General features: G+C 71.7%; 410 protein-coding genes and 5 pseudogenes (2 of these 415 only partly in view). 224 read left to right on the forward strand and 191 right to left on the reverse strand.

Features of this window, described 5'->3' with window-relative positions; translation table 11 throughout:
- Positions 1-37, forward strand: the 3' end of a protein-coding gene (locus ACQP2Y_RS16210) for an aldo/keto reductase (RefSeq protein ID WP_433728960.1). 962 nt of this gene lie to the left of the window's left edge; only the last 37 of its 999 coding nucleotides appear in the window; the start codon falls outside the window, past its left edge; it ends in the stop codon at positions 35-37.
- A gap of 185 nt (positions 38-222) precedes the next feature.
- Here the strand turns inward: ACQP2Y_RS16210 and ACQP2Y_RS16215 are convergent, their stop codons facing one another.
- The 4 genes from ACQP2Y_RS16215 to ACQP2Y_RS16230 form a co-directional block, all read right to left on the reverse strand.
- Positions 223-1,482: an NAD(P)/FAD-dependent oxidoreductase gene (locus tag ACQP2Y_RS16215; RefSeq protein ID WP_433728962.1), complete on the reverse strand. Its 1,260-nt coding sequence runs from the start codon at positions 1,480-1,482 to the stop codon at positions 223-225.
- Between the two features lie 51 nt (positions 1,483-1,533).
- Positions 1,534-2,082: a YbhB/YbcL family Raf kinase inhibitor-like protein gene (locus ACQP2Y_RS16220; protein WP_433728964.1), complete on the reverse strand. Its 549-nt coding sequence runs from the start codon at positions 2,080-2,082 to the stop codon at positions 1,534-1,536.
- Positions 2,079-2,939, reverse strand: coding sequence for an aldo/keto reductase (locus ACQP2Y_RS16225; RefSeq protein WP_433728966.1), 861 nt, complete (start codon positions 2,937-2,939; stop codon positions 2,079-2,081). Before ACQP2Y_RS16225 ends, ACQP2Y_RS16220 begins: the two co-directional genes overlap by 4 nt.
- Before the next feature lie 93 nt (positions 2,940-3,032).
- Positions 3,033-4,496, reverse strand: a complete 1,464-nt coding sequence (locus tag ACQP2Y_RS16230) for an MFS transporter (RefSeq protein ID WP_433728968.1) — start codon at positions 4,494-4,496, stop codon at positions 3,033-3,035.
- A gap of 121 nt (positions 4,497-4,617) precedes the next feature.
- On the opposite strand from ACQP2Y_RS16230, the gene ACQP2Y_RS16235 reads away from it, so the two are divergent.
- Positions 4,618-5,220, forward strand: a complete 603-nt coding sequence (locus ACQP2Y_RS16235; protein ID WP_433728970.1) for a TetR/AcrR family transcriptional regulator — start codon at positions 4,618-4,620, stop codon at positions 5,218-5,220.
- On the opposite strand, the gene ACQP2Y_RS16240 is transcribed toward ACQP2Y_RS16235, so the two are convergent.
- Positions 5,195-6,703, reverse strand: coding sequence for an FAD-dependent monooxygenase (locus ACQP2Y_RS16240; RefSeq protein ID WP_433728972.1), 1,509 nt, complete (start codon positions 6,701-6,703; stop codon positions 5,195-5,197). The two genes, ACQP2Y_RS16235 and ACQP2Y_RS16240, sit on opposite strands and share 26 nt — an antisense overlap.
- A 39-nt stretch (positions 6,704-6,742) precedes the next feature.
- The gene (locus ACQP2Y_RS16245) at positions 6,743-7,885 is read right to left on the reverse strand and encodes a cytochrome P450 (RefSeq protein ID WP_433728974.1); all 1,143 of its coding nucleotides are present in this window, start codon (positions 7,883-7,885) and stop codon (positions 6,743-6,745) included.
- Positions 7,886-8,222: 337 nt separating this feature from the next.
- On the opposite strand from ACQP2Y_RS16245, the gene ACQP2Y_RS16250 reads away from it, so the two are divergent.
- From ACQP2Y_RS16250 to ACQP2Y_RS16265, 4 genes are all read left to right on the forward strand, one after another.
- Positions 8,223-9,455: a cytochrome P450 gene (locus ACQP2Y_RS16250; protein ID WP_433728977.1), complete on the forward strand. Its 1,233-nt coding sequence runs from the start codon at positions 8,223-8,225 to the stop codon at positions 9,453-9,455.
- A gap of 61 nt (positions 9,456-9,516) precedes the next feature.
- A complete protein-coding gene (locus ACQP2Y_RS16255; protein WP_433728979.1) occupies positions 9,517-10,563 on the forward strand; it encodes an LLM class F420-dependent oxidoreductase in 1,047 nt (348 codons plus the stop codon).
- A 29-nt stretch (positions 10,564-10,592) separates the two neighbouring features.
- The gene (locus tag ACQP2Y_RS16260; protein WP_433728981.1) at positions 10,593-10,811 is read left to right on the forward strand and encodes a ferredoxin; all 219 of its coding nucleotides are present in this window, start codon (positions 10,593-10,595) and stop codon (positions 10,809-10,811) included.
- Positions 10,808-11,707, forward strand: a complete 900-nt coding sequence (locus tag ACQP2Y_RS16265; protein WP_433728983.1) for an alpha/beta fold hydrolase — start codon at positions 10,808-10,810, stop codon at positions 11,705-11,707. The genes ACQP2Y_RS16260 and ACQP2Y_RS16265 overlap by 4 nt, the downstream gene beginning before the upstream one ends.
- A 69-nt stretch (positions 11,708-11,776) precedes the next feature.
- On the opposite strand, the gene ACQP2Y_RS16270 is transcribed toward ACQP2Y_RS16265, so the two are convergent.
- Complete coding sequence (locus ACQP2Y_RS16270; RefSeq protein ID WP_433728985.1) at positions 11,777-13,288, reverse strand: FAD-dependent monooxygenase; 1,512 nt, start codon at positions 13,286-13,288, stop codon at positions 11,777-11,779.
- A gap of 133 nt (positions 13,289-13,421) precedes the next feature.
- On the opposite strand from ACQP2Y_RS16270, the gene ACQP2Y_RS16275 reads away from it, so the two are divergent.
- Positions 13,422-14,855, forward strand: coding sequence for an acyl-CoA carboxylase subunit beta (locus ACQP2Y_RS16275; protein WP_433728987.1), 1,434 nt, complete (start codon positions 13,422-13,424; stop codon positions 14,853-14,855).
- A gap of 15 nt (positions 14,856-14,870) precedes the next feature.
- Here the strand turns inward: ACQP2Y_RS16275 and ACQP2Y_RS16280 are convergent, their stop codons facing one another.
- The gene (locus ACQP2Y_RS16280; RefSeq protein ID WP_433728989.1) at positions 14,871-15,080 is read right to left on the reverse strand and encodes a DUF5988 family protein; all 210 of its coding nucleotides are present in this window, start codon (positions 15,078-15,080) and stop codon (positions 14,871-14,873) included.
- A gap of 220 nt (positions 15,081-15,300) precedes the next feature.
- Here ACQP2Y_RS16280 and ACQP2Y_RS16285 point away from each other — a divergent pair, with 220 nt between their 5' ends.
- Genes ACQP2Y_RS16285 through meaB form a run of 6 tightly spaced genes read left to right on the forward strand, consistent with a single transcriptional unit; the run spans position 15,301 to position 23,169 of the window.
- Entirely contained in the window at positions 15,301-15,513 is a 213-nt protein-coding gene (locus ACQP2Y_RS16285) for a hypothetical protein (protein WP_433728991.1), read from the forward strand.
- An 8-nt stretch (positions 15,514-15,521) separates the two neighbouring features.
- Complete coding sequence (locus tag ACQP2Y_RS16290; RefSeq protein ID WP_433728993.1) at positions 15,522-17,369, forward strand: 2-oxoacid:acceptor oxidoreductase subunit alpha; 1,848 nt, start codon at positions 15,522-15,524, stop codon at positions 17,367-17,369.
- Positions 17,362-18,417, forward strand: a complete 1,056-nt coding sequence (locus tag ACQP2Y_RS16295) for a 2-oxoacid:ferredoxin oxidoreductase subunit beta (protein ID WP_433728995.1) — start codon at positions 17,362-17,364, stop codon at positions 18,415-18,417. Before ACQP2Y_RS16290 ends, ACQP2Y_RS16295 begins: the two co-directional genes overlap by 8 nt.
- The gene (locus ACQP2Y_RS16300; RefSeq protein WP_433728997.1) at positions 18,417-20,033 is read left to right on the forward strand and encodes a methylmalonyl-CoA mutase family protein; all 1,617 of its coding nucleotides are present in this window, start codon (positions 18,417-18,419) and stop codon (positions 20,031-20,033) included. Before ACQP2Y_RS16295 ends, ACQP2Y_RS16300 begins: the two co-directional genes overlap by 1 nt.
- A complete protein-coding gene (scpA, locus tag ACQP2Y_RS16305) occupies positions 20,030-22,177 on the forward strand; it encodes a methylmalonyl-CoA mutase (RefSeq protein WP_433728999.1) in 2,148 nt (715 codons plus the stop codon). The genes ACQP2Y_RS16300 and scpA overlap by 4 nt, the downstream gene beginning before the upstream one ends.
- On the forward strand, positions 22,174-23,169 hold the full coding sequence (meaB, locus tag ACQP2Y_RS16310) for a methylmalonyl Co-A mutase-associated GTPase MeaB (RefSeq protein WP_433729002.1): 996 nt from the start codon (positions 22,174-22,176) through the stop codon (positions 23,167-23,169). The genes scpA and meaB overlap by 4 nt, the downstream gene beginning before the upstream one ends.
- Here meaB and ACQP2Y_RS16315 read toward each other — a convergent pair.
- The 4 genes from ACQP2Y_RS16315 to ACQP2Y_RS16330 are packed head-to-tail and all read right to left on the reverse strand — an operon-like array spanning position 23,166 to position 26,315.
- On the reverse strand, positions 23,166-24,575 hold the full coding sequence (locus ACQP2Y_RS16315; protein WP_433729004.1) for an acyl-CoA synthetase: 1,410 nt from the start codon (positions 24,573-24,575) through the stop codon (positions 23,166-23,168). The two genes, meaB and ACQP2Y_RS16315, sit on opposite strands and share 4 nt — an antisense overlap.
- 9 nt (positions 24,576-24,584) lie before the next feature.
- A complete protein-coding gene (locus tag ACQP2Y_RS16320) occupies positions 24,585-25,250 on the reverse strand; it encodes a 4'-phosphopantetheinyl transferase family protein (protein ID WP_433729007.1) in 666 nt (221 codons plus the stop codon).
- The gene (locus ACQP2Y_RS16325) at positions 25,247-26,077 is read right to left on the reverse strand and encodes a metallophosphoesterase family protein (protein WP_433729009.1); all 831 of its coding nucleotides are present in this window, start codon (positions 26,075-26,077) and stop codon (positions 25,247-25,249) included. Before ACQP2Y_RS16325 ends, ACQP2Y_RS16320 begins: the two co-directional genes overlap by 4 nt.
- 22 nt (positions 26,078-26,099) lie before the next feature.
- Positions 26,100-26,315: a DUF5988 family protein gene (locus tag ACQP2Y_RS16330; protein ID WP_433729012.1), complete on the reverse strand. Its 216-nt coding sequence runs from the start codon at positions 26,313-26,315 to the stop codon at positions 26,100-26,102.
- Positions 26,316-26,393: 78 nt separating this feature from the next.
- On the opposite strand from ACQP2Y_RS16330, the gene ACQP2Y_RS16335 reads away from it, so the two are divergent.
- From ACQP2Y_RS16335 to ACQP2Y_RS16355, 5 genes and pseudogenes are all read left to right on the forward strand, one after another.
- Entirely contained in the window at positions 26,394-26,681 is a 288-nt protein-coding gene (locus ACQP2Y_RS16335; protein WP_433729014.1) for a hypothetical protein, read from the forward strand.
- Positions 26,682-26,830: 149 nt separating this feature from the next.
- A complete protein-coding gene (locus ACQP2Y_RS16340; protein ID WP_433731969.1) occupies positions 26,831-27,013 on the forward strand; it encodes a hypothetical protein in 183 nt (60 codons plus the stop codon).
- Positions 27,010-27,894, forward strand: a complete 885-nt coding sequence (locus ACQP2Y_RS16345; RefSeq protein ID WP_433729016.1) for an SMP-30/gluconolactonase/LRE family protein — start codon at positions 27,010-27,012, stop codon at positions 27,892-27,894. Before ACQP2Y_RS16340 ends, ACQP2Y_RS16345 begins: the two co-directional genes overlap by 4 nt.
- 205 nt (positions 27,895-28,099) lie before the next feature.
- A pseudogene (locus ACQP2Y_RS16350) lies at positions 28,100-28,294 on the forward strand (AMP-binding protein); the annotation flags it as partial.
- A gap of 77 nt (positions 28,295-28,371) precedes the next feature.
- The gene (locus ACQP2Y_RS16355; protein ID WP_433729019.1) at positions 28,372-28,605 is read left to right on the forward strand and encodes an AMP-binding enzyme; all 234 of its coding nucleotides are present in this window, start codon (positions 28,372-28,374) and stop codon (positions 28,603-28,605) included.
- Here ACQP2Y_RS16355 and ACQP2Y_RS16360 read toward each other — a convergent pair.
- Genes ACQP2Y_RS16360 through ACQP2Y_RS16375 form a run of 4 tightly spaced genes read right to left on the reverse strand, consistent with a single transcriptional unit; the run spans position 28,599 to position 32,822 of the window.
- Positions 28,599-29,291: an SGNH/GDSL hydrolase family protein gene (locus ACQP2Y_RS16360; protein ID WP_433729021.1), complete on the reverse strand. Its 693-nt coding sequence runs from the start codon at positions 29,289-29,291 to the stop codon at positions 28,599-28,601. The two genes, ACQP2Y_RS16355 and ACQP2Y_RS16360, sit on opposite strands and share 7 nt — an antisense overlap.
- Complete coding sequence (locus ACQP2Y_RS16365; protein WP_433729023.1) at positions 29,288-30,310, reverse strand: alpha/beta hydrolase; 1,023 nt, start codon at positions 30,308-30,310, stop codon at positions 29,288-29,290. The genes ACQP2Y_RS16360 and ACQP2Y_RS16365 overlap by 4 nt, the downstream gene beginning before the upstream one ends.
- On the reverse strand, positions 30,307-31,065 hold the full coding sequence (locus tag ACQP2Y_RS16370) for a hypothetical protein (protein ID WP_433729026.1): 759 nt from the start codon (positions 31,063-31,065) through the stop codon (positions 30,307-30,309). Before ACQP2Y_RS16370 ends, ACQP2Y_RS16365 begins: the two co-directional genes overlap by 4 nt.
- Entirely contained in the window at positions 31,065-32,822 is a 1,758-nt protein-coding gene (locus ACQP2Y_RS16375; RefSeq protein WP_433729029.1) for a phosphatidylglycerol lysyltransferase domain-containing protein, read from the reverse strand. Before ACQP2Y_RS16375 ends, ACQP2Y_RS16370 begins: the two co-directional genes overlap by 1 nt.
- Before the next feature lie 161 nt (positions 32,823-32,983).
- Here ACQP2Y_RS16375 and ACQP2Y_RS16380 point away from each other — a divergent pair, with 161 nt between their 5' ends.
- Positions 32,984-34,252 carry a prolyl oligopeptidase family serine peptidase gene (locus ACQP2Y_RS16380; RefSeq protein WP_433729031.1) on the forward strand — a complete coding sequence of 423 codons (1,269 nt, stop codon included), beginning with the start codon at positions 32,984-32,986 and terminating at the stop codon, positions 34,250-34,252.
- A 13-nt stretch (positions 34,253-34,265) separates the two neighbouring features.
- Here the strand turns inward: ACQP2Y_RS16380 and ACQP2Y_RS16385 are convergent, their stop codons facing one another.
- The 3 genes from ACQP2Y_RS16385 to ACQP2Y_RS16395 are packed head-to-tail and all read right to left on the reverse strand — an operon-like array spanning position 34,266 to position 37,269.
- Positions 34,266-35,015, reverse strand: coding sequence for an ABC transporter permease (locus ACQP2Y_RS16385; protein ID WP_433731971.1), 750 nt, complete (start codon positions 35,013-35,015; stop codon positions 34,266-34,268).
- Between the two features lie 5 nt (positions 35,016-35,020).
- Positions 35,021-36,538, reverse strand: a complete 1,518-nt coding sequence (locus tag ACQP2Y_RS16390) for an ABC transporter permease subunit (protein WP_433729033.1) — start codon at positions 36,536-36,538, stop codon at positions 35,021-35,023.
- Positions 36,535-37,269 carry an ABC transporter ATP-binding protein gene (locus tag ACQP2Y_RS16395; protein ID WP_433729035.1) on the reverse strand — a complete coding sequence of 245 codons (735 nt, stop codon included), beginning with the start codon at positions 37,267-37,269 and terminating at the stop codon, positions 36,535-36,537. The genes ACQP2Y_RS16390 and ACQP2Y_RS16395 overlap by 4 nt, the downstream gene beginning before the upstream one ends.
- Before the next feature lie 118 nt (positions 37,270-37,387).
- Here ACQP2Y_RS16395 and ACQP2Y_RS16400 point away from each other — a divergent pair, with 118 nt between their 5' ends.
- Positions 37,388-38,518 carry a sensor histidine kinase gene (locus ACQP2Y_RS16400; protein ID WP_433729038.1) on the forward strand — a complete coding sequence of 377 codons (1,131 nt, stop codon included), beginning with the start codon at positions 37,388-37,390 and terminating at the stop codon, positions 38,516-38,518.
- Positions 38,515-39,177, forward strand: a complete 663-nt coding sequence (locus ACQP2Y_RS16405; protein ID WP_433729040.1) for a response regulator transcription factor — start codon at positions 38,515-38,517, stop codon at positions 39,175-39,177. Before ACQP2Y_RS16400 ends, ACQP2Y_RS16405 begins: the two co-directional genes overlap by 4 nt.
- Here the strand turns inward: ACQP2Y_RS16405 and ACQP2Y_RS16410 are convergent.
- Complete coding sequence (locus ACQP2Y_RS16410) at positions 39,164-40,636, reverse strand: family 43 glycosylhydrolase (RefSeq protein ID WP_433729042.1); 1,473 nt, start codon at positions 40,634-40,636, stop codon at positions 39,164-39,166. The two genes, ACQP2Y_RS16405 and ACQP2Y_RS16410, sit on opposite strands and share 14 nt — an antisense overlap.
- A gap of 116 nt (positions 40,637-40,752) precedes the next feature.
- Here ACQP2Y_RS16410 and ACQP2Y_RS16415 point away from each other — a divergent pair, with 116 nt between their 5' ends.
- The 5 genes from ACQP2Y_RS16415 to ACQP2Y_RS16435 all read left to right on the forward strand — a co-directional run bounded on the left by ACQP2Y_RS16415 (position 40,753) and on the right by ACQP2Y_RS16435 (position 45,939).
- On the forward strand, positions 40,753-42,612 hold the full coding sequence (locus ACQP2Y_RS16415; protein ID WP_433729044.1) for a glycosyltransferase: 1,860 nt from the start codon (positions 40,753-40,755) through the stop codon (positions 42,610-42,612).
- A 63-nt stretch (positions 42,613-42,675) separates the two neighbouring features.
- Positions 42,676-43,668, forward strand: coding sequence for an RNA polymerase subunit sigma-70 (locus ACQP2Y_RS16420; protein WP_433729046.1), 993 nt, complete (start codon positions 42,676-42,678; stop codon positions 43,666-43,668).
- Positions 43,665-44,114, forward strand: a complete 450-nt coding sequence (locus ACQP2Y_RS16425; RefSeq protein WP_433729048.1) for a DUF6069 family protein — start codon at positions 43,665-43,667, stop codon at positions 44,112-44,114. Before ACQP2Y_RS16420 ends, ACQP2Y_RS16425 begins: the two co-directional genes overlap by 4 nt.
- Positions 44,115-44,212: 98 nt before the next feature.
- Complete coding sequence (locus tag ACQP2Y_RS16430) at positions 44,213-45,112, forward strand: LysR family transcriptional regulator (protein ID WP_433729050.1); 900 nt, start codon at positions 44,213-44,215, stop codon at positions 45,110-45,112.
- A gap of 74 nt (positions 45,113-45,186) precedes the next feature.
- Positions 45,187-45,939, forward strand: a complete 753-nt coding sequence (locus ACQP2Y_RS16435) for a class I SAM-dependent methyltransferase (RefSeq protein WP_433729052.1) — start codon at positions 45,187-45,189, stop codon at positions 45,937-45,939.
- A 14-nt stretch (positions 45,940-45,953) separates the two neighbouring features.
- Here the strand turns inward: ACQP2Y_RS16435 and ACQP2Y_RS16440 are convergent, their stop codons facing one another.
- The 7 genes from ACQP2Y_RS16440 to ACQP2Y_RS16470 form a co-directional block, all read right to left on the reverse strand.
- Positions 45,954-47,375: a serine/threonine-protein kinase gene (locus ACQP2Y_RS16440; RefSeq protein ID WP_433729054.1), complete on the reverse strand. Its 1,422-nt coding sequence runs from the start codon at positions 47,373-47,375 to the stop codon at positions 45,954-45,956.
- A gap of 127 nt (positions 47,376-47,502) precedes the next feature.
- Positions 47,503-48,600, reverse strand: a complete 1,098-nt coding sequence (locus ACQP2Y_RS16445) for a sensor histidine kinase (protein ID WP_433729056.1) — start codon at positions 48,598-48,600, stop codon at positions 47,503-47,505.
- 2 nt (positions 48,601-48,602) lie between these two features.
- The gene (locus ACQP2Y_RS16450) at positions 48,603-49,265 is read right to left on the reverse strand and encodes a response regulator transcription factor (protein ID WP_433729058.1); all 663 of its coding nucleotides are present in this window, start codon (positions 49,263-49,265) and stop codon (positions 48,603-48,605) included.
- A 15-nt stretch (positions 49,266-49,280) separates the two neighbouring features.
- Positions 49,281-49,964, reverse strand: a complete 684-nt coding sequence (locus tag ACQP2Y_RS16455; RefSeq protein WP_433729060.1) for a VanZ family protein — start codon at positions 49,962-49,964, stop codon at positions 49,281-49,283.
- A gap of 139 nt (positions 49,965-50,103) precedes the next feature.
- Positions 50,104-50,307 (reverse strand): cold-shock protein, encoded by a 204-nt coding sequence (locus tag ACQP2Y_RS16460; protein ID WP_023361248.1) that lies wholly within the window; start codon positions 50,305-50,307, stop codon positions 50,104-50,106.
- A 214-nt stretch (positions 50,308-50,521) separates the two neighbouring features.
- Positions 50,522-50,773, reverse strand: a complete 252-nt coding sequence (locus tag ACQP2Y_RS16465; RefSeq protein WP_433729063.1) for a hypothetical protein — start codon at positions 50,771-50,773, stop codon at positions 50,522-50,524.
- 195 nt (positions 50,774-50,968) lie between these two features.
- Positions 50,969-51,982 (reverse strand): LacI family DNA-binding transcriptional regulator, encoded by a 1,014-nt coding sequence (locus tag ACQP2Y_RS16470; RefSeq protein ID WP_433729065.1) that lies wholly within the window; start codon positions 51,980-51,982, stop codon positions 50,969-50,971.
- 343 nt (positions 51,983-52,325) lie between these two features.
- On the opposite strand from ACQP2Y_RS16470, the gene ACQP2Y_RS16475 reads away from it, so the two are divergent.
- A complete protein-coding gene (locus tag ACQP2Y_RS16475) occupies positions 52,326-53,294 on the forward strand; it encodes a glycoside hydrolase family 6 protein (protein ID WP_433729067.1) in 969 nt (322 codons plus the stop codon).
- A 448-nt stretch (positions 53,295-53,742) separates the two neighbouring features.
- On the opposite strand, the gene ACQP2Y_RS16480 is transcribed toward ACQP2Y_RS16475, so the two are convergent.
- A complete protein-coding gene (locus tag ACQP2Y_RS16480; protein ID WP_433729069.1) occupies positions 53,743-54,942 on the reverse strand; it encodes a cellulose binding domain-containing protein in 1,200 nt (399 codons plus the stop codon).
- A 312-nt stretch (positions 54,943-55,254) separates the two neighbouring features.
- Here ACQP2Y_RS16480 and ACQP2Y_RS16485 point away from each other — a divergent pair, with 312 nt between their 5' ends.
- The 8 genes from ACQP2Y_RS16485 to ACQP2Y_RS16520 all read left to right on the forward strand — a co-directional run bounded on the left by ACQP2Y_RS16485 (position 55,255) and on the right by ACQP2Y_RS16520 (position 69,451).
- Positions 55,255-56,490 (forward strand): RCC1 domain-containing protein, encoded by a 1,236-nt coding sequence (locus tag ACQP2Y_RS16485; RefSeq protein ID WP_433729071.1) that lies wholly within the window; start codon positions 55,255-55,257, stop codon positions 56,488-56,490.
- A 31-nt stretch (positions 56,491-56,521) separates the two neighbouring features.
- The gene (locus tag ACQP2Y_RS16490) at positions 56,522-57,643 is read left to right on the forward strand and encodes a glycoside hydrolase family 11 protein (protein WP_433729073.1); all 1,122 of its coding nucleotides are present in this window, start codon (positions 56,522-56,524) and stop codon (positions 57,641-57,643) included.
- A gap of 458 nt (positions 57,644-58,101) precedes the next feature.
- Positions 58,102-60,150: a family 43 glycosylhydrolase gene (locus tag ACQP2Y_RS16495; protein WP_433729075.1), complete on the forward strand. Its 2,049-nt coding sequence runs from the start codon at positions 58,102-58,104 to the stop codon at positions 60,148-60,150.
- An 81-nt stretch (positions 60,151-60,231) separates the two neighbouring features.
- A complete protein-coding gene (locus ACQP2Y_RS16500) occupies positions 60,232-61,689 on the forward strand; it encodes an endo-1,4-beta-xylanase (protein WP_433729077.1) in 1,458 nt (485 codons plus the stop codon).
- A gap of 64 nt (positions 61,690-61,753) precedes the next feature.
- Positions 61,754-64,093, forward strand: coding sequence for a beta-L-arabinofuranosidase domain-containing protein (locus ACQP2Y_RS16505; RefSeq protein WP_433729079.1), 2,340 nt, complete (start codon positions 61,754-61,756; stop codon positions 64,091-64,093).
- A 30-nt stretch (positions 64,094-64,123) separates the two neighbouring features.
- Complete coding sequence (locus tag ACQP2Y_RS16510; RefSeq protein ID WP_433729081.1) at positions 64,124-65,575, forward strand: endo-1,4-beta-xylanase; 1,452 nt, start codon at positions 64,124-64,126, stop codon at positions 65,573-65,575.
- A 40-nt stretch (positions 65,576-65,615) separates the two neighbouring features.
- Positions 65,616-68,024: a ricin-type beta-trefoil lectin domain protein gene (locus tag ACQP2Y_RS16515; RefSeq protein ID WP_433729083.1), complete on the forward strand. Its 2,409-nt coding sequence runs from the start codon at positions 65,616-65,618 to the stop codon at positions 68,022-68,024.
- Entirely contained in the window at positions 68,021-69,451 is a 1,431-nt protein-coding gene (locus ACQP2Y_RS16520) for an RICIN domain-containing protein (RefSeq protein ID WP_433729085.1), read from the forward strand. The genes ACQP2Y_RS16515 and ACQP2Y_RS16520 overlap by 4 nt, the downstream gene beginning before the upstream one ends.
- 4 nt (positions 69,452-69,455) lie before the next feature.
- Here the strand turns inward: ACQP2Y_RS16520 and ACQP2Y_RS16525 are convergent, their stop codons facing one another.
- A complete protein-coding gene (locus ACQP2Y_RS16525) occupies positions 69,456-71,201 on the reverse strand; it encodes a hypothetical protein (protein ID WP_433731973.1) in 1,746 nt (581 codons plus the stop codon).
- 237 nt (positions 71,202-71,438) lie between these two features.
- Here ACQP2Y_RS16525 and ACQP2Y_RS16530 point away from each other — a divergent pair, with 237 nt between their 5' ends.
- Together ACQP2Y_RS16530 and ACQP2Y_RS16535 are read left to right on the forward strand one after the other, a co-directional pair.
- A complete protein-coding gene (locus tag ACQP2Y_RS16530) occupies positions 71,439-72,803 on the forward strand; it encodes a cellulose binding domain-containing protein (RefSeq protein ID WP_433729087.1) in 1,365 nt (454 codons plus the stop codon).
- 164 nt (positions 72,804-72,967) lie between these two features.
- Entirely contained in the window at positions 72,968-73,474 is a 507-nt protein-coding gene (locus tag ACQP2Y_RS16535; RefSeq protein WP_433729089.1) for a DUF3455 domain-containing protein, read from the forward strand.
- Positions 73,475-73,476: 2 nt separating this feature from the next.
- Here ACQP2Y_RS16535 and ACQP2Y_RS16540 read toward each other — a convergent pair whose 3' ends face one another.
- Together ACQP2Y_RS16540 and ACQP2Y_RS16545 are read right to left on the reverse strand one after the other, a co-directional pair.
- Positions 73,477-74,718, reverse strand: coding sequence for an SGNH/GDSL hydrolase family protein (locus ACQP2Y_RS16540; RefSeq protein WP_433729091.1), 1,242 nt, complete (start codon positions 74,716-74,718; stop codon positions 73,477-73,479).
- Between the two features lie 59 nt (positions 74,719-74,777).
- Positions 74,778-75,914 (reverse strand): glycosyltransferase, encoded by a 1,137-nt coding sequence (locus tag ACQP2Y_RS16545; RefSeq protein WP_433729093.1) that lies wholly within the window; start codon positions 75,912-75,914, stop codon positions 74,778-74,780.
- Positions 75,915-75,943: 29 nt separating this feature from the next.
- Between ACQP2Y_RS16545 and ACQP2Y_RS16550 the strand changes: the two genes are divergently transcribed.
- Positions 75,944-76,597, forward strand: a complete 654-nt coding sequence (locus ACQP2Y_RS16550) for a DUF998 domain-containing protein (protein ID WP_433729095.1) — start codon at positions 75,944-75,946, stop codon at positions 76,595-76,597.
- 6 nt (positions 76,598-76,603) lie between these two features.
- Here the strand turns inward: ACQP2Y_RS16550 and ACQP2Y_RS16555 are convergent, their stop codons facing one another.
- From ACQP2Y_RS16555 to ACQP2Y_RS16565, 3 genes are all read right to left on the reverse strand, one after another.
- Positions 76,604-78,241: a glycoside hydrolase family 27 protein gene (locus tag ACQP2Y_RS16555; RefSeq protein ID WP_433729097.1), complete on the reverse strand. Its 1,638-nt coding sequence runs from the start codon at positions 78,239-78,241 to the stop codon at positions 76,604-76,606.
- Positions 78,242-78,372: 131 nt separating this feature from the next.
- Positions 78,373-79,701, reverse strand: coding sequence for a ricin-type beta-trefoil lectin domain protein (locus tag ACQP2Y_RS16560; RefSeq protein WP_433729099.1), 1,329 nt, complete (start codon positions 79,699-79,701; stop codon positions 78,373-78,375).
- A 30-nt stretch (positions 79,702-79,731) separates the two neighbouring features.
- Positions 79,732-81,204 (reverse strand): arabinofuranosidase catalytic domain-containing protein, encoded by a 1,473-nt coding sequence (locus tag ACQP2Y_RS16565; protein WP_433729101.1) that lies wholly within the window; start codon positions 81,202-81,204, stop codon positions 79,732-79,734.
- Between the two features lie 251 nt (positions 81,205-81,455).
- On the opposite strand from ACQP2Y_RS16565, the gene ACQP2Y_RS16570 reads away from it, so the two are divergent.
- A complete protein-coding gene (locus ACQP2Y_RS16570) occupies positions 81,456-83,831 on the forward strand; it encodes a ricin-type beta-trefoil lectin domain protein (protein WP_433731975.1) in 2,376 nt (791 codons plus the stop codon).
- A 48-nt stretch (positions 83,832-83,879) separates the two neighbouring features.
- Here ACQP2Y_RS16570 and ACQP2Y_RS16575 read toward each other — a convergent pair whose 3' ends face one another.
- Genes ACQP2Y_RS16575 through ACQP2Y_RS16585 form a run of 3 tightly spaced genes read right to left on the reverse strand, consistent with a single transcriptional unit; the run spans position 83,880 to position 88,749 of the window.
- Positions 83,880-86,921, reverse strand: a complete 3,042-nt coding sequence (locus ACQP2Y_RS16575) for a M14 family zinc carboxypeptidase (protein WP_433729103.1) — start codon at positions 86,919-86,921, stop codon at positions 83,880-83,882.
- Between the two features lie 47 nt (positions 86,922-86,968).
- Complete coding sequence (locus ACQP2Y_RS16580; protein WP_433729105.1) at positions 86,969-87,724, reverse strand: SDR family oxidoreductase; 756 nt, start codon at positions 87,722-87,724, stop codon at positions 86,969-86,971.
- On the reverse strand, positions 87,721-88,749 hold the full coding sequence (locus tag ACQP2Y_RS16585) for a zinc-dependent alcohol dehydrogenase (RefSeq protein ID WP_433729107.1): 1,029 nt from the start codon (positions 88,747-88,749) through the stop codon (positions 87,721-87,723). The genes ACQP2Y_RS16580 and ACQP2Y_RS16585 overlap by 4 nt, the downstream gene beginning before the upstream one ends.
- 95 nt (positions 88,750-88,844) lie before the next feature.
- Between ACQP2Y_RS16585 and ACQP2Y_RS16590 the strand changes: the two genes are divergently transcribed.
- From ACQP2Y_RS16590 to ACQP2Y_RS16615, 6 genes are read left to right on the forward strand one after another with little or no spacing between them, the layout of a single operon-like run.
- Positions 88,845-90,209, forward strand: a complete 1,365-nt coding sequence (locus ACQP2Y_RS16590) for an ABC transporter substrate-binding protein (RefSeq protein WP_433729109.1) — start codon at positions 88,845-88,847, stop codon at positions 90,207-90,209.
- Complete coding sequence (locus ACQP2Y_RS16595) at positions 90,206-91,138, forward strand: carbohydrate ABC transporter permease (protein WP_433729111.1); 933 nt, start codon at positions 90,206-90,208, stop codon at positions 91,136-91,138. Before ACQP2Y_RS16590 ends, ACQP2Y_RS16595 begins: the two co-directional genes overlap by 4 nt.
- A gap of 4 nt (positions 91,139-91,142) precedes the next feature.
- Positions 91,143-92,054, forward strand: coding sequence for a carbohydrate ABC transporter permease (locus tag ACQP2Y_RS16600; protein WP_433729113.1), 912 nt, complete (start codon positions 91,143-91,145; stop codon positions 92,052-92,054).
- A 28-nt stretch (positions 92,055-92,082) separates the two neighbouring features.
- Positions 92,083-93,246, forward strand: coding sequence for a mandelate racemase/muconate lactonizing enzyme family protein (locus ACQP2Y_RS16605; protein WP_433729115.1), 1,164 nt, complete (start codon positions 92,083-92,085; stop codon positions 93,244-93,246).
- The gene (locus tag ACQP2Y_RS16610) at positions 93,243-94,067 is read left to right on the forward strand and encodes an amidohydrolase family protein (RefSeq protein WP_433729117.1); all 825 of its coding nucleotides are present in this window, start codon (positions 93,243-93,245) and stop codon (positions 94,065-94,067) included. The genes ACQP2Y_RS16605 and ACQP2Y_RS16610 overlap by 4 nt, the downstream gene beginning before the upstream one ends.
- Complete coding sequence (locus ACQP2Y_RS16615) at positions 94,064-95,095, forward strand: aldo/keto reductase (RefSeq protein ID WP_433729119.1); 1,032 nt, start codon at positions 94,064-94,066, stop codon at positions 95,093-95,095. The genes ACQP2Y_RS16610 and ACQP2Y_RS16615 overlap by 4 nt, the downstream gene beginning before the upstream one ends.
- Here the strand turns inward: ACQP2Y_RS16615 and ACQP2Y_RS16620 are convergent.
- A complete protein-coding gene (locus ACQP2Y_RS16620; RefSeq protein WP_360555649.1) occupies positions 95,043-95,792 on the reverse strand; it encodes a FadR/GntR family transcriptional regulator in 750 nt (249 codons plus the stop codon). The two genes, ACQP2Y_RS16615 and ACQP2Y_RS16620, sit on opposite strands and share 53 nt — an antisense overlap.
- 112 nt (positions 95,793-95,904) lie before the next feature.
- Here ACQP2Y_RS16620 and ACQP2Y_RS16625 point away from each other — a divergent pair, with 112 nt between their 5' ends.
- On the forward strand, positions 95,905-97,188 hold the full coding sequence (locus ACQP2Y_RS16625) for a GAF domain-containing protein (protein ID WP_433729122.1): 1,284 nt from the start codon (positions 95,905-95,907) through the stop codon (positions 97,186-97,188).
- Here ACQP2Y_RS16625 and ACQP2Y_RS16630 read toward each other — a convergent pair.
- From ACQP2Y_RS16630 to ACQP2Y_RS16670, 9 genes and pseudogenes are all read right to left on the reverse strand, one after another.
- Positions 97,178-98,899, reverse strand: a complete 1,722-nt coding sequence (locus ACQP2Y_RS16630) for a class I adenylate-forming enzyme family protein (protein ID WP_433729124.1) — start codon at positions 98,897-98,899, stop codon at positions 97,178-97,180. The two genes, ACQP2Y_RS16625 and ACQP2Y_RS16630, sit on opposite strands and share 11 nt — an antisense overlap.
- Positions 98,896-100,239 carry a flavin monoamine oxidase family protein gene (locus ACQP2Y_RS16635; protein WP_433729126.1) on the reverse strand — a complete coding sequence of 448 codons (1,344 nt, stop codon included), beginning with the start codon at positions 100,237-100,239 and terminating at the stop codon, positions 98,896-98,898. The genes ACQP2Y_RS16630 and ACQP2Y_RS16635 overlap by 4 nt, the downstream gene beginning before the upstream one ends.
- The gene (locus ACQP2Y_RS16640; RefSeq protein WP_433729128.1) at positions 100,236-100,457 is read right to left on the reverse strand and encodes an acyl carrier protein; all 222 of its coding nucleotides are present in this window, start codon (positions 100,455-100,457) and stop codon (positions 100,236-100,238) included. Before ACQP2Y_RS16640 ends, ACQP2Y_RS16635 begins: the two co-directional genes overlap by 4 nt.
- The gene (locus ACQP2Y_RS16645; protein ID WP_433729130.1) at positions 100,454-101,842 is read right to left on the reverse strand and encodes an amino acid adenylation domain-containing protein; all 1,389 of its coding nucleotides are present in this window, start codon (positions 101,840-101,842) and stop codon (positions 100,454-100,456) included. The genes ACQP2Y_RS16640 and ACQP2Y_RS16645 overlap by 4 nt, the downstream gene beginning before the upstream one ends.
- Complete coding sequence (locus tag ACQP2Y_RS16650) at positions 101,839-102,453, reverse strand: TIGR03086 family metal-binding protein (protein WP_433731977.1); 615 nt, start codon at positions 102,451-102,453, stop codon at positions 101,839-101,841. Before ACQP2Y_RS16650 ends, ACQP2Y_RS16645 begins: the two co-directional genes overlap by 4 nt.
- Positions 102,433-103,272 (reverse strand): annotated as a pseudogene (locus ACQP2Y_RS16655) (SDR family NAD(P)-dependent oxidoreductase); the annotation flags it as partial. The pseudogene ACQP2Y_RS16655 and the gene ACQP2Y_RS16650, both read right to left, overlap by 21 nt.
- Positions 103,269-104,552: an MFS transporter gene (locus ACQP2Y_RS16660; protein ID WP_433729132.1), complete on the reverse strand. Its 1,284-nt coding sequence runs from the start codon at positions 104,550-104,552 to the stop codon at positions 103,269-103,271. The gene ACQP2Y_RS16660 and the pseudogene ACQP2Y_RS16655, both read right to left, overlap by 4 nt.
- The gene (locus tag ACQP2Y_RS16665; protein WP_433729134.1) at positions 104,549-105,772 is read right to left on the reverse strand and encodes an AMP-binding protein; all 1,224 of its coding nucleotides are present in this window, start codon (positions 105,770-105,772) and stop codon (positions 104,549-104,551) included. Before ACQP2Y_RS16665 ends, ACQP2Y_RS16660 begins: the two co-directional genes overlap by 4 nt.
- Entirely contained in the window at positions 105,769-106,746 is a 978-nt protein-coding gene (locus ACQP2Y_RS16670; protein ID WP_433729136.1) for an ATP-grasp domain-containing protein, read from the reverse strand. Before ACQP2Y_RS16670 ends, ACQP2Y_RS16665 begins: the two co-directional genes overlap by 4 nt.
- A gap of 97 nt (positions 106,747-106,843) precedes the next feature.
- Between ACQP2Y_RS16670 and ACQP2Y_RS16675 the strand changes: the two genes are divergently transcribed.
- A complete protein-coding gene (locus tag ACQP2Y_RS16675) occupies positions 106,844-108,100 on the forward strand; it encodes an ATP-grasp domain-containing protein (protein WP_433729138.1) in 1,257 nt (418 codons plus the stop codon).
- Positions 108,100-109,323, forward strand: coding sequence for an ATP-grasp domain-containing protein (locus ACQP2Y_RS16680; protein ID WP_433729140.1), 1,224 nt, complete (start codon positions 108,100-108,102; stop codon positions 109,321-109,323). Before ACQP2Y_RS16675 ends, ACQP2Y_RS16680 begins: the two co-directional genes overlap by 1 nt.
- Here the strand turns inward: ACQP2Y_RS16680 and ACQP2Y_RS16685 are convergent.
- Entirely contained in the window at positions 109,304-111,820 is a 2,517-nt protein-coding gene (locus ACQP2Y_RS16685) for a BTAD domain-containing putative transcriptional regulator (RefSeq protein WP_433729142.1), read from the reverse strand. The two genes, ACQP2Y_RS16680 and ACQP2Y_RS16685, sit on opposite strands and share 20 nt — an antisense overlap.
- A 6-nt stretch (positions 111,821-111,826) precedes the next feature.
- Positions 111,827-112,249, reverse strand: a complete 423-nt coding sequence (gene paaI, locus ACQP2Y_RS16690) for a hydroxyphenylacetyl-CoA thioesterase PaaI (RefSeq protein WP_433729144.1) — start codon at positions 112,247-112,249, stop codon at positions 111,827-111,829.
- Positions 112,250-112,609: 360 nt separating this feature from the next.
- Between paaI and ACQP2Y_RS16695 the strand changes: the two genes are divergently transcribed.
- The 6 genes from ACQP2Y_RS16695 to ACQP2Y_RS16720 all read left to right on the forward strand — a co-directional run bounded on the left by ACQP2Y_RS16695 (position 112,610) and on the right by ACQP2Y_RS16720 (position 119,543).
- The gene (locus ACQP2Y_RS16695; protein WP_433729146.1) at positions 112,610-113,443 is read left to right on the forward strand and encodes a hypothetical protein; all 834 of its coding nucleotides are present in this window, start codon (positions 112,610-112,612) and stop codon (positions 113,441-113,443) included.
- A complete protein-coding gene (fahA, locus tag ACQP2Y_RS16700; RefSeq protein ID WP_433729148.1) occupies positions 113,440-114,651 on the forward strand; it encodes a fumarylacetoacetase in 1,212 nt (403 codons plus the stop codon). Before ACQP2Y_RS16695 ends, fahA begins: the two co-directional genes overlap by 4 nt.
- Positions 114,652-114,694: 43 nt before the next feature.
- On the forward strand, positions 114,695-114,994 hold the full coding sequence (locus ACQP2Y_RS16705) for a hypothetical protein (RefSeq protein ID WP_433729150.1): 300 nt from the start codon (positions 114,695-114,697) through the stop codon (positions 114,992-114,994).
- Positions 114,995-115,214: 220 nt separating this feature from the next.
- Entirely contained in the window at positions 115,215-116,957 is a 1,743-nt protein-coding gene (locus ACQP2Y_RS16710) for an alpha/beta hydrolase (RefSeq protein ID WP_433729152.1), read from the forward strand.
- A complete protein-coding gene (locus ACQP2Y_RS16715; RefSeq protein ID WP_433729154.1) occupies positions 116,954-117,910 on the forward strand; it encodes a glycosyltransferase family 2 protein in 957 nt (318 codons plus the stop codon). The genes ACQP2Y_RS16710 and ACQP2Y_RS16715 overlap by 4 nt, the downstream gene beginning before the upstream one ends.
- A gap of 139 nt (positions 117,911-118,049) precedes the next feature.
- Positions 118,050-119,543, forward strand: a complete 1,494-nt coding sequence (locus ACQP2Y_RS16720; RefSeq protein ID WP_433729156.1) for an arabinofuranosidase catalytic domain-containing protein — start codon at positions 118,050-118,052, stop codon at positions 119,541-119,543.
- Between the two features lie 36 nt (positions 119,544-119,579).
- Here ACQP2Y_RS16720 and ACQP2Y_RS16725 read toward each other — a convergent pair whose 3' ends face one another.
- Both ACQP2Y_RS16725 and ACQP2Y_RS16730 read right to left on the reverse strand, forming a co-directional pair.
- Positions 119,580-120,968, reverse strand: coding sequence for a M1 family metallopeptidase (locus ACQP2Y_RS16725; RefSeq protein WP_433729158.1), 1,389 nt, complete (start codon positions 120,966-120,968; stop codon positions 119,580-119,582).
- Positions 120,914-124,825: a Pls/PosA family non-ribosomal peptide synthetase gene (locus ACQP2Y_RS16730; protein WP_433729160.1), complete on the reverse strand. Its 3,912-nt coding sequence runs from the start codon at positions 124,823-124,825 to the stop codon at positions 120,914-120,916. The genes ACQP2Y_RS16725 and ACQP2Y_RS16730 overlap by 55 nt, the downstream gene beginning before the upstream one ends.
- Before the next feature lie 177 nt (positions 124,826-125,002).
- Here ACQP2Y_RS16730 and ACQP2Y_RS16735 point away from each other — a divergent pair, with 177 nt between their 5' ends.
- Positions 125,003-126,685 (forward strand): serine/threonine protein kinase, encoded by a 1,683-nt coding sequence (locus tag ACQP2Y_RS16735; RefSeq protein ID WP_433729162.1) that lies wholly within the window; start codon positions 125,003-125,005, stop codon positions 126,683-126,685.
- Here ACQP2Y_RS16735 and ACQP2Y_RS16740 read toward each other — a convergent pair.
- Together ACQP2Y_RS16740 and ACQP2Y_RS16745 are read right to left on the reverse strand one after the other, a co-directional pair.
- The gene (locus tag ACQP2Y_RS16740; protein WP_433729164.1) at positions 126,664-128,124 is read right to left on the reverse strand and encodes a dihydrolipoyl dehydrogenase family protein; all 1,461 of its coding nucleotides are present in this window, start codon (positions 128,122-128,124) and stop codon (positions 126,664-126,666) included. The genes ACQP2Y_RS16735 and ACQP2Y_RS16740 overlap by 22 nt on opposite strands.
- A gap of 1 nt (position 128,125) precedes the next feature.
- Positions 128,126-128,683 carry a hypothetical protein gene (locus ACQP2Y_RS16745; protein ID WP_433729166.1) on the reverse strand — a complete coding sequence of 186 codons (558 nt, stop codon included), beginning with the start codon at positions 128,681-128,683 and terminating at the stop codon, positions 128,126-128,128.
- A 124-nt stretch (positions 128,684-128,807) separates the two neighbouring features.
- Between ACQP2Y_RS16745 and ACQP2Y_RS16750 the strand changes: the two genes are divergently transcribed.
- Complete coding sequence (locus tag ACQP2Y_RS16750; RefSeq protein ID WP_433729168.1) at positions 128,808-129,404, forward strand: TetR/AcrR family transcriptional regulator; 597 nt, start codon at positions 128,808-128,810, stop codon at positions 129,402-129,404.
- 51 nt (positions 129,405-129,455) lie between these two features.
- On the opposite strand, the gene ACQP2Y_RS16755 is transcribed toward ACQP2Y_RS16750, so the two are convergent.
- Positions 129,456-130,685, reverse strand: a complete 1,230-nt coding sequence (locus tag ACQP2Y_RS16755) for an NAD(P)/FAD-dependent oxidoreductase (RefSeq protein ID WP_433729170.1) — start codon at positions 130,683-130,685, stop codon at positions 129,456-129,458.
- Positions 130,686-130,710: 25 nt separating this feature from the next.
- Positions 130,711-131,307: a GTP cyclohydrolase I FolE gene (gene folE, locus ACQP2Y_RS16760; protein ID WP_433729172.1), complete on the reverse strand. Its 597-nt coding sequence runs from the start codon at positions 131,305-131,307 to the stop codon at positions 130,711-130,713.
- Between the two features lie 101 nt (positions 131,308-131,408).
- Here folE and ACQP2Y_RS16765 point away from each other — a divergent pair, with 101 nt between their 5' ends.
- The 4 genes from ACQP2Y_RS16765 (at position 131,409) to ACQP2Y_RS16780 (ending at position 135,569) form a co-directional block, all read left to right on the forward strand.
- A complete protein-coding gene (locus ACQP2Y_RS16765; RefSeq protein ID WP_433729174.1) occupies positions 131,409-132,074 on the forward strand; it encodes a helix-turn-helix transcriptional regulator in 666 nt (221 codons plus the stop codon).
- A gap of 367 nt (positions 132,075-132,441) precedes the next feature.
- Positions 132,442-133,737, forward strand: coding sequence for an extracellular solute-binding protein (locus tag ACQP2Y_RS16770; protein WP_433729176.1), 1,296 nt, complete (start codon positions 132,442-132,444; stop codon positions 133,735-133,737).
- A gap of 6 nt (positions 133,738-133,743) precedes the next feature.
- Positions 133,744-134,712 carry a carbohydrate ABC transporter permease gene (locus ACQP2Y_RS16775; protein ID WP_433729179.1) on the forward strand — a complete coding sequence of 323 codons (969 nt, stop codon included), beginning with the start codon at positions 133,744-133,746 and terminating at the stop codon, positions 134,710-134,712.
- Positions 134,709-135,569, forward strand: coding sequence for a carbohydrate ABC transporter permease (locus ACQP2Y_RS16780; RefSeq protein ID WP_433729181.1), 861 nt, complete (start codon positions 134,709-134,711; stop codon positions 135,567-135,569). The genes ACQP2Y_RS16775 and ACQP2Y_RS16780 overlap by 4 nt, the downstream gene beginning before the upstream one ends.
- Before the next feature lie 38 nt (positions 135,570-135,607).
- Here the strand turns inward: ACQP2Y_RS16780 and ACQP2Y_RS16785 are convergent, their stop codons facing one another.
- Positions 135,608-136,876 carry a cellulose binding domain-containing protein gene (locus ACQP2Y_RS16785; RefSeq protein ID WP_433729183.1) on the reverse strand — a complete coding sequence of 423 codons (1,269 nt, stop codon included), beginning with the start codon at positions 136,874-136,876 and terminating at the stop codon, positions 135,608-135,610.
- A gap of 32 nt (positions 136,877-136,908) precedes the next feature.
- The gene (locus ACQP2Y_RS16790) at positions 136,909-138,252 is read right to left on the reverse strand and encodes an extracellular catalytic domain type 1 short-chain-length polyhydroxyalkanoate depolymerase (protein WP_433729185.1); all 1,344 of its coding nucleotides are present in this window, start codon (positions 138,250-138,252) and stop codon (positions 136,909-136,911) included.
- 219 nt (positions 138,253-138,471) lie between these two features.
- On the opposite strand from ACQP2Y_RS16790, the gene ACQP2Y_RS16795 reads away from it, so the two are divergent.
- Complete coding sequence (locus ACQP2Y_RS16795; protein ID WP_433729187.1) at positions 138,472-139,422, forward strand: PaaX family transcriptional regulator; 951 nt, start codon at positions 138,472-138,474, stop codon at positions 139,420-139,422.
- A 16-nt stretch (positions 139,423-139,438) separates the two neighbouring features.
- Here the strand turns inward: ACQP2Y_RS16795 and ACQP2Y_RS16800 are convergent, their stop codons facing one another.
- Positions 139,439-139,687, reverse strand: a complete 249-nt coding sequence (locus ACQP2Y_RS16800; RefSeq protein WP_433729189.1) for a hypothetical protein — start codon at positions 139,685-139,687, stop codon at positions 139,439-139,441.
- Between the two features lie 242 nt (positions 139,688-139,929).
- Here ACQP2Y_RS16800 and ACQP2Y_RS16805 point away from each other — a divergent pair, with 242 nt between their 5' ends.
- From ACQP2Y_RS16805 to ACQP2Y_RS16835, 7 genes are read left to right on the forward strand one after another with little or no spacing between them, the layout of a single operon-like run.
- Complete coding sequence (locus ACQP2Y_RS16805) at positions 139,930-140,478, forward strand: RNA polymerase sigma factor (protein ID WP_433729191.1); 549 nt, start codon at positions 139,930-139,932, stop codon at positions 140,476-140,478.
- Complete coding sequence (locus tag ACQP2Y_RS16810; RefSeq protein ID WP_433729193.1) at positions 140,475-141,275, forward strand: zf-HC2 domain-containing protein; 801 nt, start codon at positions 140,475-140,477, stop codon at positions 141,273-141,275. The genes ACQP2Y_RS16805 and ACQP2Y_RS16810 overlap by 4 nt, the downstream gene beginning before the upstream one ends.
- A gap of 26 nt (positions 141,276-141,301) precedes the next feature.
- Positions 141,302-142,099: an ATP-binding cassette domain-containing protein gene (locus ACQP2Y_RS16815; RefSeq protein WP_433729195.1), complete on the forward strand. Its 798-nt coding sequence runs from the start codon at positions 141,302-141,304 to the stop codon at positions 142,097-142,099.
- The gene (locus ACQP2Y_RS16820; RefSeq protein WP_433729197.1) at positions 142,096-143,178 is read left to right on the forward strand and encodes a hypothetical protein; all 1,083 of its coding nucleotides are present in this window, start codon (positions 142,096-142,098) and stop codon (positions 143,176-143,178) included. The genes ACQP2Y_RS16815 and ACQP2Y_RS16820 overlap by 4 nt, the downstream gene beginning before the upstream one ends.
- Positions 143,179-143,210: 32 nt before the next feature.
- Positions 143,211-143,471 carry a hypothetical protein gene (locus ACQP2Y_RS16825; protein WP_433729199.1) on the forward strand — a complete coding sequence of 87 codons (261 nt, stop codon included), beginning with the start codon at positions 143,211-143,213 and terminating at the stop codon, positions 143,469-143,471.
- On the forward strand, positions 143,468-144,049 hold the full coding sequence (locus ACQP2Y_RS16830) for a hypothetical protein (RefSeq protein ID WP_433729201.1): 582 nt from the start codon (positions 143,468-143,470) through the stop codon (positions 144,047-144,049). Before ACQP2Y_RS16825 ends, ACQP2Y_RS16830 begins: the two co-directional genes overlap by 4 nt.
- A gap of 15 nt (positions 144,050-144,064) precedes the next feature.
- Complete coding sequence (locus ACQP2Y_RS16835; protein ID WP_433729203.1) at positions 144,065-144,454, forward strand: DUF302 domain-containing protein; 390 nt, start codon at positions 144,065-144,067, stop codon at positions 144,452-144,454.
- A gap of 36 nt (positions 144,455-144,490) precedes the next feature.
- Here the strand turns inward: ACQP2Y_RS16835 and ACQP2Y_RS16840 are convergent, their stop codons facing one another.
- Together ACQP2Y_RS16840 and ACQP2Y_RS16845 are read right to left on the reverse strand one after the other, a co-directional pair.
- Complete coding sequence (locus ACQP2Y_RS16840; RefSeq protein ID WP_433729205.1) at positions 144,491-145,375, reverse strand: fructosamine kinase family protein; 885 nt, start codon at positions 145,373-145,375, stop codon at positions 144,491-144,493.
- A 43-nt stretch (positions 145,376-145,418) separates the two neighbouring features.
- Positions 145,419-145,787, reverse strand: coding sequence for a cupin domain-containing protein (locus tag ACQP2Y_RS16845; protein WP_433729207.1), 369 nt, complete (start codon positions 145,785-145,787; stop codon positions 145,419-145,421).
- A gap of 85 nt (positions 145,788-145,872) precedes the next feature.
- Between ACQP2Y_RS16845 and ACQP2Y_RS16850 the strand changes: the two genes are divergently transcribed.
- The 5 genes from ACQP2Y_RS16850 (at position 145,873) to ACQP2Y_RS16870 (ending at position 150,935) form a co-directional block, all read left to right on the forward strand.
- Positions 145,873-146,871: a GlxA family transcriptional regulator gene (locus ACQP2Y_RS16850; RefSeq protein WP_433729209.1), complete on the forward strand. Its 999-nt coding sequence runs from the start codon at positions 145,873-145,875 to the stop codon at positions 146,869-146,871.
- A gap of 69 nt (positions 146,872-146,940) precedes the next feature.
- On the forward strand, positions 146,941-147,816 hold the full coding sequence (locus ACQP2Y_RS16855; protein WP_433729211.1) for an oxidoreductase: 876 nt from the start codon (positions 146,941-146,943) through the stop codon (positions 147,814-147,816).
- Positions 147,817-147,868: 52 nt separating this feature from the next.
- Positions 147,869-148,717 (forward strand): helix-turn-helix domain-containing protein, encoded by an 849-nt coding sequence (locus ACQP2Y_RS16860; protein ID WP_433729213.1) that lies wholly within the window; start codon positions 147,869-147,871, stop codon positions 148,715-148,717.
- Positions 148,718-148,773: 56 nt separating this feature from the next.
- Complete coding sequence (locus tag ACQP2Y_RS16865) at positions 148,774-150,393, forward strand: serine/threonine-protein kinase (RefSeq protein ID WP_433729215.1); 1,620 nt, start codon at positions 148,774-148,776, stop codon at positions 150,391-150,393.
- On the forward strand, positions 150,390-150,935 hold the full coding sequence (locus ACQP2Y_RS16870) for a hypothetical protein (RefSeq protein WP_433729217.1): 546 nt from the start codon (positions 150,390-150,392) through the stop codon (positions 150,933-150,935). The genes ACQP2Y_RS16865 and ACQP2Y_RS16870 overlap by 4 nt, the downstream gene beginning before the upstream one ends.
- A gap of 7 nt (positions 150,936-150,942) precedes the next feature.
- On the opposite strand, the gene ACQP2Y_RS16875 is transcribed toward ACQP2Y_RS16870, so the two are convergent.
- Positions 150,943-151,647, reverse strand: a complete 705-nt coding sequence (locus ACQP2Y_RS16875) for a GntR family transcriptional regulator (protein ID WP_433729219.1) — start codon at positions 151,645-151,647, stop codon at positions 150,943-150,945.
- Positions 151,648-151,907: 260 nt separating this feature from the next.
- On the opposite strand from ACQP2Y_RS16875, the gene ACQP2Y_RS16880 reads away from it, so the two are divergent.
- The 4 genes from ACQP2Y_RS16880 (at position 151,908) to ACQP2Y_RS16895 (ending at position 158,738) form a co-directional block, all read left to right on the forward strand.
- Positions 151,908-153,272 carry an RICIN domain-containing protein gene (locus ACQP2Y_RS16880; RefSeq protein WP_433729221.1) on the forward strand — a complete coding sequence of 455 codons (1,365 nt, stop codon included), beginning with the start codon at positions 151,908-151,910 and terminating at the stop codon, positions 153,270-153,272.
- A gap of 118 nt (positions 153,273-153,390) precedes the next feature.
- A complete protein-coding gene (locus ACQP2Y_RS16885) occupies positions 153,391-156,732 on the forward strand; it encodes a TIR domain-containing protein (RefSeq protein WP_433729223.1) in 3,342 nt (1,113 codons plus the stop codon).
- The gene (locus tag ACQP2Y_RS16890; RefSeq protein WP_433729225.1) at positions 156,726-157,520 is read left to right on the forward strand and encodes a serine hydrolase domain-containing protein; all 795 of its coding nucleotides are present in this window, start codon (positions 156,726-156,728) and stop codon (positions 157,518-157,520) included. The genes ACQP2Y_RS16885 and ACQP2Y_RS16890 overlap by 7 nt, the downstream gene beginning before the upstream one ends.
- Positions 157,521-157,667: 147 nt before the next feature.
- The gene (locus tag ACQP2Y_RS16895) at positions 157,668-158,738 is read left to right on the forward strand and encodes a hypothetical protein (protein WP_433729227.1); all 1,071 of its coding nucleotides are present in this window, start codon (positions 157,668-157,670) and stop codon (positions 158,736-158,738) included.
- 4 nt (positions 158,739-158,742) lie between these two features.
- Here ACQP2Y_RS16895 and ACQP2Y_RS16900 read toward each other — a convergent pair whose 3' ends face one another.
- Complete coding sequence (locus ACQP2Y_RS16900; protein ID WP_433729229.1) at positions 158,743-159,078, reverse strand: hypothetical protein; 336 nt, start codon at positions 159,076-159,078, stop codon at positions 158,743-158,745.
- A gap of 256 nt (positions 159,079-159,334) precedes the next feature.
- Here ACQP2Y_RS16900 and ACQP2Y_RS16905 point away from each other — a divergent pair, with 256 nt between their 5' ends.
- Complete coding sequence (locus tag ACQP2Y_RS16905) at positions 159,335-159,883, forward strand: DUF4188 domain-containing protein (protein WP_433729231.1); 549 nt, start codon at positions 159,335-159,337, stop codon at positions 159,881-159,883.
- A gap of 47 nt (positions 159,884-159,930) precedes the next feature.
- Here the strand turns inward: ACQP2Y_RS16905 and ACQP2Y_RS16910 are convergent, their stop codons facing one another.
- On the reverse strand, positions 159,931-160,359 hold the full coding sequence (locus ACQP2Y_RS16910; protein ID WP_433729233.1) for a DoxX family protein: 429 nt from the start codon (positions 160,357-160,359) through the stop codon (positions 159,931-159,933).
- Between the two features lie 199 nt (positions 160,360-160,558).
- Between ACQP2Y_RS16910 and ACQP2Y_RS16915 the strand changes: the two genes are divergently transcribed.
- The 3 genes from ACQP2Y_RS16915 (at position 160,559) to ACQP2Y_RS16925 (ending at position 165,848) form a co-directional block, all read left to right on the forward strand.
- Positions 160,559-161,035: a hypothetical protein gene (locus tag ACQP2Y_RS16915; RefSeq protein ID WP_433729235.1), complete on the forward strand. Its 477-nt coding sequence runs from the start codon at positions 160,559-160,561 to the stop codon at positions 161,033-161,035.
- Positions 161,036-161,089: 54 nt separating this feature from the next.
- A complete protein-coding gene (locus ACQP2Y_RS16920) occupies positions 161,090-163,264 on the forward strand; it encodes an MMPL family transporter (RefSeq protein WP_433729237.1) in 2,175 nt (724 codons plus the stop codon).
- An 85-nt stretch (positions 163,265-163,349) separates the two neighbouring features.
- Positions 163,350-165,848 (forward strand): HAD-IC family P-type ATPase, encoded by a 2,499-nt coding sequence (locus ACQP2Y_RS16925; RefSeq protein WP_433729239.1) that lies wholly within the window; start codon positions 163,350-163,352, stop codon positions 165,846-165,848.
- 7 nt (positions 165,849-165,855) lie between these two features.
- Here the strand turns inward: ACQP2Y_RS16925 and ACQP2Y_RS16930 are convergent, their stop codons facing one another.
- The gene (locus tag ACQP2Y_RS16930; protein WP_433729241.1) at positions 165,856-167,061 is read right to left on the reverse strand and encodes a helix-turn-helix domain-containing protein; all 1,206 of its coding nucleotides are present in this window, start codon (positions 167,059-167,061) and stop codon (positions 165,856-165,858) included.
- Between the two features lie 66 nt (positions 167,062-167,127).
- Positions 167,128-167,613, reverse strand: a complete 486-nt coding sequence (locus ACQP2Y_RS16935; protein WP_433729243.1) for a hypothetical protein — start codon at positions 167,611-167,613, stop codon at positions 167,128-167,130.
- A gap of 174 nt (positions 167,614-167,787) precedes the next feature.
- On the opposite strand from ACQP2Y_RS16935, the gene ACQP2Y_RS16940 reads away from it, so the two are divergent.
- Positions 167,788-168,267 carry a nuclear transport factor 2 family protein gene (locus ACQP2Y_RS16940; RefSeq protein WP_433729245.1) on the forward strand — a complete coding sequence of 160 codons (480 nt, stop codon included), beginning with the start codon at positions 167,788-167,790 and terminating at the stop codon, positions 168,265-168,267.
- A 48-nt stretch (positions 168,268-168,315) separates the two neighbouring features.
- Entirely contained in the window at positions 168,316-168,924 is a 609-nt protein-coding gene (locus ACQP2Y_RS16945) for a TetR/AcrR family transcriptional regulator (RefSeq protein ID WP_433729247.1), read from the forward strand.
- Positions 168,925-168,928: 4 nt separating this feature from the next.
- On the opposite strand, the gene ACQP2Y_RS16950 is transcribed toward ACQP2Y_RS16945, so the two are convergent.
- Positions 168,929-170,326, reverse strand: a complete 1,398-nt coding sequence (locus tag ACQP2Y_RS16950) for a macro domain-containing protein (RefSeq protein ID WP_433729249.1) — start codon at positions 170,324-170,326, stop codon at positions 168,929-168,931.
- A 349-nt stretch (positions 170,327-170,675) separates the two neighbouring features.
- Here ACQP2Y_RS16950 and ACQP2Y_RS16955 point away from each other — a divergent pair, with 349 nt between their 5' ends.
- Positions 170,676-171,518 (forward strand): enoyl-CoA hydratase/isomerase family protein, encoded by an 843-nt coding sequence (locus ACQP2Y_RS16955; protein WP_433729251.1) that lies wholly within the window; start codon positions 170,676-170,678, stop codon positions 171,516-171,518.
- Here ACQP2Y_RS16955 and ACQP2Y_RS16960 read toward each other — a convergent pair.
- The gene (locus tag ACQP2Y_RS16960; RefSeq protein WP_433729253.1) at positions 171,508-172,107 is read right to left on the reverse strand and encodes a TetR/AcrR family transcriptional regulator; all 600 of its coding nucleotides are present in this window, start codon (positions 172,105-172,107) and stop codon (positions 171,508-171,510) included. The genes ACQP2Y_RS16955 and ACQP2Y_RS16960 overlap by 11 nt on opposite strands.
- A 118-nt stretch (positions 172,108-172,225) precedes the next feature.
- Between ACQP2Y_RS16960 and ACQP2Y_RS16965 the strand changes: the two genes are divergently transcribed.
- The 3 genes from ACQP2Y_RS16965 to ACQP2Y_RS16975 all read left to right on the forward strand — a co-directional run bounded on the left by ACQP2Y_RS16965 (position 172,226) and on the right by ACQP2Y_RS16975 (position 174,451).
- Complete coding sequence (locus ACQP2Y_RS16965; protein WP_433729255.1) at positions 172,226-173,047, forward strand: SDR family NAD(P)-dependent oxidoreductase; 822 nt, start codon at positions 172,226-172,228, stop codon at positions 173,045-173,047.
- 89 nt (positions 173,048-173,136) lie between these two features.
- On the forward strand, positions 173,137-173,415 hold the full coding sequence (locus ACQP2Y_RS16970) for a DUF4190 domain-containing protein (RefSeq protein WP_360831096.1): 279 nt from the start codon (positions 173,137-173,139) through the stop codon (positions 173,413-173,415).
- Between the two features lie 73 nt (positions 173,416-173,488).
- Positions 173,489-174,451 (forward strand): threonine ammonia-lyase, encoded by a 963-nt coding sequence (locus ACQP2Y_RS16975; RefSeq protein ID WP_433729258.1) that lies wholly within the window; start codon positions 173,489-173,491, stop codon positions 174,449-174,451.
- A 525-nt stretch (positions 174,452-174,976) separates the two neighbouring features.
- Here the strand turns inward: ACQP2Y_RS16975 and ACQP2Y_RS16980 are convergent.
- On the reverse strand, positions 174,977-176,953 hold the full coding sequence (locus ACQP2Y_RS16980; protein WP_433729260.1) for a glycoside hydrolase family 9 protein: 1,977 nt from the start codon (positions 176,951-176,953) through the stop codon (positions 174,977-174,979).
- Positions 176,954-177,091: 138 nt separating this feature from the next.
- Here ACQP2Y_RS16980 and ACQP2Y_RS16985 point away from each other — a divergent pair, with 138 nt between their 5' ends.
- Both ACQP2Y_RS16985 and ACQP2Y_RS16990 read left to right on the forward strand, forming a co-directional pair.
- Positions 177,092-177,475 carry a hypothetical protein gene (locus ACQP2Y_RS16985; protein WP_433729262.1) on the forward strand — a complete coding sequence of 128 codons (384 nt, stop codon included), beginning with the start codon at positions 177,092-177,094 and terminating at the stop codon, positions 177,473-177,475.
- A gap of 108 nt (positions 177,476-177,583) precedes the next feature.
- On the forward strand, positions 177,584-178,240 hold the full coding sequence (locus ACQP2Y_RS16990; RefSeq protein ID WP_433729264.1) for an alpha/beta fold hydrolase: 657 nt from the start codon (positions 177,584-177,586) through the stop codon (positions 178,238-178,240).
- Between the two features lie 20 nt (positions 178,241-178,260).
- On the opposite strand, the gene ACQP2Y_RS16995 is transcribed toward ACQP2Y_RS16990, so the two are convergent.
- Positions 178,261-179,670 (reverse strand): NADP-dependent succinic semialdehyde dehydrogenase, encoded by a 1,410-nt coding sequence (locus ACQP2Y_RS16995; protein WP_433729266.1) that lies wholly within the window; start codon positions 179,668-179,670, stop codon positions 178,261-178,263.
- A 107-nt stretch (positions 179,671-179,777) separates the two neighbouring features.
- Here ACQP2Y_RS16995 and ACQP2Y_RS17000 point away from each other — a divergent pair, with 107 nt between their 5' ends.
- Positions 179,778-180,695: a YihY/virulence factor BrkB family protein gene (locus ACQP2Y_RS17000; RefSeq protein WP_433729268.1), complete on the forward strand. Its 918-nt coding sequence runs from the start codon at positions 179,778-179,780 to the stop codon at positions 180,693-180,695.
- Between the two features lie 11 nt (positions 180,696-180,706).
- On the opposite strand, the gene ACQP2Y_RS17005 is transcribed toward ACQP2Y_RS17000, so the two are convergent.
- From ACQP2Y_RS17005 to ACQP2Y_RS17015, 3 genes are all read right to left on the reverse strand, one after another.
- Complete coding sequence (locus ACQP2Y_RS17005) at positions 180,707-181,270, reverse strand: GAF domain-containing protein (protein ID WP_433729270.1); 564 nt, start codon at positions 181,268-181,270, stop codon at positions 180,707-180,709.
- 186 nt (positions 181,271-181,456) lie between these two features.
- A complete protein-coding gene (locus ACQP2Y_RS17010; protein ID WP_433729272.1) occupies positions 181,457-182,665 on the reverse strand; it encodes a hypothetical protein in 1,209 nt (402 codons plus the stop codon).
- Entirely contained in the window at positions 182,662-183,192 is a 531-nt protein-coding gene (locus ACQP2Y_RS17015) for a SigE family RNA polymerase sigma factor (protein ID WP_433729274.1), read from the reverse strand. Before ACQP2Y_RS17015 ends, ACQP2Y_RS17010 begins: the two co-directional genes overlap by 4 nt.
- Before the next feature lie 214 nt (positions 183,193-183,406).
- On the opposite strand from ACQP2Y_RS17015, the gene ACQP2Y_RS17020 reads away from it, so the two are divergent.
- A complete protein-coding gene (locus ACQP2Y_RS17020) occupies positions 183,407-185,374 on the forward strand; it encodes a right-handed parallel beta-helix repeat-containing protein (RefSeq protein WP_433729276.1) in 1,968 nt (655 codons plus the stop codon).
- 56 nt (positions 185,375-185,430) lie between these two features.
- On the opposite strand, the gene ACQP2Y_RS17025 is transcribed toward ACQP2Y_RS17020, so the two are convergent.
- Positions 185,431-186,936 (reverse strand): non-reducing end alpha-L-arabinofuranosidase family hydrolase, encoded by a 1,506-nt coding sequence (locus tag ACQP2Y_RS17025; protein ID WP_433729278.1) that lies wholly within the window; start codon positions 186,934-186,936, stop codon positions 185,431-185,433.
- 220 nt (positions 186,937-187,156) lie between these two features.
- Complete coding sequence (locus tag ACQP2Y_RS17030) at positions 187,157-187,378, reverse strand: hypothetical protein (protein ID WP_433729280.1); 222 nt, start codon at positions 187,376-187,378, stop codon at positions 187,157-187,159.
- 534 nt (positions 187,379-187,912) lie between these two features.
- Between ACQP2Y_RS17030 and ACQP2Y_RS17035 the strand changes: the two genes are divergently transcribed.
- The 8 genes from ACQP2Y_RS17035 to ACQP2Y_RS17070 all read left to right on the forward strand — a co-directional run bounded on the left by ACQP2Y_RS17035 (position 187,913) and on the right by ACQP2Y_RS17070 (position 196,013).
- Positions 187,913-188,698: an AbfB domain-containing protein gene (locus tag ACQP2Y_RS17035; protein ID WP_433729282.1), complete on the forward strand. Its 786-nt coding sequence runs from the start codon at positions 187,913-187,915 to the stop codon at positions 188,696-188,698.
- Between the two features lie 43 nt (positions 188,699-188,741).
- Positions 188,742-189,746, forward strand: a complete 1,005-nt coding sequence (locus ACQP2Y_RS17040) for a LysR family transcriptional regulator (RefSeq protein ID WP_433729284.1) — start codon at positions 188,742-188,744, stop codon at positions 189,744-189,746.
- Between the two features lie 127 nt (positions 189,747-189,873).
- Positions 189,874-190,863, forward strand: a complete 990-nt coding sequence (locus ACQP2Y_RS17045) for a LacI family DNA-binding transcriptional regulator (protein WP_433729286.1) — start codon at positions 189,874-189,876, stop codon at positions 190,861-190,863.
- 178 nt (positions 190,864-191,041) lie between these two features.
- Positions 191,042-191,989 carry an alpha/beta hydrolase gene (locus tag ACQP2Y_RS17050; protein WP_433729288.1) on the forward strand — a complete coding sequence of 316 codons (948 nt, stop codon included), beginning with the start codon at positions 191,042-191,044 and terminating at the stop codon, positions 191,987-191,989.
- 29 nt (positions 191,990-192,018) lie between these two features.
- Complete coding sequence (locus ACQP2Y_RS17055; RefSeq protein WP_433729290.1) at positions 192,019-193,389, forward strand: ABC transporter substrate-binding protein; 1,371 nt, start codon at positions 192,019-192,021, stop codon at positions 193,387-193,389.
- A 4-nt stretch (positions 193,390-193,393) separates the two neighbouring features.
- Positions 193,394-194,320, forward strand: coding sequence for a carbohydrate ABC transporter permease (locus ACQP2Y_RS17060; protein WP_433729292.1), 927 nt, complete (start codon positions 193,394-193,396; stop codon positions 194,318-194,320).
- On the forward strand, positions 194,317-195,141 hold the full coding sequence (locus ACQP2Y_RS17065) for a carbohydrate ABC transporter permease (protein ID WP_433729294.1): 825 nt from the start codon (positions 194,317-194,319) through the stop codon (positions 195,139-195,141). Before ACQP2Y_RS17060 ends, ACQP2Y_RS17065 begins: the two co-directional genes overlap by 4 nt.
- Positions 195,138-196,013 carry an SGNH/GDSL hydrolase family protein gene (locus ACQP2Y_RS17070; protein ID WP_433729296.1) on the forward strand — a complete coding sequence of 292 codons (876 nt, stop codon included), beginning with the start codon at positions 195,138-195,140 and terminating at the stop codon, positions 196,011-196,013. The genes ACQP2Y_RS17065 and ACQP2Y_RS17070 overlap by 4 nt, the downstream gene beginning before the upstream one ends.
- Before the next feature lie 14 nt (positions 196,014-196,027).
- On the opposite strand, the gene ACQP2Y_RS17075 is transcribed toward ACQP2Y_RS17070, so the two are convergent.
- The gene (locus ACQP2Y_RS17075) at positions 196,028-197,395 is read right to left on the reverse strand and encodes an endo-1,4-beta-xylanase (RefSeq protein ID WP_433729298.1); all 1,368 of its coding nucleotides are present in this window, start codon (positions 197,393-197,395) and stop codon (positions 196,028-196,030) included.
- Between the two features lie 361 nt (positions 197,396-197,756).
- Between ACQP2Y_RS17075 and ACQP2Y_RS17080 the strand changes: the two genes are divergently transcribed.
- Genes ACQP2Y_RS17080 through ACQP2Y_RS17095 form a run of 4 tightly spaced genes read left to right on the forward strand, consistent with a single transcriptional unit; the run spans position 197,757 to position 200,120 of the window.
- The gene (locus ACQP2Y_RS17080; protein ID WP_433729300.1) at positions 197,757-197,879 is read left to right on the forward strand and encodes a hypothetical protein; all 123 of its coding nucleotides are present in this window, start codon (positions 197,757-197,759) and stop codon (positions 197,877-197,879) included.
- A gap of 32 nt (positions 197,880-197,911) precedes the next feature.
- Positions 197,912-198,589, forward strand: a complete 678-nt coding sequence (locus ACQP2Y_RS17085) for a hypothetical protein (protein ID WP_433729302.1) — start codon at positions 197,912-197,914, stop codon at positions 198,587-198,589.
- Entirely contained in the window at positions 198,586-198,939 is a 354-nt protein-coding gene (locus ACQP2Y_RS17090) for a transcriptional regulator (protein WP_433729304.1), read from the forward strand. Before ACQP2Y_RS17085 ends, ACQP2Y_RS17090 begins: the two co-directional genes overlap by 4 nt.
- Positions 198,939-200,120 carry an alpha/beta hydrolase family protein gene (locus ACQP2Y_RS17095; protein ID WP_433729306.1) on the forward strand — a complete coding sequence of 394 codons (1,182 nt, stop codon included), beginning with the start codon at positions 198,939-198,941 and terminating at the stop codon, positions 200,118-200,120. Before ACQP2Y_RS17090 ends, ACQP2Y_RS17095 begins: the two co-directional genes overlap by 1 nt.
- Positions 200,121-200,240: 120 nt before the next feature.
- Here the strand turns inward: ACQP2Y_RS17095 and ACQP2Y_RS17100 are convergent, their stop codons facing one another.
- Positions 200,241-201,233, reverse strand: a complete 993-nt coding sequence (locus tag ACQP2Y_RS17100; RefSeq protein ID WP_433729308.1) for a hypothetical protein — start codon at positions 201,231-201,233, stop codon at positions 200,241-200,243.
- Positions 201,230-201,745 carry a SigE family RNA polymerase sigma factor gene (locus ACQP2Y_RS17105; protein ID WP_433729310.1) on the reverse strand — a complete coding sequence of 172 codons (516 nt, stop codon included), beginning with the start codon at positions 201,743-201,745 and terminating at the stop codon, positions 201,230-201,232. The genes ACQP2Y_RS17100 and ACQP2Y_RS17105 overlap by 4 nt, the downstream gene beginning before the upstream one ends.
- 199 nt (positions 201,746-201,944) lie before the next feature.
- On the opposite strand from ACQP2Y_RS17105, the gene rph reads away from it, so the two are divergent.
- The 5 genes from rph (at position 201,945) to ACQP2Y_RS17130 (ending at position 210,640) form a co-directional block, all read left to right on the forward strand.
- A complete protein-coding gene (rph, locus tag ACQP2Y_RS17110) occupies positions 201,945-204,578 on the forward strand; it encodes a rifamycin-inactivating phosphotransferase (RefSeq protein ID WP_433729312.1) in 2,634 nt (877 codons plus the stop codon).
- Between the two features lie 113 nt (positions 204,579-204,691).
- A complete protein-coding gene (locus ACQP2Y_RS17115; RefSeq protein ID WP_433729314.1) occupies positions 204,692-205,516 on the forward strand; it encodes an ABC transporter substrate-binding protein in 825 nt (274 codons plus the stop codon).
- 14 nt (positions 205,517-205,530) lie between these two features.
- A complete protein-coding gene (locus ACQP2Y_RS17120) occupies positions 205,531-206,319 on the forward strand; it encodes an amino acid ABC transporter permease (protein ID WP_433729316.1) in 789 nt (262 codons plus the stop codon).
- Between the two features lie 5 nt (positions 206,320-206,324).
- Positions 206,325-207,101: an amino acid ABC transporter ATP-binding protein gene (locus tag ACQP2Y_RS17125; protein ID WP_433729318.1), complete on the forward strand. Its 777-nt coding sequence runs from the start codon at positions 206,325-206,327 to the stop codon at positions 207,099-207,101.
- Between the two features lie 158 nt (positions 207,102-207,259).
- Complete coding sequence (locus ACQP2Y_RS17130; RefSeq protein ID WP_433729320.1) at positions 207,260-210,640, forward strand: family 16 glycoside hydrolase; 3,381 nt, start codon at positions 207,260-207,262, stop codon at positions 210,638-210,640.
- A gap of 65 nt (positions 210,641-210,705) precedes the next feature.
- On the opposite strand, the gene ACQP2Y_RS17135 is transcribed toward ACQP2Y_RS17130, so the two are convergent.
- Together ACQP2Y_RS17135 and ACQP2Y_RS17140 are read right to left on the reverse strand one after the other, a co-directional pair.
- Positions 210,706-213,510, reverse strand: coding sequence for a TIM-barrel domain-containing protein (locus ACQP2Y_RS17135; RefSeq protein WP_433729322.1), 2,805 nt, complete (start codon positions 213,508-213,510; stop codon positions 210,706-210,708).
- A 76-nt stretch (positions 213,511-213,586) separates the two neighbouring features.
- Positions 213,587-214,306, reverse strand: coding sequence for a Clp protease N-terminal domain-containing protein (locus tag ACQP2Y_RS17140; RefSeq protein ID WP_433729324.1), 720 nt, complete (start codon positions 214,304-214,306; stop codon positions 213,587-213,589).
- A 170-nt stretch (positions 214,307-214,476) separates the two neighbouring features.
- Here ACQP2Y_RS17140 and ACQP2Y_RS17145 point away from each other — a divergent pair, with 170 nt between their 5' ends.
- The 3 genes from ACQP2Y_RS17145 to ACQP2Y_RS17155 are packed head-to-tail and all read left to right on the forward strand — an operon-like array spanning position 214,477 to position 217,166.
- Positions 214,477-215,547: a serine hydrolase domain-containing protein gene (locus tag ACQP2Y_RS17145; protein ID WP_433729326.1), complete on the forward strand. Its 1,071-nt coding sequence runs from the start codon at positions 214,477-214,479 to the stop codon at positions 215,545-215,547.
- A 4-nt stretch (positions 215,548-215,551) separates the two neighbouring features.
- Positions 215,552-216,229, forward strand: a complete 678-nt coding sequence (locus ACQP2Y_RS17150) for a TetR/AcrR family transcriptional regulator (protein ID WP_433729328.1) — start codon at positions 215,552-215,554, stop codon at positions 216,227-216,229.
- 4 nt (positions 216,230-216,233) lie between these two features.
- Positions 216,234-217,166: an aldo/keto reductase gene (locus tag ACQP2Y_RS17155; RefSeq protein WP_433729330.1), complete on the forward strand. Its 933-nt coding sequence runs from the start codon at positions 216,234-216,236 to the stop codon at positions 217,164-217,166.
- 9 nt (positions 217,167-217,175) lie between these two features.
- Here the strand turns inward: ACQP2Y_RS17155 and ACQP2Y_RS17160 are convergent, their stop codons facing one another.
- Positions 217,176-218,090 (reverse strand): IS5 family transposase, encoded by a 915-nt coding sequence (locus ACQP2Y_RS17160; RefSeq protein WP_433731979.1) that lies wholly within the window; start codon positions 218,088-218,090, stop codon positions 217,176-217,178.
- Positions 218,091-218,199: 109 nt separating this feature from the next.
- A complete protein-coding gene (locus tag ACQP2Y_RS17165; protein WP_433729332.1) occupies positions 218,200-219,024 on the reverse strand; it encodes a DeoR/GlpR family DNA-binding transcription regulator in 825 nt (274 codons plus the stop codon).
- A 294-nt stretch (positions 219,025-219,318) separates the two neighbouring features.
- Here ACQP2Y_RS17165 and ACQP2Y_RS17170 point away from each other — a divergent pair, with 294 nt between their 5' ends.
- The 6 genes from ACQP2Y_RS17170 to ACQP2Y_RS17195 are packed head-to-tail and all read left to right on the forward strand — an operon-like array spanning position 219,319 to position 225,507.
- Positions 219,319-220,608 (forward strand): ABC transporter substrate-binding protein, encoded by a 1,290-nt coding sequence (locus tag ACQP2Y_RS17170; protein ID WP_433729334.1) that lies wholly within the window; start codon positions 219,319-219,321, stop codon positions 220,606-220,608.
- A 52-nt stretch (positions 220,609-220,660) separates the two neighbouring features.
- A complete protein-coding gene (locus ACQP2Y_RS17175; RefSeq protein ID WP_433729336.1) occupies positions 220,661-221,596 on the forward strand; it encodes a carbohydrate ABC transporter permease in 936 nt (311 codons plus the stop codon).
- A 5-nt stretch (positions 221,597-221,601) separates the two neighbouring features.
- Positions 221,602-222,444, forward strand: coding sequence for a carbohydrate ABC transporter permease (locus ACQP2Y_RS17180; protein ID WP_433729338.1), 843 nt, complete (start codon positions 221,602-221,604; stop codon positions 222,442-222,444).
- A gap of 39 nt (positions 222,445-222,483) precedes the next feature.
- Positions 222,484-223,347: a ketose-bisphosphate aldolase gene (locus ACQP2Y_RS17185; RefSeq protein ID WP_360821521.1), complete on the forward strand. Its 864-nt coding sequence runs from the start codon at positions 222,484-222,486 to the stop codon at positions 223,345-223,347.
- 1 nt (position 223,348) lies between these two features.
- Positions 223,349-224,551: an ADP-dependent glucokinase/phosphofructokinase gene (locus ACQP2Y_RS17190; protein WP_433729341.1), complete on the forward strand. Its 1,203-nt coding sequence runs from the start codon at positions 223,349-223,351 to the stop codon at positions 224,549-224,551.
- Positions 224,548-225,507, forward strand: a complete 960-nt coding sequence (locus tag ACQP2Y_RS17195) for a class I mannose-6-phosphate isomerase (protein WP_433729343.1) — start codon at positions 224,548-224,550, stop codon at positions 225,505-225,507. Before ACQP2Y_RS17190 ends, ACQP2Y_RS17195 begins: the two co-directional genes overlap by 4 nt.
- Here ACQP2Y_RS17195 and ACQP2Y_RS17200 read toward each other — a convergent pair.
- The gene (locus tag ACQP2Y_RS17200; RefSeq protein WP_433729345.1) at positions 225,459-226,919 is read right to left on the reverse strand and encodes an MFS transporter; all 1,461 of its coding nucleotides are present in this window, start codon (positions 226,917-226,919) and stop codon (positions 225,459-225,461) included. The genes ACQP2Y_RS17195 and ACQP2Y_RS17200 overlap by 49 nt on opposite strands.
- A gap of 66 nt (positions 226,920-226,985) precedes the next feature.
- On the opposite strand from ACQP2Y_RS17200, the gene ACQP2Y_RS17205 reads away from it, so the two are divergent.
- Genes ACQP2Y_RS17205 through ACQP2Y_RS17215 form a run of 3 tightly spaced genes read left to right on the forward strand, consistent with a single transcriptional unit; the run spans position 226,986 to position 228,859 of the window.
- Positions 226,986-227,582 carry a TetR/AcrR family transcriptional regulator gene (locus ACQP2Y_RS17205; RefSeq protein WP_433729347.1) on the forward strand — a complete coding sequence of 199 codons (597 nt, stop codon included), beginning with the start codon at positions 226,986-226,988 and terminating at the stop codon, positions 227,580-227,582.
- A gap of 51 nt (positions 227,583-227,633) precedes the next feature.
- Positions 227,634-228,158, forward strand: coding sequence for a SigE family RNA polymerase sigma factor (locus tag ACQP2Y_RS17210; RefSeq protein ID WP_433729349.1), 525 nt, complete (start codon positions 227,634-227,636; stop codon positions 228,156-228,158).
- A gap of 2 nt (positions 228,159-228,160) precedes the next feature.
- The gene (locus ACQP2Y_RS17215) at positions 228,161-228,859 is read left to right on the forward strand and encodes a hypothetical protein (protein WP_433729351.1); all 699 of its coding nucleotides are present in this window, start codon (positions 228,161-228,163) and stop codon (positions 228,857-228,859) included.
- Positions 228,860-228,916: 57 nt separating this feature from the next.
- On the opposite strand, the gene ACQP2Y_RS17220 is transcribed toward ACQP2Y_RS17215, so the two are convergent.
- On the reverse strand, positions 228,917-229,936 hold the full coding sequence (locus ACQP2Y_RS17220) for an ABC transporter permease (RefSeq protein ID WP_433729353.1): 1,020 nt from the start codon (positions 229,934-229,936) through the stop codon (positions 228,917-228,919).
- A gap of 93 nt (positions 229,937-230,029) precedes the next feature.
- On the opposite strand from ACQP2Y_RS17220, the gene ACQP2Y_RS17225 reads away from it, so the two are divergent.
- The 4 genes from ACQP2Y_RS17225 (at position 230,030) to ACQP2Y_RS17240 (ending at position 233,650) form a co-directional block, all read left to right on the forward strand.
- Positions 230,030-230,662 carry a TetR/AcrR family transcriptional regulator gene (locus ACQP2Y_RS17225; protein WP_433729355.1) on the forward strand — a complete coding sequence of 211 codons (633 nt, stop codon included), beginning with the start codon at positions 230,030-230,032 and terminating at the stop codon, positions 230,660-230,662.
- Positions 230,659-231,597 carry a GlxA family transcriptional regulator gene (locus ACQP2Y_RS17230; RefSeq protein ID WP_433729357.1) on the forward strand — a complete coding sequence of 313 codons (939 nt, stop codon included), beginning with the start codon at positions 230,659-230,661 and terminating at the stop codon, positions 231,595-231,597. Before ACQP2Y_RS17225 ends, ACQP2Y_RS17230 begins: the two co-directional genes overlap by 4 nt.
- A 78-nt stretch (positions 231,598-231,675) precedes the next feature.
- On the forward strand, positions 231,676-232,680 hold the full coding sequence (gene gap, locus ACQP2Y_RS17235; RefSeq protein ID WP_433729359.1) for a type I glyceraldehyde-3-phosphate dehydrogenase: 1,005 nt from the start codon (positions 231,676-231,678) through the stop codon (positions 232,678-232,680).
- Positions 232,681-232,768: 88 nt separating this feature from the next.
- Positions 232,769-233,650 carry a hypothetical protein gene (locus ACQP2Y_RS17240; protein ID WP_433729361.1) on the forward strand — a complete coding sequence of 294 codons (882 nt, stop codon included), beginning with the start codon at positions 232,769-232,771 and terminating at the stop codon, positions 233,648-233,650.
- Positions 233,651-233,701: 51 nt separating this feature from the next.
- Here ACQP2Y_RS17240 and ACQP2Y_RS17245 read toward each other — a convergent pair whose 3' ends face one another.
- The 3 genes from ACQP2Y_RS17245 to ACQP2Y_RS17255 all read right to left on the reverse strand — a co-directional run bounded on the left by ACQP2Y_RS17245 (position 233,702) and on the right by ACQP2Y_RS17255 (position 236,281).
- Complete coding sequence (locus ACQP2Y_RS17245) at positions 233,702-235,147, reverse strand: alpha/beta hydrolase (RefSeq protein ID WP_433729363.1); 1,446 nt, start codon at positions 235,145-235,147, stop codon at positions 233,702-233,704.
- Between the two features lie 88 nt (positions 235,148-235,235).
- Positions 235,236-235,697 carry a VOC family protein gene (locus tag ACQP2Y_RS17250; protein ID WP_433729365.1) on the reverse strand — a complete coding sequence of 154 codons (462 nt, stop codon included), beginning with the start codon at positions 235,695-235,697 and terminating at the stop codon, positions 235,236-235,238.
- Positions 235,694-236,281, reverse strand: a complete 588-nt coding sequence (locus ACQP2Y_RS17255) for a DinB family protein (protein ID WP_433729367.1) — start codon at positions 236,279-236,281, stop codon at positions 235,694-235,696. The genes ACQP2Y_RS17250 and ACQP2Y_RS17255 overlap by 4 nt, the downstream gene beginning before the upstream one ends.
- Before the next feature lie 62 nt (positions 236,282-236,343).
- Between ACQP2Y_RS17255 and ACQP2Y_RS17260 the strand changes: the two genes are divergently transcribed.
- The gene (locus tag ACQP2Y_RS17260; protein WP_433729369.1) at positions 236,344-237,315 is read left to right on the forward strand and encodes a helix-turn-helix transcriptional regulator; all 972 of its coding nucleotides are present in this window, start codon (positions 236,344-236,346) and stop codon (positions 237,313-237,315) included.
- 7 nt (positions 237,316-237,322) lie between these two features.
- On the opposite strand, the gene ACQP2Y_RS17265 is transcribed toward ACQP2Y_RS17260, so the two are convergent.
- Positions 237,323-238,009 carry a GTP pyrophosphokinase gene (locus ACQP2Y_RS17265; RefSeq protein WP_433729371.1) on the reverse strand — a complete coding sequence of 229 codons (687 nt, stop codon included), beginning with the start codon at positions 238,007-238,009 and terminating at the stop codon, positions 237,323-237,325.
- 9 nt (positions 238,010-238,018) lie between these two features.
- Here ACQP2Y_RS17265 and ACQP2Y_RS17270 point away from each other — a divergent pair, with 9 nt between their 5' ends.
- Positions 238,019-238,186, forward strand: coding sequence for a hypothetical protein (locus ACQP2Y_RS17270; RefSeq protein ID WP_433729373.1), 168 nt, complete (start codon positions 238,019-238,021; stop codon positions 238,184-238,186).
- Positions 238,187-238,196: 10 nt separating this feature from the next.
- Here ACQP2Y_RS17270 and ACQP2Y_RS17275 read toward each other — a convergent pair whose 3' ends face one another.
- The 4 genes from ACQP2Y_RS17275 to ACQP2Y_RS17290 all read right to left on the reverse strand — a co-directional run bounded on the left by ACQP2Y_RS17275 (position 238,197) and on the right by ACQP2Y_RS17290 (position 242,882).
- Positions 238,197-239,180 (reverse strand): methyltransferase, encoded by a 984-nt coding sequence (locus ACQP2Y_RS17275; RefSeq protein ID WP_433729375.1) that lies wholly within the window; start codon positions 239,178-239,180, stop codon positions 238,197-238,199.
- Positions 239,181-239,308: 128 nt separating this feature from the next.
- Positions 239,309-239,890, reverse strand: a complete 582-nt coding sequence (locus ACQP2Y_RS17280; RefSeq protein WP_433729377.1) for a lytic polysaccharide monooxygenase auxiliary activity family 9 protein — start codon at positions 239,888-239,890, stop codon at positions 239,309-239,311.
- A 227-nt stretch (positions 239,891-240,117) separates the two neighbouring features.
- Positions 240,118-241,746: a methyl-accepting chemotaxis protein gene (locus tag ACQP2Y_RS17285; protein WP_433729379.1), complete on the reverse strand. Its 1,629-nt coding sequence runs from the start codon at positions 241,744-241,746 to the stop codon at positions 240,118-240,120.
- Between the two features lie 257 nt (positions 241,747-242,003).
- On the reverse strand, positions 242,004-242,882 hold the full coding sequence (locus ACQP2Y_RS17290) for a LysR family transcriptional regulator (protein ID WP_433729381.1): 879 nt from the start codon (positions 242,880-242,882) through the stop codon (positions 242,004-242,006).
- 98 nt (positions 242,883-242,980) lie between these two features.
- Here ACQP2Y_RS17290 and ACQP2Y_RS17295 point away from each other — a divergent pair, with 98 nt between their 5' ends.
- The 4 genes from ACQP2Y_RS17295 to ACQP2Y_RS17310 all read left to right on the forward strand — a co-directional run bounded on the left by ACQP2Y_RS17295 (position 242,981) and on the right by ACQP2Y_RS17310 (position 246,199).
- Positions 242,981-243,601 carry a LysE family translocator gene (locus ACQP2Y_RS17295; RefSeq protein ID WP_433729383.1) on the forward strand — a complete coding sequence of 207 codons (621 nt, stop codon included), beginning with the start codon at positions 242,981-242,983 and terminating at the stop codon, positions 243,599-243,601.
- Between the two features lie 109 nt (positions 243,602-243,710).
- The gene (locus ACQP2Y_RS17300; protein WP_433729385.1) at positions 243,711-243,962 is read left to right on the forward strand and encodes a hypothetical protein; all 252 of its coding nucleotides are present in this window, start codon (positions 243,711-243,713) and stop codon (positions 243,960-243,962) included.
- A gap of 16 nt (positions 243,963-243,978) precedes the next feature.
- Positions 243,979-245,520, forward strand: coding sequence for a sensor histidine kinase (locus ACQP2Y_RS17305; RefSeq protein ID WP_433729387.1), 1,542 nt, complete (start codon positions 243,979-243,981; stop codon positions 245,518-245,520).
- 22 nt (positions 245,521-245,542) lie between these two features.
- Complete coding sequence (locus ACQP2Y_RS17310) at positions 245,543-246,199, forward strand: response regulator (protein ID WP_433729389.1); 657 nt, start codon at positions 245,543-245,545, stop codon at positions 246,197-246,199.
- 70 nt (positions 246,200-246,269) lie between these two features.
- Here the strand turns inward: ACQP2Y_RS17310 and ACQP2Y_RS17315 are convergent, their stop codons facing one another.
- The 3 genes from ACQP2Y_RS17315 to ACQP2Y_RS17325 are packed head-to-tail and all read right to left on the reverse strand — an operon-like array spanning position 246,270 to position 249,037.
- Positions 246,270-247,484, reverse strand: a complete 1,215-nt coding sequence (locus ACQP2Y_RS17315; RefSeq protein ID WP_433729391.1) for a GDSL-type esterase/lipase family protein — start codon at positions 247,482-247,484, stop codon at positions 246,270-246,272.
- Positions 247,481-248,050 carry a TetR/AcrR family transcriptional regulator gene (locus ACQP2Y_RS17320; RefSeq protein ID WP_433729393.1) on the reverse strand — a complete coding sequence of 190 codons (570 nt, stop codon included), beginning with the start codon at positions 248,048-248,050 and terminating at the stop codon, positions 247,481-247,483. Before ACQP2Y_RS17320 ends, ACQP2Y_RS17315 begins: the two co-directional genes overlap by 4 nt.
- Before the next feature lie 60 nt (positions 248,051-248,110).
- The gene (locus tag ACQP2Y_RS17325; protein ID WP_433729395.1) at positions 248,111-249,037 is read right to left on the reverse strand and encodes a quinone oxidoreductase family protein; all 927 of its coding nucleotides are present in this window, start codon (positions 249,035-249,037) and stop codon (positions 248,111-248,113) included.
- A gap of 85 nt (positions 249,038-249,122) precedes the next feature.
- On the opposite strand from ACQP2Y_RS17325, the gene ACQP2Y_RS17330 reads away from it, so the two are divergent.
- From ACQP2Y_RS17330 to ACQP2Y_RS17345, 4 genes are read left to right on the forward strand one after another with little or no spacing between them, the layout of a single operon-like run.
- A complete protein-coding gene (locus ACQP2Y_RS17330; RefSeq protein WP_433729397.1) occupies positions 249,123-249,530 on the forward strand; it encodes a MarR family winged helix-turn-helix transcriptional regulator in 408 nt (135 codons plus the stop codon).
- 57 nt (positions 249,531-249,587) lie between these two features.
- Positions 249,588-249,767 carry a hypothetical protein gene (locus ACQP2Y_RS17335; protein WP_433729399.1) on the forward strand — a complete coding sequence of 60 codons (180 nt, stop codon included), beginning with the start codon at positions 249,588-249,590 and terminating at the stop codon, positions 249,765-249,767.
- A complete protein-coding gene (locus ACQP2Y_RS17340; protein WP_433729401.1) occupies positions 249,758-250,210 on the forward strand; it encodes a hypothetical protein in 453 nt (150 codons plus the stop codon). Before ACQP2Y_RS17335 ends, ACQP2Y_RS17340 begins: the two co-directional genes overlap by 10 nt.
- Before the next feature lie 60 nt (positions 250,211-250,270).
- Positions 250,271-251,305, forward strand: coding sequence for an aminotransferase class V-fold PLP-dependent enzyme (locus tag ACQP2Y_RS17345; RefSeq protein ID WP_433729403.1), 1,035 nt, complete (start codon positions 250,271-250,273; stop codon positions 251,303-251,305).
- Between the two features lie 44 nt (positions 251,306-251,349).
- Here ACQP2Y_RS17345 and ACQP2Y_RS17350 read toward each other — a convergent pair whose 3' ends face one another.
- The gene (locus tag ACQP2Y_RS17350) at positions 251,350-252,081 is read right to left on the reverse strand and encodes a helix-turn-helix domain-containing protein (protein ID WP_433729405.1); all 732 of its coding nucleotides are present in this window, start codon (positions 252,079-252,081) and stop codon (positions 251,350-251,352) included.
- Between the two features lie 230 nt (positions 252,082-252,311).
- On the opposite strand from ACQP2Y_RS17350, the gene ACQP2Y_RS17355 reads away from it, so the two are divergent.
- Genes ACQP2Y_RS17355 through ACQP2Y_RS17375 form a run of 5 tightly spaced genes read left to right on the forward strand, consistent with a single transcriptional unit; the run spans position 252,312 to position 254,892 of the window.
- Positions 252,312-252,977 carry a DUF4097 family beta strand repeat-containing protein gene (locus ACQP2Y_RS17355; protein WP_433729407.1) on the forward strand — a complete coding sequence of 222 codons (666 nt, stop codon included), beginning with the start codon at positions 252,312-252,314 and terminating at the stop codon, positions 252,975-252,977.
- The gene (locus ACQP2Y_RS17360) at positions 252,977-253,768 is read left to right on the forward strand and encodes an alpha/beta fold hydrolase (RefSeq protein WP_433729409.1); all 792 of its coding nucleotides are present in this window, start codon (positions 252,977-252,979) and stop codon (positions 253,766-253,768) included. The genes ACQP2Y_RS17355 and ACQP2Y_RS17360 overlap by 1 nt, the downstream gene beginning before the upstream one ends.
- 55 nt (positions 253,769-253,823) lie before the next feature.
- A complete protein-coding gene (locus ACQP2Y_RS17365) occupies positions 253,824-254,201 on the forward strand; it encodes a DUF2089 domain-containing protein (RefSeq protein WP_433729411.1) in 378 nt (125 codons plus the stop codon).
- Positions 254,201-254,458 (forward strand): hypothetical protein, encoded by a 258-nt coding sequence (locus ACQP2Y_RS17370; protein WP_433729413.1) that lies wholly within the window; start codon positions 254,201-254,203, stop codon positions 254,456-254,458. The genes ACQP2Y_RS17365 and ACQP2Y_RS17370 overlap by 1 nt, the downstream gene beginning before the upstream one ends.
- A gap of 11 nt (positions 254,459-254,469) precedes the next feature.
- Positions 254,470-254,892, forward strand: coding sequence for an SHOCT-like domain-containing protein (locus tag ACQP2Y_RS17375; protein WP_433729415.1), 423 nt, complete (start codon positions 254,470-254,472; stop codon positions 254,890-254,892).
- An 8-nt stretch (positions 254,893-254,900) separates the two neighbouring features.
- Here ACQP2Y_RS17375 and ACQP2Y_RS17380 read toward each other — a convergent pair whose 3' ends face one another.
- Complete coding sequence (locus tag ACQP2Y_RS17380) at positions 254,901-255,533, reverse strand: DedA family protein (protein ID WP_433729417.1); 633 nt, start codon at positions 255,531-255,533, stop codon at positions 254,901-254,903.
- Positions 255,534-255,668: 135 nt separating this feature from the next.
- On the opposite strand from ACQP2Y_RS17380, the gene ACQP2Y_RS17385 reads away from it, so the two are divergent.
- Entirely contained in the window at positions 255,669-257,036 is a 1,368-nt protein-coding gene (locus tag ACQP2Y_RS17385) for a sensor histidine kinase (protein WP_433731981.1), read from the forward strand.
- Positions 257,033-257,707, forward strand: coding sequence for a response regulator (locus ACQP2Y_RS17390; protein ID WP_433729419.1), 675 nt, complete (start codon positions 257,033-257,035; stop codon positions 257,705-257,707). The genes ACQP2Y_RS17385 and ACQP2Y_RS17390 overlap by 4 nt, the downstream gene beginning before the upstream one ends.
- A 10-nt stretch (positions 257,708-257,717) precedes the next feature.
- On the opposite strand, the gene ACQP2Y_RS17395 is transcribed toward ACQP2Y_RS17390, so the two are convergent.
- Complete coding sequence (locus tag ACQP2Y_RS17395; protein ID WP_433729421.1) at positions 257,718-258,530, reverse strand: SAM-dependent methyltransferase; 813 nt, start codon at positions 258,528-258,530, stop codon at positions 257,718-257,720.
- Between the two features lie 96 nt (positions 258,531-258,626).
- Between ACQP2Y_RS17395 and ACQP2Y_RS17400 the strand changes: the two genes are divergently transcribed.
- Positions 258,627-259,838, forward strand: a complete 1,212-nt coding sequence (locus ACQP2Y_RS17400) for a PP2C family protein-serine/threonine phosphatase (RefSeq protein WP_433729423.1) — start codon at positions 258,627-258,629, stop codon at positions 259,836-259,838.
- A gap of 5 nt (positions 259,839-259,843) precedes the next feature.
- Here ACQP2Y_RS17400 and ACQP2Y_RS17405 read toward each other — a convergent pair whose 3' ends face one another.
- A complete protein-coding gene (locus ACQP2Y_RS17405; protein WP_433729425.1) occupies positions 259,844-260,242 on the reverse strand; it encodes an ATP-binding protein in 399 nt (132 codons plus the stop codon).
- Positions 260,243-260,301: 59 nt separating this feature from the next.
- On the opposite strand from ACQP2Y_RS17405, the gene ACQP2Y_RS17410 reads away from it, so the two are divergent.
- The 4 genes from ACQP2Y_RS17410 (at position 260,302) to ACQP2Y_RS17425 (ending at position 264,694) form a co-directional block, all read left to right on the forward strand.
- Entirely contained in the window at positions 260,302-260,772 is a 471-nt protein-coding gene (locus tag ACQP2Y_RS17410) for a GNAT family N-acetyltransferase (protein ID WP_433729427.1), read from the forward strand.
- A gap of 115 nt (positions 260,773-260,887) precedes the next feature.
- On the forward strand, positions 260,888-262,309 hold the full coding sequence (locus ACQP2Y_RS17415) for a sugar porter family MFS transporter (RefSeq protein ID WP_433729429.1): 1,422 nt from the start codon (positions 260,888-260,890) through the stop codon (positions 262,307-262,309).
- 52 nt (positions 262,310-262,361) lie between these two features.
- The gene (locus tag ACQP2Y_RS17420) at positions 262,362-263,681 is read left to right on the forward strand and encodes a DNA polymerase IV (protein ID WP_433729431.1); all 1,320 of its coding nucleotides are present in this window, start codon (positions 262,362-262,364) and stop codon (positions 263,679-263,681) included.
- A gap of 224 nt (positions 263,682-263,905) precedes the next feature.
- A complete protein-coding gene (locus ACQP2Y_RS17425) occupies positions 263,906-264,694 on the forward strand; it encodes an SAM-dependent methyltransferase (protein ID WP_433729433.1) in 789 nt (262 codons plus the stop codon).
- Positions 264,695-264,704: 10 nt separating this feature from the next.
- Here the strand turns inward: ACQP2Y_RS17425 and ACQP2Y_RS17430 are convergent, their stop codons facing one another.
- From ACQP2Y_RS17430 to ACQP2Y_RS17450, 5 genes are all read right to left on the reverse strand, one after another.
- Positions 264,705-265,460 carry a cellulose binding domain-containing protein gene (locus tag ACQP2Y_RS17430; protein WP_433729435.1) on the reverse strand — a complete coding sequence of 252 codons (756 nt, stop codon included), beginning with the start codon at positions 265,458-265,460 and terminating at the stop codon, positions 264,705-264,707.
- Positions 265,461-265,545: 85 nt separating this feature from the next.
- Positions 265,546-265,914, reverse strand: coding sequence for a DUF742 domain-containing protein (locus tag ACQP2Y_RS17435; protein WP_433729437.1), 369 nt, complete (start codon positions 265,912-265,914; stop codon positions 265,546-265,548).
- Positions 265,911-267,626, reverse strand: coding sequence for a sensor histidine kinase (locus ACQP2Y_RS17440; RefSeq protein ID WP_433729439.1), 1,716 nt, complete (start codon positions 267,624-267,626; stop codon positions 265,911-265,913). Before ACQP2Y_RS17440 ends, ACQP2Y_RS17435 begins: the two co-directional genes overlap by 4 nt.
- Positions 267,623-270,118, reverse strand: a complete 2,496-nt coding sequence (locus tag ACQP2Y_RS17445; RefSeq protein WP_433729441.1) for a LuxR C-terminal-related transcriptional regulator — start codon at positions 270,116-270,118, stop codon at positions 267,623-267,625. The genes ACQP2Y_RS17440 and ACQP2Y_RS17445 overlap by 4 nt, the downstream gene beginning before the upstream one ends.
- An 8-nt stretch (positions 270,119-270,126) precedes the next feature.
- Positions 270,127-271,425 (reverse strand): hypothetical protein, encoded by a 1,299-nt coding sequence (locus ACQP2Y_RS17450; RefSeq protein WP_433729443.1) that lies wholly within the window; start codon positions 271,423-271,425, stop codon positions 270,127-270,129.
- A gap of 287 nt (positions 271,426-271,712) precedes the next feature.
- Here ACQP2Y_RS17450 and ACQP2Y_RS17455 point away from each other — a divergent pair, with 287 nt between their 5' ends.
- The 4 genes from ACQP2Y_RS17455 to ACQP2Y_RS17470 all read left to right on the forward strand — a co-directional run bounded on the left by ACQP2Y_RS17455 (position 271,713) and on the right by ACQP2Y_RS17470 (position 278,661).
- Entirely contained in the window at positions 271,713-272,600 is an 888-nt protein-coding gene (locus ACQP2Y_RS17455) for an IniB N-terminal domain-containing protein (RefSeq protein WP_433729445.1), read from the forward strand.
- 76 nt (positions 272,601-272,676) lie between these two features.
- Positions 272,677-274,617 (forward strand): dynamin family protein, encoded by a 1,941-nt coding sequence (locus ACQP2Y_RS17460; RefSeq protein ID WP_433729447.1) that lies wholly within the window; start codon positions 272,677-272,679, stop codon positions 274,615-274,617.
- Positions 274,614-276,083, forward strand: coding sequence for a hypothetical protein (locus ACQP2Y_RS17465; protein ID WP_433729449.1), 1,470 nt, complete (start codon positions 274,614-274,616; stop codon positions 276,081-276,083). Before ACQP2Y_RS17460 ends, ACQP2Y_RS17465 begins: the two co-directional genes overlap by 4 nt.
- 76 nt (positions 276,084-276,159) lie before the next feature.
- On the forward strand, positions 276,160-278,661 hold the full coding sequence (locus ACQP2Y_RS17470; protein ID WP_433729451.1) for a hypothetical protein: 2,502 nt from the start codon (positions 276,160-276,162) through the stop codon (positions 278,659-278,661).
- 2 nt (positions 278,662-278,663) lie between these two features.
- Here the strand turns inward: ACQP2Y_RS17470 and ACQP2Y_RS17475 are convergent, their stop codons facing one another.
- The 3 genes from ACQP2Y_RS17475 to ACQP2Y_RS17485 form a co-directional block, all read right to left on the reverse strand.
- Entirely contained in the window at positions 278,664-279,632 is a 969-nt protein-coding gene (locus ACQP2Y_RS17475; RefSeq protein WP_433729453.1) for a hypothetical protein, read from the reverse strand.
- Between the two features lie 103 nt (positions 279,633-279,735).
- Positions 279,736-280,509: a class I SAM-dependent methyltransferase gene (locus ACQP2Y_RS17480; protein WP_433729455.1), complete on the reverse strand. Its 774-nt coding sequence runs from the start codon at positions 280,507-280,509 to the stop codon at positions 279,736-279,738.
- On the reverse strand, positions 280,509-281,078 hold the full coding sequence (locus tag ACQP2Y_RS17485; protein WP_433729457.1) for a TetR/AcrR family transcriptional regulator: 570 nt from the start codon (positions 281,076-281,078) through the stop codon (positions 280,509-280,511). The genes ACQP2Y_RS17480 and ACQP2Y_RS17485 overlap by 1 nt, the downstream gene beginning before the upstream one ends.
- A gap of 84 nt (positions 281,079-281,162) precedes the next feature.
- On the opposite strand from ACQP2Y_RS17485, the gene ACQP2Y_RS17490 reads away from it, so the two are divergent.
- Positions 281,163-282,044: an SDR family oxidoreductase gene (locus tag ACQP2Y_RS17490; RefSeq protein WP_433729459.1), complete on the forward strand. Its 882-nt coding sequence runs from the start codon at positions 281,163-281,165 to the stop codon at positions 282,042-282,044.
- Positions 282,045-282,046: 2 nt separating this feature from the next.
- Here the strand turns inward: ACQP2Y_RS17490 and ACQP2Y_RS17495 are convergent, their stop codons facing one another.
- Positions 282,047-283,015 carry an ArsR family transcriptional regulator gene (locus ACQP2Y_RS17495; protein WP_433729461.1) on the reverse strand — a complete coding sequence of 323 codons (969 nt, stop codon included), beginning with the start codon at positions 283,013-283,015 and terminating at the stop codon, positions 282,047-282,049.
- 287 nt (positions 283,016-283,302) lie between these two features.
- Here ACQP2Y_RS17495 and ACQP2Y_RS17500 point away from each other — a divergent pair.
- A pseudogene (locus ACQP2Y_RS17500) lies at positions 283,303-283,572 on the forward strand (alpha/beta hydrolase family esterase); the annotation flags it as partial.
- Positions 283,573-283,991: 419 nt separating this feature from the next.
- Here the strand turns inward: ACQP2Y_RS17500 and ACQP2Y_RS17505 are convergent.
- Entirely contained in the window at positions 283,992-284,831 is an 840-nt protein-coding gene (locus ACQP2Y_RS17505; protein ID WP_433731983.1) for a LysR family transcriptional regulator, read from the reverse strand.
- A 100-nt stretch (positions 284,832-284,931) separates the two neighbouring features.
- Here ACQP2Y_RS17505 and ACQP2Y_RS17510 point away from each other — a divergent pair, with 100 nt between their 5' ends.
- Entirely contained in the window at positions 284,932-285,666 is a 735-nt protein-coding gene (locus ACQP2Y_RS17510; protein ID WP_433729463.1) for an SDR family oxidoreductase, read from the forward strand.
- A 66-nt stretch (positions 285,667-285,732) separates the two neighbouring features.
- Here the strand turns inward: ACQP2Y_RS17510 and ACQP2Y_RS17515 are convergent, their stop codons facing one another.
- From ACQP2Y_RS17515 to ACQP2Y_RS17525, 3 genes are all read right to left on the reverse strand, one after another.
- Entirely contained in the window at positions 285,733-286,761 is a 1,029-nt protein-coding gene (locus tag ACQP2Y_RS17515; protein WP_433729465.1) for a glycoside hydrolase family 11 protein, read from the reverse strand.
- 464 nt (positions 286,762-287,225) lie between these two features.
- Positions 287,226-287,984, reverse strand: a complete 759-nt coding sequence (locus ACQP2Y_RS17520; protein WP_433729467.1) for a hypothetical protein — start codon at positions 287,982-287,984, stop codon at positions 287,226-287,228.
- Positions 287,985-288,124: 140 nt separating this feature from the next.
- A complete protein-coding gene (locus ACQP2Y_RS17525; RefSeq protein ID WP_433729469.1) occupies positions 288,125-288,442 on the reverse strand; it encodes a hypothetical protein in 318 nt (105 codons plus the stop codon).
- Positions 288,443-288,636: 194 nt separating this feature from the next.
- Here ACQP2Y_RS17525 and ACQP2Y_RS17530 point away from each other — a divergent pair, with 194 nt between their 5' ends.
- Entirely contained in the window at positions 288,637-289,845 is a 1,209-nt protein-coding gene (locus ACQP2Y_RS17530; protein WP_433729471.1) for a sensor histidine kinase, read from the forward strand.
- Positions 289,842-290,531, forward strand: coding sequence for a response regulator (locus tag ACQP2Y_RS17535; protein ID WP_433729473.1), 690 nt, complete (start codon positions 289,842-289,844; stop codon positions 290,529-290,531). The genes ACQP2Y_RS17530 and ACQP2Y_RS17535 overlap by 4 nt, the downstream gene beginning before the upstream one ends.
- 198 nt (positions 290,532-290,729) lie before the next feature.
- On the opposite strand, the gene ACQP2Y_RS17540 is transcribed toward ACQP2Y_RS17535, so the two are convergent.
- Complete coding sequence (locus tag ACQP2Y_RS17540; RefSeq protein WP_433729475.1) at positions 290,730-291,026, reverse strand: hypothetical protein; 297 nt, start codon at positions 291,024-291,026, stop codon at positions 290,730-290,732.
- Here ACQP2Y_RS17540 and ACQP2Y_RS17545 point away from each other — a divergent pair.
- Entirely contained in the window at positions 290,988-292,109 is a 1,122-nt protein-coding gene (locus ACQP2Y_RS17545) for an ATP-binding protein (RefSeq protein ID WP_433729477.1), read from the forward strand. The genes ACQP2Y_RS17540 and ACQP2Y_RS17545 overlap by 39 nt on opposite strands.
- Before the next feature lie 18 nt (positions 292,110-292,127).
- Here ACQP2Y_RS17545 and ACQP2Y_RS17550 read toward each other — a convergent pair whose 3' ends face one another.
- Positions 292,128-292,778 (reverse strand): TetR/AcrR family transcriptional regulator, encoded by a 651-nt coding sequence (locus ACQP2Y_RS17550; RefSeq protein WP_433729479.1) that lies wholly within the window; start codon positions 292,776-292,778, stop codon positions 292,128-292,130.
- A gap of 107 nt (positions 292,779-292,885) precedes the next feature.
- On the opposite strand from ACQP2Y_RS17550, the gene ACQP2Y_RS17555 reads away from it, so the two are divergent.
- The gene (locus tag ACQP2Y_RS17555) at positions 292,886-293,356 is read left to right on the forward strand and encodes a YybH family protein (protein ID WP_433729480.1); all 471 of its coding nucleotides are present in this window, start codon (positions 292,886-292,888) and stop codon (positions 293,354-293,356) included.
- Positions 293,357-293,405: 49 nt separating this feature from the next.
- On the opposite strand, the gene ACQP2Y_RS17560 is transcribed toward ACQP2Y_RS17555, so the two are convergent.
- On the reverse strand, positions 293,406-294,386 hold the full coding sequence (locus tag ACQP2Y_RS17560) for a DUF808 domain-containing protein (RefSeq protein ID WP_433729482.1): 981 nt from the start codon (positions 294,384-294,386) through the stop codon (positions 293,406-293,408).
- A gap of 234 nt (positions 294,387-294,620) precedes the next feature.
- Between ACQP2Y_RS17560 and ACQP2Y_RS17565 the strand changes: the two genes are divergently transcribed.
- Both ACQP2Y_RS17565 and ACQP2Y_RS17570 read left to right on the forward strand, forming a co-directional pair.
- Complete coding sequence (locus tag ACQP2Y_RS17565; RefSeq protein WP_433729484.1) at positions 294,621-295,622, forward strand: LacI family DNA-binding transcriptional regulator; 1,002 nt, start codon at positions 294,621-294,623, stop codon at positions 295,620-295,622.
- A gap of 122 nt (positions 295,623-295,744) precedes the next feature.
- Positions 295,745-297,652 (forward strand): ricin-type beta-trefoil lectin domain protein, encoded by a 1,908-nt coding sequence (locus ACQP2Y_RS17570; protein WP_433729486.1) that lies wholly within the window; start codon positions 295,745-295,747, stop codon positions 297,650-297,652.
- Between the two features lie 4 nt (positions 297,653-297,656).
- On the opposite strand, the gene ACQP2Y_RS17575 is transcribed toward ACQP2Y_RS17570, so the two are convergent.
- Together ACQP2Y_RS17575 and ACQP2Y_RS17580 are read right to left on the reverse strand one after the other, a co-directional pair.
- Positions 297,657-298,400 carry a hypothetical protein gene (locus ACQP2Y_RS17575; protein WP_433729488.1) on the reverse strand — a complete coding sequence of 248 codons (744 nt, stop codon included), beginning with the start codon at positions 298,398-298,400 and terminating at the stop codon, positions 297,657-297,659.
- A gap of 82 nt (positions 298,401-298,482) precedes the next feature.
- Positions 298,483-298,758: a hypothetical protein gene (locus tag ACQP2Y_RS17580; RefSeq protein ID WP_433729490.1), complete on the reverse strand. Its 276-nt coding sequence runs from the start codon at positions 298,756-298,758 to the stop codon at positions 298,483-298,485.
- A 266-nt stretch (positions 298,759-299,024) separates the two neighbouring features.
- Between ACQP2Y_RS17580 and ACQP2Y_RS17585 the strand changes: the two genes are divergently transcribed.
- The gene (locus tag ACQP2Y_RS17585) at positions 299,025-300,059 is read left to right on the forward strand and encodes an arabinan endo-1,5-alpha-L-arabinosidase (protein ID WP_433729492.1); all 1,035 of its coding nucleotides are present in this window, start codon (positions 299,025-299,027) and stop codon (positions 300,057-300,059) included.
- A 19-nt stretch (positions 300,060-300,078) separates the two neighbouring features.
- Positions 300,079-301,545 (forward strand): family 43 glycosylhydrolase, encoded by a 1,467-nt coding sequence (locus tag ACQP2Y_RS17590; protein ID WP_433729494.1) that lies wholly within the window; start codon positions 300,079-300,081, stop codon positions 301,543-301,545.
- A gap of 43 nt (positions 301,546-301,588) precedes the next feature.
- On the opposite strand, the gene ACQP2Y_RS17595 is transcribed toward ACQP2Y_RS17590, so the two are convergent.
- Positions 301,589-302,410 (reverse strand): class I SAM-dependent methyltransferase, encoded by an 822-nt coding sequence (locus ACQP2Y_RS17595; RefSeq protein WP_433729496.1) that lies wholly within the window; start codon positions 302,408-302,410, stop codon positions 301,589-301,591.
- Between the two features lie 56 nt (positions 302,411-302,466).
- Between ACQP2Y_RS17595 and ACQP2Y_RS17600 the strand changes: the two genes are divergently transcribed.
- Positions 302,467-303,075 carry a TetR/AcrR family transcriptional regulator gene (locus ACQP2Y_RS17600; RefSeq protein ID WP_433729498.1) on the forward strand — a complete coding sequence of 203 codons (609 nt, stop codon included), beginning with the start codon at positions 302,467-302,469 and terminating at the stop codon, positions 303,073-303,075.
- A 27-nt stretch (positions 303,076-303,102) separates the two neighbouring features.
- Here ACQP2Y_RS17600 and ACQP2Y_RS17605 read toward each other — a convergent pair whose 3' ends face one another.
- Both ACQP2Y_RS17605 and ACQP2Y_RS17610 read right to left on the reverse strand, forming a co-directional pair.
- Positions 303,103-303,987 (reverse strand): hypothetical protein, encoded by an 885-nt coding sequence (locus ACQP2Y_RS17605; protein WP_433729500.1) that lies wholly within the window; start codon positions 303,985-303,987, stop codon positions 303,103-303,105.
- A complete protein-coding gene (locus tag ACQP2Y_RS17610) occupies positions 303,984-304,508 on the reverse strand; it encodes a SigE family RNA polymerase sigma factor (RefSeq protein ID WP_433729502.1) in 525 nt (174 codons plus the stop codon). The genes ACQP2Y_RS17605 and ACQP2Y_RS17610 overlap by 4 nt, the downstream gene beginning before the upstream one ends.
- 119 nt (positions 304,509-304,627) lie before the next feature.
- On the opposite strand from ACQP2Y_RS17610, the gene ACQP2Y_RS17615 reads away from it, so the two are divergent.
- The 4 genes from ACQP2Y_RS17615 to ACQP2Y_RS17630 are packed head-to-tail and all read left to right on the forward strand — an operon-like array spanning position 304,628 to position 308,833.
- Positions 304,628-306,559, forward strand: a complete 1,932-nt coding sequence (locus ACQP2Y_RS17615; protein WP_433729504.1) for a cytochrome c oxidase assembly protein — start codon at positions 304,628-304,630, stop codon at positions 306,557-306,559.
- Complete coding sequence (locus ACQP2Y_RS17620) at positions 306,544-307,140, forward strand: copper chaperone PCu(A)C (RefSeq protein WP_433729506.1); 597 nt, start codon at positions 306,544-306,546, stop codon at positions 307,138-307,140. Before ACQP2Y_RS17615 ends, ACQP2Y_RS17620 begins: the two co-directional genes overlap by 16 nt.
- A gap of 17 nt (positions 307,141-307,157) precedes the next feature.
- The gene (locus tag ACQP2Y_RS17625; protein WP_433731985.1) at positions 307,158-308,315 is read left to right on the forward strand and encodes a Dyp-type peroxidase; all 1,158 of its coding nucleotides are present in this window, start codon (positions 307,158-307,160) and stop codon (positions 308,313-308,315) included.
- Positions 308,312-308,833 (forward strand): copper resistance CopC family protein, encoded by a 522-nt coding sequence (locus ACQP2Y_RS17630; RefSeq protein ID WP_433729508.1) that lies wholly within the window; start codon positions 308,312-308,314, stop codon positions 308,831-308,833. The genes ACQP2Y_RS17625 and ACQP2Y_RS17630 overlap by 4 nt, the downstream gene beginning before the upstream one ends.
- Before the next feature lie 82 nt (positions 308,834-308,915).
- On the opposite strand, the gene ACQP2Y_RS17635 is transcribed toward ACQP2Y_RS17630, so the two are convergent.
- Positions 308,916-309,515: a hypothetical protein gene (locus ACQP2Y_RS17635; RefSeq protein ID WP_433729510.1), complete on the reverse strand. Its 600-nt coding sequence runs from the start codon at positions 309,513-309,515 to the stop codon at positions 308,916-308,918.
- Between the two features lie 78 nt (positions 309,516-309,593).
- Here ACQP2Y_RS17635 and ACQP2Y_RS17640 point away from each other — a divergent pair, with 78 nt between their 5' ends.
- The 8 genes from ACQP2Y_RS17640 to ACQP2Y_RS17675 all read left to right on the forward strand — a co-directional run bounded on the left by ACQP2Y_RS17640 (position 309,594) and on the right by ACQP2Y_RS17675 (position 323,282).
- Complete coding sequence (locus ACQP2Y_RS17640) at positions 309,594-309,959, forward strand: PadR family transcriptional regulator (protein WP_433729512.1); 366 nt, start codon at positions 309,594-309,596, stop codon at positions 309,957-309,959.
- Positions 309,956-311,476, forward strand: a complete 1,521-nt coding sequence (locus tag ACQP2Y_RS17645) for a hypothetical protein (protein ID WP_433729514.1) — start codon at positions 309,956-309,958, stop codon at positions 311,474-311,476. The genes ACQP2Y_RS17640 and ACQP2Y_RS17645 overlap by 4 nt, the downstream gene beginning before the upstream one ends.
- Positions 311,477-311,511: 35 nt before the next feature.
- The gene (locus tag ACQP2Y_RS17650; RefSeq protein WP_433729516.1) at positions 311,512-312,615 is read left to right on the forward strand and encodes an alpha/beta hydrolase family protein; all 1,104 of its coding nucleotides are present in this window, start codon (positions 311,512-311,514) and stop codon (positions 312,613-312,615) included.
- A gap of 17 nt (positions 312,616-312,632) precedes the next feature.
- Positions 312,633-312,950, forward strand: coding sequence for a putative quinol monooxygenase (locus ACQP2Y_RS17655; protein WP_433729518.1), 318 nt, complete (start codon positions 312,633-312,635; stop codon positions 312,948-312,950).
- A gap of 9 nt (positions 312,951-312,959) precedes the next feature.
- Complete coding sequence (locus tag ACQP2Y_RS17660; RefSeq protein WP_433729520.1) at positions 312,960-313,370, forward strand: PPOX class F420-dependent oxidoreductase; 411 nt, start codon at positions 312,960-312,962, stop codon at positions 313,368-313,370.
- 27 nt (positions 313,371-313,397) lie between these two features.
- Complete coding sequence (locus tag ACQP2Y_RS17665) at positions 313,398-313,715, forward strand: hypothetical protein (protein ID WP_433729522.1); 318 nt, start codon at positions 313,398-313,400, stop codon at positions 313,713-313,715.
- A 286-nt stretch (positions 313,716-314,001) separates the two neighbouring features.
- Positions 314,002-320,154, forward strand: coding sequence for a DNRLRE domain-containing protein (locus ACQP2Y_RS17670; protein ID WP_433729524.1), 6,153 nt, complete (start codon positions 314,002-314,004; stop codon positions 320,152-320,154).
- Between the two features lie 179 nt (positions 320,155-320,333).
- Positions 320,334-323,282 (forward strand): family 16 glycoside hydrolase, encoded by a 2,949-nt coding sequence (locus ACQP2Y_RS17675; protein ID WP_433729526.1) that lies wholly within the window; start codon positions 320,334-320,336, stop codon positions 323,280-323,282.
- Between the two features lie 51 nt (positions 323,283-323,333).
- On the opposite strand, the gene ACQP2Y_RS17680 is transcribed toward ACQP2Y_RS17675, so the two are convergent.
- Positions 323,334-323,795: an SRPBCC family protein gene (locus ACQP2Y_RS17680; protein ID WP_433729528.1), complete on the reverse strand. Its 462-nt coding sequence runs from the start codon at positions 323,793-323,795 to the stop codon at positions 323,334-323,336.
- 175 nt (positions 323,796-323,970) lie between these two features.
- On the opposite strand from ACQP2Y_RS17680, the gene ACQP2Y_RS17685 reads away from it, so the two are divergent.
- On the forward strand, positions 323,971-326,046 hold the full coding sequence (locus tag ACQP2Y_RS17685) for an ATP-binding protein (protein WP_433729530.1): 2,076 nt from the start codon (positions 323,971-323,973) through the stop codon (positions 326,044-326,046).
- A gap of 1 nt (position 326,047) precedes the next feature.
- Here the strand turns inward: ACQP2Y_RS17685 and ACQP2Y_RS17690 are convergent, their stop codons facing one another.
- Positions 326,048-327,094, reverse strand: coding sequence for a medium chain dehydrogenase/reductase family protein (locus ACQP2Y_RS17690; RefSeq protein ID WP_433729532.1), 1,047 nt, complete (start codon positions 327,092-327,094; stop codon positions 326,048-326,050).
- A 154-nt stretch (positions 327,095-327,248) separates the two neighbouring features.
- Here ACQP2Y_RS17690 and ACQP2Y_RS17695 point away from each other — a divergent pair, with 154 nt between their 5' ends.
- Genes ACQP2Y_RS17695 through ACQP2Y_RS17705 form a run of 3 tightly spaced genes read left to right on the forward strand, consistent with a single transcriptional unit; the run spans position 327,249 to position 328,359 of the window.
- Positions 327,249-327,569, forward strand: coding sequence for an ArsR/SmtB family transcription factor (locus ACQP2Y_RS17695; protein ID WP_433729534.1), 321 nt, complete (start codon positions 327,249-327,251; stop codon positions 327,567-327,569).
- Positions 327,566-328,015: an SRPBCC family protein gene (locus ACQP2Y_RS17700; RefSeq protein WP_433729536.1), complete on the forward strand. Its 450-nt coding sequence runs from the start codon at positions 327,566-327,568 to the stop codon at positions 328,013-328,015. Before ACQP2Y_RS17695 ends, ACQP2Y_RS17700 begins: the two co-directional genes overlap by 4 nt.
- Complete coding sequence (locus ACQP2Y_RS17705; protein ID WP_433729538.1) at positions 328,012-328,359, forward strand: nuclear transport factor 2 family protein; 348 nt, start codon at positions 328,012-328,014, stop codon at positions 328,357-328,359. Before ACQP2Y_RS17700 ends, ACQP2Y_RS17705 begins: the two co-directional genes overlap by 4 nt.
- Before the next feature lie 8 nt (positions 328,360-328,367).
- On the opposite strand, the gene ACQP2Y_RS17710 is transcribed toward ACQP2Y_RS17705, so the two are convergent.
- Positions 328,368-328,901, reverse strand: a complete 534-nt coding sequence (locus ACQP2Y_RS17710; RefSeq protein WP_433729540.1) for a TetR/AcrR family transcriptional regulator — start codon at positions 328,899-328,901, stop codon at positions 328,368-328,370.
- A gap of 84 nt (positions 328,902-328,985) precedes the next feature.
- On the opposite strand from ACQP2Y_RS17710, the gene ACQP2Y_RS17715 reads away from it, so the two are divergent.
- The 3 genes and pseudogenes from ACQP2Y_RS17715 to ACQP2Y_RS17725 form a co-directional block, all read left to right on the forward strand.
- Positions 328,986-329,774 carry an SDR family NAD(P)-dependent oxidoreductase gene (locus tag ACQP2Y_RS17715; RefSeq protein WP_433729542.1) on the forward strand — a complete coding sequence of 263 codons (789 nt, stop codon included), beginning with the start codon at positions 328,986-328,988 and terminating at the stop codon, positions 329,772-329,774.
- 235 nt (positions 329,775-330,009) lie between these two features.
- Entirely contained in the window at positions 330,010-330,561 is a 552-nt protein-coding gene (locus ACQP2Y_RS17720) for a hypothetical protein (RefSeq protein WP_433729544.1), read from the forward strand.
- Positions 330,562-330,851: 290 nt separating this feature from the next.
- Positions 330,852-331,289 (forward strand): annotated as a pseudogene (locus tag ACQP2Y_RS17725) (ATP-dependent DNA ligase); the annotation flags it as partial.
- A 188-nt stretch (positions 331,290-331,477) separates the two neighbouring features.
- On the opposite strand, the gene ACQP2Y_RS17730 reads toward ACQP2Y_RS17725, so the two are convergent.
- The gene (locus ACQP2Y_RS17730; protein WP_433729546.1) at positions 331,478-331,708 is read right to left on the reverse strand and encodes a hypothetical protein; all 231 of its coding nucleotides are present in this window, start codon (positions 331,706-331,708) and stop codon (positions 331,478-331,480) included.
- A gap of 64 nt (positions 331,709-331,772) precedes the next feature.
- Complete coding sequence (locus tag ACQP2Y_RS17735) at positions 331,773-332,435, reverse strand: GntR family transcriptional regulator (protein ID WP_433729548.1); 663 nt, start codon at positions 332,433-332,435, stop codon at positions 331,773-331,775.
- Here ACQP2Y_RS17735 and ACQP2Y_RS17740 point away from each other — a divergent pair.
- Complete coding sequence (locus ACQP2Y_RS17740) at positions 332,434-335,241, forward strand: FAD-binding and (Fe-S)-binding domain-containing protein (RefSeq protein WP_433729550.1); 2,808 nt, start codon at positions 332,434-332,436, stop codon at positions 335,239-335,241. The two genes, ACQP2Y_RS17735 and ACQP2Y_RS17740, sit on opposite strands and share 2 nt — an antisense overlap.
- Positions 335,242-335,349: 108 nt before the next feature.
- The gene (locus ACQP2Y_RS17745; protein WP_433729552.1) at positions 335,350-336,282 is read left to right on the forward strand and encodes a hypothetical protein; all 933 of its coding nucleotides are present in this window, start codon (positions 335,350-335,352) and stop codon (positions 336,280-336,282) included.
- Between the two features lie 68 nt (positions 336,283-336,350).
- On the opposite strand, the gene ACQP2Y_RS17750 is transcribed toward ACQP2Y_RS17745, so the two are convergent.
- Both ACQP2Y_RS17750 and ACQP2Y_RS17755 read right to left on the reverse strand, forming a co-directional pair.
- Positions 336,351-336,509: a hypothetical protein gene (locus ACQP2Y_RS17750; RefSeq protein ID WP_433729554.1), complete on the reverse strand. Its 159-nt coding sequence runs from the start codon at positions 336,507-336,509 to the stop codon at positions 336,351-336,353.
- Positions 336,510-337,066: 557 nt separating this feature from the next.
- Positions 337,067-337,672 carry a TetR/AcrR family transcriptional regulator gene (locus ACQP2Y_RS17755; RefSeq protein ID WP_433729556.1) on the reverse strand — a complete coding sequence of 202 codons (606 nt, stop codon included), beginning with the start codon at positions 337,670-337,672 and terminating at the stop codon, positions 337,067-337,069.
- 58 nt (positions 337,673-337,730) lie between these two features.
- Here ACQP2Y_RS17755 and ACQP2Y_RS17760 point away from each other — a divergent pair, with 58 nt between their 5' ends.
- A complete protein-coding gene (locus tag ACQP2Y_RS17760; protein ID WP_433729558.1) occupies positions 337,731-339,221 on the forward strand; it encodes an FAD-dependent monooxygenase in 1,491 nt (496 codons plus the stop codon).
- A gap of 31 nt (positions 339,222-339,252) precedes the next feature.
- On the forward strand, positions 339,253-339,609 hold the full coding sequence (locus ACQP2Y_RS17765) for a nitroreductase/quinone reductase family protein (protein WP_433729560.1): 357 nt from the start codon (positions 339,253-339,255) through the stop codon (positions 339,607-339,609).
- Positions 339,610-339,646: 37 nt separating this feature from the next.
- Here ACQP2Y_RS17765 and ACQP2Y_RS17770 read toward each other — a convergent pair whose 3' ends face one another.
- Positions 339,647-342,952: a S8 family serine peptidase gene (locus ACQP2Y_RS17770; RefSeq protein ID WP_433729562.1), complete on the reverse strand. Its 3,306-nt coding sequence runs from the start codon at positions 342,950-342,952 to the stop codon at positions 339,647-339,649.
- A 208-nt stretch (positions 342,953-343,160) separates the two neighbouring features.
- On the opposite strand from ACQP2Y_RS17770, the gene ACQP2Y_RS17775 reads away from it, so the two are divergent.
- Positions 343,161-346,208, forward strand: coding sequence for a glycoside hydrolase family 9 protein (locus ACQP2Y_RS17775; protein WP_433729564.1), 3,048 nt, complete (start codon positions 343,161-343,163; stop codon positions 346,206-346,208).
- A gap of 63 nt (positions 346,209-346,271) precedes the next feature.
- On the opposite strand, the gene ACQP2Y_RS17780 is transcribed toward ACQP2Y_RS17775, so the two are convergent.
- From ACQP2Y_RS17780 to ACQP2Y_RS17800, 5 genes are all read right to left on the reverse strand, one after another.
- On the reverse strand, positions 346,272-347,705 hold the full coding sequence (locus ACQP2Y_RS17780) for a glycoside hydrolase family 76 protein (protein WP_433729566.1): 1,434 nt from the start codon (positions 347,703-347,705) through the stop codon (positions 346,272-346,274).
- A 71-nt stretch (positions 347,706-347,776) separates the two neighbouring features.
- Positions 347,777-348,550 carry an enoyl-CoA hydratase/isomerase family protein gene (locus ACQP2Y_RS17785; protein ID WP_433729568.1) on the reverse strand — a complete coding sequence of 258 codons (774 nt, stop codon included), beginning with the start codon at positions 348,548-348,550 and terminating at the stop codon, positions 347,777-347,779.
- Between the two features lie 64 nt (positions 348,551-348,614).
- A complete protein-coding gene (locus ACQP2Y_RS17790) occupies positions 348,615-349,985 on the reverse strand; it encodes an ABC transporter substrate-binding protein (RefSeq protein ID WP_433729570.1) in 1,371 nt (456 codons plus the stop codon).
- On the reverse strand, positions 349,985-350,938 hold the full coding sequence (locus ACQP2Y_RS17795) for a carbohydrate ABC transporter permease (protein ID WP_433729572.1): 954 nt from the start codon (positions 350,936-350,938) through the stop codon (positions 349,985-349,987). The genes ACQP2Y_RS17790 and ACQP2Y_RS17795 overlap by 1 nt, the downstream gene beginning before the upstream one ends.
- 9 nt (positions 350,939-350,947) lie before the next feature.
- Positions 350,948-351,868, reverse strand: a complete 921-nt coding sequence (locus ACQP2Y_RS17800; RefSeq protein ID WP_433729574.1) for a carbohydrate ABC transporter permease — start codon at positions 351,866-351,868, stop codon at positions 350,948-350,950.
- A gap of 130 nt (positions 351,869-351,998) precedes the next feature.
- On the opposite strand from ACQP2Y_RS17800, the gene ACQP2Y_RS17805 reads away from it, so the two are divergent.
- Positions 351,999-353,147: an ROK family transcriptional regulator gene (locus ACQP2Y_RS17805; protein ID WP_433729576.1), complete on the forward strand. Its 1,149-nt coding sequence runs from the start codon at positions 351,999-352,001 to the stop codon at positions 353,145-353,147.
- Between the two features lie 53 nt (positions 353,148-353,200).
- On the opposite strand, the gene ACQP2Y_RS17810 is transcribed toward ACQP2Y_RS17805, so the two are convergent.
- Positions 353,201-353,695, reverse strand: coding sequence for a DinB family protein (locus ACQP2Y_RS17810; RefSeq protein ID WP_433729578.1), 495 nt, complete (start codon positions 353,693-353,695; stop codon positions 353,201-353,203).
- A 91-nt stretch (positions 353,696-353,786) separates the two neighbouring features.
- Between ACQP2Y_RS17810 and ACQP2Y_RS17815 the strand changes: the two genes are divergently transcribed.
- Positions 353,787-354,365 carry a helix-turn-helix domain-containing protein gene (locus ACQP2Y_RS17815; protein ID WP_433729580.1) on the forward strand — a complete coding sequence of 193 codons (579 nt, stop codon included), beginning with the start codon at positions 353,787-353,789 and terminating at the stop codon, positions 354,363-354,365.
- A gap of 15 nt (positions 354,366-354,380) precedes the next feature.
- Here the strand turns inward: ACQP2Y_RS17815 and ACQP2Y_RS17820 are convergent, their stop codons facing one another.
- The 4 genes from ACQP2Y_RS17820 to ACQP2Y_RS17835 are packed head-to-tail and all read right to left on the reverse strand — an operon-like array spanning position 354,381 to position 359,477.
- Positions 354,381-356,339: a glycogen debranching N-terminal domain-containing protein gene (locus tag ACQP2Y_RS17820; RefSeq protein WP_433729582.1), complete on the reverse strand. Its 1,959-nt coding sequence runs from the start codon at positions 356,337-356,339 to the stop codon at positions 354,381-354,383.
- On the reverse strand, positions 356,336-357,616 hold the full coding sequence (locus ACQP2Y_RS17825) for an MGH1-like glycoside hydrolase domain-containing protein (protein ID WP_433729584.1): 1,281 nt from the start codon (positions 357,614-357,616) through the stop codon (positions 356,336-356,338). Before ACQP2Y_RS17825 ends, ACQP2Y_RS17820 begins: the two co-directional genes overlap by 4 nt.
- Entirely contained in the window at positions 357,613-358,431 is an 819-nt protein-coding gene (locus ACQP2Y_RS17830) for a TIM barrel protein (protein ID WP_433729586.1), read from the reverse strand. The genes ACQP2Y_RS17825 and ACQP2Y_RS17830 overlap by 4 nt, the downstream gene beginning before the upstream one ends.
- Positions 358,428-359,477 carry a zinc-dependent alcohol dehydrogenase gene (locus ACQP2Y_RS17835; RefSeq protein ID WP_433729588.1) on the reverse strand — a complete coding sequence of 350 codons (1,050 nt, stop codon included), beginning with the start codon at positions 359,475-359,477 and terminating at the stop codon, positions 358,428-358,430. The genes ACQP2Y_RS17830 and ACQP2Y_RS17835 overlap by 4 nt, the downstream gene beginning before the upstream one ends.
- Before the next feature lie 142 nt (positions 359,478-359,619).
- On the opposite strand from ACQP2Y_RS17835, the gene ACQP2Y_RS17840 reads away from it, so the two are divergent.
- Entirely contained in the window at positions 359,620-360,837 is a 1,218-nt protein-coding gene (locus tag ACQP2Y_RS17840; RefSeq protein ID WP_433729590.1) for an ROK family protein, read from the forward strand.
- Positions 360,838-360,846: 9 nt separating this feature from the next.
- Entirely contained in the window at positions 360,847-361,743 is an 897-nt protein-coding gene (locus tag ACQP2Y_RS17845; protein WP_433729592.1) for a Gfo/Idh/MocA family protein, read from the forward strand.
- Here ACQP2Y_RS17845 and ACQP2Y_RS17850 read toward each other — a convergent pair.
- Positions 361,718-362,458, reverse strand: a complete 741-nt coding sequence (locus ACQP2Y_RS17850; RefSeq protein ID WP_433729594.1) for a hypothetical protein — start codon at positions 362,456-362,458, stop codon at positions 361,718-361,720. The genes ACQP2Y_RS17845 and ACQP2Y_RS17850 overlap by 26 nt on opposite strands.
- A gap of 156 nt (positions 362,459-362,614) precedes the next feature.
- Here ACQP2Y_RS17850 and ACQP2Y_RS17855 point away from each other — a divergent pair, with 156 nt between their 5' ends.
- The gene (locus ACQP2Y_RS17855; protein WP_433729596.1) at positions 362,615-363,271 is read left to right on the forward strand and encodes a class I SAM-dependent methyltransferase; all 657 of its coding nucleotides are present in this window, start codon (positions 362,615-362,617) and stop codon (positions 363,269-363,271) included.
- A gap of 376 nt (positions 363,272-363,647) precedes the next feature.
- On the opposite strand, the gene ACQP2Y_RS17860 is transcribed toward ACQP2Y_RS17855, so the two are convergent.
- The 4 genes from ACQP2Y_RS17860 to ACQP2Y_RS17875 form a co-directional block, all read right to left on the reverse strand.
- Positions 363,648-364,331, reverse strand: a complete 684-nt coding sequence (locus ACQP2Y_RS17860) for a S1 family peptidase (protein WP_433731987.1) — start codon at positions 364,329-364,331, stop codon at positions 363,648-363,650.
- Positions 364,332-364,510: 179 nt separating this feature from the next.
- Positions 364,511-364,735, reverse strand: coding sequence for a hypothetical protein (locus tag ACQP2Y_RS17865; protein ID WP_433729598.1), 225 nt, complete (start codon positions 364,733-364,735; stop codon positions 364,511-364,513).
- Between the two features lie 182 nt (positions 364,736-364,917).
- Positions 364,918-365,043 carry a hypothetical protein gene (locus tag ACQP2Y_RS17870; RefSeq protein ID WP_433731989.1) on the reverse strand — a complete coding sequence of 42 codons (126 nt, stop codon included), beginning with the start codon at positions 365,041-365,043 and terminating at the stop codon, positions 364,918-364,920.
- A 38-nt stretch (positions 365,044-365,081) separates the two neighbouring features.
- Entirely contained in the window at positions 365,082-365,549 is a 468-nt protein-coding gene (locus tag ACQP2Y_RS17875) for a DUF6188 family protein (protein ID WP_433729600.1), read from the reverse strand.
- Positions 365,550-365,824: 275 nt separating this feature from the next.
- On the opposite strand from ACQP2Y_RS17875, the gene ACQP2Y_RS17880 reads away from it, so the two are divergent.
- Positions 365,825-367,000 carry a phosphotransferase gene (locus ACQP2Y_RS17880; RefSeq protein WP_433729602.1) on the forward strand — a complete coding sequence of 392 codons (1,176 nt, stop codon included), beginning with the start codon at positions 365,825-365,827 and terminating at the stop codon, positions 366,998-367,000.
- Between the two features lie 231 nt (positions 367,001-367,231).
- Here the strand turns inward: ACQP2Y_RS17880 and ACQP2Y_RS17885 are convergent, their stop codons facing one another.
- Complete coding sequence (locus ACQP2Y_RS17885) at positions 367,232-368,092, reverse strand: SDR family NAD(P)-dependent oxidoreductase (RefSeq protein ID WP_433729604.1); 861 nt, start codon at positions 368,090-368,092, stop codon at positions 367,232-367,234.
- A 170-nt stretch (positions 368,093-368,262) separates the two neighbouring features.
- Here ACQP2Y_RS17885 and ACQP2Y_RS17890 point away from each other — a divergent pair, with 170 nt between their 5' ends.
- Positions 368,263-369,141 (forward strand): helix-turn-helix transcriptional regulator, encoded by an 879-nt coding sequence (locus ACQP2Y_RS17890; RefSeq protein ID WP_433729606.1) that lies wholly within the window; start codon positions 368,263-368,265, stop codon positions 369,139-369,141.
- Here ACQP2Y_RS17890 and ACQP2Y_RS17895 read toward each other — a convergent pair.
- The 7 genes from ACQP2Y_RS17895 to ACQP2Y_RS17925 form a co-directional block, all read right to left on the reverse strand.
- Positions 369,117-369,776 carry a response regulator gene (locus ACQP2Y_RS17895; RefSeq protein ID WP_433729608.1) on the reverse strand — a complete coding sequence of 220 codons (660 nt, stop codon included), beginning with the start codon at positions 369,774-369,776 and terminating at the stop codon, positions 369,117-369,119. The genes ACQP2Y_RS17890 and ACQP2Y_RS17895 overlap by 25 nt on opposite strands.
- Positions 369,773-370,927, reverse strand: a complete 1,155-nt coding sequence (locus tag ACQP2Y_RS17900) for a sensor histidine kinase (RefSeq protein ID WP_433729610.1) — start codon at positions 370,925-370,927, stop codon at positions 369,773-369,775. Before ACQP2Y_RS17900 ends, ACQP2Y_RS17895 begins: the two co-directional genes overlap by 4 nt.
- A complete protein-coding gene (locus ACQP2Y_RS17905; protein ID WP_433729612.1) occupies positions 370,924-371,763 on the reverse strand; it encodes a lysostaphin resistance A-like protein in 840 nt (279 codons plus the stop codon). The genes ACQP2Y_RS17900 and ACQP2Y_RS17905 overlap by 4 nt, the downstream gene beginning before the upstream one ends.
- Before the next feature lie 52 nt (positions 371,764-371,815).
- Positions 371,816-372,154 carry a hypothetical protein gene (locus ACQP2Y_RS17910; protein ID WP_433729614.1) on the reverse strand — a complete coding sequence of 113 codons (339 nt, stop codon included), beginning with the start codon at positions 372,152-372,154 and terminating at the stop codon, positions 371,816-371,818.
- A gap of 90 nt (positions 372,155-372,244) precedes the next feature.
- Entirely contained in the window at positions 372,245-372,709 is a 465-nt protein-coding gene (locus ACQP2Y_RS17915) for a hypothetical protein (RefSeq protein ID WP_433729616.1), read from the reverse strand.
- Positions 372,706-373,254, reverse strand: coding sequence for an RNA polymerase sigma factor (locus ACQP2Y_RS17920; RefSeq protein ID WP_433729618.1), 549 nt, complete (start codon positions 373,252-373,254; stop codon positions 372,706-372,708). Before ACQP2Y_RS17920 ends, ACQP2Y_RS17915 begins: the two co-directional genes overlap by 4 nt.
- Positions 373,255-373,318: 64 nt before the next feature.
- Positions 373,319-373,705: a nuclear transport factor 2 family protein gene (locus ACQP2Y_RS17925; RefSeq protein WP_433729620.1), complete on the reverse strand. Its 387-nt coding sequence runs from the start codon at positions 373,703-373,705 to the stop codon at positions 373,319-373,321.
- An 86-nt stretch (positions 373,706-373,791) separates the two neighbouring features.
- On the opposite strand from ACQP2Y_RS17925, the gene ACQP2Y_RS17930 reads away from it, so the two are divergent.
- Together ACQP2Y_RS17930 and ACQP2Y_RS17935 are read left to right on the forward strand one after the other, a co-directional pair.
- Complete coding sequence (locus tag ACQP2Y_RS17930; RefSeq protein ID WP_433729622.1) at positions 373,792-374,553, forward strand: helix-turn-helix domain-containing protein; 762 nt, start codon at positions 373,792-373,794, stop codon at positions 374,551-374,553.
- 58 nt (positions 374,554-374,611) lie between these two features.
- Positions 374,612-375,465 (forward strand): annotated as a pseudogene (locus ACQP2Y_RS17935) (SCO6745 family protein).
- On the opposite strand, the gene ACQP2Y_RS17940 reads toward ACQP2Y_RS17935, so the two are convergent.
- From ACQP2Y_RS17940 to ACQP2Y_RS17960, 5 genes are all read right to left on the reverse strand, one after another.
- On the reverse strand, positions 375,466-375,978 hold the full coding sequence (locus ACQP2Y_RS17940) for a hypothetical protein (protein ID WP_433729624.1): 513 nt from the start codon (positions 375,976-375,978) through the stop codon (positions 375,466-375,468).
- Positions 375,979-376,369: 391 nt separating this feature from the next.
- Complete coding sequence (locus ACQP2Y_RS17945) at positions 376,370-377,287, reverse strand: NAD-dependent epimerase/dehydratase family protein (protein WP_433729626.1); 918 nt, start codon at positions 377,285-377,287, stop codon at positions 376,370-376,372.
- Positions 377,284-377,877: a dihydrofolate reductase family protein gene (locus ACQP2Y_RS17950; RefSeq protein WP_433729628.1), complete on the reverse strand. Its 594-nt coding sequence runs from the start codon at positions 377,875-377,877 to the stop codon at positions 377,284-377,286. Before ACQP2Y_RS17950 ends, ACQP2Y_RS17945 begins: the two co-directional genes overlap by 4 nt.
- 8 nt (positions 377,878-377,885) lie before the next feature.
- On the reverse strand, positions 377,886-379,184 hold the full coding sequence (locus ACQP2Y_RS17955) for an FAD-binding oxidoreductase (RefSeq protein WP_433729630.1): 1,299 nt from the start codon (positions 379,182-379,184) through the stop codon (positions 377,886-377,888).
- 157 nt (positions 379,185-379,341) lie between these two features.
- Positions 379,342-380,163 (reverse strand): helix-turn-helix domain-containing protein, encoded by an 822-nt coding sequence (locus tag ACQP2Y_RS17960; RefSeq protein WP_433729632.1) that lies wholly within the window; start codon positions 380,161-380,163, stop codon positions 379,342-379,344.
- 135 nt (positions 380,164-380,298) lie between these two features.
- On the opposite strand from ACQP2Y_RS17960, the gene ACQP2Y_RS17965 reads away from it, so the two are divergent.
- On the forward strand, positions 380,299-382,419 hold the full coding sequence (locus ACQP2Y_RS17965; RefSeq protein WP_433729634.1) for an ATP-binding protein: 2,121 nt from the start codon (positions 380,299-380,301) through the stop codon (positions 382,417-382,419).
- A 20-nt stretch (positions 382,420-382,439) separates the two neighbouring features.
- On the forward strand, positions 382,440-383,225 hold the full coding sequence (locus ACQP2Y_RS17970) for a sulfite exporter TauE/SafE family protein (protein WP_433729636.1): 786 nt from the start codon (positions 382,440-382,442) through the stop codon (positions 383,223-383,225).
- Between the two features lie 23 nt (positions 383,226-383,248).
- Here ACQP2Y_RS17970 and ACQP2Y_RS17975 read toward each other — a convergent pair whose 3' ends face one another.
- On the reverse strand, positions 383,249-384,190 hold the full coding sequence (locus tag ACQP2Y_RS17975; protein WP_433729638.1) for an LLM class F420-dependent oxidoreductase: 942 nt from the start codon (positions 384,188-384,190) through the stop codon (positions 383,249-383,251).
- A gap of 78 nt (positions 384,191-384,268) precedes the next feature.
- On the opposite strand from ACQP2Y_RS17975, the gene ACQP2Y_RS17980 reads away from it, so the two are divergent.
- The 4 genes from ACQP2Y_RS17980 (at position 384,269) to ACQP2Y_RS17995 (ending at position 388,562) form a co-directional block, all read left to right on the forward strand.
- A complete protein-coding gene (locus ACQP2Y_RS17980; protein WP_433729640.1) occupies positions 384,269-384,874 on the forward strand; it encodes a TetR/AcrR family transcriptional regulator in 606 nt (201 codons plus the stop codon).
- A gap of 154 nt (positions 384,875-385,028) precedes the next feature.
- A complete protein-coding gene (locus ACQP2Y_RS17985; RefSeq protein ID WP_433729642.1) occupies positions 385,029-386,114 on the forward strand; it encodes a M15 family metallopeptidase in 1,086 nt (361 codons plus the stop codon).
- Between the two features lie 77 nt (positions 386,115-386,191).
- Positions 386,192-387,262 (forward strand): hypothetical protein, encoded by a 1,071-nt coding sequence (locus tag ACQP2Y_RS17990; protein WP_433729644.1) that lies wholly within the window; start codon positions 386,192-386,194, stop codon positions 387,260-387,262.
- 115 nt (positions 387,263-387,377) lie between these two features.
- Positions 387,378-388,562: an endonuclease gene (locus ACQP2Y_RS17995; RefSeq protein ID WP_433729646.1), complete on the forward strand. Its 1,185-nt coding sequence runs from the start codon at positions 387,378-387,380 to the stop codon at positions 388,560-388,562.
- Here ACQP2Y_RS17995 and ACQP2Y_RS18000 read toward each other — a convergent pair.
- The 4 genes from ACQP2Y_RS18000 to ACQP2Y_RS18015 form a co-directional block, all read right to left on the reverse strand.
- Complete coding sequence (locus ACQP2Y_RS18000; RefSeq protein WP_433729648.1) at positions 388,559-390,280, reverse strand: acyl-CoA dehydrogenase family protein; 1,722 nt, start codon at positions 390,278-390,280, stop codon at positions 388,559-388,561. The two genes, ACQP2Y_RS17995 and ACQP2Y_RS18000, sit on opposite strands and share 4 nt — an antisense overlap.
- A gap of 29 nt (positions 390,281-390,309) precedes the next feature.
- Positions 390,310-390,861: a PadR family transcriptional regulator gene (locus ACQP2Y_RS18005; RefSeq protein ID WP_360816823.1), complete on the reverse strand. Its 552-nt coding sequence runs from the start codon at positions 390,859-390,861 to the stop codon at positions 390,310-390,312.
- 55 nt (positions 390,862-390,916) lie between these two features.
- Positions 390,917-392,707, reverse strand: a complete 1,791-nt coding sequence (locus tag ACQP2Y_RS18010) for a family 43 glycosylhydrolase (protein ID WP_433731991.1) — start codon at positions 392,705-392,707, stop codon at positions 390,917-390,919.
- 95 nt (positions 392,708-392,802) lie between these two features.
- Positions 392,803-393,978: a carbohydrate binding domain-containing protein gene (locus tag ACQP2Y_RS18015; protein ID WP_433729651.1), complete on the reverse strand. Its 1,176-nt coding sequence runs from the start codon at positions 393,976-393,978 to the stop codon at positions 392,803-392,805.
- A 276-nt stretch (positions 393,979-394,254) separates the two neighbouring features.
- On the opposite strand from ACQP2Y_RS18015, the gene ACQP2Y_RS18020 reads away from it, so the two are divergent.
- Positions 394,255-395,823 (forward strand): sigma-70 family RNA polymerase sigma factor, encoded by a 1,569-nt coding sequence (locus tag ACQP2Y_RS18020; protein WP_433729653.1) that lies wholly within the window; start codon positions 394,255-394,257, stop codon positions 395,821-395,823.
- A gap of 529 nt (positions 395,824-396,352) precedes the next feature.
- On the opposite strand, the gene ACQP2Y_RS18025 is transcribed toward ACQP2Y_RS18020, so the two are convergent.
- From ACQP2Y_RS18025 to ACQP2Y_RS18045, 5 genes are all read right to left on the reverse strand, one after another.
- Entirely contained in the window at positions 396,353-397,045 is a 693-nt protein-coding gene (locus ACQP2Y_RS18025; protein WP_433729655.1) for a GntR family transcriptional regulator, read from the reverse strand.
- Positions 397,046-397,772: 727 nt separating this feature from the next.
- The gene (locus tag ACQP2Y_RS18030) at positions 397,773-399,899 is read right to left on the reverse strand and encodes a DUF6055 domain-containing protein (RefSeq protein ID WP_433729657.1); all 2,127 of its coding nucleotides are present in this window, start codon (positions 399,897-399,899) and stop codon (positions 397,773-397,775) included.
- 3 nt (positions 399,900-399,902) lie between these two features.
- Positions 399,903-400,784 (reverse strand): hypothetical protein, encoded by an 882-nt coding sequence (locus ACQP2Y_RS18035; RefSeq protein WP_433729659.1) that lies wholly within the window; start codon positions 400,782-400,784, stop codon positions 399,903-399,905.
- Positions 400,785-400,811: 27 nt separating this feature from the next.
- Positions 400,812-402,281 carry a glycoside hydrolase family 43 protein gene (locus ACQP2Y_RS18040; RefSeq protein ID WP_433729661.1) on the reverse strand — a complete coding sequence of 490 codons (1,470 nt, stop codon included), beginning with the start codon at positions 402,279-402,281 and terminating at the stop codon, positions 400,812-400,814.
- A gap of 76 nt (positions 402,282-402,357) precedes the next feature.
- The gene (locus tag ACQP2Y_RS18045) at positions 402,358-402,507 is read right to left on the reverse strand and encodes a hypothetical protein (protein ID WP_433729663.1); all 150 of its coding nucleotides are present in this window, start codon (positions 402,505-402,507) and stop codon (positions 402,358-402,360) included.
- A 154-nt stretch (positions 402,508-402,661) separates the two neighbouring features.
- Between ACQP2Y_RS18045 and ACQP2Y_RS18050 the strand changes: the two genes are divergently transcribed.
- Positions 402,662-403,684, forward strand: coding sequence for a LacI family DNA-binding transcriptional regulator (locus tag ACQP2Y_RS18050; protein WP_433729665.1), 1,023 nt, complete (start codon positions 402,662-402,664; stop codon positions 403,682-403,684).
- Positions 403,685-403,707: 23 nt separating this feature from the next.
- Positions 403,708-406,860, forward strand: a complete 3,153-nt coding sequence (locus ACQP2Y_RS18055; RefSeq protein WP_433729667.1) for an ATP-binding protein — start codon at positions 403,708-403,710, stop codon at positions 406,858-406,860.
- Here the strand turns inward: ACQP2Y_RS18055 and ACQP2Y_RS18060 are convergent.
- Both ACQP2Y_RS18060 and ACQP2Y_RS18065 read right to left on the reverse strand, forming a co-directional pair.
- The gene (locus tag ACQP2Y_RS18060; RefSeq protein ID WP_433729669.1) at positions 406,836-407,627 is read right to left on the reverse strand and encodes an ABC transporter permease; all 792 of its coding nucleotides are present in this window, start codon (positions 407,625-407,627) and stop codon (positions 406,836-406,838) included. The genes ACQP2Y_RS18055 and ACQP2Y_RS18060 overlap by 25 nt on opposite strands.
- A complete protein-coding gene (locus tag ACQP2Y_RS18065; protein ID WP_433729671.1) occupies positions 407,624-408,568 on the reverse strand; it encodes an ATP-binding cassette domain-containing protein in 945 nt (314 codons plus the stop codon). The genes ACQP2Y_RS18060 and ACQP2Y_RS18065 overlap by 4 nt, the downstream gene beginning before the upstream one ends.
- A gap of 78 nt (positions 408,569-408,646) precedes the next feature.
- Between ACQP2Y_RS18065 and ACQP2Y_RS18070 the strand changes: the two genes are divergently transcribed.
- Positions 408,647-409,150, forward strand: coding sequence for a GNAT family N-acetyltransferase (locus tag ACQP2Y_RS18070; protein ID WP_433729673.1), 504 nt, complete (start codon positions 408,647-408,649; stop codon positions 409,148-409,150).
- 54 nt (positions 409,151-409,204) lie between these two features.
- Here the strand turns inward: ACQP2Y_RS18070 and ACQP2Y_RS18075 are convergent, their stop codons facing one another.
- The 5 genes from ACQP2Y_RS18075 to ACQP2Y_RS18095 all read right to left on the reverse strand — a co-directional run bounded on the left by ACQP2Y_RS18075 (position 409,205) and on the right by ACQP2Y_RS18095 (position 413,057).
- The gene (locus ACQP2Y_RS18075; RefSeq protein WP_433729675.1) at positions 409,205-410,044 is read right to left on the reverse strand and encodes an LLM class flavin-dependent oxidoreductase; all 840 of its coding nucleotides are present in this window, start codon (positions 410,042-410,044) and stop codon (positions 409,205-409,207) included.
- A 14-nt stretch (positions 410,045-410,058) separates the two neighbouring features.
- A complete protein-coding gene (locus ACQP2Y_RS18080; protein ID WP_433729677.1) occupies positions 410,059-410,970 on the reverse strand; it encodes an alpha/beta hydrolase family protein in 912 nt (303 codons plus the stop codon).
- Positions 410,971-411,096: 126 nt separating this feature from the next.
- Complete coding sequence (locus ACQP2Y_RS18085) at positions 411,097-411,672, reverse strand: TetR/AcrR family transcriptional regulator (RefSeq protein ID WP_433729679.1); 576 nt, start codon at positions 411,670-411,672, stop codon at positions 411,097-411,099.
- A gap of 66 nt (positions 411,673-411,738) precedes the next feature.
- The gene (locus ACQP2Y_RS18090; protein WP_433729681.1) at positions 411,739-412,443 is read right to left on the reverse strand and encodes an SDR family oxidoreductase; all 705 of its coding nucleotides are present in this window, start codon (positions 412,441-412,443) and stop codon (positions 411,739-411,741) included.
- The gene (locus ACQP2Y_RS18095) at positions 412,440-413,057 is read right to left on the reverse strand and encodes a VOC family protein (RefSeq protein ID WP_433729683.1); all 618 of its coding nucleotides are present in this window, start codon (positions 413,055-413,057) and stop codon (positions 412,440-412,442) included. Before ACQP2Y_RS18095 ends, ACQP2Y_RS18090 begins: the two co-directional genes overlap by 4 nt.
- 179 nt (positions 413,058-413,236) lie before the next feature.
- Here ACQP2Y_RS18095 and ACQP2Y_RS18100 point away from each other — a divergent pair, with 179 nt between their 5' ends.
- From ACQP2Y_RS18100 to ACQP2Y_RS18110, 3 genes are read left to right on the forward strand one after another with little or no spacing between them, the layout of a single operon-like run.
- Positions 413,237-413,563: a muconolactone Delta-isomerase family protein gene (locus ACQP2Y_RS18100; RefSeq protein WP_433729685.1), complete on the forward strand. Its 327-nt coding sequence runs from the start codon at positions 413,237-413,239 to the stop codon at positions 413,561-413,563.
- Positions 413,560-415,050 carry a DHA2 family efflux MFS transporter permease subunit gene (locus tag ACQP2Y_RS18105; protein ID WP_433729687.1) on the forward strand — a complete coding sequence of 497 codons (1,491 nt, stop codon included), beginning with the start codon at positions 413,560-413,562 and terminating at the stop codon, positions 415,048-415,050. The genes ACQP2Y_RS18100 and ACQP2Y_RS18105 overlap by 4 nt, the downstream gene beginning before the upstream one ends.
- A gap of 10 nt (positions 415,051-415,060) precedes the next feature.
- On the forward strand, positions 415,061-415,780 hold the full coding sequence (locus ACQP2Y_RS18110; protein ID WP_433729689.1) for an SDR family oxidoreductase: 720 nt from the start codon (positions 415,061-415,063) through the stop codon (positions 415,778-415,780).
- Positions 415,781-415,785: 5 nt separating this feature from the next.
- Here the strand turns inward: ACQP2Y_RS18110 and ACQP2Y_RS18115 are convergent, their stop codons facing one another.
- The 4 genes from ACQP2Y_RS18115 to ACQP2Y_RS18130 all read right to left on the reverse strand — a co-directional run bounded on the left by ACQP2Y_RS18115 (position 415,786) and on the right by ACQP2Y_RS18130 (position 423,140).
- Complete coding sequence (locus ACQP2Y_RS18115) at positions 415,786-418,527, reverse strand: ATP-binding protein (protein ID WP_433729691.1); 2,742 nt, start codon at positions 418,525-418,527, stop codon at positions 415,786-415,788.
- The gene (locus ACQP2Y_RS18120; RefSeq protein WP_433729693.1) at positions 418,524-421,316 is read right to left on the reverse strand and encodes an AAA family ATPase; all 2,793 of its coding nucleotides are present in this window, start codon (positions 421,314-421,316) and stop codon (positions 418,524-418,526) included. The genes ACQP2Y_RS18115 and ACQP2Y_RS18120 overlap by 4 nt, the downstream gene beginning before the upstream one ends.
- Positions 421,317-421,424: 108 nt before the next feature.
- Positions 421,425-422,105, reverse strand: coding sequence for an NADPH-dependent F420 reductase (locus tag ACQP2Y_RS18125; RefSeq protein WP_433729695.1), 681 nt, complete (start codon positions 422,103-422,105; stop codon positions 421,425-421,427).
- A 3-nt stretch (positions 422,106-422,108) separates the two neighbouring features.
- Positions 422,109-423,140, reverse strand: coding sequence for an LLM class flavin-dependent oxidoreductase (locus ACQP2Y_RS18130; RefSeq protein WP_433729697.1), 1,032 nt, complete (start codon positions 423,138-423,140; stop codon positions 422,109-422,111).
- Positions 423,141-423,211: 71 nt separating this feature from the next.
- Between ACQP2Y_RS18130 and ACQP2Y_RS18135 the strand changes: the two genes are divergently transcribed.
- From ACQP2Y_RS18135 to ACQP2Y_RS18155, 5 genes are all read left to right on the forward strand, one after another.
- Complete coding sequence (locus ACQP2Y_RS18135) at positions 423,212-423,685, forward strand: MarR family winged helix-turn-helix transcriptional regulator (RefSeq protein WP_433729699.1); 474 nt, start codon at positions 423,212-423,214, stop codon at positions 423,683-423,685.
- 109 nt (positions 423,686-423,794) lie between these two features.
- The gene (locus ACQP2Y_RS18140) at positions 423,795-424,172 is read left to right on the forward strand and encodes a hypothetical protein (protein WP_433729701.1); all 378 of its coding nucleotides are present in this window, start codon (positions 423,795-423,797) and stop codon (positions 424,170-424,172) included.
- The gene (locus ACQP2Y_RS18145) at positions 424,162-424,494 is read left to right on the forward strand and encodes a type VII secretion target (protein WP_433729703.1); all 333 of its coding nucleotides are present in this window, start codon (positions 424,162-424,164) and stop codon (positions 424,492-424,494) included. Before ACQP2Y_RS18140 ends, ACQP2Y_RS18145 begins: the two co-directional genes overlap by 11 nt.
- A complete protein-coding gene (locus tag ACQP2Y_RS18150; protein WP_433729705.1) occupies positions 424,491-425,852 on the forward strand; it encodes a hypothetical protein in 1,362 nt (453 codons plus the stop codon). The genes ACQP2Y_RS18145 and ACQP2Y_RS18150 overlap by 4 nt, the downstream gene beginning before the upstream one ends.
- Entirely contained in the window at positions 425,849-426,406 is a 558-nt protein-coding gene (locus tag ACQP2Y_RS18155) for a hypothetical protein (RefSeq protein WP_433729707.1), read from the forward strand. Before ACQP2Y_RS18150 ends, ACQP2Y_RS18155 begins: the two co-directional genes overlap by 4 nt.
- Here ACQP2Y_RS18155 and ACQP2Y_RS18160 read toward each other — a convergent pair.
- Together ACQP2Y_RS18160 and uxaC are read right to left on the reverse strand one after the other, a co-directional pair.
- A complete protein-coding gene (locus tag ACQP2Y_RS18160; protein WP_433729709.1) occupies positions 426,382-427,698 on the reverse strand; it encodes a mannitol dehydrogenase family protein in 1,317 nt (438 codons plus the stop codon). The genes ACQP2Y_RS18155 and ACQP2Y_RS18160 overlap by 25 nt on opposite strands.
- Positions 427,695-429,092, reverse strand: a complete 1,398-nt coding sequence (gene uxaC / locus ACQP2Y_RS18165) for a glucuronate isomerase (protein ID WP_433729711.1) — start codon at positions 429,090-429,092, stop codon at positions 427,695-427,697. The genes ACQP2Y_RS18160 and uxaC overlap by 4 nt, the downstream gene beginning before the upstream one ends.
- 179 nt (positions 429,093-429,271) lie before the next feature.
- On the opposite strand from uxaC, the gene ACQP2Y_RS18170 reads away from it, so the two are divergent.
- From ACQP2Y_RS18170 to ACQP2Y_RS18205, 8 genes are read left to right on the forward strand one after another with little or no spacing between them, the layout of a single operon-like run.
- A complete protein-coding gene (locus ACQP2Y_RS18170; protein ID WP_433729713.1) occupies positions 429,272-430,609 on the forward strand; it encodes an ABC transporter substrate-binding protein in 1,338 nt (445 codons plus the stop codon).
- Between the two features lie 6 nt (positions 430,610-430,615).
- A complete protein-coding gene (locus tag ACQP2Y_RS18175; protein ID WP_433729715.1) occupies positions 430,616-431,617 on the forward strand; it encodes a carbohydrate ABC transporter permease in 1,002 nt (333 codons plus the stop codon).
- Complete coding sequence (locus tag ACQP2Y_RS18180; protein ID WP_433729717.1) at positions 431,614-432,528, forward strand: carbohydrate ABC transporter permease; 915 nt, start codon at positions 431,614-431,616, stop codon at positions 432,526-432,528. The genes ACQP2Y_RS18175 and ACQP2Y_RS18180 overlap by 4 nt, the downstream gene beginning before the upstream one ends.
- Before the next feature lie 5 nt (positions 432,529-432,533).
- The gene (locus ACQP2Y_RS18185; protein ID WP_433729719.1) at positions 432,534-433,520 is read left to right on the forward strand and encodes a Gfo/Idh/MocA family protein; all 987 of its coding nucleotides are present in this window, start codon (positions 432,534-432,536) and stop codon (positions 433,518-433,520) included.
- Positions 433,521-433,542: 22 nt separating this feature from the next.
- Complete coding sequence (locus ACQP2Y_RS18190) at positions 433,543-434,370, forward strand: sugar phosphate isomerase/epimerase family protein (protein ID WP_433729721.1); 828 nt, start codon at positions 433,543-433,545, stop codon at positions 434,368-434,370.
- On the forward strand, positions 434,367-435,416 hold the full coding sequence (locus ACQP2Y_RS18195; RefSeq protein ID WP_433729723.1) for a Gfo/Idh/MocA family protein: 1,050 nt from the start codon (positions 434,367-434,369) through the stop codon (positions 435,414-435,416). Before ACQP2Y_RS18190 ends, ACQP2Y_RS18195 begins: the two co-directional genes overlap by 4 nt.
- On the forward strand, positions 435,413-436,291 hold the full coding sequence (locus ACQP2Y_RS18200; protein WP_433729725.1) for a sugar phosphate isomerase/epimerase family protein: 879 nt from the start codon (positions 435,413-435,415) through the stop codon (positions 436,289-436,291). The genes ACQP2Y_RS18195 and ACQP2Y_RS18200 overlap by 4 nt, the downstream gene beginning before the upstream one ends.
- A 5-nt stretch (positions 436,292-436,296) precedes the next feature.
- Entirely contained in the window at positions 436,297-437,616 is a 1,320-nt protein-coding gene (locus ACQP2Y_RS18205) for a lactate racemase domain-containing protein (RefSeq protein ID WP_433729727.1), read from the forward strand.
- Here the strand turns inward: ACQP2Y_RS18205 and ACQP2Y_RS18210 are convergent.
- The 9 genes from ACQP2Y_RS18210 to ACQP2Y_RS18250 form a co-directional block, all read right to left on the reverse strand.
- Entirely contained in the window at positions 437,517-438,596 is a 1,080-nt protein-coding gene (locus ACQP2Y_RS18210) for a LacI family DNA-binding transcriptional regulator (RefSeq protein WP_433729729.1), read from the reverse strand. The two genes, ACQP2Y_RS18205 and ACQP2Y_RS18210, sit on opposite strands and share 100 nt — an antisense overlap.
- A gap of 25 nt (positions 438,597-438,621) precedes the next feature.
- Positions 438,622-439,854, reverse strand: coding sequence for a nickel pincer cofactor biosynthesis protein LarC (gene larC / locus ACQP2Y_RS18215; RefSeq protein WP_433729731.1), 1,233 nt, complete (start codon positions 439,852-439,854; stop codon positions 438,622-438,624).
- A complete protein-coding gene (gene larB, locus ACQP2Y_RS18220; RefSeq protein WP_433729733.1) occupies positions 439,851-440,525 on the reverse strand; it encodes a nickel pincer cofactor biosynthesis protein LarB in 675 nt (224 codons plus the stop codon). Before larB ends, larC begins: the two co-directional genes overlap by 4 nt.
- A complete protein-coding gene (gene larE, locus ACQP2Y_RS18225; RefSeq protein WP_433729735.1) occupies positions 440,518-441,339 on the reverse strand; it encodes an ATP-dependent sacrificial sulfur transferase LarE in 822 nt (273 codons plus the stop codon). Before larE ends, larB begins: the two co-directional genes overlap by 8 nt.
- A 106-nt stretch (positions 441,340-441,445) precedes the next feature.
- Entirely contained in the window at positions 441,446-442,414 is a 969-nt protein-coding gene (locus tag ACQP2Y_RS18230) for an NAD(P)/FAD-dependent oxidoreductase (protein WP_433729737.1), read from the reverse strand.
- Positions 442,415-442,443: 29 nt separating this feature from the next.
- Entirely contained in the window at positions 442,444-443,337 is an 894-nt protein-coding gene (locus ACQP2Y_RS18235; protein WP_433729739.1) for a carbohydrate ABC transporter permease, read from the reverse strand.
- 4 nt (positions 443,338-443,341) lie between these two features.
- Positions 443,342-444,241 carry a carbohydrate ABC transporter permease gene (locus ACQP2Y_RS18240; RefSeq protein WP_433729741.1) on the reverse strand — a complete coding sequence of 300 codons (900 nt, stop codon included), beginning with the start codon at positions 444,239-444,241 and terminating at the stop codon, positions 443,342-443,344.
- Position 444,242: 1 nt separating this feature from the next.
- Positions 444,243-445,595 carry an ABC transporter substrate-binding protein gene (locus ACQP2Y_RS18245; RefSeq protein WP_433729743.1) on the reverse strand — a complete coding sequence of 451 codons (1,353 nt, stop codon included), beginning with the start codon at positions 445,593-445,595 and terminating at the stop codon, positions 444,243-444,245.
- Positions 445,565-446,569 carry an EamA family transporter gene (locus tag ACQP2Y_RS18250; protein ID WP_433729745.1) on the reverse strand — a complete coding sequence of 335 codons (1,005 nt, stop codon included), beginning with the start codon at positions 446,567-446,569 and terminating at the stop codon, positions 445,565-445,567. The genes ACQP2Y_RS18245 and ACQP2Y_RS18250 overlap by 31 nt, the downstream gene beginning before the upstream one ends.
- Before the next feature lie 70 nt (positions 446,570-446,639).
- Between ACQP2Y_RS18250 and ACQP2Y_RS18255 the strand changes: the two genes are divergently transcribed.
- The gene (locus ACQP2Y_RS18255; protein ID WP_433729747.1) at positions 446,640-447,605 is read left to right on the forward strand and encodes a GlxA family transcriptional regulator; all 966 of its coding nucleotides are present in this window, start codon (positions 446,640-446,642) and stop codon (positions 447,603-447,605) included.
- 3 nt (positions 447,606-447,608) lie between these two features.
- Here the strand turns inward: ACQP2Y_RS18255 and ACQP2Y_RS18260 are convergent, their stop codons facing one another.
- On the reverse strand, positions 447,609-448,139 hold the full coding sequence (locus ACQP2Y_RS18260) for an EXLDI protein (RefSeq protein ID WP_433729749.1): 531 nt from the start codon (positions 448,137-448,139) through the stop codon (positions 447,609-447,611).
- 190 nt (positions 448,140-448,329) lie between these two features.
- Between ACQP2Y_RS18260 and ACQP2Y_RS18265 the strand changes: the two genes are divergently transcribed.
- Entirely contained in the window at positions 448,330-449,076 is a 747-nt protein-coding gene (locus tag ACQP2Y_RS18265; protein ID WP_433729751.1) for an alpha/beta hydrolase, read from the forward strand.
- A 24-nt stretch (positions 449,077-449,100) separates the two neighbouring features.
- On the opposite strand, the gene ACQP2Y_RS18270 is transcribed toward ACQP2Y_RS18265, so the two are convergent.
- Positions 449,101-449,517 (reverse strand): MerR family transcriptional regulator, encoded by a 417-nt coding sequence (locus ACQP2Y_RS18270; RefSeq protein ID WP_433729753.1) that lies wholly within the window; start codon positions 449,515-449,517, stop codon positions 449,101-449,103.
- 91 nt (positions 449,518-449,608) lie between these two features.
- On the opposite strand from ACQP2Y_RS18270, the gene ACQP2Y_RS18275 reads away from it, so the two are divergent.
- Positions 449,609-450,370: a methyltransferase domain-containing protein gene (locus tag ACQP2Y_RS18275; protein ID WP_433729755.1), complete on the forward strand. Its 762-nt coding sequence runs from the start codon at positions 449,609-449,611 to the stop codon at positions 450,368-450,370.
- Positions 450,371-450,518: 148 nt separating this feature from the next.
- Here ACQP2Y_RS18275 and ACQP2Y_RS18280 read toward each other — a convergent pair whose 3' ends face one another.
- Positions 450,519-450,808: the final stretch of an MFS transporter gene (locus tag ACQP2Y_RS18280; protein WP_433729757.1), read on the reverse strand. It continues 919 nt past the right edge of the window; the window shows 290 of its 1,209 coding nt (coding positions 920-1,209); the start codon falls outside the window, past its right edge; the stop codon is at positions 450,519-450,521.

Below are 450,808 nucleotides of genomic sequence, written 5' to 3' on the forward strand. Positions count from 1 at the left end.
CCGCCACCCGACGCCGTCCGCACCGGCGCGTTCCTGAGCACTGCGGCAGCAAGAGCGGCCCCTCACACCGATGTGGTGTGAGGGGCCGCTGCTGCCGGCCGACGGGGGGCGGCCGGCAGGGGTCGGTGCCGGCCGCTGACAGGGCGGGTACGCGGCAGGACACCGGGGGGTGAAGCTGTGGGCACCGCGGGCGCGGCGATCGGTCGACGGAGTGGCCCGCCGTCACCCGGCCGGAGCGGAGGCGAACGTGTGGCCCGGCGCCCCGGCCGGGCCCAGATCGGTCATCGGGACACCCGTGAGGACAGCGGCCCGCAGCCGCATGACGTCGGCCGGCAACCCGCATCCGACCACTCCGGTCAGCCGGCCGGTGCGCGCGTAGGCCGCCAGGAAGCGCCCCGGCTCGCGGCGCAGGATCCGTACCTCGTCGGACGGGCTGAACCAGCCGATCGCCTGGATCTTGCGACCGTGCTGATCGCTCCAGACGTACGGCGGGGCGGACAGCGCCGGCTGGCTGCCGTCGACGATGTCGCGGGCCACCACGGCGGCCTGCTCACCGGCCCGGGTCCAGTGCTCGGTGCGGGCCCGGCCGCTGAAGAACGAGCCCTCGTACGGCCAGCAGGCGACGTCGCCGACGGCCCAGACGTGCTCGAGCGAGGTACGCCCCCCGGCGTCGCACTCGACGCCGTCACCGAGGCGGATCCCGGAGCCCGCCAGCCACCGCACAGCCGGATCGGCGCCGATGCCGACGACCACGGTGTCGATCACCAGCCGGTCACCGTCGGTCAGCTCAACGCTCGCCACACCCGTGCCGGAGGGCTCGCCGTGCGGGTCATCGCCGGTCGCCGCCCCCAGCACGCGAGCCAGGCCCACGCCGCCGCGGACGTCCACACCGGACTCGCGGTGCAGGTCGGCGACCAGCTCGCCGACGACGACACCGAACGCGCGGGCGAGCGGTGCCGGCAGCATGTCGATCATCGTGACGGCCACGCCGGCGGCGCGCAGACTCGCCGCCACCTCACAGCCCACGAAACCGGCGCCCACCACCAGCACGTGCCCGGCGACGGCGACCCGGTCCCGTAGCGCGGCGCCGTCCTCCAGGGAACGCAGGCAGAAGACGCCTGGCACCCCGTCGGTGCCCGGCAACCGCCGGGGCTCGACTCCGGTGGCCACGACCAGGTGGTCGTAGCCGACGGCGGTCCCGTCCGTCAGGTGCACCAGCCGGCCGGCCGGCTCGAGCCGCTCGGCGCGGCACCCGGTGCGCAGGGTGATCCCCGCGTCGGCCAGCGCCTCGCGACGGGACAGGTAGAGGCTTTCCGCCGGACGCCCGCCCCGCAGCACATCCTTGGAGAGCGGCGGCCGGTCGTACGGCGGATGCCGCTCCGCCCCGATCAGCTCGATGCCGCCGGCGAACCCGGCGCGGCGCAGCTCCTCGGCCGTGCGCAGACCGGCCAGTCCGGCGCCCACGATGACGACCTTCGGCACGGGATTCCTCTCTCGGGTTCGGCGCGTCACCGGCACCCGGCGTCGCGGAGGTCAGGGCTGGTGCACCGGCACCGTCGTGGCCCGGGCGATCGTGAAGTGGGTCAGCCGGGCGGCGGCCATCGCCGCCGACGTGCCGGGCTGGACGCCGAGGCTCGGACAGCTCAGGGCGTGGACGGCGAAGACGTACCGGTGCGGACCCTGGCCGGGACGGGCCGCGGGGCCGTCGTACGACGCGCTGCCGAAGTCGTTACGGAGGTGGAACGCTCCCGGTGGCAGCCCGGTCCCCGCCACGTCCCCGGCACCGGCCGGGAGTCGCGTGGTCGTCGGGGGCAGGTCCACCAGGAGCCAGTGCCAGAACCCGCAACCGGTCGGGGCGTCCGGGTCGAAGCAGGTGACCGCGAAGCCGGCTGTCTCCTCCGGGAAGTCCGACCACCGCAGCTGCGGTGAGGTGTTGCCGCCGGTGAGACCGAAGCCGTTGAACAGCTGCGCGCTGCCCAGCGGGGCACCGTCGTCGAGGTCCGCACTCGTCACCCGGAATGCGGGCACGGGCGGCAGGTGGTCGTAGGGCAGCGGCGGACGCCCGGGGGCCCGGGTCGTCACGGCGCGCCGACCGGGTCCCAGCCGGGCGTGACCAGGTCGCGGTCGAGACCGTCCAAGGTGGCCATGTCCTCGTCGTCGAGCGCGAACCCGAAGACGTCGGCGTTGGCGGCGATGCGCCGCGGGTCGGTCGATTTGGGCAGCGGCACCGTGCCGTGTTGCAGAGCCCAGCGCACCAGCACCTGCGCCGGGGCGCGGCCGTGCCGCTGCGCCACCCGCACCAGCGGCGGGTCGGCCAGCATCCGGGCCTTGGCCAGCGGACTGTAGGCCTGGACCGCGATGCCGCGCTCGGCGCACAGCTGCAGCACGTCCCGCCGCGCGGCGCCGAAGCAGTACGGGTTGAGCTCTATCTGGTTCACCGCCGGCGGCTCGTCGGCCTTGTTCAACAGCTCTTCCAGATGGTTGGTCATGTAGTTGCTCACGCCGATGGCCCGCACCCGGCCCTCGGCGAGCAGGTGCTCCATCGCGCGCCAGCTCTCCAGCCGGCTGCCCGGCACCGGCCAGTGGATCAGGAACAGGTCGACCACGTCGACACCGATCCGCCGGCGGCTGCGCTCGTACGCGTCGAGCGTGGCCTGATAGCCGTGATCGGAGTTCCACAGTTTCGTGGTGATGAAGACGTCGTCCGCCCCGGCGGCCCGGACGGCGTGCCCGACGTCGCCCTCGTTGCCGTAGATGGCGGCTGTGTCGATCATGCGGTATCCGGCGCCGAGCGCGGCGGTGACCGCGGTCCGGGTGCGCTCGCCGGCGCCGGTGAGGAAAACACCCAGCCCCAGCGTCGGCATGGCCACGTCACCGCGGATGGTCACCGTGCGGGGAAGCCGGGTGGCGGCGTTCCCGGATGCGTCCGGGAGAGTCATGTCGGGTCCTCGTGAGGTTTCCCGGGTGGTGCCGGACGGCAGCCGACGGTGCGGCGGACGTCCGGCACCACCCGGTGACGGATTGCGGTGGGGTCAGCGTGCGGCGGGAGCGGCCGCGCGCTTGCGCAGGGCGATCGGTACCAGGATCAGGGTCGCCGCCGCGGCCAGGGCCGCGCCGATGAAGGCGTGGGAGACGCCGAGGGCCAGCACCTCGTGCGTCGGGTCCACCGCTGACCCGGCAGTCGGTTGGGCACCGCGGATCGTGGCGCCGAAGATGGTCACCCAGATGGCCAGGCCGAGCGTGCCGCCCAGCCACTGGATGGTCTGCAGCAGGCCGGAGGCGGCGCCCGCCTCCTTCTGGGCGACGTTCGACATGATCGTCACGTTGAGGGTGACGAAGGCGACGCCGACGCCGACGCCGATGAGCAGCAGCGGTCCGAAGACGGCGGTGAAGTAGTCGCTGGTGGCCGACAGCTGGGTGAGCCAGGCCATGCCGGCCGTGACCAGCGCGGAGCCGCCCACGAGCAGGATCTTCGCGCCCAGGCGGGGCAGTAGCTTGGGCACCAGACGGACCGCGGCGAACTGGCCCAGGGTCATCGGGAGGAAGGCCAGGCCGGCCCGGATCGGGCTCAGCTCCAGTACGTCCTGCAGGAACTGGGTCAGCAGGAACAGCACGCCGAACATGGCGGCGGACAGCAGCAGGGTGGTCGTGAAGGCGGCGGCGCGGGTGCCGTCAGCCAGCAGGTGCAGGGGCACGATCGCCTGCTCGGTCCGCGTCTCCACGATGAAGAAGGCGATCAGCAGCAGCGCGGCCAGTCCGAAGCTGGTCAGAGTGACGCTGTCGCGCCATCCGTCCGAGGCGGCGCGGATGAAGCCGTACACCAGCGCACCCATGCCGAGCGTGCCGAGCAGGGCACCGGGCACGTCGAGCCGGGTCGGGTGCTTGTCGGGCTGCTTGACGTAGAGCGGCGCCAGCAGGGCGATGACGATGCCCAGCGGGACGTTGACGATCAGGACCCAGCGCCAGGAGATCCACGAGGTCAGCAGGCCACCGGCGATCAGGCCGACCGAGGCGCCGGCGCCCATCACGCCGGAGAACATGGCCAGCGCCTTCGCGCGCGCCGCGTCCTGGAAGTTGGTCACGATCAGCGCCATCATCGCCGGTGAGGCGAGGGCGGCACCGACGCCTTGCAGCGCGCGGGAGCCGATCAGCCACCACGCGGACGTGGCCAGGCCGCCGAGCAGGGAGGCCAGGGTGAAGATGAGGACGCCCGCGATGAACGTGGAACGGCGCCCGACGACGTCACCGAGCCGGCCGCCGAGCAGCAGCAGGCCGCCGAACGTGAGGGTGTAGGCGTTGAGGATCCAGGACAGGTCGGTGTTGGAGAAGCCCAGGTCCTGCTGCACCTGCGGGAGGGCCGTGTTGACGATGGTCGAGTCCACACCGATGAGGAGGGCGAAGGAGACGATCACCGCCAGCGTGACGCCGCTGGATCGCCCGGTCTGTGGTGCTTCGGGGTGCTGCGTCGAGGCAGCCGAACCGGTAGTCGTCGACATGCCATCCTCCAAGAGTCATGATGGTTGAGTTGAACGGAACACAGCATAAGAAACGGTACCGTCTCTTGCAAGGGTACGGATCCGTTCGCTATTTCGGCGGAAGGCGTGACAGATGGTTCCGATGAGCGTGCCCGCCACGGTGTCCGAGCGCCCGGCCACCCGCCGCCGTGGTGCTGAGCTGGAGCGGGCGATCTTCGACTCCGTGTTCGACCAGATCAGCAAGCTCGGGTACGCGCGGTTGACCATGGAGGGCGTCGCGGCGGCGGCGCGGACCGGCAAGGCCACGCTCTACCGCCGGTGGCCGGACAAGAACGCACTGATCGTCGATGCGCTGCGCGCCGCCCTGCCGTCACCCGCGGAGGTGCCGCCCCAGGGCGGCCTGCGTGCGGACTTCCTGGCCCTGCTGCGCTGCCTGCGCAGCGCACTCGAGTCCTCGTACGGCGCGACGTTCCAGGCGCTGAAGGCGGAGCCGGGCGCGGGCGCGGGCCTGGTGCACGCCGCCATCGGCGAGCGCGTCTTCGCCCCCTACCGCGAGATGGCCCTGCGCGCGCTGGCCCGGGGCGTCGAGCGCGGCGAGGTGCGCCCCGAGGCCGTCACCGCCATGGTGGCCAACGTCGGCCCGGCCATGCTCATCCAGACGTACTTCCTGGAGGACCCGGTGATCAGCGACGACTTTCTCGAGGAGGTCGTCGACACGGTCATCCTGCCGATGATCCGGCGGTGACGCCGCCCCGGGCGATGCTGCCGGCCCGGGGCTGACCGAACCAGCGGGTCAGTGCCGCCCGCAGGGCGTCGTCGTCCGGCTCACCGGCCTCCGCGTACGCGACGTAGCCGTCGGGGCGGACCAGCACCCGGCGGGCCTCGACGGTCGCGACGGGTTCCGCGCGTACGTGACGCACCCGGTCCGCCCAGCCGTCCGCGCCGGCGCCCTCGTCGTCCCGGCCGGTCAGGTCGAGCAGCAGCCCTGCGCCGTCGTGCAGCCCGCCGTAGATCGTGGTGGCGCCCGCGGCCGTGGTCAGTGGCGCGTCGGGCATGCGCAGCCCCACCGACGGATGCCCGGCTCCGGTGTCGTCGGGATACCGGATGTCCATGCCCGTGGCCAGTCCGAGCAGGTGATCGCGGACGCTGTCGAGGGTCATGAGCTTGCCGAACAGGCCGCGCAACGGCGCCACCTTGTCGACCGGGTGGTACATGGCGACCTGAGCCTGCGAGTACATGCAGACGCGAGCACCCACCGGGTGCCGTTCGCGGTGGTAGCTGTCCAGCAGGTCCTCAGGTGCCCACCCGTTGACCTCCGCGGCCAGCTTCCAGCCGAGGTTCACCGCGTCCTGGATGCCCGTGTTCAGGCCCTGCGCGGCCGAGGCGAAGTGGATGTGGGCGGCGTCGCCCGCGAGCAGCACCCGGCCCTGGCGGTAGTTCGCGGCCAGCCTGGTGGCGTTGCCGAAGCGGGAGATCCAGTGCGCCTCGGTCACCGCTAGCTCCTGCCCGGAGACGCGCCGGACACCGGTCAGCAGGTCGTCGAGCGTGGGCGGGGTGTCCCGATCCGGCATCGCCCGGTCGAACTCGATGCAGGTTGCCCGGAACCGGCCGGGCTCCAGCTCCGCGATGGCCACGATGCCGCCGGGGTGGATCGCCGCCTGCGGGCCGTCGGGCAGCCGGTTGTCCGGCAGCGACAGGTAGGAGGTGATCCCGTGCAGGGTCGAGGCGGTGCCGGGGAAGTCGACGGCGGCCAGCTTGCGGACGGTGCTGCGCCCACCGTCGCAACCCACCACGAAGGGCGCGGACAGCTGATACGTCCCGGCCGCGGACCGGACGGTGACGTGGGCGGCGGCTTCGTCCTGGACGAGCCCCACCACCTCGTGCCCGCGACGCACGTCGACGCCGAGTTGCTCGGCGCGCTCCGCCAGCAGCCGTTCGAACTCCTGCTGGGGGGCGTGCCGCGGGACGAACTCGGAGTCGTCGCGCAGCCGCGGCAGGTTGAGGAAGCCGAAGTTGTACCGCAGCCACCGCGGTGCGTCGGCGAACCAGTCGAGCCCGCGCATGCGCAGGGCCTCGACCGTGCGGTTCTGCACGAACAGCGAACGGGAGAAGGGCACGGCCTCGGGCAGAGTGTCCAGCACGACGACCGGGACCCCGGCGACCCGCAGCTCCCCGGCGAGCATCAGGCCGGTCGGGCCGGCGCCCACGATGATGACGGTACGATTCATGGCTCTCTCCTGGGGGTCCCGGCACCATCGCCGGCGTGCTCAGCCGAAGGTCAGGTCGAGATTGGACAGTCCACGCGCGGGGCTGTAGTGGCGTCGCAGGTTCGTGCCCGGGGTGAGCCGGTAGTGCGGGATCCGGGCGTGCCATTCCTCGATCGCCAGGGTGATGATCCGGCGGGCGACGTACATCCCCAGGCAGCGGTGCGGGCCGATGGCGAAGGCCAGGTGCCGGGTGGCGGGCCGGTCGAAGTCCACCACGTCGGGCCGGTCGAACACGTCCGGGTCGAGGCCGGTCATGCCCCACGGCATGAGCACCCGGTCACCCGCGCGCATCAGCACGCCGTGCCGCTCGACGTCCCGTGTGACGACCCGGCCGGTGGTGACCACCGGCTCGTGGCGCAGCAGCTCCTCGACGATGACCGCGGTCCGGTCCGGGGAGTTCACCACCTGCTCGCGGCTGTCCGGGTGTTCCGCCAGGTACAGGAACATCAGGCTGAGCGCGGCCGTCGTGGTGTCCAGCGCGGCCAGCATGGTGACGAAAGCCGTGTTGATCATCTCGTCCTGGGTCAGCGCCCGGCCGTCGAAGCTGGTGTTGATCAGCTGACTGAGCACGTCCCGCCGGCCCTGCGTGCCCTCGGCCCGGCGCCGGTCGATGGCGTCGCTGAAGAACTGCCACAGGGGACGGTTGGCGGCGTAGAACTCCTCTTCGTTGCGGGCGTTCGGGATGCCCTCGCGACGCAGCCACTCCTTGTGGTCGAGCAGCTGTTGCACGTACTCCCGCCCGATGCCGAAGGTGATCACGAAGGTCTCGGCCGGCAGCTTCGTGGCGACCTCCGAGATGAACTCGCACTGCCCCTTCTCCACCAGCGGCTCGATCGTGTCGATGGTCGCCTGCCGGATCTCCGGGGTGAAATGGTTCACCGCGCCCGGGTTGAAGAGGTCGCTGAGGGCCTGCCGCCACTTGCGGTGCTCGTCGCCGTCCAGCTGCACCGGGATCTGCTTCTCCGGAAAGAACTGGCGGTGCGGGATGGCGATCTGCGCGTTGGAGAAGATCTCCGGATTGCGGGCGGCCCACTCCACGTCCGCGTAGCGGGTGAGAATCCAGTACCCGCCGGCCTCCTCGGAACGCACGATCGGGGCCTGCTCGCGCATCTCCTTGAAGTAGCTGAGGGGATCATCCTGCAACCAGGGCTGGTAGAGACTCCATGCCCTGGTCCGCTCCTCGGTCGTAGCAGGGGCAGAAACGGGACAGCGGCCCGCCGTCCGTGCGTCCGTCATGTCGTTGTTCCTTCCTCCGGGCGCCGTGGGTGCGCGGCGAGCCGCCTCATGCGCAGCACTACCGGTCCCGCTGCGTCCCTGCACCTTCGGCCGTCGGCCTAAAAGCGTTCTTGGTGCCTGCTTAAGCCGGCGCGCTTAAGCAGGCACCAAGGACGCGCTTAGTCCCGGCCACGAGCCTGGGACAGGCCGGCTCCCCGGCCGGATCGACGGCGGCGCCCGCTCGAGCGCCCGGAAAGGAGCAGAAATGGCGGACGGTCTGAGTCCCGGCCGGTGCCCGGTCACGGCGCCGACGACGGTGGAGGAACGCATCCGGCAGTGGAGCGTGTACCAGCCGTGGCTGCAGGACGACCCGATCCCTTACTGGAAGGAAGTGCGGGACACGGCGCCCATCGTCCGTTCCGAGGAGCTGGGCGGGTACTGGATCATCACCCGCTACGCGGACATGGAGTGGGCGGCGCGCAACCCGCAGATCTTCTCCAACTCGATGCTCTCCATCCCGCCGCACGACGTGTTCCGGGAGAAGGCCATCCCGATCCAGCTGGACGGCGAGGAGCACCGCAAGTGGCGCCAGGCCATGTCGGAGCTGTTCAACCCGGCGGCGGTCAACCACTTCGCGCCCCAGATCCGGCAGGCGACGATCGACACGATCGAGCCGCTGATCGAGAAGGGGCAGTGCGAGTTCATCTCCGACGTGGCGGTGAAGCTGCCGGCCGAGGCCTTCCTGATCACCTTCGGCATCGGCCGGGAGTACCTGCCGCAGATCCTGGAGTACAAGGAGTGGCTGCGGCACGAGATGCCCAAGGCCAACAACCAGGACGACGTGATCGCGGCCGCCCAGCCGCTGTGGCAGTTCTTCTCCGACGCCATCGACCGGCGGCAGGCCGAGGGCATCGAGGGCCGCCGTGACGTGCTCAGCGGATTGCTGCGGGCGACCTACGACGGCCGTACGCCCACCCGGGACGAAATGGTCAACATCGCGTTCATGAACATGCTCGCCGCCTTCGACACGACGACCGCCGCGATGGCCGTCGTCTTCCTGTACCTGGCCCAGCACCCGGAGGCGCAGGACGTGGTCGTGGGATCACCGGAGAAGATCCCCGCAGTGGTGGAGGAGCTGATCCGGCACGACCCGGTCTCGGCCACCGCCCGGATGGTGGTGCAGGACGTCGAGCGGCACGGCGTGCTGATGCGCAAGGGCGACATGGTGCTCATGCCGTGGGCCATGTCCGGGCTCGACCCCGACGTGTTCGAGAACCCCGACGAGGTCGACTTCGATCGCACCACCACGCGCCAGCTGGTGTTCGCCATCGGCCCGCACCGCTGCCTCGGCATGCACCTGGCCCGCCGGATCATCCGCACCGCGGTCGAGGAGTGGCACGCGCGGGTCCCGCGCTACGGGATCACCCCGGGCACCCGGCCGGTGCGCCACTTCAGCACGGTCCGCGGTGTCACCAGCATGGAATTCACCTTCGGATGACCGGCCCCGAGAGGACGTCATGAGAGTGCAGGTGGATCCACACCGCTGTACGGGTCGTGGGATGTGTCAGGCGGTCGCCCCGGAGGTGTACCGGCTGGACCCCACGACCGGCCGCAACGAGATGGGCGAGGTCGAGCTCTCCCGCCGGCTGCGCGCGGCGGCGGCTCGCGGCGCGGCGGGCTGCCCGGAGGGTGCCATCACCGTGCACCCCGAGCCGCAGGAACCCGAGGACCTGGACCTGGGGCCCGTGGGACTCTGGACCTTCGCGCTGGAGGAGCTGCCCCTGGACCGGATGCGCGATGTCGCCGCCGAGATCGAGACTCTCGGGTACGGCACGCTGTGGTTCGGTGAAGCTTTCGGACGCGAGTCGCTGACCCAGGCCGCGATGCTGCTCGGCGCCACCGAACGCATGGTCATCGCCACCGGCATCGCCTGCATCTACGGGCGGGACCCGGTGACCATGGCGCAGGCGCAGCGCACGCTGGCCGGCGCCTTCCCCGGGCGGTTCCTGCTGGGCCTGGGGCTCAGCGCGCCGATGGCTGTGCAACGCGTACGCCGCCAGGAGTTCGTCCGGCCGCTGAAGACCATGCGGGAGTACCTGGACGCGATGGACGCCGCCCCGCTCGGCCCCGACCTGAAGCGGGCGCCGCGCCGGGTCATCGCGGCGCTCGGGCCGAAGATGCTCGCCCTCGCCGCCGAGCGGGCCTGGGGGGCGCTGCCGTACCTGGTGCCGGTGGAACACACCGCGCTGGCCCGGGAACGCATGGGAAGCGGTGCGCTGCTCGCCGTCGAACAGGCGGTGGTGCTCGACAGCGACCTGACCCGTGCCCGCGACGTCGCCCGCGCCCACGTCGCCGGTTACCTGCGGGTGCCGCACTACGTGACGAGCCTGCGGGCGCTGGGCTTCACCGAGGACCAGCTCGTCGGCGGCGGCAGCGACGAAGTCGTGGACGCCCTGGTCGCGTGGGGGGACCTCGACACCGTCGTCAGCCGGGTCCGCAAGCACCGCGAGGCCGGCGCCGATCACGTGTGCCTGCAGGTGCTGCCCACCGACCCCGGCGGGGTGCCGCTGCGGGAGTGGCGGGAGCTGGCCGCCGCTCTGCTGTGACCCACCGGACAAATTCAGGAAGGAGCCGGATGAAGATCAAGATAGATGCGGACAGCTGCATGGGGCACGGAATGTGCTCCGCCCTCGCCCCGGAGGTGTACGAGATCAACGGCGACACCGGGTTCAACGAGATGGGGGAGTTCGAGGTCGAGGAGGACCGGCACGCCGCCGCCGCCCGTGGTGCCTCGGCGTGCCCCGAGCGGGCCATCCGCCTGCAGGACAGCCTCACCACCGGGGGAGCGGCATGAAGCTCGAGGAGTTCGACAGCCACCGGCGCACCGTGCACACCGACGCCGGCGAGCTCGGGTACGCGGACGTCGGCCAGGGCCGCACGGCACTGTTCGTGCACGGTCTCGGCACCAACGGCTATCTGTGGCGCAACGTCATCGACCTGGTCAAGGACGAGCGCCGGTGTGTGGCCCTGGACCTGCCGCTGCACGGCCACAGCCGCTCGGTACGGGCGGATCTCGACCTGTCGCTCAGCTCGCTGGCCGACGTCATCGAGCAGTTCTGTGCCGCTCTCGGCCTGACCGAGGTGGACCTGGTGGCCAACGACACGGGCGCGGCGATCTCGCAGATCTTCGCCTCCCGGCATCCCGAACGGCTGGCGACCTTCACGCTGACCAACTGCGAGGCCGACGACAACATCCCCAACGAGGCGTTCCGGAACACGGTGGAGGTCGCCAAGCGGGGCGAGCTCGCGCCGTACGCCGTCCAGATGTTCGAGAACCTCGAGATGGCGCGGTCGGGGGAACGGCCGATCACCGCCAACTACCAGTACCCGGACGAGGTCACGGACGAGACCCTGCGGTCGTACCTCGGCCCGGTGTGCGCGACCCTGGAGGACGCCCGCCGGTTCGAGCGGTTGCTGTCCTCGCTCGACCCGGCCGACCTGCGCGGTGCGGTGCCGGGCCTGCGCCGGTTGACCGTGCCGACCCTGATCGTGTGGGGGACCGGCGACTTCCACTTCGAACTGGAGTGGGCCCACTGGCTGCGCGACACCATTCCCGGCGCCACGGAGGTGGTCGAGATCGAGGGCGGCAAGCTGTACTTCCCCGACGAGCGGGCCGCCGATCTCGTGCCGCACCTGCGCCGACACTGGTCCGCCCATCCGCCGCAGCCGGCGGCGGTCGCCGCCGGCTGATCACGTCCCGGCGACACGACAGGGCCCCTCCCACCCGGGAGGGGCCCCGTCGTCAGTGGCGCGGTGGCCTTACGCGGTCCCGGCGGGGACCGCCAGGCCGTTGACCTTGTCGGACGAGTGGACGTCCCCCTCGCCGAACCACGTCCGCAGGGCCGCGTGCAGGGCCGCGACGTCAGGTCCGGCGTAGGCGACGTGCCCGTCCGGTCGGACGAGCACCAGCGGCGCGTCGAACTCCCGCACCGGGGCGGCCCGGACGACGCTCACCCGGTCCAGCCACCGGCCCGGGTCGATGACCTCGGGCGCACCGGGCTCGCGCAGGTCCAGCACGAGACCCTGGCCGGAGCTCATCATGTCGAACAGCCCCACGGGGCCCGCCGCGGTGAGCAGGTCGACGTCCTGGATCGGCTGACCCGTCAGGGGGTGGCCGGCGTCCGCCGGGTCGCCCACCGGATAGCGGGCTGCCGTCGGCATCTGCAACAGCAGCCGGTTCACGTCGTCGTAGCGCAGCAGTTCGGCGAAGAGCGAGCGCAACGGGCTCAGATGCTCGACCGGGTGGTGCAGCAGGGCCAGCACCGCGTTGGCGTGGTCGCACATGTCCTGACCGACCGGCCGTCGTTCCGTCTCGTAGCTGTCCAGCAACCCTGCCGGTGCCCGGCCCAGGACCTCGTCAGCCAGCTTCCAGCCGAGGTTCATCGCGTCGTGGATGCCCGCGTTCAGGCCCTGCGTACCGGAGATGAACAGCAGATGGGCCGCGTCGCCGGCCAGGAGCACCCGCCCCCGGCGGTAGTTCTGCGCCAGCCGGGTGCTCCCGCCGAACCGGGACACCCACCGGGCTTCCGGCAGCACCGGACGCCGGCCGGTGATGCGCTCGATCATGGCGCCCAGCTCGTCGCCGGCGGGCGCACCCGCCTCGGCGGGCGGCGCCTCGAACTCGATGGCCATCACCCGCACCGCGCCCGGCTCCAGCGGCATCACGGCGGCCATGCCGGTGCGGTGCAGGCCCGCCTCGAACGAGTCCTGGAGACTCTCGGTGGCCGGCACATCGGCGAACAGACCGTGGTACGGATACCCGGTGTCCGGGAAGCCGATACCGGCGAGCCGGCGTACCGCGCTGTCGGCGCCGTCGCACCCGGCGAGGTAGGCACCGTTGAGCCGGTACCGGCCGGCGGGAGACGCGACGGTCGCGGTCACCTCGTCGGCGTCCTGCTCGATGTCGAGCAGAACGTGCCCGCGCCGGATGTCCACACCCAGCTCCCGGGCGCGGTCCTCGAGCAACCGCTCGGTGCGCCACTGCGGGAAGGCGTAGGTGTGGTCGCGGCTGTCGACCGTCTCCAGGTTCAGCCAGAGCAGCGCGAAAGGCGTCCGGGGCCAGAGGAAGCTGTGCTCCGGGCTGATCCGGTCGGTGAGCCCGCGAAGGCCGAACGCCTCCCGGGTTCTCCCGTGGTACGCCATGCCCGCCGATTGCGTCGGTGCCTCGGCCCGCTGTTCGAGCACGACAGCGTGCACTCCGCGCAGCCCCAGCTCGCACGCGAGCATGAGGCCGACCGGCCCTCCCCCCGCAATGATCACGCTCGGTCGCATAGGAACTCCTCCGGTATCGGCAACCTGTCGGCGACCATGCTTCTCACCCGGGCTTAAGCCGCCCTAGGTTCGGTACCGGCCTGCGCAAGAGCACGGTTAGCCCGGCTTAAGACCACGCGGCGAGCATGAGCGCATGACCGTACTGGACACGAGCCCGGAAGCGGCAGCCGCGGACCGGGAGCTCGACCCCCGTGATCCGCTGGGCCGGCTGGCACAGCTCTGCGACCCCGGCACGCTGGTGCTGCTGCGCGGGGACGACAGTGGCGTGAGCGTGGCCCGGGGGCTCGTGGCGGGTCAGCGCATCATCGCCTACTGCACGGACGCCACCCGGATGGGCGGGGCGATCGGCGGTGCGGGCAGCCGGCACATCGTGGAGGCGATCGACACCGCGGTGCGCGAGCGCGTCCCGGTGGTCGGGCTGTGGCACTCGGGTGGTGCGAAGCTGGCCGAGGGGGTGGAGTCGATGGACGGGGTCGGCGGCGTCTTCGGCGCGATGATCCGGGCCTCCGGCCGGGTTCCGCAGATCTCGGTCGTGCTGGGCCCCGCCGCGGGGGCGGCCGCCTACGGCCCCGCCCTCACCGACGTCGTCATCATGGCCCCCGCCGGGCGCCTGTTCGTGACCGGCCCGGAGGCGGTCCGCAGCGTCACCGGGGAACAGATCGACATGGAGCAGCTCGGTGGGGCGGACGCCCACGGCCGGCGGTCCGGCGTCGTGCACATCCTCGCCGAGTCCGAGCCGGACGCGTACGCGCGGGGACGCCGCATCATCGGGCTCTTCGCCCGGCCCGGCTGGTTCGACCTGTCCGCGATCCCGGACGATCCGTCGATCGAAGCGCTGCTGCCCGAGTCGCCCCGGCGGGCGTACGACGTGCACCCGCTGGTCCACCGGCTCCTCGACGGCGGGGCGGCCGGCGGTTTCGAGGAGCTGCAGGCGAAGTGGGCGCCGAACGTGGTGATCGGCTTCGGACGCCTCGCCGGCCGGTCGATCGGTGTGGTGGCGAACAACCCGTTGCGCCGCGGCGGCTGCCTGGACTCGCTGAGCGCGGAGAAGACCGCCCGCTTCGTGCGGCTGTGTGACTCCTTCGGCGTACCCCTGCTGGTGCTGGTGGACGTGCCGGGATATCTGCCCGGGGTCGGCCAGGAATGGGACGGCGTCGTCCGGCGCGGCGCGAAGCTGCTGTACGCCTTCGGGGAAGCGGTGGTTCCCCGGGTGACCCTGGTGACGCGCAAGTCCTACGGTGGGGCGTACATCGCGATGAACTCGCGTGCCCTGGGCGCGACGGCTGTGCTCGCGTGGCCGCAGGCCGAGGTGGCAGTCATGGGCGCCGAGGCCGCCGTCGGGATCCTGCACCGCAAGCGGCTGGCGGCCGCTCCGGAGGCGGAGCGGACCGGGTTGCGCGAGCGCCTGGTGGTGGAGCACGAGCGGATGTCGGGAGGGGTGCGCCGCGGGCTTGAGCTGGGCGTGGTGGACGAGGTCATCGAGCCCGCCACCAGTCGCCGGCGCATCGCCCACGCGCTGGCGACCGCGCCCGCCGGGCGCGGCCACCACGGCAACATCCCGTTGTGAGCGCCGCTGCGCCGGCTATTCCGCGATCTTCGTGCACATGGTCCAGCGGAAGATGGGCGTACCGGTCTCGGTGAAATCGCCGATCCTTTCGAAATGCTCCCAACCATTGTGTACGGGCACTTTCACCTTGAGTGCCTCGGCGTGCACGCGGGCGTTTCGCAATTCTTCCGGCAGATGGTCGGGGCCGCCTTCAAGGCGACATTCTTCGTACGAGGTATCGGTCATGACCAGCCACTCCTTGTCGTTCTACCGTGGCGTCGGCGGTGTGGTGAGGTCACATTAAGTTCCTCGATATTGGGGTGTCAACGGCGCTTAAGAATCGTATTAGCCTCGGTATAGCGCACCGGCCGATAGTGAATGGAGTCGTCCGGGGAGGATCATGTCTCACTTGCGGTCAGTTCAATTCTGGTGCCGGCGGGCGCTGCGTTCACGCTGGGCCCGGAGCGTGGGGAACCACCTGATCGTGGGTCTCGGCTCGGTCGCCGGGTTCTTCCTGCCGATCAGCTGGATGATCACCCATCCGCCGGACGAGAACGGCGACGTGCCGGGTGAACCCGTACCGCCGGCCGCGCCCGTCGACGTCCAGCCGCTGACTCCGGCCGAGGAAGCCGCGTGGCGGCAGCTCTCGGGCGTGCTGCGGGCCGAGATCGAGGATTGAGGCCGGCCATGCTGAAGGAACGTGTCGAGCAGGTTGATCGTGTGGTCATCCGGTTTGCCGGTGACTCCGGTGACGGTATGCAGCTCACCGGTGACCGGTTCACCTCGGAGACGGCGCAGCTGGGTAACGACATCTCGACATTGCCGAACTTCCCGGCGGAGATCCGCGCACCAGCCGGCACCCTGCCCGGCGTCTCCAGTTTCCAGGTGCACTTCGCCGACTACGACATCCTGACCCCTGGCGATGCGCCGAACGTCCTGGTGGCGATGAACCCGGCGGCGTTGAAGGCGAACGTGGGTGATCTGCCGCCGGGGGCGGACATCATCGTCAACACTGATGAGTTCACCAAGCGGAACCTGGCCAAGGTCGGCTATGCGGTCAGCCCGCTCGAGGACGGTTCGCTGGACGGTTTCGCGTTGCACCCGGTGGCGTTGACGTCGATGACCGTCGGCGCGTTGGCTGAGCTGGGGGTGGCGAAGAAAGACGCCGAACGGGCCAAGAACATGTTTGCTCTGGGTCTGTTGAGCTGGATGTATTCGCGGCCGTTCGCGTCCACGATCCGGTTTTTGGAGCGGAAGTTCGCCAAGCGGCCGGATCTGGTCGCGGCGAACAAGGCCGCGTTCCAGGCGGGCTGGAACTTCGGGGAGACGACCGAAGACTTCGCGGTGCGGTATGAGGTGAAGCCGGCGAAGATGCGGCCGGGTACGTACCGCAACATCACCGGCAACGCGGCGTTGGCGTTGGGCCTGGTCGCGGCGGGGGTGCGGGCGAAGCTGCCAGTCTTTTTGGGGGCGTATCCGATCACTCCGGCCTCGGACATTCTGCATGAGTTGTCCAAGCACAAACGGTTCGGTGTGACCACGATGCAGGCCGAGGATGAGATCGCCGCGATCGGCGCCGCGCTGGGTGCCTCCTACGGCGGTGCCCTCGGGGTCACCACCACCTCCGGCCCGGGCGTGGCGCTCAAGGGTGAGACGATCTCCCTGGCCATTGCGTTGGAGTTGCCGCTGGTCATCGTCGATGTGCAGCGGGCCGGACCCTCGACGGGGATGCCGACCAAGACCGAGCAGGCTGATCTGAACATGGCCCTGTACGGCCGGCACGGTGAAGCACCCTTGGCGGTGATCGCGCCGAAGTCGCCCTCGGACTGTTTCCACGCGGCGATCGAAGCCGCCCGGATCGCGCTCATGTACCGCACGCCGGTGATCCTGTTGTCGGACAACTACGTCGCTAACGGCTCCGAGCCGTGGCTGCTGCCGGATGTCAACGATCTGCCGGACATCTCGGTGGCGTATACGACCGAGCCGAACGGCGACGACGGGCGGTTCCTGCCGTATCTGCGGGACCCGCAGACCATGGCCCGGCCGTGGGCGATCCCGGGCACCCCCGGCCTGGAACACCGGATCGGCGGGTTGGAGAAGGCCGACAAGACCGGTGACATCTCCTACGACCCGGCCAACCACGAGTTCATGGTCCGCACCCGCGCCCAGCGCATCGACAACATTCCGGTCCCCGACGTCGAGGTCGAAGACCCCGACGAGAACTCCCGCGTCCTGGTGCTGGGCTGGGGCTCGACGTACGGGCCGATCGGCGCCGCGTGCCGGGCCCTGCGCCAGCGCGGCCTGCCCATCGCCCAGGCCCACCTGCGGCATTTGGCACCCCTGCCGGCCAACCTCGGTGCGGTGCTCGCGGGGTTCGACAAGGTGGTCATCCCGGAGATGAACCTGGGCCAGCTCGCCCACGTCATCCGAGCCAAATACCTGATCGACGCGGTCCCCTTCAACCAGGTCAGCGGTCTGCCGTTCACGGCCGCGACGCTGGAGAACATGCTCGAGGACGTGGTCAAAAATGGCTAACAGCACGATCCCCCTCACCCCGGTCAAACTCACCGGCAAGGACTTCAAGTCCGACCAGGAAGTCCGCTGGTGTCCCGGCTGCGGCGACTACGCCATCCTGGCCGCGGTCCAGCAGTTCATGCCCGAACTCGGTATCGCCCGGGAAAACACGGTGTTCGTGTCCGGGATCGGCTGCTCCTCGCGGTTCCCGTACTACATGAACACCTACGGCATGCACTCCATCCACGGCCGCGCCCCCGCCATCGCGACCGGACTGTCCGCCTCACGGCCGGACCTGAGCGTGTGGGTCGTCACCGGCGACGGCGACGCGTTGTCGATCGGCGGGAACCACCTGATCCACGCCCTGCGCCGCAACGTGAATTTGAAGATCCTGCTGTTCAACAACCGGATCTACGGCCTGACCAAAGGCCAGTACTCACCGACCTCCGAACTCGGCAAGATCACCAAGTCGACGCCGGCCGGGTCCGCGGACTCACCGTTCAACCCCCTGTCCCTGGCCCTCGGCGCCGAAGCCACCTTCGTCGCCCGGACCATCGACTCCGACCGCAAACACCTGCAATCGGTGCTCCGAGCGGCGGCCCAGCACCAAGGGTCGGCGTTCGTGGAGATCTACCAGAACTGCAACATCTTCAACGACGGCGCATTCGAAGTCCTCAAAGACCCCAACACCCGCGACGACCACCTCATCCGCCTGGAACAGGGCCAGCCCATCACCTTCGGCGCCCAGGACCAGTACTCGGTGGTCCACCCCGCCGGGGCTTTCGGCCTGTCGGTGCGGGACAGCGCTGAGCTGGGCGGCGAGACCCCGGTCGTGCACGACGCCACCGTCGACGACCCGGCTTATGCGTTCGCGCTGTCCCGGCTGTCCGGCTCGGACCTGGGCACCACCCCGATCGGCGTGTTCCGCAACGTCGAACGCCCCTCCTACGACGAACTCATCCAGAAGCAGCTCGAAGACGCCAAGGCCCAGGTCACCGGCACCCCGGACGAAATGCTCAGCGACCTGCTCAACACCGGCGACACCTGGACGACGAAGGAGACGCCGTAGTGTCCGTCACGACCGAGAGCCCCACCGCCCTGGCCGCCTGGCACGAGCTGGCGGAGCCGGTGCTGCGCAAAACCGGCCGGAGCCTGGCAACCCTGTCGACCACCACGGACGACGGCCTCACCATCGCCCCGCTGTACGTGGACGGCCCCACCACCCCCGAGGTCAACCCGGCCCCCGGCCCCTGGGACGTCCGGCAGTACCACGGGCCCGGTAGCGACCTGGCCGACGAGATCAACGGTGGGACCACCTCGATCTGGCTGCCGAGCGGGCTGGGCGACGACGCCACGCGGGCCGTGGTCGAGAGCGGACTGGGCCTGGTGCTGGATGCCGGGGCCGAGACGGAACAGGCCGCCGACGACCTGTTCCGGCTGCTGCGCCACGCGCGCACACCACTGCGGGGCAATCTGGGTGCCGACCCGCTGGGCCTCGCCGCCCGTACCGGTGCGGAACCCCGCACCGACCTGCTGACCCGGCTGGCCCGCCGCTGCGTGGACGAGCACCCGCCACTGCGGGCGATCACCGTCGATGCCGCCGCCCACCACGACGCGGGCGCGCCCGACGCCCTGGAGCTGGCCTATGCCCTGGCCACCGGTGTCGCCTACCTGCGTGTCCTCACCGACGCCGGACTGTGCCTGCGCACCGCGCTGGACCAGCTCGAGTTCCGCTACGCGGTCGGCTGCGACCAGTGGCCGGCCATCGCCAAGCTGCGCGCCGCCCAGCTGCTGTGGGCCCGGGTCGCCCGGGCCGCCGGAGTCACCGCCCCCGTACGCCAGCGCCGGCACGCCGTCACCTCACGCACGATGATGACCGCCCGCGCACCGTGGACGAACATCATCCGGTCGACGGTCGCCGCCTTCGCCGCCGTGGTGGGCGGTGCGGACGCGATCACGGTCCTCCCGCACGACCTGTGCCGGGGCCTCGCCACGCCCGAGGCCCGGCGGCTGGCCCGCAACACACACGCCCTGCTCCGGCTCGAGGTCGACGCCTGCCGCGTGCAGGACCCCGCCGCTGGCTCCTGGTATGCCGAACAGCTGACCCGGGACCTGGCCACCGAGGCGTGGGCGCGCTTCCGGGACATCGAGCGCAACGGCGGCATGGCCGCGTCGCTGGCCGACGGTACGGTCCGGACCGAGCTGGCCGCCGCCCGGCAACGACGCCGCGACGACGTCCGCGCGCTGCGCCGTCCCATCGTCGGCGTGACCGCGTATCCGTCTCTCGACGAGGAGCCACCCCCGGAGGTCACCCCGGGCCGCGCCGCCGAGGAGTTCGAACACCTCCGCCGGCGCGCCGAGGCCGGCCCGCTCAAGCCGGTCGCCCTGGTGCTGCTGGACTCCCCGGACGCGGCCGCTGACGCCGCCGAGACGGACCGGACGCTGCAACTCGCCGGCGTGCGTACCGTTCGTGGAACCGCCGAGATCGCGTTCCTCTGCGGACTGGACGCTGCGGCTCCCGCCCACGCCGAGCAGACCGCCGAGCGTCTCCGCCGGTCCGGTACGAGTCTCTGGGCCCTGACCGCGCCGTCGGCGACCGTACCGCTCGACGGCCGGCTGCACCGCGGTGGCGACGCCGTCGCCGCCCTCGACCGGCTGCTCGACCAGATGGGGGCCCCGCGATGATTCCGGACTTCCGTGAGCTGGAACTCGGCGACCCCGATCCGGCCCTGCCCACGGCCGGCGGCGACGCCGTCCAGACGCCGGAGGGCATCCCGGTCGCCCGCCGCTACACCGCCGCCCACGGGAACCGCGGTGGCGGCCTCCCGGGCGTGCCGCCGTACCTGCGGGGGCCGTACCCCACCATGTACACGACCCAGCCCTGGACGATCCGGCAGTACGCCGGCTTCTCCACCGCCGAGGAGTCCAACGCGTTCTACCGCCGCAACCTGGCCGCCGGGCAGACCGGCCTCTCCGTGGCCTTCGACCTGCCCACCCACCGCGGGTACGACTCCGACCACCCGCGCGCCCGGGGCGACGTCGGCATGGCGGGCGTCGCCATCGACTCGCTGCTGGACATGCGGATCCTCTTCGACGGTATTCCGCTCGACCGCACCAGCGTCTCGATGACGATGAACGGTGCGGTCCTGCCGATCCTGGCGCTCTACGTCGTGGCCGCCGAGGAGCAGGGCGTACCGCCGGAGCGGCTCAGCGGGACCATCCAGAACGACATTCTCAAGGAGTTCATGGTCCGCAACACCTACATCTATCCGCCGGCGCCGTCGATGCGGATCGTGGCCGACATCTTCGCGTACACCTCGGCGCGCATGCCGCGTTTCAACTCGATCTCCATCTCCGGCTACCACATGCACGAGGCCGGTGCCACCGCCGACCTGGAGCTCGCCTACACCCTGGCCAACGGCCTGGAGTACCTGCGCGCGGCCCGTGACGCCGGCCTGGACATCGACGTGATCGCCCCGCGGCTGTCGTTCTTCTGGGCGGTCGGGATGGACTTCTTCATGGAGGTCGCCAAGCTGCGCGCCGGCCGGGTGCTCTGGTCCGAGCTGGTGTCGGGCTTCGGCCCGCGCAACCCGCGCTCGCTGAGCCTGCGGGCCCACTGCCAGACGTCGGGCTGGTCGCTGACCGCCCAGGACGTGCTCAACAACGTGGTCCGTACGGCCGTGGAGGCGATGGCCGCGACCCAGGGACAGACCCAGTCGCTGCACACCAACGCCTTCGACGAGGCGCTCGCCCTGCCGACCGACTTCTCGGCCCGGGTGGCCCGGGACACGCAGCTGGTGCTGCGGGAGGAGGCGGGCACCACCCGGGTGATCGACCCGTGGGGTGGCAGCGGCTACGTCGAACACCTCACCGCCGGGCTGATCGCCCGCGCCCGTACCCACCTGGCCGAGATCGCGGCGGCCGGGGGCATGACGAGGGCGATCGGCCAGGGCCTGCCGAAGATGAGGATCGAGGAGACCGCGGCACGGGCACAGGCCCGGATCGACTCGGGCCGGCGCCCGGTGGTCGGCCTCAACGTCTTCCCGGCCCCGGCCGGAGATGCCGTCGACGTGCTGAAGGTGGACAACGCCGCCGTCCTGCAGGCTCAGCTGGACCGGCTGCGGATGCTGCGGTCCGGCCGGGACGAGGACACCTGCGCCGCGGCGCTCGACGCGATGGCCCGGGCGGCGGCCGGACCGGCAGGCGCCGGGGCCGGTCCGGGCAATCTGCTGTATTGCGCCGTGGACGCCGCCCGCGCGGGTGCCACGGTGGGGGAGATGTCAGCCGCGATCGAAGGTGTGTTCGGCCGGCACGTCGCGGAGGTCCGTACGGTGTCGGGGGTCTACCGCCGGGAGAGTGGCGACGAGGGTGAGGTGCCGCGGGCACGGGCCGCGGTCAGTGCCTTCGCCGAGGCCGCAGGCCGGCGGCCGCGCATCCTGGTCGCGAAGATGGGCCAGGACGGCCACGACCGCGGGCAGAAGGTTGTCGCGGGTGCCCTGGCCGACCTCGGCTTCGACGTCGACGTCGGTCCGCTGTTCCAGACCCCGCACGAGGTAGCGGTCCGGGCGGTGGACGCGGACGTGCACATCGTCGGCGTCAGCTCGCTCGCCGGCGGCCACCTCGCTCTGCTGCCCGAGCTGCGCGCCGAACTGCGGGCCCTGGGCCGGGAGGACATCCTCCTGGTGATCGGCGGCGTGATCCCACCCGGCGACCACGAGGCGCTGCGCACGGCCGGCGCGGCTGCGATCTTCGGGTCCGGCACAGTGATCGCGCGGGCGGCGGTCGATCTGCTCGGCATCCTCTCCGGCCGGCTCGGTCCGGCGGCATGACCGATCCGGCGGCGTACGCGGAGGGCATCCTGGCCGGGGACCGCGCCGCGATCGGCCGGGCCATCACGATCCTGGAGTCCACCCGGCCGGCGGACCGCGAGACGGGTCGCCGGCTGCTCCGCCGGCTGGCACCGTACGGCGGTGGCGCGCATCGGATCGGCGTCTCCGGCGTGCCCGGCGCGGGCAAGTCGACGCTGATCGACACGCTCGGTGCCCTGTTGCTGGAACGAGGCCACCGGGTGGCCGTCCTGGCGGTGGATCCGTCGTCGGAGCGTACCGGCGGCAGCATTCTCGGCGACGCCACCCGGATGTCCCGGCTGGCCGGTGCGCCCGGGGCGTACCTGCGCGGTTCGCCCTCGTCGGGGCGGCTCGGCGGGCTCGGCCGGGCGACCGGCGCCGCCGTGGCCGTGGTGGAGGCGGCCGGGTACGACGTGGTCCTCGTCGAGACGGTCGGAGTGGGCCAGTCGGAGACCGCGGTGGCCGCGGTCGTGGACACGTTCCTGCTGCTGGGCCTGGTGGGGGCGGGCGATGACCTGCAGGGCATGAAGATGGGCGTCCTGGAACGGGCCGATCTGGTCGTCATCAACAAGGCGGACGGTGATCGGCAGGTCGCAGCGGCCGCCGCCGCGCGTCAGCTGACCGCGGCCCTCCGGCTGCTGCCGCGCGGTGGCGACCGGACCGAGCCGGCGGTGCTGACCTGTAGCGCCCGGGACGGCAGCGGGGTGCCGGAGCTGGCCGACCGGCTGGCGGCGGCGTATCGGGCCGATCGGGCTTCCGGCGAGCTGACCCGGCGCCGTCGCGACCAGGCCGTCGAGGCGATGTGGGCCCATGCCCGCGCGGAACTGCTCGAAGACTTCCACGCCGAGCTGACGATGTCGCCGGTGCCGGCCGAGCTGGCCGCCGATGTCGTGGTCGGCCGGCTGGCCGAGCGGGAGGCCGGCGACCGCCTGGTGGAGACCTATGTGCGCACGGTACGCGGCCGGCCCGGCTAGGCCTCGGCCTTCAGCAGGTGCTTCTGCACCTTGCCCATCGCGTTGCGGGGCAACGCGTCGACGAACCGGACCTGTCGTGGTCGCTTGTGGGTCGACAACGTACGGGCGACGAAGTCGACGAGCTCACCGGCGGTCACCGCCTCGGCCACCACGAACGCGGTGACCTGCTGGCCGAGGTCGTCGTCCGGGGTGCCGAGCACGGCCGCCTCGCGGACCGCCGGGTGGGCGAGCAGGGCGTCCTCGACCTCGCCGGCGCCGATCCGGTAGCCGCCACTCTTGATCATGTCGGTGGACCGGCGGCCGACGATGCGGTACGCGCCGCCCGGCGTCGTGCGGGCGATGTCGCCGGTCCGGAACCAGCCGTCGGCGTCCAGCGACTGCGCGGTGACCTCGGGCCGGCCCAGGTAGCCGTCGAAGAGCATCGGGCCGCGCACCCAGAGCTCGCCGATGGACTCGCCGTCGGCCGGCAGCGTGGACCCGTCGTCGCCGACCACCCGGGCCTCGACCCCCTCGACGGGCGTGCCGACCAGGCCGGCCTCGCGTCGGGGGTCGTCGGCGCGGTTGCTCAAGGTGATCAGCGTCTCGGTCATGCCGTAGCGCTCGACCGGGCGGTGGCCGGTCAGCTCGTGCATGCGCGCGAACAGCGGGGTCGGCAGGGCCGCGCTGCCGGAGACCAGCAGCCGGGCGGAGCGCAGGCGCTCGGCGACGGCCGGCTGGGCGCACACCCGGGACCAGACCGTCGGTACGCCGAAGTACAGCGTGCCGGCCGCGGCCGCGTACGCCTCGGGCTCGGGCCGCCCGGTGTGGTGCAGGCGGCAACCGACCCGCAGGGCGCCGAGGACGCCGAGGACGAGCCCGTGCACGTGGAACAGCGGCAGGCCGTGCACGAGCACGTCGTCGGGATGCCACGCCCAGGCGTCGGCCAGCGCGTCGATGCCGGCCTCGAGCGCGCGGTGCGAGAGCACTGCACCCTTCGGCGGGCCGGTGGTGCCGCTCGTGTACATGATCAGCGCGGCCTGCTCCGGCTTCGGCTCCGGGTGCCGGTTGTCCGAGTTCCGGTGCAGGTCAACCTGACGTACGCGTATCTCGGCGCCCGGATCCGGATCCGGGTCGGCGGCGAGCAGCAGGGTCGCCCCGGAGTCGCGCAGGATGTGCGACCGTTCCCGCGGCCCGGAGTCCGGTGGCACCGGGACGACCGCGGCGCCGCCGAGCATCGCCCCGACGATCGCCACCACGGTCTCGGCGCTCGCGGTGGCGTGCACCGCCACGACCGGCTCGCCGCGGATGTCGTCGGCGACCGCGTTCGCGCAGGCGAGCAGCCGTTCCGGTGAGAGTGTGACCGTACCGATCCGGATCGTGTCGTCGGCCGTCGCGGGGGAGAGGGCCGTACCAGCCAGCAGGCGCATGCGCTGAACCTACGCCGTACCGGTGACGGTCACAGCCGTCAGCACGAGCCCGGCGGCGACCAGATAGCGGCCGCGCACCTCGGTCAGCGCCGGGCCGCCGTCCCGGCGGGCGCCGTCGACCAGGAGGTGGCCGGTGAACGCCCGCGCGGCCGGGTCGATGGACAGCCGGGCGTCCTCGAAACCCAGCCACCGATGGGTCAGCGGGTACCAGGCCTTGTAGATGGCCTCTTTCGCGCTGAACAACAGCCGGTCCCAGTGGATCGACGGTGCGGTGCGGGCGAGCCGGCCCAGCAACTCCCGCTCCTCGGCGACGGTCACCGATGCGTCCACGTCCGGCGGCAGGGGACCGTGCGGTTCGGCGTCGATGCCGACGGCGGCCAGGTCGCTCGTGCGGGCGACGACGGCAGCGCGGTAGCCGGTGCAGTGGGTGATGCTGCCGGCGATGCCGGGCGGCCACTGCGGCTCGCGGCGGGGTCCGGGCCGGAGCGGGGCCGGTGGGTGGCCGAGGCGTCCGAGTGCCTCCCGGGCACAGCGCCGGGCCGTGATGAACTCGCTGCGCCGCGTCGGCACCGCTCGGGCGATGAGGTCATCCTCGCCCGGGAAGGGTGACTCGCCGGGGACGTCGGTGAACGCCTCCACCGCCACCACCGATGCGGGCAGCAGAAGCTCGATCATCGTGCCCCCATGATCCGGCGCATCGGTGCCGGGCCGCTGCTCCGCCGTTGCCACTCACGCGGATAACCCAGTGACACTTCCTCGAACCGCACGCCGTCGTAGTGCGTCGTGCGAGGTATGTGCAGGTGGCCGTAGACGGCCGCGGCGGCCCGGTACCGCAGGTGCCAGTCGGCGGTGCGGTCGGTGCCGCACCACTGGGCGAACTGCGGATACCACAGCACGTCGGTCGGCCGCCGGACCAGCGGCCAATGACTGACCAGTACGGTGCGCAGCGCGGGATCCGTGGCGTCGAGCCGGCTGCGGGTCTCGCCCAGCCGGGCCCAGCACCACGACTCCCGGTCCGGGTACGGGTCCGGATGCAGCAGCATCTCGTCGGTGCAGACGACCCCGGCCTCGTACGCGAGCTTCAACGACTCCTCCTTGGACGTCACGCCCGGCACCCGGAACGAGTAGTCGTAGAGCAGGAACAGCGGCACCACCAGGACCGGCCCGTCCGCTCCCGGCCAGACCGGGTAGTCGTCCTCGGGGGTGAGCACACCGTTGTCGCGGCACATCCGTACGAGCGCGCGATACCGTTCCTCGCCGCGCAGCGTGACCGGATCGCTGGGGTGGGTCCAGAGCTCGTGGTTTCCCGGTGCCCAGATGACGGAGGTGAACCTCTCCCTGAGCAGGCGCAGGGTGCGTTCAATATCGCCGAACAGGTCACCCACATCGCCGGCCACGATGAGCCAGTCGTCGTCGGACTCCGGGCGCAGGCGATCGACGACCGTCCGGTTCTCGGCGTACGACACGTGCAGATCGCTGGTCGCGAACAGTGAGCCGCTCATGGCCTGATGGTCCGGGGGTCGGCTACTCGGCGATCCGGGTACGCATGGACCACCGGTACACCCGGGGCTCGGTGCCCTCCGGCTCGGCGACCAGTTCGAAGTGTTCGTGCCCGCCCCAGTGGGGCAGCTTGATCCGCTCGCGGGTGTTGTCGTCGACCGGGACACGCATCCGCGTCGGCAACTCGGCCGGTCCGCCTTCGAGAACGATGTCGATGAGCTGGTCGTCGGATTTGTTCATCGCTGCTCCCTGCGCCGCCTGTGGCCGTACCGTCGAACGGCCGACGACCAAAGGTCTCAGGCCCGGCTAATGCGAGACTTGACTGCACCTTCAGCGGCACCGCTGGAAGCTGATCTCATCGCCGCCGTCGCCGCGCTGCTCGGCGGGGCGTCGCTGGCCGGCGGGCGCGGCACTCCGGCCGGGCTGCTCGCCGGTGCGCTGTCGGTGGCGCTGCTCGCCCAGATCGTGGCCGTCGCCTACCTGCCCGAATACTCGACGCAGCTGTTCTACGCGGCGCTGCTGGCCGTGGTCGTCGCCATCGACTCGCCGGGCCTGCGCCGAGGGCTGGAACGCGTCCGGGCCAGGACCGGGCCGGTGGGGGCGTGATGGGCAATCTCAGCTTCGACTTCTCCGGGCGTACGGTGCTGGTCACCGGGGGCGCCCGCGGTGTCGGCCGTGCGATCGGCTAGCACTTACGGGCGGCGGGCGCCGACGGCGTGGTGTGGAAGCTCAGCGACGGCGACTACGAGGCCGTGATGGCGGTGCACGCGGGCGGAACCTTCCGGTTCACCCGGGCGGCCGTGCCGCACTTCCGCCGGCAGAACCGGGGGCGGATCATCAACGTGACCTCGTACACGGGCGTCCTCCATCACCGGTGTCGTCCTGCCGGTCGACGGAGGACTCTCTCTGTGACCCCACCCCGAAGGAGCACGACATGAGTGACTCACCCACCACCGTGGTCTCGGACGCCCACTTCCTGGAGGCGCCCCGCTGGCACGAGGGCCGGATCTGGTTCTCCGACTTCTACGGCTACCGCGTCTCGTCGGCCGCCGAGGACGGCTCGGACCTGCGCGTGGAGGCCGAGGTGCCGGGACAGCCGTCCGGGCTGGGCTGGCTGCCCGACGGCCGCCTGCTGATCGTCGCCATGACCGAGCGCCGGGTGCTGCGCCGCGAGCACGACGGCACGCTCGTCACCCATGCCGACCTTTCCCCGTACGCCAAAGGGCTCGCCAACGACATGTGCGTGGACGCGCAGGGCCGCGCGTACGTGGGCAACTTCGGTTTCGACCTGATGGCCGGCGCCCCGATCGAGCCGACCTCACTGCACCGCGTCGACCCCGACGGCACCGTCACCGAGGTCGCCGACGACCTGTGGTTCCCCAACGGCAGCGCGATCACCGCCGACGGCGTCCTGCTGGTCGTGGAGACCTTCGGCGACCGGGTCAGCGCCTTCGACCTCACTGCCGACGGCCGGCTGACGAACCGCCGGGTGTGGGCCGAGTTCGGGCCGCTGCCCACCGACCGCTCGCTGGAGAAGACACTGCCGACGCTGACCGTGGCGGGGGACGGCGCCTGTCTCGATGCCGAGGGCGCGCTGTGGATCGCCGACGCGACCGGCAGCCGCCTGATCCGGGTGACCGAGGGCGGCACGATCACCGACGAGATCCGTCCCGGCACCCCGGTCTACGCCTGCGGCCTGGGCGGCGCCGACGGCCGCACCCTGTACGCGTGCGCCGCGCCGGACTTCCACGACGAGGCCCGCAAGGCCGCCACCGAAGCCCGCCTCCTCGCGATCCGCGTCGACGTCCCGGCCGCCTGAGCCATGCGCGGCCTGATGCAGGACCGGCTCTCGACGTCGGCATGCTGATGCGCCGCGCCGAGGGGCTCTTCGCGCGCAAACGGGTGGTCACCGCCACCGCGGCCGGCGAGGTCACCGCCACCTGGACGACGGTGGCGGCGAGCCGATCCCGGACGACGCCCGGGTGCTCGACTACGAGGAGCTCCTCGCGCGGGTGCCGCAGCCGGTGGCCCCGGCCGTCGTCGCCGAGGACGACGCCGCCGGCCTGTGCTACACCTCGGGCACGACCGGACGGCCCAAGGGCGTGCTCTACAGCCACCGGTCCATCGTGCTGCACACGCTGGCCCTGCTCGCGGCCGACAGCTTCGCGATCAGCGAGCGCGACGTGGTCCTGCCGATCGTCCCGATGTTCCACGTCAACGCCTGGGGACTGCCGTACGCCGCCGCGATGGCCGGGGCCGAGCTGGTGCTGCCGGGTCCGCGGATGAGCACCCGGACTTGCTCGAGGCCGCCGTCGTCGCCGTACCCGATCAGCGGTGGGGTGAGCGCCCCCTCGCGTGCGTGGTCGTCGCGCCGGACCGGGCACTCACCGCCGAGGACCTGCGGGCGCACCTCGCCGGCCGGGTGGCCTCGTGGTGGGTGCGTGACGAGTTCCGCTTCGTGGCCGAGATCCCCAAGACCGCCACGGGCAAGTTCGCCAAGGTGGCACTGCGCCGGCTGACCGGTCAATGAGCAGCCGCGTACGCCGCTGACGCGATGGCCTCGTGTCCGGCGGCGTTGGGGTGATCGCCGTCGGCGGCCAGCAGCGAGGTCGGATCGCCGGTCCCGGTGCCACCCTTGAACACCGGCAGCGTGTCGACGTAGGTGGCACCCGCCGCGGCCGCCGCCTCGCGTAACGCCTGATCGCAGGCCGCCGTCGCCGCGACGGCCGCCGCGCGCCGGCTGGCGTCATTGCCCGCGGCGACCCCGTCCTCCACGACGTTCCAGTAACCGAACACCAGCACCGGTACGCCGGGCCGCAGGTCGTGCACGGATCGCAGCACGGCCGTCACGTTGCGGCCCACCTCCGCGACGGGCGCCGCGTACGGGTCATCGTCGTCGAGCGCCGCGGCCACGTCGTTGGCCCCGGCCATGACCAGCACGACCGTCGCCCGCCGTACGGCGTCCCGGGCGTGCGCGCCGCTCAGCGTGCGCCGCACGTCGGCCGAGGTCGCACCGGCCTCGGACAGGTTCACCGAGTCCGCTGCCGGGGACACCATCCGGGCGTACAGGTCGGGGAAGGGCGTGCAGTGGCAGGCGGTCCCGGCCGGGACGGAGTCGCCGAAGGTGACGACGGTGACCGGCGGGGCCGATGCCGGTGGCGGCGTGGCGCAGCCGCCCAGCAGCAGCGCGCCGAGCACCGCGACCACGGCCCTCACGGCGTGACCGCAGGACGGGCGAGCCACGACGACAACCAGTCGAACGCGGGCGCCTCCATGGCCTGCCACACCGCGTCGCTGTGCCCGCCGTGGGCCACGACGGCCGTGGTGACCGACAGCGGCGGGCGGGCCAGCCGGGCCATGGTCAGACCGTCCCGGCGGGACGGCGGGTCGTCGGCGGCGTAGGCCAGATACAGCCCGGCCCGGGGTTGGGGGAGGTGCCGCAGCCGCCAGGAGACGTTGTGGGTGGCCAGCTCGGAGCCGTCGCCGACCTTGATGCCGGGGGAGGCGTACCCGGACAGGCTGGCCGCGGCGGCGTACTCCCGCGGATGCCGCAGCAGCAGGTCGGCGGCGCAGAACCCGCCGGCCGAGTAGCCGGCCAGGCCCCAGGCCGCGCCGTCGGGCCGGACCCGGAAGCCGGCCCGGACCGCCGCCGGGACGTCCACCGTCAGGAACGTCTCCGCCTTCGGGCCGCCGGCCAGGTCGGTGCACTCGGTGTCGATCAGCGGGTCCGACGTCTGGTAGGCGAAGACCACGACGGCCGGGGCCATCCGGCCGGTGGCGATTTCCTGGTCGAGGTGCCGCCGCACGTCGAGGCGGCGCAACCAGCTCTTCGGCGAACCGGGGAAGCCGTGCAGGGCCTCGATCACCGGGTAGCGCTCGTGGCTGCGGGCGTAGCCGGGCGGCAGGTAGACGTAGGCGGGCATGGTCATGCGGGAGACCCGCCCGGCCACCGTGATCTCGACGATCCGGCCGCCGGGCCCGGAAGCGTCTTCAGCGCGCGGCGGCGGGACGGGCGGGTCCTCTTGGACGCCGCCGAGCGCGCTCCAGCTGGGGTAGGCCTCGGTGAGCCGGTTCAGCTCGATCGCCGACGTGGCCACCACGCTCAGCGTGCAGGCCAGGACGAGACCGGTCCGCGCGATCCGGCCGGCCCGCTCCCAGCGCACCGCCACGGCCACCGCGGAGCCCACGACCAGGGCGAGGCCGGTCGCCAGCAGCGGGAGCCCGTCGATCCTCATGCCGGCAACGCCGTCGGGAGGACCCGGGGGGACGCGAGCGCGGGCGGGCTCTGGGCGACGGCCCAGCTGGTCGCGGCGGACCACGTCGCAAACGTGCGCGTGGGAACCGCTGGTCCGGTGCCGGCCGGCGCGGAACCGACGGTCGCCAGCGCGGCGAAGCGGCCGGGGAGTTCGGTCACCAGCCGCCGGGCGAGCGGGACCTGGGCGGTTGCGGCCACCAGGACCCAGCCGCGTGGCGTGGCCCGCAGATCGGTCTCCAGCAGCCCGGGCAGCGCGGCCAGCGAGCTGGTGCGCCCGATGGGGGAGAGCGTGACCTCGATGAGATCGGCGCCGGCCGGGCGGCCGCCCAGGGCGAGCAGGACCGGGTACGCGAGCGGTCGGGTCCCGTACCCGGCCGGGACGGTGACCCGGGGCGGCGCCGCGAGCTGCCAGGCCGCCGAACCGGGCGGCTGCCACCTGGCGCTCGGGTCCCGCGCGAACGAGGCGTCCAGCCGGCCGGTGCTGGCCGGGGCGATACCCGCCGGGGTGCCGGTCTGCCCGGCCAGCGCCTGCCACGAGGGATAGAACTGTTCGTGACGGTTGTAGAGCAGTCCCACGGCGAGCACCAGCAGGGTCTGGCTGAGCAGCAGGCTGAGTACGCGGGTGGGCAACCGCCGCTTGCGGCTGCCGCGGTTCCACGACCATCCCAGAAACGCAATGGCCGACAGTGCCGCGGCGCCGGTGCCGAGCACCAGCGGCAGGCCGGTGAGCGTCATCAGCGCACCCCCGCAAAGGACCGGGTGAGTGGGGGCCGCCGGCCCGGGCCGGGCAGGAACGCCTCGGCCGACAGGACCGCGACCGCGATCCGCGGGAGCTCACGGACCGCGGGGAAGCACAGATAGCGCGGCACCCAGGCGGGCTGGTACTTGGCGTTGGACCGGTACAGCGACTCGATCTGCCAGACCCGGGAGGCGGCCTTGAGGACCTGGTACGACAGCCGCAGCACCGGCCCGGCCCCGAGCTCGTCGGCCCGGGCGAACACCGAGCGCAGCACGGCGAAGTTCAGCGAGACCCGGTGCACGCCCAGCCCGGGCGCGGCCGTCATGGTGGTGACCACCATGAACTCGGTCAGCCCGTTCTCGGCGGTCCGGTCCCCGCGCATCAGGTCCAGCGACAGCCCGTCGGTGCCCCACGGCACGTAGTGCAGCAGGCCCCGGATCCGGCCGTCGGCGTCCCGGCAGACCACGAACAGGCAGTCACCGTCGTCCGGGTCGCCGAGGCGCGACAACGCCATGGAGAAGCCGCGCTCCACCTGGCCGTCGCGGAAGGCGTCGGCGGCCCGCTGCGCCTCGGTCAGGGCCTCCGGCGTGAGGTCGCGCAGCCGGGTGACCGTACAGGTGTAACCGGCCCGCTCCACCCGGGCGACCGCCTGCCGGACCGCGCGCATCGCCCGGCCCTGCAGGGTGAAACCGGCGACGTCGAGGATCGCCTCGTCGCCCAGCTCGACGACATCCAGACCCGCTTTCCGGTACGCCCGGCCGGCGGCATTGCCACAGCCGAGCACAGCCGGCGTCCAGCCGTGCCGGGCACAGTCCCGCAGCCACACCGCGATGACCTCCGGCCACTGCGACGCCAGGCCGATCGGATCACCGGAGGCCAGACTCACCCCGTTGATCACGCGGTACGCGATCACCGCCCTGCCCGACGGCGCCCACAGCAGGGACTTGTCCGGGCGCAGGGCGAAGTAGCCCAGCGAGTCGCCCGCCCCGTGCTGCCGGACGAGCTCACGGACCACCGCGTCGTCCTCGCCGGTGCGTTGCGGCAGCCGGTTCGCGGGTCGTAGCAGCAGCACGACGGCCGCCGCGATCGAGAGCAGCCCGAACATGCCGGTGGTGTAGCTGACCGTCTCGGCGCCCAGCGGGTACGCGAACCGGATCGGCCCGGAGACGCCGACCAGCCCGAGCGCGGATTCCTGCATCCAGGCGATCACTCCCGGACGGCCTTCGAGCCGGTTCATCCGTACGGCGATCTCGAGCAGCCCGACCGCGAACCCGGCGCCGGCGAAACCGATGAAGGCGGCCAGCGCCCGCCACCGGTTCCACGGATCGGCCTGTGCGTGGAAGCGGCGGCGGACCACGATCAGCATCACCAGCAGTGCCACGGAGACGGCGGCGGCGTCGTAGTGCCAGCCCCGGGCCAGGTGCAGCACCACCCCGGCCCCGGCCAGGACCACCGCCACCTGCCAGGCCCGGTGCTTGCCCCGGCGCAGCCCGGCCCCGAGATAGACCAGCAGCAGGCCGGACGCCGCGCTGGCCGCCCGAGCGGTGAGCACGCCGGCCATCGGCAGCAGCCCGGCCAGTTCCCCGAAGCGGCCGTGCGGCGACGGCAGCACCACCGTGACGACGTTGTAGAGCCCGGCCAGCTGGACCAGCCGGGCGACCGCCACGCGGGACAACGGCGGCTGCGGCCGCCAGGGTTCCTCGGGATCCTCCGGCGCTGTTTCTTCGGGCCTCGCTGCTGCTGCCTGCCTCATAGCGCGATCGTCTGTCCGCGCGCTTGGCATCAGCCGAGAGTTCTCTGTGTCCTTCCTGGGCATCCCGGGCCGCCGCGCCGCCGGGCTTCCGCTCGGCGCGGCAACCGTGATAGACCCATGTCAATGCATTCTCGTTAACGGGATCGAAACAGGGAGGCCGTATGGCCACGTCGATGAGCCGTCGATCCGTCCTGGCCGCCGGGGCCGGCGCCGCCGTGGGGCTGGCCCTGCCGGGTGCGGCCGCGCAGGCCGGCGGCCACTCGGCCACCAGAGCGCGGTTCACCCTCAACGCCGAGACCCTGGACGGCGGCGAGCAGGTCACCTCGCTCACCGTCGCCACCGGCGGACTCGGCCGCATCGACCCCGGGAGTCTCACGACCAGCACGTTCACCGTGCATGCGAAGGCGACGAGCCCGATCCCCATCGCGCCGGGCGACCAGATCTTCAGCGAGTACGACCTGGACCGGGCGGTGACCGCCGTCCGGCTCGACCACCACGGCAACATCGTGCTCGACCTCGCGTACGCCGAGGGCCAGACCGGTGGCGGCACGCTCGGCTACATCGCGAGCCGGGGCCGCAACGTACGGCTCGACCTCGCGTACACGATCACCCAGAACGCACCCTTCACCGTACGGGGGCACCGCCCGGTCACCATCGCCGAGTTCGTCCAGGGCCGGCTGTCCAACCCCGAGGTGGACGCGTTCCGGTACGGCATCTCCGCCTCGGGGATGAAGTACCGCCTGTTCCAGCCGTCCCGCCGCTTCGCCAGTCGGGGCCGGCGCCCGCTCGTCGTCTGGCTGCACGGCGGCGGTGAAGGAGCCTCGCTGCCGGACAACTACTACGACAACGAGACCACGCTGCGCGCCAATCGCGTCGCGCTGGGCTTCGCCACCCCGGAAGCCCAGCGGATCTTCGCCGGCGCCTACGTCGTGGCCCCGCAGAGCCCCTCCTTCTGGCTCGAGGACGGTGACCGCTTCGCCCCCCAGATCCGCGAGATCGTCCGTGAGGTCGCGCGCCGGCACCCGGTCGACCGCGACCGGATCTACGTGGTCGGCGCCAGCAACGGCGGCTACATGAGCCTGAAGATGACCACGGTCTACCCGGACCTGTTCGCGGCGTCGGTGCCCATCTGCGGCGTCGTCGAGTCCCTGCAGCCCGGCGGCCCCACGATGATCACCGACGCCGAGCTGCGGGCCATCCGGACCCCGACCTGGCTGGTGACCTCCCGCGACGACACCACCGTGCCGCCGGTGCCCAACACCGTCCACGCCCATGAGCTGATCGACGGCTCGTTGCTGTCGCTCTACGACAACGTCGTCTGGAACGGCCACCAGTTCCCCGGCCACTGGTCGTGGATCTATGTGGCCCGCAACGATCCGCGCATCGACGGCACCCGCATCTGGCAGTGGATGGCCCGGCAACGCAACTGAGCCGCCCGGGCCGTCAGGGGTCGCGGAACCGAAGAGCCAGGCCGCCGCAGAGCAGGGCTGCGGCGGCCCAGGCGGCCAGCACGGCCAGGCCCGCCCAGGGTCCGATCGGGAGGTGGTCCAGGTCGGTCGTGGCCTGGACGGCCAGCCCGGCCGTCATCGGCGCGAACCGGCGCAGCGTGCGTTGCAGCTCCGGATCGTTGATCACCGCCGCGACCATCGGTACGGCGTACAGCAAGACCAGCACGGCCCCCGCCGAGGCCGCCGCGTCCCGAATCACGGCGGCGACACCGAGCGCCAGTAGCCCGATCAGCACCAGGTAGAGCACCGACCCGACGGCGGCCCGCAGTGTCGGACCGTCAGCCAGTGACGGCGCTGCGATGCCGCTGCCGGGCAGCACCGCCCGGCCGGCGACCAAGCAGCCCAGCACGGCCACCGTCCCCACGACCAGGATCAAGCCGCCGGTCAGGACCGTCTTGGCGGCCAGGACGACGATCCGGCGGGGCATGGCGGTGAACGTCGTACGGAGCAGGCCCGTGCTGTGCTCGCCGCCGATCGTCGACACGGCCAGCAGCACGACGATGGCCTGGCCGAGCTGCACCCCGGCCAGGGTCAGCACCGCCGGATCGATGCCGCATCCGCCCCGGGCACAGCGTGCCGAGGCGACCGCGAACAGGCTGGTCAGCACCGTCGCCACGACGAAGCTCGGCACCAACCAGAGAACGGCGGGTTCGGTGCGCAGCTTGGTCCACTCGGCGTACAGCATCCGGCTCACGCGTCGCTCCGGCGCAGCCGCGCACTTGCCAGGCCGAGGGACAGTGCGGCGTACCCGGCCAGGACGGCGAGGCCGCCCCAGGCCGGCAGCGGGTAGTAGCCGGACGTGGGCGTGTAGCTCGCCAGCACGTGCGCGTACTCGGGCGCGACCTGCTGAAACGCGAAGGCCGCGGCCGGGGTCAGCCGCAGGAGCCACTCCGCGCCCGCGGTGGGCAGGCCCCCGATAACCGCCAGCAGGTACGGCAGCACAACCACCGCCACCGCGACACCCACCGCGGCCAGCCCGCGACGGAGCAGCACTGTCAGCCCCAGCGCGATCAGCGCGGTGCCGGCGACGAGCAGACCGGCCTCGGCAGCCACCCGGGCCAGGGTGCCCAGCGGCAACCCCGGCTGCCGGAAGCCGTTGCCGGTCAGCACTTCCCAGGCGAGCGGGATGACCAGCGCGGCGGCGGCCGTACCGGCGACGAACGTGACGGCGCCGAGCACGATCGCCTTCGCCGCCACGACCCGGCCCCGCCGCGGGCTCGCCAGCAGCGTCACCCCGATCAGGCCGCGCCGGAACTCGCCGGACACGGTACGGGCGGCCACCACGATCACCACGATCAGGCCGATGACCAGCCCGATCAGCGCCAGCTGGACCCAGGGTCCCGTTTCGCCGGCCAGGGGAGCGATGTCACCGTTGCCGGACACCGTCAGGACCCCGCCGGCCTCCTCGGCGCTGCCCGGGTGGTGCACGGTGCCGTCCGGGTTCGGCTCGGTCCCGACGTCGTCGCGCCGCCAGTCGCCGCCGGGCGCGGTGCCGGTCGAGCCGACGTTGTCGAAGGTGGCGGTCGCCGTGGCCAGCCGGGCCTGGACGCTTCCGCCGCCGGCCCCGCCGTTCACGGTGAGGTCGCTCGGTGAGGTGACGAAGAGCCCGAGCTCCAGGGGCCCCGCCAGCGTCGCGGTGCCCACCCTGCTCCAGGCGGCGCCGTCGGCCGACTCCTCCCCGGTCAGCGTGTCCCCGGCGCGGGTCAGCCGCAGCCAGCGCGGGGCGCCCGCCGACACGGCGCCGGGCTTGCCCGCGGTGTCGTGGACGAAGTCGTGCTGCATCCGTACGCCGTGCTCGGCGGTGACCATCAGAGCCACGTAACGGGAGCCCTCGGCGGTGCCGTCCTTGGCGATGACGCCGGCCTTGGCCCACTCCACCAGACCCGGGACGATCTTGTCGTGGTCCGGCGGCGGATAGGTGATCAGGCCGGTCATCGAGGTCACCCGTACGGTGATGGCGCCGTCCCCGGCCAGCGTCCGGTGCACGAAGTAGAACTTGTCGCGTACCGGCTCGCCGTCCGGGCCCAGCGGGAGCGCCGGGCACTCGATGTCCACGGTCCCGTTCGAGCAGGACGAGATGCTGTTCGACGCGACGAACAACCCCAGCAGCACGGTCACCAGGGCCGCGGCCACCGTGCCGAGCACCCAGCCGCGGACCGTGCGGAACTTGACCCATTCGGCCCGTACGAGCCGGGCGAAGTCGCTCATCGGGCTGCCTCCCCACGGAACTCCACCGCGTCGCGGGTCAGCGCGAAGTACGCCTCCTCCAGCGACGGTGATGCCGCCAGCAGCTCGGACACGGTGGTGTCGGCGAGCACCCGGCCCCGGCCGACGATCACCACGTGCGCGGCGATGTGCTGCAACTCGCTCATCAGGTGGCTGGCGACCAGCACGGCCCGCCCCTGGGCCGCCAAGGTCCCCAGCAGCCCGCGCATCCACACGATGCCCTCCGGGTCGAGGCCGTTGAACGGCTCGTCCAGCATCAGCACCGGCGGGTCGCCGAGCAGCGCGGCGGCGATCCCGAGCCGCTGCCGCATGCCCAGCGAGAAGCCGCCGGCCCGGCGGCGGGCGACCTCGGCCAGGCCGGCCTGCTCCAGCACCTCGTCGACCCGCCGGGCCGCGAAGCCCTGCGAACGGGCCAGCCAGAGCAGGTGGTTACGAGCCGAGCGGCTGGGCTGCACCGCCCCGGCGTCCAGCAGGGCCCCCACGTGGGTCAACGGCCGGCGCAACGTCCGGTACGGCACGCCACCGACGAGGGCGGTGCCGGCGTCCGGGGCGGCGAGGCCCAGAACCACCCGCATGGTGGTGGACTTGCCGGCGCCGTTCGGGCCGACGAAGCCGGTGACGTGCCCCGGCCGTACCGTGCAGGACAGGCCGTCCAGGGCGACTGTGCGCCCGTACCGTTTGTGGAGGCCGGTGACCTCGATCGTGGGTTCCATGGCCCCGGTTCTACGCAGCGGGCCGTAACGGCGGCCGAACGCACACCGTCATTCCGCTGTTAGGTGCGGACCGGCATGCTGGTCACGTGCCGGACGGCGGCACGGCAGGGGGAACGGGATGCGCACGGCTCGGCGTCAGTTCACGATCATGTACGTGGTGCTGTTCATGCTCTCCGGCGTCGCACTGCTCGGCCTCACCGGCCTGATCACCATTTCCAACACCAGAGCCAGCGTCCCGGTCGGGCAGCAACAGCAGCCGGTCAACGCGGCCGCGCGGATCGGAGAGCTGGAAGCCCAGCTGGCCGCCGTGCACCAGGACCAGGTGCGGCAGCTGCTCGCCGGTTCGGTGATCGCGCTGACCGTGATGGCCGTGGCCTCGGTGCTGCTCGGCCGGTCGGTCGCCGGGCGGGTGCTGCGCCCGCTGCGGACGATCACCGCCGCCACCCGGGCGATCACCGCTGACAACCTGCACGAGCGGCTCGCCGCGCCCGGCCCCGACGACGAGGTCAAGGCGCTCGCCGACACCATCGACGAGCTCCTCGAACGTCTGGAGCAGGCGTTCGCGGCGCAGCGCCGGTTCGTCGCCAACGCCTCCCACGAATTGCGCACCCCGCTCGCCACGATGCGCGCGTCGCTGGACGTCGCGGTCGCGAAGCCCGGGCCGGTGCCGCCGCAGACGGTGGCGCTCGCCGGCCGCCTGCGCACCGAGCTGGACCAGGTCGACGGTCTGCTCGACGGCTTGCTCATCCTGGCCCGCACCCAGCACGGCGCGCTCGCCGACCGCGCCCCGGTCTCGCTGGGGGATTTGGTCACGGAGGTGATGTCCGCCCGCGCCGCCGACCTCGCGGCCAAACGGCTCACAGTCGACGCCGACGTGCGGCGCGACGCCTGGACCCACGGCAACGCCGTGCTGCTCACCCGGATGACCGGCAACGTCGTCGACAACGCGATCGCCCACAACGGCCCGGACGGCTGGATCCGCGTGGTCGCCGCGGCCGAGCACGGCACCGCGCTGCTCACCGTCGAGACCGGCGGCCCACCGCTCGACCCGGACCAGGTCGCCCGGCTCGGCCGGCCGTTCCAGCGGCTCGGCGTGGAGCGGACCGCCGGCACCGGCACCGGGCTGGGACTGTCCATCGTGGCGGCAGTCGCGGCGGCCCACGGCGGCACGCTGGCGTTGCGGGCCCGGCCCGAGGGTGGCCTGCACGTGGCGATCCGGCTGCCGCTGCTGCCGGAGGGCGCCGCGTGAGGGTGCTGGTGGTCGAGGACGCGCGGGCGCTGGCCGAGGTGGTCGCCGAGGGCCTGCGCGACCAGGGGATGGCCGTCGATGTCGCGCTGGACGGCCTGACCGCCGCCGAGAAGCTGGAGCTGACGCCGTACGAGGTGGTGGTCCTCGACCGCGACCTGCCCGGCCTGCACGGCGACACGCTGTGCCAGATGATCACCGAGCGGGACGAGCGGCCGATGGTCCTGATGCTGACGGCGGCCGGCGCGCCCGGCGACCGGGTCAGCGGCCTGACGCTGGGCGCCGACGACTACCTGGCCAAGCCGTTCCACTTCCCCGAGCTGGTACTGCGGGTCCGCGCGCTGGCCCGGCGCCGCCCGTCGGCCCGGCCGCGCACGCTGCACGCCGCCGGCCTGGAGCTGGACCCGGCCCGGCGCACCGCCACCCGCGACGGCCGCCGGCTGGACCTCTCGGTCAAGGAGTTCGCCCTGCTGGAGGCCCTGCTCCGGGCGGCGCCGGCGTTCCTGAGCGCCGAAGCGCTGCTGGAGCAGGTGTGGGACGAGAACGCCGACCCGTTCACCAACACCGTCACGGTCACGATCGGCCGGCTGCGCCGCAAGCTCGGCGAGCCGCCGATCATCACCACCCAGGCCGGGGTCGGCTACCGCATCACCGGTTCGTGACCGCCAGATTGTCGAAGGCCGCCGCGGCGTTGTAGACGCGAACCCCCGAGGAGCCCGCTGTGTACGTACCGTCGGTGACGGTGATTTTGGGGGTCGCCATGTCGTCCACGAACACCTTCAGGGTCGTGCCCACCGCCTCGACCCGCAGGTGGTAGCGCGTGCCCGGGGTGATGGACAGGGACGCTGCGCCCAGCCGGGTCCAGTTGTTGTTCGCCTTGCCCAGCACGACCTGGCCCGCCGGACTGATGCCCGCGTAGTAGCCGCGGTAGCTGTCCGTGCCGACGGTGGGAGAGGTGGCCCGGAAGACCAGACCGGCGTCGCCCGCGCCGGAGGTGACCGTGACGTCGGCGTCGTAGACCGCGTTCGTGTGGTTGTCGGTCAGCAGCGCCTTGCCGCCGTACGAGTGCTGGGCCCGGTACTGCCCGCCGGTGGCCGTCCACGAGCCGCCGTAGGTCTTCCAGCCGATCGCGTTGTTGTCGTCGAAGTTGTCCTTGACGAGCATCTTCACCCGCTGGATGGTGCCGTCGGCGGCGAAGGTCATCCGGTCGTAGGCCAGGTAGCGGGCGTTGCCGTCGGTCTCGCCCAGCGGACGGCGGTGATAGAAGATGTACCAGGTGTCGGTGCCCGGGATGTTCACGACCGAGTTGTGGCCCGCGCCTCGGGCGACCGCGGCGTCCTGCGCCAGGATCTTGTCGAGGCGCTGGAACGGTCCGGTGGGTGAGTCCGCGATGGCGTATGCGACGGAGTAGTCGGGGCCGGTCCAGCCGCCCTCGGACCACATCAGGTAGTACTTGCCGTTGCGCTTGAGCATCTGCGGGCCCTCGACGTAGCCCGCCGGCGTGATCTCCTTGAACACGGAGCCGTCGGGGAACGTGCCCAAGCTGGTCATGTCGCTGTTGAGGCGGGCCACGTTGGCGTGCCCGTGGCCGCCGTAGTAGATGTACGCCTGCCCGTCGTCGTCGATGAACACGTCCTGGTCGATCGGCTGCGCGCCGTTGACGAAGCGGTCGATGAGCGGCCGGCCGATGGCGTCCACGTACGGTCCCTCGGGCCGGTCCGCGACGGCGACGCCGATGCCGCCGAGCTCGGTGTTGCTCTGGATGTCGTTGGCCGCGAAGTAGAGGTAGTACCGGCCGTTGCGCTGGATCGGGGCGGGGGCCCAGACCGCGTACTTCGCCCAGGAGACGTTCGCGGTGCTCAGCACGGTCGGGTGTTTGGTCCAGGTGACCAGGTCGGTGGAGGAGAAGGCGTCCAGATAGGTCTGTTCGGCGTAGGGCCGGGAGGAGGTGGGGAACACCCAGTACCGGTCGTTGTAGAGCGCGATGTCCGGGTCGGCGTAGCGGCCGTCGACGAAGGGGTTGCCGGCCTCCGCGGTCGTGTACGTGGGCGGCGCTGCGACGGCCGGCGCCATCAGCAGGGCCACCAGCGCTGCGGCGATCGAGTTCATGGTTGCCCCCATCGATGATCCCCGATGAATGATAAGGATTGTTTACTTGTGTCGGGACGTGTCGTCAAGCGTTCTGCTCTGCGCACCGGATGGACGGGGGTCGCACGACCGGTCTAGGGTGCCGATCCGTGAAGGTCCTTTTCCTGCTCAACGACGGCTTCGGTATCGGTGGCACCATCACCACGACCTTCAATCTCGGCAGCGCCCTGGCCGAGCGGGGCCACCAGGTGGAAGTGCTCAGCACCGCGCGCCGGCGCGACGTGCCCCACATGCCCCTGCACCCGGCCGTCCGGTTGATGGCGCTCGTCGAGGCCCGGACCGACCACCCCGACTACCTTGCCGACGATCCGCTGCGCGGCCGGCCGGCGCGGTTCTACCCGAAGGCCGACTACCGGTCCAGCGACTACGACCGGATGGTCGAGGAGCGGTACGCGCGCTACCTGGCCGCCAGCGACGCCGACGTGGTGATCGCCACCCGGCCCGGCCTGATCGCCTACGCCGGCCGGTTCGCCCCGGACCGGATGATCAAGATCGGCCAGGAGCACCTGACCCGGCTCCAGCAGCGCAAGGCCATGCGCGAGGAGCTGCCCCGCCACCTGCGCAAGCTCGACGCCTTCGTGACCATCACCGCCCGTGACGCCGAGGACTACCGGGCGCACGTGCGGCTCACGGACACCGAGCTGACCTTCATCCCGAACAGCGTGCCGGCGCCGGTGGTGCCCCCGTCGCACGGCCGCGACAAGATCGTCGTGGCGGCCGGCCGGCTGGTCCAGGGCAAGCGCTACGACCTGTTGATCCGGGCCTTCGCCGCGGTGACGGCCGAACGTCCGGACTGGCAGCTGCGCGTCTACGGCCAGGGCAAGCTCCGCAACGAGCTGCGGGCCCTGGTCGCCGAGCTCGGGCTGCACGACAACGTGCTGATGATGGGCCCGTACACGCCGATCGAGACGGAGTGGGCCAAGGGCGCGATCGCCGCTGTGCCTTCCGACCAGGAACCGTTCGGCATGACGCTGGTCGAGGCGATGCGGTGCGGGGTGCCGGTGGTCAGCACGGACGCGCCGTACGGTCCGGCCGAGATCCTCCAGGACGGGATGGACGGCCTGCTCACGCCGATCGGGGACGAGGCCGCCCTGGCAGCCGCGCTGCTGCGGGTGATCAACGACGACGCGCAGCGGGAGGCGATGGCCGCCGCCGCGCTGAAGAACGCGCAACGCTACGACCCGGCCCTGATCGCCGAGCAGTACGAGCAGCTGTTCGACCGGCTCGCGGCCCGCAAGGCCGGGCGCCGGCGCTGGTGGCCCCGCCGGGAGCGGCCGGCCCCGCCGCAGCCGGTGCTCGGCCCGGCCCCGACGTCCGCCGTCCCGACCGTCGACGCGCTGGTCACCGCGGACGACGAGCTGCTGCTGGCGGACAGCGCGGAGCTGAACTGGTGGCGCGACGACGACAAGGTGCCGGTGGGCGGCGACCTGACCGAGGGGACCTGGCAGCTGCGCACCCCGGACGGCGCGGCGGTCCGGGCCGGCCGGCTGGACACCCGGGCCCTGATCCCCGGTACGGCCAAGCGCGTCCAGCTGCCCTACCGGCTCAGCGACGGCTGCCTCGGCCTGCGGGTCTGGGACCGGCCCGTGTACGCCGAGATCGCCACCGTGCTGATCGACGCGGACGGCCTGCGGATCGCGGGCCGCCTGGTCGGCGCCGAGCCCGCCGAACCGGTGCTGGAGCTGCGGAGCACCGAGACCCGGGAGCTGCCGGGCTCCGTCACCGACACCGGCTTCGCCGTACGGATCGACGCCCTGCCGGCGGGCACCTGGCAGCTCTGGCTGCGCTACGCGCCGGGGGAGCCCGCGGTCCGGCTCGGCCGGTTCCTGGACGACGTGGCCCGCAAGGACATCGCGTACGTGTTCCCGCCGATCACCACCGGCGGCGTCACGATGCAGCCGCACTACGACGCGAACAACGAGTTCTCGATCCGCGTGACCCGCCGTTGATGAGTTTTTCCGCTCTCGGCCGTCATACCTGCGACGGAGCTGCCGAGACGGAAGGGTGACGTCATGGGTGTGGACGTGTTGGAGGAGCTGGGCGTGAACGGACTGGGGGAGGTCAGCGAGTCGGCGTTCTCGGGGCTGGTCGAGGGACACCGGCGGGAACTGCATGTGCACTGCTATCGGATGCTCGGGTCGTTCGAGGATGCCGAGGACGCCGTGCAGGAGGCGTTCCTGCGGGCCTGGCGGCGGCGGGAGACGTTCGAGGGGCGGTCGACCTTCCGGGCCTGGCTGTACCGGATCGCCACCAACGCCTGCCTCGACCTGCTGGCCAAGCGACGCCCGGAGCCGGCGACCGGTGGCGAGGTGCGGTGGCTGCAGCCGTACCCGGACCGGCTGCTCGACGAACTGCCCGCGGGCGACGGGGACGGGCCGGAGGCCGTGGCGGTCGCGCGGGAGACGATCGAGCTGGCGTACGTGGTCGCGGTCCAGCACCTCGCGCCGCGCCCGCGGGCCGCGCTGATCCTGCGTGACGTGCTCGGCTGGCCGGCCAAGGACGTCGCGGAGCTGCTCGGGGACTCGGTCAACTCCGTGAACAGCGCGTTGCAGCGGGCCCGCGCCGGCATGCGGGAGCACCTGCCTTCCGAGCGGCAGGACTGGACCGGCGGCGAGGAGGACGCGCAGACGCGCGAGCTGGTACGCCGCTTCACCGACGCCAGCGTGGCCACCGACATCAACGAGCTCGCGGCACTGCTGCGCGACGACGTCCGCTGCTCGATGCCACCCACCCCGGGCCTGTACGTGGGCCGCGACGCGGTCGTGAACAACTGGGTGGAGGACGGCTTCGAGGGCATGACGGGTCTGCGCGCCGTCCGTACCGCGGTGAACCGGCAGCCCGCCTTCGCCTTCTACCACTGGCGGGAGCAGGAGGGCGCGTACCTGCCGCTGACGCTCGACGTGCTGCGCATCAGCGGCGGGGCGATCACGGAGATCATCACCTTCCACGACGACCAGTTCGCGCAGCTCGGCCTGCCGGAGCGCCTGCCGGCGGGAACGGCATGACCAGCCGGGACGACCTCGGAGTCGTCGCCCGCCCGACCTCGGCCGGCCGTAGCCACCGAATCCGCGGGCTCGTCGGCACCGGTCTCGTCGCCACGCTCGCGGCGGCGGTGGCCACCACGCTCGCCGCCGCGCTCGCCCGGGCCGCAGGCGTCGACTTCGCGATCCCCGACGGTGGCGAGACGATCCCGTTGTCCGGCTTCGCCGTGGTGACCGGCTTCTTCTCGATCGTGGGCGTGGCGATCGCCGCCGCTCTGCTGCGCTGGAGCGCTCGCCCCGCCGACCGGTTCCTGTGGACCGCAGCGTCGCTGACGGTGATCTCGTTGATCCCGCCCCTCATCTCCGGGGCGGACACCACCACGATCGCCGCTCTGCTCGGCCTGCACCTCGTCCCGGCGGCGGTGATGGTCCCGACGCTGACGCGCAGCCTCCGCAGCCGCACCGACTGAGGATCGGGCAACGGGACGGCGCAGTACGATCCGGCCGTGGACACCAACAGCCGGGGAACTGGCCTTCCGCCAGTTCCCCGGCGGGCCGGGCTACCCGGGTGACTGCGGTCGAGCTGCGGCATCTGGTCGCCCTGGCCGCGATCGCCGACGAGGGCTCGTTCGGCCGGGCGGCCACCCGGCTCGGTTACACCCAGTCGACGATCAGTCAGCAGATCGCCGCGCTGGAGAAGGCCGTCGGTGGGCCGGTGTTCGACCGGCCCGGCGGCCCCCGGCCGGTACGGATCACCCCGCTCGGTGCCGTGGTGCTCGAACACGGCCGCGACCTGCTGGCCCGGGCCGAGGCGTTGGCCGACGCGGTCGACCGGTTCCGGGCCGGAGCGGGCCGGATCGACATCGGCATCTTCCAGAGCATGTCCAACGTCATGCTGCCGACCGTCGTGCGCCGGCTGCGCGACGAGCACCCCGACTGCGACATCAGGATGACCGAGGAGGTGCCGGGCCGGCCGCCCCGGATCGACGAGCTCGACCTGCTGTTCTACGACGGCCTGCTCGACGGCGACGTCGACCACGTCAAGCTGCTCGACGACCGGTACGTGCTCGTGGCCCGCCCCGGCACGTTTCCCGACGGCCCGGTCCAGGTCGAACATCTCGACGGTCAGCCCCTGGTCGCCTACCCGCTGGTCTGCGATCAACCCCGGATGGAGCTGGCTCTCGCGCGGGCCGGCGCCCGCCCGCGGATCGTCTTCCGCAGCGGCGGCGACGACACGATCCTGTCGATGGTGCGGGCCGGGATGGGTTCGGCGGTGCTGCCCTGGCTGGCCGTGCACGGATCCGGCGTCGAGGCCGACGAGCGGCTCCGCGTGCACGAACTGCGGCCGGCGCTCCCGCCCCGCGAGGTCTTCCTGCTCTGGCAGGCCGGCCGCAGCCACTCGCCGCTCGCCGCGCGGGCGATCGACATCGCTGTCGAGGCGGCCGCGGACCTGAGCAAGCGGATGTGAGATCGCCCGGAGCGATCACCTCGATCGGAAACAATCGCTTTTCTCGATGATGACGCCGCTCTACCGTCAGCATCATGACGACGATGTCCGACCTGTTCGACTACGACGCCGAGCTGCGTCTGTACAACGAGCACTTCCGCGCCGCGGCCCGAGTCGGCTCCCGCGACCGGGTCCTCGACATCGGCTGCGGCACCGGCCAGACCACCCGGGAGGCCGCCCGCGCCGCCGTCGACGGCAGCGCGACCGGCGTCGACCTCTCCGCGCCGATGCTCGCGCAGGCCCGCCGGCTCAGCCACGACGAGGGCCTGCGCAACGTCAGCTACCAGCAGGCGGATGCCCAGGTCCACCGCTTCGCGCCGGCGCATTTCGACCTCTGCGTCAGCCGGTTCGGCACGATGTTCTTCGCCGACCCGGTCGCCGCGTTCACCAACATCGGGCAGGCCCTGCGCCCCGGGGCGCGGCTGGTGCTGCTGGTCTGGCAGGGCCGCGACCGCAATGAATGGGCCACCGAGATCCCCTGGACCCCGACCGCCGCGTCAGCCACACCGAGCGGCCCGGACGCGTTCTCCCTCGCCGACCCGACCGGCACGGAGGGAATCCTGACGGCGGCCGGCTTCACGGAGGTCAGCTTCACCGACGTGCACGAGCCGGTCTACTACGGCCCGGACACCGCTGCCGCCTTCGACGCCGTGCGGCGCCTGTGGAAAGTGGCGGCCGCCGAGTCGGCGATCACGCGGCTGCGCACCGTTCTCGACGCCCACCGCACGGACGACGGCGTGTACTTCGACTCGCGGGCCTGGATCGTCACGGCCCGGCGCGGTCACTGAGGACAGCCGAAGGCTCAGGAATCGGCGAGGACAACTTCCTGCGCCGGTTCCACGGCCGGCGGCGACGGGTCCACCGGGTCCGGCTCGTCCGGCGGGTCCGTCGGCTCGACCGGAGGCTGGGTGGTGGCCGGCGGGTCCGTCGGCTCCGGCTCCGGCTCCGGCTCCGTCGTGGTCGGCGGCGGGTCGCTCGGCGTCGGGTGGGGCTTGGTCGGGCGGGTCGTCGGCCTGGTGGTCGGTGACTCGCTCGTCGGCTTGGGCTTCGGTTTCGAATACTGCGGCGGCGTCGTGGCCTCGCGGGTCCAGGTGTCGGTGACCCGGCGGACCGGACGGTCGCTGTCGTCCTTGGGTACGTCGGGCACCGGCTGGGTCGAGGTCGGGGAAGGGACCGGGGTGGTGATGGGCCGCGGAGCCGGGGGTACGGGCGCACCGTCGACAGCGGCCTCCGCCTGCTGGCCGCCCGGCGTCGCGTAACCGTTGGCCACCTGGAGCCCGATGATGCTCGCGAACGCGGCGGCCACCGCAATCGACGCCGTGACGGCCGCGCGGCTGCGGGAGCGCTTACGCCGTACCGGTGGGATGGTGCGGGTGATCACGGCGGCCGGGCGTACCGTCGGGGTCTTGCCCGCAGCCCGCCGCAGGGTCTCCGCGACCTCGGCGGCCGACGGGCGCCGGGCCGGCTCGTCGGCGATGCAGGCCTCGTAGAGCCGGTTGATCTCGCGGGGCAGCCCGGCGATGGCCGGCAGCCGCGGCGCCCGCTGCTGGAAGCGGGCGGCGAGGATGTCGCCGACGCTGGTGCCCGGCCAGGCGCGGGTGCCGGTGAGGCATTCGAACAGCAGCAGGCCGAGCGCGTAGACATCGGCCGCGGGGTAGGTCGGTTCGCCGCGCAGCTGCTCGGGCGCGAGGGTGGCCGGGGTGCCCCACAGCTGCCCGTGCGCGTCGAAGCTGTTCTGCCCGGCGAGGGCGGCGATGCCGAAGTCGAGGACCTTCACGCCGCCCGGGGTCAGCATGACGTTGCGAGGCTTCACGTCGCGGTGCACCAGGTCCCGCGCGTGCGCGGCGGCCAGGGCGGCGGCGACGTCCGCGCAGACCTCGGCGGCGCGCGACCATTCGAACGCGCCGGTCGCGGCGAGCCGGTCGGCGACGGTGTCACCCTCGAGAAATTCCATGATCAGGTACGGGATCCGCTGGTCCCCGTCGCTCGCCTCGCCGTAGTCGTAGACGCGGGCGACGTTCGGGTGACTCAGCGTCGCCGCGGCCCGCGCCTCGCGCAGCACGTCGAGAAACGGCGCGCCGCTGTCCGGCCGGTACGGCGAGAACAGCTTGATCGCGACGCGACGTTTGAGCGTACGGTCGTAGCCGCTGTGCACGACGGCGCTGCCACCGTGGCCGACCGGCTGATCGACCCGGTAACGACCGGCCAGAGATCGCATGGTCATCCCTCCTGGCCGTCGCGCGAATCCGTCACCCACAGTGTGGATCTTTCTTGGCACCGATCCTGCTGCGAGTGTCGCATGTCATACCCAGCCGCGCACTGGGAGAAGCACGCCTGGCTCGCCGACGGTGCTACGGCGCACCGGGTAGTCGGACGGTGACGCGGAGACCGCCGGTGGGGCCGGGCCCGATGTCGAGGGAGCCGTCGTGGGCTCGGACGATGCTGTGCACGATGGCCAGTCCGAGACCGGCGCCGGCGTGTTCGTCCGTGCGTACCCGTTCTGTCCCCCGCTGGAAGGGCTCGGTCAGCGTGGGCAGCAGTTCGGGCGGGAGCCGGCGACCCGTGTTCTCGACCTGCAACACGCTCGTGTCACCGTGCGACTCAGTACGCACAGTGACGGTGCCGTCGGTCGGGACGTTGTGGACAATGGCGTTCTGTACGAGGTTCGTCACCATCCGCAGCAGAAGCTGAGGCGAGCCGTTGGTCCGGGCCGCTCCGCCGGTGACCTCCAGCGTGATCCGGCGCCGTTCGGCGAGCGGCAGCAGCGTTTCGGCGGCTTCCTCGGCGAGCAGGGACAGGTCGACGCCCTCCCGGGTGAAGTCCCCGCGGTCGCCGCGGCTGAGCACCAGCAGGGCCTCGGTGAGGTCGATGGCCCGCTGGTTGACGGTGTGCAGCCGCTCGATGAGCTCGCCCCGTACCCGGGTGGGGTCCTTACGGGCGACGTCGAGCAGCGTCCGCGAGATCGCGAGCGGGGTGCGCAGCTCGTGCGAGGCGTTCGCGGCGAACCGCTGCTGCTCAGCGACATGGGATTCGAGCTGGTCGAGCATCGAGTCGAACGCGTCGGAGAGCTCACGGAACTCGTCGCGGCGGCCCTTCATGCGGATCCGGTGCGACAGCGACCCCTGGCCGGTGGTCCGGGCCGCGTCCGCGATCTGGGTGAGCGGCGCGAGGATCCGGCCGGCCAGGACCCAGCCTCCGACCAGGCCGAACACCAGCACGAAGGCCAGCACGGCGGCCGCCCGCGGAGCGAAGATGTGCAGCAGGTTGGACCGGACGGGGAAGACGCCGTTGATGCTGGTGTCGGTGCCGATCAGCAACGCCCGGTCGGGGACGTAACGCAGCAGGAACACCCACACGGCCGCGAGCAGCAGGGCACCGGCCAGCAGGAGGAAAGCGGCGTAGCTGAGGGTCAGCTTGAGGCGGACGCTCATCCCGGGCGCTCTGGTCACGCTCACCCCTGATCGATGCGGTAGCCGACACCGGGCACGGTGGCGATGATCCACGGCTCGCCGAGCCGTTTGCGCAGCGCCGAGACGGTGATGCGTACGGCGTTGGTGAGCGGGTCGGCGTTCTCATCCCAGGCCCGTTCCAGCAGCTCCTCGGCGCTGACCACCCCGCCCTCGGCGGCGACCAGGACCTCCAGCACGGCGAACTGCTTGCGAGTGAGCGCGACGTAGCGCCCGTCGCGGAAGACCTCCCGGCGGAACGGGTCGAGCCGCAGGCCGGCGATCTCGCGGACCGGGGGCCGGGCGTGTCCACGCCGGCGGTCGAGGGCCCGGAGTCGGAGCACCAGCTCCCGCAGCTCGAACGGCTTGGTGAGGTAGTCGTCGGCGCCGAGCGCGAAGCCGGAGGCCTTGTCGTCGATCCGGTCGGCCGCGGTGAGCATGAGGATCGGGATGCCGCTGCCGGAGGCCACGATGCGCCGGGCCACCTCGTCGCCGGAGGGGCCGGGGATGTCGCGGTCGAGGACCGCGAGGTCGTACGAGTTGACGCCGAGCAGCTCCAGGGCCGCCTCGCCGTCACCGGCGATGTCGGCGGCGATCGCTTCGAGCCGCAGCCCGTCACGGACGGCTTCGGCCAGGTAGGGCTCGTCCTCCACGATCAGTACGCGCATGCCGGCAGCCTATGGTCAGCGCGGTCCGGAGGTGGCCGCTGCCGGTGCGGGTCGATGCTGGTCAGGTGGCGAGTCGGTGGTGGTGCGCCACCAGCGCCGGGACGCCAGCGCGGCCAGCGCGGCGCCGGCCGCGTTGACCAGGACGTCATCGACCGACGACACCCGGTCCAGGCGGAAGACGAACTGCGCGGTCTCGATCAGGATCGAGCAGCCGGCCCCGAGGGCCAGGATCCGCGGTACGGAGGCCAGCGCCGCGAACCGCATCGGGGCGAAGAAGCCCAGCGCGGCGAGAATCAGCAGGTTGCCGCCGATCCCGAGCGGTCCCATCGTGATGAGGTCCCGCAGCGGCACCAGGCTGACCCGGCCGGGGACGACACCCGCTCCCGGACCCGGCATCAAGGTCATCCAGATGAACGGCACCGTCCCGTAGACCAGGCCCACGTCGGCCACCGAGATCCGCCAGGCCAGGGAAACGCCGATGGCGCGCCGCCGGTAGGCCAGGGCCCACACCAGCAGAGCGGCGAGCGGCAGCCCGACCAGCATCATCAGGATCAGGCCGTTCTCGGTGTCGTAGCAGCCGTGCCACCGCCCGACCAGACACGCCGGAGCGGCCATCACGAGCGGCCGCCGCACGGCGAACACCGCGCCCGCGAGGCCGAGAACGGCCAGGCCGACGGACAGGGTTCTCCTGGGGCTCATGGCCTCATTGAAGAGGGTCCGCTGTTGCCGGGGCGTATGCGATTTTCCATACGTCGGCGATACCCGCGGTGCACCTTGACGGGAACGCCGAACGGCGGCCCGACTGAATCAGTCGGGCCGCCGTTCGGAAGAGCGAAGGTCAGAGCGGGCGGATGTTCTCCGCCTGCAGGCCCTTCTGGCCCTGGGTGATGTCGAACTCCACCTTCTGGTTCTCGTCGAGGCTGCGGTAGCCGCTCGTCGCGATGGCGGAGAAGTGGGCGAAGACGTCAGCGCCGCCGTCGTCCGGGGTGATGAAGCCGAAGCCCTTGTCGGCGTTGAACCACTTCACGGTGCCTGTAGTCATATCTGCTCCTTCGCAGGCTGTAGAGACCGCACTGCGCGGACTCTGACGCCGCCGCGTTGATTACCTGCGTCGAAACCGACACCCAAAACGAAAAGCGCCCGAAAGGTTTTGGATAACCCATCAGGCGCCGGAAAACGTCTACGGAAATCAAAACTGCAACGGGACCACTGTAGCGCATGTTCCGGGCCGGGTGCAGCAGGGTGCCGGTCCACCCTCAGAAACCGACATCGGCCAGGCCCTCCCGGTCTTCCGCGGGCTGGTCAGCGGCCTGGGCCCGGGCAGCCGCTCGCCGCCGGGCGCCGATCCGCAGAAGCACGACCAGACCGGCCAGGGCCACGACGACCGCCCCGGCGAGCCAGGGGGCGGCCTCTCCCAGGAACGTCAGGAGCCGCCAAGCCTGGAGCAGGGCGTACCAGATCCACCAGCCACGGAGGTCATCCGGCTCGAGGGTGGTCAGCGGGTCCACGGCCGGACCGTATCCGCCGGCTGCAAACGCCCGCCAGCAGAGGTGCCGGCCTGACGTCAGTCGCAGCGCCTGGCGGGTCACCGCGGCCCGGCGGCGCAGGGTCTCGGCGGCGAGGACGCGGCGGTGCGGCAGCTGGACATGGCGCCGAGTGCCGGGGCGCGGTGCGCTTGCCCGACCACGACCCGCTGGGCCGCGTTATGCCGAATCGCGCACGACCAGCCTGGTCGGCAGGATGAGGGAGGTGCGTTCGCGGCCGGCGATCAGGTCGATCAGCATCCGGGTCATCTCCTTGCCCAGGGCCTGGATCGACTGGTGGACCGTGGTCAACGGCGGCTGGGTCCGCTCGGCTATGTCCAGGTCGTCGAAGCCCACCACCGCCACGTCGGCCGGTACCGATCGCCCGGACTCGGCCAGCACGCGCAGCGCGCCGGCCGCCATGTTGTCGTTGGCGGCGACCACCGCGTCCAGATCCGGGTGACTGTCGAGCAGAGTCTTCATCGCCGCGGCGCCGCCGGCCTCGGTGAAGTCGCCTTCCGTCATGCCGTACGGGATCAATCCGGCCATGATCATCGCCTCGCGATAGCCGCGGTAGCGGGCCTCGCCGACCTCCGTGCCGGTCTGGCCGGTGATGGTGACGATGCGGGTCCGGCCCAGGCCGATGAGGTGCTCGGTGGCCAGGCGGGCCCCGCCGACGTTGTCGGAGTCGACGTACCACTGCGGTTCGAAGGTCAACGGCCGCCCGCCGTAGACGGCCGGCAGGCCGGCCTGCCGCACGATGCGGGTCAGCGGATCGTCCCCGCGCAGGGCCATCAGCATGATGCCGTCGACGCCCCGGGTACGCAGGAGGTTGGTCAGCCGGGTCTGGCCGCGGCCGGAGCTGGCCAGGCACAGCACCAGGTGCAGCTCGGTGTCCTCGAGCGCCGCGGACACGCCGACGATGACCTGGGCGAAGAACGGGTCGGCGAACAGCTCGGGGGCGTCATGGGAGACCGCCAGGGCGACGATGCCCGTCTGCTGCGTGGCCAGGGCGCGGGCCGTGCGATTGGGCTGGTAGCCGAGCTCCTTGACGGCCCGTTCGACGGCGGCGCGGGTGGCCCGGCTGACGTGCGGCGCCTTGTTGATGGCCCGGGAAGCGGCCGAGCGGGACACGCCGGCGCGCTCGGCCACCTCGTCGAGGGTGGGTTGGCGCCGAGGTGTGTCTGCTGCCATCGCGTTGCCGGGTCCTTCCTGCGGGTGGCGCCTGCGCGCTCCGTCTGCTGCTCGCGGTGCCTGCGCCGGAATGCTCCATCGTTTGTCGGCCCGGCTCGCGGCGACCCGTCGCCCGGGTGGTGCGGATTCGCCGCTCGATGATATCGACCGCCTCGGCTCCGCGTGATCCATGTCGATGTGACTGGAAGCGGTCCCAGAAAATTGCCTCAGTGCTCCCGGGGGTGGGTCTACCAAGACGACGCTCGATGTCTTGACATTACGAGAGTGTTGCCAGACATTTACATCGACGTACATAGCTGGAAGCGCTTCCAGTTTTTGGCTCTGAGACTGAGGAGATCTGCCGATGAAACGACCGACCCGTCCCCGGGTGTTCGCCGCCGCGCTGGCGTTGGCGATCCCCGCGGTCCTGCTCGTCGCGCCCGCCGCTCACGCCGATCCGGTCAGCCAGACCAGCGGCTTCTACGTGAACCCCAGCTCCAGCCCCGCGTCGTGGGTCGCCGCCAACCCCAACGACGGGCGCGCCGCCGCCATCCGGTCCCAGATCGCGCAGCGGCCGATGGCCAGCTGGTTCGGCAACTGGAGCGGAGACATCGCGGGCGCGGTGAGCAGGTACGTCGGCGCCGCCGATGCCGTGGACAAGCTTCCCCTGCTGGTGGCCTACAACATCCCGGGTCGCGATGCCTGCGGGGGTCACTCGGGAGGCGGCGCCGGCAGTGTCGGCGCGTACGACGCCTGGATCTCCTCCTTCGCTTCAGCGATCGGCAACCGGCCCGCCGTGGTGGTCCTCGAGCCGGACTCGCTGGGCGACTTCAGCTGCATGAGCCAGGCCCAGATCAACGACCGCGTCGGCATGCTCTCGCGCGCCGCCAACCAGTTCCGCTCCAAGGCGCCCAACACCTGGGCCTACCTCGACGCCGGAAATCCCGGGTGGATCGACGCCCAGACGATGGCGCAGCGGCTCAACATGGCCGGCGTGGCCAACGCCCACGGCTTCGCGCTGAACGTGTCGAACTACTTCACCACCGGCGACAACACCAACTACGGCAACCGGGTCGCATCCGCGCTGCGGTCGTACGGGTACAGCAAGCCCTTCGTGATCGACACCAGCCGGAACGGCAACGGCGGCAACGGTCAGTGGTGCAACCCGGGCGGTCGCAGGATCGGCACCCCGACCCAGATGGGCGGCGGCGCGGAGATGCTGCTGTGGCTGAAGACGCCGGGGGAGTCCGATGGCAACTGCGGGGTGGGGGCCGGGTCTTCTGCGGGGCAGTTCCTGCCTGAGGTGGCCTACAAGATGATCTACGGGTACTAGCTCAATGTCGTGAGACGGCGGTTCCGGTCCGCACGCAGGGCCGGGACCGTCGTTCTGGTTGTCGGGCTCAGGTTTCCTGGAGCAGGCTCAGGTGTGCTTGAGCAGGGAAAGGTGTTCGTCGCCTCGGCGGTCATTATCGCCTCCGCCTGGAATCCGCCGGACCACGAGTTCATCGGCGCACAGGTCGCCTTGGCAGAGTCACCCGGACGACCCGTCCGACAGCGCTCGCAGGCGGTCGGCGCGAGCGGCTCGTCGTACCGCAGGGCAAGATCGTCGGCCAGCCGTCATCTCAGGCGGCGTAACGGAATTCGCGCGGGCGAGTGCCGTCCATCCCAGCGGCTCCGACTCCCGGCCCCCTTGGCGGAAAGCGGGCGCGTCCTCTCGTCATATCCGGCAGGGCGACCCTCCCGGGTGGGAGCCCGGCGTCGGGCTGCGGATGCGCCCGGATTCAGCTCGCAGCGCAGGTGACGGTGGCGCCGCCGCCGCTTCCGACTCCCTGGAAGCCGAAACTGGCGCTCTGACCGGCACTCAGCCGCCCGTTGTAGCTCTGATTCGTCATCGTGACGGTTCCGCTGGTGCCGCTCACCACGGCGTTCCAGGCAGAGCTGATGGACGCGCCGGCCGGCAAGCCAAGGGTGACGCGCCACCCGTTGAGCGCGGTGCTCCCCGCGGTGACGGTCACAGCGGCCACGAATCCACCGTTCCATTGGTTCTGCACGGAATAGGCCGCGGAGCACACACCGTCACCCGGAGGCGGAGTGGGCGAGGTGGACGTTGGCGGCGGCGTGGTCGACGGAGCGCCGCCGCCGAGCGTCAGGTTCTTCTGCTGGACGGTCCACGGCCCGCGGCACAAGCCGCAGTCGGCCCCCACGAAATTAGCGCCCGCAGTGACGTCACCTTTCAGGCGCCATTTGAGATACAGCACCGCGACCCGGCCGAACTCGCCGCCGTTGGGCTGGTCGTAGGTGCCGCCGTGGCCGACATTCAGGTTGCCCATGAAGGCGGGCAGCCCGGCCGGCAGCTTGCCCCAGTCGTCGATGGCGTTCGGGTACGCGATGTCGCTCGGCCCGCCGATGAAGTACGCGATCGGTCTGGTCAACCCGCGCAGCTGGTAGTCGTCGGCGTCGTTCAGCAACCCACTGCTGAAGATCATGGTGGTGGTGATGCGCGGGTCGGCGGAGACGGCGTACGCCTCCAGCCCTCCGCAGGAGAAGCCCGCGACGGCGATCTTGCTGGTGTCGAGTCGGCCGTAGTACTTGCTGCCCGCCCGGGTGTTCTCCGCGACGGCCCAGTCGAGGGACTGGGTGAGCATCCGGGACGTGGTGGAGCCGGATCCGTTCGGCGCGCCGTTGGCGATGGCCAGGAAGCCGTGCGACGAGATCTCCCGCAGGAAGTTGACCTGTGCGGTGCCACTGGCCGCGCAGCCGCCGTTGCCCCATACGAGGACGGGCAGCGGTTCGGACGGCAGTGTCTGCGGCCGGTAGATGGTGTGGTCGGGCAGGCCGGCCGAGGTCTCGTAGTCGGCCGGATAGGGGCCGGAGCCGCCCACAGCCGCATCGGCCGGGGTCGTGCCGAGCGCTACGACGGCGGCGGTGAACGAGACGACGACGGCCGCCAGGCCGGTGCTGATCTTCGATGTTCTCCGCACTTCACCCTCCAGGGCGCCGCAATGGGATGCACCCCGCAGGCCATTGACTGCGGGCAATGTTGCCAGAGCGTTTAGCCCAGTTCAACGCGAAAGTTGCGGTGGTGAAAAGCGTTATGTCGCGGCATTCGACAGAGTCGGTGGGAGCGCTCCCATGAAAACTCTTGAATGTCTGGAAACATTCTGGCAATCTCCGGAACAGGCGTAACTGCTGTCGCCGCACGCCGTGACCTCAGCCCGGCCCGGCAGCGAGGGGGCGTGTGACGCTGACGCTCCCTGCTGCCGGACCATCCCCCCACCGAGCAGGGAGTACACATGAGACACAGCTTCGCCTCCGGGCGTCGTGACCGCTGGCGCCGGGTCGCCCGGGGCATCGCCGTCGCGGTCGCGACGGCGACCGGATTCGCCGCGCTGAGTTTCGGAGGCCTGACCGGCCCGGCGGCCGCCGCCGCCGTAGAGAGCCTCGCCGCGCCAAGCCCCGCAGCGCTGAGCGCCGCGGCCAACTCGGAGGTCGCCACCGGCTACGGCCACACCTGCGCGGTCCGCACCGACGCCTCCCTGTGGTGCTGGGGCAGCAACTACCTCGGCGAGCTGGGCGACGGCACCACCACCGCCCGGACCACCCCGGTACGCATCGGCACCGCCACCACCTGGGCCAGCCTCGACGCCGGCACCAGCTACACCTGTGGGATCCGCACCGACGGCACCCTGTGGTGCTGGGGCAACAACTTCCGCGGCCAGCTCGGCGACGGCACCACCACGATGCGGACCACTCCGGTGCAGGTCGGCACCGCCACCACCTGGGCCAGTGTCAGTGCCGGCGACAGCCACACCTGCGCCACCCGGACCGACGGCAGCCTGTGGTGCTGGGGCTTCAACCGTTTCGCGCAGCTCGGCATGAGCTCGGACATCTACATCGCGACCGCTCCGGTGCGGGTCGGCACGGCCACCACCTGGGCGAGCGTCGCGACCGGCTACGCGCACACCTGTGCCGTCCGCACCGAGGGCACCCTGTGGTGCTGGGGCAACAACACGGACGGACAGCTGGGCGTCGGCGGTCTGAGCTACCGGGACGCCCCGGCGCAGGTCGGCACCGCGACCACGTGGACCGGCGTGACCGCCGGCTACGCCTACAGCTGCGCGGTCCGCGCCGAGGGCACCCTGTGGTGCTGGGGTGAGAACGGGTACGGCCAGCTCGGCATCAGCGGAACCCACCAGACCACCCCGGTCCAGGTCGGCACCGCCACCAGCTGGAGCACGGTCCGGGCGGGCTTCGACACGGCATGCGCGGTACGGACCGACAGCTCCCTGTGGTGCTGGGGCAACAACTCGACGGGTCAGCTCGGTGACGGCACCACCACCCACCGGTTCGCACCCACCCGGATCGGCACGGCGACCACGTGGGCGAGTGACTTCGCGCCCGGCTACCACATCTGTGGCTTCCAGACCGGCGACAGCCTGTGGTGCTGGGGCAACAACGCCAACGGGCAGCTCGGCGACAGCACGACCACCCAGCGTCCGGCTCCCGGTCAGGTGACTCTGCCCGCCTGATCCCCCTGACGAGCTGACCACGAGGAAAAGGATGTTGCTCGTGAACGACCATTCCGTTCCACCCCCGGGTCGCCGGCGCGGCCGGCTGAGGATGCTCCTCGGGGGCGCCACCGTCGCCGTACTGGCGGCAGCCTCGATCACCGTGGCCGGTGTCGCCCACGCCGACGCCGACCGGACCATCACCTCGAACCTGACCGGCACCCACAACGGCTACTTCTTCTCGTACTGGAAGGACAGCGGCAACGTCACGATGACGCTGGGGGCCGGCGGCAACTACAGCGTCCGGATGAGCGGCATCAACAACTGGGTCGGCGGCAAGGGCTGGAAGCCCGGCTCCAGCCACTCCGTGAACTACTCGGGCACGTTCAACCCGAACGGCAACGGCTACCTGGCGCTCTACGGCTGGACCACCAACCCGCTCATCGAGTACTACGTCGTCGAGGACTTCGGCACGTACAACCCGAGCTCGGGGACCCAGCGGCTGGGTTCGGTGACCACCGACGGCAGCACGTACGACATCTACCGCACCCAGCGGGTCAACCAGCCGTCCATCATCGGCAACGCGACGTTCTACCAGTACTGGAGCGTCCGCCAGCAGCACCGCAGCAGCGGCACCATCACGACGGCCAACCACTTCAACGCCTGGGCCCGGCTCGGCCTGAACCTCGGCACGCACGACTACCAGATCATGGCCACCGAGGGCTACCAGAGCAACGGCAGCTCCACCATCACCGTCAGCGAGGGGTCCACCCAGCCGACGACCCCGCCCCCGACGACGACTCCGCCGACCAGCCCGCCATCGACTAGCCCGCCGCCGACCACCCCGCCGCCGTCCCAGGGGGGTGCCTGCCGGGTGACCAACACCGTCAGCGCGTGGAACAGCGGGCTGACGGACAACATCACCATCACCAACACCGGTACGGCGCCCATCAACGGCTGGCGGCTGAACTTCGCCCTGGCCTCCGGGCAGACCATCACCAGCGGCTGGAGCGCGACCTACGCGCCCACCAGCGGCCAGGTGGTGGCCACGAATGTCGGTTACAACGCCACCATTCCGCCGGGTGGCTCGACGACCATCGGCTTCCAGGCCAACCACAACGGCAACGCCGCCGCGCCCAGCGGTTTCAGTTTGAACGGCGCCGCCTGCAGCTGATTATCCATACCCGCCTGGCCGGAACAGCGAATGCTGTTCCGGCCAGGCGTCGTCATTTCGTGGAATGGTCAGCGGTCGCCATTTGTGCAAATGGACAGACGCATTTCATGAAAACGCCTTCGGAAAAGTGTTACGACGGACCGACCTCGGCGTACATCTGACGTCTGAAGGGCGTTCGCCGTCCGGCCGGTTCGGTCGCACGAGCCTCATCGCAAGTCCACTACCAGCCAAAACTCGGTTGCAGGCAAGTTTGAGGGCCGCCGCTCTTGAGTGGAGTGAAACACTCTGGCAACATTGCCATTCTTGAATGTCTGATGTCTGGATCCCCTTGAGTTCGGCTCACCAGGCATCCGTCTTCGACAAGATGTGAACGTTCACTATTTTGGGATCCCCCGGCAAGGAGCGGCGAAATGTACGCACGCGGCACACCCCCGAAAAGGCTCTGGCGGCGCGGATACATGGCCATTACCGCAGTGCTGGCTCTGCTGGCCGGTATCGCTGTCACCGTCGTCGCCGCGCCGGCGGCCTCGGCCGCCGCCGTGGACTTGAATGCCTGGTACGTGCTGGTCAACCGCAACAGCGGGAAAGCGCTGGACGTCTACAACCTGGCCACGACCGACGGCGCCCGGATCACCCAGTGGTCGCGCAACGACGGCAACCAGCAGCAGTGGCAGTTCGTCGACTCCGGCGGTGGTTTCTACCGGCTCAAGTCCCGGCTGTCCGGCAAGGTCCTGGACGTCTCCAACGCGTCCACCGCGGACGGCGGCGCCGTCGTGCAGTGGACCGACAACAACGCCGCCAACCAGCAGTTCAGCATGCAGGACATCGACGGCTACATCCAGCTGATCAACCGCAACAGCGGCAAGGCCCTTGAGGTGCAGGGCGCCTCCACCGCCGACGGCGGCAACATCGTGCAGTACAGCGACTGGAACGGCACCAACCAGCAATGGCAGCTGGTCCAGGTCGGCTCCGGCACACCGACGACGGGCCCGACCACGCCGCCGCCGACCGGGACCTTCACGAACCCGGTGGTGTGGCAGGACTTCGCCGACGGCGACATCATCCGCGTCGGCGACGCCTACTACTACTCGGCGTCGACGATGCACTACTCGCCCGGCGCGCCCATCCTGCGCTCGTACGACCTGGTGAACTGGGAGTACGCCGGGCACTCGGTGCCACGGCTGGACTTCGACTCCAACGCCTACGACCTCAACGGCGGCCGGGCCTACGTCAAGGGCATCTGGGCGTCGGCGTTCAACTACCGGCCCAGCAACAGCACCTACTACTGGCTGGGCTGCACCGAGTTCAACCGCACCTACGTCTACACCTCGGTGTCGATCGGCAGCGGCTGGAGCAAGAAGGCCCGGATCAACAAGTGCTACTACGACGCCGGCCTGCTGTTCGACAACGACACCCCGTACGTGGCCTACGGCAACGGCACGATCAGCGTCGCGCAGCTCAACTCCGACCTGACCGCGGAGGTGCGCTCGCAGACGGTCTACCAGACCCCGTCGAGCATCGGCACCCTCGAAGGCTCCCGCATGTACAAGCGCGGGAACTACTACTACATCTGGCTGACCCGCCCGGCCAACGGCCAGTACGTGCTGCGCTCGACCAGCCCGTGGGGTCCGTACGAGCAGCGCCAGGTCCTGCTCAACCTGCCCGGGCCGATCTCCGGCGGCGGGGTCCCGCACCAGGGCGGCCTGGTGCAGACGCAGAACGGTGACTGGTGGTACATGGCCTTCACCGACGCCTACCCCGGTGGCCGGATGCCGACGCTGGCGCCGATCACCTGGAGCGGCGACGGCTGGCCGGTGCTGCAGACGGTCAACGGCCGCTGGGGCGCGAGCTACCCGAAGCCGAACATCAGCACGACCAAGACCGTGCAGTCGATGATCGGCCCGGACACGTTCACCGGCTCCGCGCTGGGTCAGCGCTGGGAATGGAACCACAACCCGGACACCTCGAAGTTCAGCGTCGGCAACGGGTTGCGACTGTCGACCGCCACCGTCACCAACGACCTCTACAACGCCCGTAACACCCTGACGCACCGCATCCAGGGGCCGACGTCCACGGCCACGATCCAGCTGGACTACTCGGCCATGGCCAACGGTGACCGGTCCGGCCTGGCCATGCTGCGCGACCAGTCGGCGTGGATCGGCATCCGCAAGGACAACGGCGTCACCCGGGTCTCGATGACCAACGGGCTGAGCATGTCCACCAGCGGCTGGACCACCACGGGGACCGGCGCCGAGGCCGCCGGCGCGACGGTGTCCGGCGGCACGATCTGGCTGCGGGCCACGGCCAACATCCAACCCGGATCCGGGCGTACGGCCACCTTCTCGTACAGCACCAACGGCAGCACGTTCACCAACCTCGGCCCGGCGTTCACCTTGAACAACGACTGGCAGTTCTTCATGGGCTACCGCTTCGGCATCTTCAACTACGCCACGCAGGCCCTCGGCGGCACGGTCACCGTCAACAGGTTCGACCTGACCGCCCCGTAACCCCCCACACGCCGCGCGGCCCGGTCCGTCCGCCGGGCCGCCCGGCGACCCCCATCCCCGCTCCCGAAAGCAGTCCCTCAGATGATCACTAAGACTTTCCGTTGGTGGCGCGTCCCCTTCGCCGCGGCTGCTGCGGCCCTCATCGCCGGCACCACTCTCGCCGTTGCGGGCTCTGCTGACGCCGCCACAACCCTGGGCGCCTCCGCGGCCGCCAAAGGCCGTTACTTCGGTGCGGCGATCGCGGCCGGCCGGTTGGGTGATGCGACCTACACCCGGATCCTGAACAGCGAGTTCAACGCGGTCACCCCTGAGAACGAGATGAAGTGGGACGCCACCGAACCCGCCCGGGGCAGCTTCAACTACAACGGCGGCGACCGCATCCTCAACCAAGGTGTTGCCATGGGCGCCAAGGTCCGCGGCCACGCCCTGCTCTGGCACGCCCAGCAACCCGGCTGGGCCCAATCACTGTCCGGCAGCACCCTGCGCAGCGCCGCGATCAACCACGTCACCCAGGTCGCCACCCACTACAAGGGCAAGATCTACGCCTGGGACGTGGTCAACGAAGCCTTCGCCGACGGCGGCAGCGGCGCCCGCCGCGACTCCAACCTGCAGCGCACCGGCAACGACTGGATCGAAGCCGCGTTCCGCGCCGCCCGCGCCGCGGATCCCAACGCCAAGCTGTGTTACAACGACTACAACACCGACGGCATCAACGCCAAGTCGACCGGCATCTACACCATGGTCCGCGACTTCAAATCCCGCGGCGTCCCGATCGACTGCGTCGGGTTCCAGTCCCACCTGGGCACCACCATCGACTCGACGTATCAGGCGAACCTGCAACGCTTCGCTGACCTGGGTGTGGATGTGCAGATCACCGAACTCGATGTCCAGCAGGGCGGTAACCAGGCCAACATCTACGCCTCCGTCACCCGGGCCTGCCTGGCCGTGGCCCGCTGCACCGGCATCACTGTCTGGGGCATCCGCGACAGCGACTCCTGGCGCTCGGACAACCCGCTGCTGTTCGACGGCTCCGGCAACAAGAAAGCCGCCTACACCTCAGTGCTCAACGCCCTCAACGCCGGCAACGGGGGAGGCGGCGGCTCGACCGTGGACACCAACGCCTGGTACGTGCTGGTCAACCGCAACAGCAGCCGGGCGATCGACGTCTACAACCTGGCCACCACCGACGGCGCCCGGATCACCCAGTGGAGCCGTAACAACGGCAACCAGCAGCAGTGGCAGTTCGTCGACTCCGGCGGTGGTTTCTACCGGCTCAAGTCGCGGCTCTCCGGCAAGGTCCTGGACGTCTCCAGCGCCTCCACCGCGGACGGCGGCGTGATCGTGCAGTGGACCGACAACAACGCCGCCAACCAGCAGTTCAGCGTGCAGACCATCGACGGCTACATCCAGCTGATCAACCGCAACAGCGGCAAGGCCGTCGAGGTGCAGGGCGCGTCGACCGCCGACGGCGGAAACATCGTGCAGTACGCCGACTGGAACGGCACCAACCAGCAATGGCAGCTCAGCAAGGTCGGATAGCACCGCCGTCCCCGCCCGTACCGGATCCACCGTTTCCCCACCGCCTCCGACAGGAGTTTCCCCCATGTCGTCCTCCGCTTTCAGTCGCCGCCGCCTGCTCCAGGCCACCGGTGCCGCCGCCCTGGTCAGCACGGCCGGAGCCGGCGTCCTCGACGCCCGGCCCGCCGCGGCCGCGGTCGTGCCGCCGGTCCGTCCGGACATCGGCGCGGCCGCGTACGCCTTCCGGCCGGGCGAGGTGCGGCTGACCGCGGGCCGGTTCCTGGACAACCAGAACCGCACCCTGAGCTACCTGCGCTTCGTCGACGTCGACCGGCTGCTCTACGTCTTCCGGGCCAACCACCGGCTGGGGACCAACGGCGCGGCGACCAACGGCGGCTGGGACGCCCCGTCCTTCCCGTTCCGCTCCCACATGCAGGGGCACTTCCTGACCGCCTGGGCACAGGCCTACGCGGTGCTCGGCGACACGACCTGCCGGGACAAGGCCAACTACATGGTCGCCGAGCTGGCCAAGTGCCAGGCGAACAACGGCGCCGCCGGGTTCGGCGCGGGCTACCTGTCGGGCTTCCCGGAGTCGGACTTCACCGCGCTCGAGGCCCGTACGCTCTCCAACGGCAACGTGCCCTACTACTGCGTCCACAAGACCCTCGCGGGGCTGCTCGACGTGTGGCGCCTCACCGGCAACGACCAGGCCCGTACGGTGCTGCTCGCGCTGGCCGGCTGGGTCGACACCCGCACCTCCCGGCTGAGCGGGAGCCAGCTGCAGGCGATGCTGGGCACCGAGTTCGGGGGCATGAACGACGTGCTGGCCGACATCTACCAGCAGACCGGTGACGCGCGCTGGCTGACCGTCGCGCAGCGCTTCGACCACCAGGCCGTGTTCAACCCGCTCGCCGCCAACACCGACCAGCTCAACGGCCTGCACGCCAACACCCAGGTGCCCAAGTGGGTCGGCGCGGCCCGCGAGTACAAGGCGACCGGCACCACCCGCTACCGCGACATCGCGGCCAACGCCTGGGCCATCACGACCCGGGCCCACACGTACGCGATCGGCGGCAACAGCCAGGCCGAGCACTTCCGCGCCCCGAACGCCATCGCCGGTTACCTGAGCAACGACACCTGCGAGCACTGCAACACGTACAACATGCTCAAGCTGACCCGCGAGTTGTGGTTGCTCGACCCGAACAACGCCGGCTACTTCGACTACTACGAGCGGGCGCTGCTCAACCACCTGATCGGTGCGCAGAACCCGGCCGACGGGCACGGCGGCGTCACCTACTTCACGCCGCTGAAGCCCGGTGGGCGTCGCGGTGTCGGCCCGGCCTGGGGCGGCGGCACCTACTCGACCGACTACAACTCGTTCTGGTGCTGCCAGGGCACCGGCATCGAGACCAACACCCGGCTGATGGACTCGATCTACTTCTTCGCCGGCACCACCCTGACCGTCAACCTCTTCGCGCCATCGACGCTGAACTGGTCGGAGCGCGGCATCACGGTCACCCAGTCCACGACGTACCCGGTCAGCGACACCACCACGCTGACCCTGTCCGGCACCATGAGCGGCACCTGGAGCATCCGCGTACGGATCCCGTCCTGGACTCAGAACGCGGTGCTCGCGGTCAACGGGGCGGCCCAGGCAGTCACCGCGACGCCGGGCAGCTACGCGACCATCACCCGGGCCTGGGCGGCGGGGGACACGCTGACGGTCACCCTGCCGATGCGGGTCGTCATGCTGGCCGCCAACGACAACGCCGGCGTTCAGGCGATCACCTACGGACCGGCGGTGCTGTGCGGAAACTATGGCAACACCGCGCTGTCCTCGCCGCCGTCGCTGACGGTCTCGTCCATCGCCCGGACCAGCACGTCGAGCCTGAGCTTCACCGCGACGGCCAACGGCACGAGCGTGCCCATCGGGCCGTTCCACGACGCGCACGGCTTCAACTACACCGTCTACTGGAACTCCAACGGCAGCACCCCCGGCGGCGGTGAGACCTACAAGCTGGTCAACGTCGGAACCGGCCTGGTTCTGGGCGTGAAGGACATGTCCACCGCCGACGGCGGGCTCGCCGTGGTGTGGGGTGACACCGGGACGGCCGACCACAACTGGGTCAGGATCACCGACGGCAGCGCGGTCAGGTTCCGCAACGTCAACAGCGGCAAAGTGCTCGGCGTCGAGAACATGTCGACGGCCGACAACGCCCGGGTCCTGCAGTGGTCGGACAACGGCACCGCCGACCACCGCTGGACGCTGGTCGACCTCGGCAACGGCACCTACAAGATCCGCAACGTCAACAGCGGGAAGCTGCTGGCCATTCTCAACGGCGCCGGCACCTATGGCGCCCAGGCCGTCCAGGACCCCGACAACGGCTCCGCCGACAACGTCTGGCGCCTGGTCAAGCTCGCCTGACCGGCCCGCACCTCGAGGAGGAAGACACTCATGACCACTGTTTCTGCTCGCGCGGGTCGCCGTACCGGCGGTCGCGCCCGGCTGCTGCTCGGCGCTGCCTGCGCCGTGGCGATCGCCGTGTCCTCGGTGGCCGTGGCCACCCTGGCCCACGCCGACCTCACCGGCCCGCCCGGCACCACCCTCAAGGCGGCCGCGGAGCGCAGCGGCCGGTACTTCGGCGCCGCCATGGGAGGGGACCGCCTCAACGACGCGGGCTTCCTCACGATCGCCAACCGCGAGTTCGACATGATGACGGCCGTCAACGAGATGAAGCCCGACGCGACCGAGCCCAACCGGGGCCAGTTCGACTTCCGGGCGGGTGACGCCATCTACAACTGGGCCATTCAGCACGGCATGAAGGTCCGGGGGCACACCCTGGCCTGGCACGCCCAGCAACCGCGTTTCTGGGGCAGCCTCAGCGGCAGCGCCCTGCGGACCGCGATGATCGACCACATCAACGGCGTCATGGCCCACTACAAGGGCAAGCTCTACGCCTGGGACGTGGTCAACGAGGCCTTCGCCGAGAACGGCAGCCGGCGCTCGTCGAACCTGCAGTCCACCGGCAACGACTGGATCGAGGTGGCGTTCCGCACCGCGCGGGCCGCCGACCCGGGCGTGAGGCTCTGCTACAACGACTACAACATCGAGAACTGGACGTACGCCAAGACGCAGGGCGTGTACAACATGATCCGCGATTTCAAGGCGCGGGGCGTCCCGGTCGACTGCGTCGGCCTGCAGACCCACTTCACCGGGGGCAGCTCGCTGCCGGGCAACTTCCAGCAGACGCTGTCGAGCTTCGCCGCCCTCGGCGTGGACGTGGCGTTGACCGAGGCCGACGTGACCAACGCCTCGGCCAGCCAGTACCAGGGCCTGACTCAGGCGTGCATGAACGTCCCGCGCTGCGTCGGCATCACGACCTGGGGCATCCGGGACAGCGACTCCTGGCGGGGCAACGAGAGCCCGCTGCTGTTCGACCGCAACAGCAACCCCAAGCCCGCGTACACCTCGGTCCTCAACGCCCTCAACGCCGCCTCCACGACGGTGCCCGGGACGAGCACGCCGCCGAGCACACCCACCAGCACCCCGCCGAGCACCCCGACCAGCACGCCACCGAGCACCCCGCCGGTCACCGGGCAGCCGGGCGGCTGCACCGCGACCTACCACACGGCCAGCACTTGGAACGGTGGCTATCAGGGTGAGGTGACCGTGACCAACAACGGCTCCGCCACCCTCAACGGCTGGACCGTCCAGCTGACGCTGGCCGGCGGGCAGACCATCGCGAACGTCTGGAACGGCGTCAACACCGGCACCAGCGGCACGGTCAGCGTCCGCAACGCCGCGTACAACGGCTCCGTCGGCGCGAACGCCTCGACCAGCTTCGGCTTCCTGGTCAACGGCAGCAGCAGTACGGCGCCCGGCGCCCTCTCGTGCACCAGTCCCTGACCGACGTCCCACGCCCATGGCAGAAGAGGAAGGCATTGTGATGACAACACGTGAGGACGACCGGTCGAAGCGCCGGCTGCGGCGGGGCTGGGCAGCGGCCGCGAGCCTGCTGCTGACTCTGGCCGGTGCGCTGGTCGCGTACCCCGCGCCGGCGCAGGCCGCCACGGCGATCACCATCAACGGCTCATCGGGCGGGCGGACGTTCGACGGCGTCGGCGCGATCAGCGGCGGCGGCGGCAACAGCCGCCTGCTGTTCGACTACCCCGAACCACAGCGCAGCGACATCCTCGACTATCTGTTCAAGCCGGGCTACGGCGCGGCGATGCAGATCATGAAGGTGGAGATCGGGGGAGACACCAACTCGACCTCCGGCGCGGAACCGAGCCACGAGCACACCCGGGGCGCCGTGAACTGTGACCGCGGGTACGAGTGGTGGATGATGGGCCAGGCCAAGGCCCGTAACCCGAACATCAAGCTCGTCGGGTTGTCCTGGGGTGCGCCCGGGTGGATCGGCAACGGCAACTTCTGGTCCAACGACTCGATCGACTACCTGATCGCGTGGCTCGGCTGTGCCACCTCCCACGGCCTGACCATCGACTACCTCGGCGGCTGGAACGAACGCGGCCGGGACCTAACCTGGTACAAGAACCTGCGCTCGGCCCTGAACTCCCGCGGGTACGCGGGCGTGAAGATCGTGGCCTCCGACGACTTCGGCTGGGGCTCGGCCGACGACTCGCTGCGCGACCCGGCGTTCGGCGCGGCCATCTCGGTGGTCGGCAGCCACTATGTCTGCGGCTACCGCAGCGCGCAGACCTCCTGCCCGAGCTCAGCCAACGCGGTGAACTCCGGCAAGACGCTGTGGGCCAGCGAGAACGGCTCCGACGACTACAACGCGGGCGCGCCGGCTCTGGCCCGCGGCATCAACCGCGACTACATCGACGGGAAGATGACCGCGTACCTGAACTGGCCGGTCATCGCCGCGATCACCCCGAACATCCCTTGGGCCACCACGGGGGTGGCCGTTGCACCGCAACCCTGGTCCGGTTACTACTCGATCGGTACGAGCACCTGGGTCATGGCCCACACCACCCAGTTCACCGCACCCGGATGGCGTTACCTCGACAACTCCTCGGGTTACCTCGGCGGTAACCGCAACAACGGCAGCTACGTCTCGCTGAGGTCGCCCACCACCGGCGACTACAGCACTGTCATCGAGACGATGGACGCCGGCTCGGCCCAGGACCTCCAGTTCAGCGTCACCGGCGGACTGTCGACCGGGACCGTGCGCGTGTGGTCCACCAACGTCAGGTCGAGCAACCCGGCCGACCGGTTCGTGCGGCGCACGGACATCACGCCGTCGAACGGCTCGTACTCGCTGACCGTCCAGCCCGGCTACGTCTACAGCATCACGACCACCACCGGAGCGGGCAAGGGCACGGCGACCAGCCCCGCCCAGGGCGCTCTCGCGCTGCCGTACGCCGACGACTTCGACAGCTACCAGACGGGAAGGCAGGCGAAGTACCTGTCGGACCACCAGGGTTCGTTCGAGGTGGCCGCGTGCGGCGGTGGCCGTACCGGTCAGTGCATCCGCCAGATGTCGGAACAGGCGCCGATCTTCTGGACGTCCGGCCACGCCGAGCCGTTCACGCTGCTCGGTGACGTCAACTGGCGCAACTACACGGTCTCCACCGACGTCATGCTGGAGAAGAGCGGCTACGCCCAGCTCATCGGACGGGCCGGCAACTACAACCACGACGGCCCGCAGAACCTCAACGCCTACTACCTGCGGGTGGCCGACAACGGCTCGTGGTCCATCCGCAGCAACAGCACCGCCGGCAACCAGCGCACGCTGGCCAGCGGGACCACGGCGGCCCTGGGCACCGGCCGCTGGCACAAGCTGGCCCTGACGCTCAACGGCAGCACCCTGACCGCCGCCATCGACGGCACGACCGTGGGCAGCGTCTCGGACTCGGCCTGGGTCGCCGGCCAGATCGGCTACGCCACCGGCCAGGGCGTGACGGCCCAGTTCGACAACCTGACCATCACCCCGCTCGGGGGCGGCACGACTCCCACCGGCGAGATCCGCGGTGCGGGCTCCAACCGCTGCCTGGACGTCAACGGCCAGAGCCAGGCCGACGGGGCGACCGTGCAGATCTGGGACTGCAACAGCGGCACCAACCAGAGGTGGACGGCAACCTCGAGCAACCAGCTGACCGTGTACGGCAACAAGTGCCTCGACGCCGCGAACACCTCCGCCGGCGCCCAGGTACGGATCTGGTCCTGCACCGGCGGCGCCAACCAGCAGTGGCGGGTCAACGCCGACGGCACCATCACCGGCGTCCAGTCCGGCCTGTGCCTGGACGTGACCGGCGCCGGGACGGCCAACGGCACGACTGTCAGCCTGTGGACCTGCAACGGTGGGAGCAACCAGCGATGGATCAGATCATGACCAGGGCCTTCAGCCGTACGGGGCGGATCCTGCTCACCGCCGCCCTCGCCGTCACCGGAACCGTGCTGGTCCAGGCGCCGGCGCAGGCCGCCACCACCGAGTTCCGGGGCGTCAACTGGGCCGACCAGCGGGACAACTTCGTCAACGGGGTGCTCTACGTGTCGGGTCTGGGCGCGACCGACACGTACGCCTCGGCGACCACCGTCGCCGACCGGGTGGTGGGGCAGCTGTACTCCATCACCGGGGCCAACACCGTCCGCATGCCGATCAACGAGCCGACCGTCGCCGGCTACTGGGGCACCTACACCGGGGCGATCGACCAGGCGCTCACCAAGGGCAAGGTGATCCTGGCCTACTGGGCCTACAGCGGCGGCCGGCCCGCCGACGCCGCGGCCTACGACCGCATGTGGGACACCGTCGTCAACCGGTACGCCGGGAACAGCAACGCCTACTTCGAGGTCATCAACGAGCCGCACGGGTATTCCACGACCGACCTGAACAACATGTACAGCTCCTGGCTCAACCGGCACTCCGGCGTGCCGCGCGGCCGGGTCATCCTGGACGGTGCCGGGCTGGCCCAGAACGTCGCCGCGGTCGGCCAGGACACCCGGTTGAACAACACCCTGCTGGCCGTCCACGACTACTCGTTCTTCGCCGGTTTCGAGGACGAGACCTCGTGGGGCAACCATCTCGCCAGCTCCATCGGCGGGTACGCGTCCCGGACGGTGGCCACCGAGTGGGGTGGTCCGATGGGCCCGGGCAGCAAGAACGGGGTCGCGTACGACACCATCGACTACAACATCCCGAGCGGGTCGTTCTTCGCCGACTACCTGCGGGGCGTCAGCGCGAAGCTGCGCGAGCTCGGTGTCGGCGGCGTCTACTGGCCCGGTCTGCGCGACGGCGACTGGTACAGCCTGACCAGGCGCACCGGCAGCGGACCGAATCTGAACCTGACGCTGACCAACGCCTCCGGACTGAACCGGCTGCAGTACTCCTGGGGGATGGGCACCGGCGGCAGCACGACGGTCCGGATCGTCGGCACGGCCACCAGCCGGTATGCCGACGGCCTGGGCCGTACGGCGGCCGGCTCCGATGTCGGTCAGGGAACCGCCACCACCAGCGCCAACCAGCAGTGGGTGGTCGAGAACTCCGGCACCTACGTGCGGATCAGGAACCAGGGCACCGGGCTGTACCTGGACGGCATGGGCCGGACCGCCAACGGCAGCGCCGCCGGCCAGTACACCACCGGAACCTCGGCCAACCAGCAGTGGTCCGTGCTGACCGACGCGAACAACGTGCGGCTGCGCAACCGGGCCACCGGCCTCTATCTCGACGGCATGGGCCGCACGGCGAACGGGGCGACCATCGGGCAGTACGGCGACTCCACCAGCGCCAACCAGCGCTGGAAGATCGTCGCCGTGCCGTAGGACGTCAGCTGATGGTGTAGAGGATGTCCGGGCCGATGTCCTGACGGATGACGCCGGGCGGGGTCGGTGCGCTCAGCACCGCCTCGAACGGCGTGCCCGGGACGCGGTCGCGCAGCACGACCACGCTGCGGATGCCGAGCCGGCGCAGCCGATCCAGGCTGGGCTCGCTGGGGAAGGTCTGCATCAGGTCGCGGAGCCCCTGGTGGTTGGGCGGGATGTAGCCGGACGCCCCGTTCACCATCAGGGGGAATCCGGCGGTCGACCAGAGCAGGACGTTGGTGTCGACGTTCTCGTCGGAGGGCAGCACCATCAACGGCGCCGACGCCATGGCGAACGCGGCCGGTGCGACCGGGGTGTCCGGATGGTCCATGTCCGGCATGCCCTCGGCCAGCACCAGCAGCAACGGCGGGATGGTGAGCACCCGGACGGCGACGGTCTGCCACTGCGGCAGGGTCGCCGTCCGAGCCAGCCAGGCGAGTTTGGTGAGCAGGCCGGCGGCGAGGACGGCCATGAAGATGGTCGGCCACAGGATCAACCGCCCGGGGGTACGGCTGCCGTCGAAGCCGGGCACGTACAGGTGCAGGAGGCGGTACGTGGGCCCGTTGGTGCCGAGCGCGAACAGGATCCCCAGGATCGTGCCGGCGAGGAGAAGCAGGCGCTGCCGCACCGACCATGAGGAGAGGACGAGGCCGCCGAGGGCCAGCAGATACAGCGCGTACCCGCACAGCAGCGCCTTCTCGTTGGCGGCGTTGCCGAGCTGGGCCCGGGCGTCGTTGTGCAGGGTGCCCCAGGGCAGCGAGTACTGCGGGGCGACGAACAGGCCGCGCGGTGTCGGCGAGAACACGGCGACGTAGTCCCAGGACCGGGTCACGTTCGGGTACAGCTCGCGGACCTGCTGGTAGCCGTACGCGAAGAAGGCGGTGACCGCGGTGAAGACCAGCCCACCGGCGAGGTCGGCGAGGATCAACCGGCGGCCCAGCGGCGGGCGGCCCCGGACCAGCCAGCCGATCGCCGCGCAGAGGCAGGCGAGGGCGAGCAGGTAGACGAAACCGAGGCCGATGCCGAAGCCGAGAGTCACCTGCCAGGCCGCGACCAGCCAGCCGGCCACCGCCCAGCCGGGCCGGACCCGGTCGCTGCGGTAGCCCCGGGTCAGCGACCAGCCGTGGCCGCGGGCCAGCATCGCCACGGCCAGGGTGATGCCGCCGGTCGACATGATGTTCAGGTGACCCGCATGGTCGTAACGCCAGGGTGCGTAGGCCAGGGCGGCACCGGCCAGCGCGGCGGCCACCCGTTCGGCGCCCAGCTGGCGCAGCATCGCGTAGCCGCCGAGGAACGCCAGCGCGAACGTCAGCACGAACAGGACGTTGTAGCGCAGCACGGCGGCCGTCACGCCCTCGCCGATCAGCCCGGCCGGCGCGTAGCCGAAGAGCGTGTCGGTGTAGGCCAGGCCGAACGTGTCGGGGTAGAAGGCGTTGGTGTGCCACAGCCCGCGCAGGCCGTGCCGCAGGGACTGGCCGTTCCAGGCGACGATCCAGGCCTGCGCCGTCGGGTCGCCGGCGTCGCCGATGATGGTGCGCACCGGGTTGGCGATGGTCTCCTGCTTGACGCCGCCGGTGACGAGCCGGCTCGCGTACGGCGGGAGCAGCCACACCATGACGATCGCGAGCAGCACCGAGCCGGCGGTGGCGACGGTCCACTCGTGCCGCAGCAGCCGGACGAACCGTGACCTCGTTGCCTTCTCAGTGACCACATCGGACAAGACGTACCCCCGTACGCGGAAAGATCCTGGTGAGCGCGAGGAAAGCTAACACGACTTCCCGCGCAGCAATAGAGCGGTTCCGAATAAGGGGAACATCGCCGGCGAAAAACTGTTACGAGAACGCACGGCGCAGGTCGATTAACTATTTGCCAGTGAAGTTCTTGAATGCGTGGGAGCGCTCCCGTAGCCTGCGTTCATATTCATGCTCAATCAGCGAGGAGTGACGCGATGGCGAGCAGAAGACGGATCCCGTCGATGGTGGGCGTGGTCCTGGCCGCCGCCGCGCTCCTGGTCGGGGCCGGCGTGGTCGCAGCCTCGGCCGGGACCGTCGCGGCCGACGGGCCCACCGTGCTGGCGGCGACCGCCGGGTGCGGCAAGACGCCGACGCTGCGCAACGGCACCTACACGATCCAGAGCGGCGGCCAGTCCCGCACCTACATCCTGCGCATCCCGGACAACTACCAGCCGACCCTGAAGTACCGGCTGTTCGTCGGGCTGCACTGGCTCAACGGCTCGGCGCAGAACGTCGCCGCCGGGGGCGGTACCGCCGGCGCCGCGTGGGCCTTCTACGGCCAGCAGCGGGCGTCCGGCAACGGCGCGATCTTCATCGCCCCGCAGGGCCTGGACGCCGGGTGGGCCAACACCAACGGCCGCGACGTGACCCTGGTCGACGACATCCTGCGGGTGGTCGAGAACGACCTCTGCGTCGACACCACCCAGCGTTTCGCGCTCGGCTGGAGCTACGGCGGCTCGATGAGCTACGCCCTGGCCTGCGCCCGGCCGACCATCTTCCGCGCGGTCGTGGCGTACTCGGGTGCTCAGCTCAGTGGCTGCGCCGGCGGCACCCAGCCGGTCGCCTACTTCGGGATCCACGGCACCCACGACAGCGTGCTGAACATCAGCTCCGGGCGGCAGATCCGCGACACGTTCGTACGGGTCAACGGCTGCACCGCGCAGAACCCGCCGGAGCCCCCGAACGGCAGCGGGCGGCACATCACCACCGCGTACGCGGGGTGCCGGGCCGGGTATCCGGTGCAGTGGGCCGCCTTCGACGGCGACCACACGCCCGAGCCGGCCGACGGCGGCGGCACCAACACCGCGACCACGTGGACGACCGGCGAGGTCTGGCGCTTCCTGAGCCAGTTCGGGCCGGCCACCTCGCCCATCAGCACGACCCCGGGGCCGTCGAGCCCGGCGCCCTCGAGCCCGATGCCCAGCGATCCGGTGCCCAGCAACCCCGGCCCCAGCAGCCCTGGACCCAGCAACCCCGCGGGCCAGGGGTGCCGGGTGTCCAGCAAGGTCAACGCCTGGAACACCGGTCTGACCGCGGACATCACCCTCACCAACACCGGCACGACCGCGGTCAACGGCTGGTCGCTGAGCTTCAGCCTCGCCGCCGGGCAGACGATCACCTCCGGCTGGAACGCCACCTACAGCCCCACCTCCGGGCAGGTGACCGCCCGCAACGCCGGCTACAACGGCTCGATCGCCGCCGGTGGGTCGGTCAGCATCGGCTTCCAGGCCGGGCACACCGGCAACAGCGCCGCACCGACCACATTCGCCCTTGATGGAGTTCCCTGCGTCACCAGTTGAGCCGCACTCATCCGGGGAAAGTCCGATGCGAACGTGCTGTGGGCCGCGCAAGCCACCGCACGTTCGCATCGGGCGTTCCCGCCGGCGCGGGCTCATCGGGCAACGTTGGGCGCCCTTGCGGGCAGCCACCCATCGGCAACGGCCGCAGCCGCGTACTCGTACACGTGCCCACACTCAAGAGAAAAATCGCCCTCACCGCGGCCGCTGTCGTCACGGCCGGCGTCTCCGCGGTCACCTACCAGGCCTCGGCCGCCGAGGCCCCGTCCCTCCAGCCGCCGGCCGGCCTGCGGATCATCGGCCAGTTCGTGGTCGGCACCGGGACCCAGACCTACACCTGTACGGGTGGCAGGTTCACCGGCTCGTCGGTCCCCGAGGCGGGCCTCTTCGACGGGGCCAACCGCAAGATCCACCACTTCGGCGGCCCGACCTGGCAGTCCGAGGCGGACGGCTCGCTGATCACCGCCGCCCCGGTGGCCAACTCCCCGGTGCCCGGCGCGATCCCGGAGCTGCTGCTGGAGGTCAGGACCCGGTCCGGGTCGGGGATGCTCAGCACAGTCACCCACATCCAGCGGATGAACACCTTCGGTGGCGTGGCCCCGGCCACCGCCTGCACCGACGGCCAGAAAGCCAGCGTGCCCTACAACGCCAACTACATCTTCTGGGGCAACTGACCTCAGCCGCTGATGATGTCGATGTCGTCGACGTAGCCACGGAAGAGGCCGGTGGTGCCGGGCTGGTCGTACCCGATCCAGATCTGGTCGACGGTGCCGCCGGCCAGGGCGCTCAGCGGGATCCGGACGAGATTCCACTCGTTGAGCCGCAGGTGGCCCGCCTGGCCCTGGAACCGCGGGTGGGCCCGGACCCCGGACTGGTCGGTCGCGCCGGAGTCCCGCAGGCTGCGGCCGTCGGTGAGGAACAGGTCGAGCGCGACCGACGTGGCCGGGTACTGCGGGTAGATCCAGTACGACAGCGTCGTGTCCGCGGCGATCGGGACGTGGACGTCGAAGACCTTGTTGTACGAGTACGACTGCGTCGCGCTGGTGTCGTTGCCGGAGTACATGAGGGCGTACGTGCCGCCGTGCGCGGTCTCGGCCCGGCGGGCGGATTCCATGGCGGTCAGGCCGCAGCAGAAGCCGCCGACGTTCACGCTCGCGTGGACGCTGTTGGTCCAGGTGGGCTGCGCAGCGGCGCCGAAGTCGGTGCGGAACAGCGGCCAGGCCCGGCCGGCGCCCAGCACCGGACGCAGGGCGGTGTGCCATAGGTTGGCGAGTTTGACGTATCCGCCGTCGGTCGGATGGATGGTGTCCGGGCCGATGTCGGCGCCCGTCAGGGTGCTGGTGAGGTCGACGAGCCGGACGTTGTGCCCGGCGGCGACCTGCTCCGCGGCGATGGCGGGCAGGGCGGCGTTGAAGGTCCGCGCCCGGCTGTCGTTGGTGGGATTGCCCGAGGGGACCAGGGTGGAGAACACCACGGCGGCGGTCGGCCGGGCAGCGACGATCCGGTCGAGCAGGTCCCGCATCCGCGCCGGCGCGTCCGGCAGGTCGTAGTTCTGCAGGGTGTCGTTGGTGCCGACGTTGAGCAGCACCACGTCGGGCCGGGCGGCGGACAGCCAGGCGTCCGCGTTCGCCGCGATCTGGTCGATGCGCAGCCCCGGGTGGCCCTCGTTGTCGCGATCCGTCATCGTGCCCGACTGTTGCGATCCGACGAAGTCGATCGCCACCCCGGCGTCGCCGGCGAGATGCTTGCGCAGCTCCTCGCGGTAGCCGTTGCCGTCGGTGGAGGAGGTGCCCCAGGTGATGGACGCGCCCAGCGGCATGATCCGCACCGGGTCGGCCGCGCGGGCCGGTGCCGCCGCACCGGTCGCGCCGGTGGCGGCCGCCAGCAGGACGGTCATGGTCAGTCGCCGGAGAATCATCGGGCTCCCTGCCGTTGACATCGTTGTCAGCGCATTGCACATCGCAGGTCGTCGATGTGTCAAGAGCAGGCTCGGTGGTAGATCGCCGCCAGCCGGCGCAGAAAGACCTCCGGCGGGTACGCCGCCGCGGCCGCCATGCCGTCCCGGGTCACGCCGGCCCGCAAGGCGTCGTCGTCCAGCATGCGCAGCAGTGCGGCGGCGAACGCGTCCGGCGTCGGTTCGCAGGTGAAGCGCGCGGCCCCGACGGCTCCCGGCCGGACGGCAAGCTCAGGGTCAGCGACCACCACCGGCAGCCCGGCCGCCTCCGCCTCGGCCAGCACCAGGCTCTGCGTGTCCGTGGTGGAGGCGAACGCCAGCACATCGGCAGCCCGGTAGAAGCCGGCGACCGCGTCGTGCGGCACGGGCGGAACAACCTGGACGTGACCGTCCAGCCCGAGCGCGGCGATCCGGCGGGCCAGGCGCCGGCGCTGCTGCGACACCCCGACCAGGACCAGCCGGGCGTCCGGCCGGGCCGCGCGCACCTGGGCGTACGCCCGCAGCAACAGCTCCGGGTTCTTCTCGGCGGTGGCCCGGCCGACCGACAGCACGACGTTCCCGCCGGTACGGGCCGGGCGGGGCGCAACGGCGCCGACCGGGGTGGGCAGCACGCAGATTTCGGCGGCCGGCCGGAACGGGGCGAAGCCCGCCGCCGCCTTGTCCGAGGGAGCGATGGCCACCGCCATCCGCGCGAACATGGCCTGGCCGAGCGCGACCAGCCGGTGGCGGCGTACCGCTCCGGGCCGGGTCAGCTCCAGGAACTCCCGAGGCGACCAGCCCAGGCCCAGGCGCACCGCACACCACGCGGCACCGACCGGGATCTCGGCGAACAGATCGGCGTACGCCAGCAGATCGGTGTGCCAGGTCATCACCAGCGGCACGCCCCAGTCGGCGGCCGCCCGGAACCCGGTCATCCCGATCGGCCCCGTGCTGTGCGCGTGGACGAGGTCGGCCGGCCGGGGTGTGAACGGCAGCCCGACGCGGACCTGCCGCAACGGCACCGGCACCGAGCGGACGCCGTCGCGGCTCAGCAGGGGTCCGGGGCGGTAGAAGTCCACCTCGTGCCCGGCCGCGCGCAGCAGCCGTACGGTCAGCTCCGCCGAGCGGGCGACGCCGTCCGGCCGTCCGGCGTGGCTGTCGCAGAAGTGGGCGATTCTCACAGCTCGGCACTTGCCCGTAGGCTCGCTCGATGAACCGGGGCAAGCGGCTGCTACCGGCGTTCGGAATGCTCGCCGCGGTGCAGATGGTCGCCGTGAGTACTGTGGACGGCCTCACCCGGCCCGGCTACGACGAGACGCGCAACTGGATCAGTCAGCTGTCGCTCGGCCCGAACGGCTGGCACGGCTCGGTCAACCTGGCCACCTGCGGCCTCTGGCTGATCCTGTGCGCCGTCGGGCTGCACCGGCGGGTCACCGGGCGGACGGTGGTCCTGATCCTGTGGTGCGGGCTCTGTTTCGTTGCCCTAGCCCTCATCCGGACCGACGCCGGCCTGGGCTTCCCGCCGGGGGTGCCCGAGGAGCACACCGTGCGCGGGCTGATCCACAAGCTGATCTCCGTCACGCTGGGCGTCGCGGGGATCGCCGCCGTGGCCGGCGTCGGACCGCGGCGGGTGGCCCGGGTGGTCGCAGCGGCCATGGCCGTGTTGTTCGTGGCGGCCAGTGTGCTGGTGCTGCTCGACGACGGCGAGGTGCTGCCGGGCAGTCCGAGCGGGGTGTTCGAACGGGCCGCATTGTTCGCCGGGCTGGGCTGGCTCGGCCTGTGCTGTACCGGCCTGGGACGGCGAGCGGCGGGCACCGGGTCGGTGCCCGCCGCTCAGTGCGGTGGTCGTGGCCTCAGCGGATGACCGCGGTCAGCGCCGGGTCCACTGCTGGTTGGTGGCCCCGGTGCAGGTCCACAGCAGCGTCAGCGTGCCGTTCGCGGTCTGGTTGTTGGAGACGTCGAGGCAGAGACCGGTCTGGTTGTTGCGGACGGTGCCGTTGCTCTGGAAGGTCCATTGCTGGTTGGTACCGCCGTTGCAGTCCCACAGCTGCGCCTTGGCACCCGCGGTGGCGCCGGTCGGCGCGTCCAGGCACTTGCCCAGCGACTGCAGGGCCTGACCGGACACGGTCCACTTCTGGTTGTTCGCCCCGCTGCAGTCCCAGATGACCGGCTGGGTGCCGTTGGCGGTGTTGCTGTTCGGCACGTCCAGGCAGCGCCCCGACGAGGTGCTGACCAGGCTGGTCGAGGCGGGTACCTGCGGGTCGCCGCCGGTGCCGCCGCTGACCCGGTAGACGACCGTCCCGTGGGCCGGCACGCTGGCGCTGATCGTGCCGCTGGTGGTGGTCGTGGCTCCGCTCCAGGCGTCGACCAGGTTGTACGACGACGCCCCGGTCTTGCCGACCGCCGCGGCCGTGGTGGAGATCGTCCGGGTGGCGCCACTCTGGTTGAACAGAGCCACCGCGACATCGCCGTTGGCCAGCCGCTTGGCCAGCACCCGCTGGTTGCTGTCGCCCGCCACCTGCACGCCCTGCAGGCCCAGGGTGTCCTGGTTGATGGCGATGAGCCGCGGGTTCTTCAGGATCGTCTGGGTGGCGGTGGTCATGTTGCGGATGTCGTTGCCGGCGATCAGCGGCGCGGCCATGATCGCCCACATGGCGAAGTGGGAACGCTGCTCGGTGTCGGTCAGCGTGCCCCGGCCGACCTCCATCATGTCCGGGTCGTTGAAGCCACCCGGCTTGGCGTACCCGGCCAGCGGCACGTTCACGTTGATGATGTTCTGGACGCCCATCGGGTAGTCGTTGACCTGGTTGGTGCTCCAGGTCAGCTGGATGTCCTCGGTGGTGCGCCAGATGTTGGCCACATCGCCCCAGTTGCGCTGCGGTCCGGTCTTGGAGTGGATGCTGTTGGAGTTGATGCTGTACAGGATCGGCCGCCCGGTCGCGGCCAGCGCGTCACGCATCTTCGCGAACGTGGTGACCTGGTCGTTGATGGTGCCGCTGGGCGAGCACCAGTCGTACTTCAGGTAGTCCACGCCCCAGGCGGCGAACTGCCGGGCGTCCTGGGCCTCGTGCCCCTGACTACCGGTCGCCCCCGGGTACGAGCCGAAGTACTGCGCGCAGGTCTTGTCCAGCGGCGCCTGGTAGATGCCGAACTTGAGACCCTTGCTGTGGATGTAGTCGCCGAGCGCCTTCATGCCGCTGGGGAAGCGGGTCGGGTCGGCCTGCAGGTTGCCGCTCCCGTCGCGGTTGGGGTTCATCCAGCAGTCGTCGACCACCACGTACTGGTAGCCCGCGTCGCGCATGCCGGTGCTGACGATGCTGTCGGCCATCCCCCGGATCAACGACTCGCTGATGTTGCAGAAGAACGTGTTCCAGCTGTTCCAGCCCATCGGCGGGGTACGGGCCACCCCGTTGTCCAGGGCCTGCGCCGGCGTTGCTGCGGAAGCGACGAACGCCGTGCCCGACAGCACCAGGAGTCCGGCCGCGAGCAAGGATTTCAGAGCTCTCATCGAATACCGACCTGTTCAGAAGTGAACGTTAACATCCGGATTCACAAGGTTGCCAGAATGTTTCCACGCATTCAAGAGTGAGAATTTGTTACGACCGCTGCGACTTCTGAATGCCGCTGCGCATAACACAATTACGCGCGGGCCCAGCGTTGGTTGGCGGCGGTGTGGCAGCCCCACACGACGACACCCGTACCGTTCGCCGTGCCGGCGCCGGTGACGTCCAGGCACAGCCCGGTCTGCGCGTTGCTGACCGTGCCGTTGCTGTTGACGTTCCACTGCTGGTTGGCGCCGCCGTTGCAGTCCCAGATCTGCACCCGGGTGCCGGCCGCCGCGTTCGGCGCCACGTCCAGGCACTTGCCCAGCACCCGCAGCTCCCGTCCGTTCTGGCTGAGCTGCTGGTTGGCCGTGGTCTGGCAGTCCCAGATCTGCGTCGCCGTGCCGTTGGCCGAGCTCCCGCCGCTGACGTCCAGGCACCGGCCGGCGGACTCGCTGCGCAGCCGGAAGCCGGTCGGTTCCGGATCCGGGCCGGGACCCTGCGACTGGGTGAAGAAGTTCCACACCACCGCCCTGGTCCAGGACCGTTCGCCGGGTTCGAAGTCGCCGGGGAAGCCGTCCACGGGGCCGGGGGTGTGACCGGCGTCGAACGCGGCCCAGGCCACCGGATATCCGGCCCGGCAGCCGGCGTACGTGGTGACGGTGTGCGTAAGGCTGCCCTGCGCGGGCTCGGGCGGGTTCTGCGGGGTGCACCCGTTGTTCCGGACGAACCTGTCGCGCAGCGAACGGCCCTGCGAGATGTTCAGGACGGGGTCCCGCAGCCCGTGCAGACCGATGTACGCGACCGGCTGGGTGCCGCCGCTGCACCCGCTGAGCTGCCCGCCGGAGTAGACGGCGACCGCCTTGAACACCGTCGGGCGGGCACACGCCAGCGCGTAGCTCATGCCGCCGCCGTAGCTGAAACCGCCGGCGAAGCGCTGCGTCGTGTCGACACACACGCCGGCCTCGATCTGCCGGATCATGTCGTCGACGAAGACCAGGTCCTCGCCGCCGGAGTTGGCCCAGCCGTTGTTGAACCCCTGCGGGGCGACGAAGATGGCGCTGTTATCGGACAGGGCCCGCAGCCCGTAGTACGACCAGGGGTAGCCGCTGGTCCCGCCGGAGTCGACGTCGTTGGCAGTGCCGCCGTTCCAGTGGAACCCGAAGATCAGCCGGTACGGGTGGTTGCTGTCGTAGTTGTCGGGGATCCGCAGGATGAAATTGCGGTTCTTACCGCTGGTCTGGATCGTGCGCGAGCCGCTGGTCAGGGTCGGCGCCTTGCCGCATCCGCTGCTCGCCGCGAGGGTGGTCACGTCCGCGTTCGCCGGTGCCGGCCCGATGACGCTGACGCCGGCCGCGGTGCAGACGAGGGTCGCGGCGGTGGCCAGCAGTGCTCGCCACCGATGACGATCAGTGCTTTGTCGCATGGTTGCTCCGTTCCTCGTGGTGCGGGCGGTTCAGCGGTATCCGGCGGCGATCACGTTGGCCTGGACCGCGTTCTCGGTCGCATCGGAGGGGTAGCCGGCGACCATGGCTCCCTCGTAGAAGGTGCCGGCGCTGAGGTTGGCGCCACCCCCGGGCTTGCAGCAGTCGCCGCCGCTGCCGAGGATGATGGCGCCCTGCTTCTTCATCGGGCTGTATCCGGGCGGCAGGGCGCCGTCCCACAGCGTGAAGAGGCTGCCGGACTGGGCGTTGCTGCCCTTGATGGCGAAGCGGGACGTCCCGTTGTTCTTGAGCGTCGCCGTGACGAACTTGCTGGTGAAGGACCGCTGGTTCGGGTTCCAGGACTGGCTGCCGCCGGGGTAGAGGCCCCACTCGAGGTCCGCCTGGACCCAGGGGCCGGTGCCGGAGCAGCCGCCGAACCAGCACTGCGTACCGAAGTTGATGGCGTCCATGGCCCCGGCCGCGTCAGCCGCCCGCGTGGTCTCGCTGTTGCCGTAGTCGAAGCAGCAGCCGTTGTTGACGTGGGTGCCGCTGAGCACCGCGTACATCCCCTCGGGGGCGCTGCCGGTGGGCACGCCGGTCAGGTGGCCGTCGCGCCAGTAGCTGTTACCGGGGTTGATGAACAGCGAGTACGCCTTGGCGCCGCCGACCGTCAGCGATTCGGAGGTCGCGGTGGCCGGGCGGCTCTGGGTCGAGCCGGGCACGACGCTCGAACCCTGGTACCAGAGGTCGTTCCCGCGGCCGGACTGGTCGTAGACGACGGTGATGACGCAGGTGGTCCCGCCGCAGAACGCATCCTGGGCGGTGCCGTCAGCGGTGCCGCCCGCGGCCCGGAGACCGATGTTGCGCGTCGTGTTGTCGGACGAGCGCCGTACCTGGTAGAGGTTGCCGCTGTACGAGCCGTAGAGCGCGCGGGTCGTGCTGTGGGCGGCCACGCAGGGCGTGCCGCCGGAGGCGTAGATGTCGCAGGGGCCCGCGCCGGTCGGTGGCGTCGGGCCGGCCGGTGAGTCCCAGATCTGGTTGCTCTGCCCGTGGCAGTCCCAGAGGATGATGGTGGTGCCGTTGGCCGTGCCCTGTGCGTTGGCGTCCAGGCAGCGGCCGGAGGGCACGCCGCTGATGGTGCCGCTCGAGGCGACCGTCCACTGCTGGTTGGCCTGCCCGTTGCAGTCCCAGATGATGACCGGCGTGCCGTTGGCGGTGCCCTGCCCCGAGGCGTCCAGGCACTTGCCGTAGACCATCAGCTGCTTCGACGCGGTGTAGGTCCAGGTCTGGCCGGCGGCGCCGGAGCAGTCGCGCAGTTGGGCCTGGGTTCCGTTGCCGGAGCCGGTGACGCTCAGGCAGCGTCCGGACTGGGTGCCCACGATCGGGGCGCTCTGTCCCGGCTGAATGGTCGCGGCGGCCGCGGTGCCGGCGACGAGGGTGAAGGCGAGGGTGACGCCCGCTGCGAACAGTCGTCCGAGGTGTCGGCGCCCTTTGGAAACGACCATGAATGGCCTCCCGGTGCTGTTGGTTCGCCAGCATGGGTACACAAATCGGCGGATGTCAATACGACTTCGTCGGGCCCGATTCCATTACACATTTTGGGCCGGAGATCTCCGGCGGGGCCGGGATTTACGCATCGACAATGGTCGCTTGACATGGTGGAAACGCCGCCTTAACGTCGGCGGCAGCAAACGTCATACGTCATACGCTGCGACTCTGTGCCGATCGCGCCGCGATGATCCCCCGACCCGAGGAGATGCCCGTGCCGTCCACGCTGCGCAGAAAGGTGCTGGCCGGGTTCGCCGCGGCGGGTGTGGCCGCCGCGGTGGTGACCGTCGCCGGGGCGACCCCCGCCCTGGCCGCGCCGACCACCCTCTACGCGTCCCCCGCCGGCTCCGGCACCGCGTGTTCCAGCGCCCAGCCGTGCTCGCTGACGGGCGCGCAGGCCGCCGTGCGATCGCTGAACGACGCGATGTCCGACGACATCGTGGTGCAGCTGGCCGACGGCGTGTACCGCCTGTCGGCGCCGTTCCGGCTGACCGCCGAGGACTCCGGCACCAACGGCCACACGGTGGTGTGGCAGGCGGCGCCCTCGGCCCGGCCGGCGATCAGCGGAGCGCGGGCGGTCACCGGCTGGACCCTCGCCGACGCCGGCCGCAACATCTGGCAGGCCAATGTGGGCGCCGGGACCGACAGCCGGCAGCTCTACGTCAACGGGGCCATCGCCACCCGGGCGCGCACCCAGGTGAACCGAGCGGACTTCAGCGCCAGCAGCACCGGCCTGCGGTTCACCAACGGGGCGCTGAGCTACCTCAACAACCTGGCCAACCAGAACCGGATCCAGCTGGAGAGCGTCGCCTCGTTCACCGACCGGTACGTCTCGGTGCAGAGCATCAGCGGCAACTTCCTCACCATGCAGCAGCCCAGCTGGAACAACAACACCTTCGGCTACGACACCTTCACCACCCCGCACCGGGCCGGTCCGATGTACCTCACCAACGCGTACGAGTTCCTGGACTCGCCGAACGAGTGGTATCTCAACTCCGGGACCGGCACGTTGTACTACGCGCCGCCGGCCGGCCAGAACATGAGCAATCTCAGCGTGGAACTGCCGACGCTGCAGTCCCTGGTGAACATCGGCGGCACGTACGACGCCCCGGCTCACCACGTCACGTTCAACGGGATCACCTTCACCGGCACCAGCTGGCTCGGGGCCAGCAGCAACCAGGGCTACGCGGACCAGCAGACCGGCGCCTACATGAGCGGCAACTGGAACTGGCCGGCCCTGAGCGCCTGCCAGGAGGGGTGCACCCAGTTCGAGGCCACCCGGCCGCACTGGAACCAGATGCCCGCCGCCGTGCAGGTCTCCGCGGCCAACACCATCACCTTCAGCGGCTCCCAGTTCGTCAACCTGGGCCAGATGGCCATCGGCATCGGCAACGACGCCAACGCCCACGCCAGCGGGGTGGGCCTGGGCGCCAGCAACATCACGGTCACCGGCTCGGAGATCGCCCGCAGCTCAGCCGGCGGCATCGTCGTCGGTGGCGTCCGCGCCGACGCGCACCACCCCAGCGACCAGCGGATGGTCAACCGGGACATCACGATCAGCAACAACCGCATCCACGACCTCGGCGTCGAGTACCGCGGCAACGTGTCGGCCCTGACGACCTACGTCACCAACGCCACCATGTCGCACAACGAGGTCTACAACATGCCGTACTCCGGCATGTCGATCGGTTTCGGCTGGGGCGCCAACGAGCCGGGCGGCAGCAACCAGTACGCCAACCGGGGCCTGTACAACTACCAGCCGCGGTACACCACGGCGACGACCGCCTCGAACAACCGGCTCATCGGCAACTACATCCACGACGTGATGCAGCAGATGACCGACGGCGGGTGCATCTACACGCTGTCCTGGAACCCGGGCGCGCGGATCGACGGGAACCACTGCCAGCGGATCAACGGCTGGTTCGGGCTCTACTTCGACGAGGGCTCCAAGTACTACACCGTCACTGGCAACGTCTTCAACAACGTCGGCACCTGGGCCACCGCCAACTACTGGGGCGGCGAGAACATGGGCAACTTCACCGTCACCGGCAACTGGACGAGCAACAGCAGCACCAACATCACCAACGGCGACCGCGGCAACGTGGTGAACAACAACGTCACGGTCACCAACGGCAGCTGGCCCGCGGGTGCCCAGGCCGTGATGGCATCGGCCGGACCGCAGAGCGGCAGCAGCCCGCAGAGCACCAGGATCGTCGGGGTGCAGTCCGGCCGGTGCATCGAGGTGCCGGGCGGTGCCACCGCCAACGGCACCCAGACCCAGCTGGGGGACTGCACCGGCGCCGGCGGTCAGACCTGGACCTACACCGCGTCGAAGCAGCTGATGGTCTTCGGCAAGTGCCTCGACGCCAGCGGGCAGGGCACCAGCAACGGCACCGCCGTCATCATCTGGGACTGCAACGGCCAGCCCAACCAGCAGTGGAACCTCAACGCCGGCAACACCATCACCGGTGCTGCCTCCGGACTGTGCCTGGATGCCACCGGCGCGGGTACCGCCAGCGGCACCAGGATCAACCTCTGGTCCTGCCACGGCGGCACCAACCAGCAGTGGACCCGTCCCTCCTGACCGGCTGACCGGACGGGCCCACGCCACCACGGCGTGGGCCCGTCCCGTTCACTTCAGGAGTTGCCGCATCGACCGGGACAACAGCTCGGTGCGGTCCGCCGCGGTCAGCTTCTCCGGTCCGAACCCGAAGTAGAGAGTGGCCGGGGTGGCGGTCGCGGCGCCGAAGTCGTAGACGTGCCCGGCCCGGGTCCAGTCGGCCGGGTTGGGCGCGGAGCCCGGCGGTGGCCCGGCCACGGTCCAGCCGCCCAGGTCCGTCTCGAAGGACGTACGGGCGACGGTCGCGCCGTCCACGTCCAGGCGTACGTCGTCGAGGAAGACGCCGTAGCCCTGGACGTACCAGTCGGACGTGTAACTGATGGAGATCTCGACCTGCTTGCCCGCGTACGCGGACAGGTCGGCATGGAAGTCCTTCCACCCGCCGCTGTTGCCGGTCGCGGCGTTCCAGTCGCCGGTGGAGCCGTGCGGCGTGCAGTCCTCGGCCCAGTAGTGCGCCAGGAACGGGTGCGGGTCGAGGCGTTCCCACTCGCAGGTCCACCCGACGTCCGTACTGGTCAGGCCGCCGGTGTCCGGCAGCGTGGTCCAGTTGTCGGTGCCGGCCTCGTGCGCCTCCACGATGAGGAAGTCGGCGCCCTGGTCCGTGTCGAACGACGTCTTGAACCGCAGATCCGCGGCCCGCGCCGTCCGCAGGTCAACGGTCCTGGTCAGTCGCTTGTAGGAGGAGTCCGAGCGCCCGCTCCACAGGTACTGGTCCCCGTCGGCCGGGTCGTAGGGTCCCGGGCCGTCCTGCTGCCAGACCATCGGGACCGTGCTGGTGAACTGCGGGAACTGAGCCGCGGGCAGCTCGCTCGACGTGCTCAGGAACGCCGCCGTGTGCTGCTGCGCCCCGGCCGGGGCGGAGAAACCCGCCAGCTTGCCGGCGGTGCCGGTCACTGCCGCGCTCCCGCCGTTGTCCACGTACGCGCCCGCGCCGAGCCAGTACTGCCGGAAGTCGTCGCTCACCGGCTGGCAGTCCCAGTCGTCGTCGCCGTCGCCGTCGCCGTCGCCGCATTCTCCCGGTCCCTGCGGCTTGTAGGCGTAACCGATCGCGGAGTACTGGGCGTACTGGCCGGCGTGCAGCAGCTTGCCGCCCTCGTTGAGGTAGTCGCGGACGGCCAGATCGGTCTCGAAGGTGGCCCGGGTGGTGGCCCACTCGGGCTGGCCCGGGTTGCGCGGGACGATGTCGTCGCCGGTCTCCCACACCACCGCCCGGTAGTGCGAGAGGACGCCGAGCGGGTGCGGGGCCTGCCGGCCGTGCGTGTCCATGTCGTAGACGTCGGCGGTGTGACCGGAACGCTTGAGGGCGTCGACGTACGTGGCCGCGTACCGGGCCGCAGTGGCGCCGTCGGTGTTGGCCGGTTCGATGCCGGTGACGTCCTCGGTGGCCAGCACCAGCACGTCGCCGCCGACCTGCCGGTTGACCGTGTAGGTGAAGGGTGCGCTCCTGCGGCCGCCGGCGGCGGTGAACCAGACGGTCACCCGGTCGCCCGGCTTCTGCCCGGTGACGGTGCCTCGCAGCTCCGCGAAGTACTTGTCCGCGCTGCCGCCGTACCTCTGGCCGCCCTGCCAGTCGGTGACCGCGGCCGTACGCTCTCGGCCGTTGATCCTGGCGTGCAGTCGCACGTTGCGCAGCGAGCGCTTGGCGACCACGGCCACCTGCTGGGTGGTGCCGAAGGAATCAGGGAAGGTGTCGGGGACGAAGTCCCTGGTCGACCGGCCGACCACGGAGACCGGATCGGCCGGGTTCCGCGCCGATCGGGCCAGCGAGAGCGCGAACGGGAAGTTCTTGGCGACCTCGGCCTGGATCAGCTTCTCGTCGTCGGGGAAATCGAATTCGGTCCGGCAGTCCTCCGGTCGCCAGGCGTCGTCCGGATCGGACTCCGAGGCGGTCTGGCACGTCGACATCTCGGGGGCGAAACCGATGGTCCCCATCCGGACCTGGGCGTGATGATCGGTGTCGCCGTTGGTGACGTAGAGCTCGGCGGTGATGTCCGGGTCATATCCGGGTACGGCCGGGTGCGCATCGTCGCCGGCCAGCGCCATGGCGATCTGGTCGTCGGGGCTGACCGTCTCGACCTGCCAGCCGGCGCCCCAGAGGATGAGCTGGGCGGCCGAGTGGTAGTTGACCAGGAACTCGAAGCCGACCCGGCGGAACAGGGCGTCCATCGCCCGGGTCTCCGGCTCCGACTGCGGGGCGGGACCCCGATAGGTCTCGTTGTCCGGCTCCGGCGACGAGCCCTCGTTGTCGTATCCCCACCTCTCGGCGAAGTTGCGGTTGAGGTCGATGCCGTCCTCGGGCCCGTACCGGCCGTCGCCGTTGTTGTCACGCATGTTCTTGCGCCAGTAACGGTATTCGTCGGAGGTGAAGGTGAGGTCGTAGCCGTCGGGATTGGCCACCGGCAGGAACCACAGCTCGGTGGTGTCCACCAGGCCGGTGACGGCGGGGTCGGTGCCGTAGCTGTCGAGGACGTGCTGCATCAGCCGCCGGGTCATCTCCGGGGTGATCCACTCCCGGGCGTGCTGCCCGCCGAAGTAGAGCACGGCCGGGCGGCGGCCGTCGGGCACGGTCCGCGCGTTGCGGGTTACCTTGACCGCCTGGATCGGGACCCCGCGGACCGTCGTGCCGATCGTCTCGAGCTTGGCCAGCTTCGGGAAGCGCGCCGCGGTGGTGGCCAGCTCCTCGCGGATGCCGCCGGGGGTGTGGTAGGGCCGGAAGACCGTGGGACCGGCGGCCTTGCGGGAGCGCTTCGATGCGGTCTCCGGCTTGCGGGCCAGGGGAACGCCGGCCTTCACGAGCCGGTCCGCCTGGGCCCGGCCGAGGATCACCTCGACCGGAGCCTTGCGGCCGGGAACCGGCGCGCGGCCGAGCTCGTCCGCCGCCAGGCCGGCGGTGCGCAACGTGTCCCACTGGCGGTTGTCGAGCGTGCCGACGTAGACATCGAGCCGGTCCTCGGTGGACGGTGCGGCCCCGGCCTGCGCCGGGATCGCGGTGACGGCGGCGGCGGTGGTGATGAGCACGGCTGCCGCCAGGGCTGTCCGTTGTAAGCGCCTCATGAGTGGCAAGTATCGATGTCTTGTCAATGCCCCCCGAGGGGCTGCGGTCATCGGCCCAGCCAGCCACCGTCCACCGGGAGGATCGTGCCGGAGACGTAGTCCGAGGCCGACGAACTGAGGAAGACCGCCGCGCCCGCGAGGTCGGCGCTGTGGCCCCAGCGCCCGGCCGGGATCCGGTCCAGGATCGACCGGGAGCGGTCGGGATCCGCGCGCAACGCGGCGGTGTTGTCGGTGGCGATGTAGCCCGGCGCGATGGCGTTGACGTTGACGCCCCGGCCGGCCCACTCGTTGGCCAGCGCCCGGGTGAGCCCGGCGATCCCCGACTTGGCGGCGGTGTAGCCGGGGACGTTGATGCCGCCCTGGAAGCTGAGCAGGCTGGCGGTGAAGACGATCTTGCCGCTGCCGCGTTCCAGCATCGGCGCGGCGACCAGCTGGGTCAGCACGAACTGGCTCGACAGGTCGACCTCGATGACCCGGTCCCACCAGGACAGCGGATGCTCGGCCGCGGGGGCCCGTTCGATCGTGCCGGCGTTGTTGATGAGGATGTCCGGCGCCCGCCCGGCCAGCTCGGTGCCCAGCGCGGTCACGGCGTCGCGGTCGGCGAAGTCGACGGCGCGGGCCTCGAAGGCGCGACCGAGGCCGCGGACCGACTCGGCGACCTCGTCGTCGGTGTGCATCCGGGCGCTGACCCCGATGATGTCCGCACCGGCGGCGGCCAGTGCTTCGGCCATGGCCCGGCCGATGCCGCGGCGGGCGCCGGTGACCACGGCGAGCCGTCCGGCGAGGTCGAACAGCCCGCTCATGCTCGGTCCTGCCCCGCGACGTCGACCAGGATCTTCATGGCTCGGCCGGCCGACAGGTCCGCGACTGCGGTGGCCGTCTCCTCCAGCGGCACGACGCCGGAGATCAGCGCCGCCGCCGGAATGACCCCGCGGCGCAGCAGCTCGATCGCCCGCTCGAAGTCGGATCGCTGGTAGACCCGCGCGCCCAGCAGGCGCAGCTCCCGCCAGAAGACCCGCTGCAGGTCGATCTCGCGGGCGGCGGCGTGGATGGCGACGACGACGATCGTGCCCCGGACCTTCGCGAGCGCGGTGGTGGCGCGGACCGCCGCGGCCGCGCCCGACACCTCGAACACCACATCGGCGCCGACGCCGCCGGTCCAGCTCTCGACCTCGGCGGTGAGATCGGTGCCGGCCGGGTCCAGCACCTCGAAGCCGAGCGCCGCGATGCGGCTGCGGCGGGACTCGTCGATCTCGGCGACCCGGACCTCCGCTCCCGCTTCGCGGGCCACGCAGGCGATGAGCACTCCGATCGGGCCGCCGCCCAGGACCACGACCCGGTCGCCGACCTGCAACTCGGAGCGGCGGACGTCGTGCACGGCCACGGCCGCGGGCTCGACCAGCGCCGCGGTCCGCAGGTCCAGGTCACCGGGCAACGGCACCGCGATCGACGCCGGTACGTTCCAGCGCTGTTGCAGCGCACCGGGGGAGTCGATGCCCACGAAGACCAGGTTCTGGCAGATGTGCTGGTGCCCGGCCAGGCAGGCGGCGCAGGTGCCGTCCCAGAGCAGCGGCATCACCGTCAACGGATCACCGACCGCCCAGCCCTGAACGCCGGCGCCGACCGCGGCCACGGTGCCCGAGGCCTCGTGACCGAACACCAGCGGCGTCTTTACCCGGGCGTCCATGTCGCCGTGCACGATGTGCAGATCGGTGCCACAGAGACCGCAGTAGGCGACGGCGATCTGCAGCTCTCCCGGTCCCGGTGGTGCCACGTCCACGGACACCGTCCGCAGCCGGCCTGAGCCCTCGTACGTCGTGCCCTTCATGCGCGGCCCTCCCTTGCAAACATCATACGTATGCCCTTATATTTCGGGCCGATGAACGCGGCGTCAATACGGAAGATCAGATAAGGACACCGACTATGGTCCGTTCCAGGCGTGCCCGCTCCATCCGCTCGCTCTTGACAACCCTCGGCGGCGTCGCGGTTCTCACGGTCGCTCTCGCCGGCTGTGGCAACGACGACGGTGGTTCCACCGCCGGCTCCTATGGATTTCCTCAAGTCACCCAGGACGACAAAGCCCCCATCACGGTATGGGTGGACGCCGATCGCACCAAGGCCGCCGACGCCTTCAAGAAGACCCACCCGGAGGTGCCGATCCAGGTCGTGACCTACGACGGATCGGCCAACGGCTCCAACTCGTTCCGTACCAAGATCCAGCTCTTCGACCGCACCCAGAGCGGCTGGCCCGACGTCGTGTTCTCGACGCAGAACAACGACGCGGCCTGGGCCAGCCAGCAGAGCAACGGCAAACAGGCCTTCGCCGCTGTGCTCAACGGCGGGCTCGTGCCCAAGGCCACCCTGGACAAGTTCACCCCGGGCGCGCTGAACCCGTGCACCGTCGACGGCAAGGTCTACTGCCTGCGCAACGACCTGGCCCAGGTCGTGCTCTGGTACAACAAGGCGCTGTTCGACCAGTTCGGCTACCAGGTCCCGACCACCTGGCAGGAGTACCAGGCCCTGGGTGAGAAGGTCGCCCAGGAGCACCCCGGCAACATCGTCGGCACCGTCGGCGACGCCTGGACCCCGGAGGTCTTCTTCTGGGGCAGCAAGTGCCAGGCGAACGACATCACCGGCCCCAAGACGGTCACGGTGAACACCACGACCCCGCAGTGCCAGCGTGCCGCGGCGATGCTCGACACGCTGATCAAGAACGGCACCACGCCGAACGTCAGCGTCTTCACGCCGGAGTTCGTGAAGAAGTACTCCGGCAAGGTGCTGATGATGCCCGGACCGGCCTGGTACGCCGGCGCCATCTTCAACAACCCGCAGTCGCTCAAGGTGCCCGCCGGTCAGCTCGGGGTGGCCGCGCCGCTGGCCTGGCCGGGCGAGGACGCCGTGACCGGCAACGTCGGCGGCGGCACCTGGTTCGTCAGCAGCCACTCGAAGAACCTCAAGGCCGCCGAGACCTTCGCCGAGTTCGTCACGACGGCCGACGACTACCAGGTTGCGGTCGCTCCCGGCTATCCCGCGTACGGGCCGGCCGCCGAGAAGTGGGTGACGAAGCAGGAGTCGAGCGGCTACTACGCCACCGACCTGAAGGCCATCGTCACCGCCGGCACGTCGATCTGGCCCGGCTGGGGCTCGGGCATCTTCAGCCAGGAGGCCGTCTGGGCCAAGACGATGACGCCGGCCATCGCCGGCGGCAAGAGCGTGGTCACGCTCCTGCCGGAGTGGCAGACAGCGATCAAGAACCAGGCGCAGGTCGACGGATACACGGTCAAATGACGGTCGTCGACCGCACCGCGCAGGCGGCGGCCGTGGCGACGCGGCGGGCGGCCGGCCGGCCGCCCGCCGGCCGCGACAACGTGATGAGCTACGGCCTCATCTCGGGCTACGCGGTGCTCACGCTGGCCTTCGGGCTGCTGCCGGCGCTGTATGCGGTGTACCTCGCGTTCACCGACGCCACCGGCGGATTCGCGGGGCTGGCCAACTTCTCCAAGGTGGTCGGCGACTTCCGCTTCTGGCCCGCGGTCTCGCACGTGGCCCTCTACCTGGTGATCTGGCTGGTCGCGCTGGTGGCGCTGGTGACCGTGCTGGCGGTCGTCGTGCACGCGATCAGGGTCCGGTGGCTCAGCCGGACCCTGCGGCTGGTCTTCTACCTGCCGGGCGCGCTGGCCGGGGCCTCCAGCGTGCTGCTGTGGCTGTTCGTCCTCGACCCGACGGCCAGCCCGGTCGGCGGGCTGCTGCGGCTGTTCGGCTTCGAGAGCTTCGTGCAGGTCATCGTGCCGGGCAACCTGCCGGTCATCTTCGCCGTCATCGCCTTCTGGACCGGCGCCGGCGGCTGGATCGTCATCATGTACGGCGCCCTGAACAACATCAGCGCCGAGGTCATCGAGGCGGCCCGGGTCGACGGTGCGAACGCCGTGCAGATCGCCTGGCGCATCCAGCTGCCGATGCTGCGCAAGTGGATCTCGTACATGGGCATCATGTCGCTGGCCGCGGGCACCCAGCTCTTCGTCGAGCCGCAGCTGCTCTCGCAGGCCAGCAACGCCGTCGTGCCCAACGACTACTCGCTCAACCAGCTCGCCTACCAGTACGCGTTCCAGCAGAACGACTTCAACGGAGCGGCGGCGATCTCCCTGCTGCTGCTCGTCGTCGCCCTCGCGCTGTCGGCCGTCTTCGTGACGCGCGGCGGCCTGTTCGAGCGGGAGTGAACCCATGAGCTCTGTGCCCACCGGCTCCGCGGCGGCGCACCGGCCCGGCGTCAGCGGCTGGAGCGGCCGGACGATCGTCGCGGTCATGGTGACGGTGTTCGTGCTGTTCTTCGCCGTCCCGATCGTCTGGCTGCTGCTGGCCACCACCAAGTCGGCGCGCGGCCTGAGCGTGGGCAACCCGTTCGCCTTCGGCAGCGTCAGTGACCTGGCCACCAACTGGAGCCAGCTGTTCGGCTTCCAGGACGGCGCGGTCACCACCTGGATGACCAACTCGGCGCTGTACGCCGTCGGCGCGCTCGTCATCACCCTGGTCGTGAGCATCCCGGCCGGTTACGCGCTGGCCCTGACCCGGTTCCGGTTCCGGCGGCTGCTGCTGGTGCTGACCCTGATCGTCATGCTGATCCCCAACACCGCGCTGGTGCTGCCGATCTTCCTGGAGCTCAACGCAGTGGGCCTGATCGGCAGCCCGCTGTCGGTGATCCTGCCGATGTCGTTCTTCCCGTTCGGGGTGTACCTGACCTACATCTACTTCTCCACCAGCATCCCGCGCGACCTGCTGGCCGCGGCCCGGATCGACGGGTGCCGGGAGATCCAGGTGTTCACCAGGATCGCCCTGCCGCTGGCCGCGCCGATCGTGGCGCTGGTCGCGTTCTTCAGCTTCGTGCAGAACTGGAACAACTTCTTCCTGCCCTTCGTGATGCTGCCCTCCAGCGACGGCTATCCGGTGCAGGTCGGCCTGACCTCCCTGCTCGCCTCCACCCCGGCGTTCAACCCGAGCTCCGCCGGCGGGCAGTCGGTCCAGCTGCCGACGCTGGCCCTGGCGACCGTCGTCTCGGTGCTGCCGGTGCTCATCGTCTTCCTCGTGTCACAACGCTTCCTGGTCGCCGGCATGACCGCCGGCGGGACCAAGGAGTGAGCCCAATGTCTGCCGACCAGGAGCCAACATGAAAGTCACCGGTTATCGCAGCCTGTTGACCAAGCACGACTGGGGGCGGCTGACCGGTGACGCCAACGGCGTGATGCCCGAGCCGCGCACCGACGTCCACGTGCTGATCCTCGAGACCGACGACGGTCTGGAAGGCGTCGGCGTCGGTCCTCACGGCGACATCGACCGGGTCTTCGGTGCCGTCGAGGGTGAGGACCCGCGGGCCGTCACCGCGCTCTACGACCGCATGCTGAGCTGGGTGTTCAAGACCGGTCACGCCGGGGCGACGTTCGGCGCGGTCGGGGCGATCGACATGGCGCTGTGGGACCTCAAGGCCAAGGCGGCGGGCGAGCCGCTCTGGCGTACCCTCGGGGCACTGGACCGCTTCGTGCCCGGGTACGCCTCCGGGCTCGACATCGCACTCGACGACGAGGCCCTCGTCCGCCTCTACGAGCGCTACGCCGACCGCGGTTTCAGCTCGGCCAAGCTCAAGGGCGGCCTCGACGTCACCCACGACCTGCGCCGGCTGCTGGCGGTCCGCGACGTGCTGCACCGCAACTCGACGCACCCGGCGCTCATGCTCGACGCCAACGAGGCCTGGAACCGTACGCAGGCGGTCCGTTTCGTCAGCGAGCTGGAGCGCACCGTCGACCTGGCCTGGATCGAGGAACCGGTGCGCCGGTGGGACGCGGCCGGTCTCGCCTCGGTGCGCCAGCACCTGCGCACGGCCGTGGCGACCGGCGAGAACCTCACCGGCCTGGAGCAGTACCGGCCGCTGCTGGACGCCGGTGCCGTCGACATCGTCCAGGTCGGCAACGTCTGGGGCATCACCCACTTCCTCCGGGTGGCCGCCGTCGCGCACAGCCACGACCTGCCGGTGAGCCCGGTGTCCTACCACGCCAACCCGGTGGCCCACGCCGCCGCCGCGGTGCCCAACCACCTGTCCTTCGAGGTCCAGCACCTCGACTCGCCGATCGGCCTGCGGATCGATCAGGAGATCATGGACGGCGGTATCGTCCTCGGTGACGAACCGGGCATCGGCATCCGGGTCGACGAGGAGCACATCAACGCGGTACGGGCCGCCAACCCGGTCGCCGGGATCACCGGGCCGCACGTGCGTCCCCGGCGGGCCGGGCTGCGGCTGGTCCCCGAGTCCCGGCGCGACCTGCGGCACCTGTCATGAGCGGGGTGATCGACGCGCACGTTCACCTGTGGAACCGGGCCACCGATCCGCAACCCTGGATCGACCCGGCGACGATGGCGGTCATCGATCGCGACTTCGCCGCCGGCGACCTCGAACGCATGCTCGACGAGACCGGCAGCGACTCCGCGGTGGTGGTCCAGGCCAGCAACAGCATCGCCGAGACCCGGAGGCTGCTGGCCGGTGCCGGGCCCCGGGCGGCCGGGGTGGTCGGCTGGATCGATCTGACCGGCGATGTCGGTGCGCAGCTCGACACGCTCGGCCCGGATCCGCGCCGGCCGCTGGTCGGCTTCCGCCACCTGGTCCACCTCGACCCGGATCCGGCCTGGCTGCACCAGCGCGACGTCAGCGTGGCCCTCGACGCGCTCAGTGTCCGCGGCCTGTGCTTCGACCTGGTCGTCCGCTCGTGGCAGCAACCGCTGGCCGCGACCGTCGCCGGGGAGCATCCCGGCCTGCGCTTCGTCGTCGACCATCTCGGTGGCATCGCCGACTCCATCGACGACGACGGCTGGGAACGCGGCCTGCGGGCGCTCGCCGCCCGGCCGAATGTCTGGGCCAAGATCTCCGGGCTGGCCGGGCTCGTGCAGGACCCGCAACGGCTGCGCCGGGTGGTCGGCGTGGCGGTCGAGGCATTCGGCCCGCAGCGGCTCATGTACGGCTCCGACTGGCCGGTGGCGTGTCTGGGCGCCGGCCCGGTCGCCTGGCGTACGGCTGTGGACGAACTGCTGGCCGACCTGAGCGCGGGGGAGCGGGCCGCGATCATGTCCGGAACCGCCTCGGCTTTCTACGGGCTCGGCGCATGACCAGCGCGGTCGAGGATCTGCGGCGCCGTGGCGTGATCGGGCTGGGCGGCGCACCGCTGGGCAACTTCGCTCGGGCCATGGACGACGAGCAGGCCGCCCGTACGCTGCGCCGGGCCTGGGAACGCGGTATCCGCTACTTCGACACCGCGCCGCACTACGGCCTCGGGCTGTCCGAACGGCGCATCGGGGCCGAGCTGCGCCACCGGCCGCGTGACGAGTTCATCGTCTCCACCAAGGTCGGCCGGCTGCTCGTTCCCCGCGTACCCCCGCTCGACCAGGACGACGACGGCTTCGTCGTGCCCGGAGACCTGGAGCGGCGCTGGGATTTCTCCGCCGACGGAGTCGAGCGTTGCCTGCGGGGGAGTCTCGAACGTCTCGGGCTCGACCGGATCGACATCCTCTACGCGCACGACCCCGACCAGGCCTGGGACGGCGCGGCCCGGGAGGCCCTGGCGTCGCTGGCACGGCTGAAGGCGGCGGGCATCGTGTCGGCCATCGGCATCGGGACGAACTCGACCGCCGGCCTCGAACCGCTCATCCGCGCGGGCCTGGTCGACGTGATCATGCTCGCCAACCGCTACTCGCTGCTCGACCACAGTGCCCTCGACGCGGTGCTCGCGCCGGCCCGGGACGCCGGCGTAGCGATCGTCGCCGCCGGCGTCTTCGCCACCGGCCTGCTCTCGACGGACCAGCCCAGGCCCGGGGCCACGTACGAATACCGCCCGGCCGACCCCGCGGTGATCCGGCGGACCGAGCTGATCGCGTCGGTCTGTGCGGACCACGGTGTGCCGCTGCCGGCGGCGGCGCTGGCCTTCCCGCTGCTGCATCCCGCGGTCGCCGCCGTGGCCATCGGCATGCGCTCGCCCCGGGAGGTCGACGAGGACATCGAGCGGTTCACCACCGAGATCCCCGCCGGGCTCTGGCGTGACCTGGTCTCGGCCGGGCTCATCCCGGCGGGCGCGGTGCCGGCGGGACCTACGAGCCGCTCTCCGGAGGAGCCGCCGGGCGACGCCGCTGCCAGGAGCTGACGATGTGGTGGCGCATCGCCCGCTCGGCGCCCTCGACGTCGTGCCGGGCGATCGCCTCGACCACCTTGCTGTGTTCCTCGATGGTCGACGCGAAAGCGCCGTCGTAGCGGAGCCCCTGGTACCGGTCGCTCTCCAGGGCGCGCCGGTACAGGCGTTTGGCTATGTTCTCGGCCAGCCGGTTCCGGGAGATCTCCATGACCGTGAAGTGGAAGACGACGTCCTCCTGCCGGAAGGCGTCGCTCTCCTGCCGCATCTCCCGCATCGCGTCCAGGACGTGCTCGATGCGCGCCAGCTCTTCCTGGGTGTGGCGCGCGGCCACCGCGCCGGCCATGGCCGACTCCAGGTTGCCCCGCACGATGGTGAGCTCGTCGAGGATGCCCAGCGACTCGTCACTGTCAATCAACGCGGAGAGCACGATCGGGTCCAGCATGTTCCACGAGCCGGACCGGGCCACCTGCGTGCCCCGGCCCTGGGCGACCACGACCAGCCCCTTCTCCTCGAGCCGCTTCACCGACTCGCGGATCACCGTGCGGCTCACCCCGAAGTGATCGCTGAGGGGGCCCTCCGGGGGCAGCAGGCCACCCTCGGGGATCTCACCGGTGACGATGAGCTCGACGAGCTCACTGGTCACCGCCACACCGAGCCGCGCCGAGCGGCGACGGGGCGGAAAGGCGGAGGTGTCGGGCTGGTCTGCCATGACCGCAATATACGGGCCGCGATGCTCCGGCCCTGGCCGCAGCCCCGGAGCGCTTCCCGCCGGCGTCCCGTAGATTGGTCGCATCCGAGGCAGAGAAAAGGCGGACCACATCATGACGGCCGTATCAGATGAGCGGCCGGGTGCTGCCGGCCCGGGAGTTGCCGCGCAGGAGGACCTGCGGGCCTTGTTCGGGCAGTCCATCGCCGTGTTCGCGTCCCTGGCCGGGCCGGCGCACGTCGTGGAGACGGCCAACCCGGCGTTCTTCGCCGCTGTCGGCGCGGACCGCACGCGCACCGGGATTCCGCTCGCGGAACTGCTGCCCGAGCTGGCCGACCAGGGCTTTTTCGCCCTGCTGGACCAGGTCTACGCCACGGGTGAGCCCTACACCGGCCGGGACGCCCGCGTGGTGCTCGGGGCCGGCCCGCACGCGCGGGAGCTGTTCTTCGACTTCACCTACGAGCCGCGCCGGGACGCCGCCGGCGAGGTGACCGGGATCCACGTCATCGGCGTGGAGATCACCCAGGTCAAGCACGCCCAGCGGCTGATGGCCGAGCACCGCGTCCTGCTGGAGCAGATCGCCCGCCAGGCGCCGCTGGGCGAGGTGCTGGACGGCATGGCCCGCTCGATCGAGGCCCTCGCGCCCGAGGAGGTCCTGGTCTCCGTCCTGCTCGCCGATCCCGACGGCCGGCACCTGCGCCACGGCGCCGCGCCCAGCCTGCCGGACTTCTACAACCAGGCCATCGACGGCATCGCCACCGGTGAAGGCGTCGGCTCCTGCGGCACCGCCGCCCACCGGCGGGAACCGGTCATCGTCACCGACATCGCCACCGACCCGTTCTGGGACGATTTCCGGCACCTGGCCGACCAGGCCGGCGTGGCCGCCTGCTGGTCCACGCCGATCCTGGCCCGCGACGGTGGCCTGCTGGGCACCTTCGCCATGTACCACCGCACCCCGCGCGTCCCGCAGGACACCGACCTCGCCCTCACCCGGGTCTTCACCGGCACCGCGGCCCTGGCCATCGAACGCCACCATATCGAGCAGGCCAAGCTGGCCGCCGAGGCCCAGGCCAAGGCGGCCCACGACGAGCTGGCCAAGGCCGTCCGCGCGGAGCAGAAACTGCGGGCCGAGGCCGAGCAGCGCGCCACCGCGGCCGCCGAGCTCACCGCCCGGATGCGCGCCGCCGCGGCCACCCAGGCCGCCGTTCCGCACCCCGAGCGCTGCCAGCTGGGCGGCACCCCGGGGTGCGACGCGCCGGCCGAGCTCAAGATCGCCGATTCCTGGGGCGACGCGGCCTGGGGCTGCCCCGCCCACGTCGAGGAGGCCATCATCAACGTGCGGTCGGTGTTCATCGCCAGCGAGGAGCTCGGCGGCCTGGCCGCCTACCTCAACCGCTGATCGAGCCGGCCGGATCCCGGTCGGGCAGGTGGAACATGCCCGCGTGCCGGGTGCGCAGCTCCCGCTTGAGCACCTTCCCGGTGGGACCGAGCGGCAGATCCTCGATCACCACCGCGGCGAGGGTGGCCAGCCCGGCCGCCGACAGCTCCTTGTTCGCCTTCTCCAGGATCAGCTCGGCGGTGGCCGAGGCCGCGCCGGCCTGCGGGCGGACCACGGCGATCGGGATCTGGCCGCAGCCGTCGGGAGCCGGTACGCCCACCACCGAGCAGTCCAGCACCAGGTCGGCGCAGTCGGCGATCAGCACCTCCTCGAGCGGCAGGCTGTAGACCGGCCCGGCCAGGGTGTCGATGACGTCGACCGTACGGTCCAGGTGGTAGTAGTTGCCCTCGGCGTCGCGGCGGGCCACGTCGCCGGTCAGCCAGTAGCCGTTGAGCTCGAAGCTCTGGGTGAGCCGCGCGTTCTTCCAGTACCCGGGCGTCCGGGACGGGGTGATCACGCCGAGCAGGCCGACCGTGCCGTCGGGGAGCTCGTTGCCGTCGTCGTCGAGCACCGCCGCCTTGATCACGGCGTCCTGCGGCTTGCCGACGCACCTGTCGTTGCGCGGCGTCTCCGGGGTGGTCAGACCGCCGAACAGGGCCATGCCCATCTCGGAGGAGCCGAGCCCGTCGATGAACTGCGAGCCGGGCAGAGCGCCGTTCGCGGCCCGGTCCTGCGGCAGCAGCCAGGCGGCGAGCAGCCCGGCCGGCCGTTCACCCAGGCCGACCAGGCGCCGGATGTGGCCGTAGTGGGCGGAGTCGCCGGTGTTGAACCAGGAGTGCACCCGGGCCGCGCCGCGCACCGGCAGGTCGCCGGTGGCCAGCTCGACGAAGGTACGCGGGAACGACGCCAGCATGGTCGGCTGGAACGTCTCCATCACCGGCTCGACCACGCTGCGGCGCCAGTCGGCCATCACCACCGTGGGCAGGCCGAGCAGGATCGCGGTGAGGAAGTAGCTGAGCCCACCGGCGTGCGTGTGCGGCATCAGTGACATCAGCCGGTCGTACGGCTCGGCCGGGAACCGGGTCATCCGCGCCTGCTTGCCGTCCCAGAAACTGCGGTGCCCGAGGATGGTGGACTTGGGGCTGCCGGTGGTGCCCGACGAGTGGATCAGCGCGCACACGTCGTCGGGCCCGTGCCGGTACGGGTACTGCTCTGGAAGCTGCGTACCGGTGTCGTCGAACGCCTGGATCTCGGCGGCGAGCGTCAGAAACCGGGGCCGGGTGGCCGGGTCGGCCCGGTACGCCGAGGCCAGCCGCGTGGTGTCGTCCGCGACCACCCCCACCACGCCGACGTGCTCGAGGTAGCGGAGCAGCACGTCCAGCCGCATGGCGTCGTTGATCATCGCCGGGATGGCCCCCAGCGCGGTCAGGGCCAGATAGTGGATCAGCGGTTCCAGTCCCTCGGCGACCACGATGCCGACCGGGTCGCCGGCCCGGACCCCGTTGGCCCGGTACCACCGGGCGTACCGGTCACGCAGGGCGGCCAGCTCCAGCAGGCTGTGCCCGCGCAGCGTGACCTGGCCCCGGTGGTCGACGCTGTGCGTGTAGATCAGCGGCACCGCCCGGTTCGGGTTGGACCGGACGGCGTGGTCGAGGAAGTTGCCGGCGCCCAGGTCCGGTTCGGTCATGAACTGCCGGCGCACGCTCAGCGGGGCGATCGGACTGTCGGTCATCGCTTTCTCCTTGCGGTTTCGTGGCTGGACAGGATTTCCGCGGCCACCCGGTGACCCGAGCGGATGGCACCCTCCATGAGCCCGAAGAACTCGGTGCTCGTCTCCGTGCCGGCCCAGTGCACCCGGCCGTGCGGGGTGCTCAGGTGCGGTCCGAGCCGCGACCAGTCGCCGGGTCCGAACACGGCCGCGTAACAGCCCCGGCTGTACGGTTCGTTGACCCAGTCGCTGACGTGCACGGCGACCGGCGCCGGCAGCCGGGGGAACAGCTCGGCGACCTGGTGCAGGGCCTCGGCCTCGCGGGCCGCGGGGTCCAGCGCCGCGAACCGGTACGCCTCGGCGCCGGTCACGAACCCGGTCAGCACCCCGGCGCCGCCCCCGGGCGGCGAGTCGTCCACGGTCGACAGCAGCGGGCCGGTGGCGCTCACCGACCAGCCCGACAGCCCGTGCGCGTGCCAGTACGGCTCCCGGTAGACGATCTGCACCTTCACCGCGCAGCCTCGCCCGGTGGCCGTGGTGGCCCGGGGCGCCGGCAGGCCCGGCCGGTAGTCGATGGCCTGGGCCAGCACCGGCGGCACTGCCACCACGACCGCGTCGCCGTGGTGCTGCTCCCCGGTGCCGGTGTGCACGCTCACCCGGCCGCCGTGCTGGTGGATCGCGTGCACGGGCCGGTTCAGCCGGATCCGGGCGCCGAGCTGCGCGGCGAGCCGTTCGGCGACCTGGTGGGCGCCGCCGAGCACCCGGTCCTGCTGCGCCCCGCCGGCGAACGCGTTGAGATATCTGATCCCGCCGCCCGAACGCAGGTAGAGCGCCATGTGGAGGACCGACACCGAGGCCGGGTCGGCGGCCATCATCTCGCCCAGGAACAACGGGAAGAACAGCCGCGCGTCCGGGTGGCGCAGGTTGCCGGCGGCCCACTCCGCGGCGGTGACGGTGTCCAGGGCGGCCGCGTCCGGCGTTCGCCACGGCGCGTCCGGCCGGACCCGCGCGGTCAGGTCGTAGAGCAGGTCGAACAGCTCGCCGAGCGCGACCGCGTTGAGCGGCGGGAACCGGCCGGCCCGGGTCTTCTCGCCGCTGCCCAGCGCGAACCGGCTGCCGCCCCACATCGCGGTCGGTGTCGCCGACAACCCCAGCCCGGCCAGCAGCTTGTGCAGTTCGGTGTGCCGGTCACCCAGGTACGCCGCCCCGGCGTCGGCCCACGCGCCCGGCGCCACCTCGATGCCGTGGGTGCGTCCGCCGACCCGGTCGCGGGCCTCCAGCACGGTGGTCTCCACCCCGGCGGCGGCCAGGTCGGTGGCGGCGGTCAGCCCGGCCAGCCCGGCGCCGATCACCACGACGCTCATCGGGGCGCCCCCGCGACCGTGCTGGCCAGCGCGGCCGGGGTGGGGGCGAGCAGGAAGTCCTCGAAGGTCAGCTCGACGCCGTGCTCGCGGGCCACGGCACTGAGCACCCGGGTCGCCAGCAGCGAGTCGCCGCCCAGGTGGAAGAAGTCGTCCTGCTCGCTGACCCGCGGGTTCTCCAGGACCCGCCGGAACAGGTCGGTCGCCTGGTGGACGTTCATGACAGCATCTCCTTGCTCGCGCGCCGATCGACCTTGCCGCTAGCGGTGTAGGCGAGCTCGGCCACGACGTGGATGTGACTGGGAACCAGGTGGGCCGGGACCCGGCCGCGCAGGTGGGCTGCGATCCGGTCCGGCAGCCCGGTGCTGGACGTGCCGGCCCGCGGTACGACGTACGCCGCGAGAGCCGTGCGGCCCGCCACCGTGACCCCGGTGACCAGGGCCGCGCGGACCGCCGGATGACCGGTGAGGTGCGCTTCCACCTCGGCCGGGTCGACCCGGATCCCGCGGATCTTCACCTCGTGGTCGATCCGGCCGCGGTGGGTGAGCACGCCGTCGGCGGCGCGGGACACCCGGTCGCCGGTGCGGAAGAACCGTCGTCCGCCGACCGTGACGAAGCGTTCCGCGGTCGCCGCCGGCCGGCCCAGGTAGCCGTCGGCCAGCGCCGGCCCGCCGATCAGCAGTTCGCCGCCCTCGCCCAGGTGCTCGGCCACGTGCGGCAGGGCCCGGCCGATCGGGACCGGGTCCGGCGCGCCGGTCAGCTCCAGCGCGTGGGTGATCAGGGTCGTCTCGGTGCACCCGTACGTGTTGAGCAGCTGAACGTGCCCGGCCGGCAACGCCGACCACTGCGCGACCTTCCCGGGCGCCGCGGCCTCCCCGCCGATGATCACGAGCCGTACGCCCGCCGGCAGCGCCTCCCCGGACTCGTGCAGGTGCCCTACCAGCTCGTGCCAGAACGCGGTCGGCAGGTCCAGCACGGTGATCCGTTCCCGCGCGAGCATCCGCAGGAACCGGGGGAACGAGCCGCGGTGCGCGTCCGCGTCGAACACCAGGCACGCGCCGGCGGTGAGGGCGGGCAGGATCTCCTCGAAGCAGGTGTCCCAGTTGAGCGACGCGAACTGCAGCACCCGGTCCTGCGGCGTGATGCCGAACAACTCGCGCAGGGATCCGACGGTCGTGGCGATCGCCCGGTGCGGGGTCACCACAGGTTTGGGTTCGCCAGTTGAGCCTGAGGTGAACAGCACGTAGGCCGCCCCCGGGTCGGTGCCGCCCGGACCCGGTGCCGGCCGGCCGTCGGCGCCGATCAGCACCCGGCATCCGGCGGCGCGGGCCATCGCGGCGCGGCGCTGCTCGGGGAAGCCGGGATCGATCGGGCAGTAGGTGCCACCGGCGGCCCAGACTCCGAACAGCGCGGTCACTGTGCCGGCGTGATGGCCGGCCGGGACGCCGACCACGCCGGGCTGCGCACCGAGGCCGGCGGCGAAGCCGGTCACCCGGGCCGCCAGCTCGGCGTAGGTCAGGTCGGCGCCGTCCGCTCTGATCGCCGGGCGGTCCGCGTGGACGCGGGCCGTGGTCAGGAAATCGGCGAGCACTCCGCCGGCGTTCATCGCCGGCTCCAGGCGGGATCGCGTCCCAGGAACGCGAGCAAGCGGTCCAGCGGGGGAACGCCGTCGTCCGCCGGCCGGGCGGGCGCAAACGTCGCTTGTGGACGGTGGCGGCGCGGCCCGTCCGGTACGTCACGCTCGGCGATCTCCCGGACCGCGGCGATGACCTCGTCGGTGAAGGTGACCGGCCGCCCGATCGCCGCCGCCACGTCCCAGCCGTGCACCACATAGTCGAGCAGGTGGAAACCGAGCGCCTGCCGGGCCGGCAGCGAGATCCCGTCCCGGATCAGCGGCAGCCAGACGGTGCGGTCCAGCGCGCCCTCGGCGGCGAACGCCGCGGTCACCTCCCGTGCGGACGCGGCGTACTCGGCCCGGGGGTCCGCGCCGATCGGGGTGTGCCAGTCCGCCGGTCCGGTGTGCTCGCCCCGGGCCGCCGCGGCGAACCCGCGGTTCTCCCGGATCATGTGCGCGACCAGCTGGGCCACGGTCCACTCGGCACAGGGGGTGGGCCGGTCCCACTGGTCGTCGCGGATCGCCCCGACGGTGTCGACGCTGCGCCGCACCACGTCCGGGTGCAGGTGCAGGGCCCGCGGCGCCAGCCAGGACCGGGTCATCGCCGACACCGCGGTGCCGTCGGGGTCGGCCAGCTTCGTGCGGGCGTACTGCTCGCCCCAGTCGCTCGTCATGATCCGGAACGGGGGCGCGTCGTCGGTGAGCGCGCGGACCAGCACCTCCGCCACCTCGGACGCGGACTGGGCGCCCGGATGCCCGCCGCGTGCGACCCAGGCCAGGTAGTCGGCCAGCACCTCGGCGTACGGGCCGGCCTCGGCCAGCAGCGACTCGCGGGTGACGCCGGAGTTGGCGCCGAAAGCGGTACCCAGCACCGGTCCCGGCTCGACCATGACCACCCGGACGCCCTGGCTCGCCGCGACCGGCGCGAGGCTCTCCATGAACCCCTCGACCGCGAACTTGGCCGCGGAGTACGCCTCGTTGAACGGCTGCCCGATCAACCCGCGGGTGCTGCCCACGGTGACGATCCGGCCCCGGCTCGCGCGCAGGTGCGGCAGCGCCGCCCGGGTCACCGCGACCACGCCGAACAGGTTGACCTCCAGCCCGGCCCGGAACGGGGCCATCCCGGCGGTCTCCACACTGGCGAACGTGTTGGCCAGCCCGGCGTTGTTGACCAGGGCGTCGAGCCGGCCGTGGGTGTCCAGCACGCCGGCCAGACACGCGTCGACCGAGGCTTCGTCGGTGACGTCCAGACGCCGTACGTCGAGCTTCACGCCGGCCGCGTCGGCGGCCTGCCGCAGCGGGTCCGCGCGGCCGGGATCGCGCAGCGTGGCGATCGTCGTGCAGCCGGCCTGCGCGGCCCGGACCGCGGTGGCCAGGCCGATCCCGGAGGCGCAGCCGGTGATCAGCACCACGCGACTCATGCGGCACCCGCCGCTGCGCGTTCCCGGGCCAGTCGGGCGTGGGTGGGGGCCAGCGGGATCCAGGCGAACAGGACCCCGATAAGGGTGCCGCCGACCATGGCGATCCGGGCCGCGTCCAGGACGCCCACCCGCGGGGTCAGCAGTTCGACCAGCACGCCGCCGAGCAGCGCCGCGAACGGGATGACACCCCAGGTGATCGTGCGGAACGCGGCGTGCGAGACCGCCTGGTCGGCCGGGCCGACCCGGGCCTGGCGGACCGCCGCGGTGCTGACGTTGTACCAGACCATGAACAGCCCGTAGAAGCTCAGCGTCACGCCGAGCACGAGCGCCGGCGGCAGCGCCGGTGCGGCCAGGATGCCCAGGCCGGCCAGGCAGTGCAGGAACACCGACCAGGGCATGAGCCGGTCGGCGCCGATCAGCCGGCTGACCCGCTGGGCGAGCAGCGCCCCGGCGACGGCGGCGACCGCGGCCACCGACATCACCGTGCCCAGCGTGGGCACGGACAGGTGCAGCCCCCGGTACGCCAGGATCGGCAGCACGGTCACGAAGATCGGGCCGCCCAGGTTGAGCAGCGTGGTGCCCAGGATGGTGCCGCGCAGGACCGGGTCGTTCCAGTTGAGCCGTACCCCGGCGACCAGCCGCGTCCACATCGGCTCGTGCTGCTGCGTGCGTACCCCGTACGGTCGCATCGCCCGCACGCCGACCGCCGAGATCAGGAAGGTCACCGCGTCGACCAGCAGTGACGCCACGCCGAGCAGGCGGTACAGCACGCTGGCCAGCGCCGGCCCCACCACCTCGGCGACGCTGCGGCTGCCCTCCAGCCGCGAGTACGCCCGCACCCGGCCCCCGGCCGGGACGATCGCCGCGATGGTGGCGACGTAGCCGATGTTGAAGAAGACCGACGCCGCGTTGGCCAGCACCACGACCACGAAGACCAGCGGTACGGACAGCACGCCGAGCCAGTACGCGACCGGGATGGCGGTGATGGCCAGCATGCGGATCAGGTCGCACCAGATCAGCGTGCGGCGCAGGTCCCAGCGGTCCACCAGCACGCCGGCGGCCAGGCTGAGCAGCGGGATGGCCAGGTACTGGGCCATGCCGACCAGGCCCACCTGGAACGCCGAGGCGTGCAGCAGCAGGATCATCACGGTCGGCACCACGAACACGTTGATCCGGTCGCCGACGTTGCTGACCGACTGACCGAGCCACAGCAGGTTGAAGTCGCGCCCGAGCCCCCGGGCGGGGTCCTCGCGGGGCGGTGCGACGGCTGGTGAGCTCATGTCGCCTGCCGCTGGACCAGCGGGGACACCTTGCCGGTGCGCTCGTTGTGGATCAGCGCGTCGGTGACGGTGACCGCCAGGGCTTCGGGGTCGCGCTGGAAGGCAGTGCTCGGGCCGCCGAAGGCCGAGCCGAGGATGTGGTCGCGGACCCGGCCGGCGAGCCCGTCCGGCGTGCCCCGGGCGGGCACCACCAGCACCTCGCACGTGCTGCCGCGGGCCGGGTACTCGGTGATGACCACCTGGCTCTGCGAGACGCCGGGGACACCGGCCACCTCGCGCAGCAGGGCGTCCGCGTTGAGCAGCAGGCCGCGGAACTTCACCTCGCCGTCGCGGCGGCCCAGCACCCGCAGCGCCCGGCCGGGCACTCCGCAGGTGCAGGCGACCCACTCGCCGGCGTCGCCGGTCTGGTAGCGCAGCACCGGGTTGAGGCCGTGCGGCTTGAGCGACGTGAAGTCGATCAGCTGGTCGGCGCCGATGTGCACGAGCTGCGAGGGCAGCGGGTGCCAGGTGTCGTCGGCGCACTGCGGGGTGTTGGTGCCGGCGACCCAGGTCTCGGTGCTGCCGAACAGGCCCCAGCGGCGCGCCTGCGGCGCGACCACCGGCAGGTCCTCGTCCAGGCCGGGGTTCCAGGCCTCGCCGAGCCAGAGCACGGTACGCAGGTCGGCCAGCTTGATCCCGAGCTCGCGGGCCCGGCCGATGATCGGGCGCAGGACGCTGGGCGTACCACCGATCGAGGTGACCCCGCGGTCGGCGAAGAACTCCAGCCAGACGTCGTACTCGGTGCGGTTGATCGCGCCCAGCCCGATCCCGGTGCAGCCGGTCAGGTCGGCGTACGAGTTCATGAGGTAGTGCGCGCCCCAGAGCTTGCCGGCGCCCCAGCCGTTGACGAACAGGTCGTCCGGGCCCAGCGGCTTCCACTGCTCGTACACCTCGGTCATGTACAGGCCGGTGGGGGCGTAGCCCAGCTTGGGTGAGCCGGTGCTGCCACCGCTCTGGAACGTCCAGGTGGCGCCGTGCTGCGCCTTGGGCTTGAGGTGTTCCAGCGCCACGTTCAGGTCGTCCTTGCGCATGACCGGCACGTGCACCAGGTCCTCGAGGCTGTCCAGGGCGACGATGTCGGCGTACCGGGCGGCCAGGGCCGGCACCGAGCGCAGCTTGGCCAGGGTGTCGGCGACGGTGGCCACCGCCAGCGGGGCGGCGGAGAAGAATTCCGTGGTCACAGTGCACCTCCGTGCAGTCGCGCGTGCCCGTCCCGGTAGGCCAGGAACCGGTCCCGGACGATCGCCCGGTTCTGCGCGACCACCGCGGGATCGCGGGAGTCGGGGCACATGATGGCGCCGTCCGGTTCCACCTCGGACAGCCAGAACCGATCGCCGTCGTGCAGGAAGTCCACGCAGAAGTACGGCATCGGCAGCTTCTTCGCGAAGTAGTCCACCGCCGCGGCCAGCTCGTCCGGCAGCGGCGCGTAGTGCAGCCGCGCCCCGGTGCTGTACTGCGGGTAGCGGGCACCGTCGCCGGGGATGCGCACCAGCGTGGTGTGCGGCTTCCCGTCGACCATGTGGATGCGGTAGTCGGTGGTGGCCCGGCCCAGGTACGGCTGGAACACCAGCGTGGTGTCGCCGCCCTGGGCGAGGCTGAGCAGTCCCCGGACGTCGTGGGCGTCGTGGGCCATGTTGATGCCACGCGAGGCGGCCCAGCCGGACGGCTTGACGATGGCCGGGTACGGCAGGTTCTCGACCGCGGGCAGGAACTCGTCGTACAGCAGGTCGCGGCCGGAGCCGATGCGCACGGTCGGCACCGGCGGTATCGGCGAGTCCTTGAGGAACAGCAGGGTGGCCAGCTTGTCGTTGCCGAGCGCGGCCAGCCAGCTCGGGTGCGGCAGGTAGAAGCCGGCCTGCTCCAGCACGGCGTAGAGGGTGAACTGGTTGAACGCGTCCGCGGCCTGGTACGGCAGCGTGTACGGCGAGGTGACGAACAGGGTGTCCCGCGGGGTCACCAGGATCCCGTCGACGTACACCCGGGGGTTGCGGGGGTCCAGGGCGTCCACCGTCACCGCCTCCGGCGCGGTCCGCTCCCAGCTCAGGCCCAGTTCCTTGGCCACCTCCTGATAGGTGCGCCAGAACGCGGCGTTCCACTGCGCCGCGGTCCGGGTCGACTCTCGGTCCGGGAAGATCCAGCACATGCGCTGCAACATGGAACGCAGCCTGACGGGCGCCGCTTCAGATCCACCATGGATCCGCTGCGCAGCGGATCTGTAGCGAATCTGCAGCGCCCCCGGCCACGGTGGGGCGATGAGCGTTTCCCGAACCGTCGTGATGGTCGATGCGTACGCCCCGACCCGGCGCCTCGCGCCGGTGTTCCACCAGGCCGGCTACCAGGTGGTCCGGGTGCAGAGCACGCCGGAACCGCCGCTGGTGTACCAGGGCGCGTTCGACCTGTCCCCGTACGCGGCGAACATCGTGCACACCGGTGACCTGGATGCCACGCTCGCGGCGATCCGCGGGCACGACCCCGTGGCCGTGGTGGCCGGCGGCGAGATCGGCGTGGAGTTCGCCGACCTGCTCGCCGCCGAGCTCGGCCTGCCCGGCAACGGCACCGCGCTGAGCGTCGCCCGCCGCGACAAGTACGTGCAGATCGAGACGTTGCGGGCCGCCGGTCTGCGGGCCACCGGGCAGCTGCTCGTGGAGAGCGCGGAGCAGCTGGCCGCCTGGCACGAGGCCCGGGGCGGCCGGATCGTGGTGAAACCGATCCGCAGTGCGGCCGGCGACGGGGTGCACTTCTGCGCCACGCCCCGGGAGTCGGTCGCCGCGTACCGCAAGATCCTGGGCAGCGAGAACATCTTCTCCCGCCGCAATGAGGCCGTCGTCGCCCAGGAGTACCTGGCCGGCGGTGAGTACGTGGTGGACACGGTCAGCTGCGACGGCGCACACCAGGTCACCGACATCTGGAAGTACGACAAGCTCACCGCCAACGGCATCGTCGACCTGACCTGCGGGGTCCGGCTGCTGCCCCGGCACGGCGCGGTCCAGCAGGCGCTGGTGCCGTACGCGTTCGCGGTCCTGGAGGCGCTCGGCATCCGCTACGGCGCCGCGCACCTGGAGATCAAGCTGACCCCGTCGGGGCCGTGCCTGGTCGAGGTCGGCGCCCGGATGGCCGGCCTGGACCTGCCCGGCTTCTGCCAGCCCGCGCTGGGCGAGGGCCAGCTGGAGTGGATCGTCGACGCGTACGTGCGCCCGCAGCGCTTCGCCGACCGGGTCGGCACGGACTACGAGATCAGGAAGCACGTGGTCAGCGCCTGGGCGGTGTCCACGGTGGAGGCGCGGCTCAAGGCGTACCCGATGATCGGGGTGATCGAGGGCCTGGAGAGCCTCTACGACATCCGCCCGGTGGTGGCCCCGGGAGGCAGACTGCGGCGCACCGTCGACGACCTGAGCACCCCGTTGATCGTCAACCTGATGCATCCGATCGAGGAGGTCGTCGACCGCGACTTCGGCACCTTCCGCTACCTGGACGGCCCGGCGTTCTACGAGCTGGCCGAGGACAACTGATGCCGGCCCGGCCGCACATCGTGGTCATCCACCGCTGGCGGGCCCGCTACGCCGAGTACGCCCGCTACCTCGACCACCGCACGCACACCGTCACCTACGTCGCCACCGAGGTCGGGGCCTCGGCGGTGCCCCCGGAAGCGGCCGCCGTGCTGCTGGTCGACGCGACCGACGACCTGCCCGCCGTGACGGAACGGGTCAAGCAGCTGGCCCACGAGTTCGGGCCGCCGGCCGCGATCGTCGCGCTCAAGGAGGACGACCTGCTGGTCGCCGCGCAGCTGCGGCAGGAGTGGGGCTGCGCCGGGTGGACACCGGGGGAGCTGCGCCCCTACCGGGACAAGGTGACGATGAGCGGGCAGGTGGCCGGGGCGGGCCTGGCGGTGCCGGCCTTCACGACCGTACGGGAGGCGGCGACCGTCCGCGCCTTCGGTGACCGGTACGGCTGGCCGGTGATCGTCAAGCCGCGCACGGGCAGCTCCAGCGCCGGTGTCGTACGCGTGGACGGGCCCGGTGACCTGCGTGAGGTGGACTTCACCGGCCGGCCCCGGCTGATGGCCCAGTCGTTCGACCCGCGCCCGATCCACCACGTGGACGGCTACTTCGACGGCGTGACGCTCGGCCCGTACCGGGTGTCGCGGTACCTGAACACCTGTCTCGGCTTCCGCGGCGGCACCCCGCTCGGCTCGGTGGAGGAGGACGATCCCGGCCTGGTGCGGGCCGTCGGCGCGTACGCGGTGCGGGCCCTGGCCGCCCTGTCCGACCGGCCCGTCGTGTTCCACCTGGAGTTGTTCGTCGACCGCGCCACCGGCGAGTGCGCGTTCCTGGAGGTCGGCGCCCGGGCGGGTGGCGCGGAGATCCCCTTCCTGTGGCGCGAGGTGCACGGCTACGACCTGATGGAGGCGGCGTTCCGGCTGGCGCTGGGCCGCCTGCCCCGGGACTGGCCGGCCGCGCTCGCCCAGCCGGGCGGTGAGGTGGCCGGCTGGCTGCTGGCGCCCGCCCCGGCACAGCGTCCGTGCCGGATCACCGGGGCCGGGTCGATGCTGGACCGCGAGCCCGGCCCGTACGCCGAGGCGGTGCTGCGGCCGGGGGAGATCCTGCCGGCCGCCGACGCGTACTACGAGCACGTCGGCGGCCGGTTCCGGTTCCGCGGGCGGACCTCGGACGAGGTGGCGGCCGCGATCGCCGTGACGGCCCGGGACTTCCGGGTCAGCGCCGTACCCCTGTGAACAGCCGGGCGGCCAGCCGCCGGTCCGGGCCGGTTACCCGCGGGGCCCGTAGCGAATCGTCCAGGTAGGCCAGGAACCGGGCGCCCACCTGGGCGTTCAGCACCAGCCGGGCGCGGCTGAACCGGCTCCCGGTGGCCGCCTCGCACATGATCAGCGCCTGGGCGAAGCGTTCCTGGCCGCGGCCGGCCGAGCCGGTGCGCACCAGCAGGTCGGCGTGGGCGAACAGGGCGATCGTGGAGGCCAGTGGCTCGGTCCCCGGATCGAGCAGGTCGAGGGTCCGCTCCAGCAGCGAGCCCGCCTCGGCCGGCCGGCCCTGCCGGGCCAGCAGGCTGCCCAGGGCGAACGTGGCGATCCGGACGTGCTCGCCCTGGTCCACGCCGAGCAGCTGGATGGCCCGTTCCAGATGCCGGCCCGCCTCGTCGGCCCGGGCCGGTTCGGCCAGCAGCGCCGCGCCGAGCTGGGTGTGCGCGGCTCCCAGCGTGCGACTGTCGCCGAGGTCCGCCGCGGCGGCCAGCGCCGCCTCGCACGCCTCGACCCCCACAGCCGGGGTGACCGCGTACGCCTTGCTGACGAAGTCCCAGGTGAGCTGCGGATCGCCGCGCTGCGCCACCCAGCGGGCCACCGCCGGCAGGTCGCCCTCCTCGGCGCCGACGAGCTCGGGATCCGGTGCCGGCTGGGCCGCGAGCCGCTCGAACGTGGACAGGTACCAGCGGATCGCCCGTTCCTCGGCCACGTCGCGGTCGCTGAGGGCGGCGCCGCAGCGGCGGGCGTACCGGCGGACCATGTCGTACCAGCCGTACCGGTCCGGGCCGGTCTCCACCATCAGGTTGGCCGAGATCACCTCGTCCAGCAGCCGCCGGGTCCGGGTCACCGAGATCCCGGCCACCGCGGCGGCCAGCTCCAGGCTGACCGAGCCCACCGGGAGCGCGCCGAGCTGGTCGAACAGCCGCCCGGCGGCCGGGTCCAGACCGGTGCGGGCCTGCACCAGCGCGGCCCGGACGGTCCGCGGGTCGTCGGCCACCGACAGGGTGTCGGCCCGCTCGCGCAGCTCGCCGGCGAAGGAGCCGAGCGACTGGGTGGACCGGGCGGCCAGCATGGCCCCGGCCTGGCGCAACGTCAGCGGCCAGCCACCGCACAGCTCCACCACCTCGGCGCCGCCCGGCCCGGCCAGCCGGCCCGGGCCGACGATCGCGCACAGCAGGTCGCGGGAAAGCTCGCCGGACAGCGGGCGCAGGGCGACCGTACGCACCTCGTGGTGCGCCGTGAGCGCGGTGAGCCGGCTGCGGCTGGTCGCCACCAGCAGGCTGCCCGAGGTGGGCGGGACCAGCGGCAGCAGCTCACCCACGCAGCCGGCGTCGTCGGCGACCAGCAGCACCCGCTGGTGGTACAGCCGGGTCCGGAACAGGGCGGCCCGCTCCTCGACACCGGCCGGTAGGCGGTCCGCGGGTACGCCGATCGCCAGCAGCGCCGCGCCCACAGCCGCGCCGGGGGACAGGGCCGCATCCTTGGCCGACCCGTGCAGGTCCACGAAGATCTGCCCGTCCGGGAACCGGTCCGCGACCGTGTGCGCCCAGCGCACCGCCAGCGCGGTCTTGCCCAGGCCCCCGGCACCGGAGATGAGCACGACCCGGGGGTCGGCGCCCGGCTCCGGCAGCGCGGCGGTCAGCGCGGTCAGGTCGGCGTCCCGGCCCGCGAAGTGCCCCACGCCGGCCGGCATCTGCGCCGGCCGCGGCTTCGGCTCCACCGGCACCACGCCCGCCACGGCCGGGCGCCGAGGGACCGGATCCTCGCCGCGCAGGATCGCCGCGTGCAGCTCCCGCAGGTCCGCGCACGGGTCGCTGCCCAGCTCGTCGGCGAGCCGCTCGCGCAGATTCTGGTACGCCAGCAGCGCCTCCGCGCCCCGGTTCGAGCGGTACAGCGCGGTCATCAACTGCCCGGTGAGCCGTTCCCGCAACGGGTTGGCGGTCACCGCCGCGACCATCTCGCGGACCAGTTCCGCGTGCCGGCCCAGAGTCAGCTCCGCCTCGAAGCAGGCCTCCAGGAGTGAGACCCGCAGCTCGGCCAGCCGGGCCCGGTCGGCCTCGACCCCCGGTGCGGCCACCCCGCCCAGCGGCTCGCCGTGCCACAGCGCGAGCGCCTGGCGCAGCTTCTCCGCCGCGTCGGCCGGCCGCGCCCGGGCTGCCTGCCGGGCCAGCTCCTCACACCGCTGCAGGTCGCACGCGGCGGCGGGCAGCGCCAGGAAGTACCCCGGGTCGCGGGTCACCAGCGCACTGCCGATCTTGCGCCGCAGCGACGAGATCAGTCCCTGGACGCGCGCCCGGGGTACCGCCGGAGGCTTGACCGCCCAGAGGCTGTCGATGAGCCGCTCGGTGGACAGCACCGTGCCCTCGGCCAGCGCCAGCAGGGTGAGAACGCTGCGTTCCAGCGGGGCGAGCGGGACCCGGGCCCCGTCCGTACGGGCCTCGACCGGCCCGAGCAGTGCCAGCTCCAGCGTCATCGCCGGTCACTGCCCCGGGGCGATGGACGGCCGCCCGCTCAGCATCACGCTGTGCCCGCGGAACTCGGCGACGGCCTCGCCGGTCGGGCGCCGCACGGTCACGTCGTACACGCCGTTGCGGCCGGCGCGCACCCGTTCGACCGCCTCGGCGAGCAGCTCGTCGTGCACCTCGGCCGGGCGCAGGAACGTGACCTGCGCGTGCTGGGCCACCGCGGCCGGCCCGTGGGTGTTGCTGGCGTACGCGAACGCCGCGTCGGCCAGCAGGAACAGGTATCCGCCGTGGACGGTCCCGTGCCCGTTGGTCATCGTGGCGGTGACCCGCATCCGCATCAGTGCGCGGCCGGGCCCGAGATCGTCGAGCTGGATGCCGAGGTGCTGACAGGTGAGGTCCCGGTGGTACATGGCTGTGGCGATCCGGATCGTGTCCATGGTGAAAAGCGCCCCCGCTCGTGCCGGTGAGATCGAGAGCGAATCTAACTGTGCGGGTACAGCTTCTGACGGGACGTGATCATCCATGGACGGTCACCACTGTCTGGTTCGAGAGCCTTTGTCAGCTACCTTTGGCGTCGTCGGCCAGGCTATGACGCATTAGTCGAAATCACTGACTCGTGATTGTTCGCACCTAACATCCGGATATAGGCGGGATCCGGCGGCCTGTACAGGTTGCCCAGCGGTACCCGGCCAGCGGCGGCAGATCTGTACAGATTGCCTGCTCTCCGCTGGACGCGTTGTGCACCACAGGCCGGTGGCCAAAGCTGGACCGGCGCAGCGACCCCGACGGAGGTAAGTGTGACCGCACCGCCCCGGCTGTTCCTCGGCTTGCTCGACGACGCGGCCATCTTCCCGCCCGGCAACCAGCCCCTTCCGGACGCCGTACGGGCGCACCGGGAGCGCCGCACGTCGCCGCTGGCACCGCTGCTCGGCCCGTTCATCTGCTCCCTGCCCCGCTGGCCGGAGCTCACGACGGCACTGCCCGCCGGATCGCCGCTGCCCGTCTCGCTCACCCTGCCCGGTGGGGCCGCGGACGTTCCCGCCGCGGTCGCCCAGGCGCAGGCGGAACCCCGGGTGGACCTGGTGGCGCTGGAGGTGCCCGCGTCCGCAGCCGGGCTCGCCGAGCTGGTGAACGCGGTCGAGCGGCACGTGCCCCCGGCGGTGCGCACCTACGTCGAACTGCCGTGGGCCGACGTCACCGCCGCGACGGTGGCCACCCTCGCCGCGGCCGGTCTGCGACTCAAGATCCGTACCGGTGGGGTGGTCGCGACCGCCTTCCCCGACGAGCGGCAGCTGTCCGCGGTCCTGGACGCGGCTGTACGCGGCGGCGTCGCCTACAAACTCACCGCGGGCCTGCACGACCCGGTCCGGCACCGCGATCCCGCCACCGGCTTCGAACACCACGGCTACCTCAACGTGCTGCTCGCCACCGGCCGTGCCCTGCAGGGAGCCGACGTCGCCGCCGCGCTGGCCGACCAGGACGGCGTACGCGTGGCCACCGCGATCGCCGGCCTCGACGACTCCCTGGCCGGGCAGATCCGGCAGCACTTCACCAGTTTCGGCACGTGCAGCGTCACCGAGCCGGTCGACGGCCTGCTGCGCCACGGACTTCTCCCGGAGGACCCGCGTTGAGCACCGTCTCCACCCCGTTCGGCGTCGCGACCCTGCCCTACGGGGTGTTCAGCACGGCGCCGGACAGCCGGGCCCGGGTGGGCGTGGCGATCGACGACCTGATCCTGGACCTGGCCGCCGCCGTGCAGCAGTTCGCCCCGGAGCTGGCCCCCGTCGTGGCGGGCCCGTCCCTGGACACCCTGCTGGCCGCCGGACCTGACGCCTGGTCCCAAGTGCGTGCCCTGGTGACCGGCTGGGTCGCCGAGTCCGCCTTCACCGAGCGTTTCAGCCCGCATCTCGTGCCGGCGCGGGACGCCGTCATGCATCTGCCGTTCACGGTGGCCGACTACGTCGACTTCTACGCCTCGGAGCAGCACGCGACCAACCTCGGCCGGATGTTCCGGCCCGGCCAGGACCCGCTGACGCCCAACTGGAAGCATCTGCCGATCGGCTACCACGGCCGCGCCGGCACCGTGGTCGCCTCGGGCACCGACGTCGTCCGCCCCTGCGGCCAGCGCCGCGGCACCGATGGTGAGATCACCTTCGGGCCGTCCCGGCGCCTCGACATCGAGGCCGAGCTGGGCTTCGTCGTCGGCACCCCGTCGTCCCTGGGCCGGCCCGTGCCGCAGACCGCCTTCGCCGACCACGTCTTCGGGATCTGCCTCGTCAACGACTGGTCCGCCCGCGACATCCAGGCCTGGGAGTACGTGCCGCTGGGCCCCTTCCTGGGCAAGTCCTTCGCCACCTCGATCTCACCGTGGGTCGTACCGCTGGCCGCCCTCGCCTCCGCCCGGGTGGCACCGCCGACGCGGACCGTGCCGCTGCTGCCGTACCTCGACGACTCCCGGACGCCGCCGTGGGGGCTGGACGTCCGGCTCGAGGTCCGGCTCAACGGCCACGTCGTCTCCCGCCCGAGCTCCGACGGCATGTACTGGACCGGCGCGCAGATGCTGGCCCACCTGACCGCCAACGGGGCATCGCTGCGCACCGGCGACCTCTACGCCTCCGGCACCATCAGCGGCGAGCGCCCGGACCAGCGGGGCTCACTCATCGAGCTCTCCTGGGGAGGCGCCGAGCCGCTGCGGCTCCCGGACGGCACCACCCGCACCTTCCTCGAGGACGGCGACGAGATCGTGATCAGCGCGAGCGCGCCCGGCCCGGACGGTGCCGTCATCGGGCTCGGCCAGGTCCGCGGCCGCATCCTGCCCGCCACGGATCCGCCGCAGTAGGCCCCTGCCCGGGCCCTGACAGCTATGCCGGATCATCTTCGGCATGGCTGTACTGGTGGAGATCCACATTCCGATGACCGCTGACGGTGAATGGATCGACGACGTCGGTGACTTCATGATCGACCTCGAGGACGAGCTCGGCATCGAGGAGTACGACGACGGCGAGGAGTTCGGCGACGTCTACATCTTCTTCATCGCCGGCGGGAGCGAGCAGAAGCTGCTGGCCGCGGCCTCCCGGGTGGCGAAGCGGGACGGCGTGCCCGCCGGCGCCTTCGCCATGGTGACCGACACCGACGCTCCGCAGTTCGGTATGGGCCGGCGGGTCGACCTTCCCCTGCGGTGACCCGCTGATCCCTCGAGGTCATCCGAACAGGGGACGGCGGCCAGCTGATGATCGACGCTGCGTCATCGTTCCGGCAACTACTCCGTGTAGTCGGCCACTGGTGACCGGCCGGGCAAGATGCGGTAATTAACCCTGAAATCAGCGTGCCGAGAACCGTGCTGTCCCGACGGCGATCACGCGCTGTGCCGGCGGCTCGCTCGCCCTTCAGGAGGCCCTCCGCATGTCGTTCACCGCTCGCCTGCTCGGCGCCGGACTCGCCGCCGCACTGCTCGCCGGCGTCGCCGTCGCGCCGGCCGGACCCGCTCAGGCCGCCACCGCAGACGTGACCAGCGGGCCCGAGGCCGACCGCGTCGACCGCGTGCCGACCCCGGTGCTGCAGTGGTACACCTGCTACGGAAGCGCTCAGTGCGCCACCGTCCGGCTGCCGCTCGACTACGACGAGCCGGACGGCGCGACCGTGCAGATCGCCCTGCTCCGCGTGAAGGCGCGCAAGCAGGCTCAGCGGATCGGCAGCCTGTTCGTCAACCCCGGCGGACCGGGCGGTTCCGGCACCGACATGGCCGCGCTGGCCCCCGCCTTTCTCAGCGACAGCGTCCTGGACCGTTTCGACGTGGTCGGCTTCGACCCGCGCGGCATCGGTGCCAGCGACAACCTCAAGTGCTTCCCCTCGACCCGCGAGCAGGTGCTGACCCAGGCGCCGCTGAACAAGTTCTTCCCGTACGGCGCCGCTGAGGAGGCGAGCTACACCAAGGCGGCCCGCGCGGTCGGGCAGGCCTGCTCCACCACCGGCGCCGCGCTCGCCGGAGCCATGTCCACCGCCGAGGTCGCGCGTGACATGGACGTGCTGCGCCGCGCGGTCGGTGACCCGAAGCTGACCTACCTCGGCTTCAGCTACGGGACCCTGCTCGGTCAGTACTACGCGAACATGTTCCCCGGCCGGGTCCGCGCGCTGGCCCTCGACGGAGTGGTCAACCCGAAGTCCTGGGCCGGTGTGCCGGCGCAGGGCTCCCTGCAGGACAACCGGCTGCGCTCGGCCGACGCCGCCTACCGGGCGCTGCGCACCCTGCTCACCCGGTGTGACCATGCCGGGAAGAAGCGCTGCGTGTTCGCGGCTGGTAACCCGGAGCGGCACTTCGCCGCCGTTGCGCGGTCTCTGCGCGCCAAGCCGCTGCTGCTCGGCCGCGACGAGAACGGCAAGGCGGTACGGCTGACCTACGCCGACTTCATCGGCCTCACGCTGTCCGGCCTGTACTCCGCCGAGGCCGGCGACTTCGTCACCTCTGTTGCCGCCGCGGTCGAGACCCTGCTCGCCGCACCCGCGGGCAAGAGCGCGAAAAAGCGGTCCGTGGCGCGGGCCGAGCTGCGTGCACACCTCTCCCGGGTACGGACACCGGCCCGCGATTTCCCGTACGACAACACGCTGGACGCGTTCAGTGGTGTCATCTGCACCGACGCCGACCACCCCCGCGACACGAGCATGTGGCCCGCACTGACCGCGGCTGAGGACGCCCGTGCCCCGTACTTCGGCCGCGCCTGGGGCTGGGGCACCGTCCCCTGCGCCGGCAACACGTGGACCGTGCGGGACGAGGATGCCTACCGGGGACCGTTCAACCGGACCACCAGCGCGCCGGTGCTGTTCGTCGGCAACTACTGGGACCCGGCGACGAGTTACCGGCAGGCCGAGTCGGCCACCAAGCTGCTGCCGGGCAGCCGCCTGCTGTCCAGCGACAACTGGGGTCACACCGCGTACGGCACCTCGACCTGTGCGACCCGGGCCGTGGACCGCTACCTGCTCGGCGGGACCCTGCCCGCGGCCGGCACCGTCTGCCACTCGCCGATGCAGCCGTTCAAGCGCCGGGTGTCCATGGCCGGTGCCACGGCCCAGGCCGAAGCGAAGCAGCTTCCGCCGGTCGCCGGTCCCTACGCCGCTTCGTCCGCGCTGCCTTTGGAGTACCGACCGTGAGCCCTGACCACCGCGACGTCAGCGTCGTCATCCCGACCCACACCGAGCGGCGCTGGCAGTCCCTGGTCCGTACGGTGCGATCCGCGCGCACCCAGCGGCACACTCCGGCCGAGGTGGTCGTCGTGGTCGACCACAACCCGGCCCTGTTCCGCCGCATCCGGCGCGAACTGCCCGGCATCACCGTGCTGGAGAACGTCTACGCCCGGGGCGCGTCCGGCACCCGCAACACCGGCGCGTTCCACACCGGCACGCCCTTGATCGCGTTCCTCGACGACGACACGGTGGCCTCGCCGGACTGGCTCGGCCGGCTCATGGCGCCGTTCGCCGACCCGGCCGTGGTCGGCGCCGGCGGCGGCATCCTCCCGGCCTGGTCCGGCGAACGGCCCCGGTGGATGCCCGACGAGCTGCTGTGGACGGTCGGCGTCTCCTACACCGGCATGCCGACGGCCACCGCGCCGATCCGCAACGTCTGGTCGGCCAGCATGATGGTCCGGCGCGACGCCTTCACCGCCGTCGGCGGCTTCCGGACCGGCTTCGGCAAACTGGGCGACCGCAACCGGCCCGAGGACACCGAGCTGTGCCTGCGGATGAGCGCCGCGGGCGGCGGGCACTGGATGTACGTGCCGGGCGCGCTGATCGACCACGAGGTGCCCACCGAACGCTCCACGTTCCGGTTCCTGATGCGCCGCTGCTACGCCGAGGGCCGGGGCAAGGTGCAGATGGCGCGGCTGCTGCCCCGCGTCCAGAAACTGGGCGTCGAACGCGACTACGTCCGCCGGATCCTGCCGCGTGCGGTCGTCCGTGGTCTCGTCGCGGCCGGCAACGGCCGGGGAGCCCGCCACGCGTTGCAGGCCGTCACCGTCGTGGCGGCGGTGGCCGCCGCCGGAGTGGGCGGCGGCCTGGAAACCCTGGCCGAGCTCATGCACACCGACTTCGGCGACAACCGCAGCTGACGGCGGACGCACCGTCCCCGGGGCCGGCTGATTGACAATCCCGAAACATGGGGATACATCTATGTGACCGTTAACAACGATGTCGTGTCCTCGCAGCGTCCGGTACGCGCTGCGGCCGCAGCCACGCGAAAGGCACATCATGCGTTCCTGGTCACCGCGCGCCTCCATGCTCAAGATCCGCACCGCCGGGGCGGCCGCGGCGCTCGTCGCCGCGACACTGTTCGGCCTGCCCGGACCCGCCCGGGCGGCGGGCACCCTGCCCTGCGACATCTACGCCGGGGGCGGCGCGCCGTGCGTCGCCGCGCACAGCACCACCCGCGCGTTGTTCGGTTCCTACAACGGCGCGCTGTACCAGGTGCGCCGCTGGTCGGACGGCGCCACCACCAATGTCGGCGTGCTCAGCGCCGGCGGCTACGCGAACGCGTCCACGCAGGACTCCTTCTGCTCGGGCACCTACTGCACGATCGTGCGCATCTACGACCAGACGACGCGGCACAACGACCTGACGATCGCTCCCGGCGGCGGCGCCAATCCGACCGCTGACCAGGGCGCGAACGCCGCGGCCCTGCCCGTCACGGCGGGCGGGCACAAGGTCTACGGCGTCTACATCTCCGCCGGCAACGGCTACCGCAACAACGCGACGAACGGTGTCGCGACCGGCAGCCAGCCCGAGGGCATGTACATGGTCACCGAGGGCACCCATTTCAACGACCGGTGCTGCTTCGACTACGGCAACGCCGAGACCAACAACCTGGACACCGGCAACGGTGACATGGACGCGATCTACTTCGGCACGCTGTGCTGGTTCTCGCCGTGCGCGGGTGGACCACGAGTGGCCGCGGACCTGGAGAACGGGCTGTTCGCCGGGGGCAACGGCTCCTGGACGGCGAACACCGGACGCGGCACCCCGTTCGTGACCGCGGTGCTCAAGAACAACGGCACGTCCACGTACGCCATCAAGGACGGCAACGCGCAGTCCGGCGGCCTGGCGACCCGGTACGACGGAGCGCTGCCGAGTCAGGCGGGCTACCGGCCGATGACCAAGCAGGGCGCGATCATCCTCGGTATCGGCGGGGACAACAGCAACGGCTCCGTCGGATCCTTCTTCGAGGGCGTCATGACCAGCGGTTATCCGAGCGACGCCACCGAGAACGCCGTGCAGGCGAACATCGTCTCCGTCGGCTACGGCAAGAACGTCAGCTTCCCCGCTAACGGCGGCACCTACCGCCTCACCAACCTGGCCAGCGGCAAGGTCCTCGACGCGGTGAACTGCGGCACGGCCAACGGCACGGCGGTCGACCAGTGGCAGTCACTGGGCAACACGTGCCAGCAGTGGCGCTTCGCCAACGTCGGCGCCAACAAGTGGACGATCACCAACGTCAACGCCGGCAAGGTGCTCGACGCGGTCAACTGCGGCCAGGCGCTCGGCACCGCCGTCAACCTGTGGCAGCCGCTCGGCAACCTGTGCCAGCAATGGGCGGTCATCCCGGCGGGCAACGGCCGCTACGAACTCGTGGTCGAGAACAGCGGCATGGTGCTCGACGACGTCAACTGCGGTACGGCCAACGGCACCAGGGTCGACCTCTGGATGTGGCTGAACAACACGTGCCAGCTCTGGTCCATCGCACCCTAGGCAAGGCCGGCCGGGCGGTGGCGCCCTTCGCTCAGCTCAGCGAGGGAACGGCGGCAGCGCCCGGCTGTCGAGCCACGCGGCGAACAGGCCGTCCAGCGGCTCGCGGGCGAAGCGCTGCGCGTGCGCCCGGAACTGCTCGGTCGTCACCGTCGCGTGCCGGTGCTCGGCGACCCAGGCGCGCAGCATCGTGAAGAACGGCTCCTCGCCGATCCGTTTGCGCAGGGCGTGCACCGTGAGGGCCCCGCGCTTGTAGACCAGCGGGTCGAACATCCGGTCGATGCCCGGGTCGGCCACGATGACGTCCCGGGGGCGGGCCGCGATCCGCTCGTACCACTGCGCGGCCAGGGCCTCGGCCGGCAGGTCGCCGGCGACGCCGGCCCACAGCCATTCCGCGTACGTGGCGAAGCCCTCGTTGAGCCAGATGTGGCGCCAGTCGGCCACCGTGAGGCTGTTGCCGAACCACTGGTGGGCCAGCTCGTGCGCGACGAGCCGTTCGTGCGTGCGCCGCCCGTCCAGGTGGTTGCGGCCGAAGATCGCCATGCCCTGCGCCTCGACCGGGTCGTCGAGGTCGTCGTCGGCGACCACGACGACGTACTCGCGGAACGGGTACGGCCCGAACAGCCGCTGCATCGCCGCCATGATCTGACCGTGCCGGCCGAGGTCGTGGGCGGCGTTGGCGCGCAGCGCGGCCGGGATCGCGGCGCGCTGCACCACGTCGCCGGCGGCCAGCTCGATCAGCTCGTAGCGGCCGATCTGGACGCTCATCAGGTACGGCGAGGTCGGCTCGGACCGCTCGTACACCCACGTGGTGCTGCCCGCGCCGCGCCGCCGGGACACGGGATCGCCGGTCACCAGCACCGTGTACGGCGAGGGGGCCGTGACCGCCACCCGGAAGGTGGCCTTGGCCCCGGGCTGGTCGTCGCACGGGAACCAGGACGGGGAGCCGTTCGGCTGGCTCGCCACCAGCACCCCGTCGGTGAGCTCGTCCCACCCGAGGTCACCCCAGCGGCCGGAGATCGGCACCGGCTTGCCCGCGTACCGGATCTCGACCCGGAAGGTGTCCCAGGCGCCGATCGGGCGCTCGGGTCTGATCTGCAGCTTGTCCGGCCGGTGGGTGTACTTCACCCGGCGGCCGTCGACCCGGACGTCCTGCACCTGGAGGCGGCCCAGGTCGAGGGTGAACCGCGACAACGGCTGCTCGGCGATCGCGGTGACGACCGCCCGGCCGGCGAGCCGGTTGGACACGACCCGGTAGTCGAGGTCGAGGTCGTAGTGCAGGACCCGGTAGCCGCCGTTGCCGTGCCCGGGCAGGTACGAGTCGCTGGAGTGGTCGGCGCCGGGCGTGGCACCACGGGACCCCGGCGCCGGGGTCACGGCCGGCGGGCGGCCGGGGCCGGCCAGGTCGCGATCGGGTTGCCCCGCCACCGGCTGTCGTCCGGCACGGCGTCGCCGCGGGTCACCAGCGAGCCGGGGCCGATGGTGGTGCGGGCGCCGATGCTCGCGCCGGGCAGCACGATGCCGTGCGGGCCCAGGGCGGCTCCCGCGCCCAGTGTCACCTCGTCCATGCTCATCACCCGATCATGGAACAGGTGGGTCTGCACGACACAGCCGCGGTTCACCGTGGCGCCGTCACCCAGGGTGACCAGGTCGTACTCGGGCAGCCAGTAGGTCTCCAGCCAGACGCCGCGGCCGATCTTCGCCCCGAGCGTGCGCAGCCAGGCGGTGAGCAGCGGCGTGCCGGTCGCGAAGCGGACCAGCCACGGCGCCGCGAGGACCTCGACGAACGTGTCGGCGAGCTCGTTGCGCCACACGAAGGAGGTCCACAGCGCGCGCTCGGCGACCCGGAACCGCCCGACCAGCAGCCACTTCGCGGCCGTCGCGGTCGCGGCGGCGACGATCGCCGCACCCAGCAGCACCGGTCCGGCGGCGAGCGCGGCGACCCACAGCCCGTAGACCTGCCAGACGAACGCAAGCGCGGCCAGGACGCCGACGGCCAGGACGGCGGCGCACATCACCGGGATGATGCGGCACAACTCGATCGCGGCCCGGGCCAGCTTGAGCCGGGCCGGCGGGTCGAAGGTGCGGCTGGTGTCGGCCGCCTCGACGGTACGGCGCAACGGCATCGGCGGTGCACCCAGCCACGACGTGCCCTTCTTCGCCTTGCGCGGGGCCGACGACAGCACGCCGACGAGTCCCCGCTTGGGCACCGAACGGCCGGGTGCGGCCATCCCGGAGTTGCCGAGGAACGCCTGCTTGCCGATCCGGGCCGGAGCGACCCGCAGCCACCCGTGGCTCAGCTCGTACGTGGCCACCATGGTGTCGTCGGCCAGGAAGGCCCCGTCGGCCACCGTGGTCATCGCCGGCAGCGCGAGCACGGTGGAGGCCTCCACGCCGCGCCCGACCTTCGCGCCCAGCAGCCGCAGCCACACCGGCGTGAACAGGCTGGCGTAGAGCGGGAACAGCCCTACCCGGGCCATCCCCATCAGCCGCTCGGTCGTCCACACCTGCCACGCCACCCGGCCCTGCACGGGGTGGTATCCGGCGCGCAGGCCGATGCTCAGCGCCCGGACGGCGACGAGCACCAGCAGCGCATAGCCCACGACGTAGGCCACCGTGCCCACCGCGACGGCGGCCAGCACTGTGCCGACGGCCGGGCGCACGGTCACCGTCCAGCCGAGCAGGACGAGCCCCGGCAGGGCGGCCACCACGGGCACCAGTCCCAGCAACTGCGCGGTGATGCCGTACGCGGCAGTCCAGAAACGGGACGCCACTCGCGAGCGCGGCGGACGATGGGCCGGCCAGGCGGCCGGGTCCTTGGCAGCGGGTGCAGCCGGCGAGCCGGCCCAGCGCTGGTTCGCCGGTACGGCACCGGCCACGGTCGAGCCCGCGGCGATCCGTGCGCCCTTGCCGATCCGGGCGCCGGGCATCAGCGTGCTGCGGGATCCGACCCGGGCGCCCGCGCCGACGCGCACCTTGCCGATATGGACGACGTCGCCGTCGATCCAGTGGCCTGACAGGTCGACCTCCGGCTCGATCGCCGCGCCCCGGCCGAGCTTCAGCAGGCCGGTGACCGGCGGCGCGGAGTGCAGGTCGACATCGGGACCGAGCTGCGCGCCGAGCGCCCGGGCGTAGGTGATCATCCAGGAGGCTCCGGCCACGCTGGTGGCGCCGGACAGCTCCGCGAGCCGTTCGGCGGCCCACAGCCGCAGGTGCACGCGGCCACCGCGCGGGTAGCTGCCGGGGCGTACGCCGCGCAGCAGCAGCCGGGCTCCCGTGGCGGCCACGGCGATCCGGCCGAGCGGGCTGAACAGCAGCGCCCAGCCCAGCGCCACCCACCACCACGACACGACCGGCGTCCAGGACGCCGGGGCCAGCAACGCCAGGACGTTGCCGAGGGCGGCCAGCACGGTCAGCCAGCGCAGCCCGACCAGCGCCAGCATCGGGACCATCAGCACGGCCTGGACCAGCCCGGCGCGCCGCGGTGTCGGCCGGACGTCCCGGCGGGTCGCCGCGGTGGTGTCGAGCGCGTCCAGCACCGCGGCCAGCCGTGACAGCCGCGGGTGCAGGTAGATGTCGGCCACCGAGACCCGCGGGTGCCGCCGGCGGATCCACGCCACCAGCTGCGCCGCGTTCAGGCTGCCGCCGCCGTGGTTGAAGAAGTCGGCGTCCGCCTCGGTGGGACGCACGCCGAGGATCTCGGCCCAGCCGCCGGCGAGCCACTCCTCGGTCGCGGTCAGCTCACCGGCCGCGTCCTCGGCGACGGCCAGCGGCCAGGGCAGCGCGGCCCGGTCCACCTTGCCGGACGTACGGGTCGGCAACGCGTCCACCACGGCCAGCAGCGGCACGAGCGCGGCCGGTAGCTGCTCACGGATGCGCAGCGCCGCGGCGGCAGCGTCGAAGTCGGCACCGTCGGCCGGCACCACGTACCCGACCAGCAGTTGATTGCCCGCAGCGGTCCGCTGCACCGCCGCGGCCGCCCCGGCGACCCCGGGCAGCGCCTGCAGCGCGGCGTCGACCTCGCCCAGCTCGATCCGGCGCCCGCCCAGCTTGACCTGCTCGTCGCCCCGGCCGACGAACAGCAGCCCCTCGGGCTCGGCCCGGACGATGTCCCCGCTGCGGTACGCCCGCTCCCAGCCCAGCGACGGCAGGGACGCGAACTTCTCGGCGTCCTTGGCGGCGTCCAGGTAGCGGGCCAGACCCACCCCGCCGATCACCAGCTCGCCGGTCTCACCCATCGCCACCGGGTCGCCGGCGCTGTCGACCACCGCGAGCTCCCAGCCGGCCAGCGGCAGCCCGATGCGCACCGGTCCGTCGCCGGTCATCCGCGCGGCGCAGGCCACCACGGTCGCCTCGGTCGGCCCGTAGGTGTTCCAGACCTCGCGGCCCTCGACGGCCAGGCGCTGCGCGAGCTCGGGCGGGCAGGCCTCCCCGCCGAAGATCAGCAGCCGTACCTCCTCCAGCGCCTCGACCGGCCACAGCGCGGCGAGCGTCGGCACCGTCGACACCACGGTGATGCGCTGCTCGGCGAGCCACGGGCCGAGGTCGACGCCGCTGCGCACCAGCGACCGCTCGGCCGGCACCAGGCAGGCGCCGTGCCGCCAGGCCAGCCACATCTCCTCGCAGGACGCGTCGAACGCCACGGAAAGCCCGGCCAGCACCCGGTCCTGCGGGCCGATCGCCTCGCTGACCTCGCCGGCGAGGAACAACCGCGCCTCCGCGTCGACGAAGGCCGCCGCGGCGCCGTGGCTGACCGCGACCCCCTTCGGGGTGCCGGTCGAGCCCGAGGTGAAGATGATCCAGGCGTCGTCGTCCGGTCCGGGCCGGGCGGAGCGGCCCTCGGGGGTACGGCGCAGCGAGACGCTCAGCCCGTCACCGAGCACCGCGCAGACACCCGCCTCGCCGAAGACGAGCTCGGCGCGTTCCTCGGGATCGTCGGCGTCGACCGGCACGTAGGCGGCACCGGCCGCGAGCACGCCGAGGATCGCCAGGTACAGCTCGGCCGTGCCGGACGAGATCCGTACGCCGACCCGGTCACCGGCGCCGATCCCGTGCCCGTTCAGCGTCACCCGGACGGCCTCGACCTCATCGGCCAGCTCGCGGTACGTCAGCGCGGTGGTGCCGTTGTCGAGCGCGCGGGCGCCCGGGTGCGCGCGCACGGTGTCGTCGAAGATGTCGACCAGGGTGCGGGTGGCCGGCGCCGACGGGGAACGGAACACCGCCGGGGGCACCGGTGCGACGATCGGAGCGAGCGTGACCAGCTGCGGTTCGGTCGTCACGGTCACCGGGCGTGCACCATCTTCACCTCGAGGGTCGGCGTCAACCAGGCGTGCGGCATACGGACCCGCCCTGGGCAGCCCTCAACGCTACGTCGTCGCAACGCGAAACAACGGGCATACCAGCGGATCCGTGGCCACCACCACACCTGCCGTGGCCGAGTTCACGGGGTATCGTCCAGCGCGATGAAGGCGCCGCTGCGATCCACTGACCCCCAGTTCCTCGGTGGCTACCGTCTGCTGGCCCGGCTCGGGCAGGGCGGCATGGGCACCGTTTATCTCGCCGAGGACCGGCACGAGCGGCTGGTGGCGATCAAGGTCGTCAAGCCCGAGCTGGCGTACGAGGAGGAGTTCCGCGCCCGCTTCCGCAGCGAGGTCAACCGGGCCCGCCAGGTGCCGCCGTTCTGCACCGCCGAGCTGCTCGACGCCGACGCCGACCACGAGACGCCCTACCTCGTCGTCGAGTACGTGGACGGTCCCAGCCTCGCCGAGGTGGTCGCCGAGCAGGGCCCGCTGACCGGCGGCAGCCTGTACAGCGTGGCGGTCGGCGTGGCCACCGCACTGGCCGCCATCCACGGCGCCGGCGTCATCCACCGCGATCTGAAACCGGCCAATGTGCTCTTCGCGCTGGGCACCCCGAAGGTCATCGACTTCGGCATCGCCCGCGCCTTCGAGGCGACCAGCCAGCACACGGGCACCGATCAGATGGTGGGCACGGTCGCGTACATGGCGCCGGAGCGCTTCGACAGCGACTCGAGCCGGATCGGGCCGGCCGCGGACGTCTTCGCGTGGGGCGTGGTCGTCACGTTCGCGGGCACCGGACGCACGCCCTTCGGCGGCGACAGCGCGGCCGCGACGGCCGGCGCGATCCTGACCCGGCCGCCGCACCTGGAGGGTCTGCCCGCGCCGCTGCGCGACCTGGTCGCGCGGACCCTGGAGAAGGAGCCGGAGCTGCGGCCGACGGCGTTCGAGCTGCTCGACGAGCTGGTCGCGGTCGGCGCGCCGACCACCGTCAACCTGGCCGGCCGCCCGGCGCTGGCCCAGGCGGCCCAGGCTGCGCGGCAGGCCGGACGCCGACCGGTCGCCGGCCGCGACAGCGGGACATCGGTACGGCGGTGGCGGCGCACCGCGCCCGTACTGGCGGCCGCGGCTGTCGTCGCCCTCGGCGCGCTCGCCTTCAGCCCGGTCCGGCAGCTCCTGCCCGGTCAGGCAGCGGAGGACTCGGCGGCCGGCCCCTCGTCGGTTCTCGATCCGGGCGCGGGGGCACTGCCCGTGCCGAGCGACAGCACGCCGTCCAGGAACGACGTCTCACCCAGTACGGGCCCGGCGCCGGCCACCGATCCGACCTCTCGCCGCGCCGAAGGCGACCCCACCGACGAACCGCAGGCGGCGCCGACCCTGCGCAAGACGCCGCAGGCCGGCCGGTGCAGCGACGGTGACCTGGAGATCGCGATCACCGCGCAGAGCGACGACCCGACCGTGGTGGGGCCCCAGCGCGGGCTCGTCACGCTCGCCAACAACTCCGATACCGCGTGCCGGGTCGACGGCCGCGTGTTCGTCAGCCTCTACAACGCCGCCGACGAACGGGTGCAGCTGCCGACCGCCGCCGTCGACGAGCCGGGGGAGTCCGCCGCCATCCTGCTCCGCCCGGGCACCGGGGCGTTCCAGGGCATCAAGTGGGAGGCCTGCGACCGGGACGACTCGAACTGCCCGACCGGCAACACGCTGCGCGGCAGTCTCACCTCGTCGAAGCGGGGCGTGGTGATGACCCAGGAGAACTTCCCCGATCAAAGCCGCAGCCTCCTCACCATGAAGTCGCTGAAGCTCGGCACCATCCAGCCGAGCACTCAGGGCGTCGTCGCCTGGTAGCTCCGGCCGTACGCCTCCAGCAGGCGCAACCAGACCTCACTGACCGTCGGGTACGCGGGAACGGCGTGCCACAGCCGGTCCAGCGGGACCTCGCCGACGACTGCGATCGTCGCGGCGTGCAGCAGCTCGGCGACGTCCGGGCCGGCGAGCGTGCAGCCGGCGATCACCTGCCGGTCCTCGTCGACGACCAGCCGGGCGTGCCCGGTGTATCCGTCGGCGTGCAGGGCGGAGCCGGCGACCGCGGCCAGGTCGTAGTCGACGACGCGGATCCGGAGTCCGGCGGCTTCGGCGGCGGCAGCGGTCAGCCCCACCGACGCGACCTCGGGGTCGGTGAAGACCACCTGCGGCACCGCACGCTCGTCGGCCGTGGCCACGTGCCGTCCCCACGGACCGTCCTGGACCGGTTCGCCCTTCGCGCGCGCCACGATGACGTCGCCCGCGGCGCGCGCCTGGTACTTGCCCTGGTGGGTCAGCAGCGCGCGGTGGTTGACGTCACCGGCGGCGTACAGCCAGCCGTCGCCGGCCGGTGTCCCGTCCGCGCCGAGGACCCGCAACGTGTCGTCGACCGTGAGCCAGGCGCCGGGCTTGAGGCCGATCCGGTCGAGTCCGATGTCGAGCGTGTTCGGCGTACGGCCGACCGCGACCAGCAGCTCGTCGGCCTCGACCTGCTCGCCGTCGGTGAGCGTCAGCCGTACCGTGCCGTTGCTGTCGCGGGTCACCGACGCGGCCTCGGCGCCGGGCCGGACCGATACGCCGGCGTCCCGCAACGACGTCGTGACGAGCTCACCGGCGAACGGCTCGGCCTGCGGCAGCACACCGTCGCGGGCCAGCACCGTCACAGCGGAGCCGAGGCTCGCGAAGGCGGTCGCCATCTCCGACGCCACCACGCCACCGCCGATGACGGCGAGCCGAGCCGGAACCGCCTTCGCCGCGGCGGCCTCCCGGCTCGTCCAGGGTGCAGCCTCCCGCAGACCGGCGATGTCCGGGACCAGGGCGCTGCTGCCGGTCGCGACGACAACCGCGTGCCGGGCGGTGAGCGTCGTCGTGGCACCGTCCGGCCCGGTCACCTCGACGATCCGCTCGGAGCTGATCCGGCCCTGGCCGCGGTGCAACGCTATGCCGGCCGAGCCGAGCCACGACACCTGTCCGTCGTCCGCCCAGTTCGAGGCGAAGGAGTCCCGCCGGCGCAGCACGGCGGCCACGTCCAGCCCGCCGGTCACCGCCTCGCGGGCGCCGGGCACCTGCCGGGCCGCCCGGAGCGCGGCCGCGCTGCGCAGCAACGCCTTCGTCGGCATGCACGCCCAGTAGGAGCACTCACCGCCGACCAGTTCCCGCTCCACGACGGCCGCGGTCAGGCCGCCCCGCACGACCCGGTCGGCCACGTTCTCACCGACCGGTCCGGCCCCGATGACGATGACGTCGTACGTCATGTCGGTCATGTCAGTTGCCCTTCGCCGCGCGGCCGAGCCGGATGGCCGAGATGAGGAAGAAGACGGCGCCGGGGATGGCGTAGCCGATCGCGTTGGTCAGCGTCGGGTTGTCCGCGGAGGCGCCGGTGATGAACGCCCCACCGGCCAGGACGGAGATGCCGCCGCTGATGATCATCGGCCACTGGCCGCCCATCCGGCGGCGGGTGACCCCCACGACCAGCTGGACCAGCCCGGCCACGACCGCCCAGGCACCCCACACGCGCAGGACCGCCGGAATGCCGGAGGTGGCGGCGACGGCCAGGCCGATCGCGGTGAGCAGGCTGACCGCGATGTTGACGAACAGCAGGTGGGGCGAACCGGTGGCGCGCGAGGCGCGCAGGTCGACGACCGCGGCGGCCACGTCGAACAGCGGGTAGAGCACCAGCAGCGTGACCGCGAGGGGACCGAGATGGTCGGCGGTCGTGAACATCACGAGGGCCCAGACCACGGCGAACGCGAAGCGGACGAAGTACAGCCGCCGCAGGGCGGCTGCCGTCGTGGAGATGCCGGGGGCGGCAAGGGTGGTCATGGTGGTCCTTTCGGAGCTTCCGGCCGGGACGGGCCCGTAGAGAACGAACGTTCTGTCTGCGCTGATGATGGGCGGCGGCCCGCCGACTTGTCAAGACCGAACGTTCTGTCGCTACGATGGGCCGATGGCGCGTACCGAAACCGAGAGCAGGCCGTCCGAGGCGCGGTTGCGGCTGCTCAGCACGGCAGGGAGGATCTTCTACGCGGAGGGCATCCACGCCGTCGGCGTCGACCGGATCATCACCGAGGCGCAGGTGACCCGGGCCACCTTCTACCGGCACTTCCCCGGCAAGGACGACCTTGTCGTCGCCTACCTGCAGGGGGCCGACCAGGCCATCCGCGGCCAGGTGGAAGCGGTGCTGACCGCCGGCCTGCCGGCGGCGGACGCCGTCCGGGCCGTCGCGGCGTCGATCGCCGAGGGCATCCGGTCCCCGGGCTTTCGCGGCTGCGCTTTCCTGAACGCCGTCGCGGAGTATCCCGATCCCGGGCATCCGGTGCACCGGACGGTCCTCGCCCACCGGGAATGGTTCCTCGACACGATCAACACCCTGATGGCGCGCATCCAGCAGGATTCGGCCGAGCCGGCCGCGCAGCACTTCGTCATGCTCCGCGACGGCGCCATGGCGGCCGGCTGCCTCTTCGACCCGGTCCTGATCTGCGAGACCTTCCTGCGCGGCGTCGACGGACTCGTCGAGACCCACGCCGCACGCCGGCCCTCCTGATCAGCCGGCCCTCCTGATCAGCGGGGCCTCCTGATCAGCCGGGCCTCCTGATCACCCGGCCGGGAGCGGCACGGCGGGGTCGGCCAGGGCGGCCCGGTCCACGGTGGCGCCGGCCAGCCCGGCCCGGACCAGGTCCTGGATCGCGTCGTTGACGTCCCAGACGTTGACGTTCATGCCCGCGGCGACGCGGTCACCGATCGTCCAGAACGCCACGAACTCGTGCCGGTCGAGGTCGCCGCGGATGACCAGCTCGGTGCTCGTCCCGGGCGGGATCCACCCGGCGTACTCCATGCCCAGGTCGTACTGATCGGTGAAGAAGTAGGGGATGCGGTCGTAGCTGACGTCCTGGCCCAGCATGGCCCGGGCGGCCGCCGGCCCGGAATCCCGGGCGTTGGACCAGTGCTCCACCCGGACCCGGGCGCCGAGCAACGGATGCGCGACGGACGCCACATCGCCGGCGGCGAAGATGTCCGGGTCATCGGTACGCAGCCGCCGGTCGACCAGGATGCCGTTGCCGACCCGCAGACCCGCCCGCTCGGCCAGCCCGGTCTCCGGGGCGGCACCGACGGCGATCAGCACGACGTCGGCGTCGAGAACGGTGCCGTCGTCGAGGACCACCTGGGACACTCGACCGGTGCCGCGCAGCTCACGGGTGCGGGCGCCGAAATGGAAGACGACGCCGTGCCGGCGGTGCAGCTCGGCGAAGACAGCGGCGAGCCGGTCACCCAGAACGCGTTGCAACGGCAGGGCGGCGGTCTCCACGACGGTGACGGCGGCGCCGCGCGCGCGGGCGGCGGCGGCCACCTCCAGGCCGATCCAGCCGGCGCCGATCACGACCAGCCGGGTGCCCTCGGCCACGGTCGCGGCGATCCGGGCCGAGTCGGCCAGGGTACGCAGGCGCAGCACGCCGTCGAGCTCTGTGCCGGGCACGGGCAGCCCTCGTGGCACGGCGCCGGTGGCCAGCAGCAGTTTGTCGTAGCCCAGCTCCTCGTCGCCGGCCAGCCGTACCCGCCGGGTGGTCCGGTCGATCGCGGTCACGGTGCAGCCGGTACGCAGTTCCACGTCGTGCTCCGGGTACCAGCTCGCGTCGTGCACGTGGACGTCGTCGCGTTCCGTGGTGCCGAGCAGCAGGCCCTTGGACAGCGGGGGCCGTTCGTAGGGACGCTCCGGTTCGCTGCCGAGTAGGACGACCCGGCCGGTGAATCCCTCGGTGCGCAGGGTCTCGGCCGCGGTGGCGCCGGCGAGTCCGGCGCCGACGATGACGAAGGTACGGTCGGCCATGGTTGCTCCTTCCGGGTCCGGTGGTTCAGTGGGTGCCGAGGCCGGCCAGGGCGAAGAACTCGGCGCGGGACCGGCCGTCGTCGCGCAGCGTGCCCAGCAAAGTGGACGTGACGGTGCGGGCGCCGGTGGCCTGGACGCCGCGCAGGCTCATGCAGAGGTGCTCGGCCTCGATCACCACGCCGACGCCCCGGGCCTGCAGGTGGTGGTGCAGCCAGTCGGCGACCTGCTTGGTGAGCCGTTCCTGCACCTGGGCGCCGTGGGCGAAGAGCTCCACCACGCGGGCCAGCTTCGACAGCCCGAGGATGCGGTCGCCGGGCAGGTATCCGACGTGGGCCACCCCGATGAACGGCAGCAGGTGGTGCTCGCACACCGATCTGATCGGGATCGAGCGGGCCAGGACCAGCTCGTCGTAGCCCTCGTCGTTGTCGAAGGTGGTGAGCTCGAAGGCGCGCGGGGTGAGCAGCTCGGCATAGGCGCGGGCCATCCGCGCCGGTGTCTGCGCCAGCCCCGGGGCGCTCAGGTCCAGGCCCAGAGCGGTCAGGAACTCCGCGGCCGCCCGAGCGGCCTCGGTGGAGTTGCCCGCGGTCCGGCGAGGGGTGATCCGTTCTGCGGTGACGGTCATCGGAGATCCTCAGATTTTCACTAGCGTCGGTTGGCGTTAATGCCATCCTGGACCGCCCGCCGGGCAATTTCAATAGCGGCGGCTGGTGATAATCTGGCGTGGTGACCGACCGCTGGACCGCCGTGGCAACCCTGGTCGACGTTTCTCGCCGCGCGCTGTACGACTACGTCCGCCGACAGGACCACCCGGTCGGGCGGGAAGAGGCAGCGGAGGCCACCGTCATGTCGCGCAGCCTGGCGGCGTTCCATCTCGACAAGCTCGTGGACGCCGGCCTGCTCACCGCGCGGTACGAGGCCCCGGCCGGTCAGCCCCGCGGTCGCGGTCGGGCCCCGAAGGTGTACGAACCCGTCGGTGACGGCCTGGCCGTGACGATCCCGCAGCGGCAGTACGAACTGATCGCCGACATCCTGGCCGAGGCCGCGAGCGGCGACCGGAGCCCGGCCGAGGTCGCGTACGGGCGCGGGCGTGAGCTGGGCGCGCAACTGCGCGGAGCGAGCATCTCCGACGCGCTCGGCGGGCTGGGCTTCGAGCCCCACCTCCAGGCGGGGGTCATGCGGTTGCACAACTGCCCGTTCCACGCGCTGGCCTCCCGGCACACCGCGCTGATCTGCGATCTCAACCTGCGCTTCATCACCGGGATACTCGCCGGTCTGGACGAGGTCGCCGAGCCACGCCTGGCCCCGCGTCCCGGCGCCTGCTGCGTCGAACTGCCGGCTCCGCCGTCCGATCCCGCGCGCACCGATCCCGATCGATCCGCTTACCGCTGAGTGCCGCCTTTCCGTGCGACTTCGGCACCCAGGTTGGCGTAACAGTTATTCAGAACCGGGGAATCACACTATTCCCACGCGGTGGCTCACCATATCCGGGCGGCCGGCGCGGCCGCGGAACAGCAGGTCAGCCGAGGTCTGGAAGTTTCGACAACACGCCGGTTGTTGGGGCCGGAAGGTTTCGGAGAAGCGTCGGCCGCTACGCGCGAACCCGGTCCGGGATTGGTCTTGACCGGCTGGATATGACCTCGTAACGTGCCGAATTAGTTTCCGATTTATATCGATCAATGTATGAAAGTTTCGCGGCTGGGGGACCCGGCCGCCGGTCCACCGTGCGCCGGGAACGGCGCCGAAGGGGGAGTTGACCGTGAGAGATTCGGTGCGGTTCAGCCGCAGATCGGTACTCGGACTGGCTGCCGCGGCCTCGGCCGGCGCCGTCCTGGCCGGGTGCAGCGACGATGAGGGCGGGTCGGGCTCGGGCAAGAAGATCCGGTGGTGGCACATCGCCAACGCCGATCCGATGCTGTCGGAGTGGGCCAAGATGGCCCGCCAGTTCGAGGCCACGCACCCCGGCGTCAAGTTCGAGATCACGCCGCTGGAGAACGAGGCCTTCAAGACCAAGCTCACCACCGTCGTGCAGGCCGGCGACCCGCCGGACATCTTCCACACCTGGGGTGGCGGCGTGCTGGCCCAGCAGGCCGACGCGGGCATGGTCAAGGACCTCTCCGGGGACGTCGGCCAGTGGAAGGACACGCTGATCCCGACCGCGCTCGACGCGTACACGATCGAGGGCAAGACGTACGCGTCCGCGGTCGACACCGGCATGGTCGGCTTCTGGTACAACAAGGAGCTCTTCGAGCGGGCCGGGGTGAGCAAGGCGCCGGCCACCTGGGCGGAGTACCTGGAGGCGGTCCGCAAGCTCAAGGCCACGTCCATCACGCCGATCGCGCTGGCCGGTAAGGAGAAGTGGCCCGGCCACTACTACTGGGCCTACCTGGCCCTGCGGATCGGCGGCCTGGACGCGCTGCGGCAGGCGGCCGTGGACAAGGACTTCGCCAAGCCCGACTTCGTCACGGCGGGCACCCGCCTGGCCGAACTCGTCGCGCTGCAACCGTTCCAGACCGGCTACCTGGCCGCGGGCTACTCCACCGCGGACGGACAGGCCGCGACGGTGGGCAACGGCAAGGCGGCCATGGAGCTCATGGGCCAGTGGGCGCCGGTCGTCCAGCGCGACAACTCGGCCGGCAAGAAGGGCCTCGGCGAGCGGCTCGGATTCTTCGAGTTCCCGGCGGTCGACGGCGGCAAGGGCAAGGTCACCGACGCGTTCGGCGGCGGTGGCGGCTTCGCCGTCGGCAAGGACGCACCGCCGGAAGCGGTGGAGTTCCTGAAGTTCATCGCCCAGCCCGAGAACGCCCGCATCGAGGCCAAGACGGCCGGCGTGCTGCCGGTCGTCAAGGCGGCCTCGGACGCCGTCACCGATCCCAACCTCAAGCTGGTGGCCGACACGATGAACCGGGCGACCGGCTTCCAGCTGTACCTGGATCAGGCTTACGCCCCGGCCGTGGGCCAGCAGGTCAACGACAGCGTGGCCGAGCTGCTGGCCGGCAAGTCGTCGCCGGAACAGCTGGTCAAGGCCGTCACCACTGCGGCGAAACAGGGCTGAGCGGCGGTGCTCACCGACGAACGCCGGCCCGCGCCGGCTCCGCCGCAGCCGCCGGCCGGGCCCACCCCGCGCCGGCGGCGACCCTGGCTCACCGTGGTGGCGTTCCTGAGCCCCGCCCTGGTGCTGTTCGCCGTGCTCGTGCTCACCCCGATCGTCATCGCCGCGTACGGCAGTTTCTTCGACTGGAACGGCTTCGGCGCACCGACCGCGTTCGTCGGGCTGGAGAACTTCCACCGGCTGCTGACCGACGAGATCTTCGCGGGCGACCTGCGCCGGGCGTTGCTGCTGGTGGTGCTCTCGCTGGCGATCCAGCTCCCGGTCTCGCTGGCCCTGGCCTTGCTGCTCAACCAGCCGCTGCGGGGCCGGCGCGCCTACCGGATGCTGTTCTTCACCCCGTACGTGTTGTCCGAGGTGGTCACCGCGGTCCTGTTCACGATGATCTTCTCGCCCAATCAGGGCCTGGCCAACCACGTCACCCGGCTGATCGGGCTGGGTGACCTGGGCGCCACCTGGCTGGCCGACCCCGACACCGTGATGTACTCGCTGTTCCTGGTGATCTCGTGGAAGTACTTCGGCTTCCACACGATCCTCTACCTGGCCGGCCGCCAGGGCATCCCGCAGGAGCTGCACGACGCCGCGGCCATCGACGGGGCCGGGCCGTGGCAGGCGTTCCGGCGCATCACCCTGCCGCTGCTGGGACCGACCATCCGGATCAGCGTGTTCCTGTCGATCCTCGGCACCATCCAGCTGTTCGACATGGTCTGGGTGCTCACCGGCGGCGGCCCGATCCGGTCCTCGGAGACCCTCGCCGTGACGATGTTCCAGGAGGGGTTCAAGCGGTTCCACGTCGGCTACGCCAGCGCCATCAGCATGGCGATCTTCCTGATCAGCCTCACCTTCGGCCTGCTGTACCAGCGTTTTGTCCTGCGCCGGGACCTCGAGGGCGCGATCACCACGATCGGAGATCAGCGATGAGCACGACCGTCGCCACCGGGCGAAGGCCCCGCAACCCACGCCGCGTCGCGCGGGCGGGCGCGCTGCACGTCGTCAGCATTCTCGTGGGCGCCGTCGTGGTGGTGCCGATCGTCTTCGGCATCCTCGGTGGCTTCAAGGACAACGGCCAGCTGTTCGCCAACCCGTTCGGGCTGCCCGATCCGTGGGTGCCCGGCAACTACCTCGACACCCTCGGCTCGGGAGCCTTCTGGTTGCAGGCGACCAACAGCCTGAGCGTGGCCATCGCCAGCACGGTGCTGGTGGTGCTGGTCGGCGCGATGGCCGCGTACATCTTTGCCCGCTATGCCTTCCCGGGCCGGGAGCTGCTGTTCATGCTCTTCGCGATCGGGTTGATGTTCCCGTTCGCCGTGGCGATCCTGCCGTTGTTCGTCCTGCTGCGCGAGCTGAACCTGCTGAACAACCCGCTCGGGGTGATCCTGCCGCAGGCGGCTTTCGGCCTGCCGATCACCATCGTCATCCTGCGCAGTTTCTTCCGCACGATCCCGGCCGAGGTCGAGGAGTCCGCGGTGCTCGACGGCTGCGGCCCGTTCCGGTTCTTCTGGCGCATCCTGCTGCCGATGTCCCGGCCCGCCCTGGGCACCGTCTCGGTGCTCGCCGTGGTCGGCAGCTGGAACAACTTCCTGCTCCCGCTGATCGTCTTCAACGACTCGCGGTGGTGGACGCTGCCGCTGGGCGTCCAGCAGTTCCAGTCGCAGTACTCGGCGGACACCGCGCGGATCCTCGCCTACGTCACGCTGGCGATGCTGCCGTCGCTGGTGTGTTACGCGTTCGCCGAACGGCAGCTCATCAGCGGCCTGACGAGCGGGATCGGTAAGTAGGGACTGAGGTCCAGGTCGCCCTGGACCTCAGCTCCTCCTCAGGCGGTGGTGCAGGCGGAGCCGTTGAGCGCGTACGTGCTCGGGGCTCCGCTGTTGCCGGTGTGGGTGGCCTGGAACCCGAAGCTGACCGACGCTCCGGGGGCCAGGCTCGCGTTGTAGCTGACGTTGGTCGCCGTGACCCGTCCGGACGTGGGCGAGTAGGTGGCGCTCCAGCCGCCGGTGATGCTCTGACCCGCCGGCAGGGTGAAGGCCAGGGCCCAGCCGTTGATGGCGGCACTGCCGGTGTTCGTGACGGTGATGTTGCTCGTCAGCCCGTTGTTCCAGGCGTTGACGGTGGCGGTGGCCCGGCAGGCGCCGGTCTCGGGCGCCGGGGTGGTCGGTCCGGGCGTCGTGGGTCCGGGCGTCGAGGGCCCGGGCGTCGGGCTCGACGGCGGGGTGGTGTCGCCGAACTGGGTGAAGAACCGCCACACCTCGGCCGAGACCCAGGACGTCGAGGCGTTGCGGTCGGTCGGCAGCGGGACGTGGTCACCGTCGTGCGCGGCCCACTGGACCGGATAACCGGCCCGGCAGCCCGCGTACGCGGTGGTGATGTGCGTTCCGCTGCCCTGCGCCGGCTCGGGCGGGTTCTGGGCCGTGCAGCCGTTGTTACGCACGAAGGTGTCCCGGATCGCCCGGCCCTGGGAGATGTTCAGAACGCTGTCGCGGATGCCGTGGATCCCGAAGTAGGCGACCGGCTGCGTACCCCCGGAGCAGCCGCTGAGCTGGGCGCCGGCGATCGGGGCGACCGCCCGGAACACGGTGGGCCGGGCGCAGGCCAGGGCGTAGCTCATCGCGCCGCCGTAGCTGAAGCCCAGCGCGAACCGCTGCGCCGGGTCGACGCAGAGGTCGTTCTCGACCACCCGCAGGATGTCGTCGACCAGGGTGACGTCCCGCCCGCCGGTGTTGGCCCAGCCCGCGTCGAGACCCTGGGGCGCCACGAAGATGGCGCTGTTCTCGGCGCGCTGCTGCAGGCCGTAGAAGCCGTTGCCGACGACGTCGTTGGCGCTGCCGTTGAGCCAGTGCAGCCCGACGACGAGCCGGTACGCCCGGCTGTTGCTGTAGTTGCCCGGCAGCCGCAGGATGTACGAGCGGTTCTGGCCGCCGCTCTGGATCGTGTAGGTGCCGTCGCGCAGGGTCGGGGTCTTGCCGCAGCCCGCGGTGGCCGCCGAGGCGGTGCCCCCGGTCAGCCCCACGACTCCCGCGGCGACCAGGATCGTCCCGGCGGTGGCGGCCGCGGCGAGGAGCCGGCGCCATGGTCTCACTGTCATTGGTTTCCTCCTGACTGGTGCGTTCGGACGGCTCACGCGACGGTGCAGGGCGCGCCGTTGAGGCTGAACGAGGGGGGCCGACCGGTGTTGCCGGTGTGGGTGGCCTGGAACCCGACGGTGACCGAGCCGCCGGGGGCGATGGCGGCGTTGTGGCCGACGTTGCGGGCTGTCACCTGGCCGGTGGCGGGGGAGTAGGTGGCGTTCCACCCGGAGGTGATGCTCTGGCCGCCGGGCAGGGTGAAGACCAGCGACCAGCCGTTGACGGCGGTGGCGCCGGTGTTGGAGATGGTGATGTTCGCGGTCAGGCCGGTGTTCCAGGCGCTGATCGTGTCGGTGACCCGGCACGCCCCGGTCGCGGGCGGCGTCGACGGCGGGGTCGAGGGCGGCGTCGACGGTGGCGTTGACGGCGGGGTGGACGGTGGCGTCGAGGGCGGGGTCGACGGTGGCGTGGTGAGGCCGAAGAAGGCGATGGCGGCGGCGGCCATTCCAGCGCTGGGCAGGCTGTGCCCGGCACCCTGGATGCTGTACGCCTCGACCTGCACCGTGCCCGTGGCGTCGGCGTAGCGGCGGCGGTTCCAGTTGGCCTGCGGGGTGTCGCTGGACGACGGTGTCTGGCTGAGCCCGAACACGTTGGTCCACTGCTCGATCGACTCCTGGAGCAGCGAGTACGGCACCAGCGTGTCGTTGGTGCCGTGCCAGAGCTGCACCCTCGGACGAGCGCCGGAGTAGCCGGGTGAGGCCTGCCGGACAGCGTCACCCCACTGCTGCGGCGTGCGGTTCATGCTGCCGCCCGTGCACTGGCCGCCGGGCGGATAGTCGGCCGCGTTGGCGAAGCAGTTGAACGGAACGCCCATGAACGCCGCGCCGGCCTTGAACAGGTCGGGGTAGAGGGCGAGCATGTGCTGGGTCATCATGCCGCCGGACGAGCTGCCGGTGGCGTACACCCGGTTCTGGTCGCCGCCGTACTGCCGGCCGGCGTAGGCCACCATGGACGCGATCGAGACCGGGTCGCTGCCGCCATTGCGCTGCTTGGCCGCCGCCGACCAGGTGTCGAAGCACTTGCCGAAGCCGGCCTCCTGCATCGCGGAGGGGTAGATCACGATGAACCCGTACCGGTCGGCCAGCGAGGCGAACTCGCTGCCGGAGTAGAAGCCGGGACCGGAGCCGCCGCAGCCGTGCATGGCCACCACGACCGCCGGGTTGGCCGGGCGCGCGTCCGGGACGTAGATGTGCATGCGCATCCCGCCCGGGTTGCTGCCGAAGCTGGTCACCTCGGTCAGCGAGGCCGCGTACGCGGGCCGGGCGGCCGGGACGGCGAGCCCGATGAGGGCCAGCGCGGTGGCGACGGCCAGCAAAAGATGACGTCTGATCTTCATGCCTTGTCACTCCTGGGGAAGGCAGAACCGGTGCACGCCGGATCATCACGGCGCACCACATCGTCGGAGACGTACGCGTGACTGCCCTGTGTCACGGCATCTGGCGCGCGGCCCGGCGCGAACCCCGTCGTATGGCAGTTAGCGTGCACGCAGGACCGCAAACTGTCAATCGACAGTGGTCAATCGAGCGATGTCACCGGATGCCGTTACAGTCGGCGCGTGACAAGTCCGTACGACATCGAGGAGATCTTTCCGGATGACGCCGCGGAGGCGGTGCGGCTGCCCCGCCGGCAGGCGGGCAGCTCGCCGCAGGGCCTGACGGTGACCCTGCTGGCCGACTACACCCTGCGCAACCGGGCCTGGCTCCCGTCGGCGGCCATCGTCGCCCTGCTGGCCGAGGCCGGCGTCAGCCAGGCCGGGGCCCGGACCGCGATCAGCCGGCTGGCCCGGCGCGGCGTGCTGGAAGGCAGCCGGCAGGGGCGGCGCAGCTCCTACCGGCTCACCGCGGCCGCGGCCGGCTTCCTGTCCATCGGGGGCAGCGCGATCGTCTCGCCCGTCGTGGCCGAACCGTGGGACGAGCGCTGGACGGTGCTCGCCTTCTCGCTGCCGCGCGACCAGGCGGCACAGCGGCGCGGGCTCCGCACGCAGCTGCGCTGGATGGGCTTCGCCCCGCTGTACGACGGACTCTGGGTCTCCCCGCGCCGGTTCACCGGGAAGGCCCGCGAACAGCTCGTCGCGTTCGGCGCCACCATGACCGTCTTCCGGGGCCGGCACCTCGACCTGGCGGCGAGCGCCGGCCGCTCACCCCTCGACGCGTGGGACACCGCGGCCATCGCCGGCCAGTACGAATCCTTCATCGCGACGTGGCGGCCGGTGCTGCCCCGCCAGCAGGCCGGGCGGATCAGCGGGCCCGAGGCGGTCCGGGCCCGTACCGAGATCATGGACACCTATCGGCGGCTGCCCATCCTCGATCCTGGGCTGCCCAGCCGGCTGCTCCCGCCGGGATGGCTGCGCGAGCCCGCCCGCGACCTGTTCGTCGCCATCTACGACGGGCTCGCGCCCAACGCCCAGGATCACGTACGGGCGGTTGCCGCGGCCTGCACCGGCGAACCGCTCAGCGGCATCGGCGCCCACACCGTCGCCGAACTGGCTGCCGGCCTGCCGGCGTGATGCTCAGACGCGTTGATCAGAGCGTCTCGGTGCCGGCCGGTCCGGTGTCGGCCGGTGCGCCGCTCTCGCCGCCCTTCCACGGGCAGTCGTCCTGCGCTGCCACACCGGCGGCGCCGTCTCCCCGGGGTGCGGCCGGGCTCACCTCGGCCACGGCCGGCACGGCGGACTCGACGGGTTCCGCGGCCAGGGCGGAACCGCCCAATCCCGCCGCGACGACTGCGGCGCCGCCCGCGACGGTCAGTCCGATCACTGTTCTGATGCGCATGTGCCTGACTCCTGACTGGTCGGTGGTGGGACTGCCACCAGGAGATCAGCCGGGCCCGAAAAGCCGGCGAAGAACCGATCCGGTCAGGGGACGGACTCCCGCAACGCGTCCGGGATCGCGGCGGCCGACGCGACGACCAGGTCGATGATCGCGGTGCGTTCCTCGGTCCGCTGGAGCCTGGCTGTGACCCAGGTCATAGGAGCTGGTGATCCGTCGTCGCGCCCGGCAGCGATCAACCGGGTGTGAGAGCGAACGTGCCGGACGCGGAGCGGCTGCTGCGCCGGGTCGCCCAGGGTGACCTGGCGGCGTTCGACGAGTTGTACCGCCGGACCGCCCCGGCGATCGCGGTCCGGCTGCGGCGCCGCTGCTCCGACGACGGGCTCGTCGCTGAGGTCCTGCAGGACACCTACCTCACCGTGTGGCGCGCGGCCGGGTCGTTCGCCGACCTGCGGCCGCGCGGTGGCGGGGCCGCCGGCTGGCTCTGGACGATCGCCGCGCGCCGCCTGGTCGACGCCCTGCGCCGGCAGGCCCGGCGGCTCGAGGCGCCCGCCGAGGACGTGCCGGTGGTCAGCATCCCGGCGGCCGAGGACGAGGCGCTGGCCGGCACCGTCGGCGGTGAGCTCGGTGCCGCCCTGGCCGAGCTCGCGCCGGAGCTGCGGGCGGTGCTGCGGGCCATGGTCCTGGACGGGCTCTCCGTACGCGAGACCTCCGTGCTGCTGGGGCTGCCCGAAGGCACGGTGAAGAGCCGGGCGCGGCGCGCCCGCAACGCGATGCGGGAGGCACTGTCATGACCGCGCACGTATCGGCGGCGACGTTGCAGGCGTACGCGACCGGCGCCATGGGGGCCGACGACGTGCTGGCCTGGCCGGTGGAGGCCCACCTGGAGACCTGCGGGGACTGCCAGGACCGGCTGGCCGGGCAGGTCACTGCCCCCGTACGCGAAATGCTCGCCCACACCCGGCTGGCCGTCCTGGCGCAGGCGCGCAACGGCCCGCCTCCCGTGCGACGCCGCCGCCTGCGCCGGCTGTCGCACCGCTGGGCCTCCTGGTCCGTCCTGCCGTGGGCGCTGGTCACCCTGCTGGCCGTCACCGCCGCGTTCCTGCTCGACGAGGCCTTCGCGGCAGGGTCCTCCGTGGTGTTGCTGCTGGCGCCGGTCGCGCCGCTGGGCGGGCTGGCGGTGGCCTGGTCGCGGCGCTCCGACCCAGCCTGGGAGACCGTCTCCGGTACGGCCCGGGCGGGCATCGAACTGCTGTTGCGCCGCACGGTGGTAGTGCTGGTGATCGTGCTCCTGCCGCTCGCCGCGGTGGGCTGGCGCCTGGGCACGAATCCCGCGCTGTGGCTGCTGCCGTGCCTCGCGTTCACCGCCGCGGCGCTGCTGCTCGGCGGGCTGATCGGGGTGAGCCGGGCCGCGGCGTTGCTGGCCGGCGCCTGGGTGCTGGCGGTCGCTCTGCCCACTCTGATCGCTGACCGTCAGCCTGTCCTCATCGAACCCGCCAGCCTGCCCGGATGGGCAGTGGCCGCCGTGGCCCTCGCCGGGCTCGCCCTGCTGCGGGCTGACGACCACCGGCACCACACCAGCTGGAACTGACGTCCCCGAGCGACAAAGGAGCATCCATGGTTCGCGCGGTCAGCGCAGACGAACTGGCCCCCTCGACCGAGGCCTGGCCGGTCGAGGCCACCGGCCTGCGGGTCAAGGCGGGCTCCCGGCTCGCCGTCGACGGGCTCGACCTGACCCTGAGCTCCGGCGTGCACGGGCTGCTCGGCCCGAACGGCGCCGGCAAGACCACCCTCATGCGGGCGCTGGCGACCGTGGTGCGGCCCAAGGACGGCCGGCTGCGCCTGCTCGGCCACGACGTCAGGCACCGCCGGACGCTGCGCACGTTGCGCTCCCGGCTCGGGTACCTGCCGCAGCACTTCGGCTTCTACCCGAAGTTCACCGTCCGCGACTACGTCGAGTACATGGCCTGGCTGCGCGAGGTCCCCGCCACCGAGGTGCCCGCGGCCACCCAGCGGGCCATCGACCGGGTCGGGCTGAGCGACCGCGCCGGCTCGCGGCTCAGATCGCTGTCCGGCGGGATGCTGCGCCGGGCCGGCATCGCCCAGGCCATCGTCAACGAGCCCGACCTGCTGCTGCTCGACGAGCCGACCGTCGGGCTCGACCCGGAGCAGCGGGTCGAATTCCGCGAACTGCTGCGCGACCTCGGCGACACGTCCTGCGTGCTGGTCTCCACCCACCTGGTCGAGGACGTGGTGGCCGCGTGCACCAACGTCCTGCTGCTCGACGAGGGCAGGCTGGTCTTCCGTGGCCGGCCCGACGAACTGGCGCGCCTCGGGGCGGACGACGGCGTGGGGGACAGCGCAGCCGAGCGCGGCTACTCGGTGCTGCTGCGCGAGCATCGGAGCGCCGCATGATCCGTGTCATCCGTACCGAGGTGCGGCGCTCCAACGCCCTCACGCTCAGCGTCCTGCTGCTGCTGGCGAGTGCGCTGGTGCTCGCCGCGTCGATGCACCAGTGGGACCGGCAGTGGCTGCTCTTCTCCTACCAGCAGGCGGGTGGGCTGTTGCTGCTCGTACCGCTGGCGCTGGCCGGTGGCGCGATGCTCGGCCGGCGCGAGGCGCGCACCAGGGCGGACGAGCTGATGAGCAGCACCGGCCGGCCCCGCTGGCAGAAGGTCTTCCCGCCCGCGGCGGCGCTGGCCGTGGCCGTGACGTGGGCGCACCTGCTGACGCTCGCGATCGGCGCCACTGTGATCGGCGCGACCGGCGGCCTGCTCAACGTCGCCGGCGCGCTGCCGGCCCTGGTGGACATCACCGTCCTCGTCGGCGCCGGGTGGCTGGGCTTCGCCGCCGCGCGGGCCTGGCCGACACCGGCGCTGCCCGCGGCGCTGGCCGCCCTGGTCCTCGTCGGCCAGGTCGCCGTGGAGTTCACCGCCGCGGACAGCCGGCTGCGCAACCTCACGCTGAACCTGCCGCCGCCGGGAAACGCCTGGGAGTCGTTCAACACCGAGGCGCTGCTGGGACGGCTGGCGCTCGGCGCCGGCCTGCTCCTGGGCGGTCTGCTGCTCGGCGCCGGCGCGTCCCGGCTCCTGCGGGCCGCGGGTCTCGCCGCGGCTGCCGCAGGGATGGTGCTCGCCGTCGCCGTCACGCCCCTCGGCCCGGGCGCCCGGTACCAGGTGGATGCGGCCGCGCAACGGCTGGTATGCGCCGACGGCACACCAGAGGTGTGTGTGACCGCCGGGTACGCCTACGAACTGCCGACCGTCACCCCGGCGGTGCGCCGAGCACTCACCCTGCTCGCCAAGCTGCCGGCGCACCGACCCGCGCGGTCCAGTGGCGCGCCGACGCCGCCTCCACCTTCGACCCCGCGCAGTTCCGCGGCACCACACCGAAGGCGGAACCCGCCACGGTCCTGTTCCGCGTCGACCCCGACAACCGCCTCGGCGGCACCGGTGACCTGTTCCGGCCGAGAGCGCTGGACCCGACGGCTCTGACCGCGAACATCGTCAACGGCGCCGGCACCACGATGAACGGCTGCCGGCTCGGCGACCCGGTGGCCCTGGGCGCGGCCGGCGCCTGGCTGATGGGCGTCGACGTGCTACCCCTGACCGACGACCAGCTCTCCTACGACCCGGGCGTCCGGGCCGAGATCACCGCGACGGTCCAGACCCTGCGCAGCCGGCCCGAGCAGGAACAGGTACGCCGGGTGACCGCCCTGCGCGACGCGGCCGGCGCCTGCCGGACCGACGACCTCCGCAGCCTCCTCACCGGCGCGCCGACCGCATGATCACCCGCTGGCTGCCGCTCTACCTGCGCTCACGACGGGTCCCGCCCGCCGTGGCGATCTCGCTGGCCACGGTCTCCGCCGTCGCGCTGATCTGGTCGCCCGAGGCCGGCCCGGGCCTGGCGGCGCTCACTGTTGTGCTCGCCCTCGCGCCGCTGATCCCCACCCTGGCCGGCGACGACGACGCCTTGGAGCAGACGGCGGCGCTGCCCTGGCCACCCCGGCGGGCCCTGCACCTGCTCGGCGCCGGCACGTTCGTCGCGGTGCTGCTGCTGGTCGCCCGGGTGGCCGGCGCCGACTTCGGCCCGGCCGGGCAGATCATCCGCAACAGCGCCGGCCTGGCCGGGCTGATCGGACTCGGCGTCGCGCTGCTCGGCACGCGCCTGGCCTGGGCCGCCCCGGTCGTGTGGTCGGCCCTGCAGGCGATGCTGGCCGTTCCGGGCGGCCCGGCCTGGCAGCAGTCCCTGCTCTGGCTGATCCAGCCGGCCGGGAGCGTCCCGGCCGCGATCACCGCCACGGTGCTGCTGCTGGCCGGGGTCATCTCGTACGCCGCCAGGGTGCGCCAGACTGGGGCGTCCTGATACGGAGGAGACGCCATGTCGGCTGCCCTGATCACCGCACGCTCCCGGTCCGACGTCGCGACGACGGTGCGGCACCTGACCGCCGCCCTGCAGCGACGTGGCACCACGCTGTTCGCGACCATCGATCACGCGGCCGGGGCTCGAGGCGTCGGCCTGGAGCTGTCCGACGAGGTCGTGCTGGTGTTCGGCAACCCTGCCGCCGGCACGCCGCTGATGCAGGCCGATCCGCGCGCCGGCCTCGACCTGCCGCTGCGCATCCTGGTGTGGTCCGGCGACGACGGGACGCAGGTCGCGTTCCGGGACCCTCAAGCCATGGCCGAGGACTTCGAGCTGGCGGGACAGGCCGAGACGCTGGCCAGACTCCGCGGTGTGCTGGACGCCCTGGTGGCCGAGGTCAGCGGCTGACGCTGACCGGCGGACCGCGCCGCACTTGGCGTCCGGTCAGCTCAGCGTCCGGAACGGGGCGAGCGTCGCCCGGATCTGGTCGGCCGCGCCCCAGTCGTCGTCGAACTGGGCCAGCACCGCCAGGTGCTGCCGCAGCTGGATGATCGGCATCCGGGCCGGCCAGTCGCTGTCGAGGGAGGTCAGCTCGGCGTAGCGGGCGAAGAACCGCCCCGCCTCGGGCGGCGGCGAGGTGGACCAGACGTGGGCGAGGTCGACCTCGGCCCACATGTAGGACACTGCCGGGTCGATCAGCGCGGGCCGGCCGTCCGCGGTGGACAGGACGTTCTGGGTCCACAGGTCGCCGTGGGTCAGGCAGGCCGGCCGGTCCGGGAGCAGGTCGGGCAGGCGTCGGCACAGCCGCTCCAGCGCCGCCCGGTCGCCCGCGTCGAGCGCCGCGTCGACGCGGGGCTGCCCGAGCCACCGCAGCAGGCGGTGCTCGGCGAAGAAGGCGAAACCGTCCTCGCTCCAGGTGTTGGTCTGCCGGCGACGGCCCAGCCAGTTGTCGCGGTGCCACCCGAAGCGCCCGTGGACGGTGCTCAGGTGCAGGCGGGCCAGCGCGTGCGCGAACTGCTCCCAGAAGTCCTCATCGCGCGGCCGCGGCCGCAGCACCGACAACACGAGCAGTTCCCGATCGGCCCGGATCACGTCGGGGGTCGCCACGCCGCCGAGCTCGCGCAGGGCCGTCAGCCCCTCGGCCTCCGCGGCGAAGACGTCGTCGTCCGGCGGGTCGGCGAAGGCCTTGACGAACACCGGCGGCGCGTCCCGGCGCGTCGCTATGCCCGCGAGCGCCGCCAGCCCGCCGGTCACCGGCTCGACCGTGACGACATCGCTGATCCCGGCCCGGTGCAGGCGGTCGAGGAGGAACGTCGCCGGGTGGGTCAAGAAAGCTCCTCCGTCCGCGGTGCCCGTGCGCCAGATCTTAGGGTCAGCTGTCCGGATCGGCCGACGGCGGCAGGCTCCAGGCGGGTTTGCCGCCGGCCTCGGTCGAGGTGACCTCCGGGCCGACGAGCAGGAACCGGGCCTCGCCCACCACCGTCGGGCAGTGCTCGACCCCGCGGGGGACGACCAGCAGGTCCCCGGGCCGCAGGTGCACGTCGCCGTCCCGCAGCTGCACGGTGAGCTCGCCGCTGAGCAGCAGGAACGTCTCCTCCTGGTCCTCGTGGGCGTGCCAGGTGGTCGAGCCGGTGCCCTTGGCCACCTTGAACAGGTTGCCGTTCGCGGCCGCGACGACGCGCTGGGACCAGAACTCCGTCAGGCCGGCCGCCTCGTCCGCCACGGTGATCTTCTGCAGCATCGCACTGCTCCTCGCGCTCGTCGGGTCACCCACGGCTTCGATCATGGCGTCGCGGCCGGGCCGCGGACAGTGCTAGGAATGGCCGATGTCGCAAGAATCCTCACCGCCGGGCGGGCGGCGTCCGCATCGCGTCGCCCTGATCGTGGACGAGCATTCGAACCCGTTCGAGGTGGGCTGCGCGTGCGAGATCTTCGGGGCGCCGCTGCGGCCGGAGATCGGCCGGGAGCTGTACCGGTTGCGGGTCGTGTCACCGCGGCGGCGGACCTCGATGCGCGACGGCCTGTTCGCGGTCAGCGCGCCGGGGACGCTGGCCGACTTGGACGAGGCGGACACGGTGATCGTCCCCAACCGGCCCGACGTCGAAACGCCGTCGCGGGCCGGGGTGCTCGCGGCTATCGGACGCGCGTACGAGCGGGGGGCCCGCCTCATCGGGCTGTGCACCGGCGCCTTCACCCTGGCCGAGGCCGGGCTGCTGGACGGGCGCCGGGCGGCGGTGCACTGGCAGCTCGCCGACGAGTTCCGCGAGCGCTTCCCCGCCGTACACCTGGAACCTGACGTTCTCTACGTCGACGACGGTGACCTGCTCACCTCGGCCGGCAGTGCCGCGGCCCTGGATCTCGGGCTGCACGTGGTCCGCCGCGACCACGGCGCCGAGGTGGCCAACCGGGTCAGCCGCCGGCTGGTGTTCGCCGCCTTCCGCGACGGCGGCCAGCGGCAGTTCGTGGACCGTCCGGTGCCGGTGCACGCCGACCGGTCGCTCGCGCCGGTGCTGGCGTGGGCGCGCGAACACCTCACCGAGCCGCTGGCGGTGGCGGATCTGGCCCGCCGGGCCGGGATGACGGCGGGCTCCCTGCATCGCCACTTCCGCCGGGAGACCGGCACGACGCCGCTGGCCTGGCTGACCGCGGAACGGGTCGCGCTCGCCTGCCGGTTGATCGAGGGCGGGGACGAGCGCTTCGACGTCGTGGCCCGGCGGTCCGGGCTGGGCTCGGCGGCGAACCTGCGCGGCCTGCTGAAGCGGCACGTCGGGCTGAGCCCGGCGGACTACCGCCGGCGGTTCGCCGCACCGGAGACCTCGGCCTGACTGTCCCTGTCACTCCCAGGATCACTGGAGGTCTGCCTGCCGCGCGGACCGCGCCGCACCCTTGACCGCATGACAGAGAACATGCTCGGTGGAGTATTCGAGATCAAGAACGGCCCGGCCCTGGTCCGGATGGGCTACGGCGCCATGCAGCTCGCCGGGCCGCGGGTCTGGGGCCCGCCCCGGGATCGCGCGGAGGCCGTGGCGGTGCTGCGGTCGGCGGTCGAGGCGGGCGTCAACCACATCGACACCGCGGACTTCTACGGCCCGCACGTGACCAACGAGATCATCCGCGAGGCGCTGGCCCCGTACGGCGACGACCTGCACATCGTCACCAAGGTCGGCTCGGTGCGCGACGAGAACGGCGGCTGGCCGCACGCCCGCTCGCCGCGGCAGCTGCGCGAACAGGTCGAGTCGAACCTGCGCACCCTCGGCGTCGAGGCGCTGGACGTGGTGAACCTGCGCGTCGGCGGCGGCGCGGACGGGCACTCGCCGGTGCCCGGTTCGCTCGCGGAGCCCTTCGGCGCGCTGGCCGAGCTCCGCGACCAGGGCAAGATCCGGCACCTGGGGGTGTCGGTCGTCGACGCCGGGCAGATCCGCGAGGCGCAGTCGATCGCGCCGATCGTGACCGTGCAGAACTGGTTCAACATCGCGCACCGCGGGGACGAGGCGATCATCGCCGACCTGCACGGCCAGGGCATCTCCTACGTGCCGTTCTGGCCGCTGGGCGGCTTCAACCCGCTGCAGTCGGGCGTGCTGGACACGGTCGCGGCCCGGCTGGGCCGGCCGGCGAAGGCGGTCGCGCTGGCCTGGTTGCTGCACCGCTCGCCCAACATCCTGCTGATCCCGGGTACGTCGTCAGTGGCGCACCTGCGGGAGAACCTCGCCGCCGCGACCCTCGACCTGGACGCCGGGACTATCGCCGAACTCGACGCCATCGCCGCATGAGTGGGGGTCGCAGGACCAGGCACCGGCTCGGGCCGCGGCCTACCGTGAAGCCATGAGCGTCGAGTCGAACCCGCTGGGCGACTACCTGCGTGCCCGCCGCGAGCTCGTGACCCCCGAGCAGGCCGGCATTCCCGTGCTGGGCCTGCGGCGGGTGCCGGGGCTGCGCCGGGAGGAGGTCGCGATGCTGGCCGGGATCAGCGCCGACTACTACCTGCGGCTGGAGCAGGGCCGCGACCGCAACCCGTCCGTGCAGGTGCTGGAGTCGCTGGCCCGGGTGCTGCACCTGGACGACGACGGTACGGCGTACCTGCTCGGTCTGGGGGCGGAGAAGCCCCGCCGCTCGCGACGCCGCCCGCGGCGCGAGAGCGTCCCGGCCGGCATCGCCAAGCTCGTCGCCACACTGCCGCTGCCCGCGTTCGTGGAAGGCCGATACTTCGACGTCCTGACCGCGAACGCGCTGGCCACCGCCCTGTCACCGCGGCTGGTGGTGGGCGGCAACCGGCTGCGCGACGTCTTCCTGGAGCCCGCCGAGCGCGAGCTGTACCCGGACTGGGACACGGACACCGAGCGCCTGGTCGCGGGCTTCCGCGAATCCGTCGGCACCGACACCGACGACCCCCGCTTCATCGAGCTCGTCGGTGAGGTGTCGCTGGCCAGCCCGCGTTTCCGGCAGCTGTGGGGGCGTCACGACGTACGGGTGCGCGAAGGTGCCCCGATGCACCTCGACCACCCGCAGGTGGGTGAGCTGCGCCTGAACCGAGAGAAACTCGGCATCAGCGGCACCGCCGGCCAGATGCTGGTCATCTACCACCCGGACGCGGGCACCGACGCGGCCGACAAGCTGGCGCTGCTCGCCTCGGCGGCGCTGACGCCGGCCGAGCGGCCCGGCGTAGCGACCTGAGCCGGTGAGGCCCGGCGCGGCGGGCGGCTGAAGGCTCTCGATGTATCGTCCTGCCCGTGACTGATCCACTCCTGCCGGGGGATCCGGCCGAGCTGGGCGGCTACCGGCTGCTCGGGCGGCTCGGCCAGGGCGGCATGGGTGCCGTCTACCTCGGGCGGGATGCCGGCGGCCGGCTGGTTGCCGTCAAGATGATCCGGCCGGAGTACGCCAACGACACCGAGTTCCGCGGCCGGTTCCGCAGCGAGGTCAACCGCGCCCGGCAGGTCCCGCCGTTCTGCACGGCCGAGGTGCTCGACGCCGATCCCGACCATCCGACGCCGTACCTGGTGGTCGAGTACGTGGACGGGCCGAGCCTGGCCGAGGTGATCGCCGAGCACGGCCCGCTCGGTGGCGGCAGCCTGCACAGCGTCGCGGTCGGGGTGGCGACAGCTCTGGCCGCGATCCACGGTGCCGGGGTGATCCACCGTGATCTCAAGCCGGCCAACGTGCTGTTCGCGCTGGGCACCCCCAAGGTGATCGACTTCGGCATCGCGCGGGCCTTCGAGGTGACGAGCCAGCACACGCGTACCGATCAGATGGTCGGCACGGTCGCCTACATGGCGCCGGAACGCTTCGACACCGACCATCGGGGGGTGGTCGGCCCGGCCGCCGACGTGTTCGCCTGGGGCGCCGTGGTCGCGTACGCGGGCACCGGCCGGACCCCTTTCCGGGCGGATTCGCCCGCGGCGACCGCCGCCCGGATCCTGACCCAGCCGCCGGAGCTGTCCGGGCTGCCGGAGGCGCTGCGCCGGGTGGTGGCCCGCACGCTGGCCAAGGACCCGGTGGAACGGCCCACCGCGCACGAGCTGCTCGACCTGCTGCTGGACCTGGGCGCCGACGAGAAGACCGAGATGATCCGCCCGGAGCTGCTGGAGGTGGCCACGGCCGCGCAGCGCACCCACCGGATCTCCCGGGGCGGCGCACGAGCGGGCCGGACCCGGCGGATGGTGCTGGCCGGTGCGGCCGTGCTGGCCCTGGCCGTGGCGGGCCTGGTCACCGCCCAGGTGCTGCCCCGGCTGGGCCTGGCGACGAACGCGCAGACCCGCTCCTCGTCCGGTGACGGTCCGGTTCCCGCGCCGTCCTGGCAGCGGGCCGCGGGTGGCCTGGCGATCGTCGACCGCCTCGACCGGCCCGGCCAGTGGCGGGACACCCGCACCGACGCCGACGGGCGGTGCGTCTTCGACAAGGGCCGGCTCGAGGCCCGGACCGGGATGTCGCCGGTGTACCGCTGCGAAGGACCGGCGGAGAAGTTCGCCGGGGACCAGGCGATCACCGTCGACGCGGCGATCCTCACCCCGGGGGCGTGCGCGGTGATCTGGTTCCGCGTCGCCGGTGCGAAGGCCTACCTGGTCTCGATCTGCGAGACCGAGGTCCGGCTGGGCGTGGACACCCAGGACGGCGTCACCGCCGAAGTGAAGGCCACGCTCACCGGTACGGAGCTGGGCGGCGCCCGCCCGGTCGAGATTCTCGTACGGGACGAGCAGGCCACCGTCTCGGTGGCGGGTGCGGCCCTGCTCACCACCCGGCTCGACCAGGCGTCCCTCGCGTCCGGCCGGGTCACGTTCGGCGTCATCGACGACGTCATCAGCGGCGACGCCCGGGCCGCGTTCGCCCACGCGGAGGTCGTGAAACTGTGAAGCGCAAACTGCTCGCCGTGCTGCTGGTGCTCGTGGCCGGCGGGTGCGGCACCAACCCGCCGGATGTCTCAGCCTCACCCCCGCCCGTGCCCGCCTCATCGGCGCCGGCGGCGAGCAGGAAGCCCGTGCCGCAGCCCCGGTTCGCCGACCTCACCCAGGGCAGCACCACGTCGGTGGTGAAGATGCACGGGTACGACCCGGAGAACGCGTCCGCCGTCGTGGAGCCGATCATCTTCATGACCGGCGACGCGTACTGCCGCGCCTTCAAGATCAAGCGTACGGACGGCCGGTGCGTCCATGCGGAGTACGTGACCGAGGAGAGCCACACGAAGGTCACCGTCCCGATCGCGGCGACGGTGAAGTACTACACGTGGGAGGACTCCAACGGGGACGTGTGCATCGACGCGCCCGAGAAGGGCGGGACGTGCCCCATGACGGAGCGGGAGTTCGCCGGGTGGTTCAAGCTCAACAAGGAGGCCATGGTCGCCGTCGCCACCGAGAACGGCGAACTCACCCGGATGGCCGTCGTCTACACCCCCTGAGGCCGGCTCAGCCCGAGTTCGGTCCGAGCTTCAGGTGGCTGGTGATCTGGTAGCGGTCCCCGCGGTAGATCGAGCGGGTGAACTCGATGACCCGGCCCGCGCCGTCGCGGGTCGTGCGTTCGAAGAGCAGAGCCGGTGAGTACAGCGGCACCCCCAGCAGCCGGGCCTCGCCCGCGTCGGTGACCGTCGGCGCGATCGTCTGCACCGCGTCCGTCGGATCCACCTGGTAGCGCTCGCGGAGCAGCTTGTACAGCGAGCCGGAGACGAAGTCGTCGGCGGCGATGCCGGGGACCAGCGCCGCGGGCAGCCTGATCTCTTCGAGGGCCATCGGCTCGCCGTCGACGATCCGCCGGCGCTTCACATAGAGCAGGTCATCGCCGGGGGAGACGTGCAGCCGCTGGCCGAGCCGGGCGCCCGCCGACTCGGTGCGGAACTCCAGCACCTCGCTGAGCCAGTCGCCGTCGGCCGGCGGGACGGGCAGGCCCGACGCCGCCGGGATCTCCTGGGAGATCTTCTGTGGACTGGTGAACGTGCCCCGCCCGTGCTGGCGGACCAGCAGGCCGTCGCGGGCCAGGTCGTCGATGGCGGCCCGTACGGTCGGCCGCGAGACGCCGAGGTGCTCGCAGAGGGACCGTTCCGACGGCATCGGGTCGCCGGGGGCCCGGGTGTCGATCAGCTCGCGCAGTCTGTCCCGTACCTCAGCACGCCGCACCGCGTCCCCCACAGAAGTTGTCCAGTGGTCTATCTCGCACAGTGTCGCGGTTCAGTGCGTGTCCTGTCGAGTACCCAGGGCCTTATGGCAAAGGGCAAAGAGGAAACCGGCACAAGCAGGTATTGACGTGGACCACTGGCATGGACGACGGTACTCGGGCAGTCGATTTACTGACCAGTGGTCAGATCGGCCGCGCAGTATCCCGGCGGGCACCCCCATCAGGCCCGCCGGCGCCTCTCACCCGAAGGAGCCCACCCCCCATGGGTCTGACGTCAACCCGCAAGGTCGCCATCGGTGCGACCATCGCCGCGACCGCCGCGGCCCTCACCGGCATCGGCATCGCCGCCGCGCCGAGCAGCAGTGCCGCCGCCGGCTGCGGCGTGCTCTTCGACGACTTCAATTACGCCTCGCGCACCGACGCGGCGCTGGGCCAGCGCGGCTGGAGCATCCGGAGCAACTCCGGTGGCCCCGGCGTGGCCGGTGCCCGGTGGCTCGCCGACAACGTTTCCTTCCCCACCGTCGACGGGCAGAAGGTCGCCCAGCTCAAGGCGGTCACTGACGGCACCGCCGGCGGTACGTCGCACGCCGAGTTCTCGCAGAGCAACCGGCGGTTCTTCGAGGGCACCTACCTGGCCCGGATCAAGTTCTCCGACGCCCCGGCGAGCGGCTCCGACGGCGACCACGTGAACCAGACCTTCTACACGATCTCCCCGCTGGCCGCGCCGATGGATCCGACCTACTCCGAGCTGGACTTCTCCGAGTATCTGCCGAACGGCGGCTGGGGCGAGGCGGGCCCGATCAACTACCAGACCTCCTGGTACACCTACGTCGCCGACCCCTGGTACGCCGACAACCAGCACAGCCAGCAGGCCCGCAGCATCAACGGCTGGCACGACGTGATGGCGACCGTCTCCGGTGGACACGTGAAGTACTACATCGACGGCGCGCTGGTCGGTGACCATTCGGGCAAGGTCTACCCGCGGCAGAACATGTCGATCGACTTCAACCAGTGGTTCATCGACCTGGCCGGGCACGCCGGCGGCACCAGCACCTGGCTGCAGTCGGTCGACTACGTCTACCACGCCAAGAAGCAGGTGCTGAGCCCGGCGCAGGCCACCGCGGCGATCAACGGCTACCGGTCGGCGGGCACCGCGCACGCCGACAACGTCGTCAGCACCAACGACTGCGACCCCGGCGTACCCCCGACGACCAACCCGCCGACCACCACGCCGCCGGCCACCGGCGCCACGATGCTGCAGTCGAACTTCAGCGGCCGCTGCATCGACATCCCGGGCGCCGTGGCGAACGCCGGGGCGCTCCTGCAGACGTGGGAGTGCAACGGCAGCGACGCGCAGAAGTGGGCGTTCCAGTCCGACGGCACCCTGCGCGCGATGGGCAAGTGCATGGACCCGGCCGGTGGCGCCCTGGCCAACGGCACCCGCATCCAGCTGGCCGACTGCAACGCCAACCCGGTGCAGCGGTTCACCCTCACCTCCGCCCGAACCCTGGTGAACGTCTCGTCGGGCCGGTGTGTGGACATCAAGGACTGGGTCGGCAGCAACGGCGCCGCCCTGCAGCTCTGGGACTGCGCCGCCACGGCCAACCAGCTCTGGGGCAAGCTCTGACAGGACCGCGACACCGGTCGGCCGGGCGTCCCCAGGACGCCCGGCCCGACCGCTTTACCGGTACGCCGGTGACGTGGAGAATCGGTCCCCGTCAATCAAACGGATTACGGGGACAGTCATGCCGTTCGACGGGTTCATCTCCTACAGCCATGCCGCCGACGGGCGTCTCGCCCCCGCGGTCCAGCGGGGTCTGCACCGGCTGGCCAAGCCGTGGCACCGGCGCCGCGCACTGTGGATCTTCCGGGACCAGACCGGGCTGGCCGTGACGCCCGCGCTGTGGAGCTCCATCCAGCAGGCCCTGGACGGCTCCAAGTACTTCGTGCTGCTGGCCTCGCCCGAGGCGGCGAGCTCGCCGTGGGTGAACCGGGAGATCGAGCACTGGGTGGCGACCAAGTCACCGGACCGCATCCTCCCGGTGGTGACCGACGGCGAGTGGCGCTGGGACGCCGGCGCCCAAGACTTCACCGCCGATTCCACGGCGGTGCCGGCTGCGCTGCGGGGCGTGTTCACCGAGGAACCGCTTTACCTTGACCTGCGCTGGGCTCGTGATGACGTACACCTGAGCTTGCAGCACATCCGCTTCCGCGACGCGATCGCCCAGCTCGCCGCCCCGATGCACGGGGTGAGCAAGGACGAGCTGGAGGGCGAGGACGTCCGGTACCACCGCCGGGCCCGGCGGTTGTCGGCCGTCGCGGTGGCGACGCTGGTGCTGCTCACCCTGCTCGCGTCGCTGGCCGGCGTCGTCGCCACGCGCAACGCCGGCCGGGCCAACGCCGCCGCGGCCGAGGCCGTCCGGCAGCAGCGGGTGGCGACCGAGCAGCGCGGCACGGCCGAACGCGCGACAGAGGAGTCGGTGCGCCAGCAGGAGAACGCCCGCGTGCAGGAGGTGAAGGCGCAGGACGCCGTGGCCGAGACCGAACGGCAGGCGCAGCTCGCGGAGGAGCAGCAGGCCTTGGCCGAGGACGCCGCCGCGGAGGCGAAGCGCGAGCAGGCCAACGCCGAGCAGTTCCGGGCCAACGCCGACCGGCAGAAGGCCAACGCCGAGCGGCAGCAGGCGGCAGCGCAGGACGCCTCCGAGGACGCGGCGCGCCAGCGGGAGAACGCCGAGCACCAGCTGGCCAACGCGCGGCGGCAGCAGGAACTGGCGAAGCAGGCGACGGCCCGCGCCAAGGAGCAGGAGAAGCTGGCCCGGCACCACCGCGAGCTGGCCCGGCAGGCCAACGAGGAACGCATCAAGCAGGAGAAACTCGCCCGGGAAGCCGCCGCGGACGCCCGCCGCCAGCGCGAGCAGATGGCCCTGCAGCAGCGCATGGTGATCAACCGGCGGCTGATGGGCCGGGCCCGCGCGATGATCACGGACGACCCGCAGAAGGCCCTCATGCTCGCCGTGGCCGCCGAGCGCCTGCACACCGACGACCAGACGCTCGAGGAGCTCAGCCACCTCGCCATGTCGACGCACTACGCCGGCGCCCTGGCCGACGCGGTTGATGCCGAGTCCGTCGCCGGTCAGGTGGTCGCCGTCGCCGGGCCCGGCGGGACGGTGACGCTGTGGACGACGGCGAACCCGGCGAAGCCCGTCCGGATCGGCCTGCTGCCGGCCGGTGGAACGGCGGACAAGACGCTGGCGACCAGCCCGGACGGGCGGACCCTGGCCGTCTGCGACGGCAGCCCGCAGGCGGTGCTGTGGGACGTGACAGACCCGGCCCATCCGGTACGGAAGGCAGCCCTGCCCGACGCCGCGGGGATCGTGGCAGTCACGTTCAGCCCGGACGGGCACACCGTGGCCACGAGCAACCGCGACAAGAACACCGTCCTGTGGGACCTCAGCACGGCGACCCCGTCGACGCTGTCCACGCTGCCCGGGGCGTACCCCCTGAAGTTCAGCCCGGACGGGCGCACCGGAGTGACCAGCGGCACCGCGGTCACCGTCTGGGACCTGACCGATCCGGCCCACCCGGTCCGCGGGGCCGCGCTCACCCAGCTCTGGGGCGACCCGGTCGTCGACGCCGCCGTCGAGTTCAACCCGAAGCTGCCGGTGGTGGCCGTCGAGGAGTACGGCGACTACATGCGGCTCTGGGACCTGACCGACCCGGCCCAGCCCCGGCGCGGCTCCTCACAGGTGGCGGCGTCCGGTGAGGCGCACCTGAGCACGATGAGGTTCAGCCCGGACGGAGGCATGCTGGCCCTGGGCGACTCGGACGGGTCGACCACGCTGTGGACGGTCGACCAGAACGACGGGTGGCCGTGGCTGCCGACCCAGGTGACCACCGTGACGACCCGGGGTGGTCCGGTCGGGTCGATGACCTTCAGCCAGGACTCCCACACGCTGATCACAGTCGGAGACCGCCGGACGGCGACGCTGTGGAACACCCGGGGCCGCTTCGCCCGCGACGCGATCGCCGAGCTGCCCGGGCCGTACCCGGGCAGCATCGTGGGACTGACGTACGGGGCGGACGGCCGCTCGCTGCTCGCCGCCGGCCATCAAGGATCCGCCGTCCCGTGGGACCTGACCGAGCCGACCCGTCCCGTGCGACGGGACGCCGTACCGCTGAGCACCGGCAAGGTCGAGGCCGTCACGCTCAGCCGGGACGGCCGTACGCTGGCGGCCACCGGCGCGGACAAGACGGTGACGCTGTTCGACATGGCCCGCCCGGCCGCACCCGCCCAGCTGGCCACGATCACCGAGGAAGGCGACCTCGTGTACGCGGTGGCGTTCAGCCCGGACGGCCGTACCCTGGCCGTCGGGCGCCGCGACGGCAAGACCACGCTGTACGACCTGGCCGACCGCCGGCACCCGGCGCTGCTGGCCACGATTGCCGTCCGCAAGACGTTGACGGCCATCACGTTCAGCCCGGACGGGCGCACGATGGCCGTGGCCGAGGGCTACAACGTCTCCCTGTGGGACCTGGCCGACCGATCCGTCCCGGTGCGGCTCACCTCGATCGCCCTCTCGGAATTCATCGGCTACACCGCCAACACGCTCGCCTTCAGCCCGGACGGCCGCACCCTGGCCGCCGGCACGGACAACGAGGCGGCGGCGATGCTCTGGGACGTCGCCGACCCGTCCCGGCCCAGCCGCATCGCCACCCTGATCGGTCACACCAACGAGATCCTGTCGCTGGCCTTCACCCCCGACGGGCGCACGCTGGCCACGGCCAGCCTGGACAATGCCATCATGCTGTGGGACATCGCGGATCCGGCCACCCCGATCCGGTACGCCACGATGAAAAGCCCCGAGCTGCAGAGCTTCTACACGGCGCTGAGCCCGGACGGCCGCACCCTGGCCGCGGGCGGCGCGTACGGCACCCCGAGCACCGCCGTCACACTCTGGGACATCACGGTGCCGAAGGACGTCGCCGCCGACCCGGCCCGGCAGGCGTGCGCGGTGAGCGGTCGCGGCCTCACCGCCGATGAATGGGCCCGCTACGTCCCCGAGATCCCCTTCGAGAGCACATGCTGACCGCGTTGATCCGGCACGCCGGCTACGGCACCGAGGAGCCGCTGGTCGTCGGAACGCGGCGCGCTGGGCGCCCGCCGGTCTACTCGGCTCATGGCGGGCTCACTGCTGACACCGCCGTACCCGTCGCCTCGCTGTCCAAGCAGATCACCGCCGCCTGCGTGGCCTTGCTCGTGCAGCAGCGCCGGCTGGACACCGCGTCGATGCTGGGGGAGTGGTTGCCCGAGCTGCCGGAGTGGGCCCACGGCGTACGGATGCAGCACCTGCTCAACCACACCAGCGGGCTGCCCGAGCTAACTGGATTCTGGGATGACTACCTGACCACGCCTCCCCGTACGGCCGCGGATGTCATCCGGGCCCTCTCCGCGGCGGACGGGCCGGTCAGTCCGCCGGGGACCGAGTTCCGCTATTGCAGCGTCGGCTACCTCTGCCTGGCAGTCGTCATCCACCGGGCGTCGGACCAACCGCTGACCGAGTTCGCCCGCGCGCACATCTTCGAGCCGCTCGGCATGGCCACCAGCCACTACCTTTCCGACGTCGCCGGCGACGGTGGGGTGCAGTCCACGGCGGAAGAGCTGATGCGGTGGAACCTTGCCATCGAACGGGACGAGCTCGGCATCGCCAAGCTCCTGCACACCCCGGGCCGGCTCAACGACGGCACGCCATTGGTCTACGGATGGGGCATCGACGTCCTGGAGCACAAGGGACAGCCGCTCCACAAGCACGGCGGCCGGTGGCCGGGGGTGAGCACCCAGCGGGCCGCCTCCCGGAGCGGGGCGCCGACTTCGTGATCCTGGCTCTGGACGACGACGAGGCCCGCACGGTCCGCCTGATGAACGCGTTGATCGAAGACCTGGGCCAGGGACCGAGTTGATGAGGGACGTGGGGAGTGGCATGATCGCGGCCATGATCGACAGAATCGAGTCCTCCGTCCGCCGGTGAGCGTGACGACCGAGCCTGGACTGCTCGGACCCCAGATCACTCTGTTCGCACACGCTCTGCGTCTCCATCAACAGCATCCCGACGGCGTTCTGCCTCGCAACGGTGAGCCGTATCCGGACGCAGACCGTCACCGCGCGCGGCCCTCGACGCGGCGGGCAGAGGATGTCGCCGCCATTCTCGACCGGCACTTCGGCCAGCCGGACGCGCCGGCGAGTGACCTTGTCGACGCCTTCCACGATGTCGACGTCCCGATCCATCGCAACGACCGCATCGCTGCTGCGGCGCTGCGCGCGGATCGGCAGCGAATGCGGCAGACCGGCCGGTGGCTGGTGCGGCACAGCACCGACCGCAATGCCGCCACGGTCGGACTTGCGCTGCTCGCCGCCGGCCGGGCCGAGGCCGACATCCCGCTGATCCAGACCATCGGTCTGCTCTCGAACCGGTTCGGGCCGTGGGCCGCAGCGGCGTTGGAACACCGCCGCGGAGGTACGGAAGCACTGCTGTGGCTCGCCGAGCGCGTCGCCGGCTGGGGCCGGGTCCACGTCGTCGAGGCGCTGTGCCGACAAGGCGCGGCCAGTTCCCGGGCGTGGCTGCTGCGTCATGCCTGCGACGGCGACCACCTCAACGGCTACTTCGCCGGAAAGGTCGCCACCGCGGCGCACCTGCACGAAGCGATCACCAGCCCCGATGCCGACGACGACCTGATCGATCACACCGGCCGGCTCCTGCGGACCATGACCGAGTGCCAGGGCATGAGCATGACCCTCGAGCACTACCCGCCGGCACCTGCCGTGTTGACCGCGCATGCTGCTCACCTCGCCCGGCAGCCGCCGACGGCGAACCGGTACGTCGATGCCGCGATCATCGCTGACCGGCTGTTGGCCGAGCCTCCGGAGCGATGTGGCTGCACAGCCGAGCAGCGGGACCGCATCGCGCAGCAGTACCTTGCCGTACTCAACCGACCCGACTGGCGCGCCGCGGTCCGCTCGGGCCTCGGCCCGACCAGCGACTTCTTCGCCTGGTTCACGAGCCACGTAGCGGCACGGCTGCGCCTCGGAGCCGGATGAGCGGTCAGGACACCCAGCGGTAGTTCCAGCCGCCGTTGTTGTCCCACACCTGGCCATCGAACCCGACGCCCACCACCGCGTAGAAGAAGGTGGTCGGCTGCGTCACGACCCAGCTGGCCTCGGCCGACCAGATCTCACCGCCGTTGGCGATCTGGGTCAGCTGGCCGGAGGCGTACCGGGTGCTCTGCCAGCCGTCCGGCGTCCACACCAAAGCGACCCGGTACGCCTCGAAGTACGGCCTGATCTCGACCCCGACCCGGAAGCCCCGCTGCACGGCGCTCGACCCGGGGGTCCCGCCGCCGGGCAGGGGCTGAGTGCTGGAAAGGCGAACGGTGAGCATGATCAGCTCCTCGGCGAAAGCCGGCCGGACCAGTCCATAGTGACGGCCACGTCGCCGGCGATCGATGGTGTGTCCGATCCTTGACGCCGTTGGTACGGCGCACGCCCTGCTTCGTGCGCGTTGGTGCACGCCGTACGGGTTGTTCGGTCTGCTTTGCACCGTTGGGGTGTCGATTGCTGGTGTCTCCCCCTAGCGTCGGATTCGCCTCAGCCCGGGCTGTCGCGCCGAGGGAAACCCACTGATCGGAGTGCTTTCCGTGCTGATCGACGCTGTCCGGTTGTTGCGCCGGCCCGAGTGGCTGCGGGACCGCCGTAAGGATGCTGTCCGGCCCGGGAAGGTGGTGGCCGGCAATGCCGAGCCGGTGGTGGTCTTCCTGCTCGGGATCAGGATCAACCGGTGGCGCGGGATCCGGCACTGGCTGCCGCTGCTGCTCGCGATGCCCGGCATGCTGCGCGAGCTGGCGAGCGCCCCCGACGGCGGCCTGCTGGGTTACCGGCTGCTGTTCGGGCCCGGTCCCCGGCAGGCGATGCTGGTCCAGTACTGGCGCCGGCCGGAGGACCTGTACCGCTTCGCGAGCGACGCGACCCAGCCGCACCGTGCGGCTCAGCGCCGGTACTGGTGGCACTACGGGTCGAGCGATTCCGTCGGCGTCTGGCACGAGATGCTGATCTCCGCCGCGGGTTCGCATCACGGGATGTACGGCAACATGCCGCCGACCGGTTTCGGGGCGTTGCGTCAGGTCCGGGACGCGCGCTGGTGGGCCGATCCGCGGGCGGACCGGGCACCGACTGCCGATGGGCGCTGATCCCAGGCGGCAGAGATTGAGGGCGTCGCGCCCCGTCCAGGGCGGGTTCAGACCTGTCGGTGGGATGTGCGCGGCCGCAGGTGTTCGACCAGGGCCAGAGTGCGGTCCCGGCGGAACCACGCGATGGTCGCCAGCAGGACCAGCAGGATCAGCGGTACGAGCACGTCGCCGTCGAGCAGGACGAGCTCGGTGAGGATGGCGCCGCTCATGACCCCGACCAGGCCCAGCGCCGCGAGCCCGCTCAGCCGGGGGATGAGCAGGCCGATCCCGCCGGCGACCTCCAGGGTGCCGGTCAGATAGCGCAGCCATTGCCCGGCGCCGATCTCCGCGAAGGTCTGCACGGCCTGGTCGCTGCCCAGCAGCTTGCCGGGGCCGAAGTTGATGACGAACGCCAGCCCGAGAGCGATCTGGAGGACCCAGAGCGCGATGGTGCCGGCCTTGGCGCCGGTGCCGGTGGTACCCGCGGATCGAATCACGGCTTGCTCCTCTTGGTAGACCCCGGTAACGATCGCCCAGGTCAGGCCGGCCGCGCGTCCTACCAGAATCGACACTGCGGCCTACTACAGCCGTGGTAGTGCGCCCGGCCGGCGGGGCCTGGAAGGCCGGTGCGTGGTAGCCGGCGGTGACCACGGCCGGAGGACGCGCCCGGCACCCGCGGCGGGCCATCGTGACGACATGGTCGAGCAACGCAGAAAGCCACGCCCGCTGTTGCCCCGAGGCGAGCGGGTGCTCATCAGCGCCCATGACAGCACGCGCAACCGGCAGGTCGTGGCCACCCGGTGCGCGGTCTACCACCAGGGAGACCCACGGGAGCTGGAGCCGTGGCACCGGCTGGGCTGGGACCAGATCGACCGGGCCGACTGGGACGCCGGTCGCGGCGAGCTCACCTTCGTCCGGACCACGGCGAGTCTCGTCGTGCGGCTGACCGGCGAGCACCGGTTCGTCGAACTCGCCCGCGAGCGGATCGCGGCAACCACCCTGCTGCATGTACGCCTGCATCGCTTCGGGAGACCGGCCGGCTGGCTGACCGCGCGGCGACGGGCCGACGGCCGGGGCGACGTGCACTGGACGCTCTGCTCGGACGGGGTGCGGTGGACAGCGGACGAGGTGGCCCAGGCGATCCGGAAGGCCCGGGTCCAAGCCGGTCTGTGACGACCCGCCGCAGCTCTGAATTTGTTGACAACCCTCCTGAGGAGACTGATTTCCATGGCGCAATACCTGTACCGGCTGGGCCTTCTCGCGTTCCGCCGGCGCCGGCTGGTGCTGGTCGGGTGGCTGCTGGCGCTCGGGCTCACCGTCGGTGGCTCGATGCTCTTCGCCGGCACCCCCACCAACGGGCTCGAGGTTCCCGGCACCGAGGCCCAGCAGGCCATCGAGACGTTGCAGCGCGAGTTCCCTCAGGCCGATGCGGGCGGATCCGAGGCGCAGGTGGTCGTAGCCGCCGCCGAGGGCGGGACACTCACGACACCGGCGAACGCCGCCGCCGTCACCGGCCTGATCGGCCGCCTCGGCGCCGCACCCCAGGTATCGGCGGTCACCCCGCTCGACGAGCGGTCCACCAGCCCGGACGGCCGGATCGGCATCATCGAGGTGACCTACGGCGTACGGGGCGACGACCTCACCCCGGCGGCCCGGGACGCGCTGACCGCCGCCCTCGACGGCGCCCGGGCTGCCGGGCTGACCGCGGAGGCCGGCGGTGACGCGGTCGAGGGTGAGCTCGCCATGGGCAACGCCGAGATCATCGGTGTGGTCGTCGCCGCGCTGGTGCTGCTGGTCACGTTCGGCTCGCTGGTGGCCGCCGGCCTGCCGCTGCTGACCGCCATCCTGGGCGTCGTCATCGGATTCTCGTCGATCGCGCTGGTCTCGGCCGTGGTGGACATGCCCTCCGCGGTGAGCACCCTGGCGCTGATGCTGGGACTCGCCGTGGGCATCGACTACGCCCTGTTCATCACCTCGCGCTACCGGGCCGAGCTCGCCCGGGGCCACGAACGGCAGGAGGCCGCCGGCCGGGCGGTCGCGACCGCCGGTTCCGCCGTGGTCTTCGCCGGGCTGACCGTGATCATCGCGCTGGTCGGGCTGATGGTCGTCAACGTGCCGTTCCTGACCGTGATGGGGCTGGGTTCCGCCGGGGTGGTCGCGATCGCCGTCCTGATGGCGCTGACTCTGCTGCCGGCGATGTTCGGCTTCGCCGGTCCCCGCATCGTGGGCCGGCGCGCCCGCCGTACCCCCGCCGCGACGACCACCGGGAACACCGCCGGCCGCCGGTGGGTCTCGCTCGTGCTGCGCCGCCCGCTGATCGCCGTGGTCACCGGCGTCGCGGTGCTGGGCCTGGCCGCCGTGCCCGCGCTCGACCTGCGCCTCGGGCTGCCCGACGACGGCATGGCTGCCGCCGACTCCTCTCCGCGCAAGGCCTACGACCTGGTCGCCGAGGGCTTCGGCGCCGGCTACAACGGCCCGCTGACCGTGGTCGTCGACGGACCCGACGTCAACGCGGTCAGCGCCACGGTCGCCGCTGTGCCCGGTGTCGCGTCGGTCAGCCCGCCTCGCAGCTCGGACACCGGAACGGTGTCGATCTTCCAGGTGGTCCCCACCACCGGCCCCAACGACCCGGTCACCACCGACACCGTCGAGGCGATCCGGACGGCCACGGCCGGCGTTCCCGGTGGCGACGTGTCGGTCACCGGGCTCACCGCGGTCAACATCGACGCGTCCGCCACGATCAGCGACTCGCTGCTGCCCTACCTCGCCCTGATCGTCGGGCTGGCGTTCCTGCTGCTGCTGGTCGTCTTCCGGTCTGTGCTCGTACCCGTCAAGGCCACCCTGGGTTTCCTGCTGACCGTCGGGGCCACCTTCGGTGTCATGGTCGCGGTGTTCCAGTGGGGCTGGCTCAACGGCCTGCTCGGGGTGCCGGCGACCGGGCCGATCGTGAGCATGATGCCGATCTTCATCATCGGCATCACGTTCGGCCTCGCGATGGACTACGAAGTGTTCCTGGTGACCCGGATGCGCGAGGAGTACGTCGCCGGCGCCGGCCCGCGCCATGCGATCGTCGACGGCTTCTCGGCCAGCGCCCGGGTGGTGACCGCCGCCGCGATCATCATGATCAGCATCTTCTCCGGGTTCATGCTCGCCCCCGATCTGCAGATCAAGATGCCCGGGCTCGGCCTGGCGACCGCGGTCCTGGTCGACGCCTTCCTGGTACGCATGACGATCGTGCCCGCGGTCCTCGCGCTGCTCGGCCGTTCCGCATGGTGGCTTCCCGCCTGGCTCGACCGGGCCCTGCCGGACCTCGACGTCGAGGGCAGCAAGCTGCGGACACCCGTACCGGCGGCGGCACCCGCCGACGAGGAGCCGGCCCCGATCGCCGAACCAGCCCGATGACCGCTGCCCCGGTCCGCCGGAACCGCCCGCACGACCGCCGGCCGGTCGGCAGGATGGGCCGGGAGACCCCGGACGGACGGCGACCATGACGACAGCACAGGTGCGGGAGCAGCCCGGTGGTCTCACCGAGGCCGAAGCGGCCCAGCGGCACGCCCGCGGCGAGGGCAACACGGCCACGGCGGGCACCTCGCGCTCCTACCGGGCGATCCTGCGGGCGAACGTCTTCACCCTGTTCAACAATCTGTTGTTCGGCATCGGGGTGGCCCTGCTGCTGCTCGACCGGACCAACGACGCCGTCATCAGCGTCGGGCTCGGCCTGATCAACTCCGTGATCAGCTCCGGGCAGGAGATCCGCGCGAAACGGAAACTGGATCAGCTCAAGGTGCTGCACCGCGGCAGCTCACAGGTCGTCCGCGACGGCACCGAACGTGCGGTGCCGCCCGAGCGGGTCGTCCGCGGCGACCTGGTCCACCTGCGGCCCGGCGATCAGATCGTGGTGGACGGCCCGCTGGTCACCGCCGGCCGCCTCGAGTGCGACGAGTCGCTGCTGACCGGTGAGTCGGAGCCGGTCGTCAAACAGGAGGGTGACCTGCTGCTGTCGGGCAGCTCCTGTTTGGCCGGCGACGGCTTCCAGCGGGCGGAGGCCGTCGGCCCGGCCAGCCACGCCCACGACCTCACGGTGGTGGCCCGCGGCTGGACCAGCGAACCGACCCCGCTGCAACGCCGGATCAACCAGATCGTCCGCGCGGTGATGCTGGTCGTCGCGCTGCTCAGCATCACGATCCTGGTGCAGGCGGCCATCAACGATCTGTCCTTCCTGCAGATCGTCAAGGACGCCGCGGTGCTCTCGGGCCTGATCCCGTACGGGCTGTTCCTGCTCGTCGCGGTCGCCTACGCCACGGGCGCCGCGGCTGTGGCGGCGCGCGGAGCACTGGTGCAGCGGGTCAACGCGGTCGAGGCGCTGAGCAACGTCGACGTGCTCTGCACCGACAAGACCGGCACACTGACCACCGGCAAGCTGCAACTGGACCGGGTGATCCCGGTGGGCGCCGGCGCCGCTGCGGACGTACCCCCGATGCTCGGCTCCTTCGCCCGGAGCGTGAGCGCCGGCAACGCGACGACCACCGCTCTCGCCGAGGCCCTCGCCGGTACGGCGTTCCCGGTCAGCCAGGAGGTCCCGTTCTCCTCCGCACGACGGTGGAGCGCGATCTCCGGCGAGCGGCAGTACGTCCTCGGCGCGCTCGACCGGCTCGCCCCGCAGCTGGGATCGGGCGCGCCCGAACCGCTGCGGGGGGAGGCAGCTGGCTGGACGAGCCGCGGTTACCGGGTCCTGCTGTTCGCCGAGGCGTCGGACCCCGGGCACAGCCTGTTCGACGCGGCCGGCACGCCCCGGCTGCCGCCGCTGCGCGCGCTCGCTCTGGTCGTGCTCCGCGACGAGCTGCGGCCCCACGTCGAGCAGGTGCTGCGCGAGATGCGGGACACCGGCGTACGGGTCAAAGTCGTCTCCGGCGACGACCCCGGCACCGTCGCCGCGCTCGCGGCCCAGGTCGGGCTGCCCGGCACCGCACCGATCTCCGGTGACGAGCTCGACGAGCTGAGCCCAGCGGAATTCGACCGCGCGGTCCAGGAGCGTTCGGTGTTCGGCCGCATCGCACCCGGGCAGAAGCACCGGATCGTCGACTCCCTGCGCCGGCAGGGCCACTACACGGTGATGATCGGCGACGGCGTGAACGACATCCCGTCCCTCAAACGCGCCCACATCGGTGTCGCCATGCAGAGCGGCAGCGCCGTCACCCGCGACATCGCCGACCTCGTGCTGCTCGGCGACTCCTTCTCCGCCCTGACCGCCGCCCAGCACCAGGGCCGTCGGATCATCTCGGGTATCGGCACCTCGCTGAACCTGTTCCTCGCCCGGGTCGCCACGTCGACCCTGATCATCATCGCGGTGGCCGTGCTCGGCCTGGGTTTCCCGTACGAGCCGGCGCAGGTCGCCCTCACCCTGTTCACCGTGGGGTTGCCGACGTTCTTCCTGACCCGGTGGGCCCCGCCGCGGCGCTTCGACCCGCGGATGGTCAGCAGCCTGGCGCGCTTCGTCGGCCCCGCCTCGCTGGTGACAGCGGCCTTCGCGGTCGCCATCTACGCCGTGGTCCACGAGCTCGTCGAGGTCGGCATCGGCCGCAGCGCGGTGCCGGCCGAGGTCCTGCAGAAGTTCAGCGCGTACACCGGGGTCAGCGGCACCGACGCCGGGTTCGCGGACGCGGCGGCCACTGTCACCGCGCAGACCGCCCTGTCGACCTTCACGGCCGTCACCGCGTTCGTCCTGATCCTCTTCCTGGCCCCGCCGTGGCGGTTCTTCGCCGGCTGGACCGAGCCGGTCACCGACAAACGGCCGGCGCTGCTGGCGCTGGGCCTGTTCACGGTCTTCGTGGTCGTCCTGGTCATCCCGCCGGCCGCGAACTACTTCGCCCTGCTGCCGCCGTACAAGGTGCTGGCGCCGCTCATCCTGATCGCCGTGCCGATGTGGTTCTTCGTGTTGCGTGGCATGTGGCGGCACCGCCTGCTGGAACGGGCCCTCGACCTCTGAACCGGGGTCAGCCGGTCTGCATGCGCTCGTACAGCGCGCGCAGCTCGGTGCCGCCGGCCTGACGGCGGGAACGGTCCAGCAGGATCCGGAGGGTCTCGGCGACCTCGGTCGACGTCCGCACGTGCTGCGGCGCGATCCGTTCCGCGGTGAGCAGGAAGCGGACGGCCTCGCGGTCCTGCCCGCCGATCCGGGTCAGGGCCCGGGCGGTGTCGGCGTAGTAGAAGACCTGCCGGACCCCGGCCGGGATCGCCCGCGGATCGGTACGCCGGGCGATCTCCACCACCCGGACCGGGTCGCCGTCGCCGGCCTCGATGCTCATCCGCCAGATGTCCACGTTGGTGGGTCCGAAGAACATGCCCATCGTGTTCGTCTCGCCGGTGCGGCGGGCCAGCCGGGCCGCCTCGACCAGCCAGTCCCGGCTGTCGTCGAGCCGCTGCCGGCACCGGCTCGCCAGGGCGGCAACCAGATGCAGCGAACCGAGCACCTCCGGCCCGCCGGGCAGGCCGAGGTGCCGGCTCAGGTCGTCCACGGCCCGCTCGGCGAGGGTCTGGCCCCGCTGGTACGAACCGCAGGCGGTGGCCGCCCGGGCCAGGGCGTACGCCGCATGTCCCCGCAGCACCGGGTCGCCGGTCGCCTCCGCCGCGTCGCGGCACCGCTCGGCGGCCAGCCAGGCGTCTGCCGGATACCCGAGACCACGCAGCACCGTGGACGCGATGTGGGTCGCGTCGCACAGCAGCCGCAGCGCCTCCAAATGGTCCGGGCCGGCCGTCTCGGTGTGCAGGTCACGCAGCAGGTCCGGGAGCAGGCGGGAGGCGCCGGCGTAGTCGCACGCCTGGTGCAGGGCGTCGGCCAGGGCGACGTTGCGGCGCAACTCGGCCATCGGCGGTGCGGGCCGGGCCGGCGGCTCGGTCAGGTCGATGTCGACCAGGGCCCGGCGCAGGTCGAACACGCCGGCCCGGGCGGACGCGGTCGCCCGGTCGAGAGCCGGCACGCCGGTGCCGGCCAGGTCGGCCGGGGCACAGTCCAGCGCACCGGCGATATCCGCCAGCATGAACCGGTTGTCGGCCGTCTGCAGCCCCCGTTCGATCCGGCTCCAGGTGGCGTGCGAGACACCGGCCCTGCTGGCGGCGTACCGGACACTCCACCCACGAAGCAGGCGGCGGGCGCGGATCTGCTCGCCGACCGCGGGGCCGGCGATCCGTCGGAGGGTCATACGAGCGACGGTAGCCCCGCAGCTCCGCCGGGCGGTCCATCCCTGTACCACCACGGTGGCGGCAGGTCAGCCGGCGCCCTCGATGACCGTGGTGCTGTAGTCGCCGGTCCAGGACGCCCGCGCGCCGGAGTCGCCGATGAGGTAGACGTCGTAGATCGCGGCGCTCGCGACCAGCACGGCCACGACGCCGACGGTGATGCTCACGGCAGTGTTGCGCGGGAACAGGAAGGCGGGACCGCGGTGGCGCCACCAGATCACCAGCGCCACGACCGTCACCGCGAAGGCGGCGTACAGGGCGGTGTCGCCGAGGCGAGTGTGGTCCTCCAGCAGGGCGGTGTTCTCGACGCGGTCCTGCAGCCATTGGCCCGCGTTCATGGTGAACGGGACCAGGACCAGCGTGACCGACGCCAGGACCGCGTTCGGCCCGGCCAGCCGCCGGCGGGCGGCGGGCCACCAGGCGGTCAGCGCCAGCAGTACGGCCGAGAGCGGCAGCAGCACCACGAAGGCGTGCACCAGCAGGATGTGGGCGGGCAGCCCGTTGACAGTCTCCATGAGCGGTCCTCCGCGTTCGGGGCCTAACGATCGCCCGGCGGGGGAGTCGTCCGCGTCCTACAGCGGTGGACATTGCGCGCTACCACCGCGGTGGTATCGGACCCGGTTGTTTTTGGCGACAACCCGTCGTAATCTTTACGACAGGTTGTCGCCAAAAGAGATGTGAGGGTTCCCATGACTGTGCTCGACGATCGCGCCGAACTCTTCGAGCTGCTGAGCCGCTACGCCGACATCGCGGACCTGAAGGAGTTCACCGAGCTGCCCGGCCTCGTCTTCACCGACCCGCTCACGATCGACTTCGAGTCCGTCGCCGGCATCCCGCCGATGACCGTGCCGCTGAGCGACTACGTCGACATCGTCCGGGCCTCCTTCGCGTCCTTCACGGCGACCCACCACGCCATCACCGGCCACGTGATCGCCGTCGACGGCGATCACGCGACGATCCACGCGCACGTCCGCGCCGAGCACTGGCTCCCGGCCGGGCTGGCCGGCGACGGGCCCGACCGCTGGCTGGTGGCCGGCTGCTACGACAACGAGGCGGTCCGCACCCCGGACGGCTGGCGCCTCAGCCGGGTGAAGCTGACCGCCGCCCACCAGGAGAACCCGCAGCTCGCCGGGGTCGCCGTGGCTGCCGGGCAGGCCGGCCGGCGGTGAGGGCGGGTCCGGCACGATGGGTACGCCCTATTGGGGGAGGATGATCGGATGCCGCGGATCCGGGGAGCCAGCATCGACGAGCACCACGAGATGGTGTGGGCCGAGCTCGCCGAGGCGACCCGGCAGCTGCTGCTCGAACGCGACTACGACTCGATCACCATGGGCCACATCGCGGCCCGGGCCGGCCTCGCGCGCAACACGCTGTACAACTACGCCGCCGACAAGAGTGCGCTGGTCCTGGCGCTGACCGAGCGGGCCGGCCGGCCCACGGTCGAGCGGGTGGCCGCGATCGCCGCCCGGTCCGCGGAGCCGGCCGCGGAGCGGCTGCGGGAGATCATCGGGGCGGTGCTGGAAGCGTTCACGGACCAGGCCCTGCAGCTGATGTTCCGGCCGGGTTCCGGCCCGCCGGATGCCGCGGCGCCGAAGGGGCCGGGCAGCCCGTTCCACGCGATCGTGGTCGAGGTGGAGAACGTCGTGCGGGACGGCATCACCCGCGGTGAGTTCCGCGACGTCGGCGACGTACCCCTGGCGGTGGAGCTGTTGTCCGGCGTCATGCGCGCCGGCGCCGAACGCCTCGGCCGGGATCCGGCCGCCTTGGCGGCCACGGTCCGCATGGCGCGGGAGATCATCCTCTCGTCGCTGGCGCGCGCGGAGTGAGCGGTCAAAGGCCCTGGAGGTACGGGGATTCCTTCAGGCACGTGGTGAGGGTGTCCAGCTCGGACTGGGTGTAGCCGAGGAAGTAGATCGCCCGGAGCCCGGTCGTGGCTCGTCCGTCGAGATGATCGATGGCGGCGGTGATCATGGCGGTCGCGGTGGCCTGCGGATCCCCGTGCCCGCTGCCCACGCCGAGGAGCGGGAAGACGATGCTGGTGACGTCCAGGGACTCGGCCAGCGCCAGGGCGTTGGTCACGCACACGCCGACGTTGCGGACCTGACGGAAGCCAGCCCCCGGCTCGCCCTGGACCGAGGCGACGTGGATGATCGCCCGGACGTGGTGGCTGTCCGCCAGCGAGCCCGGGCCGGTGACGAACGCGGCCCCCGGCATGACCGGCCGGCGGCTGCCCACCTGCTCGGCCAGCTGGCGGGCGATGGTGTCGTCGACGATCCGGCCGCCGCCGTCGCGGCGGGCACCCCAGTAGCGGACGATGCCCGAGATCGTGAACTCGGCCGCCCGGGACATCTCCATGTCGGTGTTCTCGCTGCTCACCCAGGCGTCGGCGAACCGGATGCGGCGGATGCTGCCGGCGACCGCACCGAGCCGGCAGGGCGATCGGTGCGCCGGTGCGAGGGCGAACATGCGCGGCTCGTCCGCTTCCGCCTCGGTGGTGGCTTCGTCGTCGGCGCGCTTGGTGAGCGGCTCCCGGCGCAGTACGGCCAGCGCGAAGCGGGCCGCGGCCTCGCTCGCGTACTCCTGCCAGCCGTCGTCCTTGTCCTGGTCGGCCAGATCGCTGACCGCCTTGATCAGCAGGAAGCCGGCGCCGCTGCGGTAGGAGGCCGTGGCGACGCCCAGGCCCTCCATCTCGACACCGACCGTGTTCGGCCAGGCGCGGCTCAGCCGGGCCAGCTCCCGGCCGTCGGCGATGACCTTCTCACCACTGAGGACCGTGCCGAGATGCGACCGGGGCTGAGCCGGGCCCCTGCCGGGACGGTCCGCGTCGATGAACGGCGCCCATTCGCCCGGCTCCACCTCCCGCGCCGCGGCCAGCAGCGCGAAGTCCGGCCGGTGCACGTCGGGACGCCGGTGCAGGCCCGCCTTGTCGTGGCGGCCGGGCTCGTAGCCGACGACGGTGTCGGCCACCAGCACGTCGCCCAGCGCCAGGCCCGAGGTCGTCGGCGCCCCGCCCGCGATGCCGATCAGGAGTACGGCAGCCGGGTGCAGAGTGTCGATGAGCTGCTGCGTCCCGGCCGCGGCGCCGGTGTTGCCCATGCCGGCCAGGCACCGCGCGACCACCCGGTACGGTCCGACGCGGGTCACGCCGCCGAGCGCCCGCAGCACGGCCCGGTGCTCGACGGGCAGGGCGGTGAGCAGGACCACGTCCGCCGCTCGTGGACTTGACACCCCTCTACCGTGCCACGCGCCGATAGAATCTCCACTCATGGCGCCTACGCCCGTCGATGCCGTGCGCGGCCGCCTGCAGCGCCGGGCCGGCGGCCCGTGACATGACCGGCGACGGCGGGTTGACGGCGCTCAGCGACACGTCTACCGCCGGATCATCACGTCCGGTCGCCTGGACGCCGCCGCTTCCGCCGGCGCCCTGCACGAGACGGTGCGGGAGCTGCGCCGGCGCTTCCCCCGGATGCCGCGTCTCCGGGCGTCCTACGTGCACCTCGGCCGCTGACCCCTGGTGGTCTGTGGCCAGGGCGTTTCCCTGGTGCGACCCCCTGGCCGGTCCAGCGAGTCTCATCGCATGAGCATCGCGGAGCAGTTCCACGTCAGCGAGGTGTCGCCGTCCTACTGGCGGGTGACCTTCGACAACGGCCCGGTCAACCTCCTGGACCCCGACACCGTCGAGCAGCTCGGCGCGCTCATCGGGCGCATCGAGAACGACCCGGACCTCACGGTCGTCGTCTTCCGCAGCGACCGGCCGGGCTACTTCATGGCCCACTGGGACTTCCTGGCCGACAACGCCCGCGTGGCCCGGATGACGCCGGGACCCACGGGCCTGCATCCCTACCTGGACAACTTCGTGCGGCTGAGCCGGGTGCCGGTGGCCACGATCTCCGAGATCCGCGGCCGCACCCGCGGCGCGGGCAGCGAGTTCGTGCTCGCCACCGACATCCGCTTCGCCTCCGAGCAGGCGGTCCTGGGCCAGTTCGAGATCGGTGTCGGCGCCGTCCCGGGTGGCGGGCCGATGGCCCGGCTGGGCCGGCTGGTCGGCCGCGGGCGGGCCCTGGAGATCCTGCTCGGCGGCGAGGACATCTCCGCCCGGACCGCCGCTGAGTACGGCTACGTGAACCGGCTGGTCCCGGACGCCGACATCGAGGCCGTCACCGACGCGTTCGCCCGGCGGATCGCGGCCTTCGACAAGGTGGCCGTCACCGGCATCAAGGAACTGGTCGACCGGGCCACGCTGCCGGCCGACGAGGAGCTGGCGGCCGGGCTGGCCGCGTACTTCGCCACCGCCGGGCGGCCGGAGCACCGGCCGTTCGTCCGGCTGCTGCTCGACAAGGGCCTGCAACAGCCCGGCGGCATCGAGACCGACCTCGGCGCCGCCATCGGGAAGCTGCGCCAGAACACGGTTACGGCCTGAAGGCGCGGAGGGTGATGTCCACGAGCGCGTCGGCGTACTCCTCGGTCAGCGGCCCGGACCGGTGCAGCCAGCGCTGGAACAGCGGTGCGTACAGCACTTCCAGCACGAGGTCCAAGTTGGCGTCCCCGGCCAGCTGGCCGGCCTGCTGGGCAATGCGCAGCCGTTCCTTCTTGGCTTCGTCGACGGGTCCGGCCAGCTTCTCCCGGTACAGGGCCGTCAGGCTCGGGTCGGCGACGATCTCCATGGTGAGTGCTCGGATGGGTGCCTCGAAGGCCGGATCGGCGAACTCGGCGACGGTGGCCCGCATGACGGTCCGGAGATCGGCCGCGATGTCGCCCGTGTCGGGCAGGCGGATGCCGTCCCCGTCCGCGGCCTCGCTGAGCGCCAGGAACGCATCGAAGATCACCGCGCCCTTGGACGGCCACCACCGGTAGATGGTCTGCTTGCCGACCCCGGCCCGGGCGGCGATGGCCTCGATCGAGATCTTCGCGTAGCCCAGCTCGGCGACCAGCTCACGGGCGGCGTCGAGGATGGCCCGGCGCGATCGCTCGCTGCGCCGGGCGGGATTCGGAGCGCTGGGGTGGGACACGTCCGGGAGCCTAGCACCCAACAAGACGAGACGTTCCGTCTTGCCAGCGTCCTCGTAGGCGTGCATACTCGGCGGACACGAGACGGGCCGTCTCGTCTCGTACGATCGAGGAGGTCGCATGACAACTGCCCGGGTGTGGTTCATCACCGGCGCGTCGAGAGGTCTGGGCCGGGCCTTCACCGAGGCGGCGCTCAAGGCCGGAGAGCGCGTCGTGGCCGCCGCCCGCGACCTCAGCCCACTGGACGACCTGGCCGCCGCCCACCCGGAGAACCTCGTCCGGCTCACGCTGGACGTGTCGGACCGGGCTGCCGTTCGGGCGGTGGTGGATCGGGCGGCGGCAGCGTTCGGCCGGCTCGACGTCGTGGTCAACAACGCCGGAGTGATGCTGCTCGGCATGGTGGAGGAAGCCACCGAGGAAGAGGTCCGAGCCCAGTTCGACGTCAACTTCTTCGGCGCTCTGTGGGTGGCCCAGGCCGTCGTGCCGCACCTGCGGGCGCAGGGATCCGGCCACCTCCTGCAGGTCACTTCGATGGGCTCCAGCGGCGGATTCGCCTCGACGGGCTTCTACGCGGCGAGCAAAGCGGCGCTCGACTCGCTGAGTCAGGCACTGGCGATGGAGGTGGCGCCGTTCGGGATCAAGGTGACGATCGTGCAGCCGGGCGGCTACGGCACAGACCTGTTCACCCGGGGCACCACCATGACCGGGCCACACCCGGAGTACGAGCCGCTGCGCGTCCAGCTGTCCGAGATGTGGGGCGAGGACGCCGGCCCCGACCCGAGCACCGCCGCCCCGGTGATCATGGAGCTGGCCGGGCTGGCGGAGCCGCCACTGCGGCTGATCGTCGGCTCCGCCTCGTACGACCTGGTCCAGCAGCTGGACCAGGCCCGCACGCAGGAGTACCGGACCTGGGAGCACCTCAGCCGCCAGGCCCCGGGCTGACCCGCGTGAGGGTCCCTTATGGACGGCGAGGTATCAAATTCGCCGGGCCTGGGTATGCCGTTGTCCGCATTGGACAACGAGGAGGGACCATGGAAGCGCAGCCGATGAATTCCCCGACCCAGCAGCACGCCGGCGGAGCGGTCGCCGGCACCAACGTGATGGCGATCCTCGCCCTGGTCTTCGCCTTCATCTTCGCGCCCCTGGGCATCGTGTTCGGCGCCGTGGCCAAGCGGCAGATCCGGCAGACCGGCGAGCAGGGCGCCGGCCTGGCCAAGGCGGGCTTCTGGCTCGGCATCGTCTTCACCGTGCTGAGCGTGCTCTGGGTCGTCTTCGTCTTCATCCTGGCGGCTTCCCAGACGACGGCGTGACCGGCTCAGCCCGTCGGCGTTGATCACCCCGGCCGGGGTGATCAACGCCGCGGCCCACGGTAGGTTGCCGGGCATGATCGCGACGCGGCTGGATCTCGCCCGGGTCCGCGCGGCCCGCCGGGACATCAACCCGATGTTCCTCGACACCCCGCTGTACGAGTGCGACGCGCTCGGGCGCGAGCTCGGCTGCACGGTGAGCATCAAGCTGGAGACGGCCAACCCGGTGCGCTGCTTCAAGGCCCGCGGTACGGAACTCGTGGCCGGCCTGCTGACCGGCCAGGGTCGTACGGCGGTGGTGTGCGCCAGCGCCGGCAACCTCGGCCAGGCGCTCGCCTGGTCCGGTCGTCGCCGGGGTCTCGACGTCACCGTCGTCGCGACCCGCCGGGCGCCCGCCGCGAAACTGGATCGCATCCGCGCGCTGGGCGCGGAGTTGCTGCTGACCGACGGCGACTTCGAGACAGCCCGGGAACGGGCCGGGGAAGTCGCGCGCGAGCGTGGCATCAGGCTGGTCGAGGACAGTCTCGACCTCGAGACGTGCGAGGGCGCGGCGACCATCGGCCTGGAACTGGCCGAGGCGGGATCATCCGTCGACACCGTCCTGATCGCTCTGGGCGGCGGCGCGATGGCCACCGGCGTGGGCTACGTCCTCAAGACGCTATCGCCGGACGTCGAGGTGATCTGCGTGCAGCCCCACGGCGCACCGGCGATGACCCGCTCCTGGAAGCAACGCCGGGTCGTCACCACCGACTCGACCGACACCATCGCCGACGGTGTCGCCGGCCGGTTTCCCATTCCGGAGGTCCTGGACGACCTGCTCGCGGTGGCCGACGATGCGGTCCTGGTGAGCGAGGCGTCCATCGTCGCGGGCATGCGGCTACTTCTGCACCATGCGGGCCTGGTTGTCGAACCGTCCGCGGCCCTCGGCGTCGCGGCGATCCTGGAGGACCGGAACCGCTTCGCCGGCCGTCACGTGGCCACGATCATCTGCGGCGGCAACGTCGACCTGGACGCCTACGACCGCTGGGTGCGCGGCTAGGAAACGCCGTCCGCGTCCGACAAAGCCTGCGCTGCCGGCTCTCTGTTGACCGGGCCGTCGATGGTGGCGGCGCGAGTCCGATGCCGAAGAACATCACGGACAGGTTGATGTCGGTGAAGCCGTAGAACGGGGTCATCACCAGGGCGATCACCGGGATGACGCTCAGCCACCGGCCGGGCGCGCTGACCGCGGCGGCCGTACGCCACACCATCATCAGCAGGAACCCGATGAAGATCAGCAGCCCGTTCCCCAGTTGTTGGTGTACGGATACGGCGCCGCGGTCCGGTAGTACGGGTTGCGGCCCAGCGGGTTGTACTCCGCCGCCACGGGGCGCCCTCCCGGCCGGCGTTGTAGACGTACAGGTAGACCACGAACGCCGTGGCCAGGAAGCCGAGCCGCAGCGAGAACAGGAACAGTCCGCTCGCCCGGTCCAGCCGGGTCGCGCTGACCACCACGATCGCCAGCAGGATCAGCCACAGCGCCGACCCGGCGGCCAGGCTGATCCGCCCGCGACATCGCGCCGATCTATGGACTCTCACGCCCCGGACTGAATGGCCGGGCGGTGAGCGCGAAGGCCAGCATCCCGGTCGCGGTGAAGTCGATGGACGGTTCGGTGTTGGCCGAGACCTGCTCGTCGTCGGTGTAGTGGGCGTCGTCGCGGTCGTAGGCGGCGAAGGCGTCGGTGGAGCACGAGCTGTTCTTCCGGGTCTCGATCAGTTCGTGGATCCGATCGGCCTTGTTGGGGCCGTTGACCACCGCCCCCGTCATGCCGGGGGCGGGGGAGCCGGTGGTCAGGTTGGCGATCTGGTCGTGCGGGCACCGGGGGTACGTCGTACCCGCGGCCACCACCAGCGACGTACCCCAGCCGTTGGCGCCCAGCGCGACCCCGCGCTGGGCCGTGCCGAACGCGGCGTAGTGGTCGTCCCCGGTGAGGCCGCGGTAGAGCGCCGCGGTGACGACGTAACCGAGCTGGCGTGAGGCGTAGTCGTATCCGCCGTTGCCGGCGGCGGCTCCGAAGGGGTTGGCTTCGGCGGCCCGGACCCCGGCGTCGAGACGTTTGCGCAGGTCGCGCCGCAACTCGTCGAGGCTGATGGCCGCTCCGGTCACCGGTGTGGTGGTCAGCACCTTGCTCAGTTCGGCGTCGGCGACCGCGCTCAGGTCGTAGACGTTCAGGGCGTCGGTCCGGCCGGTGTCGGCGTTGACCCTGGCCCAGCGGGCCGCCCGCAGCGTCCAGTCCGGGGTGCGCGGATCACGCAGCAGAGCCCCGGCCAGGGCGAGTTCGGCCGCGCCGGTGGCGAGGTCGTCGGCCCAGCTGTCCTCGGGATAGAAGCTGCGTGGCTGGGCCGTGACGAGATCACCGACGTCGGCGGTGCCGGCCTGGTCGAAGATCTGCGCCGCGGCGGTGAGGTGGCGGCGGGCGCGGGCCGGATCGGTGGCCGCCTCGACCTGGGCGGCCAGCGCGAAGGCGGCGGCCACCCGGCCGGCCAGGTTGGGGCTGAGCTCTTCGCCCGGTGCGGCGGCCCGGAACACCGGCCGATAGCGCTGGTAGTAGCGCTCGTCGCCCGGCTCGACGGCGAGCTGGTCGTCGGCCTGCGGCAGCCGCCAGGTGTCATGGTCGCCGAGGAAATCCGCGGCCACGCCGCTGCCGATCCCGACCTGGGTGTAGAGCGTACGGGTGCGCTCGTCCCACATCTTGTCCAGCCAGTCGATGCCGTGCCGGGTCTCGTCGGCCAGGCCCGCCGGGGCCGGCCCGTCGCGCTGCACCAGCAGCATCGCGACCAAGGCGTACGCGCTGGTGTGGGTGAACTTGAGGAAGTCGCCCGCGTCGTACCAGCCACCTTCGACGTCCACCGGGCCGCCGGTGGGCTCCAGTGCCGCGATCATCCGGCCGTCCTCGTCGTAGCGGGGATCGGCATAGACGGTGGCCTCGCGGTCGGCCAGGTGCGCCGGCGTACGCCGCCAGGCCCCGGCGACCTGATCGGCCCCGTCCCGATGAGCTTGGAAGTACGCGAGCGAGTTGGCCACCAGCGGACCGAACAGCTCGGCGGCGGGAGCGACCCGGAACGCGGGGGACTCGGCGGTGACCGATCCCTGCACGCGGAGCCGATACGTTCCCGGACGGGTCAGCGCGGTGAGATCGATGGGGTGGACCGCCGGGAACCTGGCATTCCACTCGCCCCGGCCGCCGCCGATCTCCGGTGACAGCACGGTCCGGCCGGCGGTGTCGATGACGGTGGCGTGGGCCCCGCCGGCGTCGCGGGGAGCCAGCAGTGTCGCTGTCTTGGCTTCCCTGATGCCGTAGCCGACCTGGTCAAGGCGCAGCACCGCGTCCTGCTCCGGCAACACCGGCACCGGCACCGGGCTAGGTGGCGGCCCGGCCGGGCTGGTGGGCGGCACCACGCGGGGCTCGGCCGGAGCGTCGCAAGCGGCCGCGCCCAGGACGGCTGTCAGCAGCATCGCCACGATGAGGCGGCGACGGGTACCGGGCACTGATCGGGTCACGGAGGCCGAGTATGGGTCAGCCCGGAGCGCATGATCCGGACCCGGTGTCCGTCGCTGGCCCGGGAGGCGGACTGCTCCCGACGGGCGGACGGCCGCCACGGCTGGTTAACTACGGACGTGGCCGCGTACCCGTTCCGGATGCCCCGACTCGGCCGTGCCCGGCCGATGCGGATGGCCGGCGCGGCCCTGGTCCTGCTGCTGCTGGCCGCGGGCCTGCTGTTCTCCGCGGGCAGCGCCCATCACGGGCACGCCCACGATGCCGCCGCGGGGGACCGGGGCACCGTCGCGGATCTCGCGCGCCTTCCGCACGCGCACACCGGCGAGACCCCCGTCCACCAGCATGAGCACGGCGACGACTGGACCGCCTGCCTGTCGCCGCGCGCCCGTCCGGCCGGTGACGTCACGCTGGTCGCCACGGTCGCCGTCGATGCGACGGCGCTGTGCCCGGATCTGCGTACGTCGCACACCGTCGCCGCCGCGGCCGACGCGGATCTGAGTTTGCTGGGCGTTCTGCGGGTATAGCAGCTCTTCTTCCCTGCTCACCGCACCACCGCACGCCATCGCGCTCACCGGCTGTCACGCCGGCGGCGTCTGTCTCGTGTCCGGCAGCCCCCAGGAAGACGATTCCCTGTGCACCCGCAACCGCCCCGCCGCACCACCCACGCCTACGGAACTCCGAAGAACCGGCTCGTCTACGACCGCTGGGGCCGCTTCGGCCGGCCGGTCGTGCTGCTGCACGGATTGTTCTACGACCGCACCATGTGGTGGCCGGTCGCCGCCGAGCTCGGCGACAGCTGCGCCGCCATCGCCGTCGACCTGCCGGGCCACGGCGACTCCGCGGCCCGCGACGACTACGACGTCACCCAGCTGGCCGAGGACCTGGCCGTGCTGATCAACGGCCTGGCCCTGCACCGGGCTCCGGTGATCGTCGGGCATGCCGAGTCGGCCCGGCTGGCCGAGACGTTCGCCGCCGCGTACGCCACCCAGGCGGTCCTCACGTTCCAGGACACGCCGGCAGAGCCGCCAGAGACCACGCGGGAGCTGGACACGGGTGATCTGAGCGGCGTACCGGAGCTCTACCGCCAGTTCGCCGTCGCCCGGCACGACGACGCGCTGCTCGCCGGCTACCGGTCCTGGTTCCGCCCGCCCGCGCACAGCGAGCCGCGGCCGGAGACCATGCCGCTGAGGCTCAGCGCTGAGGGCAGTGCCCAGGCGCGGCTGGGCGGACAGTTTCCACACTTGTGTGACGCGGCCAGCTTCGCGGCCTTGCTGCGGACCTTGCGCTGACGTCGATGGAGGAGCGGCCGCTACTCGGTGGCCGCGTCCACGTCGGCCTTGTCGCCTTCGCCGACCCAGACCGCCTTGAGGTTGCAGAACTCGCGGATGCCGGCGGACGACAGCTCCCGGCCGTACCCGGAGTTCTTCACCCCGCCGAACGGCAGCTGCGGGTACGAGGTCACCATCCCGTTGATGAAGACCGCGCCCGCCTCCAGCTCGGTGATCAGCCGCTGCTGCTCGTCCGGGTCGGCCGTCCAGGCGTTCGCCCCGAGCCCGTACGAGGTGGCGTTGGCCAGTTCGATCGCCTCGTCGAGGGACCTGGCCCGGTACACCCCGGCCACCGGCGCGAACACCTCTTCGGAGTACATCCGCATCTCCGGGGTGAGGTCGGTGACCACGGTCGGCGGGTACCACCAGCCCGCACCTTCCGGGGCGCGGCCGCCGCACCGTACCGTCGCGCCCCGGCCGACCGCGTCGGCGACCTGTTCCTCGGCGTCCTTGCGGCCCTGCTCGGTGGCCAGCGGCCCGACGTCGGTGGTGTCCATCATCGGGTCGCCCACGGTCAGGGCCGACATGTGCGCCACGAACGCGTCGACGAACTGGTCGTAGACGTCGGTGTGCACGATGAAGCGTTTCGCGGCGATGCACGACTGGCCGTTGTTCTGGCAGCGGGCGGTGGCGGCGACCTCGGCGGCCCGGTCCAGGTCGGCGGTCGGCAGGACGACGTACGGGTCACTGCCGCCCAGCTCCAGCACGGTCTTCTTCAGCTCGCGCCCGGCGATGGCGGCGATCGATCGTCCGGCCCCTTCGCTGCCGGTCAGCGTGGCTGCCCGTACCCGGGGATCGGTGAGGATGCGCTCCACCGCGTCGGAGCCGACCAGCAGGGTCTGGAAGGCCCCGGCCGGGAAACCGGCCCGGGTGAAGAGTTCGCCCAGGTAGAGGGCGGTCTGCGGCACGTTGGACGCGTGCTTGAGCAGCCCGGTGTTGCCGGCCATCAGGGCCGGCGCCGCGAACCGCATCGCCTGCCAGAGCGGGAAGTTCCACGGCATCACCGCCAGCACCGGCCCCAGCGGCTGGTACCGGGCGTACGCGCGGACGGCCCCGACCTCGGACGCCTCGGCCGGCTCGTCGGCCAGGAAACGCTCGGCGTGCTCGGCGTAGTAGCGGCAGGCGGTGGCGCACTTGGCCACCTCGGCCTTGGCTGCCGCGAGGGTCTTGCCCATCTCGAGGGTCATCAGGGCGGCGACGTCGTCGCGGTCGGCGTCGAGCAGGTCGGCGGCCGCGGTCATCCAGGCGGCCCGCTGCGCGAAGGTGGTTCTCCGCAGCTCGCGGAAGCCGGTCAGCGACCGGCCGACGGCGACATCGATCTGCTCCTCCGTGAGCGCGTCGAAGGTCTTGAGCACTTCACCCGTGACCGGGTTGATCGTCGCGATCGGCATGGTCGCACTCCCTTCAGATCTGTCCCAGGGCCTACCCGGGTGCGGGTCCGCTAACCACGGACGAACGGACGGGCGTAGCGGCCGGGCCGGCGGGGTATCGGTGCCGCGTGACGGATCGACGCTTCCCGCGGTTGGTCGCGGTGGCGTGGCGGCGACTGCGTCACCGTGTCGGCTGGCTGGATCACCTCGTCCGGGCCGGGCTGCGCTACGACGAGGCCGACGGCGGCCGCCTGGCCGCGGCCGTGACCTACTACGCGTTCTTCGCGACCTTCTCGCTGGGCCTGCTCGGCTTCGCCGTCTTCGGGTTCGTCCTGGACGACCCGGCGGTGCTGCGCGCGGTGGAGCGTTACGCGGCGGAGAACCTGCCCACCGTCGACGTGCAGACGTGGCGCAACGCCCGCAACACCGCGGGCGTCATCGCCTTCATCGGCTTGCCGATCACGGGCTGGTTCTGGGTCGACGTGCTGCGGTCCTCCATCCGCAAGATCTGGGACCTGCCCGAATACCCCGGCAAGCTGGTCGTCCGGGTGCTCCTCGACCTGCTCGTGCTGGTCGGGCTGGGCGTGCTGCTGGCCGCGTCGCTGTCGGTGGCGTACGTGACGACCACCCTCGCGAACCGGGCGGTCGACGCGGCGGACACCGCGTCCACCCCGTCGCGGTGGGTGCTGGCCACGGTCGGACTGCTGATCGGCCTTGCGGTGAACACGGTGCTGGCTGCCGGCATGCTGACCGGGCTGCCCCGGGTACGGATGCCGGTGCGCCGGGTGCTCGGACCGGCGCTGCTGGCGGCGGCCGGGCTGGAACTGCTCAAGACCATCGGCCGCCTGTACGTGCAGAACACCGCGGCCAATCCCACATACCACCTGGTCGCCGGCTCGGTGGGGCTGCTGGTCTTCCTCAACGCGGTCAACCAGCTGGTGCTCTTCGCCGCGGCGCTGACGGCGACCAGCACCGCCGGTCGCCCGGCCGACCTCGCCGCCGAGGGGGACGAGGACGAGATCCCGGACGAGGACGTGCCGGCGTGAGGCTCGTCGATCTACTGCCGCGAGCCGAGCATGGCGGTCCGTAGGAGGTCGGCCAGGTTTGCCTGGGCACTGTGCAGGTGGGCGTTGGCCAGGGCGACAGCGGCGTAGCCGGCGAAGGTCTGGGCGACGGTGACGGCGTCCTCGTCGAACGCCTGCGGCTCGGTGGCGTAGAGGTTGAGCGCCCCGGTGGCCGATTGGTGGACGGGCAGCCCGACCGACAGGCAGCTCCGGCATCCGGCGTCGAGGGCGAGGGCGGCGAAGTCCGGCCACCGCGCCTCGCTCTTCAGGTCGTTGAGGACCAGTGTCCCGCCCGAGGCGAGGGCGTCGAGGCACGGTCCGTGGCCCTGCTCGTACTGTCTTTCGTCCAGGTCGAGCGCCAGGCCGCCGGTGAACGCCGCGGTGTGCGCGCCGTTGCCCCGGCTGAGGGTCACGGAGACCTCCGCCGTGCCGGGGACGGTGCGCTTGGCGAGCTCGGCGAGCTGTTTCAACAAGCCGTCGACGCTGGTCTCGCTGAACGCGAGGAGACCGATCTCGTGGAAGGCGTCGGTGGGATCCATCGGGTGTGCGCCGGTCATGGCAGGTGTCCTCAGGGACGGGGGTCGCTGCAGGAAACCCCGTCGGGGGGATCCGGGACCCACGCCGCTGCATGACGCAAGCACGCCGACGTCATGATGGCGCCGACTACAGATTTCTCTTCGAAGGCTACCCGCGCCCGGGAGGAATACACGTCGGGCGGGCCGGTCACCCCGGCCCGCCCCGGCTCAGCCGTCGCAGCGCCAGGTGATCACGCCCGAGCTGCCGTCGAACGGCAGGCCGACCACCAGCCCGGAGTCCGAGACGGCCAGCGGATCGCCGCGCGTCCCGTCCGCGAGCCCCAGCTCGACGTTGGTGTCGTTGCGCAGCACCGTGCCGTTCGAGGCGATCCAGCCCTTGTCGTTGATGCCGTTGGCGGGTGAGCCGACCGGCAGGCGGGTCACCTCACCGGTGCGCAGGTTCCAGCGGCCGACCTCGCCGGACGGCCACAGGTTGCCGGTGGCCCAGCCGTTGCGCACATTGCTGACGGTCGCCTGCTGCCCGGCGGGCGCCTTCAGCGCCCGGCCCTTACCCCGCTGATTCCACGTGTACGACGTGAGCGTCTCCCCGTTTGCCGAGATGATCTGACCGACGATCGTGCCGTCGTCGGTGAGGCCCTTGCCGTCGGCGTACGCGGGCAGCGGCAGTTTCGTGGCCGTCCGCGCTCCCACCTTCCAGAGCAGCACGGCGTCGGTGCGATGGTCGGAGCTCTCCCGGTCGGCGTTGACCAGGACGTCGCCCGTCGCGTTGATCTTCGCCTCGGTGAACGTCCACCGGCCCGGCGGCGGCGTCAGCTTCTCGGGCACCCCGTCGGTGTAGCGCACGACGGTGTCCGCCCACTTGTCCTTGGGCCCCGCGATGGCCGCCACCACGCCGTCGGCGTTCACGGCGCTCGCCGTCACCCAGTCGCGCACCTGAGGCAGCACCTGCGGCTGTCCGTCCGTCCACAGGATCACCCGGCCCGCGGCGATGCCGGCCGTCTTGCCCTCCGGAGTGTCGAGCTCGCTGGACCGGACCTCGTTGCCGAGGACGTACCGGCCGCTCGGGTCGACCCCGGCGGGCTGGACCGTCGTCATCCCGGCGGGGACCGGCAGGCGGGTGGCGGCGCATCGCAGCGTGGGCAGGCCCGGGTCGGCCGTCGCCTGCCGCGGGCCGCCCGACGTCTCGGCCGTCGGTGCCGCGGCGGCCTGGTCCGGCGGTGGACCGCCGGGCCGCAGCAGCAGCGACGGTACGCCCACGATCAGGCCCGTCGCCAGCACCGCTCCGCAGCCCGCCCGCACCGCCCGGCGGCGCAGCATCCGCCTGCGGCCCCCCTCGACCAGCCGCTCCACCTGAAGCTTCGTGGCCGGCACCTCGACCGCCTGGAGCCGTTCCCGTACGTCCTGCTCGCCCATCATGATGCGTCCCTCATTCCCTGCGCGATGCTGACCTGGCGTTCCGGGCCGAGCGCCGCCCGCAGGCTCGCCAGTCCCCGCGCGCACTGACTCTTGACGTTGCCCACCGAGCACTTGAGCGCCTCGGCGGTGGCTTCGACCGACAGATCGTCGAAGTAGCGCAGCACCACCACGGCCCGCTGACCCTTCGGCAGCACCCGCAGCGCCGTCATCAGCGCGTCCCGTTCGACGACGCCGTGGTCGGCGGACTGGACCGTGGCCGCGTGCACCGGTACGTCGCCGAGCCGCACCCGGGACCACCGCAGCCGCCGTTCGTCGAGGTAGCGCCGCACGAGAATGCTGTGCACGTACGCGTCGACGTTGTCCGCCGCGGTGACCCGCTTCCACTGGGTGTACAGCGCCGTCAGCGTGGCCTGGACAATGTCGTCCGCCCGGTGCGCGTCGCCGCAGAGCATGTACGCAGTCCGGTGCAATCGCGACAATCGTCCCGTCACGTACTCGATGTATTCCCGTTCTTGATCGGGCCGCATCCCGCTCCCTTCGCCGGCCACCTGCACCCACCTGTCGCGGACCGCGGCCCGAAAGGTTGCATGAGCGTACGAAGCCGACGCACGGCCCGAAAGTAGCCAGCAAACTATCGGAATGTTTCGGCGTTGACACCGAATGTTTCACGCTATTACGTTGGCGTGGTCTCGTCCGCCGACGGCTCCTGGGGGGCCGGACGCCAGAAGGGCTCTGCCGACAATGACCTTCGTCCTGCATGTGGCGACCAGTGGTTCCGACGACGCCGACGGCTCGGAGAAGCAGCCGTTCCGCACGATCAACCGGGCAGCCGCCGCGGCCCGCCCGGGCGACACGGTTGTCGTGCACGGCGGCGAATATCGGGAGTGGGTGGCGCCCCCGCGCGGCGGCCTGAGCGACACCCGCCGGATCACCTACACCGCCGCCGACGGCGAGCACGTGGTCATCAAGGGCTCGGAGCGGGTCACCGGCTGGGTGCCCGACGGCGGCACGGTGTGGCGGGCCGAGGTGCCGAACGCGCTGTTCAGCGGCTTCAACCCGTTCGCCGAGGAGGTCGCCGGCGACTGGATCGTCTACCCCGAGGGTGCGCCGCCCAAGCACCTCGGCGACGTGTACCTCAACGGCCGCAGCTTCTACGAGGCCGGCGGCCGCGCCGAGCTCGACGACCCGCCGCTGCGCACCGAGGTGGTGGACCACTGGACCGGCCTGGCCGACCAGGTCCGCGACCCGGAGCAGACCCGGCTGGTCTGGTACGCCGAGGTGGGCGCCGAGCGGACCACGATCTGGGCCAACTTCCAGGGCGCCGACCCGAACACCGAACTGGTCGAGATCAACGTCCGCCGGTCGGTGTTCCACCCGCTCGTCCCGCACGTGAACTACATCACCGTACGCGGCTTCGAGCTGGCCCAGGCCGCGTCGCCGTGGACCCCGCCGACCGCGGACCAGCCCGGTCTGATCGGCCCCAACTGGGCCAAGGGCTGGATCATCGAGGACAACGTCATCCACGACGCCAAGTGCTCGGCGGTCTCGCTCGGCAAGGAGGCGTCCACCGGGCACAACTACGCCACCGAGCGCGGCGACAAGCCCGGTTACCAGTACCAGCTCGAGTCGGTGTTCGCCGCGCGCCAGATCGGCTGGGACCGCGAGCACATCGGCTCGCACATCGTGCGCCGCAACACCATCTACGACTGCGGGCAGAACGGCATCGTCGGCCACCTGGGCTGCGTGTTCTCCACCATCGAGGACAACCACATCTACAACATCGCGCTCAAGCGCGAGTTCTACGGCTACGAGATCGGCGGCATCAAGCTGCACGCGGCCATCGACGTGGTGATCCGGCACAACCGCATCCACGACTGCTCGATGGGCACCTGGCTGGACTGGGAGACCCAGGGCACCCGGGTCACCCGCAACGTCTACTACCGCAACAACCGGGACCTGTTCGTCGAGGTCAGCCACGGCCCCTACCTGGTCGACCACAACCTGTTCGGCTCGCGCGCGTCGTTCGAGTCGTTCAGCCAGGGCGGCGCGTTCGTCGGCAACCTGTTCGCCGGGACGCTGCGCATCGAGGCGGTGATGGACCGGGCCACGCCGTACCACCAGCCGCACAGCACCCAGGTCGCCGGCTACGCGTACATCCGCGGCGGCGACGACCGCTACGTCGGCAACGTCTTCCTCGGCGGTGATACCGCTGAGGCGTACGGCGACGGCGGCCAGGGCGGCAGCGAGCCGGGCTACGGCCTCGCGGGTTACGACGACTACCCGGCGTCCTTCGAGGAGTACGTGGCCCGCATCGAGGCGCAGCCCCCGGGCGACCACCAGCGCTACCTCGACGTGCTCCAGGCGGTCTACGCCCACGACAACGTCTACGCCGCCGGCGCCCGGCCGTTCGCCGCGGAGACCAACCCGCACGTGCTCGGCGACGCGACCGTGTCGGTCGTCGAGGAGGGCGACGCGGTCTACCTGCAGACCAACTTCCCGGCCGGGTTCGACGAAGCCCGGGTCGGCCCGGTCGGTGGCCGTGACCTGCCGCGCGTCCGCTTCGCCGACGCGGAGTTCGAGGAGCCGGACGGCAGCCCGGCGGTCATCGACGTGGACCTGACCGGGCAGCGGCGCAACCCCGGCGAGACCGCGGCAGCCGGTCCGGTCGCCGCGCTGACCTCGGGCGATTCCCGCGTACGGGTCTGGTGAAGTCATGAATCGGCGGGCCCGGCCACCTGGCCGGGCCCGCCGATTGCGTCATGCCGTCAGCGCTGTCGGGTGAGCAGTCCCGGGCGGTACGGCAGCAGGCCGTAGTCGCCGCCGGAGCTCGGTGAACGGCCCTGGTAGAGCAGTTGCAGGTTGCACGGGTCGATGGTCATGGTCTGGTCCGCGCTGGTACGGATCAGCTCGCCGTGGCTGATGTCATTCGTCCAGGTCGCACCGCTGTTGGCCTTGCCCGCGAACGGGTTGCTCTCGGTCGCGGCGTTCGGCGTCCAAGAGCCGTTGAGGCTGCTGGCAGTGAAGGACCGGAAGTAGCGGCCCTGGCTGCCGATGGCCTCGACGATCATCAGGTACTGGTTCTGGCCCTGCACCTTGTACACCTGGGGTGCCTCGAACAGGTTGTTCGTGGTGTCACTCATGATCGTGGTGTACGAGGAGCCGAAGTTGCCGGGGAAGTTCCCGATCGGCATGCTGGCCCGGTAGATCTTGCCGTTGTCGCCGGCGAAGAACAGGTACATGTTCGTGCCGTCACCGATGACCGTCTGGTCGATCGGCCCGGTCCCGGACCCGGTGATGCTGCCGGAGAACAGGGGTTGCGCCGCGGACCAGCCGTTGGCGTTGGTCGGGTCGTTGGACGTGCGGTAGGAGAACGCGGTCGCACCCCACTGGTAGGTCAGCACCCAGATGTTCTTCGGCGCGAAGTAGAACAGCGACGGCGCCACGGTGCCCTGGCTCATCCCGTTCTGGCTGGCCGAGCCCAACTCCGAGAAGTTGTTGACCAGGCTGAAGTTCATCGAGCCCCAGCCGCTGGTCGAGGTGTTGCCGTGGGTGGTGGCGTAGACCAGCTGCTTGCCGTTGTACGGCGCGGTCGTGAAGTCCTTCAGCGATGCCCACCCGGCCTTCGGGGTGGCCAGCTGACCGGTCGAGCTCCACCGGTACGACGACGGCAGCGTGCACGAGCCACCCGGCGGCGGTGTCGTCGGGGTGGTCGGCGTGGTGCTACCGACGCGGACGAGTTGCCACTGCTGGTTGGCGCCGTTCCAGTCGGCGTACTGCACGATGTTCGCGCCGTCCGCGGTCGACGCGCCCTGCACTTCCAGGGCCTTGCCGCTGTTGCGGTTGATCAGCTGGATGTAGCCGTCGATGTCCTGGACGCTGAACTGCTGGTTCGCGGCGTTGTTGTCGGTGTACTGCACGATCGCGCCGCCGTCGGCGGTCGACCAGTTGTAGACGTCGAGGACCTTGCCCGACAGTCGTGACTTGAGCCGGTAGAAACCACCACCGGAATCGACGAACTGCCACTGCTGCTGGCTACCGTCGTTGCGGGTCCACTGGGTGATCCGGGCGCCGTCAGTGGTGGCGAGGTTGTACACATCCAGCGCCTTGCCACTGGTGCGGTTGACCAGAATGTACGACGCACTCGTATCGATCGTCGCGGCGGATGCCTCGGTGGCGGTGATCGCGACGGTTCCGGCGGTGGCCACCAGCGCCAGGGACGCCAGGGCCGTACGGATCCAGCGAGGCCGCCGGGGACGGGCGGACACTTCCATGTGTCGTTCTCCTTCAGGAGTGGGGGAGGGGTGACCAGTTGTTAACGTTCACAACTACGCCGACATTGATCCCGGGACGCGGAGTGACGATGATTGGGAGCGCTCCCGAGAGGCTCATGTTGCCAGAAGGTTTCCTGCTCATCAAGGCGCTGATTCGCCATTGGTGAGCGACTTTGTGACGACCTTCCGCGTAACGTTTTTTCCGACATTGGAGCGCGATTCAGAAAAGGCGTTCCGTGTCGAACCAGGCCGGGGCCGCCTCGGCGTGGTCGCCGGTCAGCCGGTTCACCGCGTCGTCGCGTTCGCTGGTCTTGACGCCGGGCAGCTGGTTCACCGCTCGGACGAAGTCCCGCACCGCCGCCTCGAGGTCACCGCCGGCGGCGATCGCCTGCTCGGCGGCGCGGTAGGCCCGGGTCGCGGGCCGTGCTCGGTGGCGACCCACTGGGCGGTGCGCTGCTTGGAGACCGAGCGGTCACGGAACTCCGGTCGCAACTCGCCGCGCAGCCGCCGCCCGGTGAGATGACGAAGCTCGGCCGGCGCCGGCAGGTTGGTGAGCCGCCCACGCACCCGCCACCGTGAAGCGGACAGAAATGCAGCGCCGGGCACCTGGCTCCGCACCGATCGCGACGCTCAGCGTGGCGCGCGGCGTCTCGAGGCGGTCGGCAGGGGAGACCACGAGGTCGGGCCGGGCCCATCCGAACCTCCTCGCGGCGGGCCGGGAAGGATCCGCATTGCCCGTTCGCCGATTCGCCGGTCCGCTATCAATAACGCCGGACCGGCGCATCCTACCGGTACGGTCAGAATGCCCCCGGATCCCGGGTATCGGTTTTCCCGATGTCCCGGATCGACACCTCTGATAACGCTCACAACGGATCGACCGGCCTTGCTTTCCGGAGCCGCATCATTGAATATTGCCGGGCATCGCCATTCTGGCTGCGCCGCGGTGACGGCCGGTATCCGGGAGACAGACACCCCCATGTCCTATCAGCAGCCCGGTCGTTCGCGCGGCCGTCCCGGATCGCGAGCCGGCCGGTCGCCCGCACAACCGCGCAGCTCAGCCGTCATCGTCGGCGGGGCCGTGCTCGCGGTGCTGGCGATGGTGCTGGTCATCGTCATCGAGCGCCGGCAGCACGCGGACACCGCGCCCGATGCGAGCGGTGCGTGGATCGCCCCGCCGGTGGCCGACCAGTCGCCGGCGGTCATCCCGTTGCAGTCCGCCACGCCGTCCCCGTCGGGCGCCCCGGACGCCGCGGCCACCGGTAAGCCCCTGCCGGTGGCCCGGCCCTCCTCGTCCCGTCCCGCGCCCCGCCGCACGCCCCCCGCCCGGCTGCTGCCCGGGCCGGGGAGCCGGATCAGCCTGGTGGCGGTCGGCTCTCCCGGCCTGCGACTGCGGCACCAGGACTTCCGGATGCGGCTCACCGCGATCGGCCCGCGCAGTCCGGCCCTCGCCCGGGCCGACGCCACTTTCGTCCTGCGCCGGGGCCTGGCCGACGCGCGGTGCGTGTCGCTGGAGGCGGTCAACTTCCCGGGTCGGTTCATGCGCCACCGCAACTTCGTGGCGGTGCTGCAGCCGCGGGAGCGCTCGTCGCTGTTCGCCGCGGATGCGACGTTCTGCCCGCAGGCGGCCGGCACCGACGGGACCTTCGTGCTGCGGTCGAGCAACTTCCCCGACCGCCACCTCATCGCCGACAGCCGTTCGGTGCGTCTGGCCGGACCGGCCATCGGGCCGGCGCAGAAGTTCCGCGCCGAGCCGGGCCTCTGAACCCGCGGTCCCCGGCCGCCCGACACCACGGCAGGAGTGACGGATGAGAACCGCGAGCATCGACCTGAACCTGCTGGCGGCCCTCGACGCTCTGCTGGCCGAGCGCAACGTCACCCGGGCCGGGCGGCGGCTCGGGCTGAGTCAGCCCGCGATGAGCGAGGCGCTCGCCCGGCTGCGCCGGCACTTCGGCGACCAGCTCCTCGTCCGGGTCGGCAACAACTACGAGCTGACGCCGCTGGGCGTGGGCCTGCGCGCGACCTCGGCCGCGGCGATGCAACTGGTCGAGCAGACCTTCACCGCCGCCCTGGGCTTCGATCCGGCGTCCTGCGAACGCGAGTTCGTCCTGCTGGCCTCCGACTACGCGGCCGCGGTGCTGGGCCCGCCACTGATGCGTGCCCTCCGCCAGGCGTCGCCGGTCGCCCGCCTGCGCCTCGATCAACTGCCCGCCGACGACCCGGCCGGGACCGCGCCCGGCCGCCCGCGCCCACCCGACGGGGTGGTGCTGCCGCGCAGCCTGGCCCCGGCCGGGATGCCCGGGACGACCCTCTTCTCCGACCGCTGGGTGTGCCTCGCGGCCGCGGACAACCCGGCCGTCCGGGGCGGGCTGACCGTCGAGAAGCTCGCGGCGCTTCCCTGGGTGGTGCACCAGGACGTACGGGCGCACCACCCCGTGCTCGCCGATCTGCGGGCCCGCGGGCTCTCGCCCCAGGCCCGGTTCTCCGTCGGCGGGTTCCATCTGCTGCCCGAACTGGTCCGGGGCACCGACCATCTCTGCCTGATCCAGGAACGGCTGGCCACCCGGGTCGCCGGGCCGGAGCTGCGTGTCCTCGAGGTGCCGTTCGATCTGCCGCCGGTGGTGGAGACTCTGTGGTGGGACCCCGCGCACACTCACGATCCCTCGCACCGGTGGCTGCGCGATCTCGTGGCCGGCGCCGCTCGTGAGCTGACGGGTGAGTTCGGCCCCGGCGCCCCGCCGAACCAATCCTGCAAAGCCCGCCCGCCCGCACGAACATTATCGCCCGGCAAACGCCGCAGCCCGAACGATTGACGGGTTATTCCACAATGGTGCCGCGCGGTATGGAAATAGTAGGGGCATCGCCTTTTCCAATGGGCTCGGAGTCGCATCTGTAGACTGCTTTCATCAAAGCGCTTCGGCAGTGCGAGAGCAGGCGGCGGTGACAGCACATCGGGTCACGATCTACGAGGTGGCCGAGCGGGCCCAGGTGAGCATCTCGACGGTGTCGAACGTGCTCAACAAGCCGGACAAAGTACGGGCGGCGACCCGGGCCCGGGTCCTCGCCGTCGTCGACGAGCTCGGTTTCACCCCCAAGGTCCAGGCGGTCAGCCTCGCCCGGCAGGGCACCGGCCGGATCGGGGTGATGGCCCCGTTCACCTCCTACAGCTCCTACCTGCGCCGGCTCTCCGGGGTGCTGACCGCCGCCACCGAGCTGGAGACCGACGTGCTGGTCTTCGACCACGAGTCGGCCGCCCTGACGTCGTCGCCCACCCTGGCCAGCATGCCGATCCACGGCCGGCTGGACGGCCTGATCGTCATGGGCCTGCAGATCGAGCCCGGCATTGCCGGGCGGCTCCGCGAGCGTGGCCTGCCGACGGTCGTTATCGACGCGGACAGCGACCTGTTCAGCCGGGTCGTGATCGACGACGACGACGGCGGCCGGATCGCCGCCCGGCATCTGCTCGAGCGGGGCCACCGGCGGCTGGGCTACCTGCTGGAACGGCAGGTCTCCGACTACGAGTCGCAGGCGGTCAAGCGGCTGGCCGGGTTCCGGGACACAGCCGCCCGGTCCGGGGCGGAGGTGGTGGTGGCGACCAGCGACAACTCGGTCGACGGGGCGCGCCGGGCGGCCGCCGGGCTGCTGGACGCCGCCGAGCGGCCGACCGCCGTCATGGCCCACCACGACGTGCTCGCGGTCGGCGTGCTGCTGGCGGCCCGCGACCGGGGCCTGCGGGTGCCGCAGGACGTCGCGGTCATGGGCTTCGACGACGGGGAGGCCGCCGCCGCGGCCGATCTGACCACGATCCGCCAGCCGTTCGAGGAGTCGGGCAGCACCGCGTTCGGCGTGCTGCTCGGGCACATCGGCGGGTCCGCCCTGCGCTCGGCCACGGTGCTCGACGTTCACCTGGTCGGACGCTCCACCACCTGAAGTCCCGTTCCGCCCCGGCTCGCCCTGTTGACTGATCGCGGGCGCCCGCCGGGACGCCTGAGCAGCGGTGACGCCATAAAAGTGCTTTTACAAAAACTCTTGACATGGCTTGCCGGCTGATGTTTCGTTCGTGTGACGAACCCGCCGGGCGGCGGCGCCCGGCACCGAGGGAGTGGCGATGGGACTGGCCGACGCGGTCGAGGTCTTCCTGGCGACGAAGCCGGACTCCGGCGACCCCGATGCGCCCGTGGCGGAACGGCGGACGGCCATCCACCGGGGCTCGGACGAGCTGTTCGCGAAGTTCGGCGCGCCCGCGGTGCCGGTCGGCGTCCAGGACTTCCCGGTCGGTGCCATCCGGGTCCGGGTCTACCGGCCGGCCACCGTCACCGGTCCGCTCCCGCTCTACGTCTTCCTGCACGGCGGCGGCTTCTGGCTGGGCTCCGTCGACGAGAAGGTCAACGACGCGATGTGTCACGACCGCAGCCGCCGCGCCGAGTGCGTCGTCGCGGCGGTCGACTACCGGCTGGCGCCCGAGCACCCCTTCCCGGCGCCGCTGGAGGACTGCTACGCCGGGCTGAGCTGGGCGGTGCAGCACGCCGGGGAGCTCGGTGCGGACCCGGAACGCGTCGCCGTCGGCGGGATCTCGGCGGGCGCGAACCTGGCCGCCGCCGTCACACTGCTCGCCCGGGCCCGTGGCGGCCCGCGTCTCGCCCTGCAACTGCTCGAGGTGCCGCCGCTGGACCTGACCCTGGACACCATGCGCCGGTCCGGCATCACCGACGACTACGGCATCACCGTCGACGACATGCGGCTCTGCGGCGATCTCTACCTCGGCCCGGAGCACGACCGGCGCGACGAGGTCGTCTCACCCCTGTTCGCCACCGACCTGACCGGCCTGCCGCCCGCACGGATCATGAGCGCCGAGCACGACCCGCTGCGGCTCGAGGGCGAGCGGTACGCCCACCGGCTGCGCGACGCCGGAGTCCCGGTGTCGTTCGAGCTCTATCCGGGAGCGGTGCACGGATCGCTCGCGTTGACCGGCACCTGGCCTCCGGCCGCCACCTGGCAGCAGGACGTCGTCACCGCGCTCCGGCGCTTGCACACCCCGCAGCCCACGACCCGCTGACCGCTTCACCCGTCCACTGAGGAGTGCTCATGACCCTTACCCCGTCCGGCCGGCACCCCGCCGGTCGTACCCGGCCCCTGTTCGCGATTCTTGCCCTGTCCGGTGCGCTCGCCGCGGCGGCGTGCAGCGCGCCCGGTGGTGATGCCCCCAGCACCGGCGCGAGCGCCCCGGCCGCCGTCAAGACGACCTGCGGCACCGAGCCGGTGACCCTGAAGGGCTACTTCGAGACCGGCTTCCCGCTGCCGAAGACCCTGGCCGACGCGTTCACCGCGCAGTTCCCGAACGTCAAGTGGGACATCCGCGAGGACCAGTTTGCCGTGATCACCCAGAACGCCCCGCGCGTGCTGTCCGACGACCCGCCGGACCTCATGCGCATACCGCAGATGTCGGAGCTGGCCAAGGACAACCTGCTGCTGAACCTGGACACCTACGCCTCGGCGTACGGCTGGGACAAGTGGCCGGCCTCGCAGCTCGAACAGATGCGCTTCGGCAGCAACGGCGAGCGCGGGGCCGGCCCGCTCTACGCGATGGGCCTCAACTTCAGCATGACCGGGATCTTCTACAACAAGAAGCTCGCCGCCCAGGTCGGGATGACCCAGCCGCCGCAGACGCTGGCCGACTTCGACGCCGTGCTGCAGAAGGCCAAGGACGCCGGCATCACCCCGATCAACCAGTTCAACGGCGGCGCCACCGGCGGGCTCGCGTTCCCGCTGCAGAACCTGATGGCGGCGTACGGCGAGACCGCCCCGATCAACGACTGGATCTTCAACAAGCAGGGCGCCACCATCAACACGCCGAGCAACCTGCAGGCCACCCAGCACCTGGAGAAGTGGGTCAAGGCGGGCTATCTGGCCCCGGACATCAACTCGCAGGACTACGCGATGATGATGAGCCGCTTCATCGGCGGGAAGAACCTGTTCATCTTCAGCGGCGACTGGGAATCCGGCAACCTCGACAAGCAGATGGCCGGCAACGCCGGCTTCTTCCTCATGCCTCCGGCGCAGGCCGGCGGCAAGCAGGCCGCGATGTCGGCCCCGCTGACGTACGGCATCAGCGCGAAGAGCAAGAACGCCGACTGCGCCGCCTTCTTCCTCAACTGGGTGGCCACCGACCAGAAGGCGCGCGACATCGGCGTGGAGGTCGGTGGCTCGCACCCGATGGGCCCGACCGACGCCTACATGCCCGCGGTCGGCCAGGACACCGTCACGGCGAGCACCCTGGCCGCCGGGGCGACGATCGGTAAGGACAACGGCGCCATGGACTTCATCGCCAACGCCACCGGCGCCATCTACGCCAAGAGCTGGACGCCGCAGCTGCAGAAGCTGGCCGCCGGTCAGCAGACGCCGCAGGGCCTGCTGACCGCGGTGCAGAAGGATTACGAGAGTCAGGTCAAGGGCTGACCCGATGGCCGGACCTCTCGCTGTGACGGCGGAACCGGCCACCGGGCGGGGGCGGCGTCGACGCCCCCGCTCGGCCTGGCTCGGCTGGCTCTTCGCCCTGCCCGCCGTCGTGGTCTACCTGACCTTCGTCATCCGCCCGCTGCTGCTCACCGTCCAGTACTCCTTCTACGACTGGAACGGCATCGGCGCGGCCGAATGGATCGGCCTGGACAACTACGTCCGGCTGTTCACCGACCCGGAGCTGTCCGCCACGATCCTGCACGCCTTCGAGCTGATCCTGTTCTTCAGTTTCGTGCCGGTGCTGCTGGGACTGGCGGTCGCGGCGACCATCCGGCAGATCGCCCAGAGCCGCCTGGCCCTGGTCGCCCGGACCGTGCTGTTCCTGCCCCAGGTCATCCCGCTGGTGGCCGCCGGCATCATGTGGACCTGGCTGCTCTCGACCACCGGCCTGATCAACCAGCTGCTGTCCGGCATCGGCCTGGGCTCGCTGACCCGGGCCTGGCTCGGTGACTTCGGCACCGCGCTGCCCGCGGTCGGGGTGATCGGTGCCTGGGTCCAGATCGGCCTGTGCACCTTGCTGCTGCTGGCCGGCATGAGCAAGATCGACAATTCCCTGTACGAGGCGGCGCGGCTCGACGGCGCCGGCCCGTTCCGCGAGTTCCGCTCGATCACGCTGCCCGGCCTGCGCCAGGAGATCGGGGTGTGCGTCACGGTCACGGTGATCTCCGCCCTGGCCAGCTTCGACATCATCTACGTCTCCACCCAGGGCGGCCCCGGCAACGCCACCATGGTGCCCGGCCTGGAGATCTACTACCTTGCGTTCGCCGAGCGGGAGGTCGGTATGGCCTCGGCGCTCGCCGTCGCCCTGACCGTGCTGGTCCTGCTCTGCGTCCTCCCGATCCAACGGCTCACCAGGGACGGCACCCGATGATCGTCACCCGTCGCGAGACCCTGACCGGGCGGGTCCTGCTGGTCCTGCTCATGGTGCTGACCGTGCTGCCGTTCGTGAGCTTGTTCGTCACCGCCCTGCACCCCTCCGGGACCTATCCGGACGGGCTGTCCTGGCCCAGCAGCCCGCAGTGGGGCAACTTCGCCGACGCGTTCCAGGCCGCGAACATGGAACGGCTGCTGCTGTCGAGCGCGCTGATCGTGCTCGGCGTCGTACCGGTCTCGATCGTGTTCGGCACCATGGCCGGCTTCGCCTTCGGGCATCTGCGGATGCCGGGCCACCGGCTCGGCTTCCTGGTCTTCGTCCTCGGACTTACCCTGCCCTTCGAGGGCCTGATCACCCCGCTGTACTACCAGGTGCGCGACATGGGCCTGCTGAACACCAGGTGGGCCATCATCCTGCCGCTCATCGGCCTGTTCATGCCCTTCTCGGTGCTGTGGATGCGCGCGCACTTCGTGACCATGCCCGACGAGCTCTCCGAGGCCGCGCGCATCGACGGGGCGAACACCTGGCAGCTGTTCTGGCGGGTGCACGTGCCGCTGGCCCGGCCGGCCCTGACGTCGCTGGGCATCCTGCTGTTCCTGTGGACCTGGAACCAGTTCCTGCTCGCCATCGTGCTGGTCGACGATCCGGCGAAACGCACGATGGCCGGTGCGCTCGGCGCGTTCCAGGGTCAGTGGGGCACGGACATCCCGCTGCTGTGCGCCGGCTCGCTGCTCATCCTGACGCCGACCCTGGCCATCTTCCTGATCTTCCAGCGCCGCTTCGTCGCCGCTCTGTTGCAGGGCTCGGTCAAGGGATGACCACCGACCACGACCGCAGGCAGTTCCTGCGCTACACCCGTACGGAAAACTGGCCGATGCTGGCCCGCCACCCGGTGGCCGCGACCGTGCACCACGACCTGCTCGCCGGGATGCTGGCCATCCGCCCGGAGGAGGTCGCCGCCGGGATCGAGGCCCTGCGGGCCGAGGCCGGCCGGGCCGCGGCGGACCTGCTCGCGGACGCCCGGCTGCGGGCGGCGATCGAGGCGCTGCCCTTCCGGGCCAATGACCGCGTCGTGGCCGTCGGCGACTCGATCACCGCGGACCGGGTCGGCTGGTTCGAGATGCTCACCGCGGCCGTCGCGGCGGCCGGTCCCGGCGGCTTCACCCTGCGCAATCTCGGGCTCAGCGGCAACACGACCGCCGATGTGCTGGAACGCTTCGACCTGCTGGAAGCGGCCCGGCCCACCCACGTGCTGCTGATGCTGGGCACCAACGATGCCCGGCGGCACGGCCGGACGTCGGGATATTCCATGGCCACCGGCCGGGAGACCGAACGCAACCTGCGGGCGCTGGCCGACCTCATCACCCGTGAGCTGAGGGCCGGCGTCACTCTCATCACCCCACCGGCCGTCGACGGTCCGGCCGCCGGGGCCTTCTTCGCGGGCCTGCCGTTGAGCTGGGACGCGGCCGCGGTGGCCGACGTCGCGGCCCGGGTCCGCCGGATCGACGGCCGGGCGATCGGCCTGCACGACGTCACGTGGGCCCGGGTGCCCGGGGACCTACTGGAGCCTGACGGGGTGCATCCGACCCCGGCCGGTCAGCGGCTCATCCTCGCCACCGTCGTGCAGCACCTGGCCGGCGCCGCGGGCCGCCCGGCCGTACCGGCTTGTTCATCCGGTACGGCCGGGTGAGCACGATCGCCGGCTCAGCCGACGGTGCAGGTGGGCGTGGCGCCGGGGCCGGCGCCGGTGCCCTGGAACCCGAACTCGGTGCTGCCACCAGCGGGGACCTGGCGGTTGTAGTCGACACTCCGGAAGCTGACCGTCCCGGTCGTGCCGGAGTTGGTCGCGCTCCAGGTCCCGGTGACAGCGCCACCGGACGGCAGCGTCACATTGACGGTCCAGCCGTTGACCGCCGACGAGCCGGCCGTGACCCGCACGGTGGCCACGTAGCCGCCGTTCCAGCTGTTCAGCGAGACCGTGGCGGTGCAGCCCGAGCCGGTCTGCGGCGGGGGCGACGTGGTGACCGGCGGAGTGACCGGCGGCGTGGTGGGATTGGTGTTGCCACCGGCGTTGAGGGCGTTGAGCACTGAGGTGTAGGCGGCTTTCTTGTTGCCGGAGCCGTCGAACAGCAGCGGGTTGTCCGAGCGCCAGGAGTCGCTGTCGCGGATGCCCCAGACGGTGATGCCGGTGCAGCGGGCGACGGCCAGGCAGGCCCGGGTGACGGAGGCGTAGATGTTGGCCTGGTTACCGCCCTGCTGGACATCGAGTTCGGTGATCTGCACATCGACACCGAGGTCGGCGAAGCGTTGCAGGTTCGCCTGATACGTCGAGTCGATAGTGGTGCCCAGATGCGACTGGAAGCCGACGCAGTCGATCGGGACGCCGCGGGATTTGAAGTCGCGGACCATGGTGTAGATGCCGGTCGACTTGGCGTTGATGCCGTCGGTGTTGTAGTCGTTGTAACACAGCTTGGCGTTGGGATCCGCGGCGCGGGCGGCGCGGAACGCGGCTTCGATCCAGTCGTTGCCGGTGCGTTGCAGGTTGGAGTCGCGGCGGGCGCCGCTGCCGCCGTCGGCGAAGGCTTCGTTGACCACGTCCCAGGCGTAGATTTTGCCCTTGTAGTGGGTGGCGACCTGGGTGACGTGGTTGATCGCGGCGCTGCGCAGGGTGCTGCCGGTCAGTGATTGGGCCCAGCCGGGTTGCTGGGCGTGCCAGAGCAGGGCGTGGCCGCGGACTTTGGCGCCCATGGCAACACCTTGGTTGAGGATGCGGTCGCCGCCGTTGTAGTTGAAGCTGCCCCGGGCGGGTTCGGTGGCGTCCCACTTCATCTCGTTCTCGGGGGTGACCGCGTTGAACTCGCTGTTCAGGATCCGGGTGTAGGTCGCATCACCCAACCGGCCGGCCGCGATCGCCGCACCGAAGTAACGGCCGGTCTGCGCCGCCGAGGCGCCCAGGGTGCTGGCGGCCTCGGCGGTGCCGACTACCGCGATGCTGGCGGCGACGACCACACCCGCGGTCGCTGCGGAGAGCAGCAGCGTGCGTCGTTTTCCTGAGGAGGTTCGGAGCTTCATGAGGAGGTGTGCCTTTCCGGCGCGGCGAGGACGGTGAATGGCGGGGGACCGATGTGTCCCGGCAGCGGCCACGAAAAAGATGAGAACGTTAACAGCCTGATTCGAGAGATTGCCAGATTGTTTCCGCGCATTCAAGTGGCATCCTTCGATGTCTTTCGTTGTTCCTGGTCAGCGGGTCGTGGGCGGATTGCCGCGTACTGTTGCGACTTTCGCGGCGCGCCGGCCATAACAGTTCCTGGATTTCCGACATTGATGGTCCGGAATGCGATATCGGATTGTCGGGATGATCCAGCCCGGCTGGGAAGGTCGTCCGGGCCGCTGCGGTCGACCCGACGCCGCCGCCTGGAACGCTCGAGGCGAGATGTCCCCGGTCAGAGCCCACGAGCACCGCGGTGACCCGTTCCTCGCTTCCAAGCTCGGCCTCGGCGTGGACCCGCAGACGCTCGTCGGCACGTTCCAGCCGTTCGCCGCGAGTGAGAGCTAGCGCAAATTGGTTTGCTGTGGAAACCTGTTGGCATGACCACTGAATCGATGTCCGCCGGCGGCGACCCCCGCCGGCTCTTGTCGGACGTCCGGGGCCTGACCCACCGCGTACGCCTGGACCAGCGCCTGACCTGGCTGGCGCTCCTGGTGCTGGGCGTGGTGACCCTGGTCGGCATCCCGTTCGACTGGTTCGGCATGCGCTTGAACTGCGCCGCGGACGGCAGCTGCGAGTTCGCCCGGCGCGGCGTGCTCTTCTACTGGCCACCCGCGCTCCTGCTGGCGTACGCAGGGATCACCGTCAGCTACATCCGGGCCGCGCGGGCGCGGGGGCTGGGCGCCCGGGTGCTGCCGTACGCGATCACCGGCGCCGCTCTGACCGTTCTGTTCACCGCCGCGTGGGTGGCGGCCGCCCTGTACTTCCCGGACCATCCGGTGCAATTCCCGTCCTGGGTGCTCGTGGTGGACCGGCTGATCGCGCCGTGGGGGGTCATCGGGGTCGCGCTGCTGGTGCTGGCCCGGGTGGAGCGCAACGTCGCGTTGCTCCTGTTCACCCTCGGATACCTTGCCGTGGCGCTGACGTTGCCCACCAACGAGGGCTGGGGGACCTCCTGGGGCATCCGGGCCGACTTCGCGATCCCGCAGGTCATCTGCGGCATCGTGCTGCTGCTGGGTGCGACCGGCTTCGCGGTGGCCCGCCGGCGGCACCGGTGACCACCGAGGCGCCGGAGCCGCAGGAGTCGTCCGGGCATCCGGTCACCGGGCTGGACGAGGTCGTGCACCAGCGGGTGCGGCTGGGGATTCTCGCCATCACCCACGAGGCGCGCCGGGTCGAGTTCGGCTACCTCCGCAGTCAGTTGGATCTGACCGCCGGCAACCTTTCCAAGCACTTGAGCGTGTTGGAGATGGCGAGCCTCATCGACGTGGAGAAGGGCTACGAGGGCCGGCGCGGCCGCACCTGGGTCACGTTGACCGCCGCGGGCAGCACCGCGCTCGCCGAGGAGATCAAGCGGCTGAAGCTGCTCATCACCCAGATCGAGAGCACCGACACCCCGGAGGACTGATGACCACCGCCCTGACCCGCCGGCACCTGCTCACCGCCGCGCTCGCGACCGGCGTCGCCGTGCCGCTCGGCGCCGGCCATGTCCGAGCAGCCCAGGCCGTGCCCGGCCCCGTACGGCTGACGCTGCCCGCACCCACCGGGCCGCACCGGATCGGCACCGTGTCTTTGCACCTGGTCGACCGGTCCCGCCCGGACCCCGTTGCCGGGCGGGGGCTGCACCGGGAGCTGATGATCAGTCTCTGGTATCCCGCTGCTCCCGGCGCCCGGAGTCATCCGGTGGCGCCGTGGATGACCGCCGCGCCGTTGCGGGCCCTGCTGGCGGGCAACGGCTTCGATCCCGAGGTCGCGGCGGGGCCCCGCACGGCTGGGCATGAGGGGGCGCCCGTGCTGCGGGCAGCGGACCGGCGGCCCGTGATCGTGTTCTCCCACGGCTCCGGCGGTCACCGGTCGGAGACCACCATCGTGGTGCAGGAACTGGTCAGTCACGGGTACGCCGTGGTCACAGTGGACCATCCGTACGACTCGTACAGCGAGTTCCCCGACGGCCGGCTCACCATGCCCGACGACGACGTATCGGTCACGCCGTGGGATCACGCGAACGACGTCCGCTTCGTGCTCGACCGGATCGAGGACCTCGTCGCCGGACGCAATCCCGACGCCGGGCGCCGCCGGTTGCCGGCCGGCCTGGGGGCCACGCTCGATCCGCGTCGGATCGGCATGTTCGGCTGGTCGAAGGGGGCGACGGCCACCGCCCTGGTCATGAACACCGACCGGCGGGTGCGGGCCGGGCTCAGCCTCGACGGGCCGATGCAGTCGCAGCCGCCGGTGACCGGGCTCGACCGGCCGTTCATGCTGATGACCGCCGAGTTCAACCGGGCCGCCGAGCCGAGCGTCGAGGAGTTCTGGTCGCTGCTGCGGGGCTGGCGGCTCAACGTGCAGGCGGACGGCGCGCTGCACGGGTCGTACTGCGACCACCAGTGGCTGCTCCCGCAGCTGGCGACCATCACCGGGATGAGCGACGAAGAGCTCGCCGGCTGGATCGGCACCCTCGACCCGGCCCGGGCGGTACGGATCCAGCAGGCGTACCCGCTCGCCTTCTTCGAGCTGCACCTCCGCGGCCGCCGGGGGCACCTGCTCGACGGCCCGAGCCGGGCCTTCCCCGAGGTGCGTTTCCTGCCCTGAGCCGGACCTGAGGGTCCTCAGCCGGACCTGAGGTTGCTCAGCCGGACCTGGGCATCCTCAGCCGGACCTGAGCATCCTCAGCCAGACCTGAGGGTGCTCAGCCCGACCGAGCGGCTCGGGTCAGTCTTTGGTGGCCCGTTCGGTCGCGGCGTTGTCGCTCGCCACGATGAGGCCGAGCAGCTCCACGCCGAGGCCGGCCGGGACCCGGACCCGGCCGCCGCCGGTCGAGATCGCCTGCGGGCAGTTCTTGTCGCCCAGCACCACGGTGACCTCGCCGATGCTGATGCCGACCGCCTCGGACCCGCGCAGGACGCATTCCTGGCCGGCGGGCACCGGGTCGCGCAGCTCGGTGAGGGCGGCCCGGATCCGGTTCAGCGTCTTGGCGTCCGTCGCCACCCTCATGCCGTTGCTGGGCGGCGCGTCGGCGGTGGCGCTGGTGATCCGGGCGGGCAACCGCAGGCCGCCGGAGGCCGGGGGCGCTGGGGGAGCGGGCCAGGTGATGCGGTCGAGCAACTGCTCGCGACGCTTCTCGTCACCCGAGATGAGGGCCGCCGTCGCCTCGATCGGGGCCGTGTAGGGCCGGTACGTCCAGGTGGAGGTGACCCCGAGGGTGCTGGCCTGTTGCACCTGGAGCAGCTGCTCGTCCCGGACCACCAGCTGCTCCGGACCGAGGGACGGGCTGACCCCCCGCTCCACGAGAGCCATCCACGGCTCACCGTCCGACCGGCAGACGACGAGACCGCCCCCGGGAGGGACAGGATTCGACGGCATGAAGTCCCACTGGGCGGCGAGGTAGACGGTGCGCGGCTCGGCGGTGCACGCGTTGAAGGCTTGCACCGTGCTCGTCCGCCAGCCCTCCGGCACGACGACCGACACCCCGCCGAAGGTCACCGCGCTTCCCGACTGCCCGTCGATGTCCGACCGGCCCACGACGGTGAGAACGACGGGCAGGGTCAGAACGGCCAAGGCGGCGGAGGCGGCAGCTTTCCAGGCGCGGCGGCGCCGGACACTGCGCCGCCCGAGGCTGAGCATCCGGGCCGCCGGGTCGGTCTCGGACGGCGTCACGGAGGTGGCCGCGCGATCGAGGAGTTCGTTGACTTGGCTGGTGTTCACGGCGTCTCCCGGGCGGATTCGACGAACAGTCCACTGGCGCGCAACGCCGCCAGGGCGCGGGACGTGCGGCTCTTGACCGTGCCCACCGCGATGCCGAGGGTCTGCGCCACCTCAGCCTCGGAGGCGTCGGCCCAGAACCGCAGCACGAGCACCACCCGCTGGTCGGCGGGCAGCCGGCGCAGGCTGGCGAACACCTGCACGCTGAGGTCAACCTGCTCCGTGAAACCTCGGCGTGAGGTGTCCGGCAGCTGCTCGGTCGGCACCTCGCCGCGCCAGCGCCGGCGCCGGGCCCGCATCGCGGCCCGGATCATCACCTGCCGGACGTACGCCTCCGGTCGCCCGTCGGGCGCGCCCAGCCGGGACCACGACCGGTACGCCGCGATCAGCCCCTCCTGAGCGAGGTCCTCACCCAGCCGGCTGTCCCCGGCCAGCAGCGCGCCGAAGCGAACGATCTCGCGGTACCGGCCGGCGACGAAGTCCTCGTAGCCGGCGGGTCCCGCACCGCGGAGCAAGCCCATACCGGAGTAAGGGCCCTGGACCCGACCGATGGTTCCCCCCTCTTCGACGCCCGGGAGACAGCGGCGCGCGGGAGAAAAAGCAAAAGGCAAGGAGACATCTCCCTGCCACTTCTAACGTATAGCGGACCGGGGGGCTTGCGGCAAGACCCCGGTGGTGGCGCACAATCGTCCGCCGAGACCACCACCTGCGGAAATGGGGACACCACGTGCGTATGTTGTCGGCCGATGGGCTGCCGCTGTGACCGGGCGGTACGTGCTTGATCTCGACCGGATCGACGGGACGCAGGGCGCGGTGGCCGGTGGCAAGGGCGCGCAGCTGGGAGCGTTGTCCCAGCTCGACGGCGTCCGAGTGCCGGCCGGCTTCTGCGTGACGACGGACGCGTTCCGCCGGGTGGCAGTGCCGTCCATCGACGACCAGCTCGTTCAGCTGTCGGCTCTGGACCCGGACGACCGGGATGCGATCCGCACCCTGAGCGCGGAGATCCGCCGGACCATCGAAGGGATCGCCGTCCCCGAGGAGCTCGCGGCGAACATCACCCGCGCGCTCGCCGAGCACGGCGAGCAGGCCGCCTACGCCGTACGGTCCAGCGCGACGGCGGAGGACCTGCCCACAGCGTCCTTCGCCGGCCAGCAGGACACGTACCTGAACGTGGTGGGGCCCGCCGCAATTCTGGAGCACATCAGCCGGTGCTGGGCTTCCCTGTTCACCGAACGGGCGGTGATCTACCGCCGGCGCAACGGCATCGACGACCGTACGGTCGCCATGGCCGTGGTGGTGCAGCGGATGGTGTTCCCGCAGGCCTCCGGCATCCTGTTCACCGCCGACCCGGTCACCGGTGACCGGACGGCCGCCACCGTGGACGCGGGCTTCGGCCTCGGCGAGGCCCTGGTCTCCGGCCTGGTCAACCCGGACGTCTACAAGGTGCGCCGGGACGAGATCGTGTCCCGGACGATCGCCGCAAAAGAGCGGGCCGTGCAGGCCCTGCCCGGCGGCGGTACGCAGCAGGTGGCGATCGATTCATCCCGGCAGGAGCAGCCCGCGCTGACGGACGCGCAGGTCCTGGAACTCGTACGGCTGGGACGGCGGATCGAGGCCCACTTCGGCCGCCCGCAGGACATCGAGTGGTGCCTGGCCGAGGACGGCTTCCGGATCGTGCAGAGCCGCCCGATCACGACGCTGTTCCCCGTCCCCGCCGGCGATGACCAGGTGAACCGCGTGTACATGTCCGTCGGTCACCAGCAGATGATGACCGACGCGATGCGGCCCCTGGGCTGGTCCATGTGGCAGCTGACGGCCATGGCGCCGATGCACCAGGCCGGCGGGCGGCTGTTCGTCGACGTCACCCGGGCCCTGGCCACGCCCGCGGGCCGCACCGGCCTGCTGGACATGGCGGCCCGGTCCGATCCGCTGACCCGGGACGCGCTGGAGACGGTCCTCAGCCGCGGCTTCGTCCCGATGTCCCCGGACGCGGGTCCGGGCCGGCCGCCGGCCGGTGCCGGGCCGGCCCCGATCGAGACCGACCCGGCTGTCGTCACCGAGCTGATTGCTCGCAGCGAGGCGTCCGTCGCCGCCCTGCGGCGCGATATCCGTACGAAGACCGGACCGGCGCTGTTCGACTTCCTGCTGGAGGCGTTCGAGGAGCACAAGCGGGTCCTCAGTGATCCGGTGAGCATCCAGGCGATCATGGCGGGCATGGAGGCCACCTGGTGGCTCAACGACCGGCTGCAGGAGTGGCTGGGCGAGAAGAACGCGGCCGACACCCTGACCTTGTCCGCCCCGGGCAACATCACTTCGGAGATGGGCCTGGCGCTGCTGGACGTCGCCGACGTGATCCGCCCGTACCCGGAGGTGGTGGCGTTCCTGCGGGGTGTCGAGGACGAGGGGTTCCTGGACGAGCTGCCCAAGCTCGCGGGCGGGACCGAGGCGCGTGACGCCATCGAGACCTACCTCGACCGGTACGGCATGCGCTGTGTCGGCGAGATCGACATCACCCGGCCACGCTGGCGGGAGCGACCGGCCACGCTCGTGCCGGTCATCCTCGACAATGTCCGCAACTTCGAGCCCGGTGCCGCCGCGCGGCGCTTCGAGCAGGGGCGGCAGCAGGCGGAGGAGAAGGCCCAGGAGGTGCTCGAACGCCTGCGCGCGTTGCCGGACGGCGAGCAGAAGGCCGCCGAGACCGAGCGGATGATCGACCGGGTCCGCACCTTCATCGGCTACCGCGAGTACCCCAAGTACGGCATCATCTGCCGCTACTTCCTCTACAAGCAGGCTCTGCTGGACGAAGCCGAGCGCCTCGTGCGGGCCGGTGTGCTCGCCGGCAAGGAGGACATCTACTACCTCACCTTCCAGGAGCTCCACGACGTCGTACGGACGCACCGGGTGGACGACCGGCTCGTCCCGCAGCGCACGGAGGAGTTCCGGGCGTACCAGGCGCTCACGACGCCGCGGGTGCTGACCTCGGACGGTGAGGCGGTCCTGGGCTCGTACCGGCGCGCCGACCTGCCGGCCGATGCCCTGGCCGGGCTGCCGGTCTCCGGCGGAACGGTCGAGGGCCGGGCCCGCGTCGTCCTCGACCTGGCGCAGGCCGACCTGGAGGCGGGCGACATCCTGGTCACGTCCTTCACGGACCCGAGCTGGTCGCCGCTGTTCGTCGGGATCGCGGGCCTGGTGACCGAGGTGGGGGGCCAGATGACCCACGGCGCGGTGATCGCCCGGGAGTACGGCCTGCCGGCCGTCGTCGCCGTGCCGCAGGCCACCCGGCTCATCCGCGACGGCCAGCGGATCCGTGTGCACGGCACCGACGGCTACGTCGAGCTGCTGTCCTGAAGATCGTTGTGTCGAAGACCTCGTCCTCCCGTAGGGCATAGATGTTTTTGATCGTCCTGGACTAACCTGGCATCGCCCGCCGCGGGCGTGGGCCGGGACCGGGGAGAAAAACCATGAACATGCAGGGACAGAGTCGCGCGGCGGCCCTCGCGGCCGCCGCGGTGCTGACGATCAGCGGCGTTGCCGGCTGCGCCAAAGAGGACACCGGGGGCACCACCGACACCGGCGTGGCGCTCGTGAAGGCCGGCGTGCTCACCACGTGCACCCACCTTCCGTACGCGCCGTTCCAGTCCAAGGACGCGGCCGGCAAGGTCGTCGGCTTCGACGTCGCGCTCGTCGACCTGGTCGCCGCCAAGCTCAAGGTGACCCAGGAGGTCGTGGACACGCCGTTCGAGGGCATCAAGTCCGGCTCCGACCTCAACGCCGGCAAGTGCGACATCGCCGCGGCCGGCATGACCATCACCGAGGAGCGCAAGCGCGTGCTCGACTTCTCCGAGCCGTACTTCGACGCCACCCAGGCGCTCGCCGTGCTCACCGGCAAGGAGGTCAAGACGCTGGAGGAGCTGGCCGGCAAGCGGCTCGGCGTGCAGGGCGGGACCACCGGCGAGGAGTACATCAACGCCCAGGTCAAGGAGAAGAAGCTGGACATCGAGGTGGTGTCCTACCGCGACCTCGCCGCGCTCCAGCAGGCGCTGGCCACCAACCAGATCGTCGCGGCCGTCAACGACCTGCCGGTGTGGAACGAGTACATCAAGGCCAACCCGGGCAAGGTCGTCGTCGCGACCGGCTTCGACACCGGCGAGCAGTACGGCTTCGCGGTCAAGAAGGGCAACGCGGCGCTGCTCAAGGTCGTCAACGAGGCCCTCGCGGCGTCGCGGTCCGACGGCACGTACGACAAGATCTACAAGAGCTGGATCGGCGAGAAGCCGGTCGGTTGATCCACGCCATGGTCATGAGCCGTCGCCGGCGGCAGCGGATGGTCCGCGTCGCCGGCTATGTCGTCTTCGCGCTGGTGATCGTGGCCGCAGTGAGCGCCGCGGACTGGGGCCGGCTGTCCGAGGCGTTCTTCCGGCTCGACGTCGCCGGGAGCATGTTCCCCCAGGCGATCACCGTCGCGCTGCGCAACACCATCACGTACACGTTGCTGGCGTTCGTCTTCGGTCTCACGGTCGGGCTGGTCCTGGCCCTGATGCGGCTGTCGTCGATTTTGCCGTACAGGTGGCTCGCCACCGCCTACATCGAGCTGTTCCGCGGCCTGCCCGCGCTGCTGGTGTTGTTCATGGTCGGCTACGGTGTGCCGCTGGCCTTTCCGGACCGGGAGATCCCCGGCGGGGTCTACGGCTCGGTGACCGTCGGTCTCGGCCTGACGGCCGCCGCCTACATGGCGGAGACCATTCGGGCCGGCATCCAGGCGGTGCCCAAGGGGCAGCTCGAGGCCGCCCGTACGCTCGGCATGTCGCACACCCGCGCGATGATCTCCATCGTGCTGCCGCAGGCGTTCCGGATCGTCATCCCGCCGCTGACCAACGAGATCATCCTGCTGACCAAGGACACCTCGCTGGTCTACGTCCTCGGCGTGACCTCGACGACGATCGAGCTGACCAAGTTCGCCGGCGACGCGCTCAACACGCGGGTCAACCCGACCCCGCTGGTGGTGGCCGGTCTGCTCTATCTCGTGATCACCCTGCCGCTGTCCCAGCTGGTCCGCGGGCTGGAGCGCCGGGCCCGGAGAGAGAGGTGAGCACGATGTCCACCATCGAGATCGCCGGTTTGCACAAGTCCTTCGGCCAGCTGGAGGTGCTGCGCGGCATCGACCTCTCGGTCGATCCGGGCGAGGTCGTCTGTGTCATCGGCCCGTCCGGCTCCGGCAAGTCCACGCTGCTGCGCTGTGTGAATCTGCTGGAGGAGCCCAGCGCCGGCACGATCCGGGTGGCCGGCGTCGAGGTGACCGACCCGGACTGCGACATCGACGCCGTCCGCCGCGGCATCGGCATGGTCTTCCAGCAGTTCAACCTGTTCGGTCACCTGACGGTCCGGGAGAACGTCACCATCGCGCAGCGCCGGGTCCTCAGGCGCAGCCGGGCCGAGGCCGGCCGGATCGCCTCGGTGAACCTGGACCGGGTCGGTCTCGCCGACAAGGCCGATGCGTATCCCGCGCAGCTGTCCGGCGGCCAGCAGCAGCGGGTCGCCATCGCCCGGGCCCTGGCGATGGACCCGCAGCTGATGCTCTTCGACGAGCCGACCAGCGCCCTCGACCCCGAGCTGGTCGGCGAGGTGCTCGCGGTCATGCGGGGCCTGGCCGCCGAGGGCATGACCATGCTGGTGGTCACCCACGAGATGGCGTTCGCCCGGGAGGTCGCCGCGCGCGTCGTCTTCATGGACGACGGGGTGATCGTCGAGCAGGGCCCGCCCGCCACGGTGTTCGGGAGCCCCCGCGAGGAGCGCACCCGCGAGTTCCTGCACCGGGTGCTGGAGCCCACCCGGGTCAGCGAGTCGGAGATCGGCGCCCACCTCACCGACTGACTTCTGAAGAACTGGGTGACTTCTGAAGAGAAATGCAAAAGTTCATAGCTCCTTAACCAAAGTTGTGGACTTTGGTGCAGAAGGAGCCTAGCGTTCCCAGACATCGATGGTCGTCGACCCTCGATCCCGACCGTCCCGGTGTCTGGGGAGAGCGCTCTATGAGAATGTCGATGTTCACCCGTCCCCGTATGTCTCTGCTGGTCGGCGCCGCTTTGCTGGCCAGCCTGCTGCAAGCGGTCCCCGCCGCTGCGGCAGTCCCGCCGCAGCAGCCCGGCGTCACGCTACGCACCTTCGACCTGCAGACCGCGCGCGACCGGATCTGCACCCTCAAGTCCGGCCAGACCCCGAACGTCGACAAGCTCCTGCCGACGATCAACTGGAGCACCGCGGCGGACTTCGGCGTGGAGGACAACTTCCAGGCCGAGGTGATCGGCAACGTCACCATCCCCACCGCCGGTCTGTACACGTTCCGGCTCACCAGCGACGACGGCTCGCGGCTGCTGATCGACGGCGCGACCGTCATCAACCACGACGGGCTGCACGGCGTGACCTCGATGGAGGGTGGCATCACCCTCGCGACCGGGTACCACGGCCTGCACATCGACTACTTCGAGGCGACCGGCGGCCAGCAGCTCACCCTGGAATGGCGGCAGCCCGGCGCCACCGCGTTCACCGTCGTGCCGAACTCGGCGCTGAGCACCGACGCCGGCGTGGTCCGGGTGACCGCGCCCGGGCGCAAGGAGTGCGAAGCGGCGGGGGACAGCCCCGGCGACGGCCTGCCGCTCAACGCCGTGCACCCCGGCTACACGCTCACCAACCTGCGCCCGGCCGGCTTCCAGCCGCAGGTGAGCGCGATGGACTGGTTCCCCGACGGGCGCCTGGCCATCGCCACCTGGGGCGGCAGCGACACTGTGGCCGGTGAGGTGTACGTCCTCAGCGGCGTCACCGGCAGCACGTCGCCGAGCCAGGTCACGTACAAGAAGGTCGCCACCGGGCTGCGCGAACCGATGGGCCTGAAGATCGTCGACGGCAAGATCTACGTGTCGCAGAAGCACGAGCTCACCGAGCTCAACGACACCAACGGCGACGGCGTCACCGACCAGTACCGCCGGGTCGCCACCTGGCCGTTCGACGGCAACTTCCACGAGTTCGCGTTCGGCCTGCTCTACAAGGACGGCTACTTCTACCTGAACCTGTCCGTCTCCATCGACCTCGGCGGGGCCACCACCCAGCCGCAGGGCTCACCGAACCGCGGCACCAGCCTGAAGATCAACCGTTCGACCGGTGCGGTGGAGTACGTCGCCGGCGGCCTGCGCACCCCCGACGGTCTCGGCTGGGGACCCGAGGGCGACATCTTCGTCCTGGACAACCAGGGCGGCTGGCTGCCCGCCTCGAAACTCGTGCAGATCAAGCCGAACCGCTTCTTCAACCACTACACCAACCCGGACGGCCCGTTCGACAACCAGCCGGTCACCCAGCCGGTGCTGTGGCTGCCGCAGAACGAGATCGCCAACTCGCCGAGCACGCCGCTGCTGCTGAACTCGGGACCGTACTCGGGCCAGATGCTCTTCGGCGACGTCACGTACGGCGGCATCCAGCGCGCGTTCCTGGAGAAGATCAACGGCCAGTACCAGGGCGCGGTCTTCCGCCTCACGCAGGGCCTGGAGTCGGGCGTGCTGCGGCTGAGCCAGGGACCCGACGGTGCGCTCTACTACGGTGGGCTCGGCGCCGGCGGCAACTGGGGCCAGGAAGGCAAGCTCACGTACGGGCTGCAGAAGCTCACGCCCAACGGCACCAGCGTCTTCGACATCAAGGCGATGCGCGCTGTCGCCGGCGGCTTCGAGCTGGAGTACACCCAGCCCGTCTCCGAGGCCACCGCCGCCCAGCTCGCCGCGCGGTACCGGGCCGAGCAGTGGCGCTACGTCCCGACCCCGTCCTACGGCGGCCCGAAGGTCGACGAGGAGTCCCTGTCGGTGGCGTCGGCGACGCTCTCGGCGGACCGGCTCAAGGTGACGCTCAAGCTCAACGGGCTCAAGCCGGGCCGGGTCGTGCACGTCCGTTCCCCGCGCCCCTTCACCTCGACGTCGGGCACCTCATTGTGGAGCACCGAGGCCTGGTACACGCTCAACAGCCTCGCCGACGGCACGACGCTGCGCACCGACCGGGTCGAGGCCGAGAACGCCGGCCTCAGCGGCACTGCGGGCGTGGCCTCCGACCACACCGGCTACACCGGCTCGGGCTTCGTGGCCGGCTACGGCTCGGTCGGCGCGGCGACCACCTTCAGCGTCGACGTGCCATCGGCCGGGTCGTACCCGGTGGGGCTGCGCTTCAGCAACGGCCCGAACCCGTCGGCCGGCGCCAAGACCGTGAGCCTGTACGTCAACGGGAGCAAGGTGCGGCAGGTCAGCCTGGCCGACACCGGGAACTGGGACACCTGGGCGACCCAGACCGACACCGTGACCCTGCGGGCCGGCGGCAACACCGTCGCGTACAAGGTGGACACCGGCGACGTCGGCAATGTCAACCTGGACAACCTGTCCGTGGGCACCGGCGGCGGCAGCACGGCGACGGCCCCGCGGACCGGCACCCTCACCGGCATCGGCGGCAAGTGCGTCGACGTCGACAACGCCAGCAACGCCGACAAGGCGAAGGTCCAGCTCTACACCTGCAACAACTCCACTGCGCAGAGCTGGACCCGCAACGGTGACACCCTGCGGGCGCTGGGCAAGTGCCTCGACATCGACAACGCCGGCACCGCCGACGGCACCAAGGTGCAGCTCTACACCTGCAACAACAGCGCCGCGCAGGTGTGGCAGGCCCAGGCCGACGGGTCACTGCTCAACCCGCAGACCGGCAAGGTGCTCGACGCCGCGGGCGGCTCGAGCGCGGACGGCACCCAGCTCCAGATCTGGACGCCGGCCAACGTCACCCAGCAGAAGTGGACCCACAACGGCACCAGCCGGGTGACGCTGTTCGACGGCGGCACCCTCGGCGCCTTCCAGAACGCCGACGGCAGCGCACCGACCTGGCCGATCTCCGGCGGCTCGGCCGAGGTGCTCGGCGGAGACCTGCGGACCAAGCAGACCTTCGGTGATTTCAAGCTGCACGCCGAGTTCTGGCTGCCGAACCTGCCGGCCGACGTGACCGGCCAGGCCCGGGCCAACAGCGGCATCTACCTGCAGGACCGCTACGAGGTCCAGATCCTCGACTCGTACGGCAAACCGACTCCGGCCGACAACGACAGCGCGGCGATCTACCTGAAACGAGCGCCGTCCGCGAACGCCGGAACGGCCCCGGAGACGTGGCAGACCTACGACATCACGTTCCGGGCCGCCCGCTACAGCGGCACGACGAAGACCGAGGACGCCCGCGTCACCGTGGTCTGGAACGGCACGACGGTGCACAACAACGTCGCCATCGACGGTCCCACCGGCAACGGCGCCGCCGAGGGACCGGACATGCTGCCCATCCGCCTGCAGGACCACGGCGACCCGGGCGCCAACGTCCGCTACCGCAACCTCTGGATCGAACCCGCGTAAATGCGAGGGGCGGGTGCCGGGCCTGAAAGCTGCCCGGCACCCGCCGTTCTGCTGTCCTGCCCCGGTTACGGCCGGGCTGCTCCGGAACGGACGAAGACCGGCATCGTGTCCAGCGTCGTGGTGACCGTGGCGGTGGTGCCGCCCGCGTACCGCTTGCCGGTGAAGTAGTCCGTCCAGGTGCTGCCGGGCGGGAACCACACCGTCGTGGCGGCGGTCGCCCCCGGCGTGGTCACCGGGGCGACCAGCAGGTCCGGGCCGTACAGGTACTGGCTGCCGGCCGTCGCGTAGGCCTCCTGCTCGCCCGGGTACGCCAGGTACATCGGCCGGACGATGGGGGTGCCGGTGCGGGTGGCCTCAGCCGCTGCCGCGTACGTGTAGGGCTGGATCTTCTTGCGCAGGTTGAGGAACTTCTTGGCCGAGGCGTTCGCGACCGGCCCGTACTGCCAGGGCAGCCGGTCGCTGTGGTTGGAGTGCAGGCGGTCGATCGGCTGGAACGTGCCCAGCTGGACCCAGCGGGCGTACAGGTCGTCGGGCAGCTTCGTGCTGCCCGGCTCGCTGCCCGGCTCCTGGAGTCCGCCCGTGTGCCCGCCGATGTCGTGGCTGACTGCGGCCAGCCCGGTGGCCGCCGACTCGCCCGGGGTGTAGCCGACCTCGAACCGCAGGGTCTCCCAGTTCGAGATGGTGTCGCCGGTGAAGTGCAGCGTGGTCCGCTTGTCGGCCCACGGCCCGGTCGGCACGGGGCCCGGGTTGCCGTAGCCGCCGGCCTGCAACGACCCGTACGCCCGGGAGAACGCGAACCCGGTCTTGTCGGCGTACTGCTTGTTGATCCAGGCGTCCGGGGTGACGCCGGCCAGGGTGGACCGTGAGCTGTCGCAGCACCAGTCCAGCCACCAGAAGTCGACGCCCTTGGCGCCCATCTGGTCGTGCAGCCACAGGTACGCCTTCAGCTGGTCCGGGTCACCGAAGTCGAACACGTAACAGTCGGGACCGCCGTTGCAGCCGACCTTCTGCAGTTTGCCCCGGGCCAGCTGCTGCGCCCGCGGGAACGCCGGGTCGGAGCCGAGGATGCTCGGGTGGATGTTCAGTCCGGTGTGCACGCCCCGGGACCGCAGCCCCGCGGCGAACGCCTTCCAGTCGGGGAACCGGGTGGCATCGATCGACCAGCCGTTCCACTTGTCCGGCGCCTTGAAGTCAGTGTCGACGACGAGCACGTCCAGCGGCACACCCTCACTGGAGAACCGGGACACCAGGCCCTGGAACTCGGCCGCCGTCCGGTCGTAGTACTCCGAGTACCAGACGCCGTACGCCCAGCGGGGGAGCAGCTTGGTCGGCCCGGTCAGCGTGGACAGCTCACGCAGCCCGCGGCGGTAGTCCTGGCCGTACGCGAAGACGTACCCGTCCTGCCCGGAGGTGCGGCGCTGCGTGACGGTGCCGGTGGCCGGGCGGTAGAGCGCCGACGCCGAGTCGTCGAGCAGTGACCAGCCGTCCTGGTAGAGCAGCCCGCCGTAGGTGCGCGCGCCGCCGTCGACGTTGTCCAGCCCGCGACGGTAACCACCGAGCGGTGCGTGCGGGGCGAGCAGCGGCGCGTTCTTCGCGGTGACCGCGACGGTGTCCATGTTGATGTTGCAGCTCTGCTCGGTGGGGCAGCCGAGCGCCACCGTGTTCGTGCCGGCCCGCAGCGAGACCAGGACCGACGCGGTACGCCAGTAGTCCCACCCGCTGGTCGGCGGCAGCGTGACCGTGGCCGGCGCGGTGTCATTGGCCGTCACTGCAATCGTCCGCGTCTGCACAGGCTGGCTGCCGGCCTGACCGTTGGCGTAGCGCACCTGCACCCGGTAATCGCCCGCGGCCGGCACGCCGGTCACGGTGAGGGCGGCTCCCGCCCCGGTCCGTTCCAGCCCGGCCACGAAACCCTCGCCGGAGTAGCCGTTGTGGTCGTCGGCAAGCCGCGCGCCGCCGGTCAGGCCGCCCAGGTCGGCCTCGCACACCGCGCCGAACGCGCAGGGCTGCGGGACGGCCGGCGTGGGCGCGGGGTACGCCGCACCCGGCGCGAGCACGGCCAGGCTGTCGACGTTGACATTGCCGGAGTCGGTCGCCGTTCGCACCAGGCCGACCTCGTGCCGGCCGGCCGGCAGATCCAGCGGTACGGCGGCGAGCGCCCAGGTGTCCCAGTTGGCGGTCGGCGGCAGGCTCAGCGTGCCCGCCGCGACACCGTCCACTGTGATGGTCAAAGTACGAGTGACGTTCTGGCCGTCCCCACCGGTGCTGTTGGCATAGCGGACGGTGAGCTGCTGGGTGCCCGCGGCCGTGGGGGTGACGGCGAAGGTGAGCGAGTTGCCCGTGCCCTCGAAACCGGCCACGAATCCCCGGCCGGTGTAGTCGCGGTGGTCGGTGGCCGCGCTCAGGCCGTTGAGCGCCAGCGCCTCGGCCTCGCACAGGACGCCGGGGGCACAGTCGGGGGCGCCGAGACCGGCCCAGGGTGCGGCGGTCACGGTCTGCCGGCCGGCTTTCAGGCGTACGGTCAGATTGTCGGCGGTGAACGGCCCGGAACCGACCCGGTAGCGCAGGGTCGTCGCGCCCGTGTCGATGGTCAGCCAGCCGTGCGAGACCCGCTTGGTGAACCGGGCCGGCCGGAAGTCGTCGCGGCCGATCACGTTGAAGGTGTCCCCGTCGGTGAACCGGCCGCCGGGGGCGTACTCGGTTCTGATCAGGGTCGGGGAGAGCACCTGGAAGCGGGCGTTCCCCGAGACGACGGTCTGCGGCTTTCCGGTGGTGGCCCCGGCGGGGCCCGGCGCACTCAGCGCCAGGCCGCTCGACACCAGGGCCAGAACGGCCGCGGCGGCGACCTTCCGGCGAACGAGATAACGCACCACACACGCTCCCTAGGGGTAGCGAATGAAATCAGTCGATGACAACGCTGTCACCCGCCGGTGACAAAAGTCAAGATCATGAAGGCGGTGCGGCCAGGGCGGCAGTGATGGCAGCTTCGGCGGTGGCCTTGTCGATGCCGAGTCCGGCGAGGACCCCCGTGCCGTCCTCGAGCTCCAGCAGCGCGAGCAGGATGTGCTCGGTGCCGACGTAGTTGTGGTTCATCCGCAGGGCCTCCCGGAAGGTCAGCTCCAGCGCCTTCTTGGCATGCGCGTCGAACGGGATGAGCGCGGGCACGGCGTCGGCCGCCGCCGGCAGCGTCGCGGTGGCGGTCTGCCGGACGGTGTCCAGCGACACTCCCTGCGCGACGATCGCCCGGGCGCCGAGCGCGCTCGGGTCCGCCGCCAGGCCGAGCACCAGATGAGCCACGCTGATCTGGCTGTTGCTCTTGGCGCGGGCCTCCTCCTGCGCCGTCACGACGACCTTCCGGGCGCGGTCGGTGTAGCGGCTGAACCCCTGGCTGGCGTCGAGGTCGGGCGCCTCGCCCTTGGCGACGAAGCGCTTCTGGGCGGCCTGCTTGCTGACCCCCATGCTGCGGCCGATCTCGGTCCAGGAGGCGCCGGAGCGGCGCGCCTGGTCGACGAAGTGGCCGATCAGATGGTCCGCCACGTCACCGAGGTGGTCGGCGGCCAGCACCGCGTCGGAGAGCTGGTCGAGGGCGGTGGAGTGGGTCTTCTTGATGGCCTCGATCAGGTCGTCGAGCCGGACGGAGGCGGTAACGGGTTCAGGAGTCGTCATGCCGTCAACCATAGGTTGACGACTCCTGTAGCGTCAACCCAAGGTTGACGACGCTCGACGCCGGCCGAATCGACTGCTACTTTAGGAACATGTTCCTAAAGTCGAACAGAGAAGATGCTGCTCCTGACCTGAACCTGAAGTCCGCATTGGACAGTGTGCATCGCGCCGGTATGCCGGGCGTTTTCGCCGAAGTGCGTGACGGCAGCGCGACCTGGCGCGGCGCCTCCGGGGTCGCCGACCTCAGCACCGGCCGTCCCGTCGAGCCCGGCATGCGGCACCGCGTCGGCAGCCTGACCAAGACGTTCACCGCCGTCGCCCTCCTGCGGCTGGTCGAGCAGGGCCGGATCGGGCTCGACGCGCCGATCGGTGGATACCTGCCCGAGCTGGTGCCGGGGGAGCGCGGCCGGCAGATCACCGTACGGATGCTGCTCAACCACACCAGCGGCTTCCCCGAATACCTGCCGTACGCGTTCCCGTCCCTGCGGCCCTCGCCGTCCGGTCCGTCGGGTGACAGCCTGGACGACAACCAGTTCCGGCAGTTCGAACCCACCGAGCTGATCCGAATGGGCGTGACAGCACCCCCGGCCGGCGAGCCGGGAAGCACTCCGGGGACGTACTCCAACGCGAACTACCTGCTGCTCGGCCAGCTGCTGGAGCACGTGACCGGCACTCCGGCGGAGGAGTACATAACCCGGGACGTCATCGAGCGCGCCGGCCTGCGGCACACCGAGTTCCCCACCGGTACGCGCATCGAGGGCCCGCACCCACGGATGTACGAGGCACTGTTCGGCCTCATCGACCCGCCCCGCGACTACAGCGTCTACAACATGTCCTGGGTGTCGACCGGCGCCGGCCTGATCTCGACCGTGGCGGACGTCAACCGCTTCTACCGCATGCTGCTCGGCGGCGAGCTCCTCCAGCCGTCCTCGCTGGCCGAGATGCAGCGCACCGTGCCGGTCATCAGCCAGACCGGCGAACTGATCACGTACGGCCTCGGCCTGCACAAGTTCACGTTGCCCGGTTGCGGCACACTCTGGGGCCACGACGGCACTGTTTGGGGCGCCGGCACTATGTCCCGGCACAGCGCCGACGGCCAGCGCCAGATGACGGTCGCGGTCAACCTCGCGCGGTGGAACCGGATGGACTCCTCCGGGAAACCTCAACCTCATCCCATCGACGACGCGCTGACCGCCTTCTGCGGGGAGGCGATGTGCGGTGCCGCGCCGGGGGCAGTTAGATGAGGTGGTGTCCCCATCCGCCGCACCGCAGGGCCGTACCGGCCGGCCGCCGGTAACCTCCCGGGCGCAGATCCTCGACTCGGCCCGGCAGCTCATCGACCAGGACGGCTGGGAGAAGCTGACGATCCGCCGGCTGGCCGCCGAGCTCGGCATCGGCGCGACCACGCTTTACCACCACGTGCGGGACAAGGAGGATCTGCTGCTCCTGCTGCTCAACGCGTACGCCGAGCAGATCCCGCGGCCGGAGCTGACCGGTGAGCCGGGGGACCGCATCGTCGCCGCCGCGACAGCGCTGCACGACGGCCTCGCGGCCTGGCCGTGGGCCGCGGAAGTGCTCACCGCCGACGGGTTCGTCGGCCTGCTCGGGGAGCCGGCCCTGGAGCTGGTCGAGACCATCGTGGCCGGGGCCGTCGACTGCGGGTGCACGCCGGCTCAGGCCGTCGACCTGTTCCGCGGCATCTGGTACTACACGGTCGGCGAGATCCTCGTGCGCAGCCACTCCGATCGCCGCCGCCCCGGCGACGACCGGCCCCGGTACAGCGACATCGACTTCGGCAGCTTCGACGCGTCCCGGCTGCCGCACCTGGCCGCCATCGGCGAGCAATGGCCGGACCTGGCCGCCCGCAACACCTACCCCGAGGGTCTCCGTGCGTTCGTCGGCGGTTTCCTCTCCAAGGCGCGCTGAGCTGATGACAGTCATCGACCGGCTGGCCGGGGCGTCCCGGATCGGGCTGGGGCTGGCCGCCGTCGGCCGCCCGGGTTACATCACTCTCGGCCGTGAGGCGGACCTGCCGGCCGGGCGGACCGTCGAGGCGATGCGGGACCGGGCCCACGAGCTGCTCGATCAGGCGTACGCGGCCGGCGTCCGGTACGTCGACGTCGCCCGCTCGTACGGGCGGGCCGAGGAGTTCCTGGCCCAGTGGCTGCGGGCCCGGCCGGACGCCGCCGACGTCGTGGTCGGCAGCAAGTGGGGTTACACCTACGTCGCCGGGTGGCGGGTCGACGCCGAGGCGCACGAGGTCAAGGACCACAGTGTCGCCACCTTCGACCGGCAGCTGGGGGAGTCCCGGGCGTTGCTGGGCGACCGCCTTGACCTGTACCAGATCCACTCGGTCACCCCGGACAGCCCGGCGTTGCGCGACGAGGTCCTGCACCGGCGGCTGGCCGATCTCGCCGCCCAGGGCACCGTCATCGGGCTGTCGACCAGTGGTCCCGCGCAGGCCGAGGCAATCCGTGCCGCGCTCGGCATCCGGGTCGGCGGGCGCCCGCTGTTCCGCAGCGTGCAGGCGACGTGGAATCCGCTGGAGCCCAGCGCCGGCCCGGCGCTCGCCGAGGCGCATGACGCGGGCTGCCTGGTGATCGTCAAGGAGGCGCTGGCCAACGGTCGCCTCGCCGGAGCCGGGAGTCTTGCCTCCGGTGGCGCCCCGGCCGACGCTGTGGCGCTGGCGGCGGCGTTGCAGCAGCCGTGGGCGACGGTCGTGCTCTCCGGGGCGGTGACCGGCGACCAGTTGGCGTCGAACCTCCGCGCGCAGACACTCACCGTCGACCCCGCCCGGTGGCAGGGCCTGGCGATGCCCAGCGCCCGCTACTGGCGAGAGCGGTCGCAGTTGCCCTGGGCCTGAAGTCGGGCCCTAGGCCGTGTTTCGTAGGGCGCGGAGCCATTGGTTGATGGCGGCGATGGTGAGGGTGGCTTCGTAGCGCACGGCGAGTTTGTCGTACCTGGTGGCCATGGCGCGGTGTTGTTTGAGCTGGTTGATGCCGCACTCCACGGCGTGACGCAGGCGGTAGGCCTCGGGGTCGAAGGCGGGTGGACGCCCGCCCTTCGACCCTTTGGCCTTGCGGTGGGCGTCCTGGTCGGTCTTGCTCGGAATACACGCTCGGATGTTGCGGGATCGCAGGTGGGCTCGGTTGGCCTTGGACGTGTACGCCCTGTCGGCCAGCACCATGTCGGGCCGGGTCCGTGGCCGGCCGCCACCGGCTCGGGTGACCCGCACCTTGGCCAGCACCGGGACGAACTGCGGGCTGTCGCCGCGCTGCCCGGCGGTCACCACCAGCGACATCAGCTTGCGGCCTTGCTCGCAGGCCAGATGCGTCTTGGTCGTCCAGCCACCCCTCGATCGGCCGAGCCCATGATCGGTGGGTTCTGCCTGCACACCGCCAGGCGGTTCCTTCTGCATCTGGCCGTCTCGACGGGCTCCGGCCGCGTGCTGATGAGCACGGCTGATCGTCGAATCCACGCTCACCGTCCAGCCGATCAACCCCGCCTCATCCGCCTGGGCCTGCAGCGAGGCCAGGACCTGCGCCCAGACGCCGTCACGCTGCCAGCGCCGGAACCAGCGATACAAGGTTTGCCACGGCGGATACACCGCGGGCACGTCTCGCCACGGTGAGCCGGTACGCACCCTCCACCTGATCCCGTCGATGATCAGCCTCATAGTCCATCTGCGCGGCCGATCACGACCTGTTCCCGCAGGCAGCAACGGCTCCAGCGCCGCCCACTGCACGTCGGTCAGGTCATGTCGCCTCGCTGCCGCTACGCTCGGCACGAGGTCTCCGGTGTGAAGTTCTGGCTTGGTCGCTTGAACCAAATACCGGAGACCTCTTCAGTTATCGATCACCGCCACGCCGCAACATCACAGCGCTACGAAACACGGCCTAGGCGGCGCTGCGGGTTGCCGGGGTGATCAGTTCCACCTCGTTCGCGGCGAGGGCCTCCCGCAGGTCGGCCGGCGGTGCGGTGTCGGTGATCAGGTAGTCGGCCGCGCCCAGCTCGGAGACCTGCGCGAACAGCCGGCGGCTGAACTTCGAGGAGTCGGCCAGGATCGCCACCCGGGCCGCGCGGGAGATCATCTCCTGCATCATGGCCGCCTCGGCCAGGTTGCTGGTCGTGTAGCCGGCCTCCGCGGAGACCGCGCCGACGCCGATCAGCGCCAGGTCGCAGCTGATGTCGAGCTCGGCGCCGCCGTTGGCCCGGAAGCTGACCGGCCCGATGGTGGCCAGCGTGAGGGTGCGGACCGCACCGCCGAAGACGTAGATGTCGCGGACCGCGGTGGGTGGCAGCGCGCCGGGCAGCAGCAGATTGTTCGTCGCCACCGTCAGGTCGCGGTGCTGGCCCAGATTGCGGGCGACCGCCAGGGTGGTCGTCCCGCCGTTGATCATGATGGTCGAGCCGTCCTGGACCAGGGCCGCGGCCAGCGCCGCGATCTTCTCCTTCTCCTGCTCCATGAGGGCGAGCCGCTGGTCGACGGCACGGTCGGTCCGCGAGATCGTGGACAGGCTGACCGCGCCGCCGTACGTGCGCACGAGCACTCCGTCGGCACTCAGCTGGTCGAGGTCACGCCGCACGGTGTCGATGGAGACCCCGAAACGCTCAGCCAGCTCGCCGACCGTGACCTGACCGGTGTCGGCGACGTACGCGGCCAGCTGGGCCTTGCGTCCGGCGGGCAGATGCCGCTGCCGCTCGTCCTTGTCGACGCTCACTGCTTCCCCTTCATCAGTGCGGCAGTATGCCACAACCGTGCGAACACCACGCACATCGCTGCGTAGAGCGGCGAAGAGCCGCAAGAAGGGGCACTGTCCCTCGGAAGGGTGCTCTTCGCTGCCTGTCTCCAGCTCAACGCCGCCTCGTCAACCCCGCACTTCTGTCGCATGACGCAATAGTATGCCGTACTCCGCAGTTTTCTGCTGTTCTTGTCTTGTCCCCATCTGTAACACGCTGCTAACGTGGCGCCAACACAGCAGAGAACAGAAAGATCTCGATAGAAGGAGTTCGCCATGGCTCTTGGTGCATCCCGGCTCAAGCGAGCGATAGCGGCGGCCACCGCCGCCTCGCTGGTCGCCTTCATGGCGGCGTGCGGTTCAGGCGACTCGGAGGACGCCGGCTCGGGAGGCACCGTGACGCTGGAGTTCGCCCAGTGGTGGGGAGCCGAGCTGCCGGCCGGGGACTTCGACAAGATCATCTCCGACTTCACGGCGCAGAACCCGACCATCAAGGTCAAGCTGCTCAGCGCGCCGTACGCGTCGACCAAGCAGCAGCTGGTGACCGGCGCGGCGTCCAAGACGCTGCCCGACGTGGTCGGCCTGGACGGCGCCTGGGTCAACGACTTCGCCAAGCAGGGCGCCATCACCGACATGTCCAAGCTGATGACCGACGCGAGCTACGACGCCTCCCAGCTGGCCAGCCAGGTGCAGATCAAGGGCAAGACGTACATGATCCCGGTGGTCAACTTCGTCTACCCGCTGTTCGTCAACAAGGACCTGCTCACCAAGGCCGGTGTCAGCAAGGTGCCGGCCACGCGCACCGAGTTCCTGGAGGCGGCCAAGAAGATCAGCGCCACCGGCGGCAATGTCAAGGGCTGGGCGCTCCCGCTGGACACCGCGGTCCCCAACGGCGTCCAGAACGACGTCATGTCGTGGCTCTGGGCCTCCGGCGGCAGCATGCTGGCCGACGGCAAGCCGGCCCTGACCAGCCCGCAGGTCAAGAGCACGGTGGAGTACGTGAAGAGCCTGAACGACGCCGGTGTCATCGCCCCCGGCTCGCTCACCATGAAGGAACAGGACAAGGTCGAGAAGTTCACCAACGGCCAGGTCGGCATGATGATCGACTCGCTCGCGCACGTCAACCTGATCAAGAAGAGCAAGCCGGACCTGAAGGTCGAGGTGGCGGCCCTGCCGGCCGAGGACGGCTACACCGGCAAGCGCGGCATCCCGTACGCGTCCTGGGGGATCGGTGTCTCGAACTCCACCAAGCACAAGGCCGAGGCGTTCAAGCTGGTCTCGTACCTGATGAGCCAGGAGACCAACGCGAAGCTGAGCACCATCGCGAACGGCTTCCCCGGCAACAAGAACGCCAAGCCCGACTTCAGCACCGGTGACCCGCTGTTCAAGACCGCCTTCGACATCTACCAGCAGGGCTACCCGGCCAACGAGTTCGTCGGCCTGCCCAAGTCCGAGGACCTGATGCGCAGCTTCGACGAGCAGTTGCAGCTCGTGCTCACCGGCAAGGCGAGTGTCGACGACGCCCTCGCCAAGTCGCAGGAGTCCTGGTCGTCGGTGATCGAGTAGCTCGCCCGGATGCCGCGCCGGTCCGGCGCGGCATCCGATCAAGGAGACAGCCATGACATTGACCGCACCGGAAACCGCGGCGCCGGCCGAGCCGGCCACCCCGGGCCGGCCCCGCTCTTCCTTGACCCGGCGACTGGTCCCGTACGGCTATCTGTCCCCCACGGTGCTGCTGATCGTGGTCCTGATGGTGGTCCCCATCGTCATGGTGATCAGCTACTCGTTCCGGGACAACGTGATCGTGCAGGACAACTCGGTGTTCGCCGGGCTGGTCAACTACACCAAGGTGCTCACCGACCCGGACTTCCTGGTCGCGATGAAGAACACCGCGATCTTCATCTCGGTCAGCACCGCGGCCCACCTGGTCCTGGGTCTCGCCTTCGCGATGATGCTCAACACCAACCTGCTGAGCGGGGTCACCAAGGCGGTCTTCCGGATCGTCTACATCCTGCCCTGGCTGTTCACCATCGCGGTGATCGCCGTCATCTGGCGGCTGCTGCTCGACCCGTCCGGCGTGGTCAACTACGTGCTCCAGACGCTGGGCTTCGTGCAGGAGGGCGTGGACTGGCTCGGCAGCCCGACCACGGCGCTGTGGGCGGTGACCTTCGCCAACATCTGGTCCGGCTACCCGTTCTTCATGATCAGCCTGCTGGCCGGGCTGCAGGGCATCTCCGCCGACCTGTACGAGGCGGCCGCCGTGGACGGCACCAACTGGCTCCAGCGCTTCGTGCACGTGACGCTGCCCCAGCTGCGGCCGGTGATCATCAGCATGGCCGTGCTGGACCTGATCTGGACCTCCCAGCAGTTCGCGCTGATCTGGATGATGACCGGCGGCGGGCCGCTGAACAGCACCGAGATGCTCAGCACCTACACCTACAAGCAGGCCTTCAGCGAGTACGAGTTCGCGACCGCGTCGGCCGCCGCCGTGGTCGTGCTGCTCATCACGATGGTGCTGGCCTTCTTCTACGTACGCTCGCAAAGGGAGCGGTGAGGCAGATGGCCACCGTCAAGACCCGGCGCACCCTCGCGAAGGCCGGTGTCATCACCGGGCTCGTCCTCGGCGCGCTCTTCGCCGGCCTGCCGGTCCTGTGGATGCTCTCCACCTCGTTCAAGAGCAACGGGGACGTCTTCCAGAACCCGCCGAAGCTCATCACCGAGAGCTTCTCGTTCGACGCCTACCGCGAGATCCTGGGCAACGGCGCCCAGCTGCGGTTCTTCCTCAACAGCTACATCGTCGCCCTGGCCGTGACCGCCCTGACGTTGCTGGTCGCCCTGCTGGCCGGGTACGCGTTCAGCCGCTTCACGTTCCCGCTGCAGAAGACCATCAACGCGGTGATCGTCAGCGTCCAGGCGGTGCCGCCGATCACGCTCGTCATCCCGTACTTCGGGCTGGTCGTGGCGCTCGGGCTCTACAACACCTATCCCGGCCTGATCCTCACCCACATGGTGTTCACCCTGCCGTACGCGATCATCATGATCACCGCGTACCTGAACACGCTACCGCGGGAGCTGGACGAGTCCGTCAAGGTCGACGGCGGCACGAGCTGGACCGCACTGTGGCGGATCCTCGTGCCGGTCTCGGTGCCCGGTCTCATCGCGGTCGGGGTCTACACGTTCATGATTTCGTGGAACGAGTACCTGTTCGCGCTCACGCTGACCCGCACCGACGACATGCGCACGGTGCCCATCGGCATCCAGCTGCTCATGGGCCAGCACTCGTACGAGTGGAACCAGATGATGGCGATGAGCATCCTCGGGTCGATCCCCGTCCTGGTCCTCTTCCTGCTCTTCCAGCGGCGCTTCATCGGCGGCCTGACCGCCGGCGCCGTCAAGGCCTGACCCACCCCCTCCCGCAACGCCAAAGGAGATACACCGAACATGCTGACGACCGGCAAGGCGATCCTGGACGTCGCCAATGAGCACAGCTTCGCCGTGCCCGCCTTCAACATCAGCGACTGGGCGATGTTCCAGGGGATCGTGGAGATCAGCGAGGAGACCGACGCGCCGCTGATCGTGGCGATCCACCCGGACGAGGTACGGCACATCGGCCGCGAGATGATCACCGGCATCATCCAGCGCGCGCACCACGCGAGCGTGCCGATCGCCATCCACTGGGACCACGGCGGCACCTACGAGCAGATCCTGCAGGCGGCGCAGTACGGCTTCACCTCCGTGATGATCGACGGCTCGCTGCTGCCGTTCGACGAGAACGTCGCGCTCTCCCGCAAGGTCGCCGACTCGGCCCACGCCCTGGGCCTGTCGGTGGAGGGCGAGCTCGGCACGATCGGCGCGAACGACAGCTACGCCGAGGCGGGCGCCGCCACCATCATCTACACCGACCCCGACGACGCGGTCACCTTCGTCGAGCAGACCGGCGTGGACAGCCTGGCCATCGCCATCGGCACGTACCACGGCTTCTTCCCGGCCCATCTGAAGCCGGAGCTGAAGCTGGACCTGCTCAAGGAGATCAAGGGCCGGGTACGGATCCCGCTGGTGCTGCACGGCGGCTCCAACAACCCCGACGACGAGATCGCCGAGGCCGCCCGGACCGGCATCAACAAGATCAATATCTCCACCGACATCAAGGTCGCCTACCACAACAAGATGCGCGAGGTGCTGGGCAACGACCCGAAGGTGCGTGAGCCCAACGCCATCCAGCCCGCGTGCATCGACGCCATGAAGGTCGTCGCCGCCCAGAAGATCGAGCTGTTCGGTGCCGCCGGCAAGGGTTCCCTCTACTGAGATGGCCGACGCCTCCTGTGTAGTCCTGGGTCTCGGCGGCTGCGTCGACTACGAGCTGAAGCTGACCGCCGATGTCCTGGAGCAGGTCGTCGCCGAGCACGGCATCACCGCGGCGGACCTGACGCCGCCCGCGGTGGTGACCAGCGAACGGGACCTCGTGGTGTCGATCCTCGGTTACGTGGCCCGGGGCGGGGGCGGCGAACACTACGTCGCCTCCGCCCCGGCGCTCGAGAGCTTCGCCGCCCGGTTCCCGTACCGGCCGGCGCTGGGCGGGACCTCGGTGCGGGCCGGGATCCTGATGAGCCGGCTGGGCGTGCCGTCGACGCTGCACCTGGTCAGCGTCAACGACACCGTACGGCGGCTGCTGCCCCCGGACAGCGAGTACATCTCCAGCGGCGCCGAGGACACCTTTTACCCGCACCTGATCGTCCAGTACGACCGGGGCCTGCGGATCCGCACCGGTGACCTGGACATCACCGCGCCGTTCCCGAACCGGCTGATCTACGTCAACGATCCGGCCAACGGCGCCATGCTGCTCACCGCCGACCTGGGGGACCGGCTGGGTAAGGCGGAGGTGTTCCTGATCTCGGGGTTCAACGCCATGCGTTCCGCGGCCGAGCTCGATCGCCGGCTCGCCGAGCTGCGCGCGCACATGCGGCAGCTGCCGCCGGCGGCGGTGACCTACTTCGAGGACGCGGCGTACCACGAGCCGGCGTTCAGCCGCCGGGTCCGCGACGCGTTGCTCGACCGGATCGACGTGTACGGGCTGAACGAGGACGAACTGCAGGCGTACCTCGGGCACCCCGTCGATCTGCTCTCGGCGCCGGCGGTGGCGGACGCCCTCACTGCGGTGCACGCGCTCATCCCGGTGCCGGCGCTGGTGCTGCACACCAAGTACTGGGCCCTGGTCCTCGGCTCCCGCGCCGCGGCCTACGCGGACGCCCTCGACACCGGCACACTCATGGCCGCCACCCGCTACTGCCACGGCGACGACTTCACCGACGAGGACGTCGACCGCCTGCGCCGGCAACCGCGGCGACCCGAGTCGGTGGCCTTCGCCGCCGAGCTGAGCCGGCGGATGGGCGACGTGGTCCACTGTGTACCCGGCTTCGCGCTGGATGTCGGGAATCCCACCACCGTCGGGCTCGGCGACACGTTCGTCGGTGGCTTCCTCACCGCGGTCGCCCGGAGGGAGTCCCGATGACCGTCCAGGTCCTGCCGGCCAACCAGCCCGAGACGTTCTACCGCGGCGCCGGGCGGATCGCCGGCTTCCGCAACGGGCCGGCGCTGCCGGATCGGCCCGAGGACTGGGTGGCCTCGGTGACCACGCGCTTCGGGCTGGCCCCGTCCGGCCTGTCCACCCTGCCCGACGGCCGGGTGCTCGCCGAGGCGATCGAGGCCGACCGGTACCACTGGCTCGGGCCGGACCGGGCCGACACCGGGATCCTGGTGAAGCTGCTCGACGCGGGACAGCGGCTGCCGTTGCACGTGCACCCGGACCGCCGCTTCGCGAGCGCGCATCTCGCCTCGCCGTACGGGAAGACCGAAGCCTGGGTGATCGTCTCGGCCCGCCCGGACGCGTATGTCCATCTCGGCTTCGCCCGTGACGTGGCGGCCGAGGAGCTGGCCGGCTGGGTGACCGCGCAGCGGACCGGGCCGATGCTGGCGGCCACCAACCGGATCCCGGTGGCGGCCGGCGACGCCGTGCTGTGTCCCGCCGGGCTGCCGCACGCGATCGGCGACGGCATCCTGCTGGTCGAGATCCAGGAACCGACCGACTTCTCGGTGCTGCTGGAGTACGAGGGCTTCGGTCTGTCCGACGGGCACCTGGGACTCGGCTACGAGCAGGCGTTGCAGTGCGTCGACCGCGGTGCGTGGACGCCGGAACGCCTTGACACGCTGCGGGGCGGCCGGCGGCTGCTGCCCGAGGCCGCGGATGAGTTCTTCTCCGCTCGCCGTCTGCGCGGCGGTGACCGCCTGGAACAGGGCTTCAGCGTGCTGGTCGTGGTGGGCGGCGAGGGCCGGCTGACCGGTGAGAAGGACGATCTGTCGCTGCGGCGGGGGGACACGCTGGTGGTGCCGTACGCCGCCGGCCCGCTCCGGGTGGACGGTCAGGTTGAGGTGATCAGGCTGGCGCCCGCCGCACCGTCACGCGCGTAGCGGCGGGTGTGCAGGATCGCCCATCCGACCAGCGCCGCCGACACGGCCGTCAGCGTGAGGCCGGCGATGGTGGCGGCCTGCTCGAACTGGGCGGTCTGCCGGCCGGTCCAGGCCGAGGCGGCGATGGTGCCGGTGACCGTCGCGGCGAGGATGGTGCCGGTGACCGCGATGCCGGCCCCGGAGGTGACCTCGGAAGCGGTGTCGACCAGGGCCGCGCCGATCGTGGTCCGGTCCTTCGGCAGGCCCCGCAACACGTTGACGCCGGCGACCACGCCGACCACGCGCATTCCGGCCGCCACCAGCACCAGGGCGACTGCGATCCACGCGTACCCGAAGGTGCCCAGCAGGCCGTAGACGCCGAGCCCGGCCACCACCGCCGTGGCGCTGAGCCACGCGGCCCGCTCCAGGCCGACCCGCCGCACGAACGGATCGACGAACGCGCCCCCCGCCACCAGCACGACGACCTGGGGCAGCATCCCGACGGCGGCCATCGCGGGCGACCACCCCCAGTCGAGCTGCAGTTGCAGCGTCACCAGGTAACCGAGGCCGGCGGTCGCCAGCCCGGCCGCCGCTTTGTAGGCCAGGCCGCCGGCGACCAGGGGATGGGCCACGAGTCGCAGGTCGAGCAGCGGGTGCCGCGCCGAACGCTCGCGCAGCACGAAGAGGATCCCGCCCGCGACGGCTACCGCGGTGGCCGTCCACGGTGCCCACGAGCCGCTGCCCTCGTCGACGAAGAGCGTCGGTGCGACCAGCGCGAGCACGATCGTCGCGGTGCCGAGCACCGCCCCGAGCACGTCCATCGGGTCGCGATGGAGATCGGCCGGCTCGTCCGCGGCGATGCCGGTGCGCACGCCGATGACCGCCAGCGCGGCGATCGGCATGTTGACCAGCAGCAGCACCTGCCACGGGGCGATCGCCAGCACCAGGCCGCCGGCCGTCGGGCCGATCGCCAGCCCGATCAGCCCCACGGTCGAGATGAGGGTCATCGCCCGCACCCGCAGGCTGTCCTGCTCGAACAGCCGGAAGGCCAGCGCCATGGATCCCGGTGTCGTCATCGCCGCCGCGACGCCCATCAGCGCTCGCACGACGATCAGCTGCTCCGCGGTGGTGACGAATGCGGTGGCCAGGCTGGCGGCGCCGAGCAGCAGCAGCCCGATGAGCATGATCCGCCGGCGGCCGAACCGGTCGGCTGTCGCGCCGAACAGCAGCATCAGCCCGCCGAACACCACCGCGTACGCGCCCGTCACCCACTGCAGCGCGACGGTCGAGGCGTGCAGCTCGCGGCCGATGGTGGGCAGCGCGACGTTCAGGATCGAGTTGTCCAGCATCTCGAACAGGAACACCGCGGACAGCCCGGCGAGGGCCACCCGGGCCTCTCGCAGAGATCGGGGTGCGGGTGCTGTGATCGTCATGCCGGAACCGTAACGCTAACGGTTAGTGTTTTGCAACGGTTAGCGTTTCGCTGCTAGGCTGCGGTCGTGACCGAGCAGCCCGGACGACGCGAACGCAAGAAGGCCGCCACCCGCAAGGCCATCGCCGACACGGCGCTGCGCATGTTCCTGGATCGCGGCTACGACGCGGTGGGGATCCGGGAGATCGCGGCGGCGGCCGATGTGGCGATCACGACGCTGTTCGCGCACTTCCCGTCCAAGGAGGCGCTGCTCTTCGACGAGGACCCCCAGCGGGAGCAGCGGCTCATCCGGGCGGTGACCGACCGCGAGCCGGGCCGGTCGGTTCCCGACGCGTTGCGCCGGCACCTGCACGAGGCCGTCCGGGAGCTGGCCACGCCCGGCTCGGTGGCCTTCTGGCAGCTCGTCGACAGCTCACCCGCCCTGCGGGAGTACGCGACGACGATGTGGTTGCGCCACGAGGCCGCGCTGGCCACCGCGCTCGCCGCCGACCTCGGCCGGCCGGAGCCGTCGACGCTGTGCCGGGCGTTCGCCCGCTTCGTGCTCGGGGTGCATCCGCTGGCTCGGGAGGCGGCGGATCCGGCGGCCGCGGTCGACGAGATCTTCGACCTCATCACTCCGGGCTGGGACGCCGCTGCCGCCGCCGACCCGCCCCGGGGGACCTGATCGCCGGCGGCGTCGTGCAACCCCCGGTGATCCGGGACGGTCATGGTGAGTGTGAGACCTGACAGAGGGCCGGGCGAGAGCGATCGTGACCGGCAGTTCCACGAATTCGTGGCCGAGCGGCGCGGGCGGCTGCTGCACACCGCCCGGCTGCTCACCGCGGGGGACGCGCATCTGGCCGAAGACCTGGTCCAGACGGCCCTGACCAAGCTGTACGTCTCGTGGTCGGCGTTCCGCCGGGCCGACAACCCCGACGGTTACGTGCGTCGCGTCCTGGTCAACGCCCTGACCGACGAACGCCGGCGGATCTGGCGGCGCTTCGAGCGCAGTGTGCCGGAGCTGCCCGACCGCCCCGGCGGGGACACCGCGGCTCTGGGCGACCCCGAGCTCGCGTACGCGTTGCGGCAACTGCCGCCGCGGATGCGCGCCGCGGTCGTTTTCCGGTTCTTCCACGAGCTGGACGTCGCGGAGACCGCCGAGGCCCTCGGCGTGTCCACCGGGACGGTCAAGAGCCAGACCGCACGAGCGCTGGACAAGTTGCGCGCCACCCTGCATCCCACCCCACAAGGAGCGAAGTGAGCATGGATCTGCACACCAGGCTGGAGTCCTTCGGCGGACCGGTCGACCCGGCCTCGGCGCAGGACATCGCGGCCGACCTCGAGCGTGGCCGCCGTGCCGTGCGCCGCCGCCGTACCGTCCAGGCCGTTGCCGGGTCCGCGTTCGGCGTCGCCGCGCTGGCCGCCGCCTTCACCTTCGTGAACGCCGGGACCGCACCGGATGCCGTACCGGTCCGGGCGCCGGCCGTCGCCGAGACCTCAGCCGGCCGGCTCGCCCTGGTCGACTACCGCGGCCCGCAGCCCCGGAACTTCACCGTCGACAAGGCACCTGACGGCTTCTTCATCCAGAACGACGACGAGGGCGGCCTGACCATCGCGCCCGTCGCGGTCCAGCACCCCGGCCCCGGCGTCGACCCCTCGCAGGACCCGATGTACGACCCGCGGGACCTGACCGGCAAGATCGGTATCTACCTGGAGACCAAGGAATACCGCGGCGAGCTGACCGGCGAGAAGCTCACCGTGGCCGGCCACGAGTCCGTCCTGCACTCGGTCGGCCCGACCCGGCAGCTCGTCATGTCGGTGTCGCCCGAGGTGTACGCCACCGTCCAGGTCGACGTCCCGCTGAGCCGCGAGCAGATCCTCGAGCTCGGCGCCGGGCTGCACGTCCACCGGGAGGCCATCGAGCGCGCCGCGGGGGTCAAGGCGAAGAACGAGAGCGACTGACATCCCGTACGGCATGAGCACCGACCGGGTCGGCAACCGCCGGCCCGGTCCGGTGTCTCACACTGTCGCGGTCACCTTCGGCTGTGCCGCTGCGTCGCTGATCGCCGGGCCGCTGGTACGGCGGGCACGCACGCCGCTGATCAGGCACAGCGCGACGCCGAGGGTGACCCAGGCCGCCAGCACGACGACAGGCCGGGTGGCGCTGTGGCCGTCGAAGAAGGCGGTCGAGCGCAGCAGCTGGCTGCCGGCGCCCGGCGGGAGCAACTGACCGAGGGCGCCGGACCAGCCGGGCAGCATCTCCGGGGCGGTCGCGGTGCCGGAGAGCGGGTTGCCGACGAGCATCATGGTGGCGGCGCCGAGACCCAGCCCGGCCGCACCGAGCAGCGACTCCAGGCCGAGGACCGTCAAGGCGGTGGCCGCGATGGTCAGGCCGATGGCGCCCGCGTTGGCCAGGTAGGCGCCGTCCAGGGAGCCGAGCCAGAACTGCAGGATCGCCGCCATGGCGAGGCCGCCGGTGACCGCGAAGGCGAGCGCGCCGATGACCCGGCGGCCGGTGCCCCGTACCAGGCTGGTGAGCAGGGCCGCGGCGAGCAGGCCGCCGATGACCAGCGGCAGCGCGCCGGAGGTCAGTCCGGCACCGCGTGGGTCGTCGGCGGGCAGCGCGACGATGTCGCGGACGGCCACCGCGGGGGTCTGTCCCTGAGCCTGGGCCTGGGCGAGCGCGGTGGCGATGCCCTGCAGGGTCTGGGCGACCGGGGCGCTCGCGGCGGAGGCGGTGATCACCTGCGGGGTGCCGGTGCTGACGTCGATGGCGCCGTAGACCTCACGGTCGCGGATCAGCCGTTCGGCGGCGGCCGTGGTGTCAACCCGGGTGATCTCGAACGCGTCTGGGAGGCGTTGGTCGAGGGCGGCGCTGACCTGGCCGGCGGCGGCGCTGGGCCCGACGACGGCGATGGGGACGTCGTGCACCGACGACCGCACCGACGGCCAGGCGAAGGCGGTCAGCAGCACGCTGATGATGAAGGTCAGCAGGGCGACCGCCCTGACCACTCGCGTCCACGGTGACTGCGTGGCCATGACTACTCCTTAAAGAGAACGGTTGTTCGCTTTTTTATGGTGCGCGCGGGGCGCCGCCTTGTCAAGAATGAACGTTCGCTTTACTGTCGGCTCATGCCTCGCGTCTCCGAGCAGTACCGCACCAACCGCCGCGCCGAGATCCTCGTCGCGGCGGCCCGGCTCTTCGCCACCAACGGCTTCCACAACACGTCGATGGCCGACATCATCGGCGCGTCCGGGTTGTCGGCCGGCGCGGTCTACCGGTACTTCCGGAGCAAGGAAGAGCTCATCGGGGCCGTGGCGGAGCAGGCGCTGTCGGCCGCCGACGAGGTGTTCGGCGACCTGCTCGCCGACGGCGCCACGCCGTCACCCGACCGCGCCCTGACCGCGATCCTGGAAGCGATCAGCGGCCAGATAGCCGACAACCCGGCCATCGGCGCGGACATCACCCGGATCGGGGTGCAGGTCTGGGCCGAGGCGCTGCGCAACCCCGAGCTGGCCGCCCGCGCGAACTCGGTGTACGAGCGGCTGCGGGGGCACTTCGCCGAGGTCGCCCGCCGCTGGCAGGCCGCGGGTCACCTGGCCGCCGACGCGGTGCCGCAGCAGGTGGGCGCCGCCATGCTGAGCCTGGTGCAGGGCTTCGTGCTGCAACGTCTCCTGGTCAAGGGCACCGACACCGCCGGCTACCTCGCCGGCGTGCGGGCCCTGCTGGCCGCGGCCACGCCCGGTGTCGTCGTGGCCTCATGAATCATCGGGTCGTGGTGCTCGTGCTGGAGGGCGCCAAGCCGCTCGACGTCGGCATCCCCGCGCAGGTGTTCGCCAACCGGCCGACGATGCCGTACCAGGTGTTCGTGTGCGGGGCCGCGCCCGGACCGGTGGCCGGCGGGGACGGGCTGTCGTACCACGTGGCCGAGGGGATCGACGCCTTCGCGCACGCGGACACGATCTTCATCCCGGGCTATCGGCAGCCCGCCACCACCGAACCGCCGGCCGCGGTCGTCGCGGCGCTGCAGGCCGCCCACCGGCGCGGCACCCGGCTCGCGGCGATCTCCACGGGCGCGTTCGCGCTCGCGGCGACCGGCCTGCTGGACGGCAAACGGGCGACCACCCACTGGCACTACACGCGGGCCCTCGCGGAGAAGCACCCCCAGGTACGGGTCGACGAGAACGTGCTGTTCGTGGACGAGGGTGACGTGCTGACCTCGGCCGGCGCGGCGTCCGGCATCGACCTGTGCCTGCACCTGGTACGCCGCGACCACGGGGTCGGACTGTCCAACATTGTGGCCCGGCGGCTGGTCGCGGCGCCGTACCGCAGCGGCGGCCAGGCCCAGTACGTGCCCCGCAGCGTCCCCGAACCGCTCGGCGACGTCTTCGCCGGCACCCGCGAGTGGGCGCTGGCCCGGCTGGACGAGCCGCTCACCCTGGAAGCGCTGGCCCGCAACGCCCGGGTGTCGGCGCGCACCTTCTCCCGGCGGTTCGTGGAGGACACCGGCTACACGCCGATGCAGTGGGTGCTGCGGGCCCGCGTCGACCTCGCCCGCGAACTGCTCGAGGTCACCGGCCTCGGCGTGGAGCAGATCGCCGCCCGGGTCGGTCTCGGCACCGCCGCCAACCTGCGCCTGCACTTCCAGCGCATCCTCGGCACCTCCCCGACGGAGTACCGCAACACGTTCTCTTCCTGATCTTGATGGCGAGATCCTTGCGCATGGTGGCTCCCCAGCCACTGTCGCCCGCACCGGCGGGTCCCCGACGATGAAGCCATGACTCGCATCGCCGTCAATGGCTTCGGACGCATCGGACGCAACACCCTGCGGGCCCTGCTGCAGCGCGACAGCAAGCTCGAGGTGGTGGCGATCAACGATCTCGCCGCCCCGGAGACCCTCGCCCACCTGCTCAAGTACGACAGCGCGCTGGGACGCCTCGGCCGCCCGGTCGAGCTCGACGGCGCCGATCTCACGGTCGACGGCCACCGCATCCGGTTGCACGCCGAACGCGACCCGGCCGCCCTGCCCTGGGCCGACCTCGACGTCGACATCGTGCTGGAGTCCACCGGCCGTTTCACCGCGGCCAAGGCGGCCCGGGCCCACCTCGACGCCGGCGCGCGCCGGGTGCTGGTGAGCGCGCCCTCCGACGGGGCCGACGTCACCCTCGCCTTCGGCGTGAACACCGGTGCGTACGACCCGGATCGGCACCTGATCGTCTCCAACGCGTCCTGCACCACCAACGCGCTGGCCCCGCTGGCCTCGGTGCTGGACGACCTGGCCGTCATCGAGCACGGCTTCATGACGACCGTGCACGCGTACACGCAGGAGCAGAACCTGCAGGACGGGCCGCACCGCGATCTGCGCCGGGCCCGGGCGGCGGCGGTGAACATCGCCCCAACGACGACCGGTGCCGCCAAGGCGATCGGCAAGGTTCTGCCCCGACTGGACGGCAAGCTCACCGGCGACTCGATCCGGGTGCCGGTGCCGGTGGGCTCGCTGGTGGAGCTCAACACCACGGTCGAGCGGGCGGTGAGCCGCAACGAGGTGCTGGCGGCGTACCGGGCCGCGGCCGGCGGCGCGCTGCACGGTGTCCTGGAGTACACCGACGACCCGCTGGTCTCCAGCGACATCACCGGCAATCCGGCCTCGGCGGTCTTCGACGCCGCTTTGACCCGCGTGGACGGCCGGCACGTCAAGGTGGTGGCCTGGTACGACAACGAGTGGGGTTTCGCCAACCGCGTCATCGACACGCTTGAGCTGATGGCCGGGGCGTCGCGCTAGTCCTGCGGCTCAGGCTTGCGGCACCTTCCTACACTTCCTCCTTTGTGGACCGCTCCGGCGGTCCCACGGGGGACGAGAGGAAGTTCAGATGAACAGCAGCATCCGTCGCACGCTCGTGGCGGCTTTCCTCGGCGCGACTACCGCGCTGACCGGCGTGAGCGCGGCCGTGGCCGCACCGGCCGCCCGCACCGCGCCGCTGGCGATCACCGCCACCGACCTGGTCTACGGCCAGCCGGACCTCTCCGGCGTGCGCACCGGCACCAACACGGTGAGCATCACCAACCGCAGCAACGACACCATCCCGGCGCCTCTGCTCACCCTGCCCTACTCAAGCCTGCTCAACATCGACCACGGCGCCCTGAACGGGTGCCCGCAGGCCCAGCTGAGCGGGGGGACGTTCCGCTGTTGGGCGTACCCGCTGGCGCCGGGCGAGACCCGGGACTTCGAGCTCGGCTGGCTGACCAGCGACCGCGGCCCGGGCGCCACGGTGCCGGTCAAGGTCGAGGTCGCCCGTGAGGTCGGTGGGGCGCCGGTTCCGCGTACCGCGGCCAGGACCAGCTGGCGGGTGTCGTTCGCGCCGCTCACCGGCACCTTCGACATCACGGCCACCGAGCTGCGGCTCGCCCAGGAGGCCGACGGCGTGTGGCGCGGCACCGTGGGGGTCACGGTGACCAACATCAGTGCCGAGCCGGTGCCGTACCCGGTGGTGCGTTTCTTCACCCCGAGTGAGGAGACGCAGGCCTGGACCGACTGCGTGTCGGTGCTGGCCGGACCGGAGGTCCCGGCCTGCCTGCTCGCGCCGCTGGCCGCGGGGGAGACCCGTCAGGTGTCGCTGGTCTGGGCGTCGCCGTGGGGCCAGCCGGGAGTCGACCCGACCGTGCGGGTCGACGCGGCCCCGGACGCGACCGGCACCGCCGTCATCGAGGGCACCGGCGCGGGCACCGAGGTCCGCGTCGTCCCGGTGAGCTGACCGGCCGGCCGGGTGGTCCTGTCCGACGGGGACGGGACCACCCGGTCGTAGCTAGGGCGCGGGGACCAACGGGGGTGCGGCGCACGTGGCGCCTCGGGGCGGCACCACGAGGTCGATCAGATACCGGTCGACCACCGCCCCGGTGCACGGCGTCGTCCGGTACGCGCCGTGGCCCCAGCCCTCGTAGGTGACCAGCCGGCCGTGCCGGCCCAGCTGCGCGGCGACGTGGGTGGCCCATTCGTAGCCGGTGCGCGGATCGTGCCGGGCGTTGAGCAGCAGCAGCGGCGTCCTGGTGTGGACCCGCGGCACGTGGATCGGGTTGCGGACCGGCGTCGGCCAGCCCAGGCACGTCCCCACGGCGAGCAGGCCCGCGCCGTAGCGCACGTCGGGTGCCACGGTCCGGGCCGCCCTGACCAGATCGGCGTACTCGTCATAGTCGCGGAGCGGCACCGGCCAGTCGTTGCAGAACACGGCGGTGCTGATCGGCGGGATGGCGGCCGGCACCGGGGTGCCGGCGGCCAGCGACTGCACCGCCCCGGCGAAGCCGGGCCAGTCCGGGCGGGCCAGGGCGCCGACCGGGATCGCGGCGATGTCGAAGCTGGTGTACGGCGCGTACTCGTCGCGGTCGGCCCGGGCCAGCACGTCGGCCCAGATTCCGCGTACGTCCTTGCCGTGCAGCACGCAAGCGGTGCTCGCGTCGCACCACGCGACGAATTCGTCGAACGAGTCCTGCGCCGCGATCGCCGAGGTACGCACGAATTCCCGTACGCCGAGGCTGTGGTCGAACACGCTCTCCAGCACGACGGCCCGGACCCGGCCGGGATACCGCTCGGCGTACTGCGCGCCGAGCAGGGTGCCGTACGAGCTGCCGTGGAAGGTCAGCTTCGGCTCGCCCAGCGCTCGGCGCAGGGCCTCCAGGTCGCGAACGGTGCTGAGCGTGTCCGCGTGGTCGAACACCGGGCTGGTCGGGCGGCAGGCGTCCCACAGCGCCCGGTTGTAGGCGGTCAACGTGTCGAAGTCGCGTTGGCTGTTCAGCAGCATCGGCGGCTTGGGGGCAGCGGGGTCGGGAACGCAGCTCGGTGCACCGCTGCGGGCCACGCCGCGCGGGTCGAAGCTCACGGTGTCGAACTTGTCGAGGATCTCCTGGCTGAACCGGTTGCCCTGACGGATCCGGCTCACGCCCGAGTCGCCCGGCCCGCCGGGGCCGAACACGAGAGTGCCGACCCGCTGCTCGGCCTTACGGGCCGGGCGGCGGGCCACCCACAGGTCGAACGTCGCCCCGTGCGGCTGCGCCCAGTCGACCGGCAGGCGCAGCGTCGCGCACCGTACCGGATCGTCCGGCTTGAGCGGCACCTCCTTGATGTCGTCCGGGCAGGTCTGCCAGGCGAGCGCCGGTGCCGGCCGCCCGGCGGCGGCCGGTGGAGCGAGCGCGAACGCGGCGGCCAGGGCGGCGGCGACGGTGCCGGCCACGGCTCGTACGGTGATGCTGCGGGTCATCGCACTTCCCTTCGATGGACCCACAGCATCGACGCGTGTCGACAGTGGTCGGTATCCGGGAACACCCTGAGACGGCCCTGAACCGTCCTCAGTCGAGGCAGAACTCGTTGCCCTCGGGATCGGCCATCACGATGAAGCCGAAACTCATCGGGGGCTCGGGCTCGGAGCGGCTCACCCGCCGGGCGCCGAGCGCGACGAGCCGGTCGCACTCGGCCTCCAACGCCGTCATCCGCTCCTCGCCCTGCAGACCCGGGGCGGCCCGGACGTCCAGATGGACGCGGTTCTTGGCGACCTTGTCCTCGGGCACCTGCTGGAAGAACAGCCGCGGCCCGCGCCCCTGCGGGTCCTCGATGGCCGACCGCGTGTTGCGCTCCTCCTTCGGCACGCCGACGCGCTCGAGGAACTCCTCCCAGGCCGCGAGCGGGTCGGCGCCCTCGGGCAGCTCGACGCCGGGCGGGCCGGGGTGGACGTAGCCGAGCGCGTCGCGCCAGAAGGACGACAGCGCCGCCGGGTCGTGGGCGTCGAAGGTCACCTGGATCTCGCGGCTCATCGGGTAGCTCCGTTCTCGGTGGTGGTCGTGTGCAGATACAGGTCGCGCAGCAGGCAGACCTCGGACAGATGGTGGATCAGCTCGCGGTGGATGTGCAGCACCAGGTCGGCCATGCTCGCCTCCGGGTACGGCTCCTTCGCGCCGACCTTGGTCCGCAGCCCGGTCTCGCCGAGCTCGCGGACACCGGTCAGCCAGACGCCGAGCTGGGTCTCGAGCTGGTCGAGTGCGGTGCGCGCGTCGCCGGCGTACTCCCAGGACTCGTACGACGCGGGCGGCGCGCCGAAGTGCGCAGCGTTGCGGGCGGCCAGCACGCCGACGATGACATGACCGAGCCGCCAGGCGATCGTGGTGAACGCGGCGGGCACCGGCTCCGGGAACGCGTAGTCGATCGTGAAAGCCCCGGCGCCGACCTGCACGGGCGCCGTCGAGCTGCCGCGGGGCCGCACGCTCCAGGCGTTCGCTACCGGAGACCAGAAATACTCGTCGTCGGTGAGGCCGTCGAGCCGGGCGCGGAGCTGATGCTCCCAGTGGTGCTCCCACTGCCCCCGCAACGTCGAGTTCCAGTCGAGTTCGTCTGGTTCCATGCCACCCACCCTGCCACCCATGGCGGACAGTATCGGTCCGCTATCTCTGACAAAGTGGGGCCATGGATCCGATGGGCGGCGAGCGCGGCACGACCGAACGCGTGCTCACCCTGCTCGGCCTGCTGCAACAGCGCCAGGTGTGGACCGGCCCCGAACTCGCCGACCGCCTCGGGGTCACCCCGCGCACGGTGCGCCGCGACGTCGAACGGCTCCGCACGCTGGGCTATCCCGTGCACGCCAGCCAGGGCGTCGGCGGCGGCTACCAGCTCGGCCCCGGACAGCACCTGCCGCCACTGCTGCTCGACGACGAGGAGGCCATCGCCACCGCCGTCTCCCTGCTCGCCGGTGCGGGCGGTGAGGTCGCCGGGGCCGGGGAAGCCGCACTGCGGGCGCTGACCAAGCTCGACCAGGTGCTGCCCCTGCGGCTGCGGCACGACGTCCGCGCGCTCGCCGGCTCGGTGGAGTCCTTCGGCGGTGGCCGTACCCCGGTCGACCCGGACGTGCTCATGACGCTGGCCCGGGCCTGCCGCGACCAGGTCGAGGCCGGCTTCGGCTACCCGTCCGGCAACGAGGTACGCCGGCGACGCGTCGAGCCGTACCGCCTGGTCGCCTCGGACCGCCGCTGGTACCTGTTCGCCTACGACCTGGACCGCGACGACTGGCGCAGCTTCCGCGCCGACCGGATGACCGAGGTGGCCGCCCGCACCTGGCACTTCCGCCCGCGCCCGGCCCCCGACGCGGCGACGCACGTGCAGGAGGGCGTGGCGAGCCGGGTCTACCAGCACCAGGCCCGGTTTCTGGTGCACGCGCCGGCCGACACCGTCCGCGCGCAGGTCCCGGCGTCCGCGGCCGTGGTCCGGCCGCGCGGGAGCAAGCGCTGCGAGGTGCTCAGCGGGGCCGGGAGCCTGGACTACGTCCTCATGCACATGGTCCTGCTGGGCCACGACTTCGAGGTGCTCGACCCACCGGAGCTCGTGGGACGCTGCCGCGCGCTGGCCGAACGCCTGCTCTCCGCCGCCGCAGCCGCGGAGTAGCCCTCGATCAGTGCTGCCCCAGCTCGCCGCGGAGCCGTTCCATCTTCTTGTCGAGGTTGCCGGCCACCGTCGCGGCCTCATGCAGCTCCTCGACCAGGCCGGCCGGGATGTCACCGCGGTACTTGTAGTGGATCTTGTGTTCCAGCCCGGCCCAGAAGTCCATCGCCGCGGTCCGGATCTGCACCTCGACCGGGACCAGCTCGACCCGGTCGGAGAGGAACACCGGGATCTCGAGGATCAGGTGCAGGCTCTGGTAGCCGTTGGGCTTCGGGTGCCGGATGTAGTCCCGGGTCCGGAGAACCTTCACATCGGGCTGACGGGTGAGCATGTCCGCGACGCTGTAGACGTCGGAGATGAAACTGCAGGTGATCCGCACCCCGGCGATGTCGAGCAGGTGCTCACGGATGCTCGCGGGCTCCGGGCCGTACCCCTTGCGCAGCACCTTCTCGGCGATGCTGCCCGGCGACTTGAGCCGCGACTTGACGTGCTCGATGGGATTGAAATCGTGCGTGAAGGTGAACTCCTCCCGCAGGATGCCGATCTTGGTGAGCACCTCGTCGAGGCCGAACTTGTAGGTCATCATGAACGCGGTGAGGTCACCCACCGCGGTGCCCAGCTCGGCACCCCGCTCGAAGGGATTGGCCCGCGGCTCGCGCCGCACCGGTCGCTGGGTGAGCTGGTCTGCCTCGATCATGCTTCATGGTTGCCCGCGGCCGCGTCCCGGCACATCCACCAGCGGCAGGCTTTCACCCCGGCCGCCGTACACCAGCCGCGGTATGGACCGCCGGCGCTGCCGGCGTGGGTGCGGGGGGCCACTGGGTACGTTGTCGGCTTCGTCGAGACGAGCAGCAACATGGCCAAGGACCTGTGAAAGAGGGCGTTCAGTCCGGGACGGCCACCAGCACACCGGACGGCGGCGGCAGCTCGGTGAGACCTGTGCATTTCCAGCCGGTCTCGGTCAGCCAGCCGACCACCTCGTCGACCTGGTAGAGGTCACCGCCGCTGATGATGAGGAACTCGCCGGCGCCGAAGCGGGCCGACGGGTGCGGTGCCTGGTCGGTGCGCCACCAGTCGACGAGCAGCAGCGTGGCCTCGGGTGCGGCGGCAGCGCGCAGGCGCCGGAACAGCTCGGTGATCCGGTCCGGGGGCAGCAGGTGCACGAGGTTCGCGACCAGGATGACGTCGTGCCCGGGTGGCAACGGCGACTCGAAGATGTCGGCGCCGATCGCGGTCAGGCGGGGGATCGCCTGACCGGCGACCGCCGCGGCCACCTCGGGCAGGTCGATCAGGGTGACGCTCAGATTCTCGTACGCGGACAGAATCGGCCGCGCGAACGTGCCGTAGCCGCCGCCCACGTCGAGCAACCGCCGGTGCCGGCCGAAGTCGTACGTGCGGGCCAGGTCGGCCGCGGTCTCGGCGGTGACGAGCGCGACCGTCGACTCGTACGCCTCGGTCTGGGCCTCGTCGAGCACCGGCCGCACGCCGCGCCGGCTGCGGAACGCCTCGATCGCGTTGCCCCAGGCCGGATAGCTCACCGTCGCCCAGTAGCGGGCCATCGGCCGCAGGTCGGCCGGCCCGCGTCCGGTGAGGAACGCCTCGGCGTCCGGCGCTGTGCGGAAGGCGGCTCCGTCACGCTCCAGCAGGCCGGCGTCGGCGAGCAGGTCGGCCATCGCCCGCGCGCTGCGTTCCGGGATGTCGCAGCGTTCGGCCAGCTGGGCCGGGGTGGCGGGCTCGGGCCCGGCCGCGGTGAACAGGCCGGTCTCCACGGCCGCGAACAACGTCTGGGAGATCATGTAGCCGCAGTACAGGTCGATGATGCGCGCCGGGCCGGGCGGACCGTCCGGCGACTCGAACACTCGGGACATCGCGGCACCTCCTCGCGTTCCGGTCCACATTGTCGCCCATCGATGGGATTCCGTGGGGCCGCTTCGCGCGGGACAGAATCCGGCCCGGGACGGTGGCGTCCCGGGCCGGAGTGGTGCGGTGCTGCTGATCAGCCGAAGTTCACGTCACTGCACCACATGTAGGCCTGGTCGAGGTGCGAGGCCTGCCAGATGACGAACAGGACGTGGTGTCCGGTGTAGCCGGAGGTCGAGATGTTGAACGTGATGTTCTGCGCCGGGGCGTACCGTCCGGTCTGCGTGATGAAGTCGAGGTTGCCCCACCCGAGGCTCTGGGTGGCCGGGTTGAACCCGTTCTTGCTCACGTAGACGCGGAAGAAGTCGGCGCCGTGGCTGGCCTGGTCGTACAGCTTGACCGTGAAGTTGTTGCTAACCCGGGTCTGCTTCCAGGCCCCGGGCGTGTTCAGGCTGTTGTTCCTGGTGAGGCCATTGCTGCACAGCTGGCCGTCGGGCGTACGGGCCTGGTACTGCCCGCCGAGGCCGTCCCGCAGCGCGCTCATCCAGTTCCACATGGTGTCGGAATTGGCCTGGAAGGCCTGCCAGCACATGGGGTCCTGCTGCTGCATGGCCGGGTCGGTGTGGTGGGTGCCCCAGGACTGCCAGCACTGGTAGGCCCGGGACGCCGGGTCGACGATCGTGCCGTGGGCCTGCGCCGCGCCGGCCCAGGGCAGCATGCCGGCCATGATGGCGAGGAGCAGGACGAGTGCCCGGAGAGGCTGGCGGACGGCTGGGGAGGATCGCCTGCCGGATTGCCCGAGCTGGGGGGAACTCATGGATCATCTCCGTTCATCGACGTGAGGTTCCATATGGGAGCGCTCCCAAGTATGACATCGAGCAAGATGAATTTCAATGATTGGTCAGTATTGGTGGGATTGTGTGATGAGTTGACGGCAGTCGGGGCTCAGTGCCGGAAGCTGCCCACGATGCTGGTCAGCTCGCTGGCCAGGCGGGTCAGATCCGTCGCGGCCTGCTGCGTGGTCCGGGCGCCGTCGGCGGTGGAGGACGCGACATCGGCCACCCCGGAGACGGTACGGGCGACGTCGCTGCTGCTGGTCGCCGCCTCGGCCACCGAGCGGCTCATCTCCTGGGTGGTGGCGGTCTGCTCCTCCACCGCGGAGGCGATCGTGGTGGTGTAGTCGCCGATCTGGGTGATGACCTCGGTGATCTCCCCGATGGCGGCGGCCGCGGACCCGCTGGAGGCCTGGATGTTGCTGATCCGGCCGGTGATCTCCTCGGTGGCCTTGGCGGTCTGCTGGGCCAGCTCCTTGACCTCGCCGGCGACCACCGCGAAACCCTTGCCGAGCTCCCCGGCCCGGGCGGCCTCGATGGTGGCGTTGAGCGCCAGCAGGTTGGTCTGCTCGGCGATGCTGGTGATCAGCCGGACCACGTCGCCGATCTCGGCGCTGGCCGTGCCCAGCTCGGCCACCTGGGCGGTGGTGCGCTCGGCGACGCTGCGGCCTTCCTGGGCCACCTGCGCGGCCTGGCCGGCGTTGGCGGCGATCTCGGTGATCGACGCGTTCATCTGCTCGGCGCCGGCGGCCATCGTCTGCACCCCGGCGTTGACCTCTTCGCTGGCCTGGGTGGCCGAGGTGGCCCGCGCCGCCACGTCGGAGGCACCGGACTGCAACTGGGTGCTGACCGCGGACAGCTCCTCCGCGGCGGCGGCGAGGCTGACGGCGGTCTGGGACATCCGGCCGCCGATGATCTCCCGTAGCGAGGAGGTGGTGGCGTTCAGCGCGGCGCCGAGCCGGCCCACCTCGTCGCGGCTGTCGACGTCGGCCACCGCGGTGAGATCGCCCTGCTGCACCTGCTGCAGCGTGTTCACGACCCGCCCCAGCGGCCGGCTGATCGAGCGGGCCACGAACATGCCGGCCGCGACGGCCAGCAGGATCCCGGCCGCGAGCACGACGATCAGCATGGTCCGGGCGTTGCGGAACGTCGACTCCGCCGCGGCGGCCGCGGCGGTGGCCTGGGCCGTCTCGGCGTCGTCGAGCGCCGTCAGCGCCTCGCTGACCTTGTCGAACGCCGGGTCGAAGCTCTCCTTCTCCGCCCGGGCGGCCTCGGCGACCTTGAGATCACGGCTCAGCGGCAGCAGCCCGGCGTCGGCGACCTCGTACATGGCGGCCAGCGCGGCCTCGAACTGCTGCCGGGCGGTCTGCTCCTGCGGGGTGCCGGCCTCGGCGGTGTAGCTCTGCCACAGCTCGCCGATCTCCGCGCGGAACGCGGTCAGGCCCTGTTCGCTCTGCTGCTTGTCGGCGGCGTTGGCGGCGACCACATGCTGCAGGACGGTCGCCCGGAACTCGTTCACGGCACCATCGATGTCGGCCAGCGCGGCGACGGGCAGCAGGTTGCGCTCGTAGATGCCGCCGCCCTCCTCGTCGATCGCGGCGAGTTTGACGATCCCGAGGCCGCCGGCCACCGCGGCGGCCAGCGCGGCCACGAACACCGCGCACAGGACCTTGACGGTGACCGGCAGGTCACCCCACATCCGCCGACGCGAACGGCCACCTGTCGGGTCGGTACTCGACATCCCCGGCCTCACCCTCACATCCCGGCCGCCCGGGCGGGCGGCAACCGAACGGCAACCTCACCACCCCCTTCGGCAGCCGCCCGCCACTCCTGAGTGCCGCCCGGCGGCTCGCCCACGCACCCCGCCCGCCCCGCGCGGCAGGCCGGGGCGGCCTGGTCCGGCTGTCCGGCGAGACCGGCCATCCGGCTATCCGGCTGTCCGGCGCGACAGGCTGAGGCGGCCTGATCTGGCTGTCCGGCGCGAGCGGCCGGGTCCGGCTATCCGGCCGGATCGACCGAGGCGGCCTCGGTGAGGGCGGCAACGAGCGCAGCGGTGGCAGGCGGGTCCGGCGGCTCGCCGTAGGTGGCGGCGTGGATCCGGCGCAGCGGTACGGGCAGCGGGGTCGCCGTGATCGCCGGGTGGCGGTGGGCCCGCAGCGCCAGTCCCGGGATCGTGGTGACGCCCATGCCCGCGGCGACCAGGCTCTGCATCACCACCATGTCGTCGGTGGTGTACGCCAAACGCGGGGTGAAACCGGCGCGTTCGCACATCTCCACCAGGTGCCTGCGGCACCGTTCGCACCCCGCGATCCACGGCGAGCGCGCGTGGTCGGCGAGGGTCGTGCCGCCGCCGGTGGTGAGCAGGTAGAGCGGGTCGTCGAGCAGGTGGGTCAGCCGGATGCCGTCGTCCTCCGGGGCGGTGTCGTCGTACCGGAAGATGACCGCGACCTCGACCTGACCGGTGCGCAGCTGGTGCAGGGCCTCTTCCGGATGGGTGTCGGCCAGGCCGAGCTCCAGGCCGGGATGGCGCCGGGCCAGGATGGTGGCCGCCTGCGGGACCAGGGAGCTCATGACCGAGCCGAAGCCGGCCAGCCGGACCCGTCCCGTGCTCAGCCCGACCAGGGCGGAGAGCTCCGCGGTGGCCGCGTCGACCCGGCCGATGATCTCGGCTGCCCGGTCCGCGAGCAGCCGGCCGGCCGGGGTGAGCCGGATCCCGCGGCCGGCCCGTTGCATCAGCCCGGCCCCGAGCTGAGCCTCCAGCCGGGACAGTTGATGGCTGATCGCGGGCTGGGTGTAGCGCAGCTCCTTGGCGGCCGCGGTCACCGATCCGAGCCGGGCGACGGCGTCGATCACGCGTAGCTGCACCAGGGTGACCATCCATAAATTCTAGTCATGGGATGGCTCCAGAACTGGCATTGGACGTATGGATCGGTCGGCGGCATCGTCAATTGCACCGACGGAACGAGGAGACGGCGATGCTGACGTTCGCGATGACGGCCCTGGTGCTGATCATGCTGCCGGGCCCGGACCAGGCCCTGATGACTCGCAACGCGCTGGTCGGCGGCCGGGCCGGTGGCGTGCTGACCCTGGTCGGCGGCGTGCTGGGAGTGGGGGTGCACGCGGGCTCCGCCGCGCTCGGGTTGTCGGCGTTGCTGCTCGCGTCGGCGACTGCGTTCACCGTGCTGAAGATCGCCGGGGCGGTGTACCTGCTGTGGCTCGCGGCGCAGATGCTGTGGTCGGCCGCGCGGTCGTCGCGTTCGCCGGTCATCGAGCAGGCGCAGGAGGTGCCGGCGCGGCGGTCGGCGTACCTGCGGCAGGGTTTCCTGTCGAATGCGCTGAACCCGAAGGTGGCGCTGTTCTTCGTCACTTTCCTGCCGCAGTTCCTCACCGCCGGCAGCGGCTCGCCGCGGGCCGAGGCCCTGCTGCTGTCGGCGATCTTCGCCGGGCTCTACCTGAGCTGGTTCGGGCTCTACGTCGCCGCCGTGGACCGGCTCGGCCGCTGGCTGCGCCGCCCGCGGGTCAAGGCCCGCATCGAGCAGGTCACCGGGCTGGTCCTGGCCACCGTCGCCGTCCGCCTGCTCACCACCAGCCACTGATCCCGGGGACAGCGCACCCGTCAAGTCAACGAAAGTCTGATCCGGCTCCGGTGCGCGTCAGTCGTTCCGCAGACGCGGGCACCGGCATCGGATCGGCAGACTTCTCTGCATGACTTGGATTGCACTGTTCATCGGCCTGATCGGCATCGTCATGCTGGTCGTCTCCGCGTACCTGACCCGCCGCGCCCGCGTGCTGGCCGCCGGCCGCCCGATCGACGTCGAGGCCATGCAGGCGGACGTCGGGACGGCCCTCGACCGCGACGACCCCGCGACAGCCGTACGGATCTACCGGCAGCACACCGGCGCCGGGCTGCTGCAGGCGAGCAAGGCCGTCGACCAGATCGCCCGGGACCGCCGGTGAGTGGTAGGAACTCGCCATGACCTTGGCCGTGCTGCGCCGGACGGGTTCGTGGCGACTGACCTACGAGATCCTGCTGACGGTGCTGGTCACCGCCGGCGTGACAGTCCCCGCGGCCGTCGCCGCCGTGTACCCGGCCGTGCCCTGGATCGTCGGGGTGAGCACTCCGCTGCTGGTGGTGCTGCGGCTGGTGCACCCGCTGGCCGCGTACACGGGGGCGGCGGTCATCGGGCTGTGCACCGGCGGGGAGAACAGTCTGCTGCTGGTGGCGTTGAGCGCGTCGTTCAGCTACCGCGTCGCCGACCGGCGGCAGCTCGTGGCCGGGCTGGTGGTGGCCTGGGCGTGTCTGCTGGGCGCGGTGTGGTGGTGGGAGGAGCCGCTCGACGGGACCACCGTCGTGCTGATGTCCGCCCTGTTCATCCTGCTCGCGGGCTTCCCGGCTGCGGCCGGCCGGCTGGTGCGCCGGCGTCGTACCTTGCTGGCCGCCATGCACCGCCGCAACGTGCAGCTGCACGACGAGCGGGACGAGGCGGCCCGCCAGGCACAGGCCCGCGAGCGCACCCGCATCGCCCGCGACCTGCACGACTCGCTCGGCCACAAGCTGACCCTGATCTCGCTGTACGCCGGCCTGGCGCACGACGAGAACTCGCAGCTGCTGCGGGAGGCGTCCGCCGCGGCCATGACCGAGCTGCGGCAGATCCTCGGCATCCTCGGCCAGGACGACAGCCAGTCCCCGGCGCCCTCGCTGACCGGGCTGGACGAGCTGGCGGCGAACGCCCGGGCGGCCGGCTCGCGGGTGACGATCGTCCGGCAGGGCGAGGAGCGGCCGCTCGCCGCGCTCACCGAGCATGCGGCCTACCGGGTCATTCAGGAAGGCGTGACCAACGCGCTGCGGCACGCGCACGGCGGCGACATCGAGCTGTCTTTGCGGTACGAGTCCGACGCGCTCATCGCGGGTGTGACGAACACGGCGGGGCAAAGCGTCGCCCGGACGACATCCGGGCGCGGGCTGCTCGGCCTCACCGAACGGGTCCGGGTGGCGGGCGGCATGCTCTACCACGGTACGACGGCCGGTGGCGGGTTCCGGCTGGCGGCGACTCTCCCGTACCCGGAGGACCCGGCGGAGGCTCCCCGGACCGCAGCCGCGGCAGGTCCCGGGCCACCCCCGGCCGCCCGCGCCGACTTCGCCGATCTGGTCAACCGCGACCGCCGGCGGTCACGGTTCGTGCTGGCCGCCGCGACCCTCGCCATCGGCGGCGTCCTGGCGCTCTGCGTCGCCGGGCTCTGGCTCACCACAACCTTGAGTACGGTCCAGCGCGCCACCTTCGACCGCGTCCACATCGGACAGAACGCCACCGAGGTACGCGCGCTGCTGCCCGACGACGACGGAGTCACCGGCGCGGTGGGCGGCCGGCCCGTGCCCGGCGCCACCTGCGAGGATCATCGCGCCGCCGTGCTGGAGCAGCTGGCCGTGGTGACCGGGCAGGACCTGATCTACCGGTTCTGCTTCCGCGACGGCACACTGGTCGACAAGCAGGAATTCCTGGACCAACGGTCCTGACCGCCCGACGACGAGAGCCTCCGTGACCGACCTCATCCGCGTCCTGCTGGCCGACGACGACCGGCTCATCCGCACCGCGATCGACGCGATCCTGCGCACCACCGACGGCGTCGAACTGGTCGCCCAGGCCGCCGACGGCCGCGCGGCGGTCGAGCTCACCGTGCGGCACCGGCCCGACGTCGCGCTGCTCGACATCAGGATGCCCGTGCTCGACGGGCTGGCCGCGCTGCGGGAGATCCGCCGGGTCGCGCCCGAGGTGCGCGTCGTCGTGCTGACCACCTTCGGCGAGGACGAGTACGTCGCCGAGGCGTTGCGCGCGGGCGCGGCCGGCTTCCTGCTCAAGGAGTCCGCCGTCGACGAGTTGCCCCAGGCGATCCGGGCCGCCGCGGCCGGGGCCGCCTTCCTGTCGCCGAAGGTCACCCGGCAGGTGCTCGACGGGCTGCCGGCCGCGCCCGTCGCCGCGGCCGAGGAGCTCCGCAAGGTCGCCACCTTGAGCGAGCGCGAACGTGAGGTGCTGGTGCTGCTGGCCCAGGGGCTGTCCAACGCGGAGATCGGCGCCCGGCTGTGGGTCAGCGAGGGCACGGTGAAGACCCACCTGTACCGGGTGTTCGCCAAGCTGGACTGCGACAACCGGGTGCGCGCCGCGATGCTCGCCCAGCGGGCCGGCCTGCTCGGCTGACGATCGGCACCGACCGGTCGTGAGGCCAGCGGGCCGGCCTGCTCGGCTGAGGAGCAGCACCGACCGGTCGTCAGGCGTTGCGGGCCGCCGCCGCGAAGGCGCCGCCGCCCGCGAACACCAGCTTCGCGAAGCGGTCGCCCATGAGGCGGTGGGTGGCCGCGTCCGGGTGCAGCCGGTCCGGCAGTGGCAGCTCGGCGAAGTCGGCCTCGCCGTAGAGGTCGAGCCCGCTCAGGTGATGCAGGTGCGGGTCGCCGGCGGCGCGTTGCGCCACGATGCGGGCCAGCTCGTCGCGGATCACCCGCAGCGTCAGCTTTCCCGCGGCGCGCTCGGCCGGATCGCCGGTGGCGACGAACTTGACCTGACCCTCGCGCAGGGCATCGAGGTCGAAGGCCCCCGGACCGGGGGTGTCCTCGTGGATCGGGCAGTAGATCGGCGAGGCGACCAGCAGGGGAGTGCTGGGATGACCCTCCCGGATGGTGTCGAGGAAGCCGTGCACGGCCGGGATGAACGCGCGCAGCCGCATCAGGTCGGCGTTCACCAGGTTGATGCCGATCTTGACGCTGATCAGGTCAGCCGGGGTGTCCCGCAAAGTGCGCGCGGTGAACGGGTCGAGCAGGGCACTGCCGCCGAGACCCAGGTTGATCAGCTCCACGCCGCCCCGGGCGGCGGCGAGCGCCGGCCAGGTGGTGGACGGGCTCGCGGCGTCGGAGCCGTGGCTGATCGAGCTGCCGTGGTGCAGCCACACCGGCCGGTCGCCGCGGGCGGCCGGCGAGACCGGTGCATCGGTACGCAGGGCGACGAGCTCGGTGGCCTCGTTGTGCGGCAGCCAGATCTCGACGTCCTTGTCGGTGTCCGCCAGGCCGGTGAACGACATGGTGCCCACCGGGCCCGGCCGGTGCTCGGTGCTGCCGGTGGCCATGTCGATGGTCAGGGTGGCGCCGCCGGGGACGCTGCCCTGCCCGGCCAACCGGCCGTCGACGAGCAGGTCGTACACGCCGTGCGGGCGGGGCGGCAGGCCGGCGTAGGTGCGCCGAGTGGCCAGGGTGTCGAGCTCGACGGCCGTGGCACGGGTGCGGAAGCCGATCCGTACGCCCGAGGGCTGCGCCTCGACCATGGCCAGCTGCGGGTCCGGGGTCTGCGCCCGGGCCCAGGCCGGCAGCCGGTGCGGCCGCAGGCCGTGCTCGGTGCGCTCCAACTCGGCGGCGCCGCGGACGAGTTCGGCGGTCAGGGGTGTGGTGATCCAGGTGTTGATGACGCCACCTCGGGTCGAAGGGGTAGGGATCATTCCGCGGGCCAGTTGCGCAGCAGCGAGTCGAGGGCGTCCATGATGCGGGTCCAGGACTGCTGCGAGTCGGGGCTGCTGTGGTCGAAACCGCCGGCCAGCTCCAGGCTGATGTAACCGTGGAAGGTGCTGCCGATCAGCCGTACGGCATGGGTCTGGTCCGTCTCGCTCAGCTGATAGCCGCGGAGGATCGCGCGGAGCAGCTGCGCGTGCCGCGGCCCGGCGCTCGCCGCCGCGGTCGCCGGATCGAGCCGCATGCGCGTGGCGGCATACCGGCCGGGGTGGGCGCGGGCGTAGTCGCGGTAGACGTCGCCCAGCGCGCTCAGGGCGGCCTTGCCCGCCCGGCCGGCCAGAGCCGCCGCACTGAGGTCGGCGAGCTCGTCGAGGGCGAGGAGAGCGATCCGCGTCCTGAGGTCGCGCGAGCCCTCGACGTGGGCATACAGGCTCGGCACCTTGACGTCGAACTGCCGGGCCAGCGCGGACACGGTGACCTGGTCGAAGCCGACCTCGTCGGCCAGATCCGCCCCGGCCCGCACCAGACGCTCCGGCGTCACTCCTGCTCGCGACACGACCGCCCCCCTCTTCCTAAACCCACTATGCATTTACCTAATGGTCTTAGGCAAGGTGATTCACGGCACGAAGACGACCCGGTCGTCGGTCCGGGTCACCCAGGCCTGGGCGACCTCGGCGAGCGGCACTGTGTGCGGCCGTACGTCGATCGCGCCGTTCGCCACCGCGGCGGCCAGCTCCGGCAGTTCCGCGAGGAAGTCGCGCGCGGGGACGGAGCCGATGCCGCTGCCGACGATCTGCAGCCTCGCTCCGCGCAGGGCCACGGACGGCACCGGGGCCGTCGCGCCGGCGACCGAGCCGATCTGGATCCAGCTCAGCGGGGCACTCCGGTCGGCCCGCGCGGTGAGCAGCGCCGCCATGGCGTTGGCGGAGGGCTCACCCCAGACGTAGTCGATGACGACGTCGACATCCGCGGCGCGATCGACCTCGTCGAAGGTGACCGTCTCGTCCGCGCCGAGGGCGGTCAGACCGGCCAGTCGCGCGGTGTCCCGGCCGCAGCCGATGACGTGCGCGGCGTCGAACTGCTTGGCGATCTGCACCGCCATCCGCCCGGCGTTGCCGGTGGCGCCGAGCACGAGGACACGCTGGCCCGCGCGGAAGGAGATGCGCCGGCGCAGCGCCACCCAGGAGGACATCGCCGGGTTCATCGCCGCGGCGATCCGGACCGGGTCGATGTCGTCGGGCAGCGGCACGCTGCGGCGGACGTCGATCACGGTGCGGTCGGCGAACGTGCCCAGAGCGGTGTCGTCCAGCACCGCGTAACGCAGGCGCCCGGCGGGATCCCGTACGACTCCGTCGACGCCCGGGACCAGCGGGAGTGGAGCCGCGCTGCTGTAGTGCGTGCCGTTCGCCTTGGCCCGGACCAGGTGGTGCAGCCCCGCCGCGAGGACCTCGACGACCAGCTCGTGGTCGTTGCCGGCGACCGGCTCCGGGTGCTCGCGGTAGGTCGGCGGGGCGTCGAACGCGGTGATGACGGCAGCGTGCATGGTGTCCTCCAGAGGGAGATGGTTTGTATTACCAACTACCTCGATAATGATTGGTATTACAAACCATGTCAACTACTCTGGGGGCATGACTTCCGACGCCGTCGTGGACGACGCCCTGGTCCGCAGCGCCTTCCGGGTCATGGGAGTGCTCACCCGGGTCGGCGCCGCGCACGACCTGTCCCTGACCCAGCTGCGGGTCCTCGGCATCCTGCGCGACCGCCGCCTGCGGATGACCGAGCTGGCCGGGTACCTCGGCCTGGACAAGTCGACGATGTCCGGCCTCGTCGACCGGGCCGAACGCCGGGGACTGCTGGCCCGCGGCCGCAATCCCGGCGACAAGCGGGTCGTCGACGTGTTCATCACCCCGGCCGGCCTCGACCTGGCCGACCGGGTGCAGGCCGAGATCCAGCGGGACCTGGCCCCGGCGACCGGCCGGCTCGACTCCCGCCAGCGCGAACAGCTCGCCGAGCTGCTCGAGCTCGTCCTGGCTTGAGGCGGGGGTGGACAATGGAGATTCCGCGTCCGGTGAGCTCGACCAGGGAGGCCCGCGATGAGTGGCGATCGGGAGCAAGGCGAGCCCCGCACGGAGGAGGAACTGGCCCACCTGCGGCAGACCAGGTTCGGTCACCTGCCCGACCGGGTCCGCCCGGAGGATCTGGTCGAGTCCGAGGAGACCGAGCCGGTGCATGAGGGACCGGCCGAGCCCATGGTGCGCCGCGAGTGGGGCTAGCCGGGCGGCCGCTGGTGAAGTGGGGGTTGCTCGGCGCGGTTGTCTTCGGGCTGCTGGCGACCGGGGTCTTCCTCATCGACGACAAGCTCCGCCAGGACGTCGTCGAGCATGGCACCCGCACGCAGGCGGTCATCATCAGCGACCACGACAATGAGCTCGACCACTGGTTCACAGTCAGCTACACCGTCCAGGGCGAGCAGCACAGCGCGAACCTCCGCCACCCCTGGATCATGGACAAGGTCCGCGAGGGCCGGGAGTTGATCGTCTACGCCGACCCGGCGGACCCGGAAGTGATCGCCACCGAGGACGGCTACGCGACGCCGGTGTGGACCTCTGCGCCCGGCGCACTCGCTGTCCTGGCGCTTCTCGGACTCTTCGTGGCCGTCGTCGAAGGCTGGCGGTCCGCCCGCCGCGGACGCCGTGCCGATCCACGAGACACGTAGGGTCCACGACGCCCCGATTGGCTGCTTCGGCCCGGCGGGTGCGCTGACACACTCGGCCGAGTGGATATCAGGGAAGCTCAGCAGCTCTGGAGTGCACTGCCCGGCTGGTTGAACACCGCCGGCTACGGCCTGCCGCCGCAGCCCGCGTGGGACGCGTTGCAGGCCGCCCTCGGCGACTGGCGGGTCGGCGCGACCTTCGCCACCGAGTGGGACGGAGCCACCGGGCTCGCCCGCGCCAGCTTCGCCCGCCTGCTCGGGGTGCCCGAGGCCGACGTCGCGGTCGGCGCGCAGGCATCCCAGCTGATCGCCCCGGTCGCCGCTGCCGTGGCGGACGGGTCGCGGGTGGTCGTGCCGGAGATCGAGTTCACCTCGAACCTGTTCCCGTGGCTGGTGCACAGCGACCGGCTGAAGGTGCTCACGGTGCCGACCGACCGGCTGGTCGAGACGGTGGCCGCGGGCTGCGACGTGGTGGCGTTCTCGCTGGTCCAGTCGGCCACCGGGGAGGTCGCCCCGTACGAGCGGGTCGTTTCGGCCGCCCGCGAGGTGGGGGCCACGGTGGTCGTCGACGCCAGCCAGGGGTGCGGGTGGCTGCCGTTCGATGCCGAGCTGGCGGACGTGGTGGTCGTCAGCGCGTACAAGTGGCTGATGTGTCCGCGGGGCGCGGCGTTCGCGTATCTGAGTCCGCGGATCCGCGACCGGGTCCGGCCGATCGCCGCGGGCTGGTTCGCCGGTGCCGATCTGAACGACTCTTACTACGGCCCGGAGATGCGATTGGCCGTTGACGCGCGGCGCTTCGACGTGTCACCGGCGTGGTTCAGCTGGATCGGGGCCGCGCCGGCACTCGGTGTCGTGGAGCAGATCGGCATCGCGGCGATCCACGACTACGACGTGGCGCTGGCCAACCGCTTCCTCGCCGGGCTGGACCGGCCGGCCGGGGACAGCGCGATCGTCAGTTTCGAGGCGCGCGACGCCGGAGCCGCCCTCGCGGCGGCCGGCATCCGCGTGGCCCAGCGGGCCGGCCGGCTGCGCGCGGCGTTCCACATCTACAACACCGAGGCCGACGTGGACCGGGCGCTGGACGTGCTGACCGGCTGATCCGGTTCCGGGCCGCCCTCGGCCAGGCGCTGACTGTTTGAGCTCTAACTGTCAATGCTCGAACTGACCGGTGGTGTGTGCAGCACCTCGCGGGCCTGCTCGGCGGCCCGCGTGATGCTCTCGCTGATGAAGTCGAGGAAGCGGGCGATGTTCTCCAGGCGGGTGGCGGCGGCGGTGTCCGGTCCGAGGATGGCGACGCCCCGGCGCGCGGTCTCGACGAGCTGGTCGTTGGCCCGGGCGCTGGCGATCGTCGCCTGGTAGAAGAGCTCGTCGTCGACGATGTAGCGGTCCCGGCGGCGGTCGTCGCGCTCCCGGCGGACCAGGCTCTGGCTCTCCAGGAAGGCGATCGCCTTGGAGATGGACGCCGGGCTGACCTGGACGCGCCGGGCCAGCTCGGCGGCGGTGAGGCTGCCCGCGTCGGTGGTGAACAGGCAGGTCAGCACGCGGGCCGACATCTTGCTCAGGCCGGAGGCCATCAGGACGGTGGTCAGCGTCTCCTCGTACTCGGCCACGGCCTCGGCGTCGGGTCCGTTCGCCTGAGGGGCCGGCTGCGCCCCTCGGGAGGCGGTTGGCCGGCGCCGATGGGCGCGGCGCTCGGTGGCGCGGTGGGCCAGGTCGGCCCGGTACCCGGTGGGGCCGCCGTTGCGCATCACCTCCCGCGTGATCGTCGACGTCGGGCGATCGAGGCGCCGGGCGATCTCGGCGTAGGGGAGGCTGTCGGCCAGTCCCAGCGCGATCTGGTGGCGTTCCTGCTGGGTAAGCCTGCCTCCCGGCATCGCGATCTCCTCGGTCCGTGGCTGTTCCGCGCCGCCACCATAGCGTTCACTTCCTGTCCATTGCAATGAAGGATACGCGCCCGTTGCATTACGTGACACCATCATTGCAATGACTTTGCCGCGTTGAGCTGCGATAACGCCTTCTTAGTGCAACAAGGCTGTTGCCGACTTCGGAAAGGCAACGTAGCGTTTCGCACATCGGAAACAAAGAACGAGCTCAGGAGAACACGATGCCGAAGTTCGACACCCCCGCCCCCATCGCCGCCGTCCTCGACATCCCGGCCGGGCGCATCCAGGTCATCGCCGCTGCCCGCGCCGACACCGTCGTCGAGGTGCGGCCGGCCGATCCCGCCAAGAACGGCGACCTCCGGACCGCGGAGCAGACCACCGTCTCCTACGCCGATGGTGTCCTGCGGATCCAGGCCGCCGCGCCCACTAGCCCGCTCCTCGGCTCCGCCGGCTCCGTGGAGGTCACCGTGCAACTGCCGGCCGGCTCGCGAATCGAGGTCAAGGCGGCCGCCGCCGAGCTGCGCGGGGTCGGCCGGCTCGGCGACATCACGGTCGAGGGCGCGTACCGCCAGATCAAGATCGACGAAGCGGGGAGCGTCCGCCTGACCGCGGTCGACGGTGACGTCGAGGTCGGCCGGCTCAACGGCCCGGCGGAGATCAGCACCACCCGGGGCGCCATCCGGATCGCGGAGGCGGTACGCGGCACGGTCGTCCTGCGTACCCAGTCCGGCGACATCTCGGTCGGTGCCGCCGCCGGGGTCTCGGCGGTCCTGGACGCCGGCACCGGCCACGGCCGGATCAGCAACACCCTCAAGAACGACGGCACCGCGGAGCTCGACATCCGCGCCACCACCGCCCACGGCGACATCGCCGCCCGGAGCCTCTGATGGAGCTGACCATGAACGAGAACACCACCTGGACCGGCATGGTGCCGGTCGAGGACACGGCCCTGGCCGTCACCGACACCGGCGGTCCCGGCATCCCCGTCGTCTACCTCAACGGCCAGTTCGCCACCCAGGGGTACTGGCGCCGCGTCATCGCGAACCTGGGGACGGGCCGGCGGCACATCACCTACGACGAGCGGGCCCGCGGCAAGTCGAAGCGGTCGGCCGACTACTCCTTCGAGGCGGCTGTCCGGGACGTCGACGCGGTCCTCGCGGCCCGCGGCGTGGACCGGGCGGTGCTGGTGGGCTGGTCCTACGGGGCGGTCGTCGCGGCGCACTGGGCCCACCGGAATCCGGAGCGCACTGTGGGCGCGGTGCTGGTCGACGGCGCGTTCCCGCACGACTGGCTCGACGAGGCCATGGAACTGCGGATCCGCAAGCTGTTCCGGCGGATGAGCTGGTTCCTGCCGCTGCTGCGCCCGACCGGTCTGGCCCCGAGGATGAATGCCGCTCAGCAGGCGGACAGCAACATCGAGCTCGGCCGGCTGTCCCGCGAGCGGGAGCTGGGCCCGGTGCTGGACGGCATCACCGTCCCGGTGCGCTACGTGGTCGCGTCGGGGACGTCCTTCGGCAGCCGCGGTGACGAGCAGGAGAAGATCCGCGCCGGCCTGGACGCCGTGACCGGGCGCAACCCGCGCATCCGGATCGCGGCGAAGGTCACCAGCAACCACGGGGCGATCCTCAAGAAGGACCACGCGGCCGTCGCCGACGCCGTCCGCGCGATCGCCGATTAAGAAATTCAAGATCGACATAGTGAAAGTTAAATGATGACCGTGTACAACTAGAGATATGACAGAGCAGGCGATGGACTGGCAGGAGCTGACGAGCCTGACCGGAGGCCGGCCGTTCGTGGTCGAGCGGGTCCGCCTGACCGGCAGCGACATCGCGATCGAGGGTGCGTTCGAGCCACCGCAACTGGCTCAGCTCACCGTCGAGGACCAGGTCTTCGTCACGGCGTTCGTGCGGTGCCACGGCTCGATCAAGGAGATGGAACGGATCTTCGGGGTCAGCTACCCGACGATCAAGTCCCGGCTCAACCGGATCACCCAGCTGCTCGACTTCGTCGAGACCGATCCGGCGCCGTCCCGGGCCGACGTCATCGACCGGCTGCGCCGCGGCGAGATCACCGCGGCGCAGGCACTGTCCGAGTTGGACGGTGACACGTGATGCCGCAGCTGGTGACCGTACGGGTGAACAGCTCGCGCGGCCGCCGCATCCGGATCTGGGTCCCGGTCCTGCCCGTGGTGCTCGTCCTCCTGCCGGTCCTGGTCCTCGCCACCCTGGTGGCGGCCGTGGCCTGTCTGGTCCACCGCGTCAGCGTGGCGCGGGCCCTCGGCACCGGGTGGCGCACCGTCTCGGCGTTGCCCGGCACCCGGGTCGACATCGAGCAGGGCCGCACGGCCGTGCTCGTCACCGTCCGATAGGAGAGGTCGCGATGACCGAACAGCGCAGGGACATCCTCGACATGCTGGCCGAGGGCAAGATCACCGCCGAGGAGGCCGAGCAGCTCATCGCCGCCCTCGACCGGGGCCGGCCGGCGCCGGCGCCGGGCCTCGAGGTCCGGCCCGGCGGCAAGGTGAAGTATCTGCGGGTGGTGGTGGACTCCGTGGAGAACGGCGAGCGTGGCCGGGTCAACGTGCGGGTGCCGTTGCAACTGCTGCGCGCCGGGGTGCGGCTGGCCGCCCTGATCCCGCCGCAGGCCCTGGGCCAGGCCAACGCCGAGCTGAGCAAGGCGGGCGTGCCGTTCGACCTCACCCAGCTCAAACCGGAACAGCTCGAGGCGCTCGTGGACCACCTCGACGAGATGACCGTCGAGGTGGACCAGCCCGACGCCAAAGTGCGGGTCTTCTGCGAGTAGGCCGCGCATCACCCGACGCGGACCGGGAGACGCTCGACGCGGTTGCGCGGGTGCGGCCTGCGGTGGCTGATCCGGCGGCGGACCAGTTCGATCAGGCCGCCCAAGGCGAACGACAGCCCCAGACCCACGCCCAGACCCAGCAGCGGGTTCTCGACGAACGCAGCACCGCCCACGAAGCCCAGCCCCGCCGTGTAGACGGCCCAGGCCAGCGCCGCTATCGCCGAGGCGGGGCTGAACTTGGACAGCGGCAGCCGGGCCGTGCCGCAGGCCAGGTTCATCGTCACCCGGCCGCCCGGCAGGAACCGTGACATCACGATCAGCAGGCCGGGACGCCGGTCGAGCTGCCGGCCCGCCGCGGCGACGGCCCGGCTGACGTGCCGGGAGCGGTTGATCAGCCGGGGGCCGAGGACGCTGCGGCTGAGGCCGTACGCGAGGTGGTCGCCGATGAAGACGCCCAGGGCGGTGGTCAGCACGACCAGCACCAGGTTCGGTGTGCCCGAGTGGGCGAAGACACCGGACGCCAGCACCGCGGCCTCGGAGGGGATCATCGGCACCACGCCGTCCAGGCTGCACAGGCCCGCGAGCAGCGGGTAGAGCAGCGGAGACGTCATCACCGGGCCGGCCAGACTCATCAGATCCATGGGCCGAAGCGTGGGCGCGGGGTACCGCGGCGGGCGTCGATCTCCGGTACCGGCGTGCGTCATCCCCGGGTAGGGGGTCGGATACCTCTGCGGTAGGACGCCGCGCGGGACCGATCTCGGTAGTGTCGCTGCGTGATGGCGCGTGCGGAAACGGAGCAGGAGCACAGCCCGGCGGTGCCCGGCCGGCGCCGGCTCGTGCTCTCGCGTCTGCTGCGGGCGGTCATGGCGATCCTGCACGCGCTCGGGGCTCTCCGCCCCATCATCGCCCGGGTCGGCGGGCCGGCCGCCGATTCCGTGGCGGGCCTGGGCCGGCGCAACCGACCGGTGCTGAAGTGGCTGCTGCCGTGGCTGATCGCCGGCTTCCTGGCGTTCACGCTGCTGCCGCTCAACGTGACGCTGGCGGTGACCCAGTTCGACGTTTTCCCGCTGATCGCGTTCGTGGCGGGCATCGCGCAGAGCGCCGCGCTGGTGCTGATCCTGCTGCGGCCCCGGGCGGCGACTGTGTTGCAGTTCGTGGCCGTGGCAGTGTTCGCGATTGCCATCCCGCCCGACTCCGGGTCGACCTGGCCGCTCACGGTGACCGGCCTGTTCACGCTGGTCGCGCACATCGCGCTGGTCGCCGCCTGGGCCGGCCGGCGGACGGCGCTGGTGACCTGGTCGGGCAGCGTGCTCCTGCTCACCGTGGTGGCGCTGCTCGATCCGCGGGGCCGGACCCTCACGGACGGGCTGACGATGATGATCCTCTACCCGATCCTGTCGACCCTCGCCCTCGGCGCCGTGCTGATGATCCGGGGCTGGCAGGAGGCTCGCCGGGAGCTGGCCGACGCGCGGCGCGACGTCGAGGTCGAGCAGAGCCAGCGGGCGGTCGCCGAGGAACGCACCCGGATCGCCCGCGAGCTGCACGACGTCGTCGCGCACAGCATGTCGGTGATCCACATGCAGGCCACCTCGGCGTCGTACCGGATCAAGGACCTGGATCCGGAGAGCAAGGCCGAGTTCGCCCGGATCGCCGCCGGCGCCCGGTCGACCATGCGCGAGATGCGCCAGCTGCTGGCCGTGCTGCGCGACGAGAGCGCCGACCCCGAGCTCACGCCGGTGCCCGGGCTGGGCCGGCTGCCCGAGCTGATCGAGTCGGCCGGTCGCGCGGGCGTGCCGGTCGAGCTGCGCGAGGCCGAGACGGTACGCGAGGCAGCACTCCCGGAGAGTGTCGCTCTCGCGGCATACCGGATCATCCAGGAGTCGCTGAGCAACGTCATCCGGCACGCGCCCGGCGCCCGTACCACGATCTGTCTCGACGTCGAAGGTCCTGATCTTGTGCTCACGGTGGTGAACGACGCGGCGGCGCAGCCGGCGCAGTCCATGGAGGGGCCCGGCCGGGCCAGTCACGGGCTGCCCGGGATGCGCGAGCGGGTCCGGCTCGTCGGCGGCCTTCTGGCCGCCGGCCCCCGCGCCGAGGGCGGCTATCGGGTCGAGGCGAAGCTGCCGATCGGGGGCGACGAGTGATCCGCACGCTGATCGTGGACGACCAGTCGATGATCCGGGTCGGCATCCGCGCGATCCTCGAGGCGCAGGACGACATCACGGTCGTCGGGGAGGCGGAGAACGGCCGGCTCGGGGTGCAGCGCTCGCGCAGCCTGCGCCCGGACGTCGTGCTGATGGACGTCCGGATGCCGGTGCTGGACGGGCTGGCCGCGACCCGGGAGCTGCTCGGCCCGGACCGCACCGAGGGGCACACACCGCGGGTGCTGATGCTGACGACGTTCGACCTCGACGACTACATCTATGCCGCGTTGCAGGCCGGCGCGAGCGGCTTCCTGCTCAAGGACAGCGAGCCCGAGGACCTGCTGCGGGCCGTCCGCGTGGTGGCCGGCGGCGAGGCGCTGCTGGCGCCCAGCATCACCCGCCGGCTCATCGAGAACTTCGTCTCCGCCCGGCCGCGGCGCCCGGCCGGCGCCACCGCGCTCAACGGCCTCACCGACCGGGAACGGGAGGTCCTGCGCCTGCTCGCGCTGGGCCGGTCGAACGCCGAGATCTCCGCGTCGCTGTTCATCGCCGAGCAGACCACCAAGACCCACGTGAGCCGGATCCTGCAGAAGCTGGGCCTGCGCGACCGCGTCCAGGCCGTGGTCTTCGGCTACGAGACCGGCCTGGTCACCCCCGGTGGCCAGGCCTGAGACGGCGCCGTCAGCCTTTGCGGCCCACCGCGGCCCACAGATTGATGTCCGAGTTCGCGGGGATGTCGGCGCCGGGCTCCGGCCGCCACTCGCTGGCCGGCACCACGCCCGGCTCGACCAGCTCCAGTCCCTCGAACAGCTCGGTGAACTCCGCGCGGCTGCGGGTCCAGACGTCGGACTTGCCCTGCTCGACCAGCTGCTGATAGAGCGCCTGCTGCTCGGGGGTGCCGAAGTCGGAGGTGGCGTGCGTGGCGACCAGGTAGCTGCCCGGCGGCAGCGCGTCGACCAGCCGGCGCACGATCGGCCGGGCCGCGCCGTGGCCGTGGACGAAGTGCAGGACGGCGATCAGCATCAGGCCGACCGGCTGCGTCAGGTCGAGCGTCTCGTGCAGGACCCGGTCGCCGAGGATCGCGTCCGGATCGTTGAGGTCGGCCTCGATGTAGGCGGTCCGGCCCTCGGGGCTGCTGTCGAGCAGGGCCCGGGCGTGCACCATGACGAGCGGGTCGTTGTCGACGTAGACGATCCGGCTGTCGGGGGCGTGCCGCTGGGCCACCTGGTGGGTGTTGTCCGCGGTCGGCAGGCCGGTGCCGATGTCGAGGAACTGGCGGATCCCGGCCTCCGCGGCGAGGAACCGGGTGGCCCGCTGCAGCAGCGCCCGGTTGGCCAGCGCGCCGAGGCGTACCTTCGGGAACAGCCGTTCGAGCTCGTCTCCGGAGGCCCGGTCGGCGGCGAAGTTGTCCTTGCCGCCGAGCCAGTAGTTGTAGCGCCGGGCGGGATGCGCCTTGGTCGGGTCGATGCCAGGGGTCGCTGCGCTCGTGTCCACGGCGAAACGATATCGCCGACCCCGTCGCGCCGCGCCGACGGTCCACCCCGTGGGTGCCTGGTACGTGAGCCGGTCGCGGGGCTCTAGGCTTCACGTGTGGTGAAGGCCGAGGGCATCAAGGACACCGAGCGGTTACGCCGGCTCGAGGCCGTCACCGACATGGCCCTGTCGAGGATGCCCGCCGCCGATCTGCTCGACGAGCTCCTCGACCGCGTCCGGGATCTGCTCGGCGTCGACACCGCGGTCATCCTGCTGGTGGACGCCCACTCCCGGCAGCTCGTCGCGACCGCCGCGAAGGGCCTCGAGGAGGAGGTGGAGCAGGGTTTCCGGGTGGCGATCGGCCGCGGTTTCGCCGGCCGGGTCGCGCAGACCCGGCAGCCGGTCGCCATCGACGACGTCACCCCCGACGACGTGGTGAATCCCATCCTGCTCGACAAGGGCGTCAGATCGCTGCTGGGCGTCCCGATCCTCGCCGGTGACGAGGTGGTCGGCGTCCTGCACATCGGCAGCCTCACCCCGCGGGTGTTCACCAGCGACGACGTGCACCTGTTGCAACTCGTCGCGGACCGCGCCAGCCGGGCCGGGCAGATCCGGTCCAACAAGCTCGACCAGGCGGCTGCACTGGCCCTGCAACGCAGTCTGCTGCCCACCCTCCTGCCGGGAGTGGCGGGCGTGGACCTGGCCGCCCGGTACGTGCCGGGGCACGACTTCGGCATCGGCGGGGACTGGTACGACGTCTTCGCGCTCCCGTCCGGCTGGCTGGGCGTGGTCATCGGGGACGTGTCCGGGCACGGCCTGGCCTCGGCCGTCGTGATGGGCCGGGTCCGCAGCGCGCTGCGCGCGTACGCCCTGGTCTCCGACGATCCGGCCGAGGTCCTCACACTGCTGGACCGCAAGGTTCATCACTTCGAGACCGGCAACCTCACCACCGCCCTGTACGCGATGATCAGCCCCGACCGCACCGCCGTGCACATCTCGCTGGCCGGGCACCTGCCACCGATCCTGGCCGCACCGGGACAACCGGCTGGCGTGCCGTACATTCCCGTCGGCCCGCCGCTGGGCATCGGCCGCCCGGCCCGGGTCCGCACCACCACGATCATCGACTTCCCGCCCGGCGCGGTCCTGGTCAGCTACACCGACGGGCTGGTCGAACACCGCGGCGAGATCATCGACGTGGGGATCAAGCGGCTGGCCGACGCGATCCGGCCGGACGCCGCCGAGGCGGTCTGCGACGCGATCATGGCGAGCACCGGCACCGAACGACCCACCGACGACATCGCCGTGCTGGTCGTCCGCAGCTGCCCCTGAAGCCGTCAGCGGGCCGCGGCGCCGGTGCCGGTCTGGTCGGTCAGCGGCACCTCGGCCCAGACGACCTTGCCGTGGTCGCTGGGACGCGCGCCCCAGTCCCGCGCCAACGCGCCGACCAGCAGCAGACCCCGTCCGCCGATGCGGCGAGGATCCGGCCCGTAGGCGCGGGGCAGCTCGCAGCTGGTGTCGGTGACCTCGATCCGGACGGCGTCGGCGCGCCGGTGCAGCAGCAGCTCGCCGCCGTCGCCGGTGTGCTGCACGACGTTCTCCACCAGCTCGGTGATCACCAGCAGGGTGTCGTCGACCAGCTCGGGGGTCTGCCACTGGCCGAGGACCTTCCGGGCGTACTGCCGCACAGCCGCGTAGTCGGTGCGATGAGCGAACGACAGCCGCATCGGGTCCATGTCAGCTTTCTACCCTCCGTGACGTCGATTACGCCCGCCGGGGGTGGGAGGCTGATCCGATGACGGTGACCCTTCACCCCTTGGATACCTGGTTCTTCCCTGCGTGGCTTGAACGCAGCCGGGACGAGTACGCCAAGGATCTTGTCGCGGTGGGGCAGACGCCCGAGGACGCCCACCGGCATTCGGACGAAAGCATGGCTCGCTCTTTTCCCTCCGGTGCGCCGGGACCACGGCACGCGGTCTTCGACGTGGTCGATGACGCCGGGGTGACCGCCGGCTACCTCTGGATCGGACCGGACACCAGCGACGACGCCGGTGCCTGGTGGATCTGGGACATCCTGATCGACGCTGACAAGCGTGGTCGGGGCCTCGGGCGCAAGGCCATGGTCCTCGGCGAGCAATACGCCCGGGCGCAGGGCGCGCACACTCTCGGCCTCAGCGTCTTCGGATTCAACAAGGGTGCCCGCGGCCTGTACGAGTCGCTCGGCTACGAGACGACCTCCGTCAAGATGCTCAAGAAACTCGGCTGAGGTCCGGGCGACGCTCGTGAGCGGCGCAACCTCCGCGCATTGATGATGTTATTTCCGGTCGTCCCGGGGCACTGCCGGGCCGACAGGTGAATGGTGACTGCGCCCGGAGGCCGAGATGAGCCAGACCGATCAGGACGGGCCGGAGGCGCAGCTGTCGCCGCCGGGGCGCGAGGACCGGCTGACGGGTTCGGTGATCGTGGTCGCGCTCGTCTCCGCCGTCTCCGGCCTGCTCTACGGCTACGACACCGGCATCATCTCCGGCGCCCTGCTGCAGATCGGCGACGACTTCGGCATCGGCCACCTGTGGGAGCAGGTGATCGCCGCGTCGATTCTGGTGGGCGCCGTCATCGGGGCGCTGACCTGCAGCCGGCTGGCCGAACGCCGGGGCCGGCACGGCACGTTGCTGCTCATCGGCATCGTCTTCGTCGTCGGGTCGCTGGCCGCCTCGCTCTCCCCGGATCCGGTCACCCTGTCGCTGAGCCGCCTGGTCCTGGGCTTCGCGGTCGGCGGCGCCACGCAGACCGCCCCGGTGTACGTCGCCGAACTCGCGCCGACCGCCTACCGGGGCCGGCTGGTGCTGTTCTTCCAGATCGCGATCGGCGTCGGCATCGTCATCGCCACCATCGTCGGCGCGGCCCGGATCATCGACTGGCGCGTCGCGATCGGAATGGCCGCCGTGCCCGCCGCGATCATGTTCGCCCTGATGCTGCGGCTGCCGGAGAGCCCGCGCTGGCTCGCCCGGGAAGGTCACGCCGACCGTGCTCGGGAGGCCCTGGCGCGGGTCCGGCACCCGGACAGTGACCTGTCCGAGGAGTTCCAGGAGATCAAGGACAACGTACGGGCCGAGAAGCAGGCCAGCACCCGCGGCTGGGCCGGGCTCCGGGCCGCGTGGGTGCGGCCGGCGCTCGTGGTCGGCTGCGGGCTGGCGATCTTCACCCAGCTGTCCGGCATCGAGATGATCGTCTACTACACGCCCACGATCCTCACCGACAACGGCTTCTCCGACTCCACGGCGCTGCGGGTCTCCGTCGCGCTGGGACTGACGTACCTGATCGCCCAGCTCATCGGGCTGGTCATCATCGACCGGGTCGGCCGCCGGCGGCTGACCCTGCTGACCCTGCCCTGCTCCGCGGCCGCGCTCGTCGTGCTCGGCTGGTTCTTCGTCTCCGGCAACGACGGCAAGTCGATGATCCCGTGGATCATCGCCACGCTGATCGCCTTCATGGCCTTCACCGCCGGTGGCATCCAGCTCATGGGGTGGCTGACCGGTTCGGAGATCTATCCGCTGGCCACCCGGGCGGCGGGCGCCGCGGCCCAGTCCGCGTCGCTGTGGGGCACCAACGTGCTGATCACCCTGACCCTGCTCAGCACGATGAAGGCCATCGGCACGGGACAGACCTTCTGGATGTACGCCGCGTTCAACGTCATCGCGTTCCTCTTCCTGTACCGCAAGATGCCCGAGCTGACCGGGCGCAGCCTCGAGCAGATCGAGGATCACCTGGCCAAGGGAAAGTTCAAGCCCGCGGACTTCGCCTGACACCGGACCGGTCGACACTGGGAGGGTGAGACGAGAGCCGAGCATTCTGCATGTGGATCTCGATGCGATGTTCGCCGCCGTCGAGCAGCGCGACAAGGTGTCCCTGCGGGGCCGGCCGGTCATCGTCGGTGGTGTCGCCGGGCGTGGGGTGGTCGCGACCGCCTCCTACGAGGCCCGCGCGTACGGGGCCCGGTCCGCGATGCCCACCGCGGAGGCGCGGCGGCGGTGCCCGCCCGGGACGGCGTTCCTGGCTCCTCGCTTCGGCGCGTACCGCCGTACCAGTGAGGTCTTCATGGCGTTGCTGGCTGACGTGTCGCCCGTGGTGGAGCAGGTCTCCATCGATGAGGCGTACGTCGATCTCGCCGCCGGTGACCACGACCTGTCCACCGCCGGGGTGACCGCGGTCGCGCGGCGGCTCAAGGCCGTCGTCGCCGAGGCGACCGGCGGGATCACCGGCTCGGTCGGGGCCGCCTCCTCCAAACTCCTCGCCAAGATCGGCTCCGACCTGCGCAAACCCGACGGGCTGCTGGTCGTCGCGGCCGGCGAGGAACGCGCGGTGCTGCACCCGCTGCCGGTCGGGCGGCTGCCGGGCGTCGGACCCACGACCCAGGAACGGCTGCGCCGCGCCCAGGTCCACACGGTCGGCCAGCTCGCCGCGGTGGCCCTGCCCGACCTGATCGAGTGGTTCGGCCAGGCCCACGGCGCCGGCCTGTACCGGCTGGCCCGCGCCGACGACGACCGCACCGTGGTGACCGAACGGGAGGCGAAGTCGGTGTCCGCCGAGGAGACCTTCGACGTCGACGTCGCCGACCGGGCCCGGCTGGTCCGGGAGCTGGACCTGCTCGCCGCCCGGGTCGGTGGCCGGCTGCGGGCCGGCGGGATCTCCGGGCGGACCGTCACCGTCAAGATCCGGCACCATGACTTCACCACGATCACCCGGTCGCTGACCCGGGACCAGCCCACCGACGACCCCCGGCTGGTCGCCGAGCTGGCCCGGCGGCTGCTCGCCGACGTCGACACCGCGGCCGGCATCCGGCTGCTCGGGGTCGGGATGACCACGCTGACCGACTTCGCGCAGGACGACCTGTTCAGCTCCTCCGCCCCCGCCGCATCGCACGTCGATGCGACCGTCGCGGCGCCGGAGGAGGTGGAGCCGTCCGTGCCCGCCGAGCCCGTGTCGACGCAGTGGCGGCCCGGGCAGGACGTCCGGCACGACGAGCACGGACCGGGCTGGGTCTGGGGCAGCGGGCTGGGCCGGGTCACCGTCCGCTTCGAGGGACCCACCACGCCGCCGGGGCCGGTGCGGACGTTCGCCGTCGACGATCCGAAGCTGCATCCGGCCGAGCCGCCGGACTGGACCGTATCCGCCTGAGGCACGTCACCGGCCGAGCCGGGTGCGCTGTGCGGCCGGGCCGGCGCGCAACGATCCCGGCCTGGGTGCCGTGCTCGTCCGGCCGGACGGCACCGTCGCCTGGGTGGGTGACCGCGACCCGCTGGTTCGGGACGCCGGCGGACGGAGCCGCGCGGTAGCGTGGACGCGGCAGTCTAGGCTGGCGCGGACCTGCGACCTGTACCGTCCGATTCGGAGAGTGGCACGTGGCGAGCGACGAGCAACAGCACCCCAAACTGGACACTTCCGTTCCCCAGACCGCCCGGATCTGGAACTACCTGCTGGGCGGCAAGGACAACTTCGCCGTGGACCGGGCGGTCGGCGATCAGATCCTGGTCGGCCAGCCCGCGCTCGCCGAGAACGCCCGGCTCAGCCGCGCGTTCCTGGCCCGGGCGGTGCGCCACCTGGCCGGCGAGGCCGGGGTGCGGCAGTTCCTCGACATCGGCACGGGCCTGCCCACCGCCAACAACACCCACGAGGTCGCCCAGTCGGTCGCCCCGGACAGCCGCATCGTCTACGTCGACAACGATCCGCTGGTGCTCGCGCATGCCCGGGCCCTGCTCACCAGCAAGCCCGAGGGCGTCACCAGCTACCTCGACGCCGACATGCACGACATGGACCTCGTGCTGCGCGAGGCGGCCAAGACGCTGGACTTCTCCCAGCCGGTCGCGGTCCTGTTCATGGGCGTGCTCGGCCACGTCGAGGACGACGCCGAGGCCCAGGCCATGGTCGGCAAGGCGCTGGCCGCGGTGCCGTCGGGCAGCTACCTCGCCCTGTACGACGGCACCGACATCAGCCCCGAGGTCGTCGAGGCGGCCCGGCTCTGGAACCAGTCCGCCGCGCTGCCGTACCACCTGCGCAGCCCGGCCCGCCTGGCCCAGCTCTTCGACGGCCTGGAGCTGATCGAGCCGGGCCTGGTCTCGGTCACCCGGTGGCGGCCGGACACCGAGGGCCCCGAGATCGACCAGTACGGCGCGGTCGGCCGCAAGCCGTAAGCCCCGGCGTTCAGTCCCCGCAGCGGTTGCCGTCGATGCGGCAGTCCTGCGGGGTCGCGTCGATCAGCGTCGCGCCCTGCACCTCGAAGGCCAGCTCGACCGAGCCGCCCGCCGGCACCCGGGACGTCGCGGCGTCCGGCGTGAAGGTCCACACCGAGCCGTCCTGGGCCGCGGTCGCGCCGCTGACTCCGGAGACCCGCAGCGTCGACCGGGGCAGCGTCACAGTCACCGTCCAGCCGTCCTTCGCGCTCGTCCCGGGGTTGTCCACCGTGACCGCCATCCGGTAGCCGAGCAGCCCGGCCGTGACCGACGACGTCCGGTACGACGCGGTCAGCGGCACCGGAGCGTTCTCGGTGATCGGCACCTTGGCCGACACCGACGGCGCCGGCCTGGTCGTCGCCGTCGCAGGACCGCTCCGGGCGCTGCTCGGCGTCGCGGTCGTGCCCAGCGCACCCGGAGTCATCGTCACGGCGACGCTCGGCTGCGCCGTCCGCGACGCCAGGCCGGGCAGGGCGGCCGCCCGGTCGGGTGGCGGCGTGCCGCCGTCGGGCGCCCGCACCAGCATGACGACCAGCAGGGCGGTGCCGGCCAGCGCGGCCACCACCCCCGCCACCAGCAGATAGCGTCCGACGCCGCGCCGCCCGCCGGCCTCGCGGACCTTGGGGGTCGGCGTCGCGCCGGAGTGGACGGCCGCGACCAGCCGCAGCACCCCGTCCAGGAGCACCACCACCAGCGAGCGCGGCGGCCGCGAATCGGTGTCGTTCATCTCAAGCCTTCGTGGATCGGGAGCCGGCCGTGCGCCGGGACGTCGAAGGTGCTTCGGAAGCCGACAGTGTCCAGGAACGAGATCATCACAGGGAGCGCAGCCCACTGAGGAGCCGCTGGAGCACGGCGGGGGAGGAGTCGCGCCTGCCCTCGGCCGGCCCGCCGGTGCTGATCAGGCCGGCCGCGCGCAGCTCGCCGAGCAGCAGCCGGGTCGGCCCGAGCGGCAGGCCCAGGTGCACGGCCATCTCGGGCAGCGCGATCGGCTGCCGGGACAGCCGCAGCGCCGCCTGCTGGTCGGCCGACAGCCCGTCCGGGGCGGTGACGCCGGGAGCACAGTGGATCATCGTGCTGAGCTCGAAATCGTGCGGCACGGTGGACCGGCCGCCGACCCGGGCGTACAGGCGGACCAGCGGGCCGGCGTCCTCGTCGTACCATGCCTCGTCGGAGATCGTCACGATTGCATCACCGGCTCCAGGTCGTCGAGCGTCGGTTCCTCACCGGTCACCTGCTCCGCCGGGTCGGCCGGGGCGGGGCTGATCAGAGCGGGCGGGACGGTCACCTCGGCGGCCAGGCCACCGTCGGCGCCGTTGTGCAGTTCCACCGCGATGCCGTGGCGGGCGGCGAACCGGCCCACCGCGTACAGGCCCCACCAGGTGCCACCGGCCGGCGGATCCTCCTCGGCCATCACCTGAGCCGCCCTGACCAGGTCGTCCTCGTCCATCCCGGGCCCGACGTCGGTCACCATGAGGCGGTAACCCGACTCCTGCGCCGAGCCGGTCACCCGTACCCGGGTCTCGGCCGGCGCGAACATCGTCCCGTTCTCGATCAGCTCGGCCAACAGGTGCATCAGGTCGGTCACCGCGGCCCCGGCCAGCAGGACCGGCTCGACCTGGGAGGTGGACACCCGGCCGTACTCGCTGATCTCGGACGCGGCACCGCGCACCACCTCGCCGATCGGCACCGGGTTGCGCCAGCGGCGGGCCGGCGTGCCGCCGGCCAGCGTGATCGACTTCTCCAGATTGCGGCGCATCCGGTTGGCCAGGTGGTCGGCCCGGAACATCTCGCCCAGCGTCTCGTCGTCCGACTCCCGCCGGGCCAGCGTGTCGAGCAGCCGCAACTGCCGGTGCAGCAGGCCCTGGTTGCGGCGTTCGAGGTCGCGCAGCAGCGGTTCGAGCCGGGTCGACGGATCCCCGGCCGCCCGGTCGGCGCCCGGCCGGCGTTCGCCGCCGGAAGCGGTGGCCCGGCTGCGTGACCGGCGCGCCACCAGGAGTACGGCGATGACCGCGATCAGCCCGACCCCGCCCACCACCCCCGCCCGCACCACGGTCACGACCGCATGCCCGGTGGCCGCGTCCGCCGCCGCCCGGGTCCCGCTCGCCTGCAGTTCCCACAGCCCGGTGTTGACCTGGTTGTACGCCGCGGACCAGTCCGGCGCGCCGCCGGTGCCCGCCAGCAGCCGGCTCTCGGCCGCGGCCAGCCGGGTGTCAGCGGCGAGCTGCTGGTACTGCGTCGCCGTGGCGGCGGGCAGGTCACTGCCGGCCGCTGCGAACAGGCTGCGCCGCGCGCCGGACAGGGTGGACACCCGTACCCGGTCGGCCTCGGTGAGCCCGCCCCGGCGCCCGGCCGTCGCGACCAGGTGGGCGTCCTCCTCGGCCAGCAGCTCGCGGGAACGGCTCAGCGCGGACAACCCGGCGGAGGACCCGGCCAGCTGGTCGGGGAAGACCGTCGGCGTGCGTACACCGGCCGGGTCGATCAGCGCGGTGTACGAGTCGACCGCCCGCTCGCGCACCACCTGCCCACCGTCCACCGCGGCCCGTACGGCCGGCAGCCCGTCGGTGCGCTCCAGCAGCTCGTCGGTCTGCCGGGTGGCGTCGGTGTCGGCCAGCCACGTGATCCAGCTGTCCCGGGTCGTCCGCAGCTCCTGCCGGCTCCGATCGGTACGGGCGCGCTGGGCAGCCAGCTCCGGGCCCGCGGGCGACTCACCCGCCGACAGCCGGCGTTCCGCCTCCAGGGCGAGCACCAGGGTGCCCAGCGGCCGGCTCAGGTGGTTCGCGGTGAGCCGGGCCGACATCACCTGCACCGCCTCAGTGACGGCGGGTACGGCGGCTGCCGCCCAGAGCGCGACCAGCAGCGCCAGGCCGGTGATCACCTTTGTCCGCGTGCTCATCGTTGCTCCCCCGTACCGATCAGGGCCCGCAGCCGGGTCAGCAGGGCCTGCCGGTCGGTGACCCCGAGACGCTGCCGGATGCGGGCCATGTGATGCTCCACGGTCTTGGCCGAGAGGTAGAGCCGCTCGGCCACCTGCTTGTAGGTCAGTCCGTCCAGGACCAGGGCGGCGACCTCGCGCTCGCGTTCGCTGAGCAACTGCGGGCCGCCCTCGCCGGCCCGCGAGCGGGTGCCCGCGGCCGGGGCGGACTCGTGCGGCCCGGCGATCCGTTCCTGCAACGCGCGGGCACAGTCGAGCAGCAGGGTCATCGCCTTGCGGTCGGCGGTGCGGATCGCCGCCTGACCCACCAGCCGGGCGCCGTCCCCGGCCAGCCCGAGTGCGCTCAGCCCGCGGGCCGCGGCGACCACCGCGTCCGGGTCGGCGGTGTCGGTGAGGACGTCGACCCACTGTGCGGCGGCTGCCGCGGCTGCCTCCGTGTACGGGCTGAACCCCCGCATGCCGGCCAGGGCCTGCGCGTGCCCGGTGGCCGCGTCGTGGTCCTCGACGAGGATCGCGGCGTGCAAGCGGCTCCAGCGCAGCGGCGCGCTCCACAGGGGTGGATCGCCCAGCGCGGACAGCAGCAGGTCGGCCTCGGCCAGCTGCCCGGCGACCCGGTGCTGCTCACCGAGCCGGGCCGCGGCCACCGCGAGCTCGCCCAGCGGCAGCAGGGTGAACAGGTCGACCGGCTGGCCGATCAGCGCGTGACAGGCGTCCGGCCAGGCACTGCGCAGCCCGACCAGGTCGCTGGCCCGGCGGCTCAGCCCGACCTGCAGGGCCGAGGCGAACAGGCGGTCGCGTCCGCGCCGCCCGGGGAGCAGCGTCGCTCGCGCCTCGCCGATCCGGCCGCGCAGCAGCAGCGTCCAGGCTTGCAGCAGCCGGTGCCGGTCGGCCAGCAGGGTTCCGCCGGTCGCCGCCTGGACCGCCCGGGCGAGCAGCGCGTCGGCGGTGTCCAGCTCGGCGCTGTGCAGGGCGATCGTCGCACCGAGCGCGGCCGGGCTGTCCGGCAGCAGCACGGCCGGACCGGCCGGCTCGATCATGGTGGCCGCCTGCACCAGCGCGGACAGCGCCGCGGTCGGGGTGCCCCGGACCGATTCGGCCATGCCGCGGGCCATCAGCGCCGCGGTTGCGCTGAGCGAGGTCGGCGGCTCGCCGGTGCCCGACGCGTCCAGAGCCTCGGCCTCGGCCGGCCGGCCGATACCGATCAGGGCGACCGCGCCGAAGCCGGCCGTGACGGTGGACGGCGACCACTGGTACAGGGCGGCGGCCTGGGCGGTCTGCCCGCGATGGGTGAGCACCGCCGCGGCGACGTACGCGGCCTCGGCGCGTTGCTCCGGCGTGCCCGCCGCCAGCGCCTGATCGGCCAGCCGGGACGCCTCGTCAAGATCCCCGGCCAGTGCCGTCGCCAGGGCCCGGCGGGCGGCAGTGGTGCGGCCCGCGCCGGCCGCCGCGGCGAACAACCGCGCGGCCAGCTCGGGGTCGTCACCCAGAGCCTCCTCGCCGGCGGCCTCGTAGACCTTGCCGAGCCCGGTGCCCGCCGTACCGGGAACCAGGGCGCCCTTGCTGTCGCCGGCGTCGCCCAGCAGGGGCCGGACCAGTGGCAGGACCGGCCCGCCGCGTTCCAGCTGCAACCCGGCCAGCCGCTGCCGCACGTCGATCCGGTGCCCGATCGGGCCGAGCGCGGCGATCGCCTGCCGGGCCAGCGGCACCAGCGTGCCGTCAGCGGCCAGCAACCCGGTGGCCCGGCCCGCGTCGACCAGCCCGGCGACGGTCTCGGCGTCCCGCTCGAGCAGCGCCGCGACCAGCTCGAAGGAGAGTCCGGCGCCGGCCTCCACGGCCAGCAGCAGGGTGCGCAGATCCGGATCGAGCTCGTCCAGGTCGGCCGCGAACGCGCTCAGCGCGGCGACCGGCATCCGGCGCGCGGCGGCGTCGGCCTGGGTGAGCGCGTCGGCCACCCGGGTGACGTAGCGCGGCACCCCACCGGTCCGCTCGGCCACGAAGGCCACCAGGTCGGGGGACGGGTCCGGGACGACAGCGGCCAGCCGCGAGTGGATCTCCCCGGCGGTCAGCGCGGGCAACTGCACCGGGCGCCGCGCCCGGCGCAGCACATCGACCAGGGCCGGCAGGCCGGCCGGGCGAGGCCACGGACGGTACGCGACCACGATGCGCGCCTCCGGCCGTTCCGCGTACGCCCGCAGCTCGTCGAGCCGGGCCGCGGGCAGCCGGTGCGCGTCGTCGGCCAGCAGCACCTGGTCACCGCTGGCGTCGACGGGCCGCCACGGGGTGACAACCGTGATCCCGGCCCGCTGCCAGACCCCGGCCAGCTCCCGCAGCAGCGCGGTCTTGCCGAAGCCACCCGGCGCGCCGACCACGGCCTGCAACGGCGCGAACGGGTCAGCGGCGACCTCGGCCAGCAGGTCAGCGGCGGGGGAGCCGGCCACGGAACCGGTCAACATCGGTGTGCTCATCGCTCGCCCGCCCGCACCGCGGCGACGTCGACCGGCGGACGCGAGGGCCGGTCCTGCGCCCGGTTGTCCCGGCTGATCTCCGGCCACGACGTCAGGCCGCCGCTCATATCCGGCTGTCCGGCTGCGTCCAGCAGACCCGCCACGCCCGGCAGCTGACCGCCCGCAAGGTGCGCGTCGGGCAACCGGCCGTCCAGCAGCTGATAGCCCGCAGGCTGCCCGCCCGCCGACTGACCGCCCCGCAGTTGACCGCCCGGCAGCTGACCGCCGTGCAGTTGACCGCCCGGCAGCGGGCCGCCCAGCAGTGGGCCGCCGGGCTGGTGGGAGTCCGGCTGGTGACCGCCCGGCTGGTGGTTGTCCGGCCGCTGGGCGGCGATGGCCGCGCGCGGGGCGCCCGGCGGCGGGGCGGGCCGGCGCACCAGAGGCCGGACGGCGAGCGCGGCCCCGGCGGCCACCGTCATCGGCGGATCGGGGTCGCGCAGGACCGGCACCGGGAAGGCCGCGGACAACAGATCGGACACATGTGGATATACGTCGTCGGAGCCTCCGGCGATCAGCACCGCGACAAGATCACCTCGGGTGGCGCCGCAGCTGCTCACGGTGTGCAGGGCCAGGTCCACCGTGGACTGGATGACCGCCCGGGCGTCGGCCGGCGTCGCGTCGCGCAGGTCGAAGCCGCTGACCTCGGCCATCTCCGCGCAGCCGAGCAGTTCCAGCCGGCCCGGGGCGTGCGACACGACGACGGAGATCTCGCAGGTCGAGCCGCCGATCCGGTACACCAGCAGCATCCCGCCGGCGGCCGGCACCCGGCCCGCCGCCTGGTGGGTCTCCACCACCGCCCGGGCCCGGGTGACCAGCGCCGTCTGAGCCAGGTCGGCCTCGCCGAGCGCCGAGTGCACCAGGTGCAGCCGCCCGTTGCCCCACACCGACGGGTACGCCAGGGCGATCCGCTCGGGCGGCTCGTCGAGCTGCTGCCACACCCGGTCGACCACCCAGCGGGCCATCGCGGCGACCAGGCCGTGGGCCGGGAAGTAGTCGTCGCCGAACAGCATCGGCAGGCTGTCGCCGACCCGGTGCAGATAGCCGCCCACCGAGGTCGCGGCCGGCGCCCGGCCGTGGTCGGCCGGCACGACGTCGCCCTCCGGGGTCAGCACCAGCCCTGAGCTGACCGTGCGCGAGCGCAGACCCAGCGTCACCGGCTGCGCCGGGCCCCAGCCTCCGGCGGCACCGTCGGTGCGCCGGCAGACGGCGGCCTTGGTGGCGCCGGCGCCGATGTCGATCCCCAGGACGTAGGGCACGTCGTTACTCCTCCATCACCGACGGCCATTACTGCGGGTGTGACAGCGCGGTGGGCGTCATTCGGCCGGATAGGTCCACATGTTCGTACCAGAAGACCGCTCGCGGATCGTCCCCCAAAAAATCATGCCGCCGAATCCCCTAACCCCCTAACGCCCGGCCCCCGGGAAGCACCGATCGGCCGGGACCGGTTGGGGGAACCAACCCCGATGCCCGCGCCGGCCGGCCTCCGTACGGTTTGCTGCGGTGCCGGATCCCGGCGCCAGTGACCGGTCTCTGAAGGAGCCTCATGGAAGCGTCCCCGACGTTGCAGGATTTCGTCCTCAACCTGATCTACGACCCGGCCGCCCGTTCGGCCTTCGAGCTCGACCCGGAGACCGCGCTGAACGCGGCCGGCCTGGCCGACGTCACCGCGGCCGACGTGCAGCAGGTCATCCCGCTGGTGGTCGACTCGGCCCCGGTCACCGGCCTGTACGGCCTGGCCGGCGCCGACGACCTCACCACCGGGGTGGCCAACCTGGACGTGGCCGGCGCGGTGTCGCAGCTGCAGGCGATCACCTCGCAGGTGGCCGTCATGCCGGGCCAGGTGGCCGGTGACCTGAACGTCGCCAACACCCTGGCCGGCGTGAACGCCACGGTGCTCACCGTGGCCGGCGACGACGTGGTCGGCGGCTCGGTGCTGTCCGGCAACTCGCTCGGCCTGACCGGGCTGGGCGGCGGCGTGACCTCGGCCGTGCCGGTCGGGGTCGGCGGACTGTCCGCGGGCAACGACCCGGCCCTGCACCTGGACAACACTGTGGTGGCCCCGATCGAGCACAGCGTGACCAACGTGGTCAGTGGCGTGGACCAGGTGGCTCCCGGCGTCGACGCCGGCCCGGTCGGCATCCTGGACGGTGGCCTGGGCACGGTCACCAACCTGCCCGCATCGATCCCGCTGGATCATGTGCCGGACCTTGACGTCGCCGGGGTCGGCGGGGCAACCTCTTCGGTCGGGTCCCTGATCAAGCCGGATCTGGGCCACGTCCTGCCGCACGACCCGGTGCAGGGCCTCGACAGCACCCTGACCGGCGTCGGTGGCGCCGCGCACGATGTCACCAGCGGCGTGCTGCACAGCGTGACCCACCCGGCCGAGGACAGCGAGCCGTCGCACGACCTGCTGGGCGGGCTGCACCACTAACGTGCCCCGCGGCACCGGTCCGGGTCGGGCGACACGACGACGAGAGACTGGGCGGACACGAATTGGGCGGGAGCGAATGACGCGATGGGAGGCCGGACCCACGGCCTATGCGGGTCCGGCCTCCCTCGTCCCGCAGAGCCCGGTCCCGGCCCGTGCGGCCGAACCGGATCCGCTGCGGGCGGCCGGGGCCCTGTGGTGGCTCGACGTCCTCGACTCCACGATCCGTACGTGCGCCACGCACGGCCGGTCCGAGGTCGCCGAGTGGCTGTCCCGCCGGCGCGCGCAGCTGCTGCGGCCGGAGTTGCGGGTGCTGGTCGTCGGGGCCGCCCACCAGGGCAAGAGCCAGCTTATCAACGCTCTGATCAACGCCCGGGTGTGCGCGGTCGACACCGCGGGCGGCACCACCGTGCCGGCCGTGGTCCATCACGCCGAGTCACCGGCCGCGCAGCTGATCCGCCGGGGCTCGCCGAGCGCCGAGTGGACGGCCGAGGTCGGCCTGCAGGACCGGGTCCCGCTGGGCCTGGAGGCCCTCGACAGCGCGATCGCCGAGGCGGCGGCCCGGTTCCCGGCCGGCACCCCGGTGCACGCCGACATCGCGGTGCCCCGCTCGCTGCTGGCCGGCGGCCTGGTGCTGATCGACACCCCGCCGCTGCCCGGCCTGCCCGCTTCGGCCGACCGGGCGGTGCGCACCGCCAGTGACCTGGCCACCAGCGCCGGCGCCGACCTGGTGCTCTACGCCTGCGAGGCGGGCCGCGAGCTGACCGACGCGGACCTGGCCGTGCTGCAGGACCTGGCCCGGTTCTTCCCCGGCCTGCTGGTGGTCTTCACCAAGACCGACTACGCGATCGACTGGCGGCGCAACCTCGCCGACAGCCGCACCCGGCTGGCCCGGGCCGGGGTGCCGGCGGCCACCACCGCCGTCTCCGCCACTCTGCGGCTGCACGCGTTGCAGGCCGGCGACGCTGCGCTCAACAACGAGTCCGGCTTCACCGACCTCATCGTCCACCTGCAACAGATGGTGGCGGCCAAGCCCGACCGGCTGGCCCGCGACACGGTCAGCCGGCTGGGCCGGATCGCCCTGGAGGAGCTGGCCGGCCCGCTGCGCGACGAGCTGGCGGCCCAGCAGAACGCGGGCCTGCCGGACGCGGTGGCCCGCCTGCACACCACCCAGCGCCGCCTCGACGACCTGCGCAAGTGCGCTGTCCGCTGGCAGAACGCGCTCTCCGACGAGGTCGGCGACCTGATGTCGGACATCGAGCACGACCTGCGCGAACGCACCCGGGCGGTGCTGACCGAGTCGGACGAGTTCTTCGCCACCGCCGACCCCGCCAAGGCCTGGGACGAGTTCGAGCCCTGGCTGCGGCAGTCCCTGGCCGACCTGACCGGGACCAGCATGACGTGGCTGGCCGAGCGGATCGAGTGGATGGCCCGCCGGGTCGCCGACCAGTTCCCGCCCGAGGCCGGCGAGGTGCTCCCGCCGTCCGCGCTGGTCTCGGCCGAGGAGCGGACCGACGGGGTGCCGGGCCTGGACGCGCCGCCGGTGGCCAAGTTCACCCCCGGCCAGAAGCTGTTCATCGGCCTCCGCGGCTCCTACGGGGGTGTGATCATGTTCGGCCTGGCCACCAGCCTGGCCGGGATGTCGCTGATCAACCCGATCTCGATCGGTGGCGGCGCGCTCTTCGGTGGCAAGACGATCCGCGACGAGAGCAAGTCGCTGCTCAAGAAGCGGCAGGTAGAGGCCCGCAACGCGGTCCAGCGGCACGTCGACGACATATTCGTGGGCCTCAACAAGGAAGCGCGTGACACCGTACGCCGGGCCCAGCGCGCCCTGCGTGACCACTTCACCGCGGTCACCGAGGATCTGCAGGAGATCGTCATGGAGTCGCTGCGCAACGCCAAGGCGGCGGCCGATCAGGACGTCGCCGCCCGGGAGCAGCACGCCCGGCGGCTCCAGCAGGAGCTGGCCGTGCTCGTCCAGTTGCACTCCCAGGCCCGGGCGCTGGGCGGCCGCGGATGATCAACGAGGAGGAGTTCGAGCAGCGCACCTACCGGCTGCTGAACGAGGCGGCGCACGTCTACCGGGGCAATCAGCCGGCCGCCGCAATGCTGCGCTCCACCCTCGACCGGCTGGCCGACCCGTTGCGGCTGGCCGTGACCGGACCGGCCCGCTCCGGCGTCTCCACTCTGGTCAGTGCGCTGATCGGGGAGGGTCTGACCCCGGTCGAGCTGCCCGGTGAGCAGCTCGCCAGCGTCACCTATCGGGACGGCACCCAGCCGCGGGCCTGGTGGCAGGACGAGCGCGGGACGCCGTACGAGATCCCGGCGGTCCGCACCGCCCACGGCCTGCGGCTGGTCCCGGACGGCCGGCACGCCGGGCGCCCCGACGGGGCGCGCCGCGCCGTCGTGGAATGGCCGAGCCGGGTCCTGCGCCGCACCGAGCTGATCGACACCCACCTGCCGCTGCCGCAGGTCCAGCAGACCGCCGACGCGGTCCTCTACGTGACGCCCCAACTGGGCGAGGCCGACCTGCAGGCCCTGCAGGCGGCGCGGGGCATCCGCGGCCCCTCGGTGTTCCCGGTGCACACCATGATCGTGCTGTCCCGGGCCGACGCCACCGGCGGTGGCCGCACCGACGCCCTGCTGACCGCCAAGCAGGCGGCCCGGCGCCGCCGCCGCGAGCCCCGGGTCGGCGCGCTGTGCCAGGACGTGCTCGCCGTCTCGCCGCTGATCGCGGCAGCCGCCCGCACCCTGCGTGACGACGAGTTCCGGGCGATCGCCACGATGGCCGCCCTGCCGCGGGCCGATTCCGAGGCGCATCTGCTCTCCACGGACCGGTTCACCGCCGCCGACGCGCTGCGGCCGGTCGCCGCCCAGCAGCGGGCCCAGTTGCTGCAGCGCTTCGGCCTCGGCGGCATCCGGCTGGCGATCACCCTGGTCCGGACCGGCTGCGACCACGCGGCCGTGCTCGGCGAACGGCTGCAGGAGCACAGCGGCCTCAAGGACCTGCAGGCCTCGATCGCCGAGCTCTTCACGGCCCGCCGGGTCGCGCTGCGGGCCCGCTCGGCGCTGACCATCCTGGACCGCCTGCTGCGCACCCAGCCGGTGCCGCCGGCCGTCCACCTGCTGGCCGAGCTGGAGCTGCTGCTCGCCGACGCGCACGAGTTCCGCGAGTTGCGCCTGCTCGCGGCGCTGCGCGCAGGCCGGGTCAACCTGCCCCGCGAGTACGCGGTCGACGCCCGGCGGCTGCTCGGCGGCTCGGGCACCAGCCTGGGGGAGCGGCTGGGCATGTCCCCGGAGGCGACGGCCGAGGACACCTGGAGCGAGGCGCACGCCGCCGCCGACCGCTGGCGGGAGCAGGCGCACGGCCGCGACCTCGTCCCGGCCCAGCGCCGGGCGGCGGAGGTGGTGCTGCGCAGCTGCGACATGATCCTGGCCGGCCTGGACACCATCGCGGCACCGGCCGGCCCGGCCGCCTACGCCTGATCCGTGCACTTGCGCTCTTGAGCGCCCGGGGACACCGTGGGACCAGCGATCAGTGTCGATCCGCCGGGAGGCCCCCATGCGCCGCATCCACCTCGTCGTGTTCTCCCTGCTCGTCATGGTGGTCGCCGTCGCGCCGCCGGCGGCCGCCGAGCCGTCCGGCGCCGGGCTCTCGGAGCAGCGCCGCCTGGCCGACCGGCGGTACGTGGCGACCGGCGACCGCGCCTACGAGGTCGGGGCCGAGGACGGCAGCTACCCGGCGACGGGCTGGCACATCCGCGGCGAGATGGGCGGCTTCTGGAGCCCGCCGATCAAGCTGCTCGACGGCCTGTGGTTCGCCGTCGACGGGCAGTGGCTGAGCGCGACCCGGTTCACCAGCGGCGCCGGCTTCGTCCAGATGGAGCTGGCCGGTCCCGGCGGTTCGCGGATCCGGCGTACCGACGTGCTGCCGGACGGCGGCCGGGCCGCGCTGGTCGGATTGACGTTCAGCGGGCCCGCGCGCCGGATCACGCTGGCGGTGGACGCACATTCGGAGTTGCTTCCCGCGTACCCGTGGGGCTGGACGACGCCGGGCGCGCAGGCGGTCAACCTGAGCGACACCGGTGGCTTCGACGGGCGCAACCTGGTCTTCCGGGAGACGGCCACGGGTGAGCGCCCGCACGACTACGCCGCCGTGGTCGGCAGCTCCCTCACCCCGGACAGCCATGAGCTCGGCCCCGGCCATCGTGGCCCGCAGGAGCCCGCCGTGGTGTGCCCGGAGGCCGATCCGGCGCCGGCACGCTGCGACGACGGCCCGTACGGCCGGGGCACCGGCGGCCGGCTCACCTACACGCTCGATGTGCCGCGCACCGGGCGTACGGTCTGGTTCACGGTGGCCGGCTCGGACGACGGTGTCGCGGCGGCCACCGCCGAGTCGCAACGCGCGCTGCGGGCCCCGGCCCAGGCGCTGTCCAGCAAGCAGGCCGACCGCGCCCGCGTCGCCGCGCGTAGCCGGGTCGACCTGCCCGGCGACCGGCTGTTGCAGCGCAGCGTGGAGTGGTCCAAGCAGAACCTCGCCGACTCCGTGCAGGAGGCACACGCCCTGCGGGTGTTCGCCAGCCAGGAAGGCACCCAGTACCCGCCGCCGGCCGGCACCGTCGAGGTCGCCCGGTGGGTCGGTGCGGGCTGGCCGGACTACCCGTGGATCTTCGCCACCGACGCCGAGTACACCGCGTTCGCGTCGGTGGCGGCCGGGCAGTTCGAGCCGATCAAGGCGCACCTGCGGGCGCTGCGCGACATCAGCGAGATCGTCAACGGCCGGTCCGGCAAGGTGGTGCACGAGGTCACCCCGGACGGCCAGGTGTACTTCGGCGCCAACGACGATCCAGGCAACACCGACGAGAGCGCCAAGTTCCCCAGCACGGTGGCGCTGATCTGGCGGTGGACCGGCGACGACGCGTTCCGCGACGAGATGTACGACTTCGCCGTGCGAGCAATGCGGCACGTGATCGCGCTGGACGCCGACGCCGACGGCTGGCCCGAGGGCTCGGGCAACGTGGAGCGGCCCGGCATGGGAGCGGAGAAGCTCGACGTGGCGGTCTACACCATCCGCGGGCTGCGCGACCTGGCCGACCTGGCGAGCGCGCGCGGCGACCGGGCCACCGCGAGCTGGGCGACCACCCAGGCTCAGCGGCGCGAGCGGGCCTTCGAGCCGGCCTGGTGGTACGGCGGGGACGCCGACGCGTACGCCGACTCGCTCAGCGATCCCGGCAACGGCAAGGTGTTCCAGCGGCACTGGACCGGCCTGACCCCGATGGAGGCCGAGTCACCCGCCGGGCCGCTCGCCGCCACCGGCCACGCCCACGCCGCGCTGGCCCAGCGGGAACGGGACTGTTACACCGGCGAGCTCGGCCTGTTCCATACCGGCAGCGGCCCGACCAGCGCACCGGGTGGCAACACCGGCCCGTCCTGCGACAGCGTGGTGTCCGGCGTACCCGCCGAACGGGCCACGTTCTCCCTCAACACTGCCGTGATGGCCGTCGCCGAGGGCAACTACGGCCGGCTCGGCCCGCAACGCCGCTACACCACCGGCAACGCCCGCATCCAGCTCGACCCGTCGGTCTGGGAGATGCCCGGCGCGATGCCGGAGGTGGCGCCGTCACCGGACTTCGTGGCCAACATCGAGCGGGACTTCCTGAGCCGCTCCAGCGTGCTGCAGGCGTGGGGCGCGTACGGGGTGCTCTGGCCGGTGGTGCACCAGCAGCTCGGCGTCGACCCGGACGTCGGCCGCGGCCGGCTGTCGGTGGTGCCGGCGCTGCCGCCCGGCCAGGACCGCATCGCCGGACACGACATCCGGCTCGGCCGCGGCTCACTCGACGTGACCGCGACCCAGACCGCCGGCACCCTCACCGTCTCGGTCCGGGCGGCGCTGCGGGCGAAGCTCACCATCGGCGTGGTCCTGCCGGCCGGTGCGTCGGTGACGGGGGTACGGCTGGACGGCAAGCCCACGGCACACCAGCAGCGCAGCACCGCCCGCGGCACCGAGGTGCTGGTCCCCGCGGGTACGGGCGGACGGCACACCCTGGAGGTGAAGCTGCGCTGACCTCAGCCCGGCTCGTTGCTCTGCTCCACCGCTTGCGGACTCGTCGCCCGCCACTGCCCGTCGTCGACCGGCTGCGAACGCTGAGCCAGCCGCAGGAGCGCGGCAACGGCACCGTCGGTCAGCGACGATCCGCTGTAGCCGACGTACGCCACCACGCCCGGCGCCGGCTCCCAGGCCAGGGAAGCGTTGCCACCGAAGACCGGCGACACCACGGCCGGGCGGTCACCGACCTGCCCGGCGGCGGTGGCGTGGGCCGCGTACAACTGGTCCTCGAACCCGCCGCCGCGAACGACCCCGGTGTAGGCCAGGCCACCGCCGAGCGCGGCCTGCTCGCCCAGCGTGGCGCTGCCGTAGCGGATCTCATGGATGGCGGGCGGCCGGTACGGGCCACCGCCGGCCACCGTGTAATCCGCCGGCGGCTCCTTGATGACCGGCCGGCTTTTGGCGACGCTGGTGCGGGCCGCGATGGTGATCAGGGCGGGCTCGGGCAGGTCGCCCCGGATGCGGGCCCATGCACCCCCGACCGGCCAGGTCACCGAGTCCGGGCCGGCCTTACCGGCCTTGCCCCCGACCTTGACTGAGCTGGCGCCCGTGGGGGGTGCGGCGACCGGGAAGGTGACCACGGCGCCGTGCCGGCCGAGTGAGCCGTCGGAGCGGCGGACGACGACGGTCCATAGCCCTTTGTTCGCCGTGGGGTCTCGGCGGTCCAGGCTTGCGCCGCCGCGGGCGCAGCCGACGATCAGCGCGACCGGCACGACGACCGGGGCGCGGTTCGGTGCCGGGCAGGACGGGCCGGCGGTCGGCGGCACCCGGCCGGATGCCGCGGGTGGGACCGGTGCGCGACGGTGGTCGAGGACGATCGCTACGGTCCCGGCTGCGAGGGCCGCCAGCACGACGACACCAGCCACGAGCAGCCGGCGGGACGGCCGCCGGGGTGGCTCGCCGGGGCCGAAGGTGACGATGTCGATCACCGGTCCAGTATGGGGGCCGGCCGAGACCGACGATGCCCCGCCGCGGCGCCGCTCCAGCACGCAGGACCAGCCGCCGCTGGCCCGCCGGTGAGCAAGGGGCCGGTCAGAGCCGCCGCACGCGCATCACGCAGGTCAGCATCGGCAGCGTGAACTCGCCCTCCGCCGTCTCGGGCCGACCGGCGAGGAAGGCGCGGATCCGGCCGAGCGTGGCCGCCCGCTCCCGCTCCGGCATGGTGAGCAGCCCGGCCCGGGTGGCCAGCGTCGCCACCAGAGAGTCGGCGGTGCGCCGCTGCGCGTGCGGGAAACCCTCCTGCTCCGGCGACCCGAACCGGGCGGCGGCCCCGCCGGTCCTCGGCAGGTGGGCCTGGCCCGTCTCGGCACGCCAGGCAGCAGGGGTGTCCCGCGGGCCGATGACCGCGCTCCCGCTGACCCGGGCCAGCCCGGCGACCCAGTCGACGCTGTCGTCCAGCACGTTCCACAGCCCGGCGAGGACCCCGCCCGGGGCGAGGACGCGGGCGATCTCCGGTCCCGCAACAGCCATGTCGAACCAGTGCATGGCGTTGCCGGCCAGCACAGCATCCATGGAAGCGTCCGCCAGCGGGATCTTCTCCGCGCTCCCGGACATGGCACGCACCTCCGGCGCGGCGAGGCGAAGCTCGGCCAGCATCGCCGGGTCCGGCTCCACCGCGGTGACGTCGGCGCCCACCGCGGCCAGCGTGCCGGTGAGCTTGCCGGTCCCGGCCCCCAGGTCGAGCACCCGCCGCCCGGGCGCGAGGTCGAGCGCCCAGCGGACCGCTTCCTGCGCATAATCCGGCCGGTGCTCGGCGTACGCGGGTGCTGCCGAGCCGAAGGATGAGGAGAGCTGGTCGGAGTCCATCAGCTCAGCGCCGCGCTCGCGGCCCGCAGCTCCTTCAGGGCCGCCAAGGTGTACGGCGCGAGATCGTCCTGGTCGCCCTCGGACCACTCGGCGTATCCCCGTTTGAAGGCCAGCACGCCCAGCTCGCCCGCGAGCGCTGCGGTCGGGTCGGGCACTCCACGGGCGATGAGGGCCGTCGTCATGGCGGCCGCCAGGCTGACGCTCTTGAGGGCGTCCCGCTCCTGCAGCTCGGTGCTGGCGGCGACGGCTGCTTTCAGGCGGGGGCCGAGCTCGCGGTTGGCCGGGCCCAGGGCGCTCGAGGCGCGCTCGAGGCCGGCGGCGATGGCGTCCAGCGGGCTCGCGCCGGCCGGTGCTTCGGCGATGCCCTCGGCCAGGAGCCGGCTCAGCGTTTCCTGGCCGGCCACCAGGAGCTCGCGCTTGTCCGGGAAGTGCCGGAAGAAGGTGCTCTTGGTGACCCCGGCGCGCTCGGCGATCTGGGCGACCGTCGTGGCGTCGTAGCCCTGCTCGGTGAACAGGTCGACGGCAGCCATGACGAGTCGTTCGCGCGCGCCTGGTTCCCATCGGGCCATGGGCCCATCATAGGCGATGGGACTTGTGTCCCATCACTCTGGTAGGGTCATGGGATAAGAGTCCCATCACTCAGGGAGAGTTCCATGCGCGTCTTCATCACCGGTGGCACCGGCCTCATCGGGTCGGCCGTCGTCACCGAATTGCTCACCCACGGCCACACCGTGCTGGCGCTCGCCCGTTCGGACGCCTCCGCGGCGGCCGCCGGGGCAGCCGGCGCCGAGACGCTGCGGGGAGGGCTCGCCGACCTCGACGTCCTGCGGGCCGGCGCCGCGCAGGCCGACGGGGTGATCCATCTGGCGTTCAGCCACGACTTCAGCTCCGCCGAGGCCGTCGCGCGGGCGGTCGCCGAGGAGAACGCCGCCGTCGCGGCCCTGGGCGAGGAACTGGCCGGCAGCGACCGCCCGTTCGTCACCGTCTCGGGCACCCCGTACGCCGAGGGCCGGCCCTCCACCGAGGCCGATCCGCTCTCCACCGATGGGCTGGTCGGCGGTCGCAGCCGCGGCGTCCTGGCGGTCCTGGACCTGGCCTCGCGTGGGGTCCGCAGCACGGCGATCCGCTTGCCACGCACGGTCCACAACGAGGGCAAAGGCGGGTTCGCCGGTCTGCTGACCGACATTGCCCGGCAGACCGGGGTCTCCGGCTATCCGGGGGACGGCACGCAGCGCTGGCCGGCCGTGCACGCGCTCGACGCCGCGGTCCTCTTCCGCCTGGCTCTGGAGGAGGCGCCGGCCGGGACCGCCTGGCACGCGGTGGCCGACGAGGGCGATGCGGTGCGCGACATCGCCGGCGTCATCGGCCGGCGGCTGGGCCTGCCGGTCCAGGCGGTGCCGGCGGAGACCTACGGGCCGCTCGGCGCGATCTTCGCCACCGACCAGCCCTCGTCCAGCGCCCACACCCGGGAGGCGCTGGGCTGGAAGCCGACGCACCCGAGCCTGCTGGAGGACCTGGAGAACCTCCGGCCCTGACGTCATTCGTCGTGCTGGCTCACCAGGTCGCGGCCCAGGGCCGTGGCCCGGTGCACGATCGCACCGCCCTCGCGACGGCTGGAGACCAGCCCGGCGGCCCGAAGCGCGGACAGGTGCTCCGAGGATGACGACACGCTGATCCCGGCCTGCCGGGCGATCGTCGACGTGGTGTGCCGGCCGGGCCGGGCGGCCTGGATCAGCACCACACTGCGGGTCCGGCCGAACAGTCCGGCCAGGGCCGCCGAGCCGGCCGGTCGGCTGTCCAGCTCGGCCGGTGGCTCGACGGGATAGACGATCAGAGCGGGCCGGTCCGGTGCGACCAGCACCCGCGGGCGCGGGCCGGCGAACGGTGACGGCACCAGCAGCAGCCCGTGCCCGCCGAGCCGCACCTCACCGTCCTGCCAGGTGTCGACCTCCAGCACCGGCGCCCGCCACCGGATCGCCCCGTGCAGGCCCGTGAGAACGCCGTCGGCCCCGCGGAGCGCGTAGCGGCTCGCGGCCTCGCCGACGAACCGGCGGTGGGTGCGCTGCAGGGCCGGCCAGTCCGGGGCCAGCACCTGATGGAAGTACGAGCGCATGGCGGTGACCAGCGTGTCCAGCACCTGGGGGTCGGCGGCGGCGAACCGGCGGCGGGCGGCGCTGACCGCCACGTCGGCGTACGCGGCCGACACCTCCGCCCGGACCCGTTTCACCGGCGTCGAGCGGATCGCGTCCAGCCCCTCCTCGATGGATCCCAGCCCCTCCCACGGGGTCATGAAGTCCGGCACGAATCCCTGGGACGGCAGCAGATGGTGCAGCGGCTGCAGCACCGGCGCCGCCGTAGCGACCCGGCGCGCGAGGGCCGGCAGGGAGGCGGCCACGGGTTGCTGCCGCAGGGCCTGGCTGGCCAGCAGCACGGTGCCGGCCGGATGCAGCCGGTCGGCGAACCGGATCTGCGTGAGGTCCGCGGGCCTCAGCCACAGGCGCAACATCCGGACAGCTTGCCAGCCTTTCGGCACCGGCCGAAACCGTTGACCGGCCTGAACGCTTGACCGACCCTGCTGGCGTGGCGGTCGGGCGAGGACGGGGGCAATCGGTGCGGCGTACGGTTCTGATCGGTGTGGTGTGCGGGCTGCTGCTGGCCGGATGTGGCAAGGAACCGGCGGCTTCGCCCGTGCAGCGGCCCACGGCGGGCGACCACAAGCTCACGCTCGACGTCGGTGGCCAGGAACGCACCTATCTGCTGCACGCTCCGCCGGGTTACCGGGCCGACAAGCCGGTGCCGCTGGTCGTTGCCCTGCACTTCTATCCGGGCTCCGGCACGGCGCTGCGGGACATGATCGCGATGGACGCCAAGGCCGACGAGCACGGCTTCCTGGTCGCGTATCCGGACGGGGTCGGCGGCGGATTCAACGCCTTGGTCTGCTGCGGCGCCGAGGACGACGTCGCCTTCCTGCGGGCGCTGACCGAACGGCTCATCAGCGACTGGCGGGTGGACCCCGGCCGGGTGTACGCCACCGGCATCTCCAACGGCGCCGACATGAGCTTCCGGCTCGCGGTCGAGGCGAGCGGGGTGTTCGCCGCGATCGGGGCGGTGAGCGGCGGCTTCGGCGGCCCCCGGGTGGAGGCTGCCACCTACGCGCCGACGAAGCCGGTCTCGGTTGTCACCGTCATCGGCGCCCAGGACCAGTATTACGACATCTTCCAGGCCGGGCTGAAGAAGTGGCGCGAGCGGCTGCGGTGCGAGCCGGTCAAGACGCCGCCGAGCGGCGAGAAGACGGTGCAACGGTCCGGCGCCCAGTGCGCCGACGGCAGTGAGGTCGACGTGTACGTCGTCACGGACATGGGACATTCCTGGCCCGGAGCGAAGCAGGGGCAACTGGCCCTGCCCGACGCACCGATCGTGGCCACCGACATCCTCTGGGACTTCTTCGCCGCCCACCCCGCCTCAGCGGGTGACGGCTGCCGTCACAGCCGGGTCGCCGTGCGGACGAGCCCCGCCACGGCCCGGGAGCGGCTGTGCGCGGGCCAGGCCAGCACCGTGGTGACGGGGGACGAGTCGGTCAGCGGGATGGCGGCGTGCGCGCCCCACAGCCACGTCCGGGCGGAGGCACAGATGACGGCCATGGTGTGACCCAGGGCGATCAGCTGGGCCAGCTGCGACAGGTCGTGGATCTCGGGGCCCGGGCCGTCCTCGTACGTGCCGTCCTGACGGGGCCAGCGGGCGACCAGCAGACCGGGCACGTCGCTGAGGTCGGCCATAAGCAGGGACGGCCGCGCGGCGAGCGGATGGGCCGCGGGCACGACGGCGATCTGCTGCTCGGTCAGCACGTCCTCGGTGTCGAAGCCGGCCAGGGAGTCGAACGGCCGCTGCATGAACGCCACGTCGGCCCGGCCGTCGCGCAACATCCGCGCCTGGTCGCCCATGCCGCACAGCACCACGTCGATCTCGGCCGCCCCCGGTTCCGCGGCGTACGCGTCCAGCAGCTTGCGCAGCAACTCGTGGTTGGCCCCGGCCTTGGTCGCCAGCGTCAGGCGGTTCGTGGCCGTGGCGGCCCGGCGGGTGCGGCGGGCGGCCGCCTCGGCGCTGTCGAGGATGGCGCGGGCCTCGTCGAGCAGCACCTGGCCCGCGCCGGTGAGCGTGACGCCCCGGCGGTTACGGTCCAGCAGCGTGACCCCGAGGCGGCGTTCGAGCTGCTGGATGGCCCGGGACAGTGGCGGCTGGGCGATGCCGAGGCGCTCGGCGGCCCGGCTGAAGTGCAGTTCCTCGGCGACGGTGACGAAGTACCTGAGCTCGCGGGTCTCCAGCGTGTCCACCGCGCAACGATACTGCGGTGATACCCGTGCGGTATGACAGCGCACCGCAACGGTGTAAGCACCGGCCCCGCCGCCGAGTCAGCATCGGCTCATGAGCGACAAGAAGACCGCGCTGGTGACCGGCGCGAACAAGGGACTCGGGTACGAGATCGCCGCGGGCCTGGGCGCCCGCGGCCACCGCGTGGCGGTGGGCGCCCGCGACCAGGCCCGGGGTCAGGCGGCGGTGAAGTCGTTGCAGGCCGCCGGCGTCGACGCCTTCGCCGTTCCGCTGGACGTCACCGATGACCGCAGCGTCACCGAGGCCGTGGAGCTGATCGCTCGTGAGGCCGGACGGCTCGACGTGCTCGTCAACAACGCCGGCATCTCGGGTGAGACCGGGCCGGGCTGGGTGCAGGATCCGACGACCCTCGACCTCGACGTCGTCCGCGAGGTCGTGGACACCAACGTGTACGGCGTGATCCGGGTGACCAACGCTCTGCTGCCGCTGCTGCGGCGGGCACCGTCGCCGCGCATCGTCAACATCTCCAGCAGCGTCGGATCGCTGACCTGGCAGGCGGATCCGGCCGTCGACGTCGGCCCGGTCATGGCCGCCTACTCGCCGACGAAGTCGTATCTCAACGCCGTCACCGTGCACTACGCCCGGCAGTTCGAGGGCACCGGAATCCTCATCAACGCCGCCTGCCCGGGCCTGGTCGCCACCGACTTCACCGGCTTCTTCGGGCGGCCCGTGAGTGAAGCTTCGGCAACCCCGATCCGGCTGGCCACGCTGCCCGACGGCGGTCCGACCGGATCGTTCTTCAACGACGACGGCGTCGTGCCCTGGTGATGACGCAAGTGGCGCGGCGGCCGATGCCGCCGCGCCACGAGTGCGGTGAAAGGAGAGGGACGGACGTCAGCCGGTACGGCAGCCGATCGTCGGCCACGTCCAGTTGCCGTTGGCCATGATCGTCACCCCGAAGTTGTTGCCACTGCCGTTCGGTCTGGCGGTGACGGTTCCGCTGGTGCCGGTGACCGCGGCGTTCCAGCTGTTCTGGATGCTCTGGCCGCCGTTCAGGTTGAGCGTGACGACCCAGTTGCTCGCGTTGCTGACCGCAACGTTGAGGTTGAAGCGGTCACCGAACTTCTCGCCGGCCGAGATCGTCGCGGTGCAGTTGCTGCCCGGGTTGCCGGGCGGCGGGGTGGTCGTGCCCGGGTTGCCGGGGTTGGAGCCGCCGCCCTCGCTGACGGTGATGTCGGAGCTGCCGGCGCTCTGGTAGCCCTCGGTCGCCATGATCTGATAGGCGTGGTTCGTGCCGAGGTTCAGGCCGGCCCGCGCCCACGCGTCGAAGTGGTTGCCGATCGTGATGGTGCCGCTGCTGCGCTTCGACTGCCGGACGCTCCAGAACTGGTAGAACGTCTGGGTGCCGTCGATCGAGGGCTGGTTGACCCGCTGGCTGCGCAGGATGTCGTACGTGCCGCCGTCGGAGGTGACGGTGCCCATCCGGGTGGCGCCGCTGCTCGGGTTGTAGCTGCCGAAGTTCTCGACGATGTAGTACTCGATGAGCGGGTTGCGCGTCCAGCCGTACAGGGCGAGATAGGTGTTGTTGTTGCCCGGGTTGTACGAGCCGGAGTAGGTGACCGTGCGGCGGGAGCCGGTGGCCCAGCCCTTGCCGCCGACCCAGTTGTTGGTGCTGCGGTCCCAGCTGCTGGAGTACCGGCCGTTCTCGCGCAGCGTCATGCTGGCGTTGCCACTGTCCTTCCAGAACGAGAAGTAGTAGCCGTTGTGCGTGCCGGTGGTGTTGGAGCTGACCGTCCGGTCGGCCTCGGCGTGCGCGCTCGGGGCGGCGACGACCGTGCCGGCGACGGCCAGCACCGCCGTACACGCGGTGCCGAGGAGGATCCGCAAGCGGCGTCTCCTCGGCTGGATGGGGATGTCGGTCATGTAGGTGCTTCCTCCTCGTGACGGCTGGCGGGGGCCAGCGGCGCGGTGAGGGCCGGCGGTCTGCCGGCGGCCGGGTGGATGGCCGCCGGGCATCGGCGTCGTTCCGCGCGGTGGGACCGGTCGTCCTGCACGACCGGGAGCGGGTCGCGATGGATGGCATCGACGGTCATTCAGCCCCGTCGATGGCGACGGTAGGGGCCGGGTCCATCGCTTGTCAAAACTTTTCCGAAACATTCCGGAAACTCGACCGGGCCGGCGGACTTTCCGCAGGTGAAGCGTTCTGCTGGCCAGCGCTCCCACCCCGGCGAGCGGTGGCGGGGGCGGTCACCGGGATGCTCCCCGCGCGGAGATCAGGGATCCGGACATCGACCGGCGAAAGATCCGGCGACCTTCCGGATGACAAGAGGCACGGACAGCCCGGTGGGCGAGATCCCGGCCTTCTGCAGGGCCGGCACGCGGTCGGGTCAGGCCGGGATGAGCACGGCCCGCCGGGGACGCGACACCGGGCCGGGCCGCAGACCCGGCGCCAGGTGCCGCACGGCGCCGGCCCGGGCGACCGCGACGGCGGCCTCCTGGCGCAGGCTGTCGCGGGTGGCGACGGCCAGCCGGGCGTCGTGCCGGACGGCCTTCTCCGCCATGACCGCCCGCTGGTACAGCGCGCGCCGATGGGCCACCGTGGCCTGCTGCACCGCCCGCTCCTGGTCGACCGGGTGCAGTGACGGATCCCAGCCGCCGTCCCCGGTGAGCGCCTCGACGGGCAGGTCCCCGCGGTCGACGGCCGCACCGATCGCCCGGTGCAGGAAGCGCTCACGCTCGGCGTGCTCGGCCGGGGTACCGGCGTCCGGCATCGGGTAGGCGGACGCGGCCCGCATGGCCACCAGCCGCTGCTCGGCGTCCTGCCAGGCCTGCCACGCCGTGTCGGCGCGCTGTGCGCTCTGCTCGGCGTGCTCGCGCCACAGGTCGGCCACCCGGGCGGCCCGCCCGGTCGCCACGACGAGCTCGTCGGCATACCGCACGGCGTGCGCGGCGTCCTCCCGGCGCCGGGCCCGCCGCGCCCGCAGGCGGCGCACCCCCGGCACGGCGTCCATCAGCACCAGATGCGGATCCGGTACGCCGTCGACGCCGGCCAGGGCCAGCACCGACAGGGTGGCCGCCAGCAGCAGGGTCACCCAGATCGCCAGCGGGGCCGGCTCGGTCAACAGCATGTCCGCTACCACGTTCATGGTCAGAGAAGTCCCTCGATAGATACGGAGTCGATGAAACGGCAGCGCCGTCCCGCCCGTAGCCGGGGGAGGTGGGAACGCCCGGCTCGAGACGCGACGCAGGACGACCGGGAGCGGACCGATGCCCGCCCGGCGGATCGTCAGACGGACGCGGCGGGCGGTGCGCGCGCGGCGCGGGCCGCGACCACCAGCTGCGGGCGCAGAACGCGCTCGCGGCCGGCGGCGGGAAGATCACAGAGCAGCACTGCCACCGGTACGGGCGGCAGCTCGGTCGTCGCAGCGGCGGCAACCTCGACCGTGGTGTCGCAGTGCCGGGTCACCTCGGCGGACACGGTCGTCGCGGGCCCGCTGGGCCCGGCGGCGAGCGGCGGTGCCGACAGCCCGGCGATCAGGGCGAGCAGCAGGGCCAGCAGCGCCGGCAACGAGGGCCGCGCATCGCGGGTCGCCTCCGTCGCCATGATCACAAGGTACGGTTCCGGCCCCGCCCGGGACGGCGAAACGCCTACGTGTCGCCCCGCGCGGCGGCCGCGTCAGTCTTTCGTGGATCGCTTCTGACCTCGCCGGGCTACCACCGTGGTGGTAGCCGGGGCGCGATCGGCGGTACCACGCGTGGAGGACGTGAGGGTGATCGTCGTCCCGTACGGTGACCGGCATGGCCCTGTTGTCCACCCGGCTGCCGCGCGCCCGGGCTGCCGCGGCGCGCCACCCGCAGGCGATGGACGCGCTGCTGGGGGCGCTCGTCGGGGCCTTGTCGCTGCTGTCGGTGCTGGAGGGACCGCGGGGCATTCCCGGCCGGGACCTGAGACTGCTGGACCTGCTGGTGGCCGTGGCAGCGGCTCTGCTGATCGCCGTGCGGCGCCGGTCGCCGGTGCCCGCGCTGGCCGTCGCGGCCGCCGGGTCGGCCTGGGCGGTGGCCGCCGGCGGCGAGATCTACGTGCTCACCGCGGTGACGGTGATCTGCGCGTACACGGTCGCCTCGCGCACCCGCCGGACCGTCGCCTGGATCGCCGGCGTCACCGCGGCAGCGGTCGTCTACCTGGCCGCGGTGGCGTTCAACGGGCAGGGCTGGGACTCCTCGGAAAGCCTGGAGGACCTGGGCTGGATGGGAATGGCGGTCGCCGTCGGCGATGCGGTCCGGACCCGGCGGGCGTACGTGGCGGCGGTCGAGGAACGGGCGGTACGCGCCGAGCGGACCCGCGACGAGGAGGCCCGCCGGCGAGTGGCGGAGGAGCGGCTGCGGATCGCCCGGGAACTGCACGACATCGTGGCGCACCACATCGCCCTGATCGGCGTGCAGTCCGAGGTGGCCACGCACCTGCTGCGGCAGGAGCCGGACCAGGCCGAGGAGGCCCTGTCCCACGTACGGCAGTCGGTGCGCACCGTGCTCGACGAACTCTCCAGCGTGCTGACCGTGCTGCGCCGCGCCGACGACCCGGAACCCTCCACCGAACCGGCCCCCGGCGTCGATCGGCTCGGCGGACTGCTCGACTCCGTCGCCGCGGCCGGGCTGCGGGTCGCGCATCAGCAGGAGGGCGAGGCGCGGCCGCTGCCCTCGGCGGTCGACCTGGCCGCGTACCGGATCGTGCAGGAGTCCTTGACCAACGTGCGCAAGCACGGCGGCGGCCCGGCCGCCCACCTCCGGCTCAGGTACACCCCGGGTGGTCTGGCCATCGAGGTGGAGAACCGGGTCGGGCGCGGCCCGGCCGCCGGCCCGGAACCGCGGACCGGGCACGGACTGACCGGCATGCGGGAGCGGGCGGCGTCGGTCGGCGGGACACTGGACGCCGGTCCGGGCCCGGGCGGCCGGTTTCTCGTGCGGGCGTTCCTGCCCGCACCCGTCAGCCAGGAGGTATCGACGTGACCAACCAGATCCGGGTGCTCCTGGCCGACGACCAGACGCTGATCCGGGCCGGGTTCCGGGTGCTCATCGACTCCGCACCCGACCTGGAGGTGGTCGGCGAGGCCACCAACGGGCGGCAGGCGGTCGCGCTGGCCCGCAGCGCCCGCGCCGACGTGGTGCTGATGGACATCCGGATGCCGGACCTGGACGGCATCGAGGCCACCCGGATGATCACCGCGGACGAGGACCTGGCCGGGGTGCGGGTGCTGATCCTGACCACGTTCGAGATCGACGAGAACGTGCTCCGGGCCCTGCGCGCGGGGGCCAGCGGGTTCCTCAGCAAGAGCGTCCAGCGGGCCGACCTGCTGGACGCCATCCGCGTCGTCGCGGGCGGCGAGGCGCTGCTGTCACCGAAGGCCACCCAGAGCCTGATCGCCCGGTTCCTCGACACCCCCGAGCCGATGCCACTGCCGGCACCGGCCGCTCTCGACAGCCTGACCGACCGCGAACGGGAAACCCTGGCCCTGGTGGCGGCCGGGCTGTCCAACGACGACATCGCCGAACGGCTGTACGTGTCACCGCTGACGGCCAAGACCCACGTGAACCGGGCCATGACCAAGCTGGGGGTCCGGGACCGGGCGCAGCTCGTGGTGATCGCGTACCAGAGCGGCCTGGTCCGCCCCGGCGAGATGCCACCGGCCCGCTGAGGCCGGCCTGATCGTCGCCGTCCGCCGCAAGATGCCGGTATTGCTGCGATTTAGGCGTATCGTTGACTCGAGAGCGTCTTGTCTCTCGCATCCGCGACGTCTCGGGCATCGGCCGTTGTGCCAGGGGGGCCTACAGCTCGGCGGTCCTGGTGGTGGCTTGGCATGTCCAGAGGATCGCGAGCAACTCCACGGCCGGGCTCAACCCCGGACGACGACGAGGTCCGGCCCGGAGGGGTTTCGTTCCAGGCCCGGATGCGAGCCGATCGAGCGACGGAACAAGTTCACGTCCAGGACGCCCGGGACCGGTTCGAGGCCCGCATGGAAATCGAACGCGAGAACGAGCTGGTGCGGGTCCAGGACGCCCATGACCGGTTCGAGGCCCGCATGGACAGCGAGCTCACGCGCGCCGTGAGCGATCGGGATCGCCGGCAGGCCCAAGCTCATCAGAGTCAGCGCATGGAGGTCCTCGGGCAACTCGCCGGCGGCGTCGCGCACGAGTTCAACAATCTGCTCGCGGTGATCCTCAACTACGCCGCATTCGTCGCCGAGGAGCTCGCCGCCGGACCGGTCCCGGATCGGGAGGCCACCGGCCGCGACGTCGCACAGATCCAACGCGCCGCCGAACGGGCCACCGCCCTGACGCATCAGCTCCTCGCCTTCGGCCGCCGCGAGATCATCCAGCCCACTGTCCTCGACCTCAACGACGTCGTACGGGACCTGGAGCGACTCCTCGCCGGCACCATCGGCGAGGATGTCGCCCTGTCCGTCGATCCGGCCCCGGACCTCTGGCCGATCCTGGCCGACGCCGGCCAGTTCCGTCAGATTCTCGTGAACCTGGCGGTCAACGCCCGGGACGCGATGGCCGGCGGAGGCACGCTGAGCATCGACACCGCGAACATCACCGTGGACGCCGGCTCCCTGGCCGACGCGCACCCGCCCGGCGGCCGCCATGTCCGTCTCCGGGTCCGGGACACCGGCACCGGCATGACGCCGGAGGTGCTCGCTCACGTCTTCGAGCCCTTCTACACCACCAAAACTGACGGCACCGGTCTGGGACTGTCCACTGTCTACGGCATCGTGACGCAGGCCGGGGCTACCGTCTCCGTACGGTCCCACCCGGGGACAGGCACCACGTTCACGATCATCGTCCCCGTCACCGACCAGGTCAGCACGACCGTTCCGGAATCTCCGGCCCGTCGGCACACCCCTGCGGGTGAGACCGTCCTCATCGTCGAGGACCAGGAGGCGCTCCGCGCGGTGACCGAACGCATCTTCACCAGAAGCGGCTACCGGGTGCTCACCGCCGTCGACGGCCGGGACGCGGTGGCCGTCTCGGCCGCTCATCCCGAGGAGATCCATCTGCTCGTCAGCGATGTCGTCATGCCCGGGATGCTCGGCAAGGAGGCGGCCGCCAGGATCCGTCGCGACCGGCCCGGCATCAAGGTGCTCTTCATGTCCGGCTACGCCCAACCGGTGCTGGCCGCCCGGGGCAGACTGGACGCCGACGTCGACCTCATCGAGAAACCCTTCACGGCCGCCGCCATCATCGAGAAAGCCGGACAGGTGCTCCACGGTTGACGGCGCCGGCCGCCGTGGTCAGCCTGCCCCCGTCAGTCCTGCGGCGGTGGCGGCGACCATGCGGGTGAGGGTGGGCCGGAAAGGTGGGAACACGGCGCCGATCTCGGGCTCGCGTTCGTAGAGCTCGCGCAGGGCCTGCGGGGGCCGGGTGAGCGGGAACAGCTTGGCGACGAAGGCGCTGGCGGCCATGACCAGGGCGGCCCCGTCGGTGGGGGCCATCGGCGGGCACGCGCCGGCGACAAGCCGGCCGACCTGCATGTACGTGTCGATGGCCCACAACTTGTACTCCCGCAGGACCGCCACGGTCACGTTGTGTTCCAGCATCGTCTCCGCGTGCGTCGTCAAGTCGCAGTACAGCGGCCGGTCGGCGTACGCGTCTGCCAGCGCCGCTGCCGCAGCGGTGGCGCCCTCCGCTCCCTGCAGCGCCGCGCTCGCGGCGGCCGCCCAGTCCGAGCCTTCCTGCATCGTGAGCCGCAGGTAGATCTCCTCGCGGGTCCCGAAATAGCGCAGCACATTGGACTTGGCCAGCCCGACCGCCGTGGCGATGTCGCCGAGGCTGACCCAGGCGACCCCCGACTGTCGCGCCAGCTCGGCGGCGGTGCCCAGGATCGCCTCCCGCCGCTGGTCCTTCTGGTCCGGGCGCCGGGCCCGCTGAAATGGCGCCTGCATGCCAGGAATCTAACCGAGAACTATGAGAACGGCGTTCTCTTGTTAAGGAGACGGTGTTCTGTTAGCGTCGCGCACTGATCCATCGACCAACCTGATCGGAGCATTTCGTGACCACCGCCGGTGCGGACCTCGCCCAGACCATCGACGCGTTCGTGGCCGCCTTCAATGACCCCGACCCCGACCTGGACCTGGTCATGTCGTTCTTCGCCGAGGACGCCACCTACCTGCCCGGCAAGAAGCCTGAGCGCCGCGGCCTCGCCGCCATCCGCGCGGAGTTCGCCCCGCAGTTCGCGGGACGTTTCGGCGCGATGACCTTCGACGTCTACGACCGGGTGATCGACGAGCCGCGGCGCCGGGCCACGATCCGGTGGGTGTGCCGGCTGGATCTCACCGGTGTGCACGGGCGGCGGGCCATGCCGATGCTGCGCTGGTTCGCCCGCGCCCGCTACGGCGGCCGGGTGCAGTGGCACGGCCTCGACGTCTTCCACTTCGACGCCGGCGGGCGCATCACCGGCAAGTTCACCTACGCCACGTTCCGCCTGCCGCTGTGGGAGGCCGGTGACGGCGTACGGAAATGAGCGCGACCGCCGAGCCGGACAGCTCGGCGGTCGCGGGGGCTGAGCGACGTCAGTGCTGGTCGGTGCCCGCTTCAGCCTCGGCCCCGGTCTCGGCCTCCGCTTCGGTCCCGGCCTTGCGGCGGTGGACCGTGAAGGTCATGATCGCCACGATCAGCGCGCCGACGATCAGGCCGAGGATCGCGCTGAACACCGTGTTGACGAGCCAGCCGACGAGTCCGCCCAGCACACCCGCGGCGTCGTGGGCGGCCTCCTCCACGTGGTGCACGGCCTCGTACAGCCAGTGCAGGCCGAGCTCGTCCGTGCCCACCAGCAGGATGTGCCCGCCGACCCACAGCATCGCCGCGGTGCCGAGCACGGTCAGGCCGGTCAGCACCAGGGGCATCGCCCGCACCAGGCCACGGCCGAACGTCGCGAGGGCTCCGGACCGTTCCGACAGGCGCAGCCCGGCGTCGTCCATCTTCACGATCAGGGCCACTGCGCCGTACACCAGGACGGTCATCACGACCGCGACGACGGCCAGGATCGCCAGGCGGGACCAGAACGGCTCGTCGATCACCTCGTTGAGGGTGATCACCATGATCTCCGCCGACAGGATCAGGTCGGTGCGCACCGCCCCGGACACCAGGGTCTTCTCGTCCGGGGCGGCCTCGTCGCCCGCGCCGTGGGCCTCGTGATGGGCGATCTTGGCCCAGACCTTCTCGGCGCCCTCGTAACACAGGTACGCGCCGCCGAGCATGAGGATCGGGGTGAGCAACCACGGCACGAACTGGCTGAGCAGCAGCACCGCGGGCAGGATGATCAGGAACTTGTTGCGCAGGGAGCCCAGGGCGATGCGCTTGATGATCGGCAGCTCACGCTCGGCCGCCAGGCTCCGCACGTACTGCGGCGTGACGGCGGCGTCGTCGATGACGACGCCCGCGGCCTTGGCGCCGGCCTTCGCGGCGGCCGCCCCGACGTCATCGATGGACGCGGCGGCGGCGCGGGCCAGTACCGCCACGTCGTCCAGCAGGGCTACGAGTCCACCGGCCAAGAGAGGTTCCTTCCGAAGCTGAGCATCAAGCGTGCCCGAACATTCTCGCCCACGCCGCGGCCCGGGGCGCGCCGCCCGCCCCGGCGGGGTGCGCCGGCCGGCCCGGCCGGGGGTGCGACGCCCGTCCCGGCTGGGGCGCGCCGACCGGGCACACTCATCGGCGGCGGCCCATTCCCCGGCGCTGGTAAGCGCTATCATCGGCGGGTCTGGGACAGCCGGTGAAAAGGTTTCTTCTTGCGACAGCATGCAACGGTGCGGGAGGTGGCCGCCGACACCGGACTTTCGATCGCCACGGTGTCGCGGGTGCTCAACGGCCAGGCCAATGTCGCACCGCACACCCGTGAGGTCGTGCTCGAGGCCGTGGGCCGGCTGGGCGGGCAGGGGCAGCGGCTCCGCGCCGATCTGGGGGCGATCTACATTCGCTGCCCGTACCTTCTCGACGAGTATTTCGGGCCGATGGTGTCGTCGGTCGTGGAAACCGTGGAATTGCACGGCATGACCGCCATTCTCAACGCCGGCAAGGCGGCGCGGGGCAGCGGCGTGTTGTCCGTCCTGCCCGGCCGCCAGGGCGTCGGCGGCGGGATCCTGATCCTGCCGCCCGAGTCGGGACCCGAGCTGGAAAGGCTGCGCGACCGCGGGTTCGCCTTCGTCGTGCTGGACCCGCGCACGCCGCCGCCCCGCGACATCGTCGCGGTGTCCGCGGCCCACACGACCGGCGCCCGCAACGTGATGTCCCACCTGGTCAAGCTGGGACACCGGCGGATCGGCATCGTCGCCGGCCCGCGGGACTGGCTGGTCACCGACGCCCGGATGACCGGGTACGTGGCCGCCCTCGCCGACGTCGGCATCCTCCCGTCGCCCGACCTGCTCCGCTTCGTCGACGAGCCCACCGTCGAGCAGGGTTACGACGCCGCCTGCGCCCTGCTCGACCAGCCGGAACGCCCGACCGCGGTGGTCGGCTTCAACGACAAGATCGCGGTCGGGGCGCTGCGGGCCGCGCGCGAACGGGGCCTGCGGGTCCCGGACGAGCTGTCCATCGCGGGGTTCGACGACACGACGGTCAGCCAGGCCACGGATCCCATGCTCACCACCGTGCGCCAGCCGCTGGCCGAGCTGGGCCGGATGGCCGTGACCATGTTGATCCGGATGATCCAGCGGCACGATCTGGACGCCCGGCACGTCGAGCTCGCCACCGATCTGGTGGTCCGGGGCTCCACCGCGGCTCCGCCCCGCTGATGTAACAAGCTGGCGCTTGTTACACGCTCTCCGCAGGGCTGACGGGGCACTCATTGACACGGACGCCTGTAACGATGTTTCGTATCCGTTACGCAAGCCCCGTACCCCTGGAAGGAGTTCGTGTGATCCCATCTGTCCCCGGCCGCCGGTCGCGGTCGCGGGTTGCCGCCGTCGCCGTGACCGCGCTCGTCGGCATCGCCGGTGCCGTCGCGATCGGCGGCGAGGCGTCGGCCGCCACGTCGGTGCAGGTCTACTGGAGTTCGGAGTCTCGGACCGCCGGGTTCGAGCCGGTGAACGGGAACTGGTACGCCGACCCGGCGACGGGGCTGGCCGGTACGCCGTACCGGTTGTCGCGGCAGCCGGACGTGCCGATCGTGGCGGCGGGCGGCGCGGCGACGATCACCGCGAACACCGGCCGGCAGTACCAGAGCGTCCTGGGCTTCGGCTCCTCCCTGGAGGAGTCGACCATCCACAACCTGTCCCGGATGAGCGCCACCGCCCGGGAACGGACGCTGCGCCTACTGCTCGATCCGAGCGCCGGCGCGGGTTTCAACGTCGCCCGGATCACCTTCGGCACCAGCGACTTCACCAGCCGGGCCTTCTACACCTACGACGACGGCGCCGCGGATCCCACGCTGTCGCGCTTCTCGATCCAGAAGGACCTCGACTACGGCATCATCAGCGTGCTCAAGCAGGCCCGCCAGATCAACCCGAACCTGCTGATCTTCGCGAGCGTGTGGAGCCCGCCGGCCTGGATGAAGGCCAACAACAGCCTGATCGGCGGCAACCTGCTCGACCAGCACGTGCCCACCCTGGCGGCCTACTACCGGCGGGCGGTGCAGGCGTACGCCGCCCAGGGTCTGCCGATCCACGCCGTGACGCTGCAGAACGAGCCGCTGTACTCGCCGCCGGACTACCCCGGCACGCTCATCTCCGCGGACCAGGAACGCCGGCTCGCCGTGGCCATGCGCGCCGAGTTCACCGGCAACGGCGTCGGCGGCACGAAGATCTGGGCTTTCGACCACAACTTCGCGGAGGGGCCGTCGTACATCGCTGGTGTGCTGGGCAGTCCGGGCAGCCCGAGTGACGCGTTCAACGCCGTCGACGGGCTGGCCTTCCACGACTACGCCGGTGAGCCGGCCCTGATGGGCCAGGTCAAAGCCAGCTATCCGGGCAAGGACGTGGCGATGACCGAGCGGGCTGTCTGGGGTACGACCGGAGCGAACCGCATCGTCGACTACTTGCGCAACCAGTCCGTCATGTACCAGAACTGGGTGACGATGCTGGACCAGAACCGGGCGCCGGAGAAGTGGACCGGCGCACCGGACCCCACCATGCTGGTGCAGAACCCGTCCGCCCCGGACACCGTGTGGGCGCTGCCGGAGTACTACCTGACCGCCCAGTTCTCCAAGTTCATCCAGCGCGGCGCCAAGCGTGTCGACACCAACAACGGCTCGGCGGGCACTGTCACGAACGTCGCGTTCCTGAACCCGGACGGCAGCCTCGTCACAGTTGTGGTCAACCGCAGCACCGTCAACCAGACCTTCACCGTGCGCGCCGGCACGCAGCAGTTCACCGGCACCCTGCCCGCGAAAACGGTGGGCACGTACGTCTGGGCCGACGCGAACACCACGCCGCCCACGGGGACGACCGCCGCGTTGCGCTCCGACCTCAGTGGACGGTGCGTGGACGTGCCCGGGGCGAACCCGGTCGACGGCGCCCGGTTGCAGATCTACGACTGCAACGGCAGCGCCGCGCAGCAGTGGACGATCAGTGGTGACGGCACGGTCCGCGCGCTCGGTAAGTGCATGGACGCGGCTGCTGCGGGGACCGCGAACGGCACGGCGATCCAGCTCTACACCTGCAACGGCACCAACGCGCAGCGCTTCACCCTGGGCGCCGGGGGAGACCTGGTCAACACGGCGGCCAACCGCTGCGTCGACGTGGTGAACAACGGCACGGCGAACGGGTCGCAGCTCCAGCTCTGGGACTGCGCCAGCACTGCCAACCAGAAGTGGACCCGCGCCTGACAGGTCAGCTCGCCAGGACCGTCTCCGGCCCGTGACCCGTCGCAGCCCGACCGCGGCGGGGAGCGGGCCGGAGCCCGCTGAGCTCCCGAGCTTGGACGGCGGCGACGTGTGCCTCGTGCCGCAGGCTGCCGACGGCACGGTGGGCGCGCTCGGCGTCGTGCCGGGCGGCCCGCTCCGCGGCGACGGCCCGCTCGTAGCGTTGCCGGAGCCAGGCCCTCGAGGCGCGGGCGATCACGACGTCCTGCTCGGCCGGATGGAGCCGGGCATCCCAGCCGTGCCCGTCGGCGGGCAGTTCCCCACGGTCGGCTGCTGCTGCCACCGCACGAAGCAGGTAGCGCTCGCGGGCCGCGTACTCCTCGCAGGTCCGCGCCGTGGGCGGCGTGCCCCAGGCCGCCGCGGTCAAAGCCTTGCGCAGCCGGTCGTCGGCGTCCAGCCACCCCTGCCATGCGGCGTTCAGCTCGTCCTCGCTCTGTTCCCAGAGCTGCTGCCACCGCTGCGCGCTCGTGGCCGCGTGGTCGGCGGCTGCGCGGATCTCCTCGGCGCAGCGGGACGCCTGGGCGGCTTCGGCCAGACGTTCCTCGTCGCGGTGGCGCAGGGCCGCCACCCATTCCCGGGCTGCGCGCCGAGGGTGACGCGTGGCGTTGGGGCTGCCCAGCAGCAGGAGCGCCGGGAAGGTCAGGAGCATCAGCGTCGCCCAGATCGCCGCCGGGGCGGGCTCGGTCAGCAGCATTTCCGCGATCACATTCATGGGAGAAGTCCGTCCGTCGAGGTGTCCGCTCGTGTCGATGACAGGCTGTGACCACCGCGCGGCGTGATCGCCGGCCAGGTGATCAGACGGAGGCGAAGGGCGGGGCGCGAGAACCGCGGGCGCTCGCGGTGGACTGATCCGCGAGGACGGTGACGTGGTCGGCCGGCGGGTCGTCGGTCGCTGCGGCTTCGGTCGCCGGGTCTTCCGCCGTGGACGAGATCTGCGCGATGGCGGAGGTGGAGACGGCGGCCTGCGGACGCGAAGTGGATCGCTGAGGGGCCGTGGCCAGCAGGAGTGTCAGCAGGACCAGGACAGGCAGCGACCGCAGCAGCAGTCCGCGCCGGTCGCTCGTCGCCATACCTCCACTGTAGCGAGGGCAGCAGACCACCGACGACAGCACGACGGCCCCCGGCCACCGATGCCTGCCCCCTCCTGGCGCCAAACATGACGACTCGATGGGCGGTCTTCACGTAACCGAAACCTTGACATCACAATTGTGACCGTTAACATCGACCGGTACATCTACATGGCTCGATGGATCAGCGTCGCGCGACGGAACCCCCTTCCCCTGATTGCACTGGTGAGACGCGACGCAACGGGCCACCGCCATCCCCGAGGAGATGCATGTCCAGGACCCGCAGGAAAACCGTTCGGCGCGGCGTGCTCGCCGCCGCTGTGGCCACCACCCTGGTCGCCGCCGCGACGGTCGCCGTCAACGCCCAGGCCGCCACGGCACCAGCGCCCCTGGCCGCCGCGACCCCCACCGTGCCCCCGGCCGCCTATCCCGGGCCCGGCCTGGTCACGGGCGACATCGGTGCCCACGATCCGACGATGGTGAAGACCCCGGGCGGCACCTACATCGTGGCGCACACGGGTGACAACATCGCGCTGAAGACCTCCTCGGACCGGACGGCCTTCCGCAACGCGGGCACGGTCTTCCCCGGCGGAGCGCCGTGGACCACGCCCTACACCGCCGGTAGCCGCAACCTGTGGGCGCCCGACATCTCGTTCCACAACGGGCAGTACTGGCTGTACTACTCGGCCTCGTCGTTCGGGTCCAACCACTCGGCGATCTTCCTGGCCACCAGCCCGACCGGGGCCTCCGGGACGTGGACCGACCGGGGCCTGGTCGTCGAGTCACGGACCTCGGACAACTACAACGCGATCGACCCCAACCTGGTCGTGGACGACTCGGGAGCCTGGTGGCTGAGCTTCGGCTCGTTCTGGTCCGGCATCAAGATGGTCGCCCTGAGCCCGTCGACCGGCAAGCGCGCCGACACCACCCTGCGCAGCATCGCCGGCCGGGGTGGGGGCGCGATCGAGGCGCCGTTCATCGTCAAGCACGGCGCCTACTACTACCAGTGGGTCTCCTTCGACCGGTGCTGCCAGGGCGCCGCCAGCACGTACCGGATCATGGTCGGCCGCTCGGGCAGCCCGACCGGGCCGTTCCTCGACCGCAACGGGGTCGATCTGAACTCCGGTGGCGGCACCCAGGTCCTCGCCGGGCACGGCAGCATCCACGGCCCCGGCCACCAGGCCGTCCTGGCCGACACCGATTCCGAGCTGCTGATCTACCACTACTACACCGACAGCGGTGCCGCGAACCTCGGCATCAACCTCATCGGGTACGACGCGGCCGGCTGGCCGTTCGTCCACTGATCGCGAAGGAGACCCGACGATGCGAAGGATCCTGCTCATCGGTGTGGTGACGATGCTCGCCGCGGTGGGCACGGCGATCGCCGTGCCAGCCGCCGAAGCCGCCACAGTGCAACCGAACGTGCCCTACGTGCTGGTCAACCGGAACAGCGGCAAGGCCCTCGACGTCTACAATCTGGCCACCACCGACGGTGCCGCCATCAACCAGTACGCCCGCAACGACGGCGCCTGGCAGCAGTGGCGTTTCCTGGACTCCGGCGGCGGCTGGTACCGGGTGCAGTCGGTGCACAGCGGCAAGGTCCTGGACCTGCCCAGCAGCACCGACGGCATCCAGCTCGTGCAGAACGCGGACCGTAACGACGCCCGCCAGCAGTTCCGGCTGGCCGACTCGGCCGGCGGTTACGCCCGGCTGATCAACCGGTCCAGCGGCAAGGCCGTCGAGGTCTGGCAGTGGAGCACCGCCGACGGCGCGATGGTCTCGCAGTACCAGGATCTCGACGGCGCCAACCAGCAGTGGCAGCTGATCTCGCTGGCCGCCACGGCCGGCTCCTTCACCAACCCGATCAAACGCAACGGGCCGGACCCGTGGCTGCAGTACCACAACGGGTTCTACTACCTGGCCACGACCACGTGGAACTCGACTGTCACGATGCGCCGGTCGAGCACCCTGGCCGGGCTGGCGACCGCCGCCGACACCACGGTCTTCAACCTGGCCGGCCGGGCCAACGGTTGCTGCAACATGTGGGCGCCCGAGTTCCATCTGCTCAACGGCCCGAACGGCAACCGCTGGTACCTGTACTACGTGGCCGGTCAGAACGTCTCGGACTACAACCCGACGCAGCGGCTGCACGTGCTGGAGTCGGCCGGGACTGATCCGATGGGCCCGTACACGTTCAAGGCCGATCTGGGCACCGACTGGCAGCTGGACGCGAGCGTGCTGAAGGTGGGCAGCAGCCTGTACCTGATGGGCACCTACGGCGGTGACGGGGCCGGGCAGAGCAACTTCATCCAGCGGCTCAGCAACCCCTGGACGCTGACCGGCTCCCGGGTACGGCTGAGCTCGCCGACGCTGAGCTGGGAGCGGCAGACCGGCGCGGTGAACGAGGGGCCGGAGCCGCTGTACCACAACGGCAAGGTGATGGTCGTCTACTCGGCCTCGGCCTGCTGGGGGCCTGACTACAAGCTGGGCCTGCTCACACTGACCGGCTCCGACCCGATGAATCCCGCGCACTGGACCAAGAAGTCGACCCCGGTCTTCCAGCGCAGCGACGCCAACAGCGTGTACGCCCCCGGCCACAACGGCTTCTTCAAGTCGCCGGACGGCACCGAGGACTGGATCGTCTACCACGCCAACGATTCCGCCTCCGGTGGCTGCGACATGAACCGCTCGACCCGCGCGCAGAAATTCACCTGGAACGCTGACGGCACACCGAACTTCGGTGCGCCCGTCCGCCTCGGCGCCACCTTGCCGGCGCCCTCAGGCGAGTAACGCGGCAAGTGGAGGAGCCGCCCGGGTGACAGGGCGGCTTCCTCTACGACGTAGCCGAGGTTCGCACAGCGCTGACCGCCAAGGTCGTGTACCGCATCGTGAAGCCTCCGCCGAGCTCGTCGATCGCGGCACCGACCGCGTCGAGGATGCCGGCCATCTTGTCGGGTGGCAGCCGGGTGAGGCCACCGGTCGTCGGCAGCAGCGCCAGCCATTCGTCGCGCGTGTATGCCTGCTCCCAGTCGAAGCGCCACTGCTCGGGCTCGGCGAACTGCCCCGCCTCGCGGATCGTGTCGGCGATCTTCGCGTACCCGGCCTGGTACATGTCGAGCGCCGGCCGGGCCGGCAACTTTGCGAAGGGCAGGTCCGGCGCCGCCTCGCGTAAGGCTGCGGCGAACGGCTGGGCCACCTCGGCGGGCGGCTCGAAGACGTGACCGAAGATCGCGAACCGGCCGTGCGGGCGCAGCACCTCGGCCGCTTTGCGCGGGCCGGCGACCGGATCGATCCAGTGCCACGACTGGGCCGCGGTCACCGCGTCGAACGTCCGACCGGCCGGCTCCCACGCCTCGAACGTCGCCACCTCGACCCGCAGGCCGCGGGCCCGGGCGAAGTCGGCCATCCGGCTGTCGGGCTCGACGCCGAGCACCTCGCAGCCGGCCGCCTGGAACTGGCGGGCCGCGATGCCGGTGCCGCAGCCCACGTCGAGCAGGTCAGGCCCGGGGCTGCCCGTGACGATCCGCGTCACGAGAGCCTCGGGATAGCCGGGTCGGGCCCGGTCGTAGCGTTGTGCGTCCGTACCGAACGACTCGGCCATCGGCCGGGCCTTGTGCAGCTCCGTCGGAGGCGGCTCGGGCGGTAAGGTGGGCATGTGCCCACCGTAGTGGGCATGTGCCCACTAGGCAATGCTCCAGGGGAGGATCGCGAGTGCCGACCGGAGTGCATCTGCGTGATGCGCGGCAGCAGCTGTTCGACGCCGCTGAACGCGTCCTGCTCCGCGAGGGGCCGGCCGGGCTGACCAGCCGGGCGGTCACGGACGAGGCCGGCTGCGCCAAAGGGGTCCTGCACCGGCACTTCAGCGACTTCGACGCGTTCCTGGCCGACCTCGTGCTCGACCGGGCCGCGCAGCTCGAGGCGCAGGCGGACGCGCTGCGGAAGTCCGCCGGCACCGGCACGCCGGCCGACAACCTCACCAGCGCGCTGACCACGCTGTTCGGGCCGGTGCCGCTGGCGATCATCCCGCTCATCACCTTCCGGGACGTGCTGCGCGCGCGGCTGCGGCAGGCCCGGCCCGGCGGCGGCATCGCGATCCTGGGTCAGGTGACGGCCGCGGTCTCCGCGTACCTGGCCGACGAGCGGGATCTGGGCCGGATCGCGGCCGACGCCGACCTCGACTCCCTCACGCTGTCGCTGGTCGGGGGCGGGCATCTGCTGTTCACCGACCGCGACCCCGGCCCGCCCGGCCCGGCGGCCGTCGGCCGGTTCGTGACCTCGGTGCTCGCCGACGTGGTGCAACGACGGCCCCGCCGGCCCTGACGCAGCGGCCGGGCGGGGCCGTCCGGGTCAGCGGGCCGGCACCACGTCGGTGGGCCGCTCGACCTGCACCTTGACGCCGTAGTCGAACACCTTGAGCTTCGCGGTGATGGTGCCGGTGTCGTTCCGCCCCTTCGCCGTCGACTGCCAGGTGCCGCTGAGTGTCACCTCGGCGATCCGGCCGTCGGCGTTCAGGGTGACGTCACCGGAGGTGGTGCTCGATCCCTGCGTGAACCGCGTGGCGTACGTGAAGTGCAGGCTGCCGTCGGGGTTCTCCGACGTGGTCGCGTCCGCCTCCTTCAGTGCTTGGAAAAGGGCCGCGGGGTCCGGAGCAGCAGCACCCAGGACGTCGCTCTCGTCGCCGTAGAGGGACAGCCGGTCATGCTTGCCCGGATACTGTCCGTACCGGCCGTAGGTCTCGCCGGGTCCCTTGTCCGGCGGGAGCGGGCCCAGGGGAGGTTCCCCGCCGATGTAGCGGGTGCCGTTGATCAGCAGTTCGGTCATCACCGAGTCGTCCTGCGGCGCGCGGACGTATCCGGTGGCCGTCCTCGGGTCGAACGCACCCTCGTAGGTCTGTCCGCCGTGGCCGGACCCGGTGCCGGTCTCGAGGCGCATCCGGTAGCTGATGTTGTCGCTCGCGGTGGCCGCGTTCGCCAGTCTTAGCGAGGCGGGTTCGGCTCGCACCGTCGGCGCTCCGCCCGCATCCGGCCGGGGCGGGGCAGTGCCGCCGACCGTCAGGCCGGCGGCCAGGACGCCCGCGAGACCGGCCACGCCCACGGCGTACGCGATCCGGATCGTGGCCCGGCGCCGCTGGTGCCGGCGGGTGGCCCGGCCGAGGACGTCGCTGCTCAGCGTGATCCCCTCGACCTCGTGGCGCATGCTGCGGATCAGGTGTTCTTCCAGGTCGGTGCTCATCGTCCGGTGCCTTTCGTGGTGGTGTGGCCGCTGAGGTCCCAGGTCGCGGTCAGCTCGCGGAGCCGGGACAGCCCCCGCGAGGCGGTCGACTTGACGGTGCCGACGGAACACCCGAGCGCCTCGGCCGCCTCCGTCTCGCTGAGCTGCTCCCAGTAGCGCAGCACCAGCACGGTGCGCTGCCGCGGCGAGAGCTGCGCCAGCGCCTGGATCAACGCGTCCCGCAGGTCGAGCGCGTCGGTGGCGTCGGGCCGGCCGGTGGGCTCGTACTCGAGGAACACCTCGGGTCGCCGCCGGCGCCGGCGCCACTGGTCGACGGCCAGGTGGTACATGGTCCGGCGCAGATACCGCTCGCGGTCCTCGCGCACCCGTCCCCACGAACGCATCAGCCGTTCGAGGGCCGCCTGCAGCAGGTCCTCGCCCGCCGCCCGGCTCCCGGTGAGCAGGACCGCTGTGCCCAGCAGGGCACTACCGCGCTCGGCGACCAGGGTGTCCAGCCCGTCGAAGCGTTGGCTCCACAACATCGCGCTCCTTTCGTCGGGGACAAGACGACGCCGGTCGGCGAAAGGTTGAAGGCTCCGGCCGGAAATTGTGCGGAACCACAGCCCTCATCCGTCCGACTCTTCTCAGAGTGCAGAGCGCGGTGCGGACGTCCGTCCTGATGGTGGCAGCTGCCGGCGCGGCAGCGGCGGTCCTCGTGGCGTCCCTGCGGTTCGGCGCAGCGCTCGACGCCGGACTGCCGGGCATCCCCGGTCCCGGGGCGCTGACCGAGTGGGCGCTCCCGGCCCTCACCCTGCTGGCGACCCTCCTGGGCGTGCTGACGGTCGGCCTGACCGTCACCGCGGCCTTCCTGCTGCCCGGCGACGGCACCAGCGTGGCGGCACACGGCTGGCTGCTGATGCGCCGATCAACGTGGCCGGCGCTGCTGTGGGCGTGCACCTGCCTGCTGCTGATCGTCGTCACCGTCTCCGATGTGCTGGGTGTGCCCGTCCCGCGGCTGAGCCGGCCGTCGGTGTCGAGCTTCGCGTTCTCCATCGCCCAGGGGCAGGCGCTGCTGCTGCAGGCCGGGCTGGCGCTGGTGGTGGCGGTGCTGACCCGGTCCGGGGTGTCGCGCGGCCTGGCCGCGGTCACCGCCGGCCTGGCGCTGGTGGCGCTGCTGCCGCCGGCGTTCACCGGGCATTCCGCCGGGGCGGGTGACCATCAGCTCGCGGTGACCAGCCTGGCGCTGCACATTCTGGCCGCGTCGCTCTGGGTGGGCGGTCTGGCCGGTCTGCTTCTGGTACGCCGTCACCGCCGTTTCGCCGAGACCGCCTCCCGGTACAGCCGCCTGGCGCTGGCCTGTTTCGTGGCCACGGCGGTCAGCGGCGCGGCCAACGCGGCGGTGCGACTGGGCAGCTGGCCGGCCCTCGGCACCTCCCGGTACGGGCTCCTGGTGCTGCTCAAAGTGCTCGCGCTGCTGGCGGTCGGGGTGATCGGCGCCGTGCACCGCAGCCGTACCCTGCCCGCGCTGCGCTCGGGTGTCCCGTGGGCGTTCCTGCGCCTGGCCGGTGGCGAGCTGCTGGTGCTCGGGGCGGCGGTCGGGCTGGCGGTCGGCCTGTCGCGCAGTCCGACGCCGGTGCCCGAGATCGCGGTCGAGCCGGATCCGCTGGTGGAGCTGCTGGGTTTCGACCAGCCCGGCCCGGTCACGGCAGCCCGGCTCCTCGCCGACCCGCTGCCGGACATGGTGTTCCCGGTGGTCGTCGTGGTCGGAATCCTCACCTATCTGGCCGGGGTGCGCCGGCTGCGCCGGGCTGGGCCCCCCTGGCCGGCGAGCCGCACGGTGTCCTGGGTGGGCGGAATGCTGCTGCTGGGCGCGATGACCGGCCTGGGTGTGGCCCGGTACGCGTACGTCCTGGTCAGCGTGCACCTGGTGCAGCACGTCGTGCTGGCCACGGTCGTGCCGATCCTGCTGATCGGTGGCGCCCCGGTCACCTTGGCTCTGCAGGTCTTGCGCCGTCCTGCGGACCCTCAGGTGCGCGGCCCGAGGGAGTGGCTGCTGCTCGTGCTGGGCAGCCGGTTCCTGCGCTTCCTGAGTCGTCCGCCGGTCGCGCTGGCCGTCTACGTCCTCAGCCTGTACGGCCTGTACCTCACCGGTGTGCTCGGCAGGCTGATGCGCTACCACCTCGGGCACCTGGCGATGCTGGCGTCCTTCGTGGTCGCCGGGCTCCTGCTGTTCCGGGTGCTGCTCGGGGCGGGCCGTCGGCGCGTTCATCCGGCCGTGCTGATCGTGGTCCACCTCCTGGCCGTGGCAGCGCAAGCTCACCTCGGCCTGATCCTGCTCAGGTCAACCTCGGTGATCGCCGCGGACTGGTACACCGCCGTGCATCCCGCGTGGGCGCCGTCGTTGCTCGCCGACCAGCGCCTCGGTGCCGGACTGTCATGGGCGTTCGGGGCGCTGCCGGCCGCGGTCGTCCTGCTGTTGCTCGTCCGGGAGTGGATCCGTGGAGATCACGGTGCCGGGAACTTCTCGCCGGGGGATCCCGACCAATCCTGTGCGAACCCCAACAAGGAACGGATACCATGTCAAACCCCCTGAACTTCGGCGCTCGCCGTACCCTTGCGGCCGCCCTGCTCGCCGGCGCCTTGACCACCCTCGGCCTGGCCGGTTGCGGCGGCAGTGACGCTGCCGGCGGCACGCCGGTGCCCGCTGCCGCACCGTCGGCCTCTGCCTCGACCGGGCTGGTCGTCAAGGATCCGTGGGTCAAGGCCGCGAAGGCCGGCACCATGACCGCCGCCTTCGCGATCCTGGTCAACGACAGCGCCACCGACATCACGGTCGTCGGCGCCGAGTCGCCGGCGTCCCCGATGGAACTGCACGAGATGACCATGCAGGACGGCAAGATGCTGATGCGGCCCAAGCAGGGCGGCTTCGTCATCAAGGCCAGGAGCACCCACGAGCTGGGGCCCGGCGGTGACCACCTGATGCTGATGAAGCCGGCCGCCGCGATCGACGCCGGCAACGAGGTCACCTTCACCCTGAAGCTGGCCGACGGCGGGACCGTCCCGTTCACCGCGATCGCCAAGCCGTTCGCCGGGGCGGGGGAGAGCTACGACCCCGGCATGTCGATGCCGGCCTCCGGCATGCCGATGGCCCCGATGGGCAGCGCGGCGCCGTGACACCGCCTCTCTCCCCGGTGAGCCGGCGGCGCCTGCTCGCCGGGGGCGCCGTCGCCGGCCTCGGCGCGGTCGCCGCCGTCGCCGCGACCGCAGACCCCGCGCCGGTCCCGGTCGCTGCCTCCGCACCGCTGGACACGGGTACGGCCACAGTCGCGTTCCACGGCCCCCGCCAGGCCGGGGTGGCCGAGGATCCGCCCGCGCACGCCGCGTTCGTCGCGTTCACCCTGGCCGCCGGCACCGACCGGCGCGTACTGGCCCGGATGCTGCGCCTGCTCAGCGATGACGCGGCCCGGCTCACCCAGGGCGTCGCGGCGCTCGGCGACACCGACGCCACCCTCGCCGTGCTGCCGGCCCGGCTGACGGTCACCTTCGGCTTCGGCCCCGGCCTGTACCGCGCGGCCGGGCTGCGTGCCCCGATCGCGGACCTGCCGGCGTTCTCGATCGACCGCCTGGAGAAGCGCTGGTCCGGCGGGGACCTGTTATTGCAGATCTGCGCGGACGACCCGCTCACGGTCGCCCACACCCAGCGGATGCTCATCAAGGACGCCCGGCCGTTCGCGGCGGTGCGCTGGGCGCAGCAGGGTTTCCGGCGCAGCCCCGGCGTGCAGGCGCCCGAGCACACCCAGCGCAACGTGCTGGGCCAGCTCGACGGGACCGCCAACCCGCGCGGCGGCGAGATCGATCCGGCGGTCTGGAACCCCGACGGCTCGACCACCCTGGTGGTCCGGCGGATCCGCGCCGAGATCGAGAAGTGGGACCTGCTCGCCGTCACCGACAAGGAGAACGCGACCGGCCGGCGCCTGGACTCGGGCGCACCGCTGAGCGGCTCCCAGGAGCACGACGAGCCCGACTTCACCGCCCTCGACGACGCCGGGCTGCCCAGGATCCCGGACTTCTCGCACGTCACCCGGGCCCACGTCACCGACCCCGCGCTGAAGATCCTGCGGCGGCCGTACAACTACGACGGGGTGCCCAACGCCCTCGGGCATCCGGACGCCGGGCTGATCTTCGCGGCGTACCAGCGCGACATCGCCCGGCAGTTCGTGCCCATCCAGCAACGCCTCGCGGACAAGGACCTGTTGAACGAATGGATCACCCCGATCGGCTCGGCCGTGTTCGCCGTACCGCCGGGCTGCGCGGAGGGTGGCTGGATCGGCGAGCGGGTGCTCACATGAGGAAGCTCATGCTCACCTTCGCCGCATTCGCCGCCGTGCTGCTGCCGGGCAGCCCGGCGTGGGCGCACGCCGAACTGACCGCCTCGGCCCCCGCCCGGGACGCGACGCTCGCCGCAGCGCCCACCTCGGTCACCGTGACCTTCAGCGAGCACCTGAACCCGGAGTTCACCACGATCGTCGTCAGCGACAGCGCCCGGCAGCGCCTGGCCGCCTCGGCGCCCGTTGTCGACGCCGGCTCCGGCACGGTGACGCTCAGCCCGCCGCCGGGCAACGGCACCTACACGGTCGCCTACCGCGTGGTCTCGGTGGACGGCCACACAGCCCAGGGCTCGTACGCCTTCACCGTCGCCGACCCGGCTCTGCCCCCGGCACCCACGACCGCGCCCGCGGTGGCCGCGCCGCCGGTCGATTCCGGAGGTACTTCGACCGCCCTGCTGATCGGGCTGGGTGTGCTCGCCGTGGCGATCACAATCCTGCTGTACGTGTCATGGCGACGTCGGACCCGCGTTCGAGCCTGACGTCACGGCCACCTCGACCAGCATGGACCTGGTGGCCAGGCGCTGAAGAACGACGCGGCCACCGCGGCCGGGCACCCGCCGCTCACCCGGACGCCCCCAGCGCCGAGCCGGCCTTGAACGCCACCCGCGTGGTGAAGACCAGTGGCTGCCCCGATTCCGGGACGACAATGACGGCGACAGCGGTAGTGCCAGGTCCTATGGGGACGGACGCCAGTGCCACGCGTTCGGCCACCTGCTGCACTGCGGCCGTACCGTCGGAGCCCTCGACGCTGACCGCCCAGGACCGCACCCGTCCGACGCTGTCGCCGGCGCACAGATGCACGAGCGTGGCCGAGCCCGCACCGGGCTCGGCCCGCAGCCGCAACAGGTGCCCGCCGGCGTACGCCTCGATCGAGGCCCGGGCCGCACACGGCCCGGTCTCCGGTCGCCCGGCGGGCACACCGGCCAGCAGCAGGGCCACGCTGGTCACCAGCGCGGCCACGGCAACCGAGAACCCGGCGACGCCCCGCCACGCCTTCGTCCTCACCTTCACCTCCGGCTCCGGTGCACTCCAGGTTCGCGTCAGCACGATGCCGTCAGCGCTGTGCCGGGCGACGAACGCGCTGCGTGCGGAGGCGCCGCGGTGCCGGGTGGCCCGGCAGTACCGGGTGCCGGCGGTCCGGCTGTAGCTCTCGGAGCTCATGATCGGATAGTCGTCGCGCGGGAGCCTCCGGTTCCCGGGTCCCTTGCCCGATACTCAGATGATCTCTATATTGAGCTGATGGCTGCCTCGATGCGGGAACCGACCTTCTGGATCCTCACCGCCCTGGCGTCGGCGCCTCGGCACGGCTACGGCGTGATCCAGGAGGCCAGCGCCCTCTCCGGCGGCCGGGTGGTGCTCCAGGCCGGCACGCTGTATGCCGCGCTCGACCGGCTGACCGCCGAGGGCCTGGTCGAGGTCGACCGCGAGGAGCTCGTCGACGGGCGCAACCGGCGGTACTACCGGCTCACCCACCGGGGCGCGACGGCCCTGACCGCCGAGACCGAGCGGCTGCGCGCCAGCCTGGAGGCGGCGACCAGCCAGCTCAAACGGTTCGGGCTCGGCCCGGCCGGCGCGCACCGGTCCGGCCCTCGGGTGGCGTGGTGAACGACCTGGTGACCTCGTCCACCACCGCTGATCGGCGGCTGCTGCGGGCGTACCGCCGGCTCCTGCGGGCTTATCCGCCCGGCCCGCGCCGCGACGAGCTGCTGGACACGCTGGTGGAATGCGCCCCGCCGGGGCGGCGCCGGCCCACCTTGCGCGAGGTCGTCAACCTGATCCGGCACGGCAGCCGGGCCCGGCTCGGCCGGCCGAAGAGCCGGGGCATCGTCGTGCTGACGCTGTTCGTCGCGCTGGCCGGCGGATGCCTCGGCGCCGGCGCGGCCAACTGGCTCGGCTGGCACGCGGTCGAGCCGCTGCCGACCGGCGCCGAGGCCGCCGGAATCAGCGCGACGGTGTTCCCCGGGCTCCAGGTCTGGGGCGGCGGCGAGGCCCCCGGGGTGGTCAGCCAGAGCGACGGTGAGGGCATCGAGTACGGGTACGCCGTCTCGTGGGTCAAGCACACCGCGGCCACCCGCGACGTCGCCGCCTACACCGCCGGTGTCCGCGCCCGCCTGGAGGCCGCCGGCTGGACGGTGACCGGCGTCGATCCGGCGCTGGACGAGACCGACGTCGTGGGGGCCAACGCGGCCGACCGCGTCGAGAGCTTCACCGCCACCCGCGGTGCCCTGGGGATCCGTTTCAACGACTACTACTGGGCCGGGCGCCCGGCGTACGACGGTGACGGCAACGCCACGTACTTCCTGTGGCAGGAGCCGCCGTCGTGGCTGAAGACGGTGACGTGGCTGGGCTTCCCGCCCGGCGCGTTCCTCGCCTGGCTGCTGACCGGCTGGGCGAGCCGCCGCCTGGAGCCCAACCCCGGGATGAGCGCGCCGGCCGCCATCGGCGCGATCCTCGCGGTGCTCTGCGTGGTTCCCGCCACGCTGCTGACTCTGGTGTCCGACGGGCGGGCCGACGAGACGGCCGGACCGACGTGGCAGGGGCTGGGCTTCGCCCTGTGGACCCCGGCAGTGCTGTTCGGCGTCCTGGCTGCCCTGCTGCTGTTCATCGCGGCGGTGCAACGGCCACCGCGCCGGCTCCCGCAGTGGCGGCGGCAGGCGGCGCAGGTGCTGGACGTGATGCGGCGCAGGCCGAGGGCGGCCGTCGCGCTGGTCACCGTCGCGTCGCTGGTCACCGGTCTGGGCCTGTACGCGCTGGTCATCGAGCAGCTGCGGCCGGGATCGTGCACGCCGACGGTGCCGGCGGGCATCGTGGACCCGCCGAGCGCGCGGACCAGCGACCAGGCCCGGGTCTTCATCGACCGGCAGGCCACCGAGGACCAGCGCAACCTGGCCCAGGCGGCGATCTGGCGCGGTCTGGGTGGCAGCCCGAGCTTCGCCGGGGACCCGCGGGCGCCCGGTTTTCTGAGCCCGTACTGCGCTCGCGGCCGGGTCGACTCCGCGGTCGCCGAGAAGCTGCCCAGCCACTGGAGTGTCGAGCTGGCCAGCCCTGGCCTGTTCGCCGGGCTGGCGGCCGAGATGATGGCGATGCCCGGCGTGGTCGCCGTCCAGCACGTCCCGGACTGAGCCTGGGGTAGTGCCCGGTATACCCCTGAACTCCATTGTGGGGGAGTGCCTCGGGCGGGTGCGGTCCGGTTGGCTGGTGGAATGACGACACCGCGTTCGCGCTGCCCCGACCGTCCGGGCCGTACGCCGTCGGCCGGGACGTCCTGCACCTGGTCGACCGGTCCCGGCCCGACCCGTGGGTGCCCGCCAGTCCCCGAGAACTGATGGTCTCGATGTACTACCCGGCGACGGCCCACTCCGGCCGACCGGCGCAGTACCTCACCACCACCGAGGCCCGCCTGTTCCTCGAGGACCGCGACCTCGACGGCGTCGTCGCACCGGAGGCGCTCAGCGGCACCCGTACCGCCGCCCGCGCCGGAGCCGAGCCGCGCCGCGGCCGTTATCCGCTGGTGGTGCTCTCGCCCGGCTTCACCCTGCACCGGCACACGCTCACCCACCTCGCCGAGGAACTGACCAGCCGGGGGTACGTGGTCGCCGCGGTCGACCACGCCTACGAGTCACCCGGCACCGCCTTCCCCGGCGGCCGCATCCTCACCTGCACCGCCTGCACGTCACTTGAAGGTCAAGGACGCGAGGGGTACGCCCGGGTGGCCACCGGCCGGGCGAAGGACATCTCGTTCGTCCTCGACCGGCTGACCGGAGCCCGCCCGGCGTGGCGCCACGCGGCGCTGATCAACCGCGCCCGGATCGGGATGGCAGGTCACTCGATCGGCGGCAATGCGGCGTCGGCGACCATGGCAGCCGACCGCCGCGTCCGGGCCGGCATCAACATGGACGGCACGTTCTTCGCCCCCGTCCCCGCCGCCGGCCTCGACGGGCGCCCGTTCCTGCTGCTCGGCACACCCGACCACATCCCCGGCGGCACCGACGACACGTGGGACTGTGCCTGGCGACGCCTCGACGGCTGGAAGCGCTGGCTCACCGTCACCGGCGTCGGGCACCTCGACTTCAGCGACACCGCGGTGCTGGCCGACCAGGCCGGCCTCCCGGACACCGGCTCACCCCTGCCCGGCGACCGGACAGCGCGGATCGTGCGCGACTACGTGACCGCGTTCTTCGACCGGCACCTGCGCGGCGCGCCCCGGCCGCTGCTGGACGGCCCCACCCCGGACAATCCTGAGGTGGTCTTCCACCCCTGACGCACGGAGGTAACAAGGTGTTCGCACTCGTGGTGCGGTTCGACTGCCGGGACGAGGCCGCGGCGGCCAGCTTCGACGAGCTCACCGCAGCGGCGGTACGCCAGATCACCGAACGGGAACCAGGCACGCTGATCTACGCCACGGCCGCGGTCGAGGGCGAGCCGCTGGCCCGGGTCTTCTACGAGGTGTACCGGGACCGCGACGCCTTTCAGGCCCACGAGCAGGCCGAACACGTCCGGGACTTCCACGCGCGCAAGGATCCCCTGCTCAGCGGCACCCGGGTCGAGTTCCTCACCCCGGGTGCCGCCAAAGGCCTGGACCAAGGACGGATCTAGGCTGGTCACATGCCGACCACTCCCATGCCCGACGCCGTCCTCGACCTCCTCCGCCGGCCCAACCCGGCCGTCATGGCCACGGTGGCCGCCGACGGCCGCCCGGTGACCGTGGCCACCTGGTATCTGCTGGAGGACGACGGCCGCGTGCTGCTGGGCCTCGACGCGACCCGGGCCCGCCTCAAGCACATGCGCGCGGACCCGCGGATCTCCCTCACGGTGCTGGCCGAGGACGACTGGTACACCCACGTCAGCCTCCAGGGCCGCGTCGAGTCGATCACCGAGGACGAGGGGCTGCGCGACATCGACCGGCTCGCCCGGCACTACATGGGGAGCGATTACCCGAACAGGGAGAGCCCGCGGGTGAGCGCGCTGATGACGGTCGAGCGCTGGCACGGCTGGGGCAAGATGCGCGAGCAGTGAGCCGGCCCGCGATGGGATCATGAGCGCATGACGTCGTCGCCCGTAACTGTGCAGATCTATTGTCGTCTGACCGTCACCGTCCAGGATCCCGAGGCCGTCACCGCCCTGGCCGTCCGGCAGCTCGCCGCGGCCGACATCGACTGGGCCGACGAGCAGGACGATCTGGAGACCGCGAGCGAGGAACTGCGGACCGATCTGCTCGCCAGCCTCGCGAGCGTGGCCGAGCCTGCTCGGATGCTGGACGGGATACCCGGTGTCAGCGCCGACGGCGGCCACATCTGGGCGGAACGCGGTGATCCGAACTCCCGGTTCCAGCCCGGCTTCGGGGAAGCCGCAAGATCGTAAAAGGGTTCACGGGGCGCGGCGCAACCCCGCTCCGCGCCACCGTGCCCGTCCCGACGCATCATCGCAGGTCAATGCGGTGGTTATTTTTCATCACTCCGAGTTTGCTTGTTTCCCACTCTTCGTGATGTTTGACTCCCTCTGCCGGAGCGATCCCACCGCTCCGGCCGACGGGGGAGTTGGGGTTCATCTCGCTGGGCAGCGCTCTGCCCGGCGAGCCTGGTCCGGGCATCCCTGTCGCGCCGCACCGGCACGACCACAGCCCATCAATCCACTTTGGAGGATCAGGTTGCGTCCATCCCGTTCATTCGCCCTACCGGCGGCCGCCGCGCTGCTGCTGGCGGGGATCGCCGTGCCGGCGGCTCAACCGGCACAGGCGGCCCCGCCCAGCCGTGCGGCGACACCGCGGTATGCGAGCGAGGCAGCCGACATCGCATCCGCTCGGGTCCTGGCCCGGCTCTCCGGCAAGCGGGTCGAGGCCCTGGCCGAACGTGACGAGTCAACGACCACCTGGGTGAACCCCGACGGTTCGCTGACCTCCGAGCTCTCGTCCGGACCGGTCCGGTTCAAGCGCGCGGGCAAGTGGGTCGACATCGACCTCACCCTGCAGCGGGCCGCGGACGGGACGGTGGCACCGAAAGCCCACCCGGAGGGCCTCCGGCTGGCCGCACCGGGTGGCGCCCGCGTGCGGTCGATGGCCGAGGCCGGCACCGCGCCGGCCCGTACCCTGGTCACGCTCGGCGAGGGCGACCGGCAGATCGCCCTGCAGTGGAAGGGTGGCCTGCCGGAGCCGGAGGTGGACGGCACCACGGTCACGTATCCGTCGGCCCTGCCGGGCGCGGACGTCGTCGTGGAAGCGACCCGGACCGGCTTCGAGCAGTACACCGTGATCAAGCAGCGTCCGGCCACCAGCGGCTACTCGTACACCCTGCCGCTGCGTGCCCCCGGCCTGACGGTCGCCGAGCAGAGCGACGGCAGCCTGGTCTTCACCGACTCCGCCAAGCGCCGGCGGGCCGTCATGCCCGCACCGGTGATGTGGGACGCGAGCACCGACCCGGTGTCCGGCGAGCACACCAACACCGCGCCGGTCGACATGCGGGTCGTGCGGCGGGGTGACTCGGTCGACCTGGTGCTGACCCCTGACGCGTCGTTCCTGGCGGATCCCGCGACGGCCTACCCGGTCACGGTGGACCCGACGACGGCCGCGCTCGGCAACGTCTTCGACACCCGGGTGCAGGAGGGCGAGACCGTCGACTGGTCGGCTGACACCGAGCTGTACTGGGGCAACCCGGGAACCACCAACCCGGACGGCAGCACCCGGTACGCCCGCTCGTTCCTCACCTGGAACACCGCGCCGATCGCGGACTCGCTGGTGATGGACGCCGACGTGAGCCTCTACAACTTCCACTCGGGGAACTCCGGCTGTGCCGCGCAGACGTGGCAGATCTGGGACACCACCGCGCCGTCGACCGCGTCGCGCTGGGGCAACCAGCCGGCCTGGAACGAACTGTTCGCCAGTCCCACCCAGACCAAGGGCCGCTCCGAGTGCGGCGGCGACGGCTGGATCACCAGCGACGTCACCAGGATGGTGTCGTTCTGGGCAGGTGCCAAGTACCCGCGCTCGCACATGGGCCTGCGGGCCCCGTCGGCGGCCACCGCCGAGTGGAAGCAGGTGAACTCCGGCAACGCGGCCACGAACGTGCCGAAGCTGACGGTCACCTACAACTACCGGCCACGGACCGGCACGAAGCAGGAAGCCGGTCCGCCCTACTTCTCGTACGGCGGCGCCTACACGGTGAACACGACCACGCCGACGCTGCGGGACACCTTCGTCGACTCCAACGGCGACAAGGTCCAGGCCACGTTCCAGGTGTTCGACGCCGCGACCAACACCCAGGTCGGCACGAACTACACCACCAAGTTAGTTCCCTCCGGCCAGGTGGCCGCGATCGTGGTACCCGCCGGGGTGCTGACCGACGGCAAGACCTACAAGTTCCGGACCAACCCGTACGACGGTACCCACTACAGCACCGTGTGGTCGGCGTGGAAGACGTTCACCGTCGACACCACCCGGCCGTCGGCGCCGCAGGGCGTCACGTCCACCGACTACCCGTCCGGCCAGTGGGTCAAGGGTGCGGGACAGCCCGGGAAGATCACGGTGACCCCGCCGGCGGCCGACCACAACTGGCTGGAATGGTCGCTGGACGGCTCCGCCTGGGCCAAGGTCGGCACCGGCGGCGCAGCGACGGCCGTGGCGATCACCGTGACCCCCGCCCGCGACGGCGAGCAGACGTTCCAGGTCCGCTCGGTCGACAAGGCGGACAACAAATCCGAGGTCGTCACCTACCCGATCACAGTGGGGCCGGGCGGCTTCCTCCAGCCGGACGAGGGAGATCGCACCGCGCGCCGGCTTCCGCTCGCTGCACAGGCGGACGCGGCCCGCTACACCGCCGCCACCTTCTCGTGGCGACGCTCCGCCGCCGACGCCTGGACTGTCATCCCGGCGGCGCAGATCCTGGCCGGTGGCACCCCGGTCACGGCTCAGCCGGTGCCGCTGACCAACGGCCGCACCGCGGACCTGGTGTGGAACGCCACCGACACCGTGGGCGCGGACGGCAGCGTCCAGCTCAAGGCCGACTTCACCGGCCCGAACGCGGCCACGGGCAGCAGCAACCCCCTCACCGTCGTGGTGGACCGCAACGCTGACGGCGCGGCCGCCGAGAAGCTCGGCCCGGGATCGGTCAACCTGCTCACCGGCGACTACACGGTCACCGAGACCGACGTGTCGGCGTGGACGCTGTCGGCCACCCGTACCCTGTCGTCCCGGGTGCCGGACAAAGGCGCGACCCAGGAGGGGCAGGCGCCGATCTTCGGCAAGGAGTGGGTCGCGGGCACGATCGCTATGCTTCCCGAGTTCGACGGCACGCACATCCGGCGCATCTCCGACACCGCCGTCACCCTGGTCTCCGCCGAGGGCGAGCAGACCAGCTTCACCGCCAATGCCGCTCGCACCGGCTGGGTGTCCGAGCCCGGCGCGGAGGAACTGACTCTCACCGGCACCGTGACCGGCACGTTCACCCTGACCGACACGGACGGCGTGGTGAGTGTCTTCGCCAAGCCGGTCGGTGCCTCGCAGACCTGGCAGCTGCAGAAGACCGAACTCGACGGGCTCGCCGACTCCACCACCACGGTGGTCTCCGAAGCGGTCACCGTCGGCGGCAAGAGCGTGGCCCGGCCGAAGCGTGTCGTCGGACCCACCTCGGCCGTGTCCTCCGCCGTGTGCGGACAGACCCCGGCGACCAAGGGCTGCCGGGTTCTCGAGTACGTCTACGCGACCGCCACCACGGCCACCGGCGACGCGCTCGGCGATGTCGAGAACCAGGTCAAGGAACTGCGGCTCTACTCGACCGAGCCGGGCGCCGCGGCGTCCACGGCGCGCACCGTGCAGGCTTACGCGTACGACGGATCCGGCCGGCTCCGGGAGGCCTGGAACCCGCTGATCACGCCGGCGGTGAAGACCCGGTACGCGTACGACACCGCGGGTCATCTCACCCAGTACACCCGGTCCGGGGATCTGCCGTGGTCGTTCGGCTACGACGACGGCCGCCTCCTGCAGTTGTCCCGGCCGACCCTGGCGCCGGGCAGCACCGCGACGGTGGACGGCGAAGCGAAGACCAGCCTCGTCTACGACGTCCCGGTGGCCGGCACGAAGGCCCCGTACCAGATGGGCGCGGCGAACATCGCAACCTGGGGCCAGCGCGCCGTCCCGACCGACGCCACCGCGGTCTTCCTGGCCGACTCGGTGCCGGCGGCCCACACCGGAGGCTCCCTGGCCGCCGGTGACTACGGCCGGGCCAGCATCCACTACCTGGATGCCTCCGGCCGCGAAGCGAACATGATCGTGCCGGGCGGCCATGTCAGCACCTCCGAGCACGACCGCTTCGGCAACACCGTGCGCGATCTGACGGCCGCCAACCGTTCGCTCGCCCTCGGCCTCACCGCAGCGGACCGCGAGGCGCTCGCCGAGCTGGGTATCTCGGCGCTCTCCACGGCGGAACGCGCTGAGCTGCTCTCCACCCGGTCGCTCTACGACGCGACCGGCACGCGGCAGGTGACCGAACTCGGCCCGCTCCGGCGGATCGAGCTGACCGCCGACCTCAAGAGCGGGTCCGGCGTCCTGCTGGCCGCAGGCTCGTCGGCCGCGGCCCGTACGCGCACCGACAACGAGTACGACGGCGGGCGTCCCACCGACGGCACGGCCAAGGTCCGCGACCAGATCACGAGGGCGACCTCCGGCGCGCAGGTCCTGCAGTTCCCCGGTGTGACCGGTGATGCCCGGGTGACCGAGACCTCGTACGACTGGGCCAAGGGCCTGCCGGTCCGGACCGTGACCGACCCGGGCGGTCTCGCGATCACGAGCACGAGCCAGTACGACGCACAGGGTCGCGTCATCCGTCAGGTGTCACCGGGTAGCGCCGGCACCGACTCGGCGACCCAGGTGACGACCTACTGGTCCGCCACCGGCAGCGGTGCCTGCCAGGGTCGCCCGGAGTGGGCCGACCAGCTCTGCACAACCGGTCCGGCCGGTGCCATCACCGGCGGCGGCAGCAACCCGGCGGCCCTGCCGGTCAGCGCCACCGAGTACGACTGGTGGGGCAACCCGGCGAAGGTCACCGACACCGCCAACGGGGTCAGCCGCGTGACCAGTACCTCGTACGATCCGGCGGGCCGCCCGACCACGGTGACCACCACCGGCGGGGTGGGTACGGCAGTGCCGGTGGTCACCACCGAGTACGACCAGGCGTCCGGCCGTGCGGTGCGGACCGTGTCACCGACCGCCGGCACGATCACCAAGGGGTACGACGCCCTGGGCCGGCTGCTCTCCTACACCAACGCCGACGGCGGTCGCACCACCACCGAGTACGACCGGCTCAACCGCCCGACGAAGGTGTCCGACACCGTCCCGTCCACGGTGACGTATCTCTACGATCACTCGGCCGAGCCGCGCGGCCTGGCCACCCAGATCGTCGACTCGGTGGCGGGGACGTTCCAGCCGACGTACGACGCGGGTGGCTCGGTCAGCCAGGAGAAGCTGCCCGGCGGATACACCTTGCGTATCCAGGAGGATGCGACCGGTTCGGCGCTGGAGCGTGCCTACACCAGGGACAGCGACGGTGTGCTGGTCTTCGCGGACACCGTGACCCGGACCGTGCACGACCAGGTCGCGAGCCACGCGGGCTGGTCCGATCAGACGTACGGCTACGACGCGACGGGCCGGTTGAGCAGCGTCCAGGACACCGCCGACACCGTCTGCACGACCCGTGGCTACACCTTCGACAGCCGCGGCAACCGCAGGACCGTCACGACTGCCGCCGGTGCACCGGGCGCGGACTGCCCGGCCGGTGGCGGAACCACCACCGGCTACACGTACGACAGCGCGGACCGGCTGGCCGGCTCCGGGTATGTCTATGACGCCTTCGGTCGAGCCACGACCGCCGGCGGTAACGGCACGGTCGCGTACTTCGTCAACGATCTGCCGGCCCAGCAGACCAGCGGATCCAACCGGCAGACGTGGAGCCTGGACCCGGCTCACCGGGTCCGGACCACGACCGCCGCGACCGGCAGCGGCAGCACGTGGACCACGACCGGCACCAAGGTCAACCACTACTGCAGTGACAGCGACACCCCCCGCTGGATCGTCGAGGACAGCGCCGGGAACGTCACCCGCAACGTCACGTCGGCCACCGGCGACCTGACCGCCACGACCGGCAAGAGCGGCCAGACAGTCCTGCAACTCTCCGACATCCACGGGGACGTCTCGCTGCTGCTTCCGCTGGACACCACCGCCGCGCCGATCGTGCTCGACCACGACGAGAACGGCAAATCTCGTCCGTCGCAGGGCCCGGTCCGGTACGGCTGGCTGGGCGCGAAGCAGCGGGCCGCCGACACCGTGACCGGCCTGGTCGTCATGGGTGTCCGGCTCTACGATCCGGTCACCGGCCGGTTCCTTTCGGTCGACCCGATCTACGGCGGCGGCGACAACCTCTACGGCTATCCGGCCGACCCGGTCAACCAGTACGACCTGGACGGACAGGCGTGGAAGTGCAAGGCCAAGTGTGCCCTGGTGGGCAACGATCCCAAGTGCACCGGCTACGTGTGGGGCGCCGGCAGCGGCAAGACCGAGAGTGACGCGAAGAAGGCGGCGAAGAAGGACGCGTCGAGCCAGGCGCCGCGCGGCTGCCGTACCAAGCACTGCGACATCAAGGAGTGCACCAAGAACAGGTTCCGGCAGTTCTTCGACGGAAACTTCACGGCCCGCATCATCCATCAGCGCAACCCACCGGACTGGATGCGGCGGGCCAACCGGTGGAGCTGGGGCATCGCGTTCTACAGCGAGGTCTGGCGCGGCACTTACGGAAGCTTCTGCGGCTGCGGGCCGTGATCGACGAGGCTTCCTAGCTTGATCGCTTTGCGGTGGCCGGTCCCGGTGCGAACCGGGATCGGCCACTTTTGTCTCCAGAGTAGAAAGTTGGATTACAAACGGCAGAAGATATGGACGTGGCGTCGAAAGTGGATCAGGATGTTCACGTCTCTGAAGTGAGCTGGTAACAGGGGAGCGCCGTGAAACGTCTGCTAGTGGCTGCCTTACTCATCGGAACATCCACCGCCGCACCCGCGTATGCCGCCGACCTGCCGCCCCAGGAGCCGGGCGTCACGCTGCGGACCTATCACATCGGCCTGCCCCTCAACCGCGTCTGTGAGCTCAAGCCCGGCCAGACTCCCAATGTGGACAAGTTGATGCCCACAGTGGACTGGTCGACCGCCGAGCAGTTCGGGCTCGAGGACGACTTCGTCACGCACGCGCTCGCCAATCTCACCGTGCCCGCCGACGGCGCCTACACGTTCCGGCTCACCAGTGACGACGGCTCGAAGTTGTGGGTCGGTGACACCCTCGTCGTCGACCATGACGGCCTGCACGGCGCCGAGCCCAAGGACGGTGCGATCACCCTGACCGCGGGCGTGCACCCGGTGCGGGTCGAGCACTTCGAGCGCAACGGTGGTCAGCAGCTCACCCTCGCCTGGCGGCCGCCGGGCGCCGACGACTTCGCGGTCGTGCCGACCAGCGCGCTGAGCACCGACGCCGGCGTGGTCCGGGTGACCGCGCCGGGGCAGAAGGAGTGTGTCGCCGGCACCGACGCCCCCGGTGACGGGCTGCCGCTGACCGCCGTGCATCCCGGCTACGACCTCACCGATCTGCGCCCGCCGGGCTTCGAGCCGCAGGTCACCGGCATCGCCTGGCGGCCCGACGGCAAGATGGTGCTCAGCACCTGGGGCGGCTCCGACCAGGTGGCCGGGGAGGTCTACCTGGTCGACAAGGTGACCGGCAAGACCGGTCCGGCCAAGGTGACGTACCGCAAGATCGCCGACGGGCTCAAGGAGCCGATGGGCATCGCGGTGGTCGACAACATGGTCTACGTGTCGCAGAAGCACGAGCTCACCGAGCTGCGCGACACCAACGGCGACCAAGTGCTCGACACCCGCCGTACCGTGGCGGTGTGGCCGTTCGGCGGCAACTTCCACGAGTTCGCGTTCGGCCTGCTCTACAAGGACGGCAACTTCTACCTGAACCTGTCCGTGTCGATCAACCTCGGCGGCGCCACCACGGATCCGCAGCCGGTCGGCGGTCGTGGCACGAGCATCGTGGTCAACCGGCGCACCGGCAAGGTCACCACGGTGGCCGGCGGTCTGCGCACCCCGAACGGGATCGGCTGGGGGCCCGGCGGTGACCTCTACGTCACCGACAACCAGGGTGGCTGGCTCCCGTCGTCCAAGCTGCTCAAGATCAAGCAGGGCGCTTTCTACAACCACTACACCAACCCGGACGGCCCGTTCGACGCCGAGCCGGTGACCCGGCCGGTGCTGTGGCTGCCGCAGAACCAGATCGCCAACTCGCCCAGCACGCCCGTGCTGCTCAAATCGGGGCCGTACAAGGGGCAGCTGCTGATCGGTGACGTCACCTACGGTGGCCTGCAGCGGGCGTACCTGGAAACCGTGCACGGCCAGGAGCAGGGCGCGGTCTTCCGGCACACCCAGGGCCTGGAGGCCGGCATCAACGAGGTGTCGATCGGGCCGGACGGCGCGATCTATCTCGGCGGGCTCGGCGCCGAGGGCAACTGGGGCCAGGAGGGCAAGCTGCGCTTCGGGTTGCAGAAGCTCACCCCCAACGGCAAGGACGTCTTCGACATGAAGACGATGAAGGCCACCGGGACCGGCTTCAAAATCGAGTACACCAAGCCGTTGTCCGACGCGACCGTCACCGCGCTGCCGACCGCATACAAGGTGGAGCAGTGGCGGTACGCGGCGACCGCGCAGTACGGCGGCCCCGAGGTGGACAAGGAGACGCTGCCGGTCACCGCGGCCAAGGTCTCCAGCGATCGCAAGACCGTCACGCTGACCGTGGCCGGGCTGCGCCGCGATCGGGTGGTGCACCTGCGCTCGCCGCGCCCGTTCAGTGCCCGTGACGGTGAGACGCTGTGGAGCACCGAGGCCTGGTACACGATGAACGAGGTCCCCGGTGACCAGGCGCAGCAGGTCTACTACGAGGCCGAGGAAGGCAACCGCGAGGGCGGGGCCGGGCTGGCCACGGACCACCGCGGCTTCTCCGGCATCGGCTTCGCGGCCGGCTTCGGGTCGCTCAACTCCTCGACCACCATGCACGTCAACGTCGACAAGGCCGGCGACTACGAGGTCGGGCTGCGCTACTCGAACGGCCCCAACCCGTTCAGCGGCACCAAGACGGTCAGCGTGCACGTCAACGAACGCAAGGTCCGCCAGGTCTCGCTGCCGTCGACGGTCACCTGGGACGAATGGGCGACCGTCACGGAGAAGCTGTCCCTGCGCAAGGGCCTCAACACGATCCAGTACCGGGTCGACGCCCTCGACACGGGACACGTCAACCTGGACCTGATCAGCGTGCGCCGGGCCGGGCAGCGGATCACCCTCTTCGACGGGCACAGCCTCGACAACTGGCTGCACACGGACGGGCGGCTACCACAGTGGCCGGCTGTCGCGGGCGGGGCGACCGAGGTGTGCTGTGGTGACCTGCGCACCAAGGACGCGTTCGGCGACTACAAACTGCACGTCGAGTTCAAGGTTCCGTTGCTGCCCCCGGACGTGACCGGGCAGAACCGTGGCAACAGCGGCGTCTACCAGCAGGAGCGCTACGAGATCCAGATCCTCGACTCGTACGGGGACACGACGCTCGACAACAACGAGGCGGGCGCGATCTACACGATCAAAGCCCCGGACGTGAACGCCGCCACCGCGCCGGAGACCTGGCAGAGATACGACATCACGTTCCGGGCGGCCCGCTACGACGCGGCCGGCACCAAGACCGAGAACGCCCGCGTCACTCTGGTCTGGAACGGCAAGAAGGTGCAGGACAACGTCGAGATCCCCCGGGGCACCGGCGGCAACATCCCGGAGGGCCCGGCCACCGGGGCCATCCGCCTGCAGGACCACGGCAACAAGGTGCAGTACCGCAACGTGTGGATCGAACCCGTCCGCTGAGGACAGTCGTCCCTGACCGGCCCCGGCGATGTCGCCGGGGCCGGTTCGTTGTCAGGCGGCTTCGGCCCGCATCCGGAGGTTGTCCAGCCAGGTGGTCAGCGAGGAGTCCAGCGCCTGCTGCGCGTACGGGATGTCGGCCTCGACCGGACCCCCGCTCCACGACTCCTCGGTGTGCACCAGCACCCCGCCGCCCGGCTCCTCGGTGAACTCCCAGACGTGCACCCCCTCGATGCCGTTCGCGGGGCCGCCCCAGACCACCCGGCGCTGGGGCACGACCTGCCGGACGGTGGAGGTGATGTCCAGGCCCTCGACGTGCCAGCGGAAGGCCGAGCCCGGCCGCAGCGGTCCCGGCGTGAGCAGTTCCATGCTGCCCACGCCGGACTGCCACTCCGGCCACGACTCCAGGTCCGTGTGCACCCGCCAGACAACGTCCAGCGGGGCGTGGATGACGATGCTGTGCCGGGCGATGACGGGCGCGTTCTCGTCGATGGCGGGTGTGGGCGTACCGGTCATGGTTTGTCTCCTGTCCGGGCCGGCGCCGGGCCGGTGCCCGTCGCTCACCTCGACTCTCAGCCCGATCGCGGTCCGTCCGGAAGCGGGCGCCGGGGTCCAGCGGGGTCCAGCCGTGTCCACCGGGCCGCTCGTTTGCGACAATCGCGCCGGCGGACCAGCCCGGGAGGAGCCCACCATGCGGTCGGAGACGGTTCCCGGCTCGGCCGGGCGTGGCCTGGCGGGCCGGCTGGAAGCGGCCCGCGCCCGGGCCTTCGTGGGCCGGGAGCACGAGCTCGTGGCGTTCCGGGCCGCCCTGTCCGGCGGCTCGCCCGTCGCTGTGCTCTGGGTCCACGGGCCGGGTGGCATCGGCAAGTCGACGCTGACCCGGCTGTGGGTGCAGGCGGCCCGGGAGGCCGGGCGGTCCGTGGTCGAGGTCGACGGGCGGTTCGTCACCCGGGATCCGCAGGAGTTCGAGCAGACGGCGGCCGCAGTGCTCGACGACGGTTCCGCGGTGCTCGTCGTCGACTCCTTCGAGCAGTGTCAGTGGCTCGAAGGCTGGCTGCGCGAGCGCTTCCTGCCGCGCCTCGCCGACGGCGCGCTCGTGGTGCTCAGCGGCCGCGGCCGGCCCGAGGTCGAGTGGTCGGTGGATCCCGGCTGGTCCCAGCTGCTGGCCGTGACCGAGCTGGCGCCGCTGACCGCCGAGCAGGCCGGTGCGTTGCTGGCCGCCCGGGGAGTCGGCGCGTCCGAGGTGCCCGCCGTCGCGGGATTCGCCGGCGGCAACCCGCTTGCGCTCTCGCTCGCCGCCGCCGTCATGCACGGTCCCGCGGACGAGGACCGGGACTGGACGCCGACCGGCGAGGTGCTCGCGACCCTGATGACGCGGCTGATCGGCGACGTCCCCTCGGCCACCCACCGGCGGGCGCTGGAGGTGGCGGCCCAGGCCTACGCGACCACCGAGGAGCTGCTGCTCGCGGCCCTGCCCGAGGAGGACGCCGGTGCCCTGTTCGGCTGGCTGCGCGGGCTGCCGTTCATGGAGTCCGCGCCGCAGGGACTCTTCCCGCACGACGCCGCGCGGGAGACGCTCGTCGCGGACCTGCGCTGGCGGTCACCCCAGGCGTACGACGGCATCCGCGAGCGTCTGGTGCAGGTGCACCTCCGCCAGGCCCGCGAAGCCCCGGACGACCAGATGCTCGACGCCATGGGCCGCGCGTTCTACCTCTACCGCGACGTGCCGCTCGTGGGCGCGATGTACTCGTGGTCGCGCCAGGGCGGCGTACACGAGGAAGACCTGGCGCCGGAGCACCTGCCGCGCGTGCTGGAGTTGTGCCGCGCGGCCGAGGGCGAGGAGTCCGCGGCCCTGGCCGCCTACTGGTACGCCAAGCAGCCGCACGTCTTCCACATCTTCCGTGACGTCCGCAGCAGCGAGATCGTGGCGTTCTCGGCGCACCTGGTGCTCAGCGTCCCGGCCGATCCCGAGGACCTCGCGACCGACCCGGTGGTCGCCGCGGCCTGGGAATACAGCAACGCCACCAGCCCGGCCCGTCCCGGCGAGCACATCTCCATCACCCGCTTCGCGGTCCATCCCGCCGCGTACGAGCAGCCGTCGGCGGTGCTGGAGCTGAACCACTGGCGGGCGCTGGTGGAGGCGTACCGGGCGACCGGACGGGCCCACGACTTCGACATCTACCAGGACATGGCGGCGTGGACGGAACGCCTCGGCACCGCCATGGCCGACTCCGGCCGGCGCGTACGGGTCGGCGACGCCACCTACGGGCTGTTCGTCAACGACTGGCGGCAGGAGTCGTTCGAGGAGTGGTTCCACGCCGTGGTCAGCGGGGCCGTACCGGCCAGCGTCGGCGACCAAGGTGCCGTCACCGCGCGCCCGGCCCCGCCACCGGATCTGGCAACCGGTGCCGGGCCGGACCGCGAGGAGTTCGACGAGTACGTCCGCCTGGCCCTGCAGACCTGGCGCCACCCCGAGGGCTTCGCGTCGAACCGCCTGCTGCACCGGCCTTTCCTGACCGCGGCCGGCGGTGATCCGGCCGTCGCCCTGCGCGCGCTGGTTCAGGAAGCTGTCGACGCGATGGGTACGGACCTCGCCGGCGTGAAGGCGCACGCGGCTCTGGTGGCGACGTACTTCTCGGGGGCGCCGACCCACGAGGCGGCGGCGCGACGGCTCGGCCTGCCCTTCGGCACCTATCGCCGGCATCTGCGGGCGGCTGTCGCCCGGGTGAGCGACGTGCTGTGGGAGGCCGAGCTCGCGTCCCGGTGACTCACCGGCCCGGCTCGGTGCCGTGGTCCACCACGAGCACCACCTTGCCGACGACCGTACGGGACTCGGCCAGGCGCAACGCCTCCCCGGCGCGTTCCAGCGGCAGCTCGGCCGCCACCTGCGCGGTGAGGACACCCTGGGCCAGCAGGGCGAAGACCTGCCCGAGGTCCTCGCGGAGCCGGGCGCGGAAGACCTGCTTGCGGCGCCGGCCGCCCCACACGTTGTAGAACGCCGCGGACCGGCCGTTCGGCAGGTAGTTCCACACCGCCAGGCGGGCGGCGAGAGCGACGACCGGCAGCAGCGGGTTGCCCTTGTCGTCGCGGGTCGACGCGCTGCCGTAGGCGACGAGCGTCCCGCCGCGGGCGAGCAGGCGGAACGAGTCGACGATGCCGGGGCCGCCCACGTGGTCGAAGACGGCGTCCACCCCGGCGGGGGCCAGGGCCCGTACCTGGGCGGGGAGGTCGGCGGCGGCGTAGTCGAGCGGGATCGCGCCGAGGTCGCTGACCGCCGTACGGTTGCGCGCCGAGGAGGTGCCGAGCACCCGGATGCCGGCGTGCCGGGCCAGCTGCACGAGGGTCGAGCCGACGCCGCCGTTCGCGCCGTGCACGAGGATCGTCGCGCCGGCCCGGACCTTGGCGACGCGGTGCAGCATCTGCCAGGCGGTGATGCCGTTGACCACGACGGTCTCCGCCTCGCTGGGCGTGATGCCCTCGGGCACGGGTACCAGGTCCGCCGCGTCCAGCAGGGCGTGGGACGACCAGCCGCCGACCTTGGTCAGGGCGGCGACCCGCTGCCCGGCCAGCGCGGGGTCGACGCCGGGCCCGACCGCAGCCACGGTGCCGACCAGGTCGTAGCCGGGGACGAAGGGAAAGGCCGGCTGGGCGAAGTAGCGCCCGCGCCGCATCTGCTGCTCGGCGAAGGAGACCCCGCTCGCCTCGACGGCGACCAATGCCTGGCCGGAGCCCGGGGCAGCGGTGGGGCGCCGGCGGACGAGCAGCTGCTCGGGCTCGACGATGCCGGGCAGAACGATCTCGGTCGTGGTGGCCATGGAAGTTCCTCCTCCGTAAGGGGTTCGAGGTGGAGTCTTCGTCGGGCCGGCGTCCAGCCTCCAGGGTTCAGCGCTGTCCAAGCCCGTCCAGCCCGGTCCATCGCGAATGAAAACGCTCACTTGCGCAAACGACGGTTTGCATTAAGGTGAGGCCATGGACCTCGACTCCGCCTTCGCCGCTCTCGGCGACCCCGTCCGGCGGGCTCTGGTGACCCGCCTCGCGCGCAGTGACGCCACGGTGGGCGAGCTCGCCGCCCCGTTCGACCTGACCTCGCAGGCGATCTCCCACCACGTCGGTGTGCTGCGCCGTTGCGGCCTGGTGGAGCAGCGCCGCGAGGGCACCCGGCGCCCCTGCCGCCTGCGCACCGACCAGCTGGCGCTGCTCAGCACGTGGATCGACGACCAGCGCCGCACCTGGGCCGACCGGCTCGACGCCCTCGAACAGCACCTGACCGGAGAGGGGGCAGACCGGTGACCGCCGACCTGCGCGGCGACGAGCTGATCGCCCGGCGCCACCTCCCGGCCGGGCCCGCCCGCGTCTGGGCGGCCTTCACCGCACCGGCGAGCATCGCGGCATTCTGGGGCGGTTCACACGCGACAGTGCCCGCCGGCTCCGTCACCGTCGACCTGCGCCCGGGCGGAGAGTTCGCCCTCGACACCCGCGCGCCCGACGGCACGACCCGTCGGCTGCGGTTCGTCTACGTGACCGTCACCGAGCCGCACGAGCTGGTGTTCGACGAGCCTGTAACCGGCCTGCGCACCACCGTGACCATCCGCCCGGCGGGCACCGGCACGGACCTCACCGTCCACCAGCGCCGGCTGCCTCCGGAGCTGCGCACCACCCAGGCGGCCGACGGGCTCGCCGCGATCCTCGAAGCCCTCGAAACCCACCTGCGGCACCCCGAACGGAGCACCTCGTGACCCAGCGCGACCTCGTGGCGGAGTACTTCGCCGGCTTCCGGACCGGCGACCACACGCGCATCCTGGCCACCCTCACCGACGACGTCGAGTGGGTCATCCACGGCCACCGGACCACCCACGGCAAGGCCGAGTTCGACGGCGAGATCGAGAATCCGGCCTTCACCGGCCACCCCGACCTGGACATCCACCGGATCCACGAGGACGGCCCGGTCGTCGTCACCACCGGTGAAGGCCGCGGCGCCACCGTCGACCACGGCCCGTTCCGCTTCGCCTTCAACGACTTGTTCACCTTCCGCGACGGCCGCATCGCCCGGGTCGACTCCTACGTCGTCCCCCTGCCCTGAGGCTGCTGTCAGCGACCGCCGAGGGCGCCCAGCACGGTCCTGACCAGCAGGCCGGCGCGGCCGCCGGCCTCGGCCAGCTCCGGCGCGTCGTCGGGGAGCAGATAGACCTCGTTCATCAGAGCCAGGTAGACCCGCCGGCACCAGGCCGGGCCGGCGGCGGTGATCGCGCCCGCCGCGTGCAGGCGGGTGAACAGCAGGTCGAGACCGTCCTGGACCTCCCGGCTGGGCGCCGAGGCCAGGGTGATGGTGAACCGGTGGCTCATCTTCAGCTCGAAGACGATCTCCGACACCCGGTGCAGGGCCAGCACGGGCGGCGCCGTCCGCACGCTGGCCTGCTCGATCACGAGCAGATAGCGCTCGTTGAGCCGCTCACTCAGCGCATCGAGCAGCGCCTGCCGGGAGCTGAAGCGGCGGTGGACGGTCGCGCGGGCGACCCCGGCGGCGTCGCCGATGCGTTCCAGCGAGGCGTTCGGGTCGTCGGCGAGCACGGCTTCGGCGGCCTCGAGGATCCGGGCCGTACTGCGTTCCGCGTCCGCTCTCATCGCGGCCCACTCTACCGAGCCATAACTGAGACATCAATGACGCAGTTATTGACTTAACTGACACTTCTGTGTTGCAGTTAGGGCATGGATCTTCAACTCACCGGCAAGCGTGTTCTCGTCACCGGGGCGAGCAAGGGCATCGGCCTCGCGATCGTCCGGGCCTTCGTGGCCGAGGGTGCCTCGGTCACCGCCGCGTCCCGGACCAGCACTCCCGAACTCGTGGCCACCGGAGCCTCCTTCGTGGCCGCCGACCTCGCCGAGGCGGACGGCCCGCAGCGGATGGTGCAGGCCGTCCTGGCCGCCGACCCCCGCCTCGACGTCCTGGTCAACAACGCCGGCGGCGGCACCATGAGCGAGGCGTCGTTCACCGATCCCCTCGACGGCGGCGACGACGACTGGGCCCGCACGTTCGCGTTGAACCTCGACGCCACCGTGCGCACCACCCGGGCCGCACTGCCCGCCCTGATCGCGGCGCGCGGAGCCGTCGTCAACATCAGCTCCGACAGCGCCCTGCGTCCCGGGGCGGCGCCGCTGCCCTACAGCACCGCGAAGGCCGCCCTCAACGCGTTCTCCCGCGGACTGGCCGAGAAGCTGGGCGCGCAGGGCGTCCGGGTCAATGTGGTCACCCCGAGCGGCACGCGCACCCATCTGATGGAGGGCAAGGACGGCTTCGCCGCCCAGCTGGCGGAGCACCTCGGTATCGACCACGGCGCGCTGCTCGCCGCGATGCCGGGCCAGAGCGGCATGCTCACCGGCACCCTGATCGAACCGGACGAGATCGCCCGCGCGGTGCTCCTGCTGTCATCCCCGACCATGCCCAGCACGATCGGCGCGAACTGGCGCATCGACGCCGGCGCCACCAAATCGGTCTAGCGCTGTTCGCTCAAACCCTTCGACGGTACGGCTCCACCCGTCCCCAACCGCAACACCGGGCTGGAGGGCACACCGGCCCGGCAAGCGGCCGCACCGGGCCGTTCCCCGCCTCCGGCCGAGTCGCCGGGCCGGCTTGCCGTGTGAGGGCGACGCACCCTGACGGCCGCGTTGATCGTTAGTCGGCGGAGGCACCCGTCGGTTCGCGGGCGCCCGCGAACCGATTCAGGAGTCAGACATGTCTTGGCGTTGCCTTTCCCGGCCCGCTGTCGCCGGTGCGACGCTCGCCGCCGGTGTCGCGTTCGCCGCCCCGGCGTCCGCAGCGGTGACCTACAACCCCACCACCCGCACCGGTTTCGCCGCCGCGGCGGACGTCCGGCAGGCCTTCGGCTGGACCCCCGCGAAGCTCGCCGCGCGCGCCGGCGGTGTCACCTTCGACCACGACTTCTGGACCGACGACACCTACTCCGTCGTCTGCGGCAAGCGCACGTACCCGCTGGTGCACCACCGGGAGTTCGGCCGCTACGAGCTGACCGACGCCGTGGTCCGCAAACGCGCGACCACCGGCTATGGCGCCAGGAGCATCACCGGCTTCCGGCTGGCCGGCGCGAGCTCCGGCATCTCGGGCACCTCCGTGGCGCCCGCGGTCGGCCAGCCCTGCCCGGGCGGGGTGAAGGGCTCGACGATCGACGCGCTGCGGCTGGTGTCGTCGGCCGCCGGCTGGTCCCTGGCCGCCCGCTCGGGCGACGTCCGGCGTCAGCTCCTGAAGAGCGGCAAGGGCGCGCCGTAACGGTCGTAGGGCCCGGTCGCGACGCATTGCTGCTTGAGCCTCGTCGCGGAATGCACGGGCCTACCCGGTGTTCCGCGCATCAGTCCTCGCCGGCCGGGTATGCCGAGCGCGTGCGCACCTCCGGGACGAACCTGCCGGACCAGCTGACCCGTCGCGGGCGCGGGCGCGGCTCCGGCCGTACCCCGGAGGTCGCGACCGCCGACGACCTCGCCGTGCTCGATGCGCTGGGTGCCGGTGGGATCTGGCCGATTTTCGGCCGTGAGCTGCGGGTCACGAACCTCGACAAGGTGATGTTCCCGGCCCGGCCGGGCGAGGAACCGGTCACCAAGCGGGACCTGCTGCGCTACACCGCGCGGATCGCCCCGGTGGTGCTGCCCTATCGGGCCGGCCGGGCGATGAATCTGCACCGCTACCCGGACGGCGCCGCCCGCAAGGGTTTCTGGCACAAGGAGCTGCCGCAGCACGCGCCGCGGTGGCTGCCGCGCTGGGACAACCCGGACGCCGACCACGGTGAGACGACCACCTACCTGGTCGTCGACGAGCCCGCGGCGCTGGTCTGGGCGGCGAACTTCGGCGGACTGGAGTGGCACGCGTGGACCTCGGCGATCGATGCGCCGCAGCTGCCGACGTACGCGTTGATCGATCTTGATCCTGGCGGCACGACCAGCTGGGCCGAGCTGCTCACCCTGGCCCGGCTGCACCGCACCGCCTTGGAGCATCTCGGGGTGACCGCCCGGCCGAAGGTCACCGGGCGGCGCGGCATCCAGATCTGGGTGCCGATCGCGCGGGCCTGCGGCCCGACGGTTTCACCATCCGGTCGGTCCTGCCGCGCCTGGAGACGCACGGCGACCTGTTCAGCGCGGTGCTCGACCATCGTCAGATGCTGCCGGCCCTGCGCTGAACAGGCCCGGCGACGTCAGTCCTTCTCGGCGTCGGCCGCCGCGTCGGCCTCGCCCACCGGGACGCCGTCGGAGTCGCGGCTGGCGTGGTCCAGGTCGACGTCGGCACCGGTACGGGCCGCGTCGGCGTCACGGTCCGAGGCGCCGACGGTCGGACCGGCGCCACTTTCGTTCGCTTCGTTGTCGACGAGGTCGCCCGCGATCGTCGCGGCGAGGGGGAGTCCGGCAGCGGACGGGGTTTCGGTCATGGCCGTGTCCTTCCTGCAGTGTGCCCGTCGCGTACCCGGCGCCGCCGCCGCGAAACGCCGCCCGCTACCGGCGCAGGTTCGCCATCAGCAGGCCGCGGGTGGCCTCCAGGTGGGCCCGCATGGCCGACTCGGCGGTGGCGCCGTCGCGGGCCAGCACCGCGGTGACCACGGGCTCGTGCTCGGCGTGGATCTCGGTCAGGGTCCGTCCGCTGGCCGTGGTCGGCGGTCCGAGCAGGGCGGTCGTGCTGCGTAGCTGTTCCACGATGGCCGCGGTGCGGGGCCGGCCCGAGGCCCGCAGCAGCAGGTCGTGCAGGGCGCGGTCGGCCGGCCAGAAGGACGCGTCGTCGCCCCGGGCGGCCGCGGCGGCCATGGTGGCCAGCGCCGCCCGGATGGTGGCGTGCTGTTCGTCGGTGGCCTGCTCGGCGGCCAGGCGGGCGGCGGGCGGTTCGAGGGCGAGGCGGATGCCGATGATCTCCTCGATGTCGTGCGCCCGGGGTGGGAGCACCCGGAAGCCGCGGTTGCGCCGGATCTCGACCAGTCCTGCCTGGGCCAGCCGGAGCAGGCCCTCGCGGACCGGGCTGCGCGACACCCCGAGCAGGTCGGCCAGCTGATAGACGGAGTAGGTCTTGTCGGGCACGAGCTGACCGGCCGCGACGCCGTCCCGGACGGACTGGGCGACGGCGTCGGCGAGGGTGGGCGCCTCCGACGGCAGGGCGAGCTCCGGCATGAGTAACATGTTACTCATGAGCGACCAGTCCAGCAGCGTGGTGGCGGCCCTCGACCGGGCCGGCCTCGAGGTGCGGTCCGACGCCGGCACCCGCGGCATGTACGCCTCCGACGCCTCGCTGTACCGGATCCTGCCCCTGGCCGTGGTGCGGCCCCGGCACGTCGACGAGGTGGCCGCGGCGCTGGCCGTCGCCCGGGAGACCGGGGTGCCGCTGACCTCTCGGGGCGCGGGCACCTCGGTGGCGGGCAACGCCGTCGGGCGCGGCATCGTGCTCGACTTCTCCCGCCACCTCAACCGGGTGCTGGAGATCGACCCGGACGCCCGCACAGCGGTGGTGGAGCCGGGAACTGTGCACGCCGTTCTGCAGAAGGCCGTCATGCCGCACGGCGTGCGCTTCGGGCCGGACCCGTCCACCCATCCGCGCTGCACCATCGGCGGGATGATCGGCAACAACGCCTGCGGCTCGCGCTCGCTGGCCTACGGCCGGACCTCCGACAACGTGGCCGGCCTGGAGCTGCTGACCGCCGCGGGGGAGAGGCTGACCACCGGGCCTGCCGGCGTGCACGGCGCCGGGCAGGTCATCGACGACGTACGCGCGGCCGTCGGCGCGCACCTGGCCACGGCCCGCACCGAGTTCGACCGTTTCGGCCGCCAGGTCTCCGGCTACGCCGTGCAGCACCTGCTGCCCGAACGCTTCGACCTCACCCGGGCCCTGGTCGGCTCGGAGGGGACCCTCGCGGTCATCACCCGGGCGACCGTCAAGCTGGTGGTCGACTCCCCGGTCCGGGTGGTGGTCGTGCTCGGCTTCCGGGACATCGTCGCGGCGGGCGAGGCGGCCCCGGCCGTGGTCGCGCACGGCCCGACCTCCTGCGAGGGGCTCGACTCGCGCCTGCTCGACGTGCTGCGCGCCCGGCGCGGCCCGGACGCCGTGCCGCCGCTGCCACGCGGCGGGGCCTGGCTCTTCGTCGAGCTGGCCGGTGACGAGGCCGGCGAGGTGGCGGCCCGGGCGCAGCGGCTCGCCGCCGCCGGCATCGCCGACGACGCCCTGGTGGTGACCGATCCCGCCGTGCAGGCCCGGCTGTGGCGCATCCGGGAGGACGGCGCTGGCCTGGCCGGCCGGGCGCCATCGGACAAGCCCGCGTGGCCCGGCTGGGAGGACGCCGCCGTCCCGCCGCAGCGCCTGGGTGCCTACCTGGCCCGCTTCGACGAGCTCGTCGCCTCGTACGACATGACCTCGGCCCCGTTCGGCCACTTCGGCGACGGATGCATGCACGTACGGCTGGACCTGCCCCTCGATCAGCCCGGCGGCACGAAGATCATGCGCGAGTTCCTCACCGACGCCGCCCGGCTCGTGGGCGAATTCGGCGGCTCCCTGTCGGGCGAGCACGGCGACGGCCGCGCCCGCTCGGAGCTGCTCCCGCACATGTACTCGCCGGAAGCGATCGCCTTGTTCGCCGGGATCAAGCACGCCTTCGACCCGGGCAACCTGCTCAACCCCGGCGTGCTGGTCGACCCGGACCCGATCGACGCCGACGTCAGGCCGGCGGGCCGCTTCCCGCTCAAGCAGCTCGCGATGGCGTACCCGCACGACGACGGCGAGCTCGGTCAGGCCGTGCACCGCTGCACCGGCGTCGGCAAGTGCCGCGCCGACAACTCCGCGGCCGGCGGCGTCATGTGCCCGTCGTACCTGGCCACCCGCGAGGAGAAGGACTCCACCCGCGGGCGCGCCCGGGTGCTGCAGGAGGTCGTCCGCGGCGAGCTCCCGTGGTCACACCCGTCGGTGCACGACGCGATGGACCTCTGCCTGTCCTGCAAGGGCTGCGCCTCCGACTGCCCGACCGGCATCGACATGGCGACGTACAAGTCCGAGGTGCTGCACCAGACCTACCGGGGCAAGCTGCGCCCGCGCTCGCACTACACGCTGGGCAAGCTGCCGTTCTGGGCCCGCCTGGCCGGCTGGACGCCACGGCTGGCCAACCTGGCCATCCGGGTGCCCGTGCTCGGCCCGTTTTTCCTGTGGCTGGCCGGGGTGGACAAGCGGCGGTCCGTGCCGGCCTTCGCCCGGCGCCCGTTCCGGCGCACCTTCGTCAAAACGGCGGCCGAGGGCCGCAAACCCGTGGTGCTCTTCGCCGATTCCTTCTCCGACGCGTTCTCGCCCGAGGTCGCGGAGGCCACGGTACGGGTGCTGCGCGCGGCCGGCTACGAACCGCGGCTGCCGTCCGGGTCGATCTGCTGCGGCCTCACCTGGATCACGACCGGTCAACTGGACGCGGCCAAGAAGATCCTCAGCCGTACGGTGGCAGCGCTCGCCGCCGATGCCCGCGCCGGCATCCCGATCGTCGGCATCGAGCCCTCCTGCACGGCTGTGCTGCGGTCCGACGTCCACGAACTGCTCCCCGGGGACGCGGACGCCGAGGCGGTGGCCGGCTCGGTACGCACCCTGGCCGAGCTGCTCGCCCAGACCCCGGGCTGGACCCCGCCCGACCTGTCCGGCGTGGACGTCATCGCCCAGCCGCACTGCCACCACCACGCCGTCCTGGGCTGGAAGGCCGACGCGGATCTGCTGGCCGCGACGGGTGCCCAGGTGCGACGACTCGCCGGCTGCTGTGGCCTGGCCGGCAACTTCGGTGTTGAACTCGGCCACTACGAGGTGTCCGTGGCGGTGGCGGAGCAGAACCTGCTGCCGGCCCTCGACGCGGCCCCGGACGCCGTGGTGCTGGCCGACGGTTTCTCGTGCCGTACCCAGGTCGCCGACCTCCGCGACCGCCCGGCCGTGCACCTGGCGCAGCTGCTCGACCGGCGCTGATCCTCCTCGGGGCAGACATCGAGATCGACCGTTGCTACCGTGGTCCCGATCGATCGACCGGAGGCGATCGTTTCCGGTCACACGGGGAATCGATGTGAGGACACCACCATGCGCATTTTCCAACGCGCGGGCGCCGTAGCGCTCGCCGCGGGCACCGTCATGCTCGGCGGCGCCGTCGCGGCCCAGGCCGCACCCGCCGCTGCCGACGTGACCTTCACGGTGAACAGGCTGATCCTGCAGCCGGCGGAGTCGGGCCACACCGGCCGCGTCCGGATCGTCATCCGCAACACGGGCAGCGAGCCGTACAGCGGCGGCTTCAGCATCACCGAGCCGATCGCCGAAACCCTCGGCGACATCGAGGGCGGTGCGGGCTGCGGCATCAACCGCACGCCCGACAACCGCCAGATCGCCCTGTGCCCCCTCGACGGCGAGATCGCTCCAGGCGGCTCCGCGGTGATCACGGCCAACTTCCAATCCCCGGCCAAACCGCAGCCGTACGCGCAGATCGCTCCGCAGGCCGGCACTGTCGAGGTCGAGGGGGTCACTGCTGAGTTCCCGGCGCTGTTCCGGTCGACCACCGGCTCGCTGCGCAGTCCGCAGCCGTACGTGCAGGACACGACCGGTGCGCTCGCCGTGACCGCGGCCGACGTGACACTCACCCGCCAGGCGGATGGCACGTTCGTGGGCCGGGTGCCGGTCACCGTACGCAACGACAGCGACGTGGCGCACCGGGGGCTGTGGACCGAGGTCGTGGTCCCGGCCGGTCTCGAGGGATGGCCGGTGATCGAGCCGAGCGATGTCTGCGTCCCGACGGATCGGCTGCCGGTGCCGCCGGGCGGCACGAGCGTGGGTTGCACGGTTTATGGGGGCCAGCTCGCGGAGGGTGAGGAGCGGTCCTTCGAGTGGATCCTCACGGCGCCGGCGGAGACGCCGGCTGGGCCGCTCGGCACCGGGACGACGCTGGTGGAGTACGCCGGCTCGGACGGTCAGCAGAGCGACAGCGCGAACGTCGACACGTTTGCTATCACGGTTGCCGGCTGACGATCCTTCACCCTGAAGGCCCCGATCGATTCCGATCGGGGCCTTCGGTCTGCCTGGGGTGGGCCGGCTCAGCGTAGGGCCCGGCGGCCTTTCACGACGCCCATGACGATGGAGGCGGCCAGGGCGATGAGGCCGATGATGATGAGCCATTTGACGGCCTTGAGGATCAGGCCGAGCACGATGAGCACGACGGCTACGGCAGCGACGGTGTAGATCAGGGCCCGCATGGTGGCTCCTTCGGGGTGGGTGGCAGTCGGAGCAGTGCCCGGGGGTGGGGTCTTCAATCATCGGGGCAGGAGCGGAGGCGGTGTGGCCTTGGGTGCGCTTGCGCTTGCGCAGGGCGTCTCATCGCTGCCCCTCACGCCCCCGTGTCCGGCCCGCCCTGCGTCGGGCTTGGCGCGCTGGGTCCATCGCGGGTTGCTTCGCCGCGCCGAGGCCTGCGCCGGGTCGCGCTTGGTCGTGCCCGCGCCAGCTTCGCGGGACCTGGGCCCGGCCCGCCCCGCGCTACTTGGCCGCGCCGCGCTTCGCCGTGCCCGCGCCGTGCGCGCCCCGCGCAGTGCCGCGCCCCACGCCGCACCCCGCGCCGTGTCGTGCCGCGCGCCGTGCCACGCCCGGCGCCGTGTCGTGCCGCACCCAGTGCCGTGCCGCACCCCGCGCCGTGCCGTGCCGCGCCCCGCGCCGCGTGCCCCGCCGGAGCCCCGCCGCGTCCGCTTCGCCGCGCTTCGCCATGCCCGCGCACCGTTTCGATGCACCCGGTGCCGTAGCCCGGTGCGGCGTGGCGGGGTCAGGGTTGGCGGCCGCCGATGCCGGCGTGCAGGAACGACGTCAGCGTCTCGATCGCCTCCTCGTCGGACAGCTCCCGGCCGAGGTCCGGTCCGCGCCCGGAGAGCCAGAGGTCCGCGAAGGTGGACAGCAGACCCGTGAACATCGACGCGACCACCAGCGGTTCACCCGGCAATTCCAGCTTCGCCAGGTGGTCCGCGATGTGCCCCAGGTCCGGCTCCAGTAGCTCCTGGCTGCGCCGCGCGAACGATTCGTCCACCGTGGCCGCCTGTTGCAGCGCCACCACGATCGTGCGGTGCCGTCGGTAGAAGCCCCAGTAGGCGGCCACGTGCCAGCGCACCGCGTCCCGGTCGCGGAAGTCGTCGCTGTGCCCGGGGGCCGCGGCGGACACGTCGCCCTCGGCCAGCAGGTCGGTCAGTAGCGCCTCGAGCAGCGCTTCCTTGTTGGTGAAGTGGGTGTAGAAGGACCCGGCCGCCCGGCCCGCCTCGGCCGTGATGTCCGTGATCTTGGTGTTCAGATAGCCGAGACGCGCGAACGCCCGGACCGCCGCCGCCTTCAGTTCGGCTTCGGTCTCCGCGGCCTGCCGCTTGCGTACCCCGACCGCCATGCCTACCTCCGAAATCCGTGCCTTGACCGCACGCTATCAGCCCGCCTATGGTGAATCCATGTTCACTGAATCTGGATTCACCGTATTGATCGCGGGCGCCGGTCCGACCGGGCTGACGCTGGCGATCGACCTGGCGCGGCGCGGTGTGCCGTTCCGCATCGTGGAGAAGTCGCCGACGCCGTACGACGGCTCGCGTGGCAAGGGGGTGCAGCCACGGACCCAGGAGATCCTCGAGGACCTCGGCGTGCTCGACCGGTTCCGCGAGTTCGGTGGGGACTATCCGGAGCTGCTGATCCACCTGCCGGACGGCGCCACGATGACGCGGCGGATGGCGGAGCTGCACGCACCGACCCCCGCGGTGCCGTACCCCAACAGCCTGATGGTGCCGCAGTGGCGCACCGCGGAACTGCTGACCGGGCGGCTGGCCGAACTCGGCGGCCGGGTGGAGCTCGGCGTCGAGGTCACCGGCTTCACGCAGGACGACGGTGGAGTTCACGTCACCCTCAGCACGGGCGAGCGCGTCACCACGACGTACCTCGTCGCCGCGGACGGCGGCCGCAGCGCCATCCGGCGCGCGCTCGGGGTGGGCTTCACCGGCGAAACCCACGACACCGAGCGGATGCTGATCGCCGACGTCCGGCTGACCGGCCTGGACCGCGACCACTGGCACGTGTGGCCCGGCGCCCAGCCGAATTCGCTCCGCCTGGGGCTGTGCCCGCTGCCGGGCACCGAGGACTTCCAGCTCACCGCGCCACTGGCGGAGAAGCCCGAACCGGAGGACCTCGCACCGGCGGCCCTGCAACGGCTCGTCGACGAAGTTCAGGCTGGGGTCAGCCTGACGCACGTCGGGTGGACCTCGCTGTACCGGGCCAACATCCGGATGGTGGACCGCTACCGGGTCGGCAACGTCTTTCTGGCCGGCGACGCCGCCCACGTGCACTCGCCGGCCGGCGGGCAGGGCCTCAACACCGGCGTCCAGGACGCCTTCAACCTGGGCTGGAAGCTGGCCACCGGCGACGACGCGCTGCTCGACACCTACGAGGCCGAACGACTGCCGGTGGCGGCCGAGGTGCTCAGCATCAGCACGCGGCTGCACCGCCGGCACGTCGAGAACGCCGAGGACGCGATGCGCCGCGACGATCCGGTGCTGCGCCAGCTGTCCCTGACCTACCGGGACGGGCCGCTGGCCGACGGCACGCAGAGCGCGTCGGGCCTGCTGCACGCGGGTGACCGGGCGCCGGACGCGCCCTGCGGGTCGACCCGCGTCTTCGACCTGCTCGCCGGTCCGCATTGGACACTGCTTGTCTTCGATGCGCCCGACGCCGAACTCCCGCCGGAGTCGCCGGACCTGCACATCCACCACATCGTCCGGCCGGGCGCCCCGGCCACCGAGGGCGCCGTCGTCGACCGCGACGGTCACGCCCACGAGGCGTACGACGTCAGCGCCCCGGCCACCTTCCTGGTACGCCCCGACAACTACCTCGCCAGCGTGACCCACCACCCGAGGATTACTGAGGCGAAGGCGCCGGCTCCTGTCTCACTTCGGTGAAACGGACGGGGTGTTCCGCTAGCGTCCCTGCATGCCGTCACTCTCACGTACCTCGCTGGTGCGCTTCGCCGCCCCGGTCAACAAACGGATGGCCGCCCTGACCGCATCCCCACGCTGGGGCCGCCTCGTAGGCCGCAAGATCGTCCTATTGACCTACACAGGACGCCGCTCCGGCCGCACGTTCACCATCCCGGTCGGTTACCGCCGCGACGGTGACCAGATCGCCATCGGCGTCCGCATGCCCGACGCCAAGACCTGGTGGCGCAACTTCCTCAACGAGGGCGCACCCCTGTCCCTGCACCTGGACGGTAGGGACCGAACTGGCCACGCAACCTCCCATCGCGACGACAAAGGCCGGGTAACCGTCTCCGTGATCCTGGACAGCTGAAGAGGAGGTGGGTCACCTGACCCACCCCCTCTTGACCTCAGCCGACCTCGTACGCCCGCAGCACCGTCACCGCAGCCGTATTGCCCGCAGCGTCAGTAGCGTTGGCCCGCAACGACACGAACCCACCCGCAGCCGGGTTGGTGACCCGCACCGTCCGCCGGTCGCCCGTCCCGCGCACCGTGGCCGGCCGCCACGTGCGCCCGTCGTCCGTCGAGAACTCGGCGGTCAACGTACGGTTGGGTTTGGCCGCCGACCCGGACGTCCGTCCTACGGTGACCGGGATGAGGAACGCCTTACCCGCCGGCGCCATGTTCAGCTCGTTCACCTGCGGGCTGAACCGCACGCTCGACAACGGCAGACGCGTCGGGGTCTCCCCGGCCGTCGTCGCCGAACGGAACGTCCAGGCCGCACTGACCGATGTGGACAGCCGGAACGGCGCGCCGCGAGTGGCGGACTGCTCCAGCCGGTACTGCGCGTTGCCCGGCGGCACCTCGAACTCGGCATAGCCGGACGGCTCCTCGCCGATCAGCTTGCCGCCGGAGTACAGCGCGGTTCGTGCCGTCTCCGTGCGTGCGTCGCCCCAGTGGCCCGCGCCGTCACCGAACAGCGGGACGCCGGCCACGATCAGGTTCTCGATCCGCAGCGCCGCGTTGATGTCCCCGGCGACCGAGGGGGCGAAGACCGCACGGTTCCAGTCCTCGGCGTAGGTGCGTCCCGGGTGGTACCGCTTCTCGGGCGAGAACGCGATGCTCAGCAGCTCGGGGAAGCTGTCCGGATCCGTCTGTTGTTCCTGGTCGAACTCGCCCGCCCAGGTGGTCCGGCCCTCGGTGCTCAGCCATTCGGTGCGCTGGAACGGCAGCTGGAACGGCAGACCCGCGGCCCATCCGCCGATGTTCGGCCCGAGGTTGGGCCAGTTCAGCTTGAAGGCGGTGACGCCCTTGGCCTCCTGGGCGAAGCGGGACCGCACCGTGGCCAGCTCGCCGGCCCGGACCCGCTTGGTGAAGCCGGTGTAGAACGCGCCCTCCTTCAGGTACGCGAGGTTGTAGGTGAACGGGGAGTCCTGGAACGACTCGCTCGCCGCGTCGAACTTCGCGAAGGCCGCGTTGACCGACCCGTAGAAGCCCGGTTGCTTGCGGCGCGGGCCGACCTGTCCCACGAAGATGTCGTCGCCGGTCTCGGACAGCGCGGACGCGCCGACCCCGTACTCGTCGCTGGTCCAGTCGGCGTTGACCGCGACCAGGGCCGCAGTGGCGTCCTTGCGGGGCACGGTGATCCGCACCGGCTGCCCGCGGCGGGCGTCGAGCCGTACGGTCGCCGGCCCGTCGACCACCAGCTTCGGCTGGACCAGCATGGTGGTCGTGTCGTCCTCGCCGTAGATCCAGGTGAAGAGGCCGTACTCGCCCTTGGGCAGGCGCACCTTGTCGGCCGGCTCGGCGCTGAAGACGTCGTAGAAGGCCAGCTCGTCCAGCCGGTGGAGCGACGTGAAGTGCTCGGCGGGCTGTCCGTCGCGGCCCAGGTGCTCCAGCGTGACGTCGTAGCTCTCCACCTCGCGGTTCACCGCGACCGGGGTCTCCACCCGGACGTCGCCGGGGCCGGTCGCGACCAGCCGTCCGGTCTTGAAGCCGTCGGTGCCCGCGCCGCGGGTGTCCGCCGTGACCGTGGTCGTGGCGGTGGCGCCGGCCGGCACGGTGAGGCTGGTTGCCGCGAGCGAGAACGTGCCGGACTTGTCGGTGAGCGACAGCGCCAGGGTGATCGACGCGGTGCCACCGTTGCGGTAGGTGACGGTCTTGGTGACCGGAACGTCGTCGTTGTGCGGCCACTCCTGCCGGCCGAAGCTGATGCTGCCCTCGTCCACGGAAACCGCCTGGCGCACCACGCGCGCCACGTCGACGCGGCCCGCGCCCTGAGCGAAGACGTCCACGTCCGCGGCCGGCTTCGCGGCGCCCATCAGCAGGGTCTTGCGCTGCTTCGGGGACCAGCCGGGGTGCTGCTGGGTGACGATCGCCGCCGCGCCGGCGACGTGCGGGGAGGACATCGAGGTGCCGGAGAGGCTCACGTAGCCCTCCCCGGCCGGGGTGCCGATCTGACCGTTCGCGGCGCGGGCCGCGACGATGTCCACGCCCGGCGCGGTGATGTCCGGCTTGATCGCGTCGTCGCCGACCCGGGGGCCGCGACTCGAGAAGTCGGCCAGCTTGTCCTGGTCGTCCACCGCACCGACGGTGAGCGCCGAGTCGGCGCTGCCCGGCGAGCCGATCGTCGCGGTGGCTCCGGAGTTGCCGGCCGAGATCACGAAGAGGGCACCGTGGGCCGCGGTGAGGTCGTTGACGGCCTGCTCCAGCGGATCGATGCTCGGCGTGTCACCACCGCCCAGGCTGATGTTGATCACCGGGGCGGTCTTGGCGGCCCACTGCATGCCGGCCAGGATCGACGATTCCTCGCAGAACTCGGTCGAGCACACCTTGCCGATCGCCAGCTTCGCACCGGGCGCCACGCCCTTGTACTTGCCACCGGACTTCGCGCCGCTGCCGGCGATGATCGAGGCGACGTGCGTACCGTGGCCGACGAGATCGTCGGCGTCCGGGTCGGGGGTGAAGTTCTCGGACGCCACGATCTTCCCGGCGAAGTCCGGGTGGGTCGCGTCGATGCCGGAGTCGAGGATCGCCACCGTGACGCCGGTGCCGTCCAGGCCCGCCTGCCAGGCCGACGGGGCGCCGATCTGCGGCACGCTCACGTCCAGGTCGAGCTTGCGCTTGCCGTCCAGGTAAACCCGTTCGACGCCCGGGCTCAGGGTGCGGGCTGCCGCCGTACCCGTGGTCAGAGAGGTCCAGAGCTCGGCCCGCGCGGTGCGCTGCGCGCGCACCGCGAGCGCGCTCACCCCACCCAGATCGCGGGCGACGCGGGCCGTTCCGCTGGTCGCCGCGCGGGCGGCGGCCGGCCCCTTGCGGTTTCCGGAGCGGGGGTACGCGAGGAGCAACGGCAGCTCGGCCTCGCCGGTGTAGCCGAAGTCGCGCAGCGCGGTCAGGTCGAACAGCCGCTGGTCGAGCCGGCCGCCCTTGACCAGGGGCAGCGCGTCCATCGGGATCACGTAGTGGTGCCCGGCGGCCTTGTGGCTGACGAACCGCGTACCCGCGCGGCCGGGCGCGCGTTCGACGCTGGTCCGGCCGTCCGGTGCGACGATCACCCGGTCCCCGGTGATCAGGGTGATGCTGGTGGATGCCGTGGTCACCGGGCCGAGCGGGGCTCTCGGACCGGGTGCCGCGTTCGCCGCGGCGGGCGCGACCGCGGCGAGCGCGGCAGCCGTCCCGGCGGCGAGCAGTGCGGCGGACAGTTTTCGCAGGCGCATGGAAAGGGCCTCCCGTCGGCCGGGCCCGATGGCCCGGCCCATCGATGGCCGTAACTCTTGCAGACCGGTGCAAACCATCACGCCGGTCGATTGACGGCTGGTTGACCGGCTGGCAACATTCGCATCATGGGAGCGCTCCCACAGGCTCCGTCCCTGCGCGGCCGTCCCACCGCTCCGGCAGCGGCCGCGAAGTTCTGAGAGGACCCCCGTGACTCCACATCGACGCCGGCGGGCCGCCAGGCTGATCGCGGCGAGCGCCGCGGCCGGCCTCGGCCTGTCCCTGCTGACGGTCCAACCGGCCTCCGCCGAGCCGGTCCAGCACATCCCCAACGGCACCTTCACCAGCGGCACCACCGGCTGGTGGTCCACCGAGAACGCACCCATCTCCGTGGTCGGGGGGCGGCTCTGTGCCGAGGTCCCGGCCGGTACCACCAATGCCTGGGACGTCAGCCTCGGCCACAACGACGTTCCGTTGATCAACGGTGCGGCCTACGCCCTCAGCTTCAGCGCCTCGGCCAGCGCCGCGGTGACCGTCCGGGCCAACGTGCAGCTCAACGAGGCGCCGTACACCACGGCGCTGTCCCGGGCCGTCGCGCTGACCAGTGAGGCGCAGAAGTTCGAGTACACCTTCACCGGAGGTCTCGACTCGGCCAACGGCACGCTGACGTTCCAGCTCGGGGGCAGCGCCGAGGCGTACACCTTCTGCCTGGACGACGTCAGCCTGACCAGCGACGGCGACACACCGCCGCCCGCCGGGCCGGAGCAGGTCGAGAACGGTGACTTCTCCGAGGGGACCGCGGGCTGGTACTCCTACGGCACCACGGACACCGGGACCGGCGACGGCCGGCTGTGCACCGCGGTGCCGGCCGGGCTGGCCAACCCCTGGGACGCCGGCGTCGGGCAGAACGGCGTGGCACTCATCGCCGGGTCCTCGTACACCTTGTCGTTCGACGCCTCGGCCACCCCGGGCGCGAGCGTGCGGGCCGCCGTCCAGCTGGGCGCCGAGCCGTACACGTCCTTCCTGTCGCGGGACGTCGCGCTGACCTCCACCACGCAGCATGTGGAGTTCACCTTCACCGCATCTGCCGACACCACCGCGGGTCAGGTCGCCTTCCAGGTCGGTGGCAATGCCGAGGCGTACCGTTTCTGTGTGGACAACGTGTCGCTGATCGGCGGCGAGGAAGAGCCGCCGTACACGCCGGACACCGGGCCGCGGGTCCGCGTCAACCAGGTCGGCTACCTGCCGGCCGGGCCCAAGAACGCGACCGTGGTCACCGAGGCCACCACGGCGTTCGGCTGGCAGCTCAAGAACGCCGGCGGTGACGTGGTCGCCGACGGCACCAGCACGCCGCGCGGGGTGGACGCCGCCTCGGGCCAGAACGTGCACACCATCGACTTCTCCGGCTTCCGCACCCCGGGCACCGGCTACACGCTGGTCGCCGACGGGCAGACCAGCCACCCGTTCGACATCTCCGGCACCGTCTACAAGCAACTGCGCTCGGACGCCCTGCAGTTCTTCTACATCCAGCGCAGTGGCATCGCGATCGACGGCGACCTGGTCGGCGAGCAGTACGCCCGCCCGGCCGGCCACCTCGGCGTGGCCCCCAACCGCGGCGACACCGACGTGCCCTGCCGCGCCAACTCCTGCGACTACCGGCTGGACGTGCGCGGCGGCTGGTACGACGCCGGCGACCACGGCAAGTACGTGGTCAACGGCGGCATCGCCGTGCAGCAGCTCATGAGCACCTTCGAACGCACCAAGACGGCCGTCACCGCCGCCCACGGGGCCGCCCTGGCGGACAGCACGCTGCGGGTGCCGGAGCGCGGCAACGACGTGCCCGACATCCTCGACGAGGCGCGGTGGGAGCTGGAGTTCCTCATGCGCATGCAGATCCCGGCCGGCAAGCCGCTCGCCGGGATGGTGCACCACAAGATTCACGATGCCAACTGGACCGGCATCCCGATGCAGCCCGAGGACGACCCCGAGCAGCGGGAGCTGCACCCGCCGTCGACGGCCGCCACCTTGAACCTGGCAGCCACCGCGGCTCAGTGCGCACGGCTGTTCGCGCCGTATGACGCGGCGTTCGCCAACAAGTGCCTCACTGCGGCGCGCACCGCCTACACCGCGGCGAAGGCCAACCCGGCGAAGGTGGCCCAGGACCTCGGTGGTGGCGGCGGTGGCTACGGCGACGCTGACGTCAGCGACGAGTTCTACTGGGCTGCGGCTGAGCTTTACCTGAGCACGGCCGAGCAGCCGTACCTCAGTGATCTGACCGCCTCGCCGCACCACACCGGCGACGTCTTCGCGGCCACGGGTTTCGGCTGGGGCAGCACGGCCGCCCTGGGCCGGCTCGACCTGGCCACGGTGCCGAATCTGCTGCCGGCGGCGGACCGCCAGCGTGTCCGCCAGTCGGTGGTCACGGCGGCGGACCGCTACCTGGCGACCCTGAAGGCCCAGGCGTACGGGCTGCCGATGCCGGGTGACGCCGGCAGCTACTTCTGGGGCGGCAACAGCAACATCCTCAACAACGTCGTGGTGCTGGCCACCGCCTTCGACCTGACCGGCAAAGCCGGCTACCGCGACGGGGCGCTGCAGGGCGTCGACTACATCTTCGGCCGCAACGCGCTGAACCAGTCGTACGTCACCGGCTGGGGCGAGCACGCGTCGCAGAACCAGCACAGCCGGATCTTCGCGCACCAGGCGGACGCCGGCACACCGCATCCGCCGGCCGGGTCGCTGGCGGGCGGGGCCAACGCGGGCCTGGACGACCCGTACGCCAAGGACCTGCTGGAAGGCTGCAAGCCGCAGTTCTGCTACGTCGACCACATCGAGTCGTACGCGACGAACGAGGTGGCGATCAACTGGAACTCGGCGCTCGCCTGGGTGTCGTCGTTCCTGGCCGACCAGGGCACCGGACAAGCCCCGGCCGCGTCGTCCTGCAAGGCCGAGTACACGAACTACGGCCCCTGGCAGGGCAACGGCGGCTTCACCGCGCAGCTGGCGATCACCAACACGGGCAGCACGGTGGTCGACGGCTGGACGGCACGCTTCGCCTTCCTCGGCGGCCAGAAGCTGCGGGAGGCGTGGTCGGCGGAGGCAACGCAGGCCGGTGCCACGGTGACGGCGAAGAACACTGCGGTCAATCGCCGGATCCAGCCGGGGCAGACGGTGTACTTCGGCTTCAACGCGACGACGCCGGGCGGACCGAACCCGGCACCGGAGCTGATCACCCTGAACGGAGCCGCATGCGGCTGAGGTGAACATCGGGTCCGGCCGGCAGCTGTCGGCCGGACCCGATGCCTTTTGTCGGCACGGTGCTCAGGGAGCCGCGTTCAGCAGGTCGAGCACGCTGTGCTGGCAGGAGTGGTTCGTGCCGAAATACGGCCCGGCCCAATGGCTGCCGTAGGCGTCGAAACTCGTCCGGCTCTTGGCGTACGCCGAATCGGCCTGCCGCCGCAGATACGCGTCGTAAGGCCGTCCCACGGCCGCGTTCAGCACGCCGAGCCCGCGAATGAACGCCCCCTTGAACGAGACCCCGTCGCCGCTGCACTGGTCGGGTTCGTTGGGCTCGCGCAGGATGCCGTTGTTGTTGAGGTACGTGCTCGTGGTGGCCGCGTCGGCGACCCGGCGGGCCACAGTCAGCGTGTTCGCGTCGCCGGTCAGCCGGTTGAGCTGGACCAGCGCGTTGATCAGCACACCCTGGTTGTAGGTCCACGTGACGTCGCCGTTGTTGCGGCAGGTGCTCAGGTTGAGGCCGTCGTTGACCAGGTTCGAGCTGTTCAGCATCCCGGTGCTCTGGAACCACGTCCAGCCGGCCTGCGCCCGCCCGCGGTAGACGCTGTCGCCGCCGATGCGCAAGGACAGGGCGGCGTTGAGCTGGATGTAGAGGCTGTTGGCGACGGCGTTCTTGACGGTCCGGTCCGTACGCCAGTAGATGCCACCGCCGCAGCGCGTGTCCCAGTAGCTGAACATGTGGTCGGCGCCGGCCCGGGCGGTGTTCAGGTAGCGGCTGTCGCCGGTCCGGTCGTACGCGGCTACCCAGGCCAGCGCCCACCAGCCGGTGTCGTCGAGGTACTCGTTGCGGAACTGGCCCTGCCGCGAGTTGATGTTCTTGTCGTATGTGGCCGCGATCGCGTAGTCGTAGCTGTGCATGCCGCTGACCCGGCTGTTGTCGATCAGCGCGGTGAGCGCGTTCGCGCCGGTCCACCAGCCGTTGGTGTCGAAGAGCCCGGTGCCCTGGTCGAACCGCATCATCAGGGCGGTGGCCGCGGCGGTCCGCCGGTCCCACGCGTTCCAGGTGCTGCGGGCCCAGCCGGTGCACGCGAGCTCGGGCCGGTCACCGGCCTTGCCGCAGGCGCGCAGCACCCCGACGCCGCGCGAGGCCCAGTTGTCGACGTTGAACATGGCGGTGCGCGCACTGCCGGCGCCGGCCGGGACGGTGGTGTCGCCGAGCCGGCTGTCGCCCGACCAGGTACGCCCGCCGTCGAAGGAACGGTCCAGCCACAGCTGGTCGCCGGCCTGGCCGTTCTCGACGGTCGCCCAGATCATCGCGTCGGTGTCGTTGACGTGAACCTTGAACGAGCGGCCGTACAGGGTGGTGCTGGTGGCGACGCGGTCGCCGGGGGAGAGGCCCGGATCCCGGGCGTCGCAGTAGCGGTTGCAGACGGTGGCGGCCTGCGCGGGCGACGCGGTCTGAACCTGGAGGAGGGCGGTGACGGCGATCGTGAGGACCGCGATCGGCTTCTGACGCATGGGTTACCTCCGTGCCGGTGGGTGCACTGGGTAACTGTTAATAAAGTACACATATTGTTAATAGTCAATGCCTACTCGCCCCGGAACACCGGCGTACGCCGCTGCAGGCTCGCGGCGATGCCCTCGGCGCTGTCGCGGGTCCGCCACAGAGCGGCCTGCTCGGCCAGTTCGTGCTCCATGGCCCGGCGGACCCGCTGCGGCAGGTCACCGCGCAGGGTCGCGCGGATCGACCGTACGGCCAGAGGCGCTGCCGCCGCGATCGAGCGCGCCCATTGCAGGGCCGTCTCCCGCACCCGGCCCGGCTCGGCCAGCCGATCGGCCAGCCCGATGGCGACCGCCTCCTCGCCGCCCACCCGGCGGGCGGTCAGCAGCAGATCGGTGGCCAGTTGCCGGCCCACCAGTTCCGGCAGGGTGACGCTGAGCCCGAATCCCTGGTGGAAACCCAGCCGGGCGAAGTTGGCGACGAACCGGGTCGACGGCTCCGCCACCCGGAAGTCCGCGGCACACGCCAGTCCCAGGCCGCCGCCCACCGCGGTGCCCTGCACCGCGGCGATGATCGGGGAACGTACCTCGAACAGCTGCGCCGCCCGCCGGTACAGGCCCTCGGCGGCGACCACCATGTCCCCGGCGAACTCCGCCGAACCCAGATCGGCACCCCCGCAGAAGTTCTTGCCCTCGGCCGCCAGCACGATCACCCGGCAGCCGGCGTCCTCGTCCAGTGCGCCGGCGGCATCGGCGAGCCGGCCGATCAGCTCGGCGTCGACATGGTTGTTCGGCGGCCGCCGCAGTTCGAGCAGCCCGATCCCGTCCGTGACGGACACCGCCAGGTCATCGCTTGATTCCATGAGGTCAGGATGCGCGACGCCGGGCACCGGGCGGAAACGGGGCCCGGCGCCGCCCGGGCCGGCGCTATTGGGCGACCTTGAACAGATCGTTGAGCTGGTCGTTGAGCTCGGTGAGGGAGCTGACCGGTTTGCTGCCGAGGTAGACGGCGTCGAGGCGCGGTTGCAGCAGGGCGGTGATGTCCGCGGCGTTGGTGGTCACCGGGAACAGGAACGTCGTCTTGTCCTTCACCTGATCCGTGAACGCCGTGACGTCGAGCTTGCGTTCGTTCTTGTTGTAGGCGACGGCGAGCTCGGTGGCTTCCGGCCGGGCCGGGAACACCACGCCGGATTCACCGATCAGGTTCTGGCACTGCTCGCCGGACATGAACTTCACCCACTTGGCCGCGTTCTCCGGTTGCTTCGACAGCGTGGTGACCGAGTCAGCGAGACCGTTGAACATCGAGGCGCGTTTGCCCGTCGGGCCGATCGGGGTCGGGGCGACACCGATCTCGAGCTTCTTGCCGGCCGCGTCGGTGAGCTTGGTGAAGGTCGAGATCATCCATGAGCCGCTGATGCCCAGGGCGGCGATCCCGGACTGGAGCTGCTTGTCCGTATTGATGGGGTTGCTTCCGCCGATCTCGGCGTACGTCGGCATGAAGCCCTTGTCGGCCAGCCCGAAGTACCACCGCAGGGTGTCCTGGAACGCCGGCTGGTCGAGGTTGAAGCGGGTGCCCCAGGGGTTGGTGTCGGTGACCTGCCAGCCGGCGCTGGCGGTGAACGCCGACCACTGGGTCTGTCCCCAGCCCCCACCGCCCGCTCCCTCGGAGGCCAGCCCGTGGGTCTTGACGTTGTTCTTGTCGAAGCCGGGCTCGTCACCGCGCACGCCCTTGGCGTCGATGGTCAGGTGCGCGACGAGCTTCTCGAAGGTGCCGCCGTCCTGCGGATTCCAGGACAGGTCCTGCAACTGGGCCGGGTCCACGCCGGCGGCGTCCAGGGCCGCCTTGTCGTAGAACACCGCGACCGTGTCCCAGTCCTTCGGGGCGCCGTACCGCTTGCCGTCCTTGCCCTTCCACAGCTCGGCCAGGCCCGGCTGGTAGTCGCTGTCCTGGATGTCGCTGGTCGGGGCCAGGTCGTCCAGCGGCCGCAGCACCTCCAGGTCGACGTACTGGGCGAACTTGGCCAGGTGGTCGGTGAAGACGTCCGGTGCGGCGTCGGCGATGAAGCCGGCGGTCAGCTTCGACCAGTACGAGTCCCAGCCGTACTGCGAGATGTTGATGCGCAGGCCCGGATTCTGCTGCTGGAACGCGTCGGCGCACTTCTGGTAGCCGGGTTGCTGGGCGGAGTCCCAGAGCCAGTACTCGATCGTGCCCGTGGTGCCGCCGCTGCCGGCACCTCCGCAGGCGGTCAGCAGGGTCAGGGTCAGGGCGGCCGCGGTGGCCCGGTAGCTACGTGACATCACTTGATCCCGCTGAAGCCGATGGAGTTGACGATCCGTTTGGCGAAGACCATGAAGAGCAGCAGCATCGGCAGCGCAGCGACCAGGGTGGCGGCCATCAGGCCCGCCCAGTCCGGCCCGGTCTGCGGGGTCTGCGACTTGAACACGCCGAGCGCCACGGTGAGCACCCGGGACTTGTCGGTGTAGCTGACCATCAGCGCCCAGAAGTACTCGTTCCAGACGGAGATGTAGGTGAGGATGGCCAGCGTCGCGATCGGTGCGGTGGACATCGGCAGGATGAGCCGGAAGAACACCCGCACCTTGGACGCGCCGTCGATCAGCGCCGCCTCCTCCACCTCCTTGGAGATGCCGAGGAAGAACTGGCGCAGGAAGAACACCGCGAACGGGGTCATCAGCATGCTCGGCAGGGCGATGCCGAGCAGCGTGTCGACCAGGCCGAGCTGTTTGATGAGCACGAAGTTCGGCAGCAGCGTGAAGATGGTGGGGATCATCAGGCCGCCGAGGAAGAAGCCGAACCACTTCTCCCGGTTCTTCCATTCCAGGCGGGCGAAGGCGTACGCGGCCATCGCCGAGAAGAAGACCTGCCCGACGGTGACCAATGTGGACACCGCCACGGAGTTGAACAGGTAGCGCCAGAAGTTGATGGGCTGCCCGGCGCCGCCGGCGTCGATCGCCTCCTGGCCGCTCTGCAGGCCGAAGACGCGGGCGAAGCCACCCCAGGACGGCTGCACGGGAAGCAGGCTGTCACTGCCGGCGTAGAGAGCGTTGTTGCTGGACAGCGCGGTGCGCAGCATCCAGTAGAAGGGGAACAGGCTGGCCGCGATGACCACGATCATGAAGGCCCAGGCGAGGGCGCGGCCGACGCCGAACCGCTTCGGCTCCGGGGGCTCGACGGTGGGGGATACGGGTGCCGGTCCGATGGTGGTGGCCGGGGGAGCGGTGTCGAGGGTCATGCTCGCTCCTCAGTTCAGGTCGGAGGTGTCGGCCCGGGTGACCCGGTACTGGACGAAGGTGATGATCACGAGCACCAGCAGCAGTGCGACTGACATGGCGGAGGCGTACCCGAACTGGAAGCGCCCGAAGGCGACGTCGTAGATGTAGTACTGCAGCACCCGGGACGAGTCGACCGGTCCGCCGCGGGTGGCGATGGCGACGGTGTCGAACACCTGGAACGACCCGACAACCGTGATGATCAGGACCAGCGCCAGCACCGGGCGCAGCAGCGGGACGGTGATGCTGCGGAACATCCGGGGCTCGCTGGCGCCGTCCATCCGGCCCGCCTCATACATCGTCTCCGGGATGGTCTGCAGGCCCGCGAAGATCAGCAGGGCGGTGTAGCCGACGTGCCGCCAGACGTTGATCAGCGCGATGGTCGGGATGACCAGGGCGTCGGAGGACAGGAACGCGACCCGGTCCAGCCCGATCGCGGCGATGAGCGTGTTGCCGATGCCCAGCTGGTAATCGAGGATCCAGAGGAAGACCAGCGCCGCCACCACGTTGGAGACCAGGTACGGCGTCAGCACGATGCCCCGCAGCCAGGTCCGCCGGGTGAGCCGCTGCATCATCACGGCGATGACCAGGGCCACCGCCGTCTGCAGGGCGATGTTGATGACGACGTAGTAGATCGTCACCCGCATCGAGTTCCAGAACACCGGGTCCTGGGCCATCCGGACGTAGTTGTCGACGCCGTTGAACTCCGGCGGGGTGAGCAGATTGAACTTGGTGAAGCTCAGGTAGATGCCGCGCAGGGTCGGCCAGACCATGAAGACCAGGAAGCCGATCAGCGCGGGCAGGATGAACATGAGCGCCAGGCGGGTGTCGTCCCGTTTACGGGCGCGTGGGGTGCCGGTCCGGTCCGGCCGGGTGGCGGTGCTGAGGGCCATCGGATCCTCCTTCGCCCGTCGTCGCGGGGACGCCCGGCGGCATGGGCCACTCGGTCGGATTTACTTTCAGCCAGGTTGAAAATAATGCCGCGGCTACAATGTGACAAGGGTCACTATTTACGCTTGATGCATGGCACCCCTCTCCACCGCCGAGCTGGCGGTGACCCGGCACCTGCTCGTGCACGGGCCGACGACCCGCGCCGCCCTCGGTGACCGGCTCCAGCTGTCGTACGCGTCGATGTCCCGCCTCGCCCGCTCGCTGACCGACGGCGGCCTGATCACCCAGGACGTCGAGCCGGAGTTCACGGTCGGGCGTCCGCGCCAGATCCTGTCCGCGGTGCCCGGCGCCCGGCACGTCGTGGGCTGCAAGCTCACCGCCGACCGGGCCTACGGCGTCGTGTGCGACATGTTCGGCGAGGTCCGCTGGGCGGCGAAGGCGGCCCTGCCACGCCGGCGGAGCGACGGTACGGTGCCCGTCGCAGCAACCGTGAAGACCGTGGCGCGGCTGGCGCAGAGGCTGGCCCGCCGCGTCCCGTCGGTGGACGGCATCGCCGTGTCACTCGGCGGCGTCGTCGTGAACCGGTCGATCGTCCGGGAGGGCACCTTCCTCGGCTGGCGCGACACCGACCTGGCCACCCCGCTGCGGGCGGAGACCGGCCTGCCGGTGGTCGTCACCAACGATGTCACCGCGCTGGCCCGCGAGGAGCTCTGGTTCGGGGCCGGCCGCACCCACTCCACCTTCGGCCTGATCACCGTCGGCGCCGGCCTCGGCTTCGGCGTCGTCCGCGAGGGTGTCGTCGTGGAGGAGCTGATCGACAACGGCCACCTGCTCGCCCACGCGCCTCTCACCGGCCGCGGTCCCCGGTGTTCCCTCGGGCACGCCGGCTGCGTGGCCTCCTACCTCAACCGCGAGGACCTCGAACGTCACGCCTCGGCCGCGGCCGGCCGGCCCGTGACCTTCGACGGGCTGGTCCAGGCGCGTACCGCCGGCGACCGTACCGCCACCAGGCTGCTCACCGGCTCCGCCCGGGCCCTCGGCCACCTGGCCGCCACCTTCGCCGGGGCGCTGCAGACCACCCGGATCGTGCTCGCCGGGGAGGACGTCGCCGAGATCGCCGCGTCCCCCGCGCTGGCCGACGTGGTCGCCGACCGGCTCCGCCCGGGCGCCGACGAGACCCAGCGCTGCGCCCTCGACATCACCACCGCCACGCTCACCTTCAACGACTGGGCCCGCGGTGCCGCCGTCGCGGGGGTCCAGCATGTCCTGGGCGCTCTCTGACCGCCTCCCGGGCGCCCGCTGCTCCAGCAGCGCTTCCGGGTGCGCCTGCCGGCTCACGGCGTCCTGGCACGGCGCGGCCTGGCCGCGAGGAGCTGCTCACGCAAGATGTCGGCGTGACCGCAATGCTGGGCGAGCTCCCGCAGCACCTGTACGTACAGCGCCCACATCGACCGCACTTTCCGGCCGCTCACCACATGCTCGAGGCCGAGTCCTCGTACCGCAGCCCGGGACTCCTCGCAGGCGGTGCGGTGCGCGGCCTGGACGGACTCGACGCTGTCCCCGGGCCGGAGGATGAACGAACGGCCCGGGGTGGCGGCCACCCCGAGCTCCTTGAGCGACCGGCCGGTCAGGACGTGCCCGAAATAGAACCTCTCGACGTACGTCAGGTGCTTGACCAGCCCGAGCAGCGTCGTCCGGGACGGGACCAGGGAAGCGCGGGCCTCGTCCTCGCTCATGCCCTTCAGGCTGTCGTGCGCGGACCAGCGGTGCTGATCGAGCAGCTCGTCGAGGCGGACCCGGAGATCGCGGGTCCAGGGCGGTTGACCCATGGCAGCTCCTCCTCGGTTCGGGTGATGGTGTCGAGCATCCGCAGCCCGGCGACCACGTGCAAAGCCCGTTGCCAAATGGCAAGCTGCGGTGATGGACGAGGTGGAGCAGGACGTGCTGGCGGGCGTGGCGGGGCGGCTCCGGGAGCTCCGCCGGGCGCGCGGGGCCAAGCTGATCGACGTGGCGCAGGAGACCGGCCTGACGCCGAGCACCTTGTCCCGGCTTGAAACGGGCAAGCGTCGCCCCACGCTGGAGCAGCTGCTGCCGCTGGCTCGTGCCTACGGCACGACGCTGGACGAGCTGGTGGGCGCCAAGGACACCGGTGATCCTCGTATTCACCTGCGTCCGGTGACGTACCGCGGCATGACGTTCGTGCCGTTGACCCGGCGGGCGGGCGGCATCCAGGCGTTCAAGGTGATCTACCCGCCGGCTTCGCGCTGGGGCGACCCGGTGCCGCGTACCCACGAGGGCTACGAGTGGCTCTATGTGATGAACGGGCACGTCACCCTGCTGCTCGGCAACCGGCGTCTGCGGCTGGGTCCGGGCGAGGCGGCCGAGTTCGACACCGGCGTACCGCACTGGATCGGGAGCGCCGATGAGAGCCCCGCCGAGCTGCTCACCCTGATCGGCATCCAGGGCGAACGCGTGCATCTGGCCACGTCGGCGCCCTGAGCCCGGGGCGCCGGCTCACAGCGACAGCAGCAGGAGGGGAGCGGCGGCCGCCCACGCCTGCGGCGAGCATGAATGCGGGTACGGCACCGGTCCGCGCCCCCGCTCGCGGGTCAGGCCGGTCATCACCTCGGGCAACCGGCCGTCGCCGAAGGACGCGGCGGCGAGCAGCCCGTCGGCGATCCGCGCGGCATCGGTACGGCGACCAGCCGCAACCAGCCCGGCCACCGCGATCGCCGTGTCATGCGGCCACACTCCGCCGCAGTGATACGACATCGGGTGGTACGGGGCCTGTCCCGCGGCCAAGGTCCGCACGCCCCAGCCGGAGAAGAAGTCGTCGCCGGCCAGCCGCTCGGCCACCGTGGCGGCCCAGTCGTCGGCGAGCAGCCCGCACCACAGCAGGTGGCCCGCGTTCGACGCCGCCGCATCGACCGCCGCGCCCGTCCCGTCGAGGGCCAGCGCCACGAAGCCGTCCGGCAGCCGGAAGTCGCGGGCGAACCGGTCGCGCAGCTCCGCCGCGGCCGCGGTGAGAGTTGCCGCCCACGCGGGGTCGCCCCACACGTCTGTCGCGAGCCGGGCCGAGCCCAGCAGCGCGCGGTAGGCGTACCCCTGGGCTTCGGCCACCGCGATCGGCCCGCCGGCCCGGGTGCCGTCCCGGAAGACGATGGAGCCGGCGGAGTCCTTCCAGCAGTGGTGCACCAGGCCCGGCAGGTCGGTGCGGTACCGCAGGTAGCCGGTCGCCAGCCCGCCCGCACCGAGCATCCAGCCCACCGCGGCTCGCGCCGCTTCCTCGAGTTCCTTGGCCGGCAGGTCGTCCCCGGTGACTTCGTGGTGCTCGGCCAGCAGCATGAGGAACAGCGGCGTCGCGTCGACCGAACCGTAGTAGCGGGCGTACGGCACCTCACCGGTGGTGGCGAGCTCGCCCCGACGCATCTCGTGGATCACCTTGCCCGGCTCTTCCACGCGGGAGGTGTCCGTCGTGCGGCCCTGCGTGGCGGCCAGCACCCGCAAGGTTCCGGCGGCCAGCTCCGGCCGGTGGTGGAGGGCGAACAGCGAGCTGAGCAGGCTGTCGCGGCCGAAGACCGTGAGGAACCAGGGCGCGCCGGCGGCCGGTACGACCGCCCCGGGCACGCCGGGTGCCGGCATGCGCAGGGCGTCGAGGTCGGCGAGACCCTGCCGTACGCAGCGGGAAAGGTCATCCTGAGGTGCCGGAGGTGAACCTGCGGTGCCGGCCTGCTCCTGGCCCGACACCGTGATCTCCAGTGTCACCGACTCCAGCGGTGGTACGACGACTGTCCATTGCAGACCGCTGGTGGACAGCTGGGCGGTCGGCGAGGCTTGGATCGTTGTCGTGCGCTCGAATCCACGCCGGGCGTAGGAGAAGACGAGCCGATCCCCGGTGGCATCGGCGTGGCGGAGCGCGTCGGACTTGTCGAAGGCGCGCGCCGAGCGCAGCTCGAACTGGTCGGCGAAGTCGGCTGCCAGCTCGTAGCCGAGCTCGACGGTCTGCGGTGTGCCGAGGAAGCTCGTCACTTCCAGCGACTCCACCAGGCGGCCGGGCCGCACCTGCCGGCGCCGGGTGACCGCGTAGGGCGGGTCCTCATGGCGGGCCGTCTCCGGCACGTAGACCGTCGAGCTGGCGTCGGTGCGCAGCGCACGTAAGGGCGTGCCTCCGGCGTGCGCGCGACCGCCTCGTCCAGGTCCGCCGCCTGGCCCAGCGGGCCGTCCGGGCGGGCCATCGGCTTCTGGGCCGCCGGCAAGCCCAGCGGGACGCTCAGGCGGGCCGTTGGGTCCTGGGCCGCCGCCTCGCCGGCTGCGCGATTCCGCGACCGCCGATCCAGGGACGGTCAGCACCAGTCGGGACAGGTGGCGGCAGTCGTCGACGAAGAAGCCGTCCACCGCCGAGCCGGTGACGTCCGCGCCGACGGCGGTGGTGAGCAGACACGTCGTGCCCGCGACCACCGAGTGTCCGCTCACGCCGTCCGGAGGAGGTCGAGGGTCAGCGCCGCCGTCCAGCTGAAGTCGCTCGCGCCGTGGCCCGCGCCGGTCAGTGGGTCGAGGTACTCCCGGAAGCCGGCGACGCGCACCCGATCCAACAGGCGCCGGCGCAGATCATCGGCCAGGGCCGTTTCGCCGTGCAGCCGCAGCCCGTGCCAGACCAGCCAGCTGGTGTTGACCCATCCCGGCCCGCGCCAGTAGCGGCTCGCGTCGTGGTCGGCGGCGGTGAGGTCGTACGACGGCAGCGGGCAGGCCTCGTGCAGCCGGAACCGCTCACTCAGCGCGGTCTTCACAAGCTCGGCGGCGACCGGCATGCCCGGCACGATGAGCGGGGCCAGGCCACCTACGGAGTAGGTCGGGATGAGGTGGCCGGTGTGCGCGTCACGAGGGAAGAACATCCCGGCGGCCGGATCGTACAGAGTGGACACCAGGGCGTCGGTCAAGCGGGCGGCCGCGGCCAGGTGTGGCTCCGGGTCGTGGCCGAGTTCCGCCGCCATCGACGCGAGCGCGTGCTCGCCGGCGGCCAGCAGGGCGTTGCACAGCGGATCCTCGACCGCGAAGCCGTGCACCTGCAACGAATCGGTGTAACCGGCGTCCCGGTAGTCCCGCGCGAGCCGGACGTAGCGGCCGTAGTCGTCGTCGGTGGGCCGTTCCGCGGCGACACCGTGGTTGAGGTCGCGCCGGGTGAACTCGGTCGTCGGCACCGGAATCACCCGCGACAGCGGGAGGTCCCAGGCCGGGCTGTTGTCCATGCCGGACTCCCACGGATGCACGACCGACATCAGGCCGTCGCCGCTCAGATCGCGACGGGTCGACAGGTAGCGGTGCCACTGGACCAGCCGCGGATAGATCCGGGGCAGGAAGCCGCGGGCGCGCGCAGTCGCGGGGTCCGCGAGGAAGGTCGACCAGGCGGCCAGAGCGTGCGCGGGCGGCTGGACGATGCCGGACGTCGGTACGCCCGGCGCGCCAGGCACCGCCCCGGAACGCCAGAACGCGGGACCCGGAAAGTAGGCGTCGGCGCTGACGTGCGGGTCGAACACGATGTGCGGCACGCGTCCGTCACGCCACTGCGCGCCGAACAGCGACTCCAGCTCCCGCTGGGCCCGGGCGGGGGAGAGGTGGCGCAGCCCGATCGCGATGAACGCCGAGTCCCAGCTCCACTGGTGCGGATAGAGCGCCGCGGCCGGCACGGTGGCGCACTGCCGCCAGTTCGCGGCCAGCACCCGCCGGGCGCCCCGGTCCAGGTCGTCGATCACGCCGGCCCGCTGACGTCGTGGCGCCGCAGGAAGCCCGGCACGGCGGCGACGGCGGCGGCCGGTTCGCCGCGCAGCCGGCATTCCAGGGCCAGGTACCCGTCGTAGCCGATCGCGTCGAGGGTGCCCAGCAGCGCCGCCCAGTCGAGGTGACCGGCACCGGGCTGGAAGCGGTTGGAGTCGCTGACCTGTACGTGGCCCAGCATTGCGGCCGCCTTGACGAGCGCCGACGTGGGCTCGTCCTCCTCGATGTTCATGTGGTACGTGTCGGCCAGCACCTTCAGCGCCGGCAGACCCACCGCGCCGACCAGCTCGACCGCCTGCTCCAGCCGGTTGACCATGTGGTCCTCGTAGCGGTTGAGCGGCTCCAGGACGAGCGTCGCACCCTCGCGGGCGGCGTGCTCACCCAGCTCGGTCAGGCCTTCGAGCAGCACCGCCCGGTCCTCCTCCTCGCTGCGCGGCGGCTCGAACGGGGGCAGCCGCCGGGAGAACATGCCCCAGGAGGCCGGCGTGCAGGCCACCGCGCCGGGGCCGCCCACCTCGGCGATCACCGACAGCTGCGACTTGAGCTGGGCGACGGCGTCGCGGCGCAGGTCCGGGTCGAAGGCGCCGAAGAAGTGCCGCATGTCGACGCACACCGACGGCATGGGCACCCCGTCGCCGGCCGCCCGGCGCAACTCGGGCAGCCGGTCGCGGAACGCGAAGCCGCCGTGACCGCGCAACTCGATGGCGTCGTAACCGGCGCGCCGGGCGAACTCGAACTTCTCTTGCAGCGTCTGGCCGGGCAGCAACTGCTCCTGGCAGGAAAGCTTGATCACGGGAACTTCAACACCACCTGGAGTGCCTCATGGGGACGGCGGTCGAGCATGCGGTACGCGGCCGCCGCCTCTTCCACCGGAATGACATGGGTGACGAGCCCGGCCGGGTCGATCTGGCCCTCGACGGCCAACCTGAGGAACGTGCGGTTCAGGCGAACCTGATCCCAGCGCCCCGCGACGTCCGGTGGGACCCCACCGATCTGCGAGCAGATCAGCCGTACGCGGTTGTGGTGGAACTCGTCGCCGAGCCGCAGCCCGACGCCCTCGCCCTGGTAGAAGCCCGCGGCGACCACCCGGCCGTTGACCGCCACCGCGCGGATCGCCTCGTGCAGCGCCGGGTACGAGCCGCTGATCTCGATCGCCACGTCGGCGCCGCGGCCGTCGGTGAGCTGGCGCATCTGCGGCCCCACCGTGCCGTCGCGGACGTCGACGATGGCGTCGGCGCCGTACTCCAGGGCCTTCTCGAGGCGGCCCGGCACCGCGTCGACCGCCACGACCGAACCACCGGAGAGCCGCACGAGCCGGGTGGTGAGCAGTCCCAGCACACCCTGGCCGAAGACGGCGACCGTCTCGCCGAGGTGTACGTCCGCGGCCAGGACGGCGTTGAGCGCCACGGCACCGACCCGGGCGAACGTCGCCGCGATCGGGTCGAGACCGTCGGGGACCGTGCAGCCGCGCAGCTTCTCCGCGGGCAGGACAGCCTCGGCGCGGTGCCCCCAGATGCCCCACACCTGCTCGCCGACCGCCGGGATGCCCGGGTCGCCGGCGACGTCCGGGGCGACCTCGACGACCTCGCCCACCTCGGAGTAGCCCAGCCCGGCGACCGGATAGCTGAGGCCGCTGGTGTCGTCGACGAACAACCGCAGGTCCGGGTCCCAGGACCTGTTGAGGTACGGGTTGGTGCCACGGTAGGCGGTCAGCTCCGTGCCGGCCGAGATGCCGGAGAAGCTGGTATGCACGCGTACCTGGCCGGGGCCGAGCTTCGCGGTGGGCTGGTCGACCACCTCGACGCACTGCGGGGAGGTGAACTGCACTGTCTGCGGCACTCCGACATTTCACCCTATCGGTCGGGCCATTCGTGGCGGAACGCACAATCTTCCAGCCGATCACTGTCCTACTTATGTCTCGCCGCCGGGCAATAGTGCGGCGCAATCGCCCCTGGCAGTCGTGGTGTTTACGCTACTCACCGTGACCCTTTCTGCCGTGAAGCGCCTCCCGGGCAACCAGAACTCGGCCGGGCACCTGCTGTGGCTGGTGCGCACCGGACGTGCCCGCACCCGAGGTGAACTGCAGAGCTACACGGGCCTGGCCCGGTCGACCATCACCCAGCGCCTCGACCTGCTGCGCGCGACCGGCTACCTGCGCGCCTCCGGGGTGGAGGGGTCGACCGGCGGGCGCCCGGCCGAGCTGCTCGAGGTCGACACCGGGCACGGCGTGGTGCTGGTGGCCGACCTCGGCGGCAACCACGCCCGGGCCGCGGTGGTGGACCTGGGCGGGCAGCCGCTGGCCGAGGAGCACGAGCCGATCAAGATCGGCCGCGGGCCGGAATCGGTGCTGGGCTGGGTCGACGGCGCGTTCCGCCGGGTGCTGGCCCGGGCCGGGTGGGACCGCGATCGGGTACGGGGCATCGGCGTCGGCGTCCCCGGCCCGGTCGAGTTCGACGCCGGCGTGGTCACCCAGCCGCCGATCATGCCGGGCTGGGACGGCTACCCGATCGCCGACCGCTTACGCCGTACCTGGAACCGCCCGGTCTTTGTCGACAACGACGCGAACCTCATGGCGCTGGGCGAGCAGACGGTCCACTACCCCGGCTGCCCGGCGCTGGTGCTGGTGAAGGTGGCCACTGGTGTCGGCGCCGGCGTGGTCATCGACGGGCAGGTCTACCGCGGGATCGACGGCGGCGCCGGCGACATCGGCCACATCCGGCTGCACGACCATCCCGAGGCCCGCTGCGAGTGCGGCCTCTACGGCTGCCTGGCCGCGGTGGCCAGCGGGCTGGCGCTGGCCCAGCGGCTCACCGCCGAGGGCACGCCCACATCGTCGGGCGCCGAGCTGGTCGAGCGCATCCGCTCCGGACACGTCGAGGCCGTGCAGCTGGCCCGTACGGCGGGCAAGCTGGTCGGCGAGGTGCTGTCCACGGTGGTCTGCATGCTCAATCCGGCGGTGCTGGTGATCGCCGGTGACCTGGCGGACATCCACTTCGTCACCGGCGTGCGTGAGGTGCTCTACCAGAGCGCGCTGCCGCGCTCGACCCGCCACCTGGAGGTGACCACGAGCCGGCTGGGTGCCCAGTCGGCGGTGGCCGGCGGGTACGCGATGGTCGTCGATCAGGTCTACGCCCCGGCCGCCGTCGACGCCGAACTCGCCCGCATGGTGCCCGCCGATCTGGCCACTTCTGGCCGATAATGCTCCGATATGGAACGCGACGAGTACGCCCAGCCGGTCGAAGTGGGCCTGGTCGGCGCCGGACCCTGGGCAGCCACGATGCACGGGCCGGTGCTCGCCGCCGGCCCCGAGACCCACCTGGCCGCCGTCTGGTCGCGCCGCCCGGAGGCCACCGCACACCTCGCCGCCCGGCTGGGCGCGCACGCCGCCACCTCGTACGAGGAACTGCTCGATCGGTGCGAGGCTGTCGCTTTCGCCGTACCGCCGGATGCGCAGGCCGAATTCGCACCCCGCGCCGCCCGGGCCGGTAAGGCCCTGCTGTTGGAGAAGCCCCTGGCGCTCGACCTGGACGCGGCCCGCGCACTGGCCGACACCGTCGCGGAGTGCGGCGTGGTCACCCAACTCGTGCTCACCAAGCGCTACCACCACAGCACGCGAGCATTCCTCGCCGCGGCGGCGACGTTCACCTCCGCCGGAGCAAGAGCACGTTACCTGCACGGTGCGTTCCTCGGCGGAGCGATGGCCACCGGCTGGCGGCTGACCCGCGGCGCCCTGTACGACCTCGGCCCCCACCTGCTCGACCTGGCCGACGCCGCCCTCGGCCCGATCGAGGAACTGCGCGCCTACGGCGACAGCCGCCGCTGGATCGAGCTGACCTGCGCGCACCGCGGCGGCGCGATCAGCCAGCTGTCGCTGTCCGGCGCCGTCGGGCTGCCGTCCTCGCAAGCGGGGATCGACCTGTACGGACCGGCCGGGGAGCTGACGCTGGACTTCGGCGCGGTCGACCACCAGGAGTGCTGGCCGGTGCTGCGGGCCGAGTTCGCTGCCGCCGTACGCTCCGGCGTGCCGCACGACCTGGACGTGCGCCGCGGGCTGATGCTGCAGGAGCTTTTGGCCCGGGTCAGTGCCCCACACGGCGGGCGGTGAGCAGCACCATCCCGGTGGTCTCGTAGCCGTCGCTGGTCGCGGCCGAGTCGATCCGCTCGACCACCAGGTCCGTGGTCACGGGCGCGAACACGGCGCGGACGATCTCCGGATCCACGGGATAGCCGGGCCAGTGCGGCCCGCTGCCGATCTGGTAGCGGCCCATGTTCTCCATGAACGCGGCCACGAGCCACCCGCCCGGGCGGACCGACCCGGCGAAGGCCAGGCACAGGTCGCGGAACTCGTCGGCGACCTCGGTGGCGCTCTCCGCGACGAAGTGCATGGAGGCCAGATCGTAGGTGTCCGGCGACAGATCGCCGGTGCCACCCCGCCGTACGCGCACCCGCGCGAGCGCCTCGCTCAGGGTGGGCGGCAGCTCGGGCTGCAGCTCCCGGCACCGGCGGTAGAAGCGCTGCCAGCTCTCCTCCGGGCCGTCGCGGAGCTGCTTCTCCAGGTACGCCACACTGGCCGCGCTGGGCTCCACCGCCTCGATGTCCCGGCTTACGGCGGAGGTCAGCATGAGGGGGTAGAGGTTAGGACCCGCTCCAAGCTCCAGCGACCGCGCGAAGTGCCCGGGCGGGAAGCGCCGGTAGAAGGCCGAGTGGTGTACGAGCACTGCGTCGTCGTCGTGCGCCACGTCCCGGTAGATCTCGTCCAGGTAGTCGGTGACCGGCCATCGGTCCCAGTCCACGTCGCGGTTGTGCAAAGGTGAACCCATGCCCCGATCATGCCGCGAACGCGGATGGCCGGCATCCGCCCGTTTGCCGTTCCGGCAACGGAACTTGTCATTGCGAGGACCGGTGCGCACGCTGATGAGCATGGACATCAACAACTTGTACGGCCGGATCGCCGCGACGGGCCGGGGTGTGACCCGATGAGCGGGCACGGACACGGGCATCAGTCCGAGGCCGAGGCGACGGCCATGTTCGAGCCGCCGAGCTGGGACGAGCGCTACTCCGGCCCGGAGAAGGTCTGGAGCGGGCAGCCCAATCCGCAACTCGTCGCCGAGGTGACCAGTCTGACGCCGGGCACCGCGCTCGACGTCGGCTGCGGCGAGGGCGGCGACGTGATCTGGCTGGCCCAGCAGGGCTGGAAGGTCACCGGCGCGGACTTCTCGGCCAACGGCCTGGCCCGCGCCGCCCGGCACGCCGAGCAGGCCGGGGTGGCTGACAGCGTCGACTTCTGGCAGGTCGACGCGCGGGCGTTCGCGGCCGAGGGCCGGACCTTCGACCTGGTCACCAGCCACTTCCTGCACCCGCCGGACGGCGGGATGGTGGAGGTGACCCGCCGGCTGGCCGGTGCTGTCGCGCCCGGCGGGCATCTGCTCGTGGTCGGCCACGCGCCGTCCGAGGTGTTCACGCAGCTGTCGGCCAGCCACCGCAAGGCGATGTTCGTCGCCGAGGAACTGCTGCCGGCCCTGCCGGAGGGTTTCGAGGCGCTGGTGGTGGAGCAACGCCCCCGCACCGCTGTCCGCGACGGTGTCACGGTCGAGATCGCGGACTCGACCCTGCTCGCCCGCCGGACGTCCTAGTCACCGTCGGCCTGGTCGCCGTCGCCTGGTCGTCTGTCGTCTGGTTGCCGTTCGCGTGCTAGCCCTTGGCGTAGTCGCCTCTCGCCCTTCGCTGTGCGACGCCGGCCTTTCCTTGGCTTCAACAGGGCCGGTCACATCCTCAGGCGCGCCACTCTGATTGCGACGGCTGAGACGCCGGCGAGCTGACTTCGGCTTGTCACCTCATGTGGAGGTTCGCCGCATCAGGTTGAGGTGCGGATGAGGGGCCGGCGCGACGAGTCGCCGGCCCGCTCGGGGGTGGTCAAGCTGGTCTGTTCAGGGGTGGCCAAGGTCGGCCTGACCCGGGGGCGGTCAGGCCGACCTTGGCAGTGGGTCAAGCCGACCCGCTCAGGAGCGGTCAGGCCGGCAGCCCACCCACCTGCTGGTCGACCCAGCTGCGCACCGACGGCAGATCCCCATAGATGGAAGGCGCCGTCGCGCACGTGGAGCTGTTGTTACCAGCGCGGCTGGTCACCCCGATCAACGCCCAGCGTCCGCTGACCGAACGCACCTGCGGCCCGCCGGAGTCCCCGTAGCAGGCGCCGGCGTTGCCGTTGGTGTTGTTGGTGCAGATCTCGAACGCCGCGTCGATGCCGGCGCAGCGGCTGTCCGACACGATCGAGGTGTCGAGCTCGTTGGCGACGCGCGGCGTCGACCCGCATCCCCGGGTCGGGCAGGTCTGGCCCCAGCCGATGATCCGGGTCGCCGTGCCGACGGCACCGGACGCGGTCGGGATAGGTGCAGGTGCGTAGGACACGGATGAGGTCAACTCGAGCAGCTTGATGTCGATCCGAGGGTGGTTCACCGCCCGCCGGACGGAGACCACCGTGCCGCCACTGCTGCGATCGACGCTGCCGACGCGGACCGAGGCGGGGGTGGGACAGTGCTTGGCCGTGACAGCCCAGTTGCCCTTGATGAGCGAACCGGTGCAGCCGGAGACGTAGACCATGAACGAGTAGTTCTCGGTGGCGGGGCGCCCGTTGACCACCTGGGTGACGGGCGGCGGCTCGGGGGAGGGCCCAGCGATCGCAGCGGCCGGCATGGGCAGGCCGGCGGCGGCGACGGTGGCAGCGGTGAGGAGTGTCCGGGCGAGGGTACGCATGCGGTCGTCCTGTCTGTGCCGGAGGAGTGGGACGGCGGGCGGTTGCCCGGACAAACCGTAGCGACGTAGTGATGCTCATCGATACATATCGAACGGGGCCTACCGCTGCGTGATGGCCGCTACGCCGTCTCGGGGTAGACCTCCACGTCGTAGAGCAGCCGGACAGGCTCGCCGTTCGAGACGCCGACGAAGATCGGCTCGCCGGCCGGCGTACGGCCACGTCGCCACACCTGGGCCAGGGCGGCCTCCCGCGACGGGCGATGGACCTTGTCGGCCTGGTGCAGCTCCAGCACCTTCCGCGCGGTGGTCCGGTCACTCTCCAGCTGTACGCGTATCAGCGGCATAATTGAGCTGTTCGACCGCGGCCTCGACGTAATCCTGACCGCGGCGGATCCCTATTGAGCCCAGGATCCTAGGACGCTTTAGAGGTGGTGCGGTCGGTCATCACAACCGGAGCATTGTCGTCGGCCGAACCGGCCGGTGCACTCAAGGCGGTCATGGTCAGGCCGGGATCCGCCATGCAGATCTAGGTCGTCGGCGACGGGGTGGCGGATCTGCTTGATCCGGCGCAGTGCGCGTGTACGTCGCGGACCGCCCACCGGGTGCGGAAGTCCTCGCCCCGGGTGGTGAGCTCTCCGACGACGTCGGTCAGGTCCTTGTCTTACGGCGTGCTGAAGCGGCAGACCCAGCTCAAGAGCGGGCCTCGTCGGTCGCCCACGACAGCTGACCCCCGGGTACGCCGGTCCGCCCCGACGCGTCGCCCCACACGGCCAGCTCGCCCCGCGCCAAGCACACGATCAGCAGCCCGTCCGGACCGGCGACGGCCCACGACTCGAAGTCCGCGTCGACCCCGATCAGCAACAGCGCGCCGCTGCGGAACGTGATCTGCAGTTCGCCGGTCTCGCGGATGCATGCCGTCCGGATCACGTCCCCGAGCAGGGTCGCGAGGATGTCCGAGGGGTTCTCGCCCGGCTCCACATCGACCCGGCCGCCCGGCCCGTGCAGCTGGGTGACGGTCTCGATCAGCACCTGGCAGCCGCCGGAGAGACCCAGGACGATGGCGTGGCCGAGCCGTACGTACTCCAGCTTGCGCCCGCCCAGCAGGTCGATCGACCGCCCTTGCCGCGGGCGCCGTCCGGCGTCCATGTCGGCGACCATGACTGGCAACATGACTTACCTCGATCGGCTCATCGGACTGTTGATCACAGGACCGTAGCCCGCACTTTCATAAGAGAGCCTTAAAGACCACAGCGGATTCCTGCAGGCGCGGGGTTGACACTGACGCGGTACTTTCCGTTAGCCTCGATCCGCGCGCCGGGTACGCGCCGCGACTCGCCGGAAGGCTCGAAGCCACCCCGTGTGATGTCAGGCTGGGCGACGGTCACCGACGCTCTGTCCGCCCGTGCGAGTCCGGGCGTTGAGCGAGGTGCACCATGAAGACGCTGCCCGACAACCCCAATCTCGACCACCTGCGCCGGCAGGCGAAGGATCTGCTCGCCGGCCTGCGCGACATCCGGCCCGAAGCGACACTCGCCGAAGCGCAGGCGTCACTCGCCGAGCAGTACGGTTTCCGCACCTGGACCGACCTCAAGGCTGAGGTCGACCGCCGGCGGGGCCGTGCCGACGTCGCCGATCCGGCCCTGGCCCGGCAGCTCGCCACCCGCTTCGGTCTCGGTGACGTCGTCGGGGAAATGCGGTCCATGTCCCGCCCGGACGAGATGGGACGGCGCTGGCTGCTGCAGACAGACCGCGGCCGCTGGGCTCCGCGCACTGTGGACGACGTGTATCCCGTGTCCGACGGCGAGGACAACGCCCGGTTCCAGGAGGCCGCAGCTCGGGCCGGGGTGGCGCTGCCGGCACCGGTCCGCAGCACCTCCGGCGCCGTGGTCGAGGTCATCGACGGCAGTCAGTGGCGGATGTACGAGTGGCTGCCGTCCGGGCCGCCGTTGGCCGCCCCGGTCAGCGCGACCGTCACCCGCGCAGTCGGGGACATGCTCGCCACCCTGCACGGGCTCCGGATTCCGGTGGACGGCACCTGCCCGTGGAGCTCCGTAAGGTTCGCCTCCTCCGGCTGGCCTGAACTTGCGGAGGTGGCCGCCGCCAAGGGGGCCGGCTGGGCGCCCGTCCTGGCCGCGGCCGTGCCGACGCTGGTCGAGCTCGAGTCGGTCGGCAACCGGGCCGCACCCACCGAAGCGGTGCTGTGCCACCACAATGTGAGCCCGGGCAACATACGGGCCGGGGCGGACGGCCGGCTGATCCTCACCGGATGGGAACACGCCAACGGGCTGCCACCGGCCTGGGAACTGGCCGCGGTGCTGGTTTCCTGGGCGGTGAACCCCGGTGGTGGCATCAACGCCGCGGGAGCCCGCGCCCTGACCGAGGGTTATCGGGCGCGGGCCGGGTGCCTGCCACCGCTGAGCCTGGACGCGTTCAGCGGCACGGCGATCGGCTTGCAGAACTACGTGTGGGGCCAGATCGAGCTGGCACTCGAAGTGCGCGATGTGGAGGACGTGCGGTACACCGACCGCAACGTCCGGCACCTGCTCACCCACCTGCCGTCCCGGGCGACCTACGAACGCCTCCTGGAAGCGGCTCTCGCCGAGGGGTGAGAACAGCCGCCGGTCGCCGCGGGGGCTTCCCGCGGCGACCGCGAGCTCCGTTCAGTCCTCGACCAGGCGACTACGGCGCGATCCGGCCCGGGCCGATGCCGACCGGCACGGCGCGGACACCCGGGCGGGTGTGGAACGCCGGCCTGCGCGGCGGCCGGCGGCGAAGCGGACCGCCTCGCTGGCGCCGACGACCGCGCCGGCCTGCGGGATGACAGCGACGCCGTCGTCGCCTCAGACGGCCTCGGCGATGTCGGTGGTGGTGGCGAGCGCCCGGCCGGCCTCGATGTCGGCGGTCAAGCTTTCGATGCGGGTCGTGGCCAGGGCGTAGGAGTCCGAGCCGAGGATCTGGTGCAGCGGCGCGGTGCCGGACTCGGCGACGGTGATGATCGCGGTGGCCGCGCGGGCCGGGTCGCCGAGCTGGGTGCCGGGCATCGCCAGGTGGGTGTCGGTCATCCCGCGGACCGCGTCGTAGCCGTCGGCGGTCCGTTCCGGCAGGTGCAGGCTTCCGGTACGCAGGAAGTCGGTGCGCATGTATCCGGGCTCGACCAGGTTGACCCGGATGCCGAAGTCCGCGACCTCAGCCGCCAGTGAGCCGGTCAGGCCCTCCAGGGCGTACTTGGCCGCGCAGTACAGGCCCCAGCCGGGGAAGGCGGTCAGTCCGAGGATCGACGAGATGTTGATGATGTGGCCGCTGCGGCGTGCGCGCATGCCGGGCAGGACGGCCCGCAGCACGTTCCACGCCCCGAACAGCTGCACGTCGAACAGCTCCCGGGCCTCGGCGTCGGAGACCTCCTCGACGGCGCCGAGCAGGCCGTAGCCGGCGTTGTTGACCACGACGTCGATCCCGCCGAAGCGGTCAACCGTCGCGGCCACGGCGGCCGTGACCTCCTTCTCGTCGGCCAGGTCGACGGGCAGGACCAGCAGCCGGGACGTGTCGGCGGCGGCCAGGTCCGCGGTCAGGCGTTCGGGGGAGCGGGTGGTCGCGGCGACGTTGGCCCCGCGCTCCAGCAGCTGCCCGACCAGCTCGCGGCCGAGGCCGTGGGAGGCGCCGGTGACGAACCAGGTCGCGGGTCCGGTGGTGGGGTAGGGCATGGGAGCCTCCTCAGGCTGACCTTTCGATGAAGTCCCCGGCTGGGGAACGGCTCCCATGCTGCGTTCGTGGACCGGGGTCCGGACACCGTCAGCCGGGCCCAGCCCTGCCTGGGCACGCCATGCCCACCCAGCCGCTGGGCAGCGCGCCCGCCAACGGCAATCATGAAGGCATGGTGGGACGCGCGGAGCTGGGTGACTTCCTGCGGAAGTGCCGGACGGACACGACACCGGAGGCCGTGGGACTCACCTGCCAGGCCGGTCAGACCGCTCGACGGGTACGGGGTCTGCGCCGCGAGGAGGTGGCGCAGCTCGCCGGGGTGAGCGTCGACTACTACACGCGCCTGGAGCAGGGCCGGCACACGAGTCCTTCGGAAGGGGTCCTCGACGCCCTGGCGCGGGTGTTCCAGCTCGACGCCGCCGCCCGGGCCCACCTGGCTGATCTGGCCCGTCCGGCCCGTCGGCGTGCTCAGCCCGTACCGGTGCAGCGGGTGCGGCCCGCCCTGCAGCAGCTGATCGCCTCCATGACCGAGCACCCGGCCTTCATCATCGGCCGCCGCACGGACGTCCTGGCGTCGAACACGCTGGCCCGGGCGCTGCTCACCGACTGGACCCGGCTGCCGCCGCGGCACCGCAACTACACCCGGTGGGTGTTCCTCGAGCCGGCCGCCCGGGAGGCCTTCCGCGACTGGCCGGCCGTGGCGGCCGAGGTGGTCGGCACCCTGCGGCTCTACGCCGGGCGGTTCCCCGACGACCCGCTGCTCAGCGAGCTGGTCGGGGAGCTGACGATCAAGAGCGCGGAATTCCGTACGTGGTGGAACGGGCACCAGGTGCACGAACGCACCCACGGCAGCAAACACATGGTGCACCCCGCCGTCGGACCGATCACCATCCGGTACGAGGCGCTGGCGTTGCCCGGCGACGACGAGCAGACGCTGTTCATCTACACCACCGATCCGGGCAGCGCCTCGCACGACAACCTGCGCCTGCTGGCGCTGTGGGCGACCGAGCAGCCGGCCGCCGGCCCTCAGGTCACCAGGCCCCTGCGGTAGGCGTAGACCACCGCCTGCACGCGGTCGCGCAGGCCGAGCTTGGTGAGGATGCGCGACACGTACGTCTTCACGGTCTCGTGGCTGATGACCAGGGTCGCCGCGATCTCGCCGTTGGACCGGCCGTCGGCGATCAGCCGCAGCACCTCCAGCTCGCGCGGGGTCAGCGCGACATCGTCCGGGGTGTCCTCGATGGGCCGGATCCGCGCCGCGTACCGGCCCACGAGCTGCCGGGTCACCTCGGGCGCCAGCAGTGCCGCGCCGGTGGCGACAGTGCGGATGCCGTGCAGCAGCTGCGCCGGCGGGGCATCCTTGAGCAGGAAACCGCTCGCGCCCGCGCGCAGCGCCTCGTAGACGTACTCGTCGAGGTTGAACGTGGTCACCACCAGCACCTTCACCGGGTGGGCGACCCCGGCGCCGGCCAGCAGGCGGGTCGCCTCGATGCCGTCGAGCACGGGCATCCGTACGTCCATCACCACGACGTCCGGCCGCAGCCGGCCGGCGAGCTCGACCGCCGCCCGGCCGTCGCCGCATTCGCCGACCACCTCGAGGTCGGGCTGGGCGCCGACGATCGTGGTGAATCCCGTACGGATCAGCGGCTGGTCGTCGCAGATCAGCACCCGCAGCGGCGCGGTCACGACGGGCTCCCGCCGGGGATGCGGGCCCGCACGACGAAGCCGCCGCCGCTGCCCCGGCCGGCGCTGAACTCGCCGCCGAGCACCCCGATCCGTTCGCGCAGCCCGGCGAGGCCCCGCCCGCTGCCGCCGGGGGAGACGGCGCGCGAGCCCGGGCCCTCGGTGCTGACTTCCACGGTGGTCTCCTTCTCGCCATGGCACACGTGCACGACGGTGCGGCTGCCGTGGGCGTACTTGAGGGCGTTCGTCAGCGCCTCCTGCACCACCCGGTACGCCGCGACCTCGGTGCTCCCGGTCGTCTGGGCCGGGGTGCCGTCCTGGGTGAACTCCACCGGCTGCCCGGCCAGCCGGGTCTGCTCGACGAGGGTGTGCAGCTCGCCGACGGACGGCAGCCGTGGCTCGGTGCTGTGGTCGGGATTGAGCAGGTCGAGCAGATGCCGCAGGTCCGTGATGGCCCGCCGGCCGGTGTCGGTGATCGCGGTCAGGCTCTCGTCGAGCCGGTCGGGCGCGGCGGTCAGGTAGCGCGCCGCCTCGGCCTGCACCACCATCGCGGTCACGTGGTGGGTCACGACGTCGTGCAGTTCGCGGGCGATGCGGGTGCGTTCGGCCGTACGGGTGGCCTCGGCGACGTGCCGGCGCTGCTCCGCCTCGGCGAACCGGGTCCGGCGCAGCCAGGCCCCGATGCCCCACGCGACGGCCAGCGCCAGGTAGAACGTGATGAAGTCGGCGACGGTCTCGACCGACCCGCTGCGGCCGAGAGCGACGGCCAGCGGGACATACGCGACGGACAGCAGCACCACGGTGGTACGCCGATGGCGGGACAGATGCAGCGCCGTGCTCACCAGCGCGATGGGCAGCGCGATGCTCGCCGCCGTGTGATAGGCGCGGAGCTGGTCGATCGCGAAGCCCAGCGACACCAGGCCGAGGCAGAGGGCCGGCCGGCGCCGGCGCATGGCCAGCGGCAGGCACTCCAGGGCGACCACCAGCACCGTCAGCGCGTCGGCCGGGCGGGTCGGCAGGTCGCCGAGCTGCGTGCCGCGGTTGTGCAGTGCCGGCACCGTCGACAGGACGACCAGCAGCAGCGCGAACGGGAGGTCCCGGACGGTGACGTCCCAGCGCCGCCACCGTTCCGGGACCCGCCGGAGGTCGATCATCGGGAAACTGTAGCGGTCGCCGCCGGCTCACCGGCCGCGCGGCGCCGCCGCGGGACGATGTGACCGCGGCGGTGGGCCAGCCACATGAACACGACGGTCAGGGCCACACCGGCCGCCACCGTGTACAGGCTGCCCTCCGGGCCGAAGTCGCCCCCGGTGACCAGGGTCGAGCCCGAGAACGTGGCGTCCAGGAGTCCCTTCGACTCGCCGTTGCCGGAGACCGCCGCGCCGGAGATGCCGCCCAGGGCGAAGTTCCAGCCGAAGTGCAGCCCGATCGGCACCCACAGATTGCGGGTGGCGGCGTAGCAGGCGGCGAGCATGAAACCGGCCTCGATCGCGATGGCGGTCGCGCCCCACAGGGTCGCGTCCGGGTTGACCAGGTGCATCGCGCCGAACACCACGCCGGTCAGCAGCAGCGAGATCCAGGTGCCGATACGTTCCTCGATGACGCGGAACAGCACGCCGCGGAACAGCAGCTCCTCGGTGACGGCAGCGGCGGCCATGAACCCCACCAGCCCCAGCGCGCCGGTGACCGAACCCAGGCCGTGCACGTGATAGCCGTCGAGGAAGGCGATGTTGGTGATGACGGCCACGAACATCCCGGCCCCGATCAGTGCGCCCCGCAGGAGCCGGGCGACGGCCCCCGACCGGGCCACCTCGGTCGGTGCGCGGTGCTCGGTGCGCCGTACCACCCACGCGTAGACCAGGACCGCGAGCACCGCTGTCACGAGCCCGAGCACCAGAGTGAGCCACGGGTTCCCCTGCACCGCGGCGACACTCTGACCACCGACGAAGGTGACCGCCGCAACCGCCAGGAACTGCTTCACGAAACGCATGTTGACTCCTCCATGAAGTCCGCGGCTCGAGCGCCGCGGGCTGCGTTGAACGCTATGGATTTGTCGCGCCGGAATCGTCACCGCACGGTGGACACTCCTGGGTAGCTCGCTCGGGGGACAGGTCCTGCAGGCCCTGCTCCCAGCGCTGCTGCCGTTGCTCGGGCGTCTGGTCCCACCAGGGGACGCCGCGTTCGCCGAGGGCGACCTTGGCCAGCTGTACGCGGGCGCGGGCCGGGGCGGGGTCCACGCCGGTGCGTAGCGCGGTGCCGATGTCGCGCCGGGCGGTCATCAACGCCTTGCGTAGCTGTGCGGCCACGTCCTCGGGGATGGCGGGGTCGGTGGCCCGCCAGCGCCGCCCCGAGATGACGACGAAGTGGCCGTCCTCGGTCATCAGCGGTCGCTCCTTGCTTGCCACCCGGCCCCCTTTTCTTCGTATCCGTTTCCTCGGTGCCCGTTGTCTGCCTTCCCTGCAGCCGATCCCTCAGTGCCCGTTTTCCGCCGCGGCAAGCTCGTTCTTCCTGTTCAGCAGCGCCGCCCGCGTCCGGCGGGCCGCCCGCAAGTGGGCGGCGGCCAGCACCCCGAGGAGGACCACCACAGCGAGTAGCGACGGCTCGAGCTTGTGCCGCAACGTGGTGATGACCAGCGCGCCGACGGTGAACACCAGCCAGGCGCCGAGCCCGAGCCAGCCGGCAACAACCCGGTCCCGGGCGAACAGCGGCGCCCGCCGGGTCACCGCCCAGCCACCGAACGCCGCCCAGGCCGCGCCGATGGCCATCAGGATCGCGAAGGCCACCTTCGTGCGTGGCGGCAGCCCCGGCTCGGTCGCCCAGAGCACACCGATCAGGGCGCTGCCGGTGAGGCCGGCGAGGGCCACGGCCACGTAACCGACCCGCTTGCCCAGCGACAACGGCGTGGCGAGTCGCGCCAGCACGTCTTCCGGAGTCATGCCTCGTACCCCTTTCGTACCAGCTCTTCGCGCAACAGGATCCGGGCCCGGTGCAGCCGCGACTTCACGGTGCCCACCGGTACGGCGCAGATCTGCGCGCAGGTGGTCAGCGGCAGATCCTCGAGGTAGAACAGCAGCAGAACCTCGCGTTCCGGCGCGGGTAGCGCGGCGAGGGCACCACCGAGCGTCTCCCGGTTGACGACTGCTTCCGCCTCGTCATCGCCCGCCCCGTCGTTGCCCGGGCCGTCTTCGGCGGGCCGGTTGTCGATCGGCTCGGGTTTCGGGTGTGCGTAGGCGTCCCGCAGCCGATTCATTACCGCCCGGCGGGCGATGGTGAACAGCCACGGAGCGAAGCGGTCCGGCTGGCGCAACCTCGGCAGCCCTTTCACGACCGCCAGCCAGACCTCCTGCACCACGTCGTCAGCCGGCCCGCCGAGCATCCGCCCGACGTACCGCTCGACCGCCGGATGCCAGGCCCGTACCAGCTCGGCGAACGCCTCCCGCTCGCCCAGCTGGCAGCGGACCACCAGCAACTCATCGCTCATCGGCCCCTCCTTCACCTGTTCAGTCGGGGCACCGGCACGTCAGGTTCACCACATCTGGTTGAGGTCAGCCTGAGGCAGGCTCCCACCAGGTCAGATTGGCGGCTGCCCGGGACACCGGCTCGATGATCTCGAACCCCTCGGCGATCAGCCCGTCGCGTACCCGCCAGACCTCGACGACCGTGATCTCGGGCCCGCCGGGCAGCCAGCGCCGGGTGCACAGCACCACGTGATCGCCGTCGGCCAGCAGCTGCAGGACCTCGACCTGCATGTCCGCGAGGGGCACCAGCGCCACCCGGACGGCGGCCAGCCATTCCGTCTTGGTCGAGGAGGTGGAATCCGGCCGGCGGTGGACGAAGTCGTCGCTGAGGAACGGTGCGAGGGCGTCGACGTCGCGCGTCTCGAGCAGGGCGGCCAACGCCCGCTGGATGACGGCCTTGTTGTCGGTAGTCATGGACGGAGTGTTTCCGCGGCCGCCGCGATTGTCGATGAAACGGGAGTTCATGGCGTCCTGCGCCACGATGAGTACGCTGCACGTTCGTGGACACGGTGGGGGAGCTGCTGCGGCAGTGGCGGCACCGCCGGGGGCTCAGCCAGCTGGACCTCGCCATCGCCGCGGACGTCTCGGCCCGGCACGTCAGCCTGGTCGAGACCGGGAAATCCCGGCCCAGCGCCGACATGATCCTGCGGCTGGCGGATCAGCTGCAGGTACCGCTGCGCGATCGCAACAGGCTGCTGCTCGCGGCCGGCTTCGCACCCCGGTACGCGGAACGTCCGCTCGACGACACCGCACTGTCCGCGGTACGCGACGCGGTCCGCCGGGTGCTGCACGCGCACGAGCCGTATCCGGCGCTGGTCTTCGATCGACGCTGGAACATCGTGATGACCAACCGTGCGGTCGAGCCGTTCTTCGCCGGGGTCGCCCCGGATCTGCTGCGGCCGCCGGTCAACCTGGTGCGGCTGGGCTTGGATCCGCGCGGGCTCGCTCCGCTGGTCGTCAACCTGGGTGACGTGCGGGCTGTGTTCCGTACCCGAATCTCCCGCCAGCTGGCCACCGCGCCCGACCCCGAGCTGACCGCGCTCTACGAGGAGCTGCTGGCCCCCGCGGCGGGGGACACCCCGGGCGACCGGGTCGACGCCGACGTCGTGATCCCGATGATTCTCCGCGTCGCCGGGCGGGAGCTGCGGATGTTCTCGACCATCACCACGTTTGGCACCCCGATGGACATCACCCTGGACGAGGTCGCGATCGAGTCGTATTACCCGGCGGACGCGGCGAGCGCCGCGTACTTCACGCAGTAGCCGCTTCCCGGCGATTGGCCGTTTACGGCTCGGGGTCTCCGGTCCTTGAATCATCGGTATGCCTGACGATGCTGTGGCCCGAGACCTGTGGCAGCTGTACGAGCCGTTGCACGCGGTCACCTATTTCGCGCCGGAAGCCCGGGCCGCGTTCGAAGGTGCCGGGCTGCGCGGGTTCTGGCGAGGCTACTTCGCGGCCGGACCGCGCCGCTCGGAGCCGTGCCGGCGGCACCGGTCACCGCGTTGTTCTTCTCCTTCGCGCCGGCGATGGTGGCCCGCGCCCTGCCCGACGTGTGGCAGCGGGCGTCGCCGGAGCAGGCGCTGGCCGCCCGCCTCGACGGCGCTGTCGCTGCAATGCGGGCCGTGTTGCCCTCGGGGCCGGAGCGCTGGGCGGCGGCGGCCGATCTGCTGGAGGTCGCGGCGCAGGCCGCGGTGACTGACGGCCGTGCGCTGGGTGCCGCCAACGCCGCCCTGCCGCGTCCGGCCGAGCCGCTCGCCCGGCTGTGGCACGCCGCCACGGTGTTGCGCGAGCACCGGGGTGACGGGCACATAGCCGCGCTTGTTCATGCTGAGGTGAACGGCTGCCAGGCGCTCGTGCTCCGGGACGCGCTGTACGGCGGCAGGGAGCAGCTGCAGCCGAACCGGGGCTGGACCGATGCCGAGTGGGACGCCGCGCGCCGGGAATTGGCATCGCGCGGCTGGTTGGACGACGATGGCCGGCCCACCTCAGAGGCAGAGGCCGTCCACCGCGCCGTTGAGGACCACACCGACCGGCTGGCCGCTCAGCCGTGGTCCGCGCTGCTTCCTGCCGACCGCGCCCGGCTGGCCGAGTTGCTGGCACCGTTGGCCGATGCCGTCGCGGTCGTTATCCCGTATCCCAATCCGATGGGCGTGCCCGGCCCCCGCACGACGTGATCAGGTAGGGCGTCGGTCTTCCTGCTCGGCGGCCCGATGGATGCCGATCAGCTCGTCGCGGTACGAGTGATCGGCCGTCTCGATCTCGTCCTTGACCAGGGCCCCGTTCTCCCACCACTGCATCAGCCCGCGGCCCATCTCCTGACCGGCCCGGGTGTGGACGCACAGGGCGTAGTCCGGGACGCTGACCTGGAGGTCGCCGCTCTGCACCTTGGTGGCCACCAGGTCCGCGTGCTCGGAACTGGTGCGGTCCTTGCGGGCCAGGGCGAGATAGCGGACGGCGTGCACGGCCATCATGGTGTCGCCGCCCGGAGCAGCGCGGAAATTCTGATGCAGACACTCCAGCAGGACCGGGGCCAGGGGTGCACCCATGCCCACGTCCTCGACGGCAATGAGCTTCAGCCGGCGCCACAGGTGCTCGGCGACTTCGGCGGAGGTCGACAGCATCTCGTACGCGGCCAGCACGGCGTTGTCGACGTTGCCCCGGCGGATGTCCTTCTGCAGGACGGACACCAGCTGATCGACCGGGATACCTCGTGGTGAGGTGAGCCTGGAGCAGGGGTCCTCCTGGTGCGGAGGTGGGCCGAAGCGTCGTTGAGTCATGGTCATGCCTTCCGGTTGCGGTGACGGCGCGTCCGAAACGGAAGGGGCCAGACTTCGGGAATCACATCACGGCGCGGGCACATCGGCAAGCGCTGTCCGCCCGGCTCGGGATGTGTCGGAGTGGTGCCGGGCCGTGCCGGGTGTTTCCTCGTGCGCGGGGCCTGGTCGGCCGCGGCCGGCTGTTGGCTCGTGCGCGGGGCCCAGCTGGCCGCGGCAGGGTGTTGGCTCGTGCGCGGGCCCAGCCGGCCGCGGCCGGGTGTTTCTTCAGGCCGCGTTGTCGGCGCGCCAGGTCTGATTTTCCTCAGCGCGCGTTGTCGGATCGCCAAGTGACGTAATCGGCCACTGCCTCAGCGATGCCGAAGGCAGGTGTGAAACCGGAGGCGAGGGTGAGCCGGGTGATGTCGAGGTGAGGATCCGGACCGGGACCGTGCTGCCGTCCAGGCAGCATTTCGGGCCGCACCCCAGGAATGACTGCATGCAACGCATCCGCAAGCTCGCGGTTGGTGATCGGCCGGCCGCTGGACACGTTGTAGGTGGTGTGCCGAAGCGTCCGCGCGTTCATCAAGAGAGCGATCGCCCGTCCGGCGTCCGGCGCGTAGCAGCTGTCGCCGCCGTCGTCGGCGTGCAACGGCCGAGGCCGTTCCCCGCGCAGGGCAGCGCTGACATAGGGCGGGATCGGGTTGAACGGAGACTCCGGATCCATCAGCGGCCCCCAGATGCTGCCGATCCGCAGGACTACCGGCTGCACTGCGGTGCCCGCGAGACTGTGGATGGTGAGTGGTTCGACGGCCTTCTTGAACGCGATGATCAGGTGTGGCAGCTCCACGCTGGGCAGCGGGAGCTCCTCGTGCCAGGGGATCTGGGACCGGCCGATGTAGACACCGATGCTGCTGGCGACCGCGAACCTGCGGACGTTCCACGCGCGTGCGGCGTCGAGTGCGTTGAGCAGACCGGCCGTGTCCGTACGGAAGAAGCCGACCGGATCCTCGGCCGGGATGGTGCCGGCGAGGTGGACGATGTCGCTGATCTCGTGACGCTCGCCGAGGGCCAGGAAGGCGTCCCGGTCGGTGACATCCAGGGACTCCACGGTGACGCCGGCGAGAAACGACGGAACCTCGGTCCGGCGGTGCGCGGTGACCACGACCTCGTGTCCGAGCTCGACGAGAGCACGGGCGGTGTGGGCGCCGATCATGCCGAGCCCGCCGGTGACAAGGATCATCGGACCACCTCGTAGTGCAGGTGCGTCACACCGGGCGCCGGGACGGCCGCCAGCAGGTTCAGGTTCACGTGCTCCGGAAGCTCCTGGAAGAAGCGGCGTCCGGCGCCCAGCAGGATCGGCACCTGATGCAGGATCACCTCGTCAACGAGTCCCGCCGCCAGCGCCGCGGTCGTCACGCCGCCGCCCATGAGCCCCACGTCCTTGCCGCCGGCGGCCTCCCGGGCGGCGGTGACCGCGTCCTCGATGCCGGTGCTGACGAAGATCTGCCGCTCGTTGCTCTGCGGCGCCGGGCGATGACTGAGCACCACCAACTGCGCGTCCGGGTGCGGGGTACCACCCGTGGACCAGCCGGAGTCGTCATAGGTGTTGCGGCCGGCCAGGGTGGCGCCGACTCGGCCGGCCAGGGCGTCGAAGACGGGGGCGCTGGGCTCGCTCATCCGGAACCCGTCGAACACCTTGCTGGGCGTGTCGCCGCTGAAGTACCAGTCGAACAGCATCGGCGCGTCACCGAGGCCGCGGCCGGCGCCGGGATCGCGACCGGTGATGAAACCGTCGACCGAGACGGACAGTCCGACGATGACCTTGCTCATGGTGCTCCCTAAGGTGCGGATGAGATGGCTTGCGGGAAGGTGAAGAGCCGGTACGGGTCGTAGGCGTCCTTGACCGCTACCAACCGGGGGTAGTTGTCCCCGTGGTACGCAGCGGCCCAGTCGTCGAGCGCGGGATCGGGAAAATTGGGATAGACGCGGCCCGACCCGTCGGCGTGCGCGCCCGCCCACGAGTCGTCGACCCACGGATCGGTGGCCCCGCCGATGTGCTCCAGCAGGAAGCGCTCCCGGCGATGGGCGAACGCGGTGGCGTCCGGGGCGACCCGGTTGTAAGCCCCGCCCATCGCGGTGAAGGTGAGCTGCCGCCGGCCCACGGTGCCGGGTTCGCGAAGCCGGGCCAGCAGCGCGGCGAGAGTGTGCACGGACATCGCGTGGGAGAAGAACTCCGACCTGATCCGCGGGGCGCGCCCGGTCGAGTCCCGCGGGTCGGCGAAGGTGGTCTTCAGGCGGTGGTACGGCAGGCCGGCGCGCACCTCGACCGTGGCGGCCACTCCTGCAGGGCCGGTGAACTGCCGCAGCAGGTCCTGGGTCGCCTTTTCACCGAGGGTGGCTGCGCCGGTGAGGGTTGCTCGGACGGGTACGCCGGGTTCGGCCGCCAGGGTGAGGTTGACGGTGAGCTCGTCCGGGGCGTCGGGTGCCCAGACCTGCCAGGCGGTGGCCACTTGCTCGGCGGCGACGTCCGGCCAGTGCGCCTCGATGCGGGTGGTCGTCGGCTCCTCGACGGTGTCGAACCGCAGGGCAGTGACGACGCCGAACTGGCCGCCGCCCGCGCCGCGCAGAGCCCAGAAAAGTTCCGGCTCGAGGTGGTGATCGCACTTCACGACGCTGCCGTCCGCGAGCACGATCTGGGCACCGACGAGGCGGTCGCAGGTGAGGCCGTACCGGCGGCCGAGCAGCCCGATGCCACCGCCGAGCGTGAGGCCGGCGATGCCGACAGTGGGACCGCAGCCGGCTGGAAGGGTGCGGCCGTGGGCGTGCAGGGCGGCATACAGCTGACCCAGGCGGGCGCCGGCTCCGACGAGGGCGACGCCGTCATCGGCCACGGCGATGCCGTCGAGGCCGGACATGTCCAGAACGATCCCGTCGGTCGATGACCGGCCTGCGAAACAGTGCCCGCCGCCGCGAGCGGCGATGCGGTCACCTTTGGTTGACGCGAACCTGATGGTGTTCACGACATCCGAAACCGACCGGCACAGCACCACCAGCCGGGGACGCATCTCCCGGCGGGCATCGTCCGGGCTGATCAACTCGCCGTCGAGCGAAGCGCGGAACTCGGTCAGGTCAGGCACGAGGTCGACACTAGGAGCGGCGTGCCGAGCGATTCTTGAACAAATCGCGCACGCGCAGCGGCGGACTGCCGAGTAGCGCGCGCTCAGCCATGCGGCGCAGGCCAGTCGGGTTGCGTGCGTTCCGTCGCGCGGCGCCGGCGTGCCGTGTCGCGCCGGCTCAGACGCGTAGCGGCGGCCTGCTTCGGATGGCGAGGAAGGGCTGGTAGGAGGCGGTGTGGTCGTGACCGCAGGCGCACCGATCGACGTCGCCGCCGAGGAGCTGGCGTGGGGTGAGGCCGGTCAGGCGCATACATTCCCGGCTCAGGTGCGCCTGATCAGCGTAACCCGCGTCTACCGCGAGTCCCGCCACGCTGTCCGCGCCGGCTTGCGCCAGGGCGAGGAAGCCCTGGAACCGCAACGTCCGCTGGAGAACCTTCGGACTCAGCCCGACGGCGTGCAGGCAACGGCGGCGCAGCTGGCTGGGGGACAGCGCCAGGTGGGTGGCTACGGCATCAACGGCTATCGGCTGCCACGGCATCAACGCCTGGACGGCCGCGCGCATGAGCGGATCCACCCGTACCGCAGCAGTCCGGAACTCCCGCAGCAGGTGGTCCTGCAGGAGCTGGAGTGCCCGCTCGCGCGTACCGGCTCCCGCGACCGCCTCCGCGAGGCGGTCTGCCAGGCTTCCCCACAGCTCCGCCAGGCCCAGCCGTTGATCCACCAGGTCGTCGAGCACCGTCGTGAGCAGCGGCGCGACCCCCGGCCAGAACCGAACCCCGACGAGGGCGGTGCCGGCCGGAATGATCTCGATCTCCGGACCGGTCAGCGGACCGAGCAGTTGCGGACGCCCACCGATCGGGAAGTGGATCTCGACGCCGCCGGTGGGCAGGTGACGGTGCACGGAGGCCGTCGCGCCGGTCCGCTGCACCCAGACGGTCCGCACCACGCCCGCCAGACCGGGCAGCGGCGCCCGCTCGACGTAGGACTCGACAGCCGTCACTTACGCACTGAAGCGCTCCGCCCGGACCGCAGTCAAGGTGCCAGCTGTGACCAATGCGACCAGACAACCGTAGTGAGGGTTGTGGGGGAGTGCGTTCGCGGGATGTGAGCGCTGCGTTGGGCGCATAGTCGGTTCATGGGTCGTCCTCGGCGGGTCAGGGGCTGGTGGCGGTTTGTCGCCTGGCCACTCGTCGCGTGGCTGCTGCTGTGCGCCGGGCTGGTCTCCGCTGTGCTCTGGGCGCAGCGGTCCTCCGAGCAGGAGCTGCGGCAGCGGTTCGAGCTGCGGATCTCCATCGGCGCCGACTTCGTGTCCCGCTACGTCGCCGATCTCATCGAACGTGAGCGGGCCCAGGCCGTGCAGTTCCTGTCCGCCGCTACCGTTGACGAGCGCACGTTCTCGCAGTCGGTGGCCGCTTTCGGTTATCCGGCCGCGGTGCTGCTCGACGGGGACGGCCGGTTGATGCAGGTGGTGCCGGCCAATCCTGATCTGATCGGCCAGGACCTCACCCCGCGGTATCCGCATCTGCGTACCGCGGTCCGGGAGGGGCGGCCCGCGGTGTCTCCGGTGGTGCGGTCGGCGGCCCGGGGGGTGCCGGTGGTCGGGTTCGCCGTGCCGTTCACCACCCCGTACGGCCGGCGGGTCTTCTCCGGGGCTGTTGAGGTGGCCACCAGCCCGCTGGGCGGGTACTTGCAGCACGCCGTCGACCTTCCCGGCACCGACGTCTCCCTGATCGACGCCGGCGGCACCGTGGTCGGCGGGAGCCGGGAGGCGCACACGGGCCTCGACACGATCGCCGACCGGGATCCCGCGCTGGCGGAGGCAATGCAGGATCAGTCGAGCGGCCTGCTATCCACTGAGGACGGTGACCGCTATTTCGTGATCGGGCCGGTGCGCGGTAGCCCGTGGCGGCTGCTGGCCACTGTTCCGTACAGCGTGCTTCAGCGACCGGTGATGGGCGCGAACATCGGCACGATGGCGGCCGCCGCCGGGCTGCTGGGCATCGGCGGCCTCGCCGTTGTCCTGCGGGCCCGTGCGGCCCGGAACCGGGCGGCGTTGCACGCCACCGAGAAGCAGTTCCGCGAGGTGTTCGAGAACTCGCTCGTCGGGATGGCGATCACCGGTACGGACGGACGGGTGAGCCGGACCAACGCGGCGCTGGACCGGTTGCTCGGCCGGCGTTCGGGTGAGATGGAAGGCCGGGCCTGGAGTGAGCTCCTGGAACCGGACGACCGCGAGGCCGGCGTCGAGCTGATGCGTCAGACCGGTACGGGCAGCATCCCCGGCTTCACTGTCACCAGCCGCTACCTGCACGCCGACGGGCACACGGTGTGGGTGAACCAGACCAGCACTCTGCTGACCGGCCGGGAGGACCGCTCGGACGAGGTCGCAACGCAACTCGTCGACGTCACCGAACAGCGCGCGCTCCAGCAGGCCGAACAGCGCCACGCCGAGGAGGTGGCCGCGAGGGCGGCGGCCCTCGCCCGAGCCAACGAGCAGCTGGAGGCGGCCAACCAGCGGGTCGCCGACCTCGTCGCCATGCTCACCCACGACGTCCGGCAGCCCATCGCGATGATCACCGGGTACTGCGAGATCCTGACGGACGAGTGGGACGACCAGGACGACAAGACCCGGCGGCACGACCTCGACCGGATCGCCGCGACGGCGGCGAGCATGAGCGGGTACGTCGAGGAGATCCTCACCCTCACCCAGGTCGACGCCGACACTCTGCTGTCGCGTCCGACCGTCCTCGGCGCCGGTGCCGCTGTCGCCGACGCGCTCACTCACCTGCTGCCCGACCAGCGCCGGGACGTCACCGCCGAGGCGGACCCGGGGCTGACCGTGCGGTGCGATCCCCGGCAGCTGCAGCAGATCCTGGTCAATCTCATCTCCAACGGGCTCAAGTACGGCAGTCCGCCGGTCGTGGTCCGCGCCACCGAGCACGCCGGCGAGGCGTGCATCGAGGTTCTCGATTCAGGTGAAGGTGTGCCTGAAGAGTTCGTGCCGCAGTTGTTCGACCGCTTCACCCGGGCCGGCACCGGCAGCGCGAGCGCCCAGAAGGGGACCGGACTCGGCCTGTACATCGTGCGGCAACTCGCCCACGCCAACGGCGGGACCATCACCTACCGGCCGCGGAATCCCACGGGCGCGTGCTTCACGCTCCGGCTCCCGGCCGGCGAGCGAGACGGTACGCAGGCCACGGCTGCCGGCGAGCCGATCTCTTCCACCGCCGGTCCACGACCGAGGCGTTCGACCTGATCCGCGGGATCATGGTCGGTGTGGTGGAGACGCTGGCGATCCTGGCCGCCGGGTTCTGGGCAGGAATGATCAATGTGGTGGTCGGGTCGGGGACGCTGGTGACCTTCCCGACGCTGCTCCTGTTCGGCTACCCACCGCTGGTCGCCAACGTGTCCAACAACATCGGCCTGGTCGGCGGGGGCATCACCGGCACCTTCGGCTACCGGCGAGAGCTCGCTGGCCGGCGCCGTGAGCTGCGCAGGCTCCTGCCTGCGTCAGTGCTCGGCGGAGTAACCGGCGCCGTCCTGCTACTGATCCTGCCGGACGACGCGTTCCAGGCGATCGTGCCGGTCCTGATCGCCGTCGGCCTGGTCATGGTGGTGTGGGGACCGGCGCTGCAGCGGCGCGCAGCCCGCGGCCGGGATACCAGCGCGGACGACGGGAGCCTGGCGACCCTGACCCCGGGACGGCTGGCGGCCGTGCTCATCGGCGTCTACGTGCTGGGCATCTACGGCGGCTACTTCGGCGCCGCGCAGGGCGTGCTGCTCGTCGGTCTGATGAGCGTGCTCACCGCCGAGGGCATCCAGTCCATCACCGGGCTCAAGAATCTGCTCACCACCGCCGTGAACGCGATCGCCGCCGTGACCTTCCTGCTCGTCTCGCCGGAGTCGGTCGACTGGACGGTCGTGCTGCTGATCGCGGCCGGCGCGACGGTCGGCGGCGTGGTCGGTGCGCGGTTCGGCCGCCGGCTGCCGCCGTGGCTGATGCGGGCGCTGATCGTCGTGGTGGGGGTTGCGGCGATCGTGCGCATGCTCATCCTCGGCTGAGCCGACGGCCCCAGTCGTTACGGTCAGGCCGCGACGAGCGGCTTGAGCGCGGCGCCGACCGCGGAGACGACGCCGGGTCGGTGACCGTTGCGGATCAGGTTGATGGTGATCCCGTCGATCCCGGCCCCGAGCACCTTCTCCCGCAGCTGGTCGGCGACCTGTTCGGGGGTGCCGAGGAAGGCCCGGTTGCGACGGTCCTCGGGCACGGTCTCGCCGAGCTCCTTCACCTCCTGCTCGGTCTCGCCGACCATGCCCATGCACAGGTAGCTGGTCGCCAGGGTGGCCGGGTCGCGGCCGATCTCCTCGCACCGCTGCCGCAGGACGGCGACCTTGCGGGGCAGGTCGTCGACGTCGCAGATGATGTTCATGTGGTCGGCGAAGCGCGCGGCCAGCCGGAACGTCTTCTGCTCACCGCTGCCGCCGAGCATGATCGGCACGGTCGGGCGCACCCGCGGGTTGTTCATCGCGCCGCGCGCCGTGTACCACTTGCCGTCGAGCGACGCCGGCTCACCCTTGAGCATCGGCGCGATGATGGTCAGCGCCTCCTCCAGCCGTTCGAAGCGCTGGCCGAAGCTGCCGAACTCGAAGCCGTAGTCGTGGTGCTCCCGCTCGAACCAACCGGCGCCGATGCCCAGGATGGCCCGGCCCCGGGAGACCACGTCGAGGGTGGTCACGGTCTTGGCCAGCAGGGTGGGATTGCGGTACGTGTTCCCGGTGACCAATGTGGACAGCTGGACCGTCGAGGTGAGCGACGCGAGGGCACCGAGCGTCGTGTACGCCTCCAGCATCGCGTTCTCCGGCGCGCCGATGCCGGGCAGCTGATAGAAGTGGTCCATCACCAGCACCGTGTCGAAGCCCGCGGCCTCGGCCTCCCGGGCCTGCGCGGCGACCGTGCCGAAGGTGTCCTCGACCGGGACGCCGGGGTAGGTGAAGTTCGGAATCTGGTACCCGAGCCGGATGCTCACAGTGCCTCCGCCATGTAAGAGGGCTATCACTTGCTAATGTAAGAGGCCTCTTACTCGATGGCAAGTCAGGGGGCAGGTGTGTCGGCGGTCCGCAAGTACCACCACGGCGACCTGCGCGCCGCCCTGATCGAGGCCAGCTTCGACCTGCTCGCCGAGGGCGGCCTGCAGCGCTTCTCGGTCGCCGCGGTCGCGCGCCGGCTGGGTGTCAGCTCCGCGGCGCCGTACCGGCACTTCCCGGACCGTGACCACCTGCTCAGCGCGATCTCGGCCACCGCCGCCCGCGACCTGCGGGCCGCGATCACCGACGCCGCGGCGGCGGCCGGCACCGACCCGGCCGACCGCCTGGCCGCGGTGGCGGGCGCCTACGTCCGGTACGTCGTCCGCACCGGCGCCGGCTTCCACGTCATCTACGCCGCCGACCTCTACCGGGTCCCCGACGACGCCCGCCGCGAGCAGACCCGGGCACTGATGACCACGCTGTTCGACCTGGCCGCCGCGACCGGCGCACCCTCGTACGAGGAAGACGTCCTGCTCGTGGAGGCGACGATCGCCGTGGCCCACGGCTACGCCTCGCTGTTCGCCGACGGTTTCTTCGCCCGCAACGCCGGCACCGTCGACGCGATCGCCGCCCGGGCCGTGCAGGCTGCCCGCGCTCTGCTCGCCCCCTCGACCGCCGGGCAGTAGACCCGGCCCGGTCCGCCGGCAACCTGTCCGCTCCGGCACCGAGCCGCGGCTGCACCTGTGGGGCACGAGAGTCGTCTGGAGACCACTTCCCGGAGGTTGACGCCTGCCTCCGCCCACCCGCCCTGACCGCTTGAGGCCGAGGAGCGCACCCCAGATGACGACCCGACAGCAATCCCGACACGATCCGCGGCCGGCCCGCATCCTGCGCTCGCGAGCCGCGGCGATCCTCGCTGCCCTCGCCGTGGCCCTGACCGTGGGCGGCGTGCCCAGCCCCGCATCGGCTGCCGCGCCGCGCGTCGCGCAGAGCTGGTCGTCGCTGATGTACCACAGCCTCACGCCCAGCCCGAAGTACGTGCAGCTGCGCAAGACGCTCGCGGCTCAGCGGGCCACCCTCGCGGCCCGGGCAGTTCAGGTGAGCAAGGGCAAGGTCACGCAGACCTCCGCTCAGACCCGGCTCACCACGGCCGTCAACGCTGACGCTGCCGCCCGTACCCGATATGCAGTCGCGGGTGAGGCCCTGACCAGCGCGAGAAACACGCTTACCGTGGTGTCGCTGCAGCGCCCGCGCGCCGGCGCGGCGGTGACCGGGGCGAAGAACGCCATCGCCGCCGCGGCGAAGACGGTGACCACCCGCCGGGCGGAGGCGTCCCTGGCCGCCACCGAGCTGAAGAAGGCCCAGGCCGCGGCCCGCACCGCCACCGTCGGCCTGGACAAGGCGATCACCTCGTGGCAGTCCGCGTCCGCCACGGTCCGGACCAACCAGCAGAAGCTCATCGCGCTCGACAAGTCGGCCGAGCTGGCCCGCGAGGCCGCGGCACTGAGCCGCACGGTCGTCACCGAGGTCCGGGCGCGTTTCTCCGTCGCCGACACCACCTCCGTCAACGGCATCACCGTGCACAAGAACGTCGCGTTCGCGTTCCGGCGGATGATGGCCGACGCGAAAGCGGACGGGGTCCTGCTCTCCGGCGGCGGCTTCCGCACCAAGCAGCGCCAGATCGAGCTGCGCACGATCAACGGCTGCCCCGACGTCTGGACCGCGCCGGCCTCCTCGTGCCGGGTGCCGACGGCGATCCCGGGCCGGTCTCTGCACGAGCTGGGCCTGGCTGTCGACGTCACCGCCGGCGGGCGGTCGCTGACCGCGGCCAGCCCGGGGTTCCGGTGGCTGGTCGGGCACGCCGCCAAGTACGGATTCGTGAACCTGCCGTCGGAGCCGTGGCACTGGTCGATCACCGGCGGCTGACCCGGTGCCGTGCCCCCACGGCGTCCTGATGTTCGCCTAACCTGGATCCGGGCGATGTGAAGGCGAACGGGGGACTCATGAGAACATCTCGACGTCAGCTGTCCATCGTGGCCGGTGTGGCGCTGGTGCTGGCCGGTGCGCCGGCATCCGCCGCCGTGGCCGCGGCCGACACGGCCGCGCCGACGCTCACCTCGATCACGTTGTCCCGGGAGTCGATCGACGTGGCGGGCGCCGAGGTGCAGCTGCTCACCGTCAACGTGGGGCTCACCGACGATGTCGGCGTGGCGTCCTTCGACGATCAGGCCATGGGCACCGGCCCCACCCCGTCCCTGCTGTTCGGAAGCCAATTGGTTCCGGTCGGCCTGGTGCCCGGCACCGGCACCCCGCGCAACGGTGTGTGGACCGGCGTCGTGGCCGTCACCTCCGACTGGGCTGCCACGGAACGGCCGGTCAAGGTCTTCGCCCAGGACGACGCCGGCAACCGTCTGGTCGTCGATCCGAGCACCGTCATCGACGTTCCGGCAGTCACCGTGCGCAGTTCACACACTCCGGTGGTCGACCTGACATTCAGTCCTGACCCGGTGCTGCCGAACGCCGCCTTGACCGCGACGGTGCGGGTGACCGACAAGGGCACCGGCGAGCCGATGCGTAATCTGCCGGTCGTGCTGGGCGAGGACAACACCTGTGTCGAGGACGTGATCTCCAAGCCCGACGGCTACACCGACGGCGACGGCCGCTACCGGCGGGTGTACCCGGCCGGCCAGATCTACGACTTCATCACCTGCGCCTGGGTGCCCGGCCCCAACGTGCCGGGGCAGTGGTCCACCCAGATCGGCTTCACCAACGGCGTCGCGCGGTACAAGTTCGTCGTCAGCGCGACGCCGGCCGGCACGACCGTGCCGGCCGGCACGAACGTCAACGTCAACGGCCAGGTGGTTCCGGCGATCTCGGGCAAGAGCGTCCAGCTGCAACGGCTGTACGGCACCGAGTGGCGCACCGTGGGCACCGGCACCACCCGGTCCACCTCCCGTTTCACCCTGGTGGCCACCCCGCCGGGCGTCGCCACGTACTCGTACCGGGTGTATGTCCCGGGCGACGACCGACACGCCGGCAGCACGTCGGCGGCCTTCACCATCCGGGGCACCTGACCGGTTCGGCTCCCGCACCGGTGCCGCACGTATGACGATGCTGGTATGTCCCCGCGGGCGGACCGCTCGGCCATACTCTGATCAACGTCGATGTGGCCTGGTGAGCGGAGTGCACATGTCCGGACTGATGTCGCGTCGGCGCGCCGCGGCGCTCATGATGCCCGCCGTTCTCGCCGTGCTCGCGCTGGTCGTCACGATGATCCGGGTGCCGGCCGGGATGCTGCCGGCGGCCGCGAGCACCCTGACGGTCGCGCAGGCCATCAGCACTCAGAGCGGCACCGGCACGGTCCGCGGGTACGTCGTCGGCCAGCCCACCGCCACCAACACGGTGCTGTTCGCGAACTTCACCGGTGACACGGCCATCGCCATCGCGGACAGCAGCAGCGAGACCGACCCCGGCGACATGCTTTACGTGCAGGTCACCAGCGCCTACCGGGCGACCTTCGGGCTGCAGGGCAACCCCGGCCTGCTCCGCGACCCGGTCACCGTCACCGGCACGCTGACCGCCTACTTCACGCATCCGGGCCTCAAGTCCCCGTCCGCGATGACCCTCGGCGGCAGCACACCCACGCCGACGCCGACCGGGCCGACCCCGACGCCGACCGGTTCCACGAGCGCCTACTACGCCGCCGCGGCCGGCAAGTCCGGCGAGAGCCTGAAGAACGCGCTGCACACCATCATCTCCAGCGGCGTCACCACGCTGTCGTACGACGCGGTCTGGAACGCGCTCAAGGCCACCGATCAGGACCCGGCGAACTCGGGGAACGTCATCCTGCTCTACTCCGGCACCAGCCGGTCGAAGTCGCTCAACGGCGGCGACGCCGGGGACTGGAACCGCGAGCACGTCTGGGCCAAATCCCACGGCGACTTCGGCACGGCGGCCGGTCCGGGCACGGATCTGCATCACCTGCGGCCCGAAGACGTACGGGTCAACTCCGAGCGCGACAACAAGGACTTCGACAACGGTGGCACCGCGGTCTCCGACGCCCCGGGCAACCGTACCGACGCCGACTCGTGGGAACCGCGGGCGGCGGTCAGGGGCGACGTCGCCCGCATGATCTTCTACATGGCGGTGCGCTACGAGGGCGGCGACTCGTGGCCCGACCTCGAGGTGGACGACGCGACCGGCAGCGGCACCGCACCGCGGCTGGGCCGGCTCTCCGCGCTGCGGCAGTGGAACCAGCAGGACCCGCCGGACGCCTTCGAGAAGCGCCGCAACGAGCTGATCTACAGCAGCTACCAGCGCAACCGCAACCCGTTCATCGACCGCCCCGAGTGGGTCAGCTCGATCTTCGGTTAGGGCCGCATCTCGTACGCGTCGCAGAGGGCGACCACGTCCTGCCACACCGCGGCGGTACGGGCGGCGTCCCACACCGGGCGGCGGATGTGTGCGAGAGCCCAGGCGGCCTGCTCCTCGGTGGTGGCCGCCTTGCCGCCCAGCTCGGTCGCGTACGCGGAGAAGTCCTGGACCAGGATCGCGAACATCTCGTCCAGCAGCCCGCTGTCGAGACCGGTCAGGTCGGCCTGCTCCAGGATGAGCTGGCCGTAGACCACCAGCGCGAACAGCTGGCCCAGCGCGAGCAGGAAGTCGAGGTCACCCTGCTGACCCTCGTCGGGGCCGTGGGCCCGCAGCAGCGCGCACAGCCCGTCGGCCTGCTCCCGGAAACGGGCGACGTTGCGCAGCTCGGCGTGGGCGTCGTAGGCGATGCGCCAGTCGTGGAAACGGATCGAGCCCAGACCGCGGGCCGGGCCCTGGCGGAACAGGAACTCGTCGTCGGCGGCATCGTGGCGCGGCGGTACGGGCTCGAAGCCGGCCGGGTGGAACAGGTAGTTCGGCATGAACTTGAGGATCAGGGCAAGGTTCACATGAACAGTGCCCTCGAGCTTGGGCAGGCCGCGGATGTCCTTGGCCGCCTTGTCGAAGTAGGTGTCCGCCTCGAAGCCCTTGGCCGCGATCACGTCCCAGAGCAGGTCGATGACCTTCTCGCCCTCGGTGGTGACCTTCATCTTGGTCATCGGGTTGAACAGCAGATACCGGCGGTCCTCGGGGCCGGCCGAGCGCAGATAGTCGACCGCGCGATCGCTGAACAGCTTCATCGCCACCAGCCGGACGTACGCATCGGTGAGCTCCCGGCGCACGTGCGGGAAGGCGGTGACCGGCTTGCCGTAGAGCACCCGCCGGTGGGCGTGGGTCACCGCCTCGTACATGGCGTGCTCGCAGATGCCGATGGCGGCGGTGCAGAGGTTGAACTTGCCGACGTTGACGGTGTTGAGCGCGGCGTCGAAGGCGGCCCGGCCGGTGTGCAGCACGTCCCGCTCGCGCACCGGGTAGTCTTCGAGGCGGAACTCGCTGACGAACATCTGCCCGTTCACCACGTTCTTGACCAGGTGGTACGCGGGGTGCCGGCTGTCGGCGGCGAAGAACACGTACCCGTCGGGCCCCTCGACGTCGCCGCGGCGGCCGAAGACCGAGACCAGGCCGGCGACGTTGCCGTTGCCGATGTAGTACTTCATGCCGTCCGCCCGGAAGCCGCCCGCGCCGTCCGGGGTGAGGATCATGTCGGTGGCGTAGATGTCGGCGCCGTGGCCGCGCTCCGACAGGCCGAACGCCATGACATGCCCGTCGGCGAGCAGCTGGGCGGTGTGGGAGCGGGCGATGGCGTTGGTGCTCTGCCACACCGGGCCGAGACCCAGCACGGTCACCTGCCAGGTGTACCAGTAACCGAGGCCGTAGAAGCCGAGGATCTCGCTGAGGGCGGCGTTGCGCGCGGTGTCCCAGCGCTTGTCCGGAGCACCTTCGCCGTCGGCTGCCGGGGTGAGGAAAGTCGCGAACAGGCCCTCCTTGGCGGCGAAGTCCAGGAAGTCGCCGTACCAGGCCCGGTCGATGTAGCTGTTGATCAGCGCCCGCTTGCCCCGGCTCTCGAAGAACTCCACGGTGGCGCGTAGCAGCCGGCGGGTCTCGGGATCGAACTGCGCCGGGTCGTACGTGGTCGGGTTGAACAGCAGCGAGTCGGCCATGGCGGCGTCCCCTCTCTCGGTGGGCGGGGTCAGCGGTCGAGGCCGCGCAGGGTGTCGAGGACGTCGTCGAGCCAGTCCAGCACCATCCGCTCGTACGCGATGCCGCCGCGCAGCACGGTGTGCTGCAGCCGCTGGCCCACGTCGAGGGTCGCGGTGTCGGGGAAATCCCGGCGCTCGCCGGTCAGATAGCGCCGCAGGGTGGCCTCGTGGGTCACCCGGTAGCGCTCGACCTCGGCGATCAGGGTCGCCCGGCCGCCGGCGTCGTCGAAGGCGGCGCCGCGGATCTTGACGGCCAGCTCGTGCCGGACCGCTTCGGGCTGCACGGGAGCGCGCAGCCACGAGGTCAGGGCGGCTCGGCCTGACGCGGCCACGGAGTAGCACCGCTTGTCAGGCCGGCCGCCCTGCCCGATCTCCTCCGCGACGACCCAGCCGTCCGCCTCCATCCGCTTGAGGACGCGGTAGATCTGCTGGTGCGTCGCGGTCCAGAACCGGCCGATGGACCGTTCGAAGCGCCGGGCCAGCTCGTATCCGGACCCCGGCTGCTCCAGCAGGGACACCAGGATCGCGTGCTCGAGGGCCATGCCAGAGCATCCTGCTATGCAACTCGTTGCATAGCAAGCCCGGCGCTACCGCCGATTACCGGATCGAGACGTCGTCGATGGTGAAGCCGTCGGTGCCCGCCATGGTCTCGACGAAGAACGTGGCCTGCGACAACGTCCCGCTCCAGGACACGTTCGCCGTGCCGGACAGCAGCGTCCAGCCGCCCGTGTTCACCGTCGTGGCCGGGGTGAGCTGGACGTAGCTCGTGGTCCCGTTGGCCGTCAGCGCCAGGGTCGCCTTCGCGCTGGGTGTGCCGCTCGTCGACCGCACCCACACCTCGGTGGTGTACGCCTTGCCGTTGGTCAGCCGGGAGGTCACGTCCTGGCCCGGACCGTTCCACGCCCCGGTGCGGCCGGTGACGGTGAGCGCCCGGGTGCCGCTGCGCACGACGCCGGTGCCGGCCGCGAGCGTGCCGCTGCCGTGCGGCTGCCATCCGGTGGTGCCGTCCTCCAGGCCCGGATTGGTGAGCACGTTCCCGCCGCCACCGGTGGAGGTTGAGGTGAACTGCCACCAGTTGAGATTCAGGAGAAAGCCGCTCCCACCGGTGAAGACCAGGTAGAGGTCCTGGGTGCCGGTCGCGCCGCTCACGCCGCAGGTGACCGTGGTCCACGCCTGCCAGCCGCCGGTGCCCGGGGCGGTGCACGTCCCGGCCAGCGTGCCGGTCGGACTGCCCAGGCGTACCTCGATGCGCCCACCGCTGGTCGCGGAAGCCACCCGGGCGGTGAACGACGTGGCGCCGTTGCCGAAGGCGACGCCCTTGACCTTGACGTAGTCGCGGTTCTCGATGTTGGCGACGTTCATCCCGCCCTCGCTGGACGGTTCGGTCTCGACGCCGGACGACCACGCGATGGTCTCCGCCTCCTGACGCACGTACGGATCCACCGGGGCGATCTGCGGCGGGCCGGCCGTCGTCATGGACATGGTCGGGATCGTGCCGTCGGAGCGGTAGGTGAACCGTTCCACGGCGACCGAACGCGTGAATCCACCACCGCCTGGCAACGCGCCGTTGTGGTAGAAGAAGTACGAGTTGCCGTTGAAGTCCACGACGCCGGGGTGGTTGGTGAAGCTGCTGCCCTGGGTGGGCATGACGGTGCCGCGGTAGGTCCACGGCCCGGTCGGCCCGGGGGCGGTGGAGTAGCCGATGAATTCGGAGCAGCACTGGGCGGCGAAGACGTTGTAGTAGATCCCGTTGCGCTTGTAGACCCAGGGTCCTTCCTCGTACAGGGTGGGCCGGTTCGCGACGTTACCGGGACGGGCGCCGAATCCGGCGGTGGTCAGTGGGATCTGAGTCGCGCTGCCGGAGTACGACGTCATGTCGGAGTTCAGGCGCACGTACCACAGGTTCGGGTTACCCCAGTACAGGTACGCCTGCCCGTCGTCGTCGATGAAGACGGTGGGGTCGATCTCACCGTTCTCCACCAGCGGCCGGCCGATGGCGTCGGTGAAGGGCCCGGTGGGGCTGTTCGACACGCCGACCCCGATGGCCATCCGGCCGGTGGCCCGGTTGGTGACGGGCACGTACCAGTAGAACTTGCCGTTGCGGGCAATGACCTGACCGGCCCACGCGTCCTTGCTGGCCCAGCTGAAGGTGGCCAGGCTCATCGGGGAACCGTGGTCGGTCCAGTTCACCATGTCGGCCGAGGAGTAGACCCGCCACTCGCGCATGGTGAACCACGTCGAGGCGTCCTCGTCGTGTCCGGTGTAGAGGTACACCCGGCCGTTGTGGACCAACGGCGCCGGGTCGGCGGTGTAGATGGTCTGCACGATCGGGTTGTCCGCCCGGGCCGGCCCGGCGACCGCCGGCACCAGCGCCAGGGCGCACAGCAGGGCGGTGATCCAGGCGATGCCGCGGCGCGGCCGGCCGGTTGCAGACGGTACGGATGTCGGTCTCACGGCTCTCCTCGGTGAAGCGTCCGGCCGGGTCACTGCAGCGACACGTCGTCGACCAGGAACGGCGTCGTCCCGGCGGTGGTCTCGACGTAGAGGGTGGCGGCGGACACGGTGCCGGACCAGGACACGGTTGCCGTACCGGTCAGCAGCGTCCAGCCGTTGGCGTTGATCGCGCCGTCCGGCGTCAGCCGCACATAGTTCGTGGTGCCGTTCGCGGTGACGGCCAGCGTGGTCTTGACGGTCGCCGTACCGCTCTGGGCGCGGGCCCACACGGCGGTGGTGTAGGTCCTGCCGTTGGTCAGTTTCGACGCCACCGCCTGGCCGGGGCCGTTCCAGGCCGCCGTGCGTCCGGCGGCGAGCAGGGACCGGGAGCCGCCGTGGGCCGTGCCGGTGACGGACGACAGGGTCGCGCTGCCGAACGGGGTCCAGCCCGTGGTGCCGTTCTCCAGGTCGCCGTTGGTGAGCAGGTTGCTGCTGCCGCCGCCCGGGTTGCCGATGCTGCCGGGCACCGCCCGCAGGGCGGCGTACCAGGTGGCGGCCATCTTGTCGTAGCCGCCGGCGGTGGGGTGGACACCGTCGATGAGGTCACCGGTGTTCAGCGCGGCGTGCATGTCGACGAGGTGGACCCGCCGGCCGGCGTTGACCTTGCTCTGCACGATGCCGGGTACGGCGGCGTTGAAGGTCCGCGCGGCTGACTCCTGACCGGCGTTCGCCAGCGGGATGATGGTGGCGACGAGGACGTCGGCGTCCGGGGCGGCCGCGGTGATGTGGTCGATGAGGGTCGACAGCCGGGCCGGTGCACTCGACACGTTGTAGTTCTGCAGGATGTCGTTGGTGCCGATGTGCAGCAGGACGGTGCGCGGCCGGGACGTGTTGAGCCAGCCGGTGATGGAGGCGTCGATCTGGTCGATGCGCCAGCCGGGGTGGCCCTCGTGATCGTGGTCGCCGAGGGAGCCCGGCCCGTTGAACTGCGAGCCGACGAAATCGTTGCGGTAGCCGGCGGCGGCCAGGCGCTGCCACAGGCCGATGCGGTAACCGCCCGGCACCTGGGTGCCTTCGGTGATCGAGTCGCCCAGCGGCATCACGCGCACTCCGCCGTTGGACTCGGCGTGCGCCGCGGTGCCCGGTACAGCCGCGCCGACGAGGACCAGAGCCAGCATGACCAGCATCCGCAGGGCCTGGCGACCGGCGCGGTGGTAAACCTGCACGAGTGCTCCTTCGGTCGATGTGAGCGTTAACATACATTCAGATTCGCCAATGTTGCCAGATTGTTTCGACCCGTTCAAGGGGTGTTTCTTTCCGCCGCGACGGCCTTTCTCATAACACTTTCTCGGGAACGAAATTGAGTGCGACTTCCGTACTCCGGGGCTCATAACGTTTTTCCGGGAAACTTTCTGAGAATGCGGAAACGGGAAAGCCTGGCCACGTCGGGCGCGCCGACGTCGGCGTACGATGCGTTGCCCGGGACGACTAGTGATGGGGAAATGCGAAGCACACGCACCAACGACGCCGCTCTGGTCGCCGCCGCGCAGGCCGGCGATCGCAGAGCGCTGGAAGAGGTGGCCGCGACCTACCTGCCGCTGGTCTACACGATCGTGCGCCGCGGTCTCGGCGCTCACCCGGACGTCGACGACATCGTCCAGGACGTGATGCTGCGGGCGCTGCGGCAGTTGCCGAAACTGCGTACCCCGACGACCTTCCGCGCCTGGCTCGCCGCCATCGCGATCCGGCAGGTCGGCACCCACCTGCGCCGCCGCGACCGCACCGCCGCCCGCACCGCGAACCTGGAGGAGGCCGTCGGGATCCCCGACCCGCACAGCCCTTCCGAGGACGTCACGGCACTTCAGGTCGACCTGTCCCGGCAGCGCCGGCAGGTGGAACGGGCGAGCCACTGGCTCGGCCCCGACGAACGGGCGCTGCTGTCCCTGTGGTGGCTGGAGGTCGCGGACCAGCTGACCCGGGCCGAGCTGGCTTCCGCGCTGGGCCTGAGCGTCGCCCACGCCGGCGTCCGCGTGCAACGGATGCGCACCCAGCTCGAGGCCAGCCGGGCCCTGGTCGCGGCGCTCGACTACCGCCCGCGCTGCCCCCGCCTCGCCGCGGTGGCCGAGGGCTGGGACGGCACGCCGAGTCCACTGTGGCGCAAGCGTCTCTCTCGTCACGTCCGGACCTGCCCGTACTGCGCCCGGGCCGCCGACAGCTTTGTGCTCACCGACCGGCTGCTGCCGATGTTCACCCTGCTGCCGGTCCCGGCCGGCATCGGCTTGCCGCTGCTCGGCAAGCTCGCGCTCGACGGCGCCGCGATCGGCGCGGCCGCACCGGCGGCGCTGACGGGCGCGGCCGGAGCCAAGGCCGGGCTCCTGAGTCAGCTGATCCAGACGGCCACCCTGCATCCCGTGCTCTCGACAGTCGCCGCGGGAACGCTGGCCGCCGGCGCGGCGGTCACCACGGTTCAGCTGGTCCCGTCGGCGCCCGCGCCCGCCCCACGAGTGATAGCGGAACCGACCCGGACGACAGCTCGGCCGCCCGTCGCGGCCGCGCCTACGCCGACGACCGCGCGCTCGACCGCCGCGCCGACGAGACCCGCACCGACATCCGCCGGGCCGTCGGCCACCAGCACCGACACGGTGGCTCTCGGCCCGCTGTCGTTGGAGGCCGGAAACTCCGCCGGGCGGTACGTCGCGACCGAGACCGGCCTCGGCGTCCTGGTCCCGGCCGCCGACGGCGCCACTCGCGCCCGCGCCACCTTCAGCGCGATCGAAGGCCTCGCGGACATCAACTGCTTCTCATTCCGGTACGCCGACGGCCGCTTCCTCCGCCACGCCTCATGGCGCGTCCAACTGAGCCCCAACCAGGGGACGGAGCTGTTCCGCGGCGATGCCACGTTCTGCCCGCGCCCCGGTGCGACGCCGGGCACCGTGCTGCTGGAGGCGTCGAACTATCCGGGCTGGTTCGTGCGCCATCGCGGCGATGAGGTCTGGGTGGATCAGTCCGACGGGACTGTGGGGTTCCGCGCTGATGCCTCGTTCCGGGTCCGGGCTCCGCTCGCGCGATAGGGCGGACATTCCGCGGGGCCGCACCGAGCGATTCGCTCAGCCTTGGGTCAGCGTCTGACGTCGGTGCGTGGTGGTGACCCGAATGGGGGACGCTGCTGCGGCCGATGTCCATGTCTCGATCTATGATCGTCCGGTCTTATCAAATATCAAACGATGGAGGACGCGGGATGACGGACGACGACGATCGGGGCGCCGCCCGCGAAATGCTGCTCGTCGGCGGGCTACTCGTGGTGTTCGTCGGCGTGATCGGCGCCCTCGTCTATCTCGCGGTGAGCTGAGGCGCCGGCACTTGCCACCAGGCCTCATCTCGCGGTGAGCGGGGGCGCCAGCGCTTGCTGCCGGGCCTTATGTCGCGGTGTGCGGAGGCGCCGGCACTCGCCGCCAGGTCTATCTTGCGGTGAGCTGGGGCGCGGGTCACTTGCCGCCAGGCCTGTCTCGCGGTGAGCGGAGGCGCGGCACCTGCTGCCAGGCCTATCGTCGCCGCGCCGGCCACCGGCTCGGCCGGCTCGCTGCGGACCCCGCACGGGACTCACCCGGGCGGTCGACCGTTGTCGCTCTGCTTGGTCATCTTCTCAATGACGCGGGCGTGGGCGTTGGTGATGTGCTCGCGCAGCGCCGCCGCCGCAGCGGCCGGATCATGGGCCACACAGGCCGCGAGGATCGCCTCGTGCTCCCGCAGGATGCGCTCACGGACGCCGGGGGAACGGGTGCCCGCGAAACGGTACCGCTCGCCGTTCTGCCACACCGGCTCGAGCGCGCGGAGCAGCCAGCGAGACTGGGCCGCGGCGTACATGGCGAAGTGGTAGTCAGTGTGGGCCTGCCGAGCGGCAGCCTGATCACCGAGCTCGAGCGCGCGGACGTTGCGCTCCAGGTAGGCCCGGGCCCGGTCGGCGTCCTGCTCGGTGAACCGCGCGGCCGCGCGTTCGATCGCGGTGATTTCCAGCAACATCCGCATGTCGTGGGTGTCGTGGGCATCCTCGATGGTCAGCTCGCGCACCCACGCACCCTTGTGCGGGATCACCTCGACCAGGCCGAGCGCCTCCAGCCGGCGGATCGCCTCACGCACCGGCATCATGCTCATGCCCATGCTGGTCGCGAGGTCGGTGAGGCGCAGCGCGGCACCGCCCTCGAGCTCCCCGACAAGAATCGCCTCATGCAGCTGCGCGGTGGCCGCGTCGGCGAGCGTGGCGTGGATCGGGGGCGCCGGGCGGGCCGACGTCATCCAGCCTCCATCGGGTCGACTCGTTCCGGATCGGACGATCCCGATCTTAGCCAGAGTCACCTGGCTGCCGGTGTGTTCACCGGACCCGAGAGGTGGATCTGGCACGGGGGTGGCCAGGCCGAGGGCCGCGGAGCCTGGCCAGGGTAGGAGCCGGCCCGGGTGGGTGCGTGGCCGGGCAGGTGGCAGTGGGCCCGGTCGGCGAAATGGAACCCGGGCCGGGGCAGCATGGCCCGGTGAGGGCGGCGTGGCCGGACGGCGGCGGCGTGGCTCGGCGAGCACAGCGTGGCCGAGCGAAGGCAGCATGGCCGGGCAGGTGGCTGCGTGGCCGGGTCGGTAGCGGCCTGGCTGGGCGAGGGCAGCGTGGCCGGGCCGGTGGCGGCCTGGCTGGGCCGGTGGCAGAGGGGCCGGGTCGGGAAATGGTTCCGGTCCGGGGCGGCATGGCCAGACGGCGCGCGGCCGGACGACGGCGCGTGGCCGGGTGGGGTCGGCTTGGCCGGCGAGGGCAGCGGTTTCCGGGCCGAGGGGAGGTGGGCCGGGAATCGGGTCCGGGCCGGCGGGCAGCAGGGCCAGATCGAAGGCATCGGTTCCGGATCGAGAGCAGTGGGGCTGGGCGGGGGATCGGGCGGAGACAGAGGGCAGCGGGACGGCCCGGACCGGGGGATTTGGTCCGGGCCGGGGCATCGGGGCCGCCGTGGGAGTACGACCCCGATGCCTGCTCCTGTGCCCGCTACCCGGCCGAGCAGCTGAGCGTGGGCGTCACCGGCGTACCCGTACCGATGAAGCCCAGGGTGGTGCCGGCCCCCGCGGCCAGCGCACCGTTGTAGGCGGCGTTGCGGATCACGCTCGCCGTACCGGATCCGGTGGCTGTGCCGCCCCAGATCTGGGTGAGGGTCTGACCCGCGGCGACAGCCCCGCCGACCTGCCAGCCGGTGATCGCCGCCGGGCCGGCCGTCACGGTTACCTCGGCCTGGAAGCCGCCCTGCCACTGCCCGGCGAGCCGGTAGGTCGCAGCGCACCCGGCACCGGCGGGCACCGAGGGGGAAGGCGTGGGAGAAGGAACAGGAGGAGAAGGCGGCGGCTCGCTGCCGGTGAGCGCCAGATCCTCGGTACGGAACGTCCCGTGCGTCGGGTTGACGTCAACCTCACCACCCCGACCGTCGCATCCTCGGTCGGGGTTGAACAGCAGGTACGTGCCCGACGAGCAGGCGGTCGACGGTTCCGCGTCGCCGCCGATGATTACGCTTCCCGACAGATTTGCGCCGCCCTGCACCAGCGCGTTGTTCTTCACCACCGCGTTGCCGGTTACCGTCGCGCCGCTGTTGACCCAGGCCAGGTCTTCGATGCGGGCATTGCCCGAGACGGTGCTGTTGCCGTACACCGCCGCGCGGGGGCCGACGTAAGCGCTGGCCGCGACGGTGGCGCGGGAGTCCACCCAGCCGCCGCCGTTGGAGTGCCAGCGACCTCCGCCGGGCGCCGCCGGCTTGACGTGGCCGGGCTCGTAGCCGAACGGTGCTGCGCCGGCCACCCGGAACTCGTACGCGTACCGGTGGTTCTTGGTGTAGCCGTCCAGGAATCCGTAGTGGTGTACCGCGCCGGGGGTGCCGGTGACGACGAGGTAGACCTCCCGCTCGCCGGGCTGCGTCTGGAACGCGATCTGCCCGTCCGCGCTGCTGGTCAGCGGCCCGTAGCGGGGCACACCGTCGCGCACGGCGACGAAGCCGTACGTCCAGCCGGGTTGCGCGGCGCTGTTCTCGGCGTGGCCCTTGAGGCGCAGCCGGATCAGGCCGCCGTCGGTGGCCGGCACCAGCCGGATCTTGTTGTAGCCGTAGTCGGACGGGGCGATCGCGTCCGGGATCCGGTAGTGCCCGGCCGCCTGGTCCACCGGCTCGACCGCGACACCGTTGTACGCGGTGATGAACGGGTACAGCCGGTTGATGAACGGCAGCACGTCGGCCCGGTTGCTGTAGTCCCAGGTGACGTTGTGCTGGGCGTACTCACCCAGCCGCCGGTTCAGCTCGGCCTGGTCGATGCCGGCCAGCCGGCGGTACGTCTCCAGCGGGTGCTCGGTGTTGCGGGCCTCGTTCCAGATCCGGTTGACCATGGCCAGCCCGTCCCGGTCCTTGATGTACTGCAGCAGCATCCAGGCGCCGTAGTGGTGCCGGCTGGAGCTGTAGGCCAGGTTCTCCGTCCGCAGGAAGCGGGTCAGGTCACCCGCGGCCGTCTTCGGGTAGACCTGCATGGCCATGAACTCCGCGGTGGCCTCCCAGAACGTCCCGGCCGATTGGTCCGTGAAGCCGGCGCCGGGGCGGCCCAGGAAGGTGTAGTTCTGGAACACGTGCCCGAGCTCGTGGGCCAGCCCCCACGATCCGGGTGCCGCCGCGCCGGGGGCGATGTTGATGACGCCGACCTTGCCGTCGGTCGAGCCGCCGGTGGCCCACGCGTCCAGCGGCGCGTTGGACCAGGTGGTGGTGATGATGACATTGATCTTGTACTGGGCCAGCAAACCCTGTTCGGGCGTGAACTTCATCGTGTTCACGTAGAACGAGTACAGGCTCTCCAGCTGGGACAGGATGTTGTCCGGATCGAAGCGGTACTGCGAGGGGGCGCTCTTCGGGTCGGTGCCCGACCGGTCGCCCCACAGCAGGATGAAGTTGGCCGATTCCTTGGTGCGCTCGGGCACCCAGGGCACCTCGCCGGTGCTGGCCCAGCGGGCCGGGATCCAGGTCGTCTTGGCCGCCGCCGACGCGGTGGCGATGAGCTGCGGAACAGCCAGCGGTACGACGGCCAGCACGGTGACCGCCCCGGCGAGGATCAGCCGCCGGCGCCAGCCTTTGAGGGTTGTGGACAGGCGCACCGGTCAGCCCGCCTTCGGGGCCGCGGGAGCATAGCCATAGCGGTTCTTCAGGTGCCGCCACCAGTCGCGGAACATCCACGCGTCGAAGTCGGTGATCCGGGTGGCGCTGCCCGCCTTCATCAGGAAGCCGCCGACTCCGGTCGGGGTCCAGTCGTAGAAGTCGTCGAGTCCGAAGCTGTGGCCTATCTCGTGCAGCAGGATGTGGATGTTGTCGGCGTCGAGCGCGCCGACGAAGTACTCGCTGCCGATGCGCTGGCCCCAGTCACCGCCCGCGCCGCCGTTCATGCCCGCGGTGAGCCACAGCGACATGTCGTAGTGGCGGGCGGCGCCGCCGGGGCAGTTCGGATAGTTGCCCGACTGGTTGAAGAAGCGGCCGCACGGCTCGGAGCACTGCGGCGCGTTCTCCCGGATGTTGTTGACGTAGATGTCGACCGACGAGTCCGACCACTGCAGCGTCGAGCGGTTGCGGACCGCCCAGCCCACCACCTTGAGCGGGACCTCCTGGTACGGCCAGCCGTTGTGACCGGCCATCACGTCCATCCACTTCTTGAACTGCCGGGCCAGGGAGGCGTGGATGCGGTCGCGCAGCGCGGCGCTGACCGGGGCATTGGAGTCCCAGCGCACGCAGTAGTTGATGCTGCCGCGGTTGGCGAAGATCTGGTCCCAGCCGTAGTTGCGGAAGCCGTACAGGTTGCCGTACGTCTGCTCCTGGTGCCGCCAGACCTCGTCGAGCGGGGTGACCAGATTGGCCGGCGGACTCCAGTCCGCCGGGGCCGCCGCCAAGGCGGGATTGTCACTCGGGGCGGGGGCCGCCTGGGCCGCGACCGGCGAGCCGAGCAGGACCACCAGCGTGGCGGTCAGGGTGGCAAGGCGTCGAAGTCTCATGGTGTCTTTCCTCTCTGGGCGCCACTGTCAGGAGAAGGCGCGGAATTCGAGCAGGCCGGTGGAGAAGCCCGTCCTTGAGGTGAAGGTCAGCCGGAGCCGGGTCGTGGAAACCTGATCGAAGGTGACGGTGTTCGCCGTTCCGGCGGCCACCCCACAAGCCGATCCGCCGGGCACGTTCGCCCAGGCGGTGCCGGTCCAGTACTGCACCTGGCACGACGCGGGCAGGTCGATGCCCTGGTTGTCGTCGAACCAGTAGGCGCTCGCCCCGCGCAGGGTCACCGGAGCCGCCCAGTCGTACTGGACCCACTGCTTGCCCTGCTCCGGCCAGTTGCCGTACACCGGGTGGGTCCGGTCGGCGGAGCTGGTGGGGGTGAACCCGTCGTTGATCGCCGTGAGGTTCTCCCACGGTGAGACGTACGAGGTGGAGGGGGTCGCGGTCAGCGCGTGATCGGTCCCCGGGCCGGTCGGCGGTGTCGTGCCGCCCGGGTTGGGCGGCGGCCCGGTCGTGGTCTGCACGACCCGCTGGATGGTGCCGTCGGCGTTGAAGGTCATCCGGTCGACGGCGACCGAGCGCCGGAAGTTGCCCCCGCCGGGCGCGTTCGCGTTGTGGTAGACCATGTACCACTGGCCGTGGAACTGCACGACCCCGGCGTGGTTGGTGGTCGACGACACCTGGCCGAGGACCACGCCGCGGTGCGTCCACGGCCCCATCGGGCTGGTCGCAGTGGCGTAGCGCTGGCAGGCGTAGCTCGACGAGGTGACGCAGCCGTTGGTGTCGTTGGCGGCGTAGATCATGTAGTAGAGGCCGTTGCGCTTGAAAAGGAACGGCGCTTCCCAGTAGTCGGTGAGCCCGACCGGGGTCTGGACCGCGCCGACGGTGTCGACCATGTTGGCGGCCAGCTTGACCATCCGCGGGCTCCAGTAGCCGCCCCAGTACAGGTAGGCCTGGCCGTCGTCGTCGACGAACACGGTCGGGTCGATGTTGAGCCCGGAGGAGTTGGCGGTGCTGTCGCTGATCAGCGGGCCGCCCTTGGCGTCGGTGAACGGGCCGAGCGGGCTGTCACCCACGGCGACCCCGATGTTCATCCAGCCGGGCCCGTTGCCGTTGACGGAGGTGTACCAGTAGTAGTGGCCGTTGCGCGGCTCCACCTCGCCGGCCCAGGCGTCGGCACCGGCCCACGGGAAGGTCGCGACGGAGGCCCGCGGGCCGTTGTCGGTCCAGGTCGCCGCGTCCGGGGACGACAGCACCCGCCATTCGCGCATGACGAAGGCGTCCGTGCCGGTGGGCGCCTCGTCGCGGCCGGCGTAGATGTACATCGTGTCGCCGACCACCAGCGGTGCCGGGTCGGCGGTGTAGACCGCGGTGACGATCGGGTTGGCGGCCTGCGCCGGAAGGATGGCGATCGGCACGAACACCAGGGCCAGGGACAGCAGCAGAACCAGGGGAGGGAAGTGACGGCGGGGGGTCCGGCGGGAGACCGGGCCGGGGATGGACATGGGGGTCCTTTCGTGTGGTCGACACGCCACCGTGGACGGCCCGGTCGTGCACGGCGGCCTTACGGACGGGTCGGCATCACCCCTTCAGCGCGGTCCACCCAGGTGCGGAGTGCGCGAGGGTCGCGGTGCTGTTGACCGCCTGCCGCTCACCCCAGAAACCCCGCAGCGCACCCCGTGACGGCACGACGGGGCCACCCCGGGAGGGCACGGTGTCTGCTTCGCTCATGCGCTGCTCCGAAACTCCGAAAAGCTTTTCGGGAAGCGTGGCAGCGCTCCCACGCATTGTCAACGATCTATTTCTGGCTTGTTTCCTTATCGAACGCCGTGGCGGGTGAACCGGGCCGTCGCTATGCTGACGAAAAGTTTTCGGGGGGCGGTTCATGGCGCGGCGACGGTCCGGGGTCACGTTGTCCGACGTCGCCCAGCGCGCGGGCGTCTCGCTGGCGACCGCGTCCAAGGCCCTGAACGCCCGCGACGAGGTGGCCCCCGCGACCCGGCAGCGCGTCATCATGGCCGCCGACGAGCTCTCGTTCCAGCCCAACGTGCTGGCCCGCGGCCTGATCTCCGGCAACACCCGGACCATCGGCCTGCTCACCGACGAGCTCTCCGCCGCCCGCTTCACCATCCCGGTCCTGCTGGGCGCGGAGAACGCCCTGGGCAACGAGCAGATGAGCGTGCTGCTGTGCGACGCCCGCGGCGACGCCATCCGCCGCCGGCACTACATCCGCACCCTGCTGGCCCGCCAGGTCGACGGCTTCATCGTGCTCGGCGACGCCAACGAGATCCGCCCGTCCCTGACCGCGGACATCCCGGTGCCGGTGGTGTACGTCTACTGCCAGTCCGACAACCCCGACGACGTGTCCATCGTGGCCGACGACGCGGGCGGCGCCCGGCTCGCCGCCGAACACCTGGTCTCGCTCGGCCGGCGCCGGATCGCCCACATCACCGGCGACCCGACCTACCGAGCGGCCCGCGACCGGGCGGCGGCGACCCGCGAGGTGCTCGACGCGGCCGGCCTGCCCCTGGCCGGCGAACCGATGTTCGGCCAGTGGTCCCAGCGCTGGGGCCGGCACGCGGCGACGGTGCTGCTCGCCGGCCACCCGGACGTCGACGCCATCTTCTGCGGCAGTGACCAGATCGCGTACGGGGTTACGGAAGCCCTGCGCGACCTGGGCCGGTCGATCCCGGACGACATCGCGGTGGTCGGCTACGACAACTGGGAGGTCATCGCCGCGGAGTGCCGCCCGCCGCTGACCACAGTCGACCTGAACCTGGAACAGCTGGGCGCATCGGCGGTGCGGCACTTGTTCGCCGCCCTCGACGGCGCCCCCACCTCGGGCGTGATCCGGGAACCCGGCCGCCTCATCGTCCGCGAGTCCACCGGCATCGCACCCAGCCGCTGAGCACCGGTCGCTACCCTGGGGCGGTGGCCCCCGATCTGGTCCTGCTTTCCCGGACTTCCTTCCGTGACCAGGGGATCGTGGGTCCCCGGCTGCAGGCCCTCATCGCCCTGCTCGCCGGTGAGCTGCGCACCGGCTGCGGCGCCGGGCGGCTGATCGAGGAGATCTGGCCCGACCGCCGGCCCGAGAATCCCGCCAAGGCGCTGCAGATTCTCGTCTCCCGGGCCCGGTCGCAGTTCGGCGCCGACCTCATCGTCCGGACCCCGACCGGATACCGGCTCGCGCTGGCCGACGACCAGGTCGACAGCTCGGCAGTCCTGCTGCGGGCCGAGGCGACCGCCAAGTGTTCGCTGGCCGGCGACCACGCCGCCGCGCTCCGGCACGCGGACGCCGGTCTCGCCCTCTGGGCCGGCGCCCGGCCAGGACCGGCCGATGGTCCGCTCACCGCGCTGCGGGCCGAGCGGTGGGTCACCCATCGCACACTGGTACGGGCCCGCGCGCTCGCCCTGGCCCGTCTCGACCGGCCGGCCGAGGCGGTGGAGCTGCTGGCCGAGGTGGCCGCCGAGCGGCCGCGGGACGAGGAGGTGCTCGTCGAGCTGCTGCGGTGCGAGGCGGCGACGGCCGGGCCGGCCTCGGCGCTGGGTCGCTACGACGCCTATCGGCGGTCGCTGCGCGACGAGCTCGGGACCGATCCCGGCCAAGCTTTGCGGGCCGAGCATCAGCGGCTGCTGCGGGGCGTGGTGCCCACGGTACGGCGGGGCGTCGCGTACGAGCCGAATCCGTTGCTGGGCCGGGATGACGATGTCGTCGCGGTGGAGCTGCTGTTGCGTACCTCTCGGGTGGTCTCGATTGTCGGGCCCGGCGGGCTCGGCAAGACCCGGCTCGCTCATGCCGTGGCCCGTCGGGTCGAGGTGCCGGCGGTGACTGTCGTGCCGCTCGCCGGGATCTCCGGCGCTGAGGACGTGGTCCGGGAGGTGGCGGCGGCTCTCGGTGTGGGGGAGCGCCGGGTGCCGGGCACGGTCGGGCACAGCGTCGGGGCCGGGGACATCGCCGCCACGTTGGCCGCCGGGCCCTCCCTGCTGGTGCTGGACAACTGCGAGCACGTCGTCGCCGCAGTCGCCGATCTGGTGCGTGTGTGCCTGTCGATGACCGCGGAGCTGAGGATTCTCACCACCAGCCGGACGCCGCTGGGACTGTCGTCTGAGACGGTCCATCGGCTGCCCGAGCTGAGCTTGTCGACGAGCGTGGAGTTGTTCGGGCAGCGGGCGCGGGCGGCACGGCCGGACGTCGAGCTGCCCGCGGACGCGGTGGCGGAGCTGTGCCGCCACCTGGACGGGCTGCCGCTGGCGGTCGAGCTGGCCGCCGCGCGGGTACGAATCATGTCCGTGCCGGAACTCGCCCGGCGGCTCGATGACCGGTTCGGCCTGTTGCGTGGTGCGGCCCGCGATGCGCCGCAACGCCACCACACGCTGCATGCCGTCGTTGACTGGAGCTGGAATCTGCTAGAGCCGGATGGTCGGGCGGCGATGCGCGCGTTGTCGGTGTTCGTCGACGGGTTCACGCCGGACGCCGCGTGTCGGCTGTTCCAGGTGTTGCCCGCCGGCTTGGCGGAGGCGGACGGGCTGGTGCTGTTGGAGCACCTGGTCGACCATTCGCTGCTCAAGACCGTGGACACTCCGTCGGGCACCCGGTTGCGAATGCTGGAGACGGTCCGGGAGTTCAGCGCCGCGCGGCCCGCGGCGGCCGAGGAGACCGGCGAAGTGACGGCCGCGTTCCTGGCCTGGGCGCGCGCGTTCGGCACCAGCCATCACGCGGATCTGCTCGGCGCCGACCCGTACGAGGCGATCGCCGTGGTCAAGGCGGAGCAGGAGAATCTGCTCCAGGCGCTGCGGCTGGCCCTCGACCGCGACGACCGGCCCACCATCGCCGCGGTCGCCGCGGTGCTCGGTGGTATCTGGAGCCTGGAGTCCCACCACGCGCGGCTCATGGCGCTGATCCGGCAGATCTCCTGGCCGCTGTCGCACTACCGGCCGGAACCGCCGTTCGTCGAGGTGACCCGGACCGCCCTGACCATCCCGGTGGTGGCCACCTTCAGCGGTGCGGGTCCGCGGCCGCTGCGGGCGCTGGTCGCGTTGCGAAGGCTCGGCCCGGAGCGGCCGGACACGCTGATCCGGGCGATCGGCCGGGTGATCGGCGCGCTGGGCGATCCGGTGGAGCTGCAACGGCTGTGCGACAGCACCGAACCGTTGCTGGCCGCGGCGGCCAACACGCTCGCCGGCTACTACTGGGAGATGGCCGGCGACACCGACGCCGCGGTGCAGACGGCCCGGCGGGGGCTCGACCTCTTCACCCAGCTGGAGCTGCCGTGGCCGCGAGCCGTGGGCCACGGCCGGGTCGCCGAGCTCTGCCTGCGGCTGGAGCAGGGCGCCGAGGCCCGCGACCATCTGCTCGCGGCGTTGCCGCTGCTCCAGCGCCTCGGCGCCCGGACCGACGTGGTCGGGGTACGGGCCTGGCTCGTGCTGGCCAACCTCCAGCTGGGTGACACCGTCGAGGCCGGACAGTGGCTGGACGGGCTCACCGGGGTCGCGCTCGACGAGGACGTCACCTCGGCCGGCTACGACCTCGGCATCCGGGCCGAGCTGCTGCTGGCTCGCGGCGAGGTGGAGGCCGGCCTGCAGCTGTGGCGCCGGGCCGTCGACCAGGTTCCCGATGCCGATGCGGACCCCTGGTCGGTGGAGGCGCGGTCGGTGGCGGTCGTCGCGCACGCCCGGCACGGCCGGCTCGACCTCGTGGCTGACCTCGCCGACACGTTGCCCGGGCGCCTGATCCGGCTGCTGACCCAGCCACCGGCCGGCTCACCGCCGTACCCGATCGAGCAGTTGATCTGCGGCACCCTGCTGCTGGCGATCGCCGTGGCGGACCATGCACGGGCCCGGCGTACCGGTGATCCGGACCTGGCGCGGTCGGCGGCGCGGATGATCGCGCTGGCCGAGGGGTTCCGGTTCTTGCGGATGTTCCAGCCGACGATGTCCGCGGCGTCGGCCCGGGCGGACGCCGAGGAGGCCGACCGGCCGGCGTACGAGCAAGCGGTGTTGACGTACGCCGGCCTGGACCGGGCCGGGATGCGCCTGGCGGCGCGGGATCTGGTGCGGGGTCAGCGCGTACGGTCGCGGTTGTAGAGCCGCCTCGCCCAGAGATAGCCGCCCAGCGCGATCACGGCGCACCAGCCGAGCGCGAGCGCGGCGCTCGTGCCGATCGGGGTGCCCAGCAGCAGCCCGCGCACCGTCTCCATGATCGGCGTGAACGGCTGGTACTCGGCGAACCACCGCAGCCCGGCCGGCAACGACTCGATCGGCACGAACCCGCTGCCGAAGAAGGGCAGCAGCATCAGCGGCATCGGCAGGTTGCTCGCCGCCTCGACTGTCTTGGTGGCCAGGCCCATCGCAACGGCCAGCCACACGAGGGCGAACGTCGCCGCGGTGAGGATCCCGGCGACCGCCAGCCACTCGACCGCGGACGCGGCGGGCCGGAAGCCGACGAGCACGGCGACGCCGAGGACGACGGCGAGCTGGGCCAGGGTCTGCAGCACGCTGCCCAGCACGTGCCCGGTCAGCACCGACACCCGGGCGATCGCCATGGTCCGGAACCGGGCGATGATGCCCTCGGTCATGTCCATCGCCACCGCCAGCGCGGTGCCCTGCACGGCACCGGCGATGGTGATGAGCAGGATGCCGGGCGTGACGTAGTTGACGTAGGCGCTGCGGCCACCGGACCCGCCGCCGAGACCGTCACCGAGCGTGCCGCCGAGCACGTAGACGAACAGCAGCAGGAAGATGATCGGCACGGCGAGCAGCATCAGGAGCAAGGACCAGTTCCGCGCCATGTGCCGCAGCTGCCGGCGCAGCATGGTGGCCGAGTCGCGCACGGCCAGGGTCATCGTGGTCATCGCCCGACCCGGCCCGTCACGGAGAGGAACACGTCGTCGAGATCCGGGGTGCGGACGGCCAAACCCTGCACGTCGACGGCAGCGGCGTCGAGTTGATCCAGCAACGCCTTGAGGGAACGGACACTGCCGTCCCCGGGCACCCGCAGTACCAGCGACTCGTCCGCCAGGTCGGCCGCGACGCCCAGCACCGCGGCCGCGGCGCTCAGGTCACGGTCGTCGGTGAACCGCAGCTCGACGTGCCCGCCCGGCACCAGCCGTTTGAGCTCGTCCGGGGTGCCCTCGGCGACCAGCCGGCCCCGGTCGAGCAGCGCGATCCGGTCGGCGAGCCGGTCCGCCTCCTCGAGGTACTGCGTGGTGAGGAAGACGGTCACGCCCCGGCCGGCCAGCTCCCGGACGATCTGCCACATGTCACGCCGGCTGCGCGGATCCAGCCCGGTGGTCGGCTCGTCGAGAAAGATCACCCGCGGGTCACCGATGAGACCCATGGCCAGATCGAGCCGGCGCCGCATCCCGCCCGAGTACGTGACGCTGGGCCGGTGCGCGGCCTCCCCGAGCCCGAACCGCTCGAGCAGCTCCGCCGCCCGCCGCCGGCCCTCGCCCCGCCCGAGGTGGTGCAGGTCGGCCATGAGCAGCAGGTTCTCCTCGCCGGTGAGGAAGCTGTCCACCGCGGAGAACTGACCGGTGACACCGATGTTCGCCCGGACCTGATCAGGCTCACGGGCCACGTCGTGACCGGCGACGCGGACCTCGCCGGAGTCGGCCCGGATGAGCGTGGAAAGGATCTGCACCATGGTGGTCTTGCCGGCGCCGTTGGGGCCGAGCAGGGAGAAGACGGTGCCGGCGGACACTTGGAGGTCGATGCCGTCGAGCACGACGTGGTCGCCGTACGACCGGCGCAGGCCCGTCACGGCGATGGCCGGCTCGGTGGAGGTTGTCATCATGCGGACGACAGTGCCGCGGTGGCGGATCACGGCGGTTTCATCGTGGTTTCACGGGATCAAGCCGGGTACCAGGGGCTCATGACTGGTCCTGAGATCAACACCGCGCGGTTGCGGTTGCGGCAGTTCCGGGCCGAGGATCTTGTTCCTCATCGGGCCGCGGTTGACGATGATCCCGCGGTGACCTGGGCCCACGAGCGCCGGCCGCTCGCCGCCAGTCTGCGGAGCTGGGCCGAGCGCCTCGACGAGTGGCAGCGGGACGGGTTCGGCATGTGGATCGCCGAGGTCGCCGCCACCCGCGAGGTGATCGGCCACTGTGGGTTGCAGCGGCTGGAGGACGGCGACGAGGTCGAGGTCGGCTACTACCTCGGCCGGGCGGCCTGGGGGCAGGGGTACGCCACCGAGGCGGCCCGGGCCTGCTTGGCGTACGGGTTCGACGAGTGCGGGCTGTCCTCGATCGTCGCGGTCGTGCGCCACGAGAACGCGGCTTCCCGGCACGTGCTGGAGAAACTCGGTATGCGCGCGGAACGGGACGGCGTCTTCTACGGCGCCGACGCCACCTTGTTCCGGGCTTCATGCCGGTGACGTTCACCGCTGACGCCTCAGGGTGAGGTAAACCTCAGGAGGGTGAGGTGAACCTCAGGTCGTGGCGATGAGCTCGCTCGTGACCCAGCGGGCGACGCCCGGCGGGTACGGCGCCGGTAGTCCGAGCACAATGTGCCCGAAGCCGGCCTCGATCGCTTCGCTGATCGCGGCGCGGGTGCTCGCCGGCCGCTCGTAGGTGACCGGCAGGTGGATCGAGCGGGTGATCGTGGCGGGGTCACGGCCGATCTCGGCGCAGTAGCGGTCCAGCAGTGCGCTGCGGCGGACCGCGTCGTCGAGGTCGCCGCCGGGGATGTTCCACACGTCCGCGTGCTCGGCGACCACGCGCAGCGTGCCGGCCGAACGGCCGCCGATGAGGATCGGTGGGTGCGGGCGCTGGACCGGTTTCGGGCTCCCGTACGCGCCGGTGAGCCGCACGTACTCGCCGGGGAAGTCGAACGGCTCGGTCTCGGTCCACAGCCGCCGGATCACCGTGCACGCCTCGGCGAGGCTGCCCACGGCCTGCGCGGTGTCGTGGAAGGGCAGGCCGTGAGCCTCGTACTCGCGCCGGGCGAGCGGGTGGCCCGGCCGGGAGCCCACCCCGATGCCGAGGGTGAGCCGTCCCGCCGAGACGATGTCGACCGTCGTGGCCATCTTGGCCAGCAGCGCCGGTGGCCGGAAACGGTTGCTGGTCACGAGCAGGCCCAGCCTCAGCCGCGTGGTCAGCGCGGCGAGGGCCGACAGCAGGGTCCAGCCTTCGAAGGCCGGTCCGGCCGGGTCGCCGCCGATCGGCATCAGGTGATCGAACAGCCAGGCGTGCTCGATCTCCGGGATCGCGTCCGCCTCCTGCCAGACTCGCAGGATGTCGTCGTAGCCGACCTGTTGCGGGGCCGTCATGATGCCGAAGCTGGTCACTTCGACTCGATCCGGCCCAGTGCGTGCGAGCCCGTCACCAGCTCGGCGCTCGCGTCGGTCCAGCTGGGGTCCGCGGGATAGAGCGCGCTGCGCAGGTACGCCCACGTGAGCTGCTGGATCAGGGCGACCCGTTCCGGGCTCTCGTCCGTTGTCGCGGTGAGGCCCTGACCGAGGATGCCGCCGAGCGAGTGCTCAGCGCCGAACAGAGTGAGCAGGCTCTTCCGGCCCGGGCTGAGCACGTACGGGTCGGTGAACCAGTCCGGTCCCCGTACGGACAGCGCCGACTGGTCCTTGTCCCCGGCGACGATCAGGGCCGGCGTACGCATGGCGGCGAAGTCCGGGCTCATGAACGGGAAGTGCTCGGCGGCGAACGGCGACAGGTCGGCTCCGCCCGTACCGGTGGTGGCGAGCAGGACGCCCGCCTTGATCCGCGGATCGCTCAGGTCCTCGCCGGGAAAGCCGCCGGCGTCCAGCACCCGCGCGCCGAGCAGTGTGCTCGCCGTCTGCCCGCCCCAGGAGTGGCCGGCCACGGCGATCCGGGTCCGGTCGAGCCGGCCGGCGAGGCCGGGCACGGACGCCTCGATGTGGTCCAGCTCGTCGAGGACGCGCTTGAGGTCGGCGATCCGGATCCGCCAGATGTCCGGGTAGCGCGGGTCGTCCGGGGTGACGGCCAGGGTTGCCGAGTCCAGGTGGGTCGGCTGGATGACCACGAAGCCGCGGGCGGCCCAGTAGCCGGCCAGCGGTTCGTACTCGTTCATCGACGAGGCGAAGCCGTGCGAGAACACGATGATCGGCAGGTCCCGGCCGGTGGCCGGGGCACATACCCGGACCTGGAGGTCCTCGCCGCGGCCCGGGGCCGGCAGGACCACCGGGCGCAGGGAGACAACGGGGGTGATGGTGGTGGACATGGTGGTCACTCCTCGACGCTGACGGCTGAAGCGGAACGGCGTTCCACATCCGAAGATATGGAGGCATGTTCCGTTTAGCAAGCAGTGTGAGGGAGGCCACCGGTGGGCTCCGGCTGTGATGGCAGGTCAGGCGGGTTTTGTTGCGCCGTACTTCAGGCCGTCGATCAGCAACGCGACCATGCGCCGGCCGTGGTCGCCTTCCTCGCCGGACATGCACAGGGTGCTCACTGCGTAGAGCAGTTCCTGGGCGCTGACCTCGGCGCGCACCGCGCCGGCCTCGGTGGCGGCGTCGAGCAGCCCGCCCAGGGCCGGGCCGAGCCGCTGCAGGAAGTAGTCCGGCAGGACGTTGAAGGCGGGATCGCCCGAGTGCAGGGCCGCGGCCAGGCCCCGCTTGGTGGCGATGAAGTCGGTGAACCGGAAGATCCAGCGGCTGAGGGCTTCCCCGGGCTCGTGTTCCGCCGCGAGGGCCGGGGCAGCGTCGGCGCAGGCGTCCACCTCGCGGCGGAACACGGCCGTGACCAGGTCGGACCGCAGCGGGAAGTGCCGGTAGAAGGTGCCGACCCCGACCCCCGCCTTGGCGGCGATCTCGCGCACGGGGGCGTCCACGCCCGAGGTGCTGAAGACGACCTTGGCGGCGTCGAGCAACGCGTCGATGTTGCGCTGCGCATCCACCCGCACCCGCCGACTCCCGTTCGTGCTCACGACACCACACCTCGCCAGGACTCAACTGGAAGAGCGTTCCGGTTCGAGCTTACGTCAACGCGCGGGCTACCAGAGCTGGTCGCCCGCGCGCACCACCATCTCGTTGACGGCGACCCGGCGGTCCCGGGTGACGACGTAGCCGATCGCGTCCGCCACGTCCTCCGGGCGCAACGCCTCGCTGGTGCCGGGCTGCACCACGCTGACGCGTACCCGTTCGGTCAGCAGCTCCTGGCGCAGCGACTCGGTGAACCCGGTCAGGCCGAACTTCGACAGGTTGTAGACGCTGCTGCCGGCCCGGGCGACGCGCCCGGCGGTCGAGCCGACGTTCACGATGTCCGCGACCTGCCGCGGCGCGGTCGTCGCGGCGTCGATCAGGTACGGCACGGCGGCGTGGGTCACGTGCAGCAGCCCCGAGACGTTGAGCGAGATCGTCCGGTCCCAGTGCTCGAGCATGGTGTGCAGCGCCGTGTCGAGCAGCATGACCTCGGCGTTGTTGACCAGGACGTCCAGCCGCCCGAACCGTTCCAGGGTGTCCATCACCGCCTGCTCGGCCTGCTCCGGATCGGTGATGTCGGCCGGCACCGCGACGGCGTGACCGCCCGCGCCGGCGACCTCCGCGACGACCCGGTCCAGGCCGTCCCGGCGGCCGGCCACCAGCGCGATCGCCGCGCCCTCCCGGGCCAGGCGGCACGCGGTGGCAGCGCCGATCCCGCTGCCGGCCCCCGTGACGAGGGCGACAGCGGCGCTCAGCGACCCGGCCGGCCCGGTCATGCCGGCAGGTCGGTGCCCGCCTGCTCGCGCACCATGTAGTCCGCGTACCAGGCCGGCCAGTCGGGGTCCGCCGCGCCGATGCGCGCCTCGTGCTCGCCGTGCGCGGCCGCGGCCCGGCGCAGCGCGCCGGCGAGGTCCGTGGTGGAGGCGAACGTGGTGGCGGCCGGGTCCACGCGTCCCGGGAGCCGGGTGGTGACCTCCTGCAGGACCCAGCCGTTGCCGTCAGGGTCGCTGAACGACAGGAACGAGCCGTAGCTGTGGCGGGCCGGATCGGCGCCCGGCACCCGGGCGTCGGTGCCGGCGTGGTGGAAGATGCCGCCGGCGTCGTGGAACACCTCGCTCGGGTCGGCGCCCAGACGCTTCAGCTCGTCGTGCGCGCCGTCGATGTCGGCCACGATCAGGTGCAGGCCCTGGGCCGTGCCGGGCGCCTGCGCCGTGACCGAGGTGCCGAAGATGACCGAGGCCGGCGACCCGGGCGGCGTCACCTGCACCACCCGGAAGGTCTCGCCGGTGGCGATGTCGGCGTCGAGCCGCCAGCCCAGCGCTGTGTAGAAGTCCCTGGCCCGGTCCACGTCCGACACCGGTACCACGACGACCTCGAGTTTCATGTCCATGACTTGCGCCTCCCGCTCGGACGGAATTCCAACGCGCTCAGCGTCGCCGCCCCGGCGCCGGGGTCGCGCCCGTGTATGTCACTGGTCGGCCCGGGACCAGGGAGTGCCACGGGCGCGAAGCGGGCCCCGGTGGCCGGATCGTGGACACCGCAGGAGATGTCACCCCGAGGAGGTCGGACATGGAGTTCCTGGTCACCATGACCACAACGGTGCCGGACGGGACCACGCCGGCGGAGGTGGCCGACATGCGTTCCCGCGAGGCCGCGAACACCCGCGTCCTGGCCGCTCAGGGACGCGTGCTGCGCCTGTGGCGGCCGCCGCTGGCCCCGGGGGAGTGGCGGACGATCGGGCTGTTCGCCGCCGCCGGCCCGGAGGAGCTCGAGGCGACGCTGGTCACGATGCCGCTGCGGGCCTGGCGGGTCGACGAGGTGACCCCGCTGAGCCCCCATCCGAACGACCCGGGCCGGGCCGGGAGCGATCCGGCGGGCGCGGTGACGGTGCCGTGAGCGCCGATCCGGGTACGGCGGCAGACCCCGGTGCGGGGCTCATCCCCCTGCGCGGGGCGCGCGGCACGGCGCTCATCGCGGCGACGGTGCTGGCCTCGATGGTCGGCTTCCTGGACGCGTACATGATCAACGTCGCGGTGCCGGCGATCGGGCTCGACCTGAACGCGAGCGTGAGCGAGCTGCAGTGGGTCTTGACCGGCTACCTGATCACGGTCGCGGCGTTGCTGCTGCTCGCCGGGGCGCTCGCCGATCACTTCGGGCCGCGGCGGATCCTGATCACCGGGCTGCTGGTGATGCTGGTCGCCTCGCTCTGCTGCGCCGTCGCCCCGACGCCGCTGACCCTGATCCTGGCCCGGCTGGTGCAGGGCGTCGGCGGGGCCTTCGTCGTGCCGAGCAGCCTCGCGCTGCTCAACGGCACGTTGCGCGGGCCGGACCGGGCGCGGGGCATCGGCATCTGGGCCGGCATCTCCACGCTGGGCACCACCCTCGGCCCGTACGGCGGCGGCTGGCTCGTCGACCACACCTCGTGGCGCTACGTCTTCCTGCTCAACCTGCCGCTCATCGCCGCCGCGCTCTGGGTGCTGCGCCGGGTCCCGCCGACCGCGAGCCCGCGGCGGCCGCTCTCGGTCGACGCCGTCGGTGCCCTGCTCGCCGTGATCGGCCTGGGCGGTGTCATCTACGCCCTCACCGCGGCGCCGGAGTCGGGGTGGACGACCGGACCAGTGCTGGCCTCCGGCCTGCTCGGGCTGGCGTGTCTGATCGCCCTGGTCCCGGTCGAGCAGCGCCGGCACCGCCCGATGCTGCGGACGGAGCTGTTCCGGTCCCGGCCGTTCAGCGCGATCAACGCGGCCACCCTGCTCTTCTACGGCGCGCTGGCCGCCGCCAGCTACCTGGTCATCCTCCAGCTGGAGCTGCAACTCGGCTACAGCGCCACCGCGGCCGGGGCGGCGCTGATCCCCGAGTCCGCCGTGTTCCTGGTCGTCTCCCCGCTGGTCGGCGGGCTCGTCGCCCGGGTCGGCACCCGCTGGCCGATGGCGGCCGGCATCCTGATCGTGGCCGCCGGCTTCGGCTGGCTCTCGGCGGCCCGTCCCGGCGACTCGTACGCCCAGGCGATCCTGCCCGGCGCGATCCTCTGGGGCCTCGGCATCGGGCTGGCCGTCGCCCCGCTCACCGCCGGGGTGCTCGCCGCCGTCGACGACAGCGACCTCGGTGAGGCGTCGGCGATCAACGACGCAGCGTCCCGGGTCGGCGGGGTCGTGCTGGTCGCGCTCGTCCCGGCCCTGCTGGGCGCCGGTGGCGCGCCCGGTCTCGCCCAGCCGCTCGCCGCGAACTACCAGTCCGCGATGCTCGTCATGGCCGGCCTGACCGTGGCCGCCGCCGCGCTCACGGCCCTGCTCGTCCCCAGCCGCCGCAGCACCGGACAGCACGCCGCGCCCAACCCCCGGCTACACACGTGTGCCGCGCCCGAACCGGCCGCGGCCGTCTGAGGAGGACACCATGCACAGTCTCTCGGGAAGCACCGTCGTCGTCATCGGCGGCACCTCCGGCATCGGGCTGGAGACCGCCCGCCAGGCCCACGCGGCGGACGCCAAGGTCATCGTCACCGGTCGTGACCAGGGACGGCTCGACGCCGTCCGTGACGAGTTCGGCGCCTCGACGGTCCAGCTCGACCTGGGTGACCCGGCCGCGCTGCACCGCTTCTTCACCGAGCTGCCCGCGCCGGTCGACCACGTGCTGGTCTCCGGCGGCGGCCCGACCTACGCGCCGATCGCCGAGATGGACTTCGAGCAGGCCCGCGCCTCGCTCGACGAGCACCTGGTGGGAGCGTTGCGGATCGCCCGCGAGTGCGCCACCCGGGTCCGCCCCGGCGGATCACTGACGTTCCTGAGCGGTACGGGCGCCCGCCGCCCCGGCCCCGGCCTCGTGCTCGCCGCCATCGGCACCGCCGCCCTGCCGGCCATCACGGCCAACGCCGCCCTGGAGATCGCGCCGGTACGGGTCAACGCCATTGCCCCCGGCTTCGTCGACACCCCGCTGTCGGCCCGCCTGCTCGGCGATCAGCTCGAATCGCGCCGGGCGGAGCTGCGCGCGACGCTGCCGATCGGACGGGTCGTCGGACCGGAGGACGTGGCGGCGCTCGCCCTGCACCTGATGACCAACACCGCACTCACCGGCGCCACCTACGACGTCGACGGCGGCCAGCAGCTCCTGCGCTGAGCGGGTCAGTGGGCCACCGGCTCGAATTCGCCCCGCGGCAGCACCTCCCGCAGCTGCCGCCGGGAGGTGATCGAGAGCTTGGCGAAGATCTTGCGCAGGTGCCACTCGACCGTGCGCGGGCTGAGGAACAGCCGGGCGCCGACCTCCGGATTGGACAGCCCGTCGCGGACCAGCACCGCGATCTGCCGTTCCTGCGCGGTCAGCTCCTCGCTCGGCGGAGCCTCGACCGTGCGCCGGCGGGCGGTCTCGCCGGTGGCGGCCAGCTCCCGGCGGGCCCGCTCGGCGAACGCTTCCATGCCGATCGCCACGAACATCTCGTACGCGGTCCGCAGGTGCTCGCGGGCGTCGACGCGCTGACGGCGGCGGCGCAGCCATTCTCCGTAGAGCAGGTGGGCGCGGGCCAGCTCCGGGCGCAGCCGGGTCCGGCCCAGCCGCTCGATCGCCGCGCGGTACTGCTCGTCGGCGTCAGGGCCGTCGAGGACCAGGGCCCGGGTCCGCGCCTCGATCCCCGCGGCGAAGTCGGTGCTGAACGGCTCGGTCGCCGCGACGAGCCGCTGCAGGGCGTCGTGCGCGAGGCCGGGCTCGCCGGCCCGGGAAGCCGCCTCGACGAGCTCGGGCAGCAGCCAGGTGGAGATCCACGGCTCGGAGAGGTGCGGGGTGGCCCGGGCGGCGCGCATCGCCTCCGGATAGCGGGCCAGGCCGTTGTAGAGCACGGCGGCGGCCCACTGCGCCGCGGTGACGCCCATGCCGAACCCGCTGGCGGCCGAGCCCTGGATCGTGGCGTCGATCAGCTCCGTGGCCTCGGTCTCCCGGCCCTGCAGCGACAGCAGCCGCAACGCGGGAAACGGAGGCAGCTGGACCCCGGTCGCTGCGGCGACGACATCGCTCTCGGCGATGACGGCGGTCGCACCCGCGAAGTCCCCGGCCCAGGACAGGGCGTACCCGAGCGTGGACAGGTGGTATGGCAACTCGCGGAGCGCGCCGGCCTCGCGGACCACCTGGACCTGCCGGGCGTAGATCGCGCGCATGCCCTCGTCGTCCCAGATGGAGGCGCTGGCGCCCGTCGCGACCCAGCCCCACCGCAGCACGTCGGGCGCGGGAAGGTCGAGCAGCGCCGCCGCGGCCTGCTGCAGGGACGCCGCGGCGGCGGCCCGGCCGTCCGTGACGAGCCGGGCGAAGCCGTCCAGCAGGAGATCCAGCGGGCCGGGACTGTCCGGCAGCGGGAGGTTCCGCACGGCGCGGGAGACCGCCAGCAGGCTCTCCTGGTCGGCGACAGTGACGGCGATGCCCCAAGCGGTCAGATACGTCTCCCGGGCGAGCTGCGGGTGCGAGGCCTCGAGCAGCTCGGCGGCAGTCAGGAGCGTGGTGATCGCCTCGCCGCCGCCACCGGAGGCGAATGCCACCTGGCCGCGCAGGACGCCGACCCGCCCGCGCTGGAAGTCGTCGAGCGGTCCCGCGGTCACCGCCCCCACCAGCCTGCGGACGTCATCGAGCTCGCCGGCCCGGAGGGTCGCCTCGGCGGCCGCCAGCATGCGTTCCGCGCGCCGGCCGGGGTCGGCGGTCAGCGCCACGGCCCGCTGCAGGAACCCGGCGGCCGCGGCCACGCCACCGCGGGCCTGAGCGCGACCGGCGGCCCGCTCGAGCTCGGCGGCGACGTCCTCGTCCGGGCCGGCGGTCGCTGCCGCGAGGTGCCACGCACGGCGGTCCGGCGCGTCCTGCGGGTCGGTCACCTCGGCGAGCGCGAGATGCACCGCCCGGCGGGTCTCGGGTTGTGCGGCCCGGTAGGCGGCCGAGCGTACGAGCGGGTGGCGGAAGGTCACGCGCTCGTCGATGGTCAACAGGCCGTCCGCGCCCCCCGCCGTCGCCGGGCTGACGCCGAGCCGGTGCGCGGCCAGGCGTACGGCGTCCGGGTCGCCGACCGGCTCGGCGGCGGCGATCAGCAGCAGGAGCCGGGTCTGCTCGGGCAACTGCTCGATCCGGTGGCGGAACGTCTGCTCGATCTCGCCGGGCAGCGTGTCGGCGCCCAGCAGACCGAGACCGCCCGCCATCTCGGTCGTGGTCAGGCCGCGCGGCAGCTCCAGCAGGGCCAGCGGGTTGCCCCTGGTCTCCGCGACGATCCGGTCGCGGATGCGCCGGTCCAGCCGGGCGTGCGTGGCGGAGGTGAGCAATGCGTGGGCGTCGGCGTCCGGCAGCCCACCGACCTCGAGCTCCGGCAACCCGCGCAGGTCCGGGCCGGGCAGGCGGGTGCCGAACAGCAGCCCGATCGACTCCGCCAGCAGCCGGCGGGCGACGAAGCCGAGGACCTGCGCCGAACCGCGGTCCAGCCACTGGACGTCGTCGACCACGCAGACCAGCGGGACGTCCTCCGAGGCGGCCGACAGCAAGCTGAGCACGCCCAGCGCGACCAGGAAGTGATCCGGCGGGGTGCCCTCGCGCATCCGGAAGACCGTCTCGAGCGCGGCGCGCTGCGGCTCGGGCAGCTGCGGCAGCCGGTCGAGCACGGGCGCGCACAGCTGATGCAGGGTGGCGAAGTCCAGCTCCATCTCCGACTCGACCCCGGCGGCGTGCAGGACCCGCATCCCGGTGGCGGCGGCCCGGGCGTACCCGAGCAGCGCCGACTTGCCGACGCCCGGATCGCCGCTCAGCACGAGCACCCGGCTCTCGCCCGTGCCCAGCGCGGTGATCGTCTCGTCGAGCAGGGCGCACTCCGCGCGCCGCCCGATCAGTCCGTGCTGCGGTGGATTCATCGTCGTCCGCCTTCGTCGAGGACCGGTTCGTGCTCGCCGCGCGGCAGGACGTCCCGGAGCTGGCGCCGGGAGCTGATCGCGAGCTTGGTGAAGATCTTGCGGAGGTGCCACTCGACCGTGCGCGGGCTGAGGAAGAGCCGGGCGCCGACCTCCGGGTTGGAGAAGCCGTCCCGGACGAGCACGGCGATCTGCCGTTCCTGCGGGGTCAGGTCGTCGCTGGGTGCGGCCTCGACGGTGCGCCGGCGGACGCTCGCCCCCGAGGTCAGCAACTCCCGGTGGGCGCGCTCGGCGAAGGCCTCCATGCCGATCGAGACGAACATCTCGTACGCGACCCGCAGCTCGTCCCGCGCCTCGGCGCGTTGTCCCTGCCCGCCCAGCCATTCGCCGTACAGCAGGTGGGCGCGTGCGTGCTCGGGGCGCAGTCTGGTGCGGCCCAGCCGCTCGATCGCCTCCCGGTACCGGGCGTCGGCGGCCGGCCCGTCGCTCAGCAGGGCCCGGGACCGGGCGAGGATCCCCAGCGCCCAGTCCGTACCGGATGACTGGGTCGCGTCGGTCAGCGCGTCGAGCGCGATGCGCGCGGCATCATCGTCACCCACCCGGACCGCAGCCTCGATCAGCTCGGGCAACGCCCAGACCGACACCCACAGCTCGGCGATCCGGGTGCAGGCCCGCGCCGCCGGCAGCGCCTGCTCGTAGTGGCCGAGACCGTTGTGGAGCACCGCCGCCGCCCAGTGTGCGACGGTCACGCCCATCAACTGCCCGCTCGCCCCGGCCTGCTCGATGGTGTCCCCGATCAGCGCCGTGGCCTCCTGCTCCCAGCCCCGCAACGCCGCCAGCCGCAGCTGGACGTGCGGCGCGATGGGGACACCGGTGGCCGCGGCGACGGTCTCCGCCTCGGCGATGATCGCCTCGGCGCCGGCGAAGTCCCCGGCCCAGGTGGTGGCGATCCCCAGCGAGGCCAGGCAGAACGGCAGCTCGGCGAGGGCGCCGGCGGTGCGGACCACCTCGACCGAACGGCGGTAGATCACCCGCATGGCCTCGTGGTCCCAGACGGTCGAGCTGACGCCGTTGGCCACCCAGCCCCACTTCAGGACGTCGCCCTCGGGCAGCTCGGTCAGCCCGGCCGCGGCCCGTTGCAGCACCGGGACGGCGGCGTCCCGGCCGTCGGTGACGAGCAGCGCATAGCCTTCGAGCACCAGGTCGAGCGGGCCGGGCGGGCCGGCCGGCGGCGGCAGGGCCCGGATCGCCCGGGAGATCGCCAGCAGGCTCTCCGCGTCCGCGGCGATCAGGGCGGCGGCACCCCAGGCCACCAGGTAGGTCTCGCGCGCCAGCTCCAGGTCGAAGGGCTCCAGCCGCTGGGCGGCGGTCAGCAGCAGCGGTGGCGCCTCGTCGCCGAGCCCGGCGGCGAACGCGATCCGGCTCCGGACGAGGTGGGTGCGTGCCGATTGGACCTCGGTGCGCGCCTCGCGATCGGCGATGTCGGCGAATCGGCGGGCGGCGCCGAGGTCGCCGGCCCGCAGGGTGGCATCGGCGGCGGCGATCGCCCGCTCGGCGCGGCGCGCAGTGTCGGTGGTGAGCCCCACGGATCGTTGCAGGAACGCCGCGGCGGCGGCGAGCCCGCCGCGCGCCTGGGCCCGCCCGGCGGACCGTTCCAGCTCCGCGGCGACGGCCTCGTCCGGTCCGGCGGCGGCCGAGGCCAGGTGCCAGGCCCGCCGGTCCGGGTCGGTCCGGGCGTCGCTGACCTCGGCCAGCGCCAGGTGAGCCGCTCGGCGATCGGCTCCCGCCGCCGCCCTGTACAAGGCTGAGCGAACCAGCGGGTGATGGAAGGTCACGCGTTCCCGGACCGACAGCAGTCCGTCCGTCCCGCCCGCCAGCGCGGTCGCCGGCGAAACCCCCAGGCGTTCGGCGGCCCGCCACAGCAGCACCGGGTCGCCGTCCGGCTCGGCCGCGGCGATCAGCAGCAGCCGCCGGGTCGGCGCGGGCAGCGCCTCGACCCGGGCCAGGAAACTCTGCTCGATCCGGCCCGGCAACGTGTCGGCGTTCAGCAGGCCGAGCCCGCCGGCCAGCTGGGTCGGGGTCAGCCCGCGGGGCAGTTCCAGCATGGCCAGCGGGTTGCCCCGGGTCTCGGCCACGATCCGGGCGCGGATGTGCTGGTCGAGCCCGGAGTTGGTGACCGAGTCCAGCAGGGCGTGCGAAGCGTCGTCACCCAGCCCGGACACCTCCAGGGCGGGCAGGCCGCGCAGCTCCGGGCCGCGTTCCCGGGCACCGAAGACCAGGGCGACGGACTCGGCCAGCAGCCGCCGGGCGACGAAGCCCAGCACCTGACCTGACGCCCGGTCCATCCATTGGGCGTCGTCCACCACACAGAACAGCGGCCGCGCCCCGGCCGCGTCCGAGAGCAGACTGAGCACGGCCAGGCCGACCAGGAAACGCTCCGGCGGCGGTCCGGTCCGCAGGCCGAAGACGGTCTCGAGCGCGGCGCGCTGCAGGTCCGGGAGCTCTTTCAGCCGGCCGAGCAACGGCGCGCAGACCTGATGGAGGGTGGCGAACGCCAGCTCCATCTCCGACTCGATGCCGACCGCGCGCAGCACGCGCGTGCCGGTCGCCGCGCGCTCGGCGTAGTCGATCAGCGCCGACTTCCCGGTGCCGGGGGCACCGTGCAGCACGAGCACGCGGCTCTCGCCCCGGCGCAGCGCGGCGATCAACTGATCGAGGGCTGCGCACTCGGCCTGCCGTCCGACCAGGGGTGCGTGCTCGCTGAACCGCGGTTCATGCCGCTGCAAGCTCACATACATCCCCCTCGTCGCGTTTGGACCGCTGACCGGGCCGACGTGACCACCTCATCCTTGACCGCCGGCCGAACGTGCGCCAGGTCAATTTTCCGACCGTGGGGGCCGTCACATGCCGGCGGTCCGGGCCGCGGCGACGAGACGACCCCGGTCCGAGGCGGGGAAGCGGTCGAGCATCGCCCGTACCTCGGTGGCGTCGGTGTTCGCCCCGAACAGCTCCGAGCCGGGCTCCATCCGTACCCCTTCGGCCAGCGGCCCGGCCACGACCGGGTCGAAGCCGAGGTCGTCGACCAGGGCCGCGACCGCGGCGACGTCGGCCGGGTCGTCCCCGGCGATCGCGATGGCCTTGCGCCCGGCCGCGCCCGCCGGCCGGGCCCCGCTCTCCAGATCGTGGTAGCCCATGTGGTTGAAGGCCTTTACGAGCCGCGAGCCCGGCAGGAAGTCCCGCACGATCTCACTGGAGGAGGTACGCGGGTCCGTGAGGTCGTCGCGGATCCCGTCGACCTCCCACCAGTAGTTCATCGCGTCGACGACCAGCTTGCCGCGCAGGGCGTCCACGGGCACCCCGCGGTGCTTGCCGAGCGGCAGCGCCAGCACGACGATGTCGGCTCCGGCGGCCGCCTCGGCCGCGGTCACGGCGATCGCGCCGGGCGTGATGACCTCGACGATCAGCGCGATCCGGGCCGGGTCGCCGGAACCGGCGATGAGCACCCGGTAGCCGGCGGCCAGGGCCAGCCGGGCCAGCACGGTGCCGACCTTGCCGGCGCCGAGAATGCCGATGGTGGTCACGGCTCAACCCTCCAGAATCTCGCGGACCAGGGGCGCCACCTTCGCGCCGAACAGCTCGACGGCGCGCGTACGGGCGCTGATCGGCTGGGCGCCCGCGGTGTAGATCAGGTCGAAGCGGCCCACGCCGAGCGTCCGGACCGCGCCGGCGATCTTGCGGGCCACCGTCTCCGGCGAGCCGATGTACAGCGAGCCGTGCGCGACCTCGTCGTCGAACTCCGCGCGGCGCAGCGGCGGCCAGCCGCGCAGGGCGCCGATCCGGTCCCGGATGACCTTGTACGCCGGGTAGAACAGCTCCTTGGCCTGCTCGTCGGTGTCCGCCACGAACCCGGGGGAGTGCATCCCGACCGGGTGCGCGACCGTGCCCAGCTGCTCGGTGGCCCGGCGGTACAGGTCGAGGTAGGGCGCGAAGCGGGCCGGGTTGCCGCCGATGATGGCGAGCATGAGCGGCAGGCCGTGCCGCGCGGTACGGACCACGGACTGCGGGGAGCCACCGACGCCGACCCAGGTGTCGAGGCGGCCGGACTCGGTCCTGGGGAACACGTCGGCGTTCTCCAGCGCCGCCCGGGTGGTGCCGCTCCAGGTCACCGGCTCCTCGTCGAGCAGCTTGACGAAGAGCTCGAGCTTCTCCTCGAACAGCACGTCGTAGTCGCTGAGGTCGTAGCCGAACAGCGGGAACGACTCGGTGAAGGATCCGCGGCCGAGGATGGCCTGGGCCCGGCCCTGCGAGATGGCGTCCACCGTGGCGAAGCGCTGGAACACCCGGACCGGGTCGTCGGAGCTGAGCACGGTGACGCCCGAGGCCAGCTTGATCCGCGAGGTGCGCGCGGCGATCCCGGCCAGCACGGTCTCCGGGGTGGAGATCGAGTACTCGGGGCGGTGGTGCTCGCCGAGCGCGATGACGTCGACGCCGAGCTGGTCGGCCAACACGGCCTCGTCGATGACCTGCCGGATCGCGACGGCGTGGGAGACGGGTACGCCGGAGTCGTCCACCGGCACGTCGCCGAAGGTGTCGAGACCGAGCACGAGCTCACTCATGGTGCTGTCCTCCAGTAATTGACATGTCAGCCAGTATGATTGACACATCAAACACAGAAGGGCCCCCGGTTATGCCGCGCACGCGCCAACTGCCCGACCGCGCCGAGCTGCGCGCGTGGCGGGACTTCATCGAAACCACCGAGGCGCTGCGTACGGTGCTCGCCGGGCGGCTGCAGAGCGACACCGGGCTGTCCCCGGGCGACTACGCCGTACTGCTGGCCCTGAGCGAGGCTGAGCACGGCCGGATGCGGTCGTCAGAGCTGGCCGCCCAGGTCGGCTGGGAACGCAGCCGGCTGTCGCACCACCTCGGCCGGATGGAACGCCGGCAGCTGATCCGCCGGGAGAAGGCAGCCGCCGACAGCCGCGGCGCGGAGATCATCCTGGCGCCGGCGGGCTGGACGGCCTTCCGGGAGGCCACGGCGCCGCACCTGCGGGCGGTCCGGGAGCTGTTCGTCGACGCGCTGACGCCGGCGCAGGTCGAGGCGGCGGCCGACATCGCCGCCGCCCTGCGCGAGCACCTGGAGCGCCTCGGCCATCGCTCGTGAAGGCGCCGCTTTTGAGTTGATCGAGACGGCCTACCGGCCCGGCGAACAGGCCCCCACTCGGATGGCGATCCGTCGATAGAGTGGTGTTCGCGGTGACGGGGGAGGCGACATGCAGGACATAGACCAGGCCGAGGAATGGCTGGATTCGTGGGTGGCGGGCGTCGATGCCAACGCGGCGCGGGCGGTTGAGCTGTCGCGTCGAGTGGCTGGGCTGACCGGGGCCGCCCGCAGCCGGGACGGCTCGATCACGCTCACGGTCGGATCGGCCGGGCAGGTCGTCCGCCTCGATCTTGCCGAGCATCCCGCGCTCGGGCGCGAGATCATGAGTCTGATCGCCCGGGCCCAGGCCGACCTCTCGGCCAAGGTCGCCGAGCAGGTCCAGGACACTGTCGGCGCCGACTCCGAGACCGGGCGCGCTGTGATCCACTCGTACGCCGAACGCTTCCCCGCCCCGCGCGACGACGAACCGGAGCGTCGTGGCCGGTGACGAGATGCAGTTCCCGGTCCCGGACGTCGAGCGGCATGCCGGCAGCGTCGACGGGATCGCCGACTCGGTCAGGCAGGCGCGCGCCGCAGTCACCGAGGTCACGATGAGCTCGGAGGCGTACGGGCAGCTGTGCCAGTTCCTGCCCGGTCTGCTGAGCCCGCTGTTCGACCAGGCGGTCCGCGCCATGAACGACGCGACCGACTCGCTACGGGGCACTGCGGACAACCTGCGCGCCGCGGCGGCCTCCGCCGCCACCAGTGACGAGAGGGCCGGTGAGCGGGTCAGCGGCGCGGGAGCACCCCTGATCGAGCTGCCTCTGTGAGCACCAACCCGCTGGTCGCGCCGGTGCAGGACTCCACCCGGTGGTACACGGGTCTGGGTCTGGTCGAGGACGCGGCCGACATCACGCACGGCATCCAGAACGACAGCTGGGTCGACGGCAGCCTCGGCGGCGTCGGCGCGAGCCTGGACATGTTGTCGCTGGCGGTCGACCCGCTGGGCACGCTCGCGTCATGGGGAGTCGCCTGGCTGATGGAGCACGTCAAGCCGCTCAAGGACGCCCTCGACTGGCTCGCGGGCAACGCCGACGAGGTGGCGAGCCACGCCGGCACGTGGGCCAACGTCGCGGCGTTCACCGCACAAGCCTGGCAGGAGTACGCCGACCGCCTGCGTAGCGAGGTCACCGGCTGGTTCGGGGCGTCCGGGCAGGCGTACCGGGAACACGCCGGCCTGCAGCTGCAGGTGCTGGAGGGAATCTCCAAGGCCGCGGAGGGAATCTCGTCGGCGGTGGAGGGAGCGGGCCTGCTGGTCGCGCTGGTCCGCGGGATCGTCCGGGACCTGATCGCGGACTTCGTGGGCACTCTTGCCGCCCGGCTGCCGCAGTGGCTCGCTGCGGAAGGCCTCACCCTGGGACTGGCCACGCCGGTGGTCATCGGTCAGGTCGCGGCGCTGGTGGCGAAGTGGGTCAACCGGATCCAGGGGTTCGTGCGCGGCCTGCTCAGCAGTCTGCGGCGGCTCAGCCCGATGCTGGACCGGCTCGCGGGCATCTTCGAGCAGCTCAGCGGCCGCAACCGCGCGCTGGCCCGGGCCGATCCGGACGACTTCAAACCGCATCTGCCGAGCGGGTCGGAGTTCGTCGACGGCGACTTCAGCCCGGAGGTCGCCAACGCCTACCGGCGCATCCGGGACAGCCCTGAGGACACTCCGCGAGCAGCGGCGAATTCCGGCCTGGACGAAGCGGTGATCGAACGGATGCGGCAGAACCTGTTCGTGCAGCAGCATGACATCGCGACCGGTCCCGGCGTTGTCGAGCGCGGGTACTTCACCCCGGACGGCCGTCTCTCCAACCTCTGGGACAGGGCGGCCAACGGGACGCTGACCAGCGAACAGCGCGAGGAGTTCCGCATGCTCGCCGCGCACGAGTACGTCGAGAACAGGCTGATGGAGGAGGGACTGCCCTTCCGGTCGTCCGACCCGGCCGTGTGGGATGAGGACGGGGTGCTCTGGCCGAGCGCCGATCATCCGACGGCGCACGACCTGTCGGTGCTCGAGGGCGTGCCGAATGCTCCCTTCCGGCACTGGCAGAAGTGGGGGCTCGACAGCGAGGGTCTCGAGATGGCCGATGACCTGTCGAACCTCGATCAGGTCGTCGAACGCGCTCTGCGAGGATTAGGACGATGACACCCGAAGAATCGGTAGGAGCCACCGCCGCGCGCCTCAGCGCTGTTGACTGGCAGCGCCACGGCTACCGCACCTGGTCGAAGGCGAAGCTGATGCTGGAGTACTTCCGGCGTGTCGCCCGGTGGCTGGACGCGTACGGGTGGGACGAGCCTGTGCCCTTCTTCGACCTCGCCGTCTACCTCGACCCGGACGTCCGGGCCGATCCCGCGATGGTCGAGGAGGCGGTGCAGCAGGCGGCGAAGGGTGGCTGGAACGCCCAGCAGGTGGTGCCGTTCATCCTGCACTGGGCGGCGTTGCGCGCCACGCCCGGCTTCGAGATTCCCGAAGGTCTGGAAGACCCGTTCGAACCGTTGCTCCTGCTGTTCGAGCGTGACGGCGGCTTCCACACCTCGAACGGCTACGCCGAGATGGAGTACCTCTCCGTCCCCCTGGCCAAGTGGCGCGAGCGTGCTGCACGGCCGCCGCTGGCGAGCCTCGACCCGGCCGCCCTCGACGAGATCGACCGGGCCGGTTCGATGAAGCAGTTCGGCTACGTCATGGGTCCGGAAGACTGAGCGGGCACCAGGGCCTCGATCACTTCGATCAAATCGCTGTCCCCGGCCAGGTCCGGGGCCAGCAGCGCCAGCAGACCGGGCACGGATCCGGCGCGCTCCCGGTACGGCGCAGCGCCCGCATCGTCCACCGGTGCCCCGATGCCGCGCAGGTGACCGATCCAGGCGGCGAGGACGCGGGCCCCGCCGGCCGAGGTCCGGCCCTCGGCGCGCTCGCCGCGGATCACCGGCAGCACCCGGATCGGTATCTTCTGCGAGCCGTCCGCGGCGATCTGGGCCAGCAGGTGCCGGATCCGCGGGTTGGTGAACCGGGCGGTCAGCGCCGCACGGTAGTCGGCCAGCTCGCCCGCCGGCAGCGGCACCTGCCGAGACGCCTCGTCCCACCACTGCGCCAGCCAGTCCCGGCACACCGGGTCGGCCATGGCCTCCGCGATGGTGTCGTGGCCGCGGGCGCTCCCCGCGTACGCCAGCAGGGAATGCCCGCCGTTGAGCAGGAGCAGCTTGCGGGTCTCGTGCGGCTTGACGTCGGCGACGAAGCGCGCGTCCCACGCCGGGCGCCCGCCCGGGAAGTCGCCGCCGAGCACCCATTCGCTGAACGGTTCGGTGACCACCGGGACGGCGTCGGCGAAGCCGGTCCGTTCCTGCACGGCCTGTACGTCGTCGGGGGTGGTGCGCGGGGTGATCCGGTCGGCCATGGTCGTCACGAACGACACCGTGTCGCGGATCCACGGGACCAGCGCGGGGTCGGCGGCCGCGGCCAGGTCGAGCACGACCCGGGCGGTGGCCTCGCCGTTGCCGGGCAGGTTGTCGCAGGACACCACGGCCAGCGGTCCGGCGCCCGCGGCCCGGCGTGCGGCCAGGCCGGCGAACAGGCGCCCCGGTACGGTGACCGCCGCCGCTCCGGTGCGTACGGCGTCGAGGTCGGCGCGCACGGCTGGGTCGTCCAGGTCGAGCCCGCCGGTACGGTCGCGGCGGTACCCGGCCTCCGTCACGGTGAGCGTCACCACCGCCACCTCGGGCCGGGACAGGTATCCGCACCAGGCCGCGAGGTCGGTGCCGGGGTGCGCGGCGACCACAGCGCTCTGTACGGCCAGCTCGTCGTGCTCGGGACCGCGGATGATCAGCGTGTACCGGCCGTTCTGCGCCGCGAGCCGGTCGGCGAGCTCCGGGGACCGTCCGGTGAACGCGGCGATGCCCCAGCCGTCGGCGTCCGGGGCGGCCCCGGTGTACCAGGCCTGATGCGCGCGGAAGAAGCCGCCGAGCCCCAGGTGGACGATTCGGACCGGCGGGGTCACAGCTTGAACACCTTGCGCGGCTGGTCACTGACGAGCGCGGTCAGCGTGTCGTGGGCCTCGTCCTCGTCGAGCCGGTGGGTGGCGACCAGGCCGGCCAGGAAACCCGCGTCGAGGCGGCGCGACATGTCGTGCCGGGCCGGGATGGAGCAGAAGGCCCGGGTGTCGTCGATGAAGCCGGACAGCCGGCTGAACCCGGCGGTCTCGGTCACCCCCGCCTGGAAGCGCCCGATCTCCGCGGGGTTGTCGAGGAACCACCAGGGCGCGCCCGCGTACACGGCGGGGTAGAAGCCGGCCAGCGGGGCGATCTCCCGGCTGTACACATCCGGGTCCACGGTGAACAGGACCAGGTGGAAGCCCGGGTACGTGCCGAAGCGGGTGAGCAGCGGCCGCAACGAGCGGGTCAGCTCGACGGCGACCGGGATGTCGTGACCGGTGTCCGGGCCGTACCGTTCGAACGTGGCCGGGTGATGGTTGCGGTACACGCCCGGGTGCAGCGTCATGACCAGGCCGTCCTCGCAGGACATGCGGGCCATCTCGAAGGTCATGTGCTGCCGGAAGGCAGTCGCCTCCTGCGGGGTGACGGTGCCGTCGAGCGCCCTCCGGTAGATGCGTTCGGCGTCGCGGTGGCCGAGCGGTTCGGTGCCCGCGTCGGCGTGACCGTGGTCGGCCGAGACGGCGCCGTGCGCGACGAAGTAGCGGCGGCGTTCCTCCAGGGCGGCGACGTAGCCGGCGTAGTGGCCGCAGTCGCCGCCCAGTTCCTTGACTGCCTCGGGCCATCCCGGGCGGCCGACCTCCAGGTAGCGGTCGGGCCGGAAAGTGGGGGCGACGGTGGTGGACACGTCCGGGTCGGCCCGCAGCGCGTCGTGCACGGCCAGGTCGTCCGCGGGGTCGTCGGTGGTGGCCAGGAAGTCGATGCCGAAGCGGCGCAGCAGGGCCCGCGGCCGGTGGCTGGGCTGCCGCAACTGCGCGTTGATCAGGTCGTAGAGCGCGTCGGCGTTGGCCGCGGACGGCCGCTCGGTCACGCCGAAGATGTCCACCAGCTCACTGTCGAACCAGTACCGCACAGGTGTGCCGCGCAGCAAATGCCAGTTGCCGCACAGCAGCCGCCAGGCCGCCCGGGCCCGGTCCTCGCCCATCGGGCCCTCGCCCACGCCCAGGTCGGACAGCGGGATGCCACCGGCGTGCAGCAGGCGTGTCACGTAGTGGTCGGGCTGGATGAACAGGCTGGTCGGGTCCGCGAACGGCGTGTCCTCGAGGAGGATGCGTGGGTCGACGTGCCCGTGCGGCGAGACGATCGGCAGGTCCCGGACGGCGGTGTACAGCCGGCGGGCGAGGTCGCGCACGCCGGGGTCGGCCGGCAGCAGGCGGTCGGGGTGCACGGTCAAGGTGGCCATCGCCTGAGCCTCGTGGCGTGACGCCCGGTCCACAAGCAATTGCCATCTGTTGTCGGCACCGGGCAAGCAACAACGTGCAACTGATTGCCTGGCGCTGACCCGCGACGCAACCATCTCGTAACACTCCCGCCGTAATGCGGATCACATCGCACCGGCGAACAAGCCAAGGGAGATCGACGATGGGCTCGAGGACTTTGCGTGCAGTGGTGGCGCTGGCCGGTGCGACGGCACTCACCGTCGCGCTCGGCGCCTGCGGCGGCGATGACGACGGCGGGGGCAGTGGCGGCGGCAAGACGCTCAACGTGCTGATCGGCGCCAACACGCAGTACCCGCAGGAGCAGCAGGACTGGCAGAAGTCGGTCAGCGACAAGTTCAAGGCGCAGACCGGCGCCGACGTCAAGTGGGAGACGTTCGCCAGCGCGAACGACGAGCTCACCAAGATCCAGACCTCGGTGGTGTCGGGCACCGGCCCGGATGTCTACGCCATCGGCACGACCCTGACCCCGACGGCCTACTCGACCAAGGCGTTCGTGACCCTCGGCGACGAGGAGTGGCAGAAGGTCGGCGGCAAGGACAAGTTCGTGCCGTCCTCGCTGGGCATCTCCGGACCCGACGCGCAGAACCAGATCGGCATCCCGTGGGTCGGCCGGCCGTTCGTGATGGTCTACAACACCGAGCTGCTCAAGGCCGCGGGCATCACCAAGCCGGCGACCACCTGGGACGAGCTCACCCAGCACGCCAAGCAGCTGACCAAGGGCGACCAGTACGGCCTGGCCGTGGCCTACAAGGACAACTTCGACCCGTGGAAGTTCATCTGGGGCATGTCGGTGCAGGCGGGCAACCCGATCGTCGACGGCAAGACGGCCCGGATCGCCGATCCCACGGTCAGCAAGGCCTACCAGACGTACTTCGGCTGGCTGACCAAGGACAAGGTGGTCGACCCGGCCGCCGTCGGCTGGACCAACTCCCAGGCGATCGCCGCGTTCGCCAAGGGCAAGACCGGCTACTTCGCGCTGACCTCCGCGCTGGCCGCCAAGACGCTGGACGCCGGTGCGGTCAAGGGCAAGTGGGCCTTCACCCTGCTGCCGACCGTGCCGCCGGGCGCGACCACCCGGCCGGCCAACGGCGTCGAGGCCGCCAGCATCCTCTCCGGCGACAACCTGCTGGTCGCCGACTACTCCAAGAACCAGGACCTCGCGTTCCAGTTCGTCAAGCTCATCACCGACCAGGACGCCCAGCTGGACATCTACAAGAAGCTGGGCCAGCTGCCCGCCAACGCCGCGGCGGCCCAGACACTGCTGTCGGACCCGCGGCTCGGCGCGGTGGTCGAGGCGCAGAAGAAGTCGGTGGCCACACCGTTCACCGGGGCCTGGGCCGACATCCAGCTCGCGCTCACCAACGCCGTGGTGCAGTCGATCCCCGACCTGTCCAGCGGCTCGATCAGCGACGCCCAGATCGACAGCCGGCTGGCCGCGGCCCAGAAGACCGCGCAGTCCTCGCTGGACCGGGCGAAGTAGAGCGTCATGACGGACGACCGCACGACCACGCGTACGGTCGGGGACGGGCCGGCGGCCACCACCGCCGGCCGCGACCCGGCCGGCCGGGAACCGCCGGAGGCGAAGGCCGGGCCGCGGCGCCGGGGCGTCACCGAACGCCAGCGGCCGCTGTGGCTGCTGATCCCGGGCGGCACGCTGATGACGCTGGTCATCGGGATCCCGCTGCTGCTGGCCTTCTACATCTCCCTGATCGATCTCGACCAGTACACGCTGCGCCGCTGGCTCGAGGCGCCGTTCATCGGGCTGGACAACTTCGTCGAGGCGTTCGAGTCCGGGCTGCTGCACTCGGTCTGGATCAGTGTCTCGTTCGCCGTGATCGCGACCGTGGCCACCGTTCCGCTCGGGGTGGCCGCCGCGATCGTGACCCAGAACGCGTACCGCGGGCGGGGCTGGGTGCGGGCGGTGTTCCTGATCCCGTACGTGCTGCCGTCGTTCGTGGTGGCCTCGGTGTGGCGCACGATGCTCCAGCCGGACGGGATCGTCAACGCGACGCTGACCCGGGCCGGGGTCGACGGCGGGCTGTGGCTCAGCGGGCCGCGGTCGTACTGGACGCTGATCCTGGTGGAGATCTGGGCCGCCTGGCCGTTCATCTATCTGATGGCGCTGGCCGGGCTGCAGAGCGTGGACAGCGAGGTGCACGAGGCGTCGGCCATCGACGGGGCGAACTGGTGGCCGAAGCTGCGCCGGGTGATCCTGCCGTACGTGCGCGGCCCGGTGCTGCTGGCCTGCCTGCTGGCCACCCTCAACCACATCAACAACTTCACGTTGCCGTACGTGTTGTTCGGTGCACCTGCTCCGGATGACGTGAACGTGATGCCGATGCTGGTCTACGTCACCAGCTTCCAGAGCCTGCGGTTCGGGCTCAGCGCGGCCATGGCGGTCGTGTCGCTGGTACTGATCGCCATCCCGCTGTTCGTCTATCTGCGTGCCGTCCGGCTGGACGTGCACGAGGAAGGAGGCCGGAAATGAGCACCTCCATGATCACGCGCCCGGCCGAGGCAGGGCGGACCCGGCGCCGGACCGCGGCGGGGGAGGCCCACCGGTTGCTGCCCGCGCCGCTGCTGGCGATCATCACCGTGGGGCTGTGCGTGCTGGTCCTGGTGCCGATCCTCTACATCGTGCTGGCCTCGCTCAACACCGACGTCGGGGTGGCCGAGGGCGAGTTCTGGCCGAGCTCGTTCTCCGGCGAGAGCTACACCAAGATCTGGACCACGGCCGGGCTGTCCACCGGCATCCTCAACAGCCTGCTGGTGTGCGGACTGGTGGCGGTGGCCTCGGCGCTGCTGGGCACGATCACCGCGTACGTGCTGGTCCGCTACACGTTCGTCGGCCGGGTGACCATCCTGCGCGGCCTGGTGGGCCTGCAGAGCGTCCCCGGCACGCTGATGCTGCTGCCGGTGTTCGTGCTGTTCTCCTCGGCGGGCACCTATCTGGGCGTCACGGTGATCGGCACCCGCTGGGGACTGTTCGTCGCGTACCTCACCTTCGCCCTGCCGTTCTCCACCTGGGTGATGGTCACCTACCTGCGCGGCCTGCCGCGCGAGCTGGAGGAGGCGGGCCGGGTCGACGGCGCGTCCACGCTGACCATCCTGTTCCGGATCATCGTCCCGCTGAGCCTGCCGGCCATCGTGGTGTCGGGGATCTTCGCGTTCCTGCTGGGCTGGAACGACGTGCTGTTCGCCTCGGTGCTGACCCGGCCCGAGACGCAGACCGCCGCGGTCGCGCTGCAGATCTTCGGGACCACCCAGGAGGGCGGCGCGCTGCCGGTCTACTCGCAGATGATGGCGGCAGCGCTGGTCTGCGCGGCCCCGGTCGTGCTGCTGTACCTGCTTTTCCAGCGCTACCTGGTCGGCGGGCTGACCGCCGGCGGGGTCAAGTGACCCCGATGACCACGGCCGCGGTCATCGGGTGCGGGGACGTCTCGGTCGTGCACCTGCAGGCGATCGAGGGCCTGGCGGGGGTCGAGCTGGTCGGCGTCTGCGACACCGACGCGGGCCGGGCCGGGGCCGCGGCCCACCGGTACGGCGTCCCGGCGTTCACCGACCACCGGCAGCTGCTCGAGGCCACCCGCCCCGAGGTCGTGCACGTGTGCACCCCGCACCACCAGCACGTCCAGGTGGCGATCGACTGCCTCGACACCGGCGCCGGCGTCCTGGTGGAGAAGCCGGTCGCGCACACGATCGCCGAGGCGGACCGGCTGATCAAGGCAGCCGAGGCCCGGCCGGATCTCCGAGCCGGGATCTGCCTGCAGAACAGGTACAACGCGGCCACCCGGGCCGCCCGTGAGCTGCTCGCCTCCGGGCAGCTCGGCGCGGTCCTCGGCGGCTCGGCCAGCGTGCTGTGGCACCGCGACGCGGCGTACTACGCGGCCCGGCCGTGGCGCGGGCGGCTCCGCGACAGCGGCGGCGGGGTCCTGATCAACCAGGCGATCCACACCCTCGACCTGCTGGAGTGGCTGCTCGGCGATGTGGTGCGGATCCGGGGCCACGCCGGGCGGTACGCGCTGGACGGTGTCGTCGACGTGGAGGACACCGCCCACGCGGTGCTCGACCACGCCGGCGGCGCCCGGAGCGTCTTCTTCGCGACCCTCGCCCACGTCACGGACGCGCCGGTGACCATCGAGATCGTCACCGAGGGCGCGGCGCTGACGATCCGAGGCGACCTGACAGTGAGCTACACCGACGGCCGTACCGAGACTGTCGCGGAACGCCGGGCCGGCAGCGGCGGCCGGGCCTACTGGGGAGCCTCACACGAGCTGCTCATCGCCGACTTCTACCGCACATCGGCCGACCCGGAGCCCTTCTGGATCGGACCGCGGGAGGGGGCCAGATCGCTGCGTCTGGTCCACGAGATCTACCGACAGCACGACTGACGCAGGAAAGGAAGACGCGCCCGTGTGGACTCTTTCCGGATTCATCGACGAGATCTCCCCCGACTTCACCGAGCAGTGCCGGGTGGCGGCCGGCCTCGGCCTGAGGTTCGCCGAGATCCGCAGCGCGTGGCAGGTCAACATCCTCGACCTGGATCCGGCCCAGCTCGGCGTCCTGAAGCGCACACTGGCCGACCACGACCTGCGGGTGTCCAGCATCGGCTCGCCGATCGGCAAGATCTTCATCGACGAGGACTTCGCCCCGCACCTGGACCGGATGCGGCACGCCGCCGACGTCGCGCGCTTCTTCGACGCGCCGTACGTGCGCATCTTCTCGTTCTTCCTGCGCCCCGGCGCGGACCCGGCCGCCCACCGCGACGAGGTGATCGACCGGATGCGCGCGCTGGCCCGGGTCGCCGAGGACGCCGACCTGATCCTGCTGCACGAGAACGAGAAGGAGATCTACGGCGACGTGCCGGCCCGGTGCCTGGACGTGGTCCGTTCCGTCGGCTCGCCGCACCTGCGCCTGGCCTGGGACCCGGCCAACTTCGTCCAGGTCGGGGTCCGGCCCTACACCGACGGGTACGCCGTGCTGCGCCCGCACGTGGAGTACATCCAGATCAAGGACGCGCTCGCCGGGGACGGCACCGTGGTCCCGGCCGGCAAGGGCGACGGCGAGGTCGACCGGACCATCCGCGCGCTGCACCACGACGGCTTCGACGGGTTCTTCTCGCTCGAACCGCACCTGAGCGCGGCCACGGCCACCGGCGGGTTCTCCGGCGAGGAGCTGTTCCGCACCGCCTGGCAGGCGTTCACCGACCTGCTCACGACCCAGGGAATCGAGTACACATGAGCAACCTGCGCAGGATCGCCCTGGTGGGCGCCGGTGTCATCGGACGGCACCACGGGCTGGTGGTGAGCCAGCTGGCGGACCGGGTCGAGCTGGTCGCGGTCGCCGACGTCGACACCGTACGGGCCGAGCAGCTCGCCGCCGAGCGTGGTGGCCGGCCGTACCCGTCGCTCACCGCCGCGCTGGCCGCCGAGGAGATCGACGTGGTCGTGGTGTGCACGCCGACCGGGCTGCACGGCGAGGTGGCCATCGAGGCGCTGCGGGCCGGCAAGCACGTCATCGTCGAGAAGCCGGCCGAGCTCACGGTGGCCCGCACGGACGAGATCATCGAGGCCCGGGACAAGGCCGGCACCCTGGTCACGGTGATCTCGCAGCACCGCTTCGACCCGGCCACCGAGACCACCCTGGCCGCCATCGGCCGGGGCGAGTTCGGCCGGCTGACCTCGGGCATCGCGTCGATCGACTGGTGGCGCGGGCAGAGCTACTACGACTCCGGCGACTGGCGGGGCACGTGGGAGCTCGACGGCGGCGGCGCGCTCATGAACCAGGGCGTGCACACGGTGGACCTGCTGGTCGCGGCGCTGGGCCGGCCGGTGGAGGTGTTCGCGTACGCCGGCACGCTGGCCCACGAACGCATCGAGGTCGAGGACGTCGCGGCCGGCGTCGTGCGTTTCGAGAACGGGGCTCTGGGCGTCCTGCACGCCACCACCGCCGCCTATCCGGGGCTCAGCGCCCGGCTCCAGGTGCACGGCGACCGCGGCTCGGCGGTGATCGACAACGACCAGCTCGCGTTCTTCCACGCCACCGCGGCGGGCCGCGAGCCCGAGGAGAAGCTGATGGGTACGACGCAGAGCACCTCGGTCCCCACCGCGGGCAGCAACCCCGGCAGCCTGTCCGACGCCCACCGGTTGCAGTACCTCAACTTCCTCGGCGCGCTCGACGGGACCGAGCAACTGCGGGTGGACCTGGAGACCAACCGGCAGTCGATCGGGGTCATCACCGGCGCGTACGAGTCCGCCCGGACCGGAAGGCCGGTGCGCCTGTCATGAGCACACCACGTATCGCCGCCAATCCCATCCCGTACTGGAGCCGCGCCGGCAAGACCCGGGAGGTGTTCGCCGAGGCGTTCCGGGACTTTCAGGAGATCGGCTTCACCGCGGTCAAGGCCGACGTTCCCGACGACATGACCGCGACGGAGTACCGGGACTGGATCGCCGGCTACGGCCTGGCTCCGGCGCTGAGCCTGTTCAACTCACCGTTCGACGAGACGGTCGACCTGGCCGCGGAGGTCGAGCGGGCCAAGCGGTTCGCGGCGACCCAGGTGGCGCTCGGCCTCGACCGTACGATGATCTCCTCGATGGCCGTGCCCGCCCGGATGGCCGAACCGGCCGTCGGCGCCGATTTCGACGCGGGCCGGCTGGCGCGCGCGATCGACAACTGCGGCGCGGTCTGCCGGGTGCTGCAGGCCGAAGGGCTGCGCCCGCTGCACCACTCGCACGTCGGCGGCGTCTTCGAGACGGAGGACGAGATCGTGCGCCTGCTCGACGACCTCGGCCCCGGCGTGATCGGCTTCGGACCGGACACCGGTCACCTGCGCTGGGCCGGCATCGATCCCGCGCCGTTCATCCGGCGCTACGCCGACCGCCTGGGCGGCATCCACCTCAAGGACTGCTTCCCGGACCTGCTGAGCCCGGAGAGCCGGAAGGGAATGAGCTACCACGAGGTGCAGGCCACCAAACGACTGTGGGCCGAGCCCGGCCTGGGCGTCGTCGACTTCGCGGCGGTGGTCGCGGCCGTCCCGGCTGACTACGACGGCGACTTCATGATCGAGGTGGACGAGCCCAGCATGGACTCCCGCGCCGAGTCGCACCGCATCTCGTTCGAGTGGGCCCGGCGCAATCTGCCGGTGCAGGGCGGAGGATGAGGGACATGACTTCCCTGACCGGAACCAGGCAGCGCGCCGCCCGGATCGGTGGCGCGGACCGCGTCCTCGGCGCCCGCGAGGTCACCGACTTCATCGCCGAGCAGCTGGCCGGCATCGACGCCGACGGGCTCAGCGTCTGCGTGCTGGTCCCCGACGCGACCCGCAACTGCCCGCTGCCGCTGCTGGTCAGCGCGGTGCACCGGGCCCTGCACGGGCGCGCCTCCCGGCTCACCGTGCTGATCGCGCTGGGCACGCACGGGGCGATGAGCGACGACGCGCTGGCCGAGCACCTCGGATACCGCGGGCGGGACCTGGCCGAGGTCTATCCGGGCACGACCGTGCGCAACCACGAGTGGTGGAAGCCGCAGACCTTCGCCGACCTCGGCACCATCCCGTCCGCGCGGATCGAGGAGCTCTCCGAGGGCCGGATGAGCGGCGACGTGGAGGTGCTGCTCAACCGGGCGGTGGTCGACCACGACATCGCCCTGGTGGTCGGGCCGGTGCTGCCGCACGAGGTGGTGGGCATGTCCGGCGGCAACAAGTACTTCTTCCCCGGCGTCGCCGGTCAGAAGATCATCGACGTGTCGCACTGGCTGGGCGCGCTGATCACCTCGGCCGAGATCATCGGTACGACCGAGGTCACGCCGGTACGGGCGCTGATCAACGACGGCGCCGCCCTGATCCCCGCACGCACGTACGCGCTGTGCGTGGTGACCGCCGAGACGCCGGAGGAGGACGACGGCATCCCGGCGGACAGCGACCGCAGCACCGCCTTGCACTCGGTCTCCTTCGGCGACTGCATCTCGTCCTGGGAGAGCGCCGCGGAGATCAGCGCCGCGACCCACGTGACCTACCTCGACGCGCCGGTCCGCCGGGTGCTGTCGCTGGTCCCGGCCATGTACGGCGAGATCTGGACCGGCGCCAAGGGCTTCTACAAGGTCGAGCCGGTGGTGGCCGACGGCGGCGAGGTCATCCTGTACGCCCCGCACATCCGCGAGATCGCCACCAGCCACCCGGAGATCCACGAGATCGGCTACCACTGCCGCGACTACTTCGTGCAGCAGTGGGACGCCTTCAAGCACATCCACTGGGGCGTGCTCGCGCACTCCACGCACCTGCGCGGGGCCGGCACGTACGACCCGGCGACCGGCGAGGAGCGGCTGCGGGTCGACGTGACGCTGGCGACCGGCATCCCGGAAGAGGTCTGCCGCGCGCTGAACCTGGGCTACCGCGACCCGGCCACGATCGACGTCGCCGACTTCACGGCCGACCCGGACACGCTGGTCGTGCCGCGGGCCGGGGAGGTGCTCTTCCGCCTGCGCTGAGTTGTCGACTGGCGTACGACCAGGCGGACCGGGAGCACCAGGGGTGTGCCGCTGGGCCGGGTGCCGTGCCACACCGCGATGCAGTTGCGCACCCCGGTGAGGCCCATCCGGTACAGCGGGGAGGCGATCGTGGTCAGCTGCGGATTGACCAGCTCGTCGTAGACGATGTTGTCGAAGCCGACCACGCTGACGTCGTGCGGGACGGTGACGCCCAGCTTGTGCAGCCCGTTCATGATCCCGATGGCCAGCATGTCGTTGTACGCGAGCACGGCCGTCGCGCCCAGCTCGGCCACCCGCCGCGCGGCACTCAGCCCGGCCAGCACGGTGGGCTCGTTCGGGCCGATGCGCCGTACGTCGAGCGGCAGCTGAGCCGCCACCTCCCGCAAGGCCCGCCAGCGCACCCCGTCGGCCCAGCTGATCTCCGGGCCGGCCACGTACAGCACGGAGTCGTGGCCGAGCGCGCAGAGGTGTTCCGCCGCCTGCCGGATCCCGCGCTCGTTGTCGTTCACCACGCAGCTGGCCTCGGGGATGATCCGGTTGAGCAGCACCACCGGCTTCTGCTTGGCCATCATCCGCAGCGCCGAGTCGCTCATCCGGGAGCTGGCGATGACGATGCCGTCGACCTGCTCCATCTCCCGCTCGATGGTCTGCCGCTCGACCTCCGGCGACTCGTTGGTGTGCAGCAGGACCAGCTGGTAGCCGGCTTCGCGCGCGGCCTCGTACCCGCCTTTGATGATCTCGCCGTAGAACGGGTTGGTGACGTCGGCGATGACCAGCCCGATCGAGCGGTGCGTGGGCCGGCCGCCGGGCTGCTGGCCGTTGAGCGGCCCGGACCGGTAGCCGAGGCGTTCCGCCGCCTGGAAGATCTTCTGGGCGGTCTCGGCGTGCACCCGGCCCGGCCGCGAGTAGGCCCGGGACACGGTGGAGGCGGCCACGCCGGCTTCCCGCGCGACGTCGTAGATCGTCGGTCGTCGCCCCATGTCGCTCATCGTAGGCCGGGTCCGGTCAAAAGACGCCGGCCCGGTATTCACGGCTGTCGTGGTATGCGGCCCCCACGACCAGCCCGGCCGCGGTTGCTGCGGCGGTGGCCTGCTGCAGCACCAGGCGCTCGGGACGCTCCAGCCGGCGGGCAGCCGCGGCGACGTCGTCGAACTCGGGCATGACCTGCGTGATGACGCCGTCCCGGTGCGCCACTTTGACCGCGATCGTGCCGCCGTCCAGCTCGATGTCCACGAAGGTCCGCGGAACGGCGTACCGGTGCAGCAGCTGTTCGCGGACACCCAGCGTGCTCGTGTCGCGGAGCATCCGTTCGCGCAGCACACCGGCGCGTTGCGGCCGGCACAGCACGCTCAACGTGTGCGCGGGACGGCCCTTCTTCATGACGATGGGTACGAGCCACGCATCGGCGGCCCCGTCGGCCAGCAGCCCGGCCAGCACTCCCGGCCACAGCCGCGGGTCGAGGTCGTCGACGTTGGTCTCCAACATCATCATCGGCTCGGCGGGCTCCGCGGCCGTCAGCACGCCCACCAGGACCCGGACCACGTTCGCACGTCCCGGGTTGTCCCGGCCCCCGGCGCCGGACCCGACCTCCTCGACCGCCATGGCCGGCAGGTCCTCGCAGGAGGTCGCGAGCGCCCGGATCGCCGCCATCCCCGTCGGGGTGGCCAGCTCGCCGGTGCCACCGGCGCGGACCCGCCAGCCGCGGGCCAGCTCGGCGACGGCCGGCACGGGTACGGGCAGGTCGCCGTGGCCGGACCGGACCCGCCCGGAGCCCACCGCGACCTCACCCGCGGACACGGTGGCGACGTCCAGCTCTTCCAGGGCGGCGCAGACACCGACCACGTCCGCGATGGAGTCCAGCGCGCCGACCTCGTGGAAGTGCACGTCGTCGACCGGTATGCCGTGCACCCGCGCCTCCGCGTCGGCGAGCCGGGCGAACACCGCGCCGGCCCGGTCGTGAACCCGGCCGTCCAGGTCGGCCTGGGCGAGCAGCTCGCGGATGCCGTGCCAGGTGCGGTGCGGCGGGTCGGCCACGAGTGGCTGCGCGTCGACCTTGAGCGCCCGCAGCCCGGCCCGGGTCACCGTCGTCGCCGTGAGCTGGATCGAGCCGGGAAGCACCGCGTCGACCGCCCGCTGGACCGAGGCGAGCTCGGCTCCCGCGTCGACGAGGGCGCCGAGCAGCATGTCGCCGGCCACGCCCGCCGACGCGTCGATCCAGGCATGCCGACCGGCGCTCACGCGTCGTCCGCCGGGGCAGCGATCTGGGCGGCGAGGTGGCCGGCGCCGTACCCGTTGTCGATGTTGACCACCGCGACGCCGGGCGCGCAGGAGTTGAGCATGGTGAGCAGCGGGGCCAGCCCGCCGAAGGCGGCGCCGTAGCCCACCGAGGTCGGCACGGCGACCACCGGGGCGGCGACCAGGCCGGCGACCACGCTGGGCAGGGCCCCGTCCATCCCGGCGACCACGACGACGACCCGGGCCCGGCGCAGCAGGTCGAGCTGGCCCAGCACCCGATGCAGGCCGGCCACGCCCACGTCGACCACCAGTTCGGTACGGCGCCCCAGGTAGCGCGCCGTCTGCATCGCCTCCCGGGCCACCCGCAGGTCCGAGGTGCCGGCCGCGACCACGGCTATGAGCCCGCCGGTGCTCTCCGGCGGCACGGGCGGCCAGGCGAGCAGGGCCGCCTCGGTGTCGTGCCGGGCGTCGGGCAGCTCGTGCAGGATCGCCTTGGCGTGCTCCGGGCCGGCCCGGGTGAACAGGGTGACCACGTCGGGGCGGGCGCGTACGGCGGCGGCGATGCCGGCGACCTGCTCCGGCGTCTTGCCCTCGCAGTAGACCGCTTCCGGATAGCCGCGGCGGGCAGTGCGTTCCAGATCCAGCCGCGCGAAGCCGGACAGCTCGTCAGACATCGCCGGCCCGGACGAGGGGCAGGGTGAAGGCGCCGGACTGCACGCCGGTCAGGTCCACGGTGACAAAGCGGAAACCGGCCGCCAAGACGGCGTCACGGATCGCCGTGCGCAGCGGGTCGGTGACGGCGCGCGGTAGGTCCTCGGACGGCAGCTCGACGCGGGCGATGTCGCCGTGGTGGCGTACCCGCAGGTCGGCGAAGCCCAGCCGGCGCAGCGCCGCCTCGGCCTGGTCGATCTGGCGCAGCTTGCGGGGCACGACCTCGGCGAAGTGCGGAATCCGGGAGGCGAGGCAGGGCGCGGCCGGTTTGTCCGCGCACGGCAGCTCCAGCTCGCGGGCGATGCCGCGCACCGCCGCCTTGTCGAGCCCGGCGTCCGCGAGTGGCCGCAGCACCCGGTGCTCGACCGCGGCGCGGGCACCCGGCCGGTCCGGCCGGCGGGCGTCGTCGGCGTTCTCCCCGTACGCGACAGCGTCCAGCCGGTGCGCGGCCACGACCTCGTCCGCGATCACCGTGAACAGCTCGTCCTTGCAGTGGAAGCAGCGGTCCGGCCCGTTGGCCCGGTACGCCTCCCGGTCGCCCTCGTGGGTGAGCACCTCGACGACGGTGACCCCGATGTGGTCGGCGACCCGGTGCGCGGCCGCACGTTCGTCGGCGGCCAGGCTGGGGGAGACGCCCAGGATCGCGACGACCCGGTCACGGCCCAGCGCCCGGACCGCCAGGGCGAGCAGGACGGAGGAGTCCACGCCGCCGGAGAATGCGACGCCCAGCCGGCCGATCCCGGCGAGCCGGTCGGTGACGGCGGCCGCACCGATCATGGAGTGTCCTTCCCTCGACGGGACGTCCGGTCCCGCCACCCATTCCATGTGCCCGCGCCGAGCCTTGGCAAGCGATTGCCAGAAGTTGTGGTGGCCCGGCCCGGTGTCAGCCGGCCTCAGAGGAATGACCGGGGAACAGGTGGGCGGCCGGATCGATGGCCACGGCCGCGTTGTTGACGGCGGTGGCCGCCTCGCCGAAGCCGGTGGCGATCAGCCGGACCTTGCCCGGATAGTCCACGATGTCGCCCGCGGCGAACACCCGCGGCAGGTTGGTGGCCATCGTGCTGCTCACCACGATGTGCCGGCGGTCCAGCTGCATCCCCCACTCCGCGAGCGGGCCGAGGTCGGCGGTGAAGCCCAGGGCGGCGACCACGGTGTCCACCGGTACGCGGCTCGTCCCGGCGCGGTCGACCGCCACGTCCGCGTGCGTCACCGTCGCGCCCCCGTGCAGGGCAGTGACCTGGGCGTTCACCAGGATGGTCACGGGCAGCTCCTGGACCCGGGCGACCGTGGCGGCGTGCGCCCGGAACCGGTCGCGCCGGTGCACCAGGGTGACCGAGCGGGCCACGGCGTGCAGCGCGAGCGCCCAGTCGAAGGCCGAGTCGCCACCACCGACGATGAGCACGTCGTGCCCGGCCAGGTCGGCCGGCCGCGGCACGAAGTAGACGATCCCGGCGCCGGGAAAGCCCTGGGCGGCCGGCAGCGGGCGCGGAGTGAAGCTGCCCAGGCCACCGGTCACGATGACCGCGCCACAGCCCAGGTCGCTGCCGTCGGCCAGGTGCAACACCGGCAGCCCGTCGCGGTAGGAGAGCTTCTCCGCGCGTACCCCGAGAAGGTAGTGCGGCGCGAACGGCGCCGCCTGGGCGACCAGGTTGGTGACCAGGTCGCGGCCCTTGATCGACGGCAGGCCGGCGACATCGAAGATGTCCTTCTCCGGATACAGTGCGGTGATCTGCCCGCCCGGTTCCGGCAGCGTGTCGACCACCGCCACGGTCAGGCCGCGGAAGCCCGCGTAGTACGCGGCGAACAGCCCGGTGGGGCCGGCCCCGATGACGGCGACATCGACCTCACGCATACCGGCCCGCCCCTCTGCGCCCGACCGTCTCACCCTTTGCGGCCTTGAGTGGCCACGCCCTCGACAAAGTACCGCTGGCACAGGAAGAAGGCGATGATCATCGGTACGGTGGTGAGCACCGCACCGGCCAGGACGACCTCCCACTGCGCCTCGCCGGCCTGGCCGAACTGGTCGAGGATCGACTTCATCCCGCGGGGCATCGTGAACAGTGCCGGGTCACGCAGGTAGATGAGCGGCTTGAGCAGGTCCGACCAGCTCGCCCGCAGCTCGAAGACGAACGAGACGATGAGCGCCGGTTTGCACAGCGGCACCGCGATCCGCCAGAACAGCCGCCAGTAGCCGGCGCCGTCCACCCGGGCCGCCTCGAACAGCTCCCGGGGCACGCCGAGGAAGAACTGCCGGATCAGGAAGATGTAGAACGCGCTGCCGAACAGGTTGGTCGCCCACAGCGGCACCTGCGTGGCGGCCAGGCCCAGCTCGTTCCAGATGAGGTAGGTCGGGATCATCGTGACCGCGCCGGGCAGCATCATCGTGCCGATCACCGAGGCGAACAGCACGTTGCGCCCGGGGAAGCGGAAGTACGCGAAGCCGAACGCCACGATCGCGCTCGACACGGTCACCGCGGCGGCCGCGGCCAGGGCGACCACGACGCTGTTGACCAGCCAGGTGAACACCGGCGCGGCCGACCAGATGGTGGCGTAGTTCTCCGGCGCCCAGTGCCGCGGCACGAGTGCGTTGTCGAAGACCTCCGGCCGCGGCTTGAGTGACGCACTGACCAGCCAGACGAACGGGTACACGAAGATCACAGCGGCGGCCGAGAGGGCTGTCCACAGCACCCACCGGTGCCGCTGCCGGCGTCCGGACTGCCGGGACGGGCCGGTCTCGACGGGGGCCAGGGCCTGCGGCTCCTGCAGCGCGGTCATCGCCTCACTCGCTCTCGTAGTAGACGAAGCGCCGGCTGAGCCGGACCTGGACCAGCGTGATCAGCACGATGATCAGGAACAGCAGCCAGGCCAGTGCCGACGCGTAGCCCATGTGCAGGAACTGGAACGCCTGCTGGAACAGGTAGATGACGTAGAACAGGGCCGCGTCGTTGCCGTACGTCTGCTGGTTGGCGCTGCCGAAGAACGCGGTGTAGACCTCGTCGAAGGTCTGCAGCGAGCTGATCGTGTTGATGATCAGCGTGAAGAACAGCGCGCCGCTGATCATCGGCACGGTCACCGCCCGGAAACGGGCCCACGGTGACGCACCGTCCATCTCGGCCGCCTCGTAGAGATCGCGCGGCACGTTCTGCAACGCGGCCAGATAGATGATCACCGTGCTGCCCAGGCTCCAGGCGCTCATCAGCACGATGCCGGGCTTGATCCACGACCCGTCCGCAGTCCAGTCCGGCCCGGTGATGCCGACCCAGCCGAGCACCTCGTTGATCAGGCCGACCTGGCCGTTGAACAGCAGCAGGAACAGCACGCCCACGGCCACCTTCGGGGTGATCGTCGGCAGGTAGAAGATGGTCCGGAAGAAGCCCGCCGACCGGCGTCCGGCCCGGGCCAGCAGCATGGCCAGCCCCAGGGCCACGGCCATGGTCAACGGCACGTGCAGCACGGTGTAGAACATCGTGTTGGCCAGGCTGGTGCGGACCTTGGGATCGGCCAGCAGCATCCGGTAGTTCTCCCCGCCGACGAGGTCCGTGCTGGTCAGCACGTCGTAGTCGGTGAAGGACAGCACCAGGCTGGCGACCATCGGCCCGGCCAGGAACACCAGGAAGCCGACGATCCAGGGGGAGAGGAAGCCGTACGCGGCCCAGGTCTCGCGGCGGCGCGCGATCATCTCAGGAGCCGCTGTTGGCTTTGTCCAGAGCCGCCTGGGCCTGTTGCTGGGCCTGGGCCAGCGCCTCGGCCGGCTGCTGCTTGCCGGCGAGCACCCGGTTGACCGCGTCCTGCCAGGCCGCCTTGAACTCCTCGCCGGCGGCGAGAGCCGGCTCCGAGAAGCCGGCCTGCTGAGTCTGCAGGACGGTCTGCACGGCAGCGTCGAATCCGGCGTGGCCGGTCGGCTGCACGACGTCCTTGAAGATCACCTCGTCGGCCTTGACGTTGCCGGTGAACAGGCCGGTGAACGGCGCGCCCTTGGCCTGGCGGGCCGCCGCCCGGGCCTTGGCGGCCGCGATCCAGGAGCCGGCCTCGGTCATCTTCTTGATCCACTTGCAGGCCTGGGTGGGATGCGCGCTCTTGGCCGGGATGGCCCAGGCGTTGCCGGTGATCCAGTCGACCGGCTGCCCGTCGACCCCGCGGAACGGCGCGACGGTCAGCTTCACGTCGGGGGAGCTCTCGCCCAGCACGCTGAGGTAGAAGTCCTCCATCGGGAACGCGCCCAGCTGGTTCGTGGCGAACTGGTTCTTGGCGCCGAAGAAGTCGAACGAGTCGCGGAAGGACTTGAACTTCGCCCAGCCGCCCTGCGCGTTGATCAGGGAGACGGTGAAGGTGAGCGCCTCGACCACCTTCGGATCGGTCAGCTGCGCTGTCCTGCCGTCCTGGCTGACCAGCGAGCCGCCGTTGGCCCGGGCCCACAGCGGGAGGAACTCGGGGATCTTGGGGTCGAAGCCGATCCGGGAGAGCTTGCCCCCGCGCATCGCGGTGAGTTTCCGGGTGGCGGCGGTCAGGGCCGGCCAGTCGGCGGTGCTGAACGACGCGGGGTCGAGCCCGGCCTCGGCGAAGGCGGTGTCGTTGAGCATCAGGACCCGGTTGTTGTAGAACTCCGGCAGGCCGTACAGCGTGCCGCCGAGGGTGGCCTCGGTGACCGCGGCCGGGCGGAACTGTCCCAGGTCGATCTTCTCGCGCTCGACGCAGTCGGTCAGCGGCAGGATCGCCTTCTTCACCGCGTAGGTGCCGAGCAGCCGTCGTTCCAGGTAGACCAGGTCGGGCGGGCTGCCCGAGGCCACCGCGGACAGGAACTGCTGGGCGCTGAAGCTGCCCTCGGACGCCTTGGCGCTGCTGGGCGCGATCGCGGCGTTGGCGGCGTCGAACCGTGTCTGCGCGACCTCGTCACCGGTGCCGAACCCCATCATGGTCAGGGTCACCGTGGCGTTGCCGGAATCTTTGCCGGAGCTGCCCACCCCGCCACAGCCGGCCGCCATCGCGACCAGGAGGGCGGCACTCACTGCCGCCCGGATCGATCGGATGAACATCGACGTTCTCCCATCGGCGCACGTTCCCGTAGCCGGAATATAGGATCGCGTCGATCCCTGCGCAATTCGGGACGCCCGGAGCCGGCCGCGGGTCTCCCGGGCACCACGATCAGCGCCACCGCACCGGCGATGACCAGGCCGGCCAGGACGGTGCGACCACCCAGCGGCTCGTCCAGCAGCCACCAGCCGAGCAGCACGGCCACCACCGGATTGACGAAGGCGTAGGTGCCGGCGACCCGGGCCGGAGCGTGCCGCAGCAGCCACTCGTACGCGCTGTAGGCCAGCAGGCTGCCGAACACGATCAAGTAGCCGACCGCCAGCAGCGAGCCGGTCACGTCCGCGGACAGGTCGATCCGGGCGAACTCGCCGCCCAGGCCACCGAGCACGGCCAGGGCGGCGCCGGCACAGATCATCTCCACGGCGCTGGCCAGCAGCGGCTGCTCCGGGTGCGGGGCGTGTCGGCCGTACACCGAGCCGAGGCCCCAGCACATCGCCCCGCCCAGTGCCACCGCCGCGGCCAGCGGGTCGGGCGCGGAGCCGGAGAACGGGTTCACCAGCATGCCCACACCGGCGATCCCGGTGACCAGGCCCACGGCGACCGGCGCGCTGATCCGTTCCCGGTCGACGATCCGGGTGCCCAGCACCATCCACAGCGGGATGGTGGCGAGCAGCAGGGCCGCCGTACCGGAAGAGATCTCCTGCTCCGCCCACGTCGCCCCGCCGGTGCCCGCGGCCGGCAGCAGCAGACCCTGGACCAGGCCGGCCCGCCACTGCGCCCGGGTCGGCCGGCGCCAGCCCCGATCCGGCCGCCGTCGGCGCCGCCACGCGCACCAGGCGTAGAGCAGCAGCCCGGCGACCAGGAAACGCACCGCGCTGAGGGTCAGCGGGGGCAGGTGCTCGACGGCGACCTTCAGGGCCAGATACGTCGAGCCCCAGACGACGTACACGATCGCGAGTGGTCCGAGAAGAGGCATACCTTCACCGTGCCCCGATCCGGGACGGCAGACTTGCCAGGCATCCCGCAGTTTCTGCCAAGATGGGACGATGCTGTCGGACGTCGCGGTGGTGGTCGCCGCCCCGGTGCCGGCCTTCGAGCTGGGCATCGTCAGTGAGTTGTTCGGTTTGCGCCGGCTGGACCCGGAGCTGCCGTCGTACCGGTATGCGGTCTGCGCCGAGCAGCGCATGCCGATGCCCACCTCCACCGGCTTCCGGGTAACCCCGACCCACACCCTGCGCCGGCTCGCCACCGCCGACCTGATCATCGTCACCGGCGCCGCCCCGCCGATCCCGCCACCGACGCCCGCGCTGCTCGCGGCGCTGCGCCGGGCCGCCGCCCGCGGCGCCCGGCTGGCCGCGGTCTGCACGGGAGCGTTCGTGCTCGGCGAGGCCGGCCTGCTCGAAGGGCGCCGAGCCACCACCCACTGGGGGTACGCGGACGACCTCGCCGCCCGTCACCCCGGCACAACCGTCGACCCGGACAGCATCTACGTGGTCGACGGGCCCATCGCGACCAGCGCCGGCGCGTCCGCCGCGATCGACTTGTGCCTGCACCTGATCCGCGCCGACCACGGCGCCGACGTCGCCAACCGGGTCGCGCGCGAGCTGGTCGTGCCGGCGCACCGCAGCGGTGGGCAGTCGCAGTTCACCCGTACGCCGGTGAGCGCCCCGCAGCTGCCGGGCTCGCGTACCCTCGCCGACCTGTTGGACTGGGCTGCCGCGCACCCGGACGCCGACCTGTCCGTGGGTGCGCTGGCTGCCCGGGCGGCGATGTCACCGCGAACCTTCGCTCGGCACTTCGCGGCCGCCACCGGCTCCAGCCCAGCTGCCTGGGTCCGCTCGCAACGGGTCCGGCTGGCCGAGCAGATGCTGGAACGCGACGGGGCGACGATCGCCGCTGTTGCGCGGCGCTGCGGGCTGGGCAGCCCGGACACCTTGCGGCGGCACTTCCGGGCCGTACGCGGCGTCAGCCCGGAGCAGTACCGCACGGCGTTCGGCGCACCCGCCCGCTGACGCTCAGATGTCGAGGTCCTCGATGGTGGGCTGGTCCACCAGGTCGGCGACCACGTCGTAGAGCTCGTCCGGCACCATCCCGCGCAACTCCTCCAGCGACCCGGCGACACGCAGGCTCGATTCGGCCGGCGTTCGGGTGAAGGTCTGGTCGGCGCTCCAGTCACCGATCCAGGCCCGCCAACCGGTGTTCCACTTCTCCGCGTTCGGACCGACGTTCGTGTAGGCCTCCGAGCGTTCCAGGTGGACCACGAACTTCTCGCTGCGGGACCGGTAGATGCGGAAGGTCTCGGTGCGCTCGTTGGTGGATCGTTCCCACTGGGCCAGGAGCACGCCGGAGAAGCGCTGTTTGCGGCCGAGGCCGGGGCCGACGCGGACGACGATCTCGTCGTAGCCCTGCTTGCGGCCCTCCTCAACCTCGACGAATCGCCGGAGTGCCGCCGTGATGGTCGCCGACAAGGTGCCGCCGGCCATTTCCTGAGCACGCTGGTAGAGCGGCAGGTCATCGTCGGCCACGTAGATCGTCTTGTTCGGCATGCTCTAACTATACGCATACATGTACGTACACTCACCGGCGCTGTGATACGTTCAGCGCCGCTGATGTGACCTGAGGAGGTGAGACCGATCAACGCTGTGACAGGTCGGGGCTCCCTCCTTTGCAAGGTCTAGCTCGCTCGCTAGGTCTGGGGAGTGCCCGCGAAAGGCATCCCGAAAGGCTTCACACTTCATGCGCTTCACCTCGCGGACGTCGTCGGACGGCGTCACCGAACAGCTCTTCACCCTCACCTCAACCTCGGGTGCGGTCGTCCCGGGCGTCTTGTGGACGCCGGAGCACGCCGCCGGGGTCCGTCCGCTGATCCTGATGGGACACGGCGGCGGTCAGCACAAGCAAGCTCCCGGCATCGTGGGACGGGCCCGTCGTTTCGTCGCCGAGGGTGGCTTCGCGGTGGCGGCCCTCGACGCGCCCGGTCACGGTGACCGGCCGCGGAGTGCAGAACAGGACCGGATCATCGGCGAGCTGCGCACCCGCGCGCAGGCCGGGGGAGAACTCGCCCCGGTGGTCGCCGCGCTGCATAATCTGCTTGCCGGGCAGGCCGTACCGGAATGGCGGGCGGCCCTCGACGCCCTGCAGAACCTGGACCATGTCGGTGCGGGCCCGGTCGGGTACTGGGGGATGTCCTTGGGGTGCGGGCTGGGCGTTCCGTTCGTCGCCGCCGAGCCGCGCGTCCGGGCCGCGGTGCTGGGTCTGAACGGTGCGGAGACATCGGCCGAGGCGGCCGCGCGGATCACCGTGCCGGTGGAGTTCCTGGTGCAGTGGGATGACCAGCTGGTGCCGCGGGCGGCGAGCCTGGCGCTGTTCGAGCTCTTCGCTTCCGCGGAGAAGACGCTGCACGCCAATCCCGGCGGGCACGGGGATGTGCCGGTGTTCGAGCTGGACAGTGCGCTGCGGTTTTTCGGCCGGCACCTGAGCTGACGATCGTGCCGCCCGGGTCGGACGTCAGGGGTGGTCCAGGGCCTCGGCCAGGTCCACCCCGTCGACCCGGGCGAGCACCATCGCCTGGAAGTGCGGGCAGGCCTGGTAGTCCTGGTGCCGGCACCGCAGGCCGTGCTCCAGCATCGTCTGCGACAGCGTGAGGCGGGCGATCCGCTCGAGCACCTGGGTCAGCTGACTGCGCAACACCTCGCGCCGCTGCTTGCGGTCCGGGGCGGTGAACAGCTCGCGGAGCTGCTCCAGGCTGAAGCCCGCGTCCTTGCCGAGGAGGATCTCCGCGACCCGGGTCACGTGCGCGGTGCCGTACACCCGGCGGCCCGCGACCCGCCGCGCCGGCGTCAGCAGGCCCATGTCCTCCCAATGGCGCAGCACGTGCGTGGCCAAACCGAAGCGGCCCGCCAGCTCGCCGATCGAATACTCCATCGACCATTCCCTCCCGCTTCCTGGACTCCAGGTCGGTTTGACTTCAGGTCGGGTTGACTTCAGGTCGACCTGAAGTCGCACACTCGGCCGCATGCCCGAGACGCACAGCGCCCACACGGACGCCGAAACTCTGATCCGAGCACTCGACGCCGCCGAGAACGCGCCCGGCGCCGCCACGTTACGCGCGCGCAGCTATGAGCTGCTGCGGTTGTCCACAGGCGCGACGGTGGTCGATGTCGGCTGCGGCACCGGTCGTGCGGTGGCCGAACTCGCCGGGCGCGGCGCCCGGGCCGTCGGCGTGGACCTCGATCCCGCGATGCTGGCGGCGGCCCGCGACCGCTTCCCGGAACTCGACCTGCGCGCCGCCGACGCGGCTGACCTGCCGCTGGGTGCGGGTGAGGCGCAGGGGTACCGGGCGGACAAGGTCTACCACGTGCTGCCCGATCCGGCCGCCGCGCTAGTCGAGGCCCGCCGGGTCCTTGCCCCCGGCGGTCGCATCGTGCTGCTGGGCCAGGACTGGGACACGATGGTGATCGACTCCGATCAGGGGGCTCTGACCCGCCGGATCGTGCACGCCCGGGCGGACACGATCCGCCATCCTCGGGTTGCTCGCGCTTACCGCAATCTGTTGCTGGACGCGGGTTTCCGGGAGGTGGAGCTTGAGGTGCACACCATGGTGTTCACCGACGCCTCAACTCTGCCGCTGCTCGCCGGGCATGCGGCTGCGGCTTGCAACACCGGTGCCATCAGCGACGAGGAGGCTGAGGGGTGGGTCGGTGAGCAGACTCGGCGTGCGGCTGCGGGCCGGTTGCTGCTCGCTGTCCCGATGTTCCTGGCCGCCGGGACGCGCTGAGAGTTGGCGGGTGGCTGGCTTTCTGTTCCTACCGCCGGGATCAGGGGTGGGTGTGCCGGCTGATGCTGAGGTGAGCCTGAAGGTGGTCGGCTCTGGGTTGCCACTGGGAGCAGGCGCATGGACGGCTTTCTGGTCGTGCCGCTGAGTATCAGGTGCGGCGGATTGGATGGTGCTGACGCACGGCGGGTTGGGGCGTCACCGCGTATCGGCTCAAAGCCAGCAGCGGCAAGGTCAGCACAGCCAGGACGACACCGAGCGCCGCCACCGCGAGCATTGCACCGCGTAGGCCGGCCGCCGACGCCCATAGGCCGACGTAGACCGGACCCAGCAGGAAGCCGAGGTAGGAAATCACCGTCACGATCGACGTCGCTCGCCCGCGTGAGGACTCGACGACGTTACGGGAGACGATGCTCAGCAGCGTCGGGAACAGGGCGGCGG

It is taken from the genome of Actinoplanes sp. CA-051413 (assembly GCF_050955795.1).
Taxonomy (GTDB): Bacteria; Actinomycetota; Actinomycetes; order Mycobacteriales; family Micromonosporaceae; genus Actinoplanes.

Bases quoted from the DNA above. Each gene is read 5' to 3' on its own strand.
- ACQP2Y_RS17060 (WP_433729292.1), top strand. From the start codon at position 193,394: ATGGCCGGACCTCTCGCTGTGACGGCGGAACCGGCCACCGGGCGGGGG.
- ACQP2Y_RS17330 (WP_433729397.1), top strand. From the start codon at position 249,123: ATGACTTCCGACGCCGTCGTGGACGACGCCCTGGTCCGCAGCGCCTTC.
- ACQP2Y_RS16925 (WP_433729239.1), top strand. From the start codon at position 163,350: ATGACGACAGCACAGGTGCGGGAGCAGCCCGGTGGTCTCACCGAGGCC.
- ACQP2Y_RS16235 (WP_433728970.1), top strand. From the start codon at position 4,618: ATGAGCGTGCCCGCCACGGTGTCCGAGCGCCCGGCCACCCGCCGCCGT.
- ACQP2Y_RS16410 (WP_433729042.1), bottom strand. From the start codon at position 40,636: ATGGGGGCAACCATGAACTCGATCGCCGCAGCGCTGGTGGCCCTGCTG.
- larE (WP_433729735.1), bottom strand. From the start codon at position 441,339: ATGATCGGTGCGGCCGCCGTCACCGACCGGCTCGCCGGGATCGGCCGG.
- ACQP2Y_RS17035 (WP_433729282.1), top strand. From the start codon at position 187,913: ATGTCCTATCAGCAGCCCGGTCGTTCGCGCGGCCGTCCCGGATCGCGA.
- ACQP2Y_RS17695 (WP_433729534.1), top strand. From the start codon at position 327,249: ATGGACCTCGACTCCGCCTTCGCCGCTCTCGGCGACCCCGTCCGGCGG.
- ACQP2Y_RS17950 (WP_433729628.1), bottom strand. From the start codon at position 377,877: ATGAGCAAGGTCATCGTCGGACTGTCCGTCTCGGTCGACGGTTTCATC.
- ACQP2Y_RS17040 (WP_433729284.1), top strand. From the start codon at position 188,742: ATGAGAACCGCGAGCATCGACCTGAACCTGCTGGCGGCCCTCGACGCT.
- ACQP2Y_RS16705 (WP_433729150.1), top strand. From the start codon at position 114,695: ATGGCTGTACTGGTGGAGATCCACATTCCGATGACCGCTGACGGTGAA.
- ACQP2Y_RS17025 (WP_433729278.1), bottom strand. From the start codon at position 186,936: ATGGAAGTGTCCGCCCGTCCCCGGCGGCCTCGCTGGATCCGTACGGCC.
- ACQP2Y_RS16800 (WP_433729189.1), bottom strand. From the start codon at position 139,687: ATGCGCATCAGAACAGTGATCGGACTGACCGTCGCGGGCGGCGCCGCA.
- folE (WP_433729172.1), bottom strand. From the start codon at position 131,307: ATGACCGTCACCGCAGAACGGATCACCCCTCGCCGGACCGCGGGCAAC.
- ACQP2Y_RS16325 (WP_433729009.1), bottom strand. From the start codon at position 26,077: ATGAGCGGCTCACTGTTCGCGACCAGCGATCTGCACGTGTCGTACGCC.
- ACQP2Y_RS18115 (WP_433729691.1), bottom strand. From the start codon at position 418,527: ATGAATCCACCGCAGCACGGACTGATCGGGCGGCGCGCGGAGTGCGCC.
- ACQP2Y_RS16970 (WP_360831096.1), top strand. From the start codon at position 173,137: ATGGAAGCGCAGCCGATGAATTCCCCGACCCAGCAGCACGCCGGCGGA.
- ACQP2Y_RS17295 (WP_433729383.1), top strand. From the start codon at position 242,981: ATGCTGACGTTCGCGATGACGGCCCTGGTGCTGATCATGCTGCCGGGC.
- ACQP2Y_RS16635 (WP_433729126.1), bottom strand. From the start codon at position 100,239: ATGAGCGTCGTGGTGATCGGCGCCGGGCTGGCCGGGCTGACCGCCGCC.
- ACQP2Y_RS17230 (WP_433729357.1), top strand. From the start codon at position 230,659: ATGAATCATCGGGTCGTGGTGCTCGTGCTGGAGGGCGCCAAGCCGCTC.
- ACQP2Y_RS17405 (WP_433729425.1), bottom strand. From the start codon at position 260,242: ATGGACCCGATGCGGCTGTCGTTCGCTCATCGCACCGACTACGCGGCT.
- ACQP2Y_RS18020 (WP_433729653.1), top strand. From the start codon at position 394,255: ATGCGAAGCACACGCACCAACGACGCCGCTCTGGTCGCCGCCGCGCAG.
- ACQP2Y_RS17080 (WP_433729300.1), top strand. From the start codon at position 197,757: ATGTCCCCGGTCAGAGCCCACGAGCACCGCGGTGACCCGTTCCTCGCT.
- ACQP2Y_RS16340 (WP_433731969.1), top strand. From the start codon at position 26,831: ATGGCGGTGCACGCGGGCGGAACCTTCCGGTTCACCCGGGCGGCCGTG.
- ACQP2Y_RS17905 (WP_433729612.1), bottom strand. From the start codon at position 371,763: ATGCGTTTCGTGAAGCAGTTCCTGGCGGTTGCGGCGGTCACCTTCGTC.
- ACQP2Y_RS18205 (WP_433729727.1), top strand. From the start codon at position 436,297: ATGACTTCCCTGACCGGAACCAGGCAGCGCGCCGCCCGGATCGGTGGC.
- ACQP2Y_RS16920 (WP_433729237.1), top strand. From the start codon at position 161,090: ATGGCGCAATACCTGTACCGGCTGGGCCTTCTCGCGTTCCGCCGGCGC.
- ACQP2Y_RS18230 (WP_433729737.1), bottom strand. From the start codon at position 442,414: ATGCGTGAGGTCGATGTCGCCGTCATCGGGGCCGGCCCCACCGGGCTG.
- ACQP2Y_RS16930 (WP_433729241.1), bottom strand. From the start codon at position 167,061: ATGACCCTCCGACGGATCGCCGGCCCCGCGGTCGGCGAGCAGATCCGC.
- ACQP2Y_RS16975 (WP_433729258.1), top strand. From the start codon at position 173,489: ATGATCGCGACGCGGCTGGATCTCGCCCGGGTCCGCGCGGCCCGCCGG.
- ACQP2Y_RS17125 (WP_433729318.1), top strand. From the start codon at position 206,325: ATGTCCACCATCGAGATCGCCGGTTTGCACAAGTCCTTCGGCCAGCTG.
- ACQP2Y_RS17480 (WP_433729455.1), bottom strand. From the start codon at position 280,509: ATGGACTCCGACCAGCTCTCCTCATCCTTCGGCTCGGCAGCACCCGCG.
- ACQP2Y_RS17410 (WP_433729427.1), top strand. From the start codon at position 260,302: ATGACGGTGACCCTTCACCCCTTGGATACCTGGTTCTTCCCTGCGTGG.
- ACQP2Y_RS17800 (WP_433729574.1), bottom strand. From the start codon at position 351,868: ATGGCCCTCAGCACCGCCACCCGGCCGGACCGGACCGGCACCCCACGC.
- ACQP2Y_RS16780 (WP_433729181.1), top strand. From the start codon at position 134,709: ATGAGCACGACCGTCGCCACCGGGCGAAGGCCCCGCAACCCACGCCGC.
- ACQP2Y_RS17185 (WP_360821521.1), top strand. From the start codon at position 222,484: ATGCTGACGACCGGCAAGGCGATCCTGGACGTCGCCAATGAGCACAGC.
- ACQP2Y_RS17370 (WP_433729413.1), top strand. From the start codon at position 254,201: ATGCCGCAGCTGGTGACCGTACGGGTGAACAGCTCGCGCGGCCGCCGC.
- ACQP2Y_RS16460 (WP_023361248.1), bottom strand. From the start codon at position 50,307: ATGACTACAGGCACCGTGAAGTGGTTCAACGCCGACAAGGGCTTCGGC.
- ACQP2Y_RS17070 (WP_433729296.1), top strand. From the start codon at position 195,138: ATGACCACCGACCACGACCGCAGGCAGTTCCTGCGCTACACCCGTACG.
- ACQP2Y_RS17875 (WP_433729600.1), bottom strand. From the start codon at position 365,549: ATGGTCGCCGACATGGACGCCGGACGGCGCCCGCGGCAAGGGCGGTCG.
- ACQP2Y_RS18050 (WP_433729665.1), top strand. From the start codon at position 402,662: ATGGCGCGGCGACGGTCCGGGGTCACGTTGTCCGACGTCGCCCAGCGC.
- ACQP2Y_RS16945 (WP_433729247.1), top strand. From the start codon at position 168,316: ATGCCGCGGATCCGGGGAGCCAGCATCGACGAGCACCACGAGATGGTG.
- ACQP2Y_RS16330 (WP_433729012.1), bottom strand. From the start codon at position 26,315: ATGAACAAATCCGACGACCAGCTCATCGACATCGTTCTCGAAGGCGGA.
- ACQP2Y_RS17140 (WP_433729324.1), bottom strand. From the start codon at position 214,306: ATGACGACTCCTGAACCCGTTACCGCCTCCGTCCGGCTCGACGACCTG.
- ACQP2Y_RS18005 (WP_360816823.1), bottom strand. From the start codon at position 390,861: ATGGCCCTCGAGCACGCGATCCTGGTGTCCCTGCTGGAGCAGCCGGGG.
- ACQP2Y_RS16490 (WP_433729073.1), top strand. From the start codon at position 56,522: ATGTTGCTCGTGAACGACCATTCCGTTCCACCCCCGGGTCGCCGGCGC.
- ACQP2Y_RS17845 (WP_433729592.1), top strand. From the start codon at position 360,847: ATGGAACGCGACGAGTACGCCCAGCCGGTCGAAGTGGGCCTGGTCGGC.
- ACQP2Y_RS16675 (WP_433729138.1), top strand. From the start codon at position 106,844: ATGAGCGTTTCCCGAACCGTCGTGATGGTCGATGCGTACGCCCCGACC.
- ACQP2Y_RS17275 (WP_433729375.1), bottom strand. From the start codon at position 239,180: ATGTCCCGAGTGTTCGAGTCGCCGGACGGTCCGCCCGGCCCGGCGCGC.
- ACQP2Y_RS17510 (WP_433729463.1), top strand. From the start codon at position 284,932: ATGAGCGACAAGAAGACCGCGCTGGTGACCGGCGCGAACAAGGGACTC.
- ACQP2Y_RS17255 (WP_433729367.1), bottom strand. From the start codon at position 236,281: ATGGAACCAGACGAACTCGACTGGAACTCGACGTTGCGGGGGCAGTGG.
- ACQP2Y_RS17640 (WP_433729512.1), top strand. From the start codon at position 309,594: ATGGCTGCCTCGATGCGGGAACCGACCTTCTGGATCCTCACCGCCCTG.
- ACQP2Y_RS16855 (WP_433729211.1), top strand. From the start codon at position 146,941: ATGACAGAGAACATGCTCGGTGGAGTATTCGAGATCAAGAACGGCCCG.
- ACQP2Y_RS17635 (WP_433729510.1), bottom strand. From the start codon at position 309,515: ATGAGCTCCGAGAGCTACAGCCGGACCGCCGGCACCCGGTACTGCCGG.
- ACQP2Y_RS16240 (WP_433728972.1), bottom strand. From the start codon at position 6,703: ATGAATCGTACCGTCATCATCGTGGGCGCCGGCCCGACCGGCCTGATG.
- ACQP2Y_RS17430 (WP_433729435.1), bottom strand. From the start codon at position 265,460: ATGAACGACACCGATTCGCGGCCGCCGCGCTCGCTGGTGGTGGTGCTC.
- ACQP2Y_RS18275 (WP_433729755.1), top strand. From the start codon at position 449,609: ATGCCCGAGACGCACAGCGCCCACACGGACGCCGAAACTCTGATCCGA.
- ACQP2Y_RS18090 (WP_433729681.1), bottom strand. From the start codon at position 412,443: ATGACCGGGCCGGCCGGGTCGCTGAGCGCCGCTGTCGCCCTCGTCACG.
- ACQP2Y_RS16440 (WP_433729054.1), bottom strand. From the start codon at position 47,375: ATGACCATGCGATCTCTGGCCGGTCGTTACCGGGTCGATCAGCCGGTC.
- ACQP2Y_RS16985 (WP_433729262.1), top strand. From the start codon at position 177,092: ATGCCCCGACTCGGCCGTGCCCGGCCGATGCGGATGGCCGGCGCGGCC.
- ACQP2Y_RS18070 (WP_433729673.1), top strand. From the start codon at position 408,647: ATGACTGGTCCTGAGATCAACACCGCGCGGTTGCGGTTGCGGCAGTTC.
- ACQP2Y_RS17995 (WP_433729646.1), top strand. From the start codon at position 387,378: ATGTCCGGACTGATGTCGCGTCGGCGCGCCGCGGCGCTCATGATGCCC.
- ACQP2Y_RS16280 (WP_433728989.1), bottom strand. From the start codon at position 15,080: ATGACCGATACCTCGTACGAAGAATGTCGCCTTGAAGGCGGCCCCGAC.
- ACQP2Y_RS16600 (WP_433729113.1), top strand. From the start codon at position 91,143: ATGAGCTCTGTGCCCACCGGCTCCGCGGCGGCGCACCGGCCCGGCGTC.
- ACQP2Y_RS17610 (WP_433729502.1), bottom strand. From the start codon at position 304,508: ATGTTGTGGAGCCAACGCTTCGACGGGCTGGACACCCTGGTCGCCGAG.
- ACQP2Y_RS17885 (WP_433729604.1), bottom strand. From the start codon at position 368,092: ATGCCCTACCCCACCACCGGACCCGCGACCTGGTTCGTCACCGGCGCC.
- ACQP2Y_RS16900 (WP_433729229.1), bottom strand. From the start codon at position 159,078: ATGCTCACCGTTCGCCTTTCCAGCACTCAGCCCCTGCCCGGCGGCGGG.
- ACQP2Y_RS17225 (WP_433729355.1), top strand. From the start codon at position 230,030: ATGCCTCGCGTCTCCGAGCAGTACCGCACCAACCGCCGCGCCGAGATC.
- ACQP2Y_RS16510 (WP_433729081.1), top strand. From the start codon at position 64,124: ATGACCACTGTTTCTGCTCGCGCGGGTCGCCGTACCGGCGGTCGCGCC.
- ACQP2Y_RS17065 (WP_433729294.1), top strand. From the start codon at position 194,317: ATGATCGTCACCCGTCGCGAGACCCTGACCGGGCGGGTCCTGCTGGTC.
- ACQP2Y_RS17120 (WP_433729316.1), top strand. From the start codon at position 205,531: ATGAGCCGTCGCCGGCGGCAGCGGATGGTCCGCGTCGCCGGCTATGTC.
- ACQP2Y_RS17520 (WP_433729467.1), bottom strand. From the start codon at position 287,984: ATGAACGTGGTAGCGGACATGCTGTTGACCGAGCCGGCCCCGCTGGCG.
- ACQP2Y_RS17900 (WP_433729610.1), bottom strand. From the start codon at position 370,927: ATGATCGACCTCCGGCGGGTCCCGGAACGGTGGCGGCGCTGGGACGTC.
- ACQP2Y_RS16400 (WP_433729038.1), top strand. From the start codon at position 37,388: ATGCGCACGGCTCGGCGTCAGTTCACGATCATGTACGTGGTGCTGTTC.
- ACQP2Y_RS16455 (WP_433729060.1), bottom strand. From the start codon at position 49,964: ATGAGCCCCAGGAGAACCCTGTCCGTCGGCCTGGCCGTTCTCGGCCTC.
- ACQP2Y_RS16450 (WP_433729058.1), bottom strand. From the start codon at position 49,265: ATGCGCGTACTGATCGTGGAGGACGAGCCCTACCTGGCCGAAGCCGTC.
- ACQP2Y_RS18135 (WP_433729699.1), top strand. From the start codon at position 423,212: ATGCCGCGCACGCGCCAACTGCCCGACCGCGCCGAGCTGCGCGCGTGG.
- ACQP2Y_RS17755 (WP_433729556.1), bottom strand. From the start codon at position 337,672: ATGGCGGTCGGGGTACGCAAGCGGCAGGCCGCGGAGACCGAAGCCGAA.
- ACQP2Y_RS17925 (WP_433729620.1), bottom strand. From the start codon at position 373,705: ATGACTACCGACAACAAGGCCGTCATCCAGCGGGCGTTGGCCGCCCTG.
- ACQP2Y_RS17250 (WP_433729365.1), bottom strand. From the start codon at position 235,697: ATGAGCCGCGAGATCCAGGTGACCTTCGACGCCCACGACCCGGCGGCG.
- ACQP2Y_RS17815 (WP_433729580.1), top strand. From the start codon at position 353,787: ATGGACGAGGTGGAGCAGGACGTGCTGGCGGGCGTGGCGGGGCGGCTC.
- ACQP2Y_RS17660 (WP_433729520.1), top strand. From the start codon at position 312,960: ATGCCGACCACTCCCATGCCCGACGCCGTCCTCGACCTCCTCCGCCGG.
- ACQP2Y_RS18000 (WP_433729648.1), bottom strand. From the start codon at position 390,280: ATGGCCGACTCGCTGCTGTTCAACCCGACCACGTACGACCCGGCGCAG.
- ACQP2Y_RS16420 (WP_433729046.1), top strand. From the start codon at position 42,676: ATGGGTGTGGACGTGTTGGAGGAGCTGGGCGTGAACGGACTGGGGGAG.
- ACQP2Y_RS17850 (WP_433729594.1), bottom strand. From the start codon at position 362,458: ATGGGTTCACCTTTGCACAACCGCGACGTGGACTGGGACCGATGGCCG.
- ACQP2Y_RS16470 (WP_433729065.1), bottom strand. From the start codon at position 51,982: ATGGCAGCAGACACACCTCGGCGCCAACCCACCCTCGACGAGGTGGCC.
- ACQP2Y_RS16520 (WP_433729085.1), top strand. From the start codon at position 68,021: ATGACCAGGGCCTTCAGCCGTACGGGGCGGATCCTGCTCACCGCCGCC.
- ACQP2Y_RS16995 (WP_433729266.1), bottom strand. From the start codon at position 179,670: ATGCCGATCGCGACGATCAACCCGGTCACGGGTGAAGTGCTCAAGACC.
- ACQP2Y_RS17010 (WP_433729272.1), bottom strand. From the start codon at position 182,665: ATGATGGGCGAGCAGGACGTACGGGAACGGCTCCAGGCGGTCGAGGTG.
- ACQP2Y_RS16580 (WP_433729105.1), bottom strand. From the start codon at position 87,724: ATGAGCGGGCTGTTCGACCTCGCCGGACGGCTCGCCGTGGTCACCGGC.
- ACQP2Y_RS17495 (WP_433729461.1), bottom strand. From the start codon at position 283,015: ATGTTGCGCCTGTGGCTGAGGCCCGCGGACCTCACGCAGATCCGGTTC.
- gap (WP_433729359.1), top strand. From the start codon at position 231,676: ATGACTCGCATCGCCGTCAATGGCTTCGGACGCATCGGACGCAACACC.
- ACQP2Y_RS17145 (WP_433729326.1), top strand. From the start codon at position 214,477: ATGCCGGGCGTTTTCGCCGAAGTGCGTGACGGCAGCGCGACCTGGCGC.
- ACQP2Y_RS16650 (WP_433731977.1), bottom strand. From the start codon at position 102,453: ATGACCCGGTCCTGGCTGGCGCCGCGGGCCCTGCACCTGCACCCGGAC.
- ACQP2Y_RS18270 (WP_433729753.1), bottom strand. From the start codon at position 449,517: ATGGAGTATTCGATCGGCGAGCTGGCGGGCCGCTTCGGTTTGGCCACG.
- ACQP2Y_RS17605 (WP_433729500.1), bottom strand. From the start codon at position 303,987: ATGAGCACCGACCTGGAAGAACACCTGATCCGCAGCATGCGCCACGAG.
- ACQP2Y_RS16940 (WP_433729245.1), top strand. From the start codon at position 167,788: ATGACTGTGCTCGACGATCGCGCCGAACTCTTCGAGCTGCTGAGCCGC.
- ACQP2Y_RS17515 (WP_433729465.1), bottom strand. From the start codon at position 286,761: ATGACCGACATCCCCATCCAGCCGAGGAGACGCCGCTTGCGGATCCTC.
- ACQP2Y_RS17245 (WP_433729363.1), bottom strand. From the start codon at position 235,147: ATGACCCGCAGCATCACCGTACGAGCCGTGGCCGGCACCGTCGCCGCC.
- ACQP2Y_RS17745 (WP_433729552.1), top strand. From the start codon at position 335,350: ATGCGCATTTTCCAACGCGCGGGCGCCGTAGCGCTCGCCGCGGGCACC.
- ACQP2Y_RS17720 (WP_433729544.1), top strand. From the start codon at position 330,010: ATGTCTTGGCGTTGCCTTTCCCGGCCCGCTGTCGCCGGTGCGACGCTC.
- ACQP2Y_RS16485 (WP_433729071.1), top strand. From the start codon at position 55,255: ATGAGACACAGCTTCGCCTCCGGGCGTCGTGACCGCTGGCGCCGGGTC.
- ACQP2Y_RS16425 (WP_433729048.1), top strand. From the start codon at position 43,665: ATGACCAGCCGGGACGACCTCGGAGTCGTCGCCCGCCCGACCTCGGCC.
- ACQP2Y_RS18100 (WP_433729685.1), top strand. From the start codon at position 413,237: ATGGAGTTCCTGGTCACCATGACCACAACGGTGCCGGACGGGACCACG.
- ACQP2Y_RS17680 (WP_433729528.1), bottom strand. From the start codon at position 323,795: ATGACCGGTACGCCCACACCCGCCATCGACGAGAACGCGCCCGTCATC.
- ACQP2Y_RS17350 (WP_433729405.1), bottom strand. From the start codon at position 252,081: ATGCCGGGAGGCAGGCTTACCCAGCAGGAACGCCACCAGATCGCGCTG.
- ACQP2Y_RS17115 (WP_433729314.1), top strand. From the start codon at position 204,692: ATGAACATGCAGGGACAGAGTCGCGCGGCGGCCCTCGCGGCCGCCGCG.
- ACQP2Y_RS16585 (WP_433729107.1), bottom strand. From the start codon at position 88,749: ATGAAGGGCACGACGTACGAGGGCTCAGGCCGGCTGCGGACGGTGTCC.
- ACQP2Y_RS16515 (WP_433729083.1), top strand. From the start codon at position 65,616: ATGACAACACGTGAGGACGACCGGTCGAAGCGCCGGCTGCGGCGGGGC.
- ACQP2Y_RS17050 (WP_433729288.1), top strand. From the start codon at position 191,042: ATGGGACTGGCCGACGCGGTCGAGGTCTTCCTGGCGACGAAGCCGGAC.
- ACQP2Y_RS16295 (WP_433728995.1), top strand. From the start codon at position 17,362: ATGGCTAACAGCACGATCCCCCTCACCCCGGTCAAACTCACCGGCAAG.
- ACQP2Y_RS17470 (WP_433729451.1), top strand. From the start codon at position 276,160: ATGCGCCGCATCCACCTCGTCGTGTTCTCCCTGCTCGTCATGGTGGTC.
- ACQP2Y_RS17595 (WP_433729496.1), bottom strand. From the start codon at position 302,410: ATGCCCACCTTACCGCCCGAGCCGCCTCCGACGGAGCTGCACAAGGCC.
- ACQP2Y_RS17490 (WP_433729459.1), top strand. From the start codon at position 281,163: ATGCGCGTCTTCATCACCGGTGGCACCGGCCTCATCGGGTCGGCCGTC.
- ACQP2Y_RS16915 (WP_433729235.1), top strand. From the start codon at position 160,559: ATGGTCGAGCAACGCAGAAAGCCACGCCCGCTGTTGCCCCGAGGCGAG.
- ACQP2Y_RS17965 (WP_433729634.1), top strand. From the start codon at position 380,299: ATGGGTCGTCCTCGGCGGGTCAGGGGCTGGTGGCGGTTTGTCGCCTGG.
- ACQP2Y_RS17375 (WP_433729415.1), top strand. From the start codon at position 254,470: ATGACCGAACAGCGCAGGGACATCCTCGACATGCTGGCCGAGGGCAAG.
- ACQP2Y_RS16255 (WP_433728979.1), top strand. From the start codon at position 9,517: ATGTGTCAGGCGGTCGCCCCGGAGGTGTACCGGCTGGACCCCACGACC.
- ACQP2Y_RS17075 (WP_433729298.1), bottom strand. From the start codon at position 197,395: ATGAAGCTCCGAACCTCCTCAGGAAAACGACGCACGCTGCTGCTCTCC.
- ACQP2Y_RS17710 (WP_433729540.1), bottom strand. From the start codon at position 328,901: ATGAGAGCGGACGCGGAACGCAGTACGGCCCGGATCCTCGAGGCCGCC.
- ACQP2Y_RS17455 (WP_433729445.1), top strand. From the start codon at position 271,713: ATGGAAGCGTCCCCGACGTTGCAGGATTTCGTCCTCAACCTGATCTAC.
- ACQP2Y_RS18240 (WP_433729741.1), bottom strand. From the start codon at position 444,241: ATGATCGCGCGCCGCCGCGAGACCTGGGCCGCGTACGGCTTCCTCTCC.
- ACQP2Y_RS16670 (WP_433729136.1), bottom strand. From the start codon at position 106,746: ATGTTGCAGCGCATGTGCTGGATCTTCCCGGACCGAGAGTCGACCCGG.
- ACQP2Y_RS18170 (WP_433729713.1), top strand. From the start codon at position 429,272: ATGGGCTCGAGGACTTTGCGTGCAGTGGTGGCGCTGGCCGGTGCGACG.
- ACQP2Y_RS16685 (WP_433729142.1), bottom strand. From the start codon at position 111,820: ATGACGCTGGAGCTGGCACTGCTCGGGCCGGTCGAGGCCCGTACGGAC.
- ACQP2Y_RS16370 (WP_433729026.1), bottom strand. From the start codon at position 31,065: ATGACGCTCACCGGCCTGCCGCTGGTGCTCGGCACCGGCGCCGCGGCA.
- ACQP2Y_RS17280 (WP_433729377.1), bottom strand. From the start codon at position 239,890: ATGCTGCCCTGGGCCGGCGCGGCGCAGGCCCACGGCACGATCGTCGAC.
- ACQP2Y_RS17200 (WP_433729345.1), bottom strand. From the start codon at position 226,919: ATGACGATCACAGCACCCGCACCCCGATCTCTGCGAGAGGCCCGGGTG.
- ACQP2Y_RS16345 (WP_433729016.1), top strand. From the start codon at position 27,010: ATGAGTGACTCACCCACCACCGTGGTCTCGGACGCCCACTTCCTGGAG.
- ACQP2Y_RS18260 (WP_433729749.1), bottom strand. From the start codon at position 448,139: ATGCCGAACAAGACGATCTACGTGGCCGACGATGACCTGCCGCTCTAC.
- ACQP2Y_RS17795 (WP_433729572.1), bottom strand. From the start codon at position 350,938: ATGACCCTCGACACCGCTCCCCCGGCCACCACCATCGGACCGGCACCC.
- ACQP2Y_RS17300 (WP_433729385.1), top strand. From the start codon at position 243,711: ATGACTTGGATTGCACTGTTCATCGGCCTGATCGGCATCGTCATGCTG.
- ACQP2Y_RS17445 (WP_433729441.1), bottom strand. From the start codon at position 270,118: ATGTTGACCGGTTCCGTGGCCGGCTCCCCCGCCGCTGACCTGCTGGCC.
- ACQP2Y_RS18210 (WP_433729729.1), bottom strand. From the start codon at position 438,596: ATGGGGCGACGACCGACGATCTACGACGTCGCGCGGGAAGCCGGCGTG.
- paaI (WP_433729144.1), bottom strand. From the start codon at position 112,249: ATGGACACGATCCGGATCGCCACAGCCATGTACCACCGGGACCTCACC.
- ACQP2Y_RS16785 (WP_433729183.1), bottom strand. From the start codon at position 136,876: ATGACAGTGAGACCATGGCGCCGGCTCCTCGCCGCGGCCGCCACCGCC.
- ACQP2Y_RS17360 (WP_433729409.1), top strand. From the start codon at position 252,977: ATGGAGCTGACCATGAACGAGAACACCACCTGGACCGGCATGGTGCCG.
- ACQP2Y_RS16550 (WP_433729095.1), top strand. From the start codon at position 75,944: ATGAACCGGGGCAAGCGGCTGCTACCGGCGTTCGGAATGCTCGCCGCG.
- ACQP2Y_RS16530 (WP_433729087.1), top strand. From the start codon at position 71,439: ATGGCGAGCAGAAGACGGATCCCGTCGATGGTGGGCGTGGTCCTGGCC.
- ACQP2Y_RS17180 (WP_433729338.1), top strand. From the start codon at position 221,602: ATGGCCACCGTCAAGACCCGGCGCACCCTCGCGAAGGCCGGTGTCATC.
- ACQP2Y_RS16640 (WP_433729128.1), bottom strand. From the start codon at position 100,457: ATGAACGTCCACCAGGCGACCGACCTGTTCCGGCGGGTCCTGGAGAAC.
- ACQP2Y_RS16555 (WP_433729097.1), bottom strand. From the start codon at position 78,241: ATGAGAGCTCTGAAATCCTTGCTCGCGGCCGGACTCCTGGTGCTGTCG.
- ACQP2Y_RS18140 (WP_433729701.1), top strand. From the start codon at position 423,795: ATGCAGGACATAGACCAGGCCGAGGAATGGCTGGATTCGTGGGTGGCG.
- ACQP2Y_RS18175 (WP_433729715.1), top strand. From the start codon at position 430,616: ATGACGGACGACCGCACGACCACGCGTACGGTCGGGGACGGGCCGGCG.
- ACQP2Y_RS17175 (WP_433729336.1), top strand. From the start codon at position 220,661: ATGACATTGACCGCACCGGAAACCGCGGCGCCGGCCGAGCCGGCCACC.
- ACQP2Y_RS17580 (WP_433729490.1), bottom strand. From the start codon at position 298,758: ATGGCGACGAGCGACCGGCGCGGACTGCTGCTGCGGTCGCTGCCTGTC.
- ACQP2Y_RS16605 (WP_433729115.1), top strand. From the start codon at position 92,083: ATGAAAGTCACCGGTTATCGCAGCCTGTTGACCAAGCACGACTGGGGG.
- ACQP2Y_RS18110 (WP_433729689.1), top strand. From the start codon at position 415,061: ATGCACAGTCTCTCGGGAAGCACCGTCGTCGTCATCGGCGGCACCTCC.
- ACQP2Y_RS17855 (WP_433729596.1), top strand. From the start codon at position 362,615: ATGAGCGGGCACGGACACGGGCATCAGTCCGAGGCCGAGGCGACGGCC.
- ACQP2Y_RS16380 (WP_433729031.1), top strand. From the start codon at position 32,984: ATGGCCACGTCGATGAGCCGTCGATCCGTCCTGGCCGCCGGGGCCGGC.
- ACQP2Y_RS16595 (WP_433729111.1), top strand. From the start codon at position 90,206: ATGACGGTCGTCGACCGCACCGCGCAGGCGGCGGCCGTGGCGACGCGG.
- ACQP2Y_RS17770 (WP_433729562.1), bottom strand. From the start codon at position 342,952: ATGCGCCTGCGAAAACTGTCCGCCGCACTGCTCGCCGCCGGGACGGCT.
- ACQP2Y_RS17760 (WP_433729558.1), top strand. From the start codon at position 337,731: ATGTTCACTGAATCTGGATTCACCGTATTGATCGCGGGCGCCGGTCCG.
- ACQP2Y_RS17325 (WP_433729395.1), bottom strand. From the start codon at position 249,037: ATGCACGCTGCCGTCATCACCGCGTTCGACGCCCCGCCGACCTACCGC.
- ACQP2Y_RS17765 (WP_433729560.1), top strand. From the start codon at position 339,253: ATGCCGTCACTCTCACGTACCTCGCTGGTGCGCTTCGCCGCCCCGGTC.
- ACQP2Y_RS16810 (WP_433729193.1), top strand. From the start codon at position 140,475: ATGACCGCGCACGTATCGGCGGCGACGTTGCAGGCGTACGCGACCGGC.
- ACQP2Y_RS16720 (WP_433729156.1), top strand. From the start codon at position 118,050: ATGCGTTCCTGGTCACCGCGCGCCTCCATGCTCAAGATCCGCACCGCC.
- ACQP2Y_RS16755 (WP_433729170.1), bottom strand. From the start codon at position 130,685: ATGGCCGACCGTACCTTCGTCATCGTCGGCGCCGGACTCGCCGGCGCC.
- ACQP2Y_RS17315 (WP_433729391.1), bottom strand. From the start codon at position 247,484: ATGATCCCTACCCCTTCGACCCGAGGTGGCGTCATCAACACCTGGATC.
- ACQP2Y_RS17290 (WP_433729381.1), bottom strand. From the start codon at position 242,882: ATGGTCACCCTGGTGCAGCTACGCGTGATCGACGCCGTCGCCCGGCTC.
- ACQP2Y_RS17215 (WP_433729351.1), top strand. From the start codon at position 228,161: ATGGATCTGCACACCAGGCTGGAGTCCTTCGGCGGACCGGTCGACCCG.
- ACQP2Y_RS17575 (WP_433729488.1), bottom strand. From the start codon at position 298,400: ATGAATGTGATCGCGGAAATGCTGCTGACCGAGCCCGCCCCGGCGGCG.
- ACQP2Y_RS16630 (WP_433729124.1), bottom strand. From the start codon at position 98,899: ATGACCGACAGTCCGATCGCCCCGCTGAGCGTGCGCCGGCAGTTCATG.
- ACQP2Y_RS17355 (WP_433729407.1), top strand. From the start codon at position 252,312: ATGCCGAAGTTCGACACCCCCGCCCCCATCGCCGCCGTCCTCGACATC.
- ACQP2Y_RS16500 (WP_433729077.1), top strand. From the start codon at position 60,232: ATGATCACTAAGACTTTCCGTTGGTGGCGCGTCCCCTTCGCCGCGGCT.
- ACQP2Y_RS16290 (WP_433728993.1), top strand. From the start codon at position 15,522: ATGCTGAAGGAACGTGTCGAGCAGGTTGATCGTGTGGTCATCCGGTTT.
- ACQP2Y_RS16560 (WP_433729099.1), bottom strand. From the start codon at position 79,701: ATGCGACAAAGCACTGATCGTCATCGGTGGCGAGCACTGCTGGCCACC.
- ACQP2Y_RS17130 (WP_433729320.1), top strand. From the start codon at position 207,260: ATGAGAATGTCGATGTTCACCCGTCCCCGTATGTCTCTGCTGGTCGGC.
- ACQP2Y_RS16735 (WP_433729162.1), top strand. From the start codon at position 125,003: ATGAAGGCGCCGCTGCGATCCACTGACCCCCAGTTCCTCGGTGGCTAC.
- ACQP2Y_RS17335 (WP_433729399.1), top strand. From the start codon at position 249,588: ATGAGTGGCGATCGGGAGCAAGGCGAGCCCCGCACGGAGGAGGAACTG.
- ACQP2Y_RS16625 (WP_433729122.1), top strand. From the start codon at position 95,905: ATGACGGCCGTATCAGATGAGCGGCCGGGTGCTGCCGGCCCGGGAGTT.
- ACQP2Y_RS18155 (WP_433729707.1), top strand. From the start codon at position 425,849: ATGACACCCGAAGAATCGGTAGGAGCCACCGCCGCGCGCCTCAGCGCT.
- ACQP2Y_RS17380 (WP_433729417.1), bottom strand. From the start codon at position 255,533: ATGGATCTGATGAGTCTGGCCGGCCCGGTGATGACGTCTCCGCTGCTC.
- ACQP2Y_RS18245 (WP_433729743.1), bottom strand. From the start codon at position 445,595: ATGTTCATCCGATCGATCCGGGCGGCAGTGAGTGCCGCCCTCCTGGTC.
- ACQP2Y_RS16230 (WP_433728968.1), bottom strand. From the start codon at position 4,496: ATGTCGACGACTACCGGTTCGGCTGCCTCGACGCAGCACCCCGAAGCA.
- ACQP2Y_RS17525 (WP_433729469.1), bottom strand. From the start codon at position 288,442: ATGGCGACGGAGGCGACCCGCGATGCGCGGCCCTCGTTGCCGGCGCTG.
- ACQP2Y_RS17880 (WP_433729602.1), top strand. From the start codon at position 365,825: ATGAAGACGCTGCCCGACAACCCCAATCTCGACCACCTGCGCCGGCAG.
- ACQP2Y_RS18065 (WP_433729671.1), bottom strand. From the start codon at position 408,568: ATGATGACAACCTCCACCGAGCCGGCCATCGCCGTGACGGGCCTGCGC.
- ACQP2Y_RS16265 (WP_433728983.1), top strand. From the start codon at position 10,808: ATGAAGCTCGAGGAGTTCGACAGCCACCGGCGCACCGTGCACACCGAC.
- ACQP2Y_RS16620 (WP_360555649.1), bottom strand. From the start codon at position 95,792: ATGGCAGACCAGCCCGACACCTCCGCCTTTCCGCCCCGTCGCCGCTCG.
- ACQP2Y_RS16590 (WP_433729109.1), top strand. From the start codon at position 88,845: ATGGTCCGTTCCAGGCGTGCCCGCTCCATCCGCTCGCTCTTGACAACC.
- ACQP2Y_RS16825 (WP_433729199.1), top strand. From the start codon at position 143,211: ATGAACGGCTGCCGGCTCGGCGACCCGGTGGCCCTGGGCGCGGCCGGC.
- ACQP2Y_RS16845 (WP_433729207.1), bottom strand. From the start codon at position 145,787: ATGCTGCAGAAGATCACCGTGGCGGACGAGGCGGCCGGCCTGACGGAG.
- ACQP2Y_RS17735 (WP_433729548.1), bottom strand. From the start codon at position 332,435: ATGCCGGAGCTCGCCCTGCCGTCGGAGGCGCCCACCCTCGCCGACGCC.
- ACQP2Y_RS18045 (WP_433729663.1), bottom strand. From the start codon at position 402,507: ATGAGCGAAGCAGACACCGTGCCCTCCCGGGGTGGCCCCGTCGTGCCG.
- ACQP2Y_RS18080 (WP_433729677.1), bottom strand. From the start codon at position 410,970: ATGTCCACCACCATCACCCCCGTTGTCTCCCTGCGCCCGGTGGTCCTG.
- ACQP2Y_RS17620 (WP_433729506.1), top strand. From the start codon at position 306,544: ATGTCAAACCCCCTGAACTTCGGCGCTCGCCGTACCCTTGCGGCCGCC.
- ACQP2Y_RS17220 (WP_433729353.1), bottom strand. From the start codon at position 229,936: ATGGCCACGCAGTCACCGTGGACGCGAGTGGTCAGGGCGGTCGCCCTG.
- ACQP2Y_RS16505 (WP_433729079.1), top strand. From the start codon at position 61,754: ATGTCGTCCTCCGCTTTCAGTCGCCGCCGCCTGCTCCAGGCCACCGGT.
- ACQP2Y_RS16820 (WP_433729197.1), top strand. From the start codon at position 142,096: ATGATCCGTGTCATCCGTACCGAGGTGCGGCGCTCCAACGCCCTCACG.
- ACQP2Y_RS17015 (WP_433729274.1), bottom strand. From the start codon at position 183,192: ATGCGGCCCGATCAAGAACGGGAATACATCGAGTACGTGACGGGACGA.
- ACQP2Y_RS16835 (WP_433729203.1), top strand. From the start codon at position 144,065: ATGTCGGCTGCCCTGATCACCGCACGCTCCCGGTCCGACGTCGCGACG.
- ACQP2Y_RS17630 (WP_433729508.1), top strand. From the start codon at position 308,312: ATGAGGAAGCTCATGCTCACCTTCGCCGCATTCGCCGCCGTGCTGCTG.
- ACQP2Y_RS17740 (WP_433729550.1), top strand. From the start codon at position 332,434: ATGAGTAACATGTTACTCATGAGCGACCAGTCCAGCAGCGTGGTGGCG.
- ACQP2Y_RS17365 (WP_433729411.1), top strand. From the start codon at position 253,824: ATGACAGAGCAGGCGATGGACTGGCAGGAGCTGACGAGCCTGACCGGA.
- ACQP2Y_RS17170 (WP_433729334.1), top strand. From the start codon at position 219,319: ATGGCTCTTGGTGCATCCCGGCTCAAGCGAGCGATAGCGGCGGCCACC.
- ACQP2Y_RS17590 (WP_433729494.1), top strand. From the start codon at position 300,079: ATGCGAAGGATCCTGCTCATCGGTGTGGTGACGATGCTCGCCGCGGTG.
- ACQP2Y_RS16495 (WP_433729075.1), top strand. From the start codon at position 58,102: ATGGCCATTACCGCAGTGCTGGCTCTGCTGGCCGGTATCGCTGTCACC.
- ACQP2Y_RS17890 (WP_433729606.1), top strand. From the start codon at position 368,263: ATGGTGGGACGCGCGGAGCTGGGTGACTTCCTGCGGAAGTGCCGGACG.
- ACQP2Y_RS17440 (WP_433729439.1), bottom strand. From the start codon at position 267,626: ATGAGCACGCGGACAAAGGTGATCACCGGCCTGGCGCTGCTGGTCGCG.
- ACQP2Y_RS17860 (WP_433731987.1), bottom strand. From the start codon at position 364,331: ATGCCGGCCGCTGCGATCGCTGGGCCCTCCCCCGAGCCGCCGCCCGTC.
- ACQP2Y_RS17685 (WP_433729530.1), top strand. From the start codon at position 323,971: ATGCGGTCGGAGACGGTTCCCGGCTCGGCCGGGCGTGGCCTGGCGGGC.
- ACQP2Y_RS16935 (WP_433729243.1), bottom strand. From the start codon at position 167,613: ATGGAGACTGTCAACGGGCTGCCCGCCCACATCCTGCTGGTGCACGCC.
- ACQP2Y_RS16385 (WP_433731971.1), bottom strand. From the start codon at position 35,015: ATGCTGTACGCCGAGTGGACCAAGCTGCGCACCGAACCCGCCGTTCTC.
- ACQP2Y_RS17750 (WP_433729554.1), bottom strand. From the start codon at position 336,509: ATGCGGGCCCTGATCTACACCGTCGCTGCCGTAGCCGTCGTGCTCATC.
- ACQP2Y_RS17055 (WP_433729290.1), top strand. From the start codon at position 192,019: ATGACCCTTACCCCGTCCGGCCGGCACCCCGCCGGTCGTACCCGGCCC.
- ACQP2Y_RS17915 (WP_433729616.1), bottom strand. From the start codon at position 372,709: ATGACTCCGGAAGACGTGCTGGCGCGACTCGCCACGCCGTTGTCGCTG.
- ACQP2Y_RS16680 (WP_433729140.1), top strand. From the start codon at position 108,100: ATGCCGGCCCGGCCGCACATCGTGGTCATCCACCGCTGGCGGGCCCGC.
- ACQP2Y_RS16710 (WP_433729152.1), top strand. From the start codon at position 115,215: ATGTCGTTCACCGCTCGCCTGCTCGGCGCCGGACTCGCCGCCGCACTG.
- ACQP2Y_RS16570 (WP_433731975.1), top strand. From the start codon at position 81,456: ATGCCCGTGCCGTCCACGCTGCGCAGAAAGGTGCTGGCCGGGTTCGCC.
- ACQP2Y_RS17945 (WP_433729626.1), bottom strand. From the start codon at position 377,287: ATGATCCTTGTCACCGGCGGGCTCGGCATGATCGGCGCCCACACCGCC.
- ACQP2Y_RS17385 (WP_433731981.1), top strand. From the start codon at position 255,669: ATGGCGCGTGCGGAAACGGAGCAGGAGCACAGCCCGGCGGTGCCCGGC.
- ACQP2Y_RS17005 (WP_433729270.1), bottom strand. From the start codon at position 181,270: ATGACCGGCGCACACCCGATGGATCCCACCGACGCCTTCCACGAGATC.
- ACQP2Y_RS17790 (WP_433729570.1), bottom strand. From the start codon at position 349,985: ATGTCACGTAGCTACCGGGCCACCGCGGCCGCCCTGACCCTGACCCTG.
- ACQP2Y_RS17990 (WP_433729644.1), top strand. From the start codon at position 386,192: ATGAGAACATCTCGACGTCAGCTGTCCATCGTGGCCGGTGTGGCGCTG.
- ACQP2Y_RS18235 (WP_433729739.1), bottom strand. From the start codon at position 443,337: ATGACCGCGCTGCAGGAGCCGCAGGCCCTGGCCCCCGTCGAGACCGGC.
- ACQP2Y_RS16375 (WP_433729029.1), bottom strand. From the start codon at position 32,822: ATGAGGCAGGCAGCAGCAGCGAGGCCCGAAGAAACAGCGCCGGAGGAT.
- ACQP2Y_RS17910 (WP_433729614.1), bottom strand. From the start codon at position 372,154: ATGACCGAGGACGGCCACTTCGTCGTCATCTCGGGGCGGCGCTGGCGG.
- ACQP2Y_RS17020 (WP_433729276.1), top strand. From the start codon at position 183,407: ATGACCTTCGTCCTGCATGTGGCGACCAGTGGTTCCGACGACGCCGAC.
- ACQP2Y_RS16435 (WP_433729052.1), top strand. From the start codon at position 45,187: ATGACGACGATGTCCGACCTGTTCGACTACGACGCCGAGCTGCGTCTG.
- ACQP2Y_RS16260 (WP_433728981.1), top strand. From the start codon at position 10,593: ATGAAGATCAAGATAGATGCGGACAGCTGCATGGGGCACGGAATGTGC.
- ACQP2Y_RS16740 (WP_433729164.1), bottom strand. From the start codon at position 128,124: ATGACCGACATGACGTACGACGTCATCGTCATCGGGGCCGGACCGGTC.
- ACQP2Y_RS17155 (WP_433729330.1), top strand. From the start codon at position 216,234: ATGACAGTCATCGACCGGCTGGCCGGGGCGTCCCGGATCGGGCTGGGG.
- ACQP2Y_RS17260 (WP_433729369.1), top strand. From the start codon at position 236,344: ATGGATCCGATGGGCGGCGAGCGCGGCACGACCGAACGCGTGCTCACC.
- ACQP2Y_RS17530 (WP_433729471.1), top strand. From the start codon at position 288,637: ATGGCCCTGTTGTCCACCCGGCTGCCGCGCGCCCGGGCTGCCGCGGCG.
- ACQP2Y_RS17665 (WP_433729522.1), top strand. From the start codon at position 313,398: ATGACGTCGTCGCCCGTAACTGTGCAGATCTATTGTCGTCTGACCGTC.
- ACQP2Y_RS17780 (WP_433729566.1), bottom strand. From the start codon at position 347,705: ATGCGTCAGAAGCCGATCGCGGTCCTCACGATCGCCGTCACCGCCCTC.
- ACQP2Y_RS16320 (WP_433729007.1), bottom strand. From the start codon at position 25,250: ATGATCGAGCTTCTGCTGCCCGCATCGGTGGTGGCGGTGGAGGCGTTC.
- ACQP2Y_RS17415 (WP_433729429.1), top strand. From the start codon at position 260,888: ATGAGCCAGACCGATCAGGACGGGCCGGAGGCGCAGCTGTCGCCGCCG.
- ACQP2Y_RS17550 (WP_433729479.1), bottom strand. From the start codon at position 292,778: ATGCAGGCGCCATTTCAGCGGGCCCGGCGCCCGGACCAGAAGGACCAG.
- ACQP2Y_RS17730 (WP_433729546.1), bottom strand. From the start codon at position 331,708: ATGACCGAAACCCCGTCCGCTGCCGGACTCCCCCTCGCCGCGACGATC.
- ACQP2Y_RS16275 (WP_433728987.1), top strand. From the start codon at position 13,422: ATGACCGTACTGGACACGAGCCCGGAAGCGGCAGCCGCGGACCGGGAG.
- ACQP2Y_RS16745 (WP_433729166.1), bottom strand. From the start codon at position 128,683: ATGACCACCCTTGCCGCCCCCGGCATCTCCACGACGGCAGCCGCCCTG.
- ACQP2Y_RS17920 (WP_433729618.1), bottom strand. From the start codon at position 373,254: ATGAGCGATGAGTTGCTGGTGGTCCGCTGCCAGCTGGGCGAGCGGGAG.
- ACQP2Y_RS16225 (WP_433728966.1), bottom strand. From the start codon at position 2,939: ATGACTCTCCCGGACGCATCCGGGAACGCCGCCACCCGGCTTCCCCGC.
- ACQP2Y_RS16565 (WP_433729101.1), bottom strand. From the start codon at position 81,204: ATGGTCGTTTCCAAAGGGCGCCGACACCTCGGACGACTGTTCGCAGCG.
- ACQP2Y_RS16850 (WP_433729209.1), top strand. From the start codon at position 145,873: ATGTCGCAAGAATCCTCACCGCCGGGCGGGCGGCGTCCGCATCGCGTC.
- ACQP2Y_RS17865 (WP_433729598.1), bottom strand. From the start codon at position 364,735: ATGCCGCTGATACGCGTACAGCTGGAGAGTGACCGGACCACCGCGCGG.
- ACQP2Y_RS17460 (WP_433729447.1), top strand. From the start codon at position 272,677: ATGACGCGATGGGAGGCCGGACCCACGGCCTATGCGGGTCCGGCCTCC.
- ACQP2Y_RS17240 (WP_433729361.1), top strand. From the start codon at position 232,769: ATGAACAGCAGCATCCGTCGCACGCTCGTGGCGGCTTTCCTCGGCGCG.
- ACQP2Y_RS16250 (WP_433728977.1), top strand. From the start codon at position 8,223: ATGGCGGACGGTCTGAGTCCCGGCCGGTGCCCGGTCACGGCGCCGACG.
- ACQP2Y_RS16610 (WP_433729117.1), top strand. From the start codon at position 93,243: ATGAGCGGGGTGATCGACGCGCACGTTCACCTGTGGAACCGGGCCACC.
- rph (WP_433729312.1), top strand. From the start codon at position 201,945: ATGGGGACACCACGTGCGTATGTTGTCGGCCGATGGGCTGCCGCTGTG.
- ACQP2Y_RS18075 (WP_433729675.1), bottom strand. From the start codon at position 410,044: ATGACGGCCCCGCAACAGGTCGGCTACGACGACATCCTGCGAGTCTGG.
- ACQP2Y_RS17545 (WP_433729477.1), top strand. From the start codon at position 290,988: ATGGAGGTCCTCGGGCAACTCGCCGGCGGCGTCGCGCACGAGTTCAAC.
- ACQP2Y_RS16830 (WP_433729201.1), top strand. From the start codon at position 143,468: ATGATCACCCGCTGGCTGCCGCTCTACCTGCGCTCACGACGGGTCCCG.
- ACQP2Y_RS17985 (WP_433729642.1), top strand. From the start codon at position 385,029: ATGACGACCCGACAGCAATCCCGACACGATCCGCGGCCGGCCCGCATC.
- ACQP2Y_RS16860 (WP_433729213.1), top strand. From the start codon at position 147,869: ATGAGCGTCGAGTCGAACCCGCTGGGCGACTACCTGCGTGCCCGCCGC.
- ACQP2Y_RS18060 (WP_433729669.1), bottom strand. From the start codon at position 407,627: ATGACCACGATGACCCTGGCCGTGCGCGACTCGGCCACCATGCTGCGC.
- ACQP2Y_RS17585 (WP_433729492.1), top strand. From the start codon at position 299,025: ATGTCCAGGACCCGCAGGAAAACCGTTCGGCGCGGCGTGCTCGCCGCC.
- ACQP2Y_RS17690 (WP_433729532.1), bottom strand. From the start codon at position 327,094: ATGGCCACCACGACCGAGATCGTTCTGCCCGGCATCGTCGAGCCCGAG.
- ACQP2Y_RS18195 (WP_433729723.1), top strand. From the start codon at position 434,367: ATGAGCAACCTGCGCAGGATCGCCCTGGTGGGCGCCGGTGTCATCGGA.
- ACQP2Y_RS16660 (WP_433729132.1), bottom strand. From the start codon at position 104,552: ATGAGCTCACCAGCCGTCGCACCGCCCCGCGAGGACCCCGCCCGGGGG.
- ACQP2Y_RS18130 (WP_433729697.1), bottom strand. From the start codon at position 423,140: ATGAGTGAGCTCGTGCTCGGTCTCGACACCTTCGGCGACGTGCCGGTG.
- ACQP2Y_RS16645 (WP_433729130.1), bottom strand. From the start codon at position 101,842: ATGAACGCCGGCGGAGTGCTCGCCGATTTCCTGACCACGGCCCGCGTC.
- ACQP2Y_RS18040 (WP_433729661.1), bottom strand. From the start codon at position 402,281: ATGTCCATCCCCGGCCCGGTCTCCCGCCGGACCCCCCGCCGTCACTTC.
- ACQP2Y_RS16615 (WP_433729119.1), top strand. From the start codon at position 94,064: ATGACCAGCGCGGTCGAGGATCTGCGGCGCCGTGGCGTGATCGGGCTG.
- ACQP2Y_RS17715 (WP_433729542.1), top strand. From the start codon at position 328,986: ATGGATCTTCAACTCACCGGCAAGCGTGTTCTCGTCACCGGGGCGAGC.
- ACQP2Y_RS16750 (WP_433729168.1), top strand. From the start codon at position 128,808: ATGGCGCGTACCGAAACCGAGAGCAGGCCGTCCGAGGCGCGGTTGCGG.
- ACQP2Y_RS18180 (WP_433729717.1), top strand. From the start codon at position 431,614: ATGAGCACCTCCATGATCACGCGCCCGGCCGAGGCAGGGCGGACCCGG.
- ACQP2Y_RS16390 (WP_433729033.1), bottom strand. From the start codon at position 36,538: ATGAGCGACTTCGCCCGGCTCGTACGGGCCGAATGGGTCAAGTTCCGC.
- ACQP2Y_RS18250 (WP_433729745.1), bottom strand. From the start codon at position 446,569: ATGCCTCTTCTCGGACCACTCGCGATCGTGTACGTCGTCTGGGGCTCG.
- ACQP2Y_RS17195 (WP_433729343.1), top strand. From the start codon at position 224,548: ATGACCGTCCAGGTCCTGCCGGCCAACCAGCCCGAGACGTTCTACCGC.
- ACQP2Y_RS16790 (WP_433729185.1), bottom strand. From the start codon at position 138,252: ATGAAGATCAGACGTCATCTTTTGCTGGCCGTCGCCACCGCGCTGGCC.
- ACQP2Y_RS16885 (WP_433729223.1), top strand. From the start codon at position 153,391: ATGCCGTTCGACGGGTTCATCTCCTACAGCCATGCCGCCGACGGGCGT.
- ACQP2Y_RS17285 (WP_433729379.1), bottom strand. From the start codon at position 241,746: ATGTCGAGTACCGACCCGACAGGTGGCCGTTCGCGTCGGCGGATGTGG.
- ACQP2Y_RS17305 (WP_433729387.1), top strand. From the start codon at position 243,979: ATGACCTTGGCCGTGCTGCGCCGGACGGGTTCGTGGCGACTGACCTAC.
- ACQP2Y_RS16955 (WP_433729251.1), top strand. From the start codon at position 170,676: ATGAGCATCGCGGAGCAGTTCCACGTCAGCGAGGTGTCGCCGTCCTAC.
- ACQP2Y_RS18200 (WP_433729725.1), top strand. From the start codon at position 435,413: ATGAGCACACCACGTATCGCCGCCAATCCCATCCCGTACTGGAGCCGC.
- ACQP2Y_RS17095 (WP_433729306.1), top strand. From the start codon at position 198,939: ATGACCACCGCCCTGACCCGCCGGCACCTGCTCACCGCCGCGCTCGCG.
- meaB (WP_433729002.1), top strand. From the start codon at position 22,174: ATGACCGATCCGGCGGCGTACGCGGAGGGCATCCTGGCCGGGGACCGC.
- ACQP2Y_RS17810 (WP_433729578.1), bottom strand. From the start codon at position 353,695: ATGGGTCAACCGCCCTGGACCCGCGATCTCCGGGTCCGCCTCGACGAG.
- ACQP2Y_RS16315 (WP_433729004.1), bottom strand. From the start codon at position 24,575: ATGCGCCTGCTGGCTGGTACGGCCCTCTCCCCCGCGACGGCCGACGAC.
- ACQP2Y_RS16965 (WP_433729255.1), top strand. From the start codon at position 172,226: ATGACAACTGCCCGGGTGTGGTTCATCACCGGCGCGTCGAGAGGTCTG.
- uxaC (WP_433729711.1), bottom strand. From the start codon at position 429,092: ATGGCCACCTTGACCGTGCACCCCGACCGCCTGCTGCCGGCCGACCCC.
- ACQP2Y_RS18255 (WP_433729747.1), top strand. From the start codon at position 446,640: ATGCTGTCGGACGTCGCGGTGGTGGTCGCCGCCCCGGTGCCGGCCTTC.
- ACQP2Y_RS17805 (WP_433729576.1), top strand. From the start codon at position 351,999: ATGGCACCCCTCTCCACCGCCGAGCTGGCGGTGACCCGGCACCTGCTC.
- ACQP2Y_RS18265 (WP_433729751.1), top strand. From the start codon at position 448,330: ATGCGCTTCACCTCGCGGACGTCGTCGGACGGCGTCACCGAACAGCTC.
- ACQP2Y_RS17465 (WP_433729449.1), top strand. From the start codon at position 274,614: ATGATCAACGAGGAGGAGTTCGAGCAGCGCACCTACCGGCTGCTGAAC.
- ACQP2Y_RS16270 (WP_433728985.1), bottom strand. From the start codon at position 13,288: ATGCGACCGAGCGTGATCATTGCGGGGGGAGGGCCGGTCGGCCTCATG.
- larB (WP_433729733.1), bottom strand. From the start codon at position 440,525: ATGTCTGACGAGCTGTCCGGCTTCGCGCGGCTGGATCTGGAACGCACT.
- ACQP2Y_RS17485 (WP_433729457.1), bottom strand. From the start codon at position 281,078: ATGGCCCGATGGGAACCAGGCGCGCGCGAACGACTCGTCATGGCTGCC.
- ACQP2Y_RS17785 (WP_433729568.1), bottom strand. From the start codon at position 348,550: ATGGAATCAAGCGATGACCTGGCGGTGTCCGTCACGGACGGGATCGGG.
- ACQP2Y_RS16575 (WP_433729103.1), bottom strand. From the start codon at position 86,921: ATGAGGCGCTTACAACGGACAGCCCTGGCGGCAGCCGTGCTCATCACC.
- ACQP2Y_RS18095 (WP_433729683.1), bottom strand. From the start codon at position 413,057: ATGGACATGAAACTCGAGGTCGTCGTGGTACCGGTGTCGGACGTGGAC.
- scpA (WP_433728999.1), top strand. From the start codon at position 20,030: ATGATTCCGGACTTCCGTGAGCTGGAACTCGGCGACCCCGATCCGGCC.
- ACQP2Y_RS16365 (WP_433729023.1), bottom strand. From the start codon at position 30,310: ATGAGGATCGACGGGCTCCCGCTGCTGGCGACCGGCCTCGCCCTGGTC.
- ACQP2Y_RS16815 (WP_433729195.1), top strand. From the start codon at position 141,302: ATGGTTCGCGCGGTCAGCGCAGACGAACTGGCCCCCTCGACCGAGGCC.
- ACQP2Y_RS16395 (WP_433729035.1), bottom strand. From the start codon at position 37,269: ATGGAACCCACGATCGAGGTCACCGGCCTCCACAAACGGTACGGGCGC.
- ACQP2Y_RS17265 (WP_433729371.1), bottom strand. From the start codon at position 238,009: ATGATCGAGGCAGACCAGCTCACCCAGCGACCGGTGCGGCGCGAGCCG.
- ACQP2Y_RS16475 (WP_433729067.1), top strand. From the start codon at position 52,326: ATGAAACGACCGACCCGTCCCCGGGTGTTCGCCGCCGCGCTGGCGTTG.
- ACQP2Y_RS18035 (WP_433729659.1), bottom strand. From the start codon at position 400,784: ATGAGACTTCGACGCCTTGCCACCCTGACCGCCACGCTGGTGGTCCTG.
- ACQP2Y_RS18185 (WP_433729719.1), top strand. From the start codon at position 432,534: ATGACCACGGCCGCGGTCATCGGGTGCGGGGACGTCTCGGTCGTGCAC.
- ACQP2Y_RS17190 (WP_433729341.1), top strand. From the start codon at position 223,349: ATGGCCGACGCCTCCTGTGTAGTCCTGGGTCTCGGCGGCTGCGTCGAC.
- ACQP2Y_RS16890 (WP_433729225.1), top strand. From the start codon at position 156,726: ATGCTGACCGCGTTGATCCGGCACGCCGGCTACGGCACCGAGGAGCCG.
- ACQP2Y_RS17085 (WP_433729302.1), top strand. From the start codon at position 197,912: ATGACCACTGAATCGATGTCCGCCGGCGGCGACCCCCGCCGGCTCTTG.
- ACQP2Y_RS16880 (WP_433729221.1), top strand. From the start codon at position 151,908: ATGGGTCTGACGTCAACCCGCAAGGTCGCCATCGGTGCGACCATCGCC.
- ACQP2Y_RS16540 (WP_433729091.1), bottom strand. From the start codon at position 74,718: ATGATTCTCCGGCGACTGACCATGACCGTCCTGCTGGCGGCCGCCACC.
- ACQP2Y_RS18025 (WP_433729655.1), bottom strand. From the start codon at position 397,045: ATGACGTCGGCCCGCCCGGCGCCCCCGATCCACGCCACGCTCGCCGAC.